We start from the raw sequence: 404,225 nt of genomic DNA, 5'->3' as shown, positions 1-404,225 counted from the left end.
TTTTAATTCAGTATACTTTAATAATTTATACCAAGTTATACTTTGAGTTTTATTACGGTAAATTCAAAATGTAAAAATAATATTATGAAGCTTTTGAGATTGTACTGGTAATATTCATTTCAATTTTTCTGAAAAACTCCTCACTTTTGTATGGTTTCCTCATAAAATCACTGAAACCAGAATCTGAATTGAGTATTGCTTTTATGGTATCTTGGGTATCAGAAGCGGTCAATGCTATAATGGGCACATCAGAATTCAATTCTCTAATTATTTTAGTAGATTCCATCCCACCCATATTTGGCATGTTTAAATCCATTAATATAAGATCATACTTTTTTTGCTTTACCATTTCGATAGCTATCAGCCCATCATCAGCAATTTCAGAATAGTACCCTTTAGTTTTGAGAATGTTTTGAGTTACTATTTGATTTATTTTATTATCCTCGACAATTAGAATGTTATACTCTTTGGTGTTTAGTAATGAAATACAATTTTTGGTGTTATTTGTTGTATTGCTTACTTCACTCATAGTATCAATTTCAAAAGAGATAGTAAAATAAAATGTAGAACCTTCCCCTGGAGCACTCTTTATTTTAATATCTCCACCATGCAGATCAACCAAGTTCTTAACTATATGTAATCCGAGACCAGTACCTGTAGTATGATCTTTAGAATTGGCCTGAGAAAATTTATCAAAAATTATTTCTTGCTTGTCTAAAGGAATTCCTCTTCCGTCATCTTTTATTTCAAATGTTATTTCAACTGTATTATCAGTAATAACTGGGTTTACAAAATTTAACCAAATATTTCCGTTTTTGGTAAATTTATTAGCATTACTAATAAGATTAATAAAGATCTGAGATAACCTCACAGAATCTCCAATAAGTAAATTGGGAATATTGGGATCAAAATTAAGATGCAAAGTATTTCCGTTTTTATCTGCTTGATATTCGAAAGAGTTTTTAATATCATCGGCTAGATTTTTAATATCATAAGTAGATTTGTCAAGACGTATTTCATAAGATTCCATTTTAGAAACTTGAAGTACGTCATTAATAAGGTTAAGTAAATGATCTGCTGAAAACTTCATTAGTTTTATAAACTTATGATTTTCTTCATCTTTAATTCGTTCCATTAAGATTGATGATAATCCTACCACTCCATATAACGGAGTTCTGAGCTCATGACTAACAGTGGATATAAATTTTGTTTTTACGGCAGCCAGATGATCAGATTTTTCTTTAGAAATTTTAAGTTGCTTATTTCGTAAAGCAAGGGATTTTCCGAGGATTTTTGTTTTTCTATGATTATAAATAAAGAAGCAAAAGAGTATTAAACATAATAGCAGTAAAGAGACTGTAAAAATAGATATGGTCTTTGATTGTTGTGCTTTTTGAGTTTCTATAGTGTTTTTTTCTTCACTTACAATTAACTGTTTTTTATATTGTTCGGCTTCTAATTTTTCTATTTCGAGTGCAGTTTGATGATGCTTCGTGTATTTTTTTAGAATTAAATATGCCTTATCTTCTTTTCCGATTTTAACCAATAAGTCTTCATATTTTTTGTAAATGGTCATTGCTTGCCTAAACAATTGGTTTTTCTCTGCAATGGTAGCAGCTAACTCATAATATTTTATGGCGGTACTATATTTTTTCTTACGATAATAATATTCGCCATAGCTAGTATAGGTGGTAGCTAATTTTGAAGGCTGTTGTTGTTGATTAATAAAATATTTTTTGCATTTTTCTAATAGATGATATGCTTTATTATAATTCTTTGTTTTTATATAAATATTTGCCAGGTTTAACGCTAAAATATGTTGCGAATTTTCGTTTAAATCATCAGATTTTTCATAAATATGTTTTATCCTCTTAAGAGCTTTTTTGGGTTTGTTAAACCCATTTATGTAAACTAGAGCAATGTTGTTATTTATATCTATAGATAGTTCCTGAAATCCTTCAAGTTCTTTTACAAACAATTCTGCAATTTTATAATTTCTAAGTGCTTCTTTATAATCTTTAGTCGAAAAGTGAATTTTTCCTAGCAAATTATAGGAGTATCCTTTTAAATAATATTCTTGTTTAGGATTAAATTTTTCGGAAATATCAATTATCGTTTCAATAATCATTATACCATTGGCTCTTCTTATTGTTGAATTTAAATGGTCTTCGGTATGGATAATTGCGTTTTCTAATTCTGTAAAAGACATTTCTTCATATTGTTGAGTGTATACAACAGAATAAAGAAAACTTATACATAATAAACATATGTAATGCTTCTTAATTTTGACAATCTTCATGTTCAGCATAGATTTTGGGGTACCTAAATATAATAAAAAATATCAAACAATCAGTTTAAATGCATAAAATCATGGTTAAATATGGGTTTTTTGTGACATTTATTGTTTTAATTGTAGTCTTAAACTTACTTTTTTAAACGATTATCTAATTTCATTTTTAGAGTAACTACTATTGCGGGTAAACAGTAGTTATATCAATTTTTACATGAAATAAGATTGTCCTTAAACCAATCAATTTTAATCTTTAAGAGGAGAATACTATTTTTTGGGAGGAGTATGTAACCGATAGATGATTATCGTATGTTATTAGTAACTAAACTTAATCACTAATATATTCTTTATACTCTAAGAAAAACTCTTCAAGTTTATCCATGTGTTTTGATAAAAAGATCATGGTTTCTGGCCAGGTGTTTCTATTATGAATACTTACATTATCTATTTCTACATAGATACGAGATATAACTTTACCACTATCAAGTTCGTAGAACTCATCATAAATAATATCTTCTATAAATTCACTGGTAAGAATCTTTTTTAAACTAATAAGTTTCTCATAATAGTATGCTTTGATTATCTTATCATAGGGTTCGATATCAATAGATACTTGGGCCTTTTTTGTAGTAAATGTAAACTTAAGAGTTACATCTTTAATTTTGGTATTATACAGTAACCACTTACGAGGGTATTCTTTACCAAAACTGGTCCAGAATTCCTGACGTATTTGTTTTGATTCTGATTTACTAAACATTATATAATATATGCTGTAACCGTAGCTATAAGAATAACCATAAGTTTTGTAATGTTAAATTTGTGTCCTTCATTACTCTCAAACAGAATTGTAGTAGACACGTGTAGAAATATACCAATAACCAATGCAGTAATTTCTTTATAATAATTCTGAATCATAGTAAAATTTTCAGAAATAAAAGTACCCAGAGGAGTCATTAGAGCAAAGAGAGTTAATGATATGATGATGACACTTTTTTTGATTTGAGTATTTAATAAAAATGTAGTCAAAATCATAGCAATAGGGATTTTATGTATAATTATACCTAATAAAATCCCTTCTGTATGGTGTATTGGAAACCCTTCGAGAATGGCATGTAGGCCTAAACTAATGAATAGTAATTTTGGAATCCGGCGAGTTTCTTCGTGAAGATGAATATGTCCATGTTCTGCTCCTTTAGAGAAGTATTCTAATACTTTTTGGAGAAGAATACCGATCATAATCCAAACACCGGTACGTTTTGCAAATAGGTTATCTTCGAATACTTCGGGTAATAAATCAAAAATGGTGATCGCAAGAAGAAAAGCACCACTAAATGCCAAAAGTAGTTTTAAACTCTTTTGATTAGAAGTTTTAAAAATAAAAACTAATAAAGCTCCTATAAATACAGCTGTTATGGATAATATATAGTTGTACACTATTTAAAAATTAATATAAGTCTTGGCGAAGTAGTTTTGTCAAATTTCTGAAGTTGATAATTGCCAAAAATATCCAATAAATTTACATTAGCATTTGTAAAGTAATTTTTAAAATCACTTAGTGTAATGCTTTTAACACGTTCGGTAAATAAAAAATCCTCATTATTATCTCTAAATTTAATTTCTTTAAAGATATATCCATCTTGATAGTACCTCTTAATATTAAATACGATATTATTAACTTCTTTTGTTTCCTGGGCTACCAGATTCTGAATGATATAATCAACATTCATAAAATCAATAACACCGAATCCCTTTTCATTTAGATTTGATTTAATAGCCTTAATCGTATTTAGATTATCTTCTTCCTTGTCAAAATAACCAAAACTAGTAAAAAGATTAAAAACAGCAGAGAATTTCTCAGAATACGGCTGACACATATCGTGCACTCTAAATTTTAAGGTTTCGTTCTCAAATTGTGAAGCATATTTAATACTATTTTTAGAGAGATCTACACCGGTTACATCATAACCTAGTGTATTTAAATAAATACTATGTCGACCTTTACCACAAGCTAAATCCAAAATTTTTTCACCAGTTTCTAAGCTTAGATATTGGGTGATGTTATCCATAAAGTCTTTAGCTTCAGTATGATCCCTGTCTTTATATAAGATATGATAGTATGGTGTGTCAAACCATGATGCATACCACATTGTTGAATCTTTTAGCATAGGGCGCAAAATTAGTGTATTTTTACGGTTTAATTATAGAAGTCGTTTAAAGTTTTAAACCTTTACACTTAAAAATTTAAATACCTTCGTGTCGAAAAAGAGAATAGTGGGTAATTCGTTTAAAATGGTAGCCAAAACCCTATATGGTTTTGAAGAAGTTCTTGCAAATGAACTTAGAAAAATAGGTGCTCAAAAAGTAGAAATTGGGAATCGTATGGTTAGTTTTTATGGAGATACAGGTTTTATGTATAAGGCAAACCTATGTTTGAGAACTGCAGTAAAAATCTTAAAACCAATTACTTCAAAAAAAGTAAGAAACGAAAAAGATATATATAATTTCATTCAAAGTATAAGATGGCAAGAGTATTTAAGTTTAGAAGATACTTTTGCTATTTCGGCTACAGTTAATTCTACTATTTTTAGCCATTCTAAGTTTATTGCATTAAAGACAAAAGATGCGATTGTAGATCAGTTTAGAAAAGAAACAGGTGAGAGACCAAATGTAGATACAGAATATCCCGATCTTTCGATTGATATTCATATCCAACGCGATCTATGTACAGTATCATTAGATAGTTCTGGAGGGTCGTTACATCATAGAGGATATCGTACGGCAACTAATATTGCTCCGATTAATGAAGTTTTGGCAGCAGGCTTGTTATTACTTTCTGGTTGGGATGGGCAAAGTAATTTTTTAGACCCCATGTGTGGTAGTGGTACTATGGCTATCGAAGCAGCTATGATTGCTTGTAATATTCCCGCAAATATAAATCGTAAAGAGTTCGCTTTCGAAAAATGGTTAGATTGGGATTTGGATCTATTTGAAAAAATAGAGGAAGCCTGTCTAAACAAAACGAGAGATTTTCATCATTCCATAATCGGAATAGATAAAGAATATTCGGCAGTAAGAAAAGCAAATGTGAATGTAGAAAACGCAAACCTTACTGATTTTATAAAAATAAAAGAAGGAGATTTCTTTGAATCTGCAAAAGAAGTAGAAGGACCGCTTCATATTGTATTTAATCCTCCTTATGATGAACGATTAGAAGTAAATATAGAAGAATTCTATTCGCAAATTGGAGATACACTGAAACAAAATTATCCAGGTACCAATGCTTGGTTTATTACTGCAAATCTTGAAGCCTTAAAACATGTCGGGCTTCGACCATCAAGAAAGATAAAAGTATTTAACGGAAAGTTAGAAGCTCGACTCGTTAAATATGAAATGTATGCAGGAAGTAAAAAGGCTAAATATAAGAATTAACCTCTAACTAATACACATATCGCAAATTCCTATCATAAGAAATTGAGTCTCTTGTACTTCAAAATCCTTTAGTTCTGGGACCTCTATTTCATAAGGCAAACAAGTTACTTTTTTACAAGATTTGCATTGAAAATGAATATGGTTATGCATTTCGTGTTTGACATTACAATCATTACAAAGCGCATAATAAGCTTTACCATCCTCGCCAGTTACAAAATGCACTTTCCCTTTTTCGGCAAACCGTTCTAAGATCCTATATACAGTAGTTTTGTTAACTTTTATAGGCATTGCTTTCAAAATAGCTTCTACAGACATAGTATGTTTTGCATTTGTAAGTATATCAATAACGTAATCTTGTTTTTGCGTATTTCTTGTTTTTTTCATCCTTAAAGCATAATTGAAAACTATATTTTTTGTATTATTGCAACTAAGTTGCTTTAGTGTAATTCAATATTGAAAATTACAAAAAAAATCTGATTGATATGGTACCAGCTTTTTTAGTTATGTAAAAAAAATATTTCATGTTTAGAGTAATTAATAGTGAAGAATTAAGTGACTGTTATTCTAAAAAATACGAATATGATCTATAACAATTGATCAATTTTATATTATTATGATACTTAAAACAATACGTGTAAATTGGGATTTTATAGGATTTTCTGCATCGTTTTTATGTATGCTTCATTGTATACTTTTGCCAGTGTGTATAACTCTTTTTCCTTTGATGGGACTTGCGTTTTTAACTGATGAATTCTACGAGTTTTTTTTAATAGGAACTAGTATGATGATTGCTATGTTTGCAATGTATAATGGATACAAAAAATACCATGGTAAATCATTACCAACTTTTTTGGTTATCACAACATTAATCCTTTTTGGGATTGGGCTTTTAATAGAAAATCATCTAATAGAAAAAGCATTACATTTCTTAGGAACAAGTTCTTTGATAATCGCTCATTATTACAATTGGAAATTTACAAAAGATTATAAAAGTTGTAAGATTAAGTATAGGCATAGAATATAGCGAAGTTATTCTGCTTAAGACTATTTATTTCCTCTTTAAGCTTTGAAAGCTAGTAATGTATAGTTGAAATGAGGGAAATATAAATACAAGAAATAATATTTAGACACTTTTATGTTTTTGTTAAGAGATTAATTATTGAAATAACAATAATTTTCTATTTGATTTTGAAGCTAACCATCAATTTTATTCTCATGAAAACAAAATTCACACAATTCTTTTTCATATTATTTTTGCTTGCATTTACTTTTTCAATCTATGGACAACGAGCTAAAGCAAAACAAGAAATATTGACTACATTTTCAGATTCAGTATTCTCTGGATTAAAATTAAGAAATATCGGTCCGGCTTTTATGTCTGGAAGGATAGCAGATGTTGCGATTCATCCTAAAAACGAAAGTATTTGGTATGTTGCTGTGGGTTCGGGAGGAGTATGGAAAACTGTTAATTCTGGAACTACTTGGAAACCAATATTTGATGATCAAACATCATATTCTATTGGTTGTGTAACCATAGACCCGATTAATCATAATACAATTTGGGTAGGTACTGGAGAGAATGTAGGGGGACGTCATATGGGATATGGTGATGGTATCTATCGCAGTGATGATGGAGGAGCTTCATGGACCAATATGGGATTAAAAACATCAGAACATATTTCTAAAATTATTATACATCCCGAAAACTCTAATATAATTTGGGTGGCTGTTCAAGGCCCGCTATGGAAAAAAGGAGGAGATCGAGGATTATATAAATCTATCGATGGAGGAAAAACATGGAAAAAGACGCTTGGAGATGATACCTGGGTTGGTGTTACCGATTTAGTAATGGACCCAAGAAACCCAGATCAGCTCTACGCTGCTACATGGCAAAGGCATCGTACAGTTGCTGCTTATATGGGAGGAGGCCCGGGATCGGGATTACATCGTAGTACAGACGGAGGAGAAACATGGGAAAGACTTAAAAATGGACTTCCTAAGTCCTGGATGGGGAAGATAGGATTAGCTATTTCACCGCAACAACCCGATATTTTATATGCAGCAATCGAACTAGATCGAAGAACCGGTGGAGTATATCGCTCTTCAGATCGTGGTACTACCTGGGAAAAACAATCTAATGCTGTTGCAGGAGCTACAGGACCACATTATTACCAAGAATTATATGCATCGCCTCATCATTTCGAAAGACTATACCTGGTAGATAATACAATGCAAATCTCTGTAGATGGAGGAAAAACATTTACAAGGATGAATGAAAAGCATAAGCATGGTGATAATCATACTATAGCTTTTAAGAAGAAAGATCCTGATTATCTTTTGGTAGGAACAGATGGAGGGTTGTATGAGACTTTTGATCTTACTAAAAATTGGAGATTTATAGAAAACCTCCCGGTGACACAGTATTATAAAGTAGCTGTAGATGATTCTGAGCCCTTTTATAATATTTATGGAGGAACCCAGGATAATAGTACACAAGGAGGACCATCACGAACTGATAACTTACATGGAATTCAAAATTCTGATTGGAAAATCGTATTAAATTGGGATGGTCATCAACCCGCTACAGAACCAGGCAACCCAGATATCATATATGCAGAGCGCCAAGAAGGAAATCTAAGTCGTATAGACCTAAGCACAGGAGAAGTAATTGATATCCAACCCCAACCTGGAGCAGAAGAAGATTTTGAGCGTTTTAATTGGGATGCACCAATTTTGGTGAGTGCTCATGATCCTGCTCGTATCTATTTTGCTTCTCATCGAGTATGGAGGTCTGATAATAGAGGAGATCAATGGAAAGCTATATCAGGAGATTTAACCAAAAACCAGGAAAGAATAGAATTGTCTATTATGGGTAAAAAACAATCATGGGATGCCCCTTGGGATTTCCTGGCAATGTCTAATTATAATACAATCACTTCGATAGCAGAATCCCCAAAACAAGAAGGTGTACTTTATGCAGGAACCGATGATGGGATTATTCAGGCAACAGAAGATGGAGGGAATAATTGGCGAAAAATTGATGTAGGTACACTGCCTGGAGTTCCTGCAACAGCATTTGTTAATGATATTAAGGCAGATCTTTTTGATGCAAACACAGTATATGTAGCTCTTGATAATCATAAATACGGAGATTTTAATCCTTATTTGGTAAAGAGTACGGATAATGGAAGAACATGGAAATCTATAAAAGGGAATCTTCCGGAAAAGACATTGGTATGGAGAGTTGTGCAAGATCATGTACAGCCTAATCTTTTGTTTGCAGCTACAGAATTTGGAATTTATTTTACCGTAAATGGAGGTAATCGTTGGGTAAAATTGAAAGGAGGTGTACCTACAATTTCGTTTCGTGATTTGGTAATTCAGCGTAAAGAGAATGATTTAGTGGGAGCTTCTTTCGGAAGAGGTTTTTTTATATTTGATGATTTTTCTCTTTTGAGAAATATTTCTGAAGATAAACTGAAAGAAGAAGCCACATTATTTCCGACCAGAGATGCATGGTGGTACATCCCAAGACCTAGCTTAAGTTTTGATGATAAAAAAGGAAGTCAGGGAGCTTCGCATTATGTGGCTCCTAATCCTGATTTTGGAGCTGTATTAACATACTACTTAAAGAATGGGTTAAAAACCAGTAAAGAAAACCGACAAGAGCTAGAAAAAAAGAATAAAGGAAAAGATATTACTTTTCCTGGTTGGGATAGAGTAGAGGTAGAACGAACAGAAAGTAAACCTCGTATACTATTGGCAATAACAAATAGTGCAGGAAAAACCATTCGAAGGATCGAAGGGCCTGTTACACCTGGTTTTCATAGAGTAGCATGGGATTTACGCTACCCAACTACAAATGCAATTTCTTTAGAGAAACAAGAAAATTCATTTGGATCTCCTCGTGGATTTATGGCTGCTCCAGGAAAGTATACAGCTACATTATCCAAAGTCGTAAACGGAAAAGTAACTCAGCTCTCAGATCCTGTTTCTTTTATGGTTAAGCGCATGTATAATGGTGCATTAAAGGGGGCAACACTTGAAAAAGTGACAACATTCTGGAGAAGTTATGAAAATACAATTGGTAGAGTTTCTGCTCTAAGTATGAAAGTAAATAAGACAGGAAAACGTATTAAAGCTATGAGAACTGCCTTATTGAGAACAAACAGTGCTCCTGGTGATCTGGATAATCGTTTAAATGCTTTAGAACAACGCATAGCAAACCTAAATAAAGAGTTCTTTGGGAATACTGCTAAACAACAAGTAGGAGAGAAGACAAGACCTACTATTGGAAATAGAATGTTTTCTATCTATAAAGGTGTAGAGCGATCTACTTATGGGCCAACCAGTACACATTTGGAAACGATGAAGATAATTGATGACCAATTACAAAATATTACTTCTAAGTTTACTGCTTTAAAGAGTGAAATAAATTCATTTTCAAAGGCATTACAAGAAGCAGGTGCGCCATTTGTAGAGGAATAATTACTTAGGGGTTTGGTATAGGTTAATATCCAGCTGCCTGACCATCTTTACGGGATTCAGAAGCTCCGTAATAAACACCATCTTTTATCATAATAGCTTGGTAGCCTCCGTAAGGGCCTAAAGCATAGGATACCTTATGACCTTTTGAAAGCAAACCTCTAATTGTTTCATATGAAATTCCGGATTCAATATGTAGAGTCCCGCCATTGGTCATTTCTTCTCCTGTAGGTTGCGATGATCCCATGTGATTTATTCTGGGAGCATCACCAGCTTCTTGCAGGTTCATTCCAAAATCAATCATGTTAACGATGATCTGTACATGTCCCTGAGGTTGCATACCACCACCCATAAGCCCAAAACTCATAAAAGGTTTTCCATCTTTGGTAACAAATGCAGGAATAATGGTATGAAATGGTCTTTTTTTAGGTTCATAGGTATTAAAATGACCTTCTTTCAATGAAAACAACTCACCTCTGTCTTGTAAAATAAAACCAAGTTCGGTTGGTGTCATTCCCGACCCCATACCTCTATAATTACTTTGTATTAAGGATACCATATTTCCTTCCTCATCTGCAACGGTAAGATATATGGTATCTCCATCATTAAGGTTTCCGGCGTCATATGTTTTTGCAGCTTTGTTTTTATCAATAAGCTTTCTTCTTTGATCAGCATAATTTTTAGAAATAAGCCGATCTACAGGAATAGTATTAAAATCTGGATCCGCATAAAATTTTGCACGATCTTCATAAGCTAGTTTTTTAGCTTCAGTTAAAATGTGTAGATATTCTGTTGTACCAAATCCCATAGATTTGAGATCATATTTTTCAAGAATATTTAGCATTTGTAAGGCAGCTATTCCTTGACCGTTTGGAGGTAATTCCCATACATCGTATCCTCGATAGTTTGTAGATACAGGCTCTACCCATTCTGAGGTATGATTTTTTAGATCATCATAGCTCAGAAATCCACCATTTTCTTTCACATACTTTGCAATAGTTTTAGCAATATCTCCTTTATAGAAAGCATCTCTACCTTCATTCGCAATTTTCTCAAGTGTATTTGCTAAAAAAGGGTTTTTAAAAATCTCTCCTTTTTTAGGAGCATCACCTTTTGGCATATACGTGGTTTTAAAACCAGGGTATTTTGATAAAAACTTAGCACTTAATTGCATATAGTATGCAACCAGTTCGGTTACAGGAAAACCTTCACGAGCATAATTGATAGTAGGTTGCAAAATCTTTTTCATACCTAATTTACCAAACTTACCATGTAGTTCATACCATCCATCTACACAACCGGGAACAGAAACAGGAAGAGCACCATGAGATGGTATTTTGGTATGATTGTTTTTCTTGAAATATTCTAAAGTTAACTTTTCGGGAGATCGCCCACTAGCATTTAATCCATATAATTTTTGGGTTTTGGCATCCCATACAATAGCAAATAAGTCACCACCTATGCCGTTTCCTGTTGGTTCCATTAATCCAAGCATTGCATTAGCAGCGATTGCAGCATCAATTGCGTTACCTCCTTGTTTTAAAATGTCAAGAACGGTTTGTGTAGCCAAAGGGTGACTTGTGGCGGCCATTGCGTGGGTAGCAATTACTTCAGATCGTGTGGCAAAACTTTTACCGGTAATTCGATCCTGAGAGAAGACAATACTTATAGGTACTAAAAAAAGAAAACAAAAGGTGTTGAATAATTTCATGTGAATGAGATGATAAAATATCCAAACAAGATAAGCAATACGTTATAATAATTGATAGAAATACCTGGCAAAATGATTACACAAGTCTGTTTTGAAATCAGGTTATTATAGAACATACCCAGGCAAATTATCGAGAAGTGAGAAGAAAGGGAAGGGTGAATATTACTTTTTTTTCTTAAAAAAGGGAATCAGATAACTTATAGAATATCCATATCCTACACCGATATTACTAAAATCATTAGTACGGCCAAATCCAGGGATATATAAATTATCGAATCTATCAGGTTTTTTTTCACTCACAAGAGTTCTAAGAGATACATTTGCTCCCAGGTATAGATTATTAATAAGCTCTACTTTAATCCCAAGAACTAATTCTATCCAGCTGGCATTTAAGCCATCAGATTTGATACTTTCGGTTATTTGGTTTGGTCCAAAATAATTTGTACTTGTAAAAATAGAATAATCGTTTAGCGTTTGTTCAAAAGTAGAAAACCCATACCTTAGCCCTACATAGATACTATTTTGCATTCCATACCAATTATCGTATATATTATAATCTACACCAACTCTTGCATAGCTTCCGGATCCTTTTGTATTAATATTTTCTTCGTCTCTTATTAAGGATTCATTACCTATTTCTGCAGCGAGATAGAATTTTTTATAAAACCTGTAATCTCCAACAATTTCGAATCCAGAATAGTTATCATCAACTGCTGTTCGGATTAGTCGACCGAGATCAACTCCTGCTCTAAAACCATATTTTTCTGCAGGAGGAAGGGTATCTTTTGCACTAACCTTTTGTTCTTCTTGCCCATAGCAAAAACAGGTAATTAAGATGCTAATGAAAAATAAATACGTGTGCAGGTGTCTCATCGGTTACGTTCTCTCTTTGTATTGTTATATTTTTGATCCAACTCCCATCATCTCCTGCTTCTGGTGGAGATACAGTAAGACCTTTGTAATTAATCTTAAATCCACAAGCACTACTTACATATTCTTCTTCTGTAGTGTATTGAAAACTTACAGTATCTTTATTAGGAAGGGGATCGGTATCACTATTATTAGCTGTGTCAGAATTTATAGTAAATTCATAGTCAGTAATCGATGCATCATTTCTTAAAGGAATTAGGATAGAATCTGTAACTGTACCCAAAGTAAAAGGGGTTTCTACACCAACTGCCTTTACTTGTAATTCTGAAGGAGCTTTTACCTGGGTACCCGCATCAAAATCAATAAATTTTATAACTAAAAAAGGCGTGGTAGGAGTACCTTCTGCACATATATCATCTCGTTCACAGCTTAAATTTGAACATAAAACTAAGCCTACTATTAATATAAAAAATAAATATTTGTTTACTCTCATATAGTATTTTTTTCTATCTCAACCATAAGTATTACTACATATGATTTTTCGTAATTACCTTTGATACAACAAGGATAAAAAATACAGTTAGATAAATGCAAACATATTGAAACAAAATAAGTTTCGAATTGCTATTTGCGTGACCAAAAATATAAAAGATAAACCAATTCGTACTGGTTATTTCTTAAAAATAAAGGACTCGAATAAAGTAGATGTGTTGCTGTTTATATCATATTTTGATTTTTGTGAAGTTTTTACTGGTCTAATTTTGTTTGAAAAACCGGGAACTTTTGACAGCTCCCGGCCACCACAATAGAAAATGTAGAAGATTGCTACATCAAGTTGCCATAATCTAAAGGGTGTGATTAATCCATAAAAACCAGATTTCGGGCTTTTGCTTTACAGTTGTGGTTAAAAATTACAGTACAACAGTAATAATTTCTTTTATTTTCACCTTCCTGATTTATCCAGTCTACATAATTAATTACTGTAAATGTTGAATCATTAACGACCCTAACATCTTTATCACTTTCTCCAAAAGAAATAATGGTTGATGATCGTAATCTTTTATTGATGATAGCGTGTGATGCAGTTAATGCCTCGGATTTATGAAAATAAAAGAGGTTTTGATTGTTTTTAGAATTGGTAATTTGACTATTGTCATTATGATATAGGGCATATAAAACAGCTCCAGTTATTATAGTAATACATATAATTGGTATTGCGAAGAGTTTTATGATAAACTCTTCTTTCTTTAAGTTTAATATCATCATTGTAAGCCTTGGTGGTAGTGAGATGGTTTGCGTGCAAAAAATTATGGTAAGTTAACGTTAGCATTTTTTGCATCACGTTCTTCCTGTTCTTTTATTTTTATCCATTTAGTATAATTCTCTTTATCTCCGATTTGAAGAAAGGCTTCTGCAACGAACCCTGCATGTAATGACGCTTCTATACCCGGGCCATTTCGTTTGACAATGTTGTACTGTTTTATGGCTTCTTGTGCAACTTGATTTTTGGTTTCATTAGTCTGATGTTGGCCAGTATAACTGGAACCAGTAGTAAATAAGAAATAAATTAAAATAAGAAGAATGAAGATCAGGGGTATTTTTACTACATTTCTCATAACTGTTAGTTTAGATAAACTTAGGTTTGATTATAAATTTATTGTAGTAGCAATCTTCGAGTACAAATGTAGGAAATAACTCATGATATTAACTGTGGTTTGTGAGTTAACTTTTTGCGGTAAAACCATAATATTTTAATTTGTGTAAATAATGTTAACTATCTGATAGTTAGTTGTTATTGTTGTTTTTGTTAAAAAAATGAATTATTTGCTACTAAAGTGCTTGGTGTTAGAGAATTTCCTGATAATTGAGTGCTTTAACATATAATGATTGAAAAAACCGATGAAATACATGGTAAAATTGTAATCCATCAAATGTCTGTTAAATAATTTGCAGTCCAAATTTAAATTTTTGAACAGCAAAACTATATCTGGAATGAAAACGATTTTTTATTATAGAAAACGGCTTGTATGTTTATCTTTTTTCTAATAAAACTACATTTTCAACATGATATGTTTGTGGGAACATATCGACCGGTTGAACTTTACTTACTTTATACATCCCATCTAATAAAGAAAGGTCACGTGCCTGTGTTGCACTATTACAACTTACATAGACTATTTTTTGAGGAGAAATGTTTAATAATTGTCCTACAACATCTTTATGCATTCCATCTCTTGGGGGATCTGTAATGACCACTTCGGGCTGACCATGTCTGGAAATAAAATCTTTGGTAAATACTTTTTTCATATCACCAACATAAAACTCTACGTTATCGATACGATTACGCTTTGCATTTTCTTTTGCATCTTCTATAGCTTCGGGAACAGCTTCTACACCAATTACTTTTTTCGCTTTTTTTGCAACAAATTGCGCTATAGTTCCGGTTCCTGTATATAAATCATATACTAATTCTTCTCCGGTAAGGTTGGCAAAATCCCGAGTTACTTTATATAATTCGTAAGCTTGTTTTGAATTTGTTTGATAAAAAGACTTGGCATTAATTCTAAACCGCAATCCTTCCATTTCTTCTTCAATATAATCTTTCCCCTGGTAACAAATAACCTCTTGATCATAAATTGTATCATTACCTTTTGGGTTGATTGTATACTGAAGCGAAGTGATTTCTGGGAATTCTGAAACCATATAATCTAATAGTAGTGTTCTTTTTTCTATATCTTCATGAAAAAACTGAATCAAAACCATAATTTCTCCGGTAGATGCAATTCTAATCATCAATGTACGCAAAAAACCATGTTGATTCCTTGCGTTATAAAAGGAGAGGTTATTTTTTGTGGCAAAAGCTTTTACTTTATTTCTAATCTCATTACTTGGATCTTCCTGTAGATGACATGTATTGATATCCAAAATTTTATCCCACATTCCCGGAATATGAAACCCCAATGCATTTCTATTCTGAATTTCAGTATCACTTTTAATTTCATCAAGAGTTAGCCACCTGCTATCACTAAATGAAAATTCCATTTTATTTCTATAGAAGAATTGATCCTGGGAACCAAGTATCGAATTTACCTTAGGTAGTTCAATTTTACCTAATCGGGTTAGATTATTTACAACTTCTTGTTGTTTATAAGCTAATTGATGCTCATACCCCATAAATTGCCATTTACATCCTCCACAAGTTCCAAAATGTTCACAAGTGGGTTCGGTACGTTTATCTGATAGTTTATGAAAAGTAGTGGCAGAACCTTCGTAAAAGGCCTTACGCTTTTTGGTAGTTTGGATATCTACTACATCTCCAGGAACGGCATTATTAATAAAAATTACCTTTCCGTCAGGTGCTTTAGCAATACTTTTTCCCTTTGCACCCGCATCAATAACTTCGATATTCTCGAAGATCTGTCTTCTGTTTTTCCTTGCCATAGCGCAAAAATAACAATAGAAAGCATATACTTAATAAATATTCAATATATCTTAGAAAAAAGAAATAAAAAAATGAACCTATTTATTATTTCTACGTCTATACTATAAAGACCAATATGACAAACACCAATAAAACAATTGACTCTTTGCTGGTTTTACAATGTCAATCAGGAAGCAAGAAAGCAGTAACTCTTCTTGTAAAAAGGTGGCATGCAAAATTATGTAAACAGGCATATTGGTATACTCGAGATATAGAAATTTCAAAAGATATTGCTCAGGATAGCTGGAGTACTATTTTTTTAAAAATCAATACCCTAAAAGATTCTAATAGTTTTGGGAGTTGGGCATTGACCATTGTAACCAGAAATGCTATTAATTGGTTGCGAAAACATAAAAAGGAAGTAGAACATTTACAATCATATAAGGATTGTAATACAAATCGTATTGAAGATGATACTCGAAATAATCAAAATACGATAGTATTATTAAAGAGTTCAATTAAAAAATTACCTTATAATCAACAGTTAGTACTAAACCTTTTTTATATAGAAGAGTATAGCATTAAACAGATAAGTGATATTATAAACGTTTCGACCGGTACCGTTAAATCACGTTTGTTTACAGCTAGAGAAAAACTGAAATTAATTTTAAAAAATAGAAATAATGGAGAATAAAATGAAAGATATCGATCAATTAATTAAAGAAACATTAAGCCAGGAAGAAGCAAAATTTTATGATGATTTAGATGAGCAAAATCTTCTCGAAATGCTAGGAGGGCTTTTTAATACCAAACATCGATGGATTATTGTATTGATGAATATTGCAACTGTAGTAGCTTTTGGCTTTTTAGTCTATTGCATTATTCAATTTTTAAATACAGATGATACTAACCAATTGATAAAGTGGTTTGCAGGAGGAGCTATCTGTTTTATGGTTATAGGAATGACCAAACTATTTGCCTGGATGCAAATGGATAAAAATGCATTATTAAGAGAAATTAAGAGACTAGAACTACAGGTATCTTCTATAGCTGGAAAAATATCACAATAAGATTTTAGAAAGAAGCTTATATTTAGTAATTTGCAACCAACTTCAATAGGATGATTTCTCTCCCGGACTTTATGTCAAAGTAGGAATTGTAAAGTTTTATTTTTAATACGTGAATAATGGCAATCTTAGAGAAAAAGTCATCACAGCATTTAATTGAATTAGAAGACAAGTACGGAGCTCATAATTATCACCCGTTACCGGTTGTTTTAAACAAAGGAGAAGGTGTGTATGTTTGGGATGTAGAAGGTAAAAAGTATTATGATTTTTTAAGTGCATATTCTGCAGTGAATCAAGGGCATTGTCATCCTAAAATAGTAGGAGCAATGGTTAATCAGGCACAAACATTAACACTAACTTCACGAGCCTTTTATAATGATAAATTAGGCGAATACGAGAAGTTTGCGACTGAGTATTTTGGTTTTGACAAATTATTACCCATGAATACTGGTGCAGAAGCAGTAGAAACAGCATTGAAGCTTTGTAGGAAATGGGCATATGAGAAGAAAGGTATCCCAGAAAATGAAGCACAGATTATTGTGTGTGAAAATAATTTTCATGGAAGAACAACAACAATCATATCATTTTCGAATGATGAAGTAGCTAGAAAAAACTTCGGTCCTTATACTGCAGGATTTATAAAAATTGAATACGATAATTTATCTGCTTTAGAACAGGCTTTAGAAAGTAATACTAATGTTGCAGGATTTTTGGTAGAACCTATACAAGGAGAAGCGGGAGTGTATGTTCCTTCTGAAGGGTTTTTGGCCAAAGCTAAAGCTCTTTGCGAAAAACATAATGTGCTATTTCTTGCAGACGAAGTTCAAACAGGAATCGCGCGTACAGGAAAATTACTCGCTGTTGATCACGAAAATGTTAAACCAGATATCTTAATTCTAGGAAAAGCATTAAGTGGAGGAGCATATCCTGTATCGGGAGTTTTGGCTAATGATGCAATCATGGGAGTTATAAGACCAGGAAATCATGGTAGTACTTTTGGGGGTAACCCTGTTGCCGCAGCAGTAGCTGTAGCAGCTTTAGAAGTAGTAAGAGATGAAAAATTAGCCGAGAATGCAGAAGAACTAGGTCAATTATTTAGATCAGAACTAGGTAAGTACATTGAAGAATCTAATATAGCGAATTTAGTTCGTGGCAAAGGGTTGCTAAATGCGATTGTAATCAATGATTCTGAGGATAGTGATACTGCCTGGAATATCTGTGTGGCGCTTAAAGAAAATGGTCTTTTGGCTAAACCAACTCACGGTAATATTATTCGTTTTGCTCCACCATTAGTAATGAACAGAGAACAACTATTGGATTGTGTAAGCATTATTATCAAAACTTTAAAAGAGTTTGAAAAGTAGTAAAATACGATTCAAAGTTCATATATAATAAAAAAGGAGGCGCAATAGCCTCCTTTTTTTATTGTATACAAAAAAAATTATTGATTTAATATTTCTGACCAAGGCATTAGAGCGCCCATAAATATAATATACCCAATAATGAGTAGTAGGTATAATGAACTTAATATAGTACCAATTATAGCACAAATTCTACCCGCATTTAGATTTTCATATCCTATGTATAATTCGGGATTAGCCAAATATAGCTCTTTAGCTTTTTTGGCTAGTACTAAAGCAATAATACCAAATACTAACCCTAGAAATCCGTAGCAAAAACAAGTTACTATTGATGCGATCCCGAATATTAATACCAATGTTGCATTTGGTAATTGTTGTTTGTTTTCCATATAATGTATTAGAATTTTATAATATAATTTGTAATGATAAGTATACTATTTAAGATATAAAAATATTGAAGAGTTTTAGCACCTTTTTTAAACTTTAGAAGAAGATGAGCGATTAGATACCCAAACATTAATAGTAATGGTATAAGCGCAGGATACATTATAAACGACTCTATTAAATCTCCCTTGATGAGTAATAAAAAACTTCGTTGAAAACCACAGCCTAAACAATTAATACCCATTAGTTTTTTGGTTGGGCACTGTAATAGATTAGATTCAATATAGTTGATAAACTGCTCCACAAATTATAGTAGTAAGAAATTTATTCTAAATAAAAGCTGTTCGAAATAGTATTCCGAACAGCTTTTAAAAAATTAAATTATTTACAGATTACCCTCCGTACTGTTCCATCATTTCTCTTTGCATATCCAGTATACCATCGTATCCTACAGTTGCAAATATGAAAACTACATAGATTAAATAAATGATACTTAATATTAAACCTACAATTGCTAGTATCTTACCTGTTTTAACATTTTGATAGCCAGTATATAATTCTGGGTTTTCATTGTATAATGCAGTAGCTTTTTTAGCTAGTACTATAGCTACTATAGCCAGAATAATCCCTAGCACACCATAACAACAGCATCCTAAGATTGATAGAATACCAAAAACCAGGATTAGGGTAGAATTAGGTAATGTTTGTTTTTCCATAATTTAGATTGATTAGTTAAAAATAATTTTCATTTTGATCACATAACTTATAATAATAGTAAGTATGGCTGTAACCATAAGACTAATTTTTATAAGTCTGTCATATTTAAATTTGATAAAAAAGTTGAATCCTAAAAATATTAATAATAGTAAAAGAGGATAAATCGCAGGATACATATAAAACGCAGCAACAAAATCTCCTTTGAGTAAGAGAGCAATAGATCTTTGCATTCCACAGCCTAAACAATCAACTCCAAAAATTTTTTTGTTTAAACAAGGTAACATATAGGTCTCCAAAAGCGAAAAACTTTATAATTATTAACTGCAATATACATAATTAAGTTATTTAAAATATTTGCAGGTTCAAAAATCTATTATTTAATACTTTTGCAATTCGTAAAGAGGAGTATTGGATCTGGGCATAAAGTAAATGCCTTAAGTTATTATTTAAAAGGAAATCAGTTAAATAATAATATCGATTGTACTATCTATCGGATTAATAAAAAAGAATTAGGCAAATGATTTATCGTAAGGTTAAAAAAATTATAAGCATACTTTTGGTAATTATTGGAGCTATTGCACTGATAAGTGAAATTTCTTCAATAACTAAAAACTATTATATCCAGAGTATTGGAGTGGTCTTTTTAATGTTAGGAGTATTTCTTATTAATACCAATGTGAAATCGAAAACTAAAATTGATCCTGATCCATACCTTGAAGAAGAAGAATAATATGATTAAAATAGGGGATACTGTATCGGTTTTGGATGAACCAATAACGGGTAAAGTCGTAGCGGTTACTACAGATGAAGTAACAATTGAAACAGAGGATGGGTTTGATATGACATTTTTTATTCGTGAAGTCGTAAAAATTAAATCGGGAGAGCTTATTATGCCTTCTTATGAAGAGGTACATAAGAACTTGCAGGAGAAGGAGGTTTTTAAAAAAAAGCCCAAAAGGCCTGTTGTTAAACCAAAAGAGCGGGATATACCGCCAATGGAAGTTGATTTACACATTAATAAATTAGTGAAATCAACCAAGGGAATGACAAATCATGATATGATAACGTTGCAATTAGATACAGCAAAAAGACAACTGGATTTTGCAATTAGTAAACGTATTCCCAATGTAGTTTTTATTCATGGGGTTGGACAAGGAGTTTTGAAAGAAGAACTCAAATACCTTTTTGGGAGATATGATAATATCAGAATTTCTGAAGGTAACTATAGAAAATATGGACTGGGAGCGACAGAGGTGTATATTGTTCAAAACCCAAAATAGTTATTTTGAAACAGTAATCTCATCTTCGCCTAGTTGTAGTAGTTCTTGTCGTATTGCAATTCCAGCTCCTTCCAGAGTGATATCGGTAAGGGTTATCGTTCTGGTATAGACAGTTTCTGTAGCGGTATCACTCTTTACAACATATTTTATTTCAGCATTACCGTTAGAGCTTTTTAATTCTTGAGTAACTGTTATACCGCTAGGAGGAACGCTACTGCAAAAATATGCTGCACCATCGATTTGAGTACTAAATTGTCTGTACATCAAGATATTTGTAGTAGTATTAAGTGCTATAGTATGGGTAAGGTTTTCAGGAACTGTATTTAGTTCAAAAGTGGTACTTGTAAAATTAAGAGAAAGAGATTGATTTATTTGAGAATCAATTTTGAAAAAAACAAAAGTATCTTCATTTTGATTAGAGCAATTCTCTAACGGAGCTGTAAAATTACTGATGTCATTTTCTATAACATCTCCTTCACTACAACTAACCAATACTGCAATAAAAATTATATAGTAAAAAAAATTATTCATAATAATGTGGTATAAGCTACTCTTTTTTGGTTGTCTTAGGAATGGTAACATCTCTAAAACCAAATGAAAAATTCTTGTCTTCAAAATTCTGATTGTTACCATCAAAAACAAGACCGTTTATAGATACAGTGGTCTTAAATGTAGTTTTTATAGTGTTATCAAGTACAGGGTTTACCATAACTGCACTATTAGTCGATGCTGCATCCAGGTAAAATAATTTTCCAGAAACTGGATCTCTATCATCCCTTGGGTTTCCATTCATATCTGCATCTTCATTACGAGTTAAGATTCCGTCACCATCATCATCTTCTTCAAGGTAATCAGGTGTACCATCTCCGTCTGTATCCCGGGGATCATCATTGTCAGGAATATCATTGGGCAACTCAACACTGGTTAAAATATTATCATTATCGTCATCCTGATCTTTATAATTAGGAATCCCGTCACCATCAGTATCATCATCCTCTAAGTTACCATTGTTATTAAGATCTTCTTGTTCTGCCGGAACTCCATCATCATCATCTTCCGTTGTAATTTTAGTTGAAATTTCAGATGTTCCTGCAATACCATTAAGTTCATCAACAATTATGATTTCACTAGAAGGCACATTAGAGCAAAAATAATCTGCAGTTACCGGAACATTAAAATTTCTATATATCAAATTGTTAGAACCTTCACTTAATTGGATAGTAATGGGGGTAGATGTTGCAATAGTATCAGAAAAGGTCTCATTAATAAAATTGTAAGAAATGGCCTCGTTTATAGTTTTGCTAATCTTGAAAAAAACAAATTCATTTGGTTTTGCACCTTTACAAAGCTGTAAATCAACATCATCAAACTCAAAACTGGTGATCACTATGTCACCATCATCACAAGAGGTAAGAAATAATAATAAAAAGAGAAATGAAAACAACTTTTTCATGTCAGAATGAGTATTTTTTTTGACAAAAGTAAAGGAATTGAAAGATTATAACGTGTGTACTCGAAAATAATTTTATTTAGATTAGTTTTGTAGTCGGAAAATTGGGAATATTGTAAAAATTAAAGGTTTTTTTACAAAAAACAAATAAATATCTATTTCAACAACTTAATTACTTTGTTTTATGCAAAAAGTTTATTTTGATAGTGCGGCTACCACAGAGGTAAGGCCAGAGGTTATTGCTAAAATGGTTTCTGTATTGAAAGAAGATTATGGAAATCCGTCATCAATACATGGTTATGGTCGATCTGCTAAGAATCATATAGAACAAACTCGGAAAAATATTGCTGGATATTTAGGGGTAAAAGCCTCAGAAATTATATTTACTTCTGGAGGTACAGAAGCCGATAACTTAGCAATAAATAGTGCAGTTAGAGATTTAGGAGTTAAACATATTATTACAACCAGAATAGAGCATCATGCGGTATTACATACGGTACAGGAAATAGAATCTCGTACTGATATAGTGGTAAGCTATGTTGATATAAATACAGATGGCTCGATTGATTATAAACATTTAGAATCACTCCTTAGTAATTCTGATGAGAAAACATTAGTAAGTTTGATGCATGTAAATAATGAAGTAGGAACGATATTAGATATTGAGCGTGTCGGAAACTTATGTAATGAACATAAAGCACTTTTTCATAGTGATATGGTTCAATCAATAGGGCATTATGATGTGAAATTAAATAATTTACACGTTGATTTTACTGCAGTAAGTGCTCATAAATTTCATGGGCCAAAAGGAGTAGGTTTTGCATATATTCGAAAAAATTCTGGTTTAAAACCTTTAATTTTTGGAGGAGAACAGGAGAGAGGATATCGAGCGGGAACAGAAAGCGTGCATAATATTGCCGGGATGGATGAGGCGTTGCGATTATCATATGAAAATTTAGAAGAAGAAAAGAGCTACGTTACTAATCTTAAACAATACTTTATTGATACTCTTAAAAATAAGATTGAAGGAGTAAAGTTTAATGCCAGTTGTTGTGATCCCCTAAAAAGTACATATACGCTAATTAGTGCGTGTTTACCGGTTTCTGAAGAAAAAGCAGGGATATTATTATTTCATCTGGATATTAACGGAATTGCATGCTCGAAAGGAAGTGCTTGCCAAAGTGGGAGTGGCAAAGGGTCTCATGTATTAACCGAAATCCTTTCTGATGAAGATTTACAAAAACCATCAATACGTTTCTCTCTTTCAAAGTTTAATACTAAAGAAGAAATTGATTATACGGTAGAGGTTTTAAAGAAATTTATAGAAGAATAATTCGTCCTTAAAATTTCATTCCTAATCGAACATTAAAAACTCGTGGGGTTAAATAGTTAGGAATAGCAAATTGACGTCGACTTGCTGCATCCCTTACAAAAGTATTGGTGATTGTATTTTGGTTATCAAAAATGTTGTAGATTTCAAAACCTAGGTATAGCTCTCTAAACTTATTAAGAAAATGTCCCTGTCTTAATCTTTTGTTTTGATCAACCACAACATATGAGATCCCTAAATCAGCTCTTCGATAATCTCTTAGTCTGGTCTGAAAATTATATGGATCGGCATAACTGGGAGAACCTCCTGGTACTCCTGTTTGATAAACCATATTTAAATACATTTTTAAACTTGGGATAGAAGGTACATAATCCTGAAATAATACTCCAATTTTGAGTCGTTGGTCAGTAGGCCGGGCAATATATCCACGCTTATCGATATTTTCTTCAGTTTTTAGATACCCAAAACTTACCCAACTTTCTGTACCGGGAACAAATTCTCCATTAAGTCTTAAATCAACCCCTTGTGCATATGCTTCTGCATTATTTCTTGCACGATATCGTATTCTAACATTTTCGATGGTATACGGGTTTACATCGGTTAGCTTTTTATAATACAATTCTGTGGTTAATTTAAATGGTCTTTTCCACATAGAAAAACTGTAATCATTACCAAGTACGATATGTATTGATTGTTGTGCTTTAACATCTGGCCGTACTACCCCTAGCGAATCTCGTAATTCTCTATAAAAAGGAGGTTGGTGGTACACCCCTCCAGAGAGTCTAAAGATCATATCAGATTTCCAATTTGGTTTAACTGCAACCTGAGCTCTAGGGCTAAATACAATTTGCGAATCAGAACTGTCGACTGTATTTCCATAAATATTCCAGTTATGTGCCCTAACGCCTATATTTGCCCATATTTCATTTTCTTTTATATTAGAGCGAATACTGTATTGAGCATATCCAGAAATACGATCAATTTTAGTGCTATTTGTAGCTCTTACGCTAGTAAAAGGAACAATAGGACTTGCAAAAGGAGTGTAGGGCTGATCATTTACAAAATCCAATACGGGAGGTCTGATAGAAAAGCCGGCAGAATCAATGATTTCATATTCTTGTAAACGATCTCTAATATCTTCTGAGGTGTATTTGATGCCCCAATCAAACTGATGTTGATCTGCAACGTATGTTCCCTTGTGCTCGAGATTATATATCAAGGCATCCAGGTCGTTTCTTGCATGCGTTAATTGAGAACCTATACCTTCACTAAATTCTACTTCTCCCAGGTTTTCACTACCAATATCGGTATTTACAGTTCCTAGCGCATAGGCTGCAAAAATATCATAATGTTCTTGTTCTTGTGTGTGATATCCAGAAGCAATTAATTTAAGGGTCAGATTGTCATTGGCTCTGTAGGTTCCTTTTAGTGCTCCAAAATAAGTTTCATACCTGTCTTTTTCTTGTCCGTCATAGCGAACGGTTAATGCCTGCACTGTTTGTAATGTTCCAAAATTTACCTGTTCTGTTAATGGTTCATAATCATAAGTGTTAAGTGCTAAATTACTTAAGAATCCTAATTCAAATTTACTGGAAAAATTATAGGAAAGGTATGTTTGCACATCTGCAAACCTTGGCTGGAAATTAGTCTCTGTATTCTTTGCATCTACTAATAAGCTATTATCTCTATATCGAACGCCAACGATAGCAGCTAGTTTTTTGTTTTTAGAAATTCCTTCTGCAGAAACACTACCTCCCAGGAGGCTTAAATCTGCCGTTGCTCCCAATCTTGTTGGTCTTTTGTAGGTAATATCTAGGACTGAAGAAAGCTTATCTCCATATTTAGCTTGAAACCCTCCTGCAGAAAAGTCTACATTACGAACCATATCTGTATTTACAAAGCTTAAGCCTTCCTGTTGTCCTGACCGTATTAAAAAAGGACGATATACTTCGATCTCATTTACATAGACCAAATTTTCATCATAATTTCCTCCACGAACAGAATATTGTGTGCTTAATTCGTTATTAGAACTTACACCAGGTAAACTCTTAAGGAGTCCTTCTACACCCGCATTGGCAGAAGGAGTGGTTCTAATGGTTTCGGGGTCTAATGTTGTAATACCTTCTACTATTTTTCGCTCTCTACCCGATATAATAACTTCACCTATCTGTTCAACATCTGTTTTTAGTACAGGATTAAGTTCATACTCTTGATTTTCTTCGAGATTAATAACAAATTGTACATTTTTTAAACTAATGTGAGATATGTGTATTGTAATTTCTTGATTAGCGGGTATACTAAGTTGGTATACACCATTTTTATCAGATTGAGTACCAGAATCGTTATAAGAGATATTAGCTCCTTGAATGGGAATATTGTTTTCATTAAGAATAACACCTTTTAACGTTGCAGTTTGTGCCGAAGAAGAAATACTGATTAGAATCAGTAAAATCAAAAGTGAGAAAAAATTAGGTTTCAAGAAATAAGAGTATTTAAGGTTTTCTAAAAAAAGTGGTTTCGAATGTTGCTCGATTACCTACTTTATCTAACACAACAAGTTTAAAATTATTTTCTGAGTCCGCATGAATTTTATCATTAAAATCATAGATTAACATTCCGGTCTTATAATCATACTCTAATAAAATAAATTTTCCGTTTATAGTACCTCGATAACTTTTTATTCCAGATTCAGAATCATTAATTTTTACTTTTAAATGTGTAGCGTTTGATATCCATTTTTTGCTAGAAACATTAATGGGTATTATTGTAGGTTTTTGGTTATCGGTAAATAAGGAGTACGTTCCAAAAGTACGTGTCCTGGTAGAGAATCGATTACCTTTCTTTGATGTTCTAGAGTATGATGGTGTTTTAGAGCCGTTTATACGGCCTATATATAGTTTTTTCTTATCTTCTTCGCTGTATCTTGATACATCAAAAACCAGAGTCATATTTTTATGCAATGGCGTTTTGTTATTGTGGATTTTGATTTTTTCTCCATTAACAGATATATCTAGATAGGTGTTTTCATATAATGCACCTTTAGGAATGAAAAGATCAAAAAAACCAGAGCTATACGTGTAATTTTCAGTTGCCTTAGCGTATTCAGATGTTTTAGAAATATCTGCTTTTGTGATTGCTTCTACATTCTTTCCTTGCACAGGGATAGTGATTGTAGTGGTATTGTTTTTAAAATCTTTGATATGAATGGTATAGTTATAAGAAAGGCTATCTTGAATATTAACAATACCATTGTTTACTTTCTTTTTAAAAACGGTTAACGGGTTATTTTTTTCAACAAAGAGTTTTGTTATTCTACTTCTATATTCTTTAAAATAGGAGTAATCAATAATTCGATTTGCATATCGTGTTTCGGCAAAAGAAAAACGATTCATTTCTATTTTTAAATTTTCCTGGCCATTAATTAGAGTAGTTATTTCATATACACCGTTATTATTTTCGGCTAAATCTTGTTTGTCTATGGTAGATACGCCAAAACCGATTTTACCATATGCATTCAGATTTTCTGCTTTAAAACTACCATCCTCTTGGGGTGTAAGCTTTAATCTAACTGGTTTTTGAGCACCATTAATATGTGCATCTTTATCTAAACTATAAGCCCAAAGACTATTTACGATTGGTTTTCTGGTATCTTTTACTTCTATACCAAAATTCATTGGGTTCATTGGTCTGGATCTCGAATCTCTAATTTCAAAATGAAGATGAGGTCCAGAACTTCCTCCGGTATTACCACTGTATGCTATAACGTCACCTTGCTTTACCATTAGCGATCCCGATTTAGGAAAAAGCTCTATTTCATAAGATTCTTTTGCGTATTGCCTTTCTTTTACAAAAGCTTCAATTTCTGGGGAGAATTTTTTTAGATGAGCATATACGCTTGTATACCCATTAGGATGTGCGATATATAGTGCTTTACCATATCCACCATGTGAAACCTTTATTCTAGTTACCCGACCAGATGCAGTAGCATATACATTTAATCCTTCTTCGCCCTTAGTTTTCATATCTAATCCAGAATGAAAATGGTTAGATCTCAACTCGCCAAATGTACCCGAAACTACAGTAGGAATATCTAGAGGGCGAATAAAATAGTCTTTAGGAAGGTTTTTTTGTCCGTAGCAAAAAGAAAAGCCGAGTACAATAAAAACTATAATTTTTCTCATAAAAGGGGGTATCTATATGTATGTTTATGAAATGTGCTTATAAAACTACTTATTTTTTTGCTAGATTATGTTATTTTCAGTGCATGATTAATAGCGTCATTTAAATATCCACCAGAAATAATTTTTGTTCTAACCAGGTCTACATTGGTTTTCATTTTTTTATATTCTTCAGATGATAAACTTTCTAATTTGTTACTTAGTTCATCTAAATTAGAAACGGTAAAACCAATATTGTTATCTGTTATAAAGGCACTAATGGCTGCTTTATCCCATACGATTACTGGTAATCCACATAAAATATACAATGAAGTTTTATGAGGGTTGTTATATTTTAAGTACTGTCCGTATTGCCCACTACATTCTTCTGTAGAAATACCATCCCATACTAATCCAAATGATCCTTTAATATGATAAGCGACCACATCAGAAGGAAATGCTCCTTCATAATTAAGTACAGATGTTTCTTTTTCGGTTTTTAGTTTTTGATAATCAAATCCCATACCATAAAGATTCATCCTAAAATTTTTTCTTTCGAATAGGTCAATGTCATAGATATAGGAATTTTTACCTTCTCCAAAACCTCCTGCATATACCACTTCGTGCATTTTTTCTCCTGTAATATCATTGTTTTGATCAGGTAATCCTTTATTTAAGATATAGTCAAATATTCCGAGTACAATTATAGGGATTTTAACGTCTTGTTCTAAAAACCAATTCTTCATCGAATCATTGTGTACAATAATGGCATTCGAAGAAATTATTTTTTTTAATTCTTTATTAGCGTCACTGGTTCTACCTTTCAAAAAGCGCACATCATGAACAATAGTAATGATGTTACATCTTTTTATTTTTGCAACAAATAAGACGTAATTTCTAAACTTATTTAGAGGGTATTGTGTGCATAATGTTGATTTATAAGGTAATCGTATTAGGGCAAAGGTGATCCCGAAAAAGTTTTTTAGAGCACCAATTGCAGAGTTGGGGATTGAAGATTGTTTGAACCCCAGGTTTTTAAACCCCATCTCGGTTAGAATAGACTCACAATCAGTTTTTGCTTTACCAGCTGCGTTAAAAAGAGATTTGTAATTTCTGGAAATGAAATATCCTTTCATATGAATATGTAAAATTTATGTGGGAAAGATACATACATTTTATTTTTTATGCCCTATTTTAAGAAGATTATCAATTGTGATTTTTTGATGCATAATTATTAGGTATAAAATCTTTTAAAAATAGTAGTTTTGACAACTGAATTTTTAGAAACCATTTCAAATAAAAAAAACTAGTGAAAGAAAAGAGATATGATTATCTAATTGTAGGAGCAGGATTGTTTGGAAGTGTTTTTGCTCATGAAATGACTAATCGAGGTAAAAAATGTCTTGTGATAGATAAACGAGATCATTTAGGCGGAAATGTATATTGTGAGGAAAAAGAAGGGATTAATGTGCATAAGTATGGAGCTCACATTTTTCATACTAATGATAAAAAAATCTGGGATTATGTAAATCAGTTTGCAACTTTTAATAATTATATAAATTCTCCACTATCATTATCAAAAGGTAAACTGTATAATCTGCCTTTTAATATGAATACCTTTTATCAACTATGGGGAACAAAGACACCGCAGGAAGCAAAAAAGATTATTGATGAACAAATAGCACAATATGGAGTGAAATCTCCGCAAAACCTGGAAGAACAAGCTTTATCTTTGGTAGGGAAAGATATTTATGAAACTTTTATTAAAGCCTATACAGAAAAACAATGGGGAAAAAAAGCTACAGAACTCCCTGCATTTATTATTAAAAGACTTCCGGTTAGATATACGTATAACAATAATTATTTTAATGACATTTATCAAGGGATTCCTATTGGGGGGTATAATGTAATTATTAATGGTTTATTAGATGGTGTTGATACCAAAACAGGAGTAGATTTTTTTGAAGATAGAATAGAGCTCGAATCTCTAGCCGATAAGATTGTGTATACAGGCAAAATAGATGAGTTTTTTGGATATAAGCATGGGTATTTAGAATACAGGTCATTACGATTCGAACATGAACTTCATGATATAGAAAATTACCAGGGTAATGCTGTGGTAAACTATAATGATGCAAGTTATGCTTTTACCAGAATTATCGAACATAAACATTTTGAATTTGGAAAGCAGGATAAAACAATTATAACAAAAGAATATCCCGAAAATTGGGATAGAAGCAAGGAGGCATATTACCCTATTAATAATAGTAGAAATCAAGAAATCTTTAAAAAGTATAAAAAAGAATCACAACAATTAGAAGGTGTGATTTTTGGAGGAAGACTAGCAGAATATCGCTATTATGATATGCACCAGATAATCGCGTCGTCTTTGGTTAAAGTTGAAGAAATATCGAAGATTAAACCACAATGAAAAAAGGGTTTAAAATTAGTTGTAAAACTATTGGGTTTTTTCAATTGGTATGTTAACTTTGTGTAACGAAGTATTGTGTAAAATTTACAATGAGTGATTTAATTGAAATTATTGATTCTCTTGAAAATAGAATAAGTAAGTTGCTTCATAAATATGAATTAGTTAAGCAACAAAATTTAAGTTTAAAAGAGAAAATATCGGATTTGGAGTCTAATTCAGAACTTCAGGCGGATCAATTAAAGCAGTGGGAAGAAAAATTCAGTGCGCTCAAAAATGCAAACGCAATACTAGGCAGTGACGAATATAAAAGGGAAACCAAGCTCAAAATAAACGCTTTAATAAGAGAGATTGATATGTGCATCGCACAACTTTCTGAATAAGTAAAATATGGCAGATAAGCTTAAAATTAAATTATCTATTGCAGATCGTGTATACCCGTTAACGATTAATCCGGATCAGGAAGAAGGTTTGCGAAAAGCTGCAAAAAAGATAGAAGCCATGATAAAGCAATTTGAGCAAAGTTATGCAGTTAGAGATAAGCAAGATGTATTGGCAATGTGTGCTTTGCAATTTGCTGCACAAGTAGAACAAAAAGCTATAGATAAAGATGATGACACGGTTAATGTGGCTAATAGATTAAATGAATTAAATAATTTGCTGCATGAACATTTATCATAACGTTCTTTAAAATAAATAAGGTTACTGCCTGCACTAGTTGTTATTTTGATAAACTCAACAAGAATTAATTAAAAAGGGTGAGTTTAAGTTGTAAAAGCGCGCCGCCTTGAGCGGATTCTTGAGCAATTTGTTAGCCCTAAACCTGTTTTTACAGAGTTTATACAGAACCTTTGCTAGTGCAGGCTTTTTTTATATAAATACTAACACAAATTATGGATAATAATATTATATTTTTAATAGTTGCTGGGGTAGCAGGACTAATGATAGGATTTATCATTGCCAAAGTTCTGGAACGCAGTAAGGCTTCAGAGATTATTAAAAATGCTAAAAAAACTTCCGAAAGCATTTTAAGAGATGCTAAAAATGAGGGAGAGACAATTAAAAAAGACAAGATACTTCAGGCTAAAGAAAAATTTATTGAATTAAAATCAGAACATGAAAAGGTAATATTATCGAGAGATAAGAAGATGGCCGAAGCTGAAAAACGAACTAGAGATAAAGAATCTCAGGTCTCTAATGAATTATCTAAAAATAAAAAACTAAATGTAGAGCTCGAAGAAAAGATTAAAGAAGGAGAGCAACGCAAGGACTATTTAGAAAAGAAGCAAAACGAACTTAAAAAACTTCATAAAAGCCAGGTACAACAACTTGAAGTTATATCGGGATTATCTGCAGAAGAAGCAAAAGAACAGCTTGTTGAATCTTTAAAAGGACAGGCAAAGACTGATGCAATGGCACTTATTCAAGATACTATTGAAGAAGCTAAGCTAACCGCACAGCAGGAAGCTAAGAAAGTAATCATTAACACAATTCAAAGAATAGGTACAGAAGAAGCAATTGAGAACTGTGTTTCGGTTTTTAATATTGAAAGTGATGATGTAAAAGGTAGAATTATTGGTCGTGAAGGTAGAAATATTAGAGCTATTGAGGCGGCTACAGGAGTTGAGATTATAGTTGATGATACTCCCGAAGCAATAATTTTATCTTGTTTTGATTCTGTAAGAAGGGAAGTGGCTCGATTGTCACTTCATAAACTAGTAACCGATGGAAGAATTCATCCTGCACGAATAGAAGAAGTAGTAAGAAAAACAAGGAAACAAATAGATGAAGAGATCATCGAAGTCGGTAAGCGTACCGTAATTGATCTCGGGATACACGGATTGCATCCAGAACTAATTAAGACTATTGGTAGAATGAAGTATAGATCTTCTTATGGTCAGAATCTTCTGCAACATTCCAGAGAAGTTGCTAAGTTATGTGGTGTAATGGCTTCAGAATTAGGATTGAATCCTAAACTAGCAAAAAGAGCAGGTTTACTTCATGATATTGGTAAGGTTCCGGATACAGAAACAGAAGTTCCGCATGCAATTCTTGGAATGCAATGGGCAGAAAAATATGGTGAAAAACAAGAAGTTTGTAATGCTATAGGAGCTCATCATGATGAGGTAGAGATGACATCGTTAATTTCTCCTATTGTTCAGGTGTGCGATGCGATTAGTGGTGCCAGACCAGGTGCCAGACGTCAGGTTTTGGATTCTTATATTCAAAGATTGAAAGATTTAGAAGGAATCGCTTTTGGATTTGATGGAGTGAAAAAAGCTTATGCGATTCAGGCAGGTAGAGAGCTTCGTGTGATTGTTGAAAGTGAAAAAGTAAATGATGAAAAAGCAGCTAGTCTTTCTTTTGAGATTTCTCAAAAAGTACAGACCGATATGACATATCCTGGTCAGGTTAAAGTGACTGTAATACGAGAGACAAGAGCAGTGAATATTGCTAAATAATATTTATAGATATACTATAATAAGGCGATACTGTATCATTACAAGTATCGCTTTATAGTTTTTATACTATTTTTTGATCACTATATTTTTTGATCATTTGATCTTTCCATTTCAGAGCTAACTCCAAAGTATCAAATTGTTTGAACTCTTTGTTAAAGAAAGCTTTTTCAAGCTTTGTTTGTATTTTTTGTCTATGATCAGCAGATACTACAGCAAAACCAATCACATTTGGAATTTTGGCAGTTTCTAAATATACCGTTGGATTTACAGCATAAGAATTAATACGGTGTGTGATATAAACAAATGGTTTGTTTTTGAAATGTTTTTCTGTAATCAGTAATAAAACATCATTATGTTCTGGCAAGACTGTAATTCCTTCTTTCATTATAGCCTTTACATAATCTTCATATATCTCTATATGACAGAAATAGAAATTATACGAAGTGATCATCTATTATTTGTTAGCATTTTAGTATGAGTTTTAGATACGAAATAGGATAGAAATAGGGCTCTCTTTCTTATTTTATTATCGGTATAATATATGAAAAAAACATGAATTAAAAAGAGGGTTAGAAAAGTTCTTGAGTAATCTTATTTGTTATGTTTTTTTATAATTTCTGGACGATTGTGTTTAAGATTGTTATGTTATTTTTAATCTATATTAAAAGAGGCTGTTATCTACAAGTAACAGCCTCTTTTGTATTGTTGTTTTGTAAATATTAAGTTAAGATTCGGTTGATTCTTCAGCTTTTTTGATGGTAATTGTCAATTCGCCAGAATCATCATCCATATCCATAAATATACTATCACCTTCTTCAAGCTGAGAATTTATAATCTCTTCTGCTAGAGCGTCTTCTATATATTTTTGGATCGCTCTTTTTAACGGTCTTGCACCATACTGTTTGTCAAAACCTTTTTCGGTAATATAATCCTTAGCTTTTTCACTTAAAGAAAGATCGTATCCAAGGTCTTTAATTCGTCCGTATAGTTTGTCAAGTTCGATATCTATAATTTTATGAATATCTTCTCGTTCTAATGCATTAAACACAATAACATCATCTACTCGATTTAGAAACTCGGGAGCAAAGGCTTTTTTTAATGCATTTTCTATTACTCCTTTGGCATAATCTTCTGCCTGAGTCTTTTTTGCAGAAGTTCCAAAACCAACTCCTTGTCCAAAATCTTTTAGTTTACGCGCTCCAATATTAGAAGTCATAATGATAATAGCATTTCTAAAATCAATTTTGCGTCCAAGGCTATCGGTAAGATATCCATCATCTAAGACTTGAAGCATCATATTGAAGACATCGGGATGCGCTTTTTCAATTTCATCTAATAGAACAACTGCATATGGTTTTCTTCTTACTTTCTCAGTAAGTTGGCCTCCTTCTTCATAACCTACATATCCAGGAGGTGCTCCAATAAGTCTAGAGACCGCAAATTTCTCCATATATTCACTCATATCAATACGAATAAGAGTGTCTTCGCTATCAAAGAGTTCTCTGGCCAAAACTTTTGCTAATTGCGTTTTACCAACTCCGGTTTGTCCTAGAAATATGAATGATCCAATAGGTTTATTCGGATCTTTAAGTCCGGCACGGTTACGTTGAATTGCTTTTACGACTTTGGTAACAGCTTCATCCTGGCCAATAACTTTACCCTTGATTAGGTCAGGTAATTCGGCTAGTTTGTTACTTTCGGTTTGTGCGATACGATTAACAGGAATGCCAGTCATCATAGATACTACATCTGCTACATTTTCTTCGTCAACAATCTCTTTATGTAGTTTAGATTCTTTTTCCCATTGTTCTTGTGCAACACCAAGTTCTTTCTCAAGATTCTTTTCGTCATCTCTAAGTTTTGCAGCTTCTTCGTATTTTTGCTTTTTGACTACACTATTTTTAAGTTCTCTTACTTCTTCAAGTTTTTTCTCGAGATCGAGTACTTTTTTAGGAACATCAATATTGGTAATATGCACTCTAGAACCTGCTTCATCCAGTGCATCAATAGCTTTATCTGGTAAAAAGCGATCTGTCATATATCTATTGGTTAATTTTACACAGGCTTCAATAGCTTCTGGTGTGTAACTAACATTATGATGTTCTTCATATTTCTCCTTGATATTGTTAAGGATTTCTATGGTTTCTTCGATATTTGTAGGTTCTACAATTACTTTCTGAAAACGTCTTTCTAAAGCACCATCTTTTTCTATGTATTGGCGATATTCATCTAAGGTTGTAGCTCCAATACATTGGATTTCACCTCTTGCCAAGGCTGGTTTAAACATATTTGAAGCGTCTAAACTTCCTGTAGCACCACCGGCACCGACAATAGTATGAATCTCATCTATAAAAAGAATGATGTCATCGTTCTTTTCTAATTCGTTCATTACCGCTTTCATTCGCTCTTCGAATTGTCCACGATATTTGGTTCCCGCGACTAAGCTTGCCAGATCAAGAGTAACGACTCTTTTGTCAAATAAGATTCTAGAAACTTTACGTTTTACTATTCTTAGAGCAAGTCCTTCTGCAATGGCAGATTTACCAACTCCAGGTTCTCCTATGAGTAGTGGGTTGTTCTTTTTACGTCTACTTAATATTTGAGATACACGTTCTATTTCTTTGGAACGCCCCACTACGGGGTCGAGTTTTCCTTCTTCTGCCATTGCCGTTAAATCACGGCCAAAGTTATCTAAAACAGGGGTTTTAGATTTTTTTCCCGCTTTACTTCCTCCAGAAGGAGAGTTAAAAGGATTTTCTTTAGACGAATCTCCTGTTAAATCGTCATCATCTTCAGAGAAAGATTCTGCTTTTGGGTTATCTATATATTCTTCTTCGTTAGCAATCATAAACTTAAATTGGTCTTTAACATTATCATAATCTACTTTTAAACGATTTAAAAGTTTTGTAGTTGGGTCATTTTCATTTCTTAGGATACATAGCAGAAGATGAGCCGTATTAATAGAAGAGCTTTGAAATAGCTTAGCTTCTAAAAAAGTAGTTTTTAATGCTCTTTCAGCTTGTCTAGTTAAATGTAAATTTTTTTTCTCGTTCGAGGCAACGGCTATATTTGGATTTGCTGGACTTAAGATTTCTACCTTTCTTCTTAAATTAGTCAAATCGATATCTAGCGCATCTAGAATATTAATAGCTTTACCACTTCCGTCACGTAGCAACCCTAACATAAGGTGTTCTGTGCCAATAAAGTCATGCCCTAATCTTAGCGCTTCTTCTTTACTGTACGCAATCACATCTTTTACTCTGGGCGAAAAATTATCATCCATAAAATTATTCTCTTTCTTTATAACTAAAATAGTAATTTTTAGAATTAAATTGACAAAAACTATTCCTTTTAATTAGATATTTTGACATTGGGATATTTTGTCATGCAATTTCAAGCTCTAAAAATACACATACCCGCTCTGAGACAGTGCCAGTTATGGTTTTTTTGCTTGTATTGGTAAATAGACAAAAAATGCATTAATAATCAAAACCTAAGATCACAGACTTATTAACGACATCTATTCATACTATTGTTAATAAATTCCGTATATTACAGGGGAATTGGCTGTTAAAACCATCTTAATTTGCTTAAATTAGCGCGTTTAATTAATCAATTTTAGAATAAAATAATTTTTTATGGCTGATGGAGAAAAGCTTATACCTATCAATATAGAAGATGAGATGAAATCTGCATACATTGATTATTCAATGTCTGTTATTGTATCTCGTGCACTTCCTGATGTTAGGGATGGTCTTAAGCCCGTACATAGACGTGTTTTATACGGTATGTATGAACTGGGTGTTAAAGCGAGTAGTGCCCACAAGAAATCTGCAAGAATTGTAGGAGAAGTTCTTGGTAAATATCACCCGCATGGTGATACATCTGTATATGATACGATGGTTCGTATGGCGCAAGAATGGAGTTTGAGATATATGTTAGTTGATGGTCAGGGTAACTTTGGTTCTGTAGATGGTGATAGCCCTGCAGCTATGCGTTATACAGAAGCAAGAATGCGAAAGATATCAGAAGATATGTTGGCAGATATCGAAAAAGATACTGTAGACCATACCTTTAATTTTGATGATACTTTACAAGAACCAACAGTTCTACCAACAAGAGTCCCGGGATTATTAATAAATGGAGCTTCAGGAATTGCAGTTGGTATGGCTACAAACATGCCTCCTCATAATTTAAGTGAAGTTGTTGATGGTACTATTGCATATATCGATAATAATGATATCGAAATTGATGAGTTAATACAATACATTAAAGCTCCGGATTTTCCTACAGGTGGAACAATTTATGGTTATGATGGTGTTAGAGAAGCTTTTAAAACAGGTAGAGGAAGAGTCGTTATTCGAGCTAAAGCCAGTTTTGAAGAAGTAAACGGTAGAGAATGCATTATTGTTAGTGAAATTCCTTATCAAGTTAATAAAGCAGACATGATTAAAAAAACTGCTGATCTTGTTAACGATAAGAAAATTGATGGGATTGCTACAATACGTGATGAGTCTGATAGAAAAGGTATGCGTATTGTATATGTTCTAAAACGTGATGCAATACCTAATATAGTACTAAATCTTTTATATAAATATACAGCTTTACAATCTTCTTTTAGTGTAAATAATATTGCACTGGTTAATGGAAGACCGCAGTTGTTAAATGTAAAAGAAATGATTCATTATTTTGTAGAACACAGACATGAAGTTGTTGTTCGCCGTACAAAATATGAATTGAAAAAAGCTGAAGAAAGAGCTCATATTCTCGAAGGTTTAATTATAGCTTCTGATAATATTGATGAAGTGATTGCTTTAATTCGTTCTTCTGCTAACACCGATGAGGCACGCGAAAAATTAATAAAACGTTTTGAACTTTCTGAAATACAGGCCAAGGCGATTGTAGAAATGCGTTTAAGACAGTTAACAGGTCTTGAACAAGATAAATTACGTGCCGAGTATGAAGAATTGATGAAAACAATTGAGGACCTTAAGGATATTTTGGAGAAGAAGGAGCGTAGAATGCAAATCATTAAGGATGAACTTGTCGAAGTAAAAGAAAAGTACGGTGATGAACGTCGCTCTCAAATAGAATATGCAGGAGGAGATCTAAGTATAGAAGATATGATCCCGGATGAAAAAGTAGTCATTACGATTTCGCATGCAGGATATATAAAACGAACTTCTCTTAATGAATATAAGAAACAAAATAGAGGAGGAGTAGGACAAAAAGGAAGTACAACACGTAATGAGGATTTTCTTGAACATTTATTTGTAGGAACTAATCATCAGTATATGCTGTTCTTTACTCAGAAAGGAAAATGTTTCTGGATGAGAGTATATGAAATTCCTGAAGGAAGTAAAACTTCTAAAGGAAGAGCTATTCAAAATCTAATTAATATACATAGTGATGATAAAGTGAAAGCTTTTATCTGTACTCAGGATCTTAAAGACGAAGAGTATATTAATTCGCACTATGTCATTATGGCAACGAAAAAAGGTCAGGTCAAAAAGACATCTTTAGAGCAATATTCCAGACCAAGAACAAATGGTATTAATGCTATTACTATAAAGGATGATGACGAACTTCTAGAAGCGAAATTAACCGATGGTAAAAGCCAGGTAATGTTAGCCGTAAAATCGGGTAAAGCAATTCGATTTGAAGAAGAAAAAACCAGGCCAATGGGACGTGGAGCCTCAGGAGTAAGAGGAATAAGACTTGCCGATGATAACGATGAAGTGATTGGTATGGTAGCTGTTAATGAAATGGAAAGTAATATCTTAGTAGTTTCAGAAAACGGTTATGGAAAACGTTCTAAATTAGAAGATTATAGAATAACAAATAGAGGAGGGAAAGGTGTTAAAACCATTTCTGTTACAGATAAAACAGGATCTCTGGTAGCAATTAAGAATGTTACCGATTTAGATGATCTTATGATTATAAATAAATCAGGAATTGCTATTCGACTTGCCGTAGAAGATTTACGTGTGATGGGACGCGCAACACAAGGTGTACGTCTTATTAATTTAAAAGGTAAAGATTCTATTGCTGCAGTAGCAAAAGTTATGCATGACGAAGATGATATAGATCAGGGTGAAGATATAGAAGATGTTGATTCTTCTACAACAGATGCTGATACCACTTCGGATGGCACGAATATTGATAATGAAACAAAACAATAATTAAATCCCATTTTAAAAACTCAAGTAATGAAGACTAAATTTATCGTAGTACTATTTCTAGCTGTTAGTGCTTTTGGATTTTCTCAGAAGGACACGCCAAAACAAGCATTAAAAGCGGCAAACAAGGCCTTGAAATCTGGTAACATGGATGTAGCTAGTGAAGCATTGAAAGCTGCTGAAGGACAGTTAAACGCTGCTGATGAAAAAATGAAAGCGCAATATTATTTCTTTAAAGGTCAGGTTGTAGCTGCTTCTGCAGGTGAATCTTTAGAGAAAATTGAAAGTGCAGCAAGTGCTTATAATAAAACAATTGAAATTGAAAAAGCCGCAGGAGGATCTAAATATACTGCAGATGCTACTCAAAAATTACAATTGTTACGTCAATCTTTAATTGAAAACGCAATTAAAGATCAGAATGCAAAAAACTATAAAGGAGCATCAGAAAAACTTTATTTAGGATATACAACTAATAAAGCTGATACAACATATCTATATTATGCAGCTAGTAATGCTGTTAATGATAAAGATTATGATACTGCTCTAAAATATTATAAGGAATTAAAAAGCCTTGGTTTTAGCGGGGTGAAAAAGGAATTTGTAGCAACGCATAAAGAAACAGGTAAGGTTGATGTTTTTGAATCAAAACAAATAAGAGACCTTTCTGTAAAAACTGGAGAATACATTAAGCCAGAAACTAAAACTTCTGAATCTAGAAAAGGAGAGATTGCAAAAAATATTGCTTTGATTTATATGAGTCAAGGAAAAGATGAAGAAGCAATTGCTGCTATTGAAGATGCTAAAAAAGAAAATCCTGAGGATGCAGCATTAAAACAAGCAGAAGCTGATGTATATTATAAGTTAGGAAATATTGCTAAGTATAAAGAAATTATGGAGCAGATCGTAGCTAATGATCCTGAAAACCCAGATTTACTATATAATTTAGGAGTTAGTGCATCTCGTCTTGGTGATAATGATCAGGCATTAGGTTACTATAAAAAAGCTTTAGAGCTAAAACCAGATTATAGCGCTGCTCAAATCAATATCGCTTCTATAATTTTAAGTGGAGAAACTAAGATTGTAGACGAAATGAATAGCCTGGGAACATCTTCAAGTGATAATAGAAGATATGAAGAGCTTACAAAAAAGAGATCAGAGTTATATAAAACAGCTGTTCCTTACCTTGAAGGAGCGCTAAAAAGTAATCCTGATAATGTTGAAGCTATTCGTACGTTGATGAATATATTTTATCAGTTAGATGACCCTAAAGCTGGAGAAATGAAAGATAGACTTAAAGCTTTAGAAGGAGGTAACTAATAATAAGAGCTTTCATATTACATATCATAAAAAAAACCGGAATGTACATTCCGGTTTTTTTTTATGATGTATTTAAAATAGTATTTATAAAATATTATGAATAGTATTTTAAATTTGACACTACTGCTTATCTAAGCTCGGCGCCTAATTTATTTTCAAAATTGTACTGTAATTTGCTCATAATCTTATCGATTTGTTTATCGGTAAGTGTTTTATTGTCGTCTTGTAGAATAAAACTTACGGCATACGATTTTTTTCCTTTAGGAAGGTTTTTACCCTGGTACACGTCAAATAAGTTTACGTCTTTTAGAATTTGTTTTTCGGTTTGCTTGGCGATAGTATGAATTTCTTCAAACTTAATAGAATCATCTAGTAACAAAGCAAAATCACGTCGTACTTCGGGAAATTTTGGAATATCTTTATACTTTAGTTTATTGTGTTTTGCATATTCTAAAATAGTATCCCAGTTAAAATCGGCATACAATACTTCCTGAGAAATAGAGAAATGTTTAAGTACCGATTTTTTTAGTATTCCAAAATCTACTAAATGTGCTTTACCAATACTTAGAGAAAGACCTTCAGCAAAAACATCATTCTTTATAGGAGATGTTTTTAATCTTGTTAGTCCTAAACGTTCTAAAACAGAGAATACTATTCCTTTTAAATAAAAGAAATCACTTGTTTGCGGATTTGAAATCCAGGTTTCTTTAGATCTACTTCCAGAAACAATAATGCTTAGATGTTTATTCTCTATTCTTTTATCTTCATAGTTATGATATGTTTTTCCGAATTCAAATAATTTAAGGTCTGATCGCTTCCTATTGCTATTATATGATACAGCTTCTAATCCCGAAAATAACATAGATTGCCTCATTACTGCCAAATCATTACTTAGTGGATTAAGCATTTCTACATTATTCTCATTTTTAAGCTGTTCACTCAAGGCAATATAATCAGGAGAGGTAAGGGAATTGGCTAACATCTCGTGAAATCCCTGACCAACAAGTTGATTTGATATGGTATTTTGCACATTATAATCAGAGAACTTGTCAATATTTGATATCGAAGCATTCAATTTTTGAGTAAAACCAATAGTATTATACCCGTATACTCTAAGAATTTCTTCTATTACATCAACTTCTCTTTGTACATCATTTCTATATGCAGGAATGGTAAGTCCTATTCCCGCCTCGGTTACGCTATTAATTTTAATATCCAGTGAAGTGAGGATCCCTTTAATAGTATCCTGAGGTATTTCTTCACCGATTAACTTTGTAGCATTTTCAAAAGATAAAATCACCTGAAAATCTTCAATTTTTTTAGGATACAAATCCATAATTTCACTAGAAATATTCCCTCCCGCAAGTTCTTGTATTAATAGAGCAGCTCTTTTTAGAGCATATTCAGTTATATTGGGATCAATACCTCTTTCAAATCTAAAAGAAGCATCTGTATTTAGGCCATGTCGCTTTGCAGTTTTACGAATACTAATAGGATCAAAGTAGGCACTTTCTAAGAAAATAGATGTTGTTCTTTCTGTAACACCAGAGTTTATTCCTCCAAATACACCTGCAATACAAAGAGGTTTTACAGCATCACAGATCATAAGATCATCTTGGTGTAATTCTCTTTCTACTTCATCTAGAGTTGTAAATTTGGTACCAGCATCAACAGTTTTTACTTCAATTTTATTCCCTTCAATATAATGTGAGTCAAATGCATGCAGAGGTTGCCCTAACTCATGCAAAACATAATTGGTAACATCTACAACATTATTTTTTGGAGTAATTCCTATTGCTTTTAAGCGGTGTTGTAACCAGGCAGGAGATTCACCTACTTTAATATCAGAAATTGTTACACCGCAATACCTGGGGGCCATTTCATTATTTTTGACTTCGATGTCAATTTTGTTTAGCCTGTTTTCTACTCTAAAATTACTTACAGAAGGAGTAATAAGTTCTAAATTAATATCTTTTTGTAGCAACCCTGCTTTGAGATCACGTGCAGTACCCCAATGACTCATCGCATCAGCACGGTTGGGAGTTAATCCAATTTCAAACACAAAGTCATTTTCAATATCAAATATGTCTGCAGCTTTAGTACCTACAGTGATATCAGTACTTAAGACCATAATCCCGTCATGACTTTTCCCTAGCCCTAATTCGTCTTCGGCGCAGATCATACCATGACTTTCCTCTCCTCGTATTTTTCCTTTTTTAATGACCCATTCTTCTCCCTTATCATTATAAAGTTTTGTGCCAATAGTCGCAACAGGAACTTTTTGTCCAGCAGCCACGTTAGGAGCACCACAAACAATCTGAACCGGTTCGCCACTACCTAAATCTACTTTGGTAATCTTAAGCTTATCTGCATTTGGATGCTTTTCGCAATTAAGAACCTGCCCAATAACGACACCTTCTAATCCTCCTTTTACACTTTGATAGGACTCTATTCCTTCTACCTCTAATCCCAGATCGGTAAGGAGTTCTCCGGTTTTCTCTGCATCCCAGTCGATGTTAATAAATTGCTTCAGCCAGTTATATGAAATCTTCATTTGTGATCTTTCTAAATTCAGTTGGTAAAGATAATATATTGGGCAAAGGATACAAATAGTTCAAAGTATATCTATAAACAAAATTGTAGTATATTTATAATAGTTTTATTCTAACCAAAAATTTTAATATTATGAAAACAGGAATTAAGTTACTTACTATTATGTTCCTCTTCGGAATTATTTCTTGTACTGATAAGAAAAAAGAAGAAGAAGAAACCAAAGCAGTTGTAGAAAAAATAGAATCGATCGAGTCTGAATTAGATCAGGTTTCTGAAGAAGTTGAAACTAAAGTAGAAGAATTAGAAGAATCTTTAGAAGATTTGGATGATATTTAAAAGCTTCTATCAATAAACCTTCATACCCTCAATCATTTTAACACTAACTAAAAAAAACTAACATGAAATTTATAAAACTAGTATTAGTATTTGTTTTGATTTTTACTTTAGGGAATCAGGTAACAATTGCCCAAGGGAAATCTCAGGAAGCAAAAGAAAAAATAGCTGAGAAAAAAGAAAAAGCTCAGGAAAAAGCAGAAAAAAAAGCTGAGAAAGCCCAGGAGAAGGCCGATAAAGCTAAAGAAAAAGCAGAAAAAAAAGTTGAAAAACTTGAAGAGAAAGCTGAAGAAGCTAAGGAGAAAGCTATTGAAAAGGCAGAAAAAGCAGAAGAAAAAGCCGAAAAAGCTTTAGAAAAAACCGAAAAGAAAATAAAAGGTAAGGCTTACGGGAAAAATAAAGAAGGGCTTACAGGTAAGGAATTTGGGATGGCCAGAGCCGAAGAAGCAAAAGGTATGGTAAAAGAGCGTAGCGAAGTGCTGACAAGGAATGAAGAAAGACTAAAAAAGGGGAAAGAAAAGATTGAGGCGGCAAAAGAACGCCTGGCAAAAGCAAAGGAAAAAGAGGGAGAAGATGCTCTAACTCCAGAAGAAATTACAGAAAAAGAAACTAAAATCTCTAAAGCCGAAGAAAAGCTAAAAGCTTTAGAAGAATCAATAAAAAAAGGAAAAGAAAAGATGAAAGAAGGAAAAGAAAAGTTAGATAAATTGTATGCAAAGGAGCAATAAAAGCTTAATAAAATTATAAAATGAGAATCGTCCGGTAAGTTTTAGTTAACTTTCCGGACTTTTTATACTATTAAATAATGAGAAAAACAGCCGTACTTATTTTACTTGTTGTCACTATTTTTTCTTCTTGTAAGAAAGAAAAACCATCAGATATGGTTGAGTTTAAAAGTGGCCCATGGAAAGCTACATTAGAAGTTCAGGACAATAAAAAGCTTCCTTTTCTGATGGAAGTAATGGATGATCAGACCATAAAAATCTTTAATGCCGAAGAAACAATTAATGTTGATGAAGTTACGGTGAATAAAGATTCTATAATAATTAAACTTCCTGTTTTCGAGGGATATATTGCTGGTCGATTTATAGATTCTATGACCATTTCTGGAAGTTTTATTAAAAAAAGCCTGGATAGAGTAGTACCTTTTACAGCAAAATATGGCGAGCAAGATCGATTTGAAATTACTTCAAAATCGAATCATGATATTACAGGAAATTGGGAGACAGTTTTTAGTAAAGATAATGAGGAAGATAAATATATTGCCAAAGGTACTTTTAAGCAAAACGGAAACATTGTTACGGGTACTTTTAGAACAACTACAGGAGACTATCGTTATTTAGAAGGCGTTTTAAATAAGAATGAATTACAATTATCAACTTTTGACGGAGCTCATGCGTTCTTATTTACTGCACAGGTAACAGATAGTACATTAAACGGTTACTTTTATTCTGGTAATCACTGGAAAGAACCTTTTGTAGCCAAGAGAAATGAAAACTTTAAATTGCCTTCTGAAGATTCATTAACTTTTCTGAAAGAAGGGTATGATACATTAGAATTTAATTTTCCTGATGTAGAAGGAAATCAAATTTCGCTTAAAGATGAGCGATTTAAAGATAAAGCGGTTATTGTACAGATTATGGGAACCTGGTGCCCAAATTGCATGGATGAAACCAAATATTATGTAGAGTATCAGGATAAAAATAAAAATAATGGAGCCGAATTTGTAGCATTAGCTTTTGAGTACGCAAAGACCAAAGAAAAAGCATTTACATCGATAAAACGACTACAACAAAAATTAAAAGTTCCTCATCCCATCCTTTTGGCCCAATATGGAACTTCTGATAAACAAAAAGCACAAGAAAAACTACCCATGCTAAACCATGTGTTGTCATATCCAACCACCATTTTTATTGATAAAAAAGGGCAAGTTCGCAAAATACACACAGGGTTTAATGGCCCGGCCACAGGTCAGAAATATATAGATTTTAAAAAGGATTTTGAAGACTTTGTTAATCAGTTGTTAAAAGAATAACATGGTTTAACAATCAATTATGACTTTCTTTTTGAGTTTAACACTACAGTAACATTAGGATTGAGATATACCTCTTACATTGTTTAGGTAAGAAATTTAATTTCTCTAAGTGATAATAATTAATCAAAAAAAACAGTCATGAAACAATTCAACTTAATTACAATTTGTATTGTGAGCGCAATGATGTTGCTCTCAATTCAAACAAATGCGCAACTTACCACTCCAGAAGGAAGTCAACGTGCACAGGTGATGCAACGTGTAGGGATAACTAATATCACCATTGATTATGGGAGGCCAAGTGTAAAGGAACGTGAAATCTGGGGGAAACTAGTTCCTTATGGATATAATAACCTGGGGTTTGGAACCTCTAAAGCAGCACCCTGGAGAGCAGGGGCTAATAGCAATTCGACAATAACGTTTACTCATGATGTTAAAATTGAAGGAAAAGACATTAAAGCAGGTACTTATGGGCTTCATATTGCGCTAAAAGAAGATGGTGGTGCTACGGTTATATTTTCTAACAATTCTACATCCTGGGGAAGTTATTTTTATGATGAAAAGGAAGATGCTTTACGTGTAGATGTTAAAACCAAAGAAACCGCTCATACCGAAATGTTAACTTTTTTATTTCCTAATGTTGAAGCCAATAGTGCGATAGCTGCATTGAGATGGGAGAAAAAGGAAATTCCTTTCAAGATCGAAGTTGATGTAAAAAATGTGGTCATGGCCGGTATTAAAAATGATCTTCGTAATTCTGCTGGTTTTACCCAAACAAATTGGGATAATGCTGCAAATTACGCTTTTAATGCTGGTGAGTTAGATCAGGCATTAGAATGGGTTAATGCCTCTATATCGGGTAATTTTTTTAGTAAAGAAACTTTTGCTAACCTATCGCTTAAATCACAAATTTTGGCTAAGCAAGGAAAAACAGCTGAAGCTATGACTTTTGTGGATAAGGCAGCTAAGCTAGGAAGCACTACACAGATTTTTAGATTAGGAACGGGGTTGATAAGCTTAGGGCAAAAAGATAAAGCACTTGTTATTTTAAAAGATAATGTAAAAAATAGTAAAGGTGCATGGCCATCTAACTATGGGTTAGCAAAAGCATATTCGGCAACTGGAGATTATAAAAATGCTATCAAAGCGATAAACACATCACTAGCTAACGCTCCTGATCGATTTAAAGGAAGACTTAATGGTGATTTAGAAAAACTTAAAAACGGAAAAGATATTAATTAGGATACTAATCTATAACAAGCAATAATAACTAAAGACCGTCTATTTTGTTAGACGGTCTTTATGTTTTTTAAACTATAAATCTTTAATCGGTTAATTTTCGCATTATCCATTCAGCTGGGCCATGTTTTGCATATTTTTTACTAATCATCGAAAAAATGAGACATGCTATACAAAATAACAATGCATATAAAAATGAAAAGTTGATTGTATAGGTTCCCATTTTTGTAGGGTCAACAATTTCTATACACCCCATTCCTAATATAACATGTGCGATATAAAAAGTTAAAGCAAGTTGCCCTGTATTTTTTAAAATACGTATCAAAATAGTATTCTCATATTTTCTTGAGATAAGAATACAAGATGAAATTAGAAATATGGCTATACTACTTCCAGAAATCATGTATAGAGGTAATGGAGGCATAGGGTTTGTTCCAAGAATCGGAGTTAATTCTGTGATGATTTCTTGGTTTCCCATAGAAAAGAATACAATTGAAAAATATGATATTATTTGTACAATTATAAATACAGCAAGACTACTCCATAATGCTTTTGTAACTACTATGGTATTACTTAATTCCATTTTACCAAACCACATTCCTATAATCATAAAGGCACTCCATGGAATAACAGGATGGAAACCGTTAAAAAAAAGGTTTTTTAAGAAACCTTTTAGGGTCCATAGATTTGTATACTCCATTTTAGTATAATCCCATCCACTATCATAATTCCATAATATCATGAGTATAGGGTATATTATAATCATTCCTATTGCTATTAACACTAGTGTTTTTGGATTACTTTTTATTAAAAAGATAGCTAGTAAAATGTATATCGCATAAAAATGTAAAATATCTGCTTGCCAGATTGTTGAATAGGATATACCAATTAAGAAAAGAAATAGAGCTCTTTTAAGAAGTTTATTTTTATTTCTGTTTAATGTCTCATCATCAGCACTTTTTGTTAGTAATGAAATTCCTACACCAGCAAGAACCACAAAGGTTGCAGCTGCTTTTCCGTCTAATATTCCTAAAAAGGCGTTTAAGAGTGGGTTACCATGACTTCCGAATACCATTTTAAAATTAACGATAATCATTCCGAAAATAGCTAATGCTCTTGCTACATCTATTCCGATAATTCTTTTTTGCATAGAACTCTGTTTTTGCTAACAAATTTAGATGAGCAGATTCTAAGCGTTATTGTTCAATACAGACAATTATTATTTTACAGGAATATAAATCTCGGTAAGAAGTTCTTTTTCCGGAGTATCAGACTCATCGTTAAGATAAAATTCTAAAGTTGGTTTATCTTCAAATTCTAATTGTACTTCGGTTATCCAGTATCCATAGATTAAATTATAGGTGTCTACAGAACTTTCATGACTACCTTTGTGTATAAACTTAGCATATTTTTGTTGGGGTATATGTTTGGTTTGAAATAACCCTTTTAGAGGAAAATCTATTTCTTTTTCCAGAATAATTCCAGCATTATATCGGCAATGTAACGTATCAGTGATTTCGTCATCATCTAATATTTCTCCCAATATAATTGTTTCGTCTTTTAATAAGTCATGTTTCGACGCATATGAGATCAATTGTTTCCAGGTTTTCTCTATTCCATTAATATTTTCATAAGACCCTTGATAGGTTAAATATAAAATATCAAAGCCAGGAATTTCTTCAATTTCATATGTAAGAATTTGTTCTTGAGTATTTTCTAATGGAAAAATAGCTTTTTGAGTAATGTATTGTTTGATTTTGTTCGAATTCCGAAAAGAAGAAGGAGAACATTTAAATTGCTTTTTAAAAGCTTTACTAAAAGCAGCAATATCACTATATCCAATTTCATAAGCGATGTCAGAGATGTTCTCTGATGAAAATTTTAAATATTCTGCAGCCTTTTCTAGTTTAATCCTTTTTATATATTGTCCTATAGTTTCGTGATGTAGTGCAAGAAATATTCTATTTATATTTCGATACGAATAAAACGATATGTCTTCTATATCTTTTTTACTGATTTCATTTTTAAACCTTTCTTCTATATAGAGAATTAGCTTTTTATAACGTTCCAGTTGTGTTGGATTTCCCATGTTTTATCATTTTAGAGGAAAGGTACTGTGAAATAGTAATTTTTGAGTTGTCTTTTTAGGACAATTAAGCATGTTATTTCTATAGTAAAACAAGAATTTTGAGATCATATATAAGTCATGTTTTTTTGTCTTAACAGGACAAACAACATACTATTCATGCTTACTAGTTTTGGCTAAAATTTTAAAAGTAAGATATGAACAGTAAAGCAAACATAACGATTCTAACGACAATCCTATTCACTTTTTCAATCTATAGTATCAATGCACAATCTCTGAATAAGAATGCTCTCCTAAAGAAATGGAATTTGGATACTTACAAGATCGGAGTTAAGAAATATCCACCATCCAAAAAGGAAAGAAATGATTATATCCTCTTTAAAAAGGATATGACTTTTGTCTCTATCTCTGAAGGGAAAAAAGAAAGTGGTGCCTGGATGCTAAATACTAATGGGAACTATATAATGATGACTGATGATAAAAAAGAAACGGTAAAAGCATATATCGTCACTTTAACTTCTAAAAAGTTAGTGCTGTATTTTGATATTGAAGAAATTAGAGAAATAGAAGCTCATTATAGTTCTAATTTATAAAACCAGGTTTATAATGAAGTATTTCTTGTATATATCGATGTTTTTCTTGCCTTTTATTGTATTGTCTCAGGAAAACATAGCCTTAAAAACCATTCCTTTTGCTACAGAAAACTTATCCATATCTATAACGCAGGTTTTGGATATTAGAAAAGAGAAAAACTTAGGACTAGGTATTAATAAACACGGAGAAAAAGTCATTTTTCAATTATCCCCAGATGCACCAACGGCTATTCTGAATTTTATGAAAACTTCTTTTTCACAAACCAAAGATGCAAAACCAATAGTTATCAAAATAAAGGATTTAGAAATTCAACAATCACAAAGTAGTATAAGTCATATAAAAACAAGGGTATATATTAATCTGGTTTTTTATGAAAAAGAGAATGATACACTGCAAAAGCTTTTTGATGTACAGCATAATGAAGATAAAACTTTTGCTATATCTGATAAATCGAAAATATTCGAAACCTATGAACAAAACATCAGAGCTGCATTAGAGTATTGTGCTCTAAGCTTTATTAATACCTATAAAAAAAGAAGCAAACCAGAATTTATATCTGGAGATCTACAAACCAATGAACGAGATGTTTTTTATGAGAAATCAGAAATGAAGTATAAAAAACGATTAGGGAAATGGTTTGATATGCTGACATTTAAGAAAGTATACAGCAAACATAAAGAAGGTTGGAAAATAAGTTATATAGGTTTTGCTGATAGTGATAAAGACTTTATCATGCCCTTTGTACTGTCTTATGACAGGTATAGTATAAAACGAAAGTCATTACTCGACAAGAATTACAGATCGGTTGATGCCTTTAGCGTAGGGGGAGGTTTTGATGGGTACTTAAAGATAATACCAGGAGTATATGCTAATATAGGTCTAGAAGTACCTTTAGGATTGGAGATAACAAAAAATACAGAAGGCAAAAAACAACATAATTTCCTTATCGGAATAGGCGCCAAACAGGGAATAAAAATTATCCCCTGGAAAAATTATGGTATTGTCATTGGGGCAGGGGTTTTTCAACAAATACAAACCTCTAAGGTGTACACCAGAAACTTTGGATTTGAACTCGAATTAGGGATTAATTTTTAATCTGAAAAATTACTTTCAGAACAATAATGTATTCAATTAAAACAAATAAATCAAAATGAAGAAAACAATTAAATTAGTAGTATGTGTAGTGTTATTTGGGGGAATGACTATAAGCGCACAAGAAAAACAAAAAGGAATAGAGTTTGGAATTAAAGCAGGGGGCAATGTAACCGAGTTTAGAAATGCATCTTCTAAGTTTAAAATAGGAGTTATGGGAGGAGTATTTTCTCAATACAAGTTCTCTGAAAAATTAGCAATTCGGTCCGAGGTATTGTATTCTGCCCAGGGAGCCAAATCAAAAATCGGTTCCAGAAAAATAAAATTAAACTATATCAATGTATTACCAGCAATAATAAAATTCTACCCTATTAATAAGTTAAGTCTTGAAGCAGGACCTCATGTAGGATATCTATTAGGAGGTAAAGGAGCCGGTTTTGTTAAAAGAGATTTTAAGAAAATCGATTATGGAGTAGCTTTAGGTATAGGATATTCGTTAACCGATAATTTAGAAGTAGGAATTAGATATAACCTTGGATTGGTAGATATTACTAAAGAAAGTAATACATCGTTTAAAAATTCTGTGTTTCAAGCTGGTTTATCTCTTAAATTATAACGTATAAAATGATTGTATTAGTCAAACTGATTATAGCATATTGTATAGTATAAAAACTTTAAAAGCAAAAATGATATGAATTAAGATGTCAAAAAGTTATAGGATATCATAAAAGGTTTGGGGTAATTCTAAACCTTTTTTGCTGAAATGAAAATCGAATTGTTAATATTATATGACTATGACAGAAAGAAGTTTTATTATGATGGATTTTATGTTAAATTACGGTATTAACGTATCTTTGCACTACCAAATTCTTATACATGAGTAAAGCCGTTTATATTGCTACTATAGAACCTAATAGTGGTAAATCTATTGTCGTTTTAGGTATGATGCGTATGCTTCTGGGTAAAGTAGCCAGAGTAGGGTATTTTAGACCAATCATCGATGATCCTAAAGAAGGAGAAGTTGATAACCATATTAATACTGTAATATCACATTTTGAATTAGATATTAATTTCAAAAAAGCCTATGCATATACGAGAAGTGAAGTGCTTCAAAAATACAACCAGGGTAAATCAGGAGAAATTATAGATGGGATTATCAAGAAATTTAAAAACCTTGAAGAAAGATTCGATTTCATTTTAGTAGAAGGTACTGATTTTTCTGATGAAGGTAATATCATTGAGTTTGATATTAATGTTATTATTGCCAAAAACCTGGGTATACCAGCTGTTATAGTGGCAAGCGGAATTGATAAGCAAAATGATGAAATTGTTGGTAATCTAAAACTGGCATACGATACTTTTAATAGTAAAGATGTAGAAGTTTTGGCTATGGTAGCTAATAAAGTTACTCAAGGTTGCGAAAAACAATTAGAAAGTAGTTTTGAAAAAGATTTTGGGAATAATGTCGATCGTATTATTATTCCAAAAGTTAATTCTTTGATTAATCCTACTATCAAAGAGATCGTAAACGAATTAGAAGGTAATGTGTTGTTTGGTAAAGAATACCTAAATAATCAGGCAGGTAGTTTTGGAGTAGGGGCAATGCAATTACGCAATTACCTTACACATCTTAAGGATAACAGTCTTGTCATTACTCCCGGAGATCGTGCAGATATCATTTTAGGAGTATTGCAAGCAAATATCTCTGATAATTACCCTAAGATTTCGGGGATTATACTTACCGGAGGAATTATTCCCGAACCACCAATACTTAAATTAATAGAAGGGGTTTCCTTATCTTTTCCTATTATATCGGTACCTAGCGGCACATTCTCTATTACCAATAAAATAGGAGCTATTAAGTCTAAAATTTATCTAGACAATCTACAAAAGATAAATACTTCGATTAGCATATTCGAAAAATATGTTAATGAGGATCGGTTAGCCGATAAACTAATTACATTTAAGTCAGAAGGATTAACTCCTCGAATGTTTCAGTATAATTTATTAAAACGTGCTCTAAAACATAAAAAACATATTGTTCTACCAGAAGGATCTGATGAAAGAATTCTAAGAGCTACCTCTAGATTATTGGCTTCTGGAGTAGTAGATATTACTTTAATCGGAAATGAAAAGAAAATAAAGAGTAAGGTTATAAAACTGGATATTCCGATAGATTTTGATAAAATACAGATTGTCTTCCCAACAGAATCTCCTTATTATGATGAGTATGTACAAACATTTTATGAGCTAAGAAAGCATAAAAATGTAAACCTGGATATGGCCAAAGATATGATGGCAGATGTATCTTATTTTGGTACGATGATGATATACAAAGGTCATGCAGATGGAATGGTCTCTGGGGCAGTACATACTACACAGCATACGATTAGACCTGCATTGCAATTTATAAAGACCAAACCGGGAGTAAAAGTGGTTTCTTCTGTATTCTTTATGTGCCTTGCAGATCGGGTATCAGTCTTTGGTGATTGTGCAATTAACCCTAACCCTAATGCAGAGCAATTGGCAGAAATAGCAATTTCTTCTTCAGAATCTGCTGCAGCGTTTGGTATCGAACCAAAAGTAGCCATGTTATCCTATTCGTCAGGAACCTCTGGTAAAGGTGAAGATGTAGAAATAGTAAGAGAAGCAACTGCTATTGTAAAAGAAAAACACCCTGATCTAAAAATAGAAGGACCTATACAATATGATGCAGCAGTAGATTTAGAAGTGGGACAAAGTAAGTTACCAAATTCTGAAGTAGCAGGGCAGGCAAGTGTTTTGATATTTCCAGATTTAAATACCGGAAATAATACCTATAAAGCGATTCAGCGAGAAACAGGAGCATTAGCCATTGGCCCAATGTTACAAGGGTTAAATAAACCCGTTAATGATCTAAGTAGAGGATGTACCGTTGATGATGTGTATAATACAGTAATTATAACGGCAATTCAGGCTCAGGGATTATAAACAGAGTAAAGAATTACTCTTAATTATTAAAAAATATGCAAATACTTGTACTAAATTCTGGAAGTTCGTCTATAAAATTTCAACTATTTACAATGCCTGATACAAAAGTGGTTTGTTCTGGGTTAGTAGAACGTATTGGTTTAGAAAATGCTAAAATTTCCTATACTTCAGAAATAGATAATATTGAAAAAACTGTGAGTGTAGATACTCATAAAGATGGACTACAATTAATAGCCAGCTATTTGATGGATGATCAAGTAGGAGTGATCCGATCTGCATCAGAAATCCATACCGTTGGTCATAGAGTAGTTCATGGAGGAAGTACTTTTGCAGAAACAGTTGAAATCACTGAAGAAGTAAAACAAAAAATCAATAAACTTTCTGCATTAGCACCATTGCATAATCCTGCAAATTTGGAAGGAATTTTGGTTGCCGAAGAAATCTTTTCTGATGCAAGACAAGTAGCTGTGTTTGATACAGCTTTTCATCAAACTATTCCTGTAGAAGCCTATAAATATGCTATTCCGAATAAATTTTTGGATGAGCATAATATTAGAGTATATGGTTTTCATGGTACCAGTCATAAATATGTTTCAGAAAAAGCTATAGAATTTCTGAAAAAAGATTCCTCTAAAGTTATTACAATTCATTTAGGAAATGGATGTAGTATGACTGCGGTTAAGGATGGTAAAAGTATAGATCATACTTTGGGATTTGCACCGATGAACGGGTTGATCATGGGAACCCGATCTGGAGATATTGATCCTGCAGTCATCTTTTATATGGTTAATTCCCTGGGATATTCATTAAAAGAAGTAAACGATCTTTTACAAAAAGAAAGTGGAATGCTGGGATTAACAGGATATAGCGATTTGCGGGATATTGAATCTGAAGCAGAAAACGGCAATAAAGATTGCCAGTTAGCACTGCAAATGAATGCATATCGTATCAAAAAGTTTATAGGAGCGTACGCCTCGGTTATGAACGGCTTAGATGCTATTGTATTTACTGCCGGAATAGGGGAGAACTCTGCTTTGATTAGGAGTTTGGTGTGTAAAGATCAAGAGTTTTTTGGCATTCGATTGGATGAAGAAAAGAACACTATTCGATCTAAAGAAATAAGAGATATAGGGTTACCTTCATCAAAAGTAAAAATATTAGTTATTCCTACTAATGAAGAGTTAGAGATTGCCAAACAGTCTTTCGAATTATTAGCATAAGAGCAGTATAAAAAAATAGTGTACTATTGCCGCTCTGCAAATTCTTTAAATTGTCTGAGCCATTTTTCTGCTGGTTTTCGATACATACTAGGAAATAAAATAGCCATCAGTTTTGGCATAACCCAGTTGATACGAGTGTATTCGTATTCGAATTCATACTTTGTTTTTTTATCATCTATGGCAATAAAATTACATTTCATGGTATTGTCCATATGCTTATGGTGATAACTAGCTTCAAATGAATATGGAAGCTCATTTTTGGTTATTGTTTCAGTCAATTCCATATCATGTTTTCCGTGTTTGTAAAACATTTTAGACACTGCACCTACTTTACCCTTTTCTCCGCTAATCAATTCTTTCTTAATAAAGCCATCTTGATATTCTTTAAGATTATCTGGATTTGCAAAAAGCTCAGCCACTTTATGTAAAGATTGATTGATCTCAATATAACCTTTATGTTTCATCTGTTCTTTTTTATTGTTTTTTTTATGTTAGATGGAATCACGTCATTGAACCTTGGTAGGTATCAACTCAATTGTTATGACTCATTTCATATCAATTTAGTTTAGATTAACAAGATAATTAATATTCGCCTTTATTTTTGACTTAAGAATTAGTTTTAAGTTTCTTTTCTATTCGTTTGATAGTATTCCAGTTACGAGTTGTGATTTGCTTACCATAATATCGTTCCAGAACTTCCATTCCTTTAGGCGTCTTGGTTATCGAAAGATCTAAAACACTTACTATAGTTTTGTCGATCTTATCTATAATTTTAAAAGCGTTATTATCACTTGCCCATGGTAATTGTAAATCGGTTTCAAGATCTTCCTGTAGAAACGAAACATACAATCGAATATCTTTTGTTACTAGTATATCTTTAAATGGATCTTTATCTAATAAATGGCAGATAGTTTCAGATGTTCTTACGATCGTTGGGATTAAGAAACCGAAGGTTTTTTCTAAATGATCAGACATTATTTTTTCAAGACTCTTTACATCACTTTCTGTTGAGTCAAATATTATATTTCCCGAATTAAGAATGGTAATCACTTTTTCGAAATTCAGTTTTTCCATTTCTTTACGAAGGTCGGCCATAGGAACCTTGTGATGACCACTTACGTTGATTCCTCGTAGAAAAGCAACATATCTATTCATTTATTCGAATTTTATGTTAGTGTTTTTGCTCTTTTTTTAATTCGTGTTTTAATTTTTTGATGTAATCAACAATATTTTTTCCAATCATCTTATTTGCTTTTAAAGTCAAATCGACTTTATTTTTATTGGTATCTAACCAAAGAAAAAGTTTCTCTTTCTGAAAATAATATCGATCTTCGATTATTGTAGTTTTGTTTGCATCAAATTCTTCATTATAGATAGGTATGTTGTAACGATATTGCTGGTCAAATGCAAAAAATAACTTTTTGCTTTTAAAATAATATTGAGTTATATTTTTTCCTGTTTCTCCAAATTCGATGATTTCGATGAGCCTTAAATCTTTGTTATCGAAATATGCAGTTACAAGCCCTCCTTCTGTCGTATTTAATTCAATTTCTGGGGATTTTTTTACATAAGAAGTTATATTGTTTCTTATTGTCTTATACTCGGATCTTATTTCCTCTAAGATCGTTTCTTTGGATTGCGCTGAAATCGGTTCTAACCCAAAAAACAAAAGAGTCGATATAATTATTGCTTTTTTCATAATTGTCAACGGTGTTATATAGAAAGTAACATCTTGATAATTGAAGTCTTTTTACTATAAATGTATTAAAAAAGCGTAAGCTTTGGAGGCTTACGCTAAATTAGTTGTTTTTAGCACTCAATTTCTTATTAACCGTATAAAATTTTATACGTTTTAAAATTGGAAAATATTTTTTAAGATCTGAAATAGATTTAATGTTTTCTATTAGAACCCAGAGCGGTTTAGGTTTTATTTTCTGATAATACTTTTAGTTTTTCTTTTGCATTTTCGTTTTTGGGATTTAGTTTCAAGCTTTTTTCATAGCTTGTTATGGCTTTTTCTGTGTCTCCATTTTTCATATAAGCTTCACCAAGAGAATCATAGGCATTATATGATTCAGGAAAAGCATATACTTCTAGTTTAAAAAGCTGAATTGCTTTCTTGTAATCACCTCTTTTTATCATTTCATAGCCTTTGGAATTTAAATCCCTTTCGGATAATTTTTCTACCGTATCTTTAATCATATTTTTGGCGTATTCAAAATTCTTTTCAAAACAACTACGTACAACTTTTTTTGTATAAAAATAACTATCGGTCATTGGTGTTGATCCGGCAAGAGTTTTTTGTATATAGAATCGGGCATCTAAAAAACCTTGATCTGCATCTTTATTTGTTAAAATGATAACCGTATAATTTTGCTTTTCATAAATCCGCCATTCACTTCCTACTCCAAAATGCCCTCCACTATGACCATACATTTTTGAATTTGCTAAACCAGGAAATTGCATACCATAGCCATACCATTCTTCATCAGATTTTTGAGTTTTCATTAGGTTAGTATGCTCTACATCTAATAATTTATTTTTCCTAAAGGCGTAGGTAAATCTATATAAGTCTTCTATAGTCGTGTAACCACCACCAGCAGCACTTCCTCTTACAGTGCCCATAAAAATATTTTTTTTAAACTTATTTGGGTATATATCTGATAGAGTATACCCTTCTGCTGCATTTTCAATAGGGTGATCAACATCATAAAGCCCAGAATTAGACATTTTTGCAATAGAAAATATATTTTCTTTTATATACTGTTCGTACGATACTTGTGAAACTATTTCTATAATTCTGGCAAGTAAAATATAATTTGTGTTCCTATAAGAAAATGTTTCATTAGGCATTGATTCCATTGGTTTGTTTTCATATAATGGAGCCAAATCTTGCATGCTTCGATATAAATCTTTAGACGTTTTTTTAAGTTCATCAGAGGCAAAATAGTTGGGCATACCACTTCTATGAGTTAGTAGAAGTCTGATAGTGACAGAATCTCTTACAGTTTGATTTGGGTAGTTAGGAATAAATTTACCTACGGTATCATCAAGAGAAAGCTTTCTTGCCTGGATTAACTGAAAAATTGATACAGATGTAAATGATTTTCCGATAGAAGCATACGAAAATTTAGTATCTATATTGTTTGGTACTTTATGACCTAAATGAGCAAAACCATATGCTTTTTTTAATACTATACTATCATTTTTTGCTATTAAAACGGCTCCGCTAAATCCATCTAAAGAATCGAGATAATTTGTTATTTCTATAGTGCTAAGGTCTTTTGGTAATGTTTTGTTTTCTTGTTTGCAAGAAAGCACAATCAAAGTAATAGTAAATAGAATTATCTTTTTCATATTTATTGGTTACAGTTATTTGTTATTTTATTGAGTATTGTATATAATTGATTTAATTCGTCTTCTGTGATATTTTTAAGGGCGGTATTTCTGTTGAGTTGTATAGTAGGACTTAAAATTGTTAAGGTTTCTTTTCCTTTTGTTGTAATTTCAAGTAATGATCGCCTTTTATCTTTATTATTAATTCCTTTATTAATGTATCCTTTTTTCTCCATCAAATTTAAAATCCTTGTAATAGAAGCGTAATCTTTAAACACTAAATCACCAATTTGCATTTGTGTTAAACTACTATTATCATTCAAAATGATTAAGATCAAAGCCTGGTCGACTGTGATGTCTTCAATGATTTTCGAAATATTTTTGTTACATAATCTTCTATAAGCTTTTATAGCTTGTTCGATAGAATATAAAGCAGTGGTTGTGGGAGTATTAACTTTCATTTATTTGATATATCAAATAAATGTATGATTTTTGTTTGATATATCAAATAAAATATGCTAAATGTAACTACTTTTATTGATAGACTTGTATTAGATTAAGTGAAAGTTCGGATAGTTCTCTTTTTTTATTGCCTTATAATTTTTAAAGCTATTTTTCCGCCAATCCATGCCATAGGAATATAAGCGATAGCTATATCTGCAAAGGCAAACCAGGTAGGACCGGGTAGCATATAATTAACCATGATTCCGCCTAAAAAAAACAATCCACCGATACCTAATGAGAATTTCATTTTATGACTTGCAGCTATTAAACCAGCAATCGTTGCTCCAACCAGAGTCCCCAGAGCATGAGCCAAAAAAGGAAAAATAAAATGTTCGAATCCTAAAGATGGCATAACGGCAGCAAGAGCATCCATATCATTGGGATCAATTCCTTTTATAGGAATTAATTTATGACCAATTTTGACAAGAGCTATATTAATGATACTACCACCCAGCCATCCCGCAATAACAGCTAGAATATTTTTAAGTATTGAATTCATAGTTGCCTTTTATGTATTAATAATAAACATCATTATCTGCTAAGTTTTCCTTAGTTGCCAGAAATTCTGTAGGATCATGATAGCCGAAATATTCAATTTCTTTTCCGTGCTTCTTTACTATTTCTCTTATCTTTTGAAGACTTTCTTTCCTCATTTCATTATCGACAGCCCTTATCCTTGCTAATTCATCTACGGGGTGATTCAAATCAGATATTTCATCTCTTAGGTAATACGCATCTCCCACATAAAAAATCCACTTTTCGTTTTCCTTAAATGTTACTCCACAATGCCCTAGTGTATGGCCAAATAAAGGAATTAAATAAATTTCAGTTTCAAAATCTAAGTCAACTTTTCGAGCAGGAAGTCCAAACCATTTACTATTACTTTTTTCGTACAATTTTATTTCTGGATTATGTGCCAATTGCTGAGGAAGATATCTTTCGTTTCCACTTTTAAAACTTTCGTACTCTTCTTTGGCAATGTGAATTCTCATATCAGGAAAATCGGCAAGCCCACCAATGTGGTCTGGGTCAAGATGAGAAACGATGCAATCTTTAATTTTTTCGGGACGAAATCCTAGCTTTTGTATTTGTGCTATGGCAGTACGTTTTTCGTCAAATTTAAAGCCCGTAACCTCTATTAATTCTTTACCAAGTTTTTTTTCGGGATCTTTGGTCTCTGATAATCCAATCCCAGAATCAATTAGCACGAATCGGTTTATTCCTTCTAGGAGTAAACAATGTCCGATTGCAGATCCCATTGGCGATTCGATTTGAACACAGTTTAAATGATGAATTTTAATCATAAGCTTCATTTTTTCGACTTGTGTAGTAAATACTTATACAAATTAATTGCGTGGTTAAACACCTAATTTAGTAATTAATTTTTATAAGATGTTGATAATGAGGTTTCTTTTGTGGGTCAAATCAACATATAAAAATAATATTCATAGTCTAACTTAACCAAGTTACAATACAAAATGGGTAGAACGAAGTATCTTATCGATATTTTTATTTGAGTTTAGAAATGCTTAAAAGTGTTCTATATACAGCAGAAATATGATATTCTGGTTTACTAGTATTGTTCTTGTACTATAAAAACTAAAGCAAACGTGCCAATCAATTCGGCAATATGTTTTTATATTATTTTAAAAAAGAGGAGAGGAGAATTAGCATGCTAATTCTCCTCATTTTTAGGGCACTACTTTATATTTTAGATAGCAGATGCACCGGCTTCAGCAACCGCATGGTCATTCTCAACAGAACTTCCGCTTACTCCAATTGCGCCAATAATTTCGCCTGCTGCATTTTTAATGGGTACACCTCCAGGAAAGGTAATTAGACCATTGTTAGAATGTTCGATGTTGTACAAAGCACCTCCGGGTTGAGATAACTCTCCAATGATCCCCGTATTCATATCAAAATAACGAGCTGTTTTCGCTTTTTTGATTGATATGTCTAAAGAACCTAACCAAGCTCCATCCATACGCCCAAATGCTACTAAGTTTGCTCCTGCATCTACAATTGCTATATTCATTTTTGTATCTATCGCAATAGATTTTTCTTTTGCTACTGAAATGATTTTTTCAGCTTGTGCTAATGTAATATTCATTATTTTATGTTTTAATTTTTGTTGTAATTTGAGTACAAATGTACAGAGCAGATCATCTTACTCATTTACTAAAACAGTTCAATAACTTATGAAAAAAGGTCAAGTGTAAAAATGAAACTAAAAAAGATAAAATGTCATTTAGAAATTTCTTTGGGACTAACTCCAAATTTATTTTTAAACGCTATACTGAAGTTTGAAAGGTTATTATATCCAAAATCGAGGTATATGTCGGATGGTGTTAATTGCCCTTGTTCTAATACTTCTTTTGCTTTTTGAAGTCGTTTGTCTTGTAGCCATTTTCCGGGAGATGTTTTATACTCATTAATAAAATGACGTTTAAAAGTCGATAAGCTCATATTGCATAAAAATGCAATTTCTTCTAGTTTTAAATTAGAATGTATTTTACTTTCGATAATTTTTTTAAAAGGAGAGGTTTCTTTGACTATTAATGATTTTAAATATAGCTCAAACTTTTCTCCATATTTGTGAATGAGGTACAGCATGATTTCTTCAAATTTTACAGAAAGTAGGTTTTCTATAAAAACTGTAGGTGCATCACTAATTGTTGATAATGAGTTTAAATATGAAGTTATGTATGCATCATTCCTAATTGTAAAGTATGGTACTTCTTCCTTTATTATTTGTTGGTGTTGAATGTGTTTTTCTAAAAAATCTTCAAGTATTTTTTCAGAAAAAAATAAAAGTTTACAATAATAAATAGCATCTGTGTCTAATAATTCTGTCCAAATCCAATTTCCTTTTTTAAGAAGTAATGATTGATCCTTATTTACAGTAACTGATGTTCCTGCAAAGTGCACTTGCTTTTTTCCTATTTGTAAAAAACTAAACATGTGCATATTTAGATTGACCTTAGTTTTAATAGTATCTTCGGTCATTTTAAAATCATAAACAAAAAGATCCGGTTTATGCTTAAGGTTATTAAGATATAATTCTGGTATGTTGTCTATTGGCATATGATGGTGTTTCAAAGTCAATGTATAATTCAACTTCTTTCGGGTAACATGATTGTTACTATCTTTATTAAATGTATCTTTCTTTAATAATATTTATGTGATGTTTTTCATGACCAATAATAGATTTTAGGAAGTCTTCAAGAGTGATTTCATATTGTCGAGCCATACCTTTTATTAGTAACTGATTTTCAGATAATGTCTCAATAAAACTAACAGATGCCTTCCGTACATTTACAAAATCGGTTATTAATTGTTTCAGGGTTAGTTCTTCAAAACGGCTATTGTTTACTAACAGATTTTGATCATAACCCCATAGTTCTATTGATTCATTCCTGCTCATTAAAAATGCTCGGAATATTTTTATTCTTTCATGATCAGTTATATGCCCAACAATTTGTTTAATACTCCATTTATCAGGAGCATAGCGATAAACGGCTTTTTCTTCACTAATAGAATTTAGCAATGTAATTGTAGATGACGAAGCAAATAGTGATCGATAATTCATATCCTTTACAAGGTCATAATAGTATGGGAATCCAGCTTCGGGAGTATATTTCATATTTTATTTGATGATTTTGCTCAATTAACGATGCAACAGTTAACTCTTTTCTCTATAGCAAACATACTATAATCTTAGGTTACCACATAAGTTTGAAGGATGAACAAATCTATTCACAATAGTGATATTCTTAAATGGATTATTGAAATACTTCGTGATATAACCGAAATTGAAATTGATGTTATGAAAAATACCGAGAGAAGAATAGACGATATTAGATATAGAAATGACTGAGAATACATTTTTAGAATTCAAAAAACATAAACACCATTAATGCTGGTGTTTATGTTTGTAACGCTCTCTACTGTATTTTTGAAGAATACATATTAAACTTTAACTAATCGCACAATTTCCATTACCATCCGGACTCATCCAATTACCTTCTATAGTATCTCCATCTGCAAGTTGAAGTAAAGCTTGCCCGCTTAATTGACAGCCTTGATTCCATTTAGAATCAACTTCATATATCATTGAAATCCCATTTGTACCTTTAGGAAAGGTAAATGTTGTTTTTGGACCATTAGCTTTAATCGCAACCGCTTCTATCCAGGTCGGATTAGCAGCATTCAAATTCGATGTATAATTAAATTTGATATTTCTTCCTGAAGCAGGATTTGTAATAGAATTTGTTAATGTTACTTTTACAGCCGTTGGTAATCCTGATGATGGAATTGCAGATCCCTTTACATATGGGTTGTTTTTATCACAGGGAGCAGTTCCCATTGTATTTCCTGTACTACTAAAAGATGTTATTTTAGAATATTCGGTAATAATCGAATTAGCACCGTGATTAGGAATTTCGTCACCACTTGTTGTGAGCATTCCCCATCCCGCATTTCGCTCGTAATACCTAAATGCAAAGCCCCCAGAAACAACATCTGCCATGTTTATTGGCGAACCTGATCCCGATTGTGGAGTGAGTTTGGTACCTCCATACAAATAGTCGACTTGCTCCCAGGTTCTTGGAGAAACAGCTCTGGGATTCGAACCCATTTCGGTAAAAGTTATCGGTACTGGATTAGCCCCTTCAAACGCTTTTGTTAAGGTGTAGTATGCACCAACTTTTGCAGCAAGTGTTCCTCCGGCCCATCGTTCACAATTGTAACCCAAGAAATCAAGACGCTCAGAAGGGTCTCCACACATATATGCCTTAGCGGCTGGTATAGTGAAATCAGGATCATCACGAAGTGCCGCAGTAACGGGAACAACACGAGGGCAATTTTTTGCCATATACGCTTTCAAATATTTGGCTCCAGCTCTAATTTTATTTGGAATATCATAACCTGGATTTTGCCCTTTTGCACCAGGATCAATTGTTTCGTTTCCTATTGAAAACCCCAGAACATTCTGGTATTTACAGAATTCATCGGCAACAGCCTTTAGTCGGGCATTATAAATTGTAGGACCATCATGTACCGTGGTATGATCCACAGCCCCAACCAAAACATAAATCCCAGCAGCAGCCAAGGCATTCATTACTTTTGTGTGATCTTTTGTTGGATCAACTTGATATACACGAATGGCGTTTATTTTCATATTAGTAAACCCATAAGTTGTCGTTGTTTTCAATAAATTTTGAATAACAGTTAGATTATTATCTGAAATTGGATCTACAAAATCTGTGGGTTGGTAACAAACTCCTTTAGGTGCCCACTGATCTTTACCGCACATAAATAGATTATTAGAAATCGTAATAGGTGTAATGTTTGATGAATTGATACTTTGTGTCATAGTTTGGTTTTAATATTGGTTATTGTACAAACCAATATACTAACCTCAAATCAATTCTACATTAGTATAATTACCTTAATATATAAGTACATATACGGTAAAATCTCTTTCTCTATTCCTAATAATTGTCTTTGTAATACTTGTTTGCTTGACTACCTGAAAAGTGGAGCAATTAATCATATACATTGTGACATGTTGGTTTTATCCTTCGAGTATACTTCTGATTTCGTTAATGAACTTTAAGGATTCAGTTTCGACTTGCTTTGTTAAAATATGTATATCATCAAAGTTTGGATTTTTTATTATTTCATGATCGATAATTGAAAGGCTGCTATTTATTGATTCTGCCAAATGATAGGTATTCCAGCTACTGCCTTTGAACATCTCCCAATACTTTTTTCGGATACTTTTATTTTGGCCAGATAAACAAATTGAAAAACGCATTGTTTTATGATTAAAGATGATTACAAATTTCAATTTTTGTTTTTTTAATTCCTCGGTAGTTAAAGAAAAATAGGAAAAATCTGGATTACCTTGATAAATGGTTCCTAATTTAAAAACTGTAGCATATTCTTTATGAAAAAAAGCTCTTAATTTTTTCATGTATCCTATTAGTTGGTGATAATCTAATTGTATGTAATCTTGCTTGACCGATTTGTTGTGACTAGAAAAAATCTCTTTGTTTGGGACCTTATTATTTTTACTATGTTTTTCGATAGGAATACATATATCGACTATAAATTTTTGTTCAGGATGCGTTTTGTGGTCATTATGGTACACTTCAAAATAATCCCCATCTCTAAATTTATAATTATTATCAAGTACCCATAAAGACATACTTTCCCAGGCCTTAGGGAAATCCTTTGCTTCAATTTCGAAATTTCCAATGACATAGTCGCCTCTTTGGATGGTAAAAGGTCTAATTTCTCCTTCAGTTTTAAATTCTTTATTAATTGTTATACAAGCACTATATCTTACTTTAGGAGTTTGAGTAATGTTGGGGTTATCGTGATAAATGGTAATAGCTTTAAAACCTGAGGAAGGTAACATTTCTTTTTTGTTTCCCCATGCTATCAACCTCTGGTACATATTGCCAATTTTATCAAACTCACCTATATGCATTATACCGGCAAGTTGTATTTCTTGCAGTTCTTTTACAGTTATTTGCGCATTCATTTCAATCCATTTTTTAGTGTTATCAATGCTACAAATGTATTTTTCGGTTGTAAAAGATTCTATACCAATCTTGCTAAGTGTCATTTTCCCTTCGGTTATAAATGTAGTAGGGCTAATTCCGTAATATTTTTTAAATGCCCTGGAGAATGAACTTTCGCTATTAAAACCATAGTTGTAGGCAAGTTCTTTTATAGATTTATTAGTGCCTACAAGCAGGATTGATGCAATGCGTTCTATTCGTTTTCTATTAATATATTGATTTAAGTTTTCACCAATTATGGTTGAAAAAACTCTATGGAAATGATATGAGGAATAATGCGCTTTTTTGGATAACTGTTCGAGTGACAAGTTTGCATCGAGATTCTTTTCGATAAAATCCAATATATAACTAATTCGTTTGATATATTCTCGTCTTGTTTCGTTTATTTTGGTTTGCATTTTCGTAATGTCTTTCCAAATCCTATAACCCTCTGGTTATTGTTTGCCATCATTGTATAGCTTATTGTGATAAGCTGATTTTATTCTTGATGCATGATACACATGGTTGTGCTTAGTGTTTTATTTACTGTGTATTTTTAAAATTGTCCTCAAAATATTTTATCCACTTTCCGTTAATTAATTGTTCTCCATATTCCCGAAAGCTACCTTCTGAAGTTTTACTGAAAATAAATCTATTTTTTTCATTGCTCCACACAATAAGTTGTCCATCTTTATACTCTGCAGGATATCTATTTACCCCTTTTTTAGAAAAAGGATAGTAATAATATTTTTTATCTTTTTCATCATAATAAATTATAGTATGAAGTTGAAGGAATTCTGTATTCAATTCAATGACTAAAATACTTTTATCTAGGTCATAAGTAATTTTTTGATGCGCCGACCCTTGCTTCGAAACTACCCCATTTTTATAAACTTTTGTGGTACCAATCCATTCTCCAATCATAAAGCTCAATTGTTCCATTTTTTCTTGCTTTACGTTTTGACCAAAAACTGAATTAAATAAAAGAAGAAAAACTATATAATAATAGTATTCATGATTGTGTTGAAGATATTTTTGATATTTCATTATCCAATAATTAAGTACAACAATTAAATAAAAGATATAAACCTTATATCTCCTATGTATGTTTATTTACAAATCTAGGATATTTCTATAATATTATGTTCTAAAAGAAATCGTGTATATCTAATGTTTGTTTACTATCGATAGATCAATCATGCTTATAAAAAAAAGGATGGCTTTTAAGCACATCCTTTTATCCATTACTTTAAGAATTAAAGTATTGTTAATATAGAATACATTGTCCCCATCTGTTACATCTACCGGGTTCACAAAAACTTCCTCCACCATAATTAATTCGACATTTGTTACGTCCACAACACGATATGCTTACCATAGCTCCTTTAATATTTCGTTGTTGTTGTTTGGATAGTTTTTGAACTCCAGTTAATTCCAAAATGTTTTTCATTGTATGAAAGTTTTAAAAGTTAATAATTTGAGATTATCTCCTGTTAAAAATATTAGATCATGTAATGAAATACAACTCCATATTCATGAGATTTATAAATTTCAACTTATAAAAAACTGTTTTTAAAAGAGTAATAATAGGAGGTTCACTATCATCTTTTAGTGATGATGTACAATATTGTTTTTGGTTATGCCCATGTACAACGTCCCCAACGATCACAATATCCGTAATCGCACATTTCGGTTCCGTTTGGAAATCTAACACAGCAAAATCTATTGTCTTTACAATATGGTGCTGAAACAAACGCTCCTTTGATATTTTGCTGTTGCTCTTTACTTAATTTTTGTACTCCTGATAGGTTTAAGATATCCTTCATTTTGTATAATATTTTAAAAAGTTAATACTCCAATTTTGATTACAATCATACTACTGTACCAGAACGAACAGGTAATGATCATAAAAATGACAAACCTAAAAGTTTGTCTTTATGTATGGTTTTGAATTTTTTTTAGAAAAAGATACAACGTCCCCAACGGTCACAACGACCAGGCTCACAAAAACTTTGGTTTCCGAAGCTAATGAGACATCCTCTTCCACTAGGGCAGCAAGTTGCGCGTCCCCATGCTCCTTTAATGTTTTGTTGTTGTTGTTTGGTGAGTTTTTGAACACCGGTTAATTCCAGAATGTTTTTCATTGTGTGAAAGTTTTAAAAGTTAATAATTCAGATTTTCTCCATTAAAAATATTGGATCATGAAGTAAAATACAACTCCATATTCTTGAGATTTATAAATTTCAACTTATAAATCGAGGTCTTTTTTAAAAGAATAACATAGAGATTCACTATTATCTTTTAATACTTTCACACAGTGTTATTTTGGTTATGCCCACATGCAACTTCCGTTAGATCGGCAATATCCATAATCACAAAAACTTGTTCCAGGAATACGGCATTTTTTAGGTCCGCAGCAGACGGCACGACCCCAAGCTCCTTTAATATTTTGTTGTTGTTGTTTGGTGAGTTTTTGAACACCGGTTAATTCTAAAATGTTTTTCATTGTGTGAAAGTTTTAAAAGTTAATAATTCAGATTTGCTCTACTAAAAATATTGGATCGTGTAGTAAAATACAACTCCATATTCTTGAGATTTATAAATTTCAACTTATAAATAAGGCTGTTTTTGAAAAGAATAATGTAGAGATTCACTATTATCTTTTAATACTTTCACACAGTTCAATTTCGGTTACGCCCACATACAACTTCCGTTAGATCGGCAATATCCATAATCACAAAAACTTGTTCCAGGAATACGACATTTTCTAGGTCCGCAGCAGACGGCACGGCCCCATGTTCCTTTAATTTGCTGTTGTTGTTCTTTACTTAATTTCTGAACACCGGTTAATTCTAAAATAGTTTTCATTGTATGTATATTTAAGTTAGTATCTAAATATACTTTAAAATATTGTGAGTCAGTTTTTTAAAACGTTAAATAATATTATGTTTAATAAAAAATGTAGTACTAAAAAAAGGCAAACTTTCTGGTTTGCCTTTTGTATAATTTTTTGTTTTCTTAGAAAAAGATACAACGTCCCCAACGATCACAACGACCAGGCTCACAAAAACTTTGATTTCCGAAGCTAATGAGGCACCCTCTTCCGCTTGGGCAGCAAGTTGCACGTCCCCATGCTCCTTTAATATTTTGTTGCTGATCTTTACTTAATTTCTGAACACCTGTAACATTCAAGATTTTTTTCATCGTGTATTATGTTTAAGTTATGGTTTAAATTTAATTTAAAATATTGTAAGTCAGTTACATAAAAACCACTAAAATAGTAAGGTATTGATCTTGTTTGTAACTTTTAATTACGTTACTAAGAGAATAAAATTTTATAACAAAAAATACTAAGAGTATTGACTAATAGTAGCTTTTTGAACAAAAATTATACTTATGGTTGTATGTTTTTTTGTAGAAATTTGTTGTTAATGATACTCTTATTTTTTGTAAGAAATAACTTATTAACAATAGTTAGGAGTAGTAATTGGTTGAATTGTAGTGATTTGAATGTTTTTTATTGTGTAAATAGTGGACTGTCAACATACTAGGTAACTATTTGATAACGTTTTACTATAGTAAGTTTAATAAAATAATTTTAGATTCGAGATCACATAATTATGCTTAATAAACTAACCTATAACATAATGAAAAAAATAATACTCTTACTTCTGTTTATGCCTGTTATTGGGTATAGTCAGATACCATCATATTACAATGATGTAAACCTAACCTTATCTGGAACTGCTTTAAAAAATGAATTAAGTGATAAGGTGACAAATACGCATACCACATTTCTTAGTTATACACCAGGGGTGTGGGATGCATTAAAGCAGACTGATTTAGAACCTTCTGATCCTTTAAAAGTTGTTTTAGTATACGGATATAGTGATACTGATGGAAACTCTAGTACAGACAGAACAAGAGGAGTAAACAATAATGGGGGAGGATCTACCGATTGGAACCGGGAACACGTATATCCAAAATCATTGGGTAATCCCAATCTGGGAACCCAAGGCCCAGGTGCAGATGCGCATCATTTACGGCCTGCAGATGTACAACGTAATTCATCTAGAGGAAATAGAAAATTTGCAGATGGGTCGGGTAATTCTGGACCTACTTCTCAAGGACATTGGTATCCTGGTGATGAATGGAAAGGTGATGTAGCACGTATGATGATGTATATGTATATACGTTATAATAATCGTTGTTTACCAAAGAATGTTGGAGTAGGTGCCGCAGCTACTGGTGATAGTAATATGCTACAATTATTTTTAGAATGGAATGCAGAAGATCCTGTTTCTCCATTAGAATTACAACGTAATCCAATTCTTGAAAATATACAGGGTAACAGAAATCCATTTATAGATAATCCTGCATTTGCGACACAGATTTGGGGAGGACCTCAAGCCGAAGATAGATTTGGTAATACAGGAGGTAATGATACGCAGGCACCAAGTATTCCTGCTAATCTGGTAGCAACGAATACGACCCAGACATCTACAGTATTATCATGGAATGCCTCTACAGATAATGTTGGTGTAACAGGATATGATGTATATAAAAACGGAGCATTTTTAAGTTCTGCGCCAACAACCAACTATAGCGTTTCGGGATTAACCGCTAATACTACGTATTCATTTTCTGTAAAAGCAAAAGATGCAGCGGGTAATATTTCTGCAGCTAGTACTACGATTAATGTAACCACTCAAAATACTTCACCTGGTGGTAATGCTACGGCATTATTTTTTTCTGAGTATATAGAAGGATCTTCGAATAATAAGGCTTTAGAAATAGCAAATTATACAGGTGCATCGGTTAATCTTTCAGGATATACAATCAAAAGACAAACTAATGGCTCGGGGTCCTGGTCTGGAGGATTACATCTTTCTGGTGTTTTGGCTACTAATGATGTTTATGTAGCTGCCAATAGTTCGGCTTCGAATACTATTAAAAATGAAGCAGATCTCGTTTCGGGAGCTTCAGAATTAACTTTTAACGGTAATGATCCCGTAGGGTTATTTAAGGATGGAGTTTTGATAGATGTGATAGGAACTTTTAATGGAGGATCGTCTAACTTTGCTAAAGATATTACTTTAAGAAGAAAGGCGGATGTATCATCACCATCTACAACATATAACACATCTGAGTGGGCACCATACCCTCAAAATACTTTTGATGGCCTGGGAAAGCATACATTCGATGGAGGAGGTAATACTGGCTCAGATACCGAAATTCCTACAACTCCTACTAATGTAACAGTTACTAATATCACAAAAAATAGCGCACAGCTTTCCTGGACAGCCTCTACCGATAATATTGGGGTTACAGGATATACGATTTATCAAGATGGAGCGGTACTAACAACTACTACAGGGGTTTCGTATACTGTATCTGGTTTGGCAGCAGGAACGAACTATTCATTTAAAATATCTGCATTTGATGCCGCAGGAAATACTTCAGCATTTAGTAATGCCATAACTGTTACTACTCTCGATAATGTAGTTTCCTATTGTACTTCAAAAGGAAATACAGTAAAATATGAATATATTGATTATGTGGGAATAGGAGGGATCTCTAATACCACATTAGCTAATGGCGGTTATGGAGATTTTACCGCCCAGGTAGCAAATCTTAACTATGGAGCTAATACTATTGTATTGAGTGTAGGATTTGCAAGTGCATCGTATACAGAACATTGGGCAGTATGGATTGATTTTAATAAAAACGGAACTTTTGAAGAGACTGAAAAAGTAGTTAGTGAATTTACATCAGAGACAGGCAATCTATCCTATAATTTTGATATACCAACTACCGCAGCATCAGGAAATACTCGAATGCGAGTTGCTATGAAGTGGAACGGGGTACCAACACCTTGTGAGACTTTTGGATATGGAGAAGTAGAAGATTATACCGTGAATATTGGCTCAACAACAGAAGCAAAAGGAGCATCATCAATAAAAGTTAATAGAAAAATAGAACAGGAGGATAAAGTGCTTTTGGCCAAAGTATACCCTAATCCAGCTACAACTTATATTCAAATTAGCTTGAGAAGCAATCAAGGCAGTAGCTTTACATTAACTAATATGCAAGGGAGCATAATAAAATCCGGAGTAGTAACCGATAGCAAAATCTCTTTGGAAGGAATAACGTCAGGAATTTATTTTATAACAATATCTGATGGAAACCGAAGTGTTTCAGAAAAAATAATGATCAAATAATTTTTTGCAAGTGTAATTACTAAAGCCTTACAGTATATAGTATTGTGGGGCTTTTTTTATTTAATGATGTATGTCATTTATGATGCTATTACTTGCGTGTATTGCAAATTGTGGCTCGATGTATAGTTGATGCTCTTTTCCTTTTTCTATATTGGTATCAATACCCATTAGGTCATACCATTCGTTTTTTGGAGAATATATATCATTCTCTCCAAAATAGAGCTTTATTTTTGTATTAGGTTTATTGGTTTCATATCGTAACCTTGTTGATGAAACAGCGTATAATGATAATACATTCTGGTTTTTTATAGCCAATTTCCAGCCAATGACCCCGCCAACACTAAATGCGAGGATATGTATTTTCCCTTTTTCAAAGGCAAGTAAGTTTTGTACTGCCCGATCAATTCCTCCATTAATGAATTGCTTATGAAGATTTTTCTCAGTGTATGTTGATGTATCTAACCTTCCTAATTCACAACAGTCATAATATTGTAATACAAAATGATCTTGAAGTTCTTTGATATAATAATCAATCCAATCTGATTTTTTCTTTCCCCATAGGTCAGACAAGATGATTAGTTTTGGCTTCATTAGATTTTTATTTCCTGTAATTGATTCATAAACTTTTTTGGATAGCTGATAAAAATCTATTAACCCCAAGTTTTTTCGTAATGAATACCTAATTATTTAGTATTAGAATGTGTCGTAGGTTGATTTATGGTTAGCGTTATTAGACCAAGAGCTATGTAGATAGAACCTGTAATATTTTTTTGTCTTTTGAGGTATTTTTTTGAACTGGTAAACCATTTTGATATTTTCACAGAAAGTAAAACATATAGGGTATCACTCAATATCGCAAAAACAGTAAACAAGATACCAAGAAACAATATTTGACTGGCATTACCTCCTTTATCGATATTTATAAATTGTGGTAAAAAAGAAAAAAAGAATATTGCTGTCTTTGGATTAAAAGTATTCACTAAAATGCCTTCATAAAAAATTTTGTCTAATCGCTTGTTTTTATTTGTAATTACTGGTTGTTTATTTGGTGTTTTTTCTAATATTTTTTTAACACCTAGATAAATAAGGTAGATAGCTCCCAGGTACTTTATAATCGAAAATGCAGTAGAAGATGTTAGCAATATAGAAGAAATACCTATTGCAGCGGCAGCAACATGAACCATGCTTCCGATACCTATTCCTAAAACCGAAACAATACCTGCCTTATAACCTTGTTCGACACTTTTGGCCATAATATAAAGAACAGATGGGCCGGGTATAAGAATTAATATAGAGGCAGCTGCCAAAAAAAATACAATATTTTCAAAATCTGGTAGTATCATAATAGTAGTGTAATTTATTATACCTAATTATTTTAATAAGATTTATTATTCTTGAAGTACTAATCTAAAACCAAAAACAGGGAGTTCTCCTTGCATAAAATCTAAGTCCTTTGACCTTTTAAAACCCATATTTTCATACATTTTCCATGCTACCTGCATAGCTTTTGTAGAATGAATTATCATTTGATTTTGTTTTTCTTCTTTTGCAATCTGTATACAAGCATTTGTTAAGCGTTTGCCTATACCTTTACCTCTGGTAGATGGATCGACTGCCAATAACCTAAATCCAGAAGCATGCTTTTCTTTTGTAGCAGTACCGCCAGAACCATAATATTTCATATCACCAAAATAAACAACACCGCCTCCTATTTTTTTACTTGAAGAAATAGCGACCAATAACTTAGTTTTAGGATTCTCTGTTAAACTTCCGATATTAGCCAGCATTTTATAGTAGTTGGGTTGTTCCTTTTTAGAAGGAAAACCTTCTAACCGTGAATATACATCAACCATTAATTCTCCTATTTTTGCAAACTCATCTGGAGCAGCTTCTTTTATAATATATTCTTCATGACTCATCATTAATGCTAAAAAATTATAGTAGAGTACTACTAACTTAGGTAACTAAAGGACTTAAAAGACCTAAAAATTTAGTATTACAAGAGATAAAAATATAATTATATGAGTAAAAAAATCGTTTAAATCTCTTCTTAACCAAAATTTAACTCCTCGCTTTTCCTGTAAATACATTTACTTTTGGATCTATGGGATTGCCTGTTGTCCTTCTAAAGGATACTATTTGCCCTGTGTGATAGAGCGCATCAGATATTGGACCATTGATCATATGCCAGAAAGGGAACTCTCCTTTATTTCCCTCACTTTGTATAACGATCATATAATTATTCATATCGTCTTTTGTTTTTTCTGCATATAATTCGCTTGCCTCCTTTAGGTTGTATAACGTTTTTTCTCTTAAGATATCAAAATTCATGGGAGACAAATCTGCTGGAGTAAGTCTGATACAAGGTAAGTTTTGCGCAGTATTCGTAATCATTATAGAAAGCCAATATATATGTTCTATGGTTTCATATGTATTAAACCCTTTGGTAGATGGTTTATATTTTAAATCAATATCGGTAAGAGTATCTGTAGCCCAATAGTAACGATATCCAAGACCATCTATAAGTCTTGAAATTATGTTGCCTGAAGAGTAATTCTCTGGGTATTCTGGTATCTGTTGATATGGCATTTTTAAGAAGTCTTTATTTGTTATTACTACTTTACTTAGAAATTTCAAAAGTATCGTAATTATGTACTTATTTTAGATTATAAATTAGCTAAATATGATAGTATTATATTTATTATGCCTCAAGAAATATAATTCCATATATTCTTATGTTTGGCGAGTTGCTGATAGGTGTAGAGTAATATTTTATTTTTCTCTAACGATAACGAAGGATCTTCATTCAATATTTTCATAGCATAATACCTTGCTGTTTTTAGGATATCATTATCTCTTACAATATCTGCTATTTTAAGATTAAGTACACCACTTTGCTGGGTACCCATAATATCTCCTGGGCCTCTTAATTTTAGATCTACTTCGGCAATATCAAAACCATCATTGGTACGTACCATTGTTTCTAATCGGGTCTTACTGTCTGCAGATAATTTAAAGCTGGTCATAAGAATGCAAAAACTTTGCTCTGCACCACGGCCTACACGTCCTCGTAACTGATGTAATTGTGATAATCCAAAACGTTCTGCACTTTCTATGATCATTACACTGGCATTTGGTACATTAACACCAACTTCAATTACAGTGGTAGCAACCATAATTTGGGTTTCACCTTTTACAAAGCGTTCCATTTCATAATCTTTATCAGCAGGTTTCATTTTACCGTGAACAATAGAAATTTGATACTCGGGAGGAGGAAAAGAACGAGTAATACTTTCATATCCATCCATAAGATCTTTATAATCCATAGCTTCTGATTCTTGTATCAGTGGATAAACAATATAAATTTGCCTTCCCTTTTGTATTTCTTCAGAAATAAACTTAAATACTTTTAACCGGTTACTATCATATCGGTGTACTGTTTTTATAGCCTTACGACCCGGCGGAAGCTCATCAATTACCGAAATATCCAGATCACCATATAAACTCATCGCCAATGTTCTGGGAATCGGAGTTGCAGTCATCACCAGAATATGAGGTGGATAGGTGTTTTTATGCCATAACTTAGCACGCTGCGCCACTCCAAATCGATGTTGCTCATCAATAATGGCTAATCCAAGATTTTTAAACTGTACTTTATCTTCTAATACTGCATGAGTACCGATTAAGATATGTAACGAACCTTCTTCTAATTCCTCATGGATTTTTCGTCGTTCTTTAGCTGTAGAACTACCCATCAATAATTTTACATTAATATCAAGATCTTTGGTAAGTGCAGCAATTCCCTGGTAATGTTGATTTGCCAGGATTGCGGTGGGAGCCATTAAACAAGCTTGAAATCCATTATCAATTGCTAATAACATTGTCATTAACCCTACAATAGTTTTACCCGATCCTACATCTCCCTGCAAAAGACGATTCATTTGAGCGCTACTACCGATATCATTTCTAATTTCTTTGATCACCCGTTTTTGTGCATTAGTAAGATCAAAAGGGAGGTGATCTTTGTAGAAATTATTAAAATGCGCTCCAACTTCTGTAAATGGAAACCCTTTTATTTTTTGTTTTCGAATTAGTTTTTTAGTGATAAGCTGTAGCTGAATATAAAATAACTCTTCAAATTTAAGCCGATATTGTGCTTTGGATAATAACTCCTGACTTTTTGGGAAATGAATATTAAAAACAGCTTCACTTTTTGAAATAAGTTTAAGATCTTCAAGGATTTCCTGAGACAACGTATCGTAGAAACGTACTTTGGTCTCTACAAACAATTGTTGCATCATTTTACTCATCACACGGTTGGTGATACCTTTATTAGAGAGCTTTTCGGTAGAAGGGTATATGGGTTGCATTACCGTTCTTAGATTTTGTTGGTGCTCTGTTAGTAGCTCCATATCTGGATGTGGCATACTAAAACCATTATAGTATTTGGTTTTTCCAAAAATGACATAAGGCGTGTTGATCTTTAAATTTTCTCGAATCCATTTATGCCCTCTAAACCAAACTAACTCTATAGAACCAGTATCATCTACAAATTTGGCAACTAACCGCTTTCCTTTTTTTTGCTCTACGGTTTTAATATTGATAATCTTACCTATAATTTGTACCTCTGCCGAATTGCGTTGCAATTGATTGATTTTATAGTATTGTGTTTTATCAAGATATCGATTTGGGAAAAAATTGATTAAATCCTGATACGTATGAATCCCTAACTCTGACCGAAGTAAGGTAGCACGCGACGGGCCAACACCTTTTAGATAATCTATGGGAGTTTGTAAAATATTAGGATTCATCATAGCGAATATACTATATTATAGAAATATTGTCAATCTAAAATTTGTAACATAAACAGACTAATTTCGTTATTTTGGCAGAACATTTGATTTACGTGTAGTATGAAATTTATTTTAAGCTTTTTAATACTTGTTTTTTCTTCATTCGGCAATGCTCAGGAAGTAGCTTCTATGCAACTCCATAATGCTAAAAAGGAACAACCCAATGTTGATTTTCAAAATGGTAAAGTCGATGTGACTGTAGATTTTAAATCAAAAAAAGTAAAAGGAAAAGTGACATACACTTTTAAAACAATAGAATCTGTGAAATCTATTTTTATAGATGCTAAACATATGATAATCAATAAAGTGTCTTTGGATGATAAAAATGTAGATTTTAAGTATGATGATAAGAAGATTGTCATTAATTCAGACTTTAAAAGTGAAAGTAAGTATCAAATAGTGATTGATTATGAAGCTAAACCTAAAAAAGCACTTTATTTTGTTAAAGATTATGAAGGTAATGATCAGGTTTGGACACAAGGGCAAGGAAAATACACCTCTAACTGGTTGCCTAGTTTTGATGATATGAATGAGAAGCTTGAATATGACCTCACTATCAATTTTTATAAAGGATACGAAGTTATTGCTAATGGAAAATTGACTAAAACAGTATCGGTTAATGATTCTATTCAAAGTTGGCACTATGATATGAAACGCCCAATGAGTAGCTATTTGGTTGCTTTTGCTATTGGTAAATATGATAAAGTAGTAGAAACTTCGGCAAATGGTACTCCTTTAGAAATGTATTATTATCCCAGGGATAAACATAAATTCGAGGCGACGTATCGTCATAGTAAGCAGATCTTTGATTTTTTAGAAAAAGAAATCGGGTTTTCGTTTCCCTGGCAAAATTATAAGCAAATTCCTGTTAAAGATTTTTTATATGCAGGTATGGAAAATACAGGAACGACTATTTTTTCTGATGCTTTTGTTGTTGATGAAACAGCATTTATTGATCAAAACTATATTAATGTCAATGCACATGAATTAGCGCATCAGTGGTTTGGAGATTTAGTAACCGAAACCGAAGGAACACATCATTGGCTTCAGGAAGGATTTGCAACATATTACGCATTATTGGCAGAAAAAGAAATTTTTGGTGATGATTATTTTCAATACAAATTGTATGAAAGTGCAGAACAACTTACCGAGCTCTCTAAAACAAAGAATGCAACATCGTTATTAGACCCCAAGGCAAGCTCTCTAACATTTTATCAAAGAGGAGCCTGGGCCATTCATGCATTAAGAAACCTGATTGGCGATACGAGTTTTAAAATTACAATCAATAATTATCTCGAGAAACATAAATTTCAAAATGTTACGACCAATGATTTTATAGCAATAGCTTCAGCCGTGAGTGGTACAGATTTAAAAACATTTAGACAATTATGGTTAGAGAATATCAAATTCCCTTCACAAGAAGCATTAGATATACTTGCAAAATCAGATTTCATTAAAAACTATCTGGGTCTTGCACAAGAGCGTACTCAGCCTATGGTAGGAAAATGGGGAATTTTGGCTAAGGCATTAGATTTTCCAACAAATGATTACATTGGTCAGGAAGCTGTATATCAATTAGAAGGGAAAAACTCTCCAGAGATTATTGCCTTGTATGATAAAGCTTTTGAAACCAATAACATTTTTGTACGCCAGGCTATTGCTAATACATTAAGCACAGTTCCTAAGGATTTACAAGAACAATATGAATCTTTACTAAAAGATGCCTCGTATGCTACCATAGAGCCGGCACTTTATCATTTATGGACTAGTTTCCCAGAAAAAAGAAAAGAGTATCTGGATCTTACCAAAGAAATTGTAGGTTTTAATACTAAAAATATTAGAATGTTATGGTTAGTTTTAGCATTAAACACAAAGGATTACCATACCAGCGAACATCAAAAATTTTATCTAGAGCTATCTGGGTATACATCTTCAAAATTTGGATTTAGTACTCGTGAGAATGCGTTTACTTATTTAGAAAGTTTACAAGCTTTTTCAGATCGATCCTTAATAGATCTTGTTGATGGAGCTACGCATCATAATTGGCGTTTTAGGAACTCTTGTAGAAAAATTCTGGATAAAATACTAAAGGACGAAAAATATAAAAAGAAATACGTAGTTTTATTGGGTAGTTTGCCAAAGAATCAACAGGATTTTTTGAAAAAAAAATTAACCCCATAACATAAAATATGCGTGCATTAGTAATTTCTGGCGGAGGTAGTAAAGGAGCTTTTGCAGGAGGTGTTGCACAATATTTAATTCAGGATCTGGGTAGGAAATATGACCTGTTTATAGGTACGTCTACCGGAAGTCTTTTGGTATCACATCTGGCATTATCAAAAATCGAAGAGATAAAAACTTTTTATACTTCGGTAAACCAATCTTCAATATTTAAAAGCTGCCCGTTTACTATTAAAAAGAAAAGAGGATATACAAGTATCAATATCAATCATTTTAATGTACTGTACAATTTGATAAAAGGAAAGAAGTCATTTGGAGATAGCAGAAATCTTAGGAACCTGGTAGAGAATGCTATTTCCGAATCGTATTTTGAAGAACTAAAAACGGGAGAAAAAGATATAGTTATTACAGTAACTAATTTATCTGCTAATGAGGTAGAATATAAATCAATAAAAGAATGTACATATCAGGATTTTTTAGATTGGATCTGGATATCGTGTAACTATCCTCCTTTTATGAGCTTAGTTAGAAAAAACCATTGCGATTATGTAGATGGAGGTTTGGGATCGATGGTACCTATTGAAGAAGCAATAAAGCGGGGAGCAACAGAGCTTGATGTTATTATACTCGAAACAGAAATTAATTATTTAAATAGAATGCCTACCAAAAACCCTTTTACCTTAATTACTAGCATGGTTGATTTTATGATGGATAGGATCGAACATCAAAATATTCGAATTGGTAAGTTTAAGGCAATAGAACATAATGTAGCAATGGATTTGTATTATACTCCTACTGTACTGACTACGAACTCGTTAATTTTTGATAAGGAAAAGATGACACAATGGTGGACAAAAGGTTATAAATTTGCAAAGAAAAAGAACATTTCGAACCCATTATAATATGCGAGCACTAGTAATATCAGGAGGAGGAAGTAAAGGAGCTTATGCCGGTGGTGTAGCGCAATACCTAATTCAGGAACAAGGTAAGAAATATGACCTGTTTCTAGGTACTTCTACCGGGAGCCTTTTAATCTCACAATTAGCTTTGGGTAATATCGAGAAAATGTATGACATCTATACCAATGTTAATCAACATACAATCTTTAATATAAATCCTTTTGTAGTTAGAAGAAAGGGAAATAGAGAGTTTGTATCGATTAACTTTATCTCGTCACTATGGCAATTTATTAAAAGAAAGCGAACATTTGGAGAAAGTAAAAACTTACGACGTGCAATACGTAGAAATTTTTCTGAAGAAGAATTTAAGCTGGCACGTACAAAAGTTGAAGATGTTGTCGTTACCGTTTCTAACCTCACTAAAAATAGTACAGAGTATAAATCCATTAATGACTTTTCTTATGAAGATTTCTGTGATTGGGTATGGATATCGTGTAACTATGTTCCTTTTATGAGTTTGGTTACCAAAGATGGTTGTGAATATGCAGATGGGGGTTTTGGGTGTATGGTACCTATTCGCGAAGCGATACGAAGAGGAGCAACAGAGGTCGATGCCATTATTTTGGAGTCAGAAAATATGGAGCATAATAAAGTATTGGGTAAAAATCCATTTTCACTTATGGTAAACCTGTTTAGTTATATGTTAGACCAGGTCGAAGGCCATGATACGGTATTAGGCAAATTAGCAGCAATTAATAAAGAAGTTCCGTTAAATCTATACTACACCCCATCTAAACTTACAGAAAACTCTTTGATTTTTGATAAAAAATTAATGAGTAGCTGGTGGCGACAAGGGTATGAATATGCAGCTAAGAAAGCAAAAACTGCAGAAGAAAATAAACTTAAAGATATAGATCTTGCAGGATAATTTTTTTAAGATAGATACTCAAATAAGATAGACCTTTAAAATAAATCACCAATTTCTTCTTTGATTATTGCAATTGCAGTATCACTGGGAGCACCTTTCTCTATAAGCTCGGTAAGAATTATTTCCCTCATTTTAGTGGCCGAATCCACATCTTCCTTTAGTGCGGTTTTTCGAATTAAAGCAATAGTTGCATTTTTAGAAGCCTTAAGTGTATTCCAACATTCGTCAGAAACATAGATCTGTTGGGTAAGATTATGTTCAAATTCCTGATCAATTGTATGAATTAATAAAGATTCATAGCTTTTTTTATCTTCTGCAACCGGGGCTATTCTGGTTAATAAATTACCCGGTGAGATTCTTTCTAAAAATAAAACCATACGTTCATATGCCTGAAGTCTAAGAGGTAACGATTGCTTTTGATTTTCTCTGTGCAAAAGAAATCTACGACGTTTTTCTTCATTACGAGTATGAAGGCTAAAAAAATAGAATGAAATCACTCCTACAATCACTGCAGGAATAATATTAAAAAGAAGATCAACTATTTTGGATTCCATATGTTGTTGCTTAAATATAAAGTGTGGATTACTATCTCTAGACAAATAAATCAAACTTTTTTGATTTATCTATCTAGATTTACAATAAATTTCTTTTCTCCATAAAATTTGCACCTCACTTCCTGAAACAAATACATAAAAAGGCAATTTTTTCACTGAAAATAGGGATGTGTATACTAAAGATAACCTCTAAGTTTGTTCAGTAAAAAGGAGTACAACAAATTTTTATATATCAATGTCTTTTTAGAAAAAATAAAGCTTTCATGACTCTTTTGTTAGGTTTGTTTTTTTGTTTACATTTAAATTCTTAGAAAATAAGGGGTTGTTGTACTCTTTCTAATGGGAAAATAACATAAACATTAATTATTAATCTGTTCTTATGAAGGAAGCTTTAAGTTTTGACGAAACTCTTATGTCATCTTTAGATACTAAGATTACTGTTTCAAAATGGGATGATACCAAAGAAGCATATGATCAAAAACGATATAAAGATGTTGTTTTGAATTTGTTTGATTATCTGGATCTAGATATTAGAAAAAAATATGGCAATGCAGATGAAACCTATTTTAAGATACCTCATGGCTCTATAATTGTAGAAATTAGCATTACAGATACACATTTTAATGTTAAAGCACCTTTTTTAAAAGTAGGGGAGAATCAAAAAATACCACTATACAGGAAAATTGCTGAGGTTAATTTTTCTCCTCTTAATTTATCGCAAATCAAGCTAGACAATGGTCAGCTTAATTTTTTATATAGCACTCCTTTACATCTATGTGAACCTTTAAAAATATATTATGTTTTAAAAGAAATATGTCATAATGCAGATAACTTTGATGATGAGTTCATTAGTTTGTTTGATGTAGAACAATTACATGATCCACATATCGAGAATTATAGTCAGGAAGTTTTGGATACGATTTGGGAAAAGCTTAATTCGTATTTAAAAGAAGCAGATCAATATATAGAGTATTTTGATCAGACCAGGGTGGGGTACTATAATTGGGATATTATTAATATTACATTAAAGCGTATAGATTATCTAATGGCTCCCCATGGTAAGCTAAGAACAGATATCGAAAATCAAGTAAATGATCTGTATTCACAAGATGACATGCAAAATCGTATTCAGAGAGGAAAAAAGTTTTTGGATACATTGAAAAATAAAACCAAAGAAGAACTTTTGGCAGATTTCTATATCTCAGAATCATTCGTACCTACTAAGATGCGAAGTGAATTAGAGCATCTAAAACAAAGCTGGGAAAGACCTTATGAAAATGCCAAAAAAGAAATTCAAAACAAGCAATATATAGCAGCGACATTAACACTACTTGTTGCTTTTTATGATTTTTACTACTATAACAACATTCCGGAAGATATAAATTTAAAAATGGTGAATTCACTTAAAAATGCGGCTGGTAAAGAGTGGGAGGCATCAGCAATGTCACTGTTTAATTCGATGGAAAATATTTTAAATGGTAAAGCAGTACAAACTTCGACTCCTAAGAAAGGATTCTTTTCTAAGTTATTTGGTTAGATTATAAATGAAAAAAATTATGAGCAATTTAGATTCTTTAAAAGAAGCAACATTTAAAATACTTACCTCAAGAGGTACAGGGAGTGGCTTTTATATAAAAAGTAAAAATATTATTCTTACTAATCATCATGTTATTAGCGGTTGTAAAGAGGTCGCTGTAGAAGATGATCATCACAATAGAATGCTGGCAAAAGTTATTATGACGAATCCGGATATCGATATTGCAATACTCAAAGTAGAAGAAGAGTTGAATATAGATCATGGTTTTTCTGTAGATAATTCTTTAGAACTTACCAGACAAGAAAAAGTATTTGCTCTTGGGTATCCATTCGGAATGCCTTTTACTATTACAGAAGGTATAGTTTCGAACCCAGAACAACATATGAACGGGAGGTATTTTGTGCAAACAGATGCAGCGATAAACCCCGGAAATAGTGGAGGTCCGTTAGTCACACAAGATGGAAGATTGGCAGGTATAAACTCTTCAAAATTCAATAATGCAGATAATATGGGGTTTGCTATCCCGGTTTCTGAAATTGAGCAGGCTATTGAAAGTATTGAAAATAATCCTGAATTTAAGTTTTCGCTACAGTGTTCATCTTGTTCTGGACTCACATATGTTCCGCAAGATTACTGTAATAATTGTGGAGCAACACTATCTAAAGATGTATTTGATGAATTAGAGCTCAATGAGTTTTCAAATTTTATTGAAGATTCTTTGAAGCAATTAGATATTAACCCTGTTTTAACAAGGACAGGCCAGGAGTTTTGGGAATTTCACCAAGGAAGTTCTCAAATTAGGATTTTTGTAATGAATAGAGAGTATCTCTATCTAACTTCTCCTTTAAACAATTTACCTAAACAAAACCTTGAAAGGTTATATGAATATTTAATTTCTAGTGATCAGGGGCAATTTTCGTTAGGAGTATATAAGAATACTATTTTTATATCGTATAGAATTAGTATCACCGATATATTTCAGGATGAAGCCACCAAAAATGATATTAAACTAAAAATAAAAGAACTCGCTTTAAAAGCCGATGATCTTGATGATTTCTTTGTAGAAGAATATGGCTGTACTATGAGTACATACGCCAAAAAAGTAAGTTAATCATCTAATGTTGTTTTCAGGTTTGTATTTAGCTTAGATAATAAGAAACTCTATTTTTGGTTATAACCACCAAGATATGTACATTCTTTTAAATCTTTTGCACAGGTATACTCAACAGGGGTTTTTGTGTATTTAAACGAATCTTCTAATGTTTTGGTGAGTTCTCCATCATCAACATTAAGATCTACATCCTGCATTGTAAATTGACAAGGATGTTCATATCCAGAAGCATGAGTAATCTCTGTAAATTCTTTTCTGAATGTTTTAAAATATTGTGCCAAGCGATCAGATTTTAATGGAATATCAATTCCTTTCTGTAGCCATGTACTTTGGGTCGCTATTCCACTGGGGCATCGATTCGTATGGCATATCTGTGCCTGAATACAACCAATGCTCATCATAGCTTCACGGGCAACATTGATGCAGTCGACACCCATGGCAAAGGCCATTGCAGCTTTTGCAGGAAAGCCTAATTTACCACTCCCTATAAAAACTACCCGATCTGTAAGATTATGTTTTTGAAAAATTTTATAGATCGCAGTAAACCCATACACCCATGGAAGGGATACGTGATCAGCAAAGCTTGGCGGTGCAGCACCAGTACCACCTTCGCCACCATCAATAGTAATAAAATCCGGGCCTCTATTGGTTTTTACCATTAGTTCTGCTAGCAGTTCCCATTGTTCTGTTTTACCAATTGCAGCTTTAATCCCTACAGGAAGCCCTGTCTCGTTGGCGATATCCTCAATAAATTGTAACAGTTCTGGGACATCAGAAAAAGCTTTATGTGCAGAAGGAGATAATACATCTTTACCTACTTCTACACCTCTTATTTTTGCAATTTCAGGAGTGATTTTAGTGCCCGGTAATACACCTCCTTTTCCGGGTTTTGCTCCTTGTGATAATTTGATCTCAATAGCCCGAATAAATGGATTTCGGGTTACCAGATCTTTCATTTTTTTCATTGAAAAATTACCATTCTCATCCCTTACCCCAAAATATCCGGTACCAAAATGAAAAATAACATCACCGCCGTTACTGTGATAAGGAGAAAGTCCTCCTTCTCCGGTATTGTGATAGGCATTTCCCTTTTGTACTCCAATATTTAAAGACTCTACAGCTCGTGCAGAAAGGGATCCGAAACTCATGGCAGAAACGTTAATAACAGATCCGGGTCGATAAGGTTTCTCTCGTTGGTTATATAACCCCATAACCTTTGCGCAAGGAAGAAAAGATTTATCTTCTCTGTTAGGATGATCCTTATCCATCTTATAAGGGATCATACAGTTTTTTACAAAAATATGCTGATGTAAATAAATATCTCTATCTGTACCAAAGCCTTCGTAATTGTTCTCATTTTTAGAAGAAGCATATACCCAACCTCTTTCAATTCTATTAAATGGAAGTTCTTCTCTATTATTAGCAACAAAATACTGTCTTATCTCTGGACCAATACTTTCTAATAAATATCTTAGATGACCTATAACAGGGAAATTATGGCTTACCGTATGTTTTCTATTAAAAAATACATCGCGAATTGCAACTAGTACAATCGCAATAATGATCCACATCCACCAGGATATTGAACCTAAAAAATTAAATACACTTTCCATTTTATTCTATCTATTGTGCATTAAGATAATCAATAGTTAATTGTGACATTACTTTAACTCCTAATAATAACCCGCTTTCATCTATAAAAAAATCTGGTGTATGATGAGAGGCTGCTTTATTGGTTCCAGGTGTTTTTCCTCCTAAAAAGAAATAAAACCCTGGTACTACTTCCTGAAAATATGAAAAATCTTCTCCTCCTGTAGTAGCCTTTGATAAGATAACATTTTCTTTGCCAGCAATACCTTCAATAGTTGGTAACATCTTTTTTACAAGATCGGGATCATTATATGTTATAGAAGTATTATTTTGAAACTCGATAATAGCTTCACCACCATATGCCTTGGCAATTGCTGGTACCATTTCATTCATACGACGAATAATATGGGCTCTCATTTTTGGATCCAAAGTTCGTACTGTACCAATCATTTCGGCACTTTCGGGAATAATATTAAATCGTACACCACTAGTAATTTTACCAACTGTGATTACTGCAGCTTCATTTACCAGAGGAGATTCTCTACTTATAATAGTTTGTAAACCATCAACAATTTTGGCCGAAATCAGGATAGGGTCTACTCCTGTCCAGGGAGCCGAACCATGCGTTTGTTTTCCTTTTACATTGATAACAAATCGTTCTACTGCCGCCATAGTTCCTCCTGGTTTATAGCGAATTTTTCCAACTTCGGTTCCCGAATTGATATGCAAACCAAAGATTGCATCTACATCTGGATTTTTTAAAACTCCCTCTTTGATCATTAGTTTGGCACCACCTTCTTCTCCTGGTGGAGGTCCTTCTTCTGCCGGTTGAAATATAAATTTAACCGTACCATTTATTTTATCTTTATGTTTTGTCAGGACTTCTGCTACCCCCATTAATATAGAAGTATGAGTATCATGACCACAAGCATGGCTAACACCAACTTCGGTGTCCAGAAAAGTAGTTTTTACAACAGATTTAAAAGGTACATCGACTCGTTCGGTTACCGGTAATGCATCAATATCTGCTCTTAGTGCTACAGTTTTGCCTTCTTTTTCTCCTTTAAGAATAGCTACCACACCTGTTTTAGCAACATTTTCGGTTACTTCTAAACCAAGATCTTTTAAGTGTTTCGCAATTTTCTTTGCGGTTTCAAATTCTCGATTAGAAAGTTCTGGGTTTTGATGGAAATCTCGTCTCCATTCAATTACTTTGGATTCTATTTTTTCTGCAGCAGTATTAATGTCTGGGTCAATTTGTTGTCCCTGTATGGAACAGAAGACCATTAAAAAAATGAATAAAAGAGATGATGGTTGTGTTTTCATACGCTTGTTTTAGTATTTAAAGAGGGCCATAGATAACCTAAGACGATTAAAATAATCATGTTGTGATATGAGGGTTATGATCATATTAGTTTCATTAAGTTTAAAAATTAATAAGTCTGTAGTTTTCGTTTTGTAGTTGTACCAATGCTGTCATTGCCGATAATGCAATTTGTATTTCGGGAAGTGTATCTTCTTTAGAAATATCCCGATACGCGGCAGTCTGCCCACACAAAATTAATTGCACTCCTTTTTTTGCTAAAGCAGAAATAAGTGGAGCATTGGGGTTATCAATATGATATTTGGCTTTATACTTTGCATTATTTACAATATCATTCGCTGCCGAACCATGAATTACTAGTGCAACCTTTAACTTTTCGAGTGGTACACCAGCATCGGCATGCATATTAAGATATCTTGCAGCAGTATTAAAAAGAGGGTTTACTTTTGAACTGTCTTTAAATGTTCTTCCAACATCAAATACAGCTTTTAAATCATGCTGCGTTTTGGTTTTAAAATCCGGGTCACTAACTGTATAGGTTTTACCATATTCAGTTATTATTTTACCTTCTTTAGATTTTTGTTGAGAAAAAATAAAAAAAGGAAGTAAAATAAAAATATAGGATACTATTCTGTTTCTCAAGCTATAATTTTTGCATCTAAAGATATTCAAAAATCTATTAATGGAAAGTTAAAATATTATTTTGATTTTTTATATAAAAAAAGCATATCCCCTAAACTATGGAAGATATGCTTTAATAATTCTTATGTATAGGTTTTACTGTCTTACAAATTTACCAAGAGGTTTGTTGTTAATTAAAATGATATATAACCCATGCGCAAGTTCTGATATATCCATTTCGGCAGTGGGAGCAGTATCAATTAATACCTGCCCTTGTATGTTAACAATTCTTACAGAATGATCATTTATTGTTATGCCATCTATATGTAATATTTCATCATCATTAACCGGGTTAGGATAGTAGGTAAACGTTTTATTCTCCTGACCCAAATTAAGGAGAGATTGATCAACTTCAAATGCTTTAGAAGTTATACTACAACCAGCTTCATTAAAGACTTTTATAGTATGTTCTCCTACTTCTGTGGGTAGATATTCTGCTTGATTAGCATCATTAATAGGTTCATTTTTATAGTACCATTGGTAAGAAGAAAATTGAGATGGCACAAATAGCATATGGTTTTGGTTTACAGCTATTTCTGGTTCTTTGGGATTTTCTGATACAATTGCTTTTACTTCTGCTCTTGTTGTTGTAGTACAGTTATCAATAGCTCCTTCAATATAATAGGTTTGAGTAGCATCGAGTTCAGGAGTCTCATAAGATGATCCAGATGCTATACTGCTACCACCGGTTGCAGTAGTATACCACTTATATTCGCTATTTCCTGATACAGTTATAGTCACAGATTCTCCGGCACAAACATTTTGATTTGTTACAACCGGAAGATTAGGGAGATTTATAGTGATGAAACCAGATTTTTCTTTGGTGTTATTTCCAGAATCATTGGTTGTAGTAAGTGATACAGTATAGGTTCCATTAATTGCATACGTATGTGTTGGGTTTTGTTCTGTAGATGTTTGACCATCTCCAAAATTCCATAAATAAGAACTTATTCTATTGGTAGAAGTGCTTTGAAATTCTACTACAGAACAGTTTGTCGTTGCTTCGAAATCTGATAATGGTGGTTGTTTGTTGTCTCCCGGTATATAATTACCCGAGATAGAATAATTACCCAAAGACGAATAATCAGAATACCCATTGGCTAATGTTCCTTCACCCACACCGTCAATCTCAATATAATAAATTCCTTCTGTAAGGTTTTGATTGATTGATGCTGTAAGCCCGTTTGGATCAGAGAGTGCTACTTCCTGGCCAAGCTCATTAAGAATTCTTACCTGGATGTTTAGATTGGGATAATCGGGATCGGGGTTAAAAGACAGAGATACATTTCCGGTTTCTACGGCAAAAGAGAAAACATCTTTATCGTCTCTAGTACTAATTAATCCAAAATTTTGATCAGGACTTACTACTCCGGATGGAGCTACTTTAATTGCAGTAGCTTCATTGAAGGTATTACCATGGTCATCATTTTGAAAACCAACACCGTTTCTATTACCAGATATAATTGCGATATCATCCTGGGTATTTGTAGCATCAGGGTATTCTCCGCTACTCCAATGCCCTAATGTTTTATTAGCGCTCCATCCCATAATTGGGCTCCATTCTCCATGTCCTGAGTAGTATTCTGTGCCCGGTTTACCGTCATGTGATAATCCCAAAGTGTGGCCAACTTCATGAGATCCTGTCTCACCGGCAGATCTTGTTCCTAAATTATAAACCCAGCATGGGTTATTGCTATTTGACGAAAATGAGTTTAGGTAAGCAACTCCTCCAGAATCTGGAGCAGCATCTTTTGTGGTCGTAAAAATACACATCATTCTACGATTTCTAGGAGCTGCATCAAAAAGGTCTCTTCTGGTAGTAACATTTAGATTAAATGGGCGAAAATCTTCGGCCATGATTTTCCAAACTTTGATTATTTTTTCGTCAGAGAAATTAGGAGATTGCGCATCGATTGTAGCGCCCCCTAGCCAACTTGTATTAGAAACTAATTCTCCATCAAAATCGAGATAAATAATACCAGGTGCTCCCGGAAGGCTTTCTAATTGAGGTGCCGCTTTTGAAAATGTGGTTCCGGTATCTATGTCTTTTGTATTTGCTTTTTCAAAATCTACACAAAGAATTGTGTTAATATCGGTTTCTTTTACAAATACCTGACCATTAGATTCAGAATATAAAGTATATGCTTTTTTTGAATCATGAAGTATGATATTTCCTTTTAACGAAGCATTGGTTTTGGTAAAAGAAAATGAAGATAATGAATGATTATTAACCGTACCTATTAAGGTAAGATCCTGATCAGTTTGATTTTGTACATTAAGTTTAAAAGAAAAAGACTGGTTATTAGCAATTTTAATTACTGAAGGCTTACTTTTTTTGGGGTTAATCAGATCGTTTATAAAATTTTGTTGATTATCTGATATGAGGTATGATTTATCAGATTGACCGTAAGTATTATATCCTCCTATTATCATGATAATAAGAAGAAAATACTGTACTGATTTTCTTTTCATGTTGAGTTTGATTATTAAGTAATTATTTCGACTGCAATTTCTACTACAACTAAATATTCTTAGTTTTAGTATAATAGAGGGTAATATAGATCAAAAATATAAATATTGTAAACTATAGCATACATTGTAAGTAAAATAAAAACAGCATATACGTATTTTTATGTTCGAAATACGTATATACCATTTTTGGAATCTAAATTTAGAATGCTAAAAATTAACTATATATTCTAGATTTAGAAATAGTAGCGTCTAGACATAATACATAATTATGAAATGCTTATGATTCTTTCTAACGGAATGATTGTAGACTGTTTTAGAATAACTTCTTTATCGGTTATTCCCCATATAGTAGTTTCTACTCTTTTTAAACCTTTATCATCTACAAAGACAATTCTTACTTTATGATGCTCTAGATTTCCTAAAGAGAGGGCTCTTTGTAATTCTAAGAATCGATCAATTTGATCTTTTCTTTTATTTAAAACATCTTCTTTGGGGAATTTTAAAAATTTAATCTGCTCTTTTTGTACCATTTGTACATTCATGTTTGGGGCCATAAGTGCTGAGTTTGGTTGAATTTTTATTTTAATAAAAAACTAGTGTTTACTTTTCTTTTCTGCTAAATATAGTACATTTTATCCTAAAAAAATGCATTTAATCTATATTTTTTATTAAAAAGATATTAACTTGTAAGAATTATCACTGTTGATAATTTTTATTTGATAGATGCTAATTTTGTTTATGTTTTATTTCTAATAGATAATAGCTATTGCATTATATACTGCTGTTAATTATAAGGTGTTTGATGAAATTTATTTCTTATTTACCAATTGATTTTTAGTGATATAGGTAATAATTGATCAATGTTGAAAAGATATTGGTGTTCGCTAAAAGTTATTGACTGTGATTTGTTTACAAAAAATGCAAAGTACGTTTCCATAACCGTAGTTCTTTCCTTAAATTTCGCCTTTAAATATAATGTTACTTTGGAAGAATATTTAGCAGAATTAAATGATGCACAACGAGCGCCTGTACTTCAGGTAGATGGGCCGATGATTGTTATTGCGGGTGCTGGCTCGGGTAAAACAAGAGTACTTACATATCGTATTGCTTATTTAATGCATAAGGGTGTAGATTCTTTTAATATACTATCCTTAACATTTACCAACAAAGCAGCCCGCGAAATGAAAAAGCGAATCGCAGATATTGTTGGTTCAAGCGAGGCTAAAAACCTTTGGATGGGTACGTTTCACTCAATATTTGCAAAAATATTAAGGTTCGAAGCTGATAAATTAGGCTACCCGTCTAATTTTACAATTTATGATACTCAGGATTCTCAACGATTAATAGCTTCTATAATCAAAGAAATGGGACTCGATAAGGATATCTACAAATATAAGCAGGTATACTCCCGTATTTCTTCATATAAAAACAGTTTAATTACTGTAAAAGCATATTTTCAGAATGCAGAACTGGTAGAAGCCGATGCTATGGCAAAACGCCCTAGAATGGGGGAGATTTATCAACATTATGTAGATCGTTGTTTTAAGGCTGGCGCGATGGATTTTGATGATCTTTTATTAAAAACGAATGAATTATTAAACCGCTTTCCGGATGTACTTGCTAAATACCAAAATAGATTTAGATATATCCTGGTAGACGAGTATCAGGATACAAATCATTCTCAATATCTTATCGTAAGAGCATTATCAGATAAGTTTCAGAATATTTGCGTGGTAGGAGATGATGCGCAGAGTATTTATGCTTTCCGCGGAGCGAACATTAATAATATTCTTAATTTCCAAAGAGATTATGATAATGTACAGCAATATCGATTAGAACAAAATTATAGATCTACTAAAAATATTGTAGAAGCAGCAAACTCTATTATAGATAAAAACAAAACCAAACTGGATAAAGTAGTTTGGACTGCTAATGACGACGGGCCTAAGATAATTGTAAATCGATTATTAACTGATGGAGATGAAGGTCGATACGTTGCGAGTTCGATTTTTGAAAACCAAATGCAACATCAATTAGGTAACGGGCAATTTGCAGTATTATACAGAACCAATGCGCAATCCAGAGCTATTGAAGATGCGTTACGCAAACGAGATATAAAATATAGAATCTACGGGGGGCTTTCTTTTTATCAGAGAAAGGAAATTAAAGATGTATTGGCATATTTGCGATTAGTGATTAATCCTAAGGATGAGGAGGCTTTAAAGCGAGTAATTAATTATCCGGCCAGAGGAATTGGTGCAACAACCGTAGATAAATTAATAGTTGCAGCAAATCACTACGATCGTTCTATTTTTGAAGTTATCGAAAATCTGGATCGTATTAATCTAAAGATTAATAGTGGCACCAAAACGCGATTAGAAAACTTTATTAACATGATTAAAAGTTTTCAAATCACTAATGAGACTTCCGATGCATTCGTGTTAGCCGAAATGGTGGCTAAAAAAACAGGATTGCTGCAAGAACTTAAAAAAGATGGTACTCCAGAAGGTATTGCAAGGATCGAAAATATAGAAGAATTGCTTAATGGTATACGTGATTTTGTAGAAGGACAGAAGGAAGTAGCAGATGTAAGAGGATCATTAGCAGAATTTTTGGAAGATGTTGCTTTGGCTACAGATCTGGATCAGGATACGGGAGATGATGATAGAGTTGCGTTAATGACCATTCACCTGGCAAAAGGTCTAGAATTTCCATATGTGTATATCGTAGGAATGGAAGAAGATCTTTTTCCGTCAGGAATGAGTATGAATACCCGAAGTGAACTCGAGGAAGAACGACGCCTGTTTTATGTAGCATTAACACGAGCAGAAAAACAAGCGTACCTTACCTATACACAATCTCGTTATCGATGGGGTAAACTGGTAGATGCCGAACCTAGCCGGTTTATTGAAGAAATAGATGAGAAATTTTTAGAATATATTACACCAATAGAAAGTTATCGATATAAACCATTAATTGATTCTGATATTTTTGGAGAAGTCGATAAGAGTAAATTACGACTTAAAAAACCGGTTTCTGGATCACCACCATTAGCACATAAGCCAACAGAAGAACAATTACGTAAACTAAGAAAACTTAGACCTACATCTAGCGGCACGACTGATGTATCATCTAATACGAATCTCTTTGATCAGGATCTTATACCAGGAACAGCAGTTGAACATATGCGATTTGGTAAAGGAAAAATTATTAAAGTTGAAGGAGTTGGACAAGATAAGAAAGCCGAAATTCACTTTGAAAAGGGAGGGATAAAAAAGTTATTGCTTCGTTTTGCAAAGTTGAAGGTGTTATAATACTGCTAATTGCTTAGGTTAAGGGTTAGCTTTTTATACTGTATTTTATAGTATCTTTATTTACAATCATTTTATATGGCAGAGTTCATAAAATTATATAATGAAAACCCAAATCCTCGTGAAATACAACAAGTAGTTAATTGTTTGCGTAATGGAGGATTGGTTATTTATCCTACAGATACAGTATATGGGTTAGGATGTGATATTACAAATAATAGAGCTTTGGAACGAATTGCACAGATCAAAGGTGTAAAATTGGCAAAAGCTAACTTTTCGTTCATATGTAAAGATTTAAGTAATCTTTCTGATTATGTAAGACAAATTGATAATAGAACATTTAAATTGTTAAAAAGAACACTTCCGGGGCCATATACTTATATTCTTCCGGGGAGTAATAATTTGCCTACGGTTTTTAAAAAAAGAAAAACAGTTGGTATTCGTGTTCCTGATAATACGATTTGCACAACTATCGTAGAAGAATTAGGAAACCCTATTGTATCTACTTCGATATACGACGAAGATGAAGTAATAGAATATACCACAGACCCAGAATTGATATTAGAAAAATGGGGTAATCTTGTGGATATGGTAATCGATGGTGGATATGGTGATAATATACCATCTACAATTATTGACCTTACTAGCGGAGAACCAATATTACTTAGAGAAGGTAAGGGGAGTATCGACATTATCTAGCCGAGATAAAAAACTTTTTATGAACGTTGCTTTCTTACCCCAGTATGATCTATTCCCTGGTTTCTTTCTAATTTTATCATTTCTTTTGGCCTAAAATTTAGGATTAAAGCTCTTCGTTGGCTATCGGTAGTGTTTCCTTTACTATAATGTAGCGTGAAACCATCATGAAAAGTGCATCCGCCGACTTGTAAAGGAACAGGTATCGCATGAGTTGTATCGGCGTTACAATATAAAGCTCCTCCATTTGGTAAATTGTTATGTTTTAATATTTGTTGATCTGGTACCGGTAGAAACCACATACAACCATTACTCTCATATACATTATCTAAAGCTATCCAGCAACTTACAGCTCTCTTATCAGGTAAATTTATCCAATACGCAGCATCTTGGTGCCATGGGGTAGGAGTGTTAGTATGAGGTGCTTTATTAATAAGCATATCAAAATCTAATTCCATATCATCTCCCAATAATTTTTTCGCATAATGTAATGCCTTTTTATATGCGATATGACCTAGTATTTTAGGCACCACCAAACTTGGTCTCATGATTTGAGTAATCCGTTCAATTGCCTTGTTGGTAGTATCGATCCCTGCTAAATCACTTCTTAAATGCGTTGTTTTTTCCTTGTCATTCAATACACTGTTGTAGATCTCTAATAATTTTTCGGCTTCTGTACTATCAAAAAGCTGATCTATTTTGGTGTATCCCTTGGTTAAAAACTCATTTTTTATAGTGTCCATTTTATCGTATTGTTTTTATCCAAAGATGAATAAAACATCTTTATAAATCTTCTAAATTTGTACTACCTTACTTTTTTATACAAAATGAATACAAATTCAGAAGAACGTATAGTACATTTTTTACCAGATTATGGTATTAATGGTTGTTTGCAATTTGGATATTATAAATATTCTAAAGCACAACCTCAATTACCAATACATGAACATCGCAATGCTATAGAACTATGTTTTTGCATTAAAGGAGAGCAACATTATGTAATTGGTGAAGAATTATTTCAATTGCGTGGCAATGACATTCTTATCATTCCTCCTAATAAAGAACATGGTACTGGAGAATATCCCGAGGATAAAGGAGAACTATTCTGGTTACAAATTAGTTGTTCTGATAAACAGGATAGATTATGTAATTTATCAGAAGAGCATTCAAAATATCTTCTGCAAGTGTTAGAAAATATTTCAGAGCGAATTTTTAAAGGAGCATTTCAGATTAAATTTATGCTCGAAAAACTTTTAAATGAGCTAAAAACAAGCAGTAATATTCTATCCGAAATAACTATAAACCAACTCATTGTTCAGACCATATTAGAAGTGTTGACCCTTTCAAAAAGAAAACAAGGTAGCCTTCCTTTAAAAAGATTAAATGATATCGATACTTATATTTTGAATAATTTACATCGTATTATCTATGTTGATGAACTAGCAAATATTTGTAACGTTTCTGTCGGTTATTTTAAATTCTGGTTCAAAAACATCAAAGGTATTCCTCCCAAAGAGTATATAAATAGATTAAAAATTGAGCAGTCAAAAATCGATTTATTGAAGAAAGATAGTATTACTACGGTCGCTTTTGACTTAGGGTTTAGTTCATCTCAATATTTTTCAACCACTTTCAAAAAGTTTACAGGGTATACTCCAAAAACCTATATTTCTATACAAAGTAATACTAGATAATTTTTAAGTTTAATAACACCTCTTCATATGACTAATCTATACTTACTAATATGATATAAATTGTATCTAATTTTGACATAAAACCACGTATAAATACGTGTATAATGCCATAGGATTTTTATTAACTTTAAGAAAACTTAAAACCAATAAAATGAGTACCAGGAAACTACCTAAATTCAGAATTTATCCTTCTATAGGTATTGCGCGATTAGGAAACGGTCCCGCCACAAAAGATCAGGTTATTTTTAGTCCAGAGATTCCCTGGGCTAATTTGTTTGATACAGACCAACACTATCTTACCGAGGAAGGAGCTTTAAAAAAACAAGCTCAGCGATTTTATATTTATGAATGTGATGATAATGGAGTACCTGTTAAGCAAATAGATGCTGGTGATTATGATATTGAATGGACGGTAGAAGTAGCTAATAAGAAGCCATTTTGGTATGATTTTAATAATAGTTTGGATCTCTCTGTATTATCCGAAAATCAAAATTTATCTCCAAATTTTGTAAAAAACAAGTTGGCACCAGGTATCGGAGCAAAACGAAGAAATCCTAATGTCTTAAACCAGTCCATGAGAGTAGAAGGAGGATATGATTATCGTAAAGAACTGGTGAATCACCCAGGAAAGACAAAAGTTAATGCTACGGATCAACGTGAGGTAATTCGCGGAAAATTTCCGTCGGATAATGGTGGGATTAGTAAATTAGCGGCTAGTATGAATACTTCTTCTAAGTCTGTTGATCTTGGTACTATCGAATATGATGCAGGGACATTAATTTTTTATGGAGCAGATGGTATTTCGGCATCTCTAAATCCATCAGACCTTAATAATGATTTTGCAGATAACTCTAATTGGTATGATGATATATGTGATGGAAGGGTTACCGCATCTATTGTTTCTAAGAAAAATGGGGACACATATCATTTGGATGATGCACTATCTTCTGCCTGGATAGCTACTGCACCGCCAGATTATGCACCACAGATTCAGCCGATATCTACGATGTTTGATTTAATTGCCGGAGCAGCTAATGAGAGCTACACTCCCGAATTGAGCTTGGTATTTCCGATATTTTATCGTCTTTACAGGATGCAATGGGTTAACCTGGGAGATTTCCTTTCTCCATCATTTAAAGAGACAATCGATAAACTTATGGCAGATGGAAAATTTAAATATCTCTATAAAAAAGAACCGAAAAAAGAAGCGGATGCTGTAAGAAAACAAATATTCGATCTCTTTAGAGATCCTTCATATCATTATAATAATGAGCCTATTATACCAAGCAAAGATAAAACTGATGTTGTAAATAGAGGTAGCGGAACCGATGAATTAAAACTTCCTTATTATCCAGGAGATGCAATTGATTATCCAGGAAGTCCAGCTCAGTGGTTTGCTATTCCGCCAATGCTCTATGAACAACTTGAAAACTGGAAAGATGGTAAATTTGAAACGCCTCCTGATTTTGATTTTCAGACCATAGATGAGATGGGTTCATTTTATCAAAATCAATTTTTAGAAGCTACCAAAGATGAATCTAAAAAACCTTTATTAATGACCAGGGCTGTATTAGAAACCTTATATGGTGGTGGGTTTCATCCAGGAGTAGAGTTAACCTGGCCTATGCGGCATAATCTTATTTATGCAGAGAATAGTATGACCTATCAATGGATCACCGAAGGAGCTTTTAAATATGGGTTTTATGGATTAAGAGAAGTTCGTCTTAATGCTGCTACTAGTAAAGAACAAAACGATATATTTTATAATGATTTTGGGTTTCAGATGAATTCTGAAGATATTCGTGAATCTATGAATCCCAAAAGTGAGAAAAATTGGTTGTGGAAACTTACACCCGGTGATCTTACCAAGTGGATGGGGATTCCGTGGCAATCTGATGCAGGTAGTTGTCAGGCAGTTTTTGTAGAGAAACAATATCCTATTCCGTCATGGTGGGCAGCTAATTTACCTGTACATGTGTTTCCTCAGGAGAGTTACCAAAAGCTTCTCGATCCTAATATTTTGGAGGATACCAAACGTAATATTTATGCAAATCGCCTGGCCTGGTTGCACACGGCAGATACAGGATTTATAGGATATCATGCAGAAGGCGGATATCTTAATGGACTCATTAATATGGTATATCAATGGGACAAAATAGGAATAGTCACTGGTAGAAAATTAGATATAGATATAGAAGGATTGCCCAAAACGGTATATGTTTCTTATAGCGGAAAAGAAGCTGATAAAAAATAATGAATACAGATGTTATTATTGTAGGTAAAGGTATTGCAGGATTAGTGTTGTCGCTTCTTTTGAAGAAAAAAGGAATACAGCACCTGGTTTTGGATCGTAAAAGCAAGAAGAAACACTTTGCTTTGGCAGAAACATTACCCCCTTCTTCAATGCCTTTATTACATTCTCTTGATCTCTTAAAGATATTTGAAAAAAATGCAATCAGGAAAACATACGGCTATCATTCGATGTGGGGAAATACAAGGATAGTAAATAATAATTTTTTCTCTCAATTGTCATATAAAAATGGTTTAAAGATTGATAAGAGAGCTGTATTAGATGATCTCGAGCAACTATGTGATGAGAATGTGATGTGTTATGAAAAAATACTGAATATGGTAATTTCTAAAGAAGAAGTTCGTGTAGAAGTAGAAAATAATCATCAAAAACAAACCATTACCGCAAAAATGATTATTGACGCTACAGGTAGAAATCGTGCTATTCTTAAGAAATTAAACATTCCTATTCGATTATATGATAACCTTATCTCTTTTAGTTGTCACTTACCAAAAGTAGAACATCCAAAATTAACATATGATGTATTTGTAGAATCTTTTGAAGACGGTTGGGGGATTGTTTCTGGTTTAGATGAAAAAACCAATGTGTTGTCGATTTTTACAAACAGAGAAAACCTGGTTCAACTAAAACTACGAGAGTATTCTAATTGGCAATCGGTTTTATCTAAAACAACTTTGTTAAAAGATTTTCTGGTAGAACAATCTGAAGTGAAAATTATAGGATCAGATGCAAATTCATCTATAGCCAATTATTTATCGGGAGAAAATTGGATGGCGGTAGGAGATGCTGCTTTATCTTTTGATCCTCTTTCTTCTCATGGCATAGCTAATGCGATTTATACAGTGAGAGAAGCTTCAAATGCTATAGAATTTTATGTTTTAACGGGCGATAGAAGAGGGTTTGTAACATATTCTAAAACATTATTTTCTGTTTTTGATAGTTATTATTTGGTGAAAAATGAATTGTACAAAGCAGAATCCAGGTGGAAAGAATCTTCTTTTTGGAAGAAATTTTTTCAACAAGGAGAAGAGAGGGGGGAGAACAAAACTCATAATTTTCCGAGACAGAGTGGTACAGGTATTATTTTGGATTAATGAAAGAAAGTAAGTATCTAATGAAATATAAAAAGGGAGATCAAAATGATCTCCCTTTTTAGTATTATGTATAGAAAATATTTTTTATTTTCCTGAAGCTTTTTTCATACCATCTTCAATCATATTATAAAACTGATCAAGTTTTGGTAATACTACGATTCTTGTACGTCTGTTTTTTGCTTTATTTGCAGCAGAACTATTATCGGTTACCGGTACATAATAACTTCTTCCTGCAGCAGTCATACGTTTTGGATCAACTTTAAAGTCATTTTGTAATACTCTTACTACAGAAGTAGCACGTTTTACACTTAAATCCCAGTTATCCAATAATACTTTGTTTTTGATAGGCACATTATCTGTATGACCTTCTACTAAGAATTCGATGTCTGGCTTATCATTAACAACTTTTGCTACTTTACCTAATACTTCACGAGCTCTTGCAGAAACATTATAGCTACCACTCTTGAAAAGTAACTTATCAGAAATAGAAACATAAACTACTCCTTTTTCTACATTAATCTCGATATCTTCATCAGCAAGATTTCCTAAAGCTCCCTTAAGACTTGTTACAAGTGCTAGGGTTACAGAATCCTTTTTGGTAATAGCATCCTGCATAGTTTTAATTTGTAAATCTTTTTCTTTAATACTTTCTAGAGATTTTTCTAGGTTTTCTGCTTCTTTAGTAGAGAGCGTGGCCAAGTTACCTACATTGTTTAATAGAGCAGAGTTTTGATTTTTAAGATTAGATACTTGATCTTGAAGAACCTTAAGTTGCGAAGTTGAACTTGCTTTTTCTTCAAGGCAGCTATTTAATTTAACCGTTGCGGAGTTTAGTAAATCTTCAGTTTCTTTTTGTTTGGCTTCTAATTCTGAAAACTTCTTCTGTGAAACACAGGAAGATAGTAGAATTGCTAGAGAGGCCCCAATAATCATTGCTTTTTTCATTAGAAAATTTGTTTTTAGTCTTATTCTGGTTATATAACTCAAAATTATTAAAAATGTGACGTAATGCTAGGTCACATTAACAATAATTTATTATATCTCCTTATAATTGATCAAAATGTTTACGTTTTAAAATAAAATACTGCCATACAACGGAAAAAAGAGAATAATATTTCCCCGTTTTTGAAAGTTTTTTGCGTTTTTTATTAAAAGTGTTAAAATTAATATAGAAACTAATATGTGCTTTGAAAATAGCTGCAAAATGAGAAAATTTTCCTTGTGTAATAAACCTAATTGCAGCAAGCCCATCTAGAATCATTCGTATAAAAATCAAAAACCAAACGGTATTTCCTGGTACATTTTTAATCAGAAGATATAGGCTGTTTCTAAAATTTAGAAATGTTTTTCTGGGATTCATCGCATCCAAAGTTGCTCCTCCTAGATGATAAATTGTCGACGAACCTTCATAAAGTATGGTATAGCCATTGCTATGTACACGCCAGCAAAGATCGATCTCTTCTTGATGAGCAAAAAAATCTTCATCTAGTTTTCCAACCTCTTCAAATACCTGTTTTCTTATAAACATGCATGCTCCACTCGCCCAAAATATAGTAGTAGTATCATCATATTGCCCATTATCTTCTTCGAGAGTATCAAATATTCGTCCTCTACAATATGGGTATCCCAGCTTATCGATATACCCACCTGCAGCTCCTGCATACTCAAAATGAGTCTTCTTTTTATAATCAAGGATTTTGGGTTGTATAGCTGCAACTTTTGTACGGGATTTAAACGTTTCACGAATGGGAACCAACCAATCTTTGGTAACTTCAACATCACTATTTAAAAGACAAAAAACGTCAGCTTCAATTTTTGATAAAGCATCATTATATCCTTTAGCATAGCCGCCATTGACTTTGTTTTGAATAATTTTAACTTCGGGAAAAATGGTGGTTACAAAAGCAACAGAATCATCTGTAGAAGCATTATCAGCAAGATAAATAGTAGCTTCTTTAGAATTTTTGATCACCGAAGGTAAAAATTGTTCTAATAATGATTTTCCATTCCAATTTAATATGACGACTGCGATATTCACGTCTGCAAAGTAAAAGGAATAATTGAGATAAATTCAAATAAAAAAGAATAAAGTATTCCTTGTTGAATTAATACCATATCTGGTTACATATTTGGAATATTAATTTTTTGAGTTAAGCAACTGTATTATTATGAGTAACGAAGCATACCGTTATTTGTAATCTGGTATATTTTTTAGAAAAGTATACTGTTGATCGGTATAATTCATTTGACAATAATAATGCTCTAAACCATTAGTGATCATTAAATACTCTGAGTCTAAGGCAAGATTGTATCTCGCAATTTGATCAAATACTTTTTGTGTGATTTTTATACGAGCAGATTTGCACTCTACGATAAGAAAAATACTGCCATCTGGATTAAATATGATAATGTCATAACGTTTATTAAGTCCATTGAGTTGTATTAGTTTTTCTACATTAATTAAGCTTTCGGGGTATTTTTTTTCTTCAATAAGATAATGAATGGTATGTTGCCGTACCCATTCTTCTGGAGTAAGGATGATGAATTTTTTACGAATTCTGTCAAAAATAGAAACTTTATTTTCGCTATTTTTGAACCTGAACTGATACCCTGGAAAGTTAAGCTTTTGCATAACACAAATTTGATGATTTTTTCTGAATGGATGAAGTAAAACAAATCGTAAGTGATATAAAAAACGGAAACATTAAACCAGTCTATTTTCTTATGGGAGAAGAACCATATTATATAGATAGGATTTCTCAATTTATTGATAAGAATGTACTTGCCGAAGAAGAAAAAGGGTTTAACCAAATGGTGTTGTATGGTCGTGATATAAGTATAGAAGATATTGTGGCCAATGCAAAGCGTTTTCCGATGATGGCAGAAAGACAAGTAGTCATTGTTAAAGAAGCCCAGGAATTATCCAGAACGATTGAAAAATTGGCAGATTACGTAGAAAACCCACAGCCTTCTACTGTTTTGGTAATATGCTATAAATATAAAAAGATAGATAAGAGAAAGAAACTCTATAAGGTAGTTGCGAAGAATGGGGTTATTTTTGAAAGTAAAAAACTGTACGAAAATCAGGTTTCTGATTGGATAAGAAGAGTTCTTGGTGGGGCTAAATATACTATTGAACCCAAAGCATCCCAAATGCTGGTAGAGTTTTTGGGAACCGATCTTAGTAAAATAAATAATGAGTTAGAAAAACTAAAATTAATTATTCCTTCAGGAACTCAGATTACCGCCGATCAAATTGAAGAGAATATTGGGATTAGTAAAGAGTTTAACAATTTTGAACTTCGAAAGGCGATAGGAACCAGAAATGGAGTTAAAGCACATCTTATCATAAATTATTTTGCACAAAACCCAAAAGACAACCCATTAGTGGTTACAATTTCTTTACTGTATAGCTTTTTTTCTCAGGTATTACAATATCACGGCTTAACCGATAAATCACAGCGTAATGTTGCCAGTGCTTTAAAAATCAATCCATACTTTGTAAAAGATTACTCAGAAGCGGCTCATAATTACCCTATGAAAAAAGTAAGTGGGATTATTGCTTATCTAAGAGATGCCGATGTAAAAAGTAAAGGTGTAGGAGCAACAAACCTTCCACAAGGTGATATTCTTAAAGAACTTCTGGTAAAAATAATGGGATAACTTACACCTTAGGATTTGTAGCAAAAACGGTAGCTTCGGTAATAAATCCTCGATCGTCCATTTCTAAAAGACTACTAATAGTATGGGCAATTTCTTCTCCTCTAAGTTTAGTTTGCTGTTCTGCTTCGGTGTATTGTTTTGTTTTAGAATTATGATCTACTCTATTATCTGCAAAACCAGTCATTACCTCACTTGGGTTTACCTGCATAACTCTAATGTTATGAGGGCGTAACTCGTTTCTCCAACTTTCGGTCATACCTCGTAAAGCAAATTTGGTAGCAACATATGGCGAGGCTGTTGGAGAGCCCTTTAGTGAAGAAGTAGACCCTATATTAATAATATTTCCATATTCTTGTGAAACAAAATGCTTTGCCGACTCTTTGGCGCATAGTGTAGCACCTAGAATATTAGTTTTAAATTGATCGATAAATTTATCAACTTCGATATCAATAAGCTTTGAAATATATCCATAACCAGCGTTATTAACCAATACATTAAGTCCATTCATTTTATTTTTGGCTTGTTGCACCATATTCCGAACTTGATTTTCTTCGGTTACGTCTGCCTTTATATACTCTATGTTTAGTGCTTTTGCAGTTTCCTGTAATGTGGTTTCGTTTCTTCCAGAAATGATTACTTGTGCTCCTTTTTCTTTTAAAAGCTTAGCAGTGGCTTTTCCTATTCCCGAATTACCACCTGTAATTAATACTTTGGCATTTTTAATATTCATAATCTGTGCAATTTTCTTTAGTTGAATATCAAAAATACAGTATGTATTCTAAATCTTTTGTTAAGCCTGATTATATTTTTCTATGGAATTGGGAGATATGAGAAATCTTTTACTTCGGTCATCACAAAAGAACTTTGTACTTTAGAAATATTTTCTAGAGAAGCTAGTTTATTCGATAAAAAATCCTGATACCGCTCCATATCCTCTGCATAGATTTTAATTAAGTAGTCAAACATACCCGCTACATGATAGCACTCTACAACTTCGGGGAATTGTTGGATGTCTTTTTCAAATTTTTTTAAATAATCGGTTTGATGAAGATTTAAGGTAACATTACAAAACACCATCAATTGTAATCCCGTTTTTTTACGATCTAAAATTGCTTTATATGATTTTATGTAGCCTTCACGTTCTAATTTTTTTACACGCTCAAAAATCGGAGTGGTAGTTAGGTTTAATCTTTCTGCGATTTCTTTAATCGTAATTTTACCATCTTTTTGTAATAACAATAATATTGACCGATCTATTTTATCCATAATAATTTTCTATATAAAGTCCGATAATATACCAAATATAGAATAAAATTCTATTGAAATTAAAAATGAAAATTATTTTTTCTTAAAATTAATAATAATAAGGTTTTTAATTCTTTTAGAAGTAGTTTTAGGGATTGAAAAAAGTATTTAGGATATCAATTCAATTTAAGAAGGTAATAGTAAATACACTAATCTATATTGGTAGTAGTGCTATTATTAAAAAAGAATAAAATAGTATAAATGAAGAAACACGATTTTAACCCGGAGAGTTTAATGATGACTCATGGTTATAAACCAGAATTATCAGAAGGAGCCATAAAGTGCCCCATTTTTCAAACATCAACCTTTGTTTTTAAAACTGCAGAAGAGGGAAAAGCTTTTTTTGAATTGGCTTATGGTTTACGGGAGAAATCTCCAAAAGAAGAACTTGGTCTTATTTATAGTAGAATTAATAATCCTAATCTGGAAATCCTGGAAAACCGTCTATGCTTATGGGATAAAGCAGATGATTGTGCGGTTTTTGAGAGTGGAATGTCTGCAATAAGTACAGTGTTGTTAGAATTTCTTAACCCTGGAGATTTGTTAGTATACAGTAACCCATTATATGGAGGAACGGATCATTTTATTCATCATTTTTTGGATAAAATAGGAGTACATACAATAGGAGTAATGCCAAATCAAAGCACAGACGAAGTGATTAAAATGATCGAAGATTCTGGAAAATCAGATCGATTAGCTATGATTTATCTCGAAACTCCTGCCAATCCAACTAATGATATTGTTGATATCGAAAAATATAGCCAGATTGCAAAAAAGTTTAGTACTAATGACAGAAAAGCTTTGGTTGCTGTAGATAATACGTATATGGGACCATTATGGCAACACCCTTTACAATGTGGAGCAGACTTGGTACTGTACTCTGCTACAAAATATATAGGGGGGCATAGTGATCTTATTGCAGGAGCAGTTTTAGGGAATGCAGAACTAATGTTAAGGGTAAAAACTCTTCGTACTTTTCTAGGAAATATGGTAAGTCCACATACAGCATGGTTAATGCTTAGGAGTTTAGAAACTTTAAAAGTAAGGATGGATCAGCAAACAAAAAATGCTCAGATCATTGCTGATTATTTAAATAATCACCCTAAAATTGAAAATGTCTACTATTTGGGATTATTAGAAGAAGAAACAGAAGGGTATAAAACATTTAGAAAACAATGCTCTGCGCCAGGAGCAATGGTATCTTTTGATATCATAGGAGGAGAAGAAGAAGCATTTATATTCCTTAACAACCTTAAACTAATGAAACTGGCAGTAAGTTTAGGGGGAACAGAAAGCTTGGCAGAACACCCTAAAACAATGACACATGCAGGTGTAGATGAAGAGCAAAGACAACAAATGAATATTACAGATCAATTGGTAAGGTTATCAATAGGAGTAGAGCATTCTGGAGATTTGATCTGGGATTTAGAACAGGCATTGGAAAAAGTAAAACTCAACCCTAAATTAGAGCTAGAAAAATTATAAAAATTAGAATTTTACTTATAAAAAAGCACAGTTAATTTTTTAACTGTGCTTTTTATTATTATATACTCTATTATATTATAGATCGATATGTTACCCTTTATTTTCGCAAATATTTTTGAGTGTTGTTAAACCTTTATTCCAATCTTTACCCATCATTTCTTCCATATCGGTAAATAAATTCATAAGGTTAAAAGGGTAGGGCATTTCACTCTGAAATCCCCATGTTACTTTTGTAGTATTGCCTTCGTTTTGCACTTTAATATATCCCTTGGCTTCACTTTCATAAGGTTCATAAAATTTAAGATCAGTTTCAAAAAGACTAGGTTTTTCAATTTTAGCAATAGTTTGACTGCCTTTACCTACTTCTTTTACATCACTATCCCAGCTAGTTGTTGCTCCAATTGTCCCATCAGTACCCGTAAACTCTTTTTTCATATTTGGGTCATAATCATTCCAGGGATTCCATTTATCTAAATCGGCAAGACTGTTTACATTTTCCCATACGACCTCTATAGGAGCGTCGATACTAACAGATTTTTCATAAACTACTTCTTTAGAAACAAAGACTGCCGCTATTAGGATAATGGCGATAATTGCAATAAGTACAATTCCTATTTTTTTTAAAATTTTCATATTGTTGTTTATTTATAATTAAAGTTAGATTCAAAATATAATACATTTAACAACAAAGGCCAGGTTCATAATTTATTACTTCAGAAAAGGGGAGGTATACAAATTTAAAAGTTTTTTATGAATATGTATATTTTTAAAAATCTGTAGGATCCTATGAGTTTATCCAAATTAGAATTTTTAAGAGATATAAGGGAGGTACACTAATAAAAATATTGTATTTATACTTATTATTTAACTCTTCTGGCTTCAAAAGTTTTAAACAGAAAACTTTTATACGCCCTTATAAAACAAAGATCAGTATTGTCACTATTAATCCAAACTTTTACAATATAGCTTTTACCGCTATCTGCATTATAAATAGTTCCACCAGATAATACTCCGTCTTTATATTTTAAATTCTCTAAAATATTCATTCCAAGTAAAGGACGCCCTTGAAGTTCTTTTTGAGGATTTTTATTATCCAAGCCATTAAGATTAGATAATGGGCGTTCTGCTCGTTTATCAATTTTTCCAAAAAAATAATCCCCATCTCTATAGATTTCGATAATCGATCCTCCTTTAATTTTCCACTTTCCAACATAGGTATCGGGACTTACAGAAGATGATAGAAAAAGAAGGGATAATGCTAAGAATATGATAAATTTCATTAATGTAAACTTAGCAATTAAATTAGATTTATCCTTAAAAAAAACTAAAATGATTTATGTTGTAATGCAAAAAAAAAGCCTTACTCTCTGTTTTACAACATATTGTAAGGCCTTCTTGTTTTAAAGTATAGAATTGTTATTTCAAACTACCTACCATATCTTCTGGTTTTACCCACTCGTCAAATTCTTGTTCGGTTACATATCCTAAAGCTACGGCTTCGTGTTTTAGAGTTGTACCATTTTGGTGAGCAGTATTAGCAATTTCGGCAGCTTTATAATATCCGATTTTGGTATTTAAAGCTGTAACTAACATTAATGAATTATTCAATAATTCAGTAATTCTTTTTTGGTTAGGTTCGATTCCCTGAGCACAATGCTCATCAAAAGAAATACAGGCATCCCCAATGAGTTGAGCACTTTGAAGTAAGTTCGAAGCCATAACAGGTTTAAATACATTCAATTCAAAATGCCCTTGCATTCCTCCAACATTAATAGCTACATCATTACCCATAACTTGTGCACATACCATAGTTAATGCTTCACATTGCGTAGGGTTTACTTTACCTGGCATAATAGAACTTCCTGGTTCATTGGCAGGAATAATTAGTTCACCAATTCCACTTCTTGGTCCAGAAGCAAGCATACGAATATCATTTCCTATTTTATTTAATGAAACTGCTAATTGTTTTAAAGCACCGTGACTTTCTACAAAAGCATCATGCGCAGCCAATGCTTCAAATTTATTCTCTGCTGTGATAAATGGTAAACTGGTAAATTGTGCAATAAATTCTGAAACGCGTTTAGCATACCCTTTTGGGGTATTTAATCCAGTTCCTACAGCAGTTCCTCCTAATGCTAATTCTGCCATATGAGGTAAGGTGTTTTCTAAAGCCTTAATTCCGTGATCCAATTGAGAAACATATCCTGATAATTCTTGCCCTATCGTAAGTGGTGTAGCATCCATAAAGTGGGTACGACCAATTTTCACTACATTTTTAAACTCTTCAGACTTTTTCTTTAGGGTATCTCTTAATTGAATTACCCCCGGAATAGTTACTTCTACTATTTTTTTATAGGCTGCAATGTGCATTCCTGTAGGAAAAGTATCGTTTGATGATTGAGATTTATTAACATCATCATTTGGTTGTAATGTTTTATCTCCTTCACCAATTGTTTTGCCAGCTAATTGATGTGCTCTATTGGCAATAACTTCATTTACATTCATATTACTTTGCGTACCAGAACCGGTTTGCCAGATCACCAAGGGAAATTGGTTATCATGTTTTCCTTCTAGTATTTCATCACATACTTGAGAAATAAGATCTCTTTTCTCTATCGGTAATACGCCTAATTCGCAATTTGTATATGCTGCAGCTTTTTTTAAGTAAGCAAAACCATATACAATTTCTAATGGCATAGATGCTGATGCACCAATTTTAAAATTATTTCTGGAACGCTCAGTTTGTGCTCCCCAAAGCTTATCAGCAGGTACTTTTACCTCGCCCATCGTATCCTTCTCTATTCTATATTCCATTTGTGGTAAGATGATTTGTTTTTTTTAAGAGTGCAAATTTAAGCATTTGCCTCACTATTTTTGAATAAAGTAGCTACTTTTTAGTAGATAAATTGAGATCATAAGAGATTTAAAAATAAATCATATTTCTGCTATGACATATAAGTAAGAGTTATTATCTTTGACAAAATTTGAAAATTAGAATATTATTATGTTTGAATTCGATCAGTACCTTGGTTTTTTAGCGTTCTTAACTATCCTTACCATTGGATTTTGGTTAATGATCTTTTTGTTGACTTTTGTTATTCCTTATTGGATTATAGGAGCTAATGTAGAGAACTTCAAATTGAGAAGAGAAGCTAAACGCAAAGCGAAAGAAGAAGCATAATTGTTTATAACATTATATATAGAAAAGGAAGTCAAAATGACTTCCTTTTTTTGTTTAATCATGCTGTAAGTGTTATCCTTCAAACTCTTCATCACCATTAATACCTCTTTGAGGGCGTTGTCTTTTCTTTTTTTGATTAAATCTATAGGTAAATGATAGATTAAAGCTACGTTCTCTCCATTGAAATTCATTATCCGATATAAACGTAGTAGTGGTAGAGGTACTTATTCGTTTTCGAGAGTTAAATACATCACTAACATTAAAAGTTATCGAAGCCTTTTCTTTAAAAAGATCTTTGCTAAATGCAAAGTTCATACTAAAAATACCATCACTTTTTGTTTGTGCATTTTCACTTGGCCCTCTATAAAACATACTGGTCTGCCAGTCTATTTTTGCAGGTAGTGTAACTTTATTATTTAGCCTGGCAAACCAACTAAAATTATCTGCATCGAGATTTTCTCCATTATTTTCTCCTCTAACACTATTCTGAAATGCGTTAAAGTTACCATTCACTCTCCATTTTCTACTTGGGTTGTAAGTAAGAGTAAACTCAAAACCATATCGATCAGAACTAGTTAGATTTATAGGTGTTCTTCTAATAACAGGAACCTCTGTACCAAGGTTATTTTCATCTGCTCCGATGATGGTTGTATCACCTGTGTCTTCAGCAATAAAAGTGAATATCTGCGTAGCGTGATTATAATATATAGATGTATTTAAAGTAAGTTTTCCCATTCTATTTAAATACCCTAAATCAAATGCATTAGAATAACTTGGATCAAGATCTGGATTTCCCTGAAACAAATTAGTAGCACTGGACCTAGAAGGGAATGGATTTATAAACCTGGATCTAGGCCTACGTATTCTGCGATTATAGCCAAGAGTTAAACTTTGTTTTTTAGAGATTTCGTATCCCAGATTAATCGTAGGAAATATATCGGTATAATTCTTTTTGTTTAAATCATTACTAGTTTGCTGATCAATAGTAATTCGAGTACTTTCCATTCTAAGTCCTAATAAATAAGATAGTTTACCCCATTTACTTCCTAATTGTGTATACCCTGCATTTACTTGTTCTGTATATAATAAGGTATTCGATAAATCAGAATTTGTTGTTATGGATCCATTATCCTCTAACTGTACCAGATAATCAGTATCCAGATCGTTAAAATTACCCCTATATCCTAATTCAAATTGAGTATTTTCGCCAATTGGTAATACATAATCAGCTTGCAACAGAATACGATTTTGTTCTTCTAATGTTTCTACAAGTTCGATAGCAGTTATATTTTCTTGTGTAATTTTTGATCGCTCATCTTCATTACTATCTTCTATCTGAAAATCGAAAGTTAATTTGTGACCACTGGTATTAAAATCTTTAGTGTAATTAAAAGAATATTGTTTCGTAATATCATCTTCGATTTCTGGATCAAAGCGAATATTTTGATTTAAAATACTTCCATTCGAATTTAATTCTGTAATTCTATTTGTTGTATTACTTTCTTTATCACTAGACCTGTATAAAAATGATGTTGTGACCGATGAAGTCTCGTTGATATACCATTCGACTCCAATGTTAGAATTTAATCCTTTACGTATCCTGTCGAAATCCCGTTCTTCTCTTAAAAATGAGTTGGGTAGACCGCTAAAAAGGTATTGAGTTTGAGAAAATGAATTCCCTGGGACTTCTCTATAGTTATATCCAGAAGTTGTAAAAAAATTAAAATCTCCAGATCGGTAGTTTAGATTTCCCGAAATACCTGCAGATAGTGGGTAGCCACCATTAACTGTAATGGCTCCGTTCATACCTTGTAGCTTACTTCGTCTTAGAATGATATTCAAAATCCCTGCGGTTCCTTCTGCGTCATAACGGGCAGAAGGAGAGGTGATTACTTCAACTCTTTCTATAGATTCTGCAGGCAATTGTCTTAATGCATCGGTACTATTTAGACCAACCAAACCCGATGGTTTTCCGTTAATAAGAATTCTTACATTATCATTACCACGAAGCGCAACATTTCCTTCGACATCTACAGAAACAGAAGGTACATTATCTAATACATCGCTTACTGTACCACCACTTACTGTTAGATCTTTGCCTACATTATAAATCTTTTTATCTAATTTGATTTCTACAGTAGTTTTTTCTGCTATGACCACAACATCGTCTAGTGTTTCGGTATCTAATCCAAGAGTAATTGTACCCAAATTTGTGTTTTTGAATAACTTTTGTCTGGGAAGTTTTTTAGTTTTAAACGAAATAAACTCGATACTTACATCATATACCCCGGCATCTACTTCGATAGCAAATTTTCCATTTTTATCGGTAATACCACCAGTAACAATTTTTTGTAATCTGGGGCTAAAAAAAGCTACTGTAGCATATTCCAGAGGTTTATTAGTGTCTTGATCCAAGATTAAGCCAGTAATGTTTACAGGCTTCTTTGAAAAGTTTCGGTTTTGAGCCGATAGCGCAAGTGTTAATGCAGAAAATAGTAAGAATAAAAATTTCTTCATTTCTAAAATTGAATAATTCTGGCCAAAAGTATCGAAGCAGATACGAGAAGGCGGTTAATGATGTGTTAAATGTGATGTAATTAAAATAGGATGATACGTAGTATCACCTCATATCAATTACTTGCATTTAGACATGAAGAAATGTAAAAGGTTTAATCTTTTACAAAAAAAAATTATAAGAAACGGATTACTTATATAATATCAATAACTTTTTCCGGGGGGCGTCCGATTATTGCCTTATCTCCATTAACGACAATAGGGCGTTCGATTAACTTTGGATTATTACATAATATAGTGATCAATTCTGAATCGGTATAATCTTTACCTTTAAAATTTTCTTTCCAGATGGCTTCGTTTTTTCTTACCAGATCTATAGGAGAAATATCCAAAAGTTTAAGTATTTCTTTCAGTTCTTTTTCAGAAGGTGGATTTTGTAGGTAATTAACCACAGTGATGTCTTTTTTTTGTTCTTCGAGTATGGCAAGACATCCTCTTGATTTACTACATCTCGAATTATGATAAATTGTGATCATCTTAGTTTTATTTTTTTAATCGTCATTTTTTTGTCCCATTGCCATAAGGTAAGCTTTTAAGAATTGATCGATGTTTCCATCCATAACAGCATCTACATTACCTGTTTCTTCTGCAGTTCTTACATCTTTAACCAATTTATATGGATGCATGACATAATTACGAATTTGAGACCCCCATTCTATTTTCATTTTTGAGGCTTCGATCTCATCGCGTTGTGCTTGTTGCTTTTTAAGTTCAATTTCAAACAATTGCGATTTAAGCATTTGTAACGCTTTTAATCTATTTTCTTGTTGTGATCTTGTATCTGAACATGAAATCTGGATTCCGGTAGGGAAGTGGGTAAGCTGTACTTTGGTTTCTACCTTGTTTACATTTTGTCCGCCTGCTCCACTAGAACGTGATGTGATAATCTCATAATCAGAGGGATTAATGTCTATTTCTATGCTATCGTCGGCAAGAGGATACACATAAATAGAAGCAAACGAAGTATGTCGTTTTGCATTACTATCGAATGGAGAGATACGTACTAATCGATGTACACCATTTTCGCCTTTCAACCATCCAAATGCATAATCTCCTTCAATTTCTAGAGTAACAGTTTTTATACCCGCAACATCACCTTCTTGATAATTAAGTTCTCTAATTTTAAAACCTTGTTTTTCTGCCCACATCATGTACATACGCATAAGCATACTAGCCCAATCACAACTTTCGGTACCTCCTGCACCTGCCGTGATTTGCAGTACAGCACTCATACTGTCTCCTTCATCACTAAGCATATTTTTAAATTCCAAATCTTCAATTAATGATTTGGTTTCTTCGTATCGCTCAGAAACTTCAGCTTCAGTGGCATCCCCTTCTTTATAAAATTCATAAAGTACCTCGAGGTCATCAACCAGTGTAACTCCTTTTTCGTATTCAGAAACCCACTTTTTTTCAGCATTTAGAATACGCATTAGTTTTTCAGCCTCCTGGGCATTATCCCAAAAATCTGGAGCAAATGTTTTTTCTTCCTGATTGGCTATTTCTATAAGTTTGGCATCAATGTCAAAGATACCTCCTTAACGCAACCAGGCGCTCCCTAAGATCTTGTAAAGTCTCAGTATTGATCATAATCTAATTTATTTTTGACAAAAATAAGATTTAACAGTTCAGTAAGAAGTAATTTTTGTGTTATTTTATAGATTTAGAAATTTTATCACATAAATCATCAGTCTATGAAACTACGCTTTATTTGTTTATTCTTTCTGGCGGGGAATATCATTTCTGCTCAATTTTTAGAAAAACAGAAAAATTTGGCATCTTTTGATGGCTATTTTAAGTTTTATTATAATGAATCAAAGGACGAAATTTATCTAGAAGTTGATAAGCTCGATTCAGAATTTTTATACGTACATTCTCTAGCTACAGGATTAGGATCAAATGATATAGGGTTAGATAGAGGGCAGATTGGTGACGGCGTAGTAGTAAAGTTTCAAAAAGCAGGTGACAAACTGTTACTGGTACAACCCAATCAGCGATATCGTGCTATAACAGACAATACTCTAGAGAAAAGAAGTGTCGAACAGGCTTTTGCAAAATCTGTACTGTTTGGGTTTCCTATTAAAGAAGAGAAATCTAATACATATATTATTGACTTAACTCCTTTTCTTTTACAGGATACTCATAATATCATTAATCGATTAAAATTTCAAAAAGAAGGGGCATACAGTGTAGACAAAACCAGAAGTAGTTTGAGTCTCGAAAGAACCAAAGCTTTTCCTAAAAATGTAGAATTTGAGGCTTTGATAACTTATAAAGGTTCACCTACAGGGCGAAATATTAGATCTGTAGCACCAGACTCAAAATTCTTAACTGTTATTCAGCATCATTCGTTTGTAGAACTACCGGATGATGGATATAAGAAGAGAGAGTTTGACCCCAGAAGTGGAGCTATATCTATTTCCTATCTTGATTATGCAACACCTGTACAAGATCCTATAAAGAAACGCTATATTATTAGACATCGATTAGAGAAAAAAAATCCAAATCAAGCAATAAGTGAGGCAAAAGAACCTATTGTTTATTATTTGGATCCTGGTACTCCAGAACCTATACGATCTGCATTGTTAGATGGAGCAAGATGGTGGAATCAGGCGTACGAAGCAATTGGTTTTAAAGATGCGTATCAGGTTAAGATGTTACCTGCCGATGCAGACCCTATGGATTTACGATATAATGTAATACAATGGGTGCATCGTTCTACAAGGGGATGGAGTTATGGTGCAAGTGTTGTAGATCCCAGGACAGGAGAAATTCTTAAAGGACATGTAAGCTTAGGGAGTTTAAGAATACGTCAGGATTTTTTAATAGCTCAGGCATTATTAAATCAACCTTTTGCAACTAGAGATGATAACTACGAACCTATGCTGAAAATGGCACTAGCTCGTATTCGCCAATTATCTGCGCATGAAGTAGGTCATACTATTGGTTTTGCTCATAATTTTACCGCAAGTACAAACGGAAGAGCATCGGTAATGGATTATCCTCACCCAACAGTGGCACTTAAGGATGGTAAAATAGATTTGTCGAATGCTTATGATATTAATATAGGAGAATGGGATAAGGTAACGGTAGCATATAGTTATTCAGAATTTGATAAAAATACTAATGAAAAGGAAGCGCTTAATAAAATTTTGAATACTGCTTATCAATCGGGGCTTCGTTTTATATCAGATAGTGATGCCAGACCGCAAGGAGGAGCGCATGAATTAGCTCATTTATGGGATAATGGTAAAAGTGTTACCGAAGAGCTAAATAATATGCTGAAAATTAGAGAGGTTGCGATACGTAATTTTTCTTCAGATAACATAAGAACTAACGAACCATATTCTGTTTTAGAAGATGTTTTTGTACCTCTCTATTTCTTTCACAGATACCAAACTGAAGCCACCGTGAAACTTATCGGAGGACTAAATTATAATTATGCGGTTAAAGGGGATCAACAAACGATTGTAGAAACAGTTAATTCAAAAAAACAAAAAGAAGCACTTGAAGCAGTGTTAAAGACATTATCTCCTGAAATTTTAGCTATTCCAGAAGATAAATTAAAATTATTTCCACCAAGAGCTTTTGGATATGGTAGAACCAGAGAATCTTTTAAAGGAAAAACAGGAGTTGGTTTTGATGCTCTAAGTGCAGCTTCTACAGCAAGTGATATGAGTCTTTCTTTGTTATTGCATCCCGAAAGAGCATCTCGTCTGGTACAGCAAAAAAGTTTAGATCAAAACCAATTAGGATTAGTAGAAACTCTAGATGAATTATTAAAATTCTCTTTTGAGACCAAAGCTAAAAATAATTACCATAAAGAAATTCAACATATGGTAAAAACTAATATTTTAAAACATTTAATGAACCTAAGTAAAAATACACAAACGTATTCACAGGTTAACGCTATTGCATATGCAAAAATTAAAAGTTTAATTCCTCTTCTTAAAAACAAGACCGGAGATGTGACGGATAAAATGTATAATGAATATTATCTCAATCAAATTAATAAATTTATAGAAAAGCCAGAAGATTTTAAAGTATTACCATCTCCCAAAATACCAGATGGATCTCCTATTGGTAGTTTTAGTTGTGGTTTTTAAATAAATACCTTATCATTTTGTGTACTATAAAATAGGCATCAGTCTAAATTCTAGAATTTAGACTGATATTGTTTGAAGCTCTACTATTTTACTTTTTATCTTTACCACTTTACAAATTCGAAATACTAAGCACTACATGACTATTGAAATTCAACTAAGGAATAAATTAAAAGAAATAAGTAAAGTTTTAGATGCTAAAGCAAAGAACAATCAGGAAGTAGGGGTTTTGTCGGGAGTTTCTGGAGTTGCTTTATTTCAGTTTTATTATTCAAAATTTTTAAATGAAGATATTCATGCAGATAAAGGAGCAGAAACAATTACAAGAGCTGTAGAACTTATCAATAATGGATTTGGTTTTCCTACTTTTTGTACAGGAATTGCAGGAGCTTGTTGGGTACTCGAAATTCTTAAAGAAGAAGAATTTGTAGAGTTAGATGATGACTTCCTTTCTTCTGATTTAGATTCTTATTTGTTAGAAGCAATGAGAGCTGATATAAAAACAGAGAATTATGATTTTCTGCATGGTGCAATGGGATATGGATATTATTTTTTAAAACGTTATCAAAATCTGACTTCAGAGGAGGCAAAAAAACACTATAAGAACTACCTCGATGAGTTGATTGCAGCACTAAAAAAATCATCAAAAAAGAATGATCACGGAATATGGTGGGAGTCTGTTCTAAAGCAAGAAGAAGGAATTAAAGGTTGTAATTTAAGCTTATCTCACGGGATATCAAGTATGGTTAATTTCCTATCCCGAATAGCCGAACATAAAGAATTTTATGATGATGTTAGAGAGATGTTACAACAGTCGGTGCGCTATATATTACATTGCAAAAATAAAGACAAAACACTAACTGCTACATTTCCTAATTGGATTATTGAAGAGAATGTAGAGGATAATAATTCGAGGTTAGCGTGGTGCTATGGAGATCTAGGGATAGGCATATCGATATTTAGAGCAGGTATGGTATTAGGAGATACCCAGATTAGCGATGAAGCAATAGCAATTTTAAAATATTCTACGCAACGAAAAGATATTGAAGAAGCAGGAATTCAGGATGCTGGATTATGCCATGGGGCTTATGGGGTGCTTCATATTTATAATTATTTATTTAGGAAAACAAACGATATAGCATTTAAGGAAGCTTCTGATTTTTGGGCTCAGAAAGCACTTAGCATGGCGATACATGAACAAGGATACGCGGGATATATGGTATGGCGGGGAGCAGACGAAGAAAAATGGAAAACAGAAGTAAGTTTGCTTGAAGGTGTTGCTGGTATCGGATTATCTATAATATCCTATTTAGCTCCTTTTGAAACCAAATGGGACGAATGTCTTTTAATTAGCTAATTCTTTTTCTTTCATAATTTCAAAAATTACAATTTTCTAAGGTTGTTTTAACTGCCTCATGGTACCGTTTTCTGTTATTTAATCTAAAAACAAAGTCGAAATTCTGGAAAATCGTTCGTTTTTCCAGAATACTCAATACTACTATTTGCATTACGCTTATAGAGCAAGCTATGTTTGTTTCTATCAAAGCGCTTTGATATTTGTATAACTTAAAATTAAATATCATGAAAAATAAAAAGAAATTGAGCCTTAAGAAAATGAATGTTGCACAATTAGACAGCATTAAAGGTGGAATAAACTGGCCTTATCCTGTAACGGGACCTGGTTTACCAACGGCAGATCCATTTGGTTGCGGAAATGGTACGCAAGGATTGGCATGTCAATATTCACAAACACCTATGAGTTGCCAGGTGTGTGTTAATATTCAAAAATAAATAACAATACTTATCGAAATTCTTTACTAATACATTTTTAGCTGATTTGTAAACACACAGTTTTTCGAAAGTTGAGATGAATCGTCTGAAACTATATTTCAGACGATTTTTTGTTACTACTATTTAGAGAACAAAACACTTTCTTTTTTTTGATAAATAGTATTTGAAATACTTTCAATCATTTTTTTCTGTAAAAACAAAATCGAAATTCTGGAAAAACGCTCGAAATTCTGGAATACCCAATATAACCTGTTGCAAAAAACCTTCTTGCTCCTCTATGTTTGCTAGCGTCAAAGCGCTTTGATAGAATTAATGTTTAACAATTTAAAAATACAAAAATGAGAGATTTAAAATTTGAAGAAGTAGAAGAAGTTAATGGAGGAGAGTTTAACGTTGGAGAATTTGTAGATGGGGCATGTGCCGTTGTTTCAATTGCAGGGTGGTTTGTGCCTGGAATGCAAGGGGCTGCAGCAGCTTGTACTGTATATAAAGTAGGTAAAGTTATTGTAGAATAATTTTTTGACCTATACAATACACAAAACATATTTAATAATTAAAAATTTACAAAATGAGAGATTTAAAATTTGCCGAAGTAAAAGAAGTTAGTGGTGGACCTGTTACAGCCAGTGAAGCTGCGGGAGCAAGTTGCGCAGTAGCAATTATTGGTGGGGCTGCATTAATAGCAGGAACAGGAGGATTAGGTGCAGTAGCTGCATGGAGTTTAGGTTTAGCAGCATGTACTGGGTTTACAGGAGCGGCTGTTACTTCAAAAAAAGACCCATCATAAACGAGTATTATAATAATTAAAAAATCATAAACATGAGAGATCTAAAATTTGAAGAAATACAAGAAGTTAATGGTGGTGATGCGGTAAGTGGAGCGGTAACAGGTGCTGGCATCGGTAATGCTATAGGAGGACCAATAGGCGCTGTAGTAGGTGCTATTATTGGTGCGGTTGTAGGTAGTATGTCTGAAGACTAATACTCTAAATATCATACAGGCCTTTATAATTGGGCCTGTATGTAATTTTTATTAAACCAATTTTAAAAAAAAGTTAATACCATAAAATTAATAATATAATGAAAAACAATAAAATTAAAAAACTGAGCCTTAGTAAGTGCACCATATCAAACCTTGAAATGAATACAATAAAAGGAGGAGTAGTAGATTCTTGTACTCCGACCTGTCATATTAGTTTTCCTACAACTCCAACAAGGCAGTCTAATAATTTTGAATGTGAAAATTTTACACAAAGAATTCACTAAATAAATAAAGCTGATGAGTTCCCCGCTATTTCGTAAAGAAGCCATAAAAAATAACACCCAACGTTTGTTGGGAGATGTTTTATTGATACGACCCATATCATTTTGGATATTTACAGGTATACTGGTTTTTGTAGTAACAATGGTGGGGCTTTTTTTAGCATTTGGCACCTTTGCTCGTCGTGAGATGGTAACCGGGTATTTGGTACCTGATAAAGGTTTAGTGCGAGTGTATGCTCCATTTAACGGAGTTATCGATAAAAAACATAGTACAGATGGTCAAAAAATTAGAAAAGGCCAAAACCTACTCGAAGTTACTACAGAACGAGGTACAAAAGATAGTATTAGTATCAATCAGCAATTAATCACTCGACTAGAACAGCAAAAAATAAACCTCGAACAACGAATTATTGATGAAACACAAGTGCTGGATAGCGAAGGTAGTCGATTATCTACGATTCTTATAAATCATAAGAATGAATATTACCAAATCAATCAGCAATTACAAAGCCAGAAAGAACAAGTACAACTGGCAAAAAATCAATGGAATACCTATAAACAATTAAGAGTAAAAGGGCTAGTTTCTGAAGATGACCTTAGCAGTAAAAGAAGTATATACTTTAGTGCTAAGGCATCTTTTAATGCTACCAAAAGATTACAAATCAATAAGAAAACAGAAATAGCCAATATACGAAAGCAGCAGGAACAATCTCCTTTACGTAAAAGTACCCGATTAAAAGAATTGCAAAACCAACTGGCACAAATAGAAGAACGTCTTATAGAATTAAAAAACAGCCATTCTTATATGATTAAAGCCCCCGTAAACGGTCGTATTACTTCAACCCAGGTTAATATTGGGCAAAACGTATCTTCTGCTGTACCCATACTAACCATCATACCAGAAAATACAACCTTGTATGCCGAGTTGTTTTTGCCTTCGAGAGCTATTGGTTTTGTAAAGAAGAACCAACGGGTATTGCTACGGTATGATGCTTTTCCGTATCAACGATATGGATTGTACCGGGGCAAAATTGTGCAAATAGCAGAAGCAGTTATTAGTCCAAATGAGGTTGCTATACCTATTCCTATGCAAGAACCGGTATATCGTATAAAAGTTGCTCTGGATGTACAAACTATTAATGCATATGGTAAAAAGATGCCATTACAATCAGGAATGTCTGTGGCAGCAGATATTATCTTAGAAGAGCGCAGCCTGGGGCAATGGCTGTTAGAACCTATTTATAGTCTAAAAGGAAAATTATAGTATATGCAAAATCCAATTCATTTACTTCATTACGGTTGGGGAAAAAGAGTCCCCGTTATCATACAAACAGAGGTAGCAGAGTGCGGGTTAGCTTCTATAGCTATGGTTGCTAATTATTATGGGCATAAACTAGACCTAAATGCTTTGCGACGTAAATATTCTATATCTGCAAAAGGAGCTACACTACAAGGGCTTATAAAATTGGCAGACAATCTTCAGTTTAGTTCCCGACCGTTACGCCTTGAATTAGAAGAGCTTTCACAACTAAAAACTCCATGTATTTTACATTGGAATTTAAATCATTTTGTTGTACTTACATCAGTAAAGGGAAATAAGGTTACCATTCATGATCCGGCCGTTGGAAAAAGGGTAATGAGACTATCAGAAGTTTCAAAGCATTTTACAGGAGTAGCGTTAGAACTAACACCTACACCAGATTTTAAACCAGAAAAAATTTCGAAAAGAGCAAAACTATCTGATTTTTGGAGTAGAATTACGGGCTTAAAGAGAGTATTGACACAAATTCTGGTATTATCATTATTACTACAGATATTTGCTATAGCAACACCATTTTATATGCAATTAGTGGTTGATGATGTTATTATTAGCAGAGACCTGGATTTGTTGTTGATACTGGCATTAGGTTTTGGCCTTATGAAACTGGTGAATTTGGCAGTAACTGCATTACGCGGAGTCGTTATTTTGTATATGGGAACACAACTCAATATCCAAATGGCAGCAAACCTGTTACGGCATTTGCTAAAATTGCCAATGGATTATTTTGAAAAAAGACATATTGGCGATATCATTTCCCGATTTGGGTCGCTGGAAGATGTAAAACAACTGTTAACTACTGGCCTTATTGAGACTGTTGTAGATGGTATAATGGCAATAGGACTTCTGGTTATGATGTTTATTTATAGCACAACACTTGCTTTTATTGTTCTGGCTGCTGTAGTATTATATATTATAGTACGATTAGCATTGTATCGCCCGTACCGACAATTAAAAGAAGAAGCCATTGTAGCAGATGCCAAACAGAATTCTAATTTTATGGAAACCGTTAGAGGCATCCAGAGTGTTAAACTATTTGGTAACGAAAGTCAACGACAAACCGTATGGCATAATTATTATGCCGATGCCATGAATACCGGTATACGAATTGGTAAACTGGATATCGGTTATAACTTTATCAATGGATTTTTATTTGGACTCGAAAATATAATTGTGATTTACCTGGCAGCCTCACTCGTAATGGATAGTTTAATGACTATTGGGATGTTATATGCTTTCATGTCTTATAAAAGTCAGTTTACAGAAAAAGCTTCTGCTTTGGTTAATAAATTTATACAATTTAAAATGCTTTCCCTTCATATGGAACGCCTTGGCGATATCATTCTTACAGGACAAGAAGAAGATATCGATAGCAAAAGGCAGTTGTCACAGGTAAAAGGAGAGTTGGATTTGGAGAATATTAGTTTTAGATATTCTGATAATGAACCGTATTTATTTAAGAATCTTAATTTCAAAATAGAAGAGGGGAGTTCTATAGCAGTAGTGGGAGCATCTGGATGCGGAAAAACAACGTTAATGAAAGTAATGTTGGGATTACTAAAACCAGAGACAGGAACTATTTTTGTTGATGGATATGATATACGAAAAGTAGGGCTACGAACATATAGAAATTTAATAGGTACGGTAATGCAAAATGACCAGTTGTTATCGGGTAGCATTGCAGACAATATTTGCTTTTTTGATCCCGATTTTGATCAGGAATGGATAGAACAATGCGCGCAGATGGCGGCTATACACCAAGATATTATGGCAATGCCAATGGGATATCATACTCTAATTGGGGATATGGGAAGTAGCTTGTCTGGTGGGCAAAAACAAAGATTGCTACTTGCAAGAGCTTTATACAAAAAACCTAAAATATTGTTCCTCGATGAAGCTACCTCACATCTTGATGTAGGGTTAGAGTCTGTAGTGAATACGACAGTAAAGAAATTGAATATCACAAGAATAGTTATTGCGCATAGACCCGACACCATTGCAATGGCAGATCGAGTAGTTGCATTACAAAATGGCCAATTACTAGAAGTACAAATACCAGATGTTGCTGTAGCAGTTTGATGGTATGGTTGTAAAAAAGAATACCATATCCGATCTAGATATGGTATTATATGAAATTGTATAGGGGGGGTTAAAACCTGGCAATGGTATAATTTATTTGACTAGTTTTACAACTTTGTCTACAACTTTCTTCACTTGGACATCTACCATTAATAGCTGCACTTGCAGTTCCATAACCCCCAGAGATTGTATTTAAACTATTAAGTTTAGAGATTTTAAATTTTTCTATAGTAAGTTTTTTTGTGTTGAGTGATTTTTTTTTCATGACGTTTATGTTTCTGTTATTTTGTGAGTTGGTAATGTATGTAAAAACCATTGTTTTTGAATGGAAAAATTATTTACATTACACGGAATTCTGGAATTTCGTGTTTTTTACAAGCGTTGATAGCCCTAAATAGATAGGGTTTTTTTATCACTTTTCACTTTTCTTAGTTCTTTAATAAAATAAGAAGGTTTTATCTTTACCTGTTTATAAAAGGCGTTAGAAAAAGTCTCGGCACTGTTATATCCAAATTCACTAGCGATAGCTTTTATGGTGAACTTTTGTAGCATAACATTCTCCTGTAATTCTTTTACAGCATAGGTGATCCGTAACTCATTTAGATAGCTGGTAAAACTTTTGTTTTTATAATGATTTATCACTCGCGACAAGTATTTAACATTGGTTTCTATATCATCTGCCAGAGATTGAGAACTTACTCCAACATTTAAAAAATCATGGTTTTCTTCAAACTCAGCCAGCTTACTCAGTATATAAGTTACATGTTTTTCAGGAACTTTTAAATCTGGGCTTTTCGTAGATTTAATCTCTTGATTTGAGTGAGGTGTACGTGTATTTGATTTAGAATCGATAATTAGCTGTTCGAACCTAATTTTGTACAATCGCCTTTTTCGATACTGATAGAAGATAAGCCCCCCAGAAATTAGTAAAAGTATTCCCGAAATCAATAATCCCGAAATATAAGTATCATTATTTTTATTTAGTTTTTTTATGATGGCCTGTTGCTCCTCAATGAGTAGCGGAATATCATAGTCTTCTTTTACTTTTCTACTAATAAAAATCTGATCATTTAAATAGTTATTAAGAACAGTATTTAGTTTGTTTAGGTACTTGTTTTGATTTTGTAAATCATCAATCTGTTTGTAATAATCCTTTAAGTACTCATAAGTTTTAACATGTTTATATTGAGGAGTAGACTTTAATGTCTCTAATATAGAATCTGTTTTTATAAAATAATGTTTTGCTTTTTCTATACTATTAAGCTTATGATATGATTGGCCAAGATAAAAATAACTATCAAGTGTATTTGAATTATCTTGAAGTTTTAATATTGTAGGGAGTGCTCTATAAATACTATCTATAGCAGCGGAATATTCTTTTTTCTCGTATTGATTAATACCTTCACAAAGCACAAAATAAGATTTCATAGTTGTTCCATAAGAGTCCTTGATTTCTTTAGTTTTATTATACCCCAAATGATTATAATATGTAGCAGAGTCATATTTTTTAAGACCTATATACGTTTCAGAAATTGCATGTAGTGCAAATAAATATCTAAATATATATTCCTCATTATTTTTATAAAATTCAGCACAATCTTTAAAAATATGTATTGCCTTTTCTTTTTCATCTAGATGCTCACTTTTTACAATACCCATGTAATATCTTATCCTATATTGTAATGTAATATTATTGCTTTTTTTTGCTAGTTTTTGGGATTCATTTAGATTGTCTAAAGCTTTTTCAATATTTCTTTTTGCAAACAAAAAGAATTGTGCTTTTTTCAAATATGCTTTTGCAGGATATTCTTTTAATGAATGATTTTTAGTGTAGGTAATAATACTGTCCAGATGCTTTATTTTGTTAATACCCGTTGTTAAAGAAAAATGAAGTTCATATCCTTCAATAATTTTTATAGTATCTAAATTTTTCTTTGCTTTTTCTATATAAACCTTCAAAATCTTTTTTGCGTTTACAGAATCTACATTACGATTTTCTAAAAAAAGATTTTGTAACTCTTTATAACTTTTTTGCTGTAATGAATCTGTATAGTGTTGCGCCTTTAATGAGGTTGGGATAAAAAGAAATTGCAGTAAAAAACAATATATAAAAAACCTATACATAATATTTTTTTGAAGGAACATTTATTTTAGAGCAATATGCTGGTGCTATTCACAAAAATAGCATTATTTTTATTGGTCGAGTAGATTGCAATATAAATCATATAGTATTATAAAAAAATGAAAATAGATCTTAGAAGTGATACCATTACCAAACCTACTCCAGAAATGCTTGCTGCTATGATGGGTGCAGAGGTAGGGGATGATGTGTATAAAGAAGACCCTACAGTAAATGCATTAGAAGAAAAAGTAGCACAAATGTTTGGTAAAGATACTGCATTGTTTTTCCCTTCAGGAAGTATGGCCAATCAGGCTGCTATCAAATTGCACACACAACCAGGTGAACAATTGATAGCTGATAAATATGCTCATGTATATAATTATGAAGGAGGAGGAGTTTCTTTTAATAGTGGTGTGTCATGCAAATTACTAGATGGCCATAGAGGAATGGTTACAGCAGAACAGGTAGAAGCAGCAATTAATCCACCAGATTTTTATCATAGTCCGTTAACCAGTTTGGTATGTATAGAGAATACGACCAATAAAGGAGGCGGAGCCTGTTATGATTTTGAAGAAATTAAAAAAATTAAACATATATGTGATCAGCATCATCTTGGATATCATTTGGATGGGGCACGATTATGGAATGCTCTTGTAGCCAAAAATGAAAATACTACACAATATGGAGAAGTTTTTGATTCGATCTCTGTTTGTTTAAGCAAAGGCCTGGGAGCACCAATAGGATCTGTTTTAGTTGGTAATAGCGATATTATGGAACATGCCATTCGTATCAGAAAAATATTAGGAGGAGGAATGCGCCAATTAGGATATTTGGCAGCTGCTGGATTATATGCTATAGAACATCATATTGACCGATTAGCAGAAGACCATAAAAGAGCCAAAGAAATTGGAGAAGTATTAGAAAAGTTACCTTTTGTAAAACAGGTCGAACCTATAGATACCAATATAGTCATATTTGTTATAGATGGTAATGAAGAAGAATTTATTACAGAAATGGCATCAAAAAATGTTCATTTTTATGGAATGGGGCAAGGTAAATTAAGACTTGTAACACATTTGGAGTACACTCAAGAAAAACATGAGTACTTCTTAGAACTATTAACTTCAATTACTTTGAATAAAAATAAAGCTGCTCATGTATAATGAACAGCTTTATTTATAAACACTTAAAAAATTAAATTTCTTTAGTATCGGCACCCGGTGCATTTTCTTTAACCGAATTGATGCCATTTTCCATTCCAGATTCAGAAGCATACATCTGACTACTACCTATTACCTGGCCATTACCTGCTTTTAGGTTAAAATAGAATTTACCATTTTTTGCTGTCTTACGCTCATATCTTCCATCTTCAGATGCATTTTTCTTAACCGATGCAATTCCGTTTTCTGCAGCAGATTTACTATTGTAAACCTCACTACTTAAGATAACTTGTCCGTTTTTAGCTTTTAAGGTAAAATGATAGCTAGACCCTTCCTTATTTTTGAGTTCAAACATATTGTCAGATTTTAGTTAATTTTTTAGCTTTTGTTAAAATTATAGAATTAAAAGGAGAAAGAAAAATATTAAAATAGCTAACTGCATTTTTTTAAAGTCCAACACCCTTTAATTAGTGACAAGACTATTTAAATAAATCCATCCCGGGGATATTTGGCATACCTTCTTTAGCAACTGCAGCCAATTCTGTTTCATTAACCTGTGTTGCTTTTTCGATAGCCTTATTTAAAGTTAAAATTAAATAATCCTCTAGCTGTTCCTTATCTTCTAATAGTTGATCAGATATAGCAATTTTTTTAACTTCTCGATTTGCGGTGAGCGTAATTTTAAGTAAACCATCAGAACTTTCTTCATCTACCAAAACGGTATTTAATCTTTCTTTAGTTTCCTCTACTTTTTTCTGGGTTTCCTTTAATTTACCCATCATCCCCATCATATCTCCAAACATGTGTACGTGTTTTTAAAGTTTATAAATACAAAATTAGTACTTTGGCTGTTAATAAACTAACAAGATTATTATGAAAACTTCATTCATTATATTCTTATTATCTCTTATTTTCGCAACTTCTTGTAAATAAAATACCATGACGACATTGGATTCTAAAGTTCAACCTCCTGTAGTAGCTAAAAAACCAACAAATCTAGAAAAACATGATGATGTACGTGTTGATAACTATTTTTGGCTAAATGATCGTGAAAACCAGGAAGTAATTGATTATTTAGAGCGAGAGAATGCCTATAATGATAAGATGACTGCTCATACAAAGAAGTTTCGCGAACATCTTTTTGAAGAAATGAAAAGCCGTATCAAAGAGGATGATTCTTCGGTTCCGTATAAATTAAACGGATATTGGTATTTAACTCGTTTTGAAAAAGGAAAAGATTACCCAATATACTCCAGAAAAAAAGAAAGCCTTGATGCAGAAGAAGAAATTCTCTTTGATTGTAATAAAGAAGCCGAAGGGCATAGTTATTATAGATTATCCGGGCTTAGTATCAGCCCTGATAATAAGCTTGCTGCATTTGGTGTAGATACAGTAAGTAGGCGTAAATATACCATACGCATAAAAAATCTTGTAACTGGGGAAATATATCCAGAAACTATAGAAACAACAACCGGTGGTAGTACCTGGGCTACAGATAGTAAAACTTTATTTTATACCAAAAAAGATAATGAAACATTACGATCTAATAAGATTTACAGGCATGTTCTGGGGACCTCAGTATCAGATGATGTAGAGATTTATAATGAAAAAGATGACACCTTTTCTACATTTGTTTATAAAACCAAATCTAAAAAATACCTCGTAATAGGATCAAGTAGTACGCTAACTTCAGAATATAGAATTTTAAGAGCCGATGATCCTACAGGGGAATTTAAAATTTTTCAGCCAAGAATAAGAGGAGTAGAGTATGGAATAGCACATTATGATGATCATTTCTATGTGTTAACCAATGCAGATGAAGCTACTAATTTTAAGCTAATGAAGGTACCTGAGGATAATACTGCTAAAGAAAACTGGAGAGATGTCATACCGCACCGAAAAGATGTTTTACTAGAAGATGTAGAGATTTTTAAAGAGTATTTAGTTATTAGTGAGCGTAATAATGGTTTAAACAAGATTAATATCAAAAGATGGGACGGTACTGCTAATTATTACCTTCCTTTTGATAATGAAACCTATACCGCTTATGTAAGTACAAACCCTGATTTTGATACCAAAAGCCTAAGATATTCATATAATTCTCTTACTACTCCTAATTCGGTAATTGATTTTGATATGGAATCTAAGGAGAAAGAAGTAAAGAAAGAACAAGAAGTCCTTGGCGGTAAATTTGATAAAAGTGATTATATTTCAGAAAGAGTATGGGCAACAGCCGGGGATGGAACTAGGATTCCTATTTCTTTAATATATAAAAGAGGATTACAAAAGGATAGAAGTAACCCATTATTACAATATGGTTATGGTTCTTATGGATCAACCATAGATCCTTATTTTTCTACGGCTAGATTAAGTTTACTGGATAGAGGATTTATTTACGCAATTGCCCACATAAGAGGAAGTGAGTACCTGGGACGATCCTGGTATGAAGATGGAAAACTTCTTAAAAAGAAAAATACGTTTACAGATTTTATCGATTGTTCAAAGTCTTTAATAGCACAAGGATATACTTCTGCTAATCATTTATATGCAATGGGAGGTTCTGCAGGAGGATTATTAATGGGAGCAATAGTAAATATGGCTCCAGAACTATATAATGGGGTAGTAGCATCTGTACCTTTTGTAGATGTTGTAAGTACAATGCTTGATGATAGTATTCCTTTAACTACAGGAGAATACGATGAATGGGGTAATCCTAATGAAGAAGAATATTATACATATATGAAATCATATTCTCCTTATGATAATGTTGTAGCTCAGGAATATCCTAATATGTTAGTAAATACAGGTTTACATGATTCTCAGGTGCAATATTGGGAACCAGCAAAATGGGTAGCAAAATTAAGAGAGTTAAAGACAGATAAGAATTTATTACTATTACATACAAATATGGAAGCCGGACATGGAGGAGCCTCAGGAAGATTTGAAGCACTTAAAGAAGTGGCAGAAGAATATGCCTTTTTGTTAGATTTAGAAGGTATCCAAGAGTAATTAAAAAAAATAATGTAACTTCGTACCGTTTTTGTAACAGTTAGTGGACCCCCATTTTATTCCACAAATCTGTAAAACACAATTATATGAGAGAAGAAATTAGGGCTTATAATAATGTTTTAGAGCTTATTGGCGATACCCCGCTTATAAAACTAAACAGAATTATGAACGACTTTCCGGGAAATTACTACGCAAAAGTAGAATCTTTTAACCCGGGACACTCCACCAAAGATAGAATTGCACTTTACATTATAGAAGAAGCAGAAAGAAAAGGTATTCTTAAACCTGGTGATACCATTATTGAAACAACAAGTGGTAATACAGGCTTTAGTTTAGCGATGGTTAGCGTGATCAAAGGCTACGATTGCATTCTTGCTGTTAGTTCTAAATCCTCTAAGGATAAGATAGCAATGCTTAAGAATATGGGAGCAAAGGTGTATGTATGCCCTGCCCATGTAAGTGCAGATGATCCAAGATCTTATTATCAGGTGGCAAAAAGACTTCATGAAGAAATAAAAGGATCTGTATATATAAATCAATATTTTAACGAATTAAATATTGACGCCCATTATAATTCTACAGGACCAGAAATTTGGGAGCAAACTAATGGTAAGCTCACACATTTTATAGCATGTTGCGGAACTGGAGGAACTATTTCTGGTACTGCAAGGTTTTTGAAAGAAAAAAATAGTAATGTACGTGTATTGGGAGTCGATGCCTACGGATCGGTTATAAAGAAATATCACGAAACCAGAGAATTTGATGAGGAAGAAATATATCCTTATAGAATTGAAGGTCTGGGTAAAAACCTAATCCCTACCGCAACAGATTTTGATGTTATTGATAAGTTTGAAAAGGTTAGTGATGAGGATAGTGCGCATACTGCTAGAGAATTAGTGAAAAAAGAAGGCCTGTTTTTGGGATACACAAGTGGAGCAGCTATACAGGGAGTAAAACAACTTGCAGAGCAAGGTGAATTTGATGAAAATAGTAATGTTATTATTATTCTTCCTGATCATGGATCACGATATATGAGTAAAGTATTTAGTGATGATTGGATGACAGAACAAGGATTCTTTGATAGCAAAAATGAAATTGATGCAACAAAAGTGCAGTTCATTAAATAAAAAAATATAAACTAGAATGATAAACATCCCGAAAATATCGGGATGTTTTTTTTGATATAATTTTCACAATACCGTTCTTATTTGTTTGATTGTTGATATCAATTTTATTTATTAAATTACATGAAATCATTAAAATACTTATGGTTCATTGTGTAGTAGATTTTGTAAAGTGTTAAAATAGCACTTTATAAAAGTGAAATTGAATATAATTATGTCATCAAATCAATTTTCCGTATTTTCGCACACTTATAAGAAACAATTTTTTGATAAATGAGAGATTTATTTGATAAGATTTATAAAGACAAAGGACCATTAGGAAAGTGGGCGGATCAGGCAGAAGGATATTTTGTTTTTCCTAAACTAGAAGGGCCTATATCAAATAGAATGAGGTTTCAAGGGAGAGAAGTAATTACCTGGAGTATCAATGACTATTTGGGATTAGCAAATAAAGAAGAAGTTCGTAAGGTAGATGCAGAGGCAGCAGCAACTTACGGATCTGCATATCCCATGGGAGCCAGGATGATGAGTGGTCATACAGATCTTCATGAACAATTACAAGATGAATTAGCAGAGTTTGTCGATAAAGAAGCAGCATATTTATTAAATTTTGGATACCAGGGAATGGTTTCTACAATTGATGCACTCGTAAGTAAAGATGATATTATTGTATACGATGTAGATGCACATGCTTGTATTATTGATGGAGTACGATTACATCAAGGACAGCGATATACGTATCGACATAATGATATAGAAAGTATTGATAAGAACTTGATGAGAGCTACCAAAATGGCACAAAAGACAGGAGGAGGGATTTTACTGATTTCTGAAGGTGTTTTTGGAATGCGAGGAGAGCAAGGAAGATTAAAAGAAATTGTAGCTTTAAAAGAAAAGTACAACTTTAGATTGTTTGTTGATGATGCACATGGATTTGGTACATTAGGAGCAACAGGAGCAGGAACAGGTGAGGAGCAAGGCGTTCAGGATCAAATCGATGTATACTTTGCTACTTTTGCTAAATCTATGGCGAGTACAGGAGCATTTATTGCAGCAGATCAAGAGATTATAGATTATTTAAAATATAATTTGCGTTCTCAAATGTTTGCAAAATCATTACAAATGCAATTGGTAGTAGGAGCCCTTAAGCGTTTAGATATGCTTAGAACAATGCCCGAACTAAAAGCTAAGCTATGGCAGAATGTAAATAATTTGCAGAATGGACTTAGAGAAAGAGGCTTTGATTTAGGAACTACACAAAGTTGTGTAACACCAGTGTATCTAAAAGGAAGTATTCCTGAAGCTATGGCTCTGGTAAAAGATCTTAGAGAAAATTATGGAATTTTCTGCTCTATTGTAGTATATCCGGTTATACCAAAAGGATTGATACTATTGAGGTTAATTCCTACAGCCTCTCATACTTTAGAGGATATAGAAGAAACACTTAATGCATTTTCTGCTATACGAGAACGATTAGAAAACGGAACTTATAAACGTATGTCTGCTGCTGTTGCTGCAGCAATGGGTGAATAAGTTGCTTACATAATAATATATAAAAAATCCGCTAAGAATAATTAGCGGATTTTTTTATTTTTTGGAGATCATTATATTTATTTACAATAATGTCTGTCAAATACACACTTTCCATTTTCACAACGACATTTTCCGTCAAGCCTTTCAGCACAATTTAGGAGTAGACAGATATCCGGACCTCGATAACTTCCTATAATAGTTGTCTGTTCTTGTTTTTTTAGCCTTTTTACTCCGTTTACATTCAAAATGTTTTTTAACATGATTAATAAGGTTTTAAGAATTTGAAAATTCTGATTTTTTTAAAGACACTCAGACTTTATGTCAAAATTTTGTATCTACTTACACAAATAGAAATGTTGGTTTTTTATAAAAATAGACAAAACTTAAAAGGAAAATGTAAACTGTAGGTTGTTTAACGATATATTAATAACCTTAAATATAAAATTAAGACAACAACAATCCTAACACATCAATATGTAGATAAAAATAAGCTGGGGATTAAATGTTTTTTCTAAACGTTCGTCTCATCTTATGTTGTTCATGCTCATAACCATTCCAGAGGGCTTGGATTGCTTTATTTTCTTCAAGTTCGGGATTCGTTTCTACAACTTCGATCCCATTACGAAGAAAAGCTTCATTCATTTCTTTAAAGATAAGTGCAGTCACTCCTTTATTTTGGTATTCTGGATCAACTCCTATAAGATAAAAAGCCGCTGTATCATTTCTGCGCTGTGCTTTTAGAATATGTAAAAATCTTAGCGGGTATACTTTACCATTCATTTTTTTCAAAGCCTTAGAAAATGAAGGCATTACGATCGAGAATGCTATAAGCTTTCCTGTTTTATCAGCAATGCAGGTAATATACTCGGGATTTAGATAGGGTAAGTATTTTTTCTTATACATATCTATCTGGTACTGCTGTATAGGAACAAAAGTTTGTAAGCTGCTATAGGTTTTGTTTAACAGATCAAACATGTCATCAGCATACTGAAGTATTTCTTTACTTTTTTTGAACTTAAGAAGCTTAAGCTGATAGCGTTCTTTAATTACCTCAGCAAATTTTATGACCTTTTCTTTTGTCTTTTTCGGAACTCTTATTTTGTATTCTACCCATGTAGCAGCTGGTTCAAAATTAAGTTGCTCCATATGTTTTGAATAGTAAGGGTAATTATACCAGGTAATCATGGTATTTAACTCTTCGAATCCTTTAATTAGAATTCCTGCTTTATCCATATTCGAAAAACCTACAGGGCCTTCCATATATTCTAAACCATGTTGAGTACCATATTCTGAAACTTTTTCTAACAATGCTTTAGTTACTTCAATATCATCAATCACATCAAACCATCCAAAGCGTACTTTTGGTTTTTTTTGTTCGTTTACTTCGATCCAATTTATAATTGCTGCGATTCTCCCTACTATAGTATCGCCTTTGTAAGCTAAGAAATATTTTGCATCAGAGTTTCTAAAAACAGGATTTTTCTTTGGATTCATCACATCTACTTCTTCTTTGATAATAGAAGGCACATAGTATGGGGAATCTTTATATAATTCAAAAGGAAATTTAACAAACGTTGTTAAATCTCCTTTTGAAGTAATTTCTTTAATCGTAATCATATATCATCTCTAATTCATCACAAATATATAATCCTTTTATTAAATATTATGATTGCATACAGATCATTTTAGTAATTATTGCATTAGATTCTTTATTTGGGTGCTTTAAAGAGTTTTATTCCTGCTTTTTATACTAATTACTGATCTATTTTTTCTAATTCTTTATCTAGATCCGAATCATCGGTTTTATTATCCTTTTCTTCTTTGTTTTTACGCTTTTGTTCTTCTTTTTTTCTTTTCTTCTCTTCTTTTTGACGTCTTTTTTCCTCTTTTCTTCTTCTTTTTTCTTCTTCTTTTTTGGCTTTTTCTTGCTCCTTTTGATACTTTTCATATTCAGCATCTACATCTTCCTCTTCTTTTTGCTTTTCTTCTTCTTTTTTCTCTTCCTTGTCTTGAGTATCAGAATCTAACTCTTTTTCCATTTTTTCGAGTTCCTGAAGCTCTTTATCTATATCTTGCAACTCTTGATCTACACCTTGTTCTTTCTCCATTTTATCTAATTCGGCATCAATATCATCGATCATTTTTTGCTTTTCTTTCTCTGCCTGGATTTCAGCTTTTTCAGCTTTTCTGGCTTCTTTTGCCTCACGTTTTAGACGTCTGGCTTCTTCTTTTCTAAATTTCTTATCTTCTTTTTTAGCTATTTTCTCATTTTCAATACGCTCACGTTCTAATCGCTCTTCTGTTCGTCTTTGATCAAGGTCGTTTTCGATTGCTTCTCTGAAACCGTCGTCTTCAAAATCATTAACAAACGGAGTTTTTCTCAATTTAAGACTATCGTTTTCTATTTCTTCACCTTCTTCGAGTTCATCAAATCCATCTTGTTCTTCTTCTTCGTTCTCTCCTTCATTCTCATTTTCTTTTTTCTCTCCTTCTTTAATACCACCTTCTAATCCAGGTTGCTCGATGATCTCATCTTTGGTATGCCAATCAAATCGATAGGATGCTCCAAAACTAAAGGTAAAAATAGAAGGAGTATCCTTAAAATTAAAAGCAATGTTTGCATCCAGTTGTAAATCTTTATTGTAGAGATATGCTCCCCCTAGTCTAAGAATATTATCGCTATAAAAATCACTTTTTTGCCCTTGGTATTCTCCAAAAGCAGCCCATTTTTCATTTATTGTATGAGTAGAAGTAATGATCCAACCGATAATCGGATCATCTGTTGTTACTTTATCGACAATTAAATTAGTCACCAATACCCAGTTTCCGTTCATACTGGTGGTCCAGTTATTCTGGGTCATTAAAACAATCTTTGGGCTAAAGGTATCATCATTAGGTGCAGTAAAAGGGTTGTCTTTTGATACAAAATTGGCTCCTACATAAGCAGAAACCGCAGGAATTAAGCTTTTCCACTTAAACCTGTAACGCTCTTTCCAGCTTTTTAATTCATCATAATTAGTAGAATCTTTTTTTGGTCTCTTATATGGATCGTAAATTAAATATTTTGCACCAATCGTATTTACCTCAAAGTTACTTCTCTTTATTTTTTCTTCATTACCTCCAATAGTTTGTTTTACCCCATCGGCTCTAAATGTACCATTTAGTCTAAGTTCTAATTGTTCTATTAATAGGCCATATCGTACAGAATAATCTAACTTAAAAACATTTGTCTTTGTATTAAGAAGTTTATGTTTTTCTTTTCCAAAGCCAAAACCACCTTCTAATTGTAAAACATTATTACCCACCGAGAAAGCACCCTGTGATGTACCGGGTCTATTGGTATTGATCTTCTCGGTATATTGTGCAGAAACCGTTAGGGTACATAGAAATGTGATAATTAATAACAGAATAGACTTAGGGTACATACTCAATAGATTTGGTTCAAATATAGCAGATTTTATCATTTTTTTAGGACTGTCTACATGTAATTGTATACAGAGTTCATTATTTTTGAAAAAAAATGTTATGCAGGAAGCATCACTACAAGGGGTATTAAAGATAATTCTCATTATAATCTTAGTATATTATGGACTAAAGATAATAACGCGGTTATTTGGTCCTCTATTGCTTAGATATGTTACAAAGAAAGCAGGAGAGAAATTTAAACAGCAATTTGATCAATATCAACAACCCCGGCAGTCTACAGAAGGTGAGGTAACTATTGAAAAAAAATCGAAACAAAATTATTCTAATAAAGATGTAGGAGAATATATCGATTATGAGGAAATTGATTAATTTGGCTCTTTATTAGTAAACTCACACACATCATGTCTTTAATTAAAAGATTTTTACCTCATATTCTTGTCGTTTTAGGTTTTGTAATAGTCTCATTAGCTTATTTTAACCCAGTATTAAGTGGGAAAATGCTTTATCAGAGTGATATAAAGCTATACCAGAGTGTGGCAAAACAACAAAACGATTATCGAACTAATACCGGTAAAGAAACCTATTGGAATAATTCTGCTTTCGGAGGAATGCCCACTTATCAATTAGGAGCAAGATTTCCACATGATTATATGGATAAATTGGATCGCTTGATTCGTTTTTTACCCAGACCAGCAGATTATCTTTTTCTTTATTTGCTTTGCTTTTATATCCTGATGCTTGTAATGCGTATCCCATGGAAAATTGCAATTTTAGGAGCATTAGCCTTTGGGTTTTCTACGTATTTGATTATTATAATAGGAGTAGGGCATAATTCTAAAGCACATGCAATTGCATACTTTCCGTTAGTTCTTTCAGGAATTATAATGGTTTTTCAGAAAAGATATGTTTGGGGATTTTTATTGACAGCATTGGCTATGGGTTTAGAAATACAAGCCAATCATTATCAGATGACCTATTACCTGGGATTACTTACTATAGTTATGGGAGTAGCTTATTTTGTTGATGCTATACGAAAAAAAGAAATTCCACATTTTTTTAAATCTGTAGGTACATTGGTACTAGCTGTGCTATTAGGATTGGCGACAAATGCAACAACTTTATTATCTACATCAGAATATGTTGATACTAGTATTAGAGGTAAAAACTTATTAGCAGAAACTACAGCAACTTCTTCAGAAAAGAATGGATTAGATTATGAATATATTACAGAATACAGTTACGGTAAATTAGAATCACTAAACCTTTTTGTTCCCAAATTAATGGGATTAGGTAGAGCTTCTGATTTGGGTACAGATTCTGCTTTTTATCAAAAATTGATTGAATTAGGACAACCAAGAGAGCAAGTTAATTATTATGCTAAAGTTACAGGGCTATATTGGGGAGAACAACCTTTTGTAGAAGCTCCTCCGTATTTAGGAATAACAGTAGTGTTTTTAGCTCTTTTAGGATTGTTGTTGGTTAAAGGAAGGCTTCGCTGGTGGCTGCTGGCAGGAATGATATTATCACTCGCATTAAGTTGGGGTAAGAATTTAGAATTTCTAACACGATTTTTTATTGATTATGTACCTTTTTATAATAAGTTTAGAGCAGTATCAAGTATTCAGGTTATCTTAGAATTACTAATACCTATTGCTGCTGTTTTTGGATTGCATCGATTCTTTAATGATAAACTATCTATTGAAGAAAGACAAAAGAAATTTTTAATTTCGCTAGGAGTTTTTGGAGGATTGTGTTTGCTTTTTTGGCTGTTTGGAGGAAGCTTATTTAGTTTCAAGTCCTCTTCAGAAGTTCGATTAGGAATTGAGCAACCCGCTATTTTTGATGCTATCAAAGAAGATCGAATTGCAATCATGAAAAGTGATAGTTTGCGTTCGCTTTTGTTTATAATTTTAATGGGAGGTGTCCTTTGGTTTAGTTTAAAGAAAAAGTTTTCAGAAAATATTACCCTTATTGCATTAGGAGTGCTAATTCTAATAGATTTGGTTACTGTAGATAGGCGTAGTGTCGATAATGACGGTTTTATCTCTAAGAGAGAATACAGAAATTACTTTCAACCAACAGCGGTCGATAAAGAAATTCTAAAAGACGAATCTTATTTTAGAGTATTAGACCAGGCTAGAGGTTTTAATAATTCACATACGAATTACTTCTTTAATTCTGTTAATGGGTATACTGCGGTACGTCCCAGAAAAATGGAAGATCTTTATTTTGGCCATATTGCCAAAGGTAATCTGGAAGTAATTAATATGCTTAACGTAAAATATGTAATTCAACAAAACAAAGAAGGACAATTAGACGTTCAGCAAAACCCTTCAAGTAATGGAGCGGCCTGGTTTGTCGAAGAACTAAAATTTGTAGACAATTATAAAAAGGAATTTGAATCCTTAAATACTATAGATACCAAAAAGACGGCGGTTATTAGAAAAGAGTATCAAGCAGATTTAGAAGGCTTTATTCCTAAAAAAGATAGTATTTCTACGGTGTCAATTTCTAAGACTCAGCCTAATCATCTGGCTTATAATGTTTATGCAGCTAATCCAGGTTTTATTGTCTTTTCTGAAACATATTATAAGGATGGTTGGAATGCATATATTGATGGGGAAACTACACCTATTTATCCGGTAGACTATATGTTAAGAGGTCTAAAAGTACCGGCAGGAAAACACTCGATAGAATTTAAATTCGAACCTCAGGTTGTAAAAACAGGAAGTACTATTACACTTACAAGTTCTATTCTTTTTGTTTTATTGATACTAGGCGGATTGTATTTTCAATATAAGAAAACGGGGAGTTTGCTATCTTTAACCAAAGAAGATAAGTAAGGTATATCGTGAAGGTTCTGATCGTTACATATTATTGGCCACCTGCAGGAGGTCCTGGAGTACAGCGATGGCTTAAGTTTGTTAAGTATTTTAGAGATTTTGATATAGAACCAATAGTATATGCACCTAAGAACCCTACATATCCTTTAGAAGATATTTCTTTATTATCTGAAATTCCTGAAGGAATAGAAGTACTAAAACAACCTATTTTCGAACCTTATCGTTTTGCACAGCTTTTTTCTAAAAAAGAAACCAAAACAATAAGTAAAGGTATTATTGCTGGTGCAGCAAAGCAATCTTTTATACAGCGATTGCTATTGTATATACGTGGTAATTTTTTTATTCCCGATGCCCGTAAGTTCTGGGTAAAACCTTCGATTACCTATTTACAGAAATATGTTTCAGAACATAAAATTAATGTCGTAATTACTACAGGTCCACCTCACAGTATACATTTGATAGGGAAGGAGTTGAAAAAACATACAGGAGTAAAATGGCTTGCTGATTTTAGAGATCCCTGGACTACTATTGGATATCATGACAAGCTGAAACTTACAAAGCGATCTATGCAAAAGCATATATCTATGGAAAAAGAGGTATTGAATACCGCAGATCATATTGTTGTTACCAGTTTTACGACAGAAAAGGAATTTAGAGCTATTGCTGCTGAAACTCCAATTTCTGTAATTACTAATGGCTATGATAAAGAATCGATTCCTGAAACCGTTTTGGATACTACATTTACTATTTCGCATATAGGATCGTTATTGTCTGGCAGAAACCCAAAGAATCTTTGGAAAGCCTTATATGATTTAACTGAGGAAAATAAAGCATTTTCATCAGCATTTCGATTACAATTAGTAGGAGCCGTTAGTAATGATGTATTATCCTCTATAGAAGAAGCAGGACTGTCTGATTTCTTGGTGTTAAAAGGATATGTACCACATACAGAAGCTATCCAAATTCAAAGAAGTTCACAGGTTTTACTATTGATTGAAATCGATAGTAAAGATACCCGATGTATAATACCGGGTAAATTGTTTGAATATATGGTATCTACAAGACCTACTATTGCAGTTGGCCCTAAAGGGGCAGATGTGTCCAGGCTTATTTTTGAAACAAATTCGGGTATTTTTTTTGAGTACCAAGAATATGATAGAATAAAAGCACAAATACTTGAATATTTTGTTCAGTTTCAAGAAGGAACATTAGCATCTCATGTTATCGGAATAGGAAAGTATAGTAGAAAGGAGTTAACCAGAGCAATGACAAATACGATAAAAGCAATGGTTGATGATGAATAGATTTGATCTTGCTTGATTTTAATTATTATATAACTAATTGTTATACTTCTTTATAATTTCCTCTTTACTATTTACCTGTAGTTTTTCATAGATATTCCTAGTATGAGTTTTTATGGTATTAATAGAGACATTAAGCTCTTTGCCAATAGAGGCATAGCTTTTGCCTTTGGCAAGTAGTTGTAAAACACTATTTTCTCTGTCAGACAAATCTTTTTCTTTAGGAGAAACAAAAGATTCTACCACTTTTCGGGCAATTAAAGCACTCATTGGGGCTCCTCCGCGATATGCTTCATCTAAAGCAGTAATCAACTCATCGGGTTCGGTATTTTTAGTTAAATATCCAATAGCTCCTGCACATAAAGCATCAAAAATATATTTTGTATCGTTGTGTACCGTAATAATTATAGATAAAAGATCAGGTTTGATATCTTTCATTTTTTTTAATCCTTCAATCCCATTTATCCCAGGGAGTTGTATATCAATAAGCGCTATATCTGGGTTATCGTTTTTTAGGTTTAAAATAGCTTCTTCACAATTATCATAAGCACCGATTGTATAAAAGTTTTTGGTCTCATCGATAATCTCTTTATAAGAGTCGAGTAAAACTCTATTATCTTCAATAATTAGTATTTTTATTTTCGAATTCATTATTGATTTTTAAGGGATTAGTATAAAACTATGGATTTAACTTCCCTGTAAAGGATATTTTGAGTCCATTTTCATTTTTAATTTCTAATACCGAATTAATTTTTTTAGCTCTTTCAGCCATATTGACTAATCCGTTTTTTCGTTTCAGGGATTCAATAGCGCACCCAATTCCATTATCATGTAGTGATATTATCAATATGTTATCCTTAATATTTAAATGAAGTACAACTTCTGTAGCTTTGCTATGTTTTATACAATTGGTCATCGCTTCTTTAAAGATAAAAATGAGCTGTTTACTCCAATAGTAAGGGAGCGAAATTTGCCTGGACATCTCTAGATTTTCTACATAAAAAGTGATATCTGAATTAGAAAACAGATCTTCTCCAAAGTCTTTTAGATAACAAAAAACATGATCTAACTCATTACTGTTTTGATCTAAGGACCAGATAAAATCTCTCATTCCAGAGTATAAAGAATTAGAATCTCTATTGATTTTTTTAATCTGTTTAAATTCTTTAGTATCCTCTTTCATTTTTTTACTCATTAGATTAGAGAGCACCGATATACTAGCAATTTTGTTTCCTAATTCATCATGAAAATCCTGAGCAATATTTTTATGAACGTTAGTCAATTCTTTTTTCAAAAGTTCTCTTTCGTGCAATGTAGCTTTTAGGAAAGAATTCTTTGCTTTACTTTGTTCTAATTTTAAGCTAATAATAACGAGAAGTAAGACCGAAGTTATAATGACAAGAAAAGTAATAAACCAAGGTCGTTCGTACCATGGATGATAAATGCTAAAAGATTGTGGCGAATCTATTTTCCAATCACTTAATCCGTCTTTATATTTAAATTGAATTTTGTGATTACCATGACTTAAGTGTTGTAACAATAATGTATCTGTATTTAAATGCCTCCAGGAATCTTTATTTATTTTATAATGTATTTTTGTACTATTGGGATTTAAGTAATTTATTGGGTTAACAATAAAATTAGCTCCTTTTTTTTTAATGATAATATCTGTGTTAGATTTGACTTTAAAAGGATAAATATTTTTTTTAATAAACATACCTTTATTACCAGATATATATATATGATCATCTAACTCCATAATTGCGGTTACAAAAGAAGATTTTTGCCCCGAATCCTTATCTAGGGTGTATACAATATCATTTTTATAAATGTTTACACCTCTTTGAGTTGCGATCCATAATATATTATGCTGATCAAAATAGATATCATTAATATGGTTACTTAGGAGCCCTTCCTGCTCACTAAATTTATTTTGAATCTTATTTCCTTCTACGATAAATAAACCTCTGTTTGAAGCAATCCACATTTTGTGATTATGAAATAATACTTTAGTTACTTTTTGTAAAGGAAACCCTGTTGTTTTATCCCAGGTTTCAATTAGCGTTCCTGTATAGGCATTATAAATTCTTATACCTGGTTGATTATCCCGAATAATGTAAAGTTTACCTTTATGTAAATAAACCTCTTTTAACAAATCTCTTTTAAAGCTAATACTGTATATTTTTTTGCCATTTTTGTAGGCATTTAACTCACCACCATGGTTAACATTTTTATTGGAAATGAGAATGTTACCATCTTCAGTTAGTAATTCGAATTGTTTAGTGACGACGACATTAACTGGTGTTTCTTGAATTTTATATTTTTTACCCTCATAACCTCCAAATATGTTAATGCTATGGTCTTTTTTATTTACCTGAATTTTTTCACGATGTTCATTAATACTAATAGAGCTTAAAATTTGTTTATCCTTGATTTTATATAATCGATTTGTAGATAAAACATATAAGGCACTATCAAGTTTTTCAATATCTTTTAGATCATGGTTTATAAATGTGTTACTTCCTAAAAAAAATGGTGGATCCTTAGGAAACATATAAACTCCTTCTCCATATGTGGTAATCCAAAGATTACCATTTTTATCTATTAAATTATCTGAAACCATACTTTTGATACCAATCTCTTTTGATATATCAATAAGTTTTTCGGACTCTAAATCATATTTTAAAGTAACTCTGCTCACATCTGTTATACTTTTACCTATGCAATATAAAATAGAGTCTTTTACTTGTATATCAATAATGGTTCTTTGCATATTGGTGGGAAATACGATACTATCGACCATTCTATCATCTTTGTACTTGTAAATAGTGTTTAGTCCACCTAAAAAAAACGTGTTGTCTGCTTTAGTTACAGTATAGATTTTTTTACTTTTTACTTCATGAAAAATAGAATTAACGCTCAAGGTTTTGGTGTCTAGTGTATATACACCTTTAACATTGTTAGTGATGCGATCTCTTCTGAAACTAGAGTGTATAAAAAGAGTATCGTTTATAATACTTTCGTTAGACAATATTGAGGTGTTTGTAGAGCCATTTTTCGAAAAAACTGTATCTAAGTAAAGTTGTTGTCTTTCCTTGTTTTTATTTTTCAGATAGTAATTTTTATTTTGTTTTTTGTTAAAATCATAAATTGAAAAATTATATCTATTTACGTTTGCGTATAATAAATTATTAGAGAGTAAATGTACCTTATCAATCTTTGTTAATTTTTTTTGTCCAACAGAAGTATGATAAATACTATCGTTTTTTAATTGATAAACTCCAGCTCCCCATGTTGCTATATAAAAGGATTGATTAGAACTGTTTTCAATTATATCTATAACAAATGAAGAGTCTAATCCTTCTTTATAGTTATACGATTTAAAATGGTTTCCATCAAATTTTACTAAACCATTATCTGTACCCATCCATATAAATCCTTCTTGATCTTGAATGATCTGATATGTAATATCATGAGGTAAGCCATTATCTGTTGTAAAATGTTTGAAAAATTGAGATTGTGCATTAAGAATCACACCATTTAGGACAAGAGTATAGCATATTATAAAAAATCTCGACATAGATATGATTATGTTTTTACAAAATTAGTAATCTAAAATAGATAGTATTATTGATTGTCGATATATTTTATTAGCATTAAACACCTGAGTAGTACAATAAACCTACACTTTAAAATTTACTATTTAATGTGAATTCGATGTAAGAATTTAGTTTAAAAAAGCCGTCAAATTGAGTGATTTTTCATAGTGAAACGGAGGGAAATTGTATCAACCCTTCGACGAAGCTCAGGATGACAAGGCTTTTGATGAAAAATTCACTTGTCTTCGATAGCTCTACTGAGCTTGGTCGAAGTACAATTTTCTACCGAAAATCACTCTGACTGACGTAAATTTTCTTATGTCAAACTCACGTTATTTAATAGTTTAAATATAGGTTTCAAAAGTGTCAAAATAAATTTATAAAAAAATCACCCTAAACGGGTGAAAATTGAAATTGAGTAATGAGATATTTTTGGCGTATAATTTAAATCCAAATATGTCATGAAAAAAAATTACAATGTAAACTATTTCTTTGCAAATACTAACCAAGATTTTGATTGCCCTAATTAGAATATTTGCCATATAACTTAATTAATTTAAAAGAATACACCAATTCTTCTAAGACTTATTTACTTGAGATTGTTTTGAAATAAAGACATAGTGTTTTCTGCGGTTTGCTATGAAAACTTAACTCTTTATTCGTACGCTTAAGATAAATAGTAGTATCTCAAAAAATTACACCAAAATAAAATTTAATTATGAAAATACATTTAACAAAAGGAATTATACTACTTATGCTATTGGTAACATTTTCATGTAGCAATGATGATGAACAACCGCAAACCCCTCCTATAGCCGACAAAGCACCAGAGATAAGCGCTCAGACATTTACTGTAGCAGAAAACATTGCAGATGATGTAGTTATTGGTAAAGTAGTAGCCACAGATCCTGAAAACAAAGCACTTATATTTACACTGACTAAAAATAGTGATGCTCTTTTTGAGTTAACCGATACGGGAGAATTAAGCCTTGCAAAAGATAAAAAACTGGATTTTGAAACCACTACTTCGTATACGATTTCTGTAGAAGTATCAGATGGTACTCATAAGGCCAGTGCAGATATTACAGTTGCTGTAGAGAATGTTGTAGAACCTTTTATTACCACCTGGAAAACAACTGAAGCTAACGAAACGATTACTATTGGAGTTACTAAGGAATTAACATATGATTATACCATAGATTGGGGTGATGGTACTATTGAAAAGAATCAAACTACGCTTCCTAGTCATACTTATGTAACAGCCAATACATATACAGTTAAAGTTTCAGGAAAATTTCCTAGTATCTCTATTAACGTTGGAAAAGATGCTCATAAACTACAGACTATAGAGCAGTGGGGAGATATTAAATGGGAATCGTTTTATGGAGCTTTTGCAGGATGTAATAATATGATTTATAATGCCAAAGATGTACCTGATTTGTCTAGAGTAACTAGCATTGCAGGTATATTTGCCCGTTGTACTATGTTTAATGCAGAAGATCTTAATGATTGGGATGTTAGTACAATTATAGACATGAGAGGAGTATTCGTAGATGCTTCTTCCTTTAATGGTAATATAAGTAATTGGAATGTAGGTAAAGTTACAAATATGTTATCAATGTTTGCAGGCTGTAGCAAGTTTAATGGAGATCTTAATGATTGGGATGTTAGTAATGTTACTAATATGGAAGGAATGTTTGATAATGCAGATTCTTTTACCGGAGATTTAAATAGTTGGAATGTAAGCAAAGTTACAAATATGTCTGGTATATTTTCCGGGGCTGATTCTTTTAATGGGAACTTAGGCACTTGGAATGTAAGTAATGTTAACGATATGAGTAAAATGTTTTCTGATGCTACGTCTTTTAATGGGGATATAAGTCAATGGAATGTAAGTAATGTTACCAATATGGGAAGTATGTTTTCTGGAGCTACATCTTTTAATGGAGATGTAAATCAATGGAATGTGAGTAAAGTTACAAATATGGGATCTATGTTTCGGAAGGCTACATCTTTTAGTGGAGATATTAGTAATTGGGATATTAAAAATGTTACTACCATGGAAGAGATGCTTGATCATACTAATATTTCTACAGCTAATTATGATGCATTACTTACCAAGTGGGCAGCACTACCAAATGTACAGTCCAATGTAGCTTTTGGAGTAGAAGGATTAGTCTATTGTACTGCATTTAGTGAAAGAATCAATTTAATAGACGGTAAACGTTGGAGAATCATAGGGGATACTTCTTGCCCTAGATAGATATAAGTAATAAGTAATATACATAAGGAAGCTTTCCTATAATTTGAAAGCTTCCTTTTTACCAGATTTTGAATATTCTATATTCAAGTTGTGTTCCTATTATGAGTATACACATGTTATAGATATCAAATAAAACACAGCAAATATCAATTATTAAAAACAAAATTAGGATGCTCTTCTGGTTTTTAAATCTAGAGCGTACGCCTCAAAAATTAATATACAAATGAAGAAACGAAAACAAATAATAAGAAGTGCATTGACTTTATTGTTGATAGCTATATTATCTATTGGATGTAGTAAAGACGATGATGTGCCATCACAACCTGAACCTCCTGTAGTCAACAAAGCACCAGAGATAAGCGCTCAGACATTTACTGTAGCAGAAGATATTGCAGATGACGTAATTATTGGTACTATTACTGCTACCGATAAAGAAGATAATGCCTTAACTTTTACACTTACTAAAAATGACAAAGATCTTTTTGAGTTAAGTACAAAAGGTGAATTAAGCCTTGCAAAAGATAAAAAACTGGATTTTGAAACCATTGCATCTCATACGTTAACTGTTGATGTATCTGATGGTACACATAAAGCCAGTGCAGATATTACGATTACTGTAGAAAATGCAATAGAACCTTTTGTCACCACCTGGAAAACTACCACCGCTAATCAAGTTATTGCTATTGGCCTTAACAAGGATGTTATTTACAATTATACGATCGATTGGGGTGACGGTACTGTTGATAAGAACCAAACTACCACACCAAGCCATAGTTATGTAACTGCAGGGACATATACGGTTTCTATATCAGGGACATTTCCTATGTTTATGATGTCACCTGAGAGCAGGGAAGCACTCGAAACCATAGAACAATGGGGAGATAACCAATGGGAATCGCTTTTAGGAGCTTTTGCTGGAGCCGTAAATATGACATATAATGCTAAAGATGTACCAAATCTATCCAAAGTAACTAGTATTGCAGGCTTATTTGCTAATTGTGCTAAGTTTAATGCAGATCTTAATGATTGGGATGTTAGTACGATTACAGATATGAGAGCGGTGTTCGATAATGCTATTTCTTTTAATGGAGATATTAGTAACTGGGATGTAAGTAAAGTTGTAAATATGACATCAATGTTCGCTAATTGTGCTAAGTTTAACACCGACCTTAATAATTGGGATGTAAGTAGTGTTACCGATATGGAGAGTATGTTTTATAAAGCGTTGTCTTTTAATGGAGATATAAGCCAATGGAATGTTAGTAAGATTACAGATATGACAGGTCTGTTTTATGGAGCGACCGCTTTTAATGGAGATCTTAGTAAATGGGATGTAAGCAATGTTACTAGGATGAGAAGCATGTTTATTGGTGCTACTGCTTTTAATGGAGACATAAGCCAGTGGGATGTAAGTAATGTTACTGATATGGGAAGTATGTTTTCTGGAGCTACATCTTTTAATGGGGATCTTAGTAAATGGAATGTAAGTAAAGTTACAAATATGAGATCTATGTTTTGGAAGGCTACATCTTTTAGTGCAGATATAAGTAATTGGGATATTCAAAACGTTACAGTAATGGACGGGATGCTTGATAACACTAATATTTCTACAGTTAATTATGATGCACTACTTACTAAGTGGTCAGCGCTACCAAATGTACAATCTAATGTAGCTTTTGGAGTAGAAGGATTAGTCTATTGTACTGCAGCTAGAGAAAGAATCAATTTAACAGACGGTAAACGTTGGAGAATCATTGGGGACACTTCTTGCCCTAGATAGATATAAGGGATCAGTAGTATACAAAAGGAAGCTTTCAAATTATAGGATAGCTTCCTTTTTACCAGGTTTTAATATTCTATATCCAAATTATCAACCAGCTCTTTTTAAGAACATATCCATGTTATAGATATCACATAACACATAACGAATATTGAACACATATAAAACAGCTATATGTAAATCGTTATGTGTATACTACTTGGAAAAACTATTGCTGTATAACCTCTATACTTAACTAATAGATTGTTATTAAACAAAACTTTTATGGTAAATATTTGTAAATCAATAAGTAAAAGTAAATGGTTTCAAAACCTGGTCACCATTGCAATTTTGGTTGCAGGTGTTCTGGTTGGGATTGCTACGTATCCCAAATTTTCTTCAGAACATGAAGAAATATTAGAATGGTTAAATCAAATAATTTTAGGGGTTTTTATTATAGAAATTGTTGTAAAAGTTATTGCAGAAGGAAGAAAACCCTGGCTTTATTTTACAGATGGGTGGAATATTTTTGACTTTGTCATTGTAGCAGCTGCATTTCTTCCTTTTGGAGGAAGCTCTATAGCCATATTACGTTTACTGCGTTTATTAAGGGTGTTAAAACTTATAAAAGCATTACCAAAACTTCAAATGTTGGTAGGAGCACTATTAAAAAGTATCCCTTCTATGGGGTATGTTTCTATTCTATTATTGTTACTTTTTTATATCTACGCTGTAGCCGGTGTGTTCTTCTTTTCAGAAAATGACCCCATACATTTTCAGGATTTACAAAGATCGATGCTATCCCTATTTAGAGTGGTAACATTAGAAGATTGGACAGATATTATGTACATAAATATGTTTGGGTGCGAGAATTACGGGTATGATGGTAATATGAATCTTTGTATAAATTCAAAAGGCTCTTTAGTGCTCTCGGTTACTTACTTCGTATCATTTGTCCTTATCGGGACTATGATTTTCTTAAACTTATTTATAGGGGTTATTATGAATGGTATGGACGATGCTAAAAATGAAATGCTACTCGAAAATCAAGTACAATCTGGAGAACAAGATACAAGTATCGAAGATGTAGAAGGCAAAATATTTGAACTGCAAGAACTACTGGTGCTCTATAAAATTCAACAAAAAGAGGAATGAAATATAAAAGTAAATGGTATTTAATAATTAAATAAAACGAATAAAAATGGGATTTTTTGATAAAGTAAAGAATAAACTAGGTATTGGAGGAGTAAAAGTAACTCTACAAATTCCTGGACATGTTGCTAAAGAAAGTGAACAAGTAGAAGGTAAGGTGGTGTTAACCACAAAAAGCGAACAAGAAATTATAGAAGTCGAAATCAAATTTGTAGAGGAGTTTACAAAAGGACGAGGAGATAATACAAGTACAGAATCTTTTGATTTGGGTGCGATTAAGTTTTCTGATACTTATGCTATTAAACCAGGAGAGGTAAAAGAAATTCCTTTTATTTTACCATTTAAGTTATTAAAATCTAAAGCAGATTCATTGGCAGAAAAAGGAGGAACTCTTGGCGCAATCGGAAAGATGAGCAAGTTCGCATCTAATGAAAAATCAAAATACATGGTAGAGGCTAATGTAGATGTAAAAGCAGCTGTCCTTGATCCTTCTGATAAAAAAGATATTAAATTAATATAGTACATATTCTTATAAAAATTAGAGGTTGTTAAATCTATTATAGAATGTAGTAGTGATTATTAATAGAAAATTAACCAAAATAGGTTGTCTGATCAGACAACCTCTTTTTTTGAGTATTTAATAGCATAGGTTTTTAATTGAATATAAAAACCAATATCAAATAAAACCTGACGAATATCTAGTAGTGTATAGCGAATACAAAACAACTTCTTTTCGTGATAAACATCTTGTTAGGTTTGCATCAAAATATCAATTATTAGAAACAAAATTACGTATGCTCCTTGGGTTTCTTTTTTTTGAAACCAGGGCGCAGGCCTCAAAAAAATGTACAAATGAAGAAACGAAAACAAATTAAAGTAAGTGTACTGGCCATATTGATGATGGCCGTATTGTCAATTGGATGTAATAAAGATGATGATGCACAACCGCAACCTACAGTTAATAAAGCACCAGTGATTAATGCTCAAACATTTACTGTTGCCGAAAATATTGCTGATGATGTAGTGATTGGTACTGTAGCAGCAACAGACCCAGAACAAGCTTCACTTACTTTTGCGCTTACCCAAAATAGTAACGATCTTTTTGAGTTGACTGATGCTGGAGAATTAAGCTTGATAGCAGGTAAAAAACTTGATTTCGAAACCAATACCACATATACGCTTACTGTAGAAGTATCAGATGGTATACATAAAGCTAGTGCAGTGATTACTATTTCTTTAGAAAATGTAGCAGAGGCTTTTATTACAACCTGGAAAACTACCGCGGCTAATGAAGAAATTATTTTTCAACTGAATGATGAGTTAACCTATAATTTTACTATCGATTGGGGGGATGGAACCATAGAAACTAATGTAACAACTACCCCCAAACATACCTATGTAGAACCAGGAGTGCATACAGTTGCTGTTTCTGGAGTATTACCCGCCATTCAATTTAAAGATAAACCTGATGAAATTGAAGGAGAAGGTGCGGTTTCAAATGCTGCGAAATTAGAAACGATAGAGCAGTGGGGAGATAACCAATGGGAGTTTTTTACAGAAGCTTTTATTGATTGCAAAAATATGACTTATAACGCCAAGGATATACCAAATTTGTCAAAGGTAACAGAATTGCAATCTATGTTTTATGGTTGTACTAAGTTTAATGGGGATATTAATAATTGGGATGTGAGTACCATAACAAGCATGAGAAGTATGTTCTCTGGCGCCAGTTCTTTTAACAAAGCCCTCGATCAATGGGATGTTAGTAATGTAACAGACATGAGAGGAATGTTTTCTAATGCCACTTTATTTAATGGAAACATAAGTACATGGAATGTTGGTAAGGTAGAAAAAATGGGTTCTATGTTTTTTAAAGCTACTTCTTTTAATGGAAACATAAGTACATGGAATGTAGGTAAGGTAACTAATATGAGTAGTATGTTTAATGGTGCTACTGCATTTAATAGTGATATCAATCAGTGGAACGTTGGTAGCGTAACCGATATGGGATCAATGTTTAGCGAAGCTACTTCTTTTAATAAAGATCTTAGTAATTGGAACGTAGCTAATGTAACAAGTATGAGATATATGTTTGCTATAGCTTCATCTTTTAATCAAGATCTTAGTAAATGGGATGTGAGCAATGTAACTACTATGGAACAAATGTTTTCTGGGGCAGTTGCTTTTAATGGAAAAATAGATATATGGGATGTAAGTAATGTAACATTAATGGCTGGGATGTTTTCTAATGCTACCTCTTTTAATGGAGATATTGGTAAATGGAATGTGAGTAAGGTTACTAATATGATGTTTATGTTTTCTAATGCTACCTCTTTTAATGCGTATCTTGGTAATTGGAATGTGAGCAATGTGGCCTTTATGAGAGGGTTGTTTTATAAAGCTACATCCTTTAATCAAGATCTTAGAAAGTGGGATGTAAGCAAGGTAACGGTTATGGATAGAATGCTAGACGATACTAATCTTTCTAATGATAATTATGATAATTTATTAATCGAATGGTCTAAATTACCAAACCTACAATCTAATGTAACTTTGGGTGCAAAAGGTTTAGAGTATTGCAATGGTAACGTAGAAAGAAATACTTTAATAGTTGCAAAAGGTTGGACTATTACGGGAGATGTAGCTAAGATTTGCCCTAGATAAATAATATATGTAATATCATTAAAAAAGGTTGTTATTTCTAACAACCTTTTTTTGTACTACTAAATGACAAAAATATTTTTCTTCAGTTTATAAAAAAATATCATGTTACCACTAATCTCGTATTTTGTACTTTTAGACTTTAAAATTAAAATGATCAAAAAACAATAATGGGAGTAGTTGTTAATCAAACCATACAAAATGCTATTATTACTTGTATGGGGTTTGGTATTGGAGCCATAAATACATTGTTCTTATTCACCAATTTTATGGACGAACAACATTATGGATTGGTCTCTTACCTGATTACAGCTTCAAATCTAATATGGCCTCTAATGGCATTTGGTGTACATAACACCCTGGTGAAATTTTTTTCATCGTACTTAGATCAGGAACAACAAGATAGATTTCTAACCATGATGTTGATCTTACCATTATTGATAGCTCTAATTCTTGGAATACTAGGTTCGTTTTTCTATACTACAATTCTGGACTTATTTAGTGATAAGAATACAATAGTGCAACCTTATGTATGGACTATTTTTATTCTGGCATTTGCAGTTTCCTATTTTGAAATCTTTTTTGCATGGTCTAAAGTAAAACTTAAGAGTGTGTTCGGAAACATCATGAAAGAGTTGTTTTTAAGGTTATGTATAAGTATTCTTTTGTTTTTGGTATATTTTGAAATTCTAACTGTTGAGCAATTTGTATATGCACTCATGAGTGCATATGTTTTGCGCACAGGGATTATGCAAGCATATGCATTGAAACTTCACCGTTTTAAACCACGGTTTTCTTTACCCGATAATTATATTTCTGTACTCAAATATTCTGGATTAATATTGATTGCCGGTTCTGTGGCTACTTTGTTAATTGATTTGGATAAGACGATGATAGAACGTTATCTTCTTATAGAAAATGTGGCTAAATATGGAATATGCGCTTATATCGCTAGTGTGATTATTATTCCTTCTAGAGCCATGCATCAGATTACGTACCCATTAACCGCTAAATTAATTAACGAAAAGGCAAAAGATCAATTGCGAGATTTGTATAAAAAAAGCTCTTTAAACCTTTTAGTGACCAGTGGGTTACTTTTTGTATTGATTACTTGTAATGTACATCAGCTTTTTGAAATTATCCCTGATGAGTATGAACTGTTTATTTGGGTTGTAATTTTAATAGGGAGTGCTAAGCTATTCGATAATCTTTTAGGAAATAATAATGCAATTCTATATAGTTCTGATTATTATAGAATGGTACTATATATAGGAGTAGGGATGGCAATTCTTACAGTGATACTTAATATGCTTTGGATTCCTGCTTTTGGCGTTACCGGTGCAGCTATTGCTACGTGTATTGCCGTGTTTTGTTATAATTTTGCTAAGTTATGGATTGTCTACGCCAAATTTGGGATGCATCCTTTTTCACAAAAAACAGCTTTGGCATTAGTGCTCATTATAGCTTTTGTTTTTGGTTTTTATTTTTGGGAATTACCGCTTCATCCAATTCTTAATATCATTCTTAAAAGCGTATTAATAGGCTTGGCATATGCTATTGTTTTTTATACACTGAAAGTATCTGACGATATTAATAACTTAATACAGAAAATCCCTCGAGGTGCTTAAAGCATACTACTCAGAGGGATTTTCCAACTAACCAACCAAAAAATTTAATGTCTTATATATCTTCTTAGCTTCTACTTCTGCTACTACGAGAACGAGAATTGTTTGATCTCGATGCTCTGCTAGAAGTATTGCTTCTTTGTCTATTTGTTGTTGTTCTGGATCTATTTGTTCTTTTACTACTATATTGACTGTTATTAGAACGTTTTGTTACATTACCAGAGTAATTTCTACCAGAACTTCTTTGTCTTCGAACCTGATTCGTTTTTGCAACTGCGCTACGAGATCTACTGCTTCTGTCGTACTTAGGTCTGTTGGTTACAGCACTTCGGGTTCTTTGTTGAGTTGATTGCACTCTTTGTCTAGATGGTGTACTTCTATTGTTAGATTGTACTCTCTGTCTGGTTTGTGCATTTCTACTCGTTGTACGTGTTCTTGTATTTGGTGTTACAGAACGTGTTCTGTTTATGTTTCCAACTTTATTGTTAATCGATCTACTTCTGGTAGTAGTTCTGGTACCATAATTATTTGATCTACTTCTAGCATTACTTCTGGTGCTATAATTATTAGATCTGCTACGAGTCACATTACTCTTATTGTAATTAGATCTGCTACGAGCTACTCTACTATAGTTACGATCATTTCTTTTGTACATTGCTGTCCTATGATCTCTTGTTCTATAATTGGTACTTCTGGCACGAGAACCTCTATATCCTCTGTTATAACTTGTTACTCTACTATGAGGTCTGTAATAATTACGACTTCTATAAGGTCTGCTGTAATATCCATTATAATAATTAGTTCTATATACGGTATATGAGCATCTATATGGAGTATAATATCTTCTGTATGGTCTTTCATATACAATACATCTACTTACTACCGGTACTGTAAAATAAGCGTGAAACGGTCTGTATTCATAAAATCTGTTATAGCGGTTAATATAACCTGTACAGTTTAAGAAATTTCCGTAGCTGTTATAATGAACATATAATCCACCAACTCTAGAAATACGACCATAATTATTATAATTAATGTAAATATCTCCTGCTTGTACAATTCTACCATAATAGTCATAAAAGATAGGTGTATCTTCTATTTGTACTACAGCTCCATAATCATCATATTGTACATAAGCGTCATAGTCATACCCAGAATTAAAACTTATATTTACTCCCGGCGCATTCACTCCAATACTTACACCACTTCTTTGTCCATTGATATAAAAATCAAATTGGCCATCTGCATATACCGAAAAATCGATTCCTCCTTCAGAGAAAATAAATGATTTTCCATAATTGTAATATCTGGCAGACGATTCTGTATTCGTTTCTGAAGCGTTAGCAGTAAATGATGCTAACAATAAGCCTGTAAAAAGTAAAACAAAATTTTTCATAATCTGTGGTTTTAAAAAGAGAATAGAAATTAATTTTTCGTTCTCAATTTTATAGTATCAAGCAGTGTGCCAAAAAGTTAATTGTTTGTAAAACAGTTATTTGTGTTTTTTTTAGTGTTTAAAATTGTTATCGTTTGGAGTCTGCTATCTAGAAAAAAATATAAAAATATATTCATGATAGGGGGTAACAATATTCTTTATCTATTGATATGAAGGTGTAAACTTTAAAAATTAAGATGATGAATACGTTAAAGAATATATTCGGAATGATATTGGTATTAGTAGCAGCTTTTTTGATAAGTAGTTGTTCAAAAAATGATGATGAGCCACTACCGCAACAAGAAATTCTTGGTTATCAAGATATTCTGGGGTTTTATGAGGCCAATGGAGTACAAAAACAAGATTTTGAAGTTGATGCAACCACAGGAGGTTCTATTACTGGAAAGGATGGAACTAAGGTAATTTTTCCTCCAAATTCATTGGTTGATAGTGATGGAAATTTAATTAATGGTATAGTAGATGTTTCTATTAGAGAGATTTTTACAGCAAGTCAAATGATCTTGTCGAATAAACCTACTAATGCAGTTAATTTTTCTGATGAAAATACCTTCCTTCTTTCTGAAGGAGAAACAGAAGTTGTGGTTACTCAAAACGGAAATTCTCTGGATATTGCACCAGGTACATTTTATCAAGTTCAGGTTCCATCTACTGGAGGAGAGGATAACGACATGCTTCCTTTTACTGGTACAGTAACAAATGATGGAAGTATTGTTTGGAATGCAACAGCAGATATAGGAATTGGTAATGGTTCTAGTGGTATAGCGTATAATGCAGCTCCGTCCTCTTATATCTATGATGTATTTGATACCGGATGGTCAAATTGCGATAAGTTTTATGCATATCCAGGAGCAAAAACTACAAATTATATAAATTTAACTAATAGCCCTAACGCTGCAGAAACTGCTGTTTATTTGGTCTTTAAAGAAAATAACTTGCCTGCTGTTGTTAAGATCTTTAATGCTGGGACTCCAATCATACAAAGCTATACAGATTCTTTACCAGTTGGACTGGCAGTTACTTATGTAGCAATTACAATAGAAAATAATCAACAGTATTTAGCCATTAAAAATGTGATTATCTCTGAAGAAGAAGAGCTTTCGTTTACTTTTGAACCCAAAACTACACAAGAAATTTTGGATGTCCTGGCATTATTAGATTAATAGTATAATTGGTTTGTGGTTTAGATTGATATACAAAATATCACATGTACGATATTTTGTATATCAATTGTATTATGATAAGAAAATCTAACAAATCGCTTATTTTCTATTTTGGAAATAAGCTTTTATCAATATTGGGTATAACCTTTAATGCATTTTTATAATACAGTTTTTTTAATACTTCATCATCTAGATCTAATCCATACATTTTCCAGAAAGCGTGATATCTTTTGTAGTAAGGAAAATATTCATCGTCTGATTCTAAAACCCTGAAATAGGTATAATACTCTTGGGGATTCCAAGAATCTTTTCCAAACATTACTCTATCCTGGTATTTGGTAAGGAAAGCTTTTGCGTTCCGAGGTTGCCGACCTAATTCTGCTATAACCGCTCCAATCTCGCTATACATATTGGGCATTTCATCCATAAGTTCGGCAAGTTTTGCCAGGTTGTTTCCGTACCAACCTAAGTGTGCATTGATAAATTTGGTGTTTTTATGTTTTTTAAAAATGTTGTGTTGTTCTTGTATAATGGTTTCCCAGGAACCTGTTACTTTGGGATCTCTTTTTCTTCTGGATCGTAGTTTAAGTTCTAGCCAGCGCTCATTCTTATTGTCATGTGGATCCCAAAATGATTTTGGATCTGCAGAATGTATCAAAACCGGAATACCTAGCTCACCACATTTTTCCCATACAGGTCCTATTCTGGAGTCATCTATCTTAATACGATTGCCTTTACTATCTTTATTATCCATTCCCTGGCTTTTATAGATTTTTAATCCGTTGGCTCCCATGGCTACGTCTTTTTCTATTTGCGCAACAGTTTTTTCTGTCCACCCAGGTTCATCTATTCCTTTAAGATCAATATTGGTAAATACAATAAATCTGTTTGGAAAATTAGTTTTTACGTTTTCTAAAGATTTGATAAGATGTTCATCAGACCCTCGACCTCTTCCTGATAGGTTTACCATAACCCCCATATTTAGTTTATCCATTTCGGTAACAACATCCTGTAGATTTTGGGTTGGCATTCTAAATTGATGGTTATGAACATCGATAAAGGGGAATTTTGCTTTTTTAATCTTTGTCTCGGGAACGACCAGAGTAGAGGGTGGGTCGTAGTCTTCGAATTGCATTTTTTGAGCATGGATTGATGCACTAACCATTATAAAAAAGAATAGAAAAGTTGTATAGAAGTTCATATTTTTTGATTTGATATAGAACTCATCTGGAACTCATTTAGTGAAATGATTACTCAAGATGAGCTATAAATATATAACATTCATGCTGTCTTGAAAAAAGGTTAACAACACTTTAAACCTCGGTAACATCTAGTTTAGAGATATTTTTAATTCATCATATATATTTTGCGTTAGGGATAGTAGTGTAAATCCCACAGCACACCATAGGTGTGTGAGGAATTGCAACGGATAGCCCGCTCGAACGCCCTAAATAAAAAACCCCGCGACCAAATACTCCTGGCAACGGGGTTTAAACAACTAACCAATCTTTATATTATCTAATCATCATCATCATCACTATATCTTTTTTTTCTTTTTCTATTTTTATAATAGTGGTCATCATCATCGTCATCATCGTCATTATGTTTATAGTGTTTATGTTTCCAATTTTGATTATAGTAAGGGGAATGGGTGATCGAACATCCATCTATTCCACAATACCCACAACCATCATAATGAACATTACCTTCTACATACTTTATTCGTCCATATTTTTTATAGTAGATATATAACCCTCCTATTTGATACACCAATCCTCTTCTGTTATATCGCATAGATACCGAGCCTATTCTACGTACTCTATTGTATCGGTCATAGGTAATATAGTTACGTCCTACCTTTTTTAGTCTACCATAATAATCATACCTAATGAAGTTATTATAGTGTCTGCGATGTGCATATGAACCGGGCGAATTATGTACGTTACGGTTCCAGTTTCTATGGTGGGACCTTCCTCTTCTTTTAATGATTCTATAATCAATATCTCCTTCTGGATACACAAAAAATTGTACCCCGCCCTCTACAAATACAATAGGTTGTGCGTTGTGATAGCGTTTTGTAACCCTATCCTTGTGATCCGAGTGTTTTTGGTCGGTCGCTCGTGCAGTTGTTCCTACTAGTAATAATACTGCAATAAAAAGTATCATTTTTTTCATAACTTACATGTTTTGGGTTTATGCCTACTCATTAGCTTTTCGGCTTCCGCTATTTGATAACTAGTGTTTCAAATGGCGTGCCAAAAGTATACTTGAAACTAAAATTGTGAGTAACTATCTGTTTTTTAGGTTATTATTTTTTAGGGTTTATACTTTTTAATTTATTATACGTATCATTTTATACCGTAAAAGGATATCTTATTGTATACATATAGCTACTGCACGCTGCAGGAGATCGTTCTTATGGTATATGTAGTTGCTGCATGCTGCAGGAGATCGTCTTATGGTATATATGTAGTTGCTGCATGCTGCAGGAGATCGTCTTTTAGTACATATGTAGTTACTGCACGCTGCAGGAGATCGTCTTTTAGTACATATGTAGTTGCTGCACGCTGCAGGAGATCGTTCTTATGGTATATGTAGTTACTGCATGCTGTAAAAAAGTTGTATTGAATATAGTGCTTCTGATGATTTAGAGTTTCTCTTTTAGGTATTCTCCTGTATACGATTCTTTGATTTTTACAATTTCTTCGGGTGTACCTTTTGCAATGATATTACCTCCGTTTTTACCACCTTCTTGTCCAAGATCAATAATATAATCGGCACATTTTACAAGATCCAAATTGTGTTCTATCACTAAGATAGAATGCCCTTTTGCAATCAATTCATTAAAGGACTTGAGTAATTTCTTGATATCATGAAAATGAAGCCCTGTGGTCGGTTCATCAAAGATAAATAGAGCTTTGTCTTTGGTATTTCCTTTTACTAAAAAGGAAGCTAATTTAATTCGTTGCGCTTCACCACCAGAAAGGGTAGAAGAGCTTTGTCCTAATTGCACATACCCCAAGCCAACGTCTTGTAAAGGTTGTAATTTCCTTTGGATTTTGGTTTGATTATGATCAGAAAAGAAATCAATAGCATTATCTATGGTCATCGAGAGTATATCATGGATGTTTTTATCATGAAATGTTACTTCGAGAACATCTTTTTTAAAGCGTTTTCCGCCACAGGTTTCACATTCTAGATGTACATCGGCCATAAACTGCATTTCTATGGTAACTTCTCCTTCTCCTTTGCAGGTTTCGCATCGGCCACCATCTACATTAAAAGAAAAATGTTTTGCTTTATAATTACGAATACCAGACAATTTTTGAGTAGCAAACAGGTTACGAATATCGTCATAGGCTTTAATATAAGTAACTGGATTAGAGCGCGAGGATCTACCAATTGGGTTTTGATCTACAAACTCTACATGTTTTATATTACTGTAGTTACCCTTAAGCTCTGTAAACTGTCCTGCTTTTTCTCCGTATCCTCCTAATTGTTTAAGCAAAGAAGGGTAAATGATTTTTTTAACAAGTGTACTCTTACCACTACCCGATACTCCTGTAATAGCTGTAAAGACCCCGAGAGGAACTTTTACATCTATATTTTTTAGGTTATTCTCACGTGCACCTATAATTTCGACATAGTATTTTGAGGTTCTTCTGGTTTTGGGAACTTCGATTTCAAGAGCACCATTTAGGTATTTTGCGGTAAGAGAATCTGCTTTTAGAATCTGATCAAAAGTACCTGTTGCAACAACATGCCCCCCATAAGTACCTGCTTCGGGGCCAATATCTATGATTTCATCGGCAGCTTTCATAATATCTTCATCGTGCTCTACAACAATTACGGTATTTCCTAAATCACGAAGAGATTGTAGCACTTTAATCAGCTTTTCGGTATCTTTTGGATGTAATCCTATACTAGGCTCATCAAGAATATACATAGAACCAACCAAACTACTTCCTAATGAGGTTGCCAGGTTAATACGTTGCGATTCACCACCCGATAATGTGTTGGATTTACGATTAAGTGTTAAGTATTCTAGTCCTACATTTTGTAAAAACTCTAATCGACTATTAATTTCTTTAAGAAGACGCTTAGCAATTTTTGCATCATATTCATTAAGCGTTATGTTTTTAAAGAAATCAGCTAGTTCGTTTAAAGGTTTTTCTACCAGATCTGTTATTGTAGCTCCATCGATTTTTACATAGTTTGCTTCTTTACGCAAGCGCTTTCCTTTGCAGGTATTACATTTTGTTTTTCCGCGATAGCGAGAAAGCATTACCCGATTCTGAATTTTGTAAGCTTTGGCTTCCAGTTCTTTAAAGAAGCTGGTAATCCCTTCAAAATACTCATTTCCTTTCCATAGCAATTCTTTATCCTGATCTGATAATTCGAAATACGGTTTATGAATAGGGAAATCAAATTTATAAGCGCTATTTACCAATTGGTCTTTATACCATCCCATACTATCGCCTTTCCAGGGAAAAACTGCTCCTTCAAATACACTTAGTGCAGTATTTGGGATGACAAGATCTTCATCGATACCAATTACATCACCATACCCTTCGCATTCTGGGCAGGCTCCATACGGATTATTAAAACTAAATAAATGTATATTAGGTTCTAGAAAAGAGAGTCCGTCTAATTCGAATTTATTACTAAATTGTCTTAGGTTACTTTCTTTTAATGTTTCGATAAAACAAGTGCCTTTACCTTCAAAAAATGCAGAATCAACAGCATCTGCCAAGCGATTATAAAAATCTTCGTCGTCTCTTTTTACAATACGATCGACTACCAGGTAAAAATCATCTTTTTCTTGTATAGAAGCATCTTCTATCCGGGTTACAGTGCCATTATTTTTTATACGTGCATATCCCTGTTGTTGTAATACTTTTAATTTTCCTTCTAGGGTACGACCTTCTTCGATATGGATAGGAGAGAGGAGTAAAAGTTTTTCGCCATCTTCAAAAGATTTTACGTATTCGATAACATCGGTTACGCTATCTTTTTTTACCTGATTACCCGAAACAGGAGAATACGTCTTACCTATTCGGGCAAAAAGTAATTTTAAATAATCATATATTTCTGTAGTAGTACCGACAGTAGATCTTGGATTGGTAGAGTTTACTTTTTGCTCTATTGCAATAGCTGGAGCTATACCTTTTATATAATCTACTTTGGGTTTATTAAGACGTCCTAAAAACTGCCTGGCATAAGACGAAAGACTTTCTACATATCTACGTTGTCCTTCGGCATACAAAGTATCAAAAGCCAAACTAGATTTACCAGAACCAGATAATCCTGTAATGACTACTAATTTGTTTCTAGGGATAACGGCATCTAAATCTTTCAGGTTGTGAAGTTTAGCTCCTTTAATAATTATATTCTCTTTTGGATCTAAGGTTGTAATATCTTGAATCATAGTAAATATGCGGTAAGAGCGCAAAGATAAGGATTACTAAACAAGTATTATAACCTATGTAGATTGAAAGTTTAGTTAAAAAAATTAACAAGAAATTGTTTGAAATTCAATGATTGTTATTATATTAGCCCCTCATTAAGGAACCAAAATTTAAACAAAACTGCCTATAGCATACCTTTACTTTAAAAGTTTAACATAGCACGAGCCCCACCGCTTGTTTGTACTAAATAATAGTCAAGGTATGAAAAATTACACCCTAACAGACGCAGTTCTGGTTAATAACTACATTAAAGGAGACGAATGTGCTCTTTCTGTTCTTATCGAACGTCATAAGCAACGTATTTACAGTTTTATTTATTCAAAAGTTTTTGATAGAGATGTCTCTGAAGATATTTTTCAGGATACTTTTATCAAAGTAATCCGAACATTAAAAAACGGAAAATATAATGAAGAAGGTAAATTTCTTCCTTGGGTAATGCGTATTGCTCATAATTTGGTAATTGATCACTTTAGAAAAGGAAATCGTATGCCAAAATTTGAAGATAATGGAGAATTTAGCATTTTTTCTGTAATTAGTGATGGAAACCTAAATGCCGAAAAGAGATTAATAAAAGATCAGGTAGAAGAAGATCTGCGTAATTTGATTCAGGAATTACCAGACGATCAGAAAGAAGTCTTAATCATGCGTATGTATAGAGATATGAGTTTTAAAGAAATATCAGACAAAACAGGGGTGAGTATAAACACTGCTCTTGGTAGAATGCGATATGCTTTAATTAATTTAAGAAAAGTAATAGAAAAAAATAATATTGTTTTAACAAATTAAATAATTTTTTTATACAATAAAGTAAAACTAGTGCCGTTATCCTTATATAACCCTTTTAATTTAAGATTATATAATATGGCAAAATTTTACTTTAAGTCTTCTGAAAAAGAAGAAAAACATGTAGTACCAAAGAGAAGAACAATAGATTTTCTTCTAAACTATTCAAAATCGTTACAGGTTGTAGAGTATAACAATCTTAAGTTTGAAACGATTTTAAATTAAACTTATAAAGGCCTATTTTTTAATAGGCCTTTTTGCTTTTTGGTACTCGTCTAAAACAGTTTTCCTGCCTATAGTTTTGGTAATGATATCTTTATCAAGATCCCAGCCTCTTGCAGGAGAATATTCTCTACCATACCATATAATTTGAAGATGCAGATCATTCCATAATTCTTTTGGAAATAACCTCTTGGCGTCTTTTTCGGTTTGTGTTACGTTTTTACCATTGCTAAGTCCCCATCTGTACATTAATCTATGAATATGTGTATCTACAGGAAATGCTGGTACTCCAAATGCTTGCGACATCACAACACTAGCAGTTTTATGACCAACAGCGGGCAAAGCTTCCAGAGCTTCAAAGCTTTGAGGAACCTCTCCGTCATGACTATCAATAAGAATCTGAGACAATCCATGGATTCCTTTAGATTTCATTGGGCTTAACCCAACAGGCCTTATGATTTCCCGAATTTCTTCTACAGATAATTTTACCATTGCATAGGGATTATCTGCCCTGTCGAATAGGAGTGGAGTAATTTGGTTCACTCTTACATCTGTACTTTGTGCACTCATTAGTACTGCTATGAGTAGGGTATAAGGATCTTTATGATCTAATGGGATTGGTATTTTGGGATATAATTCCTGTAGTGTCTTAATAGTAAAATCTACCTTTTCCTGTTTGGTCATATTATAAATTAATTTGCAATAAAGTTAAAAATAAAATTAGTAGCTAAGGTTTAATATTTCGAAAATAGAAGATATTTCAATTATATGATTCAAAACAATACTTTGCTACGCTTATACATTTGCTCTGGTCGTTTATATCATAATCTCATTCAATTATAAAACAACAAATTTTGAAGATCAAAATGTCTGTACATTTATCTTATGTCTAACTAAAAAAAATAAGATTTAATGAAAAGTAAATTTGTGAAATTTCTAGAGTTTGAGATTAAAAATGAACAAGCAAAAGGTGTTAAAGGAGGGTCAATTATTATAGATCAGAATACCCCAATAATTATTGATAATTCTCCTATTGGTTTTAGAAAAACTATGACCAAATAGTTTGTTCAGGAAAGACTCATCTTTACCTTTGATAAAAAGGAAAAAGGTGAGTTTTTTTATTGCTATTCAAACATTAGTTAAGATCGTTTATTAACTTTAGTAAAATTTCTTTTTTTCTAGTTGCCAACGGAATTTTACTTTTATCTTTTAATACCAAATAATCTCCTTCTCGTTTATCATATCTTAATAAATAATCCAGATTTACTAAATGTGATTGATGGCATCTAAAAAACTGTTGCGAAGACAGCATATTTTCATATTCTTTAAGTCCTTTAGATACAAGCAAGCTATCCTGTTTATGGATAAAAAACTTGGTATAACTACCGCTTGCTTCGAGGTGTATAATATCTTTAACAAATACAATCTGGATACCATATTTATCTTTTAGAACCAAGCGCGTAGGTTCTGTTGATTGCTCATCTATATTATCAATAAGTGTTTGTACTCTTTGTGGCGTTTTGTGATGATCAAACTCAGACTTCGCTTTTTTGATGGCTTCTACCAGTTCTTCTGGGTCAATAGGTTTTAATAGATAATCCAAAGCACTAAATTTTATGGCTCTTAGTGCATATTTCTCATGAGAAGAAGCAAATATCACCTGGAAATTGATTTCTGGTAATTTTCGTAATACATCAAACCCGGTACCATCTGGCATTTCGATATCCAGGAATACAAGATCTGGCTTGCTAGCTGTAATTAATGCAACTCCTTCTGCTACATTTGTCGCTTCTCCTACAAAATCTACATTAGGACAATACTCATTAAGTAATTCTAAAAAACTTCTTCTTGCTGATGGGTTATCTTCTATAAGGACTACTTTCATTTATATGTATTGAAATGGTAGGTTAAACGTTACTTGTGTGCCTTGAGAAAGGTCTTGGATATCAAATGCAATTTTTTTCTTTCGCATCTTACGATAAAGATCAATACGTTCTTCTGTTATTTTTATAGCGTGAGATACATGATCTTTGCGTTTTACCTTTATAGCTTCTTCTATCCCAGATCCATTATCCAATATTTTTAAGACTAAATGATCTCCTTCTATCGAAAAATGTATATGAATAGTTGCCCCTTCTTTTATAGTAGTAACTCCATGTTCAATAGCATTTTCTACAAAAGGTTGCGCAAACATAGGAGGGATGGCGATTTCTTCACTTATTAAACCATCTTCTACTTCAATTTTAAAAGTAAAAGGATGATCACGTTTTAAATTTTGAATACTCAGGTAGTTATCCAACATATTAATTTCCTGATCCAAGCTAATAAATTCGCTTCTAGAGTTATCTAATACTTGCCGAATGAGCTTCGAGAATTTTACGAGATACATGCTGGCTTGTTTAGCATCTCCCTGATTCATATAATCCTGTATAGAAGTCATGGCATTAAAAATAAAATGCGGATTCATCTGTACACGCAATAGATTTTGTTCTATATCCTGTGCTCTTTGTTGTAACGCTAATCTTTTTTGTCGGTTTACCAAATACAATACTAATCCGATAAGCAATAAAACCACGCTTACAATACCAAAAATGGTTTTATTAAAATTGGCTTGTTTTAATTCTAAAGACTGGATCGAGGCTTGTTGTGCTAAACTCTCGATTTCCTGTTCTTTTTTCTCGGTTTCGTATTGTACTTGTAGTAGCGATAATTGTTTTGACTTTTCTTCGCCGAGCAAAGAATCATAAGTGCTGTGATACAATTCATAGGATGCTAAAGCAGCTTTATGATTACCTAATGCTTTTTGAATTCCAGACAATATTTCTGAACCGTCTCTAATGGCAGTAGGGAAATTAATTTTCTGAGCAATATTAACACCTTGAATAAGATAGTCCTTTGCTTTTTGTAAATTACCCAATTTCCATTCAACCTCACCAATTGTATTTAAAAGTACAGCATGAGAAGATTGATCTTCGATTTTTTGTTGAAATAATAATCCCTTTTGTAGATATTCTAATGCTTTTTCATATTCTTCTTTGAGAAGATGTATCTTTCCAATATTGACATAGCTTGCGACGATAATTTGCTTTTCTCCTATTTCTTTTTGAATTTCTAAAGATTTCAAATTATATTCTAAAGCTTGATCAAAATTATCTTGTTCTTTATATGTAGTTGCAATAGTATTGTATAGATTTCCTATATGACCTTTCCAGCCTAGTTTTTTTGCAATTTTTAAAGACTTAAAAGAATATTCTAGTGCTTGTGTATATTTTTTTTGCTTGTAATATAGCATAGCAACATTGTGAAAAGTATATGTAAGTAATTTTTCATTCTTTATTCTTTCTTGAATTTTTAATGCTATTAATTGATGTTCCATTGCTTTGGTATAATTACCTTTTTCGGTATATACAAAACCAATATCACTGTGATCTGTAGATATTCGACTACTGTCCCCAAGATTTTTATCAATTTCTAAACCCTTTAAATGGTATTCTAAGGATTTGTCATGATCGCTTTGATTTCTATAAGTGAGGGCAATATTATAATAAGACTGAGATATCCTCAATTTTTCGTTTAATCCTTCATATATTTTCAATGCTTTAAAATAGTATTCTAAAGCTTTCGTGCTATTTCCTAAATAGTTATTTACTGTTCCTAATCCATTATACGCCCCTGCTTCTCCTTCTGGGTATTTGATCTTTTTTGCAATAGCAATACTTTTTTGATGTAAATCGATTGCTTTTTCAGAATTTCCTAATAACATAGATATCCAGGCAATCTCGTCATATGATCTTATAATCCCTTTATTATAATCTATTTTTTTTGCAATTTTTATTGCCTGGTTTGCATAAAATGAAGTTTGAACAGAATCACTGTCAGAATATTGCCGAGCCAAAAGATTATATGTGTCAACTTTTTCTTTCTCAGAAATATTTGTTTCAAGTGCCTGTAAAAGGGAATCGACTTTAGTTTGATTTTGTGCAAAAACATTGAAAACAATTAAAAAAGAAAAGATGGTTAGGGTATTTTTTTTCATAGTATAAATTCAGATGTATCTCGAAATACAAGATTTGATTGCTTTTTTAATTGCTATTAATTCATCGCTCTTTTCAGCAAGAAGATAAAAACAATAATTACAGGAGGCAAATTTAAAAAACTTCTTACCGTATAAATGTTTTGAAAAGGAATTATTTTTATGTGTATTGAAATGGTAAGTTAAACGTTACTTGTGTACCCTGAGAAAGATTTTGGATATCAAATGCAATTTTTTTCTTTCGCATCTTACGATAAAGATCAATACGTTCTTCTGTTATTTTTATAGCATGCGATACATGATCTTTGCGTTTTTCTTTTATAGCTTCTTCTATTCCTGATCCATTATCTAATATTTTTAAGACTAAATGATCTCCTTCTATCGAAAAATGTATATGAATAGTTGCTCCTTCTTTTAAAGAAGTAACACCATGTTCTATGGCATTTTCTACAAAAGGTTGTGCAAACATAGGAGGGATGGCGATTTCTTCACTCATTATACCATCTTCTACTTCAATTTTAAAAGTAAAAGGATGATCCCGTTTTAAGTTTTGAATACTTAAGTAATTATCCAACATATTAATTTCCTGGTCCAGGCTAATAAATTCGCTTCTAGAGTTATCTAACACTTGCCGAATGAGCTTCGAGAATTTTACGAGATACCTACTGGCTTGTTTAGCATCTCCCTGGTTCATATAATCCTGTATAGAAGTCATGGCATTAAAAATAAAATGCGGATTCATCTGTACACGCAATAGATTTTGTTCTATATCCTGTGCTCTTTGTTGTAATGCTAATCTTTTTTGTCGATTTACCAAATACAATACTAATCCGATAAGCAATAAAACTACACTTACAATACCAAAAATGGTTTTATTAAAATTGGCTTGTTTTAATTCTAAGGACTGGATCGAGGCTTGCTGTGCTAAACTCTTGATTTCCTGTTCTTTTTTCTCGGTTTCGTATTGTACTTGTAGTTGCGATAATTGTTTTGATTTTTCTTCACCTAAGATTGAGTCATAAATAGCATGATATCGTTCATAATATTCGAGAGCAGCTCTATGATTACCCAATGCTTGCTCTACTTTTACTAAGCCATACGCAGCACTCTTAACAGCAGAAGGAAACCCAATCTCCCGACCAATAGTAATGCTCTTGATAAGATATTCTTTGGCCTGTTTATAATTCTTTAATTCAAATTCAATTTCACCTAAAGTATTCATTACGGTGGTAGATGAGGATAGCTCTCCAATTTCCTGGCTTAATGCTAATCCGTTTTTTAAGTGTTTCAGAGCTTCGTTATATTTTTTTTGATCGAGGTATATTTCACCAATTAGGCAATAGTTAGATATCATGATACCTTTGATATTAAACTTTTTTGCAATTTTTAGAGATTTAGCAGCATACGTTAAAGCTTTGGTGTTATCACCTTGTTCAAAATAAATATTTCCAATATTCAAATAATCTTCAGATATACTTGCTTCATTTTTAGTGCTTTTACTAATTGTTAAGCATTTAAAATAATACTCTAATGCTAAGTCATAATTTCCTAAAGATTCATAAATAAATCCAATATTACTAAGCGAAACAATAGCTTTTTTTTTACTACCTATTTCATCATTGATTTTAGAGGATTTTATAAAATATTCTAATGCAGCAGAATAATTACCTTGATACACATTAATCATTCCCATATTGTTGTATCCAGAAAAGATACCGTTCTTATTATTTAATTCTTTAAATAATTCTAGAGCTTTATCATTATAATCTAAAGCCTCGGTATAATTTCCTAATCTCACATGCACTTGTCCTATATTACTATAGCAGAACGCTACATCTTTTTTATTTCCTAAAGAATCTCTTATTTTTAAAACTTTCGTGAAATGCTCTAGTGCCATAGCATACTCACCTTTTTTTTTGTAGGTAAGTGCTAAGTCATTATATGCAATAGCTTTCCCTTTTGCATATTTTATTTTTTGAAATAAATCGGATGCTTTATCTAAAGGCTCTAATTTTATAGTAGCCTGACTTATGCTATTATGAGCATCAGAAATACCTTTAATATAATTTAATTGCTTAGCAAGGTGAATAGCTCGATTTGCATAGTTAATGGTTTTAGTAGAATCTGTAGAAGAATATCGAAAAGCGATATCATTGTAAATATCTACTTTTTCTTTATCAGTGATTTTGGTTGTAAGTAGTTGTAATAGAGAATCTATTTTAACCTGGTTTTGTGCCATAGCGCTAACTATGCTTATATAAACAAAAGCAGCAGATAACAGTATTTTTTTATTACTATTTAGAAACACACACAACAACATATATCAAAATAACCTTAATTTATTTATCTGCAAGAATACGTAAATATTTGAATGCAACAAAAGGGGTATAGCGGGTAATAAAAATGAAGGTCCAAATATTAAATTTAATCCCTAAGTATTACAATAAATTTGATTCTATTTTTTTGAAATTTTATAACTTGCCTTACTTTACAAAAGTAGGTAATAGAGAAGTTAAGTCTTATTATTTGTTAAGTATTAACTAGGAAATTTACTTAAGTAGATGTTAAAACTATATTCAATTTATATACAATGACAACATTAAAAGCAGGGGATAAGGCTCCTAATTTTTCGGCATTAGACCAAGATGGAAACACAGTTACACTGGCGGATTATCAAGGAAAAAAACTAGTTGTTTTTTTCTACCCTAAAGCGAGTACTCCTGGTTGTACTGCAGAAGCCTGTAATCTAAGAGATCATTATCAAACTTTTCTGGCCCAGGGTTATGAAATTATTGGAGTAAGTGCTGATAGTGCCAAACGGCAACAAAATTTCAAAAATAAGTACGAATTACCTTACCCGTTATTGGCAGATGAAGATAAAGCAGTAATTGAAGCTTTTGGAGTATGGGGACCAAAGAAATTTATGGGTAGAGAATATGATGGTATTCATCGTACTACTTTTGTTATTGATGAAAAAGGAATAATTTCTGAAGTTATTGCCAAAGTGAAGACTAAAGATCACGCTGCTCAAATTTTATAAGCATGTGGGGTATTATAGAACTCAGGGATGAATTCACAATTAAAAAAGCAGTATAGTAAATAACTATACTGCTTTTTTTAATATGTTTTGTATATGTAACTTATTCTACCGTTTCTATAGATTTGTATCCAAAAAAGTTATTGGCTTTTATCATTTCTGGGATAAGATCTGGTAATTGATCTTCCCATCCAGGTTCTCCATCTTGAATTTTTTGTAATACTTCTCTTGAGAAAATATTCATAATAGAAGGGTCATAATCTGTGATATCCTGTAATTTACCATTGTACTTAAAGAACTTATACAGTTCTTTCATCCTTGGGTGTACTTTAAGAGTATCACTAGTAGTTATTTCTCCGGTCTTATGATTTTTTAATGGGTATAGGTATACTTTTAAATCTTTAAAGAATAATTTACCAAAAGCTTCCAGAATACCTCCACTAAGGTGTCTATAGTATTTTTCATCAAAAATATCCACCAAATTATTAACTCCCATAGAAAGTGCCATACGTTCTTTGGTATAGTTAGAGAAATACTCAACTACTTTATAATATTCTTTAAAATTAGAAATCATTACGGTTTGCCCTAAAGAACAAAGTAACCTGGCTCTAGCCATAAAATCTTCTTCATCAATTTCACCTTCGGCCCTTAAATTCGATAGTGTTACTTCAAAAATGACTACAGTCTTATCTTCGTTTACTTTATTTTCACTCAAGAACATATTGAGTGACTTTTTATATATGTCCATATTAACCTTAGTCACGGGTCTAAAACTCCCACGCAGTGCTAATATGTTTTTCTTATATAATATTGCAGCAGGTAAAATATTATGCCCATCGGGTCCAAACATTACCGCTTCGGTCATTCCATTCTTAACCAATTGTAGACTCATTAGTCGATTATCTACTTTTGTAAATCGAGGTCCAGAAAAGTTAATCGTGTCAATTTCTATTTGATCCTTATCGAGGTGATCATATAGATATCTCAGTAATTTTTTAGGATTATCGTATTTGTAATATGCTCCATAAATAAGGTTAACACCTAATATTCCTAAAGTCATTTGCTGCAATCGGGCATCATTTTCATGAAACCGAATGTGGAGCAAAATTTCATTATAATCTTCATTTGGTGTTGTTTGATATCGAATACCTACCCAACCATGACCTTTATATTTTTTAGCAAAATCAATTGTTGCAACAGTATTTGCATAACTAAAAAATAACTTATTAGGGTGTTTTTCTCTGGTAATTCTTTCTTCTATAAGACCAACCTCATGTCTAAGCATTTTTTTTAATCTTGCTTCGGTAACATAACGTTTATCATTTTCAATACCATAAATAGCATCACTAAAATCTTTATCATATGCACTCATTGCTTTTGCAATGGTACCAGAGGCTCCGCCTGCTCTAAAAAAGTTTCGAACAGTTTCCTGACCAGCACCTATCTCGGCAAATGTACCATAGATATTCTGGTTCAGGTTAATGCGTAAAGCTTTACTCTTTATTGAAGGGACAGATTCGAATTCTTTATCTCCCATTATCTTAATAGGCATAGTAAAAAGGGCTTTTTTTGTTTACCGTAAAGGTAATAATACAATGAGTATTAAAAAAGGTTTGAATGCAAATTTCTACATTCCCTAATATTTTAAGTATTATTTAAGGAGAATATGTGATTTTTGACCAAAAAAATATAAGTACATTTGCCTTAGTTTATTTAAGTATGGAAGTAATTTTTCTTGGCACAGGCACATCACAGGGGATTCCGATTATAGGAAGTACCCATCCTGTTTGCTTAAGTGACGACTCTAGAGATAAGCGACTTCGCGTTTCTGTACTTGTATCCTGGGATGATTACCAATATGTGGTGGATTGCGGACCAGATTTTAGGCAGCAAATGCTCTCGAATCAGATATCCCGAATTGATGGAGTAGTGTTTACTCATGAGCATGCAGACCATACGATGGGATTAGATGATATAAGGCCATTTTTTTTCAGACAAGGCGATATCCCAATCTATGCTCATAAAAGAGTTTTACAAGCGTTAAGAACCAGGTTTGAGTATATTTTTTCTTCAGAAAATAAATATCCCGGAGCACCAAGTGTTATAGAAAATGAACTTACCAATCAACCTTTTCAATTGGGTAATCTGGATGTGATTCCTATAAATACGTTTCATAATCGTTTACAGGTTTTTGGATTTCGATTTAGAGATTTTGCATACCTAACAGATGTAAAAACAGTTGAAGAAGAAGAAAGATTAAAATTAAAAGGAGTTAAGATTTTGGTGGTTAATGCACTACGTATAGAACCCCATCACTCGCATTTTAATTTAGAAGAGGCTCTTGAGTTTATTAAAGAAATACAACCAGAAAAGGCATATCTCACTCATATCAGCCATATGTTAGGGTTTCATGCAGAAGTTGAGAAATTATTACCAAAAAATGTGTATTTAGCTTACGATAATTTAAAAATAACTATCTAGTATATGAAAAATAAGATCTTTTTATATCTATTCATTTTTGCAGCATTATTTATTCTTTTTCAGTTTATGAATGCCAAAAAAGCAAAAGAATCCTACGATACAAAAATAGAAAGCTTAAAAACTAAAATTACAACAAAAGAAGCAACCATAGATTCATTGATTAGTGCAAATATGGATCTTACTTACTTTTCTTTAGATAGTAATGAAGATGCAGCAAGTTATTTTGAAGAGATGGGTTATGATGCTAATAAGCTTGCATTAACAATAAGCGACCAGATTATTGGGCAAAATAAGGCAGGGGAGGATAATCCAATAATTCCGTTTGTAGGGATGGAAGGTAATATGAATATTAATAAAGTAAGATTACTAAATCACAAGTGGATTATAGCTGATTTTACCGATGGTGTTTATTGGGGAGAGCTTTTTATACTATATGAAGTGAAAGAAGGTGGTGTCATAGATTTTGAAGTAGAAAAATCATTTTTATATCCAAGAGATTAGAAGAATATCTAATTTAATAAAACCCGTTGTGCGTTTTTATATTTTTGACTCCCAAATTCGTCAATTCGAGTGCTTCGACCGTAGGAAGAAGTGTATCGAGAATAGGATTTGGGAGTCAAAAAAACTATTCTCGATACAGTTTTTCTTCGTTTTACTATGAAAAACCACTCGAATTAACGCTTTTTTATGCTATTAATTTTAAACCTACACCATTATTAATTAAAAGTATACGTTGTACGGGATACTTGTGTTAATCTAAAATAACCGTGAGCATAATTGTCGGCATTATCCAGGTTAATACAATTTCCTTTTAAAGCAACCGGTGTTGCACTAAAAAGGCCAACACCTTCAGATTGCTCGATAAGTATTCTTATGTAGTTATAATATCCTTCAGAAATACCATACAAGTCGATATCTACAACATCTCCAGGTTTAAATTCTTCGGTTTTAGTATCGGTATCTTCCTCTTTTTCATAATACCAGCTAATTTCATTTCCGTTTACAAATTCATCATCAAGATCTTCAAATTCTGCCAAGAGATCTCCTTCCTCTTTAAACCTGAAAAGATAGAAGTTATCTTCGTCTGCAGGGTCATCGAATATAAGGTTAACTTCTAATACTTCATCATCAAAACCATTTTCGGTAGATTGATTCACTTCTTTAATATCGGCAACAGGCATTAGTGTTTCTGTAGCTGAATAATTTTCACCATTATAAATAACCTCTAGCGTATAAGATTGATTAAGTACTGGTACAAATTCTGTAGTGGTATACTCTCCATTATTTTGATCTGTAAAAATAAACTCTACTCCGCTAGAATTATTAGTTACTTTCACCGAAGCACCGGTAACCCCTGTGTTAGAAGTTGTATCAAAGTACGAAGTAGACGTACTTAATTTTATAGTTTGATTATTTCCTGTAGTACCTTTTTCCCAATCTAATGAAGCTTCAATTGTTAATCGGGGAGGAGCGGTTTGTAAATCTACGTCTATTACATCTTCACAAGAAGTAAAGATAATAGTAAAAAGGAATATTGTGATTTTTAAATAAGTTTTCATCTGTTCTTTTTTTATTTTATTAAAATTTGAAGTTATAGATGACCGATGGCACTATACCAAAAATTGCTGTTCTTGTAGCTTCGTTTGCTCCGGTCTCTACATTTTGACCAAAAGATATTGACGCTGCGTTTTTCTGATTATATACGTTATATATTCCAAAAACCCATTCTCCTTTCCACCTTCTGTTTGGTTTTCTATTGGGTCTGTATGTTGCAGAGAGATCGAGTCTGTGATAGGAAGGTAATCTATCAGAATTTCTGGCAGAATAACTAGCGATAGATAACCCTTCATATTCGTATTGACCATTAGGATAGGTTACAGGTCTTCCGGTTTGAAAAACCAGGTTTGCTCCTAAACTCCACTTATCACTTAATTTATATGATCCTGTTACCGAAATATCATGTGTTCTGTCAAATGCAGTGTTATACCAATCTCCATTATTGATTCCTGGGCCTCCTGCTTTACCGCCAAGGCTTCTTTGTTCTGATTTTGATAATGTATACGAAATCCATCCTGTTAATTTTCCTTCATTTTTACGTGCCAAAAATTCTAATCCGTATGCTCTGGACTCTCCATTTAGTATTTCAGTTTCAATAGTATTGTTTCCTATCAAATCAGATCCGTCGATATAGTCTATGCGATTATCAGTAGTTTTATAGTAGGCTTCTACTTCTAAGGAGTACATTTTATCTTTAAAGTTTCTAAAATACCCTAATGCATATTGATCTGATAATTGTGGTTTTATATATTTTCCACTTGGTGTCCATACATCTAATGGGGTTACAGAAGTAGTATTGGACAATAAATGAATGTATTGTGCTGCTCTCGAATACCCCATTTTAATAGACGAAACATCATTTATTCGATATGCCAGGGATGCTCTGGGTTCGAAATTACCAAAACTCTTAATCGTTTCACTTTTTTTATAATCGGTTTCACCAATTTCGATACCTCTTTCATAAATCCCTAAAGTACTATTATATACTACGGGTTGATCATTAGCATAATTTTTCAAAGGCTGCCCGCCTAAACGGCTAAAAGCACTATATCTAACACCATATTGTACTGTTAGTTTATCGGTGAGTTTATGCTCTGCATTTACATATACACCACTTTCTATAGCTTTTTTTCTATCCAGAGATAAAGGATTTATCGAAGAAGATTCTGATGTTGGTTGCACTTGTCCCGGATCGAAATCATAATAGATACCGCTAATCCCAAAGTCTAATTTAAACTTATCACTGGCATAATATTTAAGATCATATTTGGCATTGTAATTATTTATTGACGAAACCCATTCGAATTGCTCGATAGCAATATCTAAATCATAATCATATTTACTATATATGAAGGATGCGTTGGAGAATAATTTATCATTAAAAATATGATTCCATCTTAAATTCCCTGATAAGTTTCCATAACCCACACCAAAATTATCACCAAATTTGAAGGTATCTCTACCAAAATACCCAGAGAGATACAGTTTGTTATTTTTGCTAAGCGTATAATTAGTTTTAAGGTTTAGATCATAAAAACCTACTGTGTTTTTTTCACCAGCCGCTTTTAATATAAGATTAACATAAGAGCCTCTACCTGCAACCAAAAAAGAACCTTTATCACTAAAAAGAGGTCCCTCGGCGGCTAATCGACTAGAAATTACACCAATCCCCCCAGTAAGACTAAATCTCTTATTGTTTCCATCTTTTTGACGAACATCCAGTACAGAAGACGTTCTACCACCAAAACGAGCAGGAATCCCGCCTTTGTATAATTTAATATCTTTAATCGCATCTGCATTAAAAACAGAAAAGAAGCCCAATAAATGAGAAGTGTTATAAATTATTGCTTCATCTAGTAATACTAAATTTTGATCTGCAGCACCACCTCTTACATGAAACCCACTAGAACCTTCACCATTTTTAGTTACACCAGGTAGCATCTGAATAGATTTTATAATATCTACTTCTCCTAATACTACCGGCATTTGTTTTACAGTTTTGATGTTTAGCTTAGATACACTCATTTCGGGTTTTCTAAGACTTGCACGTTCTGTTTCCTCACTTTTAATGATTACTTCATCTAATTGTGTAGAAGATTCAATAACATCAAAATCTATTTTTTGATTTTTGTCGAATATTACTTCTTTGTTAATATCTGCATATCCTACATAGGAGACAACAAGGGTGTAGTTTCCTTTTGGGGCGGTAATAGAATAAAAACCATACTCATTGGTGATCACACCAATAGAAGTACCTTTTAAAAAAACGGAAGCACCAAAAAGTGTCTCCCCATTATTGTTATCCTTAATCGTACCGCTTATGGTGTAGTTGTCCTGAGCTACAGCACTGGTACTTATAAAAAATATAGTTAAGCAGCATAGTATGAATTGCTGTGTCCTTTTTTTAAGATTTCTAAATTTAAAATGTCGATGCATATTGAACTTGTTTATAACTTTTGATTTGACTGATTTTTTTAAAAATAATTGTAGTTGTAATGATTTTGTATCTCATAGACAATTGAGAAAATAAAGGGTTGCATGAACGATTAAATATTTAATTTTTACTTTACATATAAACCGTTAAAGCCTTGTTTTTACTGAAATTATTGAGCAGAAAAAACCCTCATTACAGTAGTGCAAGAGGGAATTGTATTTAATTATTTGATTATCATTTTTACGGGGTACAATCACTAGAATAACTAGCGATGTCATCTTTTTTCCATTCCTTTAGGTATGTGGCAGTAGGATCATCTACCTGTATACAGGTGAGAGAAGGATTTTTGGATATGTTTACATTCATAAAGTCGACAGTATTTCGGTTTTTAATGTTTAGAGAAGTGAGTTGATTTCCGAAGCAGAATAGGTAAGATAAATCAATGTTTTTACTTAGATCTAATGTTGTTAATTCGTTGTGGTAACACCATAACCACGTTAAAGCCGTATTATTACTCGTATCCAGATTAGTGAGTTGATTATTATCACAATACAACTTAGTTAGTGCGATGTTTTTACTTAAATCTAATGTAGTAAGTTGCGCATTTCTGCAATGTAATTGTGTTAAGGCAATATTTTTGTGAAGGTTTAATGTGGTGAATTGGTTACCTCCGCACTTAAGCTCAAGCAATTTTGTGTTTTTACTAATATCGATATCAACGAGTTGATTTTCATCACAAATAAGATAGGCCAAATTTACATTTTTGCTAAGGTTGAGTTTATTAATTCGATTAATACTACAATCCAGATAGTTTAAAGTAATGTTTTTGCTTAAGTCTAGTGTAGTGATTCGATTTATATAGCAATATAAGAAAGTAAGTGCGGTGTTTTTACTCAAATCTAAGACCGTTAGTTTATTGTTTTGGCACCATAAGCGATTTAAATTTGTAAAATACTCAATTCCTGATAGATCAGAGATGTTTTTACCATGTACATCTATATCTTTAATCATTTCAGCTTCTTCTATAGATATTTCCCCATCATTATTGATATCTATAACAGGGTCTGTATGTGCTATCAATGCTTTTTTAAAATTGAGATCAGAAAAGACAATGTTTTTGGTGTCATCTTTTTTATTAACTATTGATTTTGTTATAGTTTTTAGCGTGCTCAACTCTTGTTTTTGGGTATGGGGTTTATTTATGACAACCTTAAAATCTTTTACACCAAAGATGATAATGCCTATAAGTAGGACCGTAGTGATTTTTAAACTTCTCATATTTTATTTCTTTCAGAGAATTTGTATTCAATTGATTTAAAAGCAAAGGTTGATAATAAATTTTTTATTTATAACCCGGTTTTCAGTGATAATAGAGGGTACTTTGATTACTATATTTTGTAAATATTTATATCCCTAAAGGTGTTCATTATGTAGATTAAGGAAATAAACCACTGTTGTTATGCTATAAAAAAACCACCCGTATAGGTGGTTTTTCTGTTTAATTGGTTTATTGAGTGAATTGAAGTTAGTTATGCGGTATTATTTTTTTAAGAGTTTCTTTTTGATAAATTCACCATCAACCTCGATTACAGCAATATAGATTCCTTTAGAAACCTCATACCCATTTTTTGATGTACCATTCCAGGTATATGTAAAACCTTCGTCATTTTGTTGTTGATCTACTAGTTTTTTAACCAGGTTACCATGTACATCATAAATATCAATCGATACCATGTTTTCTTTTTTTAGGGTATTAAAAAAAGTAACCTCATTTCTAAATGTATTTGGGTATACTTTGATCGTATTAGTAGTTAGATCTTTTGTATCGGGTTTTGTCTCTTTCCATGGTTTTCCTAGTGGTTGATCTAACCATAAAAGGATAAACTCGTTATCGTCGGGGAGCCCCATACCTATATGGCGACCTACACTAAACGGGTAGTTGTTATCATTGAGTACCCCGATTAAAAAAGGATTAAATACCACTACACTTTCTATAGTTACAAATGGAAATGCAAAATCTTTTCCTATTCCTATATCACCTTCTAATCCCGGCTCAGATATTCTACGAATATCATTGATTTTAAGAAGATCAACATTTAGTCGTTTTTCTATCAATGTTTCGTTTTTATCTAATTCTACTTCATAGATTGCCTTATAACCATGTATATCGCCTTGAGAATTATCTCGCTCTATGATTAGTCCTCTTTTTGAGTTAAACATAATAAAATCACCTATGGCGCTGGCTTTTTTATCAAGAGGGTATTCGAATCTTTTGCCTGTATAGGATTTACTTTCTACATCAAATTCGTGAATCAATAAAGTACTGTTCTCAGAGTCTTTAAGAGGTTTTTCTAATAAAGGTAATAGTGTTTTTTTATTGGTACTTAGTGCCATCCCTTCGAAGCCCCCACTACTTTTTACTCGAAAAGGAGTGTCTAATTTTGTATTTCGGTATGGCCAATATAGCCCTGCTAACCATGGTGTGTTTTTCCCATCCTGATCTTGTAAATTGGTTCCGTCTCCCGCATCACCAATTTTAGGAAAATCACCAAATAAACATACCGTTCTTATCTCGGGATATTGCTTGTGAGCAATGAGAAGTGTTCTGAAATCAAAACTTTGAATATCTGCCCGATCGGTAAGATGATTTGCAACGATTACATCGGCTATGGCAGTAGTAAAGGTTTCCGGATCTACTGTTCTATCGGCAAAGATATCTCCACGATCATCGACATCGGTCCTTGGATTAATTTTGGTTTCAATATTAAAACGAACCTTGGATGCATTCTTCCAACGTTTCTTTGCCTCGGGATCTGAAGCCCCAGGTCCGTTTTGGTAATATGAAACATAAAATTTTACAAAATCAAATACCTGTTGTAAAGAAGGTATAATATAGGGATCGATAAACTTGTTTTGGTTTGCAAAAGCTACAGCAACAGGTGATAAAGATAAATCATTGGTTTGATGAGGCCTTCCTTCTAAGATTTTATCGGCAATAAATGTATTTTGAATTTGATCTAAAGAAAGGTCTTTAACGAGAACTTCATCTTTAAACTCATAAGGAGTACCATCTACCTTGCGCGTTTTTGCAGCTTCAATATGCGGATCATGATCCAACACAGGAATACCATCGAGAGTAATACCGCAATCAGTTTCTATGGTAGGCATCAGAAAATCTAATGCAGCTTCGATAGCGGGTAATGTATTCTCGGGACGTAAGTTTCGTGCACCTCTATGACCTTGCGCATCAAATACATTGATATCGATCAATCCTTCAGAAGTCATAAAATCAGGCTGCCCATCTTTATTATGATCAAAGTTTTGAAGAGCTTCTAATAATATATCGGGGCGATCAGAGATGATTCCCTGTACACCAAGATCCAGAAGTAGGTTGATGTTCTCAAGGTCATTTACTGTATATACAACGACTTGATGACCTGCGCGATTTAAAGAAGATACATTAAATAATTCACTCGATGCACTGGCAAGGGGAGAGGGTGGGGTTTTTCTGCTTCCCACCACCGTATTGGTGTTTTGATCATCAAGCATCACGTACCAGGGAGACATTACAGGAGATTTACTTCCGTATGCTTTTGCATGTGATCGCATAGCGTTCATTATCCGTAAGGCACTATATTCTTCACTATATGGATTTTGCGGTGCACGAAGCTCTTTTCCCGGAGTATCAAAATCTGGTAATGAAATTGGAGGGTCTAACAAAACGCCATTTTTATCAAAGTGTAATAAAAAAGGTCCAAATTCATCACCAATCCAATATTCTCCATTAGCAGTTCTTTGTATGGATTCTATATCAAAATCTGCTCCGGTGAGAACTCTCGAATCACTAAAATGATTTGTAATGGCAAAAGGAATCAAACCATTAGGATCTCGCAATTCAATATAGCTTAGTATATCAATAGACCCATTGCCCCAACCAATAATGCTTTTAAAATTGGGTTTAATCCTATACAGGCGAAGGTTGTAATCGGATGAGTTCTCGATACTTCCGAAACCATTATCAGATAATACGGTGAACGTTCTATCGTAATTGTTTAAAATTGCAGAAAACCCTTGTATGGGCTGTTTATTATAAAAAGGAACTGGCTGTTGATTGATTAATCCCTGGTTGATGTATTGTCCTGAGGTGGGCCCATTGGAGAAACTAGCAGCTGGTAAGACTGCTCTGGATACCAAAATATCTCCAAAGTTAGTAAAGGACTTACCAGTTCCTTTTAGGTATGTTTTTCTATTAAAGTAGTTATCGGTAGGAAGATCGAATTTAGATTGCTCTATAGATTCATCTTTTGAAGTCAATTTTTGGGCGTGTAATGTAAATAGTCCCATGCATAATATACCCAAAAGTATATGATGCTTCATTTTAAAAATGATTTGGTAATGACGTTCCATAGTGTATTATACATTTAAGATTAGCTTGGTTAATGACACCCCAAATGTACACCGTGTATATTACCTTATTGTTTATGATTTTTAAATAAATGATTATATCTATTGTTAATGTTATATACCCTTTTTTATAGAATTTACTGTATAAAAACACACTAGTCTTGATGATATACTCAAATACAAACACTAATAAAAAGCTTTATAGAAGTAAACAAGGCCACCTACACTGGTAAATGGCCTGTTCTGTATATTGATACTTATTGTCTAATAACATCTGGTAGCCCAGTAAAACTACATATTTTCTTACGATATGTAACTCTAATTCTAATTTCGTATGGCCCAAAAGGTGCATTATGCATAGTCCCACCCGGTAATCGCTCATAATTAGTGACCAGATATGAAGAGTTTGGTTTGTTGGCTATAGCCAAATCTCTCCAACCGTCTAATCTGTTATTAAAAACAGTAGCAGAATAACAGCAATTGTTTAAAAATAATGATATTGTACGGGTTTGTGTTATATTTCCTTTCCACCAGTTACAGTTAGAAGGAAGTTCTTCGGTACGGCAATTATTAAGTAGATCTTCAATAAGATATTGATTAGGCATATCTCTTCCTGATCCCGAAATAAAATTACATTCATTTACATCCAGAACCAGGTCATCATCACAAGACCTGTCGAAAGATGCACATGTAGAAACCCCGATAGTTTCTCGTTTCAGATTTTTGCTATCCGAATTTTTAAGGACTGTATTTTCTTTTTCTGAAGATACAATCTCTTCTTTCTCACACGATGCGAGAAGGAACGCTGCAATAAACAAGATTAGAATTGAGTAATTTACATTTTTAAAGGTTTTAATTTTCATAATATTGAATATTTGATTTCCCTACTCTTTTTAGGATTTTCGGTTTCTCCCTTTTACATTTCTATCCCTATATCAACTTTAAATAAATTTTGTTACCCCATATGTAGCACTTTATGATGAATACATATAGATGCCTGGTTTGTACCAGAAATCCTTACGAAAACGTTGTAGTGATTTTTTGTGATTCTTATGGTGTAAATCGAGTTTTACTAAAAAATCAATAATTCTTCTGGTATAAGAGCTGTTATACCTTTATTCTATAGGGATTCCGTTATATTTGAGTACGATCTATTGATGAAAATACATGTTGAATATGAATTCTAAGTTTACCTTTTTTCTAGTACTTGCAGCCCTTATACTCACGATAATTTCTTGTAAAAAGAAATATGAAGGACCCTATCAAGGCTTTAAAAATAAAGATACCCATATCGAAGTTTTTAAGGATAACGGAAAATATATAATTAAACCCTATTCTGATAAAATTATAGAGACCTCATTTATACCAACAGGAGAGACATTTGATTCACAGTCTCATGCCGTAATTTTAGACCCGATGACCACAAAAGTACAGGTACGGGAAAACGATAGTGTTTTAACAATAGATACCAAGGGGATTGATGTACATATTACCAAAGAACCTTTTCATATTTCGTACACGTATAAAGGGCAGCAGTTAATTTCTGAAAAGAGAGGATATATAAAAACAGATTCTACAGAAATTTTAGATTTTAACCTGGATAAAAACGAAGTGATTTATGGGGCTGGTTCTCGGGTAGTGGGGATGAATCGTAGAGGTAAAAAGCTTCAGCTATACAACAGAGCGCATTATGGATATGAAAATTATTCTGAATTAATGAACTTTACAATGCCTTTGGTGCTTTCCTCTAAGCTATATGCTGTTCATTTTGATAATGCTCCGATTGGATTTTTAGATATCGATAGTAAAAAAGATAATACGTTACAATATGAAACGATTAACGGAAGAAAAACATACCAGGTAGTTGCGGGAGATGATTGGAAAGACCTTATAGATCAATATACCAATCTTACAGGAAAACAGCCATTACCTCCGCGTTGGGCATTTGGAAATTTTGCCAGCCGTTTCGGGTACCATTCTGAAAAAGAAACTAAAGAAACCATAGCTAAGTTTAAAGCAGATAGTATACCATTAGATGCAGTAATTCTGGATATTTATTGGTTTGGAAAAGAGATCAAAGGACATATGGGAAACTTTGAGTTTTTAAAAGACTCATTTCCAAACCCAAAACAGATGATCAATGATTTTAATGATCAGGGAATCAAAACAATATTGATTACAGAACCTTTTGTATTAACGACTTCAAAAAAATGGGAAGAAGCCGTAAAGAAAGGAGTCCTGGGAAAAGATATACAAGGAAATCCATTTAAGTACGATTTTTATTTTGGAAATACCGGGATTATAGATATTTATAACCCTAAGGGAAAAGAATGGTTTTGGGATATTTATGCTAAATATACCCGGGAGTACGGAGTAGCAGGCTGGTGGGGTGATTTGGGTGAACCCGAAGTACACCCGTCTGACTTGCAACATGCCACAGGAAGTGCAGATGAGGTTCATAATATTTATGGCCACGATTGGGCGCGATTGGTACAACAGGGGTACCAAAGAGATTTCCCAGAGCAACGCCCATTTATACTAATGCGAGCAGGATATTCTGGGTCGCAACGATTCGGAATGATTCCCTGGTCTGGTGATGTAAGCAGAAGTTGGGGAGGATTGCAATCCCAAACCGAAATAGCACTGCAAATGGGAATGCAGGGATTAGGCTATATGCATTCTGACCTGGGAGGATTTGCTGGCGGAGAGACATTTGATCCAGAATTGTACACGCGCTGGTTACAATATGGAGTGTTTCAACCTATATTTAGACCACATGCCCAGGAGCATATTGCTCCAGAACCGGTTTTTCATGATGCCAGAACAAAAATGTTGGCTAAGAAAAGTATAGAACTTAGGTATAGTCTATTACCATATAATTATACCATTGCTTTTGATAATAATCAAACCGGTATACCCCTGATGCGACCTCTGTTTTTTGAAAATACAGAGAATAAAGAATTATCCGAAATCAGTTTTACTTATATGTGGGGTGATTATTTCCTCGTTTCACCAGTAGTAAAACCAGGTATTGCATCTATGGATATTCCGTTTCCAAAGGGAACGAATTGGTATGATTTCTTTACCGGACAAAAATTTGAAGGAGGAACCTTTAAAACTGTTCAACTAGTAAAAGATCACATTCCTGTTTTTGTAAAAGCAGGAGCATTTATTCCTATGGTACAACCAGTACAAACCACCAAAATGTATTCGACCAAAGATATCATACTACATTACTATCATGATACTATGGTAAAAAATAGTTCTGGTAAGTTGTATGATGATGATGGCAAAACACCAAATGCTTTTGAAAAAGGGAAATATGAAATATTAAAATTTGATAGTGTAATCAATGATAAAGAACTATCAATAGCACTAACAGTAGAAAAAGGAGCTAAATATGCATTTAGCAATAGAAAAATTACTTTGATTATTCATAATATTCAGGCTTCTCCAAAATCGGTAACAATAAGTGGTGCTTCTCCTTCGTTTGATTGGAATGAAGAAGATAAAAAGCTGAAAATAAGCTTTGAATGGGATTCTAAAGAAGCCAAAAACATAAATATTTCTTTGTAGAATGCTCTAAAATATAGAACTTATGGCCTCAAAATCTATAAGGTTTAAATCATCAAAAAAGAGATATAGATACAGAAATGTTTGATGTGGTAATCATGATTAAAATTTCTTTAGATTTGACAAATGTTTAGAATTTTAATATGAAAATAGAATGAAGTCCAAGAGTGTACTATTCCTTTTTGTTGCCTTAATTTTTGCTGGTTGTAAAACTGATGATATCATATGGCTCAATGGCCAATGGGAAGGGGTGGGATGCCAATTGGATTTAGAAGAAAATAATACCTGGTCTATTAGTTTAGAGGTTGATGTCTACCAACAATTATTTGAGATACAATATCCAAGTTTAGAATGTTCTGGGCAATGGGAACTGGTCGAATATTCTAATGATCGTGCTGTTTTTAATGAATTAATTTTAGAGAACACCAATACCTGTATAAAAGAAGGAACGGTCATCATAACCAAAGTAGATGAAAACCATATTAGTTTTAGTTATTATATTATAGACGGAGAAGATGTTTTGGCCTTTTCTACTTTAAAAAGAAAACGAGACAATAATATATAATATGCTAAATGAAGAAGCCAAAAATAATAGGGGTTAGCAAAAGTGAATCTCACACTTTTAGTAAATTTAGTTGCGAACGTATAACGCTTATCAAAGGACTGGGAGTTAAAGGAGATGCTCATATGGGGAAAACAGTAAAGCATAGATCCAGAGTAGTAAAAGACCCAACTCAACCCAATTTAAGGCAAGTGCATTTAATTCATTCTGAGCTGTTCGAAGAATTGAAAGAAAAAGGATTTTATATTAATAATGGAGAAATAGGAGAGAATATCACTACTGTTGGAATAGATTTATTAAGCCTTCCCAGGAATACTATTTTGAAACTTGGTCAGGAAGCAAAAGTTAAAATAACAGGCTTAAGAAATCCTTGTAATCAATTAAATTCGGTAAAAGAAGGATTAATGAAAGCTGTGTTAGACTATGATGAGAATGGAAATTTGATAAGAAAAGCAGGTGTTATGGGAGTAGTGGTAGAGGGTGGAGAACTATCTGTTGGTGAGGAAATAGAAATTGTATTGCCAGAGAAACCATATCTTGCACTAGAAAGAGTATAAGAAAAAGATACTATATCTACTTGTTGTGCATTTTGAAAGGCTGTTATTAAAAAAGCGTCAATTCGAGTGTTTTGTAGTAATAGAATGGAGACAGAATGTACTTCGGCAAGGCCTTTCCAGAGTTTATCGAAGGGCTCAGCAGAACTATCGAGAATAGCTTTTTTTAGCTAAATTCCTATTCTAAATGCAAGCGGGTTATATCTGTAATTTGTTAGTGTTCTGAACGTATAAACTTAATATCCCGAGCTATGCAAAAAAATACATCAGTCGAAGAATTTATGTCAAAGAATAAGGAGTGGAAAGAAGCCCTGGAAATCTTAAGAGGAATACTACTCACTACCGAAATGAAAGAAACGATAAAATGGGGAGTGCCAGTGTATACAATAAATGATAAAAATGTAATAGGACTTGGTGCTTTTAAATCGTATGTAGGAATATGGTTTTATCAAGGCGTATTCTTAGAAGATAAAGCAAAGAAGTTGTTAAATGCTCAGGAAGGAAAAACTAAAGGCTTGCGACAATGGCGATTTACTACTGTAGACGATATTGATAAAGACTTAGTACTTCACTATATAAAAGAAGCTATCCAAAACCAAAAAGACGGTAAAGAAATCAAACCCGTAAAATCAAAAACAATTGAAATTCCAAAAGAATTATTAGTAGCGCTTGATGCTAATGCTAACTTAAAAAAATCCTTTGAACAACTCACTCCTTTCAAACAAAGAGAATATTCAGAATATATTGCTACGGCAAAACGAGAAGCTACCCGTATGACCAGGTTAGAAAAAATAAGTCCTATGATACTCGATGGTATTGGGTTGAACGATAAATACAGATAAAATAGTTGTCTCAATAAAACAATATCTTTTTACTTAATATTACATGAATACTATTTAAGAGCAGATACGTCACTTCGAGTGAAATTCTGTAAGAATTTAGATAGATAAGAAATTTTCGTCAGTTTGAGTGCCAAATCTCTGATTTGGTGTATCGAAAACAAGAAAATTTATAAGCAAAGAGTACTTCTTGACACTAATTATATTGTGTTTTTTTTAACAAAAACATTATTTTGTTATGTAATTTTTAATAAAAAAGTTAATTTATTGACATTTTGTCAACACAGTGTATTGTTTAACTGTTATTTTGACACCTATTCTATGTTATTGATAATCAGTAATTCACGTGTTTTTTTGATGTGTTTATAATATAATTCTTTGTATTTGGAATAGAACTTGACCCAGTATTGATCATATGAATCTTTAAATATGATAGAATATGTCAGTACATTTTAAATCGATAGCCAGAAAGGATCCAAGGGATGCTATGGCTATCCCAAAGCATTATGCTTTGGTCGTAAGTAGTGGAGTAACAGATATTGATCAATTATCACAATTGGTAAGTGACGGATCAACAGTTACCCGGGCAGACGTATATGCAGTGATCGTTAGATTGGTAACAACGATTCAGAACGAACTTAGCCAGGGGCGAACCATACGTTTGGGTAAGTTGGGTAGTTTTAGTTTGGGTGTTAACAGTGAAGGAGTTGATACTCCAGAAGAGGTAACCCCATCCTTAATCAAACGAACAAAAATTAGGTATCGCCCAAGTATAGAATTAAACAACATGCTTAAGACACTTCGGTTTAAAAAGAAAAATGAGTAAGCATGTAGTTTAAAGCTACAGATTAAAAGTACTCTCTGGCGCTTATGGTGCCGGGGAGTATTTTTTTTGCCCAAAAAACGCCAAAACTCACCTAAGAAGCGATTTTTTTTGACCTTAGATGCCGTTTTTTTTCATCTAAGAAGCCGATTTTTTTACTCTAGACGACTAAAAATACGACTTATAAACACCATTTTTAAAGCAAAAATGCTTTAAAATACTCTTAAAACAGGCTGATTTACGCTCTTTTTTATGCTGAAAATTGATTACAATAGAATGATTTTTTGGAGAATTTCTAGCTCGAAAGAAACTCTATTTCCAGCTTAAATTTACCCAATAAAACAACAGAAATATATATACAAGTAGCAACAAATAATTTGAGGTGTATTAAAAATCCTCTAGATTTGTGAGTAAAAGAGAACTATACCCAATTGGGTATATCCAATTGTTGGCAACCATTAAATCAAATTGAGAAAGAACGAGTATATAGAATTTGAGCTACCAGATGAACGTAAGTTCAAGGATTTTTTAGAAGTCTTCAGGCTTATATCTGAATCCAAAGAAAATGAAGATAGCAAGTCTGAGGAATTCTGGTTGGAGAAATTTCCTGATTATGCACTGGAAAATTATTACTTTGCTGAATCCGACTTAAAGCCTGAATTTAAAACCGCCGATCTTGATGGTGAAATATGGCATTTTTATACAATGACGGAACATCTCGTTGAAAATCTAGAAGTGGAATTTTTGGAATGCAAAAGAATTAATGACTCCTTGGGAAGACTTGATTTTTACGCACTTTCATATCCTTATGGTGGAATTTCCGGAATGACAATGTTTCTTAAATCATTTGGTTTAAGAGCGTCCAAAATTGATGAGGGCGGTGGAATCTACAATGTGGAATGGGAAAGTGATTCGGAATTTAAAATGAATAAAATAAAAACGGTTGCCAACAATGGCTATAATTCATTGTGGCAGCAAATAAAAAAGAAATTTAAGAAATAGATTAATCGGCTGGATTTCAGCGGAATAACCCTTCGGATGATTCCACAACGAAACCATAGCCGAACCGTTGGCAAACATTGAATCTAATAACTGTATAAAAAGTGGAAGTTAAAGAGACAACCATAAAAAGAATTAGCGGTTACTTACACCGTATAGTCCCAATCGCTGATAAATCCGGAGAGATAATTAGTTATGCATTAAAACCATTGATGCTGGAATTTAAACCTTGGGATATAATGCAAGTTGTTATTGGTTCTGCTTTATTGGCCATACCTGTATCTTTGACAGAAGAAGTCTGGAATCTTGGTAAATCATTGCCAATGACCAATATTTTAATTATAACATTTCTCTCTTTAATAATGATTTCAGTTTTTGTTTATTTCAATTTCTATAAGGTTACACTAAAAGGTTACGTTACGGAATTCATTAAAAGAGTAATCGGAACTTACCTGATTTCGTTGATAGTGGTTGCCGTGATATTGACAATAATTGAGAAATGCCCTTGGGGAATTGACAATGCATTAGCTATAAAAAGAATAATAATAGTTGCTTTTCCTGCTGCCATGAGCGGAACACTAAGTGACACGATTAAATAAAAAACATTTGCCAACAACATATATGTGATCATAGCAGCTAAGTGATCAATCGAAAGGTTGTTGTATTTTTGGTAAGGCGCAATGCTTGTAAAAAGTAAAAATTAGCAACCAATGCGCAGTTTTTGTCGATAATTGGGTAACATTTTGCACAGCTACGACACATATATTAAACGTTGGCAAACATTAAAACTCAAAAATGGATGACAAAAGAGAAAGATTTATAAACTGGATTGGAGTATCCCTTTCTTTACCAGAAGATAGATTAACAGAAATATTCTATTTTGACAAAAAAACAAATCTTTTTTTTACAATTCACGTTGCCGACTACTTTATGCTGAATGAGGATTTTGAGGTTGATGAAGCAGTTACAACATCATACAACAAAAAAACTGAGGATGAAATAGTTACTTGGATTAAGCGAATCGAAAATGAAGATAAACAAATAATAAGAGTTCCTCAAAAAGGTCTGACTGACAAAACTTTAAAAAGAATTGAGGCGAAAAATTTTCTTAACGGACTTTCGATTGAAATGGATGAATTACAAATATGGGAAATAGAAGAAAGTACTTCTGTTAAAATTGACTTGACAAAAGAGCAACAAAACAGTCCGGATAAGAAATGGTGGGAACTCTGGAAGTAAAAACGATTTGCCAACACTATATATGTGATCATAGCAGCTAAGTGATCAATCTAATGGTTCTTGTATATTTGATAAGGCGCAATGCTTGCAGAAAGTAAAAGTTAGCAACCAATGCGCAGTTTTATCGAAAATAGGGTAACAATTTGCCCTGCTACGACACATATATTAAACGTTGTAATGCATTTACTCCAAACTATATGAAAATAAGAATACCTAAATTAATTATTTTAGTTTTTACACTTACCTTTTTAAATTGCAAATCAGAAAGCAATAATAAGCATATGGAAACTATAAAGAAAAACCATAAGTCAGTGGAGGTTCTATGGAGAAAATTTTTAATAGAGAACACAAATAACAGAACAAAAGAAACACCTTTATCATTCTATTTTTGTGATAACAAAAAAGATGCTAATGAATGTGCTGAATTGGTTGTAAAAGGCATAAAAAAAGCTACTGCAACATCCTTGTGGTGGTATAAAAAGAATAACGAACAACTTCCCAAAGTTGGTGACCAATATATTGTAACTGATTGGAATGGAAATGCAAAAGCTATAATTGAAACTACTAAAGTCGAACAAGTTCCTTATAATAAAATTACTCCAGAATTTGCAAAAACCGAAGGTGAAGGCGATAAGTCTTTAGACTATTGGAAAAGAGTTCACGAAGCATATTACAAGAGAGAAATGGAACCTCACGGAGACAAGTTTGATGAAAATATGATTATCGTATGTGAATACTTTAAAACTATATATTTAAAATGATTAATATAAAAAACTACATATTAAAAGAAATAGAGCAATCAGACATAAACAATATACACAAAGGACTATCGAACCCTGAAATAACAAAATACTATGATGTTCATTTTTCTACATTAGAAGAAACAAAAGAACAAATGGAATGGTATAATAACTTAAAAAAGGAAGGTACTGGAATTTGGTGGGGAATTTATGATAAGAATAGTAATGAATTTTGTGGTGCAGGAGGTTTTAACAGTTTGGAGAAAGAGCATCAAAAAGCCGAAATTGGTTTATGGTTACTAAAAGAGCATTGGGGAAAAGGAATTTTAAAAGAAGTTATGCCAAAACTATTTGAACAAGGCTTTACTGAATTAAACTTAAATAGAATAGAAGGTTATGTAGTAAGTGAAAATACAAAATGTAAAAGTGCATTGGAGAAAATTAATTTCAAATATGAAGGAACAATGCGTGAATGTGAAATAAAAAACGGAGAAAAACTAAATGTTGATTTCTATTCAATATTAAAAAGTGAGTGGAATAAATAAAAACGCATTACAACAATGGCTATAAGTAATTGCTTGCTCTCGGCTACTTTGGAAATTCCGAAGGAATTTCCGTCGTCAATTTGTGCTTTCGGAATTTATTGCTAAATTGATGCAACTACTCATAGCCGAAGCCGTTGTAACCAATTCAAAAATCTTATAACTTGAATAATTTTAATACTCAAATTGAAAACACTTTATTCTCATTGTTACCTTTAAAAAAGATTAATGAGGATTTAATAAACGATTTTCAAGATATATATAAGCAGACGGAATTAGGGAAATACATTGTAATCGCAGGAAATTATGTATCTCAATCAGAAGATGACTTAAGGGAATTTGAAATAGACACTAATGAATCGTTAGACATTGTTTGGTATAAAATAAGAGTGAACGAAATTGATTCTCAAAATACTGACATTGACATTTTAGTCACTTTTGATAAGAGTCATAAAGAGGATTATTTTGAGGGGCTTGAAAAATGTTGCTATTTCCACGTAAGTTATCAAATACTGAATGGTGAAAAAGTAAACTTAATTGAATATGAAGTGGTTTATGGACCAGCCTAAATATAAAAACTGGTTACAACACTATATATGTGATCATAGCAGCTAAGTGATTAATCAATTGGTTGTTGTATTTTTGCAGTGGCAAGGTGCTTGCAACTAAAGAAAATAGCAATCCCCTTGCAAAAAAATCGAAAAACAGGGTAACATTTTGCCCTGCTACGACACATATATTAAACGTTATCTCTTATTAAAAACAAATGAAATATATTCTTCTGACAGTATTTATTGGATTATCAATATTTTATTCAAATCGGATAGATGGTCTTAAGGTAAACGAAATTCCAAAAAAAGAGGATGCAAGGAAATTTAAATTTAATTATCGCACTGAATATGAGGTTTTTGAAGACAATGGAATTCCTTCCTTTAGAAGTTTTGACTATAAAAGATTACGTGGTCCTGAAATCAAGCTGAATTTGGTTCGTGACACTAGTAATTATAGGGATTTCAGTAGTCGATCAAGACAAATTAATGTAAAAGTTAGTAACGGTTATTTGGTTGGTTTTGATACAGGAGAATTTGGAGGTTCTTTATATTGGTTTGATAACAATGGAATTGAGAAATATAAAATATGTAGTGGTCGGATTAAAAATATTCATAAGTTTAATGAATCTTATCTGGTTACAGAAGGATTAGGGCATTTGAACACTAATAGAGGACAAATATTTGAAATAAAATTAAAGGGAGAAAAATGGGTTGCTGAAAAATATTTAGAACTTGGAAACGTTCCTTTTGCCTCTATAATGATCAAATCAAAAAGTGATTTATTAGTATTGACTTCCAAAAAATTATTAAAAGTTACTTCTAATAAAAAAATAATTGAGATAATACCAGATGGTTTCTGGGGAGGTTTATACCCTAATTCTGGGCTACTTAAAGACGAAATTGCATATTTTGGAATGAGAAATGGAATTTTGAAATTTGACATAAATACCGGAAAAGCTAATTGGCTAACGGAATAAAAACAAAGAGATAACAATTTGTATATTGCATATGCACCCTGCGGGATGCAAACGCAACATACCAGAGACGTTAGCTTTCATTAATAAACACAACCGAATTGAATAATAGAATTGCCATAGTAACCGGAGTGAGCCGATTGAAAGGAATAGGACGTGCTATTTGTTATGAATTAGCGAGTAGAGGGTTTGATATATTTTTTACCTATTGGTTACCTTATGACAAAAGTATGCCTTGGAATGTGAACGAGGATGAACCTGAAATAATCCAAAAGGAAATTTTAGATATAGGAGTTAGATGTGAAAAACTGGAATTAGACTTATCAAGTGACAAAGCATATGAAAAGCTATTTAGCAGGGTTAAAAATAAATTAGGCAATCCTTTAGTACTCGTAAATAATGCAACGTACAGTACCGAAACAACAATTAGTAATTTGACTGAATCAGAATTGGATAAGCACTAGCCAATCAATTAAAGGATGGTTTTAATATTACCAGTGTTAATAAAGCAAAACAGTTAGTAGAGAAACTAGGAGCCGATAAAGTTGGTGAACTTTTACAAAAGGCAGATATTATTAAAAAAATAGCAACACTTAAACAAAATAAAGTTTTTATTGATCTTATAAGTGGTGAAGAAGGGTTAGAAGCTATCATAAAAAATAATGTTCGAGCTCCATGCAAAACGTGTAATGGAGGGAGTAAGTATTTAAAAGATATAGATGAGTATTTAGATGATGTAGCTCATTTTGTAAATAATTTTCATGATATTCCTGATGCAAATAGGTTAATAAAAGAATTGAAAAATGGTGCTCAGAATACTTTAGAAGGTGGGGCATATGTGGTAAGAATTTTTAAAGAAAACCCTAGTAGTTTGTTTTCTAAATCTAATGTTGCAGAAATAGATTAACGTTTTTCTGAAAAAGTGTTAAATAGATTTGATGTAAAGTTCACTAATGGATTTGGAGAATTTAAGAGTTACCAAATAAATAGTGTTGGTAATATTAGTGTCAAACAATTGAAACAGTACCTTAGCGATCCTCTGTTGACCGACCTTAATGATTTGTATTATATGTTCGACAAAAGAAAACTTTTAAGTGAATTTGAGACCGGAACATCAAGTAATATTGATGAAGCTATTAGTGCGGTTAAAAATCAAATGAGAAAAGTGTTTGAAAATAATGCAAAAGAAATATTTGAAGCTAACCCTAATATTTTTAATCAAATAGAAATATCTCCCAACAACCTTATAGATACGTAGACAAAATTGAAAAGTATTTCCCAAAACAGTAATTTGTTTAATTCTTTATTAGGTGATAAGTTCATCAATGTTAATTAAATATTATGTTTATACAAAAAGAAAAAGTGACTACCAATGTGAAAAATTCTTGGTGTTTTACAATAGATGAAAATGTATATGCTTATTTAAATGAAAATTGGAATATTACAATTGTTCAATCTGATGTTCATGAAGTTGTCATTAATTACCATATCAATCGGGTTCATTTAAGTAAAGATTTACTTTTTATATTAAAAGAAGATAATTCGTTAATTACTTACGATTATTTGAAACGGACATATGTAGAATACGGTTTAGACGAGTCAGATAAAATAATTTGGGGACAAGATTTAAGTAAAGAAGATATTTTTTTTTCACAACAAATATCTCTTATAGAGGTTACAACGGGTAGATTAAATAGAAAAACTGGAATAAAGACAATTATAGAAAATTTCTATCCTTGTTTTTTTGTGAAAAACTTAATCTTTGGAAAAGTTAATAATAAGATTATAAAATATTCTATTGATGGTGGTGATTTATGGCAATTCGATTTACAACAGCTAGGTACTTTTTTTAAAATAGGACGTGGAAATACAAAGATAGAGGTATTTAAGTTTTTAGGAGTTTTTGAAAATGATTTGTTAGTACTTCTGAATGATTCGAGTATTCTAAGGCTTGATATTAAAACAGGAGGACTTGTTAATCGCTTTTGTTTAACTTTGTTTAAAAATACTTCTAAAGAGTTGAAAGCTATTTATAGTAATATTCAGCTTTATGGTGATATTCTTGTTTATTTTAGATCAGGAAAGTATGCAGAGTATTGTCTAAAAGATGACATCATTAAAAAGGAATTTGATATAGAAAATCAGTTGAAAAATAAAAAATTACATGATAATGCTCCAGGTTATATAAAGGAGAATAACCTTCTGTATTATTTTGTAACTGGCTTTGGGAGTTTTTCATTACCATCATTGGTTGTTTTTGATTTAGTAGCAAAAGAAATTATTTGGAAAGATGTACATAATAATCCAAATGTTTCGTACAAGGATTTTAGAAAAAATAAGAATAACCTTTTTGTACTTGATTCTGATAATACCCTCCACATTTTCGAGAAAGAATCAGTGTGATTTAGATATACAAAACTATCCTATAAAACTAATTTATAGGATAGTATTCAAGTAACCTTTCTAATTTATAAACGATAAATGAAAAACGAAAAGCTAACAAGGTATATGAAATCATAGCCGCCTATCGGCAGGCTACGCTTCATATACTAACCGTTGTGGTTAATTGATCAAAATGCGAATAATCGAGATTAGCGGAAATAAGTTTTCAAATATGAACGGATTTTATCGAGAGGTGGAATCCAAAATGACTTCTGAATTAAATTGGAAAATTGGACGGAATCTAAATGCGTTTAATGATGTTCTGTATGGCGGATTTGGAGTTCATGATGTTGACGAAAAATATATCCTTAAATGGCATCGAAGTGAAAAAAGTAAATCGGAATTAAAACATTTTGACCGAATAATTGAAATTATTAGAGAACACGAGAATATCGAATTACAACTGACTTAAATGTTATTCTGGAAAACTGAAAATAAAATTGAACCAAAAAAGGACTTTTACTCTAAAATCAAAGAGTATTACGTTGGACTTTCGGACGATCAAATCCCGAATGAATTACTCGATGAAATAATTTTAAAAGTAACAGACCAAATTTACAGTGATTACAAACGGTTTTGGAAGCAGTATCCTAAATCTAGAAAAAGATATTCGACCTTAAAAATGGATGATATTGAACATCCATATATACATTTTATGATTACTGATTTTCTGAATCAAAAAGAGGTTTCAAAACCAAGGGAATATTCAAAGATTTTATTCAAAATGAATGATGAGGAATTTGATAAGCATCTAGACTATAAAGATTGGTATGAAACAAAATAAAAACTAACCACAACACGATGTATAGTGCATGCGAAGCACGCACCATACATGAAACGTTACCCAATATTAATAAATGACATCTGGAATTCACATAACCAAATCTGAACTGGAATTTCAAGAATTTCCGGCTAAAGAAATTGGTCTTGCTAAATTTTGCAAATCTTTTAAAATTAAACTGGACGAAATTAAATCTATTGCAATTAGTCCAAGATTAGCTTTGGATGACGAATCAATTTTTATCCTGATAATAGATAAAAGTAATAGAATTTACCCAATACCTGATCACGTAATGAGAACTAAAGGTTTATCTGATTTTGAAGAATATTTTGAATTAAATTCCATTTCTGACGAATGGCAAAAATTTGAATATGACGATCATTATGGAAAATTTGATAAAATAATTTATCCGAAAGAAAAATATTGGAAAGACTTGTTTAAAAATAACTGGAAACTGACAATAAGAAGATTATACAGCTGGGCGCAACCAAAATCTTTTTATGGAACATTAAATAAAGAAAACATTGGGTAACACCATATATGTGATCATAGCAGCAAAGTGATCAATCCAATGGTTTATGTATATTTATGAAGGCGCAATGCTTGCAGAATGGAAAAGTTAGCAACCAATGCGCTGAGAAATCAAAAAGTAGGGTAGCATTTTGCCCTGCTACGACACATATATTAAACGTTGTGTACAATTCGAAAAAAATAATGAGATATATTTTTCTAATCATATTTATTCCCATCTTTTTTGGTTGTAATTCCAAAAAGGACAATGCGAGTTCTAAAATTCAGAATGAGAATTTAAAGAAAGAAGTACAAAAAAAATTGAATGGAAAAGAAATCGTAGCTGAATTAGAAAAATTGGATTACTTCAACTTAACTGACCAATCTGAATTGGATACGGTTAAGGCTGACTTTGAAAAATCATATACGGACTTGAACTTCTTTCAAGGGCCGACACGAGGAGAAACACTTAATTTTATGGACAATCGCTATCATTGGGTGGATTGTGAAGAACTTTTTGAGATTGGCGGACTAACAGAATACTTAACACAAGTCAAACCAACTTTCAAAAAACTTGGATTGGAATTAGAATTTGACAACGAAAAAAGTGAGCAAGATCAAAACAGTTGGAAACACACTATCAAACTAAATGGAATTGAATACATAGCATTTGACGGACAATTTTCTGACCTCGATTGGGGAATCGCTTATGTTAACTTTATAGAAATGTTGAACATTGAACTAAAGAGACAAAATTCTGACGAACAATTCTATCCAATAAATTGTGGAAATGACGGAATGTTTGTTTTGTTAACCCCAAAACAACTTGACTTTGTAAATCGGAATTACCCAATTGACAATGAACACCCGAAAACAATGAATGCTTGGAAAAGTATTAACGGATTATAAAAACTGTACACAACAACATATATGTGATCATAGCAGCTAAGTGATAAATCGAATGGTTATTGTATTTTTGGTAAGGCGCAATGCTTGCGGAATGGAAAAGTTAGCAACCAATGCGCAGTTTTTGTCGATAATTGGGTAACATTTTGCTCTGCTACGACACATATATTAAACGTTGTACATAATTTAAAATAGACCTATGAAATACACATTTACATTTATTATTGCTTTAGTCTTTATTTCTTGCTCTAATTCTAACGATGAAGAACCAATGGAACCAGATTCTAGTTCAAATGAAATTGAAATATTAGAAATAATTCAAAAAAAAGTAAGAATTGGAGATACAATAGTCATTAATGGTAATAATTTAGATAAAATTACAAGTTTTAAGTTTAAAACTATTGATGATGAGCTTGAAAACTTAAGTGAAATAGCACCCCTTGAAAAGAGTTTAGAAGAAATAAAAGTTATAGTTCCTACGCTAAATAATGAACTTTTTGAACTATTTATTTTTCAAAATAATTCTCTTATAAATTCAACCTCATTAAATCTTATTGGAACTTTTCCTTTGAAATTTAATTTTAACCATGATGACGTTAAAAGTGTAAAAATAGTTAATGACAAAACCGCTTTTGTCGCAGCAGGTTCAAAATTGTATAAAACAATTGATGGAGGATATGATTGGGAATTAATAAAAGATTTTGGATATTATATAGGCTCTTCTATGTTTTTTATAAACGAAAGTTTAGGATGGGTAGAAATTTATGATGATTGGAATTCTATACTTTACTACACTAATGATGGAGGTATAACTTTTAATAAAATTTTCGAAAATAATTTCGCCTACAAATCTATTATTCAAATATATTTCTCTTCACCAACAAATGGATATTTACTAACCACTAAAGGAGAAATATATCAAACTGATGATAACTTAAATTTTGATTTGATTTATGATTTCCCAAACAGTAATGAAGGAAGTGGTTACACGGAGTTCTTTAATTTGAGTGTCTTTAACAATACTTTAGTTGCTTCAGGAGAAAGCGGTCCAAATGGAAATGAACCGATATTAATTAAAAAAACAGGTAGTATTTTCAATTATTCCACTTTTGATAAAGTCATTAATAATGTTCAATTAATTAATGATTCAAAAGCTTATCAGATAAGAAAAACTTCCGGTTTTGAAGACAGGTTATTTTTTACAAATGATATATCTTCAAATTGGGAAGAAACCAGCAATAAAAGAATACATGATTTTTTCTTCACTAGTAAAGATAAAGGAATAGGCGTTTCATCAAATATAAATTACGGTAATCACATTATATTTGAAACTTATGATGGAGGTAAAAACTGGATTAATAAATTTGATTTTAAGGATTTCGAATATACTCTTGATATTGATTTTTACAATAATACTGGTTTGATTACAGGATATAGAGGTAAAATTTGGAAACATATTTTCGAATAAAACTATGTACAACAATCTGTATAGTTAATAGTTACAAACAGTTAAGATCAAAGTTAGGTGCTTTTTTTACAGAATTCACTGCTTTCTTAAAATTATAGTATTTTAATACACTACTAACCATACAGTAAACGTTACCTGCAAGCTGAAAAATGAGAATCCGACACAACATACTGATAACAATGATTTTGCTTCTTTGCTCTTGCAACAAAAAAACGGAAAAGCAGAAACCTGAACAGAATTCGGAATCAATAATTATCGAATCTAAATCAGAGTTAAAAACAGAATCGGAATTGGATACTGATTATTCACTATTTGCTGAGCTCTTTGCGAAAGAAGTATTAAAAGAAAATATCAGAACTCAAGAATTTGATGTGACAAAATTGGAGAAGCCAAACCATCTGCTAATATTCAAATCTGATGGACTTGAAAAAATAGTTGCTTATTCAAGCAAAAATTATCCACAAAAATCTGAACCCAATTATTATGAACATTTTATACTTTTTGTGGCAACATTTGACAATCAAAAAAATGCTAAAAACACTTTTGACCGAATTAAATCTGACTCAAAATATGGACTTATGGAATGGAACGGACTTGAAAAAGAGCTATCAGAACGAGTAAGGTCTCTGAATGTTGGTGCAAAATCAGGTGGAATGATAACTCAAATCGGAAAACAAGTTTTTAGTTTGGTAGAGACTTGTAGAGAAACACCAATTGGTGGAACTTGGAAAGATTATGAGAATAAATTCATTGGATTTATAACAAAGAACGAAGAGGAAATCGAAGTTCTGAATTCCCATTGCGGAATGGATAGATATAAAATTGAAAAAATAAAAGCCAGCAGGTAACAACGTGTATAGCTCATTGCAGCTGAATTCCTAATCGGAATTCATTGCAATTTGCTATCTTTCGGTTACGGCGGAAAATCATAGCTGATTTTCCGCAACGAGCCATACACAAGACCGTTGTGTACAATTCAGAACTTCTTGAAAAAATGAATAAAGAAATCAAAATATACATTGGAATTACAACCTTGATGTTAATTGATTTAATTCTTTATATAACATTTGATATTTCTTTTAGAGGTAATTCGGTTGACAGAATCATACTATGGGTTTGGTTTATTAGTACTTTTTATATAGTTTTTAAAAACATCAAAAGGATTTGGGCTAAAATTTATGGAGGAATTCTGATCGTTCTTATCGGATTGAGTTTATTACCTATGATGATTCCTTTTCTAACGATTATTGGATTTGCATTAGTTAACCAAAATTCTGTAAAAATTGATAGTGAAATTCAAATTCGCGAAACATCGAAAAGTGTCATTGCGAAACCATATATATATGTTTTAAAGAATTATTGGATATTTGAACGAGAAATTGGTCAAACAAGATATGATTTTGAAATAAATGATGAATTCTTTGGGATTGACGATGCAAAATCTATCAAAAGATTACCCGATTCAAATGACAAAAAAATATGGTTGGAGTTTGAATTCTACAACGGAAAAGTATTAAGAGAAATATAAAAACTGTACACAACACCATATATGTGATCATAGCAGCTAGGTGATGAATCGAATGGTTGTTGTATTTTTGGTAAGGCACATCGCTTGCAAGAAGTAAAAGTTAGCAACCAATGTGCAGAAAAACCGAAAAGCAAGGTAACATTTTGCTCTGCTATGACACATATATTAAACGTTAGCAACCATAAAAATGACTTTAGAAGATCGTATACTAAATAACCAAGAAAACATAAAGGTTCTTGAATTTCTTAAAATTAAAGGTTCTGACAAACTAAAAATTTATTCCAAACCAAAAGAGCAGTATTTCTATCACGAAGGATTAAATGATTTATGGGATAAGTTTGCTAAAAATATTCCTGATGATAATAAATGGGCAATAAATGATCACGGAACTTTATTAAACCCTGAGAATGGGGAAATATATGCCTTTGTTTTTGGCAGATACTCATTTGGAATAAAATGTGACTTTAAAAAGTTGAAAATTAAAAATACTGACGAATTAAGAATAAGGAGGTCTTTTAATGATATTGAAGAAGATATAAGAGATCTCGGAATTAAATGGGCTTTGAGATTCAAAGTATTGGATTATGAAGATTCTGTTTTTTTGGATGCAAACAAAAAATACGGTTGCTAACATTATATATAAAATCAGAGCAGTTTAGTGCCAGATCGAGAGGTCTTTTCCTTTTTTCAATGGCGCTAGATTTTTATAAATTAAACAAGAAATAAAAATGCGCAGATAAATCAATTGGTTCAGGTATGTTTGCCTTGCTCCGATTCATATATTTAGCGTTATCTACAATTACAAAAAATGCACGATTTATACTTTTATCATTACAAAATAGGAACTTGTAAGAGCCTAGATTTCGAAATGGATCTGAGTGTTGATATTGAATTTGAACTTGATGATTGGGTTGAAAATCCAAACACTCCTTTTGCTAGAGAAATTCATAATAGAGTGCATCAAAAACAAGAATATGTTAGTGAATGGTCAGATGACTGTTCATATTTAAATTATATAAAAAACAACCATTATAGTCGAGGACTTAATTTTCAATTTGACAATCAATACTTTTTCTACGATGAATTTAATTATCTCTTATCAAACGAAAAGAAAATATTGAATTGTGGTTTTTTAAGAAAAGAGAAATCGAACATCGAAAATTACAGCCTCTTTTGGGAAACAAAACACCCATTTTCCCAGTGGTACAAGTGTAACTTTAAGGAATATAATATTGAATTTTCAAGTGCAGAACAATATATGATGTACCATAAAGCATTGTTATTTAATGATAAAAATACAGCAAATAAAATATTAGAAACTTCAAACTCAAGAAAATGCAAGGAATTAGGAAGAGAAGTTAAGAATTTTAACGTAAAAATATGGAATTCAAAATGTATGGAAATTGTTTATAACGGCAATCTATTAAAATTTAAACAAAATCCTGATTTAGAGTCCAAACTAATAGACACGGAAGGTAAAACAATTGTGGAATCTAGTCCTGATGACAAAATATGGGGAATTGGACTCCACGAATCTGATAAAAATTGTCTTGACAGGAAAAAATGGAAAGGGACAAATTGGCTTGGAATAGTTTTAACTGAAATTCGAGAAAATGAATATTAAAAAAGTAGATAACACTATATAACAAAACATAGTTGCCTTTTGAGACAACAACGTTTGTTATATTTACCGTTGTGTGTAATTTGAGAAACACGAGAAATGAGAAAAATATTAGTTTTAATTCTAACTATGGGACTATTCAGTAATCTATTTGGACAATCGGGGAAAAAAGATTCCAGCTCTTCAGCCAATCAAGAACTGCGTATGGAATATAGTGTGATGAAGAATATTATATTGGTGAAACTTAAGAAATACGAAAACCAAAAACGTTACAAACAAGTTGAGGATGGTATTTATTTGGACTTAAATGATGAACATGAAGCCAAGTATAGAATGACTTTATCTTATGAATTACAATCTGACGAAACTAACAACCAATATCCTTTAGAGGATATTTTGGACAAATATTTAATGCACGTTTCAGATTTTCTGGAATCTAAAAATAAGCCGAACTCTAATAAGTTTATTTTTGAATTTGGAGGGTATCTCGATAAAATGATAGAGGCAAAAGAGATTATTGGAAAAAAAGTGTTCAATCGGGATTTTAGAGCCGAAGACGGACAAATAAGAGTTGAACTTGTAATAGAATAAAACTACACACAACAATGGCTATAAGTAATTGCTGGTTCTAGTCTACTTCTGAAAATCCTCTCGGATTTTCAGTTCGGTGCATACTTGTAAAGTTAAGTGCTAAACCACGCAACTACTCATAGCCTAGGCCGTTAGGCAATATTAAATGAACATAGAGAAAACCGTTTTACTTTTAGTCTTTTGTATGATGACCGCCTTATCATCTGGACAAGACGTGTCTGAAAAACGCATTTCTGAACTGATAGATAAATTGAGCTGGGAATCTGTTACAATAGATTGTAATTATATTTTGGTTTTAACTCAATCTGATTCAATTTCAAATGAATTAGTAGAAATAGGTGAGCCAACTAAGGAAAAGTTACTAAAAGCATTAAAGAATCCAGAAAAATCAGTTGCAATACATGTAATATTGACAAGAATTTTTGATGATAAAAAACGTAAGATTAACGGAATCGGAACAAAATATATTTATAAAAATTGTAAAGAATCCATTGGGTGGCATCACGTTTATAATGGCATAACTTGGGAATGGACTTCCGAAAAAGGACAAGATATTACTCAAGAACAAATTGATTTAGCCTATAACTATTGGGATAAAAAATTGATTTTAAAAGAAAAAGTCAAAATGCCTAATAGTGAGCGAATATTTGAAAGATTAACTAAAGAGGATAATATCAAATATCCTTGTATTGACAATAAGAATTATGAGAACAATTCAGAGAATATAAAATTTACTGACTTAAAAAAAGTTATCGGACTTCGAGTGGATAATAAAAACCTTGAAATGTTAATGCAAAGATTGGGGAATGATACAATTAATAGTTATCATAATGATAGTTACTTCATTGAAAATAGTCCAGATGGAATTGAGTTTAAATTTGCTTCAAATGATTCTTTGATACGGATTTTTCTTACCAAAGATTATAAAGGAACATTATGGAACAACATAAGCTTTAAATACAAAAAAAGAAAAATTGAACGAAAACTACCGAAACCTGATGAACGAAAAAGTGGTGGTGGAAAACAAGAGAGATTTTGGTATCGTGAACCGAATTTGGAAATTTTCTTTAATAGTGATGAGACTATTAAATATATAATGATTGGATTATAGAAAAGAAATAAACATTGCCTAACAAGGTATAAAAACCATTAAAACGGTTTTTATACTAACCGTTACCAGTAAGCCAATAAAAATTACTTATAAAAAATGAAACTATATATTTTAGCCATTTAAGCTATTTACTTCCATTAATAATTATATTTGTTTGAAATAAATATTTATGCTCAATAATCAGATAAATATAAATCTTAAAAACATCAGATCAATTAAGAATGCAGATATCATTCTTAATGGTATAACTGTTATTACTGGAGAAAATGGAAGTGGAAAAAGTACTATATCAAAATTGTTGTATAATCTTCTAAAGACTTCAATTAATTTTGATAAAATCGTTGATAATAAATTAAGAGATGAATTAAGTCATATAAACAGAACTCTTGATCAATTAACTAGAGAATTATCGTATTTCCTAGATAAAGATGAATATTTAAAAATTAGAAATTCGTTTAGACGATTTTATAGAGACGAAACTTCACTTACCTTCTTTGAAACTGATAATGCGACATTATCTGCAATTGAATTTCTAATTGAAGCCGTTAATGAAATTTCAAACTTTCAAAACAGGCCCCAACTCCAAAAAAGACTTGACCGAATTAAGAGGATATTAGGGGATTCTTTTTACTCTGAAAAGATTGATGAAACTACAAGTATTGTAGAACTTTTGGAAAGACTTAAATTCCTAGTAAATCAATCAGTAAAAAAATCAATTAAAATTAAAGAATCAAGACCAATATCAGTATTAGATGAGATATTGGAAGAAGCATTTTATGACACTCCTCTAAAAAGAACTTTTAATTTGTTCGAATATGATGTTCCCATTATAGATAGATCCCAAAAGAAATTAACTCCCATTCATTCAATCCAAAATGTAGCTTATATAGATACACCTATGATTTTGGGCATTGATTTTTATGCTGAAAGATCGCATTGGGAGGACATTAATGAACTTTTAAATAAAAAAAATACTACAAAGAATTTTAATGATATTGACTCTATCTTTAAAGAAGAAATCATTAAAGGAGATGTAAAGGTTGATGACAAAGAAATATCTGACAAAACGTTTGTATATAGACGAAATGATGGAGAGGAATTTAATCTATTAGAATGTGCTACAGGATTGAAATCTTTTGCTATTCTTCAGATGCTCTATAAAAATGGATTTCTAAATGATAAAACACTTCTAATTATTGATGAACCTGAAGTTCATCTACATCCACAATGGGTTGTTGAATATGCTAGACTTATTGTACTTCTTAATAAAAAAACTGGAGCTAAGTTTCTAATAGCAAGTCACCATCCGGATATGATCAGTGCGTTAAAATATATTTCTGAAAAAGAAGAAACTATTTCTAATGTACTATTCTATCTTGCCCAAAGAGTTGAGAAGACTCATCAATACGATTACATTAATTTAGGAATTGAGATAGAAGATATTTTTTCTTCTTTCAATATTGCATTAGAAAGGATTGATTTATATGGCTCCACAGAATAAATGGAAGTATTGCGAAAATACTACTAAAAGGCATCCTCTATGCCTAAAATTTCTTGATTGTATTGAATCTATTGATTCCATTTGTATATCAGACGGGGCTAAAAAATCACCATTCTCTGAAGAAATTTGTTTGAACTTAGATAAGGTTGAAAGTAACTTAGCTAGAAAAGAAAAAAGAAACGCACGCAAGACTATGGATTTCTCTTTTGGATCGAAATCTGGAAATGAAAAGAGAACAGTATTGTGTGAATTACGACTAAATTATAAGAACGTAAATAATATTAAAAAATCTGAATTGGATTCTAAAGTATCTAACTCTAAGGGGCTACTTGGACATTCCCCTACAATTTACAGCCCAAATTTATTTATTTTTAGCTCAAAATTAAAAAATCAAGCTATAAATAGATTAAGGAGATTATATTCAAATAAGAGTAATGTTGCGGTTATGGATTTAAGTGATTTCAAGAAATTTTTCTTTGATTGAAACAAAACCTACTGGTAACAGTTTGTATATTGCATATGCAGCCTTCGGCTGGCAAACGCAACATACAAGAGACGTTACCAAACATTACAAATAAATGGAAATTTGGAATATTGTAATTATCGGAATTGGAATCTTAATTTACATGATTTATACAAAAATCCAATTTATTAAATTAAGATCTAATGCTTTAAAAATTGAGGCGGAGGTTGTTAAATATATAAGAGAAAAAGCACCCATGCGGAATGACTATACGCTACTGAATTACCCTTATGTAAAAATTCACTTAGAAAATGGAGATTACGTGATTAGAAAATTACGTTATGCTGATAGTTCAAGTAAACCGTTTAAAATTGGGGAAATTATATATGTTTTCTGGAATAATAACGATTTATTGTATTGGAATACTTATGATAGAGGGTGGAAGAAATATCTCCCTGAAAAATGGAACTTCTTAAATTGATTTCTGACAAGTAAAAAGAAAAAACGATTTGGTAACACTATATATGTGTTCATAGCAGCTAAGTGATCTATCGAATAGTTGTTGTATTTTTGGTAAGGCGCAGTGCTTGCAAAAGGAAAAGTTAGCAACCAATGCGCAGAAAAACCGAAAAGCAAGGTAACATTTTGCTCTGCTACGACACATATATTAAACGTTACCAAACATTGCAAATAAATGGAAATTTGGAATATTGTAATTATTGGAATCTTAATTTACATGATTTATACAAAAACCCAATTTATTAAATTAAGATCTAATGCTTTAAAAATTGAGGCGGAGATTGTTAAATATATAAGAGAAAAAGGACCCATGCGGAATGACTATACGCTACTGAATTACCCTTATGTAAAAATTCACTTAGAAAATGAAGATTACGTGATTAGAAAATTACGTTATGCTGATAGTTCAAGTAAACCGTTTAAAATTGGGGAAATTATATATGTTTTCTGGAATAATAACGATTTATTGTATTGGAATACTTATGATAGAGGGTGGAAGAAATATCTCCCTGAAAAATGGAACTTCTTAAATTGATTTCTGACAAGTAAAAAGAAAAAACGATTTGGTAACACTATATATGTGTTCATAGCAGCTAAGTGATCTATCGAATAGTTGTTGTATTTTTGGTAAGGCGCAGTGCTTGCAAAAGGAAAAGTTAGCAACCAATGCGCAGAAAAACCGAAAAGCAAGGTAACATTTTGCTCTGCTACAACACATATATTAAACGTTATCTACAATTCCTAAATGAAAATTAAACTCTGGACTATACAAAATGAAATTGGATGGAATGAACTAAATGAAAATGGAGTTTTAATTCCAAAAGAGGAATTTGTTGAATCAGATTTTAAAGCTGGATACGAATGGATGAAAAGTCAAATGAGTAATCGCATTGGTAAACCGGAAAAGAGAACTCAATTTCCTGTGTGGGCTTGGTATCAGCATTTTGATTCGAACAAAAGAAAACCTGACTTAAGAAAATCTGGACTTTTGCCAAAAGGAACTGTTGGATATCGAATAGAAATCGAGAAGGAACAGAAAGATATTTTGTTATCAGATTTCGTTTTATGGCATTGGCCACTTAGTTATAAAGATTATATAGCAGACTCTGAAGTAGAAGCTAATGAATTTGAAAAAAAATATGGTAATACTGAGTATGAGGAATTATCAAAAACGGAGAAAAATCTAATTGAGAAGAGTTGGGAAAAGATTTTCGATATGAATTTTGACTTAGAATTTTATACTCTGCCTTTTAAAGAAAAGAAAATTCAAGCTACTTTTTGGGGACTACGAAAAGAAGATATAATTAAAGTGGATAAATTTATAGCAAAATAAAAAGTAGATAACACTATATAACAAAACATAGTTGCCCTTTGGGATAACAACGTTTGTTATATTTACCGTTGTGTGCAATACCGAGAAGCTCTCGAACGAAATGAATAAAATAACATATATAATAATCGGAATAATAATAATAATAATAATTGGAGTGATTTTCTTTTTGACCAAAAATTCAAATTCTGAATTAAACCAAGATGATTTTTTCATAACTACAGCTTCACAAAGTGCTGACAGAATTGAAAAACTTGGTCTCAATAAATCATCAGAAGATATGTCTCACATATTGGATGAAAGTCAGCTTAAATTACCTAAAATTGAGAACAAGGAGGAAAAAGATGAATATAAAGCTGAACCAAGTAGAGAATGGATTATCGAACTAGTAATTCCAGACGGAACAATAATTCAACAGAAAAAACTTTATGAGTTGTTCGATTACGAATGGCGAACCAATTTTTCTTCAACAATATTTGGACATTCTCCAGAAGATGATAAATGGACATATGCTCTTGCTGGTGGAACACCTGAAACATACACCCAAATCCAAGTTGCTATTGGTCTTCTTGACGTTTTCAATGATGAAAATCCAAACTACGACATAGAGAAATTGGAAAGGTATATTATTGAATTAAAGAAAAGACTGAAAAGTCATTCATTAACTTTTGAAATTAAAGAAACTGAATCAAAAGAATCTGCAATTGAAAAAAGTAAAAAACTAGTTGAACTAAATAAGTTATTTGACAAAGATATTCTTATTGGACTTCAAAGCGAGAACGGATATAATGGTAAAGAAGTTTGGGATGTCTTACAAAGTTTAGGTCTGAAATGGGGGGATGGAGATTTATTTCATTGGAACAATAGTTCGGACTATGCATCTGACCAACATTTTAGCGTTTGGACTTCAACTGAACCAGGTTATTTTCTTCCTGAACAAATCAAAAAAGGAAAAATGAATCCAACTAATTTAGTTTTTGAATTTTCTATTCCAAGAAGTGCAGATCCAATTAATGTTTACAGAGTTTTAGTGAATTCTATAAAGTATTGCCAAAAAAGATTAGGCGGAGAAATTATAAACAGAAACGGAGAATCTTTTAACGAACAAATGGAATTAATTCAATTGGCAGAATTAATAAAACAAATGAACGATAACGGCATAATACCAGGCTCGAGTAACGCATTAAGATTATACTGAACAAATAGTAAAGCACACAACAATTTGTATATTGCAGATGCCGCCTTCGGCAGGCAAACGCAACATACAAGAGACGTTGTACTACATTAACAAAATGAGATATTTCACAAAACGAAAAGTAATTACAGTCTTAACCTTTTTTATCGTGATTATCTTATGTAGAGAATTCTTATGGAAGACAAGAGCGACTTCTTACCTTGATGCAAATATCAAGGTGAATATTGTTTATAATCCCCATCTTGTTTTCGGAATTGATCCAATGGTGACAAAAAATATTACTATTGAAAATATAAAAACGAAAAGCACTTTAGAAGTTGAAATAATATCACTTGAATGGGATCTAAAATTCTTTGTTGAGGGGACTCCAAAAAATAAGAATTTGATAATAGCGGATATGTATTTAGGGCAAAACACATATGATTACGAAACTTTAAATTTGGCCCCTAGTTCTGAGGATTGCTTTAAATCTGAACTGTACTATTGTGGAGGGTTTAGCGAAAAGGCTTGGAAAGAACTAGACAATCCAACCTTATATTTTGACGGAGATAATTTTGAAAAATAAACGTTGTACAACAATATATATGTGATCATAGCAATTACGTGACAAATCGAAAGGTCTTTGTAATTTTGGTAACACGCAATGCTTGCAAAAAGGAAAAGTTTGCAATCAATGCGCAGAAAAACCGAAAAACAGGGTAACATTTTGCCTTGCTACGACACATATATTAAACGTTGTACTGCATTAAAACCAATCTATAATCTATGAGTTTATTCAAAAGTTTGTTTTCTTCAAATAAATCTGAAAAGGATTTCGGAACTGAGCTTTTTAGAGCGCTTTACGAACCGGACAAACAAAAAGTGGTTGAATTAATTCAAAAAGAAAAAATCGAAATAAACGATTACTTGGATTCATCTAACTCGAACTCAATTCTTATTAATGCAGTAAACTGCTCTTCTGAATTTCAAGATTCAAATGAACAAATAGAATTAATTGATTATTTAATTGACCTAAAAGCTGACGTGAATTGGAAAAACGATAATGGATTTAATGCTTTACATATCGCTCTTGCTTACCATAATCTTTCGAAAACATCATTACTATTATTAAGAAAAGGGAATCCAGACATAAATATTGTTGAGGATAAACACGGAAATAGTCCAATATTTACTGCAATTCGAGAATATGGACTGACTTGGCGAGAAGAACAAAAAGAGGTCAACCAATTAAGATTTGAGATTATTAAAGAACTCTTGAATCGTGGAGCTGAATTGGACAAAATAAACAATCACGGAATATCAGCCAGAAAATGGATTGAAAGAGTTCCTGAAAATGACAAGTTACATAATCTGATAAATGAATTTGACAAAAAATAACGCAGTACAACAATGTATAACCGCAATTACGGCGGATTCGACTACGTCCGAATCCACTCGGAATTGCTAAGGTCTGTGCTTAATCCGAAAATAATCGCTAATTTAACCCGTAACTGACGGTTATACGAGACCGTTGTAGCTAATTAAATCAAAGTCTGTAAATGACAAAAAATGACTTTATAAAATATGTAACTGAATTGCTAAAAGGCAACAATAAAGTTTTAGTATTAGTTCGAATACCAAATTCTGGAAATAATCGGAATTACTTTTTTCTGGAAAATCCGAATGAATTAGGTGAACTTATTGCTGAAAGTAATGCGAGTGACTCAATAACCGTATTCAAATCGATTAATCAATTAAATAGTGGATTAGTAACTGAGGATTTTATAAGAACCATAACGGAATCTCAAATCAAAGACAATTTTGAACCTGAATTATTAATTATAAATAATACTTACAAAGAATATCGAAAAAATGGTAGTTCGGAATGGAATACCGTTGAGAATATTGACGAACTTAAAGAGATTTTGACAGATAATACTGGTGAAAACATATCAATAATTTTGGAACCAGACTTTTGTAACGAACAAAATACGTTTCACCTATATGTTCCTGATGAATATGGTGTAAGTAAATCTGGAGCATCATACTAAAAAAGAGTAAAACTAGCTACAACAACATATATGTGATCATAGCAGCAAAGTAATCAATCCAATGGTTGTTGTATATTTATGAAGGCGCAATGCTGCCAACACGGTGTATAAAACATAGCTAATAAGTGCTTAACCGAAAGGTTTGTATATATTTAGAGAGTCCGCCAAATTTTTAATTTGGCTTTTAAAAAGAGAAAAATTAAAAACAAAATATAAAAATTCGGCTCTGTGTTAATCTGAAAAGTTAGTGTTTTTTTGCAAGCTACGTTTCATACACAAGCCCGTTGGCATTAATTTGATAAAAATCACAATAAACGAGAATGATTAGAGAATATTCGAATAAAGACAAACCGAAAATAATTGAATTATTAAGGAAAAATACACCTGAATATTTTGACACTTCGGAGGAAAATGATTTTGAAAACTATCTCGAAAATGAAATAGAGGATTATTTTGTTTATGAAGAAAATTCTGAAATTATCGGAGCTGGAGGAATAAACTACTTTACGGAACAAAAACTGGCTCGAATTTCTTGGGATATGATTGACCCAAAGTCTCAAGGAAATGGAATAGGAAAAAAATTGACTCAATACAGAATTAATCATTTGAATAGAAACCCAAAGATTGAATTTATAATTGTCAGAACAACTCAACTCGTATTTAAGTTTTACGAAAAAATGGGATTTGAATTAGAAAAGGTTGAAAAGGATTTTTGGGCAAAAGGTTTTGACCTTTACCAAATGAAAATGAAGAATAAAAACTAATGCCAACAATATATAACCGCAATTACGGCGGATTCGACCACCCTTCGACTCCGCTCAGGGTAAACTGAATCCACTCGGAATTCCTAACGCCAGTGTCAAACCGAATATTAACGCATATAAACCCGCAACTGATGGTTATACGAGACCGTTAAGTGTAATTGAAAATTGAAGAACAAAGAATCCATACTAGAACTTCGAAATAGAATCCCTGTTGGATTGACAACAGCTCAAAAGCTACTTGAAAGAACAAAATATGATATTCAAGAAGCTGAGTCTATATGGAAAATGAATCAGGTAAATACTTTGGCAGAAAAGATTTCTGTTAAGCCAGAAGAAGCGAGCGAGCTATTGCAATATGTTAAATTTGAATTTTCCAAAGCTTTATCTCTGCATAGGGAAAGAAACACAACGGATGTTGAAAAAATTCTTAAGTCTTCAAAGAAAGAGGAACAAGTATTAGCGAATTTTTGGCTGTATATATCAAAATGTTTGGGTTCAGATGTGAAATATGGTGGGTGGATTAATGAAAAAGGGTTTCAACAATTGCCAGAACTAATTAGAGACATTTTAATTATTTGGCAGTGGTATGCATACTTTGATTATGAAGGCGTTTCTGTAGAACAAACCATAACGAAAGAAGTAATAAGAATTCTCGATTACAAACTCGAATTGAATGAATTTGCCAAGGACTTACAGTGTCTAAAAGTTATTATGGATAAATTCAATCAGGAAAACGACAAGGAGAATTTACAGAAATATATCGAGCTGAGAAACCAATTGAAATCCTCAGAAGAATATGTTCGGATTGATAACAAAATTGAAGAAATGGAAGAATTAGTAATGAAAAAGACTTATCAGTTCTTATATACTAATTCAGAAACAATAGACAACCAAATAAAAAATACACTTAACAATGGCTAAAAAATCATAGCTCCCCTGCGGGACAGCAACGCTTTTTAGCCGGAACGTTAACAAATATTAAAACTGAATAATGAAAAAAATAACTTTTATATTATTTACATTTATTCTTATTAATTGTGCAAAATCACAAGAAAAAGAGAGTATCGACAACTATAAGTTTAATTTTATTGATGAATTTTCTTTCGATACACCATATCCACCTTTAACTATATCGATAAATAACCTAAACCTCAAAGGAAAAGTTAAAAGTATTTTAGTAAGACAAGTAAATGAGCACTATAACACTGATGTTATAGTAAGAAAACTCTACTTTAATCAAAATGGAACAATTAAAGAATATATATATGGTCCTAGATATTCAACCATGAAATATAGGTATACCTATTATGATGACAAAAGTCTTAAAAATATTGTTATATCATCCTCATCTAATGATGAAGAAACAGTACAACAGAAAATTATTTTTAAACAAAATAGAAATTTTCAAGAAATAAAATTTTATCGTTATATCTCTTATAAAAATGAATGGCTTCTTGTAAAACACAATAAAATTTTCTTAGAAAATGAAAAACCTTACAAAAAAGAATTACTAACACTCAAAAAAGATAAATGGGAAAAGATAGGAGTCTCAAACTACATTTATAATTCTGGGGACACCATTTTAAAGCAAACAAATTTCATGAAAAATGAATTATGCTTTATGAAAACAAGAGTAAAAACTAAAAATGCAATTATAGAAAATTTAAAATATGATAATTTTTGTAGCATAAAGGATGATTTAACAAAAACAATAAATATTGTAAATGGCAAAGTATCTTCTAAAATTGTAGAAACTGAAGATAATCAGAAATATAGTTACAATAAAAAAAATGAAATACTAAGTATTATAAACACATATAATGATTCATTATACACCAAATTTAATTATGAATATGATTCCAAAAGGAATTGGACAAAAAAAATAGCTTTTATAAATGCACTTAATGGTTATAATGATAAAAGAAAATATAGGAACTATAGAATAACGGAGTATAGAAATATTGAATATTACTAACATTTGCCAACAATGTATAACCGCAATTACGGCAGATTCGACCACCCTTCGACTCCGCTCAGGGTAAACTGAATCCACTCGGAATTGCTAAAGTCAGTGCCATACCGAAAATTAAAGCATATAAACCCGTAACTGACGGTTATACGAGACCGTTAGGCAACACTAAAACACTACTATGAAAAACATTCATATTTTATTGTTCCTATTAGCAAGTAGCTCAGCCATTGCCCAACAAACTTTAACAGATACAATTGAATCCAAAATCTTAAATGAAAAAAGGACTATTAGAATTCATATTCCAAAGTCTTATGAGCAAATAGATAAATTGCCTTTGATTTTAACTCTTGACGGTGAATATATGTTTTATAATTTGATTGGAAATTCTGAATTATTACTTGTTACTGAAAAAATACCTAAAACAGTAATCGTTGGAATTGACCAAAATTATCAAGATTCTTCAAATAAATTTGCTAGATGGCAAGATTGCAACTACGATTCTAAGACAGGTGAATTGCAAAATAAAGGAATTAAATTTAAAAAATTTATCGATGAAGAATTACTACCTTATCTTACTGATAAATACAAAATTGGAAATTACAAGGTATTGGTAGGACATTCCTTAACTGCAAGTTATTCTAACTTCTTTCTTTTTAAAGGTAGTGCTTTCAATTCTTTCGTACTTATAAGCCCATACATTCCAGAGAGTCTTTCTAGAAAAATCAAAATGGAACTAAGGAGTAATCAAAAATTTCTATCTTACTACGTAAGCACTAGTGAATTTGATTTAGTAAATCACATAAAAACTATTCGAAAATTTGATGACTCTATAGCTAATAAGTCATTTAATGAAAAGACTCAATATAAATTCGACTATTTTAAAAAAGAAAAACATTATTCATTAATTAATAGAAGCTTACCATTAGCATTACAATTCGTTTTTCAAGATTTTGCTATGATAACAGATGAAGATATTGAATCTGAAAAAGACTTATTATCCTTTCTTAAGGAAAAGTATAAAAAAATAAAAGACCAATATGATATTAATTTAAGTATAAGAACTGACGATATTGATACTATTTATTGGGTAATTGAAGAGCGTGAAGATTGGGAAGCACTTGAAGAAATGGGAAAATTTAGTATAGCAACTTATCCTCATTATGCTGATGGTTATTTTATGCTTTCAACTGTAGCAGAACAAAAAAAGGATTATAGGACTGCTTTGAAACAATATGAAAAAGGATATTTGAAATTAGGAGAAGATGTTTTGAACAAAAATGATTTCTACAAGCAGATAGAAAGATTGAAAAAAATAATAGAAACTAAGAATTAACGTTGCCTAACAATGTATAACCGCAATTATGGTGGATTCGACCACCCTTCGACTCCGCTCAGGGTAAACTGAATCCACTCGGAATTCCTAACGCCAGTGTCAAACCGAAAATTAACGCATATAAACCCGTAACTGACGGTTATACGAGACCGTTGTACACAAGCTCTGAAAAACCAACCGCACGTTCAAGCACATTTGGTTTTTACCATCGCTCAAAGCCTAAACTGAAAAACCAAAAGAGCTTTCACTTCCCCACCACCACCCGAAAATATTTTGATTTTTCACACAGTTTTTTGAGATATAAATGTAAATTAGAGGACTGAAAATAACGTCAGAAATGAATCGAATTAAGGAAGTATTGGAACAAAAAGGGATAAAGCAAACTTGGTTGGCTGAAAAACTTGGGAAAAGTTACAATATGGTAAACGCTTATGCACAAAACCGACAACAACCAAGATTAGAAACCTTAATGGAAATTGCCGAAATTCTAGATGTGGACATTAAGGAGTTAATAATTTCAAATAAACAGAAAAGCTAATGGCAAAATCAATTGAACCAAATATCGCTGATTTAGCAAATGGATGGCTTAAAAGTCATAAGTTGGATTACAAGTTAGAGCAAGAACCATTAAATATGGAAATTGATAAAGCTCTCTCTGACTACTTTACTAAAAATGGTGGAACTGGTGCAAACCGTCCAGATGCCAAATTATTACTTCAAGACAAGAATCTAGATTTCTTTCCTGTTTTGATTGAATATAAAGGCTACAAGGACAAATTGGTTAAACTCGATGCTAACGGACAAGTTGAAAACAGAAATTCCAAAAATGAATCTCATTTTAAAAATATTAACTCTTATGCCGTAAATGGAGCCGTTCACTATTCAAATGCTCTACTTCATCACACAAGTTATACAGATATCATAGCAATCGGTATGACAGGCTACAAAGATGAGGCAGGAAATATCAACCACGAGATAGGTGTTTACTATGTTTCCAAAAGTAATCTTGGAGTTGGTCAAAAAATTGGTGAATACTCGGATTTCTCTTTTTTAGCACCTAATAATTTTGATGATTTTATTAGTCGTGTCAAAACTTTGAGCTTGACACAAGAAGAAATTGACCTGCTAAAAGAAAAGAGGGAAAAAGAAATTGATGCGAGCTTGGTAAAATTGAATAATGATATTTACCAAAATGAGAAAGGTCTTGGAGAAAATGACCGCGTCTATTTAGTTGCTGCCTCAATAATTGCCACACTAGGAATACCTGGAAAAGTAACACCACTTGAAAAATCTGATTTAAATTCTTCAACTGAAAAAGGAAATACAGATGGAGAAATAATTATTCGCAAAATAGAAGCCTTTTTAGGAGAAAAAGAACTACCAAAAGAGAAAAAAGACTTAATAGTTCGTACACTAAAAAACACACTTTTAACAAACAATATCAATAAAGTTGAAAACGGTGAAAGTCAATTAAAAAGGGTATTTACAAAAATTGTAGATGATTTAGGAATCTACTATAAAATAGGATTGACTACTGATTTTACAGGCAAACTTTTTAATGAAATGTATGGTTGGCTTGGGTTTTCGCAAGACAAATTAAATGATGTTGTGTTAACACCATCATATGTTGCAAACTTATTGGTGAAGTTAGCACGAGTAAATAAAGACTCATATGTATGGGATTTCGCAACTGGTTCTGCTGGTTTGCTTGTGGCTGCAATGAACGAGATGCTAACAGACGCTAAAAACACGATTACTTCACCTGATGAACTGACTACAAAAGAAATAAAAATTAAAGCAGAACAACTGCTTGGTTTGGAGCTGATTTCTAGCGTATATATGCTAGCAATTCTAAATATGATTTTGATGGGAGATGGCAGTTCGAACATTTTGAACAAGGATTCTATAAAAGATTTCGATGGTAACTATGGTTTTGGGAAAACTAATGTCAAATTTCCTGCTGATGCATTTATTCTCAATCCACCTTATTCTGCACCTGGAAATGGGATGAATTTTGTAGCAAAGTCTCTGGATATGATGAATAAAGGTTATGCAGCAATAATTATTCAAAATTCGGCTGGTTCGGGTAAAGCAAAGGATTACAACAAGAAAATTTTAGAAAAACATACGCTTCTCGCTAGCATTAAGATGCCAGTTGACATATTTGTAGGCAAATCGAGTGTGCAAACCAACATATATGTTTTCAAGGTGAACGAAAAACACCATAAAGATGAGATGGTTAAGTTCATCGATTTTACAAATGATGGTTATACTAGAAGAAATCGTAAAAAAGCAAGTAATAATTTGCGCGATACTGATAGAGCTAAAGAAAGATATGAGGAGGTAGTAAGTTTAGTTAGGTTTGGTAAAAGCAAACTAAACATATTTACTGAAAAAGAATACTACGAAAACACCATAGACCCAAAAAATGGTGCTGACTGGAATCAGCAAGCACCTGTTGATACAAAACCCAGTTTACAGGATTTCAAAAGGACAGTTAGTGAATATTTAGCTTGGGAAGTATCGGAAATAATAAAAGAAGAAACTATTGAAATAGAAAGCCTGGGAAAGTAGATTCCCTGCTTGACGCAAAACTTAAAGAAGTTAAGTGGGGAGAATTTAAGTTAGGAGCACTTTTCGATATTGAGAAAACAAAAAGCTTCAATAAAGATAAGCTTACGTCTGGAAATCAATATGATTATGTTACTAGAACATCTCAAAATCAAGGAATATTAAAAGGAACTGGTTTTGTGAATGATAAAAATATTAATAATGCTGGAAATTGGAGTTTAGGTCTTTTACAAATGGATTTTTTCTTTCGTCAAAAACCTTGGTATGCAGGTCAATTTGTTAGAAAAATTATTCCAAAAATTGAGCTATCTAAAAATTCAATTCTCTACTTCACGGCATTATTAAACAAACAAAAACAAAATTTACTTTCTGTTCTTGTTAGAGATGTAGATAATACATTTAAGAATGCTATAATCAGTTTACCTGTTCTAGCAAATAATCAAATAAATTTTACATTTATTGAACAACTTATTTCTGAATTGAAAGAACAACGTAAAACTATTCTTAAAAAATATCTATACGATAAAGGGCTTGAAGATTTTAACTTGACTAAAGAAGAGGAATTAGTTTTACGAGAATATAATCAAAAAGAATTCCAAGAATTTAATATTATAGATGTTTTTGATGTAGAGAATACTGGTAATATTTTATCAAGAGATATTGTTAAAAACAGCGGCAGTACACCTTATTTATGTGCAAGTTCTGAAAACAATTCTGTAAGTAGTTATATATCCTATGATGAAAAATATTTAGATAAGGGAAACTGTGTTTTTATTGGAGGAAAAACTTTTGTCGTTACATATCAAGAGAATGATTTTTATTCCAACGATAGTCATAATTTGGTTCTCTATTTAAAAGAAAGCGAGAAAAAAAATAAATTGACACATCTATTTTTAGCAACCTGCGTTAACAAAAGTTTAGGTCATTTATATTCTTGGGGAGACAGCATAAGCAATAGAAAAATTCAAAAAGACAAAGTTTCATTGCCAATAAAAAATGGAAACATAGATTTTGAAATGATGGAAAAATTAATTTCCGCAACTCAAAAAATGGTTATGAAAAACGCTGTTTTATATGCAGAGGGAAATGCCAACGCTTAAAGCCATACACATTTGCAATTCGCTAAAGCCAAAGCACAAGCCAAAAATTGCAAAAGAGTATGTCTTTGCCAACGCTGAATGACAATCTGAACGGAAAAAAGCCAGCGTACAACAACGTATATAAAAAATAGCGATTTAATCGCTTAATCGAAACAAAATGAATAAATTAAAGGTCTGTTATAATTCGAAAAATTAGTGCTTAAAATCCGCTACTTTTCATATACAAGACCGTTGTGCATAATTAAAATGAACAGAGGAATTTACATACAGATATTAGAAAACGATGAATTTCACCCGAAATGGGATAGAAATAGAATATTTTGGAATGAATCCTCTGATATTTATACTTTTTTACGAAATCACACACTGAAAATCGAACATAAATTTGATATCAAATTCAATGCTTTCGCGAACAATGAAATTCCAATGGACGGAATAAAAATGTTGGTAGATGGAATTAAAAATGATTTGAATTTTCTAATTGGGGAATATGACGATAAACCGATTACAAACGGACTGAATTCCATCGAAGTAGAATACGATGGAAAACTAATGAAATTATACTACAAAGCTTCAAGACTACATTTAATGATTTTAAATTTAGTTCGGTTTCTAAAGAAATTGGAATTCGTAATTGAAAAGAATAAAAAAGTCTTCGTTTGTGGAAATGCTTATTTCAATGATAATATGTTAGAATCATTGATGAAATTAAAAGCTGATTTTAAAGCAACTGGAACAATAGAAACTAAAGGTATCGCAGAAACTGAATTGAATGAACTTATTAAAAACGAAAGCCTGATTAAAACGGGTAAAGACTATAAATTAACACGTAAAGGTCTAATAATAGATATTGCGGAATAAAAACTATGCACAACAATTTGTATAGTTCATTTGTTCCTTTCAGGAAACAAACGCACCATACAAGAGACGTTACCTGTAATTATGAAACCGACTTTAGAACTTCCTATAACATTGCGTCCACCAGAAGTGGATGAAGTTCCTATGAATTCCTCTGTTAAGGAAAGACTTGAATTACGGAAAACAGCAAAAATTGTAGAAGGATTTAAAATTCTACCAAAAGACAATAATCTCGAAGACGAAGAATTGGCCTTTAATTTCTATGCAGAAATTAATATTGACAACTCAAGACTTTGGAATTTAATACTCGAATTGAGTAAGGAACTGCCAGATGAGATTTCACTGATTTTTAATCACTCGGATTGTGAACCTGAATATGGAAAATACTGTGACAAAAATCAAACTCTTGAATTTCTTGCCAACTACGAAACTGAAATTATTTCTGACACATTTATCGACATTGGAATGATTTTTCACTCGGATTCTGAATTGATTGAAATTTTCGTTCCTGAATCTAAATACATAAAGTTTTGGGGAGTTGACCAAGAATCATTTCTTAAAACAATGAATGAGTTTGACCTAAAAGAAATTGACGGGATTGAATTTGTGGATGAATATCCAAAAGTCAGGGAACCTTTAAGGTTATTTAATGAAAACACAACTGACTCAAACGAGATGATTGAATTATTAAGAACAAATTTTAAATAAAATAACTACAGGTAACAATGGCTATAAGTAATTGCTTGCTCTCGGCTACTTTGGAAATTCCGAAGGAATTTCCGTCGTCAGTTTGTGCTTTCGGAATTTATAGCTAAATTGATGCAACTACTCATAGCCGAAGCCGTTGGCAACAATACAGAAGAACCTCACACAAATGAATGAACTATGATTGATTGGGAATCATTTTGGATTAATATTTATGCTGGGAGCATATATTTTATTTTAGGAATATTTGTTTCATTGTGGTTGATTCCGAAATTTACAATAAAACTTTTAAAGCGAAAGAATATTCTAAATGGAGTTAGTTTAAAAACCGCTATGCAGTTTGATCCTGCAAGTGGATATAGCATCGTCTTGATAACGATATTACTATTTTTAACTTTTTTATTAATCTATTTCAACAAAACACAAAATCACATTAAACAACATGTTTTATAACTTTTTGCATTGATATTATTAAATAACCAGAAATCAAAATATAAACGAAAAGACAACAACGTATATAATTAATTGCTTGATCGTCTTTATACCAACAGGAAAATCCTCCAAATTCCTCCTAAGATTCGTCCCTTTTTGCTAATTTAGTTCTTAACGCAACTAAATCATACGCAAAAACGTTATAGGCAACTAGAAAAAGTAGACTTAAATAATTAAATAGACGAAAATATTTTAAACAAATTTTCTATAAATAAATACAAAGGCGTAAAATTGATTAAACGGGATGAAAACTTTTATCTATTTGTTAGTGGAATAATTTTTGGAATTTGGATATTGACTATGGTAGTAACGGAAATACTTTTTCAAAGCACAATGGGTAATTTTATATTCGGACTAAAAGCAATTCATAAAAATGGTGGAAAAATGGATTTTTGGCAACCATTATTAAGACATTGTTTTGACTTAATAGATATGTGGCCATTCGGATTAGTAGGGATTCTGACAATTAAATTCACTAAGGAAAATCAACGTTTGGGAGATATTATAGCAGAAACAATCGTTATTGAAAGAAATAGAACTTAAAAAACGCTTTATAACACCATATATAAGATCATAGTTAATTAGTAATTAATCGAATGGTTCTTATATATTAAGCGTTATCGGCAATAAAATATGAAATAGAATCTTATGATAGTATGCTTTGAAGGACCTAGTGCAATTGGCAAGACACAACTGAGTAAACAACTAAATAAGACGTCTGTAATAATTCCAGAAGTCAATGTTTTATTTAAAGGAGAAGAAAAAAAAGACACGTTCTGGTATTATAAAAAACAAATAGAGCGTTATCAATTAAGTCTTGAATCAGATGAGATGTCTATTTTGGATGGAGATATATTTCAGCCATTATGGTATAATTGGATATATTGTTATCCTGCTGAATTTTACTCTAAAGAAGAGACTCATGCATTCTTTCTCAAAGCGATTCGAGAGAATAGAATTTGTTTCCCAGATTTGTATATACTCTTTGAAACAACTGTGAATAAATTAAAAGAACGTAAAAAAAATGACTTAACAAGAAGCCGAAGGAATTTCGAAAAACATCTGAAAATGATTCAACCTCAACGAAAATACTTTGCTTTTTTAAAAGAGAAAACAGATATAAATGTAGAATTTGTTGAGTATGATGACCTGGAATCAACTAAAAGAAGAGTTTTAGAGATAATATCAACAAATCAAAAAAGAGAAATAAACTGCGAAAATAATTTTAAGCAAATTACGAATTGGTTGGATAAAACTATAGTAAATTAAAAACTGCCGATAACATGGTCTATAAGTTATGGCTCACCCTTTAATGAGTTTGCCATAAAACATAGTTTGGATGTTAGGCACAACAAGCACTAATGAAAAATCATTTTGAGATCAAAGAAGTAAAAAAAGATAAGGAAAGAATATACTTTGATTTTTTTATTGATAAAAAAGCGTTATCCGAACGGTTAAGCATTAATCGCTTTGATTTATCATATTGTGATTTTGATCTAGATACATTTGAGGTCGATAAATTCAAGTTTCCAAATTATGATAGATCGAAAGTTAATAAAAATGCTGTCTTTCAGTTTTTAGGGAATCATAAACCATTAAATCAATTTAAGACAAACCGAATTGTACTTTACAGATGTCATTGTGGTTGTGATTATTGTGGTGTTATTTCATTTAATTTAGAAAAACAAGATGATTTAATAGTCTGGAAAGATATCACCTATGAAGATGATGATTTTGAATACGAGGAAGAGATGGGAAACATAGGAATAAAACCAATAAAAGAATTAATGTTTGACAGGAGAGCATATGAGTTAGCATTTGAAAATTATTTGAAAAAATACTGTGCCTAACACTGTGAAAAATCATAGCATTCTATGCTATGAGGAGCAAATCAATCATATAAGAATCGTTGTAACACAATTAAAAACTAAATTGAAAAAAATACTATTATTCATATCAGCATTATTTTTTACGTATTGTAATTCTCAATCGAAATTTGACTTAGAAAAAGTATTGAAAATTGAAAGAAGTGATATGATTGTGGTGAAAATTGATTCATATCTGAATGAAAAATGTGAATATGGACAGAAAATTGACCGACTGAATGAACCTCAAAAGGTCTTATTGATTGTTGAAAATTTGGAACGTGAAATAAACAATGGTGGATTTAACCAATTTTATTGGAATTCAAGTGGAGATTACGCAAACGAAACTATAGATGCTTTAATTAAAATCGGAGCGAAAAAAACAGCAGAAATTGTCAAAAAAGCGAACTCCAAATTCAAAAATGGAATTGTCCCTAAAGACAGAACTGAAAGGCAAAATGAATTAGAATTAATTCAAGAAAAAGCTGAAGAAAGTTGGAATGATTGTGATTCGGATTTTTATAAGTATGAGGAGAATATAACAGAATTACTGATCAGTTATGTTCTTAGAAACAAATCAGATTTTGAAAAATAACGTGTTACAACAATATATATACTCATAGCAGATAAGTGATCAATCAAAAGGTTCTCGTATTTTTGGTAAAGTACAATGCTTGTAGAAAGTAAAAGCTAGTAACCAATGTGTAGAAAAAGTCGCTGGCTTGGTAACATTTTGCGCTGATACAACAACTAAATTAAACGTTGTGTGCTATATGAAGCATCTTTATGGAATGAAAAAATTATTACTGATTAGTGTATTAATCTCAACTATGGGTTGCCAAACAGAAAAAAACATGAATAAACAACAAAAAAAAGTGATTGAAAACTATATAAAGGCATACAATGATTTTGACATTAATGGAATGACAAAAGATTTGACCGAAAATGTTGTTTTTGAAAATGTATCAAACGGAAATGTGGAATTGAGAACTGAAGGAATAGAGGAATTTACAAAACAAGCAGAATTGGCAAAACAATACTTTACAGAAAGAAAACAAACTGTTGAATTCTGGGAATTTAATAATTCGAAGGTTACCGTTGGAATTGATTATAAGGCAGTACTAGCAGTTGATTTACCAAATGGAATGAAAACTGGAGATATTCTACAATTGATGGGTAAATCAGAATTCGAGTTTGAGAATGGAAAAATTAAAAGTATAACTGACAAAAGTTAAGTACAATGTACAGTAATAGCTATAATTCATTGTAGCAAAGAGTCAAAACTATAGAATACAATCGATTTCTCTGTAGGATATTCCTACTGATGATTCTGCAACGAAATTATAGTTTATACTGTTATAGAGAGATTTAAACAAACCAAAAATATAAAACATTAAATGACTATAAATTTAATAGGGGCCTAGTGACACACCAAAATCATAGTCAAGACCATTAACAGCAATTAATTAAAAATCAGATAAAATGAAAGTTACAGCTGAAAAAAATGAAAAGGTTGCTAATATGATATTTGCATCCATTTATCCACTTTACCTAAATAGATTAGAGAAAAATGGTAGAACAAAAGAAGAACTCAACCAAGTAATTAAATGGTTTACTGGTTTTGATCAAGATGCTTTACAAGCACTTATTGATGAAAAAGTAACTTTTAGAACATTTTTTCAAAAAGCTAAAATACATCCCAACGCGCACTTGATTAAAGGAGTTGTTTGCGGTTATCGAATTGAAGAAATAGAGGATGAATTTGAATTGTATAGACAATGTAGACGTATGGAAAAACTGATTGATGAATTGGCAAGAGGTCGTAAAATGGAGAAAATTTTGCGTGAAGAAAAGAAATAGTACAGGTGCACAATACAAGTCTAGAAAAGTGAATAGGAATTTAATACAGTTTGCTCACTCAAATGGTTTTCCGGGAAAATGTTTCAATCATCTTTTAAACGCAATAGAAAATGCTGATATAAATTATGTCGAATTAATGGGGCATAATCAATTCAAACTAAATGGAAATCTCGAAAACCTGGCTTTAGAAGTAATTGATTCTATAGAGCAAAAGTTCGAAGAACCGGTAATTGGCATTGGACATTCTACTGGCGGAGTTTTGCTACTAATAGCAGCTTCTATTAAGCCGCAGCTTTTCAGAAAAGTGATAGTAATAGAACCGATTCTTTATCATCCCTGGAAAAGAAAACTGATACATTTAATGAAAATACTTGGATTAGCAAATAATATTGGACCTGCGAAACGAACATTAAAGAGGAAATCTTTTTTTGAAACAAAACAAGAAGCCTACGAATACTTTAAAGGTAAACAACTATTTCAACAATTTAATGACCAATGTTTTAACGACTTTATTGAATATGGTTTGAAAGAATCTGAAAATGGTTTTGAACTAGCGTTTAGTAAAGAAATTGAAGCCGAGATATATAGTTCTACATATACCAAGTTACCAAGAGGAATTCACAAATTAAATGGAACACTAATATATGGCAATAAAAGCAAGATGTTTAAAAAATCTGATGCTAAGTGGTGGAAAAGCAACCTTCGAAATTTTGATATAATAGAACTTAATGAAGGACATTTGTTTCCCTTAGAAAAACCCCTTGAAACTGCTGAAATTATTAATAGAATCATAAAGCATAGTATATAGGTAAAACGAGAAACTACAGGTATCACTAGATTATAAAAAATAAACTCAATGATATTTCATAGCATGGGGTTGAATGGTAGGTATTGATAGAGGGTTTGTTTATTAATTAATGTTACTACAAAATTTAGTTACTAGAAAAAGGAGTAATATCTTTTTTATAACACTAGATATTGATCTAGTAACAGTTGTTTTAAGTCATTAGAGCTTCTTACTAAATAGTTTGGAGATAATGGCATCAATTTTTCTTCATTTCTAAAACCCCAGGTAATGGCAATGCTGTCAATACCTGCATTTTTAGCAGTAACTAAATCTACTTCCGTGTCTCCAATTAACACCAATCGATCTAAAGATATTTTGAGAGAATGTGAAATATCTAAAATACCCTTTGGGTCTGGTTTTTTATGTACGTCTGATTGACCAATAATATGATCAAATTTGATATTTGGGAAAAAATGACTTGCACATTTACATGTTAAATCATGAAATTTATTAGATAATAGAGCTAATTTTATTCCAGTTGATTTTAACTCTTCTAAAATCTCCAAAATACCTACATATACTTCAGAATGTTGAGTATACAAATTTTCATACATTAAACGAAACTCACTTAATAAATCCTCTATTAATTTTTCATCTCTATCTTTTGTAGGAATTGATTGTACTATAAGATTTTTAGTTCCATTTCCAATAAACTCACGATAATTTTTTAAGGTATGGGTAGGGAAATTGTTTTTCTTCATAAGCTCATTCATGATATGAGTGTATATTCCCAATGTATTTAAGAGCGTTCCATCTAAATCAAAAATGATCCCATCGTATTTCTTTTTTATCGACATATAACAATTGTTTTTTTAAGAGTTCCAGAGATAGGTGCTTTTATCTCTGAGAACTCTTTTTTATTCTAGGAGAGTTTAATACCCCAAGGCTTGCTCAGGATAAATTTACTTTGAATGAAAAATTATTTAACTTCTATTAGAGATTCTTTTTGCACATTTACCATACCTTCTAATATTAGATTTTTAAGTAAAGTTAATTGTGATACACTGAGTTTGTCTTTTAATTCACTATACGAAACAGGTTGTCGTTTTAATAAATCAAATAGTGCTTTACCTCCTGTTCTTTGATCTACAAATCTAATTTCTTTATTTTTATCAAGCCCTGTTTTAGTAAATCTTGAACAAGGGATTAGATGTTCAATTCCTGAAGGAGCTGCATCTGCATTTTTAATAGGATCTTTCCAATATGTTGCAATAGCTTTTTTTAGTTCTTCAGGAATCTCCATAGGAGGGATACTTGCTTTGAAACCAGGGATATCAATAGAAAAACCATCTCTAATATATACATTTTCGTCTAATGATAATACATCAGAGAGAGAAGGTTCAGATCGATTTAATTCTGATAATCTCTTTAAAAACCTACCATCGGTATCCAAATCTTCTTCTTTGAAAGAACCAGAAGTTAGCAATGTTAAAAGATCTTGATTTAAAGCAGTATCTACCAATGCATGAAAAGTTTCATCTTTAATGCCTAGATCAGAAGTAAGTACATTTCTTTTATTCCAAAAAATACTTTGTGGGTTAGATTTGGCTATGGCGTGATACCATTGATCTATAGATAGAGCAAAAGAGTGAGCAATCTTATGCCATTCTTCATCATAATCATGCCACACATCTTTTTTCATTTCATTGGTAAGATTTTTATCATCTAGTGTCGATCTTATTAATAAAGAAGCAGTTGAAGCCATACCACCAGCAAAAGCAACACCCGAAGAAAAAAGAGGATCAACAAAATAAGCAGAATCTCCTACCATTATCCAGCCTTCATCAAAGTCACAAAATTTTTCTTGAATCATAGAATAGTTGGATAGCACTTTAATTTCATCATTTATAGGTTTTGCATCTTTAATAAGATCTTTTAATCTTGGAACTGTTTTTATAAAATCAAAAAATTGTTCAGGGTCTTTTAAATCCTTATTTAGAGTTTTTATTAATTTTGGATCAGTAATGATTCCTAATGAGTATACAATTGTTCTTTCTTTGTTTATCATTTTAGGAATAGGAATATACCAAATCCAACCATGTTCAAAAGCGAAACAAGCAACTGGGGATTGATTATTTTTATTAAAGATGTTCCAATTTCCTTCAAGAGTTTGAGCCGGTTTCCCTCCAATAAAATGATTCCAAACGGCTAAGTTTTTATATTCTGAAAGATAACTCTTTCGTGTTGTCGGGATTACCGTATTTCTTCTACCAGATGCATCTACAAAAATTTTACAATTTATGACCTGACCAGATTCTAATGTAACAGTTCCGATATTGTTCTCATAACGATACTCTTCTATTTTATTTTTTTCAAATACATCAACTCCAGATGATTGTGCATGATCTAATAAGATTTTATCGAATTCTGCTCTATCTGTATGTATGGCCCAACGATGAACACCATCTTCTACATAGTTTAACATATCAAAGAAAGTAGTTTTAGGAGTTTTGTTATCCCAATCAAAAATTCCTCCAAACTTTTTAATCCAGCAACCACTATCCAAAACTTTTTGAAGTGCTCCACACTCTTCCAAAATAGGAATTATAGGGTGGGCAAATGACTCTCCTATTTTTTCACGGGGAAATTCATCTTCTTCGAAAATTGCTACTGTTAGATTGCTTTTTTTGGTTAGTAATGCACCCAATATGGATCCAGAGGGGCCGCCTCCCATGATTATAATATCATATTCTCTATGTGTCATAATTAGTCTATTATTTGTGGTTTATAAAATATGTATTCGTTGTAAATAGCGATCTATATTATCTTTTAAAGGATTTCTTCCGTGTAATAGTGATAAATTATCGATTAGTAAATAATCTCCTGTTTCCCATCTATGTTGATAACATACATCTGATTCATATAATTTAGGTATGAAGCTTTTTAAAAAATTGTTTTGTTCATTTGTAGAAAACCCTGATATTTCAATCTGTATGGGGTTAAGTTGTACACTTTCTTCATTTAGAGGTTCTGCAAATCGTATTACATCTTTACCGAGATGCTCATCAAAATGAACAAGGTTTTGTGTTATTTTCCCACCATAATGAGCATTTTTTTCTGTGCTATATGTAATGGTGATACTTTTCCATAATTTTAATTCTTGTGGGCTAGCTTTTTCTAATACTTTTTGAGTATCACAAAATGTACTTTCTCCACCATGTGTATTAATATTGGCTTTTAAACATTGAAAAAATAAAAATGAGGGTACAGAATTTGCAAATGCTCCATCCCAATGAAAAGGAACATTTCCTTTTGTGAATAGATAATTATTGGCATTTTCTTTAATTTCTAAATTTAAAATATGCCCAAAATTCCATTCGAGAAGATCTCCCCACCGTTTTGCATAGTTTAGCATATTATTAGACTCCATAGGTCGAAACCCTTTTAGAAGTACAACTTTTTCTTGATGTATGATTTCTGTTAAATCTTTTATAGATAAATCAGTAAGTTGACCGTTTTCGTTAGCTTGTATAATTGTACCAAAAGGAAGTATTGGTTTGGCTTTTATTTGTGGTAATGTATTTAAACTATTTGTTTCCATATTATTTAATTTTTTATTTAATGAATGAGATTATTATACCATTGAATAAAAGGAATATCCTTTTTGTGAAGAGGTTAATTCTGCTCCCATTTCTTTTGCCTCTTTGTTTTTTACTAATTTATAACCTTCTTCATCTAACAAAACAACATTGTGCCAAGGAGTACCCCAATTATGATTACATTTTACTAATTGAATACCTATTTTTCCAGTGTTTAGTTTTTGTGGATGGATAGAAATTCTGATGCATTCAGGGAAAAATTTTGCTACTAGATCGCTCCAGGAATGGCTTCTTTGAATTACTTGGTACGCTATTTCCTTTGATTGTTTTTTTAATTGATTCTTACTTAATTCTTTATTTAATACAGACATGTCTTCATATACAAACTTGTGTAAACCATTAAATAAGTTTTTCTCTGATTCTTGATGCTTTACATTATATTTTACTTCTTCTATACTTTCACCATAATTATTACTTAATTCATATCTCATTTCATCATATGATAATTCTGGAAAGACATTATCTAAATTGAAAGTTTCTAAATAGTTTATGTTTTCTTGTTTAATCATATCGTTTAGTGCTTCAGAATAAGTCGTAACATCATCATCATTGACTTGAACAATATCACTAAAGACTCTTCCGTCTGAGCAGATAACAACTTTTGCTCCCGGAGTATAAATTTGTTGAATCTGCGAACATATTTTATTAAGACGTTTTAGCCCCAGAAATTCTCCCAAATCGGGTTTGATTCCTAAGGTTTTTTCCCGGTTGGGAGATTTTGCAGGAAAAGCAGGTAAGATTAGTCGGATTGGCTCATTTTTATGGATAAATGAATTTATTTTTTTTAAGTGATTTTGGACTGCAAAATTTACATCTGGATCATCAAAAGTAATTTCGACATTGAAAACTTTTAAATGACTATAATTCATTATGATATTGAAAATTTTTTTGGCTAGAGAAGATTGCTCTTTTTTTATAGAAATAGTAATGTCGTCTTGTAATAAATTCATGGTTTTAAATAGTTTAAGTTGATTTATGTTTAATATTATTTGTAGTTGTTTGTTTAAGAGAAAGTCATAAGATTGGGTTTAAAAATGTAGTAGGTTTTAAATTCCATATATTGTACTTTAGTTATCACCAGCAACGAATTTGATATTTTGTGCCCCAAATCCTCTAAGGTTTTTTAGGGTTAGGAGATAGCCGTATTAGATAGAAATCTTATTTACCTCTATGGTTTTTAATGAGAATTCGGTCAATATCTATTTCTGATAATGAGTCATTGATTGGTATGGATAAAGGATAAAGTTTTTTTTGAACAATAACCTTTATGATGATTTTATCTTTAATGAGATGAATGCTATAGTAGTTTTTTATAGTTCCAATATTAGATAATTGTGTAGTGGTAAACTGAGCTATATAAGTATGAATTGCTTTTTGTAAATGTAACATGTGTTGAGTTTGGTTTTAAGAGAAAGTAGTTTTTTACATATGTTTTGTTATTTGTGAGGAATAGGATTAAGATGTATACATTACTTTGATGTCGAAATTAAGTAATTGCTAATATTTAAAATGTAACATTTATAGGTGTTTTATTGCACTTTTATGCGTATAAGCTGATTGTTTTATATCACATTGAGGTGATTTCAAATAGCTTATATGAAAATTCGATACGATTTATTGAGATAACGATTTTGTTATTTCCTATACAGTAATGGTTTAATAGAATGCTCCTCTTATTATAGATATATCAATCATTTCGGCTCTATTTTTACAATTCTAAGTATTAGAGCCTTTCACACAATTTTCCCGATACGAGATAAAATTCTTGAAATACTATATTATGATTCGCTCAAGTGTATATTGAGCGATATCAACACCTGATTTATTTAGGTAACCTTCCTTTATATAAAAAAGGTGTGTTAATTTCAAATATCAAATAAGTAGCGTCGAATGTCTTCTAAAGTTCAACGAATAAAAAATAATCAATTTACAGCACTTGCATATATCTAATTTCGTCATCTTAAATTCATTATGTAATTCGGAATATATAAATTATAAGGAAACCTAAAATGAAAAAAAGACAAAACAAAGTATGGCTAGTAATGATGACCGTGTTTTCAATCATATGCGTATTATCTTGCAAAAGTGATGATGATGATGTAATCCTTCCTCCTAAGATTAGTAATTTTACTCCAGCTCTGGCAAAAGTGGGGGAGGAAGTTACTATAGCGGGTAGTGGTTTTAGTACTATAGTAACAAATAATAAGGTGAATTTTAACGGTGTGGCTGCTACTGTGAATAAAGCTACAGCAACTTCTCTAAGTGTAACGGTTCCTGAAGGAGCTACCACAGGAAAAATAGCAGTGAAAGTTGGAGAACTAGAAGCGACAACCGCTACAGACTTTACTGTAGTGCTACCGCCGACAGCCACTTCATTTTCTCCAAAAGAAGGGATAATAGGTACAGAAGTAATTATTACAGGCACAAATTTTAGTACAGTCACAACTGGTAATGAAGTGAAATTTAATGGTATAGCAGCTACGGTAAGTGCGGCTACATCAAATTCGTTAACAGTAACTGTTCCGGAAGGAGCTACTACAGGGAAAATAGTAATAAAAGTTGATGGACAGGAAGTAATGAGTACTACAGATTTTATTGTAATTTTTCCTCCGACAATAAGCTCATTCTCTCCAGAGGTAGGTGCAAAAGATACAGAAGTAATTATTACAGGTACAAATTTTAGCACCACGGCAGCAGATAATGAAGTGAAATTTAACGAGACTATCGCTACGGTAAGTGCTGCTACCGCTACATCATTAACCGTTAATGTGCCAGCAGGAGCTACAACTGGTAAGATTTCGGTAAAAGTAAATGATCAAATAGGGGTTAGTAGTACTAATTTTAGAGTAGAACAAGTGGTCACTACTCAAGATTTTATAACGGCTATTGATGAAAACCCGACAGCTAATCAAAATCTGGGAACTGTATCGGCTACAACCACAGATGGTACTATTGCCTACGCGTTATCTAGTCAGACACCGTCTGGAGCATTAGCTATAGATGCTTCTACAGGAGTGTTAACTGTTGCAGATGCAAATCTGTTTGATTATGAGAGAAATACAACAGTAACCGCAACCTATACAGCTTCAGTAGGCCAGTCTACAAGTCAATCTACTATTACCATAAACTTAAATGATCTAAAAATTGATTCAACCGGTTTGATAGCAGAATATAGATTAGACGGTAATGTACAGGATGCAACAACCCATGGAAATCATGGTTCTGAGGAAGGAACATTAACTAGTATTACAGATAGACACGGAATAACTAATGGAGCATATCAATTTGGAATGGGTGGATTTAATGGTGGACATTTTACAATTCCTAATATACTTACAGGCTCAAATTTATCATTTACAGTTTCGATGTGGGTGAACAGAAGTGGTACTAGTTTTGGTACGCTCTTGGGTAAAAACAATAGCACTACGACTCCTTTGTATAATTTATCTATTAAGGGGGGAGTATTTGGGCAAAATACTTTAGAGGCAAAATATCAGGAATCTATATCTTCATCTGCTGTGAGTACAAACACCAATACAAATGGAGGTGTTATTAATAAAGATATATGGACTCATGTGGCATTAACCGTAGAAAATGGATCGGTAATTAAAATATATATTAATGGACAGCATATAGAAGAATCATCAAGTAATACCTCAAGTATTAATCCTAATACACCAAATTATGAAATCATAGCTATAGGTTCGATGGATAAAGGAAACGGAGAGAGGTTTTTTGGCGCTATGGATGATATATTGTTTTTTAATAAAGTGCTAACCGATAGTGAAATTGCCGCTTTAGCAGCAGATAATTTTTAAATTTTTTAATGAAACTTTATTAGTCTATCAGACAATATAAGATTTCGTTATACTATCACAAAACCTTTATTCTTAGCCTACCTAAGAATAAAGGTTTTGCGATATTTTTTGTATACCTAAGATTACACCGTACTGTTTTTGTTTTCAACTTCTTCTTTTATCGAGTTATAAATACTCGTATCATCAATCTTGGTTATCGAAGATAACTTTTTGAGTAATAGCATTGCTTCATCTTTACTTTCTTCAAACATATTAATAGTACTCTTATTAAATGTGATGTTTTCTTCGGCTTCCATTTTTAATATGTGAGACTGATATAAGAAGTTTCGTATAATATGATTACTGGCATATAACATTGAGTGATATATTTTTCTCTTTTCAATGTTTCGCTTTTTTTCTAAAATTACTATGATATTTAGCATAATAAATAAAGTAAAGAACTTAAACCATAGAAATATCAATTCATCGATTTTTGATGATTTAATAAAATTAAAGTATATATCTATTTGTTCTGCCAAATTTATATTTCCTATGATGCAATATAAGTACCCGATTGTGGATAATAAAAATCCAACGATCACATAAACATATTTTTTTAAAACCAGTTTCATTGTATGTTATTGTTTTAATTATAATTATTTTTTTAGTTATATAACAATACAACCGTAATGTATAGGTGATTTTAGGGTAAGTAACTGCTATAGCAGGTTTAACGGATGTTATGTTTTTAGAATTTGTATGCTAATCCGAAATTGATATGTTCAAAATCAAACCCTACAATAATTTCATCAGTAGTTTTTTCTCCTTCGTCGGCTTTCATAGATTCATAAGATATAGCTCCCCATAAAGCTTCAATGGCAAAATGATCATTAAGGAAATAGGTTAATCCAGGGATAAGCCCGATTTTATATCCTTTTTCTTTATTTTTTATACCATTTCTTTCTACATCAGCTGTAAGATAATCTACGCCAAGTTCACCAAAAAGAGAGAATTTATGCCCCGGAGTAAAATCATATCGTCCAAATATTCCTATAAGTCCATGATGAGATCTAATTTCTTCTCCTCCTTCTTCTTCTTTTTCACTTTCATATCCAAATTTTACACCACCGGTTACAGTATTAGAAATAAGGTAACCAACTCTGGTAAATACATCTAACATAATATCTTTATGCTCTTCTCCTTCATTTTTAATTGTTTTAGAATCAAATCCAAACAACGCAGAAACAAATACATCTCCTTGTTCAAATTCACCCTTTTTATCATAATCCTTAGCAAAATGATGCTCTTTTGTAGCGGTATTATGGTGTTCTTGAGCATTAGCAAAAGCAAAAGATGCTATTGCGGTAGTTACTAACAGTATTTTTTTCATGAGTTACTATTTTTTAAATATTTGATTTATTTAGTCATTATCGGTCCAGCACAATATTTAGTGCTAGAATAGATGACATTTTATTTTTTATTAGGTTTAAGAGTGAATATGGAACTAATCTTTATAATTTTTCGAAGTAGTGCCCTGGGGTAAGGCACATTAATTGATTCGAAGGGGTATGAGTGTGTTGAGGGATTAGTTTAGATTTTGGTATGTTATCTACAATACTAGGGGGAGGAGGTCTATTATAATTTGGTATGTTCGTATAAAGTTGTTATTTCATTATATGCTCTGGTGAGTTTATTAGAAATGTCATAGATTTCTTTATGCTTGTATCCTTGTTTTCCAAGTTTATTTTGTTTGATAAGTTCCCAGATGGTTAATGCATTTGCAATTTTTTCATCTATTTCGGCATTATCAAAGTCTGAAAGAAGCAATGGAGTATTCATCCCATCTATTTCATTGTATATGTTTTTCAACATTTGTTCAGAGTTTTTGTCTTTCAGTGTTGGGTGATTTGCCAAATAATATAGCGCCAGCCTTTGTGCTAGCATACGTTGTCTTCCTGAGACGGTTAAGATTTTTTTCAGTTCTATGTCTTTTTCGTTATAAGAATCATCATTAGCTATTCCTTTTGTAGTTTTATTAGCATTTTTGGATTCTATCACAATCGAACGCACAACACTTTCTGTTTCTTTAAGTAAATCTGTATTTAGGTTCAGGATTTTTTTGGCATCATCAAAATTGGGAGTACTTTCTATATGCTTTTTAAATGCTACCCAAAGATTCTCCACTTTTTTAATTTTACTCTTTGTTACCTTGTTGCTAGAGTTTTTAGACAAGATTTCATTTTGTTTTTCAAAAATGATTTTACTTGTCATAAGATCTCTTAACGCTTTGTCATCATCAGAATTTTCTACTATATACAGGTAATCTTTAGCCATTTTCTGAATTAACATACCTTGTTTCTCAGATATATTGATAGCTTTATTATAGGTCATTACGCCATATTTTGGCTTAGATTGGGCATTAATTGTAGTCAAACCAAATGCCGTTATTCCTAGTATAAACAGTATATACGTTGATTTAATAGTTAAATAATTATTCCTCATTTTTATTATTATTAAAGTATTTATGTATTAGTAATCTTCAAGGATTAGTTTTGTAATTTTCTTATCGGGTGATAACCCCAGAATTAGAATCATAGAAGTATTCTCGAATTCTGTTAGGTATCTTTTTGCTTTGTCTTCATCTAATAAAAAAGAAGAAGTTCCCATTGGCCCTTTTTTTGATTGGTTTTCAGAAAGGAATTGTTTTACTTTTTCGATTGTAAATGTCGATTGTAATTGGGGAGAGAACGAGTTAAAAATCTTACCGGCATCTTTTGCGTTATATGCATCAGTAACTTCGATAATTTTTTGTTGATAATCCTCTTGGGTTTGCGAAAAACTTATTTGTAAAAACAGAAATAAGATTAAGCTAAGTATTTTTTTCATAGTATTTGTATTATGGTTAAAACATCTTCTAATTGTGGTTAAGTTGTTGTTTTGTAACCAGTTTGTTTTATTGGGTGCGAAAGTAGAATTAGAATCTGTAGAGAATTTGTGGAGAATCTGTAGGAAATCTGTAGAAGCTATTTAGGTTCTGTTTTTTTTAATAGATATCTGTAATGCAGTTAGTTAAATGTAGTTAGTTACATATTTTTTTTAAGTTACTAATCAACTTTTTTTTGAAGATGAATATTGTTTGCAAAAACTTTTGCTTTCTGATAATTATTCGTTTCTTTAATTGAAGGGAATTAGAGTATTAAATTTAATCTGAACGGAGTGAAAATTCTAATTATAGAAGATGAACATATGCTTGCCGAATCAATGGTACAATATCTCGAGAGAGAAGGATACCAATGTGAATGGACAGATAACCTGGCAGAAGCAAAAGAAAAAAGCTGGGATTATGAATATGATTGTCTGGTTGTTGATATTAATCTTCCTGACGGTAGCGGTCTTGATGTAATTAAACAGATTAAAGGAATGAGATCAAAATCAGGAATTATCATTGTATCTGCACGTAATGCTATTGATGATAGAATTTATGGCCTTGATATTGGGGCAGATGATTACCTTACAAAACCATTTGATCTTGCAGAACTAAATGCACGTATAAAGGCAATTATACGTAGAAGAAATTTTGATGCCCAAAATACAATTACCTTTAATGAAATTGAAGTATTTCCTTATGAAATGAGTGTTAAAGTACATAACAAAATTCTAAAACTTACTAAAAAGGAGTATGATCTCATGCTATATTTTATCTCTAATCCAAATCGTGTAATTCCTAAAGGATCTATTGCAGAACATTTATGGGGAGATGAAATGGGGATTGCAGATTCTTACGATTTCATCTATTCTCATTTAAAAAACCTTAGAAAAAAAATTCTCGAACATGGTGGTAAAGATTATATACAGACGGTATACAGTGTAGGGTATAAATTTTCTGATCAATGAAACTACTAAGTTTATCCAATCGTTATTATTTTACAGGGTTATTTATTGTATCACTTGTAGGAGGTTTATCTTCTTACTTTGTTATTAGACGTACTGTAAACAGTGAGTTTAATGATAAATTATTTGCAGCAAAAGAAGAATTAATTGATGAGCTTTACAGGCATGATGAGTTATTAAGTAGTTATAGTCTAAATATTGGAGATAATATTGTCATCCAAAAAGTAGATAAAGACCCAAAAATCCAAACATTTATAAAAGACACGGTATTATTTAATGAATATCAAAATGAAGAGATGAACTATAGACAAATCACTTTCTCTGATAAAGTAAGAGATAATTTCTATGTCTTTTCGATAACCAAATCATTACTTTCTACAGAAGATTTAATACGTGGTGTTACACAGGTTATTGCTTTGATTACTGCTTTGTTTTTTATTACGATGCTTGTATTGAGTAATATTGTTTCACAACGAATTTGGATCCCTTTTTACAATACGCTAAGTCAGATAAAAGATTTTAATGTTAAAAAGCCAAAGCCTTTATCTTTTAGTGAAACTAATATAATAGAGTTTAAAGAGTTAAACTCTGCACTAGAACTTATGACAAATCAAGTGACAAAAGATTATAAGAATTTAAAAGAATATACCGAGAATACTTCCCATGAGATACAAACACCACTAGCAATTATTAAAAACAAAATGGAACTTTTGATGCAGGATAAGAACCTTTCAGAACATCAAATATCTATTTTAGGACAAGTATACGAGTCTACAGGAAGGTTATCTAAGCTAAAAGACAATCTTTCCTTACTATCAAAAATTGATAATAATCAATTTATAGATACATCAAAACTAATAGTAGCAGAATATCTTAAAAAGAAAATAGGAAGAGTAAAAGAATTACTTGATATTAAAAATATAGAGGTAATTCTTGATTTTAAAGAAAATCCGTCGATAGAGATTAACGAAACAATGGCCTATGTGCTATTTAACAATTTGATTAGTAATGCTATAAAACACAATATAGAATCAGGAAAAATTGTAATGACCCTTACCAATGCGTATTTTGAGATTAAAAATACAGGAGAACCCTTAGAAATTTCAGAAGAAGAATTATTCGGACGTTTTAAGAAATCAGGAAACAGACCTGATTCTAGTGGTCTTGGGTTATCACTGGTATATCGAATTGTTGATTACTACAACTTTTCTATAAGCTATAAAAACACAGATATTTGGCATAAGATTACACTAAAATTCTAAATGTGAGCACTTAACCACTCTTTAAACTGATAAAAATTCTGCGGTGCGACACCGTGACCTACCGGAAATTCATTTAGTGAACTTGTTATACCAAGTTCTGAAAGTAGCATAGGAGCTTTACGTGCCCAATCTACAGGAATTACTTGATCTACACTACCATGAGAACAATATAAGTTTAGTTTAGAAAAGTCATTTGTTTTGTAATTATCAACCAAAATATCTTCATTTATATATCCACTTAATGCAATTACATTTTTTACTTTTTGTGGGTAAGAGAGTGCAACCGCGTAACTAAGGATAGTTCCCTGGCTAAATCCAAGAAGAGTAACATTATCCTTATCCAGATCATAAGCATGTATAGCTTCATCTATAAAATTAGCAATTTTATCTCTGGATTCGATAGCTTGTTTATCATCACTAAATTTTCCCTGAGCAGCATCAAAGTAAATTGCATACCACGCATTGCCATAAGGCTGCATAGGATAAGGTGCCCGAACCGAAATAATAAACAATTCTTCCTGTAGTTCTGTAGCAAAAGAAAAAAGGTCATTCTCATCGCTACCATACCCATGAAACATAAATAGAACAGGAGTCTTATCTTTTTTTATTGTTGGTTCTTTTACAATGTGATATAATGATAATGTCTTGGTTTGCATAGTTTATTTTAATTGTATGTGTATATGATCATCATGGCGTACTGCCTGGCATCCATGAAATCGTATTTTGGCACTTTGTATCTTTAATCTATTCTTAAGATGTGGTTCTATAAAAACCTTCTCTATCTGTTTTTGTTTTACGATTGCCAAAAGTAAATCTTTTGTAGCTTTTTTAGAAAATTTTAACCCTTTGTTTAGGGTTCCCAAAGTGATGTATTTTGTAAAATCATATTGCCAGTTTCCTTTTTGTTTGCAAATTACGGTTTGATTATATTCTTGTTGAGTGGGGGATTCAAATATTCCATAGCCACTAACTGAAGGCTTTTTGTTGGTTATCTGGTAATTATGATCTAAGTAAATAAATGAGATGTCAATTTTTTTTCCATCATTATGACTTAAATGCGGAAGCAATGAAAAACCATCTATAAATGGAAAGTTAGCATCCAAATATACTAATGCGACATTAGGATTCGTTTGATGAAATGAATTTGCAATTTCTTTTAGTGCAATATGAAGTTCTGGACGCACATAATTGCGGTTTAGAAGTTTTGTTACGAAGCTATGCGCTTTTATCTGTGTAGTATCTTTAATTTTTTCTCTACCAAATAATGGGGCGATATAGGGTACAATCAAAAATGTTATGCCTATATATGAGATAAGGAATATAATTGTTTTTTTGAACCTATACTTGTGTATGTTTCTTTTAACAAGTAATTCTATAAGAACATATATAACTCCGCCAATTTGGGTTAGAGCCGTTAAAAAAAGAAATAATAAGAGTTTAAGAACTAGTTTTGCTATTTTTTTAACCATAACCTAGTTCGTTATCATCTTCTATTTAATGAAACTAAACCACTCCTGAAAATATGGCCCTAAAATGGGAACTGTTTTTTGCTCTTCTCGTATAGCCAAGATAAGCCCAAAAACAATGAGCACAATGCAGAAGATATAGAAAGCGATATGAATCATTAGTGAGTTAAAAATATTAGCCAAGGCTATTAAAAGATAGAAACTAATCCATGTACCCAGTGCTTGCCTGATATGAAAACTTGCAAACTGATTTTTATTTTCCTGATTCATAAAAAAAGCTATAATTGTACCAATAATGGTGATATATGAAACAATAGCTGCTGTTTTTCCTTGTTTTGCGTAGTCAGATTGCATAATTGTTGTGTTATATGATTTTATTACTACACTAGATCGTAATGAAGAATTAGTTTTGTAATATACTTATTTTAATATCATTTTTCCGTTGGCGATAATACCATAAGGAGCTCCTTTTGTAGATTTTCCTATAAAAGCACTATTTTTTGAAGAAGATATAACATGCTCTTCTGTAAAAGTAATATCCCCTGTAGGATTAAATAAAGATAAATCTGCTTTATTACCTATTTCAATGCTCTCACTTTCTATTTTGAAAATAGATTTACCATTGGTAAGCATTGCTATGGTTTGTTCAATATCTAATATCGTATTAAGAGTTCCAAAGGCACTTTCTAAACCAGTAGTACCGTATTTGGAGTGATCAAACTCTACCTTTTTATGTTCTACATCTATAGGTTGATGATCACTGGTAACCATATCAATAGTACCATCGTTTATACCTTTTACCAGGGCATCTACATCTTTTTGTGTTCTTAATGGAGGGAGTACCTTATAATTAGTATCGAATGTAACCAGCTCTTTATCGGTTAGGGTTAAATGATGAACAGTTGTACTACAACTTATTTGTAATCCTTTTGCCTTTGCATCCCGAATTAATGCTACCGATTTTGCTGTCGAAATTGTAGGGATGTGTAAGGTGCCACCGGTATATTCTAGTAGAAATAAATCTCTCGCAATCTGTAACTCTTCTGCTAACGCAGGAATTCCTTTTAACCCAAGTAAAGTACTTTGCTCTTCTTCATTAACCATTCCTTTTCCGGCAATATTATTTTCTTGAGGAAAAGATAGAACCAATCCATTAAAATTTTGCGCATAGAGAAGAGCAATCTTTAATAAATTAGGGTTTTGAATGGCTTTTTTATAGTCCCCAAAGGCAATAGCACCTGCTTGTTGCATATCATATAATTCTGCCATATCCACGCCTTTACACTGTATAGTCAACGCTCCGATAGGATATAGTGATACTGCGCTATTCTGGGACTTTCCTTTCAGAAAACCAATAGCAGTACTATTGTCGGTTACCGGTAATGTATTTGGGTGTAACGCTATAGCTGTGAAACCACTTTTTGCAGCCACTTGTAAACCATGATCAATAGTTTCACGTTCTTCATACCCTGGTTCACCAAAACTTACACTACTATCAAACCATCCTTGTGAAATGTGTAGGTTATCTAATATAACTTCTTCAACATGATCAGAGGCTTTGATTGTCTTCTTTATATCTGTAATTACTCCGTTTTCGATTAATATATCAACTGTTTGACGATGAAAAGGAGATTTTGAGTCAATTACAGTAGCAGCCTTTAATAAGAAGTTCATTTTAGATATTTTAATAGTAGTATTTCAATTAGTAAGAATATCAACGCAAAAATAACAAACCATTTCCAAAGTTCATTAACACTAGTCTCTTCTTTTATCTGGTCAAAAAGCTCTGTGACAGATTGGCTTACTTGATAATCATCTGTAGTAGTTAAGTTATAATATTGTAAATCACTCTCTGCACTATTATAATTATAACTTACATGTTGTTGAATACTGTTATTTTTATCTTGTACACTATAAATTCCTGCCCGTGTAGGAACTTCGTCTGTCGTTATATTCACTTTTGTAGAAAAACTCTGTTGTAATGGTATGATATTTTCCTGTTCAGAAACCAAAGACAATATTCCGTCCTGTCCGAGAGCTATAGGAATATCATAAGAATTAATTTGACCAATAGTATATGATATATCTGTAAGTTGTAAGCTTTGTTTACCAATATTATATAATGTAGGAACGATTAATGGAGAATTTTTAAAATTAGAATTTTCCTGATTTATAGCCGATGTAAATACATATATATTATTTGTTTTATATAAGAAAGGGCTGTTATCTTCAAAAGATAATATGATATTGGATGCATTTGCCTGATAATAACTATTTACCTTTGGATATTGAAAATTAGTAATCTTTTTATCAAAAACCCCACGATATAATGGATGTGAGAAGTTAATAGAAGTGATTTTCTTTTCTCGTGTTATTTCTGTCGATAACCCTTGTGTCGAATATCCATTGATAAACTGTTGATACGAAATCAAATCTCCATTTGTTGCAGGAATAAAACAAATAGTACCTCCTTGATCAACAAAAGGCTTTAATGCATTGATAAGTGATACCGGAATTTGTTTAACCTCATTAATGATTACCAGGTTTGCATTACTAATATCATTATAATTAAGCCTTTCGACAGAGCTGCTTTGCACTGCAAATTCATCCGAAGTAAAAATATTTTTTATAAAATTATCATCTGTTTCATTAATAGCAACAACTTTAATCTTTTCTGGAGCATTTATTGTAAAAAACCTAGAATTATCAAAGGTTATTACGGGATCTTCTATAGTAACCCGACCGTTAATTTTTATATTTTCATCTAAACGGAATTCAGTTTCAGCACTACCATTTTCTGGAATAGAAACCGCTGTTTTGGCAATTAATTTATCATCATTATATAACGCAATAGAAGTATTTTCTGCGTTAGTATCGGTATTGCTTAATGCGACATTAAGAGTAAGATCATTATTTGTATTATGCCTTAAGTACAGACTGTCGATGGCAATATTTTGCCTGGTGACTGGTTGTAGCTGAACAAGGTGCGTTTTTGTATCTGTATCTTTTTGTATACTAAAGGCATTTTCTTTTTGTTGAAAATCTGAAACCATTATGATACGTTTATTGGTTTCTGAAGATGTTCCTGCTAATTGTTTAGCTTTAAGATAGGCTGCCGAATAAGAGAGTTGATTAGATGAGTACTCTATTTGTAACAAGTCATTCTGAATATCTTGTTTAGAAACATCAACAAAAGTCTCTGTATTGGTAAAAATAGATATGGTTTCCTCTTCAGGAAGGTCACTAAGAATTTCTTGTACAGCACGTTTTAGGAGAGGCCCTTTAGAGCCTTTGGCCTGCATACTAAACGAATTATCCAGGTATACTACGGTTTTACTTTTTTTACCAACAATTTCTTCTAATGCCAGAAATGGCTGTGCAAAAGCAAAAATGATAGCTGCCATAGCTAATAATCGAGCAAGAAGCGTTAACCATTTTTTGATCTGAGAACTCTTACGAGTTTGTATGGTAACCGCTTTTAGAAACTGAACATTTGTAAAATTAACCTTCTGAAAGCGTCGTAACTGAAATAAATGAACTAGAATAGGAATTATAAGTGCAAAGAGAGCGTAAAGAAATTCTGGGTGTTTAAACTGCATTCCTTAGTAAGGTTTGTCAAATATACTATAAGATTTGGGATTTATGAATTTGAAAATTATCAATTCGCAAATTATGAGTCAAAAATTAAAATAAATATAGAGAGGTAAGAGAAAGAGCATTATTTTTTATGCCTAAAAAAAGCGGAAGTAAAACTTCCGCTTTCCCTATATAAATCTTTCTCTTTACTAAAAGATATAATAGCCAACAGAAACTTGAAATACAGAATTTTTAGCTTCTACATTATCTACAATATCAGTAAACCCAATATTATATCGTAACTGACCGAAAAAAGAACCAAATTCTACTCCGGCACCTACAGCTGCACTTAGATCAAAACTTTCTGGATCAGTACCACCATTAAAATTGTCATTAACTATAAAACCGAATTGAGGTCCCGCTTCTGCACTAAAAAATTTAGCGAATTTAAATTTTACCAAAACCGGAAGGTTTAAATAATCAACATCAATATCCTGATCAATACCAAGGGCTTTAAATTTTGCTCCTTGCGCAGAATATATAAGTTCTGGCTGTATAGCAAACATATCTGTTAATCCAACTTGAACTACAGCACCAATATGATATCCTGTACGTCCGTCTAAACCATTGTAACCGTCCCCATTTAAAGTAGCGAAGTTTACCCCACCTTTAAAACCAAGTTTGATGTCCTGTGCATTTGAAGAAATTGAAAAACCGATTACCGCAATTGCTAATAAAAAAAGCTTTTTCATAATTGTAAATTTAAGGTTTGTTTGAGATCAAAGATAGGGACTAATATCTTAAGAAAAGGTTAAATCTAGAAAGATTCGACTTGCTTACAAATACCATTTTGATGTTTTATCTGCATTATTTTGAAGCAAAGAATGTTGTATCTTCGCCCCAAATTCAAAACCTAAGTTAAGATTGCAACACGAATTCACGATACAAGTTTCGCCAGAAATTGCAGCACATCCTGATCGGTTAAAAAGTAAGGTTGCGCATAAGAATGGTATCCCTTTGGATGAAATTAGACATATTCAGGTTTTAAAACGTTCTATAGACGCGCGGCAACGAGCAATTAAGGTCAATTTGAAGCTAAAAGTATATGTACAGGAAGACTTTATAGAGCAACCTATTGTATTACCAGAATATCCAGATGTTTCTAATGCACCAGAGGTTGTTATTATTGGTGCTGGCCCTGCAGGTCTGTTTGCAGCACTACGCTGTATAGAATTAGGGTGTAAACCCATTGTTTTAGAACGAGGAAAAGATGTACAGGCACGTCGTAGAGATCTTAAAGCTATTACCAGAGATCATATTGTTAACGAAGATTCTAATTATTGTTTTGGAGAAGGTGGTGCAGGTACATATAGTGATGGTAAACTATATACCCGATCTAAGAAAAGAGGAGATGTGCATCGTATTTTAGAGCTTTTGGTTGGATTTGGGGCTACCGATCAGATTTTGGTCGAAGCACATCCCCATATTGGAACAAATAAATTACCGGGTATTATAACTGCAATACGAGAGAAAATTGTGGAGAGAGGAGGAGAAGTACATTTTGATACTCGTGTCATAGATTTTGAAATTAAAAATTCTGAAATCAATGGCGTTACTCTATTGGATGGAAGTACTATTGCTACGAATAAAGTTATTCTGGCCACAGGGCATTCTGCAAGAGATATATTTACGCTATTGTATGATAAAAAAATAGAGATCGAAGCAAAGCCATTTGCTTTGGGAGTACGAGTAGAACACCCGCAAAAACTCATAGACCAGATCCAGTATTCTTGCGAGGTTCGAGGGCCTTATTTACCTCCTTCACCATATAGTATCGTAAAACAGGTAAAAGGCAGAGGAATGTATTCTTTCTGTATGTGTCCCGGTGGTGTTATTGCTCCTTGCGCTACTAGCCCTGGAGAAGTGGTCACAAATGGCTGGTCTCCTTCTAAGCGGGATCAACCTACTGCCAATAGTGGTATTGTTATAGAATTGCGGGTAGAAGATTTTAAAGAATTTTCTAAATATGGTCCATTATCTGGAGTATACTTTCAGAAAAGTATAGAGCAGTATGCATGGCAAGTAGGAGGAAAGACTCAAAAGGTTCCCGCGCAAAAATTAGTAGATATGGTTGAAGGAAGAATATCAACAAATCTTCCGGAAACTTCGTATAAACCAGGTTTAACATCTGCTGATATGGGTGTGGTATTTCCCAAATTTATTCATCAAACATTACAAGACGGTTTTAAAGCATTTGGTAAAAGTATGAAAGGATATCTTACCAATGATGCTGTAGTACATGCTCCCGAGTCCAGGACATCATCACCTGTTCGTATTCCCAGAGACTGGAAAACATTAGAACATACGCAAATTAAAGGATTATACCCTTGTGGAGAAGGTGCAGGATATGCCGGAGGTATAATTTCTGCAGCTATCGATGGTGAAAAATGTGCCCAGGCTTGTGTTGCAACAATACTATCTAAAACGGTTTAATTCGATTTTTTTATAGAAAATTCAAAAGTAGTCTGAACCTTTTCTTTAGAAGATACTTTAATATATCCCCCTAGGTTTTTAACTAATTTTTCTACCGTAGAAAGCCCAATACCATTACCTTTATTACCGCTTCTGTCTGTAGTATTAGCGGTTGTAAAAAGCTCAAAAATAGTATCTAACTTATCATTCGGAATCCCCATTCCGTTATCTGTTATTCTGAAATAATAAAAATTCTCATCTTCGTTAATTTCTATTGATATAATGATCTGGTCTTTGTCATTATATTTGATACTGTTTCCGATAAGGTTAAAGAAAATTTGTTTTAAGGCCAGTTTATTACATTGTATGATTGGATCTTCTTCTGGAAAATAAATAGTAAAATCCGGTTTCATAGCAAGTAAATCAACAATTTTACTCAACAGATGATTTAAATAAAACTCTTCGGGTTTATTATGGATTAAACTTTCACTCTCATAATGATCAAGTACATCACTAATATAACTACTCATAGAGAAAGAAGAAGTTTTGATGTAATCAAAATACTCTAAACTTTCATTATCCAGTTTATCTTCTAGTTTAAGCTTTAATAAATCTGTAGAGGTAATAACATTGGCTAATGGCATTTTGAGATCATGAGATATTACTCTTGCAAATTCCCTTAAAGATTCGTTGTGTTTCTTTAACTTGTTTTGAATTATTTGAAGATCATTATTCTTTTTGTTAAGTTCAAAAAGAATAATCACCTGCTTTGCCAGGGCATTAAGAGATTCTAATTGTTTATTAGAAAGCTCTCTGGGAACACTATCCATTACACATAAGGATCCTAGAGCAAACCCATCTTTATCTATTAAAGGAATTCCGGCATAAAAGATAATAGGCTTTTCTTCGAGAATAATCGGGCTGTCATTAAAACGTTCATCTTCTCGGGTATCTTTAATTATTAAAGGAGCATGAGGTTGTAAAACAACATGAGAACAAAGCGAATTATCACGAGGAGTCTCACACGTTTTTAAACCATATTTAGATTTAAACCATTGTCTATCATTATCTACCAATGAAATTAGTGCCATATCTGTTTCACAGATATACGCAGCAAGAGCCGTAATCTCATCAAACTCTTTCTGTGATTTGGTATCCAGAATGTCTAATGATTTTAAAGCTTCTAACCTAAAGTTTTCGTTTATGGGTATAGCATTTGATATCATCCTCTTACAAAGAATTGATTTATATGAGAATCAATTCCTAATAAAATTAACAAAAATAACCCAGATATTACGAATTAATTAGCATTACATAACAATTTTACGTGATAACCGTAATACGGTTCGAAGAAGATATACGACCATCTATACTCTAATTAATGAATGGACTACTAATAGCCAACCAAGTTCTTTTTAATAGGTTTCAATATCATCTTCTAGTGTATGTATAAACGAAATAATATCCTTTATTTCCTGATTAGTGAGATGTAACAGATCGGGAGGTAAAGTTTGATATTCGTTTTGGATACCAATACCAATACCGCCTCCTCGGTTATAAAAATCCATAACATCTTCTAGAGTGGTATATACTCCGTTATGCATATATGGAGCTGTTTTTCCAGCATTTCTAACCGTCGGAGTCTTAAAAAAATGCTTTCTTTCAGGAGTTTTATACACATAATATCTTCCTAAATCAGCACTAATAGTAGCATTAATAGTATCATTTCGTTCTGGAACGCCAATTAATTCGATTTCTGATTCTCTGTAATTAGGAGGTACAGTACCATTAAAAACAGGAGCAAAATGACATGTAGCGCATTTGGCTTTACCATTAAAAAGATTAAAACCATTAATTTCATTTTGGGTAAGCGTATGCTCCAGAGCGTTTATGTTGCGGTCAAATTTAGAGTTAAAAGGAGCTAAACTTCTTATATAACTGGCTATAGCATTCCTAATTTCTGCATTACCAACCTTTTGATTTTTAAAAACTTTGGCAAAAATTTTTGTGTATACACTATCTTGTGTAACAACTTCTCTTAGTGTTTCTAAATCTGTATGAAATTCATTTTCATTTTCTATCACAGCAATGATCTGCCCCTCTAAACTACCAGCTCTTTTATCATAGAAAAATGCTTTTTGCAGACCGGCATATAATAAAGTAGGAGTATTACGTGTAACTTTTGCACCAATTTTTAACCCGTCTGTAAATGCTTTATCCGGATGATGGCAGGTTGCACAACTCATTTTTTTATTCGAAGATAAGTTGGTATCGTAAAACAGCTTTTTTCCTAATGCTATTTTTTCTGAAGTCATTTCTCCAGAATTTCTATCGGCAAAATAAGTGTGATTATAGGTATCTTTAGAAAAAAGAGAAGTAGCATCATTTTTTAGTGCTAACTCAAAGGGAAAACTCACCTGCCAATCATCTACAACCTGATTCCATAATTCTAATTGTTTATGGGTATGATTTTTAATAAAACGGTATCGATCAAACGTATTAAAATTAGCATTTAGATCTTTAATTGAGGCTTCTATTTCCTGATTCCATTTTTTTAAAAGTACCCCGTCGTTAAATTCATTTTTAAAGATAGATAGGTAAGTCTTTAAGCTTTGATATACTATTTTAGACTCTTCTAAAGAATTTTCTAAGACGGGAGAATCAAAACCTGTTATTCCTGTAAGTGCAATTTGAACTATTGATTTTCTAAATAGCCATAAAAAATGATATGTCTTTAGGTGATTAAAACTAATATTTTTCCTAATTAATTTTAACCTACTTGATACCAGATTCAAGTGTTTGTTCACCAGTACAGCATTCATTTCTTCTGTAAAAATCTCTTCTTCGAGAACTTGATATCCACTTGGTTGTTTAGTTTTTATATCGGTAAAATCATCTTCTTCAACCTTCAAAATGTTAGGTTGGTTTAAGAAACCATAGTTTTCTATATCCAGGGAAGCTAAAATGGGTTCTATTTTTTTGAAATACTTCCTGGATTGAAGAAAATACTTTTTAACATCCCCGGTGTCGGTTTTAGCACTATCCAGGTGATTAATTGCCATCGTAATATCGGTAATGAATTGTTCTTTCATTTGGATATTAAATGGTACTTTTTCTGTTTTCACTTCTTTCTTTTCTGAACAAGAAGAAAAAATACCGAATATGATAAAGAGGCTTATCATAAAATAAGCCTCTTTGTTGTATTTAGATAAAATCATATGTTTATCGTTCTAAACCTTTAATTACATAAAGCATACTACCTTCTTTACGACTATTTGCTACATCAGGATTTGCAGTAGGGTCGGTAAAAGGTGTTCCGTCTGCTCTTTCCCATCCATGATTTTGAGTAATCATAAGAAAAGTTTCATCAACACCTATAACATCTGATATATCGATCATACCTGTTATTTCCCATATCTTATTTAAACTACCGTATCCAGCTGCTGCTGCTTTAGGTTGATCACATTCTAATACAACTTTTAATTCTCCGGTGTTTAAATTATATTGATACAATCTCGAATAGTGATTTGCTGCAGGTTTAAAATCTTGAATGCCATTTGGATCTTCTTGTATGTAAGCATAATTTTCGGTTACTAAAATGTTATCTGGACTATGAAAAGCTTCAGCAGTACCACCGATTTTATCGCCATCTAATACACAAGTTATTTTACCGGGGCCATATGGAGTTCTATTATTTAGTTCTACTTTGTATATTCTTCCAGAACGTGTTCCTTTTCCTACTAATCCGGGTTTATCCCTTCCTGTTACGGCAAAGTATACTTCTTGGTTATTCTTTCTGCTGCGTCCTCTTCTCCAATCTATATCTTCTAATCTAGAAAATCCCATTACTCCTTTTTCTTTGGCTTCGGCATCTAATAAATCAATATCTTTTTCGGTTAATTCCACAAACTCCATATCATAAGAAATGCCTTCTTTCATATCTACTTCGTAGGTTACTCCCGGAGAGGTTACTTTCAATCCATACAATTTACCTCCTTCAAGGTCACCTTGTCTACCAACATACATTCCTAATTGCCCCGAAGGAACTTCGTTATTACTATTGTCATCACCAATAAAAACAACAGTTTTACCTGGGTATGCACGTCTGCTTAATGCTACTGCATTTTCGGTAGACCATTGCCCCAATGCAGGTAACATTCTGGGGGCAGAAGCTTCTGATGCATTCTTATATGGGTTGGTTGCAAAAACGCCTTTAGAATTTCCTCCCCACTCGCCACCAGAAAGATATAGAGGACCAAAACCGTGTATAGATGGAGTAATTAGTGAACCAGAACACTGGGCGGTATTTGCTGTGGCCAAAGCATTAAGGATATGTTCTCCCTTAATGGGTTTAAAAGTTTCGTCTAATGTGATCCTGGCAACAGAATAATCTGCTTCTATATTATTAATTAAAGTAAATGTTCCGTTTTTATTACGAAGTAATCCTGCACCATCTGCCATAGAACCATATGTAAAATCAGGAATATAGGTATCTTCAGAAGAAAGCAGGTTGTATATTTCTATATCAGAAAATTCAGGAGTTTTTTCTAATAAAACAGGGGAGATAGAATGATTTTTTAGCTCAATTTTTCCTGTTGGAGGCTTAGTAGGATCTCCGGTGTAATCGTCCAGGTTGCAAGAGGTCAATAGTAACGCTGCACCTAGAGAGGCAGTAATAAGATAATTTTTCATGATTGTGTGGATTTTTGTTTCCACAAATTTAGCCTAAGGCATGCCTCAACAACTTTATGAAGATGTTTTATGTTTATTAAAGAAATATCATCTAAATGTTTAGAATGTAAAATTAAGATTACTCTTTAGAATGGTTCTAAACTTAAAATTTTTCAAAAACTCCAAGTCCAAATAAAGCGTAATCGTACTTAACCGGGTCTGTGGGATCTAAGTCCCTCAATTTTGTATCAAGCTCTAACAATGCTTTTCCATCATTTTGTTTGCGTGTAAGCAATCCCAGTTTACGAGCAACATTTCCCGAGTGTACATCTAAGGGGCATGATAATTGAGAAGGGGAGAGGTTACGCCAAATACCTAAATCAACTCCGGCAGAAGCATCTCTTACCATCCATCGTAGAAACATATTGATTCGTTTGGCAGCAGAGTTTTTATGAGGGTCACTAATATGTTTTTCTGTTCTAATCGGATGGGGCAAGGAAAAGAATTCTTTTTTGAAGTTATGAATTGCATTCTGAAAGTTGTCTTCTTCTTTATACAATTTAAAAAATGCTTCCATATCACCATATTTAGTATACACATGCCGTAGTGCTGTGATGAAGTAAGAGAGATCAGTACTATTAAAAGTTCGATGTACAAAACCATTAAAATCCTGAAAATTTACCTCGGTATGATTCATTATAAAATCATACGGACTATTCCCCAAAAGTGACATTAATTTGTGAGAATTGGTTAAGATGCTTTTTCGATTCCCCCAGGAAATAGTAGCAGTAAGAAATCCCGAAATTTCAATATCTTCTTTGTTTGTATATAGATGAGGAATCTGTACCGGATCTGTTTCAATAAATTTTGGTTGTTCATAGTAAAAAGCCTTTTCATCCAGGAAATCTTTGAGGTCGATATGGTTAAATTTCTTCACGGGGATATAGTATCATTTTGTTGTTTTATTATCAGCAAAGATGATAATTTTAATGAATATCTATTAATATTTAAGAAAAAGGTTAAATAAAATACAGATTTGAGTTTTATGTACAATAAATTTATGTGTTAAAAAGTTTATCTATTTTAATGCCATTAACAAGATAGTTTTTATTATGTTACAAGGCATATAGGCATTTCTATTGATCTATATTAATAACAGTCAGTGATATTTTGTTATTTAAAGATTCTTGAGATGAAAATTATAGATTATTTATTTTTAATAAGTGGCTTACAAACGTTAGTTATTACTGTTGTTCTACTTTTTTATCGATCTAAAAAAGTACATATTAATAGATATCTGGGATTGTTTTTTGTTACTTTATGTGTTGAGATGGCAATATATTTTGTTTTTAAATATGTGAAGCATCCTGCAGTTTATTACCACCCACTTCGATTTAATTTGTTAAGCATGAGTTTTCTGTTTTTCTACGCTGTAGAAACCACGGGAATTTATATAAAACGAAAATTTTATTACTATATCCCTGCGATCTTAGAGTTTTTGTTTTTATCAGTATTTTTTCTTTTAGTGCTGCAAAACCCAGAAATGCATACCACTTTAAAAGCAATGCATTTTGGCAAAATAATGAACATTGTTGGCGGTATCTATATCGTAACGATGTCTGTTATGATTATTAAAATTAATAATAAACACAAGAAACAATTACCTTATTATTATGAAGTTACCAAAAACAAATCATTAAATTGGTTAACTGTTTTTTGTATTATCTGTATCCTGTTTAATCTCTCGGGTAATTCATTGAATTTGTTTATTAGCGAAAAATCTTATAGATATTTAATGAATACTATTCTTTTACTTTCTCTCTATTATGTTACTATTGCTAGTCTTGTACAGATTAATATTATAAATATGATTTCTCCCAAAGTAGAAGAAAAAGAAACTAAGGCAGAATTAGAAAATGTAGTAAGGGTTATTGAAGAATATATGATAGAAACTAAAGCATATTTAAACCCTTCAATAACTTTAAAAACATTTGCCAAAGAGGTAAAGTTGCCAGAAAGGCTGATCTCTAAAGCGATTAATAAGATAGAGCATAAAAATTTCAATAATTACATTAATTATTATAGGATAGAGGAATTTAAACAACTTTTGTCTATGGATAGGCATAAAAAATTTAGCATTTCTGCAATAGCTAATGAGGTAGGTTTTAATTCCAGGGCATCTTTTTACAAAAATTTTAAAGATATTGTTGGAGTCTCCCCTTCATCATATGCAAAAAATGTAGATGATTGATTATCTTGATTTTATATGTTTATTATTATGATTTAAGACATCTTATATCATGTTAAGGGACACCTGTTTGTTGGTTGGCGCGTTTTTTTTGTAGAATTTAGTATCAACTAATTTTACACAAACAATCGACTTATGAAAACATTATTCAGCACTATTCCAATTCTTGTTTTTAGCAAAAAAATATCAAGATAACTAGTAGGTTATATTATTGATTTCTACAAAGCTATAAACCGGAATTTTTCTAAATATAATTTTAGGATTCTTAAGTACCATTTTGAAAGCCTGAAAGTTGAGATTTAAAATTTCTTATTGAGTGAGTGATAATCAAAATGCCTTTCAAATTTTGATTCATATGAGGTTTTTTTAGCCTCGATCCGGTTTATACTTTGTTGTTTGGCTATAGCTTAAATAGCCTTATTTAGAACAATATAGATTACGTATTCTTAATTGTATTAAGGTTTCAAAGTTCTTAATATCTATTTTTTTAATCGAGATGATAGAAAACCTTTTGGTTTTTGTTGACTCACACAAATTAACAAACTTAAAATATGAAAACTATTAAATTATTAGCGCTAAGCGCTATCGTTGCGGGGTGCATTACTTCTTGCCAAAAAGAAGAAGTTGCTGCAGAAGTAAATGAAATAAATAATACTCCTACAAAAGAACAGCTTCTTAAGTTAGAAAGCATGGGAGTTAATACAGAAGATGTATCTGTAAAAACGGTAACCGATCTGGATGGGAGTAGTGCAGACTACTTCGTTAATGGCACGGATCTAGGGATACCAGTTGCTGGACTTGTAGATCAGCCAAGCTTAGGGGTTATGGATAACGGAATGAAGCAGTATAGAACAAGAAACATTGTCTCTAGGAATAACCGTACAATTAATGTATTAGGTTATACAGGTGGTGGCGGTAATGGACTGTCTAATACAGGAAGACAGGCCTTACAGAGAGCTGTTAATAGGTACAATAGTTTAAATACTTCTCTTAATATGAGGCTTACTTTTGGTACCAATTACCAGGCTGCTGATTTAGTAGTATATGTGAGAAGTGATTTAGGAGCTGGTGGATTGGCAGGATTTCCTTCTGGTGGAAGACCATACAAGTGGGCAAGAATCGGGCCTAGTGTTAAAAATAGAGGAGTTGCGTATACTCAACATGTTATTGCTCATGAAATGGGGCATTGTATAGGGTTACGTCATACAGATTGGCAGAGAAGAGTATGTGATGGTAGACCTGAAGGTCAAGGTGCTGATGGTGCAATCCATATTCCAGGAACTCCAACTGGAGTAGATATTACATCTTTGATGATTTCTTGTCCGGCACAAGGAAACCCTCAAAATGGGACTCTAAATAGAAATGATGTTACTGCATTGCAGTACTTATATTAATATAAAATTTATTAAGAACTTTGATTTTTTTTAGAAGGGACTGCCTGAAAAGGCAGTCTTTTCGTTTTTTATTTTTTTCTGTTTTTACAGACGTATTATAATTAATTAAAGTTCTGTTATTTCTTGTTTTTACTATGTTTAAGGCTTTTTTTGTAAATGTCTTTAATCGTGATTTGAGATGTCTCAAATCACGATTAAAGACATCTAATTATTGATTTAAGTCCTTTTTTTGTAGAATTTAGCTTCAACTAATTTTGCACAAACTCTTAACTTATGAAAACACTATTCAACAGTATTCCAATTTTATTTTCACTAAATAAAAATTAGTCTATAGGATAACTATAGATTAAATTCTTGGTTGCTACAAAGTTATAAACCGGAATATTTTTAAATACAATTTAGGATTCTTAGGGACCATTTTGAAAGCCTAAAAGTTGAGATTTAAAAATTCTTATTGAGGAACAATCAAAAATAACTTTCCAAATTTTGATTCATATGAGGTCTTTTTAGCCTCTATCCGGTTTATACTTTGTTGTTTAGCGATATGCTGAAACAGCTTCATGTAGAACAATAAAGATTACATACTCTATACCTAAGTATTAAGATTTCAAAGTTCTTAATATCTAATTTTTTTAATCGAGATGATAGAAAACCTTTTTTGGTTTTGTCACTCACACAAATTAACAAACTTAAAATATGAAAACTATCAAATTATTAGCGCTTAGCGCTATCGTGGCAGGATGTATTACTTCTTGTCAAAAAGAAGAAGTTGCTGCAGAAGTAAATGAAATAGATAATGTTCCTACAAAAGAGCAACTTCTTAAGCTAGAAAGCATGGGGGTTAATACAAATAATGTAACTATTAAAACGGTTACAGACCTGGATGGAAGTAGTGAAGACTACTTCGTTAATGGTACAGATCTAGGAATACCGGTTGCGGGACTTGCAGACCAGCCAAGCCTAGAGGCCTTAGATAATGGAATGAAGCAATATAGAACAAGAAATCTTGTTTCTCTCCGTACAATCACAGTATTAGGATACACAGGTGGTGGTGGTAATGGATTAAACCAAGCAGCACAAGAAGGTTTAAGACAAGCGGTAAACAGCTATAACAGTTTAGGGTTAACGATTAGAATGAGTCTTAGTTTTGGTACTAATTATCAAGCAGCAGATATAGTAGTTTATGTACGTGGAGACCTAGGTGCTGGTGGATTAGCTGGATTTCCTTCAGGAGGAAGACCTTACAAGTGGGCAAGAATCGGACCTAGTGTAGGTAGTAGAGGTGTAACTTATTCTAAACATGTAATTGCTCACGAAATGGGACACTGTATTGGTTTACGTCATACAGACTGGTTTGCTAGATCATGTGATAATGGTCAAAATGAAGGACAAGGACAAGATGGTGCTATTCATATCCCAGGAACTCCAACAGGCGTAGATAGATCATCAATCATGATTTCATGTGGAGCATTTGGAGCTACTGGTCGTTTTAGTAGTGGGGATGTAGCTGCTCTCCAATATATATACTAATATAAAATTATTAAGAACTTTGAAATTTATTAAGAAAAGGCTGTATAATTAAATATACAGCCTTTTTATTTTTTTTGTTCCTTTCTGAAATAATATTCATAGCATAGGTATAGTTTGCTATACCAGAGGGTTTATCCTACAATCTTACCATCTACCATAACCAACTTTCTATCAGCCATATCAGCTAACTCTTGATTATGCGTAACAATAACAAAGGTTTGTCCAAATTCATCTCTAAGCTTAAAAAATAATTGATGTAAGTTTTCTGCAGCTTCACTATCTAGATTTCCAGATGGTTCATCTGCAAAAATCACTTTTGGATTATTTATAAGTGCTCTGGCCACTGCAACTCGTTGCTGCTCTCCTCCAGATAATTCACTTGGCTTATGATCATATCGATGAGAAAGCCCTAAGAAATCTAAGAGTTCTTTGGCTCTTTTTTCTACTTTGGCTTTTGGAGTTTTTTTTATAAAAGCAGGAATACATACATTTTCTAGAGCCGTAAATTCGGGTAACAACTGGTGAAATTGAAAAATAAAACCAAGTTGTTCATTTCTAAATTTTGAAAGCTGTTTCTGAGATAATGTATTGATATTGGATTCATTAATCGATAACTCACAGTTTTTTACTTCGCTAACACGGTCTAATGTACCCAAAATTTGTAATAATGTAGTTTTTCCTGCACCCGAAGCACCAACGATAGAAACAATTTCTCCTTGTTTGATATGAAGATCTACTCCTTTAAGGACATGAAGGTCTCCGTAATTTTTATGAATATTATTAGCTTTGATCATCCGTTTTCTATACTTGAAGGAGTGAAAGTAATCAATATCATTAGAATCCCCAAGATTATCCTTTAGAAGAACGCTTTAAATTATTCACATCAAGAAAATAAACCACTCTTAGCGATAATGTATGCTTAATAGGTTTGTTAAACAAATTATCAAGACTTTGTGTATAGTTTAAGGTAGATAACTCATCATCATTAAAAATTTGATTACGATAGAGTAGAGTAGCTTCACTACCAGGAGCAAATCTCCAATTAAAACTTAAGTCCAGATTCCAAATATTAAAATTGGTATTGGGATTATCTTCAGAAATATCATAATCAATTTGAGTCCTGGATCCATCTTCGTTCAAAATGTAAAATACATTATCAGAATAATCGGCAGTACTCCAGAAGTTTCGAAAACGTAAATTTACAGCCTTGTATGGATTAAAATTATAACTTGCACTTAAAGAGTTTTCTAAGGAAACAATATCTCGTTGTCCCAAAAATACATCAGTGCCATCATCATCAATATATCCAAAATTATTTGGGCGATTATAGTATTCTGATCTCCAGATCACTAATAATTTATCAGAAAACCGATACCTGGGAGAAATTTCTATTCTATAAATCTTTTGTCCATCACCAAACCATTGCCTTGTTCCGGCGCTAATATCATAGGCAAACTTTTTTCGATAATCAGAAGAAACAAACATTCTGCCACCGATACTTCGACTAAAAGTAACAAATCTTCCATCTACACGAGGCTCAAAATAGTCTTTATTCTTAGAGTTATAAGACCCTCTTCCACCAAAACCAAATCGTTGCCTGGTCACAAAAAACCAATCTGCACCTATAGAGTTTTGTGTTTGGATACTGGGATCATATAGTCGTCTATGTCTTGCAAAAACATTAATACGATACGTATTAAATAATCCTTTAGGTTCAAAGATTTGATAAGAAGCACTTACTCTGAAATTATTAAAATTATTCCTGAAATTTACTCCCAAATCATTAATATTATAGGTCGTATTTGCCAAATCATGGCCAAAACCATACCTGATTTTACCTTTAATACGGTCAAAATCAAGTTCTGATGCAAAGCCACCAACATTATCCCCTGGAGAATTGACGTGACTAACCAAAGATCTTCCGGTTAGGCGATAAGAGTTTGCCTTATTAGCAAGATTCCAAACCAACCCAGTTACATTTGCATCTCTAAATTTGCTGCCGCTACGAGTTACATTGGTATTAATTAAGGAAATAGAAGAATTTTTATTAAACTGTTGATCCAATACAAAAATATTATAATTCGATATAGGTTCGACAACTTCTTTACGTATAGCTCCAGTGATAGTATCAGTAATTCGGACTTCTGTTTTTTCTGTAATCGCATTAAAAAAACCAATACCCAGGTTTCCTTTTGTTCTTCCCGAAATTTTTAAGGCATTAAGAAGGTTTACTTTGGAAGGAGCATCTTCTGCAACTTCATTCGTATTAAGATCATCGTCAGATACAGATGTAGAAGGTTTACCACCAACTCTTCTGGAAAAGAAAATATTTCCTTTATTAAATAATTCTGTACCTTCAGTAAAGAATTGTCTGTTTTCTCCAAAAGTTTGTTCGAATGGTCCTAAATTAAGACGAACTTCATCAAAAGCTGCTTGCCCAAAATCCGGAATTAGAGTTGCATCTAATGTAAAACTATCGCTTAATCCGTATTTTACATCCATCCCAGCACTAAAATCAGTTTCGGTATCTCCATCAGAGTGTGATACCAGGCCTTGCACAAATGGAAAAAAAGTAAGTCGTACGGGAGGATTAACATTCTCTACACCTTTAACCAAACCATTATATTGTGTACGTTGCCCAATTTTGTTATCAATAAAGTTCCAGGTGTGTGTCTGATTTCGGCTCAGAGATCTTCTATAAAAGTTGATACTCCAATCCTGTATATCCACTTCTGGAAAACGTAATGCATTATATGGTATCTTAAACTCTGCATACCACCCTTGGTCATCAAAAGAAACTTTAGCATCAAAAACTACATTATAACTAAAATCTTCATTAAACTGATCTGCTCTGGCGTCACCAATAGTACCGGCACTGGTTATATAAAAGCGAGTTTCATTAACTCCATCATTGTAGGTATTTATAGCAATACTAAAATGATCGGCCTGAACAAATATATCATCTCGCTGGCTAAATTGGCGTAATACTGCATTAGGTTGATCGTCATATAAGTAGACTCCAAAATAAACAGCTTTATTATCATATGCCATTTTTACCTCAGATTGTATCTCTTTTGGTATTTCACCCTCGTTCCCAGGTTGCCACATCTGAAAATTACCATGAGCCGGAAGAGTTTTCCATACATCATCATCAAGAACACCATCAATTTTAGGAGGATTATTTATTCTTTCTGCTATAATTTCTTTTCTTTCCTGAGCAAAAGATTGTAATGTAATTAAAAGTAAAAGTATAGCATAAGCTTTTGAATGTAATTGTATATCCATAAAATTGTAATAAAAACCTTACTTTTTTTTGATTAATTGCAAAACTAGGCTTGTATTAGGAGATGTGGTACTAACGAAAAGTTAAAAAGCAAAAAATGGAGTTGCATATATGTATTTTCGTTGAAAAAAAGACGACTAAATAGTTATGAAAGAAAATAATTTTGAAACAGCAGTGTTAGCTGGTGGCTGTTTTTGGTGTACAGAAGCAGTTTTTCAGCGTTTAACAGGAGTCGTAAAAGTAGTGTCTGGGTATACTGGCGGATCAATTAAGAATCCTGCATACCGTGAAATTACAACAGGAAGAACAGGGCATGCCGAAGCCATTAAAATTGAATATGATCCCAAATGCATCAGTTATCAAGAATTACTTGAAGTGTTTTTTGCTACGCATGATCCTACAACCTTAAATCGCCAGGGTGCAGATCGTGGTACGCAATATCGAAGTGCTATCTTTTATATCAATGAACAGCAGCAGAAGATGGCAGAACAAGTAATTAGAACACTTGAGGATGAATCTGTTTTTGATAGCCCTATTGTTACAGAGGTAACAGCGTTAGGAGCATTTTATAATGCCGAAACATATCATCAGGATTATTACAACCAAAATAGTAGTCAGGGATATTGTCAATTTGTGATAAATCCAAAACTTAACAAATTAAATACTACCTTTAAAAGCAAATTGAAAAAAGAAAAATAGAATTAATTGCTATGCTATATAAAAATTTTGAGGAATATAATATAAAAGTAACCGAAGAAGTAAAAGAAAAATTTGAATCTATTATTGAAGACCTGGGTGAGGATACAAAAAGAGAGGGGATAATTAAAACTCCTGAACGAGCAGCAAAGGCAATGCAATTTCTTACACAAGGATATCATCAGGATCCTGCAGAAATTCTTAAGAGCGCTATGTTTAAGGAAGGCTATGACGATATGGTAATAGTTAAGGATATCGAATTATATTCGTTATGTGAACATCATATGCTACCGTTTTTTGGTAAAGCACATATTGCTTATATTCCTGATGGTTATATAGTAGGATTAAGCAAATTGCCCAGAATTGTTGATGTTTTTGCCAGACGATTACAGGTACAAGAACGACTTACTCATGATATTTTAGAATGTATAAATACGACCTTAAAACCTAAAGGTGTTGCTGTGGTAATTGAAGCTTCTCATATGTGCATGATGATGCGTGGAGTACAGAAACAAAATTCTGTAACAACTACTTCTGGTTTTAGAGGTCAATTTGAAAAAATAGAGACCCGATCAGAGTTTTTGAGGCTTATTACAGCAGATCTGGGGTAACAAATTTTTGGAATACTCTTTGCTTTATTTATTGTATATTAAACTATAAATTATGTATTAAATATGGCAAAAGATAAATATAAAAAACTTGGATTAAGTTTACTTTTTGATGGCTTAGGGATGATTACCTATGTGATTCCCGGAGTAGGGGAGTTTGGAGATGTAATATGGGCTCCACTAGCTGGCTGGTTAATGACCAGAATGTATAAAGGTAATGTTGGTAAAGCTGCCGGGATATTTACCTTTGTAGAAGAGGCTTTACCAGGTTTAGATATTATACCAACGTTTACTATTATGTGGGTATACACATATGTGGTAAAAAAAGAAAAAGTAAAAGATATTATAGATGTGGATATTTCTTAATCTTTAAAGAAACGAGCAAATCCCATTCTACTTAACATCTTTTTTTCAAAGTCCCAGAAAAATTTAAACTGTCCAAAGAGCCACCCTACGATAATAAGTAATATTTGATATACAGGAAATATCAATAGTATTCTTGCGGGCCAATACAGCCAACCATTTGTTGTATCTCTATGCAGCCCAATAAAAGTAAGTATAGGATCAGAAACACGGGCAGCAGTAGAACCCGTTACAGCAAATGCAATAAAAATGGCAATGAGCTCCCAACGATAAGAAACATTCCATTTTGTTTCTAGAACATTAAAAAGTTTTAAGGTAATAAAAAGAAATAATGAAGATAGAAAAATTATTATCGCAGATAGTACACCGATATAAAAGCTATCGTTTTGGGTAATTGGTAATAATTTCAGAATGTATTTTCCAATCAGATAAGATGAGAATACTAGAGTTAGTAGTCCTAATATAGGAAAGATTAATTGCCAATTATCTTTTATTTCCCAACGTTCCTTAAATTTTTGCATGTCACAAAAATACAACTAAAAAGAATGGAAATCAAAATCGTCGTCCTCTTGTTACAATAAATCGTTGTCGATATCGCTGCTCAAAATATAGAAAGTAATTATACAGCAGATAATTTACTTCATATCCATAATGAATTACAGGATCATAATTAATTTGTTGAAGGTATAAATTAGGGTCAAATCGTTGTGGTTGCATCACTCTTTGATTATATTCTGTAACATAGATACGATTTCTGGTTTCTAAAAATGTTTCAGAATAAAACCCTCTGGGTCTTTGAGTAATTAGCCATGCATTAAATCCTGGTTCTATAATAATAATTTCATATTCCAGGCTATCATTTGCAATCCTTATAGTGTCTGAAGCAATATCAGTAGTAGCTACATCCATTTTTCGGTTTTTGGTTGTAGAACAACTATAAATAAATATCCCCAAGATTAATATATAAATACAATTTTTCATCTGTTTAAAATTTTATAGTTTACTAAAAATGAAGAAACTAAAAATTTCTGCACATTCAGGAATTCGCACAAAAAAACATAATCATATCGGTTGGTATGCAATGATGAAATTTGTTTATGCTCATTTCATAACCTTATAAATATATCTAAAAAAATAATATGATAATGTTGTAGAAATTATAAATTCCAGAAATCAACCTGGTCTTGTTCAATTTCTTGAATGTCAGTAAGATTAATATCCATACTATACATGATTAGTTCGGTAAATCGATTCGTGGCGAATTCGCGATTGGCCCCATTAGAATATAGGATGCCGGCCCCATTTGTTGCAGTGCAACGACCCAAAGTATAGTTCCCTGTTCTAAGAATAGTACCCGATCGTCGAATTGTCTGTACAATATTAGCGCGAATAAAAGAGAATTGTTGCCATTGATTGTTACCGTTTGAAGCCCATCGTACAGGATCACTGCAACAAATCCCAGAATCAAAATAAACTCTGTTATTTGTCCAATTTACATGAATAGACCATCGATTTCTATTAACACCAGGTTGCCTGGTACCAAATGAAAACTGATTATCAGAAGTAGAGTATAAAACTGTAAAAACAGAACCATTAACTCCTGCATTGGTTAGAACTTGTATACTTGTATTAATATCTAATCGATCATTATTACCGTCTCCAAAAAAATAGGGCCTGGTAGGATCGGTAATAAAACGTGGTTGAAATGCATTGGTGTTCTGAATAGCGTTTCTACCCAAACCACTTTGATCATACCATGTAACAACAAATACGTTTGCAGCACCTCTCCAGGCATCTATTGCTGTTACATCTACAATATCATTATCGTCCCAACCAAAATCTTGTTGAGCGTTATCACTATCTCTTCTTAGCCGTATAAGAGGGCCATTATAATCAGATTCTAGTACCCTTAGTGAAAAAGCAAAACTAATATTGGTAAGTTTTTCATCTAAGATATGAGACGGTCTCATCGTAGGAAAATTATTGTATTGACCAATTTGACAATAACTAAGACTCGAAAAAAACAGACCTATGTAAAGTAATAATCTTGCCATGCTATTAATTTCTTTTTAAATCCCCGGTGATATGAAATGTATTGGTTGCTGTGCATACGATACCAGCTCCTGCATCTAGTCCTGCTGTTTTAAATCGTAATAATCTATTTTTTATAGTTACCCCTGCGGCTCCTGTGACAGTTACTTTTCCTGCTCCCAATTGATAGATACTAACATTATATCCTATAGGAAGCCCTGCAGGAACTGTTAATGTAACATCTGTTGTACTATTAAAAGTTAATATATTATGATTGTCAGTATCTACAAGAGTATAATTTCCGGTTTTAGCAAATACAGATGGGGATTCGAGTAATTCTTTCCATTCTGTTCCATTAAATTGAAACACTTTTTTTTTAACTGTATCGAATACTAAAGATCCTTCTTGTATTGTAGCTGTACTAATGTTATTTATATCTGTTGTGGTAGCTCCTGGCAAACCCAGTAATGCAGTAGCATCGATTTGAGCAATAGTGCTTGCGTAATATAGAAACACTACTAAAATTAGTAATTTTTTCATGTTAGTAGATAGTTGGTTAAAATAAAAGCTTATTAAAGTCATACAACTCTAATAAGCCCTTTCTTTTGATAGATCAAAATAATATAAATTATATTATTTTGACTATTTAATGGGGTATTATTTTCCGAAAAGACCACCAAGCAGCCCTCCAAGGCCTCCTTTTTTCTTTCCTCCGCTACTTAATAGCATTCCGGCAACATCGTCAAGAATACTTCCATCACCATCTGCATCTAAGAAAGACTCTATCAATGATTGTTGCTTAGCACCACCACCAGACATACTTCCTAGTAAACCTGATAATCCATTAGCATCGTTTACATTATTTTGTTTAGCTTGTTTTCCTAATACTCCTAAAAGAATTGGAGCGGCTACTTTTAGTATTTGAGCCACAGAACCAGCATCGATCCCTGATTTTTGACTTAAAGCATTTTCTACTGCAGGTTGTTTATTTCCAAGAATATGCCCCAGAATACCAGCTCCATCATTAGTGACACTTTGATCAACACCACCGTCAAATAAACCTCCTAAATTATCTAAAATCCCACCGGTATGCTTACCAGTTAATGCTCCTAACAGTCCCGAAGCTCCTTCAGGTGTAGATGCATTTCGTTGCATTGCTCCCATAAGTACTGGCATAGCCATGCTTAATAGGTCTCCGGTTTTATCTTGCGATTGGCCCGTTTGTGAGCTCACACCGCTGATAATTTGCTTGCCCATAGGGCTATTTAATAGATCTAAAATTCCTGACATTGTAAATATTTTTTAATGAATCTAAATTTACATTTTTAATATCAGAATTAGAATTATTAACTCATTTTATTTTGATGAAAATAGGATAAAAAACAATTTTATAGGATGAAAAGTAAAAAAAGAGCTGTTTCAATGATTGAAACGGCTCTTTTTTTATGTAATCTATATTTTGTATTTAGTTCAGAATATTAATAATTTGCTCAGCTAATTCTTGGCCAATACGATCTTGAGCCTCTCCTGTAGCTGCACCAATATGTGGTGTTAGTGATATTTTATTATTCATCAATACTTTGATTGCCGGGCTGGGTTCATTCTCAAACACATCAAGTCCTGCGAAACCTAATTTCCCTTTTTCTAAGGCCTCTACCAATGCTACTTCATCGATTACACCACCTCTTGCTGCATTAATGATTCCTGCACCATCTTTCATTTGTTCGATTTCGGGAGCTCCAATCACATATTCTTTTTGTGCAGGAACGTGTAGTGTGAAAAAATCAGAATTTTTAAGCACCTCTTCTTTGGATACAGTTTTGATTTTGAACGTTAATGATTGCCCGTCAAAGAATTCTAGTGGTATTTCTACTTCTTCAATAAACGGATCATAAGCGATAACATTCATCCCGACTCCAATTGCAATTTTTGCAGTTGCCTGTCCTATTCGTCCAATACCGATTACCCCAAGGGTTTTTCCTCTTAATTCGATACCTCCGCCATATGCTTTTTTCAGGTTTTTGAATTTACTATCTCCTTCGAGAGGCATATTACGGTTAGAATCATGTAAAAAACGTACACTGCCATATAAATGTGCAAAAACTAACTCTGCTACAGATCCAGAAGAAGCTGCAGGAGTATTAATTACATGCAATCCTTTTTCTCGGGCATAAGCTACATCAATATTATCCATTCCTACACCACCACGGCCAATAATCTTAAGAGAAGGACAATTATCAATAATATCTGTTCTTACTTTAGTCGCGCTACGCACAAGTAGTACAGAAATTTCATTTTCGTTAATATAATTAACTAATTGATCTTGAGCTACTGTAGTTGTTAAAACCTCGAAGCCTTTTTTTTCTAAAGCTTCAATTCCGCTTTGAGATACCCCGTCGTTTGCTAATACTTTCATTTTCAAGTTTTAAATTTTGAATATTAAGCCTTATTAATTTGACTTGTCTTAAATGATTATTGTTAGAATATTATTTTACGCTTTGCGTTCTAGGTCACCCATTACATCTACAAGAGTAGCAACACTTTCAAGGCTTAATGCATTGTACATACTAGCTCTATATCCCCCTATACTTCTATGACCATTAATTCCGTTAATTCCTGCTTCTTTCCACATAGCATCAAAAGCTTCTTTAAGATCATCATTTAAAAGCCTAAATGTAGCATTCATCATTGATCTATCTTCTTTTGCAGCAAAACCTTCGAATAATGGGTTTACATCTATTTCAGAGTAAATAAGCTTAGCTTTCTTTTCATTAAGTTCTTCTACAGCCGAAATACCACCTAATTTTTTAATCCATTTTAGGGTTAGCATTGATGTGTATACCGAGAATACAGGTGGGGTGTTAAACATACTACTTTTACTAATATGCGTTTGATAATCTAGCATAGAAGGAATTTGTCTGTTTACTTTACCTAAAATATCTTCTTTAACTACTACAACAGTAGCTCCTGCAGGGCCCATATTTTTTTGCGCACCAGCATAAATTAAATCAAATTGAGAAAAATCCATCTGTCTAGAAAAGATATCACTACTCATATCACATACGAGAGCAGTATCGGTAGAAGGAAAATCTTTTAGTTGTGTACCAAAAATAGTATTATTACTAGTTAGATGTAAATAATCTAATCCTTTAGGAATATTATATCCTTTGGGAATAAAATTAAAATTTGAATCTTTAGAAGAAGCGACTTCTACGATCTCACCAAAAAGCTTAGCTTCTTTTATCGCTTTATCACTCCAGGTTCCTGTATTTAGATACCCAGCTTTTGTTTGTAACAAATTATAGGCGGTCATAAGAAATTGAGTACTTGCTCCACCTTGAAGAAAAAGTGTTTTATATCCTTTTCCTTCTAAACCTAGCAATTCTAAAACCAAACTGCGGGCTTCTTCCATAACATCTACAAAATCCTTACTACGATGCGATATCTCCAGAATAGAAAGACCAGAGTTGTTAAAATCTAACACTGCTTGTGATGCTTCTTTAAATACTTCTTGTGGTAAAATACAGGGTCCAGCGCTAAAATTATGCTTTTTCATGTGCTAATGTTTGTTGTTTTTAATGGCCACATGGAATCTTCAACAATCAAAATTCTTATAACTATTTGTGTTATCGGTTATCTAATTGTATCAGTTTCATTAGTAGTTTTATTGTTGTTAAATAGTATGGTTTAGTTGTTTTTTCTTTACTCTAAAAACAGCGTTAGAAAAAACATCACAAAGGTGCTAATAATATGATACAAAATCATTATCAAAATGATAAATTATTTAATTAATTTTTGTCAAAAACTCAATAATATCTATACCATCTGCATAATCTGAAAGTTGAGGGCTTTGCGTCTTACCAAATTCAATACATTCTGGAGAAAAATCAAGGCCTACAACACACTGGATCTTTTCGCTGTCACTCTCAATTTTTTTGCTTAACTGGCCTTTAGAATCGTAGGTTTCATAAAATAACGTTGCAATAGGGGAAGCATAACTTTCGTCTTCTTTTAGCATTAAAAAACCGTTTTCAAACAATTTGTAATTGCTCATTAGATAAACTGCTTTATTGTAATCATAATTATTAGCGTATTTTGCACTATTAATAACATCATTATATGGATAAATAGCTTTAAAAAAAGAATCAAAATCATATCCTTTTGGGACCATGAGTTTTGATACACTTCTACATCCCAATCCATAATATCTAAAAATATCTTCGCCTAGTACCTCGAGTTGTTCTTTGGTTTCATTTCCTGTTAAAATGGCAACAGAATTTCTATTTTTACGTATGATGTTGGGGACTTTACCAAAGTAGTATTCAAAATATCGAGAAGTATTATCGCTTCCGGTAGCAATTACAGCATCAAAATTTTTAAACTTTTCTGAAGTAAATTTAATAGATGCCTCAAACCGAGGTTCTATTGCTATTAGATACGAAGCTAAAAAAGGTAATAACTGATTATCATTAGAAGATTGTTTTACTAAAACATGATGCCCCGAAATCAATACAGAAAGAAAATCATGAAAACCTACTAATGGTATATTTCCTGCCATAACAATACCCACTGTTTTTGGTTCTGTTTTTTCTAATGCATATGGGGACAGCCAATCCTTTAAATTATTTTTGGTGAGAGCATTACTCCATTGTTCTACAGAAAAAAGTACATTTTTTTCTGTAAACCATCCATTATGATGTACGGCTGTAGTAATTTTATGAACCATTTTATCAAAAAAATCATCATTATGATGAATGGTATTAACCTTCTCATAACCAGTGGATTTGAATTGGTTAAGAAACTTTCCTAATTCAGAAAAAGCTTTGATACGATCATTTAATAACATCTCTTATTTGTTTATCACTAGTTTACGAGTTATTTTTGTGCTGCAAATTTAGAATAAAAAAGAGCTATGGCAATTATAATAACAGATGAATGTATAAACTGTGGTGCTTGTGAGCCGGAATGCCCAAACACTGCAATTTATGAAGGAGCTGATGATTGGAGATATTCTGATGGTACAGATTTAGAAGGAGATGTAGTTCTTCCTGGTGGTAAAAGTGTAAATGCCGATGAGGCACAAGAGCCTGTTAGTGATGAAGTGTATTATATAGTTCCTGATAAATGTACAGAATGTAAAGGGTTTCATGAAGAACCGCAATGTGCAGCAGTATGCCCTGTAGATTGTTGTATCCCTGATGAGGATATCGTAGAAACCGAAGAATTTTTATTGCAAAAACAAGCTTTTATGCATAAATAAAAGGATATTATCTGATTATAGACCATAAAAAAACCTGTCATATGACAGGTTTTTTTATGGTCGTTTTTTAAATTTTAGTATTTTCGCTCTACTACAACCTCAAATCTAAATACGAAATCATGAAAAAAATAGTCTTTTTTATTCTTTTTACAACGCTTTCTGTTGTTTCTTATGGGCAATACCGATGGGAAGTTTCTGCTGGAGCTACTTTCTCAAAGCTAAACCTTGATAATACCGAAACTACAGGCGGAGCTGGTTTTTTTGTTAATGCAGGATACGGTTATGTAATGGGAGTTAGAGCGAGAACAAGTATTGTTTTTTCTTTAGACCTTTTACAACGTACCAGTGAAATAGAAGGAAGAGGTGACGCAGAGACACTTCAGGTTGGTTTTAATCCAAAATTTAGATACCTAACTGGTGATGGTAAAGATCGGTTTCGTGGTTTTATTAATGTCGGACCTTCTTTTCGAGTAAATACAAAATTTGAAATAAATGGTGTAGAATTAGAAGATGAAGGTTATGAAAAGTTGATTATTGGTGGTGTGTACGGAGCTGGTTTTTCTCAAATGATAGGAGAGATGTTCGATATTATGGCAGAAGTAGGAGTAATGAACGATTTTGTAGATAATATAACCGATACTAATAGTAAATTCTTTGATATTTATGCAAGAGTGGGAGTTCGATTCAGAATTTATGATGCTCGACGATAAAATTTTAACAAATAATATGTATTTAAAATCCTGCCAAAGCAGGATTTTTTTATACCTCAACTTAATTTTTTGTAAATTAGATACTTACAAAAAAAGAATAATTGGATGTCGTATTGGGGATATATAGCAATTAGTGTTCTTGCAATGTATATTATTGTAAGTATACTCTTGTATTATTTGCAGGAGTACTTCATTTTTAAACCAGAGAAGTTAGATAAGGATTTTGAGTTTCATTATAATAATCAGGTCGTAGAAGAATATAATCTGGAAACAAGAGATGGGGCTATTCTTAATGGTCTTCATTTTAAAGTAGAGAACCCAAAAGGTGTTGTTCTATATCTTAAAGGAAATTCTAAAAGTATTAAAGGCTGGGGGAAATTTGCTGTAGATTTCACAAGACATGGGTATGATGTATTTATGTTGGATTATAGAGGATTTGGTAAAAGTACAGGTAGACGTTCTTTTAAAGCAATAAAAAGAGATCTTCAGTTTGTCTATAATAAGATTAAAGATAGAGTAAAGGAAGAGTATATTATTTTATATGGTCGTTCGATGGGATCTGGATTTGCTACAAAACTTGCCTCTATTAACAATCCTAAAATGTTGATATTAGATGCTCCTTATTATAGCCTAAATAAGGTTGCTGCAAAGTTTATCCCGTTTATGCCAATTTCTTTAATAATGAGGTATCCTATACCAACGTATAAATGGCTTAAGTATGTAAATTGCCCTATTCATATTATACACGGTACCCATGATAAATTAATTCCTTTTAAATCAAGTATCAAATTGTCAAAAATTCGACCAAAACTTACTCGATTATACACGGTGATAGGAGGAGGGCATAAAAATTTGAATAATTTTGAATCTTACCATAAGATGCTTGGAGAAATTATCAATTCTAAAATGAGAAAGATAAACCTTTCTAATACAAGTATTGGTGTTATGCATTCTTCAAAAAAAGCAAATGCACAGGCTTAAAAAAATACTATTGGGAGGTATATCACTCTATTGTATTCTTCTAATATTACTTTATTTTTTTCAGGAGAAAATTATTTTTCAACCAGAAAAACTTTCTGAAGACTTTATTTTTCAATTCGAACACCCTTTTGAAGAGTTTTTTCTAGAAACTAACGACAATAGTCGCCTTAATGCTATTCGTTTTGTTACTAAAGATCCTAAAGGAGTAATGTTGTATTTTCATGGTAATAAGGGAAGTTTGAAACGTTGGGGAAAAATAGCGATGTTCTTTGCCTATAAAAAATACGATGTCATCATAATGGATTATCGAGGATATGGAAAAAGTACAGGAAAAATTAGCGAACAAAAATTATATGAAGATGCACAGTTATTTTATAATTATGCTTTAGAACGGTATCCAGAGGACCAAATAACTATTTACGGGAGATCTATTGGAACCGGAATTGCAGTAAAAGTAGCTTCAGATAATCGACCTAACCATTTGATATTAGAAACTCCTTATTACAGTATGAAAGACGTTGCAGAAAGCTGGTTACCCTTTTTTCCAACAAACATCCTGTTACAATATAAAATCCCCTCTCATGAGTTTATACAAAATGTAATTTGTGATATTACTATTTATCATGGAACCGACGATAAGGTAGTCCCTTATGCATCTGGTGAGCTATTATTTAATAGTATTTCAACCTTGAATAAAAAAATGATTACAATACCAAAAGGATCACATAATAATCTAATAACATTTGAAGAATATCGCACTACGATTGATGGTGTATTAAAAAATGATTAAATACCATTAAAAGAGAAGCGTTATATCTATATAAAAGATATAACGCTTCCTTCTATAAAATTTATAATTTTGTATCAATCAGGTACAAAAAAACGGTTCATCAAGAACCTATAATTTAATATGCCATAAGAGCATCTCTGTACTCTTTTAAATCTGAAATATTTGTTCTGTTTTTAAGACTTTTTGTTAATGATACCAAATATTTAAGACTCGCTACAGGGTCTTTGGCTTCTTCATTATTCGATATTTCGTTGTCTTCATCTATAGGTTCATCATCTGGAATAGGTATAAGAAAAGAATTGTTCTCTTCTATGTGCTCATAAGTAAACCTAAGAACTTTTACTACAAGTGGTATTTGCTCTTCTAAAGCATAAGTCCTTAATTCTTTAAGGTCTTCAATTAGTGCATCTGTGTTGATACCTGTTTTTTCTAGGTCTACCAGAATTTTATCGATTAACTTGATTGCTTTTTTATTTTCCAAATGGGTAATATTATAAAGATGATTAACTACTAATGATTGCAAATTTAAATTTTTCTTGAATTATTAGAAATCAATTAAGGGTATTTATTTATATAGATATTTGTTTTTTTTATTTGGTATAATTTAACATACAGTATTATTTTTTGTTAAATATCTGTTTTTCAATGTGTTAAGCAGCTTATCTTCAATTCATACTACTATTCCGGCTAAAGTTTGAGGTAAAACCGTAACCGTATATGCACCAAACCTCTTTATCTTTGACATGTATTCCAATTACAATTTTTCCCTTACTTTTTTTGTTTTCCCCAACACTTACCTCCTTATCCTAAGGAGGTAAGTTCTTCATGGGGTATTATGAACTTAAATGAATTAACGATTCACGACTTGACATCTGATACTATTTTGCTTTAGATTCATGTGGAAATATGCTGTATATGTATATATACAATCACCTTATGCTATAGTTTTGAGATATATTATTTTGAATACTAAAAAAAGTAAAGCCAAATTGATAGTCACTTAGCCATAATAGATACTTAATAAGAATTTTTATCGTTTACTTTTTTACTGTTAATAGAGCAATTTCATATTCAGAATCAATCATTACAGAATCATTAGAAACTGTAACTTCTTTACCCGAGTACTTATCGATTAAAATAGCTCCCTCTGGAAAAATCGAATTAATTTTAATTATTTTTTCACCCATAGGAAGACCTAATCCTATTACTACTTTGTCAGATATTCCATTTTTATGATACTTTCTTGAAAACACATAGGGTTTTTGAGATATCATTCTATGTTTACCTGCTCCTACTGCAGGGTGATTTTTTCTAAAAACCCCTAGTTTTTGCCAATGCCTTAATAATCTTTTGGTATCCTTATTATCTATCATATCCCAATTCATGTTAGACCTAAGTGTAGCATCTCCTTTGGTCTCGTCGATAATTAAAGGTCTTGCTATCTCATCTCCATAATATATCTGGGATATACCGGGGGTTAGTAACAGTTTGGTAGCAGATTCATAAGTTTTATTTCTTTTTTTGTCAAAAGGTTTGCCATCATCATGAGAACTTATATAATTAGTTATTCCCTTACCGATTAGATGGGTATACAAAGCTTTACTGTATTTACTAAACAATTTTTCATAATCAAGTTGATTAGCATCATATTTAAACTGAAAATTGATCATATTGTTAAACCCATAAGCAAAATAATCTACTTTACGATCTCCAAAATCGTAATATCGTTTCCCATCAATTCCATAACCATATAATTCACCTAACATAAAGAATTCATTATCGTCTAGTATTTTATCTGGGTTTTTTGATTTCCATTCTAAGAATGCCAGTTTAGCTTGTTTGGCTAATACACTCCAGGCATCTTCTTTAATATGTTTTACAGTATCTACACGGTATCCATCTATTCCTAATTCTCTAACATAATCGGTTAACCATTTAATAATATAATTCTTGGGAGATCTTTTTAATCGTGTTTTGGTAAAGAAAACATCTATTTCTGCAAGTTCTATTTCTAATCTACCTTCGGCTTTCCATTTATTTATTAATGCTTCGGGTAATTCTACATTTTCGTTATTCTCTGTTTTAATATCAGGGAGATTTTTTACCAGCGTACAATGTATAGTACTTTCATAATCTTTATAAGTACATTGCGGCGAGGTTCGTACCCAACTGTCAGGCCAAACAGGATCTTGTTCTGTAACAGGGCCCGTGTGGTTCATTACCACATCCATTAGAATTCTAATATCATTTTTATGGGCTGTATCTACTAATTCTTTTAATTCCTTATAGGTGCCAAAATTAGGGTCAATTTTTGTCCAATCTTTTGTCCAATATCCATGAAACGCATATGTATTTCCAGTACCTTCATCTACACTCCCATGTATTTGTTCTACTATGGGGCTAAACCATATAACATTTACACCTAACGCTTTAAAATACCCATCATTTATTTTTTGAATAATCCCTTTGATATCACCTCCTTCAAAGCCTCTTAATTTCCCTGTTTCTTTAGTTCGTTTTAATGCCTCGTCATTTGCAGGGTCTCCATTTTTAAACCTATCGGTTAATAAAAAATAGATATTAGATCCTTCCCAAATAAAAGGAAGTTTATCTGATGTTTTTGCTTTTTGAGTATCAGGTTGAATAGTTTTTGATTGATTAATACCATTTGTTTTTGGCTCATCTTTACACCCAATTATAAGGCATAAGAGCAAAAAAATAATGGATTTTGTAAGTTTAATCATTGTATTTAGGGATTTAAAAATGCTAAGCTATAAAAAGTCTCATAAAAATTAGAGTATGATGAATTACTAAATTTATAAAAATAAGGGATATTATAATTTGTTATACATTTTTTGTAAACTCTTAAGACAAAGAATTGATGCAATTAATTTTTATTTTTCTGTAAAAATAATGTTCCTTTGGAGTCAAAATTATAAAAATGACCAAATTTAAAGCATGGATCTCTGCAGCTAGATTAAGAACCTTACCATTATCGATTTCGGGAATAGTTGTCGGATCTGCTTTAGGTTATAAGAACTTTTTAGAAACAAATACCTTCTGGCTAGCTATTATTACTACGTTAGGTTTACAAATTTTATCCAATTTCGCTAATGATTATGGTGATGGGGTAAAGGGAACTGATAACGAAGATAGAGTAGGACCACAAAGAGCTTTACAAAGTGGAGCCATTTCTAAAAAGGAAATGTATAATGGAATAATACTTACAGCATTAATCACCTTAGGAGTTGCTATTACATTAATTTATGTTGCTTTCGGAAAAGAGTACTTTTTCTATTCTGTATTCTTTTTCATATTAGGACTTGCCGCTATAGCTGCTGCTATTAAATACACAATGGGTAGTTCTGCATATGGGTATAGAGGTTTAGGAGATTTTTTTGTATTTATCTTTTTTGGTTTGGTTAGCGTCGTTGGGTGTTATTTTTTGTTTGCAAAACAACTACATGTTCTTGTTTTTCTACCTGCTATTACTATCGGATTATTGAGTACCACGGTATTAAACCTTAATAACATGAGAGATTATCATAGTGATAAAAAAGCAGGTAAAAATACACTTGTTGTAAAACTAGGTATTAATCGAGCAAGAATTTATCATTTTGCCTTACTAATTATAGCTATGCTATCTATGTTAGTATATTTATATTCTACCTATAAAACACCTATCAACTTTTTGTTCTTAATAGCTTATATACCTTTACTTATTCATATAAGAAAAGTTGCTAAAACCAGTAATTCAGAACTACTGGACCCCGAGCTTAAAAAAATAGCTTTAACAACATTTTTACTGTCTATTTTATTTAGTCTGGGGCAGATTTTATAATTTAGTCGAACTCTGTTATTACAGATAAATTAGAGTAGTTTTGTGTGCATTCTTTTGTATCTCAGAACCTATTTGAAGTATAATAAGTTTTAAATTTTTCACACATGAAAATCACCTTTTACGGTCATAATACTTTATTAATTGAAATTAATGAAACAAATATCCTTATAGATCCATTTATTTCGGGTAACCCCTTAGCTAAGGATAAAATTGATATGAGTACAATTAAAGCAGATTATATACTGCTTACACATGCACACCAAGATCATGTTCTTGATGCAGAGGTAATCGCCAAAAGTAATAATGCTACGATTGTCTCAAATTATGAAATTACTACATATTATCAGAACCTAGGTATCGAAGTACATCCTATGAATCATGGAGGAACCTGGAGTTTCGAATTTGGAAAAGTAAAATATGTGAATGCAATTCATACCAGTAGTTTTGCCGATGGAACTTATGGAGGGCAACCAGGAGGGTTTATTATTGAAGGAGAGCATAAAACCATTTACATTGCAGGGGATACTGCTTTAACAATGGATATGAAATTAATTCCGTTAAGAAATACTTTGGACCTTGCTATTTTACCTATCGGAGATAATTTTACAATGGGTGTAGATGATGCTATTATTGCAAGTGATTTTGTAGAATGTGATAAAATATTAGGAGTGCATTATGACACTTTTGGATATATTGAAATTGATCATAATGAGGCTAAACAAAAGTTTTTTGAAAAAAACAAAGACCTTATGCTATTAGATATAGGAGAAAGCATCACATTATAATGAATGCCAGGTATTATAAGCATATCCTCCAGTTTAAAAGGCCAAGCGGGACTTCTAGAGGGATATTAAAAACCAAAGAAACCTGGTTTATTGTGATTTCTGACGGAACCAGAAAAGGAATAGGTGAATGTGGTATTCTAAGAACATTAAGTATAGATGATCGACCAGATTATGAGGATAAATTAAAATGGACCTGTGAAAATATTCATTTAGGTGTAGATACGCTTTGGAAAGAACTTATAGAGTTTCCTAGCATTCAATTTGGAGTAGAAATGGCATTTAGATCTTTAGAAAGTGATTCCCCATTTTTATTGTTTCCTTCATCATTTACTCGTGGAGAAAAACAAATTTCTATCAATGGACTCATATGGATGGGAGATAAAGAATTCATGAGGCAACAAATCTCTTCTAAATTAGATGATGGATTTGATTGTATAAAAATGAAAATAGGGGCTATTGATTTTGAAACAGAGTTAAATTTATTGTCCTATATACGATCTCAATTTTCTTCAGATAGTATTGAATTAAGAGTTGATGCTAATGGCGCTTTTAAACCAAAAGATGCTTTAGATAAACTAAAACGACTTTCTATTTATGATTTACATAGTATAGAGCAGCCTATACGACAAGGGCAGTACAAAGAAATGGCAAGATTATGTAACGAAACCCCATTGCCCATAGCATTAGATGAAGAATTAATAGGTGTTTTTGATGTAACAGAAAAGAAAAAACTATTACAAACTATACAACCACAATATATTATTCTTAAACCAAGTTTGATAGGAGGTTTTAAAGGAACCAAAGAATGGATTAATATAGCAAAATCTTACGGGATTGGATGGTGGATTACCAGTGCATTAGAGAGTAATATAGGACTAAACGCTATTGCGCAATATACATATACCTTAAACAACAAAATACCTCAAGGCTTAGGGACGGGAGGATTGTATACAAATAATATTGATTCACCTTTGGTTGTTAGTCAAGGAGCTCTGGCGTATAATCCAGAACAAGAATGGATATTAAACTACTTAAATTAATATAAATATATACATGTACATTACACAAGGAAGACAAGGGAAATTAGGAATGTGGAAGTATTTACCAATCCCAATTATGTTTATTGGATTAATGGGGATAAACTATTTGACAATGAAATTATTGGGTAGTGATGTTGCTCTTATTATGGAAGAGCAAATTAAATCCAAAGGGAAAAATAGATTCTTTGCAGAAAACATGATATTTTTTGTTGTCCTATTAGCAGGTTTGCTGTTTTGGGTTCGATATGTACACAAACAGAGTATTTTATCGCTTACTACCAGTAGAAAAAAAATAGATTGGAATCGATTTTTCTTCATTTTTATTCTAATGGCATCATTTATTATTGTATCTACTTTGATCGTATATTTTATTAATCCAGAAAACTATTTGTTTAATTTTCAACCTGTTCCATTTCTAATTCTTACGGTAATCTCAATACTATTAGTTCCTATACAAACGAGTTTTGAAGAATATTTGTTTAGAGGATACCTAATGCAAGGACTGGGATTAGCGGTTAAAAACAAATGGTTTCCTTTACTAGTAACATCAATACTCTTTGGAGTAATGCATGCTGCGAATCCAGAAGTCGAAAAATTAGGACCAATACTTATGGTTTACTATATCGGTACAGGTTTGTTTTTGGGAATCATCACTTTAATGGATGAAGGTCTAGAGTTAGCACTTGGGTTTCATGCAGCGAATAATCTTGTAACAGTACTTTTGATCACCGCAGATTGGACAGCATTGCAAACAGATTCTATTCTTATTGATATCTCAGAACCAAGTGCAGGATTTGATGTGTTAACTCCCGTAGTAGTAGTTTTTCCTATCTTTCTTTTGATTCTATCAAAGAAATATAAGTGGACAGGGTGGAAAGATAAACTTTTAGGAAACATACCATCTGATACAATTTCAGAATAACTAACAAAGAAATAACACACTCTTTACATATTGATAACTTATGAGTATGTTAGAAAATTGAAATTTGAATATGCAAACGAAAAGTACATTTTCTATTCCCGAAATACATCAAAGCTTCTCAATAAATAAAAATTGTTTTGATAAAGAAAGGCTGAAATCTTTGGCCTATGGTTTTATTAAAGAAGGTGAAGTATATGAACAGGAAGCAGGAAGCTTTTTGTTAGATTGGTTAAATGAAAAAGATCATATTGTTGTACAAACCTCGGGTTCTACAGGAAAACCAAAAAAAATTAAGGTATATAAACAACACATGATTAATAGTGCAATAGCAACAGGAAAGTTTTTTAAATCTGAAGAAGGAACTACTGCACTGTTATGCCTTCCTGCAAATTATATTGCCGGAAAAATGATGCTTGTAAGAGCTATGGTACTGGGGTGGAAAATAGATTTGGTGCCTCCAAAAACGAACCCTTTGGATACAGTATACAAACAATATGATTTTTGCGCAATGGTACCTCTACAACTTGATAACTCTCTTAATAGACTTCATTTAATTAAAAAACTAATAGTTGGAGGAGGTCCCGTTTCAGAAAATTTAAAAGAATTGGTTCAAGGTTTTAAGACTAAAATATTTGAAACCTATGGTATGACTGAAACAGTTTCTCATATAGCCGCAAGAAGAATAAACCCGAAGAAGAAAGATAAAAAAGATGCTCACTATTTTAAGGCGCTACCTAATATTACATTAAGTATTGATAATAGAAATTGCCTGATTATTAAAGCCCCACAGCTAAATGAAGAGACGATTGTTACTAATGATGTAGTAGAACTAAAAACATATAAAAAATTTTTGTGGAAAGGGCGTCATGATAATGTGATTAATAGTGGAGGAGTGAAATTGTATCCAGAAGAGATAGAAACAAAATTACAACTATTGATCGGACATCGTTTTTTTATTACCAGTATTCCTGATGATACACTTGGTGATAAAGTAATCTTATTAATAGAACGTGAGTATGATAAAATTGCATACCTAACATTGCAGGAAGGAATACAGAATTTAAATACCTTAAACAAATACGAAATCCCGAAAGAGATTTACTTTATCCCTCAATTTATAGGTACAGAAAACGGAAAAGTACAAAGAAAACAAACCGTAGAATTGGCGATGAATTCAAAATAATGCATTTTTCTTTTACATTTTCTTTAAGCATAAAAACCACTATTTTCCTTTTTACTCATTAAAAAGACGACTTCACTCATTCTTGATTGTTATCACCTATAAGAACATATAGTTTTAGTTTATAATTAAAAACTATTAACTATGAGACTATTACAATACATTTTATTTGCCTTCCTTATAACAGGGATTTCCAATGCGCAAGAGATAAAAGTTACAGGAAAAGTAACAGATGATCAAGGTCTGCCTTTACCAGGTGTGAATATTGTTGTAAAAGCAAGTACCAATGGAACACAAACAGATTTTGACGGTAATTACACTATTCTGGCAACTATAGGAGACACATTAATGTTTTCTTATGTAGGATTCGAAACCGCTGAAGAAAAAATAACCACTAATTCTACGATTATAGACGTCATGATGATTTCTTCCTCGGCAGAATTAGATGAAGTAGTTGTCACAGCATATGGATCTAATAGAGTAAGGAAATCTACGAGTTATGCTGTATCTAGTAATAGGCCAAGAAGAAAAGGGAGAAAACATAGACAAAGACGTAAAAATAAATCCGCCGGAGTACAGGTTTTTGGTACTGGTAATATATTAAAAGTTAGAGGGGTCAGTTCGGTTTCTGCTACAAAACAACCACTGTATGTAGTAGACGGAGTACCCGTTGATAATAAAGATATAGCTGTGGTAAATTCAATAGATCCGACAAAAATAGCAAAAGTAGAAGTGCTTAGAGATAAAAAAGCAACTTCGGTTTACGGAGCTAAGGCCAAACATGGGTGTATTGTAATCACCACACATTCTGGAAATTATAACGTACAAAATGATGAATCATACCGAGAAATTGTTGAGAACGATTTTAAGAAAGTTCAAATGGCCCCTCTTTCTACATTCTCTATTGATGTAGATAAAGCATCTTATAGCAATATTCGAAGAATGATTAATAATGGAGTTAACGTTCCTGCAGATGCCGTTAAAATTGAAGAAATGATCAATTATTTTAATTATCAATACGAACAACCCAAAGACGAGCATCCTTTTGCAATTCATACTGAGCATGCTTCAACTCCCTGGAATACAAAAACGCAATTGGTTAAAATCGGATTAAAAGGAAAAGAGATTCCTCAACATGAAATTCCTGCATCAAATCTTGTATTCTTAATTGATGTATCGGGATCGATGAGCGATAGTAACAAATTACCTCTACTTAAAAAAGCTTTTAAACTTTTGGTGAATCAATTACGTGAAAAAGATAAGGTTTCTATCGTTGTATATGCGGGAGCAGCAGGAATGGTATTAAAACCCACATCTGGAGCTAATAAGCACGAAATTAATCAAGCATTACAAAATCTTGAAGCAGGAGGATCAACAGCAGGAGGAGAAGGAATACGATTGGCATATAAAATTGCAAAAGAAAATTTTATAAAGAATGGTAATAATAGAGTTATCCTGGCTACCGATGGTGATTTTAATGTAGGAATTAGTAGCGATAAAGACATGAAAAAATTGATTGAAGAAAAACGTAAATCTGATGTGTTTCTAACATGCCTTGGATTCGGGATGGGAAACTATAAGGATAGTAAGTTAGAAGTATTAGCGGATACCGGTAATGGTAACCATGCATATATCGATACCATGCAAGAAGCCCAAAGGGTATTGGGAAAAGAATTCGGAGGTACTCTATATACAATAGCTAAAGATGTAAAAATTCAGGTTGAATTTAACCCAGAAAAAGTACAGGCATATCGATTAATAGGATACGAAAATAGACTTTTGGCAGATGAGGATTTTATAGATGATACCAAAGATGCAGGAGAATTGGGAAGCGGGCATACCGTGACCGCATTATATGAAGTAATCCCTGTCGGGATAAAAAGTAAGTATCTGAAAGAGATTGCTGATCTAAAATATACCAACTCAACAATTAATAAAGAATATGGAGATGAGTTGTTAACCGTTAAGTTTAGGTATAAAAGACCACAAGAAAAAAAGAGCATCGAAATGGCTCATGTTTTACAGATCAATACCAAAACTTCGGTTTCACAAGATTTTAATTTTGCAGCATCAGTTGCATGGTTTGGAATGAAACTAAGGGGGTCAAAATATATTGAAAACCAAAACCTTAAAGATATAATTGCTTTAGCCGAAACGAATAAAGAAAAAGATAACCTGGGGTATAAAGCAGAATTTGTAAGACTTATGAATAGCTACCAGGGATTATAGAGTAATCAAAAGGTATTGTTAAAGTTAAAAAGAGACATCTGTATTGTTTTGCAGGTGTCTTTTTTTGTGATATTTTTATTTCGATTATATGATTAAATTGCCTCACACTATCACACTATGAAAAACCTCTTTATCATAACCTTGTTTTTCCTAAGTACTACAATTGAATCTCAAATTCTTAACCAAAGAGAAAGAGCTGCAGCAATTGATATGGTTTTACAAGATCGATTCGATAATCTTTTACCTCAATTAATGGATCGTACAGAATTTGATATGTGGATCTTGATTTCTAGAGAATATAATGAAGACCCTGTACTTAAAACAATGCTGCCTTCAACTTGGTTAAATGCCAGACGGAGAACTATATTGGTTTTTTATAGAGATAAAGCTAAGAATACAATAGAAAAACTGGCAGTAGCTCGATATAATGTGGGTAAAAACATTGATTCTGCCTGGGATAAGGATAAACAACCAGATCAATGGAAAGCACTTGTTGATATAATTTCAAAGAGAGATCCTAAAAAAATTGGTGTTAATTATTCTAAAGACTTCGGAATTCTGGATGGTATTGTAAAAACAGATTATGATGAGTTGATGAATGCGATGCCAGAAGAATATAAGTCAAGAATTTCTTCTGCAGAAAAACTATCAATTGCATGGGTAGAAACACGTACCCAACAGGAAATGGAAATATATAAAGAGTTGGTAAAAATCACTCATGATATTATTGATGAGGCATTTAGTACTTCGGTTATACAACCAGGAACGACTACTACAGACGATGTAGTTTGGTGGTTAAGGCAAAAGGTAACCGATATGGGATTAAAAACCTGGTTTCATCCTACTGTAGATATTCAGCGTTCGGGTGAAGCATTACAAAGCCATATTGTTTCCTTTTCTAATCGACCAAAGGATAAAGTAATTAGACCGGGAGATTTGATTCATTGTGATTTTGGGATTACATATTTACGATTAAATACAGATTGCCAGCAACATGCTTATATTCTTAAAAATGGAGAAACATCACCACCTGAGTTTTTAACAAAAGCTTTTGCAGATGGAAATAAAGTACAGGACATTTTTACTTCTAATTTTGAGACTGGTAAGACCGGAAATGAGATTTTACTAAAATCTCTTGAACAAGCAAAAGCAGAAGGACTTAAACCATCAATATACACGCATCCATTAGGATTATATGGGCATTCTGCAGGACCAACAATAGGAATGTGGGATGCGCAAGGTGGAGTCCCGGGAACAGGAGATTATCCTTTGTATGAAAATACCGTGTATGCTATCGAGCTTAATACTACCGTAGCACTTCCAGAATGGAAAAAAGATATTCGTATTATGCTCGAAGAAGCTGGTTTTTGGGGAGAACCTGGTTTTAGATATGTAAACAAAAGACAAACCGAATTGATAACCATTCCTAAAAGAAAGTAAATTAAATTTCATCACTTATCGGTCAAAATCTTCATCATTTGTTGTGCAGTAACCGTACCGATCGTTTTTATTTTGTCTCTTGGAGTATCATCACCTATTTCATAAGTAACTCCTGTAGCATTATGCCCATATAGAAACCATCCTTTAGAAACGGGTTTTTTACTGTTTCCTGGTTTTTCATTTACAACATAATTAGGGATATTATTTTCTAAAGCAGCAAACCAATTTTCTATAAAATAGGGGAGTGTAGTACCTTTTCGTATTTCATTGGTATAGAATATATCATACCATGTAGAATGAAAATCAAGGCCTAATATTAGTTTAGAACTGTTCTTTTTTAATGTTTTAGAAATAAATTGTACAGTTTGCCTAATTTCGGGTTGTCGGTACGCAGACCAATCTCGGTTAGTATCTACGCCACCAGCATTATGCCTCCAATGACCAAGATCTACACCATCTGGATTCATAATAGGAAAAGCTAATACACGATACCTATTCAAAAATTCTTTCGAAAGTTCAGAATTATTATCTAATATGGTCTGTACAAAGTGTTGAAAAGCAAAATAACCCGTAACTTCTGGGGGATGTTGTCGTGTTAACAAGACGATTATATCCTTATTTTCGGGACTCCCATTAAAAATATCTAACACGGGCAATTCTCTGCCTAATTTAGAGGTTCCGAATACACTCAGATTTACGTAACTTTCTTTTCCTTTAATCAAATTTGTATACCAATCCTTAACATGTTTAGAAGAATGTATTTCCTGAGCAGCAATTAATAAAGGTGTTTTATCTAGTTGAATTTTTATCGTAGTACCTTCATTAGTTTGGTATAAATTGATAGAGTCAATACTTTTCCATTGCTCGTTATTTACTTTTAGCTGCGGAAGATACCTGTGTTCATGTTCATCTGGATATTGAAACTGAAAATAAAAAGATTTAGGTATATCAGACCATGCTTTAAAAGCATAGTATGCACTTTTATTTATAGGAGTATTTTCTGGGTTTATAATAACCGCTGCGGTACTATCATTTATTTTTCTAAACCCATTTAGACGGGCACCGTCAAACTCATTATTGGCGTATACACCAATATCTTGTAATGTATATGTCTGCTTAATTTGGTGGTTGATTTTTTTCGAAGAAGTGTCTACAGGGATTTCAAAAGCAACTTTTTTGGCGGTTTGGCAACTTAACAGAAAAATAAAGCTCAGTATCAATAGTATGCATGAGGTGTTGATATATAGTTTCATAACTGATGCGTATTTATTCCTTGTAAATGAAGATTTACAAATAGATGAATAAAGATACTGAATACTAATTGCATAAATAACTCTAATTACTTAGATATTGGTTACTTAGTAATTAGAGCTAGTTTTGCTAACCTATAAAATAGATTAGATTTCTTTTTCCCTTTAAAAAGCGCACAAATCATCAATATAATGACCTCCTATGGTTACTCCACATCCTCCACAAGGGCAATCACTATCTTTCCAACATGCTCGAAATTGAGGGCACCCTCTATCAAATGAACCTGCATTAATAGATTTTTGTTGTTCTTTTTTAAGGAGTATAACCTTGTCTAAATTTAAAATGTTCTTAATCATTGTGAAAATATTTAAAATGGTTAATTAAGTTTTAAAGTTAAGTTTTCTAAAAAACCTAAAACATACATTTTGCATATTTTTAATACACAAATCACTAGTACATACAAGATGTTTTTAGTTTACACTTGAATGATTCCTAAATTAAATTTCTTTTCGATGGGGGAATGATCTGCAGCTTCTATACCCATAGAAATCCATTTCCTTGTATCTAATGGATCTATAATAGCATCTGTCCAAATTCGCGCAGCGGCATAATATGGTGAAGTTTGTTTATCATATCGAGCTTTGATTTTATTAAACAGTGCTTTCTCATCTTCTTCAGATAATTGCTCTCCTTTCTTTTTTAAAGAGGCTGTCTCGATCTGTAACAATACTTTTGCTGCTTGAGCACCTCCCATTACCGCTAATTCTGCACTTGGCCAGGCAGCAATTAACCTGGGGTCGTATGCTTTACCACACATTGCATAATTACCTGCACCATAAGAATTGCCAACTACTATGGTAAATTTTGGTACTACACTATTACTCACTGCATTTACCATTTTTGCACCATCTTTAATAATACCACCATGCTCGCTTTTACTACCTACCATAAACCCAGTTACATCCTGCAGAAATACCAACGGTATTTTCTTTTGATTACAATTAGCAATAAATCGGGTAGCTTTATCTGCCGAGTCAGAATAGATAACACCACCAAACTGCATTTCTCCTTTTTTGGTCTTTACTATTTTACGTTGATTTGCAACAATGCCTACGGCCCAGCCATCGATACGCGCATATCCTGTTAAAATCGTTTGTCCATATCCGGCTTTGTATTCTTCAAAATCAGAATCATCAACTAGTCGATTGATGATTTCCATCATATCATATTGTTCATTTCGAGCTTTTGGTAAGATCCCATAAATGTCATCTTGATTTTCTTTTGGAAGAACAGGTTTTGTACGATTAAAACCTGCTCTTTCGAAATCTCCAATTTTTGACATTAAATTTTTAATGGTATCCAAAGCACTTGCATCGTCTTTTGCTTTGTAATCGGTTACTCCAGAAATTTCGCAGTGAGTAGTAGCACCACCCAGAGTTTCATTATCAATACTTTCTCCAATAGCGGCTTTTACCAAATAACTTCCCGCAAGGAATATACTACCTGTTTTATCTACAATTAGAGCTTCATCACTCATGATTGGCAGATATGCCCCTCCGGCAACACAACTTCCCATAACAGCAGAAATTTGAACGATTCCCATACTGCTCATTACTGCATTATTACGAAATATCCTCCCAAAATGTTCTTTGTCGGGAAAAATTTCATCTTGCATGGGTAGATATACTCCAGCGCTGTCAACAAGATAAATAATAGGCAATTTGTTTTCAATAGATAATTCCTGGGCCCTTAAGTTTTTCTTTCCTGTAATAGGAAACCAGGCACCAGCCTTTACCGTTGCATCGTTAGCGACAACAATACATTGTTTTCCACTTACATATCCAATCTTAACGACTACACCGCCACTAGGACATCCTCCATGATCATGATACATGTCCTCTCCCGCAAAAGCACCAATTTCTATAGATTTAGAATCTTTATCTAATAAATAATCGATTCTTTCTCTTGCTGTCATTTTGCCTTTGGCATGAAGTTTTTCAATACGTTTTTCGCCTCCTCCCAATTTTACTTTGGCAAGGCGTTGTCGTAATTCTGATACTAAAAGTTTATTGTGATCTTCGTTTTTGTTGAAGTTTATATCCATTTTTGTGTATTGTGTATATTGTGTGTATTGTTTGCACGAAAATACAAAAAACGTAGATTTTATAAAGAGTAGAAAACCAATTTAAACTGCGCTGTTATTTTGTTAATTAGGTAATATTATTTGATCTATTTAACTTGTTGTTTTTTAGTGATTTAATGAATGATTGTGGTAAGGGTATAATAAGAAAACTTCATTATTTTGTGCTTAATATTAAATATCAGTAAAATAATTTGATTGTAAGTTTTGTTTATATCTACGAAGTATTATCATGAGTATATTAATATTTCGAATCAGAAAAAGAAATACATATGTTGTTAATAAGTCTGATACTATGTTTTAGAGTTGATACTAGACCTTTAAAGATCTTTTTTAAATAAAAGTGAATTCTTAATTTATTGAAGAACAAGAGATAAACTATTTTTTTGTCTTAACAACTCTATAAAAACCTGTGTTTTGACGATAAAATACCGATATTTGCACTTGCTTATGTATAAAAACATGAGTAACCGTACTAAACTAAAAAAATAATTTATGGGAATGAATAAAAATACAGTGTTGGCTTGGGCAACTTTTATAATGATAATAGTTGGTTTAGCACTTATTGCATTAGGAGCTTTTAGATATAGAGATGTATCAGGATATGGCTTTGCGGCTGTTGGGGTTGGCTTTTTTGCAATTGCCTGGGTTTTTAATGCATTAAAAGGAAGAGTTTAACTCTTATAAAACGTACAATCTAAAAATAACAATTAAGGGCTTATGTCAGACGATAAAAAAGTAATCTTTTCGATGTCCGGAGTGAGTAAAACGTATAAAAGTGCGAATACTCCGGTTCTCAAAAATATATATCTCAGTTTCTTTTATGGTGCGAAAATAGGTATCCTGGGACTTAATGGTTCTGGAAAATCTACTTTGCTTAAGATTATAGCAGGAATAGATAAAAATTACCAGGGAGATGTTGTATTTGCTCCGGGATATACGGTTGGTTTATTAGAACAAGAACCAAAGCTGGATCCAGAAAAGACTGTATTAGAAGTTGTAAAAGAAGGCGTGGCAGAAACTGTTGCTGTTTTAGACGAATATAATAAGATTAATGATATGTTTGGTTTACCAGAGGTCTATGAGAATCCTGATAAAATGCAGGAGCTTATGGATAAACAAGCAAACCTACAGGATCAGATCGATGCTAGTAATGCGTGGGAGTTGGATACCAAGTTAGAAATAGCTATGGATGCACTTCGTACTCCAGAATCTGATAAGAAAATAGGAGTATTATCTGGTGGTGAACGTAGAAGAGTAGCTCTCTGTCGTCTTTTATTACAAGAACCAGATGTTTTATTATTAGATGAGCCCACTAACCATTTGGATGCAGAATCTGTTCATTGGTTAGAGCATCATCTACAGCAATATAAAGGTACTGTAATTGCTGTAACTCACGATAGATACTTTTTGGATAATGCTGCAGGATGGATATTAGAACTTGATAGAGGAGAAGGTATCCCATGGAAAGGAAATTATTCCTCATGGTTAGATCAAAAATCGAAACGCCTTGCACAAGAGCAAAAACAAGCTTCTAAACGCCAAAAGACATTAGAACGAGAGTTAGAATGGGTTCGTATGGCCCCAAAAGGTAGACAGGCAAAACAAAAAGCACGTTTAAGTAACTACGATAAATTGTTAAGTCAGGATCAAAAACAAGTAGATGAAAAGCTTGAAATTTATATCCCTAATGGTCCTAGATTAGGAACTAACGTAATCGAAGCTACGGGAGTAAGTAAAGCTTTTGATGATAAGTTGTTATATGAAGATTTAAATTTTAATCTTCCTCAGGCGGGTATTGTTGGGATTATTGGTCCAAACGGAGCTGGTAAAACTACTATATTTAAAATGATAATGGGAGAGGAGCAACCTGATAAAGGTAGCTTTACGGTTGGAGATACCGCTAAGATCGCTTATGTAGACCAAAGTCATAGTAATATAGATCCTGATAAGACTATCTGGCAAAACTTTAGTGATGAACAGGAGTTGGTAATGATGGGAGGAAGGCAAGTAAATTCAAGAGCATATTTGAGTCGTTTTAATTTTAGCGGAAGCGAGCAAAATAAAAAGGTATCTACTCTTTCTGGAGGTGAACGTAACCGATTACACCTGGCAATGACTTTAAAGGAAGAAGGTAATGTATTGCTTTTAGATGAGCCAACTAATGACTTAGATGTGAATACATTAAGAGCTTTAGAGGAAGGCTTAGAGAACTTTGCCGGATGTGCTGTGGTAATTTCTCACGACCGTTGGTTCCTCGATAGAATTTGTACACATATCTTAGCCTTTGAAGGAGATTCGCAAGTATATTTCTTTGAAGGAAGTTTCTCTGATTATGAAGAGAATAAAAAGAAACGTTTAGGTGGAGATTTAATGCCAAAACGTATTAAGTACAAAAAATTGGTGAGATAAAATGCCTTTAGAAAAGATTAAAGTAATTGCTTTTGATGCAGACGATACGCTCTGGGTAAATGAAACTTTTTTTAGGAAAGCAGAAGAGGAGTTTTGTGCGTTATTAGAAGAGTATTTACCCAAAGAAGAAGCAAACAAATTGCTTTTTGATGTCGAAATGCAAAATCTGCCATTATATGGTTATGGGATTAAGCCATTTACACTTTCGTTAATAGAAGCTGCTATCAAGATTTCTAATGGAAATATGACGATAGATCTTGTGCAGAGACTAATTGAAAAAGGAAAAGCAATGCTTCAGGAACCTATAGAATTGATCGATGGGATTGATGAAACATTACGTCGGTTATCCGAGAAATACCGGCTTGTAATGGCAACTAAGGGAGATTTGTTGGATCAGGAGCGTAAACTTATTAATTCTGGATTAGAGAATTATTTTCATCATATTGAAATTGTTTCTGATAAAACAGAAAAGCAATATAAAAAATTGGTAAAACACCTGGATATTACTGAAAATGAATTTTTAATGGTAGGGAACTCACTAAAATCCGATATCCTTCCGGTTTTAAATATTGGGGCACATGCATTTCATATTCCGTTTCACACGACCTGGGCTCATGAAATGATTGATGATAAAATAGATCATCCTAATTTTAGAAGCTTTGCAAAGGCTAGTGAGTTGTTGCAAATATTATAAAAATGAAAACAAAACTAGATCTAACTACCTGGAACAGAAAAGAACATTTTGACTTTTTTGGTAGTTTTGATGAACCGTTTTTTGGAATAACCACAACTGTAGATTTTACATTGGGATACCAAAAGATAGAAGATCTGGGATATCCTTATTTTTTATTTTATCTCTACAAATCTCTTCATGCGGCTAACGCTATTGAAGCCTTTAGATACCGTATAGAGGATGATCAAGTATTTGTATATGATAAAATTCATGCATCACCAACTATTGGGAGAGAAGATCATACATTCGGATTTTCATTTATGGAGTATGATAATGATTTTGAGGTGTTTTGTAGTAACGCACAGCAAGAGATTGAAGCTGTTAAAAAAAGTACAGGTTTACGACATACAGATAATGCCAAACGTATAGATACAATTCATTACTCATCTATTCCATGGTATAATTTTACGGGGCTTACACATGCCAGACATTTTCAGTTTAAGGATAGTGTACCGAAAATCTCTTTTGGCAGATATACCAAAGAAAATGGTAAACTAAGTTTGCCAATTGCTATTAATGTACATCACGGACTCATGGATGGATATCACATTGGACTTTATCTTGAAGAGTTTCAACGATTATTGAATGAATAACATCTTTAAGTATTATTTTTATGATACTTAAAGATGTTTTTTAGGTGTTTTAGATACTATATGTTAGCTTTTCCTTTTCTATCATATCAGAAATGCAATCCCATAATTTAATTCTATGAGCCAAAGCTCTTTTGGCAACTTGTAAAGTTTCTTCCCACTTTTTTGAATCGTTTCCACATAATTCAGAAATCATTTCTAATGAAAGCGGTCCATGTTCATCTCCATCAAGTTCAATATGTCTTTCGAGGTAATATGTTAGTTTGTTATATAATTTATTTTCTGAGTCAGATTTTTTCAATATTTCAATAAACATATCAGGAATCACATCTTCTCTCCCAAAGGTGAATGCAGATGCAATACAGTGAGGTTCGCCAGTTTCTATTATTTCGAAAGAAAATTTAACGAAATTCTGTACATGCTGATCTATGTCTAATTGGCTTAATGCATAATCGACATCATTTCCTGATGCAATTAAATCGATTAACAAATCAATTTTGGATGTATCGGCTTTTACCTGTTTCATAGCATCCAAATACATTTCAAAATGACTTTTAGGTTCCCCTAACTCATTAATATCACTTTCTTCTGCATGTACAATTTCATTGATAAATCTGGACAATACAGGGTTTTTTCTAGGAATCCATGGGGTAGTTACATTGGTTAGTTTAATTTGTATTGCTTTTAGTAAAGACATAAAATCCCAAACCGCAAAAACGTGGTTTTCCATAAATGTTTTTATGTCGTTAATATGACTCAAATTTTTATAGAGCTTATGATTTTGTAATTGTACTCTTAAATCAAAAAGTTCATTTTCTATGTATTGTAATTTGTTCATAGTGTATTACATTCTATTTTTCTATTACATGTTAGCTATTCTAACATAAAAAAGACAACCATGTTTTTAAACTGGCGTAAAAATAATATAAAAACAGAATACCACCGCATAAGGCGGTGGTACTTTGTAATGATAAGTTAATTACATTATAAGAAAGTATTGTCGTATTATATTAAATAGTGAATGGGGTATTTTATATAAGAAACAACAGCATACTTTTTACACAAATTCACTGACGAAAGTACTATAAAATTGAATGCTTTCTTATGAAATAATCATTACAATTTGTTATACTCCATTATGTTAGGTTATGATCTTATGATTTTATTATTAGATTAGATCGTGCACATTTCTACCTCTATATCTGCTATAAAATTATCAATCTGTTCGTAAGATACATTGGGCATACAAATGATATGGGATTGTCCGTTTTCTGTTGCCAATTGCCATTTGTCTATAATTTCTGTGCTGGGAGCAGGAAAAACGATAGTTATAGCATTGGGGTTTCTCCAGGCTTCAATTCCAAGGTTTTTGAGTTTGTTTTCTGTATAAGAAGCTACACCCAAACTATGCTCTGTTCTTTTTTTGAACCCTTCGACTCCTAATTTTTTTATAGCATACCATAAAAATAATGGGGTGTGCCCATTTCTTGACCCAGTTATAGTAGCATCAGAACTACCTATATATGCTATTCTTCTTGCAATTCGGTCTCTGTTGTCCTTTTTTACAATAACTACTCCCGAAGGCATAGGAGATCCTATAAACTTATGCCCACTGATTGAGATGCTATCGATACCGTCTTCAAAATCAAATTGAGGTCTTGGAGTAACAAACGGCGCAAAACCACCAGCTAAAGCAGCATCTGCATGTATGTAATGTTTCTCTATGGCCATGTCTTCCAGAATTCCTTTAATTTTTTTGGTATTGTCTTTGGCCTCTGTCATTGTAGTCCCAATATTTGCAACTACTATTGCAGGTCTATGTCTGTTGTAGCCAATAGCTTCTTTTAAATCATTATAATCCATCTCACCATTAGGAAGCGATTTTACAATCACATAATTAATATTAAGTAAGGTTACATTTTTTTGAATACTATAATGTGTAGCTTCAGAAAAATAGACCATTCCTTTTGGATATAATTCTCGTGCAACATACAAGCTATATAAGTTTCCTTCAGAACCACCATTGGTTACATATCCCCAAATATCATTTTCATGAGCTCTGAATAATCCAGCAAAGAAATTTACAACTTCTCGCTCCATAGCTCTAGAATCTACACGATATGTAGATTCACTAAACGGATCACCTAAGTTGTTTAATGGAAACTGGAGAAATGGCATTAATTCTGAATAATCGAAATCTTTTGAAACCGGGTACCCCAAAAAATTCTGCGTTGTACTTTTGATGCTGTGATATAATTCTTCAAGCTGCTGTTGTTCTGTAGTATGTAATTTCATAATAGGCTTAATAATTTATTCAAAATTACATATCATAGATGAATATTCTGAAAATGATTATTAAATTAGAATATTAATCTATTTAGTTGTTAATTATAAGATTCTAATTCTATGTAGATGTATTTTGAACCTATTTTTTAGAATATCATTCTCATGTATATTTTACTTTTACTAATTATAAGAGGGCGTAGTGTTGTGTTGAGAGGGAAGAAAACAGAATATCTGATCCAAAACAACTAAAAAAGTAGTCGCAAAATGTATTTATAGTGTATAATTATAAAGTGTATAGTTCTCTCACTTCTCCGGCTTTCATTTCATTTAAATAAATGTCACCAACTCTTATTCGTACTAATCGTAGCGTTGGAAAACCAACGGCTGATGTCATTTTTCGTACTTGGCGAAATTTTCCTTCTTGTAATGTGATAGATACCCAACTTGTAGGACCATGCCTGTCATCGCGTATTTTTTTAGGCCTTTCAGGAAATGTAGGGATATTATTTATTTTGAAAGCTTTACAAGGTGTAGTGATGTATTTTTTTCCTTCAAAACCAATTTCGACTCCTTTTCTTAATAATTCAATTGCATCTATAGTAATATCACCATTTACCTGAGCATAGTATTCTTTTTCTACCCGACCACTACAGATGTGGTTGCTGGTTTTTCCGTCTGTAGTGAGTAGTAATAGTCCTTCTGATTTTTCGTCCAGCCGACCAATAGCCATTGTCCCTTCAGGAAAATCATATAATTCACCCAATAGCTTTTTAGAATTTTGTTTTTGTCCGTTATTAATAAACTGGCTTAGATAACCATAAGGTTTGTAAATAGCAAAATGTTGATGACTTTGTTTATCGGTATTATTTTTCATTAAAAAAATATAGGGATTGGTATTTTAGAGGTAAAAAATGAATTTTCGAATTTACGAATTTAGTTTTATCAGAGCCAAAATTTCATATAGAACCACGAATCAGATACATACTTTTCTAAAATTAAGAATGAAAAACATATCTTTGTATTAAATCTAAATATATCGATGTTTATATATCAGATGTATGTGTTATTGCAACAACTGGGTAAATTATTCGGTAAATCAATCTTAGAAATTGCTATTTTCCAATCATTCGTTTAGTATTTCAATGACAACCACCATATTTATGGTTAAAAATCGGTTTAATAAAAAACATAGTATAAAGAACGAATGGCAAAATCACAGCAGACTTTTAGTAAAATTGAAAAAGAGAAAAAGAAATTAAAGAAGAGAGAAGAAAAGCAGAAAAAGAAGCAGGAACGTAGAGCTAATTCTAATAAAGGTAATGGGTTAGATAGCATGATTGCTTATGTTGATGAAAATGGATATACTACTGATGTACCACCGGATCCAACCAAAAAGAAAAAAATCAAAGCAGAGCATATTGAGATTGGGGTTCCTAAAAGAGAAAAAGAGGAATTTGACCCAATAAGAAAAGGAAGAGTTGCGTTTTTTAATGATTCTAAGGGGTATGGTTTTATTAATGATACTGAAACGCAGGAGCGATATTTTGTACATGTAAATGGTTTGATGCAAGAGGTAAAAGAAAATGACAAAGTAACTTTTGAACTTGAGCGTGGTCAGAAAGGAATGAATGCGGTTAGAGTAAAAAAGATATAATTACTATAAAATCATGTAATGATTTATGTAATCATACTAAAAAAGGTCTGCAATACATGCAGACCTTTTTTAGTATTAGATTGTTTATTAGAACAGTACTATTGATTACTATTTGGATACCAATCTAATTGAATTACCTCTATATCTGGATTTTTTGATACCAATTCTTTAAACTTTGCCACATCGCTTAGTCCTTTGGTTCCTCGATAATGATATGGGTATACTTGCTTAGGTTTAAATTCGAGAACAGCACTCGCTGCACTTTCTACGGTCATAGTATAAGGCAGATTCATGGTTACAAACGCCATATCTATATATTGTAATGCTCTCATTTCTGGAATATCTTCTGTGTCTCCCGAAAAATAAAGCCGTTTCTTTCCTAAAGTGATTACATAACCATTGCCTCTTCCTTTGTTATGAAATTTTAAGGCTTCTTCTCTTAGGTTGTACATTGGGATGGCTTCAATAGATATGCCTTGTACCTCTTTTGTTTCTCCGTTATTAAGAATAATCAAGTGATCTGTGTATTTTGCAGGAAGTTTTTCGGCCACTGCCTGAGGTGCTATAATTTCGGCTTTTGATAAATCCAGGCTATCCAAAGTTTCAATATCCATATGGTCGCCATGTATATCTGTGATAAGCACAAGGTCTGCAAGTTTCTTGTCTTTAAAAGCTTTGGCTCCTCCTGCTGGATCTATATAAATAGTTTTTTCTTTCCACTCTACAATAGCTGTAGCATGAATTATTGGGTCGATAGTGATATCACTAATAGGCTTTTTGGGTACTTCTTGCGGGGTTTCGGTAATAGTTTCGTTGCTTTCTTCGGTGTCTTCATTTTTTTGTGATTTACAGTTTAAAAAAATAAGACATACCAAGGTGATGAATACGGGGGAAAGTTTCATGAGATGGTGATTTTTGTGTTTATTAGTTCTAAAAGATAAGAATATTGAACGAGATATATGGGGTAAGCTGAATTATCAAGAGCAGATAGAGTAATTGTTATACCTCGTTTTTTGTATAATGTATTGTAAAAGAGTATAAAAGTAGAGGAAAGGTAGGTGTAATAAAAATTTCTTATTTCTTAGATCTCTTTTTACTTGTTTGCATTAACTGTCTATCCATAATTTAATAGCCATAGCAATAACCATGATGATTAAAAACACTTTAACCAATCCATCTCCTTTTTTTACAGACCATCTACTTGCAATCCATCCCCCTATAGCATTTCCTGTAGCAAGAACAAGGCCATAGAGGTAATCGATTTGATTGTTATATATAAAGATGGCTAGTGCTCCAATAGTATAAATAAAAACAACTAATACTTTAACCGCATTAGATGTAACAAGGTTTAGATAATTTATAGAGGTTAATGCTAATAAGATAAATATTCCTACGCCTGCCTGGATAAACCCACCATAGACCCCAATAAAGAAAAAGGCAAGAATAGAAATCCAAAGATGCAGACTTTGTGTTCTTTCTGCTACATTCTGAAGGTTTACTTTGGGCTTAAAAATCATAAAAAGAACTACGATAACCATTACAATTGCAAGGATCTTATTAAATGTTTCCCCCTTAATATCAATTGCGATCTGTGCACCTATTAACGATCCAATTAGAGCTGATATTCCCAAGTAGATCCCAAAAGAACCAGGTTTAATTCCTTTACTTCTAAAACCTGCAATAGAGGATATAGATTGAATGAAAATTCCTATACGGTTTGTGCCGTTAGCAACCGCAGGAGGGAGCCCCATAAAAATTAGCATAGGTAAAGTAAGTAAAGAACCGCCGCCAGCTATAGTATTAATTACTCCTGCTATAAATCCAATAATCGCTAAAATGAAAAGAAGTAGTGTTTCGTTCATAGAGTTTTGTGAAAAGTGCTAAGAGAAAAGAGTATACGATATTAGTTTCAAAAATAGGTAAATCTCTATAATAAGTCTGATTAAAATTAGTTATTTCTATCAAAATAAGACGAATTCAATTTTAAACAGATGAATTCTAAATTCTTTTGGTATAACTTCTGAAACTGTTGTAGATTTACCTAATAAACCAAAAACCTTTAGTAGCGTTAAAAAGTTATATAAAATAGTCCCGTTTTTTCAGATTTTTAAAGATAAAAAGTATACTAACTCTTTCTTTAAAGCAGATTGTATTGCAGGTATTACTGTAGGAGTTATTCTTATACCACAAGCGATTGCTTATGCATTACTTATGGGGGTGCCTCCAATTTATGGATTGTATGCCTGCCTGATTCCTTTATTGCTTTATGCTTTTTTTGGAACATCTAGACAATTAAGTATAGGGCCAGTTGCTGTTACTGCAATTTTGGTAATGAGTGGGGTAAGTCAACTTGCAGATCCGTTTACAGAAAAGTTTGTAGAATTGGTTTTGTTTATGGGATTCTTGATTGGGGTATTGCAGATCGTTATGAGTGTCTTACGTATGGGGTTTTTGGTCAATCTAATCTCTCAACCTGTAATTTCTGGATTTATCTCTGCAGCGGCGATAATTATCATTGTTTCTCAATTAGATCAAGGGCTGGGGATTACTATTCCGGATTTTAAATACACACATCAGACCATTTGGTATGCGATTAGTCACTTTGCCGAAGTAAATTGGATTACACTTGGGATTTGTTTATGTTCTATTGTAACTATTAATGTACTTAAAAAATGGAAACGCTCTTTTCCAGGAGCACTTACCGTACTGGTAATTACAACGTCTATTGCCTATATTTTTGATTTAAATGCAAAAGGGCTAGCAATTATTAAAGATGTACCTAGTGGGCTCCCTTCTTTTAGTATTCCGAATATGGATTATGATACGATGGTTGCACTTATCCCGTCGGTATTAACGGTGACTTTTATTGGATATGTTGGCAGTATTGGGATTGCCAAATCTATAGAAATGAAAAAGAGAGATCATATCATACGCCCAAATCAAGAATTATTTGCACTAGGAATAGCTAAGGTTATTGGTGCTTTTTTTCAGGCAGTACCTTCTTCGGGAAGTTATAGCAGAACTGCAATTAATGATGAAGCAGGAGGGAAGACCACTGTGTCGTCTATTATAGCCGCACTAATGGTAATGTTTTCTTTGCTTTTTCTCACTTCATTTTTTTATTATATCCCTAAAGCAGTTCTGGCGGCAATTATATTGGTGTCTGTATTTGGATTGATTAATTTTAGTGAAGCAAAATACTTATTTCGACTTAGAAGACGGGATTTTATTGTGATGATCATTACTTTTTTGGGAACATTGATTTTTGGGGTGGAGAACGGAATCTTTATCGGAGTGATATTGTCGTTTGTGTTTCTGCAGTATTACAGTGCTCGCCCTCATATTGCTGAATTAGTAAATATACCAGGGACTAAATATTACAGAAATATCAATCGGTTTCCAGATGCAATACAATCCGAGGTGTATTTAATTATCAGGTTTGATAATCAATTGTATTTTGGTAATTCAAGTTATTTTAAAGATACTATTCTGGCCTATGTTTCTAATCGAAAACCGTTACCAGAATTTCTAATACTTGACAATACAAATATGCATGATATAGATAGTACTGGTTTGCATGTATTAGATGATATACAGCAATATCTTGATGGTATCGGAGTTCAATTATTAATGGTGGGAACCATAGGTCCTGTTCGAGATTTTTTAAAACGATCTGGTTTTACAGACAGATTAGGTGCAACCTATTATTATTTAACAATTTCTGATGCCGTAGATCATGCAGAAAACCAAACTGCTAAACATAAAGAAATACAAGAAGAAGCGGTACAGTTTAATACGAAAAGAAAATCTTTTTTGGATTGATATCTCGACCCTCTAATCTTCTTCGTATAAATGTAGTTTTAATCCCATACCATAATTCGTATTGTTGTTTTTAATTAGATTATTGTTTTTACTATACCCTCTGTCAAAACGCTGCCAGGTTCTATTTTTAAAAAATACTCTTCTGGTAAATGTTTTGTAACTACTGATTCTGTCTGTAAACGGAAGTAATGGTCTGAATGTAGTAGATACCTTAACGATGCCTTTTCGAGTTTCAATCTCGCTATATTTTTTTGTTTGTTGTAGTTTTCCGTCCTTATCTGTATAACCTAACACTTGTATAGAAATGAAAATACCTTCTTTGGGAATGAAGACTTTATATTCTGAAACGTTCAGTTCAAAGTTAGATTTATCCTTGCTGGTAACTTTAAATATAATATCTTCATAAGGCAATCTTTTTCCTGGATATCCATTGTTATTACCATAAAACTGCATTTTGAATAAAGTAGAAAATGATTCTTTTTTGTTGGTATTTCGGTTTGAAGATTCGGTTTTAATGGGTAGGTATACTGAAGCTATTTTGGTAGATTTCTCAGGGTTTTTAGGGAAAAAAACCGCAATTTCGGATTCTACAGTTGGGAGCCAGCTTTTAAAATAATCATTATGTACTTCTGAAGCTAATTTCTTGGTTTTGTACTTTCTTTTCTTTTCTGCAACAATATATACCTCTTTAAGTTCTGCAATATCCTGGACTAAACGTATTTTTTGAGGTAAAGCAGAAGTGGGTAGCGCTAATTCTTTGTATCCTATAGATGATATATACAAGGAGTCTACATCAGAATACCATTTTTTTGAGAATCGAAAATTACCATCGGCATCGGCAAATGTTCCACTTCCATTTCTAAAAGAAATTGTAGCATATGGTATAGGTGTATTTTGTACCGAATCTAGTACGGTGTAGGTCTGCGAATAGACGATTTGTGCTAAAAAAAGCAGTAGTAGGAAGGACAGCTTTTTCATTGAGTAATGGGGATTAAAAAAAATAAAGTTATGAAATATATTTATACTAGAACGATTATCATGCCAAAGAGCTTAAATAATAATTGATATTATTTTAAATGATAATTAAAAAATAACTGTATATTGTTGTTTTTTAGACTCTTGTGTGTTTTATTTAAACAATCACTCCAGTAGTTTTATTTAGCCCACATCTTTCGATAAAACCATTGGTAAATACATTCATTGCTTCTGTTTCTAGTAAGTCGTTACGGGTATCAAGCCAGTGCTGTACTGTTGCTGTGCCATACATGCTCTGGATGCGTTGAAAATTAAGATTGAAGTTTATTTTTCCCCAATGTAAGGTATATGGTATATTAATAGCTTCTAATCGATTCCATACTTTTTCATAGAACTTACGAGTTATATCTGCATCTACACCGTCTAATTCTAACACACAGGTTTCAGGAAATTTTGTAAACCCTAATAATGCTTCAGTTCCTTTTACGTATCGTAATGATATTCCGCCAGGAAAAGGATCGCCATCTTCAATGATCATCATAATTTCTTCGACAACTCGCACACTGTCTTTGATATCTATTCCTAAAGCTGCACTAGCTACTTTACCTCTAAATTTAGTATTGCTAAATGTTTCTCCTATAGTCCCTTCCATAGGGGGGATTTCTTTGTAGGCCAAAGGAAATAATATATTGACCAATTTTGGTACCAATAAAATTGATAAACCACCCAAACTATCCATAACTGTTTGTATTAACCCCAATAGATCATCACCATAAGTCAATCCTTTATCGTCTGGAGTTCTACGGGTATAATTATCCCTGTATTTTCGTTTGTAGGAAACTTTTAAAAATACACCTTTATTATTGTTGTCGGGTTCAAAGTCATATGGGTTTATTAATATTTCAAAATGATATAACTCTCGATCAGGAGAGTGCTGAGGAAAGGGGAGTATAGTATTAATTCCTGAAAAATCTAATGTTTTCATGGTATTTTTAAGCTCACTGTTGTATGCAATTTTGTCTATACGATGTTCTTCAAGTAGAAATTTAGGTTCTGTTTCGATCATAATACCGTGTATAATCCCAAAACTTCCAAAACTAACCAAGGCGGCGTTAAACATAGTGTCATCTCTTATTAAATCTGCGCCTAGCCAATCAATAAAGCGATCAGATACTACAGGGTTAGAATTTCGTTCTAACCATACATGACGATTGCGACCAACGATGAGATGTATTCCTGTTACAAAATCCTGTATTGCTCCTACATTAAAAGCAGCGCCATGTGTACCTGTGGATAATGCACCTGCTACTGTTTGTCCATTACTAGCTCCCGAGGCTTTGATAGAACGATTAGGACGTTTCTCTTTTTCTAATTTTGAATTGAGTTGTAATATAGAAACACCACATTGTACAAAAAATAAATCATCGGCTATCCCTCCTTTGTTTAGGTAATCATTGCTTACATTAGATTTACTAACCGAAAAACTTAGACGTAATGATTTGGTGTCTAAGATGCCACCTTCAGAGACTGCTACCTTAGAAAAAGACCAACCGCTACCCATAGCGCGCAATCGAATATTGTTATCAATTGCATGCCCTATCAGCCATTGTAAGTTTTTGGTTGTGGCAATGTATTTATCTGCTCCTTTACTTAACGAATCATCATTACGTACTTTAAAAGAAGCGTTTTGTGTTAGCTTTTGTGTAAAATTTTGATGCCTGTTTTCCCATTTCCTTATAGGTAATGTTTCAATGCCTTTTGGTAACGCCATGATTATGTTTTTTAATATTTTATTATAACTGCTCTTTATTTTTTTTTGACAGTACTGTTAGCAAGCCAATATCCAAACCAGATATGATTTCTGTTTCTATTGATATAGATCAAGTAAAGACGATGTGTTTACTCTATAATTCTTCTATTGGGGGATCTGGTGGAGCGCATTCCCATGTTATAGTTTGTGGTACAACAATGCCTAATGTGATTGTGGATAATAAAATATATCCAAAATTGGTAGTGTTAGTTGCTGAGCTTAAATGTTTGGATTCACACCTGGCATCGATATCCTTAGGAGAAACTAGCCCCCAGGCAAAGCTCCAGGTGGTTTTAGTGTTTTTAACTACAGCATCACTATCATGAAGACTTACAACTCGTGTAGACATGCAACTTGTACAACAAATAGTTATTGCCAGTACTACGCTTATACTTTGTAATCGGATAGAATGTTTCATTGTCTTAGATTTTAAGACAATCAGACGATATGATTAGAAGGGGATCGCTAAGTAGGTTAAAAATAACACTATTTTAAACGATATAAAAGGGGGATTTACCTGTTTTTATGAAGGTAAATATCAAAAACTTAGTTGTTATAAATGATGATGATGTTTTAAATTTGATTTTAGTATTTAAAGTATATTAAGGTGTACTTTGTGTTATTTTTGTTAATTTTGTGTATATTGTAATATACTTTATTATATTTATTATAAAATTGTATTTTAAAGTATAATATACTATACATAACTTATATTTTATAATTTTAACGTATATTTTTGTATATCTTAATTTAATTTCTATGTGATGAATGTAAATAACCTTTCAGACGAACAAATACTGGTAGAACTTACCCAAAGGGTAAAACAACGGCGTCTTAATCTTAATATTACCCAGGATGAGCTTTCTAAAAGGGCAGGAGTGCATGTGCAAACGATTAAGAATTTTGAATCCGGAAAGACAACTACGCTATTAACTTTTATACAGATACTCCGCGCATTTGGAGATTTAAACGCATTAAGCTCTTTATTTCCCGATCCGGGCATAAGCCCTATAGAATTATTAAAACTAAAAGGAAAGGAACGTGAGCGTGCATCACGTAGCTCTAAAAATCAAAAAGAAGATCCATTATGGTAGATGTTATTAAAATTACCCTTTGGGGAGAAGAATTAGGAGCATTGAGTTGGGATAGCCAAAAAAACTTTGCTTCTTTTGAGTTTTTTCCTTCATTTCTAAATAAGAATCAGGATGTATCACCAATACATATGCCAATACGGTCTTCTGCAAAAAAAATATATAGCTTCCCTAATCTAAACCAGGACACGTATAGAGGATTACCAGGAATGTTATCTGATGTATTGCCCGATGATTTCGGGAATCGATTAATTGATCAATGGCTTGCTCTTAACAATATCCCAAAATCCAAATTTACCCCACTAGATCGCTTATGTTATATTGGTACTCGTGGTATGGGGGCATTAGAGTTTCAACCTGCAAAACATATAGGACAAGCTCAGACTACTACATTAGAAGTAGATAAACTGGCACAACTGGCAGAAAAGGTATTGAATACACGAGAAAAACTAGAACTTAATCTTTCTGAAACAGAACATCTTAATGAATTGATTAAAGTTGGAACTTCGGCAGGAGGGCAACGAGCAAAGGCTATAATTGCTTATAACTCGACAACAAATGAGATACGGTCGGGACAGGCCATAGCTCCACACGGATTTGAACATTATATTTTTAAGTTCGATGGAGTAAACGATACTGCTCTTGGTGATCCACAAGGATATGGTAGAATCGAATATGCATATTACTTAATGGCATTGGATTGCGGTATTGATATGGAAAAATCTTTACTTTTTGAAGAGCATGATAGAGCCCACTTTATGACTAAACGCTTTGATCGCCATGGTAATAATGAAAAAATACACATGCAAACGTTGTGTTCGATAGCACATTTTGATTATAAATCTCCGGGAGCACACTCTTATGAAAATGCATTTGAAGTAATGCGACAACTACGATTACCACATAGTGATGCTGTACAATTATATAAAAGAATGGTATTTAATGTCATTGCCCGTAACCAGGATGATCATACCAAGAATATTTCTTTTTTGATGGATAAACGTGGAGTTTGGAGACTATCTCCTGCATATGATGTAACCTATTCATACAATCCATCAGGGATTTGGACCAGTATGCATCAAATGTCGATCAATGGTAAACGAGATGATTTTACATTACAGGATTTAATTGCAGTAGGAGAGAAGATTAGTTATAAAAGTCATAAGGAGGCCATACAGCAAATTATTGATGTTGTTTCTAACTGGGATTACTATGTACAGAAAACAGGAATTCCAAAATCACAAGGTGATACATTAGCAAAACCATTTAGACTATATCTTTGATTTTTTTTAATGAGCCAAAATGAAGAAAGCTATATACTTTATGCTTCTTAGTGCTGTATCGTTTACAGCGATGAACCTATTTGTTAAGTATTTAGCACATTTTGGAGGGGCACAACTTGTGTTTTTTAGAGCATTTGGCTCACTGTTTTTTACGATGAGTTATTTGTTGTGGCATAAGATCCCAATATTTGGTAACCAAAAAAGATTGTTGATTTACAGAGGGTTGGCAGGAGTAACCTCGATGGGATTATTCTTTATGTCGGTCAATTACCTTCCTATTGGTTCTGCAGTATCATTACGGTATTTGTCACCAATCTTTGCTACTATTTTTGCTATACTTTTTCTTAGAGAACAAGTAAAACCAATACAATGGTTGTTCTTTTTAATGGCGTTTAGCGGGGTTTTAATGATCAAAGGTTTTGATCCTAATATTAATTCTTTTGGACTATTGTTAGTATTGGGGTCGGCAGTATTTAGTGGCGTTGTATATGTACTCATAAATAAAATTGGCCATAGAGATCATCCTGTTGTGATCGTTAATTATTTTATGTGGATTTCTGTTACCGTAGGAGGTATTCTTTCTATTTTCAACTGGACCACACCAAAAGGTATAGAATGGCCACTACTACTAAGTTTAGGAGTTTTTGGATATTTCGGGCAATTATTTATGACCAAAGCATTTCAATCTCAAGCAACAAATAAAGTGGTATCCTTAAAATACGTCGAAGTTATTTTTACAATGATTGCAGGTACTTTTTGGTTTACCGATATATATCCAGCCCTAAGTATTATAGGTACCTTATTAGTGATTACTGGACTAATCCTTAACATTTGGTATCGACAACGCTAACCTAGTTTGTACATTAAAACTTCTCGGTACAGGGCTAGAAAGCCCGAAAATCCAATAGATTTTCTAATGTACAAACCAGATTACTGTATTTGTAAGTGTTTAAAAAACTTTAATTAAGAAAAGTCTTCTCTGAGATAAAACATAAGTTTTCTCTTATCTGTAAAACTTTTGATAGTAATGATATCACCAGTAATTTTATTGTAAATCACTTCAACAAATAATAAATCTACATAGTAAATAGAATAGTAAAAATCACGATTCTGGTCATTTATAGTAAATAGGTGGATACCTCGATTCCAGAGGTCTTTGTATTTGATATCTAATTCTCGAGCATTAAACTCTTCTTCAAGGGTAATTTTGCGCATAAGCTGATTAATTTTATAATGAGGCGTGATAAAATTACGGAAAAACCGTAACATGTGCAAGTGAAAAATGTATAATATATTGAAAAACAATAAAATGCACATGTAGAATAACCCTTGTTTAAGAATATATTTGGCTATAGGATATAGAAACTTTAAATAGTTATAAAGCTAGTATTAACTATTAAAATATTATGATTTCTTTAACAAATACAAGTTTTAGATAAAATACCTATCACAGGTTAATATTTAGTTCTGTTTTTTTACCTCTTGTAAGAAAAAACTTGTGACGAAATACAATAAATCTTACAAAAAAAATATGTCCTTGTGAATTTTTGTTTATTTTAGTTGTAACTAACTAATAAAGAAGTTTTTAATAGAAAGCGGCCCTCTAGGTTAACTACTCCTATAGAGGGCCTAAATTGAAACATAATCGGTATTTAACACAAACTCAACTTATACTAATTATGAAGTTTCAACTTTACTTTTTACTGGTTCAAAGATATCTTAGTTTTATAAATTTTCTCATGTTTATTCATAAAAAATTTAACATTTAATCAATTAATAACAAAGCAATGTTAATTAATTCTTAACCAGTTGTTTGAATGTGCGCATATGCGATTGTATTTGTTGCGTTATACTTATTTCGGGAGTTCCTTTCTAGGTTTATTCTACACTTTTTATGGGGTAGCCATAATGGAGAAAACACAAAACGTCAAATAGATGCAAAATCTGTGTTTAATTCCGAGAAAACAAAACCAATTATAGCGTATTATTGCCATACAAAATGCATTTAATTCTATATGCAAAAACTAATACTTGTTTATAAATTTCATAAGAAGTGTAATTACATAACACTTATAAATAAATAGGATTTAATATTACACTTTTAGAGAGTTACTTTTCAATTTTATTAATCTCGATAATACGATGTGTATTACTGGTATCTCCATATGAATTCCCGTTGGTAGCTATAAAAACACGCCCTTGTGGAGAAATAGCGATATCTCTTAGACGGCCAAACTGGCCATTAAGGAAAACTTCCTCATTAGTAATCGCAGTTCCGTCACCGTTTAGAGTAAGCGCAATTATTCTTTGGTCTTTTAAAACGGTCATCAATAATTTATTGGTCCATTCAGGAATTCGATTACTGGTATAATAGACCAGGTCGGAAGGAGCAATAGTTGGCGTCCATTCAAAAATAGATTCTATAACCTCTGTATTCGCCGCAAAAGTCTGTTCGTTGGGCGTATCTATTTTACCTTTTACAGCAGGCCATCCATAATTTTTGCCAGATTGTATGATATTTATTTCATCATCAGAACTGGGTCCGTGCTCAGAACTATACAATTTACCATTGGGGTGCAATACCAGTCCTTGCGCATTTCTATGCCCTAAGCTATAGATATAACTGTTTGTAAAAGGATTATCGGCAGGAATACTACCATCTAAGTTTAATCTTAGCGTTTTACCTCCCAGGGAGTTCATATCCTGGGAAAGATTAGTGTTACCAGCATCACCAGTGGTCATAAATAGATGCATATCTGGTGTGATCAATAAACGAGAGCCATCGTGATTAGAGTTGGCAGGGATTTGATCGATAAGTACAGTTTCATTAGACAAGGTATTATTAGCATATGTAAACTGAACCAATCGTTCCAATAAGCCACTTCCCCCGTTATAGGTGTATACAACATATACATATGGATTGGTATCAAAATTAGGATGAAGTACCATACCTAACAATCCACTTTCTCCAACTTGGGATACATTGGGAATCGTATATACCAGTTGTTGTTCTCCGCTATCTGGATTTATCCTGCTAATTTTTCCGTTTCGCTCAGTGACCCATAAGAAATTATCAGGACCCCAAATTAACTCCCAGGGAACGCTTAAGGTTTCTACCAATGTTTTTGTTGCTTCTACAGGTTCACCGGTACCAGGATTTGTAGTATCATCATCTCCAGAGCAAAACCATAACAAAGATGAAATTAGTACAATACCTGTTATTTTTGATATTCGCTTCATAATAGTTCTTTAATGTTAATAATTAAGATTGTGTGTAAAGCATTGATTATTGATGATATATGTGATTGTTACTAATTGTAAATTTATCTTTCAATTGTTCACATACTCTTATGAGAAAACAGCATATATCTCTTTATTCTCAAAAGCGCTTATTTTTCTTAATCATGCGATTTCTTAATTATACAACGATTAACTTATACGATACCCTACTTTTTTTTGTTTTTTTTAATTCTTTTTAAGAATTGTTTATAGTATGTTATATAAGGTTTTAACACTTATTTGAAGTACTATTTTTTACTTAAAGCAAGTTGAATTCCTAATAAAATAAAGAGAACTCCTGTGGTTTTATCCATCCAAAACTTCACTTTATTGTTTTGTCTGATCTTGTTAGCCAGTTTGGCAGAAAAGAAAGCCAGTATCATACACCATATTGTACCTGTAGTCACAAAAGTTAATCCCAGAATTAAGAAAGGAATGGCACTTTTGGTGTATTCAGGATCTATAAACTGTGGTAAGAATGCCAAAAAAAAGAGAGCAACTTTAGGATTAAGTAGATTGGTTAAAACACCTGACGTATATACTTTTATGTAGTTTTTTGTTGTTTCTTTTTCTTTAATTCCTTCAGCAATAGCTGTTGATTTTGTTAATAATGATTTAATTCCCAAATACATTAGATAAGTGGCGCCAGCATATTTAACAATACTGAATGCAGTAGCAGATTTTGCTAATAAAATAGATAACCCAAGTGCAGCAAAAAAACAATGTAAAAGAGCTCCTGAAGAAATCCCCAAAGCAGATATTACTCCAGATTTTTTCCCTTGCGAAATGCTACGTCCTAAAATATACATAGTATCTGCTCCAGGTGTGAGGTTAAGCAGTATTCCTGCCAAAATAAAGGTTCCAAAATTAAGAATGCCAAACATAGGACTGTATTAAATTTTGATTCAAAATTATATGAAACACAGGAGATTAAGAAAACAAATCATTGGTATATCTTTGTTTTTTCTGGAGAAAGTATGTTAATTATGGATAAAAACCGATGATTATGGTGAAAGACGATTTAGATTGGAAGATTTTAGAGCTATTACAGGAAAATGCACGCTTGCCATTTGCTCATATCGGTAGAGTAGTAGGGCTTTCTCCATCTGCTGTAGCAGAGCGTGTACAACGTTTGGAAGATACAGAAGTAATCACCGGATATACGACACAGGTAAACCCAGCTAAACTGGGATGGTCTCTTTCAGCATTCATTATGATGAGTGTAAATAGAATCAATTTTCAGTCGTTTACCGATGCCCTGGATGCGGATGCGTATCCTGAAATGGTAGAATGCACCAGAGTCACCGGTAAAGACTGTTTAATCATGAAGTTTCATGTAAAGGACAGTAAACATCTTGAAGAAGTCATCAATCGTTTAGCGCAACATGGGGATCCAACAACATTATTGATTTTGAATGAGTTGATGAAAAATGGTGCGATAGGAAGATGTTCTCATTAGTTACTTCTGTTTCTTTCCTCATCATTTCCAAAACCTCTTTGTTTACCTTTTATCTTATTATTTCCGAATGTATAGGATAGTGATATTCTGGCAAATCGAGGACTATAATTTTGGGCATATACTGTTTCTATACCATTTACTACAGAGGCTAGTCTACTATAACTCGATGTATCTAAAATGTCATTTACCAATACCGAAAGCTGTAGTTTATCTTTAAGCATACTTTGTTTTAATGCCACATTTAGATTATAGGTTTCACTAATGTCGAACAAGTTTGCTTTATGTGGAGAATTATATACGAAGTTAAGCTGCAATTTGGTGGTTTTGCTTAACGTAAAAGTATTATTTGTAGATAGATAAAGCTGAAATCCATCTTCGGCATTAGCATTTATAGCATCATCAATAACCGTTTTATAGCCAAGGAAATATATCTGGTTTTGGCTTTTCCACCAGGGTAATTTGCTAAACGAGAAGGTTTCACCAATTCCCCAATTATAACTTTTGTAATAATTTTCTCGTATTACAGCCTGTACTTCGGTTTCCTGATCTGCTGTAAAGATAGTACCAAAGCCATCAGAGGTAATATTAAGAAAAGCATTGGTAGTTAGTATATTGTTGTAGGTATGATTGAATTCGAAACTATCTGTAAATGAAGGTTGTAGAAATGGGTTTCCTTCAGAAAAACTATTACTGTTTACATAGATTCTGAATGGGTTTAAATTTCTAAACCCAGGTCGGTTAATTCGTCTTCCGTAATTAAGTGAAAATACGTTATTATCATTTTTTTGATAAGATATATATGCTGTCGGAAAGAACTTTAAGTATTCGTTTGTATTGGTTTGGTTTAAAGTTTCCGAAAATCCTTCGGTAAATGTATTCTCTACTCGTAGCCCCAATTGAAACTCCCATTTGTCGTTGATCTTCTTAGAAGCATTTACATATAACGCCTGAATATTTTCTGTGTATTCAAATTGATTAGAAGATATAGGGTCAAAAACCGGAGTACCTGTCTCTGTCGTAAAATTTTGTAATCCATTTATGGTTTTGATAAAACTAAGCTTACCACCATATGATACATTAACAGAAGGAAAAGGGTGTTCAACATCTATTTTTGCACTAAAATTATCAATACGTTGATCCGATAGATTCATAGCTGCATAGTTTATCCCAACCAATTCGCCATTGGGTAAGAACGTATTTACCACATTGTCTTGTTTCAGAGTATTATCATAATCAAAATAATCAATATCAAAAGAAATCTTTCTGTCTAGAGTATCTAGTGTAGTAATCATATGCAGGTTATACAAATGGCTCTTTACTTTTCTATCAAAGAAACCTGTATTATCTAATATAGAATCCAGTTGGTTGGTTGCATTAAAAATTTGAGTAGTGGATTGTACAGTATTATCGGGAGTATTTTGATTACCCAGGTATTGTGCTCCTATGACGATATTATCGGTAATGTCATAATCTATTGATAAACGACCTGATATATTGTCTTTATTTGCTTTATTATCCATATCCAACACCCATGGGCCATTGGGATAATACACATCTACTTCTTCGATTTCTCTATTATTTCCTTTAGTACCATTGGCAGTTACAGAAAATCGTAATTTGTTTTTGTTGTAGAAAAAGTTGTTACGTAGTGTAGTAAAATTGTATGTATTCTGATTGTAGGCCAGGGTAGTGGTATTTTTCCAGGAGTTACGTGCTCCTTTTTTGTACACAATATTAATAAGTCCACCGTTCCCGGCAGCTTCATATTTAGCTGGTGGGTTGGTAATGATCTCTATTTTCTTAATATCACTTGCTGCTATAGCATTTAAAAAGTCTATTAGTTCTTCTCCGGATAACTGTAATATTCTTCCGTCTACCATTACCCGTGATGCCCCTCTACCAATCATACTCAAAGTATTATTCTGGATGGTAACCCCTGGTGCAATTTTAAGCGCATCTAAAGCATCTCCGCCACTAGCTGCGATACTATTTTCTACATTAAACACCAAACGATCAGGTTTACGCTCGATTACTTTTTTGGTTTTGGTAATCACTACTTCGTCAAGACTGGTAGTGCTACTCTCGAGGGTAATAGTCCCCAAGTCTATATGATTATCCAGTGCAATATCTTTCTGCCATTCGGTATATCCCATAAAACGTATTGAAAGAGTATAGGTTCCTTCTTTTGCAGATATCGTAAAGTTTCCATTTTCATCTGTAATTGCTCCCGTAATTACTGTCCCGTCGGATCCTGGGGTTGATAAAATAACATTAGCAAAAGCTATGGTTTCTGTTGTACTAATTACTGTTCCTTTGATTTCTAGTTGAGAAAAGCATAATAAGGGACATAAAAACAATAAAGAAATAAAGATAGATCGCATCACAATTTTATATTTAAGATTAATTATGAAGCAAATATCATTTTTGAATACAATCTGTGCGACCGATTAAAATAATCGAACGCTTTTGATCCCTAAAAATGCGTTCGACTTTTTACAGCTAAACGTTCGACTTTTTGCAAGAGCTTGATTATGAGTTGTTTTTTCTGTATTGAGTAGGAGTAACGCCAGCGTATTTTTTAAAAGAAGTATTGAATGAAGATTTAGAATTAAAACCAACTTCGTATAAAATTTCGAGAACAGTTAGCTGTTTTTTAGTAAGATCTTTTAAAATATCCATTGCATGTTGAATGCGATATTCGTTTACAAAATCAAAAAAATGCTGATCCAGGTGATGGTTGATCAGAATCGATACTTCTCTAACAGGTAGTTGTAGGTCATCTGCTAAGTTTTGTATCGTAAGTGTAGGATTCAGATACGGTTTTTTGTCGATCATATGCGCTTTTAATTGCTGTATTTGATCCTGAATTCCTTTATCATCTGGGAGATTGATCACGCTTTCATTCTTGGCGATCATATTTTCTACCGGGAGTAATTTAGAATCAATTCCTCTAAAAATTCCCGGATCATACAATGCTTTTAAAATTAACCAACATATAAAACACAAAACCAGAAACACAACAATAATTCTGGCAATATTTATGGTTTGGAAATCATCATTATAAAACTTAAATATCGTTTTAGAAGTACTAACAATAAAGATAAAGCTAGAAATAACGTTTAACTGAAACAACCATTTATGTTTTGCTGTGGTTGCATTAGAGTAGTTTTCCAGCATTACTTTCTTAGATTTTTTTAAGACGACAAAAATGGCGATGATATATGCTACAACCTGAATATGACCAATAATCAAAGTGGAAATAGATTCTGGAGTTAGCAAATAATTATTCAAAAAAGAAAGCTTGGCTTCTGAGTTTACCAAATAAAACCTGGGAGTCACTATCAAGGTATTTATCACAAAAGGAATACCATGTAACAGATGTTTTGGTTTCAGCTTAAAATCAACATAGATAACCGATAAGACAAAAAGATAAAGCACAGGACTAGAAAAAAACGGAAGATCCATACGTATCATTTCTAGTGTTAAGGGCATATCTATAAATCGATGATAGAAAAAAGAGCTGATATCGATAGCCACAAGAATGAGAAAAGCAGCAATAAGCCGATTACTGGTTTTGTTTTTAGTTTTTACGGTTAATAAGAAGATGGCAAAAAGTGATGATATAAAAACAATCATCAGGCTTATGATGCTAAGAATAGCGTAGTTATCCATTTAATAATTTAATACTTGTGTTTACCTTTGATGCTATATTGTTTTCTATACAGGATTCTCATAATTTCATCAAATATACTAACTATATTAAGATATCTCATGTAGAGCTCTATTAAGACTACGTAGGGTTATTCCTAAATAGTCGGCTATGTCTTGTTTAGAAAAAGCCATGGCCTCATCAGAAGAAAATTTCATTAATTTTTTAAGATTATATGCTATGGGATAGGATTGTTGTTGAGAAGCTCTAATCGCAGTATCTCTTACTTTATTGGCTAATGCTTTTAGAAGTAGTAAATTAAGTTTTGGGTGATTTTCTAGTAGCGTATAGAAATCTTTAGCATCAATCTCATATCCAGTAACTTCGGTTATTGCTTCTGCATTACAAAAACTAATAATATCATTAAAGACTTCTAATTCTCCCAGGATCTCACCAGTGCTAAAAAACTCCTGGATAAAATCTCTACCATTATCTTCGTTTACATAACATTTTACTATGCCACTTTTTACAATGAAGATAGAAGGTACATATTTTCCTTGTATAATAATTTTTTCTTTGGAAGAAAACACCTTCTCCTTTACTATAGTATGTACTGAAGACTCTGATAATTGCGAAAAAAAATCTAATAATTCTTGATTGATCCTAATCATTTGAAAAATGCCTAAACCGACAGTCTTTTTGAGTTAAAAACGATGCACTTGCAATATACTAAAGAATAATACATACCAAAAAGTGTTTTCCGAAAAGGGTAAACCACTCACTATTAATAGGTAAATCCCCCTTTTTTGAGAGGCGAAGCCATTGTATCTTGATAAAAATTTGGTTGTACAGACAAGTATAGCGATACAACGTATAACTAAAAAGCAAATAATAATGCTCGAAAAGATATACATACAAATACCTGCCTATCGTGATAAAGAGCTGTCTAACACAGTAATTGATCTTAATAAAAAAGCCAAGCATGCCGAAAGATTAAGAATTGTAATAGCATGGCAACATGGGAAAAAAGAACAACTTAAAAAAGAAGTTTTTGACTACGGTAATGTCGAAATTATTGATATTCACTATAAAGACAGTAAAGGGTGTAACTGGGCGCGTAATTTGCTTCAGAAACAATGGAAAAATGAAGCCTATACTTTATACCTGGATTCTCATCATAGGTTTATAAAAAACTGGGATGAGGAAACCATAAAAATGTTTAAAGCTTTAAAAAAGAACGGAGTAAAGAAACCAATTATTACAGCATATCTTCCTTCTTATGATCCTGAAAACAAACCCTATGGAAGAATGAAATACCCACTCAAAATTTATCCTCTAGAACGAGATAAAGGACTTCTTACCAAGTTAACGAGCTATCCTATTCCTCATTGGAAAAAAATTAAAAAACCACTTAATGCACAATTTATCTCATTACACTTTTTGTTTGCCGATGGCTTCTTTAATGAGGAAATTAACTTTGATCCAGAGATTTACTTTTTTGGAGACGAAGTCTTAACCAGCCTTAGAGCATATACATATGGATACGACCTGTTTCATCCTCACATTATTTTAGGGTGGCATCTATACGATAGAAAAACAAGAACACCACATTGGGATGATCATACCTTATGGTATAAACAAGAGGAGGTGTCTTATAATAAAATGAAAGTAATCTATACAACCAACATGACTTCTAATACGATACTTGGCCCTGATAGAAATTTGATTGAGTATGAAAAATATATTGACCTTAAGTTGTATGATAATGGTATAGAGAATGAAGCAATCTGTAGCTAAAATATTAGAAAAAGATAAAATTGTGTGTATTGATGGTTTTGTACCTGCATCGATGTGTGTAACAATATTAGAAGAACTCGAATATTCTTTTTGGAAACGTAGTGCAGTAATAGATCCAAGGAGGTATAAGAGCCATCTTAGCAATACCCGGATTAGTAAAAGTGCAGATCAGGAATTATTTACTGATATACTTATAGGAGTGGTAAAGAAAATTGAGGAAGATATTACATCACTATTTGATGTAGAACCGAATAAGCTAGAGCAATGGCAAGCCACAAAATATGCCAAACACGGTAAGTTTGATTATCACTATGATAGTGGGGCCTGGGGTGAACATTATGCCGGAGAACGAAAGAAAACCTATTTGTTATACCTCAATACACCTAAAAAAGGAGGTGCGACACATTTTAAAAATTTAGATATTAAAGTTAAACCAAAACAAGGAAGGTTATTGGTCTGGGATAATTTGCTGCCAGACGGAAATTGTAATTATGATATGTTGCATGCAGGATTACCCATTATTAATGGTAAAAAAACAACATTGGTTACCTGGGAAAGACAAAAAGCAATACGATAAAAACTCTAAAATTGAAACGCATATGACAAAAAAAATCAAAAACTTAAAAACCGAAGGTTCCAGATTATCGCATATACGAGACAAGAACCTTATTGTTTCTGTAAAGAATCAGGAAAAAATTATAAGGGATGTGATAAAAAAGCATGGACCTATTATAGATCTTGAAAAAGATCCGCAATTACTAATTGATATCCTGATTAAATTTAAACCTCAGTTTTATGGACCTGATGGAGGATTACCACCAACGGGACCGCCACCAGTACCACCAGGGCCATCTTCATATAGAGCGATCGAAAATGTGCATCTTATGAAAGAAATTTTAAAACTGAATAAGAAAATGAGTAGTATAAAAAAACGACTCAAGTAAGCTTTAACCCGGATTGTGCAATAGATTTTCTTATGCAGAATTTGGGTTTGCTATGTATTAACCTGAGTTCGATTCATCTGAAATACGTCAGTTTGAGTGAAATTCTATTAAGAATTTTGTATCGACCTTTCGATAGACTCAAGGTGGTGCATTTCAATGCTAAAAACTTATTATTAGTATCGACCGGGCTTTTCTAAACCTAATATAACCATCAAAATAAGTAAACAAACCTTCAGAAAGGCCCGGTTTAATCCATTCATTTTAGAAATGTATTATTTTACGAGATATTCTCTTTAGGATAATAGATTCGTTTTCTTTTTAGACCAATGATTAATCCAGTAATACCCACCAAAAAACAAACTCCAGCCCAAAAGAAAGGGTCATAACCGTCAACTAGTAATCTATAGATAAAAGTGAACAGGAATAAGGTGATCCCAGTTATTTCCCAGGTTTTATCTTTTTCAAACCTTTTCTTTTTGTGAAATATAGGAGGGAGGTTGATTATAACCTTTAGCTCATTCCAATCCCATATAATCAGTAGTATATTTGCGAATAACATTAATCCTGTAACCACAGGCGTGTAGGCAAAGTAATAGGATAATGTGATTATAAATACATTAGTGATTATGGGGAGATTAAGTAGCGCTCCCAGTTTTGCATATCTTTGGGTCATGAGTAAACCACCTGCGATAAGTTGACCAATACCAATAAATTTCCAATACAATCCAGATTGATACATGGTTTCAAAAAAATGCCAGGCGGTATCAATAGGTTCTGATGCTCCGCTTAGAGATGTAAATCGTTTTCCCTTAATTTTGATAAGACTGGCAAAAACAAATGCCCCACCGATCATATATCGGGTATATATGATAAAAATCTGTATCCATAGTTTTTCCTTAATGCTATTCATGATCCATTGTTTTATTTCACTTTTAACTCTTCAATAGCAGCGATGTGGTGATCATCATGCTCTGCCACAAAAAGAAATAAATCCATAGTACGCATAGGTGTTTTTAACCTGGGGTGCAATGCATGTTTATAGATTTCTTTTTCGGTAAGTTGATGAAGTTGGTCTACAGTTATTGAACGAATATCAGAGAACTCACGAAGTAAATCGTTATGATCTCTAAGATTGTGCTGTGCAAAATTTGTTTTTTGGTTTTGTAGGTCGGCTGCTCTCAATTCTATTTTATCGGTTAAAATATCATCAAGCCTTCCTTGCCAAATAGGTTCTAAATCGATCAGGTGTCCTACATTTTCCTGTATCGACCATTTTCCATTTCTTTTGTGGGTTAATTGTTCTTTTGTAAGGGAGTCGATAGTGTTTGCAAGGGTAGTGGGGGCTTTTTCCAGTCTTTTGAGTAGTAAAGGGAAAATATTTTCTTCAAAAGAAAAATCAAACTTTCGATCAAACCATTTTTCTCGTTTCATATATGTATTAATTTAGGATTCAGGCGTAATGATTATTTTTCCCAGAACAAGCCCTTCTCCAAAATACTGAAATGCTGTTATACCCTGAGATAATGGATAGCTTCTATCAATAACCGGTACTACCTTTCTGGCATCATATAGTGATAGCATATGATTAATATCTTCTTTATTCTGTTTATGCATCAGGAGTCCCATTTTCTTACTCGTGGTTTTGGAGATAAGAGGACCATAAAAGAGAATTTGTAAGAGTCGACGCATAGAACCCCCTGCCATAACATAAGCTCCTTTGGGTTTTACTATACGTTTAAAGTCAAAAATCGAACGACGTCCCACGACGTCAAAAATCAAATCGTATTGTTGTTTGTTTTTAGTAAAATCTTCTTTGGCATAATCAATAACATGATCTGCACCAATTGATTTCATTAGATCTAGTTTCCTGGCACTATCTACACCCGTTACTTCGGTACCTAATGATTTGGCGATCTGTATTGCAAATGTTCCTGCTCCACCACCAGCACCATTAATCAAAACTTGTTGCCCTGGTGTAATCTCTCCATTATAACGAAGTGCTTGTAGCGCGACAACGCCTGCCTGAGGTATAGCGGATACCTCTTCGAATGTCATATGCTCGGGTTTTGGCAATAATTGATCTTCATGAACACATACATACTCTGCAAAACCTCCCCATTGGTCGAATATATCTGCAAACACCGCATCCCCAGGTCGAAATTTGCTAACGTCTTTACCGATACTAACAACTTGCCCAGCAATATCAGAACCAAGAATGTGATATTTTGGTTTTAGGAGTCCCCAGATACGGGCAAAGAGAGGCTTTCCTCTCAGGAGTTCCCAATCTGATGAGTTGATAGAAGTTGCTCGAATTTTGATCAGTACTTCATTCTCCCTGGGAGTAGGCACAGGAATTTCTTTTAAAGTAAGTACATCAGATGAACCGTAGTTATGATACATCAGAGCTTTCATTTGAGTATCCTTTTCTATACTATACCCCATATGTATTTATAGTTTATGATTAGTGTGTATGTATAGGACGATTACATCGGGGTATTGTTACATTATTATTACAACCCAAATTTGTATCGAATAAGAGGTACTTATCAAAATTAAGAAAGCAGAACTGCATCATACAGTTCTGCTTTAAAAATAAAAATCAAGGATAGATTAATCGCAAGTTGTAGTTACTTCTTTAACCTTACTTTGTGTTTCTATAAGGTTATCTAGTTTCATGGTTCCTCTTACGGTTATTTCAACAAAATCACTTCCTATTGTTGTAATTACTCCATCAAAATTGTTAAAGCTGAATTGAGATACGATTTCATTTCCTGTTAACGTTTCATTATTTGAAGTATCTGTACCTCTAACACGATAACGTTGTACAAAAGGTATAATTACATTTTTATAACTTTGATATGCATCATATACCAGAACTCCGGTTTTTGGTAATACCTCTATGGTGCGATTACTAAAAAAAGTTTGAGTTTTTGACACTGATTTTTCACCAAAACCAGTATTAGATGTTGTCATTCCTTTAGATACGCTATATCCTGTAGAGGCCGTTGCGGTTACATCGACTCCGACCCCAAAAAATTTAGCGGAAGCAGATGCTTCTACCGAAGCAGACACTTCATACGTGCTTTCTGAGGAGAGTTCTATAGATTCTTCCCATCCTATTGTTGTACTCGACTCTTCACTTATTTCTGCTCCGACTTCTTGTTCTAGTGTTCCTTGACTACAGTTTACCAGAGTACTGTTAAACCCGAAAGAGGTTTCTGCAGAAGGAAGAATGGGTTTCATAAATTCGGTTTTTCCAAAAGAATCAATTTTCCATTGTATGGTAGCTGGTACTATTCTTAGATTTGCAAGTTGGTAATATTGATCTTCATAACCTGTAGTCATAGCATGACCAGAAATAGCAGGAGCATCTTTTGCTCTTCTAATATATCCATGTGTATTGTTTTTTATGTAAACACTACCATCATCATTTGTTTCTATAATAAATTCATGTTCTTCTGTGGTAAGATTTTGATTATCTAACTCTTCGTATACAAGATGATTAGTACTATTTTGTTGTATCCGAAGAGTTCGCCAGTAATGATTTGATCCTACCGTTCGAATATAGAATGTAGCCTCTTTTCCTGGTACAGGAGACAGATAATATTGTGCTTTTATTTTATTTATTGCATTAAATGCATCTTTAATATATTTTGGAAAAATACGTCCATCAGAAGTTTCTACAGTAGCAATCCCCAGATTTGATAATTCTCCATCTACTACTACCTGAACATGATATGGTATTGCTGAATTAAATGATAGAGGTTTCTTTTTTTCAGTTAATGTACTAACCGATATTTTTAGAGCAGTACCGTTTTTTTGAAAAGAGACTTTTGTAAAAGTTTCAGTTCGTATCGTTTTCCCTTCTTTATCTTTGATATCTATCGTAACAGAGACTCCTTCTTTAAGCTCATTAACTGCTGCATCTGATAAATCTTCAATCGGAATTGAGATACTTGCTACATTGGTAAATTCATTTAACACCAGACTCTTGGAGTAGTCTCCCTGAGTAGCATCAATTTTCACTTCTGCAGTAACGGGTGAATATCCTTTTTTTGCCACATTACGAGCATCTATGATGATCCCAATATCCCCTTTATTTGTTTCGAGATCATTTTTACTAATACCATCTTCTTCATTAATATCGGATATGGGTTGTTCTGACTCTGGAGTAACAGGTTCATCATCTTTACTACAAGAAGTCAATGCTATGATACCAGATAGGAATATATAAATGGTATATTTAAAATACTTACTTTTCATGATTTGCGTTTTGATTAGTATACTTGTTTTTGTTGTAGCTAAACTATCAAACAAAGCAACCTAAACCCGAAAATCGGGGTGGACAAAATTATGGACAATTCAAAAAACCTAATAAAAATGGGACTTACGAGAGGTGACGCGCAAAAATGCAATAGAGAAAAGGTAGCGCTATAAACTATCGATTATAGTATCGATATCACTATTTTCTGTGTTGGATATCTTTTTTTTAAGACGATATTTTGTTTTGATTACGCTATCAGAATTGATCCCAAGCATACCAGCAATTTCTTTATTCGATAAGTGTAGTTTAAGTAATGCGATCATGCGAATCTCTGCATTAGTTAATTTGGGGTATTTAGATTTTAAGGTATAAAAGAAGTTAGGGTGTACCTCTTCATATAGTTTTTTAAAATCTTCCCAATCTTCTTCGGTAAGTATAATAGATTTAGTGAGCTGTTGCAGGTTTTCTTCTTTTTGTGGTAGTGTATTTGTTGATTTTTCAATTTGCTGTTCAAAAGCCTCAATGAGCTTATTCTTTTCTCGTATCGAATTAGAGAAATTATTAAGTTGCTGTGTACTCAATTCTAACTGCTTTTGTGCAGAAAGTAATTTAACTTTGGCAGCATTTTGTTCCTGGTTATGGAGATAAAATATTCCAAACAAGAATATAATTTTTTCAATGGCGTTTCCGGCGATAGAATATGAAAAGGTCTGTACCATGTCATCATTGTATTGCGTAATCCATGTAATAGTGGCCCCTATGGCGATAAATAAGGTGCCGAGAAGGATAAAATATTTAAATTTCCCCGGGATGACCATAATAAGAAAAGTACTCACCAATAAAAACATAAGATTGGTAATATTCACTTTTGGCAATACACTGTAATATGCTGTCATATCAGTAAGAGACAAATAAAATAGCAACATTACTGCCAGTATAGCTAATACGATATAGCCTTTAAAGACCCCACTTACGATCTTATTATATTTTTGGATCTTTAAGTAGTTATGTACAAATAAAAGGTATAATGAAGCAGTGATAGGAAGAAATATGCTATGTGAAATTGGCCAGGTAAATGATAACAGGGTTGGAATCTGATAATATCCGGTAAAAAACAGTACATGACTGATACTATAAAAAGCATAAAAGATATAGCTCTTTTTAAATGCGGTGATCATAAGATAAAGGTTGGCTAGTAATACCAGAAATAGGACTCCAACATAAATACTACTGCTCCATAAATCAAATAATGCTTTTTCCTTTACCACTGCACGATCACTGATGTATACAAAATCAAAGCTTTTAAAAGAAACGTCGTATAAAGCTCCGGGCATCTTTATATAATACGTCCTATGGGTATTGGGAAGCAAATAATCCAGAATTTTGCCATCTGCATTTTCTCCGCTATACAACTTATTATTAAAATTATTTGGTAGCACACCCTGGCGTTCTGTAAAGAAATTGTTTCCTTTATTTTTGGTAAAGAACTGTATATCCCAATCATTAGAAAAGATTACAAAATCTCTTCGTATATCAGAAGTGTTTTCGATCGTAAACTTAAGCCAGATAGTCGCATTACTATGATATGCAAAACCATCTTTTCTGGGTGTAAAGTGGTGTTGAAAATTTTCTGCACTAATATGTTCAAAAGATAGGCTTGCCGTAGTGTCTTCAAAAACAAAAAGTACGGTATCATCTAAGTATTCTTTTTCCAGAATATCATCGGTAAGTCTATATTTCTGGGCATAGCCAGAAATTATACATGAAAAAATTAAAAAAAAGAATAAACCAACTGGTATAGAAGTGGTTTTAAATATTTGTTTTGCAGTCATTTAGTTTATAGTATACGGTTTGTATAATATATGGGGTTGTTAACTATATGCAGTAAACTGTAGCTAAACATACAAACATTACCCGAAAATCGGTATATGTTACACTAAGTTTTTATAAATATTATGTTATTATTAAGAGTTTTGAGTTTTTAAATACATACCAAAAAAAACAACTACTCGACATGGTATTAGAACTTCTAGAATAGATTAACACTTAAAATAATAGTTAAAGAGGAGTATTATTCATCTTTTTTTAGCTCAAAATTAATAAGCACAATAGGATCTTTATCTTCTATTCCTCCTGCAGCGGTATATGCTTTTCTTGCTGCGATATTAGAACGTTCTGTTGCCAACCAGGCTTCTTCACAATCGAATTGTTTTGCATAATCACATAAATACCTGGTGACTTTACGCCCGATTCCTTTGTTTTGGTATTCATCGAGTACAGAGACTTCATCTATAAAGAATACAGGATCCTTATCAGGATGAACATAATGAAATCCAGATGCCATTCCTACAATTTGTGCACCATCATAGGCTAATACCATGTGATGTCTGGGGTCATTTAAAAATTCTTTGGCCCGATTTGTTTTTATGGGGTAATCAAACAAGGCATCTCCTACCTGCACCATTGCAGAGAGGTCAGCTTCGGTAGCCAGTTTTAGTGTGATGTGTTCTACCATGTCGACAATATATGTTTTCTACCAATGTACTATTTTTTTGAGTACCGATGTCTTTTTTTCTTACAAATCAAAAACTTAACATTGCAGGCATTTTCTTGTTACTTATGTTATAACATCTATTGATCAAAAATGAGTTCCCTCATCAAAAAGGGGAGTTCCCTCATTTATGATTTTATTACCATAAGTCGTGTGATATTTTTAAGTATAACTTAAACCCGGATTATGCAGTAGAAAATCTATTACGCCTTGAAACTGCTTCAAAATAGTTCTACTGCATAATTAGGGTGAAAACAACTCACCATGAAAAATTCAACATACTACAGTAGTACAATTCATCGATCTTTTTTCTCAATACCGTGCATATATAGGACATGAGTTAGTAATCATATTCCACACCATAGTTCAGCAAAACAATCCCATAGTTACTAGAAGAGGGCTAGGGTTGTTATTAGGTATAACACACAAAGAGAAACGTATATGGATTGTATGATCAAACATATCAAAATCATAGAACGAATGGATCAGCTTATTCGTTTACAAGCCACAGGGGCACCAGAAAAATTTGCGAAACGATTAGAGATTTCAAGAACCAAACTCTATCGAATGATCAAACTCATGAGAGCATTCAACGCTCCGATCGAATATGATATAGCTATTCAAAGTTATGTATATACCGAGGCTGTAGGATTTAGTTTTGGGTTTTATATTAGACGATAGAAATGATTATAATGAGTATATATAAGGAGAAGTACATATAGGTACTGTTTTGAGGTGAATTCAATATTAAAAAATGTATTTTCGCCTTCTTTTAAAACAATTAAATAGTGGCTACCACCTCTCAGAATATATTTCTAACGAAAAAAGAAAAACTTCGATGTATACAATGCGGTAAACGTATTCTTGTAGGGAAATCATTTGTGGCAGAAAGCGAAAAACACAAAGGAACCTGTTTTAGCTGCTCTCCGTTTGGGGGGTATGTATTGTTACCACCGGGCGATGCCGCAATGACCCGTAGGTCTAAGAAACATTCTACCTTGTGCGGAGTAGTATGGGCATGGAACCAGCGTCGTAAACGCTATGAGCGACAAGGGCAGTTGGTGGAAGAAATCGCAATAGAGAAAGCAAAACTAGAATGTCTGAAAGATCAGGATATTCGTGCAGAAAAAAACAGAAAAGCAGCTATAGTAAGAGAACAACAAGACAAAGAGTATATTGTTAATTTCGCCAGTGCTATTAGAAGGCGATATCCCAATTGTCCCATAAAAAGAGAGTATGATATAGCAAAACATGCATGCGAAAAGTATAGTGGTAGAGTAGGACGTACAGCAAATGCTAAGAAATTTGATGATAAAATGATTGATCTTGCAGTAGAAGCTCATATACGACATGCCGAAACTAATTATGACAATCAGTTTGGTAAAGGGAAACGTAAAAAAGAAATCCGAAAAGAAGTACGATCAGATATCAACCAGGTATTAAAACACTGGAAAGAGTAATGTCCTAAAGTGAGATATGACTGTTGATGGCTATTGGATTTTATATGAGATGATAGAAATAATTATAATGAATATAAATAAGGGAGAAATATATAGGTCGCTTTTTTAGATTACAGATTAATCATTATATTTTGACTGTCGTATATTTAGGAAATACTATAAAAAGAATTATTTCGAGTATACTATCTCATAAACAGAGGTAGTATGTACTTCTAAAAACATAATCTGGCAAGGTTATTAAGCATAGAAAAACAAGTTTTTTTATGAAAAAGGTATTCTAAAAATATCACTAGCACAACAACTTTTATAATGTGACGTTTAAAGGGGCTTAAAATATATACACATAGTATGGGATGTATAAAAGATTCTCCTTTCTATAAGGACGCGATACACGAATTTAATTTTTCTAGCGGTAATTATTACCTGTTTGATACTTTTGTAGTTGCAGAGATTAATGAAGGAGTCCTATTTACCTGGGATGATCATGCCAAGCCTATTACCGAAGAATTTGCCCACCTGTATGATAATAATGGAGAAGATATTGTATATATCTCTAATCGTGTAAACTTATATTCTGTAAAACCCAGTGATTGGGTTAAGTTTTTTAGAAACGGCTATAAACTAAGAGGGTATGGGGTGGTAAGTTATACCTCGAGAGGAATCTTTAATTCTTTGATAGAAAAGCTTTTTATGAGGAATAGTTTTCAGAGTTTTGAGAATCTTGAAGATGCTATCGCATGGGCAAAACAACTTGCTCGAAATACAGAAATAGATTCTGAAAATGAAAAAAGCGCATAAGCATATGCTTTCTTTTCTTATTGAAGGAATTAGAAATTGATAAATTAATTACGCTTTGCACTATAATAGGTGCCAAAAACCCTATCCCAGATCACGGTATAAAATCCAAAATTGTATTTGGAGTATTCGTGATGATTTCTATGAAAAACATTATTACCAAATAATAAGACCTTCTTATTCGAAGATGTATTTAGATGTGATACTACTCCGATCAACCAATTAAAGAATAGGAAGAAAATAAAGCTAAAGAAATTAAGAGAGATGACAAATGGAAGCAAGGTGAGTATACAACCAAAAAGAATGGCTTCAAGAGGATGCATCACATAGAGGCTAATCTCGTTAAAACTATAGTGTTCATGATGTTTTTCATGCGCTAGTGTAAATGGCCATACATAGTGAGAAGCATAATGAAATACGTACATTACAAAATCAACAATCACAAAGAGTAGTATAAAATCCCGTATAAGATTAGTATCGGTAAACGTAATGTTGGAGTTGATAAAGAGCAGATATCCCGGAATTGCAACCAGTACATTAATTACCATAATTACAATAGAAAGCGTAACATCTTTTTTTTCGATGGGTAACTTTTGGTGTCGATAAAGAGAAGACCAAACATAACTAATCAGTATGGTGCATAAGAACATCACTATATTAGTGATAAGGAGTAGTCCCCAAAAATAGAAGGGATTATGTAATTCGCTAAGATGATCTATAATTTGCAATGATAGTACTTGTAGTTGATGTACAAATTTAGTAGAATTTTGATTGACTTAGAAGTATTTGTTGAGTAACCGGGCTTCGGCTCCGTGTTTCCTGAGCCTAGTCGAAGGGCTCAGTCCTCGAAACGAATAAAACAACGAATCCCGAACCCTGAGCTTAGCCGAAGGGATAAACAACCAAACAATTTTATTATCAAAAAATGACAGGAATCATTATTCTGAAACCAGGTGTGTTGTATTTTTATCAAAAATCAGGAATATAAATAAAAACAATATCGATTATGGAATTTATGGAAATCAAAGATAAGCAGGGAATTACTCATTATATCAATCCCAGTCATATTTCGGCTATTTGCGAAATAGATGGAGAGTGCAAAATTAATTTGATGGGACAGGAGTATATGATCACTCAGGATACCTTAAAAGAGTTCAGGCTGCATCTTACTTCGTTTAGGCATTAGTAAATCAACCGAACCCTAGTTACTATAGAATACTGAGCCCTTCGACTAGGCTCAGGACAGGCTTGTCGAAGTGGTATCGAAGGGTGAGATTGATCGTGATAAAGAATGGGCTTCGAGAACCTCAGCCCACAATACGAATAAAGCAACGAATCCCGAACCCTGAGGTTCTCGAAGGGTGAGCTCTTCGGTAAATTCAGAACAGGCCTGCCATAACGCCAGTATGTGTAATGTGCTCATAATGAAGATGTCAGTGTCGTTTGGTTGAGTAAACGTATCTTATAGAAAACTAAACGTTATCTTTTGATGAGTAACCGTTATTTTGCTGCTTAAAAGAAGCTAAATACCAGAACGACAGCCTGTCAGCTACCGTATTTGTGTCACTTTTTTAAGAAGTGTATAAAGTAAATTGTTGATAATTAATCAATTATTATATAAAATTAACACATAATTATCATGAAATATGTTAAAAATATAAATAATCGGTATTGTAATTGACTTGGTATGTACTCAAATAATTGTTGAATTTAAAAACAAAAAATGTATGAGTAATGTATTAAACAACCGATTATCGGTTACCGTAGATCCACAAGTGATCACAGATGTAAAAAGTAAGATTGAAGAAATCAATACTTTATTACCATTTTTAACAGGCTTAACTAAGGAAGAGCGTAAAACCTTGCCTAAAATTAATAGAAGTAACAAGCTCTTTGTAGAAGATACTTTAAATAGTATGCGGCAGAACCAAGAAATTGTACCGGGCTATATTAACCTGGATGAGGTAGAAAAGGATTATGCACTGTATAATGAGCTTAAGGTATTGGCATTAGAATTGGCCGAATTAAGCGAGAAGGTAAATGATACCCGTATTCTCGCCGGATCAGAGGCATATACGACATCACTGTTGGCCTATAAGATGTTTGGTATGGCGGCACAGAGTGGGGTAGCAGGAGCAGAATCATTATATACCCGATTAAGAGAACGTTTTGCGAGTACTGGTACTCCTACCGAGGATACGGTAATCGACGAAACCGATCCGGATACCACAGGTACAGACACCGATAGCATTGCAGGCGAAGCTGCATAATCACTGATGATTGTATCAGTTTAGATATTCAAAATTACCCTTCGCCACTTCGACAGGCTCAGTGTGACAGCTCAGGGTACAATTTTGAAACATATTAAAAACAAGCTATACATCCTCTACACATGATGTATAGAAGAAGACACTCCCGATAGTTGGAAGCAACTATCGGGAGTGTTTTTTTGTATATATTATTTACTTTTTTCGACTTTCTCTACTGCACTAAAACCAATTGTTTTCTTAAAATTCATATTATGAATAAAATTATCCATACAATCGGAAGGATCAATTTTTTCAAGATTGATATTACTAATAGTTTCCGGTGGAATAATAACCGACAATATTGGTTTTTCTTCTAAATACCCAGTTTTAGTATTCAAAATATTTGATATTGCATTTATTCGTGCATAACTAATGGGCAAATAAGCAAACACTTCTCTGGCAACTCTTAATACAGAACTACAGACATGATCTTGATATAATTCGTTAAATTTAGATTTCACCATACTCTTTTTTGATAATTTTCCTGTTGAAGTAAGTTTCAGTTCGTAGTCTGGTATAATTTCCTCACTATTTATATATAATTCAATATCTATAAGATTTTCATTAAAAGAGAATTTAATTTGAGTTCCAAGTTCCCCAATGTCAGAAAAAGGGTTAAAGTACTCCAACGCTTTTTTATAAAACTCAGGATTTTGATTTTCTACTTCCTCAGCAATTTCTTGTAATTCTTCCCAGTTATTTAATTCTCGTTTGAAATTTTCATTTGCTATGTTAAATTCATTTTCATCTTTTTCTTTAGCTTTAATCAATTTAGTTTCAAGTACCTTAATCTTTGTTTTAGCAAAGCCAAAAATTTTGTCTATTATATTGGGATGAAAATGATCCAATTGCTTTTGAGCAAAATCACTATATTTTGAAGTTCGTATTGGTTTAATAGGTTTAGGTTCTCTTTTTATTTCTTCCCAATCTATTGTGTTTGTACAATTTTTATGAACTGATTGTAACATTTCTACATAATTACTCCAATTTTTGGCTGCTTTTTTCGCATCTTGGATTTCTTGTAATTTTTGCTGTTCTTTGAATTTCTTTGCTGCTTCTCTGGCACGTTTTTGTTGTTCTCTCTCTATTTTTCTTACTGTAGAACTATACGCACGAATTGCTCCTTTTAGTGTTGCCATTTTGATTGAATTAAATTTTATGTAGATAAAAACTGATTTAACTATTTTATTTAGAATATTTTATCATCTAATTATCCCTGCTAGAAGAACTTTCTCTGTGTGTTTCAAAACCACATATAGTTCTCCCAAAACTATATTTTGCTTTTTTGAGCGAAATTTTAACAATAGAATCTCTACAATTTTTTAACCCCGAGCAATCTTTTTTATAATGATAGCGCTTGCTACTCATACTATTACAGATATATACCATTTGAGTAGTTTCTCGAGTATTTTCTTGATTTTTCTCTTCATTTTCTTTTTCTTCCTGGCTGTATATAGAGCAGGAGAGAAGCATTGCTGTGATGAATAGTATTGTTTTCATGGTGGTCTAGTTGAATATTCATATATAATTATTGATGTGCTTTTTTTGAGACTTTTCTTTTACGGAAAAGCCAGGGTTCTATAAGTTCTTTTTGAGACCACATTCCTTTTTTATAGAAACGAGCCTCTTTTTCTAGTATATTGTAGGTAGTGTCTTTGGAGTATTTTTTAAAATGTAGGGCATATCCATTTGCAACCAGCTGTTTATTAAGTATTTTATTTTTATACTGTACTACAGCAATCAGTCTTCTATACCGATCAAATTTTCCTTTGGTAATAATCTTTACTTCTTTATCAAAGCAGAAATCTGAAACAAATTGCTTTGCTTTTTGGCCAAAAGGTTGTTTTTTCTCAGGGCAATCAATATGTGCTAACCTAATGATGATGGGTTCTTTGTTGTATAAGACTTCTATAGTATCCCCATCTTTTATACCTATAACTTTAGCAAAGAATTCATGAGGTAGTTTTTCTACAGAAGAAAATGATACACATAGTACTAAAATACATAGATATTTAAAGTAAGTAGATTTCATTAACTTTATTTTCATAAATTAAACTTGTTGTGCATTTAGATATTTCTTAACTATAATTATGCAAGTCTAAAGGAGTGATTCGACTTTTAGGAGAAGTATATCGAGAATAGGATTTTAGCTTAAAAAGCTATTCTCGATACATTTTGTCTCCATTCCATTACGACAAAACACTCGAATTGACGCTTTTTCCGTAATAATTTTCCTAAATGCACATCGGGTTAAATTAGATATTTGGTGTTTATTTAATTACACATACTTCTGGCAACATATGTTTTATTACCATTAGAATTAATATAGTAACATCCACCTCTTGGCCCCCGGTAATAGGTTCTTTTTGCCTTTGTTCTATATTGTCTCTGCTTGGTGGTGGTATTCTTTATAGCATTTGAATACTTCGTTTGTGCATTATAATTAACTGCTTTTGTAAGGTATTTCTTTTCTGTATTTGATGTTGTAGTGTTACCTAGTTTTAGATCTATCGCATCAATGCGTGCTTGTACTTCACGTACCTGTTGTAATAGATCGTCTCGTTGTTTTATCAGTTCTTCCCTTAAGTATAGTGAGGCTTCTACACTTTGTGAATGACCTTGGTAGGAGAAGAGAAGTAATAGAATTATAAATAAGAATGTTTTCATTTTTTAAGTAGAATAAAATTTTTAATAAGTTTATCCATATTTGAAGGCAGATCAGCAGTTTTAATTTCGAATCGTTGTACATTCATAGCAGTTAACCATGTACTCCAATATCTTCTAATGATGTCTTCCTCATATGGGTTATTTGTATCAGGATGAATGCCTAATATCAAAATTTCAAGATTTGATAGGTTATGATTAGCTGGAATATATCCAAAACTATTATCCTTGATTTTATTTTCCCAGTTCTTTGTGTTTAGTTTTTTTGATCGTATGTATTGAGGAATGAGATAAGAAGTTAAGTTATTCTCTTCTCTCAAATTATTTTCATGATATATATAACCGTCGGTTAGTATGATTAAAACATTTCTATATCCTTCTTCGATACAATAATCTTCAACTCTATTCTTGAAAAAACCCCAAGTGTCTGAACCTATATATTCGTTGTCATTTATTGCAGATTCGTATATTTTTATAGGTAATGTAGAATATACTGAATCAATCCTACATAATAACTTGTTGGTAATCGTTGTTTTGTCTATTTCAAATTTGAGATGGTTTGAAATTTCTATAATTTCTTTATTTTCTGGTTCAGGGTCAAAAAATAATTGAATCTTATCATTTATCTTGATTATTTTTTTAGTTCTTAAATGAATATTAAATGCCTCCGCAATAGATTTAATGTATTCTGAATCCCTTACGTAATATTCCATTGCTCCTCCTGGAAACTTTTTAGGATTAATCCTGTCAGATAGGTCAAGTAATAAGCTAATGTTAAGATTTTCATTATCTTTTTTTAGAGTATATAACTTTGGGATTGTTTTGTCACTAAAACAATCTACCTTTTCTTCTTTCGTTTCTTTTACACAAGAAACTAGTATTATCACTAATAATAATTTGTAAATGAATTTCATGATTTTAATTTTTAGCAAATACCAAATGTTGAAAATCCATTTGATTAAGATTATGCTCGGTTAAATGAGTTTTTGAAACTTCTTCACACTTATCAAGAAGCTCTGCTTTTTCTTTATGCGGTAATGCTAATTCAGCATTTATAGCTTGATACCATCCTTCTTTATACTGATAATGATAATGAAGATATTCTTTCACGGGAAACACAAACCCATCTATTTGTGATTGTAACTCAGCTATTTTACCTACAATGGATGTAATTTCATGTTTTACTTTATTTGTGTTTTCGAGCAATTCAGATTTCTTATTAAAAAGATTTACAAGTTCTTCCTTTTTAGCCCTTATGAAAGCTTTAATTTTATCAACATTTTCATATTCTTTCATGACAAAATCGAAAACTAATCCCCAAATAATGTAAACTACAAACCCGGCAAATATGATCATCCAGAATTCTGCCTCTTTCAACGCAACGGGTAAACTATAAGAATCTGAATTTAGTGTTTTATTAAATTCATAAATTTTCTTTTCAATTTGGTATGCTAGTAGCCCATCAAATAAAAATGTTGTTAGAAATAAAACTCCAATTTTAAAATAAACCTTAATGTCTTTGTTTTTCTGTAGCATATGAATTATATATCCTAATCCCATAAATACAAATGGAATTGTAATGACCAATAGCCCCTCTAACCAACTGGCTTTAATTGCATTGGTTAATGCATTAGGATCGAAAATAGCAGCAGTTACACTATCGTTAGAAAATTCTTTAAAAAAAGCAGAATAAGAAGCAGAAATATAAAATACCAATAGATAAATAGTGATCGGTAATAATATAAATAATCCAATATAGAACTGAGCTTTTGGTCTTTTATCTACATCCAAAATCCCATATTTATCTGGATTTTGTTTAACATTTATCATATCATGCTTTTTGGTTTCAATAGTAGCATTGATTCTTTTTTCATGTTCTTCATAGATAGTTATAGCAGTTTCCCTTTTCTTTAATTCTGTTTTTTGTCGTTCCTGTTCTTCCTTGTAGGGTTGTTTCAGACGTTGTTGTTCCGCTAATTGTTTTCGACATTGATTCTCAAAACTATTATATAGATTATGTAGACCGACTCCTAAAGTAATTGGGCTTCCAGAAGATTTTTTTGCGGCTCCATAACCACTTTGATAGTATGTAATTCGAATTTGTTCTCTATTTTCTTGATTTTCAATATTATTAACTTTAGACTTGGAAGTCTTAAGCGTAAATAACTTTTTTATAGATTCCATAGATTAAGAATTTATATGATTAAGTATTTCTTCTATTGTTACTCCTTTTTGCACACAATCCAAAAGATATTCAGCAAGTTGTTCGATGTTTTCGTCTTGGAATTCAAATTTTTTACAATACTTCTTCAATGTATTGCGTTCATCTTCTGTAATTTTTTCATCGGCCCATATCATTTTTGATAAGTCATAAAGATATTCTATACGTTCTTCTTTGCTTTCGGGAATACTTGATTTATGATCTATTGGATTCAATAACAGTTTTTCAAGTTCTTTTTGAGGAATACCTCTTTCTTCAGCAAAATGATATAGCATATTAAGTTCAAGAACATCAAAATCATCGTCTGATAAAGCCATTTTATAAAGCCTTAGAAAATGACTTTTTAATTCAGCAGAGATTGTATAGTTTTCCATAGGATTTGTTTTTTTATAATTAGCTACATTTACACCCAGTTCCCACAACCCATTTACAGCAAGGATCACGTTCACATTCAGCTTTTGTTTTGTTAGAACACCCGCAATTAGAAGTAGAGGCACATGTTCTAACACTGTTTCCAGGTTCCTCACAGGCTATTCCATCATTATCAAGATCCAGATCATTTCTACATTCGGGATCTGCATTAAAAGCAGCTTGAGCTGCTGCTTGTGAAGTATAATTGGCACAATTGGTATCTCTGCAATCTGCTGAAATATCGATAGATTCATCTTCAGTTTTAGAGCAAGAGTTGGTTGCTATGATTAGCATAAGTCCCAACAAAATAGGAGTAAGAATATTTTTAAGTTTCATTTTTTGATGTATTAGTGAATTAGAATAAAAAGAAAGAAAGTAGAAGAGGATAGTAATACGAATAACAATATCGTACATCCGCATCCTTTTGAATTTTTAAAAGATTTTCTATAGGTCAATCCAGAAATTCCAGTTTTAATTGAATATCCTTTAGAACTTAGGGAGCCTCGTTTAGTTCTATAGCTTGGAGATATACCAGATTTACCTATATTTAATCCTAACCCTTTACCAAGCTTTATTCGTTTATTGTATCTGAATCCCATTTCGAATGTTTGTTTTATCTTTATTTAGGAGGTTTTCTTCTGTGAGGTTTTACTGGTACCGCTTTTGGACCTGGTTTTAGCTTATTAGGGTTTGGTCTTGGAGTTGGAGAAGGAGTAGACCTCCTATGTGGTTTTATGGGTACTGTTTTCTTTGTCATTGTAATAATATTTAGATTAACCTTTTTGCTATTTCTTCTTGCTTAATGATTTCTTGATTTGGTAGTATCATTTGCGTCTCATTATTAAACGGATTCTTAAAAAGCTGAAAACCACTTCTACAATTACGAAATCGATACCTAAAAGCTTTAATTCCTGAGTTTACACCATTATTGTTTATTTGCTCATACACATAATTCGAACAGGATTTTCGAAAAATACATCTTCTTCTTTTTGATTTTGGGATCAAGTACCAATAGAGCCTAATTGTAATTATGAAAATCCACTTCATAATATTTTCTATTTATTAAATACTATCATTTGTCTGGATGTTGTGAACCCTGGACTCCCTCCAAAACCAAAACATCCGTTATTAGGTTGAACATAAGTTGTTACACTTTCTAATCCAACATATTTCCATCCATCAAGATTATAATGTTGAATTAATTCTTCTAATTGCTCTGCAACTGGTTTTGAAGTTTTTTTATTATCAATTGAAGCTACAAATGGCACAACTTTATATTTCATAATTTTCTAAATTTTATGATTAATACACTTCAAACTTACCAACCTTGAAAACCAATCCCTTGTGGTTTTCCACAGAGCCTAAAACTTACCAGAAATGAAAAGTCCCCACAGGTTTTAAAAACCTGTGAGGACTGCATATAAAAAGCTTGTTCTCCCAACACTTTTTGTATGATTATGCATACTGGGTTAATTTCCAAGTAACTGCTTTTCCATCATATGGAGGCATTCTATTTCCCTTAGCTATTGGCGCAGTGGTTGAAGGAGTACTTACTACTTTCCAAATACCTGATTCAGGACATGTTTCCCCAGTCCTTGCTGTTGTTCCAATTGGTTTTTTTGCCATTTTTAAAAGTTTTTAAATTAATACTACAGCAAACTTACTTTGACCCAAAAAGAATCCCTCGTGGAAAACCACAAGGGATAAAAATATATGCTTTTATAATATTCGTTTATGAAATCAACCCTAATTGATTTACCATATAGATTAATTGTACATTGGTTTTGGCATTAAAATCTTCTCGTAGTTTACGTATTCTGTCTTCTACAGAACGTCTGCTATTCGGCGAAATATTGTTTTGTATCAGGTATTGACTAATTTCTTCTTGTTTATATCCTTGTACCAGTAAGGTTAGCAGTTGTATTTCGTAAGCATCCAATTGTAAAACATTCTTTTGATGTAAGGCACTTTTAGAAACCGGGCAAGTGAATGTCTTATGATCATATACAGCTTGTATGGCTTTATTTAACTCTGATAATCCATATAACCCTTTGCAGACATACCCATTAATTTTGTAGTTTTCGAAAAGAGATTTCATAATAGTCGGTTTATCTTCACCCGAAAAGACGATGATTTTAATATCAGGTTGTATTTTTTTGACTTCTTCAATAAGTTGTTTCCCCGATGTGATAGTATGCTCTTTATAATCCAGGGTAAAAGAAAGATCACTAATTAGGAGTTGATAAGGAACATCTTCTTGTAATGCTCTTTCGATCTTGAGTCTTGTTTTATCACAAAACTGGGCCGTATCTACCTGTGCATTAGTAAATGCATGGACCGAAGAAACAATTCCCAGGTTTTCATTATCGATATCCTCGGCAATAATAATTTTTGTAAACATACCTTGATTGATTAAGAGGTAAAAACAATTTTTGCTTTAAAACCTTGCTTAGGTTCAGATTCAAAAATAATAGTTCCTTTGATGTCTTTCATGCGGTTTTCCACATTACGAAGTCCATTTTTAGAAATAAGGTGTTTATCGGTAATCCCGATACCATTATCTACATAGGTAACAATAAGTCGCTGTTTTTCTTTTAGAAATTGTACAGACACAAAACTAGCTTTACTATGCTTCTTCATATTGGTCAGTAACTCCTTAAGTACCCAATATAGTTCTCCTTTTTTATAGGCAGATACAGAAGACCAGAAATCAGCATCCAGAGTATTGGTAACCACTTTTGTGGTTTGACTGCCGTAAGAGTTTAATAAGGATAATACCTCATCACCGTATTCTTCTCCTGTTTCTACGGTATGGTCTCTCGAAATATCTCTTACTTTATGATATACACTATCAAATCCTTTCAATATTTTTAGTTTATCGGGATCGGTCGTAAAACCGGGATCTTGTTGTAATTGTGTAGCGAGATAAAAGATATCATTTCCTACTTCGTCATGTAGTTTTTTAGAGATTCTTTTTTCGGTGGTGTGGCGTTCTTGTATTCGCTCTATTTTATTACGTTGTTTCCAATAATAAAAGACAAACCCTATTCCTATGCTTAGCAGTGATATTAATGATATTAAGACTATTCTTTGATTTTTTTGTTTTTGAAGTACTACTTGCTGTTGAGCATTCTGTTCTTTTATTTTTAGATTTTCTTCTCGGTATTGATCGGTTTCATACTTGATTTTAGCAAATTGATTTTTGGCTTGTTGTCTCGCAGTAGTGATACTATCTGTTAAGTTTTTATATTCAATTGCTTCGTTTTTTGGGTTTTTCTTGAGATCAATTAGATAAGAGAGTGCTTCCACTTTAGATGTTGCCCATCCCATTTTAGTTGCAATTTCGTAAGCATTCTTTGCATAGTATATAGCAGTTCTATTCTGTTTGTTATCTTGATAATGTTTTACTAAATGAATCGTACTAGAAAACTGTCCCGATATATCTTTTATTTTCTGTCTTATTCTTAAGACTTGTAAAAGCTCTTTTTCTGCTTCCGGATAATTTAATTTTGATTTAGCAAAACCTAAATTATCCATTACTCTAAGTTTTACTTTTATATCCTTTTCTAGTATAGGAAGTTTTACCAACTTAGAGAGGCTATCAATAACTAGTTGAAATTTTTTTTGTTGAATATTTATTACTGCAATATTATTTTTTAAAGTAATTACCTTTAATGAGTCAATGGAAATTTTTAAAGCTCTATTATACCATATTATGGCATCATCATAATTTTTCAATCTTTTTGTTGCTATCCCTAAACTATTATACAAACCTAATTTCTGTTTTAATGCCAATGAATCGGGAAGCCCTATTGTTAATTTTAAACCTTCGATAGCCATGTTTTCGCTAGAGTTATAATCTCCCAGGCTGTTTTGGGCTATAGCTATTCGTCGTAGTTTCTTTATTGCGGTGTTTGTATCTCCAATTATTAGATATAGTTCTTTGGCCTTTGTATAGTATTTTACAGATTGAAACTGGGAATTAATTAACTTATAATATTTTGCCAGATCATTATATGCTTTTAATTCATAAGAGGTGTCTTGTATGGCTTTAGATTTTGAGAGTAATTCATTTGAATAGAACAATGCACTATCTATAATTTTAAGCTTTCCAAATTGACTTATTTTTTTAGAAAGTTTATCAAGATCAGAACGATCTGTTTTTTGGGCATGAGAACACAAAAAAATTAGAAAAAAGAGGAATGTAACAATAACTTGTTTCATTCCTCTAAAATAATAAAAGAGTCAAGAAATTATCTCTTTTCTCTACTCATTTTCATCATCATCAGGTGGTATTTCTCCTTCTTCCCCTTCGGTAGCGATTTCTTCAATGCCGATTTCGTCGGCGATATCAGAGGTGGTACATGAAAATATAGATAAACTAAACATTACTATTGCTATTATTAAAAATGATCTTCTCATCTTTTTTTGTTTTTAAAAATTCAACAATAGTGTTGCTGTCCGGGTTTAAAACCAGAGGATTAACAGCCATTCGGCAACACGTTAAATGAGAAGAAGCGCTTCTTCGGTTTTTAGGAAGTAGAGTGGAAATAGGCCGACAGAAAAAGTGAATTGTACTTCCTGGATCAATACGCAGATCCCGTCTTATATTTCCGGTTTTGAATTAGTTTGTATACATTTGTCTTGATAGCTAAATCAATACGTTTTCAAAACTTTTGTAAAGGTATAGCTGTTTTACCCCTCTGATAATAAGTAATTCGGATCATTCGGATGAATTCGAATTATTAGGATAAATTCGTTTCTAAATTTTAATAAAAAACTGATTGTGATGACGTTTGAAGATTACAAAAGGAAAATATTGGAACATTATAGTTCTATCAAAAATGATTCTAATCACCAATTAAATAGATTTTGTAATAACATCACTCCTGGGAAAATTAAGAGCGCCAGTAAAATTATTTTAGAAACTCAAAATAGTAAACAAGATATTCATACTTTATCATCCTATTTCAAAATTCCTATTAATAGAGATTTTTTGAAGTTTTTAGATTCTGTTGATGCAGATAAACTTATTCCTGTAAAACAGTTTCTTAACCAAATAACTAAAGAACCAAGGGAGGAAGTTGTAGAATTTTCTGCTTGGTTGCTAAACTTTAATCCAAGACCATATTCAAAGTTTATAAACAATAAAGGTCTAATTATAGATAATCCTCCAAAAGGAAGGGGAGGAGATGATTTTCCGCCAGAACCTAAAAATCCTTGGAAAAAAATTGTAATTACCGTTAGTTTTATTTCTTCGTTTGCTGTTATTCTATATTTTGTAATTGATCGGCAACGAAAAGATTGTATGATCTGGTCAGAAGACCATTATGTAGTAGTAGAATGTGGAAAAACTAACTCTCCTGATATTGCATTAAATCGTAATCTGTTAGAGAATTTTAGAAAAATTAAACCAGATACCACAATGACGTTTTTTAAAGATGGAAAAGCTCTATTTTGGTATGATAAGACGGTAGGAATTGAATTTTTTACAATGCCAGGTACGCATCCAACTAATGGCAAAACATTAAAACCTGTTAGTCAAACTATTGTTCGTAAATATATATATGGAGAAGAATAATCGTATATCGTACTTTCATGTTCATAAAAATATCAAGAGTTGTGCAGAAATTAGATGTGCTGCAACCAAAGAAGATAAAGAAGTAAATATTTGTTAATGCAAGAAACACACAAAGAGAAATTTCGGGAAATGATCATAGATACTCTTGGATCAAATTATACATTACATGCTATAGAAGAAACCAGTAAATATGTTTTTGGTTTTTGGAAACATGTGGATTATGAGCATGATGATGAAAGAGGAATGTTAGTAGGTCCGGGTCCAGTGGTATTTATTAAAGAAAGTAAAGAGTACAAAAATTTGGGAAGTGGAGATCTTGTGTATGGGGATTATTATGATGAATTTAGAGAAGAAGAGAATGATGATGATGGCTGGTTGTCTGTAACAGAAATAAAAGAAGGTATTCTAAGGAGAAAGTTTGTAAATGAACATGATATAGTTAATATGATATTCAAGATGAATCAGGAATTTGGAGAATACAAATATGAATTGGATCATGTCAACTGGAGAAAACCCAGAGAAACTTTTGTTTTTATATCTGATCATGTGCAGGTACAGGAAAAAATAAAACTTTTTCTAGAAGATCTAAAGATAGCTTACACTATAGAAGGATCTAAAATTATTTTTAATCGAGAGCTTGAATGATTAAATTAATAGTACTTAATCAGTAACACTTCATTGCATTATTTGTAAATAATGTTCGCTATATAATATGGAAGAAAATTGGGGTAACTTTTTGATATGCATAATTATGTTATCTATCATAATTTATGCTTTGGTGCAAGGATATAGATCAAATAGATGCCCAAAATGTAAAGCAGACTATTTTAATATATCGAGAACAAAAGAAGACTATTTGGGTGAAGATTTTGCGAATCCAAAACAACGTCTTTTTCGTAATTATTATAGCTGCAGGAAATGTAATCACGAATGGACAAAAGATGTATACCGATCTAAAAGTGATGAAAGTTATTATTAACAAAAACTGTTAAAAAACAATCCAATACCATACAAAATAAGCCAAACCCCACTTATCTAAGTGGGGGTAGGTACTTATAGTAGTGGGTAGGTTAAGGGTATATAGGCTATAGGGGGTACTTGTGGTAGTGGGTGTCACTGCCGGTAACCCTGGTTAGGGGTACTTCGATTGCCAGTGGGGGGTACTTCAAACAGAGGCAGCACTTGTGTTCAACAGAAGTGCTGCTTCTGTTTTATACAGGACACACCTATGTTTGCACAGGGGGTGGGTACTTCTACAGTGGGGGGTGGGTACTTCGTAAGTACCCTATCGTCCTAAAATAACTTTACATATGTTATAGTAATCCTAAAATAGCTTTACAATTTTGTTCGTCCTGGTATTGGTTTACAATATTGAGGTTTTTGTATGATGATGCTCTGGTTTCAAAAAATGAAACTCGTATTTGGAGAGTTACGAATACAAAAAACGTTCTTTTATTTTCAATATTTTGGTATGATATATACCGAAATCTGATTGTTTTTTCTCTTCTGGATCATCATCTTAAAATTTTGTTAGTACTTGTGAATATTTGTGTATATTTAATCAAAATAAACCTAAATAAATTTTATCCTATGTAACAATTTTACCTTTTATTACAAAAATATTCTTCTCTTAACGTATTCCTTCTTTTTATACCCCACCTTGAAAAGAAGTAATGAAGTCGTTTAAACGACTTCAATGTATTAATCATCTAAATTTTAAAAAATGAAAAGATTTTTTACCAGTATTTTATTGATTTTTTCTATCTCGGTTTTCGCTCAAAAATATACGGTCGATACAGATCTTATTGATCAGTTTACAGACAGTGATAAGATACATATCATCCTATCAGCCAGTATCGATGCCGATGGTTTTCATACCATAGAGTTGGATTGTGATTGTGCAGATGCACAAACGTTTAAACTAAAACCATTAACTTATCCAAACTTTGAAGTAAGGGTAAAGCAAGCTATTAAAGCAATCATTACTTCTACCAAGGATAATAACGATGTTCCCTTGGTTCCCAAAGATGTAACGAATACCGATTTGGTTCGTAATCGAATTACACAACTTTTTGCAAGAATTGTTACGTTTTACAACACCGAAGAAGAACGCCCCCAAGTGGCTACAATCAAATTAAAAAATGAAGAGATTCCTGTATATTATAATACCGATGTAAAGAGTATACGAAAAATTCCCCTTGATGATCCTTTAAAAAATATAGAAGTCGAGATTTCATTCTTTGGCGGGTTTATAGAAAAGATACAGGTAAATGGTAGTATAGGAGAAGAGAATTACTCATTCAATAACAAATACTCCATCGGGATCAGTTCTACCAAAAATATACAACAGCTGTCGGATTATGTTTTGTATTCTAATGAAAAAATATATAGAGACACTTCAGATACTAATGCTATAAAACTACTTCATGAAGATCAGTATCAATATAAAAAAACAGAGAAAAAGAGCCTATTTATCCAGGTAGATGATGTGATTCGTTATATCAAAAAAGTAGATGTTAATGCCAATGATATTAGTCCCGTACCTCAAACTATTGTTCTGGATAAAAGTAAAAAAGAATCTAAACTCTATCGGGAGGAATCTTCTAAATTATTTGAAGCGGTTGCCTATACCGACCTCATTGGGTTGTTTGATGAGGAAAGCCCTAATGGATTGGTACAATTAGAAGTCAAAAAACGATTTAACCTGAATACACGTAGGTATGACAGGCCTTGGTATTATGGTATTGTTCCGCCTTTTTTATTGTTCGAAGGGGCAGGAGTGTTTCAGAATGCAGATGTATTCTTTCAATATTCTAAGATTGAAGAAAATAATAAATTCTTGTTACCTCAGACAGTTGGTAGCGAAACGTTTTATACCCCGATTTCGTTACTACAGTATAGAAATTTTGCAGTTGGTGGTATTCTGAATTTAATGACATTTGAGAATCAAAATTCAAAAATTAATATGTTTTTTAATGCAGGGGCTTTATATGGTAGAACGGGGGTAAAGCTGGATGCAGCAGATGAAAAAGGAGTATTTTATAACAACCTTGAGATCCCGTTTGAAGCTTCGATACAAGTCTTACCCGAAAAAAGAGTAAGTTTTTCATTTACGGATCGTCTTTCCTGGTTTGAAACCTTTAATGAAGATATTGCAATCCGATCTATAGAAAAAGGTGAAGCAGTCTCAAAAAACAGATGGCTTAATAGTTTCAATATAGACTTACTGGTCGATATATCTACCACAGGAAAATTGTTTCTGAGATATAAACTCATCCATGAATTAGATAATATAAATAATAACTTCTCACAACTTCAATTTGGGTATAGTTTCTATATTCTTAAAAATAACGGGGTAAAAGGCAAAAAATAAATAACTATTAGATGTTAAGAGGTTTAAAAAGTCATTATATTTTGATTTGTCAGGTTGAGACATTAAATAAAAATTTTATCCAGTGAATGAACTGACGTTCCAAAGCAGAGCTTTGAAATCTTTTTTCACCAGTATAAGATTTGTTTTGCGTTTGCAACATCTATGAAGCCTTGGAAAGATTTTAGCACAATAAATCTGGTTTTCAGTGAAATTGAAAAATACCTTGAAAAAAGTGCCTTTTCTTTTGGTTCTGTTTGCTGCCGGGCAAGCAAAGAAAATGAACAGAAAGCCAAATTGAAGGAAATTAGATGAAATTTAAGAAATGTAAATATTTGAAAAACAAATTGTTATAAAATACGTCAATGGTAGCTTGTCGAAACCCATATTGATTACCAGTAAGATAAAAATATTTCGACAGGTTCAATATAACATTGGACTTACTTTTTAGACCTCTTTTTTATGTTGAAATAACACAAAATAACAAACAGGTTTACATATTTTAACTATTAAATCGTGATCTTATTAGTATGATTAATAAGTGTCGTTTTATTAAAAACTAGTATACATTACTACTTTTAGTTCGCCCTGTTATGGGTTTACAATGCTGAGATATTTGTACGATGATGCTCTGGTTTCAAAAAATGAAACTCGTATGCGCTACTATTGTAAAAATAAAGCTTTATATGAATGGGTATATGTATATTTTAGAATGTAGTGATGGGAGTTATTATACAGGTAGTACAAAATATTTGGAGAGAAGAATACAACAACACCAAAATGGAGAAGGCGCTAACCATACCAAAAAGAGGTTACCGGTAAAACTACTGTATTATGAGCACTATAATCGAATAGACACCGCTTTCTACAGAGAAAAACAAATACAAGGTTGGTCCAGAGCAAAGAAAGAAGCATTAATGAGAGGGGAGTTGGAAACATTACCAGGATTATCCATGGCGTATCGGGATAAAGATGGGGCTTCGAGAACCTCAGCCCCCGATGATTCGAATAAAACAACGAATATCGAACCCTGAGGCACTCGAAGGGTGAGATTGCTGAGTGTAAAATCGGACTTCAACTTCGTGTTTCCTGAGCTAAGCCGAAGGGCTCAGCCCTTGAACGAGACTGAACGCTGAGCTGTCACACTGAGCTTGTCGAAGTGGCACTCGAAGGGTGAGTACGTATCGTGATAAAGATGGGACTTCTAGTGTACTTCGACAAGCTCAGTATGACACCTCAGCCCCCGATGATATCTCGGGCTTTAATGATAAATAGAACTCGAACCCTGAGGCACTCGAAGGGTGAGATACCTAAGTATAACCATAAACACATAAATCAATGCGGTAAACATAAGGTTAAAAACAACGATATCCATTCCTTTTGTCGTTGTGGGTTGAAAAATCATTGTACTTGCCGTAAGGGACATATGCATAAGAATGATGATCCATAAACTTTGAGTGTGCTCATATACCCAAACCATCAAAATCCTAAAAGCTGGTAAATGTGTAACGAGTTTTATGATCAGTAATATTGCTAATGGAACATCCCCGTCGGGATCACTATCCATAAAAAGAGGCATATGCCATATTCCCCATATCACTCCAAGAATCAATCCTGTGGTACCTATACTAAAATGTAGTCTCAGTTTTGGTACAGCAAATCCCGTCCAGCCAATTTCTTCAAAAAAACCGGCTACAATACCACCTAGAATTCCCCCAAGAACCAAAAAGAGAAGGTCATCGGTAGAAAGAAGGATAGGAGAAAATTTAGAAGAAAAAGAAGAGAGGAGTATATAGGTAAGCCCAAAAAGTAACGGAGCAGAAAACAGAGCAATTACATACCATCGGACACCTACTTTCCATATACCCATTCGAGTTTTTAGTTGCTTAAAACTGGCTTTACCATTTTCAAAGTAGTTAACTAACAACCCTGCTATAAAAGGCCCTGCGCACATAGCCAAAAATAGTAACGGGATTTGACTATCCGGTATTTCTTTCTTTCCGGTAAATCCGTCAATACCCATAATAAAAACTAGGCCCGTCCACGAAATCAAAAAAGTGAGTACAAAGTATATCAATAAAAGATATTTTGTACGTATACCTAAGCTGTTTTTCATGTTATACCATAGTTTTGTTTGAATCTTTTAGTACAACCTATTCTCGATAGTCCGTTTATAATACTAAAATAATGAATCTTTTAGTATGATTTCAACTTTTAGAAGTGTGTTTTGTCATAATGAACCCTGAGGTTCTCGAGGGGGTGAATATGGGGCGCGATAAAGATGGGGCTTCGAGTGTACTTCGACAAGCTCAGCATGACACCTTAGCCCCCGATGATATCTCGGACTTTAATGATAAATTGAACTCGAACCCTGAGGCTCTCGAAGGGTGAGCATAAAAACAAAACAAAAGACATCCCCCTATAAAACAAAAGAACCCTATACATCAAACAGATATATAGGGCTTGTCATGTGTTGTTTTATAGCAAGGTCAAGATGAGTTTTAGTTACCGAGAATAACAGTATATGTAATATTAGCTACTTTCCAACCTCTTCCGCAACCATTAGATGCATTAGCACTTACCAGTGCTATTTTGTTAGGTGCTATTCGCTGTGCAATATCTGCTACATGAGAATCGAATTGATATTGATACTGATCCATGTTTATATCTCCATCACTATCGATATAATATGAGTAGTTATAGGTAAACTCCCTGGATTGTATTGGGATGATCAATGTTCCTTTACTAAAAGAAATACAGTTAGAAAGATTTACATATTCTTCGATCTCTGCAGCGGCATCACTACCACACCCGATATCACTGTCTAATGTACATCCAACTCTTTTGGCAATTGCCTGGTTGTTTTGACGTACTAGTTTTTCTACCAATTGTGGCATCGTAGGATCGTTTGATACATCTTTTACACTTACAAACTGTTGAGAAGCATCTTGAACAGTTGCATTTTGTACTTCTTGTGCTTCGGGAGCATCAAGACCATCGTTTTGACATGCTATAAAAGTAACGGAGATAAAAGCAAACAGGCCTAATTTTAAAATGGATTTTTTCATTGTGTAAGATTTTAAGAATTGGTTAATGATGATCCAAAACTATTTAAAAAACAGCTGAGTTAGTTATCCCTTTCTAATTGTTTACACAAACATAAAATCGAAGCATAAACCGTAAATAAATAATAATTTTCACTTTTTGGTAGTGTGGAAATTACTGGTTTCTTAACAGTGCCATAGACTATTGTATTCGCTTAAAAGCGTTGATTTAAAAGGGATAATGTTGTATATGTCTTTGTAAGATTTAGAAATGATGTTGATAAGATCTTTTACCATAAACTCAGTACAGGTCTACTGAAGCGGTGTCGAAGGGTGAGGTGTCATGCTGAGCCCTTCGGTAAACTCAGGACAGGCTTGTCGAAGTACACTCGAACCCAGAGGATATATCATAGGGTTCCTTAATTCCCGATTTGAATATAACAAAGGGAATTACAGCTGCTAATGCTATTTTATTCACGGTAAACAGGGTGAGTGGTGGCGGTAATAAATAATATATTTGTAATGCATACCGGATATCATACATATTATGAAATGAGACATTTTATAATTAATGTATTATCAGATAATTACTAAAATTTAAACGTATGAAAAATACACTGATCTGTATCATACTACTCATTACGCTCTTTTCTAATGCCCAGGAAATAAAGGTGCTTACACCAACAAGCATAGAAGTACTGGATTTGAATACTACAGATGAAAAGGAGTTTAACAGAAACAGGAAAGCTTGTGAAGCCATTTGGGAGCGCATGTCAAAAGGACTTAAACTAGAAGACCTTACCCAGGAAGAGAAAGCAGAATTAGATAAAATGGTTGATGAAACAATGACTAATTATTGGGATATTGAAGGCCAGGGGTGTAGTTGGTATTGTGGTGGAGGACCATTTAAAGAAACCGCATCATCGCATTTGGCGGATCAGGGGAGTATACAGTCTGGAGCAGAAAATGCCATGGACCTAAATTATAAAAATGCATGGGTAGAAGGAGTCCCTGGATATGGAATAGGGGAATACCTGGAATATAGTTTTTATCAGGGAAGCCCGCGCATTACAGAGATTATTGTAGTAAACGGGTATGTAAAAAGTGAAACCGCCTGGCGAAATAATAGTAGAGTAAAAAAACTTAAAGTATATATTAAAGATGAGCCTTATGCGATCCTAAATCTTACCGATCAGCGTGCTGCACAACATTTTAAAGTAGATCCGATAGGTAAATTAGATAAGAGCATAGATTATATTACTTCAAAAAGTTTACCTCCCTGGACTATGAAATTTGAGATTATGGAGGTATATCCGGGAGATAAATATGAAGATACAGTACTTTCTGAAATCTATTTTGATGGGATCGATGTACACTGTTTTGCCAAAGGGACTTTGATTACTATGGCGGATCATACCCAAAAACCGATAGAAGAGTTACTCTTGGGAGAACAAGTGCTTTCTTATGATCAAGCTACAGATAGTTATATCACTGCAACGATTAAAGAACTGGCAAACCCAATGCATGATGCTCTTATTACGCTTTCACTATCCGATAGTTCAACAATTACTTGCACCCGTGATCACCCACTCTTATCTTCTTCTGGAGATTGGTTATCCTATACTCCAGAACAAACACAGATAGCATATCGGTTTGATGATGTAAAACAACTTGAAATAGGGAGTATCATACACACCGTTTCTGGCGCGATGAAAATTTTGAATATCAAAGAAATTGATACTGCTCAACAAACATATACTATCGTAAAACTGGATAATGCCAATACTTTTATTGCAAATGGTATTGTAGTTGGTACCGAAGAATTACGTGTGTTTAGAACATGTGATACGCATAAACTAATAACAGAATGAATTGATCTTATAATCTGAGTTCGACCTAAACTAAAATGTTATAAAAAGCGTCAATTCGAGTGGTTTTTAAGAATGAAATGGAGAAAAACTGTATCGAGAATAGCTTTTTTAGATAGAAAATCATTATTCTCGATACAATCTTCCAGTCTATACTGAGCTATATCGAAGTATCAGATCGAATTGACGTGATTTTCTTACGTCGAACTCAGGTTATAATAGTATCCTGAAGCCCTCGTTTTTTAATCGTAATTACTCTTTTTAGATCTATTTATTGGCGAGCATAGCCTTTGGCAATAGTATTTTGTGCTGGTTTGTAGCGTGGTGAGAAATCCAGGCTAGTGGGTGCGCTATCCATAGAGGTTCTGGTGTCCCATTGCCAGATATACATACCCGAAAACCATTCTTTATCCCATAAAGACTCAAATAATGCCTGGTATGCAAGTTGTTGAGTACGATTAGATTTTTTCTGATATAGGATTCCCAAAGAAGACTGCCACTCCCAGGGATGTATTGCAGCTGAAGCTTCACTTTTATAGCCTACTTCTGTAAATAGAATTGGTTTTTGGTGGGTTTGAGATAAGGTTTCTAAGGTCGTGATATGTCTATTCCAGCCCTTTTTAAGAGTAACCAGATCGGGATTAGATTTCTTAGTGAGCGGAAAATAAGCCTGTATACCAATATAATCTAATTCTTTCCAGAAATCGATAAGTTCGAATTCTCCATCCCAATTGGCAGCATAGGTAAGCTTACCATGATAAATAGTCTTGATTTCCTGTACTAAGGCTTTCCATCGATCTGGCTGATGTTGTAAAGATGATCGTAGCTCGGTCCCTATACAAAATAGCTCTACGCCAGTTTCTTGGGCCATACGTGCATAATGAATGATATTGCTACGATAAGAATCAAACCAGATATCCCAGTCGATGGCAGATGGTAACGAAATGTCAGAACGCCAGCCTTCACTCATCCATAAATGTGGTTTTAGATGTACATGAACGCCCTTTGCCCGCAATTGTGCAATACTGCTAATAAAAATAGAATCTCTCTTTGACCATCGCCCTATAGTTTTTGGAGTATCCATTTGTTTTGTATATTGATCTTTCTGGTATAAAAAGGGAGTAACAGCTACCCACTCTATATTGTTTTTTACCAGCGTAGCAATAGATTTTTTGTTATGAAAACCCCAACCAAATACACTCATTCCGCGATGTTTTCCATCGGTTTTATAAAGATCATTTGTCGTATCATTAGTATTTTCAATAGAATAATCCCATTCATAAGAAAACTCTTCTGTACTATTTGCACGAACAATAGCCTTGTAGATACCCAAGAGGATAAAAAAAGGAATAACCACACCAAATATTACTTGCTTCCCCATAATGATAAATCCCTTACGACGATAAATTCTCATAAAATATCGAATGAGTAAAAACAGTACATAACAAATGGCAAATGTAATATGAACACCAATTAAAAATGTAGTATTCGGAAGTAGTTCTATTATGGTTTGAACCGATTTTTTAAAACTAATATCTGCTCGTAATGATAGGGAAAGGAATAATAATACAATTAATATCCAGGTACTTACATACACTTTAATAGCAATAAAGAATTCCTTTTTCATTTCTAAATATAGCTAAAAACCAATACCTATTAGAGGAGTATGATTTAAAAACGTTACATCACGAATCTAAATCTTATAAGAAATGAAGCCTGTAATAACCTAATAAAATGGTGTATATCGATTAATTATCGAATTTGATTCGGATTTGCAGAGAAAACAATTCGTTTTTATATCGAATTTAAAAGGAAGCTATATCTTTAAAATAGTAATATAATCCACACTTTAAATTATCTTATTATGGCAAACGAAATTAGAAAAGAATACACCAACGGAGAGATTACCATAGTTTGGAAGCCAGGAAAATGTACTCATGCAGGTGTTTGCGTAAAGACTTTACCAAAGGCATACCAACCTAAAGAAAAACCATGGATTCGGCCAGAGATGGCCACTTCTGAAGCGTTAAAAGACCAGATCGGAAAATGCCCTTCTGGAGCATTGACATTTTACGAAAATGCAAGGTAGTTTTGACCTGTATTGAAGAGGAATACGCTAACAAAAAAGCATCTTGTTACAGAACAAGATGCTTTTTTTTAGAATCAAGCTAATTCAAAAATATGAGTCCCTGCAACAGGACATCTCTTTACTGATTGTTTGATAAGCCTGTCAAAGATGAATTGACAATTATGTTCACTTGATTATTTTTAAACCTAAATCCACTCATCAAAATTAGGATACATGCAGTACTCTTAAAAGAGTGTAATACCTAATATAGACAAGTTAAATCCCCCTTTTTTCAATAACAATTTTGCTAAGTACATGACGAAAAATAATTATTCTTGATTTAAACCTGGTTTAAAATTGTATCATCACGCTATTATCAAGATCTCACAGGTTTTTAAAACCTGTGAGATCTAACAAATGTTCAATTTTAAGTTTCCTATTATTTTAAGCTTATTTTGTCATGTACTAAAACAATGGTGTTATCATGAAACACCCTGATCTTAGTAAAATTGATATCTAAAGGCTATAAGAGTAGGATAACAAGGGCTATTGATTTAAAAAACTATTCTCGATAGTCCTGCAGAGCTTGCCGAAGTACATTTTGTCTTCATTTCATTATGACAAAACACTCGAATTGACGCTTTTTTTATAATGTTCTTCTTAAATACGTAATGGGGTTATATGAACAAAAAAATGGCTTAGTAAAAAGATGTTAAAAACTTGTTTTTACTTTCTGAAAAAAATGTGATTTCTTTGCCAGCGGGAAAAAAATATGCATTTGGAACATCAGGAAAAAGAACACGTTAAGGTATACACGCGTTATAACTTCTTTAATAAAACGTATTGTGTATTCAGAGGAGCTTCGCTACGCGAAATTACGAGAAGAAAACCAAATTACAGAAGTGAGTCGGGGAGTACCTATTATTATACAAAACATGGGGTATATAGAATGTCTAACCATTGGGGTAGAGCTGCAAAGTGCCAATGGAGATTAGTATCTGATTTTCCTCCGGAAATTGACGACTTACGATTAGGTTATGCAGATTGGGCAGATTTTAGAGAAAACCTGGATCCCGATGTAGATGCGTACTACATTTCGGTCGATTTTGAAACCAAAAAAGTAAGCTATATGCATAAAGATAATCCTGATTATGATCAGGTTGCTGTGTTACGTTCTGCAGATGCAACCCGAAAGCTTATCAAACAAATCAAAAACCTTCTCGAAACCTACAAGTGGGCCAAATATTATGATTATGATGATCTGGATGAATTTCGTGAAGAGGTAATCACCAGATTAATTAATAGTAATATCTCTTTAAATGAATTAAGACGTGAACTGGTGTAGTTTAATCAACTACAGTATAACCATATAAAATGGCATAGTAAATAATGTGAGTTCGACGTAAAAAAATTTACGTCAGTCAGAATGATTTTTGGTAGAAAATTGTATCGAAGACAAGTAAATTTTCCAGCAAAAGCCTTTTGACGGCTTTTTTAAACTAAATCCTTACATCGAATTCTCGTTAAATATGTGATTCCCGGCTTTTCAAGTAATAGTAAGATAGGGGTAATGTATCTGGAATAGAAATGAAAATTATAAACCATTTTTAAATATTTGCTATATATTTACTTTACCTGTTGTGCATTTTGATATTTTTGGATACCAAATTCGTCAATTCGAGTGCTTCGACCATAGGAAGAAATGTATCGAGAATAGGATTTGGGATCAAAAAAGCTATTCTCGATAGTTCTGCAGAGCCCTTCGATAAACTCAGGACAGGCCCTGCCGAAGTACAATTTTTCTATATGTCATCTCGAATGCAGTCGAGAGGTCACTATGAAAGACCACTCGAATTGACGCTTTTTATAGTATTATTTTAAAATATACAACGGGTTTACTTTTTATATTTTCATGGATTTAGAGCGTCAATTATTATTTCTCTTTAGTGCATTAGGAGCGTTAAATGGTTTTTTGTTAAGTTTTTATTTTGCTTTCTTTTCTAAAAAAAGAGGACTGTCTAATTATTTCCTGTCGGCGCTTTTATTTGTATTAAGTGTACGAATACTAAAATCTGTTTTCTTTTATTTTAATCCAGAATTATCTGAAGTATTTATACAAATAGGACTATCGGCCTGTGTTCTGATCGGTCCTTTTTTGTACCTGTATACCAAAAGCCTGATAGTGCAGTCCAAACGTAATAGTTGGTGGTTATTACATATTATTCCTGTTTTGGCATTGGTTATTGTTTTAAACAGTATATATCCTTATTGGGAATATAGAAGATTGTGGTCTGGAAACCTGGTTAAAATCATCTATTTACAATGGCTTTTGTATATCATATGGACAGCGATTCAATTAAAATCGGTTTTTATGGCATTGTTTTCTAAATCACATAAAATAAAACAATTAGAAATATGGGTGTTAAGTGTATTTGGTGGAGTATCTATTATTTGGATGGGATATACTATTGGATCTTACACATCGTATATCGTAGGTGCACTTTCGTTTTCGTTTGTATTTTTTCTTTTAATTCTATTTTGGGTATTAAAAAGAAATAAAACGTCTTTGTTTTTTGAAGAAACGATTAAATATGCGGATAAAAAGATAGACTATGATGAAGCGAGTGAGTTTCAAATCAAATTAGATGAAATCATTACGACTAAAAAACTATTTAAAAACCCGGATCTAAAACTTGCAGATGTCTCTAAACAACTACACGTTTTACCACACTATTTATCTCAATTTCTAAATGACAACCTGGGAAAAAGCTTTCCTTTATTTATTAATGAATATAGAATCGAAGAAGCCAAGCAACTTTTGGTTGATGAAGATAATTACACTACAGAAGCTGTTGGGTATGAGTGTGGATTTAATTCGAAATCAACATTTTATACTACATTTAAAAAGATCGTTGGTAAAACTCCGGCCGCGTATAAAAAAGAATCAGAATAGTTCTAATTTATAAATCAGTACTTCTGATTTATAATATATAAACCGATACAGGTTATGATTTTTCAAATTTGCTGAAAACTAATTCAGTATGAAAAATTGTATAGTATCATTTTTGGTGTTTTTTCTTTTGTTGGGAGCCTCGGCATCTTCACAAGATAAGATTTTGTTTGTTACCTCTAATCAAAGCACTTACGGAGACACCACTTTAAAAACTGCTAATCATTTTGCAGAAATCGTTTTGGCGTATGATGTATTTATAAAATCTGGTTACCAGGTTGATTTTGTAAGTCCGGAAGGCGGGGAAATTCCGATAGGATATATAAACACCTCAGATCCTATTCAGAAAAAATACTTAGATGACTTAGATTTTATGAATTTATTTAAAAATACTTACTCACCAGAGGCTATTAATGCAAAAGATTATAAAGCGGTCTATTATAGCGGTGGTGGGGCTGCTATGTTTGGGGTTCCTGAGAATAAAGCTATACAGGATATCTCAAGGAAAATTTATGAGAATACAGGAATTGTATCTGCCATTTGCCACGGAACCGCAGGAATTGTAAATTTAAAGCTAACTAATGGAAAATATGTGTATGAAGAAAAAGAGGTAAATGGTTTTGCTGATGCTTTTGAAAATAAAAATAAAGCGTATTATAAAACCTTTCCCTTTTCTATTGAAGAGGCCATTACCAAAAATGGTGGAAATTTCACCTATTCTAAAAAAGGATGGGACAATCATTATATAGTTGATGGCAGATTAATTACCGGTCAAGACCCTACAGCATCTGTATCGGTAGCAAAACAGGTGGTAGCAATGCTTCAGAAAACAAATCATAAATAAACTTAAAATAGATAAACAGATGAGAACAATACTTTATATCTTACTCGTATGCATTAGTACTTCGACATTAACTTTTGCTCAGGAATCTGATAAAACACTTGTAGAAAAGACCGTAACATATTACCTGGACGGTGGCACCAACAATGATTTTGAAACCTTAAAAAAGGCATTTCATACTAATGCTACGATGAAATTTATTTCAAAAAATGGGTACAAAGAGGTCAATGCTTTAGAATTCTTTAAAAAAGTAATGAAACCCGGACCAAAACAAAACCGAAAAACAAAAATTACATCTATAGATATCACAGGAAATGCGGCCCAGGCAAAACTAGAAATTGAATATGAAACCTTTGCATTTATAGATTATATGAATTTATTAAAAGTAGATGGAGAATGGAAAGTAGTAAGTAAAATATTCTATAGACAGCAAAAAAACTAAAAAATGAAATCGTTATTATTCGGTGTACTTCTCATATTTATTGGTAATCCAGCAATTGGTCAGACCTATATCGGGGAAAAAGCAGAGATCAAACAAATATTAGAAAATGGCAAAAACTTTTCTAAATATGTAAATACTTCAGATTATAAAATGATCGGTGAATCCTATACCAAGGATGCCAAAATATTCCCTAATAATTTAAAAATTATCGAAGGAACTGAAGATATATTAGGGTATTGGAGACTTCCCAAGGGTATAACAATCATTAATCATAAAATAGATCCTATCGAAATTAAAATCATCGGTAATGAAGCCTATGATTATGGCACCTATCAAGGTACTACCAAAAAAGCCGACGGAGAAGAAATTACCTGGAAAGGTAAATATGTGATTGTGTGGAAAAAAGTTGGGAGTGACTGGAAAATGTATTTAGATATTTGGAACTCAATTAAGTAATATAGTTCATTGTTTATTCAAAATTTCTACTGCTTTTGCCCAATCATTCTCTAAAACCGAATGTACTTGCTTTTGATCTGATCGAACAGTATAATCGCCAACAAATTGGGTGCCTAACAAATCGATATGATACAGTGCTTTATGGCCATTGGCATAAATCACAGCAGGATACACATCATGTTCTCTAAACAAAAACGAAAAAGGCCCGAAACGAACATGAGCATCTACAATTACTCCTTTACCATTAGGAGATAAAAGATAATCTTCTTTAGAAATAAAAAGGGTAAACCAGCCTTTATGAATTCTGAAATCATTTTTGGCGATACCTGCTTTTCCTTCATTGGGTAAAGGAGTAATAATTGATTTGATAGTAGCATCTCCAACTATTTTTTGAAATAACCCCATCATAGTTAGCAGCATCTTATTTTTAATACTAATCGAAGCTTTTAGCATTTTTGACCAGCTTTTTATTTTAAAATTAAAATTACCGGTCCATTCTCCTTTTGCTATTTGAAAGTAATAGATATGGTTAGGAGCATTTTTAAGGGCTTCCGGACTTAATATAATACCTTGTTGTTGTTCTATTAATTCAAGTAATTCGTTTCCGGCATTTAGAGTATCAATACTCTGATCGACATTTTTTACTTCTACAGAATTAATGATCTTCAAAACAGAAGCGGCCAAAAAACCTGGGTCAATAATTTTCTCACCCAACTGGGCTATATCTACATTTTTTTGTTCAATAACGATGTGTTGATCAGGTAAGGTAAGTGGTGCCAACTCGGTAGCGAGCTGCCAGGCAAAGTCTCGTGCGATTTTCATACTAAAATTAATAATCGCCTCTTCTTCTTTTTTTGCAATGTCCTCTAATAAATATAATAATGGAGAAAGCTCACTTAATTCCTTCAGAACGGTTGGAATAATAGAAGCAAGAATCGTATTTACTTTTTGAAAATCATCATGCAAATCATGAATAGCTGCTCCGGGAGCAATTTCTGCAGCAGCAACCCCTAAATCAATATTGATGTGCGGATTCATTCCTAATAATAAGTGTTGCACTATAATGAGTTCATGATCAGATATTGCATTAAAAGCAACTGCCCATGCTTTGGGCATGGCAGGATCATTGTTTTGAAATTGTTCAACTGCTTTAAAATAATATGCTGCAAAATGAATATCTAACTCTTCAAGTCGCTTATCATCATCAAAATACCCGGTACCTAATTTGCTTTTAATGGTTTGGGTAACTCGCAAATATAAACTAGCAAAATAACCCACTCGGCTAGAGTGCTCTTTTGACCACTGCAGAATAGATTCTAATTTTTCGATTACTTCATCGATAGAAGTTAGATTCATAATAACAGATTTAGAATACTGTTTAGCTATATTTTAGCTTTACTAAAGTTATAGCATTTACAATCAATTAAAAAGAGTTAAAACCCCCAATTTATAGTGGGTTTTCTACCTAAATTCGATGAAAAATAGTGCATAGTTCAAACCGAAGTTATTATGACTGATAATTAACAACTCTTCGATTTCTAAAATATAGCTACTTTAAAATTCAATTTAAGAAATACAGGTATTGTCGTTATAATGACTATTTTTATGTAAAGAATACGTGTGTTTTTTTAATTACCTTGGTATGATAAATTACTTATAAGATGGAATGTGCAACCATATATTATGATAAAAGACATTTTTTTCCGATGCATTTGCATCCGGATCGCTATACATTTTCTTATATCATAGATGGAAGCTCTAACCTTATCTGTAAAAATGCTACATTTACCTTAAAGGCAGGTGATTTGGTAATAATCCCTCCTTATGTAGCGCACCAGACATTAATAGAGATTTTTTTTCATTATAAAGTAATCAGGGTTCCGAAGTTATACTCTTTCAATACTATTTCCAGTGACCGATTAGGGCTAACCATAATACAGAATTGCCATTCGTATAAACATCATTTTGATGCCTGGTTCGAATCGATCCGGGATACTAATAAGAGTTTGGGTGCTACGAATAGTGAAGAAACCAGAGTACCAGAAGTATTTAAGCATTTTTTGATTAGCACTAATGCTAATTCTACAAAATCAAAACTTATTTTGAAAAAGGCACTGGTACATTTCGAGCATAACTATAATCGCACCATACTGGTAGAAGAATTATTAGACTTAACCTGTTTAAGTGATAGTCATTTTCAGCGTCTTTTTAAAACCAATATAGGGATTTCGCCTATTCGCTATCTACAAAATCTACGAATAGAAAAAGCTAAAGAATATATAAAGACGAGGGATAGTTTTACGGATATTGCTTATGACACCGGCTTTTTTGATCAAAGTCATTTTAATAAGTACTTTAAAATGAATGTAGGAATGATCCCCAAAAAATATGCTGACCTGGTTAAAAATGATTGAATTTTACAATTTTAGGGTTTAAAATTGATCGAACTTGCTATCAAAAGTAAAACGTTATGCAAGATTTAAACGCTAAAGAAGTAGAAGAGGCTCAGGAATCATTAATACGGTATTGTGGTGAGTTTTCATCTTTTATTGCCGAAAAAGCTTTTGGAAGTTATATCTACAATAAAAAAGGAGATGCGATCCTGGATTTTACTTCTGGTCAAATGTGTTCTGTATTTGGACATAACCACCCAAAATTTGTTGAAATATTAGAAAAATCGGGAGATAAAGCTATTCATTTGCTAAGTTCTATTTTGTCTCCTCCAGTTATTGAGCTTGCCAAAAAATTAACTGGCAAGCTACCCGATAGTTTATCTAAGTGTATATTTCTAAATACGGGATCCGAGTCGAATGAGGTAGCCATACGAATGGCAAAATTAGTTACTGGTGGTTTTGAAATCATAGGATTTTCTGGATCCTGGCATGGTATGACGGCTGGGGCGCAATCGTATACCTATTCAAAAACAAGAAAAGGGTATGGACCTGCGATGTCGGGTAGTTTGATGATACCGGCACCTTATGAGTACCGCTGCCCGATTGCACATTGTAAAGGGAGTTGTGATCATACTTGCCTGGAGGTAGGTATGAAAATGGCCGATCAGCAATCGGTTGGTGAATATGCTGCATTGATAGCAGAACCTTTATTGAGTGCCGCAGGGATGATCGAATTAAAACCTGATTATGTTAAAAGGCTAAAAGAGTTATGTGAAGAACGTGGATTATTGCTAATATTTGACGAAGCTCAAACCGCATTAGGACGCCTGGGGACAACTTTTGCCTTCGAACAATATGATGTTGTTCCCGATTTTTTAACCTTATCAAAAACATTGGGAGGAGGGCTTCCTTTGGCTGCAATGGTTACCACGGCAGAAATAGAAGAAGAATGTCATAAAAGAGGGTTTGTCTATGTGACTTCTCATGTGTCTGATCCATTTTGTGCATCCTTTGGCTCAGCAGCTTTCGACATACTCGATAAAGAACAATTAGCCAAAAATGCCCTGGAAAAAGGAAAGTACTTAAAACAGCAATTGCTACAGTTACATGAGAAATATGAGTGCATAGGAGATGTAAGAGGGAGTGGGCTTTTATTAGGTGTTGAAATTGTAAAAGATCGGGAAACAAAGATACCAGACGATGATTTGGGGCAAAAAATATGCAGTAGATGCCTGGAGTTGGGATTAAACATGAATATAGTTCGAATGAAAGGCTACGGAAGTGTTTTTAGAATTGCTCCTCCATTAACCATAAGTAAAAAAGAAATAGATTTAGGAATTGCAATTTTGGATGAAGCGATACGAGATTGTACTAAATAAAAAATGTTATTTAACTTGTTGTACATTTTGATAAAATTCTGTCAATTCGAGTGAATTTTACGATTAAAATGAGTAAAATTTGTATCGAGAATAAGAATTTTAACTTTTAAAGGGTTCTCGATAGCTCTACAGAGTCCTTCGATAAACTCAGGACAGGCCCTGTCGAAGTACAATTTTTTTTATCAAAAAATCACTCGAACTGACATTTTGAAAACTGTTTTAGCTCAAAATACACAACGGGTTATTTATTGAATCTGTATATGAAAACAGGTATTTTTACGTATTGTTAGCTATAAAAGTTCATCTTAAGTTTAAGAAGTGATTTAAGCTTTTTTGATTCTAGCGAAAAAGCTTAAATCACTTCTATATATCATAATTGTCATTTTTTAATTCCCCATATTAATTTTATTGATCATATATAGTTGATTTAGATTTTGTATTAATGCATTCTTTTGTTAAAATTATACTGTAAAATTCTGGAATTATGAGTGAAGACCATAGTAGTCCTGAAAGTACCTTTATACCTTTTGAAAATATAGGCTTGTGTTTTAGTGGTGGTGGATATCGAGCAACGTTCTATTCTTTGGGAATACTCTCGTATTTAAATAAAGTTAAATTTAAAGAGAAACCTCTATTAGAATATGTAGAAGCTCTAAGTTCTGTTAGTGGTGGCACCCTTTTGGCAGTAGCTTATGCTAAATCTGCACAGGATGCAAAACATAGTTTTACAGATTTTTTTAAAGTGTTTTACCAAACCTTTGAACCTAAAAATGATAAATTATTAGATACTGCGATTAAGAAGCTTGAAGATGATACTGTCTGGAAAAACAATGCGTACAAGACACGTTCTCTAATTAATGCATTTGCATTGACTTATGCAGAAATGGAAGTCTTTAAGGGGGATTTTTCTATGTTTGAGCAACCCGTATCCAAACACTTAAAACAAGTATGTTATAATGCTACAGATTTTTCGTTTGGACTTACGTATAGGTTTCAAAATACAGGAGTTTTTGGTAATTCTCCACTTTCTAATACATCTGTAGAAAAGCTTAAATTTAAAGTACAATTGGGAGATATTATTGCTTCATCTTCCTGTTTTCCTCTTGGGTTTGAGCCCTTACAATTTCCAGATGATTATTTTAAAGATCATAATGCTACAGATTACAAAGCATTAAAAAGCCTTGATAGATTTATTGATGGAGTAGGAATCATGGATGGTGGTATTGCAGATAACCAAGGAATTGGTAGTATGATTCGAATTAATGAGAGAATGAAAAATGCACTCAGTCTTATTATTGTAAATGATGTTGGAAGTTTTAAAATGGTACCCTGGCATCAGGATAATAGTTTTGAAAAAAAAGGAGTTTCTTTAAAACAATTTGTAGCGAAAGCCTTAGCATATTTTAGGATTAAACCATTGTATTGGATACTTCTTGCAATAGGAGTACTTATAGTAGCTATAAATTCGATGAAAATTTTCAATAGTTGTGATGATTGTGGCTCGCCTGCCATCTATATTATTGGTAGTATATTAATTGGTATCGGTTTAACACTAACTATATTGGGTGGATTTGCCTCGGTTATCATGAAATTCTTTAAAGGTAAGATGGCATCACTCTTTAAAAAAAATGTACCAGAACCACTTGTAGATGACATCCTGAGTTTTAAAAAACTAGATATTGGATTGGTGCAACAGATGCTTACCAATCGACTAACATCTGCAGTAAAAATGATCAATGATGTTTTCTTGAAACAAATGCGCAGACTTAATTATGATTTGTTTTATTCTAAATATTCGCTAAACAACAAACGCATTACTACTACAGTGTATAAATTAAATGGCCAAAAAACACCTTATTCTGGAGCTAGTCCCAGCTATAATAAAGATATTAAACCTGCACCCAGCAAGTTGTTAATGAGTGTGGGGTTAACCGCCTCCGAAACACCAACAACATTATGGTGGGATAAAAAGGATATTGCCAAAAATAGAATGGATACACTAATCGCCTGTGGCCAATTTACACTCTGCTATGAACTTATGGAGTATATCTTGGAGCTCAAAAAATCTAAAGATGATTTAAAAATTGATTTCACCGAAATTGATACCTTATATGAACAGCTAAAAAAGGACTGGAAAGCCTTTAATAAAGATCCGTTTTTCGCGCTAGAGGAATTAAAAAATAAGTATTAAATAGATTTTAGAATTTGAACTAATGTTTACCTTGGCTTGGTGTTTATAGTTTTGTATTTCAACTTCATTATACAAAACAAAGATATGGGTAGAAGTTGTTCTTCTGTTTTTTATTCGGTTTAATCGTTTTTTTATACCCACTTCAACATTTTTCAATTTCTGGAGTTGTTGTAGGAGTGTACTTTAGATGTGTAAATCTATAAGTACATTATGAAAACTAACATCTTTTACAGTATACTCATCACACTTATCTTAGCTAGTTGTTCGAATAAAAAAACTTCTAGTGTAAACAGTTATATAGGATTTGATATTTCTACAGATGTTCTTGAGTCTTTTTTAGATTCAAAAATGAAAGCATTAGATATTCCAGGTCTTTCATTTGCTATAATCAACGATGGAAACGTGGTATACAGATGTAATAAAGGATATTCTGATGTAGAGCGTAAAAAATTAGTTTCTGATACTACCATTTTTGAAGGAGCTTCTATATCAAAATCCGTTTTTGCCTTTTTTGTGATGACATTTGTAGAAGAAGGAAAGTTAGATATTGATACACCACTCTACAAATATTTTCCGTACCCTGATATTGCTTATGACGAACGCTATAAGTTAATTACAGCAAGAATGGTACTAAGTCATAGAACAGGGTTTCCGAATTGGAGAGAAGATGAAGAGGACAAAAGATTAAAACTTTTATTTGATCCTGATTCAGAGTATGGCTATTCTGGTGAAGGCTATCAATATCTGGCATTGGTCTTGAAAGAAATAGAAAAAACCGATTGGGATGGATTAGAGCGTATTTTTCAGAAAAAAGTAGCAATTCCATTAAAAATGAAGCATTCGGCATTCATTCAAAATCCATATACAAGACAACATAAAGCAGAACCTTATGACGAAAACGGAAACTGGATAGATTGGAAAAATGACTATTGGTTTCAAAAAGAAGATAATGTCTTTTATGCAGCTTCTTCCTTACATACAAATCCTAATGACTTTTCTAAATGGATGATCACAGTTATGAATAAAAAGGGGGTAAGCAAAAACAGTTATGAAGAATTGCTTAAACCACATTCTAAAGTACCATACGATGGTATAGATGTAAATTATACATTAGGTTTTTTGTCTATCGATTTCCCTTTTACATCTATTTTTCTGCATTCGGGAAATAATGAAGGATTTACCTCCTGGTATGCTTTGGATACTAATAAAAAATGGGGATTTGTGGTATTCACTAACTCTGAGAATGGAGAACAACTAGGCCAAGAACTATTCTTTTACCTATTAACTGGTCCAAATTTATACAAACTGTATATCCTCGTAGGAATCGTTTTACTCATCTTCATCATTGGCATATTCTATACAGTGAAATTTATTCAAAAAAAACTAAAACAATCCATATGAAAATCAAAATTATTAGTATCGTTATTTCTTTGGCGTTACCATTGATCATTTTTGGTCAAATACCCTCAGATTCTTTAACATATAAACTAGAGAAGTTATCAAAAAACAATTCTGTAGAAGGTTTTGGTGTTGCTATTTACACCAGAGATACAGTCTTGTATAAAAAAGGATTTGGGTATGCAGATGCAGAAAACAAATTACCGTATACTACAAAAACGGTTCAGAAAATTGCATCTATTTCTAAATTGATATTAGGTGTATCGTTGATGAAAGCACAAGAAATGAAATTATTACATCTAGATGATGATGTCAATGATTATTTACCATTTATACTAACAAATCCAAAGTTTTCCAACACCAGCATTACTATCAGGCATTTGGCTACACATACATCCGGACTTAAAAAACTACCGGAGTATGACCTAAAAGCGTTGTATTTTTCAACTCCAATTCCTAAAATTACTACTGAGCTACCATTTGGATTACGAAGATCTCTACTAAACAAACTTTCAAAAAGAATCAATAAAAATGAAGAGATATCATTGCATGACTTTTTATACAATATCTATGCTCCCAATGGTATATGGTATAGTAAAAACCATTTTGAAAATGTAAAACCAGGAGTGCGAGAAATATATAGTAATAGTGCTGCCTCTTTGATAGCTCTAATTATTGAAAAAGCGAGCGGAATGTCATATTCTGAATTTGTTAGAAAGCATATTTTATCTGTATTAAAAATGAACACCTCGGGGTTTGATTTTGAAATGAAAGGTACAAAAGACAAAAAATCATCTTTATACCATGCAGGGATTAAAATCCCAAATGATTATAAACTTCTTTTATTTCCTGCAGGTGGTTTTGAAACATCTGTTGATGATTTTAGCATATTTATGCAATCTATGGCAAAGGGGTATTATATGGGAAATTCTATTCTACAATTGGCATCTTTTAATGAAATGAAACAAGTTAGAACCTCTTCTAAATTTACTCATGGGATTCTTTGGGAAGTATACCCCAGTAGTAGCGTGGGGCATCAAGGAGATATTGTTGGTGTAGTAGCATATGCTTATTATAATGAAATACAAGACAGAGGTTATTTATTGTTTTGTAATACATCAACAACCAAAACAATTGATAAAGATACAGATGATATTGTTGCTACTCTAAAAGAGTACTATACTATTCTTAAACCAGAAAATTAGCATCTAATTGGCGCCTAAAAATTATGTAGATTAGTAATAGAAAAAGCAAAGCATTGGATACTTTAAAATTAAATAAATCGGATTATAAAATTGTAATGGGATACCTGTTAATGGCCTCTGCCTGGCTTATTATTAGGTTTTATTTTGAAGAATACACATTAATTGAATACCTTATTGATATTCCTGTCTTTTGCTTACAAACTATTGCCTTGTTATATGTGAGTAAAAAGCTAATTAGTGAGTTTCTTATTCGAAAGAAAAATTATTTTGCATTGTTTTTTATGGCACTGTTTAGTTTTTGGCTCTTTGGATTTATAGCTTCTTTATCTGGAGAACTTACTAATTCTGGTAGTATTAAATGGAGTGAATGGCCTTCATTTACAGAGTTGATTTTTTTAAATATAAATAGCTCTGCAGCCAATTTGGCTATTCCTTTGGCATTAATTTCGGCAAAAAAATATTATGAATATCAACTACAATCTGCAGAAATTTTAAACACTCAAAAAGAACTCGAACTTAAAGTTTTACGCTCTCAGTTTAATCCACATTTTTTGTACAATAGTTTAAACACAATTGATGCATTGGTAGAATATTCATCTAAAGAAAAAATTAAAGAATATATTACTAATCTAGCTGGGTTATATCGCTATTTAATTGCAACCAAGGATGAAGATATCGTCTCCTTGGAAGCAGAAATAGCCTTGGTTAAAAACTATTCTTACTTAATTGAAACACGATTTGAAGAAGATTATCGGTTTATCATTAAAAATAATGCAAATGCTAATGATAAGTATTTACCTAATGGAGCCTTATTGACAATATTAGAAAACGTTGTAAAGCATAATAAACCAACAACCAACAAATCAATAATCATTGCTACAATACTTGTAAATAAAGATGAAGTAATCATTACAAATACAATTTCAAAAAATGATAGTAGTGAGTCGTTGGGTACAGGGTTGATAAATTTAAAAAAACGCTATCAATTATTATCAGACAAAACTGTTGAGATTAAACAAACTCCAGAAGAGTTTATAGTCGTATTACCTTTATTAAAAATCGTAGATTAGTAAAAAGTCACTACAGATATATGAATATCCTTATTATAGAAGATGAAATTCCGGCATTTAAGAAACTACTGGCTTATGTAGATAAGTCATTACATTCTGATTTTGAGTATACACATACCCGGTCTGTTGAAGCTGCCATAAAATCTCTTAAAGAAAAAACCTATGATTTGATATTATCGGATATAGAAATCATAGGAGGGATGTCATTTGATATTTTTGAATCTGTAAAAACAGCAACTCCTATTGTTTTTTGTACAGCCTATGACGAACACCTATTAAAAGCGTTTCAAACCAATGGTATAGCTTATGTTTTGAAACCGTATACTCAAAGCGATATCGATGAAGCATTAAAAAAATATAAGGAATTGTTTTATGTAAAATTTAATGAGCATCATTTTTTTGAGCAATTCAAAACTTTATTGGACAAAAAAGACACCTATAAAAAACGATTAGTAATCAAAAAACGGGAAGGTATTAAATTGGTTAATACCAAAGATATTTGTTTCGTTGAAGCCCATGGTGATTTTTGTAAATTGAAGGATGTAGATAACAATTTACATGCTGTTTCTATGTCAATAGGAGTGTTATCCAAAGAACTAAACCCAGATCAATTTTTTAGAATTAATCGTAGTTATATTATTAATTTGGATTGTATTGAAAACATAATTCCGTACAGCAAAAATCGACTATCGATTAAAGTAAAAGGGTTACCTGTACTGGTAAAAACAAGCACTTCTTTGACTAAAGAATTTAGAAAATGGATAGATAGATAATTATAACACCCGAGGTATTGCTATATACATTACTTAAAATAAGCTAGCATATTATCTTTATAACTGTTTCCGATAGGGATTTCAATTCTTCCAATTTCTACATCATTTTTGGTATATGCTGTAATTTTTTCGCTATTTACAATATAAGAACGATGTAAGCGAATAAAACGTTTGTCAATGCGTTTCTCAAAACTAGAGATACTTTCTTTAATCGTTAGCGCTTCATTCTCTAAGTGAATTTTGATATAATCTTTTAGACTTTCGATATACAGAACATCATCAAAAAGTATTTTTATTTGTTTTTTTGCTTTGTTTACAAAAACAAAATCTGTTTTCTTATGTATAGTATCTTCTGAAGAATCATATGAAATGGATTTTTTTTCCTGTTTTAAAAACTTCTGAATAGCTAAGAAAAAACGTTCGAAAAATATAGGTTTTAATAAGTAATCTACCGCATTTAATTCAAATCCATCTACGGCATAATCCCGATAAGCAGTAGTAAAAATTACCTGGGGCTTGTATACAAGGTTCTTAAAAAAATCAGTGCCTTTTAATACAGGCATTTCTATATCTAAGAAAAGTAAGTCTATTTTTGTTGTGTTTAATATCGAACTAGCCTCAATAGCGCTCGAACAAGAAGCAACCAATTCAAAATCTGGTAGTTTATCCAAATACGTTTCGATTAATTCTCTGGCTAATGGTTCATCATCTATAATTAAACATGTATAACTCATATAATATCTAATTTAAGATTAGCAGAAAATGAATTTGATTTGTTTTCAATAATCAAATCGTACGCTTTTGGGTACAGTAGTTCTAATTGTTTTTTTATGTTTTTTAGCCCTATAGAATCTTTATTCATAGAAATATCAACTCCCATTGGTTTGCTGTTTTTTACATTAAAAATTAATTGCTCTCCCTTTTTAGAGATATTGATTTCGATACTAGCTTGATTTATCTCTTCTTTAACACCGTGTTTAAACGCATTTTCGATAAATGTGAGCAATAATAAAGGAGCAATTTTTTCCTGTCCTGTTACATTTTTACTAAAAGAGATTTTTACTCTATCGGCATAACGGATTTTTTCTAAGGATAAATAATTCTCTATTAGATCAATTTCTTTATCTAATGACACATAATTTTCATTACAACGGTATAGGATGTAATCCAGGATATTAGAAAGCTTTTGAATTACTTTGGTAGTATCATCAGACTTTTTTAAAGCTAATGCATGTAGATTATTTAATGTATTGAATAAGAAGTGAGGATTTAATTGATTTTTTAACGCAGCGAGCTCTGTTGTTTTTTTCTGTTCATTTAACTTTAATAAGCGTTGTTTCTCTGTATAAAGTTTTAATACTAAGATCAAAAATGTTGGATACAGCAAATACAATGATCTTGATATAAACTCACCTATGTTGGTAAATCTCCCTAAAAAAGAAGTGTCTGTAAAACGTTTCAAATAATTTACATATGTTGTGGGAAAGGTAGGTTCTAAATAATACATATGAGTTAAGGTGCAAATAAGATAAAAAGTAAGTAATGTTATTACAATAGATATCCAAAAGATTAAAACCTTACCCTTGTTTAAAAGATACAAAATTAAAAATTCTATAATCACATAGGACATGGCAATTTGTAGAATAGCCCTTATACTATGCGTAATTAACAATTCTTCAGTTGTAGTATAATACCAACTAGAGGTAGAGGCCGAAAAGATAAAAATCAAAAGCCCAAATATGAGATACTTGAATCTTGAAACTTCGAGAAAGCTTTGGATTTTATGTAACATACCGTTTTTTATTTCTATTGATTGTAAAGGTACAAATTAAAAGAACCTAAGTTAGCATAGGATACCAAACTGCAGGTTTGTGGTGCCGAAAATCTATTTCCCGTAGACAAAATCATATATCGGCAGTAACCCAATCTATAGCATCGCTTATACTGCTTCTGTCTGTTTTTTTTATACGGATTTACTCTTCTTATAATTTAGCCACTCGAACCATAATTTTTTTAAGAATGAACTTAATGAAAACAATCTTACTTGATCTTTTAAAGAATAGAAAGCATGTATTGATATTTTTTTTCTTTATTTCTATAGGTATGTATGGACAATCGGGTACAGTTACAGGAGAGATATTAGATCAAAACACGCAAGAATCTATACCCTATGTGAATGTAATCATTACATCTGGAGATAAAATCACAACCGGGGGGATTACAAATGATAAAGGATTTTTTTTGGTAGATAAAATCCCTTTTGGAACATATAATTTTGAAGTTCAGTTTATTGGATACAAAACAGTTACAAAAAGTATTGCAATTACCGAATCAAACAGCAAGATCGATTTTGGTACGATTTTGATCGAAGAAGAAGCTGTTGCTCTTGAGGGAGTCGAAATTACAGCCGAACGTTCGACTATCGAACAAAAGGTTGATAGAAAAGTTATTAATGTCGGAAAAGACTTAACCACTGCCGGGGCTTCGGCAAGTGATATCATGAGTAATATTCCTTCAGTTAGTGTTAATCAAGATGGCGAAATTTCTCTTCGGGGTAATGAGAATGTTCGTATCCTGGTTGATGGAAAACCAACTAACATTAGTACCACCGATTTATTACAACAAATACCATCTACATCAATCAAATCTATAGAACTCATCACAAATCCATCATCAAAATATAATCCCGAAGGTATGAGCGGAATTATAAATATCATCTTAAAAAAGAGTACTCGTTTAGGGTTTAACGGATCTATAAACTCTGGGGTAACTTTTGGACAAAAAGCACGATTTAACAATTCTTTGAGTTTGAATTACAGAACAGGGAAAACTAATTTTTACGGGAGTTATGGCAATCGCTTTGGAACACAGGTTACAGATGGTACAGTGACAAGAACTATAGAACAAACGAATCAGTTAACCAAAAATAATAATGGTCGTACATCACACCTATTTAAAGTAGGTGTCGACTATTATATCAACGAAAAAAATACATTTTCGGTGTATACCAATCAAAATTTGTTTAAAGCAGATCTCGAGGGTAAAAAAACACTTACTTTTTTTAATGACCCTCTTTCAAACTTCACACAGTTTGATACTATTGAAAGAGATAATGTAAATTCGACTTATAATGTTGATTTTCTACATTCTTTTGCTAAAGAAGGACATACAATAGAGCTTGAATTAGACTATAATACACTACAAAGCGATATTGCTAACGATTTTAAATTTACGGGAAACACGCCCATAAACAATTATGCAGAAGTTGTTGATGATAAACGAACAAATACGATAGTAAATCTTGATTATGTAAACCCTCTTAACGAGAAATCAACCGTAGAAATCGGAGTAGAAACACGTCTGCGACGTACCGATAACTCTTATGAAACCAGTCGTGTGGATTTTAGAAATTCGACTTTTTCTTATGATAGAGATATTTATTCATTTTATACAACTTTTAGTCAAAATTTTAATAGATGGCAATATAATATCGGAGTTCGGTTAGAAGATTATAATGTAACGACTCAATTTAATGAAGTTGGAGAACCACAGGATAGTTTTAAAGATCATCTTTTTAATGTGTTTCCTTCTGGATTTTTAAAATACACTCCCGACGAAGAGCAGAAAAACTCATACCAATTAAGTTTTAGCAGACGAATTGATAGGCCATCACTAAATCAGATAAGTCCTATACGAAGAATTAGCACCCCACAGATTATTATCGTTGGTAATCCAAACTTAAGGCCACAGTTTACCAATTCGATCGAATTGAATTATAACAGAAAAATAAATAAAGGCAATATAACGTTTGGTGGTTTTTATAGAAAAATTAATGATGAGATTAATAGAATAGGTTATTTTGACCAAGATAATCCAACTCTACTTATTCTTGATTATGCGAATTTTGATAGTAATGATGCTTATGGAGTTGAGTTTTCTGCAAGTTATCGACCTATAAAATGGTGGAATTTTAATGCCAACTTTGATGTATACACCAGAACACAAAAAGGAGTTATCGAAGGTCAAAATGTAAAAGTTAATAATACCCTATTAAATGCAAGGCTTAATAATAGTTTTAAAGCTTCTAAAAACTTAACGTTCCAGATCTTTACTTTTTATAGTGGTCCACAAAAAATATTACAATATGAATTAAAGGACAATGTTTTCGTAAATGCTGGTGCACGTTACAATTTTGCTAAGGGAAAAGGAACTTTTAGTGTTAATTTTAATGATATTTTAAGAACGCAAAGATTTGCTTTTGAGGCTTATAGAACTATTATCCAGGAAGGTGAATTTAGACGTGATAGTCAATCGGTTTATTTTGGGTTGTCTTACCGTTTTGGAGGAGGAAAAAATAAAGGACTAAAACGTAAAAAACGAGATAAAAATGAAAAAGCTGATAAATTCTTATAAAATTACAAGATTATGAAATTAAAAATACACATTGCATATATTATAACCTGTATGCTCGTTAATACAACTTTTGCTCAAAAAAAGGAGTTGTCAAGTAGCAATTCTGCCAAAGTACTAATAGAAAAAATGGTTGCTAAGACAGGAAATTACGAACTGCTTAAAAAACTGAAAGATGTAGAGTTTACTTATGATTTTTATAATCCAAGGACTAAAAAAAGTGATATTTCTATAGAACGTTATATTTTTAACGGAGAAGTATCCTGGGGGCAATATAAAACACATAATGTATTTGTGCTTCCTAAAGAAAAGGGAATTGTTACTCAGTACTACGAAAGCACTGGTAATTCGTGGATGACTATTGGAAATACTAAGATAACAGATACACGAACATTACTAAGTTCTGATTTTTTACGTAGAGCCAATTATTACTGGTTTACCATGATGCCTAAGCTATTAGATAAAGGTATTGTGTATACGCAGTTACCTAATAGAGTGCATAACAAAATCAATTATAAAATAGTAAAAATAGGCTTTGATAAAGGAGTAGGGGATGTTCAGGATGATTTTGTACTGTATATTAATCCAACTACTTTTCTTGTAGACAGGTTTTTGTTTACTGTAAAAGGAAGTACATTAGGAATATCTCTTATGGAAATAGAGTATGAAACTGTTAACGGATATACTTTTATGGCAAAACGAAAGGTAATTCCAGCAGATTGGGATGGAAATATTAAAGGTAAAGTATTGTATGAACAAACCACTACAAATGTTAAATTTAATAACGGATTTAAAAGAGAATTACTAGCGAAATAAACACCTCATGTTGATAATGAGTACGATGTGGTGTAACGATAATACCATGTCGATGATATATGGTAATGAATTAGCCAATTCTACCAATAAAAACCTATCATTTTAGTGATGGGTTTTTACATTAGGATTGTTTATACTATAATTCTTAAAGTTTAATTAATGTAATTGATCACAGAATTAAAAAACATTAAATTTAAGGTTAAATGTTATCAAAATATATTCTCAAAACCTAAAATTCTGAATTATGAAAAAAACACTTTTAAACGTAACCGGAGCTAAAGAGTTGTCTAAGAACGAGCAAAAAAACATCGACGGAAGCGCAGGTCCAAGCCGTCCGTGTGGTGGAGATGGATCATTTATATATGTAGATGGCGTTAAGGTATGCTGTTATTTACCTTGGAGCGGTCAATATATATGCTAACATTTCTTCAATTATGGTATTAAAATTCTAATCGAACTTATTTAGAATATTCAAAGAGACCATCTTTATAGATGGTCTCTTTTTGCTTATCTGATTACTACATAAGGTATTCAAAACATAATTTAATCTGACGGAATTATCATTTCGACAGTTTTTACAGTGATTTTGGTATTACTTCGTACTACTGTAATTCTAAAAATCATATTATGTTAAAAAAATATCCAATCCTTAAATGGAGTCTAGCTGTCCTTGGTAGTGTAATTGTCTTACTTTTTGTATTTGGTTGGTGGTTTATAAGTTTATTGCCCTCATCGGAAGAAATAGGTCCGGATGTGTCTATGACACAAACAGTGGATTTACCATATTTATCTGAAGATATACAGCCATCACGAGGAAAGATTTTGGCTATAGTGACAAGTGCTAATACTATGGGAAGTACCGATAAAAGTACAGGATATGAGTTAACCGAGTTATCGCGTGCTTATTATGTGTTTCAGGCTAATGGTTTTGAAGTTGACATTGCCAGTCCGTTAGGAGGAGAGCCACCAGTGGTGATCGATGATGATGATATGGGAAAATATGATTTTGCATTTTTAAACGATAGTATTGCTCAACACAAAGTAAAACATACTATTATGGTAAAAGATATTACCCCAGAAGCGTATGAAGCTGTATTCTTTGCAGGCGGAAAAGGGGCAATGTTCGATTTTCCAGAAAATAAAGCTATTCAAGATATTGTACGTTATTTATATCAATCAAATAAAGTTATAGGAGCAGTATGTCACGGTCCGGCGGCTTTGGTAAATGTAACTCTAGATAATGGTCGCCCGTTATTAGAAAACAAAAAAGTGAGCAGCTTTACCAACGACGAGGAATTACTACTTATTCCAGATGCAGAGACTATATTTCCATTTTTTCTACAAGATAAATTAACAGCTCAGGGAGCACGGTTTAGTAAAGGAGCTATGTACTTAGAGCATATTAGCCGTGATCAAAACTTAGTAACTGGCCAAAACCCCTGGTCTACATGGAGATTGGCCGAAACGATGATTTCGGCATTAGGATATACACCAAAACATAGAGAAATCACAGCAGAAGAGAATGCAATGAAGGTATTAATAGCTTATGAAGAAGAAGGTACTCAGAAAGCCAAAGAAGTAATTAGGCAGATATCAACTGTCGAAAATAAACCTTTGGCCAGGGAACTTATAGCGGTACATGGTGCCGTTGCAATCATGAGAGGTAGTATTGGACGGTTTTTTAATCTTGTTAGTTTAACATCATATGCAAAAAGCGAATCCAAAAACATATAAGTATGTAAAGTATACACTGGTATTTATCTTAGATAGAAAGTACAAATCATTACTAAATTTGTACTTTCTTTGAATTTTAAATATCGTTACATTTGGAAAAAAAGGTCTATTGAGTTTTTTAGATATATTACTTATTATTGTTAGTAGTGCAGGGCTTTTGCATGGCGTATTATTTGCCTTTTACTTAACTGTATTCAAAAAGAAAAAAACATTGAGCAATCTTTTGCTGGGATTGATTCTGGTATGTATGGCATTTAGAATAGGTAAATCGGTCATGTTAAATTTTGGTGATGATTTAGAACCGATATTTATTTTTATAGGGCTAACCTTTCTGTTATTAATCGGTCCACTTTTAAGGTGGTATGTATTGGGGATGACACATCCTGATTTCAAATTACCTAAGTATTACATTTCAGAATTCATTCCATTTATTTTAATTTTTATTGCTAGTCTTTTTGTGACTAAAGAATGGTACGAAAATAGTAAGTTGGTTATCATCATTTTTTCGAGTGGTCTCGTTTTTATATACCTGCATTTCGCTTTTTATATCGTTTTATCCTGGAGAATCTTAAAACGCATAAAGAAGCAGTATAAAGAAGAGCAACAAACAAAATCTCGTAGTGCTATACTACATTGGTTATATCTCTTAATTATTGGTTTTGTGCTTATCTGGGGATCTTATGTTCTTAATATATTAGATGAAACCGTACCCTATGTTGTAGGACCAATTGTATATTCTGTAGTGATCTATTTTTTAAGCTTTAAGGCATTTCAACTTAAAGCTACAGAACAAGATGGTAATGTGTTTAAAGTAAATAATAATAATCTTTTATTTAATAAGATTTCAAAATTGGTCATTGATTCTAAGCTGTATCTCGAGGCTGATGTATCTCTTGCAAAACTAAGTGGAATGATAGGAAAGAGTACACAACTTACCTCATCGGTTATTAACCAATACGCCAAACGGAATTTTAACGATTTTATTAATTATTATCGAATTCAAGATGCAAAACAACTACTTTCGAATACAGGAAATGATAAATATACCATTTCATCAATCGCCTTTGATACAGGTTTTAGTAGTCTTTCTTCTTTTAATGGTGCATTCAAAAAATTTGAAGGCATAACACCATCGTCGTATAGAAAAAATAACCTTTGATACCGAAGTCCAAAGGTTATTAAATAACTATTTTAACTATTCACTATTTTATGCTTTATTATTTTGATGATTGTATCGAATCAAATTTCTTTTTAGCAGCTTGATAAGTCTTTTTTAAGCTTTCACTGTTTTTAAAATACTTTCCATAAGCATAGGCTTTTTCAATAGACTTCATTGTTTTATCATAAAACCCATTTTTGTAGTAAACAATATGCTCGTACTCTGCAAAATAGATGTCATTTTTGGTGTTGGCCCCATATTTTTTGGCCTTTTCAAGATATTCTAATGCCTTTTTATATTCTTTCTTTTGATAATACATAACCGACATAAATTCGTATCCTTTTGGTAGATTAGGAATTAACTCGGTACTTTTTTTGTAGCATTCCAGAGCTTTATCATATTCATTATTGTAATAATATGCCATACCCAAAGACCAAATGGCAGCAGCACTTTTTGGATACATATCGACTACTTTCTGAAAGTATTTTTGGGCCTTAGGATAATTTTCTTCTACTAAAAGAGAATACTCCGCTTGCATGATATCTCGTTCAGATTTTAATGTCGTTTTTTTTGAAAGGGTATAGGATTTGGTAACCAGTTTTTTATATTCTTCGGGATCTTGTACATAAAAACCACTCATTAAAACTCCGCTCGGGTAATTGGGGTCCAATTCAATAATTTTGGCAGCTTTTTTTTCAAATTCATCTTTATCTCCATAAAAATAGAAGTTCTTTGACAAATCATTAAAAAGCTGATGTACCTCTGGTATTTTTGAATCTACAGGTAGAGTAAACCCATGAGTATTTAAATTTGAAGGGGCATACTTTTTAACAAATTCATCTTCAATTTCACGTTCTGTTTTCTGGGATTGGCAAGATGAAAAACTTACTATAAGTAAAAAAACACTTAGATGTTTAAACATGTTCATATCTACATTTTTGAATTAATTTATGGTAAAATTATGCTTGATATGGATACTATTCTTAAAAAGTAGAGGATGCTAGAGTAACCAGTGATAAAAACTACAAAAGTGTCTAAGTATAGTTACTATCGAGTATGTGATAATATAGAGAAGACTTTGTTAGCATAGCTAGATCCGATTGGGATTTCTATAGTATCTATTTCTACATCTTTTTGTGTATATGCCGTAATTTTGTCAATAGCAACAATATAAGAACGGTGGGTACGTAGAAATAGAGATGAAGGGAGTTGAGTTTCTATTTTACCGATGTTACTTTTTACTACCAATTTTTGGCGAGCAGTATGGATTTTTACATAATCTTTTAGGCTTTCGATATATAATACGTCATCAAATATGATCTTAATGTGTTTTTTGTTCACGTTTACATAAAAAAATGTATCGTTCTTTTCGGCAATAGCCAAAGCAGAAGATTGTACTCTTTCATAATAGCGATCGACAGCTTTTACAAAACGATCAAAAGAAATAGGTTTTAATAAATAGTCTATAATATCCAAATCGTACCCTTCTATGGCATATTCTCTGTAGGCTGTCGTAATTATCACTTTAGGAGGGTGTTGTAATGTTTTTAGAAAATCCAGACCTTTTAAAACGGGCATTTCAATATCTAAAAATAACAAATCGATTTCTTCTTTTTTGATGACCTCAAAGGCTTCTACAGCACTATAGCAACTAGCAACAATTTCTAGATTATCAAGCATTTTTATATGATTTTTTAGCAAATCAATTGCAGGAGATTCGTCATCAACAAGTAAGCATCGTACCATATTAATTTGTTTTTAAAGTCAGTTTTAAGCTAAAGAACGTATCAGATTCATCAATCTCAAATTTGTGTTTTTGAGGATAAATTAAGTCTAATTGCCGTTGGATATTGGCAAGGCCGATTCCACTTTTATATTCATCCGTTTTATGATTGTATTCGGTTTCTGGTTTTGTGTTCCAGACACTAAATTCTATATATCCATCAAATTGCTCAAGCGTAATTTTTATTTCTGGTTTTTTAATATTTCCTCTAACCCCGTGTTTAAAAGCATTTTCGACAATAGATAACAGTAATAATGGAGTTATTGGTTGTTCATTTTTAAAATGATTTTTTTCAAAAACAACATGTAATCGTTTACCATATTTAATTCGTTCTAACGCTACATAATTTTCTATAGTATGAATCTCTTCGACCAAAGGAACTGATGTTTGCTGACTTCTATATAAAATATAATCTAAAATTTCTGAGAGTTGTAATACCATATCTGGCGCTTTAGGAGATTTGGTAATCACATAAGAATATAGGTTGTTTAATGTATTGAATAAAAAATGAGGGTTTAACTGCGCTTTTAAGTATTTAAGTTCTGTAGCTATTTTTTCTTTTTCTAATTGATACACTTTTTCTTTTTCTAACTCTTGTTCTTTATTGGTTTTGTAGAAATACATGATCAACGCAGGAAAATGAAAAGATAGCATGTAAAATGGAAAATCGTCTAAACTAATTAATGGATAAGGACCATCTGCGCAATATTTGTCCAAATGATAATATCCCATTATACGAAATAATAGAACTAATATGATAATCATAAAAATCATAGATAATCCAAAAGCAATGTATTTTTTATGCTTTAAATAATGTGGTATTTGCCAATAGTTGAAAGTATAAGCAGCTATCATCAATATTGGGAGTTTAAACAAAGTTGTTTCTATAGATTGTTCAAACAATTCTGGATTAGTAGAAGAAAAAATATAGAAAAGAAAAATTCCCACCCAAAATATAATATGACTAAAGATTCTTTTGTTGTTAAAACTCATGGAGGGAAATATAGTAAAATTATCACTCCCTTATCTAAAAAAGAGCTGTTTAGAAGCTATCTATATATAAAAGTAGAGTAACTGTAGATAAACTTGAAAAGAAGGGTTTTCTAAATAGACAAAATCCTATAAAACGTCTATTAAAAGTTCTGGTTTATCTATATAATTTTAAAACATAAATTACCAGATTCATTTTTGTGGTATAGAAACTTAAAGCTTTATTATGCTTTAGAATACGATTTAAAAATGAAGAAATACAAAGCATTTATCTTCTTTTTTCTTTTTGCATTTATATTAGGTTATTCTCAAAACAATACTGAAGAATTAACAACAAAAGAAATTAAAGAAACCATCCATGCAGTTGGAAAAGTAATAATGGAAAAATATGTGTTTCCAGAAATTGCCAATGAAATCACCGAATTGATTAATAGCAACTTAAAAAAAGGTTATTATAAGAATTTAAGTAATCCAAAAGAACTGGCAAAAAAACTTACTAAAGACATACAGTCTATAAATCATGATAAACATTTAAGAGTTTTTTATAATCCTGAAAGTCATGGAAGAGAATCTACGGAAATGAGTGCTGAAGACAGAGAGAAGTTTCTTGAAAAAATGAGAGAAATGGAGAAGAGGGATAATTTTACGTTTAAAGAAGTTAAAATACTCGATGGAAATATTGGATATATAAATTTTAGAGGTTTTCGAGATCCAGAATATGCCAGTGAAACTGTAATTGCTACAATGAATTTTTTGAGTAATACAGATGCTATAATTTTTGACCTAAGAAATAATGGAGGGGGGTATCCACAGATGGTTCAGTTGTTATCGAGTTATTTTTTTAAGGGTGACCCGATTCATTTAAATACGTTCTATAATAGAATAGATGAAACAAGTGAACAATTTTGGACCTTACCATATGTTCCAGGGAAAAGATTACCAGATGTACAGTTATATATACTAACTAGTAGTAGTACATTTTCTGCAGCTGAAGAGTTTTCGTATAATTTAAAACATTTAAAACGTGCTGTGATTATTGGTGAAACTTCGGGTGGAGGAGCGCATCCGGGTGAATCATTTAGAGTATCAAACAAGTTTAAAGTTTGGACCTCTACAGGGCGAGCAATAAACCCAATTACCAATTCAAACTGGGAAGGAATAGGGGTTATTCCCCATATAAAAACTTCTGAAAAGGAAGCACTAATATCTGCTCGATTAAAAGCTTTAGACTCATTAAAAAAAGTTAATACAGATGATATTAGAAATGATTATTATGATTGGCATATTGGTACTTTAAAAGCTACCCAGACTCCAGTAAATGTTTCGTTATCCTCTTTAAAAAGTTATGTAGGTACATATGAAAGTCTAATTATTAGTTTAGAAAACGGAGTGTTATATTACCAAAGTGATGCACCCGATTCAAAGGTTAAGTTAACTCCAATTGATAATTCAACCTTTCAATATGGTGAACTTACAGATGTAAGGATATTATTCTTAAGAACAAATAATAAGGTTGAAGCATTAATGACAAAGAATGTTTATGGTAGATCCGACACTTATACAAAAGATGAAAACTGAAGATCTATGTAAAATAATTCAATAACAAACAATCATAAAAAAGGTCGATTACAAGTTGTAATCGACCTTTTTGTGTTGTGAAAGTATTTCGTTTTACTATTTCAATTTCACTCCAGAAAAAATTTCTGTTTCACTAGGCAATTCAAGTTTATCTCTAATTGCCTGACCCGCTTGAAGACCTGCAACGATAGCGCCTTCATAATATCCTACATTAACACCAAAATTGATCCAGTCTCCTGTAAGGATAAGATTATCGAAACCAGATTCATTAGCTTTAAGGCGATATTTATTAGAACCGGGAAGTGACAATGTGTATCTATCTGTTGGGTTTACATTGGCACGAAAAAACTGCGTTTTTAACCTACTATAATCAGTTTTGGCGTTTTTCGAGAAATCGTGAATTACATCTAATTTCATTCCTTCTGGATACTCAAGTGTAGTTGCATTCGGAAAAAACCATCCCATTTTATCTTTTAACCATTGTTCTGAAACACGCATAATACGTTCTAATTGCTCATGAGGATACCTATGATCTGAGTATGGAGGTATTACTTCTGGATCTAGAAACGATCCTGTATAATATATCAGTACCCCGGGTTCATCATCTTTCCAATCTTCATATGGCATCACCTGCGACATATCTATAAATGAATATTGAGGATCGGCATACGTAACCAGGTTAGGTAATGATCCCTCAGGAAAACCCCAATCGGGCAAATTCATACCTAATTCCTTTAATGTGGGTTTGATCCATAATTGCATAGACATGGTAGGGATACTTTTAACATGATTGTACATATTTTTCCATGCCTCATTATTATCAATAATTTCTTTACAGATCCCTTCATCACCACCTAAAACATCAATGGGGATACCCAAAATCACGTCATCAAAATCTTTACCTTTTTCTAAAGATATTTTACCAACATTCTCCCAACCACACCAGGCTTCTTCAAGATCATATTTACCTTCTTTAAGTGCTTTGGCCTGTCGATCTTCTATTTGGTCATAGAGTGGCTCGCCCGGCCATACATCCAGGTTTTTGAATTTATAAGTAGGAGTGTAGGTCCCATTTTTTAAGGTAACCTGCTCGGCCATAGATATTTTTTCTATTTCTCCAGAATTAGAATAATGTACTTGTTCTACCTTATGAAAGAATTTAAATTTTACACCTCTGTTTTTAAGGACCAAATAAATTGGAGTAATCATAGTATCTGCAGTTCCTGCTTTGAATTTCCAGACAAACGATCCTTTATATCCTGCAGAATTTGTTAAGAAATGCAATCCAACTCCGGCTGCCAAACTACCCTGGTGATTAGATCCTGTAAGGTTGTGAAAGGTTCCTGTATAAAGAAATCTTACCATTGCAGAACTCAACAAACGTTCACTTGCTCCATGGTTTTTAAGCCATTCTCGGTAATCTAAATCGTTAATACGTTCATAATCCAACTCATGAGTTTCTGGATCATATACATCTTCAAATGTCCCTTTCATATTAACCAAACCAAATTCTACAAATACGGCTAACCAATAGAAATATTCATTGTGATCGGCTATAGAATCAATAAGCTTAGTTACCCATTTAGAAAGTAAGCCGAGTAGTTCTTTAATCATAGAATGATGCTCTTTTCGTTGTGCATGATCATGATCCCCACTGGTCAGGTTCTGAACCAATTCTGATACGTAATTCAATAGTTTTTCACCTTCATGCTTAAAGAGTTTATCTTTTACAAATGCTTCAAATTTAGCTTTAAAATTTGCCCAAAGTGGATGATGTTCTGGTGGTTTGATTTCCTTAGCAGATTCAGACGCCATGTTTACCAGATTATCCTTGTTAGGATCTGTGCCAAACAAAATTTCGGCGACTAGACCTATTGCTTTGTGAATAATGGCCGAAAAAGGTAAAGGACCACCCTGGCCGGGTATATACTCATTAGATGGAAAAATGATATTTTTTTTGATCCATTGATTTGTTTTAGGATCAAAGTGGGTGAGTAGGGTAGTATCTTCCCGATCAAAAGCTTCTTCCCAGGATTTAAAGGGGCTATCCGGCATTAGATTATGTTGCTCACATTCTTTGTAAGAGTCCTGTATCAATCTAAAAGCATTTTCGTACCATCCCTGAGCAATATGAATACCATGCTCTTGAATCCTTTCGTTTGGACCTCTACCCGTAGCGGTTTTGCCTCCTAGTCTCCAACCCATTTGATAAATGGTAATATCATAATGATCTTGCCAGTTTTTATATGAGCTAAGTTCATAAGCGGCTGTTAGTGATGACATACCACTACCTAATATGGCTATTTTCTTTTTGTTTTCTGAGTTTTGCATTGGTTTATTAATTTTAAAGAGTATGGATTTTTTTGGTTGTTAATTTTGTATTGAAATGTGCTGAACTAAATTCACTATCACTAATCGGATAGAGTGGTTTATTATTTTTGATGTACTCTAATACTACAGGAGAGCTATTCCATTTGGCAGCTTCGGTATATAACTCATCTAAATGTGGTATGATAAAAAGCTTGTCGAAAATATCCTCAATCAACCCATTTAGATTATGTGCATGATGCGTAACATACTTAATGTCTTCTTTCGATAATGGATAGTGACTTGGATAAAAAGCTTCGATATCTGTTAGTATAGAAACTGCAGCGCCTCGTGGATTACCAAATATTTTGCCTAAAACCCCGAAACTCACACCTTCAACCATCGACTGAGCATACAATACACGATAAAGCACGATATTTATAAAATATTGCTCATAAATATTTTCTTTAAATGCTAACGCATCAGCCACTTGATATCCAGCAATGATACTAGAGTTATGAGCACGATACCAGGAGCGTTCATTGGGTGTATTGATATATTTCAACCAAAAATTAACAGGCACAGGTAGATCTAGAAACGTCTCGCCAGACTCATAGATCAATTGGGCAAGTGTCCCTAAATACAAAAAATGACTGTTTACTGATCTCCACCATAGACTACCAGGATGTTGCGCATTTATAGAATTAAGTACTCCTCTTTTTATTTCCCAGTCCATGAATGCTAATTCAGAATTTCCCAGCCCTTCTTTTCCTTTAATGAAAGGTTCTCCGTATTTTTGGTAGAATTCGTAACGTAATTTATAGCGATTCTTCGGGTTGTCAGAGGCATGAAGTACAATTCCTTTGGCTTTTTCCTTAAGTATTTCGAGTTTGTTCATATATTTATGAGAAAAGGTTTATAAACTTACAAGTAAAAATATTATATACAATAGATATTTAAGGAAATTCAGTAGTATAATGTATTAAATTTCCTGGTCGGATAAAAAAATGATTTCTCAAACTATTAATTATTAAGAATGACAACATATTTTAAATACTATTTTGGTCTTTTATTGATTATATTATTGTCTCCGCTTAATTCATTTAGTCAAACTACTATCCTTCTGGATGATTCAACAGAATTACATGATATTGGAAAGCAAACTTATTATCTAGAGGATACTTCCCTCAAATTATCTATTGAAGAAATCATAAATAGTACTCTTGAAACTAAGTATAAAGAGTACACTCAGGAAACTATAAATTTCTCTAGTACGGCCTCTGCTTACTGGCTAAAATTTAGAATTACCAAGACCATACCTGGTGATTTTTATCTAAATGTTGGTTCGGCTTTTATTGATTCTATATCACTTTATGAGTTTGATGACAAAAACCAACTCATTTCTACCAGGCATACTGGTGACGACTTACCTTTTAATACAAGGGAAATTGAAGTAGGTAATTATCTTTTTGCTCTTGATTTTGATGTAAATAACACACGAACTTTTTACCTTAGAGTAAAGAGTGATCAACCTTTATTTTTCCCACTTCGTGTGGGAACACTTCCCAATTTTTTAAACTATGAGCATGATTTAGATTTTCTTCAAGGAATCTATTTTGGGTTTATGCTCTTGATTTTCCTATATAACCTCTTTTTGTATTTTTCGACCAGAGAGAAAATATATCTCTATTACATCGCTTATGTATTTAGTATTACCTGGTTTATGGCCTCGGTGTTCGGGTATTTCTTCGAATATTTTTGGCCTAATACCCCTTTCATTAATCAAATTGTAGTTGTTAGTTCTGGCTTGACTATGATTACTGCCACTTTATTTACCCAAAAATTTTTAAATACCAAAGAATCAGGTTCTATGATGCACAAAGGATCTATGGTATTTCTTATTATTGGTATTTTGATATGTGCTCTTGTGTTACTAGGTTTTAAAATAGAAGGCTTAAAATTATCTCAAGGAGGACTGTTAATCATGGCATCGTACTTTCTTATCTTAGGTATTCGATTTAAATTAAAAGGATATCGCCCGGCCAAATATTATTTATTAGCCTGGGGAGCTCTTATTATTGGTATTTGTTTTGCCATTCTCGAGTCTTTAAATCTAACTTTTGTGATGACATATTTAAATGCGATGCAGATTGGTTCGGCTTTAGAAGTTTTGCTGCTTTCATTTGCATTAGGTGATCGAATTAATATGTACAAAAAACAAAAAGAAGATGCACAATTAGAAGCACTGTTGGCAGCCAAAGAAAATGAAAGACTAATTCAGGAGCAAAATGTAATACTTGAAAAGAAGGTTAAAGAACGAACAGCCGAGGTCGCTATTCGAAATGAAGAACTAGTGAATCTGAACAAAGAAAAGGATATGTTGGTTAATATAGTTGCTCATGATCTTAGAACTCCGTTAAGTCATATACGATTATTAATACAACTAATTGATGTTACCTCCTTAGACTTGACTAAAGATCAGGTATCTTATTTAACCGAAATTGATAACTCGGCAGATCGCCTCTCACAGATGATTGGTCGTATTTTAAACATACATGCTTTAGAAACAAATCGAGTTAAATTAAAGAATCAAATTATTGATTTGGTAGAATTAGTGAACTATGTGGTAAGGTGTTTTCGCCTTACCGCCGAAGATAAAGAAATTAAAATGATCACTACATCACAACCTGGGGATCACTTTGTAGAAGTAGACAAAAACTATATGATCCAGGTCTTAGAAAATCTGGTTTCTAATGCCGTCAAGTTTTCTGAAAGAGGAAGTGAAGTTATATTACATGTAAAATCTCAGGATGCAAGAACATATGTTGTGGTAGAAGATCAAGGGCCAGGCATTAGCAAAGAGGATCAAAAAAAACTATTTGGTAGGTTTCAGAGATTAAGTGCACAACCTACAGAAGGAGAGGCATCTATTGGATTGGGATTATCTATCGTAAAAAAATATATCGAATCGATGGATGGTGAAATTCACTGTGAGAGTGAATTAGGTATCGGAACCAAATTTATTATCTCTTTTGATTCTAAAGACCACTTGGAAAAAATTGAAAGTTAATTTCTTACAAAACAATATATCTATAATTATTAGTACTTACTTTTTAGTGTGGATTATTCTTTAAGTGATCTTTTAAGATATCTTTTCCAAAGTCATTAGTTTTACTTCTAAAAATAGAATGAATATGGTTTTGACTATTATCAAATTCTATGATAAATGTTGGTCCATGAATTAAATAGTAATAATTGTCACTTCTTTGTGTTTTTCCAATCCATGCAAAATGAATATTGTTAAAACCTGCGTTATCAATTATTTCGATCTCTCTATGAGCTAAACTATGTTCTAGGTTATGAACGTATTCTTCTATAATAATTTTTAAGAGTGTTTTTTGTTCTTTATTTAGTTCAGAAGCTTTGATTCCCCAGAATGCTGTGAGACGTTGCTTAGCATCTGGATTTGTAAGAATATCACGAGGAACCCTTTTGTCTTTCAAGACTGCTTTGTTTTTTTGAGTTTCGTTTAGACTGTTTATAAACAAAAAACCTAAATCTTCTTCTTCGCCTAATACCCTCCAACCTGCATATTCAGTTTCTCTTACCTCTGCCGGATCTGTTCCTAAGAATAGAGGTGTAGAAGAGATTTTCATATCGGCATATGTAAAATTTAATGATAGATGATGACCTTCAAGTTTAAATCCCCAATTGGTATCTTTTTCAGGTGTATTCCAAAATGTAAAATAATATTGCTTGTGACTCCATTTAAGATGAGGGACATTAAAATGCTTTTCCAGAATATTATCCAAATGCATTATCCCAGTAGTTTTTAAATACCCTTTAGAACTAAGGAGTTCGGATAACAGCTTATGAACTGCTATTCGTTGTGAGTTCGTCATATCTCCGATACTAATTCCTTTTCGTTGTACAATACCCAGTGGAAGGTTAGTCCATTTGGTTCTGTCATTATTTTCAAACGAAAGAAGGATTTTTGATTGATCATCAAAAGTTTTGAGAGCACTTTGCGCTCTTAAAAGCACTCTTGTTTTGGCATCGGTTACCGTTTCAACAACTGTTACATCTTTTGCTACAGTATTGTTATTTTCTTGTGCACTATTGCAAGAAGGTAACATTATGCATAATATTATAAAGATGGTTAGTTTTTTCATCATTACTAGTGTTATCTAATTAAGAATAAAAATATAAAAGGAAAAATTAGTCCCAGTGTTGCCAGCCACCAACCCCTTATTTTAAAGCTGTTTTTTCCTTTGGCTATAAACATACCTGTGATCGCAATAATAAGCATGGCCACACCAAAAATATCAGAGAACCATATCCACCACTTATTTGTAGTTTTATGTAGAATAGTCATTTGCCCTAATACGGGAATAGTTTTAACATATTCAATTTCTCCCTTACCGGTTTTAGAATCAAGAGAAGCAAAAGCATCTTCAAAATAGAGTCGTATGGTGTTTTCTCTTTTTCTATTACCTTTATATTCTTCTTCTGAAATTTCTTTAGCTACTTCTTTTAAAAAATCATCTGTAATTTGAGTATCATCAGAAGGTATTTCTATTTGAAAGGTTTCAGTTTTTACGGTATATTCCTGGGGGTCAAAATCGGTTCTGTGATTTAAAGCAATACCCGAAACTGAAAAAGCGATAATTAAACCCACATAGAAATAACCAATATCTCTATGTAGGTTTCTATTTAATAATGTTCTTGTTTTTTTATTCATTTTTAGCTTTTCGCCATCTCTAGATTAATAGTTACTTCAACTTCTTCTCCTATTGAAGCACTTCCGGGTTTTCCTACATTAAAAACGGTACGGTCGATGGTTGTTGTTAGTTTTAACCCGGCTTTTTCACCACGGTCATTTTTGAGTATTCCGTTTAATTTGCCAGTGAAAGAAACTTCTTTGGTAATACCTTTGATGGTAAGGTTTCCTTTTAATGCAAAAGTCTTTTCTCCCGTTTTCTCAAAAGAAGAACTTCTAAATGTGATATTGGGATACTTTTCGGCTCCAAAAAAATCATCGGCTCTTAAATGATCATCTCTTCGTGAGTTTTTTGTATTGATACTTGCTGTTTGAATGGTAACATCGAATTTAGGATCATTAAAATTATCTCCTGTTGTTGCTGTAATATCAAATTGATCAAAAGACCCTGTAGTTTCTGATATTACTAAATGTGAAACCGCAAAGTTGATTGATGAATGACCCAAATCTAGTTTCCAGGTGGATTGTGCATTAAGAGTAAGTGTTACTACAACTAAAAAAGTTGTCAAAAATGTTGTTCTCATTATATTCAATTTATTTGTTATGTATTAAAATCTTCTAGAGCCCGAGTATTGCATGGCTTCACCCTTACCAAACCCATAGCTTAAACTAAAAGTGATAAAACGACCTCTTTGATTACGGTTATAGGTAGAAAAATTGGGCTGATCAGTTGTAAATTCAAAAACCCTTGTTTCAAAAATGTCTCTAACACTTAGATTGGCTACTATCTTGCCTTTGAAAAGTTTTTTGCGTAACCCTAAATTGGCAAATAGATTATCTTCTTGTTGTCCTTGTATAGTTTTAAAACGTGACCTGTAGTTACCAGAGACTTCAAAATCAAAACCTGCGGGTAACTTTATTTTGGCAGTAGCTCTAGAATTCCAGCGAGTACCATCAAAATCTAAAGAGTTTCCTTCAAAACTTCCTTTTCTGTTAAAGGTATTCCAGTTAAAATCGGCTGTGATCGTTCCCCATTTAAAAGGGCTGTATTTGGTATTAAATTCTATTCCTTTGGTATTGTTTGTTCCTGCATTAATAGGAAAACGAGTGCTAATACCATCCTCAAACGTAGTTACATCTTCGATAACATCTTTGGTATAATGATGGTACATGCCAAGATTAAAAGAGGTTTTTCCAATTTTGAAAATACTTGTCAATTCATAAGAATCTGTAAATTCGGGTTGTAAATTTGGATTTCCTGTCGAAATATTGAAGTTATTTCTGATATTAAAGAACGGATTTAGATCCCATAATCTTGGCCTGTAAACACGTTTTGAGTATCCTGTCTGAAGGGATACATGATCAGAAATCTTATATGATACATGAGCACTTGGAAACAGGTTAGTATAATTTTGTGTGTTTTCTTCATTGGTATTTTTCAAAATCGTTTTTAAGTCGGTATTCTCTAGTCGCAAACCACCTTTAACTCCCCATTTATCTCCCTCGAACCCTAAGGTTGCGTAAACACCCAATACATTCTGGTTATAATCGAATAAGTTGGTAAGATTAGGATCTATGACTAAGTTTCCATTTTCTAAAGTCCCTACCTGATAATCATTAGATACATCATTTAGTATATATTGAGAACCTAGCTCTATTGTATATCTTTTGGCAAAAGGGCGGGTATAATCTAATTTAAAAGTGTAGCGTGCTTCTTTAAAATCGGTTGCCGTTTGTTGATCAAAGTTTTCACGAGAACCAAAAGAGGTTCTATCCTTAAAATCAGATGATTGATCTTTACCAAAAAACGACCCCAAAGCGCTAAAAAGCAGATCGTGATCCTCGTGGTTTTCAAAGTCTTTTTTGTATTGAAACTCGTATTGCCATTTTGGATTGGTTGCCTCAGTTTCTTCAGTTCTTGTCCAGCTTTGTGTTAATATTTCAGATTCGTTGAATGAAAACAGATTTGTTGAATTTTCGTCTTCTACTTCATAAGCAAAACTTCCCGAAAGCGTAAAAACATTGCTGTCGTTTAGGTGATAATCTGTTCCTAACAAGATATTGTAAAACGTTTCATTTTTATCGCCATCACCTACAGATCGTAGTTTGGTATTGTTTATAAGGTCATTATTCTCTGAAACCCTTTCTGTTGGGAAAGTTCTATGACCAACACCCAATTGTGTAAATAGATTAAATTTTTCAGTACGTTTATTAAGACTTACGCCAATACTATTACTATTGGGAGTACCTACATTTAGAGAAATAGATCCATTTAGTCCTCGTTTTTCTTCTTTTTTAAGAACAATATTAATAATACCCGATGTTCCTTCGGCATCGTATTTTGCAGATGGATTAGTAATCACTTCTATACGATCTATCATTTCTGCAGTAATGGTTCCCAAAGCATTACTACCCTGATCGGTAAGCACCGATGGTTTTCCATTAACAAGCATTTGTACTCCCTGGCTTCCTCTTAAGCTTATTTGTCCTTCTATATTAACATTTACAGAAGGTACATTATTTAATACCTCAAGAGCACTAGCGCCAGCGTTACTCAAATCTTTTCCAACATTAAAAACACGCTTATCTAACTTAAAAACAGTTTGAGATACTTCTGCAGAAACAACAACTTCGTCTAGTTGTTCTTTATCTTCTTCTAATCGTATTATTCCTAAATCTATGTTTCCTTTTTTTATCTGATATGTGCTCAATGTTTTCTTTTGAAAACCAATAAAACTTACTTCTATAATAAAGTTGCTTTCTACTGTAGAAAATTCAAATGACCCATCTCCAGAAGTTGTGGTACCAGTTATAGGTTTTTGCGTTGTTTTATCTGCAATTAAAACTGTGGCAAACTCAATAGGTTGTTGTGAGGTTGCTTCAACAATTTTTCCTGAGATGGTTTTAGATTGCGCATTTACAATACAGGAAGTAAACAGTATTAAAAAAAAGTTAGTTACTAGAAATATTCGCTTCATTTTTGAAATCTTAATTAATCGAAATCAAAATTCACAAAGCGAAACAAATACCAAAAATAAAACACGCAAACGACAAAACTTTTACCTTAAACGACATAATGGTCGTTTGCCTCTAACTTCTTGTCGTTTACCCTATAATATATGAAGCTTACGGTAAATAGTAGTAACATGTATAGTAATTCCTATATTTTTGTGTTATGAAGCATTTTATAAAAGGCTGGAAAAATAAAGAATGGATATATCAAATCGTATTTTTTATCATACTATTTATAGTATATTCTTTTGATAAGCACGATCCCGAAATAGAGTTCTATAAAATAGCTTTCTTTATTCATTATGTATTTGTTTCCCTTTTTATAAGCTATGTTTTAGTTCCGTTTTTCTTTTATAAGAAAAAGTATCTCAAACTTGCAGTTTCTTTGATTTTAGTTTTTATGTTCGTCTATTTTATAGAAGAATTTGTTCTCGAAAAAATATTTTTTCCAGGAAGACGAGGGCAGCACATTTCAAGTATTTTCTATACGCTTATCGATATTATGCCAATAATTATTATAATGATAAGCTTCAAATTGGGGTGGGATGCCAACAAAAAACAGAAAGAAGTTGAGCAGTTACATATGTCAGTACAAGAAAGTGAGTTACGGTTTTTAAAATCACAGATCAATCCTCATTTCTTATTTAATAACTTGAATAATTTATATTCATACGCTATAGAAAATTCACCCAAAACTCCTTCTATTATATTAGAATTGTCATCAGTTTTGCGTTATATGTTATACGATTGTAAGGAAGACCTGGTTTCACTTGAAAAAGAAATCAAGCATCTTGAGAATTTTGTTAAGCTTAATGAGTTGCAAATTGAAGAAAGAGGAAATGTTAATTTTGAAATTCCTGGGATTACCAAGAATTATCAAATTGCTCCTTTAATATTGGTAGTTTTTATAGAGAATGCTTTTAAGCATAGCAATGCAAGTCAAAGCGACAACATAGTTATCGATATAAAAATTGATATTGAAGAAAATGATAAGTTAACTTTTATTTGTGAAAATAATTTTTTACCAAACGCAAATAATCAAAATATAGCTAAAGGTATTGGTTTGAAGAATGTAAGAAAACGTTTAAATCTTTTGTACCCCGAAAAGCATTATCTTGTAATAGAAGAAGAGAATAATAGATATAAAGTGCTTCTTTCTTTATATTTAAATACCTAAAAACCGTATGCCTAAAACGTGTATTATCATAGAAGATCAACCACCTGCACAACGTATTCTACAAAAGTATATTGCTGATTTAGGAACGTTAGAATTAAAAGGTATATTTTCTGATGCTTTAACTGCTTTAACTTTTTTGCAAAAGAATACTATAGACCTTATTTTTTTGGATATACACTTGCCCAAAATTTCTGGTATTGATTTCTTAAAAACTATTCATAATCCACCTAAAACTATCTTAACAACGGCTTTTTCAGAATTTGCATTAGAGAGTTATGAGTACAATGTAGTGGATTATCTCTTAAAACCTTTTTCATTTCAGCGTTTTATACAAGCAGTCACAAAGGCATCATCTGAAACTAAGACAACTCTTCAATCAGACAATACAGTATCAAAAAGAGAAGAGAGTTTCTTTTTTATAAAATCAGGATATGATTTGTTTAAGGTTTTAGAGAGTGAAATAATGTTTATCATGGCAGATTCTGATTATACTCTAGTAAAAACTAAAAATAGAAGTTATCTAAGTTCTGAAACCTTAAAGCAATGGAAAGAGAAACTTGATGACTCATTATTTTGCCAAGTGCATAAATCGTATATTATAAACATAAGAACGATATCAAAGTTATCTGGGAACCAGATTTATATCGAAGAAGAAAGAATTCCTGTAGGTAGAGTATATAAAGAAGATTTTGAAAGAAAGATTGGTCTTTGATAAAGACTTGAGATAAGGTAATAATACCCTTTTGGTTTTATATAACCAAAAGGGTGGTTATTTAATTTTTAGGCATCCAATCGGGTGGTTTAATCAAGACCAGAAGTTTGTTTTTGAAACCTTCAATACCAGCTATTTTTTTAAACAATCGAGTTATTCCGTGAAAAAATACTTTTATGGGGTTGGTACTATTTAAGGGTTCTGAAATACCGTATTTTACGGTTTCGACTTCGGGTTCGAATGTGCCAAGCATTCTATCCCAAATAATAAGAATTCCAGCATAGTTTTTATCCCAATATTGCCTGTTTGATCCATGATGTACGCGATGATGTGATGGTGTATTAAAAATAAATTCTACTGGCCTTGTGAGCTTACCAATAATCTCGGTATGTAATAAGGTTTGAAACACTTGCACAAATACTTCGGATAATAATACTAAAATAGGATCATATCCTAACATCACTAACGGAAGCGAAAAGAGAATAGGCATTATAGCATCTAAAGGGCCAAACCGATAAGCTACAGACATATTAAAATGTGGAGAACTGTGGTGTACAGTATGTGTTGCCCATCCTATACCTATGCGATGCATCATGCGGTGTTCCCAATAATAAGCAAAGTCTGCTAATATGATGCAAGAAATAATTGTTACCCAATTTAATTCTAAATGCGGTAGACTAGCATTATTATATAACCAATAATAAAGTTTAGTTACGGCTAAAACTCCTAGGATAATTTCAATAATAAGAAATGCACCAAACGTAATTATATTAGCAATACTATCAAAAACAAGGTTTTTATTTAAGCGCTTTTGCCATGCATAACGAATTAATTCTAATACAAAAAACGGAATAATGATGTACAATAAACTTAAATCGTTAATTAGATAAAACCAGTAATTAACATCAACCCAGTCTAGTTGTTTTGATAAAAATTCAATCATGATTTATTGTCTTTTCCAGGTTTCTACATCACTATAGCCATAATAGTCATAGCTTAGCTTAAAAGTATTTTCATCAACCATATCAATGGCACACTCGATATCATATATTTGTTTTTTATATTCAATTGTATAGATCCCTTTTCCTTTGTACCCATCAAATGATTTTATAACAAGTGTTTTTGTGCTTTTTGCTCTTTCGCTATTTCCACTCTCGTCTTCATATTGGTAGGTATAGGCATTAAATACATTGCCTTCTTTTTTAATAGTATACACTATCGCGCCTCTAAATTCTTTTGAATTATAAGTAACTCTCCAATTACCAATAATATAATCTGTTTCTTCATTATAATAGTTTGTAGAAGCATTAGAAGTTTCATTATTACGATCTTCATTTTCTATGGCTTGCTTTTTCTCCTCAGGAAATTGAGAAATAGTGTTTTTTTCTAAATCAGTTCCTGATGTATGGTTTGAACTTTGTGAAGCATAGCTTGCTAAGTGTGCACTTCCGGCAAGTAGTATAACTACCGATATACTTCTAAATAGTAATGTCGAATTTTTCATCTTTTTTTATGTTTTTTATATGGGGCTTGGTTTTGTCTTTTCTGATAAAAAGTTATACTTTTTGTATGTAAAAGAAGGCTTCAGATCCATCAGAACATAATAGCCGGTTTCCTTCATCAAAAATTAGGTTTCCGTTGTTTGCTTCAATAATCTTTTGCGATTGTTTTAGGTCTTTTACACCAAATATACATACCCAATATTCGTATTTACTTTTAATACTGTTAGGTATTTCGTTGATCGTTGCTATATGTTCATTTTTTAAATTGTAAATTTCGAAGCTATTCTCATCTGCTTTTTGAAATTTCCAATTAAAAAGTTGCTTATAAAATGAAATCGCTTTTTGGATATCAGACACATGTAGTTCGTTAAAAATCAATGTGTTTTCTTCGTTTTTGGTTCTCGAATTCAATGTGTTACCATCATAGATAGTGAACCCTGCACCTAATGGATCGCGAATTAAAGCGATGTTACTGATAGAATTTTTGGTATCTACCAGTTCTATAATTCCACCCAGTTTACGTGCTTTTTCTATGGTTTCTGTAATGCTTTCTACTTGAATATAGGACATCCAAAAAGACGGCATTTTCATATCTTGAAACTTTTGTGGTGTTTTGTATAAACCAGCAGTCTCTTTTTTACCGTTATACGCAATTAAATAAGTATCGGTACTGTAGAATTTCCAGCCAAAAACATTTTCATAAAACTGTTTTGCTTTATCAGGGGTGTAACTGGATAAGTCTGCCCAAACAAAATTATTAGTATTCATATTGTAATTGGTTTATGAAGATTATGAAGCAAAACTAATAAGAGCGTTTAGTGTTATTTTTGACTTATGTCAAAATCTATTTTCGAGCTCTACTTAATGTCTCCTGACTTATCCCTAACATTGAAGCGATATGTCCTAAATTGGCAATTTGTGTGATATTAGGAATTGCTTTTATTAATAATTGGTATTTTTCTTTAGCAGATAAAAAATAATAGCCCTTATAAAAATCATCTAGTAATGCCATTTGTTCTTCTATGAGTAGACGCCCAAAACGTTCTAATTCTGGAAAAGTCGTATATAATTCCTGCCATTGGGTATAGGTTAATGAAATAACTTCGCTGATTTCAGTAGTTTCGATATAATCTTTTGATGGTGTTTGCGAAAGATAACTATACCAGGAGGTTACCATATTGTTTTTGGGATAAATCCAATGTGTAATATCTTTTCCATCTTGATAAAAATAGGTGCGAACCGTGCCACTTTTTAAAAAATAGAGGCGTTTACATGTTTTTCCTTCTTTGTTTAAAATGGAACCTTTAGCTAAAGTCTCATTGCGAGCTAATGCTACAATAGCGTTTTCTGCTTCGTTTGAAAGTGTACTATATTGTCTTATATAGTTGATAAACTCAATTATTGGTTTTTCCATACTAAAAAGACATTTGAGATTTATACAGATTTTTTTGGCGAACACTTATAGGCATTTACAAATATACATAAGAGTAGGAGAGTATATGTACAATGATATAGATAGAATTATAATAATCGTCTATAAAATTAGAAAGACCGTCTATATAATTACAAATATTTATCTTGTTTAGCGTACCTTAGTTTTTTATCAAAATGGTATGCAGAAAGGTTATTTAAAAATAATATTACACAGTTTTTTATGGCTGGTTGTATTTATATATCCAATAGCTTCATTAAACCATATTCCAAACGGGCAATATCTTATTAATAGAAATTGGCTGTCCATTTCAAGCATTTTTCTTGCTTTTTACATTAATTACTTTGTATTAGTAGATCAGTTTTTTTTTAAAAGTAAAAAGGTATTGTTTTATATTTTAAATTTTTTTTTGATTATTATACTCTATGCACTATTACAAAAACTGTTACAATCAAATGTATTTCATCCAACAATTAATGGAGAATTGATACGAGAGGTAAGGAGTGGTGCTATGACCACTGTTCAACTAATGTTACCTATAATTTTAAGTATTGGCATGTGTGTTGGTTTAAAAGTAAATTCAAGATTCAATAAAAATAGAATATTACTACAACAAGTAAAACAAACACAGTTAGATACTGAAATTAAATATTTAAAATATCAAGTTCAGCCACACTTTCTTTTTAATACCTTAAATAATATTTATGCGTTAATTGATAGTTCCCCTTTTTTGGCCAAAGAATCAATACATACCTTAAGTAAATTGATGCGTTATCTCTTACACGATGCATCAATTAATAGAGTTCCTATTGTAAAAGAAATAGAATTTCTAGAACGTTATATAGATTTAATGCAATTGCGAGTATCTGCTAATCTAACCTTAAAAAAGAGCTTTCCTATAGTTAATCAACCTATACAAATTGCTCCATTACTTCTTATTTCTTTTGTAGAAAACGCTTTTAAACATGGGATAGATGCTATACAGCCAAGTTTTATTTATATTGATTTAACAATAGAAAATGATTGTATTAATTATGCTGTTACTAATTCTTCTTTTCCCGAAAAAGAAAAAGTTACCGATTCTGGAATTGGATTAGAAAACCTGAAAAAACGATTAGAACTATTGTATCCCAACAAGTTTAAATTAACCACCAGAGAGGAAAACAACGAATATATTGCAACATTAATCCTTAATTTTAAAAAATGATACTTTCTTGTGTTTTAATTGATGACGAACCTTTAGCTCTTAATTTATTAGAAGGTTATGTAAAATCTACACCTTTTTTAAAATTAATTGCTAAATGCAATAGTGCTATTGCGGCAATGGAAATTATAGAACACAAATCGGTTGATTTGATTTTTACAGACATACAAATGCCCAACCTATCTGGTATTGAATTCTCTAAACTACTTTTAAATAAAAACACTAAAGTTATTTTTACAACCGCATTCGAAGAATTTGCACTCGAAAGTTATAAAGTTAATGCTATTGATTACTTAGTGAAACCAATTAGTTACCCAGAGTTTTTTTCTGCTGCAAATAAGGCAAAACAGTTAATGCATAACAACTCTAATCAAACAAACTATATAGAGGATTATATTTTTGTAAAGTCAGATTACAAGCTAATTAAGATAAATTTAAAAGACTTAATTTATGTTGAAGGCTTAAAAGATTATTTAAAACTCTACACAGTTAATTCTGAAAAGCCAATTCTAACTTTAAAAAGCATGAAATCTTTAGCAGAAGAATTATCTAAAAAAAGCTTTATGCGTGTACATCGTTCTTTTCTTGTTAATTTAAAGATGATAACGACAATAGAACGTAATCGTATTGTATTTGGAGATAAATATATTCCGGTTTCAGAAAAATACAGGAAAGATTTTCAAAAATTTATTAATACCGATTTTACTTAATAGATAAAATCCTCTTGTTTGTCTAGAATTGGATCATAACCATCTATTTCATTTTAACAAGTCCTTATGTTTAATCAATTTTGATGTATACATATAAAACTATATATCAATGACTAAAGTAATTACATGTTTACTAATTTGTTTTGTAGCAAGTTTACAGGCGCAAACAATAAATGAGAAGATAGAGGAAATGATGCAAAAACACGTTGAGCTTGATCAATTTTCGGGAACTGTTTTGCTGGCAAAAGAAGGAAAAATTTTATATCAAAAAGCTTTTGGCGATGCGAATAAAAGCTATCAAATAAAAAACGATATAAATACAAAGTTTAATATTGCTTCAATGGGAAAAATGTTTACCGGTGTTTCCATTATGCAATTAGAAGAACGAGGGAAATTAAATATTAATGATCCGGTGGTAAAATACCTGAAAGATTTTCCTCTAGGGAATACGATTACAATATTTCATTTGTTATCTCATACTTCTGGTATTGGCAACTATATGAGACACCCTGATTATAGATCAGACAGACATAGTTATAAAACTATAGACGATTTATTACCCGTTATTTATGATCAAAAATTAGAGTTTGCAACTCCAGGAGAAAAGTTCTCATATTCTAACTCAGGAATGGTACTATTAGGAGCAATCATAGAAAAACTAACAAAACAGTCATATGCTAACTATATAAACAAGCATATTCTTGAGCCAACGAATATGAACAATACGGTTATGCGTTTTGGAGACGAAGTAGTTCAAAATAGAGCAACTGGTTATGTAAAATCTATATCAGGTAAGTATTATAATACTTATTTTAAAAGTGCTTCTCCATATCCAGATGGAGGAATTTTATCCACTGTTGGAGATATGTTAAAGTTTGATCAGGCACTTTATGGTTCTAATTTAATAAATGAAGCATCAAAGAAAAAGATGTTTACAGCTTTAAAAGTTACCTATGGTTTAGCGTTTCAGGTAGAAGACAGGCAAAATAATCAAGTTGTAGGCCATAGTGGTGGTATGCCTGGTTTTTCATCTTATTTTTCTAGGTACCTAAATGATAAATATACCATTATAGCGCTTTCTAATTACGATATGATTTCCAGAAATATAGCGCATTATATTGAAGCCATTCTTTATAACAAAGACTATAAATTACCTAAAGAAAGATTGCGCTTTTTTATCTATAAAAATAGAGACAAAATAAAAGAATTCAGTAGTTTACAGGATATAACTGATTTTGTTACAAACAATAATTACCCTCTTAACCATCCCCAGTACTTAAACTTAATTGGATATGAATTTATGCATGAAAATGATATCGAATTTGCTATACAATTATTTAAACTAAATACAGACTTATTTCCTAATGAAGCAAATGTATATGATAGCCTTGGCGAAGCATATGAAAATAATGAACAATTCGATTTAGCGCTAAAAAACTATGAAAAAGCAGTAAAAGTAGCTAAAGAACAATCTCATAGAGGGCTAAATTCTTTTACGAATACCCTAAATCGATTTAAAGAAAAATTGCAGCAAAACTTAAAGCATGAAAAATAGGAGTAAAGAAAATAATCAATTTGGTTTTCTCTTTGATCTCATTATTTACATAACAATCATGTTTTTGATTAGGAAAACCTCAATTCCTAATACGCACTATCTAGTTACGGGTTTTTTATATTCTGGTACCACTTTATTAGTTGCTACATGGCAAATGAGAAGGAGAGGAATTACATGGAAATCTTTAGGACTGATAAGACCCAAAAGCATTACCATAACATTTTTGAAAGCAGGAATAATAACTGCTATCATAATTGGAGTACTCCTCATCTTCAATCTAATACAAGATTCGTTTTTGGTTGTTAAAGAAAGTAATGAAGCGGTAAAAGGTACTAATACAGGTTATTCACTTCGTAATGGAGATTATGGTTATTTTTTTTCTGTTATTCTTTTTGTGTGGTTACAATCTGCATTAGAAGAATTACTAGAACGAGGTTTCTTAATTACCTGGATAGAGGGTTTGTTTTCAAATTTAAAATTTAGGACTGCAATTGCGATTATTATACAAGCTTGTATTTGGGGTTTTAGACACTCCTATGATATCTCTGAGCGTTCTATATCGGTTGCACTAATCGGAATTATTATGGGTATTGCATATGTAAAATTAGATAGAAATTTATGGCCCGTGATAATAGCCCATTGTACAATGAACACGATGTCTATGGTATAAATGATTGATATAATCTATCTTGAAGATAGATCGCTGTATTTTGCAGAAAAGATTTTTCAAATCACATAAAATAGATAACTTTCACTTTCTATAATTATGTGACATTATGAAAAAGGTAGTTATTGTTGTATTGCATATTGGATTTTGGGCATGTTATCTTATTATCATAATGATAATGCTTGGGCTTTTATTAAAAAATGGTACTTATGAGCAATCTCGTATCGATTTGTTTTATAAGTACCTTTTTGGTTTTGCTTTTTTACCGGCTTTTATTTCTTTTTATGAATTTTACTACCTTATATTTCCTAACTATTCGAAATATAAAAATAGGAATAGAACAATTATCTATAGTGTTATAGCTTTGATTGTTGCCGCTTTAATTGGTACAGTTTTTATATCGTTAATTAATGGAGATAAATTATTATTTAATTGGCGTGAAGATTTTTTTGAAGGGCTATTTTTTATTTTTATCATCGCTTTAATTTTTGGTATAGTAGCTTCAGTATTAAGAGGGTTTATAACCTGGTTTAATGAAATCAAACTGAAAGAAACACTAAGACAAAGAAATCATGAAATGGAAATGGCACTAGTGAAATCACAGTTAGATCCTCATTTTTTGTTCAATACCATTAATAATATCGATGTATTAATAATGAAGAATGCTTCTCAGGCTTCTAGTTATTTAAATAAACTATCAGATATTATGCGATTCATGCTTTTTGAAACAAAAACTGAAAAAGTAGCATTATCTAAAGAAATTGAATATATCGAAAAATATATAGAATTGCAGAAAATAAGAACAGCCAATTCAAACTATATAAATTTTGAAGTAAGAGGTTCTTTTATTGGTAAAACAATAGCACCCATGGTTTTTATTCCTTTTATAGAAAATGCTTTTAAACATACCACCAATAAAAAACTGGATAACGCAATAACAATCACAGTTATAATACATAACACGTTCATAAAACTAGAATGTGTAAATAAATTAGATGCTAAAAGAAAACTAAAACAAGAAAGTAATGGTTTAGGAAATGAATTGATACAAAAACGTCTCCAGCTCATTTATCCAGATAATCATATATTAGAGATATCTAATACAAACGATGTATATGCCGTACATCTAACAATTAATGATGAATAAATATAATTGTATAATAATAGAAGATGAGCCTTTGGCATTAGAGAGAACAGAAAGTTTTACTGCCAAAATACCTTTTTTAAATTTGTGTGGTACGTTTGATAACGCATTAAGTGGCCTTGCTTATTTAAAAAGTAATAAAGTAGATATTCTCTTTTTAGATATCAATATGGATGAGCTTTCTGGAATAGAATTGTTAGAGAGTTCAAAAATTGCAAGCCAGGTTATTATTACAACTGCCTATCAAGAATATGCATTAAAAGGTTATGAGCTTAATATTACAGATTATTTGTTAAAACCATTTACTTTTAACCGGTTTTTACAAGCTGTAAATAAAGCCCAGGAAAATTTAGATAAAAAATCGTTAGATAGAGGCAACGATTTTATTTTTATAAAAACAGAAAATAGGCTAGAAAAAATTAATATAGCAGATATTATTTACATTGAAGGAATGCGAGATTATTGTAGAATTCATACCGAACAAAAAAGAATTATGACTTTACAGAAACTCAAAGAATTAGAGCAAATTCTTCCAGATACCTTAATATGTAGAGTACATAAATCATATATGGTGGCTCTGCATAAAATTGAATCTATAGAACGTAACAGAATAAAAATATCTGATCAAATGATTCCAATTTCTGAAACATATAAAAAGCTTTTCTTTCAGAAAATACACAGAGAATTTTAAATATTCAGAAAACAATTTGCAGAATAAAATTATTCATACGCAGATACAATTACCAATTTTGCATATTAAAATTTTAAGAGCATAAAGTTTCATTGACCTTTGTTTACTCATCTATCATTAAACAAACAAAATGGACTTGAAAAAAAATACAGGAAGACTAGCAGGTTTACTATTACTAGGTTTAATTCTTACAGGCATCTTTGCAGAATTTTTTGTGCGTCAAAAATTATATGTCCCTAACGATCCTTCTGCTACTACCCAAAATATTATTGAAAACGAATGGCTCTTTCGCTTAGGGTTTGTAAGTGATTTGGTAATGTCTACGCTATTTTTTTTCTATGCATATGTATTGTATTGCATTTTTAAGCATGTTAACAAAAATATTGCACTACTATTATTATTATGTGTGGTAATATCGGTAGCTATGCTTTGTCAAAATGCGTTATATCAATTCTCTGCTTTAGAAATATTAAGTAATAAAAGTTATTCAGAGACATTTAATGGAAATCAGTTGCAGGCTTTATCTATGTTTTTTCAAAACATACATACAAAAGGGTACTTTGTAAATCAGATATTTTATGGTCTATACCTATTCCCATTAGGTTATTTAGTGTTTAGATCTGGACTAGTTCCTAGAATAATCGGAGTCTTTTTAATGCTAGGTTGCATAGGTGATTTGGTGAGTTTTTTGGATTACTTTTTGTTTCCAAATCATGAATCAGCGTTTATAAATAATATAACTATTCCTGCTGATATAGGAGAGTTTTCAATGTGTTTATGGCTGCTAACCATGGGAATTAGAAGTATAGACTCGCCTAAAGTAGCTATTAACTATTTTAATAGAAATTTAGATTTAAAAAAATGATCGAAAAAGATTTGTGGAGTAGTACACATATTTTTTAATATCAAAAAAAGTATGCAAACTAAATAACAGTTAAGTACTATCAATTCTTAATCAACCTAATCACCTCCTTATAAGAAGCACCAATCGGAATTTCCATACCATTAAGAAGGACAATATCTTTTGAGGTAAAAGAAGTTATTTTTTCAGTATTGATAATATACGAACGATGCACCCTCAAAAAATTAGAAGGTAATTTTTGTAAAAAGACACTGATTTTGTCTTTGGTAATGATCGTATCCTCTGTGGTATGTATTCGTACATAATCTTTAATGCTGTCGATAAACAAAATGCAGCTAAATTCGACACGAATCATTCTCTTGTTAGCATTTACAAAGATGTGATCTACTGTTTGCTTTGCTTTGGATGATTCATCAGAAACGTGTTGAATCCCTGCACTTAATGCTTTATATTTATTGATAGATTTATAAAATCGAATAAAAGATATGGGTTTTAATAAATAATCGATGATATCCAGTTCATACCCTTCTAAAGCATATTCTCTGTAGGCTGTGGTTAGTATAACTTTGGGTTGTATTGTCGTGTTTTTTATAAAATCAATACCAGTAACTACAGGCATTTGGATATCCAGAAATAAAAGATCAACAGTATTTTTTTGAAGAAAATCTCCGGCATGGATAGGGTTGTCAAAAGAGGCTACCAACTCCAGTTCTGGAACTTTCTTGATGTGCTTTTCAAGTACCTTGATCGCTAATGGTTCATCATCTATGACCATGCATTTGATTGCCATATTATTGTAAATTAATCGTTAATACTACCTGAAAATCATTATCTGTTTTGGTGCTTTTCAGGTCATAATTATTTTTATAGTTCAGTTCTAATTGTCTTTGCGAATTAGAAAATCCAATTCCGGAATTTGATTCATTTTCCGTAGTATCTGTTTTGTCTGCTGGTAAAGTATTAAAAACTTTAAAACAAAGCTGATCCTGGTTTGTGGTTAATTCGATTTTGATTATCGAATCATTCAAGGTATTACTTGCACCATGTTTAAAAGCATTTTCTATAAATGATATTAGTATTAAAGGTGCTATCATAACGTTAGGATCATGAAGGTGATGTGTAAAACTTAAGGTTAATTTACTACCGTATCGTAACGATTCCAAATCAATATAATCCTGTATAAAAGTAATTTCATTTTTTAAAGGAACTTCTGCATCTTTACATCTATAGAGCATATAATCTAACATGTCTGATAGTTTTAAAACAACTTCAGATGCTTTTTCAGAGGATTCTTCTAAGGTTAATGAGTACAAATTATTTAATGTATTAAATAAAAAATGTGGATTTATTTGCGCTTTTAAAAACTTAAGTTCAGTATTCGCTTTTTCTTTTTGTAAAACTTCAAGTTGATGACGTTCTTCAAAACGATCCTTAACTATCTTAGTCATTAGCATTAAAAAAACGAATACATAGACCGATGGAAAATGGACGACAGCCAGGTGAAATGGATCTGCTAATATTTCTATCAAACTTTCTTCCTCGTAATATTTAGGAATAAAAAATTTAGTCAAATACATATTTGAAAGCTTAGAAATAACTAAAAACACATATGTAGATACCAGAAAAGAGAATCCAAACTTAAGATACTTCTTTTTAAATAGAAGTTTGGGTACCTGATAATAGACTAAAAAATAACTTGCTAATAATTGGGCAGGCAAAAAACTCAAACTAGCGTTTACAGTCTTTTCAACACTTCCCTCATTTAATGCAGCCAATATTGGTAAACTGATGAATACCAATACCCAAAAAATTAGGTGTGAAACAACTCTATTCTGAAGAATCCAATCAATTAAGTTCTTTCTTTTAACCATAGAGCATAAATATATAAAATATGAGTTGAGCACTATAGCAATAAAGACGAATCTTAATCACCTACTGCCCAAACCTTATTTCCTACGGATTAAGAATGTTTTCTGTTAATGATAGGTATGTATCTGGCAGAAAATATCATTCGTCTATTTTACGATTTTTCAGTAATTCTATTCCATAGGTTTGTTTAAGACAATACCACAATTATTATTAAAATATAAGCCTATGAAATATAAAAAAGCGATCTATGTCCTTTCAATTTTCCTTTGTATCCAGTCCATTTATAGTCAGAACAATAAAAAACCGGAATCCACATCTTATACAATTGCTTATTCTTCTAAAGAGTCGGGTGATGGAGAGATTTATCTGACCGATGAGAAGGGGCAATCAAAACTAAAAGTTACAGATCGCCCCGGAAATGATGGATATGTAGCATGGTCTCCAGATGGCAAACATATCGCTTCTTATGGCTATTACGATGGAGGAAATACCTGGTCTATTCATACGATGAATATAGATGGAACCAACAGGAAACGATTAACGTATGCAAAAAATAAATGGGATAGTGCACCGGCATGGTCTCCTGATGGAAAGAAAATTGTGTTTGCAAGAGGTTATGCAGATAAGGAAGGAGTTTGGCATTATGAAATTTGGACAATGAATTCAGATGGTAGTAAACAGACTCAAATCAAACCACTGAATGGTGGAGGACCATGTTTTACACCAGATGGTAGGATTGTTTTTCATTCCGTCTTTCATTCCAATGGTGAAGAAATTTGTATAGCCAATATTGATGGCAGCAACATAACTAAGTTAACCAATAATGAAGCTAAAGAATTACACCCTGAAGTTTCGCTTGATGGTAAGCAAATAGTTTTTATGTCTGATAGGGATGGAGATTTTGAAATTTATACAATGAATATAGATGGTTCTAATCAAAAGCGCTTAACCCATAATGATCTTGATGATTGGAATCCGTCATGGTCACCAGATGGTTCTCAAATACTTTATTCATCACAAGATCAGGAAAGGAAAGCTAATATTTATAAAATGAATAAGGATGGTTCTTCAGTAGAAAAATTTATAAAAAATGCAAGCGGACCTGCCTGGCTAAAAATAAGTAAATCAATATAGTTAGGTGGGGTTAACTAATGTAGAACTCTAAATAGAAAAAATAAAATTTATGAGAAACATAACAGGATTACCGTGTTTAATTATTCTTCTAATTACAAATATTAGCTTTGGGCAACACCTACCAAAATTTGTACAGGTACAAGGAGGAACTTTTACTATGGGGGATGAATGGGGGGTAAGCAATAAAGATCAACGCCCCATCCATGAGGTTACTTTAAAGAATTTTAATATAAGCCAAACAGAGGTTACCGTTGCACAATATCGTTATTACTGCGAAGCTACAGGAGCAGCTATGCCCAAAGAACCTGATTGGGGTTGGAAAGATGATCATCCCATAGTAAACGTAAGTTGGCAGGATGCTATAAACTATACCAATTGGCTTTCTGATACTTTAGGCCAAAAGGTACGTCTCCCTTATGAGGCAGAATGGGAATATGCTGCACGTGGTGGTAATACATCTAAAGGTTATAAATATAGCGGAGGAAATAGCATTGACAAGGTAGGGTGGTATGATGGTAATTCTGACAAAAAACCGCATACAGTGGCGAGTAAAAAAGCCAACGAATTAGGACTTTACGATATGAGCGGTAATGTTTGGGAATGGTGTATGGATATCTACGGAAGTGAGTATTATGCAAACAGCCCTAAAAACAATCCTACAGGTGAGACTAAAGGGGATCGTAGAGTAATACGTGGTGGAGGCTGGGGTCTTAATGCTTCTTTTTGTAGTGTTGCTTATCGCTATGGAAGCGCTTTTAATGGTGAGTTATATGACTATTTTGGGTTTCGCGTAGCTTCGGATGCGAAGGAGTAAAGTAATATTAAACGTATGATTAAACAACAAAAATCTATGAAAAAAACATATTGTATTTTGATATTGGTAATGATACCATTTTTAAATGCCTGTCAAACTAAAAAGGAACGTACCGCAGAAAATAATAATGTTACCATCACTATAGATAACCCTTATCTGGGACAAAAACCACCGGGTTTAATACCCGAACGTTTTGCTCCAGGAATGATTGTAACCGACGGCTGGGAATATGCAGGTGCCTTTTCACCCGACCAGAAAGAATTTTATTTTATCAGGGAAGTAGAAGGAAGTAAAAAACATGAATTCGTTGTTTTTCGATATAAAAATAATAAGTGGGGAGAGACAGTAATATCATCAAGAGTTGGGCAACCGTTTATCTCTCCCGATGGTAAGACCATGCATTTAGGCAGACGGTATAAGGAGCGAACCGAGACGGGGGAGTGGTCGGAGATAAAAAAGCTAGATGCGTCATTTCAGGAGATAGAGATTATGCGCCTTACGGCTTCATCAAAAGGAACGTATGTTTTTGATGAAGCGGGCATGCCAGATGGAGATGGTGTGATTCGGTATTCGCGATTAATAGATGGGAAACGTGAAGAACCTAAAGCTTTTGGTAAAGAGGTTAACACCGGAAAGATGAATGCACATCCATTTATTGCTTCAGATGAATCTTATTTGATCTGGGATGGCGAAAGAGAAAGCGGATATGGAGATTCGGATATCTACATCAGTTTTAAACAACAAGATGGTTCTTGGGGTGAGGCTATCAACCTTGGGGATAAGATAAACACTAGTGCCTGGGAAGCAGCTGCAAGTGTAACACCAGACGGTAAATACCTTTTCTTTAATAGAAATATGGGGTCCGACAAATACGAAAATGTAGATGTATTTTGGGTCGATGCCCAGATTATTGAAAAATTGAGGCCAAAAGAATAAGAAGTTGAATGAATAAAAAATGCCTTTTAGAAGAGGTTAATCTCCTCTAAAAGGCATGGTTACATATAGTTTGCATTAAGCAATTTAAATATTAAATCCTGGATTCGTATTAAAAGCTGTGTTCTGAACACTTCTTGCTCTATTTCTTGCCATATTACGTATCGCACTTGTAGTTCTTGTTCCATCAACGGCAAACCACCATAAATACAATACTTCATACATATTCGACCCCTGATAGTCCCAATTGGTATCACAAGAAGCAGCTCTCGGGCATCCGCTACCACCATTATGGCTTTTTCCACCATTGTGCCTTGCTTCATGTAATAAAGTTCCGGCTCTAGTAGCTACATCAAAAGAATAGAAGTAAGGAATATACAATTCTACACGACTACCATAAGCCCAACCAGCCCATTGCCCTGGAGTAGATCCTGGTTTATAACACAATGCTTGTAACCTTCCGGTATTATTAGCTGTGTATGGATAGGCCCAGCGAAGTGCATTTCCACTATAATCTCCCGTGTTAGTTGCATAATCTTCTGCAGAATAGGTAAGTAAGTATAACGCTGCAAACGTCCTTGCCAAAGGCAAATCTAAGTTACAGGGATCGTAATAACCAAATCCATTATCCCAATCTTGTCTTCTCATATCAAAAACTCCCCACCAGTGATCAACGCGGGCTTGGTTACACAGCCCTGAAGCATAAACCGAAGTTCCGTCTGCCACATTATCATGCGGAGGAACGGTACAGGTTTGTTGTGCCTGAGTGGTTATTGGGATCATTATTAATACTAGTATGTAAAATACTGTGTTCTTATATAGCTGAATATTTTTCATGATTATCTGATTTTTGGTGAGTCTTCCGTTTCATTAACTTTAATATCAAATTCCTCTGGCATCTCCGGATGTTTTACTTTTCTGATATCTGTGCTTCTGGTAGTGATATACCAGTGCTCATCCTGAGGAAGTCTTTCGTACAATTCTTTCATTTTCTCTTCTACATTTCCAAAAGGAGTTTGCAAATAGCAACGTGTGGCCATTTGGCGTACCGATAAATCTTTGTGATCGATCAAGCGCATCAGCATTTTTTCGGCTACTCGGTTTTTTTGTATTGCTAAGATTCCAATGCCTTCTACTGCCGTAAGACGAATAATGATTTCATCCGTTCGCGTGTCAATCTCAGGGTTTTCAGGTTCTGTATCCCTTGGGATGTGTAATGAAGCGATCTCATACAAATAGTTCAAGGATTCGTCTGATCGTAATTGTTTTAGAGTTTCAGTGATCATGGTGCGATATAAGTAGTATTGAGCAGGAATTTTTTGATATATCCCAGCTAGTGATTCCGCTATATTTTTTTCTTTTCTAAGTAAATAAAGCGATCGCTGATAGTTTTCTTCTGCATCCTTACCATATGCCATGGAAAGTTTTAGGTGTCCCTGAATAAGGTTTCCGTATGGAAATCCTGCAAAAAGATCATCCAGTGAAAGACTTGAAGATTCATCAAATGTTAATACTGAAGAAGTTGAACTTGCTTTTTCCGAAGACTCATCTTTTTGAGTTACATCATTGGTAGTATCGATATTTTCATCTTCACAGCTTTGTACAGTTACTACAAATAACCCAAATAATAATACCACTACTAATGGTTTTAAAAAGTGTTTCATAATATTAAATGATTAGTTAATAATATTGTTTGAAACAAAAGTAATGGAATAGGGATGCTATCGTAAGAGTTAATCAACTGCAAAATACTGGGGCTAAACTCCTTATTTAGTCCCAGTTTTCAACGGTTTTTGTATAGTGTTACTTGTACGACTTATAATGGGTAATAAGAGTTATTCGATCGCAATAATATTCTTCTTAAATAATGCTGTAGAAATCAAAATCATTCCCAAACCAATGGCTAATAGAACTCCCATTTTAGGAAGAATAGTGATCAAAGGCAATTGCCTCCAAAAAATATCAAAGAAACCTTCAATTCCCCAGTAATTCACGCTAATTACTGCAATGTTTTGCATGAATTCTGGCATCATACTAATCGGAATCATACTTCCTCCAATTGCTGACATCAGAATGATAATAATGGTACTCATTCCTTGTAATTGTTGACGTGTTTTTACTGTAGACACTAAGAAAACTCCAAAACTAGAAACTGCAAATGAAATACACAAGATCAGCAATAGTAGTGATAACAGATCCATAAATATAGGTAACCCAAAGGCTAACCAGGCAAAGACAAACATGGTGGTTAATTGTAAAATAGAAACTACCATAGCTGTTCCCATTTTGGCAAGTAAAATATCCAGCGGTTTTACCGGAGCAATCAATAATCGCTTAAGCGTTCCGGCTTCTTTTTCATCTAACAATCCACCGCCAATAGCGGCGATACTAAACAACAACATCATGATTGCTGTTCCTCCTACAGCTTGTACCAGACCAGGATGAGCTTTGGTAGAGGTCTCTTTGATTAACGAAGTCGTTTTTAGTTTTATAGTATTAATCACATCTACTTTTCCTAAATGATATTTGAATCCTTCTTTTAAAACAGTATGTACAATTCGCATTTGTAAATCTCTTGCAGCGTCATATTTTAGTTCGATTGGCAAGTCTTTATCTGCTTTAACAGCATCAGAAAATCCTTTTTCGAAAATTAAGGCTGCTACATTTTTTCCTTTTCTAACAAGGCTTAAGGCGTTCTCTTCTTCAGAAGCAATCAAACGAATAGTTGGCATAGCATCTAGTTTTGCAATCAACTCCTGAGAGGTTGTAGTAGCATCTTTATCCACCACCAATACTGCCAGAGGCTTTGGAGCACTTTTCTTTTTAGCAACTCCACCAAATGCAAATGCAAATAGCGTAATCATAATAATAGGTAGTAGAAAAGTAATCAGGACTCCCTTTTTGTCAGAGAAAAACAATATCAGGTCTTTTTTTAAAACAGTAAATAGCATGATGGTTGGTTTTATAATGGATGGATAGGTTGATTAATCTCTTAGTTGTTTTCCTGTAAGGCTTAAAAAGATAGCTTCTAAGTTTACTTTGTTCAGTTGTATATCTTTGATGCTCAATTGCAAATCATTACACGTTGTAATTACTTTAGAAAGCTCTTTTACTGTACACTCTACCAACAACTTGTTTTTGTTATGCGTTAATTCATAGGAAAATAATTTCCTGAGTTGATCTACATTGCTTTCAGAAAGAAAATTAAACTCGAACTGGATACTTTCTTTGGTCTGTACCAATTCTTTCAACTCAGATTGTGTTCCTTGTGCGATGATTTTTCCTGAGTCTATAATCGCAATACGATCACACAGACGCTCTACTTCTTCCATATAATGTGTGGTGTAGACAATGGTCATTCCTTGTTGGTTTAAGGTTTCGATGACTTCGAAAATGTGATTTCTACTTTGGGGATCAATTCCTACGGTAGGCTCATCCATAAACAATACTTTCGGACGATGTAGCAATGCCGCAGCAATATTGATTCTGCGTTTCATTCCTCCAGAATAGTTTTTGATTAAATCCTTCTTTCGGTCTAACAACCCGATTAATTTCAGGGTGGTATGGATTCTTTCTTTTAGTGTTTTAGAGGGAATTCCATATAAATTCCCCCAGAACAATAGGTTCTCATAGGCAGAAAGATCTTCGTATAAGGATATCTCCTGTGGTACAACACCAATCAAATGCTTGCATGCTGAAGCATTTTCACTACTATTTTTGCCATCAATATGAATCGTTCCTTCATCACTTTTTAAAATCGTACTCATCATATTGAGTGTAGTAGATTTTCCTGCACCATTGGGGCCTAAGAACCCAAAGATTTCTCCTTTTTTGATAGTAAAACTAATATCGTTTACCGCTTGTATGTTTTGAAATGATTTGGAAAGGTTTTGTACTTTAATCATAGATAGTTATGCTTATTGATTGTTCAAATGTCGTAAGCATATTACTATCTATAAAAATGATGTTACCGAATTGTATTTTTTTATGGATGAATTGTGGGTTGGATAAAAATCAATAATGCATTTGCGTTATGTATTTTACCTTGAGCTATCGAAGTATAGGAGGGGAGTGTAATGTGTGCAAAATGGAAATAACTATATTATAATTTTGATAAAATCTTCAATTTTTCAAAAACAATGACCTTATATGTAGTACTGACTGGGACTTTATTATTTTCAATTAATACATATGTTCTGGTTGCCTTAGTAACTCTATCCAAATTGGCAATGTATGATTTATGTGTACGTTGGAAATTTTCGGATAATACGGTAGTAATATTAGTAAGTGTTTCTGAGATCAAGTACATTCTTGAATCTGTAAAGATTTTCAAATAATTTCCAAAACTCTGAATGTACAGAATAGATTTAAATGAAATATTAACTGGTATTCCATCATGTTTTATTTGAAGCTCTTCATTTCCACTACTTTTTTTAGGTTCTATTATTTTTGAAGTTGAAACTTTGTTTATTGCTTTCAAAAAACGTTCAATTTTTACAGGTTTTAGTAAATAGTCTACAACACCATAATTATAACTTTCTAATGCATACTCAGAATAAGCCGTAGTTAAAATAACTTTAGGTGGGTTTATCATAGAACGCAAAATTTCTATACCATTAAGCTCTGGCATTTCTATATCAAGAAAAATGAGATCAACTTCATTTTGCTGAGTAAAATTGACAAATTCAAGTGGATTCCCGGTACTTAATACCAATTCAAAATTATCAATTTTAGCACAATAATCTTCTAACACTTTACGTGCAAGTATTTCATCATCTATGATACCAATTTTAATCATTAACTATTTTTTTACTATTGAAACTGTTAAATCAATAGATAAATTTACACGATATAGTTTTTCCATATCATTAATTTCTAATGCATGAGAATTAGGATATAATAGATTTAAACGTCTTCTCACATTTTCAAGACCCATTCCTTCTCTTTTGGATGCAGAAACCATATGAGGCTTTGAATTAACTACACAAAAATAGAGGGTGGTGTTTTTTATAGCCACAGAAACATCAATTGTACTCTGTTCATTCGTACTTTGTGCGCCATGTTTCACTGCATTTTCAACAAATGGGATGAGTAGCATTGGAGCAATCCTTAACTCTAATAAATTTCCGCTAATTAAAAATTCAATAGTACAACGTTTACTTAATCTTTTTTCTTCAAGTAATAAATAATTTTCTATAAACTCCAACTCTTCTTTTAATAAAACGGTGTTTTTTTTAGAACTTTCTAATTGATACCTCATTAATTCTGAAAGCTGCATAACCACATCAGGAGTTTCTGGCGATTGCTGTCTAGCTAGTGAATAAATACTATTTAAGGAGTTAAACAAAAAATGAGGATTTACCTGCTCTTTTAAATAGGTAAGCTCCATTTCTTTTTGCAATTTTTCTTTCTCCTCATTTTCTTTTTGGAAGATCATGTTTCTTCTTAAGAAAAAAACAGCCATACCGGCTCCTGTTGTATAAAGAAGAAAGAAGAATATTTTAGAAGTGCCAGACCAACTATTTGTTCTTAAGTAGGAAAAAATAAGTAAACTCCCTATGAGTAGTATCCCATATATAAAGTATCGTTTCTTATCTAGGAAAAAAGGAATAAGAATAAAATGATTTACCCAAATGAAACCCATAATCATAAAAGTATAATTAAGTCCATGTGCGTAAAATAAATAACTAGTCTCAAAATTATCTTTAAAAAACAAATTACTCAATGTTTCAAGCATAAAAACCAGCAAAAAAGCTCCTGCATTAAGTAGTACGGTATTTTTTATGGACCTATTAAACATATATGTTTTTCTAAAAAGTGTATAAAGATACTATCTATACCTGGCAGTTACTATAATTTCTTACAAAAGCTATATATCAATGATGAAATGATTTTGTCATTTAACTTTTGCGTTTGTCATATTTATGTTGTTAAGCATAAGTTATAGGATAATTTAGTATCGCAAGTAATAAAAATAAAGTAAATATGAAAATTACTAAATTATTAACATTAATATGTATTATAGTGTTAAATACTGTCTTTGCTCAAGAAAAGGCAGAAAAAGATCCTGATAAACCAGTAGTTACCTTAGGAGAAATATCTTCACTTCAATCAAAAGTCTTAAACAAAACTATTCCACTATCAGTCCATTTACCTGCGAACTACGATAGTGCTAATAAAACCTATCCCGTACTGTATATGTTGGGTTCAGATTACCGAGCTCGATTCGCCATGTTAGCTTCTACACTAGACTACATGGGCGAGGGACAAATTCCTGAGATGATACTCATTGGAATAGATTTACCCGAAGGAAATCGTATTTTGTTGCCAACAAGGGATCAAGACACAACAATTCCTGATAATTATATTAACTTTTTTGAGACAGAGCTGATACCGCACGTCGACGATACATACCGTACAGCCCCATTTAGAGCACTTTATGGTGGTTCTAACAGTGGATTTTTCTGTGTTTACACGCTGCTCAACAACCCTCTTCTGTTTAATGGCTACTTTGCAAGCAGCCCATCAATTATGCACATACCAAAAGTGCTTCAACAAAAAATAAAAACTGGTCCGTTAAAAACGCTTTCGGAAAACAGATTTCTACATATCATTTACAGCGATGATGAAGGATTAACAAATCACGTTTCTGAATTCACTCGTGTTTTAGCGATTCATAAACCAGAGAGTTTTACCTATAAAGTGGATGAATTGGTGAACCAGGGTCATGTACCAGCGATGGATTTTACACTGTTTCTTCTTGCGTTATACCCTGACTTCAATCCCTTCAATCCCGGTGAAAACCTGGAATCGTTGGATAAAGTGACACAACATTTCGATAGGTTATCAAAACGATACGGGTATGAAATCAAGACACCTATATCGGTCCTATTTAACCTTGGTTTTCACACGATACGAAGTAAGAATTTAATTGCCGCAGAAGAAATCTTTCAATATTCCTTAGAAATGTATCCTGAAGGGAAGGAATCTTATCTCGGAATGGGGCTTGTACGCAAAGCTCAAGGTCAGCTAGAAAGTGCTAAGGTCATGATCAAAAAAGCACTGACAATTGATCCGAATTTTTCACTTGCTGAAAGGTGGCTAAAAAGACTCGAGAAATAAAATCTGGATGTACTCATCAAAGACTTACTGGGTGAGCACCTCAGATCCGAAAAATATTTATAGAAGCATCAAACTCCTTAACGACTGAACATAAATGAAATTAAAAGAAGAATTTCTTAAAAAAGTATTAGTAATGAAAAAAATTATCAGAATCTTCCTCCTTATCATTCTTTTTCAATCATGTACAGAAGAATCAAATACTGATACTACAGTAGATTTAATAAAAAAGGTAGAAAATGGTCTCACAACTCGGGTACACATAGTTGGTGATTCTACATGGTCTATAGAAGAACGAATGAAACACTATGGCATTCCAGGCGTGAGTATTGCAGTCATACATAATGGTGAAATTGCTTGGGCAAAAGGGTACGGTGTCGTGGATAAAGAAAGTCAAATCCCGGTAACGACACAAACACTTTTCCAGGCAGCGGCAACTAGTATGCCAGTAACAGCCTATGGTGCATTACGTGTTGTAGAAGAAAATAAATTTGACTTAGATGAAGATGTTAACAGTTATTTAAAATCCTGGAAAGTACCAGAAAATGAATTTACCAAAGACAAGAAAGTCACCATAAAAAACCTTTTGAATCACTCTGCTGGAATACATCCTCGTGGAACAGGATCATATAGTATACATGAGAAAATCCCAACACTTTTAGAGATTTTAAACGGGATTTATCCAGCTAAAAATGAGCCAATTACAGTAAATAAAGAGCCTAGTGAAAGTGTTCGTTTTGCATATGCAAGCTATGTGCCTATTCAGCAAATGATGCTAGATGTAGAGGGGAAAACATTCCCAGAGATTATGCATGAACTTGTGTTGCAGCCCTTAGAAATGAACAACAGTACGTTTAACTTATCACTTACTACGGAGCAATTAACTAAGGTAGCAACAGGTTATTTAAAAGATGGTTCTAAGGTAAAAGGAGGAAGAAAGATTGATCCTGCATTGGCTTCAACTGGATTATGGACAACTGCCGAGGACTATGCAAAATTTATAGCCAACGTACAACAAACCCTAAAAGGTCAACGTACTAAAGGATTATCAAAAGATTTGACACAATTAATGGGCACACCATATGGGGTGAGTAATAATTCTGGCTGGTCATTTACATTAGGCTTAGGGTTTCAACTTTTTAATAGAAATGATGAAATCTATTTAAGACATCACGGATGGAATACAGGTTTTTATGCAGAGATTATGGCTCATAGAGATAAAGGGTATGGTGTGGTAGTATTCACTAATTCTACTTTTCCGGAGTTTAATGCAGAAGTGATGCGTTCTGTAGCCATGGCTTATGATTGGGATAAGTTTGTTCCAATACATAAAAAAATAGAAATAGAACAGTCTTTAGTCAACAAAATTAATGGTAGATATATGTCCGATGGTAGGATTGTAGAAGTTTTTCAAAAGGACAATCAACTGTTCTATAAAAATATACTTGACTTAGAAGCAGAAGAACTAGTCAAAGTCTCAGATAGTAGTTTTGTTAGAAGAAATTCTAGTCGACTTATGCAATTTACGCCAGATTCTGAAAACGAAACGCTCAATTTAATTTACCTGAATAGAAACGATAGAACAATAGCTGCAACTTTTGTTAAGATGGATACCGATAAAAAAGAACCTATAGAATTCCTTCTTGAAGGTGATTTTGACAAAGCACTTAGTGCATATATGGCCTTAAAAGAACATGACTCAACTTATCTTACTGTTACTGAAGATTATCTAAATGATCTAGGCTATGATTTTTTCCATGAGGATAGAATGAAATTATCACAAGATGTTTTC

General features: G+C 32.4%; 385 protein-coding genes and 1 other RNA gene (1 of these 386 running past the window's edge). 199 read left to right on the top strand and 187 right to left on the bottom strand.

Features of this window, described 5'->3' with window-relative positions:
- Window positions 1–82 precede the first annotated feature (82 nt).
- The 4 genes from ATO12_RS04365 to ATO12_RS04350 form a co-directional block, all read right to left on the bottom strand.
- Window positions 83–2,299 carry an ATP-binding protein gene (locus ATO12_RS04365; RefSeq protein WP_165583329.1) on the bottom strand — a complete coding sequence of 739 codons (2,217 nt, stop codon included), beginning with the start codon at window positions 2,297–2,299 and terminating at the stop codon, window positions 83–85.
- A gap of 319 nt (window positions 2,300–2,618) precedes the next feature.
- Complete coding sequence (locus ATO12_RS04360) at window positions 2,619–3,047, bottom strand: DUF4268 domain-containing protein (protein ID WP_034239034.1); 429 nt, start codon at window positions 3,045–3,047, stop codon at window positions 2,619–2,621.
- Window positions 3,047–3,724 (bottom strand): ZIP family metal transporter, encoded by a 678-nt coding sequence (locus ATO12_RS04355; protein ID WP_034239031.1) that lies wholly within the window; start codon window positions 3,722–3,724, stop codon window positions 3,047–3,049. The genes ATO12_RS04360 and ATO12_RS04355 overlap by 1 nt, the downstream gene beginning before the upstream one ends.
- Window positions 3,724–4,455: an SAM-dependent methyltransferase gene (locus tag ATO12_RS04350; protein WP_051575609.1), complete on the bottom strand. Its 732-nt coding sequence runs from the start codon at window positions 4,453–4,455 to the stop codon at window positions 3,724–3,726. The genes ATO12_RS04355 and ATO12_RS04350 overlap by 1 nt, the downstream gene beginning before the upstream one ends.
- Before the next feature lie 124 nt (window positions 4,456–4,579).
- On the opposite strand from ATO12_RS04350, the gene ATO12_RS04345 reads away from it, so the two are divergent.
- On the top strand, window positions 4,580–5,719 hold the full coding sequence (locus tag ATO12_RS04345; protein WP_034239357.1) for a THUMP domain-containing class I SAM-dependent RNA methyltransferase: 1,140 nt from the start codon (window positions 4,580–4,582) through the stop codon (window positions 5,717–5,719).
- 3 nt (window positions 5,720–5,722) lie between these two features.
- On the opposite strand, the gene ATO12_RS04340 is transcribed toward ATO12_RS04345, so the two are convergent.
- Complete coding sequence (locus tag ATO12_RS04340; protein ID WP_051575608.1) at window positions 5,723–6,103, bottom strand: Fur family transcriptional regulator; 381 nt, start codon at window positions 6,101–6,103, stop codon at window positions 5,723–5,725.
- 229 nt (window positions 6,104–6,332) lie between these two features.
- Here ATO12_RS04340 and ATO12_RS04335 point away from each other — a divergent pair, with 229 nt between their 5' ends.
- Together ATO12_RS04335 and ATO12_RS04330 are read left to right on the top strand one after the other, a co-directional pair.
- Window positions 6,333–6,743 carry a MerC domain-containing protein gene (locus ATO12_RS04335; RefSeq protein ID WP_034239025.1) on the top strand — a complete coding sequence of 137 codons (411 nt, stop codon included), beginning with the start codon at window positions 6,333–6,335 and terminating at the stop codon, window positions 6,741–6,743.
- 191 nt (window positions 6,744–6,934) lie between these two features.
- Complete coding sequence (locus tag ATO12_RS04330) at window positions 6,935–10,207, top strand: VPS10 domain-containing protein (RefSeq protein WP_034239022.1); 3,273 nt, start codon at window positions 6,935–6,937, stop codon at window positions 10,205–10,207.
- A 22-nt stretch (window positions 10,208–10,229) separates the two neighbouring features.
- Here the strand turns inward: ATO12_RS04330 and ggt are convergent, their stop codons facing one another.
- The 6 genes from ggt to rlmD all read right to left on the bottom strand — a co-directional run bounded on the left by ggt (window position 10,230) and on the right by rlmD (window position 16,226).
- A complete protein-coding gene (gene ggt / locus ATO12_RS04325) occupies window positions 10,230–11,915 on the bottom strand; it encodes a gamma-glutamyltransferase (protein WP_034239019.1) in 1,686 nt (561 codons plus the stop codon).
- A gap of 162 nt (window positions 11,916–12,077) precedes the next feature.
- On the bottom strand, window positions 12,078–12,788 hold the full coding sequence (locus ATO12_RS04320) for a DUF6048 family protein (protein ID WP_034239017.1): 711 nt from the start codon (window positions 12,786–12,788) through the stop codon (window positions 12,078–12,080).
- Window positions 12,754–13,278 carry a DUF6452 family protein gene (locus tag ATO12_RS04315; protein ID WP_034239014.1) on the bottom strand — a complete coding sequence of 175 codons (525 nt, stop codon included), beginning with the start codon at window positions 13,276–13,278 and terminating at the stop codon, window positions 12,754–12,756. Before ATO12_RS04315 ends, ATO12_RS04320 begins: the two co-directional genes overlap by 35 nt.
- 365 nt (window positions 13,279–13,643) lie before the next feature.
- Window positions 13,644–14,051 (bottom strand): hypothetical protein, encoded by a 408-nt coding sequence (locus tag ATO12_RS04310; RefSeq protein ID WP_034239011.1) that lies wholly within the window; start codon window positions 14,049–14,051, stop codon window positions 13,644–13,646.
- 41 nt (window positions 14,052–14,092) lie between these two features.
- Entirely contained in the window at window positions 14,093–14,401 is a 309-nt protein-coding gene (locus tag ATO12_RS04305) for a hypothetical protein (protein WP_034239008.1), read from the bottom strand.
- Window positions 14,402–14,816: 415 nt separating this feature from the next.
- A complete protein-coding gene (gene rlmD, locus ATO12_RS04300) occupies window positions 14,817–16,226 on the bottom strand; it encodes a 23S rRNA (uracil(1939)-C(5))-methyltransferase RlmD (protein ID WP_034239005.1) in 1,410 nt (469 codons plus the stop codon).
- 116 nt (window positions 16,227–16,342) lie between these two features.
- Here rlmD and ATO12_RS04295 point away from each other — a divergent pair, with 116 nt between their 5' ends.
- The 3 genes from ATO12_RS04295 (at window position 16,343) to rocD (ending at window position 18,637) form a co-directional block, all read left to right on the top strand.
- Complete coding sequence (locus tag ATO12_RS04295) at window positions 16,343–16,900, top strand: RNA polymerase sigma factor (RefSeq protein WP_034239002.1); 558 nt, start codon at window positions 16,343–16,345, stop codon at window positions 16,898–16,900.
- Entirely contained in the window at window positions 16,890–17,276 is a 387-nt protein-coding gene (locus tag ATO12_RS04290) for a DUF6768 family protein (protein WP_034238999.1), read from the top strand. The genes ATO12_RS04295 and ATO12_RS04290 overlap by 11 nt, the downstream gene beginning before the upstream one ends.
- 116 nt (window positions 17,277–17,392) lie before the next feature.
- Window positions 17,393–18,637 carry an ornithine--oxo-acid transaminase gene (gene rocD, locus ATO12_RS04285; RefSeq protein ID WP_034238997.1) on the top strand — a complete coding sequence of 415 codons (1,245 nt, stop codon included), beginning with the start codon at window positions 17,393–17,395 and terminating at the stop codon, window positions 18,635–18,637.
- A gap of 77 nt (window positions 18,638–18,714) precedes the next feature.
- Here the strand turns inward: rocD and ATO12_RS04280 are convergent, their stop codons facing one another.
- The 4 genes from ATO12_RS04280 to ATO12_RS04265 form a co-directional block, all read right to left on the bottom strand.
- Window positions 18,715–19,023: a CCC motif membrane protein gene (locus ATO12_RS04280; RefSeq protein ID WP_034238994.1), complete on the bottom strand. Its 309-nt coding sequence runs from the start codon at window positions 19,021–19,023 to the stop codon at window positions 18,715–18,717.
- Between the two features lie 8 nt (window positions 19,024–19,031).
- Entirely contained in the window at window positions 19,032–19,322 is a 291-nt protein-coding gene (locus ATO12_RS26655; protein ID WP_051575606.1) for a DUF2752 domain-containing protein, read from the bottom strand.
- Window positions 19,323–19,410: 88 nt separating this feature from the next.
- Window positions 19,411–19,734 (bottom strand): CCC motif membrane protein, encoded by a 324-nt coding sequence (locus tag ATO12_RS04270; RefSeq protein WP_025667449.1) that lies wholly within the window; start codon window positions 19,732–19,734, stop codon window positions 19,411–19,413.
- A gap of 12 nt (window positions 19,735–19,746) precedes the next feature.
- On the bottom strand, window positions 19,747–19,965 hold the full coding sequence (locus ATO12_RS04265) for a DUF2752 domain-containing protein (RefSeq protein WP_394331709.1): 219 nt from the start codon (window positions 19,963–19,965) through the stop codon (window positions 19,747–19,749).
- Between the two features lie 287 nt (window positions 19,966–20,252).
- Here ATO12_RS04265 and ATO12_RS04260 point away from each other — a divergent pair, with 287 nt between their 5' ends.
- Together ATO12_RS04260 and ATO12_RS04255 are read left to right on the top strand one after the other, a co-directional pair.
- Window positions 20,253–20,465, top strand: coding sequence for a hypothetical protein (locus tag ATO12_RS04260; protein ID WP_034238989.1), 213 nt, complete (start codon window positions 20,253–20,255; stop codon window positions 20,463–20,465).
- Between the two features lies 1 nt (window position 20,466).
- Window positions 20,467–21,015 carry a Smr/MutS family protein gene (locus ATO12_RS04255; RefSeq protein ID WP_034238987.1) on the top strand — a complete coding sequence of 183 codons (549 nt, stop codon included), beginning with the start codon at window positions 20,467–20,469 and terminating at the stop codon, window positions 21,013–21,015.
- Here ATO12_RS04255 and ATO12_RS04250 read toward each other — a convergent pair whose 3' ends face one another.
- Together ATO12_RS04250 and ATO12_RS04245 are read right to left on the bottom strand one after the other, a co-directional pair.
- On the bottom strand, window positions 21,016–21,546 hold the full coding sequence (locus ATO12_RS04250) for a hypothetical protein (protein WP_034238985.1): 531 nt from the start codon (window positions 21,544–21,546) through the stop codon (window positions 21,016–21,018).
- 16 nt (window positions 21,547–21,562) lie between these two features.
- Window positions 21,563–22,468 carry a hypothetical protein gene (locus tag ATO12_RS04245; RefSeq protein ID WP_051575604.1) on the bottom strand — a complete coding sequence of 302 codons (906 nt, stop codon included), beginning with the start codon at window positions 22,466–22,468 and terminating at the stop codon, window positions 21,563–21,565.
- Between the two features lie 181 nt (window positions 22,469–22,649).
- On the opposite strand from ATO12_RS04245, the gene ATO12_RS04240 reads away from it, so the two are divergent.
- The gene (locus tag ATO12_RS04240) at window positions 22,650–23,798 is read left to right on the top strand and encodes a cysteine desulfurase family protein (RefSeq protein ID WP_034238981.1); all 1,149 of its coding nucleotides are present in this window, start codon (window positions 22,650–22,652) and stop codon (window positions 23,796–23,798) included.
- 7 nt (window positions 23,799–23,805) lie between these two features.
- Here the strand turns inward: ATO12_RS04240 and ATO12_RS04235 are convergent, their stop codons facing one another.
- The 3 genes from ATO12_RS04235 to ATO12_RS04225 form a co-directional block, all read right to left on the bottom strand.
- Window positions 23,806–26,274, bottom strand: coding sequence for a TonB-dependent receptor (locus ATO12_RS04235; RefSeq protein ID WP_034238979.1), 2,469 nt, complete (start codon window positions 26,272–26,274; stop codon window positions 23,806–23,808).
- A 13-nt stretch (window positions 26,275–26,287) separates the two neighbouring features.
- Window positions 26,288–27,976, bottom strand: coding sequence for a M23 family metallopeptidase (locus tag ATO12_RS04230; protein ID WP_034238976.1), 1,689 nt, complete (start codon window positions 27,974–27,976; stop codon window positions 26,288–26,290).
- Window positions 27,977–28,041: 65 nt separating this feature from the next.
- Window positions 28,042–29,088, bottom strand: coding sequence for a hypothetical protein (locus ATO12_RS04225; protein WP_034238973.1), 1,047 nt, complete (start codon window positions 29,086–29,088; stop codon window positions 28,042–28,044).
- A 173-nt stretch (window positions 29,089–29,261) separates the two neighbouring features.
- Here ATO12_RS04225 and glf point away from each other — a divergent pair, with 173 nt between their 5' ends.
- From glf to rny, 5 genes are all read left to right on the top strand, one after another.
- The gene (gene glf / locus ATO12_RS04220) at window positions 29,262–30,383 is read left to right on the top strand and encodes a UDP-galactopyranose mutase (RefSeq protein ID WP_034238969.1); all 1,122 of its coding nucleotides are present in this window, start codon (window positions 29,262–29,264) and stop codon (window positions 30,381–30,383) included.
- Window positions 30,384–30,472: 89 nt separating this feature from the next.
- A complete protein-coding gene (locus tag ATO12_RS04215; protein ID WP_034238966.1) occupies window positions 30,473–30,763 on the top strand; it encodes a hypothetical protein in 291 nt (96 codons plus the stop codon).
- A 7-nt stretch (window positions 30,764–30,770) separates the two neighbouring features.
- Complete coding sequence (locus ATO12_RS04210) at window positions 30,771–31,061, top strand: cell division protein ZapA (protein WP_024772608.1); 291 nt, start codon at window positions 30,771–30,773, stop codon at window positions 31,059–31,061.
- Window positions 31,062–31,113: 52 nt separating this feature from the next.
- A non-coding RNA gene (ssrS, locus tag ATO12_RS25285) (6S RNA) lies at window positions 31,114–31,220 on the top strand.
- A 53-nt stretch (window positions 31,221–31,273) separates the two neighbouring features.
- Window positions 31,274–32,842 (top strand): ribonuclease Y, encoded by a 1,569-nt coding sequence (rny, locus tag ATO12_RS04205; RefSeq protein WP_034238960.1) that lies wholly within the window; start codon window positions 31,274–31,276, stop codon window positions 32,840–32,842.
- Window positions 32,843–32,903: 61 nt separating this feature from the next.
- On the opposite strand, the gene ATO12_RS04200 is transcribed toward rny, so the two are convergent.
- Together ATO12_RS04200 and ATO12_RS04195 are read right to left on the bottom strand one after the other, a co-directional pair.
- Window positions 32,904–33,293: an STAS/SEC14 domain-containing protein gene (locus tag ATO12_RS04200; protein WP_034238957.1), complete on the bottom strand. Its 390-nt coding sequence runs from the start codon at window positions 33,291–33,293 to the stop codon at window positions 32,904–32,906.
- A gap of 273 nt (window positions 33,294–33,566) precedes the next feature.
- Window positions 33,567–36,125 (bottom strand): ATP-dependent Clp protease ATP-binding subunit, encoded by a 2,559-nt coding sequence (locus ATO12_RS04195; RefSeq protein WP_034238954.1) that lies wholly within the window; start codon window positions 36,123–36,125, stop codon window positions 33,567–33,569.
- 355 nt (window positions 36,126–36,480) lie between these two features.
- On the opposite strand from ATO12_RS04195, the gene gyrA reads away from it, so the two are divergent.
- Entirely contained in the window at window positions 36,481–39,024 is a 2,544-nt protein-coding gene (gyrA, locus tag ATO12_RS04190; RefSeq protein ID WP_034238951.1) for a DNA gyrase subunit A, read from the top strand.
- Window positions 39,025–39,051: 27 nt separating this feature from the next.
- A complete protein-coding gene (locus ATO12_RS04185; RefSeq protein WP_034238948.1) occupies window positions 39,052–40,338 on the top strand; it encodes a tetratricopeptide repeat protein in 1,287 nt (428 codons plus the stop codon).
- 127 nt (window positions 40,339–40,465) lie between these two features.
- Here ATO12_RS04185 and pheT read toward each other — a convergent pair whose 3' ends face one another.
- On the bottom strand, window positions 40,466–42,892 hold the full coding sequence (gene pheT / locus ATO12_RS04180) for a phenylalanine--tRNA ligase subunit beta (protein ID WP_034238945.1): 2,427 nt from the start codon (window positions 42,890–42,892) through the stop codon (window positions 40,466–40,468).
- 131 nt (window positions 42,893–43,023) lie between these two features.
- Between pheT and ATO12_RS04175 the strand changes: the two genes are divergently transcribed.
- The 4 genes from ATO12_RS04175 (at window position 43,024) to ATO12_RS04160 (ending at window position 46,498) form a co-directional block, all read left to right on the top strand.
- Entirely contained in the window at window positions 43,024–43,227 is a 204-nt protein-coding gene (locus tag ATO12_RS04175; protein WP_034238942.1) for a hypothetical protein, read from the top strand.
- Window positions 43,228–43,289: 62 nt separating this feature from the next.
- Window positions 43,290–43,952: a hypothetical protein gene (locus ATO12_RS25905; protein WP_034238940.1), complete on the top strand. Its 663-nt coding sequence runs from the start codon at window positions 43,290–43,292 to the stop codon at window positions 43,950–43,952.
- Between the two features lie 77 nt (window positions 43,953–44,029).
- Window positions 44,030–45,259: a peroxiredoxin family protein gene (locus ATO12_RS04165; protein WP_034238938.1), complete on the top strand. Its 1,230-nt coding sequence runs from the start codon at window positions 44,030–44,032 to the stop codon at window positions 45,257–45,259.
- Window positions 45,260–45,397: 138 nt separating this feature from the next.
- A complete protein-coding gene (locus ATO12_RS04160) occupies window positions 45,398–46,498 on the top strand; it encodes a DUF2911 domain-containing protein (protein WP_034238936.1) in 1,101 nt (366 codons plus the stop codon).
- A gap of 82 nt (window positions 46,499–46,580) precedes the next feature.
- On the opposite strand, the gene ATO12_RS04155 is transcribed toward ATO12_RS04160, so the two are convergent.
- A complete protein-coding gene (locus ATO12_RS04155) occupies window positions 46,581–47,645 on the bottom strand; it encodes a DUF418 domain-containing protein (RefSeq protein WP_034238933.1) in 1,065 nt (354 codons plus the stop codon).
- Between the two features lie 69 nt (window positions 47,646–47,714).
- The gene (locus tag ATO12_RS04150; protein ID WP_034238930.1) at window positions 47,715–48,584 is read right to left on the bottom strand and encodes an AraC family transcriptional regulator; all 870 of its coding nucleotides are present in this window, start codon (window positions 48,582–48,584) and stop codon (window positions 47,715–47,717) included.
- 194 nt (window positions 48,585–48,778) lie between these two features.
- Between ATO12_RS04150 and ATO12_RS04145 the strand changes: the two genes are divergently transcribed.
- The 5 genes from ATO12_RS04145 to ATO12_RS04125 all read left to right on the top strand — a co-directional run bounded on the left by ATO12_RS04145 (window position 48,779) and on the right by ATO12_RS04125 (window position 54,457).
- On the top strand, window positions 48,779–49,174 hold the full coding sequence (locus ATO12_RS04145) for a lipocalin family protein (protein WP_034238923.1): 396 nt from the start codon (window positions 48,779–48,781) through the stop codon (window positions 49,172–49,174).
- Window positions 49,175–49,187: 13 nt separating this feature from the next.
- Window positions 49,188–50,270: a hypothetical protein gene (locus ATO12_RS04140; protein ID WP_034238921.1), complete on the top strand. Its 1,083-nt coding sequence runs from the start codon at window positions 49,188–49,190 to the stop codon at window positions 50,268–50,270.
- A 55-nt stretch (window positions 50,271–50,325) separates the two neighbouring features.
- Window positions 50,326–50,883, top strand: coding sequence for a porin family protein (locus ATO12_RS04135; RefSeq protein WP_081801960.1), 558 nt, complete (start codon window positions 50,326–50,328; stop codon window positions 50,881–50,883).
- Window positions 50,884–51,143: 260 nt separating this feature from the next.
- Window positions 51,144–53,237, top strand: coding sequence for a phosphate acetyltransferase (gene pta, locus ATO12_RS04130; RefSeq protein ID WP_034238919.1), 2,094 nt, complete (start codon window positions 51,144–51,146; stop codon window positions 53,235–53,237).
- Between the two features lie 35 nt (window positions 53,238–53,272).
- Window positions 53,273–54,457 (top strand): acetate/propionate family kinase, encoded by a 1,185-nt coding sequence (locus ATO12_RS04125; RefSeq protein WP_034238917.1) that lies wholly within the window; start codon window positions 53,273–53,275, stop codon window positions 54,455–54,457.
- A gap of 23 nt (window positions 54,458–54,480) precedes the next feature.
- Here the strand turns inward: ATO12_RS04125 and ATO12_RS24610 are convergent, their stop codons facing one another.
- The 10 genes from ATO12_RS24610 to ATO12_RS04075 all read right to left on the bottom strand — a co-directional run bounded on the left by ATO12_RS24610 (window position 54,481) and on the right by ATO12_RS04075 (window position 61,940).
- A complete protein-coding gene (locus ATO12_RS24610) occupies window positions 54,481–54,921 on the bottom strand; it encodes an SRPBCC family protein (RefSeq protein ID WP_051575600.1) in 441 nt (146 codons plus the stop codon).
- A 142-nt stretch (window positions 54,922–55,063) separates the two neighbouring features.
- Window positions 55,064–55,612, bottom strand: coding sequence for a DUF1697 domain-containing protein (locus ATO12_RS04115; protein ID WP_051575599.1), 549 nt, complete (start codon window positions 55,610–55,612; stop codon window positions 55,064–55,066).
- A gap of 16 nt (window positions 55,613–55,628) precedes the next feature.
- Complete coding sequence (locus ATO12_RS04110; RefSeq protein WP_034238914.1) at window positions 55,629–56,156, bottom strand: hypothetical protein; 528 nt, start codon at window positions 56,154–56,156, stop codon at window positions 55,629–55,631.
- Window positions 56,157–56,377: 221 nt separating this feature from the next.
- Window positions 56,378–57,814, bottom strand: coding sequence for a serine hydrolase (locus ATO12_RS04105; protein ID WP_034238911.1), 1,437 nt, complete (start codon window positions 57,812–57,814; stop codon window positions 56,378–56,380).
- Window positions 57,815–57,816: 2 nt separating this feature from the next.
- The gene (locus ATO12_RS04100; protein WP_034238906.1) at window positions 57,817–58,254 is read right to left on the bottom strand and encodes a MarR family winged helix-turn-helix transcriptional regulator; all 438 of its coding nucleotides are present in this window, start codon (window positions 58,252–58,254) and stop codon (window positions 57,817–57,819) included.
- 125 nt (window positions 58,255–58,379) lie between these two features.
- Window positions 58,380–58,796, bottom strand: coding sequence for a hypothetical protein (locus tag ATO12_RS04095; protein WP_034238903.1), 417 nt, complete (start codon window positions 58,794–58,796; stop codon window positions 58,380–58,382).
- A 16-nt stretch (window positions 58,797–58,812) separates the two neighbouring features.
- Entirely contained in the window at window positions 58,813–59,601 is a 789-nt protein-coding gene (locus ATO12_RS04090; RefSeq protein WP_034239342.1) for an MBL fold metallo-hydrolase, read from the bottom strand.
- Between the two features lie 407 nt (window positions 59,602–60,008).
- Entirely contained in the window at window positions 60,009–60,407 is a 399-nt protein-coding gene (locus ATO12_RS04085; protein WP_025667486.1) for a GlcG/HbpS family heme-binding protein, read from the bottom strand.
- Window positions 60,408–60,541: 134 nt separating this feature from the next.
- Window positions 60,542–61,381, bottom strand: coding sequence for a helix-turn-helix domain-containing protein (locus ATO12_RS04080; protein WP_034238896.1), 840 nt, complete (start codon window positions 61,379–61,381; stop codon window positions 60,542–60,544).
- A gap of 67 nt (window positions 61,382–61,448) precedes the next feature.
- Complete coding sequence (locus ATO12_RS04075) at window positions 61,449–61,940, bottom strand: DinB family protein (protein WP_051575598.1); 492 nt, start codon at window positions 61,938–61,940, stop codon at window positions 61,449–61,451.
- A gap of 99 nt (window positions 61,941–62,039) precedes the next feature.
- On the opposite strand from ATO12_RS04075, the gene ATO12_RS26575 reads away from it, so the two are divergent.
- Window positions 62,040–62,174: a hypothetical protein gene (locus tag ATO12_RS26575; RefSeq protein WP_262482569.1), complete on the top strand. Its 135-nt coding sequence runs from the start codon at window positions 62,040–62,042 to the stop codon at window positions 62,172–62,174.
- Window positions 62,175–62,273: 99 nt separating this feature from the next.
- Here the strand turns inward: ATO12_RS26575 and ATO12_RS04070 are convergent, their stop codons facing one another.
- The 9 genes from ATO12_RS04070 to ATO12_RS25765 all read right to left on the bottom strand — a co-directional run bounded on the left by ATO12_RS04070 (window position 62,274) and on the right by ATO12_RS25765 (window position 68,070).
- Window positions 62,274–63,671: a glycoside hydrolase family protein gene (locus tag ATO12_RS04070; protein ID WP_034238893.1), complete on the bottom strand. Its 1,398-nt coding sequence runs from the start codon at window positions 63,669–63,671 to the stop codon at window positions 62,274–62,276.
- Between the two features lie 201 nt (window positions 63,672–63,872).
- Window positions 63,873–65,285, bottom strand: a complete 1,413-nt coding sequence (locus ATO12_RS24605; RefSeq protein WP_051575597.1) for an AraC family transcriptional regulator — start codon at window positions 65,283–65,285, stop codon at window positions 63,873–63,875.
- 124 nt (window positions 65,286–65,409) lie between these two features.
- Window positions 65,410–65,913: a hypothetical protein gene (locus ATO12_RS04060; RefSeq protein ID WP_034238888.1), complete on the bottom strand. Its 504-nt coding sequence runs from the start codon at window positions 65,911–65,913 to the stop codon at window positions 65,410–65,412.
- Window positions 65,914–66,133: 220 nt separating this feature from the next.
- Window positions 66,134–66,316: a hypothetical protein gene (locus ATO12_RS25775; RefSeq protein ID WP_131248770.1), complete on the bottom strand. Its 183-nt coding sequence runs from the start codon at window positions 66,314–66,316 to the stop codon at window positions 66,134–66,136.
- Between the two features lie 187 nt (window positions 66,317–66,503).
- Complete coding sequence (locus ATO12_RS04055; RefSeq protein WP_025668177.1) at window positions 66,504–66,692, bottom strand: hypothetical protein; 189 nt, start codon at window positions 66,690–66,692, stop codon at window positions 66,504–66,506.
- 132 nt (window positions 66,693–66,824) lie between these two features.
- Window positions 66,825–67,010: a hypothetical protein gene (locus ATO12_RS25770; RefSeq protein ID WP_131248769.1), complete on the bottom strand. Its 186-nt coding sequence runs from the start codon at window positions 67,008–67,010 to the stop codon at window positions 66,825–66,827.
- Window positions 67,011–67,195: 185 nt separating this feature from the next.
- The gene (locus tag ATO12_RS25900) at window positions 67,196–67,372 is read right to left on the bottom strand and encodes a hypothetical protein (protein ID WP_160170149.1); all 177 of its coding nucleotides are present in this window, start codon (window positions 67,370–67,372) and stop codon (window positions 67,196–67,198) included.
- A 185-nt stretch (window positions 67,373–67,557) separates the two neighbouring features.
- Window positions 67,558–67,734, bottom strand: a complete 177-nt coding sequence (locus tag ATO12_RS25895; protein WP_165583328.1) for a hypothetical protein — start codon at window positions 67,732–67,734, stop codon at window positions 67,558–67,560.
- A 150-nt stretch (window positions 67,735–67,884) separates the two neighbouring features.
- Window positions 67,885–68,070 carry a hypothetical protein gene (locus ATO12_RS25765; protein WP_025667826.1) on the bottom strand — a complete coding sequence of 62 codons (186 nt, stop codon included), beginning with the start codon at window positions 68,068–68,070 and terminating at the stop codon, window positions 67,885–67,887.
- A 443-nt stretch (window positions 68,071–68,513) separates the two neighbouring features.
- Here ATO12_RS25765 and ATO12_RS24600 point away from each other — a divergent pair, with 443 nt between their 5' ends.
- Complete coding sequence (locus tag ATO12_RS24600; RefSeq protein ID WP_240486094.1) at window positions 68,514–71,087, top strand: endonuclease; 2,574 nt, start codon at window positions 68,514–68,516, stop codon at window positions 71,085–71,087.
- A gap of 60 nt (window positions 71,088–71,147) precedes the next feature.
- On the opposite strand, the gene ATO12_RS04040 is transcribed toward ATO12_RS24600, so the two are convergent.
- From ATO12_RS04040 to recG, 5 genes are all read right to left on the bottom strand, one after another.
- Window positions 71,148–71,678, bottom strand: coding sequence for a hypothetical protein (locus ATO12_RS04040; RefSeq protein ID WP_034239335.1), 531 nt, complete (start codon window positions 71,676–71,678; stop codon window positions 71,148–71,150).
- A gap of 92 nt (window positions 71,679–71,770) precedes the next feature.
- Entirely contained in the window at window positions 71,771–72,430 is a 660-nt protein-coding gene (locus ATO12_RS04035) for a LysE family translocator (protein WP_034238878.1), read from the bottom strand.
- A gap of 45 nt (window positions 72,431–72,475) precedes the next feature.
- The gene (locus tag ATO12_RS04030; RefSeq protein ID WP_240486093.1) at window positions 72,476–73,009 is read right to left on the bottom strand and encodes a GNAT family N-acetyltransferase; all 534 of its coding nucleotides are present in this window, start codon (window positions 73,007–73,009) and stop codon (window positions 72,476–72,478) included.
- A 139-nt stretch (window positions 73,010–73,148) separates the two neighbouring features.
- Entirely contained in the window at window positions 73,149–73,676 is a 528-nt protein-coding gene (locus tag ATO12_RS04025) for a hypothetical protein (RefSeq protein WP_051575595.1), read from the bottom strand.
- 119 nt (window positions 73,677–73,795) lie between these two features.
- Window positions 73,796–75,898 (bottom strand): ATP-dependent DNA helicase RecG, encoded by a 2,103-nt coding sequence (recG, locus tag ATO12_RS04020; protein ID WP_034239331.1) that lies wholly within the window; start codon window positions 75,896–75,898, stop codon window positions 73,796–73,798.
- Between the two features lie 102 nt (window positions 75,899–76,000).
- Between recG and ATO12_RS04015 the strand changes: the two genes are divergently transcribed.
- The 3 genes from ATO12_RS04015 to ATO12_RS04005 are packed head-to-tail and all read left to right on the top strand — an operon-like array spanning window position 76,001 to window position 79,948.
- A complete protein-coding gene (locus tag ATO12_RS04015) occupies window positions 76,001–78,121 on the top strand; it encodes a M1 family metallopeptidase (RefSeq protein ID WP_034238870.1) in 2,121 nt (706 codons plus the stop codon).
- An 8-nt stretch (window positions 78,122–78,129) separates the two neighbouring features.
- The gene (locus ATO12_RS04010; protein WP_034238869.1) at window positions 78,130–79,023 is read left to right on the top strand and encodes a patatin-like phospholipase family protein; all 894 of its coding nucleotides are present in this window, start codon (window positions 78,130–78,132) and stop codon (window positions 79,021–79,023) included.
- A 1-nt stretch (window position 79,024) separates the two neighbouring features.
- Complete coding sequence (locus ATO12_RS04005; protein ID WP_034238867.1) at window positions 79,025–79,948, top strand: patatin-like phospholipase family protein; 924 nt, start codon at window positions 79,025–79,027, stop codon at window positions 79,946–79,948.
- A gap of 35 nt (window positions 79,949–79,983) precedes the next feature.
- Here the strand turns inward: ATO12_RS04005 and ATO12_RS04000 are convergent, their stop codons facing one another.
- Window positions 79,984–80,502, bottom strand: coding sequence for a DUF7935 family protein (locus ATO12_RS04000; protein ID WP_034238864.1), 519 nt, complete (start codon window positions 80,500–80,502; stop codon window positions 79,984–79,986).
- Between the two features lie 379 nt (window positions 80,503–80,881).
- On the opposite strand from ATO12_RS04000, the gene ATO12_RS03995 reads away from it, so the two are divergent.
- Window positions 80,882–82,039, top strand: coding sequence for a type III secretion system chaperone family protein (locus ATO12_RS03995; protein ID WP_131248768.1), 1,158 nt, complete (start codon window positions 80,882–80,884; stop codon window positions 82,037–82,039).
- A gap of 19 nt (window positions 82,040–82,058) precedes the next feature.
- A complete protein-coding gene (locus ATO12_RS03990; protein ID WP_034239329.1) occupies window positions 82,059–83,150 on the top strand; it encodes a trypsin-like peptidase domain-containing protein in 1,092 nt (363 codons plus the stop codon).
- Between the two features lie 50 nt (window positions 83,151–83,200).
- Here ATO12_RS03990 and ATO12_RS03985 read toward each other — a convergent pair whose 3' ends face one another.
- From ATO12_RS03985 to ATO12_RS03965, 5 genes are all read right to left on the bottom strand, one after another.
- Window positions 83,201–84,763 carry an FMN-binding glutamate synthase family protein gene (locus tag ATO12_RS03985; RefSeq protein WP_034238861.1) on the bottom strand — a complete coding sequence of 521 codons (1,563 nt, stop codon included), beginning with the start codon at window positions 84,761–84,763 and terminating at the stop codon, window positions 83,201–83,203.
- A gap of 10 nt (window positions 84,764–84,773) precedes the next feature.
- The gene (locus tag ATO12_RS03980) at window positions 84,774–86,066 is read right to left on the bottom strand and encodes an amidohydrolase (protein WP_034238859.1); all 1,293 of its coding nucleotides are present in this window, start codon (window positions 86,064–86,066) and stop codon (window positions 84,774–84,776) included.
- Between the two features lie 100 nt (window positions 86,067–86,166).
- Window positions 86,167–86,706, bottom strand: coding sequence for a DsrE family protein (locus tag ATO12_RS03975; RefSeq protein WP_034238857.1), 540 nt, complete (start codon window positions 86,704–86,706; stop codon window positions 86,167–86,169).
- A 135-nt stretch (window positions 86,707–86,841) separates the two neighbouring features.
- Window positions 86,842–89,217 (bottom strand): PKD domain-containing protein, encoded by a 2,376-nt coding sequence (locus tag ATO12_RS03970; RefSeq protein ID WP_034238856.1) that lies wholly within the window; start codon window positions 89,215–89,217, stop codon window positions 86,842–86,844.
- A 266-nt stretch (window positions 89,218–89,483) separates the two neighbouring features.
- Entirely contained in the window at window positions 89,484–89,771 is a 288-nt protein-coding gene (locus ATO12_RS03965; protein WP_051473707.1) for a hypothetical protein, read from the bottom strand.
- Window positions 89,772–90,200: 429 nt separating this feature from the next.
- Between ATO12_RS03965 and ATO12_RS03960 the strand changes: the two genes are divergently transcribed.
- A complete protein-coding gene (locus tag ATO12_RS03960) occupies window positions 90,201–92,531 on the top strand; it encodes an ATP-dependent helicase (RefSeq protein WP_034239327.1) in 2,331 nt (776 codons plus the stop codon).
- Between the two features lie 75 nt (window positions 92,532–92,606).
- Window positions 92,607–93,227 (top strand): L-threonylcarbamoyladenylate synthase, encoded by a 621-nt coding sequence (locus ATO12_RS03955; protein ID WP_034238855.1) that lies wholly within the window; start codon window positions 92,607–92,609, stop codon window positions 93,225–93,227.
- 17 nt (window positions 93,228–93,244) lie between these two features.
- On the opposite strand, the gene ATO12_RS03950 is transcribed toward ATO12_RS03955, so the two are convergent.
- Window positions 93,245–93,967 carry a phytanoyl-CoA dioxygenase family protein gene (locus ATO12_RS03950; RefSeq protein WP_081801957.1) on the bottom strand — a complete coding sequence of 241 codons (723 nt, stop codon included), beginning with the start codon at window positions 93,965–93,967 and terminating at the stop codon, window positions 93,245–93,247.
- A gap of 84 nt (window positions 93,968–94,051) precedes the next feature.
- Between ATO12_RS03950 and ATO12_RS03945 the strand changes: the two genes are divergently transcribed.
- The 3 genes from ATO12_RS03945 to ATO12_RS03935 all read left to right on the top strand — a co-directional run bounded on the left by ATO12_RS03945 (window position 94,052) and on the right by ATO12_RS03935 (window position 98,323).
- Window positions 94,052–94,918, top strand: coding sequence for an AraC family transcriptional regulator (locus ATO12_RS03945; protein WP_034238852.1), 867 nt, complete (start codon window positions 94,052–94,054; stop codon window positions 94,916–94,918).
- Window positions 94,919–95,069: 151 nt separating this feature from the next.
- A complete protein-coding gene (locus ATO12_RS03940) occupies window positions 95,070–97,172 on the top strand; it encodes a LodA/GoxA family CTQ-dependent oxidase (protein WP_131248767.1) in 2,103 nt (700 codons plus the stop codon).
- The gene (locus ATO12_RS03935; RefSeq protein ID WP_034238847.1) at window positions 97,172–98,323 is read left to right on the top strand and encodes an NAD(P)/FAD-dependent oxidoreductase; all 1,152 of its coding nucleotides are present in this window, start codon (window positions 97,172–97,174) and stop codon (window positions 98,321–98,323) included. The genes ATO12_RS03940 and ATO12_RS03935 overlap by 1 nt, the downstream gene beginning before the upstream one ends.
- Window positions 98,324–98,407: 84 nt before the next feature.
- Here ATO12_RS03935 and ATO12_RS03930 read toward each other — a convergent pair whose 3' ends face one another.
- The 3 genes from ATO12_RS03930 to ATO12_RS03920 all read right to left on the bottom strand — a co-directional run bounded on the left by ATO12_RS03930 (window position 98,408) and on the right by ATO12_RS03920 (window position 100,955).
- Window positions 98,408–99,268, bottom strand: coding sequence for an OmpA/MotB family protein (locus ATO12_RS03930; protein ID WP_034238844.1), 861 nt, complete (start codon window positions 99,266–99,268; stop codon window positions 98,408–98,410).
- A gap of 100 nt (window positions 99,269–99,368) precedes the next feature.
- On the bottom strand, window positions 99,369–100,361 hold the full coding sequence (locus ATO12_RS03925) for a glycosyltransferase family 2 protein (protein ID WP_034238841.1): 993 nt from the start codon (window positions 100,359–100,361) through the stop codon (window positions 99,369–99,371).
- 150 nt (window positions 100,362–100,511) lie between these two features.
- The gene (locus ATO12_RS03920; RefSeq protein ID WP_034238839.1) at window positions 100,512–100,955 is read right to left on the bottom strand and encodes a type I restriction enzyme HsdR N-terminal domain-containing protein; all 444 of its coding nucleotides are present in this window, start codon (window positions 100,953–100,955) and stop codon (window positions 100,512–100,514) included.
- Between the two features lie 26 nt (window positions 100,956–100,981).
- Between ATO12_RS03920 and holA the strand changes: the two genes are divergently transcribed.
- On the top strand, window positions 100,982–101,986 hold the full coding sequence (gene holA, locus ATO12_RS03915; protein ID WP_034238838.1) for a DNA polymerase III subunit delta: 1,005 nt from the start codon (window positions 100,982–100,984) through the stop codon (window positions 101,984–101,986).
- A gap of 1 nt (window position 101,987) precedes the next feature.
- On the opposite strand, the gene ATO12_RS03910 is transcribed toward holA, so the two are convergent.
- Together ATO12_RS03910 and ATO12_RS03905 are read right to left on the bottom strand one after the other, a co-directional pair.
- Complete coding sequence (locus ATO12_RS03910; RefSeq protein WP_034238837.1) at window positions 101,988–102,716, bottom strand: SDR family oxidoreductase; 729 nt, start codon at window positions 102,714–102,716, stop codon at window positions 101,988–101,990.
- A gap of 80 nt (window positions 102,717–102,796) precedes the next feature.
- Window positions 102,797–103,252, bottom strand: coding sequence for an Lrp/AsnC family transcriptional regulator (locus ATO12_RS03905; RefSeq protein ID WP_034238836.1), 456 nt, complete (start codon window positions 103,250–103,252; stop codon window positions 102,797–102,799).
- A gap of 240 nt (window positions 103,253–103,492) precedes the next feature.
- Here ATO12_RS03905 and ATO12_RS03900 point away from each other — a divergent pair, with 240 nt between their 5' ends.
- On the top strand, window positions 103,493–104,776 hold the full coding sequence (locus ATO12_RS03900) for a cystathionine gamma-synthase family protein (protein ID WP_034238834.1): 1,284 nt from the start codon (window positions 103,493–103,495) through the stop codon (window positions 104,774–104,776).
- Between the two features lie 90 nt (window positions 104,777–104,866).
- Here ATO12_RS03900 and ATO12_RS03895 read toward each other — a convergent pair whose 3' ends face one another.
- From ATO12_RS03895 to fumC, 3 genes are all read right to left on the bottom strand, one after another.
- The gene (locus ATO12_RS03895; RefSeq protein WP_034238831.1) at window positions 104,867–105,409 is read right to left on the bottom strand and encodes an SRPBCC family protein; all 543 of its coding nucleotides are present in this window, start codon (window positions 105,407–105,409) and stop codon (window positions 104,867–104,869) included.
- Window positions 105,410–105,636: 227 nt separating this feature from the next.
- Entirely contained in the window at window positions 105,637–106,056 is a 420-nt protein-coding gene (locus tag ATO12_RS03890) for a DUF2147 domain-containing protein (RefSeq protein ID WP_034238829.1), read from the bottom strand.
- A 136-nt stretch (window positions 106,057–106,192) separates the two neighbouring features.
- Window positions 106,193–107,590, bottom strand: a complete 1,398-nt coding sequence (gene fumC / locus ATO12_RS03885; RefSeq protein ID WP_034238826.1) for a class II fumarate hydratase — start codon at window positions 107,588–107,590, stop codon at window positions 106,193–106,195.
- Window positions 107,591–107,780: 190 nt separating this feature from the next.
- Here fumC and ATO12_RS25890 point away from each other — a divergent pair, with 190 nt between their 5' ends.
- Window positions 107,781–107,957, top strand: coding sequence for a hypothetical protein (locus ATO12_RS25890; protein WP_165583327.1), 177 nt, complete (start codon window positions 107,781–107,783; stop codon window positions 107,955–107,957).
- Between the two features lie 72 nt (window positions 107,958–108,029).
- On the opposite strand, the gene ATO12_RS03880 is transcribed toward ATO12_RS25890, so the two are convergent.
- The 3 genes from ATO12_RS03880 to prfB form a co-directional block, all read right to left on the bottom strand.
- Window positions 108,030–110,474 carry a TonB-dependent receptor domain-containing protein gene (locus tag ATO12_RS03880; RefSeq protein ID WP_034238823.1) on the bottom strand — a complete coding sequence of 815 codons (2,445 nt, stop codon included), beginning with the start codon at window positions 110,472–110,474 and terminating at the stop codon, window positions 108,030–108,032.
- 191 nt (window positions 110,475–110,665) lie between these two features.
- On the bottom strand, window positions 110,666–111,007 hold the full coding sequence (arsC, locus tag ATO12_RS03875) for an arsenate reductase (glutaredoxin) (protein WP_034238820.1): 342 nt from the start codon (window positions 111,005–111,007) through the stop codon (window positions 110,666–110,668).
- A gap of 15 nt (window positions 111,008–111,022) precedes the next feature.
- Window positions 111,023–112,121, bottom strand: a protein-coding gene (gene prfB, locus ATO12_RS03870) for a peptide chain release factor 2 (RefSeq protein ID WP_117589998.1) whose coding sequence is annotated in 2 segments (ribosomal slippage) — window positions 111,023–112,057 and window positions 112,059–112,121 — 1,098 coding nt in all. Because the reading frame shifts where the segments join, the coding sequence is not laid out codon by codon here.
- A gap of 104 nt (window positions 112,122–112,225) precedes the next feature.
- On the opposite strand from prfB, the gene ATO12_RS03865 reads away from it, so the two are divergent.
- The 9 genes from ATO12_RS03865 to ATO12_RS03840 all read left to right on the top strand — a co-directional run bounded on the left by ATO12_RS03865 (window position 112,226) and on the right by ATO12_RS03840 (window position 121,084).
- Window positions 112,226–114,637 carry a zinc-dependent metalloprotease gene (locus ATO12_RS03865; protein WP_034238815.1) on the top strand — a complete coding sequence of 804 codons (2,412 nt, stop codon included), beginning with the start codon at window positions 112,226–112,228 and terminating at the stop codon, window positions 114,635–114,637.
- Between the two features lie 136 nt (window positions 114,638–114,773).
- The gene (locus ATO12_RS03860) at window positions 114,774–115,991 is read left to right on the top strand and encodes a lanthionine synthetase C family protein (protein ID WP_034238814.1); all 1,218 of its coding nucleotides are present in this window, start codon (window positions 114,774–114,776) and stop codon (window positions 115,989–115,991) included.
- A 224-nt stretch (window positions 115,992–116,215) separates the two neighbouring features.
- Window positions 116,216–116,425, top strand: coding sequence for a hypothetical protein (locus tag ATO12_RS03855; RefSeq protein ID WP_034238805.1), 210 nt, complete (start codon window positions 116,216–116,218; stop codon window positions 116,423–116,425).
- Window positions 116,426–116,763: 338 nt separating this feature from the next.
- Window positions 116,764–116,940: a hypothetical protein gene (locus ATO12_RS25885; RefSeq protein WP_165583326.1), complete on the top strand. Its 177-nt coding sequence runs from the start codon at window positions 116,764–116,766 to the stop codon at window positions 116,938–116,940.
- Window positions 116,941–116,993: 53 nt separating this feature from the next.
- Window positions 116,994–117,212 (top strand): hypothetical protein, encoded by a 219-nt coding sequence (locus ATO12_RS03850; protein WP_034238803.1) that lies wholly within the window; start codon window positions 116,994–116,996, stop codon window positions 117,210–117,212.
- A gap of 32 nt (window positions 117,213–117,244) precedes the next feature.
- Entirely contained in the window at window positions 117,245–117,406 is a 162-nt protein-coding gene (locus ATO12_RS25280; RefSeq protein ID WP_081801956.1) for a Blp family class II bacteriocin, read from the top strand.
- A gap of 98 nt (window positions 117,407–117,504) precedes the next feature.
- Window positions 117,505–117,690 (top strand): TIGR04149 family rSAM-modified RiPP, encoded by a 186-nt coding sequence (locus tag ATO12_RS25645; RefSeq protein WP_117589997.1) that lies wholly within the window; start codon window positions 117,505–117,507, stop codon window positions 117,688–117,690.
- Between the two features lie 13 nt (window positions 117,691–117,703).
- Complete coding sequence (locus tag ATO12_RS03845) at window positions 117,704–118,951, top strand: HlyD family secretion protein (protein ID WP_034238800.1); 1,248 nt, start codon at window positions 117,704–117,706, stop codon at window positions 118,949–118,951.
- A gap of 3 nt (window positions 118,952–118,954) precedes the next feature.
- The gene (locus ATO12_RS03840) at window positions 118,955–121,084 is read left to right on the top strand and encodes a peptidase domain-containing ABC transporter (protein ID WP_051575594.1); all 2,130 of its coding nucleotides are present in this window, start codon (window positions 118,955–118,957) and stop codon (window positions 121,082–121,084) included.
- Window positions 121,085–121,154: 70 nt separating this feature from the next.
- On the opposite strand, the gene ATO12_RS03835 is transcribed toward ATO12_RS03840, so the two are convergent.
- Together ATO12_RS03835 and ATO12_RS03830 are read right to left on the bottom strand one after the other, a co-directional pair.
- On the bottom strand, window positions 121,155–121,349 hold the full coding sequence (locus tag ATO12_RS03835) for a hypothetical protein (protein ID WP_034238792.1): 195 nt from the start codon (window positions 121,347–121,349) through the stop codon (window positions 121,155–121,157).
- A 125-nt stretch (window positions 121,350–121,474) separates the two neighbouring features.
- The gene (locus ATO12_RS03830; RefSeq protein WP_165583325.1) at window positions 121,475–123,208 is read right to left on the bottom strand and encodes a helix-turn-helix domain-containing protein; all 1,734 of its coding nucleotides are present in this window, start codon (window positions 123,206–123,208) and stop codon (window positions 121,475–121,477) included.
- 117 nt (window positions 123,209–123,325) lie between these two features.
- Between ATO12_RS03830 and ATO12_RS03825 the strand changes: the two genes are divergently transcribed.
- A complete protein-coding gene (locus ATO12_RS03825; protein ID WP_034238789.1) occupies window positions 123,326–124,369 on the top strand; it encodes a threonine aldolase family protein in 1,044 nt (347 codons plus the stop codon).
- 31 nt (window positions 124,370–124,400) lie between these two features.
- Here ATO12_RS03825 and ATO12_RS03820 read toward each other — a convergent pair whose 3' ends face one another.
- Both ATO12_RS03820 and ATO12_RS03815 read right to left on the bottom strand, forming a co-directional pair.
- Window positions 124,401–124,721: a YegP family protein gene (locus ATO12_RS03820; protein ID WP_025668015.1), complete on the bottom strand. Its 321-nt coding sequence runs from the start codon at window positions 124,719–124,721 to the stop codon at window positions 124,401–124,403.
- A gap of 124 nt (window positions 124,722–124,845) precedes the next feature.
- Window positions 124,846–125,169 (bottom strand): YbaB/EbfC family nucleoid-associated protein, encoded by a 324-nt coding sequence (locus tag ATO12_RS03815; RefSeq protein ID WP_034238786.1) that lies wholly within the window; start codon window positions 125,167–125,169, stop codon window positions 124,846–124,848.
- 136 nt (window positions 125,170–125,305) lie between these two features.
- Here ATO12_RS03815 and ATO12_RS03810 point away from each other — a divergent pair, with 136 nt between their 5' ends.
- From ATO12_RS03810 to ATO12_RS03800, 3 genes are all read left to right on the top strand, one after another.
- Entirely contained in the window at window positions 125,306–127,375 is a 2,070-nt protein-coding gene (locus ATO12_RS03810) for a S9 family peptidase (RefSeq protein WP_034238780.1), read from the top strand.
- 86 nt (window positions 127,376–127,461) lie between these two features.
- Window positions 127,462–128,502 (top strand): PLP-dependent cysteine synthase family protein, encoded by a 1,041-nt coding sequence (locus ATO12_RS03805; protein ID WP_034238777.1) that lies wholly within the window; start codon window positions 127,462–127,464, stop codon window positions 128,500–128,502.
- A gap of 270 nt (window positions 128,503–128,772) precedes the next feature.
- Complete coding sequence (locus tag ATO12_RS03800; RefSeq protein ID WP_034238775.1) at window positions 128,773–130,032, top strand: aminotransferase class I/II-fold pyridoxal phosphate-dependent enzyme; 1,260 nt, start codon at window positions 128,773–128,775, stop codon at window positions 130,030–130,032.
- 498 nt (window positions 130,033–130,530) lie between these two features.
- Here the strand turns inward: ATO12_RS03800 and ATO12_RS03795 are convergent, their stop codons facing one another.
- Both ATO12_RS03795 and ATO12_RS25640 read right to left on the bottom strand, forming a co-directional pair.
- Entirely contained in the window at window positions 130,531–131,649 is a 1,119-nt protein-coding gene (locus ATO12_RS03795) for a GNAT family N-acetyltransferase (protein WP_034238773.1), read from the bottom strand.
- 137 nt (window positions 131,650–131,786) lie between these two features.
- Window positions 131,787–133,496 carry a transporter gene (locus tag ATO12_RS25640; RefSeq protein WP_051575593.1) on the bottom strand — a complete coding sequence of 570 codons (1,710 nt, stop codon included), beginning with the start codon at window positions 133,494–133,496 and terminating at the stop codon, window positions 131,787–131,789.
- Window positions 133,497–133,557: 61 nt separating this feature from the next.
- Here ATO12_RS25640 and ATO12_RS03785 point away from each other — a divergent pair, with 61 nt between their 5' ends.
- From ATO12_RS03785 to ATO12_RS03775, 3 genes are read left to right on the top strand one after another with little or no spacing between them, the layout of a single operon-like run.
- Window positions 133,558–133,827 carry a DUF4834 family protein gene (locus ATO12_RS03785; protein ID WP_025668024.1) on the top strand — a complete coding sequence of 90 codons (270 nt, stop codon included), beginning with the start codon at window positions 133,558–133,560 and terminating at the stop codon, window positions 133,825–133,827.
- 32 nt (window positions 133,828–133,859) lie between these two features.
- The gene (locus ATO12_RS03780) at window positions 133,860–136,301 is read left to right on the top strand and encodes a YfhO family protein (RefSeq protein WP_051575592.1); all 2,442 of its coding nucleotides are present in this window, start codon (window positions 133,860–133,862) and stop codon (window positions 136,299–136,301) included.
- Between the two features lie 5 nt (window positions 136,302–136,306).
- Window positions 136,307–137,605: a glycosyltransferase family 4 protein gene (locus tag ATO12_RS03775; protein ID WP_034238769.1), complete on the top strand. Its 1,299-nt coding sequence runs from the start codon at window positions 136,307–136,309 to the stop codon at window positions 137,603–137,605.
- 33 nt (window positions 137,606–137,638) lie between these two features.
- Here ATO12_RS03775 and ATO12_RS03770 read toward each other — a convergent pair whose 3' ends face one another.
- A complete protein-coding gene (locus ATO12_RS03770; RefSeq protein WP_034238766.1) occupies window positions 137,639–138,253 on the bottom strand; it encodes a response regulator in 615 nt (204 codons plus the stop codon).
- A 28-nt stretch (window positions 138,254–138,281) separates the two neighbouring features.
- Complete coding sequence (locus tag ATO12_RS03765) at window positions 138,282–141,182, bottom strand: sensor histidine kinase (protein ID WP_034238763.1); 2,901 nt, start codon at window positions 141,180–141,182, stop codon at window positions 138,282–138,284.
- A gap of 737 nt (window positions 141,183–141,919) precedes the next feature.
- On the opposite strand from ATO12_RS03765, the gene ATO12_RS03760 reads away from it, so the two are divergent.
- The 6 genes from ATO12_RS03760 (at window position 141,920) to ATO12_RS03735 (ending at window position 150,664) form a co-directional block, all read left to right on the top strand.
- Window positions 141,920–143,464, top strand: a complete 1,545-nt coding sequence (locus tag ATO12_RS03760) for a BspA family leucine-rich repeat surface protein (RefSeq protein ID WP_051575591.1) — start codon at window positions 141,920–141,922, stop codon at window positions 143,462–143,464.
- A 223-nt stretch (window positions 143,465–143,687) separates the two neighbouring features.
- Window positions 143,688–145,244, top strand: a complete 1,557-nt coding sequence (locus ATO12_RS03755) for a BspA family leucine-rich repeat surface protein (RefSeq protein ID WP_051575590.1) — start codon at window positions 143,688–143,690, stop codon at window positions 145,242–145,244.
- 264 nt (window positions 145,245–145,508) lie between these two features.
- Window positions 145,509–146,378, top strand: a complete 870-nt coding sequence (locus tag ATO12_RS03750) for an ion transporter (RefSeq protein WP_034238762.1) — start codon at window positions 145,509–145,511, stop codon at window positions 146,376–146,378.
- A gap of 46 nt (window positions 146,379–146,424) precedes the next feature.
- Complete coding sequence (locus ATO12_RS03745) at window positions 146,425–146,895, top strand: sporulation protein (protein ID WP_034238759.1); 471 nt, start codon at window positions 146,425–146,427, stop codon at window positions 146,893–146,895.
- A gap of 332 nt (window positions 146,896–147,227) precedes the next feature.
- A complete protein-coding gene (locus tag ATO12_RS24590) occupies window positions 147,228–149,039 on the top strand; it encodes a BspA family leucine-rich repeat surface protein (protein ID WP_051575589.1) in 1,812 nt (603 codons plus the stop codon).
- A 167-nt stretch (window positions 149,040–149,206) separates the two neighbouring features.
- Window positions 149,207–150,664 (top strand): oligosaccharide flippase family protein, encoded by a 1,458-nt coding sequence (locus ATO12_RS03735; RefSeq protein ID WP_034238756.1) that lies wholly within the window; start codon window positions 149,207–149,209, stop codon window positions 150,662–150,664.
- A gap of 64 nt (window positions 150,665–150,728) precedes the next feature.
- Here ATO12_RS03735 and ATO12_RS03730 read toward each other — a convergent pair whose 3' ends face one another.
- Window positions 150,729–152,057, bottom strand: a complete 1,329-nt coding sequence (locus tag ATO12_RS03730) for a hypothetical protein (RefSeq protein WP_034238755.1) — start codon at window positions 152,055–152,057, stop codon at window positions 150,729–150,731.
- Between the two features lie 239 nt (window positions 152,058–152,296).
- Between ATO12_RS03730 and ATO12_RS03725 the strand changes: the two genes are divergently transcribed.
- Window positions 152,297–153,277 (top strand): hypothetical protein, encoded by a 981-nt coding sequence (locus ATO12_RS03725; RefSeq protein ID WP_034238754.1) that lies wholly within the window; start codon window positions 152,297–152,299, stop codon window positions 153,275–153,277.
- 106 nt (window positions 153,278–153,383) lie between these two features.
- Here the strand turns inward: ATO12_RS03725 and ATO12_RS03720 are convergent, their stop codons facing one another.
- The 3 genes from ATO12_RS03720 to uvrA form a co-directional block, all read right to left on the bottom strand.
- Window positions 153,384–154,478 carry an amidohydrolase family protein gene (locus ATO12_RS03720; RefSeq protein WP_034238752.1) on the bottom strand — a complete coding sequence of 365 codons (1,095 nt, stop codon included), beginning with the start codon at window positions 154,476–154,478 and terminating at the stop codon, window positions 153,384–153,386.
- Window positions 154,479–154,795: 317 nt separating this feature from the next.
- On the bottom strand, window positions 154,796–155,452 hold the full coding sequence (locus tag ATO12_RS03715) for a hypothetical protein (RefSeq protein ID WP_034238749.1): 657 nt from the start codon (window positions 155,450–155,452) through the stop codon (window positions 154,796–154,798).
- A 472-nt stretch (window positions 155,453–155,924) separates the two neighbouring features.
- Window positions 155,925–158,705: an excinuclease ABC subunit UvrA gene (gene uvrA, locus ATO12_RS03710; protein ID WP_034238746.1), complete on the bottom strand. Its 2,781-nt coding sequence runs from the start codon at window positions 158,703–158,705 to the stop codon at window positions 155,925–155,927.
- 241 nt (window positions 158,706–158,946) lie between these two features.
- Here uvrA and ATO12_RS03705 point away from each other — a divergent pair, with 241 nt between their 5' ends.
- Together ATO12_RS03705 and ATO12_RS25880 are read left to right on the top strand one after the other, a co-directional pair.
- Window positions 158,947–159,531: an RNA polymerase sigma factor gene (locus ATO12_RS03705; RefSeq protein ID WP_024769545.1), complete on the top strand. Its 585-nt coding sequence runs from the start codon at window positions 158,947–158,949 to the stop codon at window positions 159,529–159,531.
- Window positions 159,532–159,606: 75 nt separating this feature from the next.
- The gene (locus ATO12_RS25880) at window positions 159,607–159,753 is read left to right on the top strand and encodes a hypothetical protein (protein WP_165583324.1); all 147 of its coding nucleotides are present in this window, start codon (window positions 159,607–159,609) and stop codon (window positions 159,751–159,753) included.
- Window positions 159,754–159,765: 12 nt separating this feature from the next.
- Here the strand turns inward: ATO12_RS25880 and ATO12_RS03700 are convergent, their stop codons facing one another.
- Complete coding sequence (locus ATO12_RS03700; RefSeq protein WP_034238743.1) at window positions 159,766–160,434, bottom strand: endonuclease III domain-containing protein; 669 nt, start codon at window positions 160,432–160,434, stop codon at window positions 159,766–159,768.
- 228 nt (window positions 160,435–160,662) lie between these two features.
- Here ATO12_RS03700 and ATO12_RS25875 point away from each other — a divergent pair, with 228 nt between their 5' ends.
- Entirely contained in the window at window positions 160,663–160,812 is a 150-nt protein-coding gene (locus tag ATO12_RS25875) for a hypothetical protein (RefSeq protein ID WP_165583323.1), read from the top strand.
- A gap of 73 nt (window positions 160,813–160,885) precedes the next feature.
- Here ATO12_RS25875 and ATO12_RS03695 read toward each other — a convergent pair whose 3' ends face one another.
- The 3 genes from ATO12_RS03695 to ATO12_RS03685 all read right to left on the bottom strand — a co-directional run bounded on the left by ATO12_RS03695 (window position 160,886) and on the right by ATO12_RS03685 (window position 166,022).
- On the bottom strand, window positions 160,886–161,635 hold the full coding sequence (locus ATO12_RS03695; protein WP_034238740.1) for a LytR/AlgR family response regulator transcription factor: 750 nt from the start codon (window positions 161,633–161,635) through the stop codon (window positions 160,886–160,888).
- Window positions 161,636–163,786 carry a tetratricopeptide repeat-containing sensor histidine kinase gene (locus ATO12_RS03690; RefSeq protein WP_034238739.1) on the bottom strand — a complete coding sequence of 717 codons (2,151 nt, stop codon included), beginning with the start codon at window positions 163,784–163,786 and terminating at the stop codon, window positions 161,636–161,638.
- A 157-nt stretch (window positions 163,787–163,943) separates the two neighbouring features.
- Window positions 163,944–166,022 (bottom strand): tetratricopeptide repeat protein, encoded by a 2,079-nt coding sequence (locus tag ATO12_RS03685; protein WP_034238737.1) that lies wholly within the window; start codon window positions 166,020–166,022, stop codon window positions 163,944–163,946.
- Window positions 166,023–166,373: 351 nt separating this feature from the next.
- Between ATO12_RS03685 and bcp the strand changes: the two genes are divergently transcribed.
- Complete coding sequence (gene bcp / locus ATO12_RS03680; RefSeq protein ID WP_034238735.1) at window positions 166,374–166,823, top strand: thioredoxin-dependent thiol peroxidase; 450 nt, start codon at window positions 166,374–166,376, stop codon at window positions 166,821–166,823.
- A 100-nt stretch (window positions 166,824–166,923) separates the two neighbouring features.
- Here the strand turns inward: bcp and ATO12_RS03675 are convergent, their stop codons facing one another.
- Window positions 166,924–168,372, bottom strand: a complete 1,449-nt coding sequence (locus ATO12_RS03675; protein WP_034238733.1) for a TonB-dependent receptor — start codon at window positions 168,370–168,372, stop codon at window positions 166,924–166,926.
- Window positions 168,373–168,539: 167 nt separating this feature from the next.
- Between ATO12_RS03675 and ATO12_RS03670 the strand changes: the two genes are divergently transcribed.
- Together ATO12_RS03670 and ATO12_RS03665 are read left to right on the top strand one after the other, a co-directional pair.
- Window positions 168,540–169,301: an MBL fold metallo-hydrolase gene (locus ATO12_RS03670; protein WP_034238730.1), complete on the top strand. Its 762-nt coding sequence runs from the start codon at window positions 168,540–168,542 to the stop codon at window positions 169,299–169,301.
- 3 nt (window positions 169,302–169,304) lie between these two features.
- Window positions 169,305–169,802: a hypothetical protein gene (locus ATO12_RS03665; protein ID WP_034238727.1), complete on the top strand. Its 498-nt coding sequence runs from the start codon at window positions 169,305–169,307 to the stop codon at window positions 169,800–169,802.
- A 215-nt stretch (window positions 169,803–170,017) separates the two neighbouring features.
- Here the strand turns inward: ATO12_RS03665 and ATO12_RS03660 are convergent, their stop codons facing one another.
- The 5 genes from ATO12_RS03660 to ATO12_RS03640 form a co-directional block, all read right to left on the bottom strand.
- Window positions 170,018–170,860 carry a DUF4249 domain-containing protein gene (locus ATO12_RS03660; RefSeq protein WP_034238725.1) on the bottom strand — a complete coding sequence of 281 codons (843 nt, stop codon included), beginning with the start codon at window positions 170,858–170,860 and terminating at the stop codon, window positions 170,018–170,020.
- 19 nt (window positions 170,861–170,879) lie between these two features.
- Window positions 170,880–173,294, bottom strand: a complete 2,415-nt coding sequence (locus tag ATO12_RS03655) for a TonB-dependent receptor (RefSeq protein WP_081801954.1) — start codon at window positions 173,292–173,294, stop codon at window positions 170,880–170,882.
- Window positions 173,295–173,532: 238 nt separating this feature from the next.
- Window positions 173,533–174,570 (bottom strand): leucine-rich repeat domain-containing protein, encoded by a 1,038-nt coding sequence (locus tag ATO12_RS24585; protein WP_051575587.1) that lies wholly within the window; start codon window positions 174,568–174,570, stop codon window positions 173,533–173,535.
- 261 nt (window positions 174,571–174,831) lie between these two features.
- A complete protein-coding gene (locus ATO12_RS03645; protein ID WP_165583322.1) occupies window positions 174,832–177,669 on the bottom strand; it encodes an esterase-like activity of phytase family protein in 2,838 nt (945 codons plus the stop codon).
- A gap of 284 nt (window positions 177,670–177,953) precedes the next feature.
- A complete protein-coding gene (locus ATO12_RS03640; RefSeq protein ID WP_034238724.1) occupies window positions 177,954–178,559 on the bottom strand; it encodes a hypothetical protein in 606 nt (201 codons plus the stop codon).
- Between the two features lie 313 nt (window positions 178,560–178,872).
- Here ATO12_RS03640 and ATO12_RS03635 point away from each other — a divergent pair, with 313 nt between their 5' ends.
- From ATO12_RS03635 to ATO12_RS03385, 51 genes are all read left to right on the top strand, one after another.
- A complete protein-coding gene (locus tag ATO12_RS03635) occupies window positions 178,873–181,272 on the top strand; it encodes a glycoside hydrolase family 31 protein (RefSeq protein ID WP_034238722.1) in 2,400 nt (799 codons plus the stop codon).
- A gap of 151 nt (window positions 181,273–181,423) precedes the next feature.
- Window positions 181,424–181,834, top strand: a complete 411-nt coding sequence (locus tag ATO12_RS03630; RefSeq protein ID WP_034238721.1) for a hypothetical protein — start codon at window positions 181,424–181,426, stop codon at window positions 181,832–181,834.
- An 8-nt stretch (window positions 181,835–181,842) separates the two neighbouring features.
- Window positions 181,843–182,388: an MOSC domain-containing protein gene (locus ATO12_RS03625; RefSeq protein ID WP_034238719.1), complete on the top strand. Its 546-nt coding sequence runs from the start codon at window positions 181,843–181,845 to the stop codon at window positions 182,386–182,388.
- A gap of 248 nt (window positions 182,389–182,636) precedes the next feature.
- The gene (locus ATO12_RS03620; RefSeq protein ID WP_034238717.1) at window positions 182,637–183,227 is read left to right on the top strand and encodes a YdeI/OmpD-associated family protein; all 591 of its coding nucleotides are present in this window, start codon (window positions 182,637–182,639) and stop codon (window positions 183,225–183,227) included.
- Between the two features lie 436 nt (window positions 183,228–183,663).
- Window positions 183,664–184,050, top strand: a complete 387-nt coding sequence (locus ATO12_RS03615) for an HU family DNA-binding protein (RefSeq protein ID WP_034238716.1) — start codon at window positions 183,664–183,666, stop codon at window positions 184,048–184,050.
- A gap of 465 nt (window positions 184,051–184,515) precedes the next feature.
- Window positions 184,516–185,049 (top strand): hypothetical protein, encoded by a 534-nt coding sequence (locus ATO12_RS03610; RefSeq protein ID WP_034238715.1) that lies wholly within the window; start codon window positions 184,516–184,518, stop codon window positions 185,047–185,049.
- A gap of 101 nt (window positions 185,050–185,150) precedes the next feature.
- Window positions 185,151–185,645: a DUF2391 family protein gene (locus ATO12_RS03605; protein WP_051575585.1), complete on the top strand. Its 495-nt coding sequence runs from the start codon at window positions 185,151–185,153 to the stop codon at window positions 185,643–185,645.
- Between the two features lie 196 nt (window positions 185,646–185,841).
- Entirely contained in the window at window positions 185,842–186,285 is a 444-nt protein-coding gene (locus ATO12_RS03600; protein WP_034238713.1) for a hypothetical protein, read from the top strand.
- Window positions 186,286–186,482: 197 nt separating this feature from the next.
- Window positions 186,483–187,046 (top strand): ASCH domain-containing protein, encoded by a 564-nt coding sequence (locus ATO12_RS03595; RefSeq protein ID WP_240486092.1) that lies wholly within the window; start codon window positions 186,483–186,485, stop codon window positions 187,044–187,046.
- On the top strand, window positions 187,043–187,570 hold the full coding sequence (locus tag ATO12_RS03590) for a GNAT family N-acetyltransferase (protein ID WP_034238712.1): 528 nt from the start codon (window positions 187,043–187,045) through the stop codon (window positions 187,568–187,570). Before ATO12_RS03595 ends, ATO12_RS03590 begins: the two co-directional genes overlap by 4 nt.
- Before the next feature lie 161 nt (window positions 187,571–187,731).
- Entirely contained in the window at window positions 187,732–188,136 is a 405-nt protein-coding gene (locus ATO12_RS03585) for a hypothetical protein (RefSeq protein WP_034238709.1), read from the top strand.
- A gap of 197 nt (window positions 188,137–188,333) precedes the next feature.
- Window positions 188,334–189,095 carry a hypothetical protein gene (locus ATO12_RS03580; protein ID WP_034238706.1) on the top strand — a complete coding sequence of 254 codons (762 nt, stop codon included), beginning with the start codon at window positions 188,334–188,336 and terminating at the stop codon, window positions 189,093–189,095.
- Between the two features lie 98 nt (window positions 189,096–189,193).
- Window positions 189,194–189,556 carry an SDR family NAD(P)-dependent oxidoreductase gene (locus ATO12_RS03575; RefSeq protein WP_051575584.1) on the top strand — a complete coding sequence of 121 codons (363 nt, stop codon included), beginning with the start codon at window positions 189,194–189,196 and terminating at the stop codon, window positions 189,554–189,556.
- Window positions 189,557–190,014: 458 nt separating this feature from the next.
- On the top strand, window positions 190,015–190,350 hold the full coding sequence (locus ATO12_RS03570; RefSeq protein ID WP_034238704.1) for a hypothetical protein: 336 nt from the start codon (window positions 190,015–190,017) through the stop codon (window positions 190,348–190,350).
- A gap of 83 nt (window positions 190,351–190,433) precedes the next feature.
- Window positions 190,434–191,495, top strand: coding sequence for a hypothetical protein (locus ATO12_RS03565; RefSeq protein ID WP_034238702.1), 1,062 nt, complete (start codon window positions 190,434–190,436; stop codon window positions 191,493–191,495).
- Between the two features lie 172 nt (window positions 191,496–191,667).
- The gene (locus tag ATO12_RS03560) at window positions 191,668–191,946 is read left to right on the top strand and encodes a barstar family protein (protein WP_205625222.1); all 279 of its coding nucleotides are present in this window, start codon (window positions 191,668–191,670) and stop codon (window positions 191,944–191,946) included.
- Complete coding sequence (locus ATO12_RS03555; RefSeq protein WP_034238700.1) at window positions 191,947–192,318, top strand: hypothetical protein; 372 nt, start codon at window positions 191,947–191,949, stop codon at window positions 192,316–192,318.
- A gap of 73 nt (window positions 192,319–192,391) precedes the next feature.
- Complete coding sequence (locus ATO12_RS03550) at window positions 192,392–192,847, top strand: hypothetical protein (RefSeq protein ID WP_034238699.1); 456 nt, start codon at window positions 192,392–192,394, stop codon at window positions 192,845–192,847.
- A 182-nt stretch (window positions 192,848–193,029) separates the two neighbouring features.
- Window positions 193,030–193,734, top strand: coding sequence for a hypothetical protein (locus ATO12_RS03545; protein WP_034239302.1), 705 nt, complete (start codon window positions 193,030–193,032; stop codon window positions 193,732–193,734).
- Window positions 193,735–193,930: 196 nt separating this feature from the next.
- A complete protein-coding gene (locus ATO12_RS03540) occupies window positions 193,931–195,199 on the top strand; it encodes a WD40/YVTN/BNR-like repeat-containing protein (RefSeq protein WP_034238696.1) in 1,269 nt (422 codons plus the stop codon).
- Between the two features lie 149 nt (window positions 195,200–195,348).
- Complete coding sequence (locus ATO12_RS03535) at window positions 195,349–196,047, top strand: hypothetical protein (RefSeq protein ID WP_131248766.1); 699 nt, start codon at window positions 195,349–195,351, stop codon at window positions 196,045–196,047.
- Window positions 196,048–196,193: 146 nt separating this feature from the next.
- Window positions 196,194–196,727, top strand: a complete 534-nt coding sequence (locus ATO12_RS03530; protein ID WP_034238692.1) for a hypothetical protein — start codon at window positions 196,194–196,196, stop codon at window positions 196,725–196,727.
- Between the two features lie 187 nt (window positions 196,728–196,914).
- A complete protein-coding gene (locus ATO12_RS03525; protein ID WP_034238691.1) occupies window positions 196,915–197,358 on the top strand; it encodes a DUF2147 domain-containing protein in 444 nt (147 codons plus the stop codon).
- Between the two features lie 177 nt (window positions 197,359–197,535).
- Window positions 197,536–198,351, top strand: a complete 816-nt coding sequence (locus tag ATO12_RS26325) for an NADAR family protein (RefSeq protein ID WP_205625221.1) — start codon at window positions 197,536–197,538, stop codon at window positions 198,349–198,351.
- A 96-nt stretch (window positions 198,352–198,447) separates the two neighbouring features.
- A complete protein-coding gene (locus ATO12_RS03515) occupies window positions 198,448–198,939 on the top strand; it encodes a hypothetical protein (RefSeq protein WP_051575583.1) in 492 nt (163 codons plus the stop codon).
- Between the two features lie 145 nt (window positions 198,940–199,084).
- Entirely contained in the window at window positions 199,085–200,050 is a 966-nt protein-coding gene (locus ATO12_RS03510) for a hypothetical protein (RefSeq protein WP_131248765.1), read from the top strand.
- A gap of 169 nt (window positions 200,051–200,219) precedes the next feature.
- The gene (locus tag ATO12_RS03505) at window positions 200,220–201,551 is read left to right on the top strand and encodes an AAA family ATPase (RefSeq protein ID WP_034238685.1); all 1,332 of its coding nucleotides are present in this window, start codon (window positions 200,220–200,222) and stop codon (window positions 201,549–201,551) included.
- Window positions 201,535–202,035, top strand: coding sequence for a hypothetical protein (locus tag ATO12_RS03500; RefSeq protein WP_034238682.1), 501 nt, complete (start codon window positions 201,535–201,537; stop codon window positions 202,033–202,035). The genes ATO12_RS03505 and ATO12_RS03500 overlap by 17 nt, the downstream gene beginning before the upstream one ends.
- A gap of 94 nt (window positions 202,036–202,129) precedes the next feature.
- Window positions 202,130–202,495 carry a hypothetical protein gene (locus ATO12_RS03495; RefSeq protein ID WP_034238679.1) on the top strand — a complete coding sequence of 122 codons (366 nt, stop codon included), beginning with the start codon at window positions 202,130–202,132 and terminating at the stop codon, window positions 202,493–202,495.
- A 213-nt stretch (window positions 202,496–202,708) separates the two neighbouring features.
- Window positions 202,709–203,068 carry a hypothetical protein gene (locus tag ATO12_RS03490; protein WP_034238677.1) on the top strand — a complete coding sequence of 120 codons (360 nt, stop codon included), beginning with the start codon at window positions 202,709–202,711 and terminating at the stop codon, window positions 203,066–203,068.
- Window positions 203,069–203,278: 210 nt separating this feature from the next.
- Window positions 203,279–203,866: a DUF3841 domain-containing protein gene (locus tag ATO12_RS03485; protein WP_034238675.1), complete on the top strand. Its 588-nt coding sequence runs from the start codon at window positions 203,279–203,281 to the stop codon at window positions 203,864–203,866.
- A 100-nt stretch (window positions 203,867–203,966) separates the two neighbouring features.
- Window positions 203,967–205,061 (top strand): cell division protein ZipA C-terminal FtsZ-binding domain-containing protein, encoded by a 1,095-nt coding sequence (locus ATO12_RS03480; RefSeq protein WP_034238673.1) that lies wholly within the window; start codon window positions 203,967–203,969, stop codon window positions 205,059–205,061.
- A 94-nt stretch (window positions 205,062–205,155) separates the two neighbouring features.
- Window positions 205,156–205,623 carry a hypothetical protein gene (locus ATO12_RS03475; protein WP_131248764.1) on the top strand — a complete coding sequence of 156 codons (468 nt, stop codon included), beginning with the start codon at window positions 205,156–205,158 and terminating at the stop codon, window positions 205,621–205,623.
- A 200-nt stretch (window positions 205,624–205,823) separates the two neighbouring features.
- A complete protein-coding gene (locus ATO12_RS03470; protein ID WP_034238668.1) occupies window positions 205,824–206,435 on the top strand; it encodes an ankyrin repeat domain-containing protein in 612 nt (203 codons plus the stop codon).
- A gap of 161 nt (window positions 206,436–206,596) precedes the next feature.
- Window positions 206,597–207,088 (top strand): hypothetical protein, encoded by a 492-nt coding sequence (locus ATO12_RS03465; RefSeq protein ID WP_034238664.1) that lies wholly within the window; start codon window positions 206,597–206,599, stop codon window positions 207,086–207,088.
- A gap of 320 nt (window positions 207,089–207,408) precedes the next feature.
- Entirely contained in the window at window positions 207,409–207,852 is a 444-nt protein-coding gene (locus ATO12_RS03460; RefSeq protein ID WP_034238662.1) for a GNAT family N-acetyltransferase, read from the top strand.
- A gap of 165 nt (window positions 207,853–208,017) precedes the next feature.
- Complete coding sequence (locus tag ATO12_RS03455; protein ID WP_034238660.1) at window positions 208,018–208,773, top strand: hypothetical protein; 756 nt, start codon at window positions 208,018–208,020, stop codon at window positions 208,771–208,773.
- 70 nt (window positions 208,774–208,843) lie between these two features.
- Window positions 208,844–209,827 carry a hypothetical protein gene (locus ATO12_RS03450; protein WP_034238657.1) on the top strand — a complete coding sequence of 328 codons (984 nt, stop codon included), beginning with the start codon at window positions 208,844–208,846 and terminating at the stop codon, window positions 209,825–209,827.
- 175 nt (window positions 209,828–210,002) lie between these two features.
- Window positions 210,003–211,157 (top strand): alpha/beta hydrolase, encoded by a 1,155-nt coding sequence (locus tag ATO12_RS03445; protein WP_034238655.1) that lies wholly within the window; start codon window positions 210,003–210,005, stop codon window positions 211,155–211,157.
- Window positions 211,158–211,494: 337 nt separating this feature from the next.
- Window positions 211,495–211,695, top strand: coding sequence for a helix-turn-helix domain-containing protein (locus ATO12_RS03440; protein WP_081801951.1), 201 nt, complete (start codon window positions 211,495–211,497; stop codon window positions 211,693–211,695).
- Window positions 211,695–213,731: an HsdM family class I SAM-dependent methyltransferase gene (locus ATO12_RS03435; RefSeq protein WP_034238652.1), complete on the top strand. Its 2,037-nt coding sequence runs from the start codon at window positions 211,695–211,697 to the stop codon at window positions 213,729–213,731. Before ATO12_RS03440 ends, ATO12_RS03435 begins: the two co-directional genes overlap by 1 nt.
- Window positions 213,732–213,736: 5 nt before the next feature.
- Entirely contained in the window at window positions 213,737–214,828 is a 1,092-nt protein-coding gene (locus tag ATO12_RS03430) for a restriction endonuclease subunit S (protein WP_034238651.1), read from the top strand.
- 246 nt (window positions 214,829–215,074) lie between these two features.
- Window positions 215,075–215,689 (top strand): hypothetical protein, encoded by a 615-nt coding sequence (locus ATO12_RS03425; RefSeq protein WP_034238650.1) that lies wholly within the window; start codon window positions 215,075–215,077, stop codon window positions 215,687–215,689.
- 81 nt (window positions 215,690–215,770) lie between these two features.
- Window positions 215,771–216,394, top strand: coding sequence for a hypothetical protein (locus tag ATO12_RS03420; RefSeq protein ID WP_034238649.1), 624 nt, complete (start codon window positions 215,771–215,773; stop codon window positions 216,392–216,394).
- A gap of 720 nt (window positions 216,395–217,114) precedes the next feature.
- The gene (locus ATO12_RS03415; protein WP_165583321.1) at window positions 217,115–217,426 is read left to right on the top strand and encodes an RDD family protein; all 312 of its coding nucleotides are present in this window, start codon (window positions 217,115–217,117) and stop codon (window positions 217,424–217,426) included.
- A 105-nt stretch (window positions 217,427–217,531) separates the two neighbouring features.
- Window positions 217,532–218,152, top strand: a complete 621-nt coding sequence (locus tag ATO12_RS03410; protein ID WP_051575580.1) for a hypothetical protein — start codon at window positions 217,532–217,534, stop codon at window positions 218,150–218,152.
- Between the two features lie 92 nt (window positions 218,153–218,244).
- The gene (locus ATO12_RS26320) at window positions 218,245–218,733 is read left to right on the top strand and encodes a hypothetical protein (protein ID WP_205625220.1); all 489 of its coding nucleotides are present in this window, start codon (window positions 218,245–218,247) and stop codon (window positions 218,731–218,733) included.
- Window positions 218,734–218,815: 82 nt separating this feature from the next.
- The gene (locus ATO12_RS03400) at window positions 218,816–219,343 is read left to right on the top strand and encodes a DMP19 family protein (protein WP_131248763.1); all 528 of its coding nucleotides are present in this window, start codon (window positions 218,816–218,818) and stop codon (window positions 219,341–219,343) included.
- Window positions 219,344–219,602: 259 nt separating this feature from the next.
- On the top strand, window positions 219,603–219,983 hold the full coding sequence (locus ATO12_RS03395) for a nuclear transport factor 2 family protein (RefSeq protein WP_034239294.1): 381 nt from the start codon (window positions 219,603–219,605) through the stop codon (window positions 219,981–219,983).
- 247 nt (window positions 219,984–220,230) lie between these two features.
- Complete coding sequence (locus tag ATO12_RS03390; protein WP_034238645.1) at window positions 220,231–220,608, top strand: DUF2200 domain-containing protein; 378 nt, start codon at window positions 220,231–220,233, stop codon at window positions 220,606–220,608.
- Complete coding sequence (locus ATO12_RS03385) at window positions 220,592–221,416, top strand: alpha/beta fold hydrolase (RefSeq protein ID WP_034238643.1); 825 nt, start codon at window positions 220,592–220,594, stop codon at window positions 221,414–221,416. Before ATO12_RS03390 ends, ATO12_RS03385 begins: the two co-directional genes overlap by 17 nt.
- 155 nt (window positions 221,417–221,571) lie before the next feature.
- Here the strand turns inward: ATO12_RS03385 and ATO12_RS03380 are convergent, their stop codons facing one another.
- The 5 genes from ATO12_RS03380 to ATO12_RS03360 all read right to left on the bottom strand — a co-directional run bounded on the left by ATO12_RS03380 (window position 221,572) and on the right by ATO12_RS03360 (window position 226,443).
- Complete coding sequence (locus ATO12_RS03380) at window positions 221,572–222,252, bottom strand: HAD family hydrolase (protein ID WP_034238641.1); 681 nt, start codon at window positions 222,250–222,252, stop codon at window positions 221,572–221,574.
- A 122-nt stretch (window positions 222,253–222,374) separates the two neighbouring features.
- Window positions 222,375–224,159 (bottom strand): NAD(P)/FAD-dependent oxidoreductase, encoded by a 1,785-nt coding sequence (locus ATO12_RS03375; protein ID WP_051575578.1) that lies wholly within the window; start codon window positions 224,157–224,159, stop codon window positions 222,375–222,377.
- 21 nt (window positions 224,160–224,180) lie between these two features.
- On the bottom strand, window positions 224,181–224,996 hold the full coding sequence (locus ATO12_RS03370; protein ID WP_051575577.1) for a TauD/TfdA family dioxygenase: 816 nt from the start codon (window positions 224,994–224,996) through the stop codon (window positions 224,181–224,183).
- 33 nt (window positions 224,997–225,029) lie between these two features.
- On the bottom strand, window positions 225,030–226,004 hold the full coding sequence (locus tag ATO12_RS03365; RefSeq protein WP_051575576.1) for an isocyanide synthase family protein: 975 nt from the start codon (window positions 226,002–226,004) through the stop codon (window positions 225,030–225,032).
- A gap of 208 nt (window positions 226,005–226,212) precedes the next feature.
- Window positions 226,213–226,443 carry a hypothetical protein gene (locus ATO12_RS03360; RefSeq protein WP_034238639.1) on the bottom strand — a complete coding sequence of 77 codons (231 nt, stop codon included), beginning with the start codon at window positions 226,441–226,443 and terminating at the stop codon, window positions 226,213–226,215.
- A 620-nt stretch (window positions 226,444–227,063) separates the two neighbouring features.
- On the opposite strand from ATO12_RS03360, the gene ATO12_RS03355 reads away from it, so the two are divergent.
- The gene (locus ATO12_RS03355; RefSeq protein ID WP_034238636.1) at window positions 227,064–228,872 is read left to right on the top strand and encodes an IPT/TIG domain-containing protein; all 1,809 of its coding nucleotides are present in this window, start codon (window positions 227,064–227,066) and stop codon (window positions 228,870–228,872) included.
- 122 nt (window positions 228,873–228,994) lie between these two features.
- Here ATO12_RS03355 and ATO12_RS25870 read toward each other — a convergent pair whose 3' ends face one another.
- The 4 genes from ATO12_RS25870 to ATO12_RS03335 all read right to left on the bottom strand — a co-directional run bounded on the left by ATO12_RS25870 (window position 228,995) and on the right by ATO12_RS03335 (window position 231,737).
- A complete protein-coding gene (locus ATO12_RS25870; protein WP_034238633.1) occupies window positions 228,995–229,483 on the bottom strand; it encodes a hypothetical protein in 489 nt (162 codons plus the stop codon).
- Window positions 229,484–229,599: 116 nt separating this feature from the next.
- On the bottom strand, window positions 229,600–230,241 hold the full coding sequence (locus ATO12_RS03345; RefSeq protein WP_034238630.1) for an outer membrane beta-barrel protein: 642 nt from the start codon (window positions 230,239–230,241) through the stop codon (window positions 229,600–229,602).
- Window positions 230,242–230,486: 245 nt separating this feature from the next.
- Window positions 230,487–231,353 (bottom strand): hypothetical protein, encoded by an 867-nt coding sequence (locus ATO12_RS03340; RefSeq protein WP_034238627.1) that lies wholly within the window; start codon window positions 231,351–231,353, stop codon window positions 230,487–230,489.
- A gap of 27 nt (window positions 231,354–231,380) precedes the next feature.
- Window positions 231,381–231,737, bottom strand: a complete 357-nt coding sequence (locus tag ATO12_RS03335; RefSeq protein ID WP_034238624.1) for a hypothetical protein — start codon at window positions 231,735–231,737, stop codon at window positions 231,381–231,383.
- A gap of 330 nt (window positions 231,738–232,067) precedes the next feature.
- Between ATO12_RS03335 and ATO12_RS03330 the strand changes: the two genes are divergently transcribed.
- Window positions 232,068–232,745, top strand: a complete 678-nt coding sequence (locus ATO12_RS03330) for a response regulator transcription factor (RefSeq protein ID WP_034238621.1) — start codon at window positions 232,068–232,070, stop codon at window positions 232,743–232,745.
- Complete coding sequence (locus ATO12_RS03325; protein ID WP_034238618.1) at window positions 232,742–234,004, top strand: sensor histidine kinase; 1,263 nt, start codon at window positions 232,742–232,744, stop codon at window positions 234,002–234,004. The genes ATO12_RS03330 and ATO12_RS03325 overlap by 4 nt, the downstream gene beginning before the upstream one ends.
- Here the strand turns inward: ATO12_RS03325 and ATO12_RS03320 are convergent.
- The 6 genes from ATO12_RS03320 to ATO12_RS03295 all read right to left on the bottom strand — a co-directional run bounded on the left by ATO12_RS03320 (window position 234,001) and on the right by ATO12_RS03295 (window position 239,798).
- Window positions 234,001–234,660, bottom strand: coding sequence for an alpha/beta hydrolase (locus ATO12_RS03320; protein WP_034238615.1), 660 nt, complete (start codon window positions 234,658–234,660; stop codon window positions 234,001–234,003). The genes ATO12_RS03325 and ATO12_RS03320 overlap by 4 nt on opposite strands.
- 3 nt (window positions 234,661–234,663) lie before the next feature.
- Entirely contained in the window at window positions 234,664–235,473 is an 810-nt protein-coding gene (locus ATO12_RS03315; RefSeq protein WP_034238614.1) for a hypothetical protein, read from the bottom strand.
- A 21-nt stretch (window positions 235,474–235,494) separates the two neighbouring features.
- Window positions 235,495–235,824, bottom strand: a complete 330-nt coding sequence (locus tag ATO12_RS03310) for a membrane protein (RefSeq protein WP_034238611.1) — start codon at window positions 235,822–235,824, stop codon at window positions 235,495–235,497.
- 66 nt (window positions 235,825–235,890) lie between these two features.
- Window positions 235,891–237,144: a dihydroorotase gene (locus tag ATO12_RS03305; RefSeq protein ID WP_034238610.1), complete on the bottom strand. Its 1,254-nt coding sequence runs from the start codon at window positions 237,142–237,144 to the stop codon at window positions 235,891–235,893.
- Entirely contained in the window at window positions 237,141–239,069 is a 1,929-nt protein-coding gene (locus ATO12_RS03300; RefSeq protein WP_034238609.1) for a vWA domain-containing protein, read from the bottom strand. Before ATO12_RS03300 ends, ATO12_RS03305 begins: the two co-directional genes overlap by 4 nt.
- A gap of 186 nt (window positions 239,070–239,255) precedes the next feature.
- Window positions 239,256–239,798 carry a porin family protein gene (locus tag ATO12_RS03295; RefSeq protein WP_034238608.1) on the bottom strand — a complete coding sequence of 181 codons (543 nt, stop codon included), beginning with the start codon at window positions 239,796–239,798 and terminating at the stop codon, window positions 239,256–239,258.
- 172 nt (window positions 239,799–239,970) lie between these two features.
- On the opposite strand from ATO12_RS03295, the gene ATO12_RS03290 reads away from it, so the two are divergent.
- Entirely contained in the window at window positions 239,971–241,539 is a 1,569-nt protein-coding gene (locus ATO12_RS03290; RefSeq protein ID WP_034238606.1) for an NAD(P)/FAD-dependent oxidoreductase, read from the top strand.
- On the opposite strand, the gene ATO12_RS03285 is transcribed toward ATO12_RS03290, so the two are convergent.
- The 4 genes from ATO12_RS03285 to ATO12_RS03270 form a co-directional block, all read right to left on the bottom strand.
- The gene (locus tag ATO12_RS03285) at window positions 241,536–242,744 is read right to left on the bottom strand and encodes a sensor histidine kinase (protein ID WP_034238604.1); all 1,209 of its coding nucleotides are present in this window, start codon (window positions 242,742–242,744) and stop codon (window positions 241,536–241,538) included. The genes ATO12_RS03290 and ATO12_RS03285 overlap by 4 nt on opposite strands.
- Window positions 242,745–242,933: 189 nt before the next feature.
- Complete coding sequence (locus tag ATO12_RS03280; protein WP_034238602.1) at window positions 242,934–244,736, bottom strand: cytochrome-c peroxidase; 1,803 nt, start codon at window positions 244,734–244,736, stop codon at window positions 242,934–242,936.
- A gap of 4 nt (window positions 244,737–244,740) precedes the next feature.
- On the bottom strand, window positions 244,741–246,210 hold the full coding sequence (locus tag ATO12_RS03275) for a PhoX family protein (RefSeq protein ID WP_034238600.1): 1,470 nt from the start codon (window positions 246,208–246,210) through the stop codon (window positions 244,741–244,743).
- Between the two features lie 142 nt (window positions 246,211–246,352).
- Window positions 246,353–247,126 carry a TIGR02757 family protein gene (locus ATO12_RS03270; RefSeq protein WP_034238599.1) on the bottom strand — a complete coding sequence of 258 codons (774 nt, stop codon included), beginning with the start codon at window positions 247,124–247,126 and terminating at the stop codon, window positions 246,353–246,355.
- 255 nt (window positions 247,127–247,381) lie between these two features.
- Between ATO12_RS03270 and ATO12_RS03265 the strand changes: the two genes are divergently transcribed.
- The 3 genes from ATO12_RS03265 to ATO12_RS03255 all read left to right on the top strand — a co-directional run bounded on the left by ATO12_RS03265 (window position 247,382) and on the right by ATO12_RS03255 (window position 251,361).
- Window positions 247,382–248,440: a helix-turn-helix domain-containing protein gene (locus tag ATO12_RS03265; protein ID WP_034238597.1), complete on the top strand. Its 1,059-nt coding sequence runs from the start codon at window positions 247,382–247,384 to the stop codon at window positions 248,438–248,440.
- Between the two features lie 548 nt (window positions 248,441–248,988).
- Window positions 248,989–249,831 (top strand): M57 family metalloprotease, encoded by an 843-nt coding sequence (locus ATO12_RS03260; RefSeq protein ID WP_034238594.1) that lies wholly within the window; start codon window positions 248,989–248,991, stop codon window positions 249,829–249,831.
- A 696-nt stretch (window positions 249,832–250,527) separates the two neighbouring features.
- Window positions 250,528–251,361 (top strand): M57 family metalloprotease, encoded by an 834-nt coding sequence (locus tag ATO12_RS03255; RefSeq protein WP_034238591.1) that lies wholly within the window; start codon window positions 250,528–250,530, stop codon window positions 251,359–251,361.
- Between the two features lie 131 nt (window positions 251,362–251,492).
- Here the strand turns inward: ATO12_RS03255 and ATO12_RS03250 are convergent, their stop codons facing one another.
- On the bottom strand, window positions 251,493–252,155 hold the full coding sequence (locus tag ATO12_RS03250) for an ABC transporter ATP-binding protein (protein WP_034238589.1): 663 nt from the start codon (window positions 252,153–252,155) through the stop codon (window positions 251,493–251,495).
- A 55-nt stretch (window positions 252,156–252,210) separates the two neighbouring features.
- The gene (locus ATO12_RS03245) at window positions 252,211–254,646 is read right to left on the bottom strand and encodes a DUF5916 domain-containing protein (protein WP_051575575.1); all 2,436 of its coding nucleotides are present in this window, start codon (window positions 254,644–254,646) and stop codon (window positions 252,211–252,213) included.
- A gap of 145 nt (window positions 254,647–254,791) precedes the next feature.
- Between ATO12_RS03245 and msrA the strand changes: the two genes are divergently transcribed.
- From msrA to ATO12_RS03230, 3 genes are all read left to right on the top strand, one after another.
- Complete coding sequence (gene msrA, locus ATO12_RS03240; protein WP_034238587.1) at window positions 254,792–255,343, top strand: peptide-methionine (S)-S-oxide reductase MsrA; 552 nt, start codon at window positions 254,792–254,794, stop codon at window positions 255,341–255,343.
- Window positions 255,344–255,354: 11 nt separating this feature from the next.
- Complete coding sequence (gene folE / locus ATO12_RS03235; RefSeq protein ID WP_034238586.1) at window positions 255,355–255,951, top strand: GTP cyclohydrolase I FolE; 597 nt, start codon at window positions 255,355–255,357, stop codon at window positions 255,949–255,951.
- A 63-nt stretch (window positions 255,952–256,014) separates the two neighbouring features.
- On the top strand, window positions 256,015–256,314 hold the full coding sequence (locus tag ATO12_RS03230; protein ID WP_034238584.1) for a hypothetical protein: 300 nt from the start codon (window positions 256,015–256,017) through the stop codon (window positions 256,312–256,314).
- Here ATO12_RS03230 and ATO12_RS03225 read toward each other — a convergent pair.
- The 8 genes from ATO12_RS03225 to ATO12_RS03190 all read right to left on the bottom strand — a co-directional run bounded on the left by ATO12_RS03225 (window position 256,311) and on the right by ATO12_RS03190 (window position 263,188).
- The gene (locus tag ATO12_RS03225; protein ID WP_034238581.1) at window positions 256,311–256,832 is read right to left on the bottom strand and encodes a DUF6787 family protein; all 522 of its coding nucleotides are present in this window, start codon (window positions 256,830–256,832) and stop codon (window positions 256,311–256,313) included. The two genes, ATO12_RS03230 and ATO12_RS03225, sit on opposite strands and share 4 nt — an antisense overlap.
- A 31-nt stretch (window positions 256,833–256,863) precedes the next feature.
- Complete coding sequence (locus tag ATO12_RS03220) at window positions 256,864–257,292, bottom strand: DUF6146 family protein (RefSeq protein ID WP_034238579.1); 429 nt, start codon at window positions 257,290–257,292, stop codon at window positions 256,864–256,866.
- Between the two features lie 176 nt (window positions 257,293–257,468).
- Window positions 257,469–258,365 (bottom strand): arabinofuranosidase catalytic domain-containing protein, encoded by an 897-nt coding sequence (locus ATO12_RS03215; RefSeq protein WP_117589996.1) that lies wholly within the window; start codon window positions 258,363–258,365, stop codon window positions 257,469–257,471.
- Between the two features lie 4 nt (window positions 258,366–258,369).
- The gene (locus ATO12_RS03210; protein WP_034238572.1) at window positions 258,370–258,882 is read right to left on the bottom strand and encodes a hypothetical protein; all 513 of its coding nucleotides are present in this window, start codon (window positions 258,880–258,882) and stop codon (window positions 258,370–258,372) included.
- 117 nt (window positions 258,883–258,999) lie between these two features.
- Complete coding sequence (locus ATO12_RS03205) at window positions 259,000–259,632, bottom strand: DUF937 domain-containing protein (RefSeq protein WP_034238567.1); 633 nt, start codon at window positions 259,630–259,632, stop codon at window positions 259,000–259,002.
- A 175-nt stretch (window positions 259,633–259,807) separates the two neighbouring features.
- Entirely contained in the window at window positions 259,808–260,758 is a 951-nt protein-coding gene (locus tag ATO12_RS03200) for a D-2-hydroxyacid dehydrogenase (protein ID WP_034238566.1), read from the bottom strand.
- Between the two features lie 75 nt (window positions 260,759–260,833).
- On the bottom strand, window positions 260,834–261,898 hold the full coding sequence (serC, locus tag ATO12_RS03195; RefSeq protein ID WP_034238564.1) for a 3-phosphoserine/phosphohydroxythreonine transaminase: 1,065 nt from the start codon (window positions 261,896–261,898) through the stop codon (window positions 260,834–260,836).
- Between the two features lie 228 nt (window positions 261,899–262,126).
- Complete coding sequence (locus ATO12_RS03190) at window positions 262,127–263,188, bottom strand: acyl-CoA reductase (RefSeq protein ID WP_034238561.1); 1,062 nt, start codon at window positions 263,186–263,188, stop codon at window positions 262,127–262,129.
- A 66-nt stretch (window positions 263,189–263,254) separates the two neighbouring features.
- Between ATO12_RS03190 and ATO12_RS03185 the strand changes: the two genes are divergently transcribed.
- The 4 genes from ATO12_RS03185 (at window position 263,255) to ATO12_RS03170 (ending at window position 266,083) form a co-directional block, all read left to right on the top strand.
- On the top strand, window positions 263,255–263,602 hold the full coding sequence (locus ATO12_RS03185; protein ID WP_034238558.1) for a 4Fe-4S dicluster domain-containing protein: 348 nt from the start codon (window positions 263,255–263,257) through the stop codon (window positions 263,600–263,602).
- Between the two features lie 119 nt (window positions 263,603–263,721).
- On the top strand, window positions 263,722–264,312 hold the full coding sequence (locus tag ATO12_RS03180) for an outer membrane beta-barrel protein (protein ID WP_034238555.1): 591 nt from the start codon (window positions 263,722–263,724) through the stop codon (window positions 264,310–264,312).
- Between the two features lie 105 nt (window positions 264,313–264,417).
- Window positions 264,418–265,293, top strand: coding sequence for an alpha/beta hydrolase (locus tag ATO12_RS03175; RefSeq protein ID WP_034238552.1), 876 nt, complete (start codon window positions 264,418–264,420; stop codon window positions 265,291–265,293).
- Window positions 265,280–266,083 (top strand): alpha/beta hydrolase, encoded by an 804-nt coding sequence (locus tag ATO12_RS03170; protein WP_034238549.1) that lies wholly within the window; start codon window positions 265,280–265,282, stop codon window positions 266,081–266,083. The genes ATO12_RS03175 and ATO12_RS03170 overlap by 14 nt, the downstream gene beginning before the upstream one ends.
- Window positions 266,084–266,198: 115 nt before the next feature.
- Here ATO12_RS03170 and ATO12_RS03165 read toward each other — a convergent pair whose 3' ends face one another.
- Window positions 266,199–266,564 carry a hypothetical protein gene (locus ATO12_RS03165; RefSeq protein WP_034238546.1) on the bottom strand — a complete coding sequence of 122 codons (366 nt, stop codon included), beginning with the start codon at window positions 266,562–266,564 and terminating at the stop codon, window positions 266,199–266,201.
- 556 nt (window positions 266,565–267,120) lie between these two features.
- Entirely contained in the window at window positions 267,121–268,827 is a 1,707-nt protein-coding gene (locus tag ATO12_RS03160) for an alpha-amylase family glycosyl hydrolase (protein ID WP_034238542.1), read from the bottom strand.
- A 197-nt stretch (window positions 268,828–269,024) separates the two neighbouring features.
- Here ATO12_RS03160 and menA point away from each other — a divergent pair, with 197 nt between their 5' ends.
- From menA to ATO12_RS03125, 7 genes are all read left to right on the top strand, one after another.
- Window positions 269,025–269,924 (top strand): 1,4-dihydroxy-2-naphthoate octaprenyltransferase, encoded by a 900-nt coding sequence (menA, locus tag ATO12_RS03155; RefSeq protein WP_034238539.1) that lies wholly within the window; start codon window positions 269,025–269,027, stop codon window positions 269,922–269,924.
- A gap of 104 nt (window positions 269,925–270,028) precedes the next feature.
- Window positions 270,029–270,709, top strand: coding sequence for a metal-dependent hydrolase (locus tag ATO12_RS03150; RefSeq protein WP_034238536.1), 681 nt, complete (start codon window positions 270,029–270,031; stop codon window positions 270,707–270,709).
- The gene (locus ATO12_RS03145) at window positions 270,709–271,749 is read left to right on the top strand and encodes an o-succinylbenzoate synthase (protein WP_034238535.1); all 1,041 of its coding nucleotides are present in this window, start codon (window positions 270,709–270,711) and stop codon (window positions 271,747–271,749) included. The genes ATO12_RS03150 and ATO12_RS03145 overlap by 1 nt, the downstream gene beginning before the upstream one ends.
- A 13-nt stretch (window positions 271,750–271,762) precedes the next feature.
- Window positions 271,763–272,671, top strand: coding sequence for a CPBP family intramembrane glutamic endopeptidase (locus ATO12_RS03140; RefSeq protein ID WP_034238534.1), 909 nt, complete (start codon window positions 271,763–271,765; stop codon window positions 272,669–272,671).
- Window positions 272,672–272,741: 70 nt separating this feature from the next.
- Window positions 272,742–273,854 carry an AMP-binding protein gene (locus tag ATO12_RS03135; RefSeq protein WP_034238533.1) on the top strand — a complete coding sequence of 371 codons (1,113 nt, stop codon included), beginning with the start codon at window positions 272,742–272,744 and terminating at the stop codon, window positions 273,852–273,854.
- Between the two features lie 141 nt (window positions 273,855–273,995).
- Window positions 273,996–276,080: a VWA domain-containing protein gene (locus tag ATO12_RS03130; protein WP_034238530.1), complete on the top strand. Its 2,085-nt coding sequence runs from the start codon at window positions 273,996–273,998 to the stop codon at window positions 276,078–276,080.
- A gap of 117 nt (window positions 276,081–276,197) precedes the next feature.
- The gene (locus ATO12_RS03125) at window positions 276,198–277,520 is read left to right on the top strand and encodes a M24 family metallopeptidase (RefSeq protein WP_034238529.1); all 1,323 of its coding nucleotides are present in this window, start codon (window positions 276,198–276,200) and stop codon (window positions 277,518–277,520) included.
- 11 nt (window positions 277,521–277,531) lie between these two features.
- Here the strand turns inward: ATO12_RS03125 and ATO12_RS03120 are convergent, their stop codons facing one another.
- The 3 genes from ATO12_RS03120 to ATO12_RS03110 all read right to left on the bottom strand — a co-directional run bounded on the left by ATO12_RS03120 (window position 277,532) and on the right by ATO12_RS03110 (window position 280,875).
- Window positions 277,532–278,773, bottom strand: coding sequence for a M14 family metallopeptidase (locus ATO12_RS03120; RefSeq protein WP_034238526.1), 1,242 nt, complete (start codon window positions 278,771–278,773; stop codon window positions 277,532–277,534).
- A gap of 162 nt (window positions 278,774–278,935) precedes the next feature.
- Window positions 278,936–279,127 (bottom strand): hypothetical protein, encoded by a 192-nt coding sequence (locus ATO12_RS03115; protein WP_034238516.1) that lies wholly within the window; start codon window positions 279,125–279,127, stop codon window positions 278,936–278,938.
- A 119-nt stretch (window positions 279,128–279,246) separates the two neighbouring features.
- Window positions 279,247–280,875, bottom strand: coding sequence for an acyl-CoA carboxylase subunit beta (locus ATO12_RS03110; RefSeq protein WP_034238514.1), 1,629 nt, complete (start codon window positions 280,873–280,875; stop codon window positions 279,247–279,249).
- Between the two features lie 531 nt (window positions 280,876–281,406).
- Here ATO12_RS03110 and ATO12_RS03105 point away from each other — a divergent pair.
- From ATO12_RS03105 to ATO12_RS03090, 4 genes are read left to right on the top strand one after another with little or no spacing between them, the layout of a single operon-like run.
- Entirely contained in the window at window positions 281,407–281,589 is a 183-nt protein-coding gene (locus tag ATO12_RS03105) for a CAL67264 family membrane protein (RefSeq protein WP_034238511.1), read from the top strand.
- 42 nt (window positions 281,590–281,631) lie between these two features.
- Window positions 281,632–283,323, top strand: a complete 1,692-nt coding sequence (ettA, locus tag ATO12_RS03100; protein ID WP_034238509.1) for an energy-dependent translational throttle protein EttA — start codon at window positions 281,632–281,634, stop codon at window positions 283,321–283,323.
- 1 nt (window position 283,324) lies between these two features.
- Window positions 283,325–284,017, top strand: coding sequence for an HAD family hydrolase (locus tag ATO12_RS03095; RefSeq protein WP_034238507.1), 693 nt, complete (start codon window positions 283,325–283,327; stop codon window positions 284,015–284,017).
- A 2-nt stretch (window positions 284,018–284,019) separates the two neighbouring features.
- Window positions 284,020–284,649, top strand: coding sequence for a chloramphenicol acetyltransferase (locus ATO12_RS03090; protein ID WP_034238505.1), 630 nt, complete (start codon window positions 284,020–284,022; stop codon window positions 284,647–284,649).
- A gap of 49 nt (window positions 284,650–284,698) precedes the next feature.
- Here ATO12_RS03090 and ATO12_RS03085 read toward each other — a convergent pair whose 3' ends face one another.
- The 3 genes from ATO12_RS03085 to ATO12_RS03075 form a co-directional block, all read right to left on the bottom strand.
- Entirely contained in the window at window positions 284,699–285,484 is a 786-nt protein-coding gene (locus ATO12_RS03085; RefSeq protein ID WP_034238503.1) for a DUF3050 domain-containing protein, read from the bottom strand.
- Window positions 285,485–285,819: 335 nt separating this feature from the next.
- Window positions 285,820–286,941, bottom strand: coding sequence for a histidine decarboxylase (locus tag ATO12_RS03080; protein ID WP_034238501.1), 1,122 nt, complete (start codon window positions 286,939–286,941; stop codon window positions 285,820–285,822).
- A gap of 274 nt (window positions 286,942–287,215) precedes the next feature.
- Entirely contained in the window at window positions 287,216–287,806 is a 591-nt protein-coding gene (locus ATO12_RS03075) for a pseudouridine synthase (protein WP_034238499.1), read from the bottom strand.
- Window positions 287,807–288,136: 330 nt separating this feature from the next.
- Between ATO12_RS03075 and ATO12_RS03070 the strand changes: the two genes are divergently transcribed.
- A complete protein-coding gene (locus ATO12_RS03070; protein ID WP_034238497.1) occupies window positions 288,137–288,586 on the top strand; it encodes a cold-shock protein in 450 nt (149 codons plus the stop codon).
- 98 nt (window positions 288,587–288,684) lie between these two features.
- On the opposite strand, the gene ATO12_RS03065 is transcribed toward ATO12_RS03070, so the two are convergent.
- Both ATO12_RS03065 and ATO12_RS03060 read right to left on the bottom strand, forming a co-directional pair.
- Complete coding sequence (locus ATO12_RS03065) at window positions 288,685–289,488, bottom strand: MBL fold metallo-hydrolase (RefSeq protein ID WP_034238494.1); 804 nt, start codon at window positions 289,486–289,488, stop codon at window positions 288,685–288,687.
- 204 nt (window positions 289,489–289,692) lie between these two features.
- A complete protein-coding gene (locus ATO12_RS03060) occupies window positions 289,693–290,448 on the bottom strand; it encodes a sulfite exporter TauE/SafE family protein (RefSeq protein WP_034238493.1) in 756 nt (251 codons plus the stop codon).
- 223 nt (window positions 290,449–290,671) lie between these two features.
- On the opposite strand from ATO12_RS03060, the gene ATO12_RS03055 reads away from it, so the two are divergent.
- Window positions 290,672–292,408 carry a SulP family inorganic anion transporter gene (locus ATO12_RS03055; protein ID WP_034238490.1) on the top strand — a complete coding sequence of 579 codons (1,737 nt, stop codon included), beginning with the start codon at window positions 290,672–290,674 and terminating at the stop codon, window positions 292,406–292,408.
- A gap of 12 nt (window positions 292,409–292,420) precedes the next feature.
- Here the strand turns inward: ATO12_RS03055 and ATO12_RS03050 are convergent, their stop codons facing one another.
- The 3 genes from ATO12_RS03050 to ATO12_RS03040 form a co-directional block, all read right to left on the bottom strand.
- Window positions 292,421–293,386: a peptidase associated/transthyretin-like domain-containing protein gene (locus ATO12_RS03050; RefSeq protein WP_034238489.1), complete on the bottom strand. Its 966-nt coding sequence runs from the start codon at window positions 293,384–293,386 to the stop codon at window positions 292,421–292,423.
- 154 nt (window positions 293,387–293,540) lie between these two features.
- A complete protein-coding gene (locus tag ATO12_RS03045; RefSeq protein ID WP_051575573.1) occupies window positions 293,541–295,154 on the bottom strand; it encodes an FAD-binding protein in 1,614 nt (537 codons plus the stop codon).
- A 133-nt stretch (window positions 295,155–295,287) separates the two neighbouring features.
- Window positions 295,288–295,611, bottom strand: coding sequence for a hypothetical protein (locus ATO12_RS03040; RefSeq protein ID WP_131248761.1), 324 nt, complete (start codon window positions 295,609–295,611; stop codon window positions 295,288–295,290).
- 346 nt (window positions 295,612–295,957) lie between these two features.
- On the opposite strand from ATO12_RS03040, the gene ATO12_RS03035 reads away from it, so the two are divergent.
- Genes ATO12_RS03035 through ATO12_RS03025 form a run of 3 tightly spaced genes read left to right on the top strand, consistent with a single transcriptional unit; the run spans window position 295,958 to window position 298,417 of the window.
- On the top strand, window positions 295,958–296,287 hold the full coding sequence (locus ATO12_RS03035; RefSeq protein ID WP_034238486.1) for a helix-turn-helix transcriptional regulator: 330 nt from the start codon (window positions 295,958–295,960) through the stop codon (window positions 296,285–296,287).
- Window positions 296,281–297,567, top strand: a complete 1,287-nt coding sequence (locus ATO12_RS03030; RefSeq protein ID WP_034238484.1) for a type II toxin-antitoxin system HipA family toxin — start codon at window positions 296,281–296,283, stop codon at window positions 297,565–297,567. The genes ATO12_RS03035 and ATO12_RS03030 overlap by 7 nt, the downstream gene beginning before the upstream one ends.
- A 19-nt stretch (window positions 297,568–297,586) precedes the next feature.
- Window positions 297,587–298,417: a DMT family transporter gene (locus tag ATO12_RS03025; RefSeq protein WP_240486091.1), complete on the top strand. Its 831-nt coding sequence runs from the start codon at window positions 297,587–297,589 to the stop codon at window positions 298,415–298,417.
- Window positions 298,418–298,530: 113 nt separating this feature from the next.
- Here the strand turns inward: ATO12_RS03025 and ATO12_RS03020 are convergent, their stop codons facing one another.
- The 3 genes from ATO12_RS03020 to ATO12_RS03010 all read right to left on the bottom strand — a co-directional run bounded on the left by ATO12_RS03020 (window position 298,531) and on the right by ATO12_RS03010 (window position 301,730).
- Entirely contained in the window at window positions 298,531–298,782 is a 252-nt protein-coding gene (locus tag ATO12_RS03020; RefSeq protein WP_034238482.1) for a hypothetical protein, read from the bottom strand.
- A gap of 894 nt (window positions 298,783–299,676) precedes the next feature.
- Window positions 299,677–300,807, bottom strand: a complete 1,131-nt coding sequence (locus ATO12_RS03015) for a PQQ-dependent sugar dehydrogenase (protein ID WP_034238480.1) — start codon at window positions 300,805–300,807, stop codon at window positions 299,677–299,679.
- A gap of 287 nt (window positions 300,808–301,094) precedes the next feature.
- Window positions 301,095–301,730 carry a LysE family translocator gene (locus tag ATO12_RS03010; protein WP_034238477.1) on the bottom strand — a complete coding sequence of 212 codons (636 nt, stop codon included), beginning with the start codon at window positions 301,728–301,730 and terminating at the stop codon, window positions 301,095–301,097.
- 122 nt (window positions 301,731–301,852) lie between these two features.
- Between ATO12_RS03010 and ATO12_RS03005 the strand changes: the two genes are divergently transcribed.
- A complete protein-coding gene (locus tag ATO12_RS03005; RefSeq protein WP_165583320.1) occupies window positions 301,853–302,305 on the top strand; it encodes an Lrp/AsnC family transcriptional regulator in 453 nt (150 codons plus the stop codon).
- On the opposite strand, the gene ATO12_RS03000 is transcribed toward ATO12_RS03005, so the two are convergent.
- The 3 genes from ATO12_RS03000 to ATO12_RS02990 all read right to left on the bottom strand — a co-directional run bounded on the left by ATO12_RS03000 (window position 302,302) and on the right by ATO12_RS02990 (window position 306,625).
- A complete protein-coding gene (locus ATO12_RS03000) occupies window positions 302,302–304,686 on the bottom strand; it encodes a TonB-dependent receptor domain-containing protein (RefSeq protein ID WP_034238472.1) in 2,385 nt (794 codons plus the stop codon). The genes ATO12_RS03005 and ATO12_RS03000 overlap by 4 nt on opposite strands.
- 148 nt (window positions 304,687–304,834) lie before the next feature.
- Window positions 304,835–305,977: a helix-turn-helix domain-containing protein gene (locus tag ATO12_RS02995; RefSeq protein WP_034238470.1), complete on the bottom strand. Its 1,143-nt coding sequence runs from the start codon at window positions 305,975–305,977 to the stop codon at window positions 304,835–304,837.
- Between the two features lie 87 nt (window positions 305,978–306,064).
- Entirely contained in the window at window positions 306,065–306,625 is a 561-nt protein-coding gene (locus ATO12_RS02990) for a Crp/Fnr family transcriptional regulator (protein WP_034238469.1), read from the bottom strand.
- Window positions 306,626–306,848: 223 nt separating this feature from the next.
- Between ATO12_RS02990 and ATO12_RS02985 the strand changes: the two genes are divergently transcribed.
- Genes ATO12_RS02985 through ATO12_RS02975 form a run of 3 tightly spaced genes read left to right on the top strand, consistent with a single transcriptional unit; the run spans window position 306,849 to window position 308,695 of the window.
- Entirely contained in the window at window positions 306,849–307,751 is a 903-nt protein-coding gene (locus ATO12_RS02985; protein ID WP_131248760.1) for a GlcNAc-transferase family protein, read from the top strand.
- Entirely contained in the window at window positions 307,732–308,328 is a 597-nt protein-coding gene (locus tag ATO12_RS24580) for a prolyl hydroxylase family protein (protein ID WP_051575571.1), read from the top strand. The genes ATO12_RS02985 and ATO12_RS24580 overlap by 20 nt, the downstream gene beginning before the upstream one ends.
- A gap of 22 nt (window positions 308,329–308,350) precedes the next feature.
- On the top strand, window positions 308,351–308,695 hold the full coding sequence (locus tag ATO12_RS02975; protein ID WP_131248759.1) for a hypothetical protein: 345 nt from the start codon (window positions 308,351–308,353) through the stop codon (window positions 308,693–308,695).
- A gap of 277 nt (window positions 308,696–308,972) precedes the next feature.
- On the opposite strand, the gene ATO12_RS02970 is transcribed toward ATO12_RS02975, so the two are convergent.
- The 6 genes from ATO12_RS02970 to ATO12_RS02945 form a co-directional block, all read right to left on the bottom strand.
- Complete coding sequence (locus ATO12_RS02970; protein WP_034238464.1) at window positions 308,973–309,605, bottom strand: hypothetical protein; 633 nt, start codon at window positions 309,603–309,605, stop codon at window positions 308,973–308,975.
- A gap of 11 nt (window positions 309,606–309,616) precedes the next feature.
- Complete coding sequence (locus ATO12_RS02965) at window positions 309,617–310,126, bottom strand: DinB family protein (RefSeq protein ID WP_034238462.1); 510 nt, start codon at window positions 310,124–310,126, stop codon at window positions 309,617–309,619.
- 12 nt (window positions 310,127–310,138) lie between these two features.
- On the bottom strand, window positions 310,139–311,137 hold the full coding sequence (locus ATO12_RS02960) for an NAD(P)-dependent alcohol dehydrogenase (RefSeq protein WP_205625219.1): 999 nt from the start codon (window positions 311,135–311,137) through the stop codon (window positions 310,139–310,141).
- Window positions 311,138–311,305: 168 nt separating this feature from the next.
- Complete coding sequence (locus tag ATO12_RS02955; RefSeq protein ID WP_131248758.1) at window positions 311,306–312,958, bottom strand: hypothetical protein; 1,653 nt, start codon at window positions 312,956–312,958, stop codon at window positions 311,306–311,308.
- A 168-nt stretch (window positions 312,959–313,126) separates the two neighbouring features.
- Window positions 313,127–314,791, bottom strand: coding sequence for a 7TM-DISM domain-containing protein (locus ATO12_RS02950; protein WP_034238455.1), 1,665 nt, complete (start codon window positions 314,789–314,791; stop codon window positions 313,127–313,129).
- 239 nt (window positions 314,792–315,030) lie between these two features.
- Window positions 315,031–315,474, bottom strand: coding sequence for a GNAT family N-acetyltransferase (locus tag ATO12_RS02945; RefSeq protein WP_051575570.1), 444 nt, complete (start codon window positions 315,472–315,474; stop codon window positions 315,031–315,033).
- 477 nt (window positions 315,475–315,951) lie between these two features.
- On the opposite strand from ATO12_RS02945, the gene ATO12_RS02940 reads away from it, so the two are divergent.
- The 3 genes from ATO12_RS02940 to ATO12_RS02930 all read left to right on the top strand — a co-directional run bounded on the left by ATO12_RS02940 (window position 315,952) and on the right by ATO12_RS02930 (window position 317,768).
- On the top strand, window positions 315,952–316,191 hold the full coding sequence (locus ATO12_RS02940; RefSeq protein WP_034238453.1) for a hypothetical protein: 240 nt from the start codon (window positions 315,952–315,954) through the stop codon (window positions 316,189–316,191).
- Between the two features lie 107 nt (window positions 316,192–316,298).
- On the top strand, window positions 316,299–316,970 hold the full coding sequence (locus ATO12_RS02935) for a DUF2293 domain-containing protein (RefSeq protein ID WP_034238451.1): 672 nt from the start codon (window positions 316,299–316,301) through the stop codon (window positions 316,968–316,970).
- A 348-nt stretch (window positions 316,971–317,318) separates the two neighbouring features.
- On the top strand, window positions 317,319–317,768 hold the full coding sequence (locus ATO12_RS02930) for a hypothetical protein (RefSeq protein WP_034238447.1): 450 nt from the start codon (window positions 317,319–317,321) through the stop codon (window positions 317,766–317,768).
- A 44-nt stretch (window positions 317,769–317,812) separates the two neighbouring features.
- Here the strand turns inward: ATO12_RS02930 and ATO12_RS02925 are convergent, their stop codons facing one another.
- Window positions 317,813–318,493: a sterol desaturase family protein gene (locus ATO12_RS02925; RefSeq protein WP_131248757.1), complete on the bottom strand. Its 681-nt coding sequence runs from the start codon at window positions 318,491–318,493 to the stop codon at window positions 317,813–317,815.
- A gap of 278 nt (window positions 318,494–318,771) precedes the next feature.
- On the opposite strand from ATO12_RS02925, the gene ATO12_RS25755 reads away from it, so the two are divergent.
- Entirely contained in the window at window positions 318,772–318,951 is a 180-nt protein-coding gene (locus ATO12_RS25755) for a hypothetical protein (RefSeq protein ID WP_131248756.1), read from the top strand.
- A 541-nt stretch (window positions 318,952–319,492) separates the two neighbouring features.
- Window positions 319,493–320,035 (top strand): hypothetical protein, encoded by a 543-nt coding sequence (locus ATO12_RS02920; RefSeq protein WP_051575567.1) that lies wholly within the window; start codon window positions 319,493–319,495, stop codon window positions 320,033–320,035.
- Between the two features lie 188 nt (window positions 320,036–320,223).
- Here ATO12_RS02920 and ATO12_RS02915 read toward each other — a convergent pair whose 3' ends face one another.
- The 16 genes from ATO12_RS02915 to ATO12_RS25855 form a co-directional block, all read right to left on the bottom strand.
- A complete protein-coding gene (locus tag ATO12_RS02915) occupies window positions 320,224–321,213 on the bottom strand; it encodes a hypothetical protein (protein WP_034238445.1) in 990 nt (329 codons plus the stop codon).
- 67 nt (window positions 321,214–321,280) lie between these two features.
- Window positions 321,281–321,574 carry a hypothetical protein gene (locus tag ATO12_RS02910; protein WP_034238443.1) on the bottom strand — a complete coding sequence of 98 codons (294 nt, stop codon included), beginning with the start codon at window positions 321,572–321,574 and terminating at the stop codon, window positions 321,281–321,283.
- Between the two features lie 28 nt (window positions 321,575–321,602).
- A complete protein-coding gene (locus ATO12_RS02905; RefSeq protein WP_034238441.1) occupies window positions 321,603–322,121 on the bottom strand; it encodes a thermonuclease family protein in 519 nt (172 codons plus the stop codon).
- Window positions 322,122–322,348: 227 nt separating this feature from the next.
- Entirely contained in the window at window positions 322,349–322,741 is a 393-nt protein-coding gene (locus ATO12_RS02900) for a hypothetical protein (RefSeq protein ID WP_034238438.1), read from the bottom strand.
- Window positions 322,738–323,652, bottom strand: a complete 915-nt coding sequence (locus ATO12_RS02895) for a hypothetical protein (RefSeq protein ID WP_034238436.1) — start codon at window positions 323,650–323,652, stop codon at window positions 322,738–322,740. The genes ATO12_RS02900 and ATO12_RS02895 overlap by 4 nt, the downstream gene beginning before the upstream one ends.
- 4 nt (window positions 323,653–323,656) lie before the next feature.
- Window positions 323,657–324,922 carry an ABC transporter permease gene (locus ATO12_RS02890; RefSeq protein WP_034238433.1) on the bottom strand — a complete coding sequence of 422 codons (1,266 nt, stop codon included), beginning with the start codon at window positions 324,920–324,922 and terminating at the stop codon, window positions 323,657–323,659.
- A 3-nt stretch (window positions 324,923–324,925) separates the two neighbouring features.
- On the bottom strand, window positions 324,926–325,333 hold the full coding sequence (locus ATO12_RS02885) for a TerB family tellurite resistance protein (protein WP_034239273.1): 408 nt from the start codon (window positions 325,331–325,333) through the stop codon (window positions 324,926–324,928).
- Window positions 325,334–325,352: 19 nt separating this feature from the next.
- A complete protein-coding gene (locus ATO12_RS02880) occupies window positions 325,353–325,706 on the bottom strand; it encodes an excalibur calcium-binding domain-containing protein (RefSeq protein ID WP_034238432.1) in 354 nt (117 codons plus the stop codon).
- Between the two features lie 11 nt (window positions 325,707–325,717).
- Window positions 325,718–325,969 (bottom strand): DUF4236 domain-containing protein, encoded by a 252-nt coding sequence (locus tag ATO12_RS25635; protein WP_117589995.1) that lies wholly within the window; start codon window positions 325,967–325,969, stop codon window positions 325,718–325,720.
- A 20-nt stretch (window positions 325,970–325,989) separates the two neighbouring features.
- Complete coding sequence (locus ATO12_RS25865; RefSeq protein ID WP_165583319.1) at window positions 325,990–326,127, bottom strand: hypothetical protein; 138 nt, start codon at window positions 326,125–326,127, stop codon at window positions 325,990–325,992.
- An 11-nt stretch (window positions 326,128–326,138) separates the two neighbouring features.
- Window positions 326,139–326,417: a membrane protein insertion efficiency factor YidD gene (gene yidD / locus ATO12_RS25265; RefSeq protein ID WP_081801950.1), complete on the bottom strand. Its 279-nt coding sequence runs from the start codon at window positions 326,415–326,417 to the stop codon at window positions 326,139–326,141.
- Between the two features lie 8 nt (window positions 326,418–326,425).
- The gene (locus tag ATO12_RS02875) at window positions 326,426–326,653 is read right to left on the bottom strand and encodes a hypothetical protein (protein WP_034238429.1); all 228 of its coding nucleotides are present in this window, start codon (window positions 326,651–326,653) and stop codon (window positions 326,426–326,428) included.
- 172 nt (window positions 326,654–326,825) lie between these two features.
- Window positions 326,826–326,996, bottom strand: a complete 171-nt coding sequence (locus ATO12_RS25860) for a hypothetical protein (RefSeq protein WP_165583318.1) — start codon at window positions 326,994–326,996, stop codon at window positions 326,826–326,828.
- A gap of 106 nt (window positions 326,997–327,102) precedes the next feature.
- A complete protein-coding gene (locus ATO12_RS02870; protein WP_034238426.1) occupies window positions 327,103–327,771 on the bottom strand; it encodes a response regulator transcription factor in 669 nt (222 codons plus the stop codon).
- 11 nt (window positions 327,772–327,782) lie between these two features.
- A complete protein-coding gene (locus ATO12_RS02865; protein ID WP_034238423.1) occupies window positions 327,783–329,594 on the bottom strand; it encodes a tetratricopeptide repeat-containing sensor histidine kinase in 1,812 nt (603 codons plus the stop codon).
- A 42-nt stretch (window positions 329,595–329,636) separates the two neighbouring features.
- Window positions 329,637–329,792 carry a hypothetical protein gene (locus ATO12_RS25855; protein WP_165583317.1) on the bottom strand — a complete coding sequence of 52 codons (156 nt, stop codon included), beginning with the start codon at window positions 329,790–329,792 and terminating at the stop codon, window positions 329,637–329,639.
- A gap of 367 nt (window positions 329,793–330,159) precedes the next feature.
- Between ATO12_RS25855 and ATO12_RS02860 the strand changes: the two genes are divergently transcribed.
- The 5 genes from ATO12_RS02860 to ATO12_RS02840 all read left to right on the top strand — a co-directional run bounded on the left by ATO12_RS02860 (window position 330,160) and on the right by ATO12_RS02840 (window position 335,355).
- Window positions 330,160–330,951 (top strand): hypothetical protein, encoded by a 792-nt coding sequence (locus ATO12_RS02860; protein WP_034238420.1) that lies wholly within the window; start codon window positions 330,160–330,162, stop codon window positions 330,949–330,951.
- A 96-nt stretch (window positions 330,952–331,047) separates the two neighbouring features.
- A complete protein-coding gene (locus tag ATO12_RS02855; RefSeq protein WP_034238418.1) occupies window positions 331,048–331,596 on the top strand; it encodes a hypothetical protein in 549 nt (182 codons plus the stop codon).
- A 106-nt stretch (window positions 331,597–331,702) separates the two neighbouring features.
- On the top strand, window positions 331,703–331,930 hold the full coding sequence (locus ATO12_RS02850) for a DUF6671 family protein (RefSeq protein ID WP_131248755.1): 228 nt from the start codon (window positions 331,703–331,705) through the stop codon (window positions 331,928–331,930).
- Window positions 331,931–332,674: 744 nt separating this feature from the next.
- Complete coding sequence (locus tag ATO12_RS02845; protein ID WP_034238415.1) at window positions 332,675–334,324, top strand: hypothetical protein; 1,650 nt, start codon at window positions 332,675–332,677, stop codon at window positions 334,322–334,324.
- Window positions 334,325–334,965: 641 nt separating this feature from the next.
- Window positions 334,966–335,355 (top strand): GIY-YIG nuclease family protein, encoded by a 390-nt coding sequence (locus tag ATO12_RS02840; protein ID WP_240486090.1) that lies wholly within the window; start codon window positions 334,966–334,968, stop codon window positions 335,353–335,355.
- Between the two features lie 227 nt (window positions 335,356–335,582).
- Here the strand turns inward: ATO12_RS02840 and ATO12_RS02835 are convergent, their stop codons facing one another.
- Together ATO12_RS02835 and ATO12_RS02830 are read right to left on the bottom strand one after the other, a co-directional pair.
- Complete coding sequence (locus ATO12_RS02835) at window positions 335,583–336,437, bottom strand: CPBP family intramembrane glutamic endopeptidase (RefSeq protein WP_081801949.1); 855 nt, start codon at window positions 336,435–336,437, stop codon at window positions 335,583–335,585.
- Between the two features lie 385 nt (window positions 336,438–336,822).
- Window positions 336,823–337,389, bottom strand: a complete 567-nt coding sequence (locus ATO12_RS02830) for a hypothetical protein (protein ID WP_034238411.1) — start codon at window positions 337,387–337,389, stop codon at window positions 336,823–336,825.
- A gap of 581 nt (window positions 337,390–337,970) precedes the next feature.
- Here ATO12_RS02830 and ATO12_RS02825 point away from each other — a divergent pair.
- The gene (locus ATO12_RS02825) at window positions 337,971–339,236 is read left to right on the top strand and encodes an NADase-type glycan-binding domain-containing protein (RefSeq protein WP_034238409.1); all 1,266 of its coding nucleotides are present in this window, start codon (window positions 337,971–337,973) and stop codon (window positions 339,234–339,236) included.
- A gap of 268 nt (window positions 339,237–339,504) precedes the next feature.
- Here the strand turns inward: ATO12_RS02825 and ATO12_RS24575 are convergent, their stop codons facing one another.
- Complete coding sequence (locus ATO12_RS24575) at window positions 339,505–340,860, bottom strand: glycoside hydrolase family 113 (RefSeq protein WP_051575566.1); 1,356 nt, start codon at window positions 340,858–340,860, stop codon at window positions 339,505–339,507.
- A gap of 237 nt (window positions 340,861–341,097) precedes the next feature.
- Between ATO12_RS24575 and ATO12_RS02815 the strand changes: the two genes are divergently transcribed.
- The 7 genes from ATO12_RS02815 to ATO12_RS02790 all read left to right on the top strand — a co-directional run bounded on the left by ATO12_RS02815 (window position 341,098) and on the right by ATO12_RS02790 (window position 345,990).
- Window positions 341,098–341,322 (top strand): (4Fe-4S)-binding protein, encoded by a 225-nt coding sequence (locus ATO12_RS02815; protein ID WP_034238407.1) that lies wholly within the window; start codon window positions 341,098–341,100, stop codon window positions 341,320–341,322.
- A gap of 751 nt (window positions 341,323–342,073) precedes the next feature.
- The gene (locus ATO12_RS02810) at window positions 342,074–342,646 is read left to right on the top strand and encodes a hypothetical protein (RefSeq protein WP_025665652.1); all 573 of its coding nucleotides are present in this window, start codon (window positions 342,074–342,076) and stop codon (window positions 342,644–342,646) included.
- 311 nt (window positions 342,647–342,957) lie between these two features.
- Window positions 342,958–343,182 (top strand): hypothetical protein, encoded by a 225-nt coding sequence (locus ATO12_RS25750; protein ID WP_131248754.1) that lies wholly within the window; start codon window positions 342,958–342,960, stop codon window positions 343,180–343,182.
- 31 nt (window positions 343,183–343,213) lie between these two features.
- Complete coding sequence (locus ATO12_RS02805; protein ID WP_034238404.1) at window positions 343,214–344,254, top strand: helix-turn-helix domain-containing protein; 1,041 nt, start codon at window positions 343,214–343,216, stop codon at window positions 344,252–344,254.
- Window positions 344,255–344,342: 88 nt separating this feature from the next.
- Window positions 344,343–345,095, top strand: coding sequence for a type 1 glutamine amidotransferase domain-containing protein (locus ATO12_RS02800; RefSeq protein ID WP_051575565.1), 753 nt, complete (start codon window positions 344,343–344,345; stop codon window positions 345,093–345,095).
- Between the two features lie 19 nt (window positions 345,096–345,114).
- Complete coding sequence (locus ATO12_RS02795) at window positions 345,115–345,534, top strand: nuclear transport factor 2 family protein (RefSeq protein ID WP_034238401.1); 420 nt, start codon at window positions 345,115–345,117, stop codon at window positions 345,532–345,534.
- A gap of 3 nt (window positions 345,535–345,537) precedes the next feature.
- On the top strand, window positions 345,538–345,990 hold the full coding sequence (locus ATO12_RS02790; RefSeq protein ID WP_034238400.1) for a YybH family protein: 453 nt from the start codon (window positions 345,538–345,540) through the stop codon (window positions 345,988–345,990).
- 6 nt (window positions 345,991–345,996) lie between these two features.
- On the opposite strand, the gene ATO12_RS24570 is transcribed toward ATO12_RS02790, so the two are convergent.
- Entirely contained in the window at window positions 345,997–347,346 is a 1,350-nt protein-coding gene (locus tag ATO12_RS24570; RefSeq protein WP_051575564.1) for a DUF5995 family protein, read from the bottom strand.
- Window positions 347,347–347,651: 305 nt separating this feature from the next.
- Here ATO12_RS24570 and ATO12_RS02780 point away from each other — a divergent pair, with 305 nt between their 5' ends.
- The 7 genes from ATO12_RS02780 to ATO12_RS02750 all read left to right on the top strand — a co-directional run bounded on the left by ATO12_RS02780 (window position 347,652) and on the right by ATO12_RS02750 (window position 356,399).
- Window positions 347,652–348,404, top strand: coding sequence for an AraC family transcriptional regulator (locus ATO12_RS02780; protein ID WP_034238399.1), 753 nt, complete (start codon window positions 347,652–347,654; stop codon window positions 348,402–348,404).
- Between the two features lie 56 nt (window positions 348,405–348,460).
- Window positions 348,461–349,762 carry an aspartate aminotransferase family protein gene (locus tag ATO12_RS02775; protein ID WP_034238397.1) on the top strand — a complete coding sequence of 434 codons (1,302 nt, stop codon included), beginning with the start codon at window positions 348,461–348,463 and terminating at the stop codon, window positions 349,760–349,762.
- 484 nt (window positions 349,763–350,246) lie between these two features.
- On the top strand, window positions 350,247–351,953 hold the full coding sequence (locus ATO12_RS02770; protein ID WP_034238395.1) for a patatin-like phospholipase family protein: 1,707 nt from the start codon (window positions 350,247–350,249) through the stop codon (window positions 351,951–351,953).
- A gap of 210 nt (window positions 351,954–352,163) precedes the next feature.
- Complete coding sequence (locus tag ATO12_RS02765) at window positions 352,164–353,354, top strand: serine hydrolase domain-containing protein (RefSeq protein ID WP_081801948.1); 1,191 nt, start codon at window positions 352,164–352,166, stop codon at window positions 353,352–353,354.
- Window positions 353,351–354,556 (top strand): serine hydrolase domain-containing protein, encoded by a 1,206-nt coding sequence (locus ATO12_RS02760; RefSeq protein ID WP_034238394.1) that lies wholly within the window; start codon window positions 353,351–353,353, stop codon window positions 354,554–354,556. The genes ATO12_RS02765 and ATO12_RS02760 overlap by 4 nt, the downstream gene beginning before the upstream one ends.
- 53 nt (window positions 354,557–354,609) lie before the next feature.
- The gene (locus tag ATO12_RS02755) at window positions 354,610–355,626 is read left to right on the top strand and encodes a sensor histidine kinase (protein ID WP_034238391.1); all 1,017 of its coding nucleotides are present in this window, start codon (window positions 354,610–354,612) and stop codon (window positions 355,624–355,626) included.
- Between the two features lie 20 nt (window positions 355,627–355,646).
- Entirely contained in the window at window positions 355,647–356,399 is a 753-nt protein-coding gene (locus tag ATO12_RS02750) for a LytR/AlgR family response regulator transcription factor (RefSeq protein ID WP_034238389.1), read from the top strand.
- A 29-nt stretch (window positions 356,400–356,428) separates the two neighbouring features.
- Here the strand turns inward: ATO12_RS02750 and ATO12_RS02745 are convergent, their stop codons facing one another.
- Both ATO12_RS02745 and ATO12_RS24565 read right to left on the bottom strand, forming a co-directional pair.
- A complete protein-coding gene (locus ATO12_RS02745) occupies window positions 356,429–357,133 on the bottom strand; it encodes a LytR/AlgR family response regulator transcription factor (protein WP_034238386.1) in 705 nt (234 codons plus the stop codon).
- The gene (locus tag ATO12_RS24565; RefSeq protein WP_051575562.1) at window positions 357,130–358,191 is read right to left on the bottom strand and encodes a sensor histidine kinase; all 1,062 of its coding nucleotides are present in this window, start codon (window positions 358,189–358,191) and stop codon (window positions 357,130–357,132) included. Before ATO12_RS24565 ends, ATO12_RS02745 begins: the two co-directional genes overlap by 4 nt.
- A gap of 236 nt (window positions 358,192–358,427) precedes the next feature.
- Between ATO12_RS24565 and ATO12_RS02735 the strand changes: the two genes are divergently transcribed.
- From ATO12_RS02735 to ATO12_RS02720, 4 genes are all read left to right on the top strand, one after another.
- Window positions 358,428–360,812 carry an outer membrane beta-barrel family protein gene (locus tag ATO12_RS02735; protein WP_034238381.1) on the top strand — a complete coding sequence of 795 codons (2,385 nt, stop codon included), beginning with the start codon at window positions 358,428–358,430 and terminating at the stop codon, window positions 360,810–360,812.
- Between the two features lie 12 nt (window positions 360,813–360,824).
- Entirely contained in the window at window positions 360,825–361,625 is an 801-nt protein-coding gene (locus ATO12_RS02730; RefSeq protein WP_051575561.1) for a DUF6503 family protein, read from the top strand.
- A gap of 627 nt (window positions 361,626–362,252) precedes the next feature.
- Entirely contained in the window at window positions 362,253–363,359 is a 1,107-nt protein-coding gene (locus ATO12_RS02725; RefSeq protein WP_034238379.1) for a type 1 glutamine amidotransferase domain-containing protein, read from the top strand.
- 109 nt (window positions 363,360–363,468) lie between these two features.
- Window positions 363,469–364,518, top strand: coding sequence for a helix-turn-helix domain-containing protein (locus ATO12_RS02720; RefSeq protein ID WP_034238377.1), 1,050 nt, complete (start codon window positions 363,469–363,471; stop codon window positions 364,516–364,518).
- 58 nt (window positions 364,519–364,576) lie between these two features.
- Here ATO12_RS02720 and ATO12_RS02715 read toward each other — a convergent pair whose 3' ends face one another.
- From ATO12_RS02715 to ATO12_RS02705, 3 genes are all read right to left on the bottom strand, one after another.
- Complete coding sequence (locus tag ATO12_RS02715; protein ID WP_081801947.1) at window positions 364,577–365,446, bottom strand: tetratricopeptide repeat protein; 870 nt, start codon at window positions 365,444–365,446, stop codon at window positions 364,577–364,579.
- Window positions 365,447–365,565: 119 nt separating this feature from the next.
- Window positions 365,566–366,264 carry a LytR/AlgR family response regulator transcription factor gene (locus ATO12_RS02710; protein WP_034238374.1) on the bottom strand — a complete coding sequence of 233 codons (699 nt, stop codon included), beginning with the start codon at window positions 366,262–366,264 and terminating at the stop codon, window positions 365,566–365,568.
- 1 nt (window position 366,265) lies between these two features.
- On the bottom strand, window positions 366,266–367,294 hold the full coding sequence (locus ATO12_RS02705; protein ID WP_034238373.1) for a sensor histidine kinase: 1,029 nt from the start codon (window positions 367,292–367,294) through the stop codon (window positions 366,266–366,268).
- Window positions 367,295–367,540: 246 nt separating this feature from the next.
- Here ATO12_RS02705 and ATO12_RS02700 point away from each other — a divergent pair, with 246 nt between their 5' ends.
- Window positions 367,541–368,869: a S41 family peptidase gene (locus tag ATO12_RS02700; RefSeq protein WP_051575560.1), complete on the top strand. Its 1,329-nt coding sequence runs from the start codon at window positions 367,541–367,543 to the stop codon at window positions 368,867–368,869.
- Between the two features lie 96 nt (window positions 368,870–368,965).
- On the opposite strand, the gene ATO12_RS02695 is transcribed toward ATO12_RS02700, so the two are convergent.
- Both ATO12_RS02695 and ATO12_RS24560 read right to left on the bottom strand, forming a co-directional pair.
- Complete coding sequence (locus ATO12_RS02695) at window positions 368,966–371,200, bottom strand: NAD(P)-binding protein (RefSeq protein ID WP_034238372.1); 2,235 nt, start codon at window positions 371,198–371,200, stop codon at window positions 368,966–368,968.
- Window positions 371,201–371,213: 13 nt separating this feature from the next.
- Window positions 371,214–372,074, bottom strand: coding sequence for a hypothetical protein (locus tag ATO12_RS24560; protein WP_051575559.1), 861 nt, complete (start codon window positions 372,072–372,074; stop codon window positions 371,214–371,216).
- 138 nt (window positions 372,075–372,212) lie between these two features.
- Between ATO12_RS24560 and ATO12_RS02685 the strand changes: the two genes are divergently transcribed.
- Window positions 372,213–374,246, top strand: a complete 2,034-nt coding sequence (locus ATO12_RS02685) for a sensor histidine kinase (protein ID WP_081801946.1) — start codon at window positions 372,213–372,215, stop codon at window positions 374,244–374,246.
- 43 nt (window positions 374,247–374,289) lie between these two features.
- Here the strand turns inward: ATO12_RS02685 and ATO12_RS02680 are convergent, their stop codons facing one another.
- The 4 genes from ATO12_RS02680 to ATO12_RS02665 are packed head-to-tail and all read right to left on the bottom strand — an operon-like array spanning window position 374,290 to window position 378,874.
- Entirely contained in the window at window positions 374,290–375,348 is a 1,059-nt protein-coding gene (locus ATO12_RS02680; RefSeq protein ID WP_165583316.1) for a DUF3500 domain-containing protein, read from the bottom strand.
- Window positions 375,349–375,359: 11 nt separating this feature from the next.
- A complete protein-coding gene (locus tag ATO12_RS02675; RefSeq protein WP_034238369.1) occupies window positions 375,360–375,917 on the bottom strand; it encodes a PepSY-associated TM helix domain-containing protein in 558 nt (185 codons plus the stop codon).
- Window positions 375,918–375,919: 2 nt separating this feature from the next.
- Window positions 375,920–376,480, bottom strand: coding sequence for a YceI family protein (locus ATO12_RS02670; protein WP_034238368.1), 561 nt, complete (start codon window positions 376,478–376,480; stop codon window positions 375,920–375,922).
- Window positions 376,481–376,504: 24 nt separating this feature from the next.
- Window positions 376,505–378,874, bottom strand: coding sequence for an outer membrane beta-barrel family protein (locus ATO12_RS02665; RefSeq protein WP_034238366.1), 2,370 nt, complete (start codon window positions 378,872–378,874; stop codon window positions 376,505–376,507).
- A 197-nt stretch (window positions 378,875–379,071) separates the two neighbouring features.
- Between ATO12_RS02665 and ATO12_RS02660 the strand changes: the two genes are divergently transcribed.
- A complete protein-coding gene (locus ATO12_RS02660; RefSeq protein ID WP_034238365.1) occupies window positions 379,072–380,085 on the top strand; it encodes a sensor histidine kinase in 1,014 nt (337 codons plus the stop codon).
- 7 nt (window positions 380,086–380,092) lie between these two features.
- Entirely contained in the window at window positions 380,093–380,797 is a 705-nt protein-coding gene (locus tag ATO12_RS02655) for a LytR/AlgR family response regulator transcription factor (RefSeq protein WP_034238364.1), read from the top strand.
- 61 nt (window positions 380,798–380,858) lie between these two features.
- On the opposite strand, the gene ATO12_RS02650 is transcribed toward ATO12_RS02655, so the two are convergent.
- The 4 genes from ATO12_RS02650 to ATO12_RS02635 form a co-directional block, all read right to left on the bottom strand.
- The gene (locus ATO12_RS02650; protein WP_034238363.1) at window positions 380,859–381,740 is read right to left on the bottom strand and encodes a sterol desaturase family protein; all 882 of its coding nucleotides are present in this window, start codon (window positions 381,738–381,740) and stop codon (window positions 380,859–380,861) included.
- Window positions 381,741–381,743: 3 nt separating this feature from the next.
- Window positions 381,744–382,301: a hypothetical protein gene (locus tag ATO12_RS02645; RefSeq protein ID WP_034238362.1), complete on the bottom strand. Its 558-nt coding sequence runs from the start codon at window positions 382,299–382,301 to the stop codon at window positions 381,744–381,746.
- 52 nt (window positions 382,302–382,353) lie between these two features.
- Window positions 382,354–383,067, bottom strand: coding sequence for a VOC family protein (locus tag ATO12_RS02640; protein WP_034238361.1), 714 nt, complete (start codon window positions 383,065–383,067; stop codon window positions 382,354–382,356).
- A gap of 76 nt (window positions 383,068–383,143) precedes the next feature.
- A complete protein-coding gene (locus tag ATO12_RS02635) occupies window positions 383,144–383,713 on the bottom strand; it encodes a Crp/Fnr family transcriptional regulator (protein ID WP_034238360.1) in 570 nt (189 codons plus the stop codon).
- A 427-nt stretch (window positions 383,714–384,140) separates the two neighbouring features.
- Here ATO12_RS02635 and ATO12_RS02630 point away from each other — a divergent pair, with 427 nt between their 5' ends.
- The 7 genes from ATO12_RS02630 to ATO12_RS02600 all read left to right on the top strand — a co-directional run bounded on the left by ATO12_RS02630 (window position 384,141) and on the right by ATO12_RS02600 (window position 390,567).
- Complete coding sequence (locus ATO12_RS02630) at window positions 384,141–384,938, top strand: sensor histidine kinase (RefSeq protein ID WP_165583315.1); 798 nt, start codon at window positions 384,141–384,143, stop codon at window positions 384,936–384,938.
- The gene (locus ATO12_RS02625) at window positions 384,935–385,645 is read left to right on the top strand and encodes a LytR/AlgR family response regulator transcription factor (protein ID WP_034238359.1); all 711 of its coding nucleotides are present in this window, start codon (window positions 384,935–384,937) and stop codon (window positions 385,643–385,645) included. The genes ATO12_RS02630 and ATO12_RS02625 overlap by 4 nt, the downstream gene beginning before the upstream one ends.
- Window positions 385,646–385,754: 109 nt before the next feature.
- On the top strand, window positions 385,755–387,200 hold the full coding sequence (locus ATO12_RS02620) for a serine hydrolase (protein ID WP_034238357.1): 1,446 nt from the start codon (window positions 385,755–385,757) through the stop codon (window positions 387,198–387,200).
- Complete coding sequence (locus ATO12_RS02615) at window positions 387,190–387,870, top strand: CPBP family intramembrane glutamic endopeptidase (RefSeq protein WP_051575556.1); 681 nt, start codon at window positions 387,190–387,192, stop codon at window positions 387,868–387,870. Before ATO12_RS02620 ends, ATO12_RS02615 begins: the two co-directional genes overlap by 11 nt.
- Window positions 387,871–387,976: 106 nt before the next feature.
- Window positions 387,977–389,014 carry a sensor histidine kinase gene (locus ATO12_RS02610; protein ID WP_034238355.1) on the top strand — a complete coding sequence of 346 codons (1,038 nt, stop codon included), beginning with the start codon at window positions 387,977–387,979 and terminating at the stop codon, window positions 389,012–389,014.
- Window positions 389,007–389,702, top strand: coding sequence for a LytR/AlgR family response regulator transcription factor (locus ATO12_RS02605; protein ID WP_034238354.1), 696 nt, complete (start codon window positions 389,007–389,009; stop codon window positions 389,700–389,702). The genes ATO12_RS02610 and ATO12_RS02605 overlap by 8 nt, the downstream gene beginning before the upstream one ends.
- Window positions 389,703–389,832: 130 nt before the next feature.
- A complete protein-coding gene (locus tag ATO12_RS02600; protein ID WP_034238352.1) occupies window positions 389,833–390,567 on the top strand; it encodes a DUF4386 domain-containing protein in 735 nt (244 codons plus the stop codon).
- A gap of 79 nt (window positions 390,568–390,646) precedes the next feature.
- On the opposite strand, the gene ATO12_RS02595 is transcribed toward ATO12_RS02600, so the two are convergent.
- Window positions 390,647–391,354: a LytR/AlgR family response regulator transcription factor gene (locus ATO12_RS02595; RefSeq protein WP_034238350.1), complete on the bottom strand. Its 708-nt coding sequence runs from the start codon at window positions 391,352–391,354 to the stop codon at window positions 390,647–390,649.
- Window position 391,355: 1 nt separating this feature from the next.
- Window positions 391,356–392,435, bottom strand: a complete 1,080-nt coding sequence (locus ATO12_RS02590) for a sensor histidine kinase (protein WP_051575555.1) — start codon at window positions 392,433–392,435, stop codon at window positions 391,356–391,358.
- A 223-nt stretch (window positions 392,436–392,658) separates the two neighbouring features.
- Between ATO12_RS02590 and ATO12_RS02585 the strand changes: the two genes are divergently transcribed.
- From ATO12_RS02585 to ATO12_RS02575, 3 genes are read left to right on the top strand one after another with little or no spacing between them, the layout of a single operon-like run.
- Entirely contained in the window at window positions 392,659–393,567 is a 909-nt protein-coding gene (locus tag ATO12_RS02585; RefSeq protein ID WP_034238349.1) for a DUF5050 domain-containing protein, read from the top strand.
- A 49-nt stretch (window positions 393,568–393,616) separates the two neighbouring features.
- Window positions 393,617–394,381, top strand: a complete 765-nt coding sequence (locus tag ATO12_RS02580) for a formylglycine-generating enzyme family protein (RefSeq protein WP_051575554.1) — start codon at window positions 393,617–393,619, stop codon at window positions 394,379–394,381.
- 36 nt (window positions 394,382–394,417) lie between these two features.
- Complete coding sequence (locus ATO12_RS02575; protein WP_034239232.1) at window positions 394,418–395,317, top strand: TolB-like translocation protein; 900 nt, start codon at window positions 394,418–394,420, stop codon at window positions 395,315–395,317.
- 84 nt (window positions 395,318–395,401) lie between these two features.
- Here the strand turns inward: ATO12_RS02575 and ATO12_RS02570 are convergent, their stop codons facing one another.
- From ATO12_RS02570 to ATO12_RS02545, 6 genes are all read right to left on the bottom strand, one after another.
- Complete coding sequence (locus ATO12_RS02570) at window positions 395,402–396,151, bottom strand: hypothetical protein (RefSeq protein WP_131248753.1); 750 nt, start codon at window positions 396,149–396,151, stop codon at window positions 395,402–395,404.
- Between the two features lie 2 nt (window positions 396,152–396,153).
- Window positions 396,154–396,978, bottom strand: a complete 825-nt coding sequence (locus tag ATO12_RS02565) for a hypothetical protein (RefSeq protein WP_034238347.1) — start codon at window positions 396,976–396,978, stop codon at window positions 396,154–396,156.
- A 171-nt stretch (window positions 396,979–397,149) separates the two neighbouring features.
- Window positions 397,150–398,265: an ABC transporter permease gene (locus ATO12_RS02560; protein ID WP_034238345.1), complete on the bottom strand. Its 1,116-nt coding sequence runs from the start codon at window positions 398,263–398,265 to the stop codon at window positions 397,150–397,152.
- Window positions 398,266–398,298: 33 nt separating this feature from the next.
- Window positions 398,299–399,219 carry an ABC transporter ATP-binding protein gene (locus ATO12_RS02555; protein ID WP_034238342.1) on the bottom strand — a complete coding sequence of 307 codons (921 nt, stop codon included), beginning with the start codon at window positions 399,217–399,219 and terminating at the stop codon, window positions 398,299–398,301.
- A 197-nt stretch (window positions 399,220–399,416) separates the two neighbouring features.
- Entirely contained in the window at window positions 399,417–400,112 is a 696-nt protein-coding gene (locus ATO12_RS02550) for a LytR/AlgR family response regulator transcription factor (RefSeq protein ID WP_034238340.1), read from the bottom strand.
- Window positions 400,113–400,115: 3 nt separating this feature from the next.
- Window positions 400,116–401,114 carry a sensor histidine kinase gene (locus ATO12_RS02545; protein WP_051575552.1) on the bottom strand — a complete coding sequence of 333 codons (999 nt, stop codon included), beginning with the start codon at window positions 401,112–401,114 and terminating at the stop codon, window positions 400,116–400,118.
- 185 nt (window positions 401,115–401,299) lie between these two features.
- On the opposite strand from ATO12_RS02545, the gene ATO12_RS02540 reads away from it, so the two are divergent.
- Both ATO12_RS02540 and ATO12_RS02535 read left to right on the top strand, forming a co-directional pair.
- Window positions 401,300–402,436 (top strand): alpha/beta hydrolase-fold protein, encoded by a 1,137-nt coding sequence (locus ATO12_RS02540; protein WP_034238338.1) that lies wholly within the window; start codon window positions 401,300–401,302, stop codon window positions 402,434–402,436.
- Window positions 402,437–402,569: 133 nt separating this feature from the next.
- Window positions 402,570–404,225: the 5' portion of a serine hydrolase domain-containing protein gene (locus tag ATO12_RS02535; protein ID WP_165583314.1), read on the top strand. It continues 177 nt past the right edge of the window; only the first 1,656 of its 1,833 coding nucleotides appear in the window; its start codon is at window positions 402,570–402,572; the stop codon falls past the right edge of the window.

The organism is Aquimarina atlantica, from assembly GCF_000626715.1.
Taxonomy (GTDB): Bacteria; Bacteroidota; Bacteroidia; order Flavobacteriales; family Flavobacteriaceae; genus Aquimarina; species Aquimarina atlantica.
This window is presented reverse-complemented; position numbering and strand designations above follow the sequence as displayed.

What these genes read in the sequence shown, in the direction of transcription:
- ATO12_RS03780 (WP_051575592.1), top strand. Translation starts at nt 133,860, where the DNA reads ATGTCTTTAATTAAAAGATTTTTACCTCATATTCTTGTCGTTTTAGGT.
- ATO12_RS03945 (WP_034238852.1), top strand. Translation starts at nt 94,052, where the DNA reads ATGAATACAAATTCAGAAGAACGTATAGTACATTTTTTACCAGATTAT.
- ATO12_RS03335 (WP_034238624.1), bottom strand. Translation starts at nt 231,737, where the DNA reads ATGAAAAAAATACTTAGCTTAATCTTATTTCTGTTTTTACAAATAAGT.
- ATO12_RS03060 (WP_034238493.1), bottom strand. Translation starts at nt 290,448, where the DNA reads ATGAACGAAACACTACTTCTTTTCATTTTAGCGATTATTGGATTTATA.
- ATO12_RS02570 (WP_131248753.1), bottom strand. Translation starts at nt 396,151, where the DNA reads ATGAAAAATATTCAGCTATATAAGAACACAGTATTTTACATACTAGTA.
- ATO12_RS02890 (WP_034238433.1), bottom strand. Translation starts at nt 324,922, where the DNA reads ATGGAATCTATAAAAAAGTTATTTACGCTTAAGACTTCCAAGTCTAAA.
- ATO12_RS03625 (WP_034238719.1), top strand. Translation starts at nt 181,843, where the DNA reads ATGAAGAAGCCAAAAATAATAGGGGTTAGCAAAAGTGAATCTCACACT.
- ggt (WP_034239019.1), bottom strand. Translation starts at nt 11,915, where the DNA reads ATGAAATTATTCAACACCTTTTGTTTTCTTTTTTTAGTACCTATAAGT.
- ATO12_RS03215 (WP_117589996.1), bottom strand. Translation starts at nt 258,365, where the DNA reads ATGGCAAGATTATTACTTTACATAGGTCTGTTTTTTTCGAGTCTTAGT.
- ATO12_RS02645 (WP_034238362.1), bottom strand. Translation starts at nt 382,301, where the DNA reads ATGAAAAATTCGACATTACTATTTAGAAGTATATCGGTAGTTATACTA.
- ATO12_RS02830 (WP_034238411.1), bottom strand. Translation starts at nt 337,389, where the DNA reads ATGAAAAAATCCATTTTAAAATTAGGCCTGTTTGCTTTTATCTCCGTT.
- ATO12_RS03895 (WP_034238831.1), bottom strand. Translation starts at nt 105,409, where the DNA reads ATGAAAATTTTAAAAAAAATAGGAATTGTACTTATTGCAATTATCGCC.
- ATO12_RS02700 (WP_051575560.1), top strand. Translation starts at nt 367,541, where the DNA reads ATGAAGAAATACAAAGCATTTATCTTCTTTTTTCTTTTTGCATTTATA.
- ATO12_RS04295 (WP_034239002.1), top strand. Translation starts at nt 16,343, where the DNA reads ATGACAAACACCAATAAAACAATTGACTCTTTGCTGGTTTTACAATGT.
- holA (WP_034238838.1), top strand. Translation starts at nt 100,982, where the DNA reads ATGGATGAAGTAAAACAAATCGTAAGTGATATAAAAAACGGAAACATT.
- ATO12_RS03965 (WP_051473707.1), bottom strand. Translation starts at nt 89,771, where the DNA reads ATGGCCCCAAACATGAATGTACAAATGGTACAAAAAGAGCAGATTAAA.
- ATO12_RS03200 (WP_034238566.1), bottom strand. Translation starts at nt 260,758, where the DNA reads ATGAAAGTATTAGCAAACGACGGGGTATCTCAAAGCGGAATTGAAGCT.
- ATO12_RS03490 (WP_034238677.1), top strand. Translation starts at nt 202,709, where the DNA reads ATGGAAATTTGGAATATTGTAATTATTGGAATCTTAATTTACATGATT.
- ATO12_RS04240 (WP_034238981.1), top strand. Translation starts at nt 22,650, where the DNA reads ATGCAAAAAGTTTATTTTGATAGTGCGGCTACCACAGAGGTAAGGCCA.
- pta (WP_034238919.1), top strand. Translation starts at nt 51,144, where the DNA reads ATGAGTAAAGCCGTTTATATTGCTACTATAGAACCTAATAGTGGTAAA.
- ATO12_RS03170 (WP_034238549.1), top strand. Translation starts at nt 265,280, where the DNA reads ATGCACAGGCTTAAAAAAATACTATTGGGAGGTATATCACTCTATTGT.
- ATO12_RS02675 (WP_034238369.1), bottom strand. Translation starts at nt 375,917, where the DNA reads ATGAATAAAAAAACAAGAACATTATTAAATAGAAACCTACATAGAGAT.
- ATO12_RS03525 (WP_034238691.1), top strand. Translation starts at nt 196,915, where the DNA reads ATGACTTTAGAAGATCGTATACTAAATAACCAAGAAAACATAAAGGTT.
- ATO12_RS03675 (WP_034238733.1), bottom strand. Translation starts at nt 168,372, where the DNA reads ATGCCTATTAAGATAATGGGAGATAAAGAATTCGAATCTGTCCCTTCA.
- ATO12_RS03730 (WP_034238755.1), bottom strand. Translation starts at nt 152,057, where the DNA reads ATGAAAAATTTTGTTTTACTTTTTACAGGCTTATTGTTAGCATCATTT.
- ATO12_RS03745 (WP_034238759.1), top strand. Translation starts at nt 146,425, where the DNA reads ATGGGATTTTTTGATAAAGTAAAGAATAAACTAGGTATTGGAGGAGTA.
- pheT (WP_034238945.1), bottom strand. Translation starts at nt 42,892, where the DNA reads ATGAAGATTTCATATAACTGGCTGAAGCAATTTATTAACATCGACTGG.
- ATO12_RS03845 (WP_034238800.1), top strand. Translation starts at nt 117,704, where the DNA reads ATGAGTTCCCCGCTATTTCGTAAAGAAGCCATAAAAAATAACACCCAA.
- ATO12_RS04070 (WP_034238893.1), bottom strand. Translation starts at nt 63,671, where the DNA reads ATGACACAAAGTATCAATTCATCAAACATTACACCTATTACGATTTCT.
- ATO12_RS03135 (WP_034238533.1), top strand. Translation starts at nt 272,742, where the DNA reads ATGCAAACGAAAAGTACATTTTCTATTCCCGAAATACATCAAAGCTTC.
- ATO12_RS03275 (WP_034238600.1), bottom strand. Translation starts at nt 246,210, where the DNA reads ATGAAAAATTATCTTATTACTGCCTCTCTAGGTGCAGCGTTACTATTG.
- ATO12_RS03025 (WP_240486091.1), top strand. Translation starts at nt 297,587, where the DNA reads ATGAAGAAAGCTATATACTTTATGCTTCTTAGTGCTGTATCGTTTACA.
- ATO12_RS03735 (WP_034238756.1), top strand. Translation starts at nt 149,207, where the DNA reads ATGGGAGTAGTTGTTAATCAAACCATACAAAATGCTATTATTACTTGT.
- ATO12_RS03085 (WP_034238503.1), bottom strand. Translation starts at nt 285,484, where the DNA reads ATGAACAAATTACAATACATAGAAAATGAACTTTTTGATTTAAGAGTA.
- ATO12_RS03150 (WP_034238536.1), top strand. Translation starts at nt 270,029, where the DNA reads ATGAAAATCACCTTTTACGGTCATAATACTTTATTAATTGAAATTAAT.
- ATO12_RS02810 (WP_025665652.1), top strand. Translation starts at nt 342,074, where the DNA reads ATGCATTTGGAACATCAGGAAAAAGAACACGTTAAGGTATACACGCGT.
- ATO12_RS03655 (WP_081801954.1), bottom strand. Translation starts at nt 173,294, where the DNA reads ATGCATCGACATTTTAAATTTAGAAATCTTAAAAAAAGGACACAGCAA.
- ATO12_RS03695 (WP_034238740.1), bottom strand. Translation starts at nt 161,635, where the DNA reads ATGAAAGTAGTCCTTATAGAAGATAACCCATCAGCAAGAAGAAGTTTT.
- ATO12_RS25895 (WP_165583328.1), bottom strand. Translation starts at nt 67,734, where the DNA reads ATGAAAACTATTTTAGAATTAACCGGTGTTCAGAAATTAAGTAAAGAA.
- ATO12_RS24610 (WP_051575600.1), bottom strand. Translation starts at nt 54,921, where the DNA reads ATGAAACATAAAGGTTATATTGAGATCAATCAATCTTTACATAAAGTG.
- ATO12_RS04360 (WP_034239034.1), bottom strand. Translation starts at nt 3,047, where the DNA reads ATGTTTAGTAAATCAGAATCAAAACAAATACGTCAGGAATTCTGGACC.
- ettA (WP_034238509.1), top strand. Translation starts at nt 281,632, where the DNA reads ATGTCAGACGATAAAAAAGTAATCTTTTCGATGTCCGGAGTGAGTAAA.
- ATO12_RS02555 (WP_034238342.1), bottom strand. Translation starts at nt 399,219, where the DNA reads ATGATTAAAGTACAAAACCTTTCCAAATCATTTCAAAACATACAAGCG.
- ATO12_RS03970 (WP_034238856.1), bottom strand. Translation starts at nt 89,217, where the DNA reads ATGAAAAGAAAATCAGTACAGTATTTTCTTCTTATTATCATGATAATA.
- ATO12_RS04345 (WP_034239357.1), top strand. Translation starts at nt 4,580, where the DNA reads ATGGTAGCCAAAACCCTATATGGTTTTGAAGAAGTTCTTGCAAATGAA.
- ATO12_RS04010 (WP_034238869.1), top strand. Translation starts at nt 78,130, where the DNA reads ATGCGTGCATTAGTAATTTCTGGCGGAGGTAGTAAAGGAGCTTTTGCA.
- ATO12_RS03035 (WP_034238486.1), top strand. Translation starts at nt 295,958, where the DNA reads ATGAATGTAAATAACCTTTCAGACGAACAAATACTGGTAGAACTTACC.
- ATO12_RS03145 (WP_034238535.1), top strand. Translation starts at nt 270,709, where the DNA reads ATGAATGCCAGGTATTATAAGCATATCCTCCAGTTTAAAAGGCCAAGC.
- ATO12_RS02845 (WP_034238415.1), top strand. Translation starts at nt 332,675, where the DNA reads ATGAAAAGATTTTTTACCAGTATTTTATTGATTTTTTCTATCTCGGTT.
- ATO12_RS03210 (WP_034238572.1), bottom strand. Translation starts at nt 258,882, where the DNA reads ATGAAAAAATTACTAATTTTAGTAGTGTTTCTATATTACGCAAGCACT.
- ATO12_RS03950 (WP_081801957.1), bottom strand. Translation starts at nt 93,967, where the DNA reads ATGGACACTATAAAAAATGAGTTTTTAACCAAGGGATACACCAAAATA.
- ATO12_RS02915 (WP_034238445.1), bottom strand. Translation starts at nt 321,213, where the DNA reads ATGGCAACACTAAAAGGAGCAATTCGTGCGTATAGTTCTACAGTAAGA.
- ATO12_RS04335 (WP_034239025.1), top strand. Translation starts at nt 6,333, where the DNA reads ATGATACTTAAAACAATACGTGTAAATTGGGATTTTATAGGATTTTCT.
- ATO12_RS03860 (WP_034238814.1), top strand. Translation starts at nt 114,774, where the DNA reads ATGACTATTGAAATTCAACTAAGGAATAAATTAAAAGAAATAAGTAAA.
- ATO12_RS03820 (WP_025668015.1), bottom strand. Translation starts at nt 124,721, where the DNA reads ATGTTTGAACTCAAAAATAAGGAAGGGTCTAGCTATCATTTTACCTTA.
- ATO12_RS03715 (WP_034238749.1), bottom strand. Translation starts at nt 155,452, where the DNA reads ATGAAAAAAATGATACTTTTTATTGCAGTATTATTACTAGTAGGAACA.
- ATO12_RS03065 (WP_034238494.1), bottom strand. Translation starts at nt 289,488, where the DNA reads ATGAAACTTTCCCCCGTATTCATCACCTTGGTATGTCTTATTTTTTTA.
- ATO12_RS02575 (WP_034239232.1), top strand. Translation starts at nt 394,418, where the DNA reads ATGAAAAAAACATATTGTATTTTGATATTGGTAATGATACCATTTTTA.
- ATO12_RS03785 (WP_025668024.1), top strand. Translation starts at nt 133,558, where the DNA reads ATGCAGGAAGCATCACTACAAGGGGTATTAAAGATAATTCTCATTATA.
- ATO12_RS02795 (WP_034238401.1), top strand. Translation starts at nt 345,115, where the DNA reads ATGAGAACAATACTTTATATCTTACTCGTATGCATTAGTACTTCGACA.
- ATO12_RS03855 (WP_034238805.1), top strand. Translation starts at nt 116,216, where the DNA reads ATGAAAAATAAAAAGAAATTGAGCCTTAAGAAAATGAATGTTGCACAA.
- ATO12_RS02860 (WP_034238420.1), top strand. Translation starts at nt 330,160, where the DNA reads ATGACGTTTGAAGATTACAAAAGGAAAATATTGGAACATTATAGTTCT.
- ATO12_RS03130 (WP_034238530.1), top strand. Translation starts at nt 273,996, where the DNA reads ATGAGACTATTACAATACATTTTATTTGCCTTCCTTATAACAGGGATT.
- ATO12_RS02685 (WP_081801946.1), top strand. Translation starts at nt 372,213, where the DNA reads ATGACAACATATTTTAAATACTATTTTGGTCTTTTATTGATTATATTA.
- ATO12_RS03810 (WP_034238780.1), top strand. Translation starts at nt 125,306, where the DNA reads ATGACGACATTGGATTCTAAAGTTCAACCTCCTGTAGTAGCTAAAAAA.
- ATO12_RS04150 (WP_034238930.1), bottom strand. Translation starts at nt 48,584, where the DNA reads ATGGGAAATCCAACACAACTGGAACGTTATAAAAAGCTAATTCTCTAT.
- ATO12_RS03435 (WP_034238652.1), top strand. Translation starts at nt 211,695, where the DNA reads ATGGCAAAATCAATTGAACCAAATATCGCTGATTTAGCAAATGGATGG.
- ATO12_RS04270 (WP_025667449.1), bottom strand. Translation starts at nt 19,734, where the DNA reads ATGGAAAAACAAACATTACCTAATTCTACCCTAATCCTGGTTTTTGGT.
- ATO12_RS03305 (WP_034238610.1), bottom strand. Translation starts at nt 237,144, where the DNA reads ATGAACTTCTTATTAAAGGCTGCTACTGTAATTGACTCAAAATCTCCT.
- ATO12_RS04175 (WP_034238942.1), top strand. Translation starts at nt 43,024, where the DNA reads ATGAAAACAGGAATTAAGTTACTTACTATTATGTTCCTCTTCGGAATT.
- ATO12_RS03750 (WP_034238762.1), top strand. Translation starts at nt 145,509, where the DNA reads ATGGTAAATATTTGTAAATCAATAAGTAAAAGTAAATGGTTTCAAAAC.
- yidD (WP_081801950.1), bottom strand. Translation starts at nt 326,417, where the DNA reads ATGAAGTGGATTTTCATAATTACAATTAGGCTCTATTGGTACTTGATC.
- ATO12_RS03660 (WP_034238725.1), bottom strand. Translation starts at nt 170,860, where the DNA reads ATGAAAACTTATTTAAAAATCACAATATTCCTTTTTACTATTATCTTT.
- ATO12_RS02595 (WP_034238350.1), bottom strand. Translation starts at nt 391,354, where the DNA reads ATGGCAATCAAATGCATGGTCATAGATGATGAACCATTAGCGATCAAG.
- ATO12_RS03580 (WP_034238706.1), top strand. Translation starts at nt 188,334, where the DNA reads ATGAAATATATTCTTCTGACAGTATTTATTGGATTATCAATATTTTAT.
- ATO12_RS03705 (WP_024769545.1), top strand. Translation starts at nt 158,947, where the DNA reads ATGAAAAATTACACCCTAACAGACGCAGTTCTGGTTAATAACTACATT.
- ATO12_RS25645 (WP_117589997.1), top strand. Translation starts at nt 117,505, where the DNA reads ATGAAAAACAATAAAATTAAAAAACTGAGCCTTAGTAAGTGCACCATA.
- ATO12_RS02765 (WP_081801948.1), top strand. Translation starts at nt 352,164, where the DNA reads ATGAAAACTAACATCTTTTACAGTATACTCATCACACTTATCTTAGCT.
- ATO12_RS02735 (WP_034238381.1), top strand. Translation starts at nt 358,428, where the DNA reads ATGAAAACAATCTTACTTGATCTTTTAAAGAATAGAAAGCATGTATTG.
- ATO12_RS04085 (WP_025667486.1), bottom strand. Translation starts at nt 60,407, where the DNA reads ATGAATATTACATTAGCACAAGCTGAAAAAATCATTTCAGTAGCAAAA.
- ATO12_RS25775 (WP_131248770.1), bottom strand. Translation starts at nt 66,316, where the DNA reads ATGAAAAACATTTTGGAATTAACTGGAGTTCAAAAACTATCCAAACAA.
- ATO12_RS03530 (WP_034238692.1), top strand. Translation starts at nt 196,194, where the DNA reads ATGAATAAAGAAATCAAAATATACATTGGAATTACAACCTTGATGTTA.
- ATO12_RS04035 (WP_034238878.1), bottom strand. Translation starts at nt 72,430, where the DNA reads ATGATACTACCAGATTTTGAAAATATTGTATTTTTTTTGGCAGCTGCC.
- ATO12_RS04095 (WP_034238903.1), bottom strand. Translation starts at nt 58,796, where the DNA reads ATGAATTCAATACTTAAAAATATTCTAGCTGTTATTGCGGGATGGCTG.
- ATO12_RS25905 (WP_034238940.1), top strand. Translation starts at nt 43,290, where the DNA reads ATGAAATTTATAAAACTAGTATTAGTATTTGTTTTGATTTTTACTTTA.
- ATO12_RS03445 (WP_034238655.1), top strand. Translation starts at nt 210,003, where the DNA reads ATGAAAAACATTCATATTTTATTGTTCCTATTAGCAAGTAGCTCAGCC.
- ATO12_RS04265 (WP_394331709.1), bottom strand. Translation starts at nt 19,965, where the DNA reads ATGCAAAGATCTATTGCTCTCTTACTCAAAGGAGATTTTGTTGCTGCG.
- ATO12_RS26325 (WP_205625221.1), top strand. Translation starts at nt 197,536, where the DNA reads ATGCACGATTTATACTTTTATCATTACAAAATAGGAACTTGTAAGAGC.
- ATO12_RS03830 (WP_165583325.1), bottom strand. Translation starts at nt 123,208, where the DNA reads ATGTATAGGTTTTTTATATATTGTTTTTTACTGCAATTTCTTTTTATC.
- ATO12_RS26320 (WP_205625220.1), top strand. Translation starts at nt 218,245, where the DNA reads ATGAAAAATCATTTTGAGATCAAAGAAGTAAAAAAAGATAAGGAAAGA.
- ATO12_RS03380 (WP_034238641.1), bottom strand. Translation starts at nt 222,252, where the DNA reads ATGTCGATAAAAAAGAAATACGATGGGATCATTTTTGATTTAGATGGA.
- ATO12_RS03595 (WP_240486092.1), top strand. Translation starts at nt 186,483, where the DNA reads ATGAAAATAAGAATACCTAAATTAATTATTTTAGTTTTTACACTTACC.
- ATO12_RS03225 (WP_034238581.1), bottom strand. Translation starts at nt 256,832, where the DNA reads ATGCAAAAATTTAAGGAACGTTGGGAAATAAAAGATAATTGGCAATTA.
- ATO12_RS02640 (WP_034238361.1), bottom strand. Translation starts at nt 383,067, where the DNA reads ATGAATACTAATAATTTTGTTTGGGCAGACTTATCCAGTTACACCCCT.
- ATO12_RS03230 (WP_034238584.1), top strand. Translation starts at nt 256,015, where the DNA reads ATGGCAAAAGATAAATATAAAAAACTTGGATTAAGTTTACTTTTTGAT.
- ATO12_RS24570 (WP_051575564.1), bottom strand. Translation starts at nt 347,346, where the DNA reads ATGAATCTAACTTCTATCGATGAAGTAATCGAAAAATTAGAATCTATT.
- ATO12_RS26575 (WP_262482569.1), top strand. Translation starts at nt 62,040, where the DNA reads ATGAACAAATCTATTCACAATAGTGATATTCTTAAATGGATTATTGAA.
- ATO12_RS02715 (WP_081801947.1), bottom strand. Translation starts at nt 365,446, where the DNA reads ATGAACATGTTTAAACATCTAAGTGTTTTTTTACTTATAGTAAGTTTT.
- ATO12_RS25860 (WP_165583318.1), bottom strand. Translation starts at nt 326,996, where the DNA reads ATGGCAAAAAAACCAATTGGAACAACAGCAAGGACTGGGGAAACATGT.
- ATO12_RS03260 (WP_034238594.1), top strand. Translation starts at nt 248,989, where the DNA reads ATGAAAACTATTAAATTATTAGCGCTAAGCGCTATCGTTGCGGGGTGC.
- ATO12_RS04305 (WP_034239008.1), bottom strand. Translation starts at nt 14,401, where the DNA reads ATGAGAAATGTAGTAAAAATACCCCTGATCTTCATTCTTCTTATTTTA.
- ATO12_RS02665 (WP_034238366.1), bottom strand. Translation starts at nt 378,874, where the DNA reads ATGAAGCGAATATTTCTAGTAACTAACTTTTTTTTAATACTGTTTACT.
- ATO12_RS02990 (WP_034238469.1), bottom strand. Translation starts at nt 306,625, where the DNA reads ATGATTAGGATCAATCAAGAATTATTAGATTTTTTTTCGCAATTATCA.
- ATO12_RS03670 (WP_034238730.1), top strand. Translation starts at nt 168,540, where the DNA reads ATGGAAGTAATTTTTCTTGGCACAGGCACATCACAGGGGATTCCGATT.
- ATO12_RS02995 (WP_034238470.1), bottom strand. Translation starts at nt 305,977, where the DNA reads ATGGATAACTACGCTATTCTTAGCATCATAAGCCTGATGATTGTTTTT.
- arsC (WP_034238820.1), bottom strand. Translation starts at nt 111,007, where the DNA reads ATGATCACAATTTATCATAATTCGAGATGTAGTAAATCAAGAGGATGT.
- ATO12_RS25865 (WP_165583319.1), bottom strand. Translation starts at nt 326,127, where the DNA reads ATGACAAAGAAAACAGTACCCATAAAACCACATAGGAGGTCTACTCCT.
- ATO12_RS25890 (WP_165583327.1), top strand. Translation starts at nt 107,781, where the DNA reads ATGTTTGAATTCGATCAGTACCTTGGTTTTTTAGCGTTCTTAACTATC.
- ATO12_RS25870 (WP_034238633.1), bottom strand. Translation starts at nt 229,483, where the DNA reads ATGAAACTGGTTTTAAAAAAATATGTTTATGTGATCGTTGGATTTTTA.
- ATO12_RS02825 (WP_034238409.1), top strand. Translation starts at nt 337,971, where the DNA reads ATGAAAAATACACTGATCTGTATCATACTACTCATTACGCTCTTTTCT.
- ATO12_RS04320 (WP_034239017.1), bottom strand. Translation starts at nt 12,788, where the DNA reads ATGAGACACCTGCACACGTATTTATTTTTCATTAGCATCTTAATTACC.
- ATO12_RS03345 (WP_034238630.1), bottom strand. Translation starts at nt 230,241, where the DNA reads ATGAAAAAAATACTGTTAGTAACTACCGCAATAGCATCTTTTGCTTTT.
- ATO12_RS04165 (WP_034238938.1), top strand. Translation starts at nt 44,030, where the DNA reads ATGAGAAAAACAGCCGTACTTATTTTACTTGTTGTCACTATTTTTTCT.
- ATO12_RS03685 (WP_034238737.1), bottom strand. Translation starts at nt 166,022, where the DNA reads ATGGCACAAAACCAGGTTAAAATAGATTCTCTATTACAACTACTTACA.
- ATO12_RS24590 (WP_051575589.1), top strand. Translation starts at nt 147,228, where the DNA reads ATGAAGAAACGAAAACAAATTAAAGTAAGTGTACTGGCCATATTGATG.
- ATO12_RS03540 (WP_034238696.1), top strand. Translation starts at nt 193,931, where the DNA reads ATGAAATACACATTTACATTTATTATTGCTTTAGTCTTTATTTCTTGC.
- ATO12_RS02725 (WP_034238379.1), top strand. Translation starts at nt 362,253, where the DNA reads ATGTTAAAAAAATATCCAATCCTTAAATGGAGTCTAGCTGTCCTTGGT.
- ATO12_RS03700 (WP_034238743.1), bottom strand. Translation starts at nt 160,434, where the DNA reads ATGACCAAACAGGAAAAGGTAGATTTTACTATTAAGACACTACAGGAA.
- ATO12_RS02855 (WP_034238418.1), top strand. Translation starts at nt 331,048, where the DNA reads ATGCAAGAAACACACAAAGAGAAATTTCGGGAAATGATCATAGATACT.
- ATO12_RS03080 (WP_034238501.1), bottom strand. Translation starts at nt 286,941, where the DNA reads ATGAAATTACATACTACAGAACAACAGCAGCTTGAAGAATTATATCAC.
- ATO12_RS03645 (WP_165583322.1), bottom strand. Translation starts at nt 177,669, where the DNA reads ATGAAGCATCATATACTTTTGGGTATATTATGCATGGGACTATTTACA.
- ATO12_RS03450 (WP_034238657.1), top strand. Translation starts at nt 208,844, where the DNA reads ATGAAAAAAATAACTTTTATATTATTTACATTTATTCTTATTAATTGT.
- ATO12_RS03840 (WP_051575594.1), top strand. Translation starts at nt 118,955, where the DNA reads ATGCAAAATCCAATTCATTTACTTCATTACGGTTGGGGAAAAAGAGTC.
- ATO12_RS03005 (WP_165583320.1), top strand. Translation starts at nt 301,853, where the DNA reads ATGGTGAAAGACGATTTAGATTGGAAGATTTTAGAGCTATTACAGGAA.
- ATO12_RS03050 (WP_034238489.1), bottom strand. Translation starts at nt 293,386, where the DNA reads ATGAAAAAGCTGTCCTTCCTACTACTGCTTTTTTTAGCACAAATCGTC.
- ATO12_RS02625 (WP_034238359.1), top strand. Translation starts at nt 384,935, where the DNA reads ATGATACTTTCTTGTGTTTTAATTGATGACGAACCTTTAGCTCTTAAT.
- ATO12_RS03545 (WP_034239302.1), top strand. Translation starts at nt 193,030, where the DNA reads ATGAGATATATTTTTCTAATCATATTTATTCCCATCTTTTTTGGTTGT.
- ATO12_RS03245 (WP_051575575.1), bottom strand. Translation starts at nt 254,646, where the DNA reads ATGGATATACAATTACATTCAAAAGCTTATGCTATACTTTTACTTTTA.
- ATO12_RS24580 (WP_051575571.1), top strand. Translation starts at nt 307,732, where the DNA reads ATGAAGCAATCTGTAGCTAAAATATTAGAAAAAGATAAAATTGTGTGT.
- ATO12_RS03990 (WP_034239329.1), top strand. Translation starts at nt 82,059, where the DNA reads ATGAGCAATTTAGATTCTTTAAAAGAAGCAACATTTAAAATACTTACC.
- ATO12_RS03555 (WP_034238700.1), top strand. Translation starts at nt 191,947, where the DNA reads ATGTTATTCTGGAAAACTGAAAATAAAATTGAACCAAAAAAGGACTTT.
- ATO12_RS03105 (WP_034238511.1), top strand. Translation starts at nt 281,407, where the DNA reads ATGGGAATGAATAAAAATACAGTGTTGGCTTGGGCAACTTTTATAATG.
- ATO12_RS04215 (WP_034238966.1), top strand. Translation starts at nt 30,473, where the DNA reads ATGAGTGATTTAATTGAAATTATTGATTCTCTTGAAAATAGAATAAGT.
- ATO12_RS03115 (WP_034238516.1), bottom strand. Translation starts at nt 279,127, where the DNA reads ATGATTAAGAACATTTTAAATTTAGACAAGGTTATACTCCTTAAAAAA.
- ATO12_RS03500 (WP_034238682.1), top strand. Translation starts at nt 201,535, where the DNA reads ATGGCTCCACAGAATAAATGGAAGTATTGCGAAAATACTACTAAAAGG.
- ATO12_RS04315 (WP_034239014.1), bottom strand. Translation starts at nt 13,278, where the DNA reads ATGAGAGTAAACAAATATTTATTTTTTATATTAATAGTAGGCTTAGTT.
- ATO12_RS03365 (WP_051575576.1), bottom strand. Translation starts at nt 226,004, where the DNA reads ATGAATTTATTACAAGACGACATTACTATTTCTATAAAAAAAGAGCAA.
- ATO12_RS03160 (WP_034238542.1), bottom strand. Translation starts at nt 268,827, where the DNA reads ATGATTAAACTTACAAAATCCATTATTTTTTTGCTCTTATGCCTTATA.
- ATO12_RS02900 (WP_034238438.1), bottom strand. Translation starts at nt 322,741, where the DNA reads ATGAAAACATTCTTATTTATAATTCTATTACTTCTCTTCTCCTACCAA.
- ATO12_RS04210 (WP_024772608.1), top strand. Translation starts at nt 30,771, where the DNA reads ATGGCAGATAAGCTTAAAATTAAATTATCTATTGCAGATCGTGTATAC.
- uvrA (WP_034238746.1), bottom strand. Translation starts at nt 158,705, where the DNA reads ATGATTCAAGATATTACAACCTTAGATCCAAAAGAGAATATAATTATT.
- msrA (WP_034238587.1), top strand. Translation starts at nt 254,792, where the DNA reads ATGAAAGAAAATAATTTTGAAACAGCAGTGTTAGCTGGTGGCTGTTTT.
- ATO12_RS04200 (WP_034238957.1), bottom strand. Translation starts at nt 33,293, where the DNA reads ATGATCACTTCGTATAATTTCTATTTCTGTCATATAGAGATATATGAA.
- ATO12_RS03940 (WP_131248767.1), top strand. Translation starts at nt 95,070, where the DNA reads ATGAGTACCAGGAAACTACCTAAATTCAGAATTTATCCTTCTATAGGT.
- ATO12_RS04330 (WP_034239022.1), top strand. Translation starts at nt 6,935, where the DNA reads ATGAAAACAAAATTCACACAATTCTTTTTCATATTATTTTTGCTTGCA.
- ATO12_RS24575 (WP_051575566.1), bottom strand. Translation starts at nt 340,860, where the DNA reads ATGAAAAAGGAATTCTTTATTGCTATTAAAGTGTATGTAAGTACCTGG.
- ATO12_RS03565 (WP_034238702.1), top strand. Translation starts at nt 190,434, where the DNA reads ATGTTTATACAAAAAGAAAAAGTGACTACCAATGTGAAAAATTCTTGG.
- ATO12_RS03985 (WP_034238861.1), bottom strand. Translation starts at nt 84,763, where the DNA reads ATGGAAAGTGTATTTAATTTTTTAGGTTCAATATCCTGGTGGATGTGG.
- ATO12_RS02580 (WP_051575554.1), top strand. Translation starts at nt 393,617, where the DNA reads ATGAGAAACATAACAGGATTACCGTGTTTAATTATTCTTCTAATTACA.
- ATO12_RS25880 (WP_165583324.1), top strand. Translation starts at nt 159,607, where the DNA reads ATGGCAAAATTTTACTTTAAGTCTTCTGAAAAAGAAGAAAAACATGTA.
- ATO12_RS03360 (WP_034238639.1), bottom strand. Translation starts at nt 226,443, where the DNA reads ATGTTACATTTACAAAAAGCAATTCATACTTATATAGCTCAGTTTACC.
- ATO12_RS04040 (WP_034239335.1), bottom strand. Translation starts at nt 71,678, where the DNA reads ATGAAGCCAAAACTAATCATCTTGTCTGACCTATGGGGAAAGAAAAAA.
- ATO12_RS02885 (WP_034239273.1), bottom strand. Translation starts at nt 325,333, where the DNA reads ATGGAAAACTATACAATCTCTGCTGAATTAAAAAGTCATTTTCTAAGG.
- ATO12_RS03020 (WP_034238482.1), bottom strand. Translation starts at nt 298,782, where the DNA reads ATGCGCAAAATTACCCTTGAAGAAGAGTTTAATGCTCGAGAATTAGAT.
- ATO12_RS03180 (WP_034238555.1), top strand. Translation starts at nt 263,722, where the DNA reads ATGAAAAAAATAGTCTTTTTTATTCTTTTTACAACGCTTTCTGTTGTT.
- ATO12_RS03425 (WP_034238650.1), top strand. Translation starts at nt 215,075, where the DNA reads ATGAACAGAGGAATTTACATACAGATATTAGAAAACGATGAATTTCAC.
- ATO12_RS02620 (WP_034238357.1), top strand. Translation starts at nt 385,755, where the DNA reads ATGACTAAAGTAATTACATGTTTACTAATTTGTTTTGTAGCAAGTTTA.
- ATO12_RS04145 (WP_034238923.1), top strand. Translation starts at nt 48,779, where the DNA reads ATGAACAGTAAAGCAAACATAACGATTCTAACGACAATCCTATTCACT.
- ATO12_RS02840 (WP_240486090.1), top strand. Translation starts at nt 334,966, where the DNA reads ATGAAACTCGTATGCGCTACTATTGTAAAAATAAAGCTTTATATGAAT.
- ATO12_RS03175 (WP_034238552.1), top strand. Translation starts at nt 264,418, where the DNA reads ATGTCGTATTGGGGATATATAGCAATTAGTGTTCTTGCAATGTATATT.
- ATO12_RS03760 (WP_051575591.1), top strand. Translation starts at nt 141,920, where the DNA reads ATGAAAATACATTTAACAAAAGGAATTATACTACTTATGCTATTGGTA.
- ATO12_RS02975 (WP_131248759.1), top strand. Translation starts at nt 308,351, where the DNA reads ATGACAAAAAAAATCAAAAACTTAAAAACCGAAGGTTCCAGATTATCG.
- ATO12_RS02805 (WP_034238404.1), top strand. Translation starts at nt 343,214, where the DNA reads ATGGATTTAGAGCGTCAATTATTATTTCTCTTTAGTGCATTAGGAGCG.
- ATO12_RS04225 (WP_034238973.1), bottom strand. Translation starts at nt 29,088, where the DNA reads ATGAAAGGATATTTCATTTCCAGAAATTACAAATCTCTTTTTAACGCA.
- ATO12_RS25280 (WP_081801956.1), top strand. Translation starts at nt 117,245, where the DNA reads ATGAGAGATCTAAAATTTGAAGAAATACAAGAAGTTAATGGTGGTGAT.
- ATO12_RS03825 (WP_034238789.1), top strand. Translation starts at nt 123,326, where the DNA reads ATGAAAATAGATCTTAGAAGTGATACCATTACCAAACCTACTCCAGAA.
- ATO12_RS03800 (WP_034238775.1), top strand. Translation starts at nt 128,773, where the DNA reads ATGAGAGATTTATTTGATAAGATTTATAAAGACAAAGGACCATTAGGA.
- ATO12_RS02865 (WP_034238423.1), bottom strand. Translation starts at nt 329,594, where the DNA reads ATGAAACAAGTTATTGTTACATTCCTCTTTTTTCTAATTTTTTTGTGT.
- ATO12_RS03505 (WP_034238685.1), top strand. Translation starts at nt 200,220, where the DNA reads ATGCTCAATAATCAGATAAATATAAATCTTAAAAACATCAGATCAATT.
- ATO12_RS02895 (WP_034238436.1), bottom strand. Translation starts at nt 323,652, where the DNA reads ATGAAATTCATTTACAAATTATTATTAGTGATAATACTAGTTTCTTGT.
- ATO12_RS03640 (WP_034238724.1), bottom strand. Translation starts at nt 178,559, where the DNA reads ATGAAAATTAAAACCTTTAAAAATGTAAATTACTCAATTCTAATCTTG.
- ATO12_RS03110 (WP_034238514.1), bottom strand. Translation starts at nt 280,875, where the DNA reads ATGGATATAAACTTCAACAAAAACGAAGATCACAATAAACTTTTAGTA.
- ATO12_RS25855 (WP_165583317.1), bottom strand. Translation starts at nt 329,792, where the DNA reads ATGAGAAGATCATTTTTAATAATAGCAATAGTAATGTTTAGTTTATCT.
- ATO12_RS03205 (WP_034238567.1), bottom strand. Translation starts at nt 259,632, where the DNA reads ATGTCAGGAATTTTAGATCTATTAAATAGCCCTATGGGCAAGCAAATT.
- ATO12_RS02920 (WP_051575567.1), top strand. Translation starts at nt 319,493, where the DNA reads ATGAGTAATGTATTAAACAACCGATTATCGGTTACCGTAGATCCACAA.
- ATO12_RS03690 (WP_034238739.1), bottom strand. Translation starts at nt 163,786, where the DNA reads ATGAAAAAAAATACCCTAACCATCTTTTCTTTTTTAATTGTTTTCAAT.
- ATO12_RS02770 (WP_034238395.1), top strand. Translation starts at nt 350,247, where the DNA reads ATGAGTGAAGACCATAGTAGTCCTGAAAGTACCTTTATACCTTTTGAA.
- ATO12_RS04005 (WP_034238867.1), top strand. Translation starts at nt 79,025, where the DNA reads ATGCGAGCACTAGTAATATCAGGAGGAGGAAGTAAAGGAGCTTATGCC.
- ATO12_RS03935 (WP_034238847.1), top strand. Translation starts at nt 97,172, where the DNA reads ATGAATACAGATGTTATTATTGTAGGTAAAGGTATTGCAGGATTAGTG.
- ATO12_RS03310 (WP_034238611.1), bottom strand. Translation starts at nt 235,824, where the DNA reads ATGCAATCTGACTACGCAAAACAAGGAAAAACAGCAGCTATTGTTTCA.
- ATO12_RS02905 (WP_034238441.1), bottom strand. Translation starts at nt 322,121, where the DNA reads ATGAAAATAAAGTTAATGAAATCTACTTACTTTAAATATCTATGTATT.
- ATO12_RS03630 (WP_034238721.1), top strand. Translation starts at nt 181,424, where the DNA reads ATGAAGTCCAAGAGTGTACTATTCCTTTTTGTTGCCTTAATTTTTGCT.
- ATO12_RS03140 (WP_034238534.1), top strand. Translation starts at nt 271,763, where the DNA reads ATGTACATTACACAAGGAAGACAAGGGAAATTAGGAATGTGGAAGTAT.
- ATO12_RS04245 (WP_051575604.1), bottom strand. Translation starts at nt 22,468, where the DNA reads ATGAAAAAGTTGTTTTCATTTCTCTTTTTATTATTATTTCTTACCTCT.
- ATO12_RS02875 (WP_034238429.1), bottom strand. Translation starts at nt 326,653, where the DNA reads ATGAAATATAAAGTTGTGCCATTTGTAGCTTCAATTGATAATAAAAAA.
- ATO12_RS03010 (WP_034238477.1), bottom strand. Translation starts at nt 301,730, where the DNA reads ATGTTTGGCATTCTTAATTTTGGAACCTTTATTTTGGCAGGAATACTG.
- ATO12_RS03075 (WP_034238499.1), bottom strand. Translation starts at nt 287,806, where the DNA reads ATGAAAAATAATACCGATAAACAAAGTCATCAACATTTTGCTATTTAC.
- ATO12_RS03120 (WP_034238526.1), bottom strand. Translation starts at nt 278,773, where the DNA reads ATGAAACTATATATCAACACCTCATGCATACTATTGATACTGAGCTTT.
- ATO12_RS03015 (WP_034238480.1), bottom strand. Translation starts at nt 300,807, where the DNA reads ATGAAGCGAATATCAAAAATAACAGGTATTGTACTAATTTCATCTTTG.
- ATO12_RS02615 (WP_051575556.1), top strand. Translation starts at nt 387,190, where the DNA reads ATGAAAAATAGGAGTAAAGAAAATAATCAATTTGGTTTTCTCTTTGAT.
- ATO12_RS03420 (WP_034238649.1), top strand. Translation starts at nt 215,771, where the DNA reads ATGAAACCGACTTTAGAACTTCCTATAACATTGCGTCCACCAGAAGTG.
- ATO12_RS03370 (WP_051575577.1), bottom strand. Translation starts at nt 224,996, where the DNA reads ATGGAAACAAATAGTTTAAATACATTACCACAAATAAAAGCCAAACCA.
- ATO12_RS04125 (WP_034238917.1), top strand. Translation starts at nt 53,273, where the DNA reads ATGCAAATACTTGTACTAAATTCTGGAAGTTCGTCTATAAAATTTCAA.
- ATO12_RS02790 (WP_034238400.1), top strand. Translation starts at nt 345,538, where the DNA reads ATGAAATCGTTATTATTCGGTGTACTTCTCATATTTATTGGTAATCCA.
- ATO12_RS02680 (WP_165583316.1), bottom strand. Translation starts at nt 375,348, where the DNA reads ATGAAAAAACTAACCATCTTTATAATATTATGCATAATGTTACCTTCT.
- ATO12_RS03805 (WP_034238777.1), top strand. Translation starts at nt 127,462, where the DNA reads ATGAGAGAAGAAATTAGGGCTTATAATAATGTTTTAGAGCTTATTGGC.
- ATO12_RS25755 (WP_131248756.1), top strand. Translation starts at nt 318,772, where the DNA reads ATGGAATTTATGGAAATCAAAGATAAGCAGGGAATTACTCATTATATC.
- ATO12_RS02745 (WP_034238386.1), bottom strand. Translation starts at nt 357,133, where the DNA reads ATGAGTTATACATGTTTAATTATAGATGATGAACCATTAGCCAGAGAA.
- ATO12_RS03250 (WP_034238589.1), bottom strand. Translation starts at nt 252,155, where the DNA reads ATGATCAAAGCTAATAATATTCATAAAAATTACGGAGACCTTCATGTC.
- ATO12_RS04260 (WP_034238989.1), top strand. Translation starts at nt 20,253, where the DNA reads ATGATTTATCGTAAGGTTAAAAAAATTATAAGCATACTTTTGGTAATT.
- ATO12_RS03340 (WP_034238627.1), bottom strand. Translation starts at nt 231,353, where the DNA reads ATGAGGAATAATTATTTAACTATTAAATCAACGTATATACTGTTTATA.
- ATO12_RS03900 (WP_034238834.1), top strand. Translation starts at nt 103,493, where the DNA reads ATGAAGAAACACGATTTTAACCCGGAGAGTTTAATGATGACTCATGGT.
- ATO12_RS02655 (WP_034238364.1), top strand. Translation starts at nt 380,093, where the DNA reads ATGCCTAAAACGTGTATTATCATAGAAGATCAACCACCTGCACAACGT.
- ATO12_RS03620 (WP_034238717.1), top strand. Translation starts at nt 182,637, where the DNA reads ATGCAAAAAAATACATCAGTCGAAGAATTTATGTCAAAGAATAAGGAG.
- ATO12_RS02695 (WP_034238372.1), bottom strand. Translation starts at nt 371,200, where the DNA reads ATGCAAAACTCAGAAAACAAAAAGAAAATAGCCATATTAGGTAGTGGT.
- ATO12_RS03410 (WP_051575580.1), top strand. Translation starts at nt 217,532, where the DNA reads ATGATAGTATGCTTTGAAGGACCTAGTGCAATTGGCAAGACACAACTG.
- ATO12_RS03890 (WP_034238829.1), bottom strand. Translation starts at nt 106,056, where the DNA reads ATGAAATTTATCATATTCTTAGCATTATCCCTTCTTTTTCTATCATCT.
- ATO12_RS04160 (WP_034238936.1), top strand. Translation starts at nt 45,398, where the DNA reads ATGAAACAATTCAACTTAATTACAATTTGTATTGTGAGCGCAATGATG.
- ATO12_RS03285 (WP_034238604.1), bottom strand. Translation starts at nt 242,744, where the DNA reads ATGATATCAAATGCTATACCCATAAACGAAAACTTTAGGTTAGAAGCT.
- ATO12_RS03000 (WP_034238472.1), bottom strand. Translation starts at nt 304,686, where the DNA reads ATGCGATCTATCTTTATTTCTTTATTGTTTTTATGTCCCTTATTATGC.
- ATO12_RS04280 (WP_034238994.1), bottom strand. Translation starts at nt 19,023, where the DNA reads ATGGAAAACAAACAACAATTACCAAATGCAACATTGGTATTAATATTC.
- ATO12_RS04105 (WP_034238911.1), bottom strand. Translation starts at nt 57,814, where the DNA reads ATGAAAAAGATAATTCTATTTACTATTACTTTGATTGTGCTTTCTTGC.
- ATO12_RS03465 (WP_034238664.1), top strand. Translation starts at nt 206,597, where the DNA reads ATGACAAAAAATGACTTTATAAAATATGTAACTGAATTGCTAAAAGGC.
- ATO12_RS03910 (WP_034238837.1), bottom strand. Translation starts at nt 102,716, where the DNA reads ATGAATATTAAAAATGCCAAAGTATTAATTACAGGTGGTAATTCGGGA.
- bcp (WP_034238735.1), top strand. Translation starts at nt 166,374, where the DNA reads ATGACAACATTAAAAGCAGGGGATAAGGCTCCTAATTTTTCGGCATTA.
- ATO12_RS02585 (WP_034238349.1), top strand. Translation starts at nt 392,659, where the DNA reads ATGAAATATAAAAAAGCGATCTATGTCCTTTCAATTTTCCTTTGTATC.
- ATO12_RS03665 (WP_034238727.1), top strand. Translation starts at nt 169,305, where the DNA reads ATGAAAAATAAGATCTTTTTATATCTATTCATTTTTGCAGCATTATTT.
- ATO12_RS25640 (WP_051575593.1), bottom strand. Translation starts at nt 133,496, where the DNA reads ATGATAAAATCTGCTATATTTGAACCAAATCTATTGAGTATGTACCCT.
- ATO12_RS02870 (WP_034238426.1), bottom strand. Translation starts at nt 327,771, where the DNA reads ATGTTTACAAAAATTATTATTGCCGAGGATATCGATAATGAAAACCTG.
- rlmD (WP_034239005.1), bottom strand. Translation starts at nt 16,226, where the DNA reads ATGGCAAGGAAAAACAGAAGACAGATCTTCGAGAATATCGAAGTTATT.
- ATO12_RS04255 (WP_034238987.1), top strand. Translation starts at nt 20,467, where the DNA reads ATGATTAAAATAGGGGATACTGTATCGGTTTTGGATGAACCAATAACG.
- ATO12_RS02635 (WP_034238360.1), bottom strand. Translation starts at nt 383,713, where the DNA reads ATGGAAAAACCAATAATTGAGTTTATCAACTATATAAGACAATATAGT.
- ATO12_RS04365 (WP_165583329.1), bottom strand. Translation starts at nt 2,299, where the DNA reads ATGAAGATTGTCAAAATTAAGAAGCATTACATATGTTTATTATGTATA.
- ATO12_RS24605 (WP_051575597.1), bottom strand. Translation starts at nt 65,285, where the DNA reads ATGCAAACCAAAATAAACGAAACAAGACGAGAATATATCAAACGAATT.
- ATO12_RS03765 (WP_034238763.1), bottom strand. Translation starts at nt 141,182, where the DNA reads ATGTCGAGATTTTTTATAATATGCTATACTCTTGTCCTAAATGGTGTG.
- ATO12_RS25765 (WP_025667826.1), bottom strand. Translation starts at nt 68,070, where the DNA reads ATGAAAAAAATCTTGAATGTTACAGGTGTTCAGAAATTAAGTAAAGAT.
- ATO12_RS02965 (WP_034238462.1), bottom strand. Translation starts at nt 310,126, where the DNA reads ATGAAACGAGAAAAATGGTTTGATCGAAAGTTTGATTTTTCTTTTGAA.
- ATO12_RS02545 (WP_051575552.1), bottom strand. Translation starts at nt 401,114, where the DNA reads ATGTTTAATAGGTCCATAAAAAATACCGTACTACTTAATGCAGGAGCT.
- ATO12_RS04025 (WP_051575595.1), bottom strand. Translation starts at nt 73,676, where the DNA reads ATGCCATATCAACAGATACCAGAATACCCAGAGAATTACTCTTCAGGC.
- ATO12_RS03375 (WP_051575578.1), bottom strand. Translation starts at nt 224,159, where the DNA reads ATGACACATAGAGAATATGATATTATAATCATGGGAGGCGGCCCCTCT.
- ATO12_RS04185 (WP_034238948.1), top strand. Translation starts at nt 39,052, where the DNA reads ATGAAGACTAAATTTATCGTAGTACTATTTCTAGCTGTTAGTGCTTTT.
- ATO12_RS24560 (WP_051575559.1), bottom strand. Translation starts at nt 372,074, where the DNA reads ATGAACAAACTCGAAATACTTAAGGAAAAAGCCAAAGGAATTGTACTT.
- ATO12_RS02955 (WP_131248758.1), bottom strand. Translation starts at nt 312,958, where the DNA reads ATGAAAAGTAAGTATTTTAAATATACCATTTATATATTCCTATCTGGT.
- ATO12_RS04015 (WP_034238870.1), top strand. Translation starts at nt 76,001, where the DNA reads ATGAAATTTATTTTAAGCTTTTTAATACTTGTTTTTTCTTCATTCGGC.
- ATO12_RS03995 (WP_131248768.1), top strand. Translation starts at nt 80,882, where the DNA reads ATGAAGGAAGCTTTAAGTTTTGACGAAACTCTTATGTCATCTTTAGAT.
- ATO12_RS02930 (WP_034238447.1), top strand. Translation starts at nt 317,319, where the DNA reads ATGGGATGTATAAAAGATTCTCCTTTCTATAAGGACGCGATACACGAA.
- ATO12_RS02605 (WP_034238354.1), top strand. Translation starts at nt 389,007, where the DNA reads ATGAATAAATATAATTGTATAATAATAGAAGATGAGCCTTTGGCATTA.
- ATO12_RS04110 (WP_034238914.1), bottom strand. Translation starts at nt 56,156, where the DNA reads ATGAAAAAAGCAATAATTATATCGACTCTTTTGTTTTTTGGGTTAGAA.
- ATO12_RS04250 (WP_034238985.1), bottom strand. Translation starts at nt 21,546, where the DNA reads ATGAATAATTTTTTTTACTATATAATTTTTATTGCAGTATTGGTTAGT.
- rocD (WP_034238997.1), top strand. Translation starts at nt 17,393, where the DNA reads ATGGCAATCTTAGAGAAAAAGTCATCACAGCATTTAATTGAATTAGAA.
- ATO12_RS03600 (WP_034238713.1), top strand. Translation starts at nt 185,842, where the DNA reads ATGGATGACAAAAGAGAAAGATTTATAAACTGGATTGGAGTATCCCTT.
- folE (WP_034238586.1), top strand. Translation starts at nt 255,355, where the DNA reads ATGCTATATAAAAATTTTGAGGAATATAATATAAAAGTAACCGAAGAA.
- ATO12_RS03515 (WP_051575583.1), top strand. Translation starts at nt 198,448, where the DNA reads ATGAGAAAAATATTAGTTTTAATTCTAACTATGGGACTATTCAGTAAT.
- ATO12_RS04060 (WP_034238888.1), bottom strand. Translation starts at nt 65,913, where the DNA reads ATGAAATATCAAAAATATCTTCAACACAATCATGAATACTATTATTAT.
- ATO12_RS02710 (WP_034238374.1), bottom strand. Translation starts at nt 366,264, where the DNA reads ATGGTACGATGCTTACTTGTTGATGACGAATCTCCTGCAATTGATTTG.
- ATO12_RS04115 (WP_051575599.1), bottom strand. Translation starts at nt 55,612, where the DNA reads ATGAATAGATATGTTGCTTTTCTACGAGGAATCAACGTAAGTGGTCAT.
- ATO12_RS03295 (WP_034238608.1), bottom strand. Translation starts at nt 239,798, where the DNA reads ATGAAAAAGCTTTTTTTATTAGCAATTGCGGTAATCGGTTTTTCAATT.
- ATO12_RS02835 (WP_081801949.1), bottom strand. Translation starts at nt 336,437, where the DNA reads ATGAAAAACAGCTTAGGTATACGTACAAAATATCTTTTATTGATATAC.
- ATO12_RS03265 (WP_034238597.1), top strand. Translation starts at nt 247,382, where the DNA reads ATGAAAATTATAGATTATTTATTTTTAATAAGTGGCTTACAAACGTTA.
- ATO12_RS25900 (WP_160170149.1), bottom strand. Translation starts at nt 67,372, where the DNA reads ATGAAAAACATTTTAGAATTAACCGGTGTTCAAAAACTCACCAAACAA.
- ATO12_RS03355 (WP_034238636.1), top strand. Translation starts at nt 227,064, where the DNA reads ATGAAAAAAAGACAAAACAAAGTATGGCTAGTAATGATGACCGTGTTT.
- ATO12_RS03070 (WP_034238497.1), top strand. Translation starts at nt 288,137, where the DNA reads ATGGCAAAATCACAGCAGACTTTTAGTAAAATTGAAAAAGAGAAAAAG.
- ATO12_RS03300 (WP_034238609.1), bottom strand. Translation starts at nt 239,069, where the DNA reads ATGCAGTTTAAACACCCAGAATTTCTTTACGCTCTCTTTGCACTTATA.
- ATO12_RS25875 (WP_165583323.1), top strand. Translation starts at nt 160,663, where the DNA reads ATGAAAAGTAAATTTGTGAAATTTCTAGAGTTTGAGATTAAAAATGAA.
- ATO12_RS03980 (WP_034238859.1), bottom strand. Translation starts at nt 86,066, where the DNA reads ATGAAAACACAACCATCATCTCTTTTATTCATTTTTTTAATGGTCTTC.
- ATO12_RS03125 (WP_034238529.1), top strand. Translation starts at nt 276,198, where the DNA reads ATGAAAAACCTCTTTATCATAACCTTGTTTTTCCTAAGTACTACAATT.
- ATO12_RS02775 (WP_034238397.1), top strand. Translation starts at nt 348,461, where the DNA reads ATGCAAGATTTAAACGCTAAAGAAGTAGAAGAGGCTCAGGAATCATTA.
- ATO12_RS25885 (WP_165583326.1), top strand. Translation starts at nt 116,764, where the DNA reads ATGAGAGATTTAAAATTTGAAGAAGTAGAAGAAGTTAATGGAGGAGAG.
- ATO12_RS02565 (WP_034238347.1), bottom strand. Translation starts at nt 396,978, where the DNA reads ATGAAACACTTTTTAAAACCATTAGTAGTGGTATTATTATTTGGGTTA.
- ATO12_RS02750 (WP_034238389.1), top strand. Translation starts at nt 355,647, where the DNA reads ATGAATATCCTTATTATAGAAGATGAAATTCCGGCATTTAAGAAACTA.
- ATO12_RS03390 (WP_034238645.1), top strand. Translation starts at nt 220,231, where the DNA reads ATGAAAGTTACAGCTGAAAAAAATGAAAAGGTTGCTAATATGATATTT.
- serC (WP_034238564.1), bottom strand. Translation starts at nt 261,898, where the DNA reads ATGAAAAAGCATAATTTTAGCGCTGGACCCTGTATTTTACCACAAGAA.
- ATO12_RS03850 (WP_034238803.1), top strand. Translation starts at nt 116,994, where the DNA reads ATGAGAGATTTAAAATTTGCCGAAGTAAAAGAAGTTAGTGGTGGACCT.
- ATO12_RS02705 (WP_034238373.1), bottom strand. Translation starts at nt 367,294, where the DNA reads ATGAGTTTTAACAACAAAAGAATCTTTAGTCATATTATATTTTGGGTG.
- ATO12_RS03815 (WP_034238786.1), bottom strand. Translation starts at nt 125,169, where the DNA reads ATGTTTGGAGATATGATGGGGATGATGGGTAAATTAAAGGAAACCCAG.
- fumC (WP_034238826.1), bottom strand. Translation starts at nt 107,590, where the DNA reads ATGGAATATAGAATAGAGAAGGATACGATGGGCGAGGTAAAAGTACCT.
- ATO12_RS02780 (WP_034238399.1), top strand. Translation starts at nt 347,652, where the DNA reads ATGGAATGTGCAACCATATATTATGATAAAAGACATTTTTTTCCGATG.
- ATO12_RS03550 (WP_034238699.1), top strand. Translation starts at nt 192,392, where the DNA reads ATGACATCTGGAATTCACATAACCAAATCTGAACTGGAATTTCAAGAA.
- ATO12_RS03725 (WP_034238754.1), top strand. Translation starts at nt 152,297, where the DNA reads ATGAATACGTTAAAGAATATATTCGGAATGATATTGGTATTAGTAGCA.
- ATO12_RS03315 (WP_034238614.1), bottom strand. Translation starts at nt 235,473, where the DNA reads ATGGTTAAAAAAATAGCAAAACTAGTTCTTAAACTCTTATTATTTCTT.
- ATO12_RS24565 (WP_051575562.1), bottom strand. Translation starts at nt 358,191, where the DNA reads ATGTTACATAAAATCCAAAGCTTTCTCGAAGTTTCAAGATTCAAGTAT.
- ATO12_RS02760 (WP_034238394.1), top strand. Translation starts at nt 353,351, where the DNA reads ATGAAAATCAAAATTATTAGTATCGTTATTTCTTTGGCGTTACCATTG.
- ATO12_RS04080 (WP_034238896.1), bottom strand. Translation starts at nt 61,381, where the DNA reads ATGCCAATAGACAACATACCAGAATTATATCTTAATAACCTTAAGCAT.
- ATO12_RS02945 (WP_051575570.1), bottom strand. Translation starts at nt 315,474, where the DNA reads ATGGTAGAACACATCACACTAAAACTGGCTACCGAAGCTGACCTCTCT.
- ATO12_RS02550 (WP_034238340.1), bottom strand. Translation starts at nt 400,112, where the DNA reads ATGATTAAAATTGGTATCATAGATGATGAAATACTTGCACGTAAAGTG.
- ATO12_RS03755 (WP_051575590.1), top strand. Translation starts at nt 143,688, where the DNA reads ATGAAGAAACGAAAACAAATAATAAGAAGTGCATTGACTTTATTGTTG.
- ATO12_RS03030 (WP_034238484.1), top strand. Translation starts at nt 296,281, where the DNA reads ATGGTAGATGTTATTAAAATTACCCTTTGGGGAGAAGAATTAGGAGCA.
- ATO12_RS03485 (WP_034238675.1), top strand. Translation starts at nt 203,279, where the DNA reads ATGAAAATTAAACTCTGGACTATACAAAATGAAATTGGATGGAATGAA.
- ATO12_RS03095 (WP_034238507.1), top strand. Translation starts at nt 283,325, where the DNA reads ATGCCTTTAGAAAAGATTAAAGTAATTGCTTTTGATGCAGACGATACG.
- ATO12_RS02600 (WP_034238352.1), top strand. Translation starts at nt 389,833, where the DNA reads ATGGACTTGAAAAAAAATACAGGAAGACTAGCAGGTTTACTATTACTA.
- ATO12_RS03920 (WP_034238839.1), bottom strand. Translation starts at nt 100,955, where the DNA reads ATGCAAAAGCTTAACTTTCCAGGGTATCAGTTCAGGTTCAAAAATAGC.
- ATO12_RS03320 (WP_034238615.1), bottom strand. Translation starts at nt 234,660, where the DNA reads ATGCAAACCAAGACATTATCATTATATCACATTGTAAAAGAACCAACA.
- ATO12_RS03220 (WP_034238579.1), bottom strand. Translation starts at nt 257,292, where the DNA reads ATGAAAAATTGTATTTATATATTAATCTTGGGGATATTTATTTATAGT.
- ATO12_RS03535 (WP_131248766.1), top strand. Translation starts at nt 195,349, where the DNA reads ATGAGAATCCGACACAACATACTGATAACAATGATTTTGCTTCTTTGC.
- ATO12_RS03440 (WP_081801951.1), top strand. Translation starts at nt 211,495, where the DNA reads ATGAATCGAATTAAGGAAGTATTGGAACAAAAAGGGATAAAGCAAACT.
- ATO12_RS04000 (WP_034238864.1), bottom strand. Translation starts at nt 80,502, where the DNA reads ATGGAATCCAAAATAGTTGATCTTCTTTTTAATATTATTCCTGCAGTG.
- ATO12_RS03615 (WP_034238716.1), top strand. Translation starts at nt 183,664, where the DNA reads ATGTCAGTACATTTTAAATCGATAGCCAGAAAGGATCCAAGGGATGCT.
- ATO12_RS24585 (WP_051575587.1), bottom strand. Translation starts at nt 174,570, where the DNA reads ATGAGAAGTTTAAAAATCACTACGGTCCTACTTATAGGCATTATCATC.
- ATO12_RS02560 (WP_034238345.1), bottom strand. Translation starts at nt 398,265, where the DNA reads ATGCTATTTACTGTTTTAAAAAAAGACCTGATATTGTTTTTCTCTGAC.
- ATO12_RS03045 (WP_051575573.1), bottom strand. Translation starts at nt 295,154, where the DNA reads ATGGCGTTACCAAAAGGCATTGAAACATTACCTATAAGGAAATGGGAA.
- ATO12_RS03905 (WP_034238836.1), bottom strand. Translation starts at nt 103,252, where the DNA reads ATGGATAAAATAGATCGGTCAATATTATTGTTATTACAAAAAGATGGT.
- ATO12_RS04100 (WP_034238906.1), bottom strand. Translation starts at nt 58,254, where the DNA reads ATGAAAGTTAATACTCCCACAACCACTGCTTTATATTCTATCGAACAA.
- ATO12_RS04030 (WP_240486093.1), bottom strand. Translation starts at nt 73,009, where the DNA reads ATGATGAGTCATGAAGAATATATTATAAAAGAAGCTGCTCCAGATGAG.
- ATO12_RS03040 (WP_131248761.1), bottom strand. Translation starts at nt 295,611, where the DNA reads ATGAAACATTCTATCCGATTACAAAGTATAAGCGTAGTACTGGCAATA.
- ATO12_RS03880 (WP_034238823.1), bottom strand. Translation starts at nt 110,474, where the DNA reads ATGAAGAAATTTTTATTCTTACTATTTTCTGCATTAACACTTGCGCTA.
- ATO12_RS02910 (WP_034238443.1), bottom strand. Translation starts at nt 321,574, where the DNA reads ATGAAAACAATACTATTCATCACAGCAATGCTTCTCTCCTGCTCTATA.
- recG (WP_034239331.1), bottom strand. Translation starts at nt 75,898, where the DNA reads ATGAATCCTAATATTTTACAAACTCCCATAGATTATCTAAAAGGTGTT.
- ATO12_RS03720 (WP_034238752.1), bottom strand. Translation starts at nt 154,478, where the DNA reads ATGAACTTCTATACAACTTTTCTATTCTTTTTTATAATGGTTAGTGCA.
- ATO12_RS03090 (WP_034238505.1), top strand. Translation starts at nt 284,020, where the DNA reads ATGAAAACAAAACTAGATCTAACTACCTGGAACAGAAAAGAACATTTT.
- ATO12_RS03865 (WP_034238815.1), top strand. Translation starts at nt 112,226, where the DNA reads ATGAAACTACGCTTTATTTGTTTATTCTTTCTGGCGGGGAATATCATT.
- ATO12_RS02950 (WP_034238455.1), bottom strand. Translation starts at nt 314,791, where the DNA reads ATGACTGCAAAACAAATATTTAAAACCACTTCTATACCAGTTGGTTTA.
- ATO12_RS02670 (WP_034238368.1), bottom strand. Translation starts at nt 376,480, where the DNA reads ATGAGAACAACATTTTTGACAACTTTTTTAGTTGTAGTAACACTTACT.
- ATO12_RS03835 (WP_034238792.1), bottom strand. Translation starts at nt 121,349, where the DNA reads ATGAAAAAAAAATCACTCAACACAAAAAAACTTACTATAGAAAAATTT.
- ATO12_RS04055 (WP_025668177.1), bottom strand. Translation starts at nt 66,692, where the DNA reads ATGAAGGATATCTTAAACCTATCAGGAGTACAAAAATTAAGTAAAGAG.
- ATO12_RS03395 (WP_034239294.1), top strand. Translation starts at nt 219,603, where the DNA reads ATGAATAAACAACAAAAAAAAGTGATTGAAAACTATATAAAGGCATAC.
- ATO12_RS04310 (WP_034239011.1), bottom strand. Translation starts at nt 14,051, where the DNA reads ATGATGATATTAAACTTAAAGAAAGAAGAGTTTATCATAAAACTCTTC.
- ATO12_RS04075 (WP_051575598.1), bottom strand. Translation starts at nt 61,940, where the DNA reads ATGAAATATACTCCCGAAGCTGGATTCCCATACTATTATGACCTTGTA.
- ATO12_RS25770 (WP_131248769.1), bottom strand. Translation starts at nt 67,010, where the DNA reads ATGAAAAACATTCTGGAATTAACCGGTGTTCAAAAACTCACCAAACAA.
- ATO12_RS03495 (WP_034238679.1), top strand. Translation starts at nt 202,130, where the DNA reads ATGGAAATTTGGAATATTGTAATTATCGGAATTGGAATCTTAATTTAC.
- ATO12_RS02985 (WP_131248760.1), top strand. Translation starts at nt 306,849, where the DNA reads ATGCTCGAAAAGATATACATACAAATACCTGCCTATCGTGATAAAGAG.
- ATO12_RS03510 (WP_131248765.1), top strand. Translation starts at nt 199,085, where the DNA reads ATGAACATAGAGAAAACCGTTTTACTTTTAGTCTTTTGTATGATGACC.
- ATO12_RS02730 (WP_051575561.1), top strand. Translation starts at nt 360,825, where the DNA reads ATGAAATTAAAAATACACATTGCATATATTATAACCTGTATGCTCGTT.
- ATO12_RS02815 (WP_034238407.1), top strand. Translation starts at nt 341,098, where the DNA reads ATGGCAAACGAAATTAGAAAAGAATACACCAACGGAGAGATTACCATA.
- ATO12_RS03475 (WP_131248764.1), top strand. Translation starts at nt 205,156, where the DNA reads ATGAGATATTTCACAAAACGAAAAGTAATTACAGTCTTAACCTTTTTT.
- ATO12_RS04230 (WP_034238976.1), bottom strand. Translation starts at nt 27,976, where the DNA reads ATGAGAAAAATTATAGTTTTTATTGTACTCGGCTTTTCTTTTTGCTAC.
- ATO12_RS02660 (WP_034238365.1), top strand. Translation starts at nt 379,072, where the DNA reads ATGAAGCATTTTATAAAAGGCTGGAAAAATAAAGAATGGATATATCAA.
- ATO12_RS04140 (WP_034238921.1), top strand. Translation starts at nt 49,188, where the DNA reads ATGAAGTATTTCTTGTATATATCGATGTTTTTCTTGCCTTTTATTGTA.
- ATO12_RS03795 (WP_034238773.1), bottom strand. Translation starts at nt 131,649, where the DNA reads ATGATTACGATTAAAGAAATTACTTCAAAAGGAGATTTAACAACGTTT.
- ATO12_RS04340 (WP_051575608.1), bottom strand. Translation starts at nt 6,103, where the DNA reads ATGAAAAAAACAAGAAATACGCAAAAACAAGATTACGTTATTGATATA.
- rny (WP_034238960.1), top strand. Translation starts at nt 31,274, where the DNA reads ATGGATAATAATATTATATTTTTAATAGTTGCTGGGGTAGCAGGACTA.
- ATO12_RS03325 (WP_034238618.1), top strand. Translation starts at nt 232,742, where the DNA reads ATGAAACTACTAAGTTTATCCAATCGTTATTATTTTACAGGGTTATTT.
- ATO12_RS02610 (WP_034238355.1), top strand. Translation starts at nt 387,977, where the DNA reads ATGAAAAAGGTAGTTATTGTTGTATTGCATATTGGATTTTGGGCATGT.
- ATO12_RS02970 (WP_034238464.1), bottom strand. Translation starts at nt 309,605, where the DNA reads ATGAATAGCATTAAGGAAAAACTATGGATACAGATTTTTATCATATAT.
- ATO12_RS24600 (WP_240486094.1), top strand. Translation starts at nt 68,514, where the DNA reads ATGAAAAAAATAATACTCTTACTTCTGTTTATGCCTGTTATTGGGTAT.
- ATO12_RS03560 (WP_205625222.1), top strand. Translation starts at nt 191,668, where the DNA reads ATGCGAATAATCGAGATTAGCGGAAATAAGTTTTCAAATATGAACGGA.
- ATO12_RS04350 (WP_051575609.1), bottom strand. Translation starts at nt 4,455, where the DNA reads ATGCTAAAAGATTCAACAATGTGGTATGCATCATGGTTTGACACACCA.
- ATO12_RS02960 (WP_205625219.1), bottom strand. Translation starts at nt 311,137, where the DNA reads ATGGGGTATAGTATAGAAAAGGATACTCAAATGAAAGCTCTGATGTAT.
- ATO12_RS03590 (WP_034238712.1), top strand. Translation starts at nt 187,043, where the DNA reads ATGATTAATATAAAAAACTACATATTAAAAGAAATAGAGCAATCAGAC.
- gyrA (WP_034238951.1), top strand. Translation starts at nt 36,481, where the DNA reads ATGGCTGATGGAGAAAAGCTTATACCTATCAATATAGAAGATGAGATG.
- ATO12_RS02650 (WP_034238363.1), bottom strand. Translation starts at nt 381,740, where the DNA reads ATGATTGAATTTTTATCAAAACAACTAGACTGGGTTGATGTTAATTAC.
- ATO12_RS03255 (WP_034238591.1), top strand. Translation starts at nt 250,528, where the DNA reads ATGAAAACTATCAAATTATTAGCGCTTAGCGCTATCGTGGCAGGATGT.
- ATO12_RS04090 (WP_034239342.1), bottom strand. Translation starts at nt 59,601, where the DNA reads ATGATTAAAATTCATCATTTAAACTGTGTTCAAATCGAATCGCCAATG.
- ATO12_RS04135 (WP_081801960.1), top strand. Translation starts at nt 50,326, where the DNA reads ATGAAGAAAACAATTAAATTAGTAGTATGTGTAGTGTTATTTGGGGGA.
- ATO12_RS02940 (WP_034238453.1), top strand. Translation starts at nt 315,952, where the DNA reads ATGGATTGTATGATCAAACATATCAAAATCATAGAACGAATGGATCAG.
- ATO12_RS25635 (WP_117589995.1), bottom strand. Translation starts at nt 325,969, where the DNA reads ATGGGATTCAGATACAATAAACGAATAAAGCTTGGTAAAGGGTTAGGA.
- ATO12_RS03635 (WP_034238722.1), top strand. Translation starts at nt 178,873, where the DNA reads ATGAATTCTAAGTTTACCTTTTTTCTAGTACTTGCAGCCCTTATACTC.
- ATO12_RS04155 (WP_034238933.1), bottom strand. Translation starts at nt 47,645, where the DNA reads ATGCAAAAAAGAATTATCGGAATAGATGTAGCAAGAGCATTAGCTATT.
- ATO12_RS02590 (WP_051575555.1), bottom strand. Translation starts at nt 392,435, where the DNA reads ATGGTTAAAAGAAAGAACTTAATTGATTGGATTCTTCAGAATAGAGTT.
- ATO12_RS03185 (WP_034238558.1), top strand. Translation starts at nt 263,255, where the DNA reads ATGGCAATTATAATAACAGATGAATGTATAAACTGTGGTGCTTGTGAG.
- ATO12_RS04195 (WP_034238954.1), bottom strand. Translation starts at nt 36,125, where the DNA reads ATGGATGATAATTTTTCGCCCAGAGTAAAAGATGTGATTGCGTACAGT.
- ATO12_RS03460 (WP_034238662.1), top strand. Translation starts at nt 207,409, where the DNA reads ATGATTAGAGAATATTCGAATAAAGACAAACCGAAAATAATTGAATTA.
- ATO12_RS03190 (WP_034238561.1), bottom strand. Translation starts at nt 263,188, where the DNA reads ATGTTATTAAATGATCGTATCAAAGCTTTTTCTGAATTAGGAAAGTTT.
- ATO12_RS02850 (WP_131248755.1), top strand. Translation starts at nt 331,703, where the DNA reads ATGTTATCTATCATAATTTATGCTTTGGTGCAAGGATATAGATCAAAT.
- ATO12_RS03280 (WP_034238602.1), bottom strand. Translation starts at nt 244,736, where the DNA reads ATGATTTTATCTAAATACAACAAAGAGGCTTATTTTATGATAAGCCTC.
- ATO12_RS03480 (WP_034238673.1), top strand. Translation starts at nt 203,967, where the DNA reads ATGAATAAAATAACATATATAATAATCGGAATAATAATAATAATAATA.
- ATO12_RS04290 (WP_034238999.1), top strand. Translation starts at nt 16,890, where the DNA reads ATGGAGAATAAAATGAAAGATATCGATCAATTAATTAAAGAAACATTA.
- ATO12_RS02540 (WP_034238338.1), top strand. Translation starts at nt 401,300, where the DNA reads ATGAAAATTACTAAATTATTAACATTAATATGTATTATAGTGTTAAAT.
- ATO12_RS03930 (WP_034238844.1), bottom strand. Translation starts at nt 99,268, where the DNA reads ATGAAAAAAGCAATGATTATTGGGGCCTCTCTAGCAATTCTACTATCT.
- ATO12_RS03470 (WP_034238668.1), top strand. Translation starts at nt 205,824, where the DNA reads ATGAGTTTATTCAAAAGTTTGTTTTCTTCAAATAAATCTGAAAAGGAT.
- menA (WP_034238539.1), top strand. Translation starts at nt 269,025, where the DNA reads ATGACCAAATTTAAAGCATGGATCTCTGCAGCTAGATTAAGAACCTTA.
- ATO12_RS02800 (WP_051575565.1), top strand. Translation starts at nt 344,343, where the DNA reads ATGAAAAATTGTATAGTATCATTTTTGGTGTTTTTTCTTTTGTTGGGA.
- ATO12_RS02880 (WP_034238432.1), bottom strand. Translation starts at nt 325,706, where the DNA reads ATGAAACTTAAAAATATTCTTACTCCTATTTTGTTGGGACTTATGCTA.
- ATO12_RS03955 (WP_034238855.1), top strand. Translation starts at nt 92,607, where the DNA reads ATGGCAGAGTTCATAAAATTATATAATGAAAACCCAAATCCTCGTGAA.
- ATO12_RS03770 (WP_034238766.1), bottom strand. Translation starts at nt 138,253, where the DNA reads ATGAATTCGAAAATAAAAATACTAATTATTGAAGATAATAGAGTTTTA.